Raw genomic sequence first — 461373 nt, 5'->3', positions numbered from 1 at the left:
TGTTGTCGTCAAGTAAGAGCCTGACGCGCACGCCGCGCGTGGCCGCAGACAGCAGGACGGAAAACAGCAGCCGCCCCGACATATCATTTTCCCAAATGTAATATTGCACATCCAGCGTCGTCTCAGCCATTTCCGCCAGCCGATAGCGGCAGGCGAAAGCGTCGAGACTGTCATCAAGAGGAAGGAGTCCGCATAAACCGGGGTGTTCAGCGTTAACGGGCGCAATAGCGCGCCCGAGCCGCGTTTTATGCGTCGGTGTCTTGTCCACGTTGGGTAAGCAGTCGCTGATATAGCCGGGCATTTTCTTCGTCATAGCAAACAAAGTATACCCGCTCCGGTAAACGACGTCGGGTGAGATAATCCGAAACCGTGTTGATAGCGATTTCTGCCGCCGTGGCGCGAGGGAAACCATAGGCCCCCGTACTGATGGCCGGAAACGCGACAGTAGTATAGCTGTTCGCGGCAGCCAAATTCAGGCTGTTGCGATAGGCATCTTCCAGAACCCGCGCTTCATGGTGATCTCCACCCTGCCACACGGGGCCCACGGCATGGATAACCGCCTTTGCCGGGAGATCGCCTGCCAGCGTAATGACCGCATGCCCAGGAGCGCATTCACCCTGTTGCTGCCGGACAACTTTGCAGGCTTCGAGCAGCTGCGGTCCGGCGGCGCGATGTATTGCGCCATCCACGCCTCCACCACCCATTAGCGATGAATTGGCGGCATTCACAATCACGTCCACGTGCTGGGTCGTGATATCCCCGAGCACAACTTCAATTTGCGGTTTCATCTATACCCTCTACTACCCGCCTTTTTATTAAGTGTATAGCAGTGGCGTTGGTGTGAAAAAGGGATTGTTGGAAAAGCTCTCCCATACGGAACGGGAGAGCGTTTGATTAGCGGTAATCGATTTGCACCACGGCTAATGATTTCTCTGGATTGATATACTTCATGCTGACCGTCACCACATCTGGAAACGCGTTGTAACCATTAAGCGCGTCGCGATAGCTGATGTGACTGGTTTTGATTTTGCCTTCATGTGGACAAGAGATGGCTAATTGCTGCTGTCTGGGGCTAATTTGGCAAGGGTCCTCGACGATCGCCCCGCGAAAATGAATAACGCCCCCGTTCACAATAGTGGCAGCTGAGGCAGATGAAAGGGTAGTTGCGACAACAAAACCTACGCCTGTGATTATTTTTGCTATGGACGTTGCCATCGGTTGGCTCCTCAATGAGAAATCATCCCTGAGGGTGTCGTGCTTTCCTTATTAACATCATAGAAACATTCACCGAGAATCGCCAAATAACTCAATATATTGATTTCACGAATATTTCATTCGGAAGTCGGCCACTGTTGCGATAGATGAAGCGATTTCCCGTCCGACACGGTAACAACAATTTTCACCGAGTCCTGTGGGCCAATATTTAAACTGAGTCGCGACAAATCAATGGGCTGATTAGCGGGTATAGAAAGCGTATTTCTCTGCTGCGACGTACTTTGTCCACCCTGCCCTTCGCGTGAGGAGAGAATTTGAACCTGACAAACGCACGACTCCGTCAGAACAACCTGAGGAATAATGGTCGTCATGTTTCCTTCATGCGATGTTTTAAAGGTAATTTGGCTGGACAGCGCGGCGAGGAGTAATAAGGTGTGCATGATCAACTCCCGAAATAAAACAGGGCATATGCCCTGTTTTTTTATAGTACAGATTGAGTATTAGTACTGATGCGCAGTTGCGTTGTTGCCGAAACCAACCTGATGCACAGTTACAGTGGATCCGGACGCTGTCTGGTCTACTGCCGCGCCGTTGCCGCCGCCGAACTGTTTAACAGTCATAGTGGAGTCTTTGCTATTCCACTGGTCAAGAGTTGCGCTGTTACCAAAGCCTTTCTGCAGCAGGTCAATAGTACTGTCATCAGAACCTTGTCCAACATCAGCACCGTTACCGCCACCGTGCTGAGTAATAGTCAGGTCAGAATTTTTAGCGTCAGTTTGCAGGGCAACCGCTGAGTTGCCGCCACCGTACTGGTAAATGCTCAGAGTTGAGTTAGGGCCACTGTTACCGCCACCCCAACCGCCACCACCACCACCGCCGTATTGTGGAACCGCACCAGCCAGAGCACTGCCAGAAACAAAGATTGCTGCAATTGCTGCCACTTTAAAAAGTTTCATGGTAAACCCCCATCGGATTGATATAAGTCGTCGTAAATAGTTAGCGTTGAATAACGCGAATGGCCATTTGCGACTGTCTCTGAACTACAACTGCTGTTTTTTGCGTACCATACTGCGTAATATTCGCTCTGTTACCCGAGCCTTTCTGGATAATCATTGCGGTATTACCAAAAGCCTCCTGCTTAATACTCGCATCATTACCGTTACCGGTCTGATCGATATAAGCCAGGTTATAAGTCCCTGATTGATCAACTTTCGCTCTATTGTTCCCACCTTCCTGAGAAACAACTGACAGTAGTTTAGAACCGCCCTGACGAACCTCAGCGTTATTACCCACGCCTTGTTGACCAATAATGGCTGCCTGATTATATGAAGACTTACTTAATTCATTAACCGCGAAGTTATATTCCGAATTTGCCAAATCCGGACCTGCCGCGATTGATAACCCAGGCGCACCCAGTAATGTTAACATCACAAATAACGTTCTGTTTTTCATGTTGTCACCTGGACCTGGTCTAAAATTAAAAGCTCGTTGTTAACGCGATTCGTTTTTTGTTAACGCTGCGTTACGGTGAAGATTATGTCGACGGAAACAATTTAAATATCTCACCCGCGAGTGTTATTTTTATTTTACGTGTCACCTCAAAGTATTAATTAATGCCAAAAAACACTGCAATCAGCGTGAGTTAGTTTTTTTAATAAATATTTCCTGTCGAGTTGAACATAATCGTCAGGTGGGTTGCTGGCCCCCGCCGTTTGCGATGTCTGAGGTTGTCGTGATGCAACCATGTGACAAGGCCGTCACAACAGGCTCGATTTCTTAAGACGAACCCACCAGGCGGCTATGGCTTAGATATTTTGACAGACTCATACCTGTAGCACTCACGACTTTAATAATCAATAACAATAAATATCAACAAGATATAATAATTTGTATGATTTTTAAAATGTGTGCACAGTTATTACCATGTACAACTTTTTTATCATTAACAAACAATTCCCACACTCAATATTCACAAATTAATATTGATTTTTACATCCTGTTACATGATTAACACTTGCTTTAAAATTCGTAATAGCTAGATTGAAATCAGTAGGACGAAGTATTTTTATATTTACCTCCTCTCTGGAGGTTATGATTGGTTTTTACACACAGCAGTGCAACATCTGTCAGTACTTCTGGTGTCTTCTTATATAACGAGGAGGCAGCTGCCGGGTGTTAAAAAAAGTGGGGTTTCATCATGTTTAATGAAGTCCATAGTTTACATAGTCATACATTACTGTTGATCACTAAACCTTCTTTACAAGCGACAGCATTATTACAGCATTTAAAGCAATCTCTATCACTGAACGGGAAATTGCATAATATTCAACGTTCTTTTGATGATATTGCTGCTGGCAGTATCATTCTTTTCGATATGATGGAAGCTGATAAAAAGCTTATCCACTACTGGCAGGACAACTTTAGCAGGAAAAACAATAATATCCGCGCGCTATTATTGAATACCCCTGATGAGTACCCCTTCCGAGATATTGAAAGCTGGCCACATATTAATGGCGTCTTTTACGTCACCGAAGACGAGACGCGCGTAGTGGAGGGGTTGCAAGGTATTTTACGAGGAGAATGTTATTTCTCGCAAAAACTTGCCAGCTATCTCATTACTCACTCCGGTAATTATCGCTATAACAGTTCAGAGTCCGCTTTGCTCACTCATCGTGAAAAAGAGATTCTGAATAAATTACGCATTGGTTCTTCAAACATTGAAATCGCCCGTTCGTTATTTATCAGCGAAAATACAGTCAAGACACATCTTTATAATCTTTTCAAGAAGATAGCTGTTAAAAATAGGACTCAGGCTGTTTCATGGGCAAACGATAACCTCAGGCGTTAACAACATGAAACGCAAGTTAAGTTGGATCGCGGCGGCAGGTTTCCTGCTTGCTGCCGGGAACCTACACGCTGTTGAAGTGGAAGTTCCCGGATTGTTAACCGACCATACTGTCTCATCTATCGGCCACGATTTTTACCGAGCGTTCAGCGACAAATGGGAAAGTGATTATCCTGGCAACTTAACAATCAATGAAAGGCCCAGTGCACGGTGGGGAAGTTGGATAACAATAACGGTCAATCAGGACGTTATTTACCAGACCTTTTTATTCCCAACGAAACGAGACTTCGATAAGAACATCAGTTATGCGCTGGAACAAACAGAAGAAGCGGTAAATCGTCTGCAAATCGATAAGGCTCTGTTGAGCACTGGCGATTTAGCAAAAGATGAATTCTAGCTACATCTACTCTCCGGAGGCTGTAATGCGTCTCGCACACACAGTTATTTCATTAATGTTGATTGCTCCCCTGAGCTGGGCCGGGAACATGACTTTCCAGTTCCGTAATCCTAACTTCGGTGGCAACCCAAATAATGGGGCATTCATGCTTAATGAAGCCCAGGCCCAAAACTCCTACAAAGATCCCAGTTTTAAAGATGATTTTGGTATTGAAACCCCGTCTGCACTGGATAACTTTACCCAAGCCATTCAGTCGCAAATATTAGGCGGCTTATTAACCAATATTAATACCGGCAAACCGGGTCGTATGGTCACTAACGATTATATTGTCGATATTGCGAATAAAGATGGGCAATTGCAGTTGAACGTTACCGATCGGAAAACGGGTAAAACGTCCACGATCCAGGTTTCGGGTCTGGCTTCTAACTCAACAGACTTTTAAACAACATCGAGATAAGGACAATAATCATGCAGCGCTTTCTGATACTTGTTGCAGTGTGCTTATTGAGCGGTTGTTTAACTGCTCCACCCAAAGAAGCTGCGAAACCGACGTTAATGCCTCGGGCACAGAGTTATCGTGATTTGACGCATTTGCCTATGCCAACAGGAAAGATTTTCGTCTCGGTTTACAACATTCAGGACGAAACAGGACAGTTTAAACCGTATCCGGCAAGTAACTTCTCTACGGCAGTGCCACAAAGTGCCACCGCTATGCTGGTCACCGCGCTTAAGGATTCGCGCTGGTTTATTCCGCTGGAACGTCAAGGACTGCAAAACCTGCTGAACGAACGTAAAATCATTCGTGCAGCCCAGGAAAACGGCACGGTTGGCGTGAATAACCGCGTACCATTGCAATCGCTCGTGGCGGCTAACGTTATGGTTGAAGGGTCGATAATTGGTTACGAAAGTAACGTGAAATCTGGTGGTGTCGGTGCACGTTACTTTGGTATCGGCGCAGATACGCAATATCAACTCGATCAAATCGCCGTCAACCTGCGCGTTGTGAATGTCAGTACGGGTGAGGTGCTTTCCTCGGTAACCACCAGCAAAACCATTCTTTCGTATGAGGTTCAGGCCGGTGTATTCCGCTTCATTGATTATCAGCGTCTGCTGGAAGGTGAAATTGGATATACCTCGAACGAACCGGTCATGATGTGCCTGATGTCAGCCATTGAAACAGGGGTAATCTTCCTGATTAACGATGGTATCGATCGCGGACTGTGGGATCTGCAGAATAAGAATGAAGTGAAAAATGAGGTACTGGTAAAATACCGTGAAATGTCGGTACCTCCAGAATCCTGATAAGACGCATCGAAAAAAGCGAGACCTTTTGGCCTCGCTTTTTTATTTGCTTAATACCGTGACGGTCTCGGTTTTCTCACGCCGTGCAGCCAGCCAAAGCCCGCTGTTTTTCATCGCGTAGCCAAACACCAGACCCAATGCCAGCGAGGGAACAACCAGCCTCCAGTCCCCCTGCCCTGCAAACGTCGCGCAGGCACCAATAAAGGTTCCCGGTACAAACGAGAGCAGCAGGTGTTTAGCCTGGATGCACATCAGAAATGCCACCACACCCGTCATGATGTAGCCCAGTATTTCCAGGTGCGGTGCAAGCGCGCTACCGTGCATGATAATCAATGCCCAGACCACCCCGCTCATCATGGTGCAGGCGGAGATAAACAGCCCCTTCACACCTCCCTGAGGGCAGGCAAAATAGGCCGTACAGCCGAGAAAGCCCGCCCAGCTGAGCAATCCTAGAGACACAGCAACCCATCCCCAAATTCCGGAGAGAATGCCTGTGGTTATTGCAATAGAAAGTAGAATGTTCATGGCGCGCATCTTATCAGAAAGGCGCCATTTAAATGAGATCACGAGCACATTTTGTGCAAGTTGAAATGTATCGTTGCATTAAAAGTGTGATTTAAATCACTCCTCATTCTCTTCCTGTAGATCGTCCCACATCGCCGCAATGGCATCACGGGTCAGTGGCGCCATAGTGCGCCAGAAAGGAGACGTTGCGTGCGCTTCGATTTTGCCCAGGAAGGTCCCGCACCATGGCAGCAAATACTCCGCAAAGAGCGTTTCAAGCGCTTCGCTTTCATCTTCTTCTGAATGATCTTCAATCCAGGAGGCCGCCAGCAGCAATGTACCAATATGGTCGGCAGGTGCATCTGTCACTGGCATGCCACGTTCAGAAAGGAACGCGCGCACCTCAACCTCGGTTGCACCGTCTTCCCACGCCGAGCGATACGGTGAAACGCGACACTCTTCGCCCACAAACAGAGCATTATAATCCGCCGCAATTTGCTGCATATCGCAGCTATTTTGCAAACGTTGCAGCAGCTCGTCCTGCTCGAGCGGCCAGTTATCTGCGAGCTTACCTTCACGAATCAACGTAAAAAGCGGCACCAGCAGCGGATCCTGCGGCTGGCGGTAATATAACGTGCCCAGTACGCGGCAAAGGATTGAAAACTCGTTCATGTGGTTATTCCATAACAGGGTTAAAATTCGGCAAATTCACTGATCGGAGCCATGCCGCGAGACTCCAGGAAATCTAACATGCGACGTGGAGTGACGTTAAGGATCCGCTCTTCCGGGAACCCGACGTCATCCAGCACCTTCCGACATTCTTCAAAATCGCCCAGCGTAAACGCAGTATGAGAATCAGAGCCCAACGCCACCATTCCCCCGGCATCGCGAACCGCCGCAGCCACTTCACGACAGTTTGCTTCGCTGCCTTTACGGGAGTGAAGAAACGAGGAGTTATTGATCTCCAGCGCAACGCGATGTTTTGCTGCCGCCTGAGCGACAGCCTGAATATCAATTGGGAATTTTGGATTACCGGGGTGGCTAATAATATGCACATTGCCGCTGGCAATCGTCGCAATCATCGCCTGGGTGTGGGTGTCTTTATCTTGCGGAGCAAACACCGGCTCGTGGAAACCCGCAATGATCAAATCCAGAGAGGTGAGCATCGGCCCTGTGCAGTCGATCTCCCCGTCAGTATTTTTAATATTGGCTTCAATGCCGCGCAGGATCCCTACGCCATCGACGAGACGCGGCCAGATACGCATATTCACAAAATGCCAGTAGTGCGGCGCATCTGCCATATCAGGACCGTGATCGGTGATGGCAAAGAGTTTTATACCTTTGAGCTTTGCTTGCGCGATGTAGTCATGGAGGGTGCTGTACGCGTGGGTACTGGCGATGGTATGCATATGCAGGTCAACGGGATACATCTCTGTCTCTCCTTTACTGTTTTACCAAAGGATAGCAGGAATGGCCGTTGAATATTAGCTAAAACCCGGCGAGCGCCGGGTTTGACTCAGTAGCCGAGCTGTCGATCGACCTGACCCGTTACGGTTTTGCCCTGCTCAAGCTGGCTTATCGTCCGGGCGATATAATCGACGGCTTCCGCCGGACGCGTGACGGCTGCAACATGCGGCGTCATAGCCACGCGCGGGTGCGCCCACAGCGGGCTCTCCGCCGGTAGAGGTTCACGACTATACACATCCAACATCGCGCCTTTCAGCTTGCCGCTTTCCAGTGCCTGCAGCAGGTCCGGTTCAACCACGTGAACACCCCGCGCCAGATTCATCAAATAGCTCCGATCGGCCAATTTGTTCAGCAGAGCGCCATTGATGATACCCACGGTTTCAGCGGTATTTGGCAGCAGATTGATCAGCACACGCGTGCCGCTTAAGAACGCAGGTAGCTCCTCGGCTCCAGCAAAGCTTTCTAGGCCAGGATAGGCTTTACGGCTGCGACTCCAGCAGCGTAACGGGAATCCCCACGGTGCCAGCGCTTCAGCCACTTTCGACCCCAGCACGCCTGCACCCAGAATGCCGATGGTAAAATCGTCGCGCTGATAGTCTGCCAACGGTTCCCAGCGGGATTGCTGCTTAAACAGCTGATAGTCATCAAAGCGGCGGAACCAGTGCAGAACCTGACTGACGGCGTACTCCTGCATCTGCTGGCCCATCCCGGTATCTTCGAGTCTGAACAGGGGAATAGAATCGGGTAGCATTTCGGGGTGAGCTTTCAGTTTGCTCAGAATAGAATCCACGCCCGCGCCAAGCGCAAACACCGCTTTGAGTGCGCGGCCCTGCAACATCTCAACGGGGGGATGCCACACCAGTGCATAATCAGCATGCTCATTATCACCCGGCGTCCACGCACGCACGCGTGCACCAGGAAGCGCCGCAGATAGCGCCTTAATCCAGTATGGGGTATCGAACGTCGGATGATAAAAGATGATATCCATAACTACTCCCGTCTTTTAATGTGCATTTTTGTTTTCGTTTTCAGATAGATTGCCAGCATATCAAATTTATCTGGAAACTTCGTTGCTGATAAAAGAGCCGCTTTCAGCACATTTTGGAGTCATGTTGCTTGAACTTTGTCTTAACACGCGAATTAACGCAAAAAGTTGATTGACGGCAGTTCGGGTTTTCCTTACATTAGCGCCCGTCCCAGCAGTATCGGGATGACAAAACGGTGAGGTGTCCGAGTGGCTGAAGGAGCACGCCTGGAAAGTGTGTATACGGCAACGTATCGAGGGTTCGAACCCCTCTCTCACCGCCATATTTGAAGAAGAGCCCGCATGAAAATGCGGGCTTTTTTTCGTCTGTCATTTTGTAATTCTGCGATCAATCTTCCACTATCCGCGCATATTCTTCGCTAAGAAAATCCACCAGCGTCCTGACCGACGGCAATAACCCGCGCCTGGAAGGGTATACCGCATGGATAACCTCTCGTTTAGGCTCCCACTCGTCCAGCACGCTGACCAGTGCGCCTGACGCCAGCTGATCCTTTACCATTAAAATAGGCAACTGAACAACGCCGACACCCGCCATTGCCGCTTCGCGCAACGCCAGCATATCGGTGGTAATAAACCGCGGGGTAAAATGAATTTCCGCTTTTGCGCCCGACGGGCCGCTCAATTCCCACCGATGAACCGTTCTACCCGCCCCCATGCTCAAACCAGGCCAGTTGCTCAGCTCTGAGGGTGCCATTGGTTCGCCCCTGTCTTTAATGAGCTGCGGGCTGGCCACCAGACAATGTCCGCGATCGGCCAGCACCCGCAGCACCAGGTCGCTATCCTCGAACGGGCGTGGACGCACGCGAATCGCCACATCAATGCCCTCTCCCACCAGATCCACCCGACGGTTTGTCGCTTCAAGCTGTAGCGTAATCCCAGGATAGCGCGCCATAAATCGTGCCAACATCGGGCCGACGTGGACATGCAGTATTGTCACCGGGCAGGTCATTCTGACTATCCCCCGGGGTTCAGCCTGTAACGCCGCTACCGCTTCCTGCGCGGCTTCGGCCTCTATCAGCATGGCTTTACAGTGCTGATAAAAGGTGTGACCGACTTCCGTCACGGTGAATTGCCGGGTGGTGCGCTGTATCAGCCGCACTCCCAATCGCTCCTCAAGCTGCGCAATCCGACGGCTAAGCTTTGATTTGGGTTGGGCTAGCGCCCGTCCTGCTGCGGCAAAACCGCCGTAATCGACCACTTTGACAAACCAGGCGAAGTCGTTGAGATCGTGCATGAACCCTCCATTGTTCCGTATATAGAACAGTGAGTGTTGTTTTCGCTATCTAGCGGGATATTAGCGTTGAATATACGCTAATACCTATTAACAGAACATCAGGAGACCATCATGAAACAGATTACTGGCGTCTTTACTGCACCTCGTCCTCACTGGGTGGGCGACGGATTTCCGGTGCGTTCGATGTTTTCGTATCAAAGCCACGGTGAATCCCTTAGCCCTTTCCTGCTGCTGGATTTTGCAGGGCCTCATACCTTCCCGGCTGATGGGGTAAAACGAGGCGTCGGGGAACATCCTCATCGCGGCTTTGAAACGGTTACGATTGTCTATTCCGGCGACGTTGAGCATCGTGATTCTACCGGTAAAGGCGGCGTGATTGGCCCGGGTGACGTGCAGTGGATGACGGCTGGTGAAGGCATCCTGCACGAAGAGTTTCACGCAGAATCCTTCGCCCGTCAGGGCGGCGAGCTGAAAATGATGCAGCTGTGGGTTAACTTGCCAGCAAAAGACAAGATGGCAGCACCTGGCTATCAAAGCATCACCAAAGACGCAATTCCGGTCGTCACCTTGCCGGACAATAGCGGCGAGCTGCGCGTGATCGCGGGTCACTATGGCGACGTTACCGGACCGGCACACACCTTTTCGCCATTAAACGTCTGGGACATTGCATTGCACCAGGGCAGCCATCTGGCTCTCAATCAGCCAGAGGGTTGGAGCACCGCGCTAGTGGTAGTGGAAGGCACGATTACGGTTAATGGGACCACCCAGGCCAGCGAGGCGCAACTGGTCGTGCTTAGCCAGAGCGGGCAAAAATTGCATCTTGAAGCCAGCAGCGACGCCAAAGTACTGCTGATGGCGGGCGAGCCGCTAAATGAGCCAATTGTCGGTTACGGTCCGTTTGTGATGAACACCAAAACCGAAATTGCTGAAGCCATCCGCGACTTTAATTCCGGCCGCTTTGGCCTGATTTAAGCGCAGGGAGCTAAAGATGATTATTGCTTAACCGAACAAGCACTAAAGCATAAAATCTGCTTGACCGTTTTAGCGCAACTCCCTATAGTAGCGCCCCGTTGCCCCCTATACGGTCAGGCAGCAAAACAATACGGTGAGGTGTCCGAGTGGCTGAAGGAGCACGCCTGGAAAGTGTGTATACGGCAACGTATCGAGGGTTCGAACCCCTCTCTCACCGCCATATTTGAAGAAGAGCTCGCATGAAAATGCGAGCTTTTTTTTCGTCTGTTATTTGCCGCCAGAAACAACAAGGCCCGGTATCCCGGGCCTTGTAAGCAGCAACAACTCAGTAGTACGCGTTTAACGTGTGCTGGCACAGCGCCGAGCGCACGCAATCATCTTTAGTGAAACGCACCACACCCACCATATCGTCTTCCACGAAACGTGACATAGCATCGCTCAGGCCAGACTTGACCCCCGACGGCAGGTCGCACTGGGTAATATCACCATTGACGATAACCGTTACGTTTTCCCCGAGGCGCGTTAAAAACATCTTCATTTGCGCAGCGGTCACGTTCTGAGCCTCGTCAAGAATGACGACCGCATTTTCAAATGTACGTCCGCGCATGTAGGCGAACGGCGCGATTTCCACCTTACCAATCTCTGGCCGCAGGCAGTACTGCATAAAAGAAGCGCCCAGTCGTTTCACCAGCACGTCATACACCGGTCTGAAATACGGGGCAAACTTCTCGGAGATGTCGCCGGGTAAGAAGCCGAGATCTTCATCAGCCTGCAATACCGGACGGGTGACGATAATTCTGTCCACATCCTTATGAATCAGAGCCTCCGCCGCCTTAGCAGCACTTATCCAGGTTTTCCCGCAACCGGCTTCACCGGTAGCAAAGATCAGCTGTTTACTCTCGATAGCATTCAGGTAGTGCGCCTGAGCTTCATTGCGCGGTTCGATTGGTGAATGATCGCGGCTGTCCCGCGCCATACCAATGGCTTCGACGCCACTCATCTGCACAAGCGAGGTGACCGATTCTTCTTCACGCTGTTTATGGCTACGTGAATCCCGTCTCAGCACACGTTTTGCTTCGCGACGAGCTTTGATCACTGCTTTTTGTCTTCCCATGGATAGCACCTTGAGTTGTTGGTATTCATCACACGCATCGCCGTTGGCGACGCGATCAGGCGAACGAACATCTGAAGTTTGGCTTCCTTGTAAGCCATTGCTTGCCTTTTTGAATGACGAATTCGAACGGTTAAGCACACCGCTCTGTTCGTCGGGAACGTCAGGTTTTTGGGGTAACGGGGAGAATTTTGCGGTGAGGAAATCGCTGCCGGAGTGAGGGCCTCCGCGCTGTTTGTTGCGGTTAGTGTGTTTATCATGTCCAGTACAGGACCCAACCATTCGCGATCTCCATTGTGATTAGCATCACTGCCGGGAACTACCGCTGTCATACATTAAGTACATCAGGAATTATCATAAATGCAACATTTATTTTACCTGAGCGCAACCTAAACGATCATCCTTCAGCTGAAATCAGTGTCATACAGGAATATTACAGAAATATAACAGTGGGATGGTCATACAAAAAAATAATATCCCCGCGAAGCATCACGGGGATATTTTTACGCGTCGATCAGCCCCTGAGCAAGATACCCGTTGGGATCGCGAACGCCAGGCACGGCAAAGAAATAGCCGCCGCCGATAGGCTTGATGTACTCCTCCAGCGCTTCGCCGTTTAACCGTTTCTGCACGGTTAAAAAGCCCTTTTCCAGATCGTGCTGGAAGCAGACGAACAGCAGCCCCATGTCCAGCTGCCCGGAGTTGGTCACACCGAGTGAATAACTGTACCCGCGCCGCATCATCAAATTCGACTGGGTTTCCGGCGTACGTGGATTTGCCAGACGAATGTGGCTATCCAGCGCAATCGTATCGCCATCCGGGTCGCGGGCGTAGTCAGGCTCGTCGTGCTCGTATTTCATGCCCAGCGGCGCGCCGCTTTGCTTATCACGGCCAAAAATCGTCTGCTGTTCCTTAAGCGGTGTCCTGTCCCAAAACTCAACGTGGAACTGGATGATTCGCATCGCCTGATAACTTCCGCCAACGGCCCAGGCAGGCTCGCCCTGCTCAGCCGTGACCCACACCACGTTTTTCATCAACGCGGCGTCCTTGCTGTCCGGGTTCGCCGTTCCGTCTTTAAAGCCGAGCAGATTGACCGGGGTTTCTTTGCCCTGACTGCGCGCCGCATGATCGGAGATAAACCCTTCCCGCTTCCAGCGCACGCTCAGCAGATCCGGCGTGTGCTTGATGATGTCGCGTAACGCGTGAATAACCGTGTCCTGAGTATTCGCGCAAATCTGGATTAGCAGATCGCCATGACACAGCGCCGCGTCGAGAGAATCATTAGGAAAACGCACCATCTTCTGTAGCGTCTTCGGTTTCTGTTTCTCCAGGCCGTAACGGGCATCAAACAGCGATTCGCCTAATGATAACGTCACCGTCAGATTATCCGGGGCGATAAACGGCCCCAGAATGCCGGAGTCCATTGGCGGCATGCGCGGGTTCGGCGTGTCAGGTGCCGGGCCGCCTGCGGTGAGAAACGCAATACGCTTCGTCAGCAGGCGGAACAGGCGTTCAAGATCGGCTTTATCACTCGCCAGTGAGTCAAAGGCCACCACCATCATCGCCGCCTGCTGCGGGGTGAGAATGCCAGCCTGATGTTCACCGTAGAACGGCTGAGTTTCCATCCGCGCATTAGGGGAAAGCGTCCCCGGCGCGCTTTGCGGTTTTGCCGCATGCGCTACCGGACATCCCCCAGCCAGTGCGAGCGCGCCACCCAGTGCGCCCACCCCTTTTAACAACCGACGCCGGGAAGGTTCCGCAACGTCGTATTCGTCATGCTTGCTCATGATGCTTAGTCCAGACCCAGTACGCCACGCAGCTGCGCCAGATCTTCTGCCAGCGTGGTAATTGGGCCTTTCAACGCATTACGGTCGGCATCGGTCAGTTTGTCGTAGGTTTCATACCCGTCTTTGGTGCGGTATTTCGCCAGAATGGTGTTCACTTTTTTGAAGTTGGCATCCACTTTCGCCAGCAGTTCGCTGTTATCTTTTTGCAGCTGTGGACGCAGCAGATCGACTATCTTCTGCGCGCCTTCTACGTTCGCCTGGAAGTCCCACAGGTCGGTGTGGCTGTAGCGATCTTCTTCACCGCTGATTTTGCTGGCGGCCACTTCCTCAATCAGACCAGCCGCACCACCCACCACTTTAGAAGGCGGGAAGGCCAGCTCGTTGATGCGTTTTTGCAGCTCCAGCACGTCGGCGTTCAGCTGATCGGCGTACTTCTCCATCCCTTTGGTGGAGTTATCGCCAAACAGCGCTTTTTCCAGACGGTGGAAACCGGTGAATTTCGGATCGGCAGCTTTCTGCTCGTAGTCGTCTTCACGGGCATCAATGCTGCCGTCAAGGTCAGAGAACAGCTCAGCGATGGGTTCGATACGCTCGTAGTGTTGACGAGTCGGCGCATACAGGGCTTTCGCTTTTTCGATATCGCCCGCTTTCACCGCATCGGTAAAGGCTTTGGTGCCAGTGACCAGCTCAGCCGTCTCTTTGGTGACGTAGGCTTTATAAGCGGTAATCGCAGTACCCAGGCTCAGCAGCGCTTCGCCTTTCGCGGCATCCGCCGTCGCTTCGCCTTTAACAATCAGCTTGCCTTTCGGGTTGGTCAACAGACCGCAGGTCATGTCGTATTCACCCGGTTGCAGATTCGCCGTCATTTTCTGGCTAAAGCCCGGCGCGATGTTTTCACGCTCTTCCACTACCATCACGCCTTTGAGGATTTCCCACTCCAGCGCCTTTTGGCTGTGGTTCTGAATAATAAACTGCGTCTTGCCGCTTTTGACCGTAATGGTCATCGGCTCACACTGTTTATCGTTCACGGTCACTTTGACCTGTGGAATATCCGCGGCCTGCGCGGCGAATGCAGACGCAATCAGCGCTGCCACACAAGCCTGTAACGCACTACGACGAAATTGAATTGCCATGACCCTTCCCTTCTTTAAGTATGTTGTAACTACAATGCACATCAGGGCGCAGAACGCGACGGCTGAGCGCTGGGGCGTGATGGCATAAAGAACAGCACCAGCGCCGGAATGAGATAGATGAAATACATCGCCACTTCACTGACGCTCGGCGCTTCCTGGTAGCCGAAGATACCTTCGAGCAGGGTGCCAGTCAGAGAGTGGGTGGTCAGTACGTTACTGAGGTCGAAGGCCACATCCTGGAAATGATTCCACAGGCCCGCCTCGTGGAAGGCGCGAATCGCACCCGCAGCCAGCCCGGCGGCCACCAGCAAGATAAACAAACTGGTCCACTTGAAGAAGGCGCCTAAATTCAGGCGAATACCGCCCCAGTAGAGCATAAAGCCGAGCACGACAGCGGTAGCCAGGCCCAGCATCGCGCCGATTGGCGGCCAGATGCCCACATCCTGCTGGAATGCCGCCAGCAGGAAAAAGACCGACTCCAGCCCTTCGCGCGCCACGGCGAAAAAGACCATCAGGATTAACGCCCAGCCGTGTTTATTGTTCTTTTGCAGAGCGTTATCGACCGCCTGCTCCAGGTGTACTTTGACGTTACGCGAGACTTTGCGCATCCAGAACACCATCCAGGTGAGGATGACCACCGCAATCACGGCGACGATACCTTCGAACAGCTCCTGCTCTTTTTGCGGGAATTCACCGGTGGTTTCGTTGATCAGAATACCCAGGCCCAGGCACAGTGCGGCAGCGAGGAATACGCCAATCCACATCACACCAATCCAGCGCCCGCGCTGGGTCCGCTTTAAATAGCTGGCGATCAGACTGACGATTAAGGCCGCTTCAAGGCCTTCACGTAACATAATGAGAAATGGAACAAACATGCCGACACCTTAAATGTTTATCGCAGTCAATTGATGCAAAGAAAAGTAAATTCTTGTGATAGTGATTATCATTACGGGGAAGAGAAAAACAAGCGAAATGTGTGAGGTTTTGATGACGAGTTGTAAACCCCTCGCCTGTTAATAGTTTCAAGGGTTACCGTTATGTTTATAACTTATAACGGAAATGCCCATTTACGCTTGAGAAAGGCTATGGCTAAATAGGCGCTTCGAAAACCAACTGAAAATAAATTATGTATAACGTTGTCCATTTCCTGCTGGCGGTGGTAATTATTCTTGCGCTCGCCTGGCTGGTGAGCTTTGACCGCCGTAAAATTCGTATTCGCTATGTTTTGCAGCTTATTGTTATTGAAATCGCGCTGGCTTTCTTTTTCCTGCACGCGGAAAGCGGCCTATCCGTGATTAAATATGTTTCGGGTTTCTTTGAATCACTGCTGAAATTTGCCGCAGAAGGGACCAACTTTGTCTTTGGCGGAATGGGTGACAAAGGGCTGGCGTTCATTTTCCTCGGCGTGCTGTGTCCGATTATTTTTATCTCGGCGCTGATCGGTATTCTCCAGCACTGGCGTATCCTGCCTGTCTTTATTCGAGTGATTGGCACGCTGCTCTCCAAATTGAACGGTATGGGCAAACTGGAGTCATTTAACGCGGTCAGTTCTCTGATTCTCGGCCAGTCAGAAAACTTTATTGCGTATAAAGGCGTGCTGGGCGATCTCTCGTCTCGTCGCCTGTTCACCATGGCAGCGACGGCAATGTCGACGGTATCACTGTCGATTGTCGGTGCCTATATGACCATGCTGGATGCGAAGTTCGTGGTCGCCGCGTTAATCCTTAACATGTTCAGTACCTTTATTATTCTCTCCGTTATCAACCCGTCTCGCCCGGAAGCGGAACCCGAGATTAAGCTGGAAAAACTGCACGAATCTCAGAGTTTCTTTGAGATGCTGGGCGAATATATTCTGGCCGGCTTTAAGGTCGCGATGATTATTCTGGCGATGCTGATTGGATTTATTGCCATTATTAGCGCCGTCAATGCGCTGTTCTCCAGCGTATTTGGCATGAGCTTCCAGCAGATCCTCGGATATGTGTTTTATCCGCTGGCATGGCTGATTGGTATTCCGCTGAGCGATGCGTTAAACGCGGGCAGCATTATGGCAACCAAACTGGTGGCGAATGAATTTGTGGCGATGATTGAGCTGCAAAAAATTGCCGGGCAAATGACGCCACGCGGGCTGGGCATTCTGTCGGTGTTCCTGGTTTCATTTGCTAACTTCGCGTCAATCGGGATTGTGGCTGGGGCCATTAAGGGCCTGAACGAAAAGCAAGGTAACGTGGTCTCTCGCTTTGGCCTGCGCCTGGTGTATGGTGCGACGCTGGTGAGCCTGTTGTCGGCGAGCTTTGCAGGATTAGTGTTGTAAAAATAACGGCGGGTCATCCCGCCGTTTTTATTAAAACTGCACGCAGACCGGTTGGTCGACGCGCATCACCGACTCCTGCGCAAAGCGGGATTTATACGCCCCGCGCAACGCTTCGATATTGTTCTCGCTCTGGGCATCTTTACCGTGGATAAGCATCAGCGCCTTGCTCGGCTCACGCGCCACCTTCCCGTCATTCCCCAACCATTGACCGCGCGCGTCAAACACCGTCAGGCCATCGCGAAAGCGCGGCGTCACGTCCTGGTCAACAAACTGCTGCCACTCCTGCCCGGTAATCTGCTCCCCTGCCGGACGGTTCAGGCCGAAATAGAGCGTGGTTTGCTGCATCTGGTTATCCGCTTTGCAGGTGGCTCCAGCGGAATTCTGCGACGGCGCAGTGCAGCCTGCCAGCATCACGAGCGCGGCGGCCATCAGCCCTGTTTTGATTATCATTTTTCGCTATCCTCATTGTTATAAGTGCAGCGATATCAACGTAATTTGCGGAAATTAGCAAGTGGGAGCTATTCCCTCACCCCTATGGGTTGTGGGATCCTCGCTAATGGATGATTTGCACCATTGACTCCCTCTCCATTCAGGGAGAGGGTCGGGGTGAGGGGGAACATGCGACTCAGGAGGGTATTCCGTTCACTTCCAGACCTGTGCTTCTCTATGAACCCGGTAACGGTGAACGTGCCATGGCGGCTCAATCGCCGCCGCCCTGGCAACCCGGGCTCCCGGCAAGAAAATCGTCGCTTCGCGATACCTTCGTCTTATTCCCTTCGGCTTTCGGGTCGGGCGTGATCCTGCATCCATGCAGGTCACGCCCTCTCCGCGCATCCCTGCGCGTCGCCCCGGCCTTCGGTCAAAGACTCAGCGATTTACAGCCGGACTAGGGAGTCGCTGTAACTCTTTTATTAAAATTGAGAAAATCCCACCGCGACTAAATCCAAAATTTCTGGGGCCCCCTCTCCCCTTTGAGAGAGGGTCAGTGAAGCGGGAATAATTACTCAGCCTGCAGCTTAGACGGCGGAGCCGTATGGTAATGCGCATCCGCTTCTGCGAAGCGTTTCTGCATTGACGCAGACGGCGCTTTACCCAGCAGACTAAACACCACAATCCCGATGCTACCAAAGACGAAGCCCGGAATGATTTCGTACAGGCCCAGCCACGCGAACTGTTTCCAGACGATAACCGTCACCGCACCGATGATCATACCCGCCAGCGCGCCGTTGCGGGTCATACGCGACCACAGCACGGAGAACAGCACCACCGGACCAAACGCCGCACCAAAACCAGCCCATGCGTAGCTCACCAGACCCAGCACGCGGTTCTCAGGGTTTGATGCCAGCGCAATCGACACCAGCGCAACCACCAGCACCATAAAGCGACCCACCCACACCAGCTCTTTCTGGCTCGCGCCCTTGCGCAGGAACGCCTTGTACAGATCTTCCGTAATCGCACTGGAACACACCAGCAGCTGGCAGCTCAGGGTCGACATTACCGCCGCCAGAATAGCCGACAGCAAAATCCCGGCGATCCACGGGTTGAACAGAATCTGCGCCAGCTCGATGAACACGCGCTCGGCGTTTTGATTCACCGCGCCCGCCAGAGCCGGGTTGTTGGTGAAGTAGGCGATACCAAAGAAGCCAACGGCACACGCGCCCGCCAGACACAGGATCATCCACGTCATACTGATACGACGCGCGTGAACAATGGTGTGGTGGGAGTCCGCTGCCATAAAGCGTGCGAGGATATGCGGCTGACCGAAGTAGCCCAGGCCCCAGCCCATCAGCGATACAATCGCAACGAAGTTAAGCCCTTTCAGCATATCGACGTTTTCGATGCTCTTTTGCTTGATCACTTCCAGCGAATCGCCAAAACCACCGACGGTGATAATCACGATCACTGGCGTCAAAATCAGTGCGAAAATCATCAGGCTCGCCTGCACGGTATCGGTCCAGCTTACTGCTAGGAATCCGCCCACGAAGGTATAAAGGATGGTCGCTGCCGCACCGGCCCACAGCGCCGTTTCGTAGCTCATGCCGAAGGTGCTTTCGAACAGACGCGCGCCCGCCACAATGCCGGAAGCACAATAAATGGTGAAGAACAGCAGGATAACCACGGCAGAGATAATGCGCAGGATGCGGCTTTTATCTTCAAAGCGCCCGGTGAAATAATCCGGCAGCGTTAATGCGTTATTGTTGAGCTCGGTGTGTACGCGCAGACGCCCTGCCACCAGCTTCCAGTTGACCCAGGCACCCAGCGTCAGGCCAATCGCAATCCAGCTTTCTGAAATCCCGGAGATAAAAATTGCGCCCGGCAGCCCCATCAGCAACCAGCCGCTCATATCGGATGCCCCCGCAGACAGCGCGGTCACCATCGGGCCCAGGCTGCGCCCGCCTAATATATAATCGTCAAAGTTCTTTGTAGAACGCCACGCCAAAAACCCTATCAGGATCATGCCAAAAATATAAACGAGAAATGTCACCAGCATCGGTGTGCTAATAGCCATTCAAACTCTCCAAATTATCGAGCGACAGCCGTCCGGGCTGCCTTATTATTTCGCCACCGGAACGTGGTGACGTGTGTATGTGTTTCTGTTGGCCGCGCGTATCCTGCCGCAAGCAGTGTCTGCACACAAACGATTTAACACTGCATTTACATCAAATTCATCCCTGGTTTTATACGTCTTTCGTATAGGTTGCACTCGCTCACGCTTTTACGGGTTGCACCTTTTAAAAGTGTTAAGTGCCGCATGTAAACAGGCTTACCAGACAGAATCCAGAGTTATTTTCCAGCTTACTTATCATTAACAATCCATTCATTTTTCAGCTTGCAAACCAGGTCACATTTAACGAGGTTGCACAAAGTTGCAACATGATGGATATTTCACGCTAACCAAAGAACATCACAACAGAACAACAGGAGTTTTGGCATGGGCATGACCACCATGGGGGTTAAGCTGGATGACGCGACCCGCGAACGGATTAAAAGCGCCGCCACTCGAATCGATCGTACGCCGCACTGGTTAATTAAGCAGGCCATCTTTAACTATCTTGAGCGTCTGGAAAACGAAGACGATTTGCCAGAACTCCCAGCCCTGCTGGCCGGTGCCGCTAACGAAAGCGACGAATCCGCACAGGCCGCCGATGAAAACCATCAGCCGTTCCTCGACTTTGCCGAGCAGATCCTGCCGCAGTCCGTGAGCCGTGCCGCCATCACCGCCGCGTACCGTCGTGCCGAGACCGACGCCGTGCCGATGCTGCTGGAACAGGCACGATTACCCGAGCCGATTGCCACCCAGGCGCACGACCTGGCCTACTCGCTTGCTGAAAAGCTACGTAACCAAAAAACCGCATCGGGCCGTGCAGGCATGGTGCAGAGCCTGCTGCAAGAGTTCTCGCTCTCCTCACAGGAAGGCGTGGCGCTGATGTGCCTGGCCGAAGCGCTGCTGCGTATTCCGGACAAAGCCACCCGCGACGCGCTGATCCGCGACAAAATTAGCAACGGTAACTGGCAGTCGCACATTGGCCGCAGCCCGTCGCTGTTCGTCAACGCTGCCACCTGGGGTCTGCTGTTTACCGGCAGACTGGTGTCGACGCACAACGAAGCCAACCTCTCCCGCTCCCTGAACCGCATTATCGGTAAGAGCGGCGAACCGCTGATCCGCAAAGGCGTGGACATGGCGATGCGCCTGATGGGCGAACAGTTCGTCACCGGGGAAACCATCTCCGAAGCGCTGGCCAACGCCCGCAAGCTGGAAGACAAAGGGTTCCGCTACTCTTACGACATGCTGGGCGAAGCGGCGCTCACCGCCGCCGACGCACAGGCCTATATGGTCTCTTACCAGCAGGCGATCCACGCCATTGGCAAGGCCTCTAACGGTCGCGGCATTTATGAAGGGCCGGGCATCTCGATAAAGCTTTCCGCCCTGCATCCGCGTTACAGCCGCGCGCAGTACGACCGCGTGATGGACGAACTGTACCCGCGCCTGAAGTCACTCACCCTGCTGGCACGTCAGTACGACATTGGTATTAACATCGATGCCGAAGAGGCCGACCGTCTGGAGATCTCCCTCGATCTGCTGGAAAAGCTGTGCTTTGAGCCGGAACTGGCAGGCTGGAACGGCATCGGATTTGTTATCCAGGCGTACATGAAGCGCTGCCCATACGTGATTGATTACCTGATTGATTTGGCATCCCGTAGCCGTCGCCGGCTAATGATCCGTCTGGTGAAGGGCGCATACTGGGACAGCGAAATCAAGCGCGCGCAGATGGACGGTCTGGAAGGCTATCCGGTTTACACTCGCAAGGTTTACACCGACGTTTCCTATCTGGCCTGTGCGAAAAAACTGCTCGGCGTGCCGAACCTGATTTACCCGCAGTTCGCCACCCACAACGCCCACACGCTGGCGGCGATCTACAGCCTGGCCGGACAGAACTACTATCCGGGCCAGTACGAGTTCCAGTGCCTGCACGGCATGGGGGAACCGCTGTACGAGCAGGTCACCGGCAAAGTCGCTGACGGCAAGCTGAACCGACCGTGTCGTATCTATGCCCCGGTCGGCACCCACGAAACGCTGCTGGCATACCTGGTGCGTCGTCTGCTGGAAAACGGGGCCAACACCTCGTTCGTCAACCGTATCGCCGACACCACTCTCCCACTGGACGAACTGGTTGCCGATCCGGTGCAGGCGGTCGAGAAAATGGCCGCCCAGGAAGGCCAGATTGGCCTGCCGCATCCGAAAATCGCCCTGCCGCGCGAGCTGTACGGCGATGACCGCGTCAACTCTGCTGGGTTGGATCTGGCGAACGAGCATCGTCTGGCGTCGCTCTCTTCTGCCCTGCTCAACAGCGCACTGCAAAAATGGCAGGCAAAACCGATTCTTGAACAGCCGGTTGATGCCGGTGAAATGCAGCCGGTGATCAACCCCGCCGAGCCAAAAGATATCGTCGGATTCATGCGCGAAGCCCGTGAAAGCGAAGTGGAGCTGGCACTGGAAAACGCGGTCAACAACGCGCCTATCTGGTTTGCAACGCCACCGCAGGAACGTGCCGCCATTCTGGATCGCGCGGCGATCCTGATGGAAGGCCAGATGCAGCAGCTGATTGGCATTCTGGTGCGCGAGGCGGGTAAAACCTTCAGTAACGCGATTGCCGAAGTGCGCGAGGCGGTCGACTTCCTGCATTACTACGCAGGCCAGGTTCGCCACGATTTTGATAACGAAACTCACCGTCCGCTGGGGCCGATCGTTTGCATCAGCCCGTGGAACTTCCCGCTGGCGATCTTTACCGGGCAAATCGCTGCAGCGCTGGCTGCCGGTAACAGCGTGCTGGCAAAACCTGCGGAACAAACGCCGCTGATTGCCGCGCAGGGTGTGAACATCCTGCTCGAAGCCGGTGTACCCGCGGGTGTGATTCAACTGCTGCCGGGCCGTGGCGAAACCGTCGGCGCACAGCTCACCTCCGACAGCCGTGTGCGCGCTGTGATGTTTACCGGCTCCACCGAAGTGGCAACGCTGCTGCAACGCAACATTGCGACGCGTCTTGATCCGCAGGGCCGTCCGACGCCGCTGATCGCTGAAACTGGCGGGATGAATGCGATGATCGTCGACTCCTCCGCCCTCACCGAACAGGTGGTGGTGGACGTGCTGGTCTCAGCGTTCGACAGCGCCGGTCAACGTTGTTCTGCCCTGCGCGTGCTGTGCTTGCAGGACGACATCGCCGAGCACACGCTGAAAATGCTGCGCGGCGCGATGGCAGAATGCCGGATGGGCAACCCCGGTCGCCTGACCACCGATATCGGTCCGGTGATTGACGCCGAAGCGAAAGCGAACATTGAACAACATATCCAGACCATGCGCGCCAAGGGCCGTCCGGTGTTCCAGGCCGTGCGTGCAAACAGCGAAGATGCCCGCGAATGGAACAGCGGCACCTTTATCGCGCCGACGCTTATCGAGCTTTCAAGCTTTGACGAGCTGAAAAAAGAGGTCTTTGGCCCGGTGCTGCACGTGGTTCGCTACAGCCGCAACAACCTCGGCGCACTGGTCGATCAGATTAACGCATCGGGCTACGGCTTAACGCTGGGCGTGCATACCCGCATCGACGAGACGATTGCTCAGGTGACCGGCAGCGCGAAGGTCGGCAACCTGTACGTCAACCGCAACATGGTCGGCGCCGTGGTCGGCGTGCAGCCATTTGGCGGCGAAGGATTATCCGGCACCGGTCCGAAAGCCGGTGGACCGCTGTATCTTTACCGCCTGTTGGCAAACCGTCCGGAGAATGCGCTGGCCGTGACGCTGGCACGTCAGGATGCAGAACATCCGGTCGATGCGCAGCTAAAAGCGCTGATCGCCCAACCGCTGGAAGCGCTCGCGAAATGGGCAGACAAACGCCCTGACCTGCACGCGTTGTGCCAGCAGTTTGGTGAACAGGCGCAGGCCGGAACCCAGCGCGTACTGCCGGGACCCACGGGTGAACGCAACACCTGGACGCTGATGCCACGCGAACGCGTGCTGTGCGTCGCGGATAACGAACAGGATGCGCTGGTCCAGTTGGCCGCCGCGATGGCAACGGGCTGCGAAGTATTATGGCCAGAAGACGGCCTGCATCGCGACCTGGCGAAACAGCTGCCGCAGGACGTTGCCGCGCGCATTCACTTCGCGAAGCCGGACGTGCTGGTCGAGCAGGCCTTCGACGCGGTGATTTACCACGGCGATTCCGACCAGTTGCGCGAGCTGTGCGAGCAGGTAGCGGCGCGCGACGGTGCGATTGTGTCGGTGCAGGGCTTTGCCCGCGGCGAGACCAATCTGCTGCTGGAGCGTCTGTACGTTGAGCACTCGCTCAGCGTCAACACCGCGGCAGCGGGCGGCAACGCCAGCCTGATGACAATCGGTTAGTGCTGTGATAATAAGGCTCCGGAAACGGGGCCTTTTTTCATTGGGTGAGATGATGAAACGATTAATCATTGCCGGTGCTGCCTTGCTGCTCAGCACCAGCGCGCTGGCGGAAGAGTGCGCAAACGCCAATACGCAGATGGATTTAAATACCTGTACCGCCCAGCAGTATCAGGCGGCGGACAAAAAGCTAAACCAGACCTATCAGGACGTGATAAAGCGCGCCGCCGCGCCCCAGCGCGACCTGCTTAAGAAAGCGCAGCAGGCGTGGATTGTACTGCGCGACGCCGATTGCACATTTGCCGCCTCGGGCACCGAAGGCGGCAGCATTCAGCCGATGATTATCAACCAGTGCATGACGGAAAAAACCGTTGAGCGCGAGGCCTTCCTCGCCTCGCTGATGCAGTGTGAAGAAGGCGATTTAAGCTGCCCTCTTCCCCCCGCGAACTAACGCAGGCGGATCCCTTCGATAATCATGCGCTGCACGTTATCGACCGCACTCTGGAAAAACGCCTCGTCCTGGAGCGTTTTTCCGGTCACCGCTTCGACCTGGCTGGCGAAATCCGCATAGTGCTGCGTCGACGCCCAAATCATAAAGATCAGATGATGCGGATCCACCGCAGCCAGCTTGCCGCTCTCCACCCATCCCGCAATAATCGCCGACTTTTCATCAATCAGCTGTTTTAAATCCCCGCTCAGGTCGGCCTGCAGCAGCGGCGCGCCTTGTAGCATCTCCATACAGAACAGCCTTGACGCCTGCGGGTAATCGCGTGACACCTCCAGCTTGAGCCGGATGTACTCTTTTATCGCCACCAGCGGCGTGAACTCTTCCCGAAACGCCTTCAGCGGTGCCAGCCAGATATCCAGAATTTGTTGCAGCACCGCGACGTAGAGCGCCTCTTTTGACGGAAAGTAATACAGCAGATTGGTTTTCGAGACGCCAGACAGTTCGGCCACCTGTTCAAGACGGGTGCCGTGAATGCCGTACTGAGAAAAGGTCTCCAGCGCCGCGCTCAGAATAGCCTGTTTCTTGGCGCTAACCGCTCGCGAGCGTTTACCGGGGGTTTGCACTGCGCCTTGTGTCATCTGCGCTCTCCTTGTTGGTTTGCGATAGCATAGCAAAACCATCGCTGTCTCTCGACGTTCTGAGCGGCAATGTGTTTTCAAAGCATTTCCGGTCTGTGAGGATGGCGTTACCTCGACTCATTAAACTCACAGCTTATGGCAGCCGGTTATCCCATCCTCCATTTTATTCAAAAAGACCTGTTCAGGATATGCCACACCAGAATGTAATTTTTTAGCGAGAAGGTTTACTGCGGCTAAACTCTTTTTGCATTGTTTATTATTGCTACATAAACTGGAGTAAATTAATTTAGCAAATTTTTAATTCGAAAACCTCCTGTATTAAAATGAATAATTACTTCCTTTCAGGATATATCCAATGTGTCAATTGACATCTATTCACCATTACACTACGCTTTTTAAGATTTCCCCAAAACAGCTGTTATCAGTCCGTCCTAATATATTTTCCTATTATCAGGAGACAAGAATGGGTATTGTTAACGCACTGCTTACCGGTGGTATTTTAATCGGTAAGATTTGTCAAGCCATTGGTGGGGCTTCCCTTAAGTCAGACTCAAATAATGAATTTCTTGTTAGTGAAGATGTTTCTGCAGGTGGAGTAGTTTTCTTTCGCAGCAATGTGAGTGGAAAATCAATATCCTACGCATATAATCCCAACACTAATTCACCGGCTTCAGTTGTTATTCCCAACGACGATAATAATGGCGGCATAACATATGTTATTGCACCCACGGAAAAAATTCCGTTTGCCGAAGCAGATAGTCCCGATATTTCACCCTCAACGGTCGTAACGACCGGGCTGACCAGCGGTAACAGCCAGAATTCTGCTAGCCTGCAAGACCCGGAAAGTTATTTCAAAATGTCATTCTCAGGATTAAAGCTAGGCAACATTGTCAATGTTGGCAGCTTTAAATTACGCTGCACTACGGGCCAGTTGATCATTGTTTCGAGTCAGATCAGCATCTTAGCTTTGTCCTATATGTATCTGAACTCAAATAAGGGCGTTGAGGCTACATCGACAGCCAACATCCCTAGAGATAAGCAGAGCGTCGGTGGAGTAGTTACAGGCGACAACGAGACGACTTTTACAATCGACTTCCTCAAACTTGGGTTTAATCTGGACGGTCAGGATATTATTGATGGAACGTTAACCCTTTCCATTAGCGGAACAAATAATGATATTTTGGCACTTTCAAAAGTGGCATCCACACCTTTGCATCCTGCTGAATTACACTCACTGAGCCATTATCAGAATATGAGTTAATATTTCTTTTATTTCACCTCCATACTCTATGTGAATATTATGTCAATACAAATTACCACGACAGAACTACCTACAGGGTATGTCGGCGAAGAATATCATTTTACATTAGCAGCAGTGACTCATCCTATGGACGCCCCCCTGAGCTGGAGTATTAAAAACACTCTGCCTCTGGGGCTTACTATTAATGCCATAACCGGCACAATATCCGGCCTTTGCCAACGTGACTACTGGAGTTCGATGACTATCTGGGTCCAAAACACCACCACTGGTGAAACAACTCAGAAGGTCCTTACACTTTTTATTGCGAATAACGACAGTCTCGAAATAGTCACTGAAACCTTAGAGGTGGCGACCGTTGGTCAGGCTTATTTAGCTACGCTTTTGATTAATGGCGGTAAAGCCCCTTATCACTGGAATATAATCAATTTACCTCCGGGACTGAGTGCTGTTCAGGGAAAGATCTCAGGCACGCCCGTGCAAGAAGGAGACGCTTGCGTCTCGGTAACGGTCACGGACTCGTCATCGCCGCCCCAGACCGTACAGCGATCCATTTCGCTGCAGGTTAACCCGCAGCTGCAACCTCTTGCCATTGTCACCGATTCCCTCCAGCCTGGTGTTGTCGGCCAGACTTACCAGAAGGAGCTTATTGCCTCAGGCGGGCTGGCACCGTATTTGTGGTCGGCCACGGGTTTGCCGGCAGGACTACAACTTGAAAGCAGTATCATTTCAGGCAAACCAACCGGTGCTGGCACGTTTACTATTATCCTCAAAGTGAACGATTCGGCAACGCCAGTTAACAGCAAACAGCAGCAGCTGACGTTGAAAGTATCAGTCCAGCCACAGATCCTGACCATCAGCACGCCAGCTTTGGCGGCGGCAACCCTATCCGTGCCTTATTCTCAGCAATTAACAGCCACGGGTGGCGTCGAACCTTACCAGTGGTCAAGCGACGGTCTGCCGATTGGATTGAGCATTAGCGGTAATTCTATTTCTGGGCAGGTGAGCGTGTCCGGCGGTTCGGTACCTCTGACCTTAAGGGTAACAGACGGCAAGCAGGCCACCGCCAGTCAGTTCTACCTGTTAGACATTAACCCGTAATAATAATACACGTTGAAAGGATAACTGGATGAGCATGTCTGAGAAAATCACCCTGGAAGCGACAAAATCCATTCCATTAAATATTCCGAAAGGTTTTTATAGTTTCTGGACTATAACGACGCAGGCCGCTTTCAAAATCGGCTTTGAGCTACGCGACACTAAACAAACCTATGTCTCGCAATCAAGACAGAGCCAGAATATTCTACCGCCACTATCGCAAACCTATGCCCGGTTAGAAGGCGATAATCTAAGCCTCCTGATTAGCATCGCTGAAAGCAAACAAATAGATGCCAGGATGAAGACGATGGATATTACCGACAGCAATAACAATCTGCTGGCCAGATCCGTCACTATTGTGGGAGAGGATTCGACGGATATGGATTATAACGATATCTTTTTCACTATAACCGCCTGGCGTAACCAAGGTTAGTGTTTGATACAAACAGAGGCCTCAACAGGGGCCTTTTTGTAAACCGAAACGTCCGACAGGAAGGTTCAGACTGTGCCAGAAGCGGACGTTTACATAGAGTGCATTACATTAAACGCTAAGATTTTTTCTCTAATCTGATATCAGTGTCATTAATATCTGTTTGATTACCCCAGCCGAGATGTATGTAAACTTTCGCAGCACGACTATACTTATCGGTTTCCAGCCAGGCTATATCATGTAGTCTGAATAACTCCTGCTCAGCGGCCATTATAAGTTTACGGCCTGCCCCCCTACCTTCATATTTTGGGTGGACAAATGCAGCGAAGAGGCAACCTTCATGCGGTAAAATCATTGAGAAACCGATGATTTTTTCGTTTTCAACCGCAACCCAAGCGCAAGAACTGTTCTGAATCATATCTGCCACTAGGTTTTCAGTGATCCCCATTTGCCACATTTCTTCTCGGCTAAGATGATTTTCAATAACCGAAGTTCTAATGCCGAAAATACTCTCTACATCAGAAACTATTGCTGACCTTATAGTTATGGCCACTGGGTTTTCTCCATGCTTGATAAAAAGAAAGCTATCTAACAATGCTAAATATAACAGTTAGATGATGTTGAGTACATTTGGAGGGATTTTGCATAATATGTCCGCTTCACACTGTGCGTTCAACGGGTCGATGCAATCCTATCCTAAATCGAAGGGGAGCGTTGCCAGGAAACGAAGAACCTATAGCCCCTTACGACTTAGTTTGCGAGGAATTATCTAGCTTTCGGACCTCAGGAACCAGACAGGTTCCTAATGCCGTTATGATCACTGCCATCGCTGAAACCAGAAGTACATTACTCGTACCATAATTTGTGGCTAGCGGTCCTGCGACAAGTTCACCGAAAGGAATGGCGACAAACGAACCGATAGCGTCGTAGGCGTAAACGCGAGCCAGTTTTTCCCGGGGAATATGAATTTGCAGCGCATGGGCCCAGGACACATCGAATAGGCCTAGCGTCACACCAGCAACAAAAAAAGCTGTAACGAGTCCTACTTCAGAAGCGGGCTGGCTAAGCATTACCATTGGTGCAGAGCAAAGTGAAACCAGCATTACACTGATAAAGAGATCTTTACGTGGCCGCCATTTCAGAGAGAGGTACGAACCCGTAACCAGGCCAACGCTCTGTGCAGCAATAATGCGCCCCCAATGCGCTCGTCCAAAAGAAGCATCAGCAATAACAGGACCGAGCACCATGACTACTCCGCTGAATGCGGCATTGATGATGGTGAACTGGACAACAGTCACCCACACCCATACTCGGCTTGCGAATTCTTTCCAACCTTCTTTTAAGTCCTGCAGAATATGAGTTGTTGATGTGCATGCTTGAGTCGACGAAGTACGTATCAAAAAATAGAGTGGCGCAGAGGCTGCGAAACCCATTGCATCAACTGTCAGTCCCCATCCTGGTCCAACAGAACTGATAAGGACCCCACCAAGCGAAGCGCCAATAATCGTACCGCTATTAATACCGAGCTGAATTAATGCATTTGCTGCACGCAAATTCTGCGCCGGAACTGTCTGGGGGACCAGCGTAGATGAAGCAGGTAAGGCGATGCCGGATGCTGCTCCATTTAAGACTCCAAACAATGCCATACTCATCACCGTTGCGGAACTATCCAGTACAGACCATGCAACGACAGCTTGCGACGCTGCTGCAATCAGTGATGAGGAGACCAGCACTCGATTTCGAGAGTATCTATCCGCTAAAACTCCACCAATCAGTAAGAATGCAACGTTAAAAAGGGAGCGCGATGCTACGACGATACCTAAATCAGAGATTGTCCCACCTATGTCAAGTACCGCGAAAGCCTGTGCAATCGGGGCAATTCCATTACCTAGAACGGTAAGAAGGCGAGCAAAAAATAAATAGCGAAAGGGACTAGAGTGAAACGCGCCAACTTTTTTATCAAACAAATTCATTGTGGGAATAGCTTAAAGTTGAAGAACCGATTTTAGAATACCTGAGGTTTGAAAATACATAAAAAATCAATGAATAATTATATCATGGTGCATATCATATAGAGGCGTTCATAATGACGAGCCCCCGCTTGATTAAATTATCGCGGTATGGATCACGCATAACCATCGATAACTGAAAGGCATCTAGCCTTTACTAAAATTAAGTATGGTAGTTACTGTTCCCCTATCCGGATTATTTACTTCACCCAAATGGTCTCCTTTACCTGCAATAATACGTATCGCGTGCTTCTGTGCCAGTCCAGACATAGAAATGTAATAGGGATCATTGACACCTGCCCAGAGTAATTTAGGCGTGCTGCGAGTCAATAAATTGTCATCATCTTTGAATGGTTTACTCAGTTCATTGAAAAAGTACTCCACACTTCTCTCATCCGCAGGTGACAGCGATTGGGTCAGTTCTGGTGCAATCTCTCGTGCGTAATCCATAAACATCTCAAAACTGAGTTTGCCGAAAGGCGTTTCCGGAATTCCTTTTAAGCAATCCCATCCACCCAACACAACGGAAGTCAGTCTTTCAGGATATGAATCAAGCAATCCCATAGCTAACCAGGCACCCGCTGAGTAACCAATCACATGTGCTTTGTCATAGCCCAATTCATCCATAAGTTTCACAATGGTTAAAACCTGATTTTCTCTTGTGTAAAAGTCCTGAGCATCAAATCTGTCGCTTGCACCATGCCCAATCAAGTCTGGGCATACGACTCTAAAAAAAGGACTAAAAGCAGAGACAAAGCCGTTATCTGCCCAACACCGTCCATCCATTAATAGGCCGTGAAGCATTATTACTAATGGCCCTTTACCTTCTGTACGATAGAACAGCGTTGAGTTGCCAGGCATTGTGGACATAAATTCTCCTCAAAATGGGTGCATTGGTAAAGCAACGTTAGCTTCTCCAGTCATTTCCGACGGCCTTCAGACTAACGCCTTAAAGCAAGGCTGTTCTACCCCCCAATTTTGGAGGTGATGACTCAGGTTACGAAAATCAGGTGGAAGTTGAGCCAGATAAGCGTCGGATACCACTATAAATAAATTGGCTTAATTCCACTCCTCGCTCACAGCGGGCATTAGGCTCAGTGAGCCATTTCACTCCATGCCAGAAGCGGACGTAGAATCACCGCATTGCGTTCTCATCGGTTTTCACTCAAGCCTGCAAATAATTAATCATGGAATTGCTGCGTTGCGAAATATGAATCAATGAAATTATCACGATTGTAAATTAAATGACGCCATTGCTTTAATTACGCTATTAACTCTAATTAATTGACAATACTTAGTGTTATCTTCTGCACTCTGATTTTATTGCGGCTTTATCTACCGAGAAGTTGAGGCGCATTTCTCTCAACTACTTGAAATAAAAGAATGAAATTAATCAGTCTGTTATTTATACAGTTTTGCGCGCTGATTGACGGGGATTAATAATGAGAATATTTTTATAAGGCCGGTTTATGGCAGATGATAATATTATTATTATCGGGTTAATTTGATGGAATAAATACCTATGTTCTATGATATTATGGATTCTATTGGCAATACACCAATGATAGAGATTCTTAAAGGTCGGCATCCCAACTCTCATCTGTATGTTAAATTAGAATCATTTAATCCTGGTGGCTCCATAAAAGATCGAGTTGCATTAAGAATGATTTCTCAATGCGAACGTTATGAAAAAATTAGACCTGGAATGGAATTGGTTGAAGCGACCTCAGGTAATACAGGTGTTGGCGTAGCCTGGATTGGAAAGCATAAAGGATATAAAGTCACCATTGTTACTCATGATAAAATTAGCAAAGAGAAGTTGGCATTACTAAAACATCTTGGCGCGAATGTCATACTCACTTCATCATCAGCACCGGCAGGTTCCCAAACTCATTATATAGAGATGGCAAAGGAATATTCTAAGACTGATGGCCGCTATTACCTAAATCAGTTTAGCTCTCCTTACAATAGTGAGGCTCACTATTTTTCTACTGCACCAGAGATTTACCAGCAAACAAAAGGAAATGTTGATGCAATAGTTTGCGGTATTGGCTCGGGAGGTACTGCGATGGGTTTATCGCAATTTTTCCGTAAACACGCCCCCGCTGTAAAAATCATTGCCATTGACCCTGCAGGCTCTATCTTTCATTCCCATAAATACTCTGAAGAACACCAACGGAGAGCCTGGTGTATAGAGGGAGTAGGATCTGATTTTATTCCTGAAATATATGATAAAAACCTTGTAGATGATATTTACCAGGTTACCGATAAAGAGGCTATTGAAACCTGCCATAATCTTTATGCAAGTGATGCAGTGGATCTCGGTTTATCAAGCGGTGCCATCATTGCGGTGGCACAAAGAGTCGCAGAATTGGGGGTATATCAACATATCGTCTGTATTTCTCCTGATTCAGGCGAACGTTATATATCTAAATTAACTGCAATGTAAATCGATCTTACTTATTTTAAAGAGATGCCATAACCATGCCTCTTCCAACTTATAAAACAGATATTGATCTTTATGAAAATTTCGATATAGAAAGAAGTGTTTTAAATAAATTAAGGGATTATTTTAATGACAAGTTTATTGTTTTAATTGAAGGGGACCACTCGGATGAAAACAAGATATATACATTAAATGCAGAAGTACAGATAAGAGGTATCTTGGCAGTGGATCACGCCCTCTCGGTTCTTGGTTTAAATTACAAAAGAGTTACAAGCACTGACAAGAAAATTAAAGATTATCTGGCCGTTGCCGATTACGCTTTTATTTATGCGCAAGGTGAATTTGGCGAGGATGGTCGTATTCAGGGCTGGCTTGATTATCTTGGGGTTGCCTATCCTGGCCCTGGGATAACTGCTAGTGCTATCTGCTGTGATAAATTATATTTCAAACATGTGATGAAGAGCGCTGACGTTAGCACTGCCCCTTATTACGAACTAGAGAGCATCGAAACGCTGGAATCATTGCTAAATAAAGCTACCAATCTGGGTTATCCAGTGATGATGAAAGAAAGACAAGGTGGGAGTAGCCTTGGGATCACGATGATTACAAATCGTAAGGATTTAAAGTACTGGCGAGATCATCAATGCAATAAAGGTATCTCAGCTTATTTTATGGAAAAATATGTCGATGGTATATTTGTCACTGCCGGGATAATTGAGCTATCGACAGGATATTATATCCTGCCAGTACTGACCGCTGAAACAGAAGCACTTTTTTATGATGCAGAATTGAAACTGGGAAAAAGTAAAAGCAGTATCCGCTACTTCCTTGGCGGTGCTTTTACCGACGTTCAACAGCAAAAGATAAAAGAAATAGCCTGGCAGGCCTTCTCGCATAGTGGATGCGAAGGGATCTCTAGAGTAGACATGATGGTGCAAGGAGAAGAGGTTTTCGTGCTGGAGATTAATACCGTACCGGGTATTTCTCATAGCGGTAACTTTACGCAAATGTTTACCTCTTTTGGGTTCAGTTATGAGGAAATGATCCTCGCAATAATGAATACCGCCTTCCTTAAAAAAACCACCCACTGAGGGACTTGATATGAAAAGACCGCCGCATGTTTGTCAGTACTGGCACACGGAAATAAATCAACTGCCTTCCCTTCCCGGAGACTTTAAGGAGCTTTGTGATTTTTGGTCCGTACGCTCATGCGGGTTGGCGTGCGCGAGTTCAGCACTCTTATCACTGACCGGCGTCACGGTCTCTGTCCAGCGATTGTTTAATGAATGCGTAAGCGCTGGAGGATATTCAGAGTGGGGATGGCGCCATGAACAACTTGCGAAAGTTATTTCATCTTATGGCGTTAGCGCGAAATCGATGCCATTAAGTGTACAGCAGGTCGTCGAAAATTTGACGATATCACAACTAATTATTGCTTCTGTCACGCATAAATTCCCATGTAATGGGCAGCGTGGGGGGCATTTAGTTTTGTTATACGGTCTTAAGAAATTCTTCGGGCAGTTTTTTATTTGCTTTATGGATCCGACGAACTGGGGGGAAAAACATCATGTCGTCACGCTTGAGCAGTTTTCTCATAGTTTTTCAATGAAGGGCATCATTCTATCTGACCGAGGATAAGTGTATGGCACATTTTCTTTTTATTAACGCAAATTTGACTGGTCTTAAAGCGATCAAAGAAATCATTTCTTTAGGGCATGATGTTTCTTATATTGAATCCTCATCTTTTATTTGTTACGCCAATACTGATGAAAATAAATATATTAAGAAATCCTTGACTGATATCTATTATTTTGAAGATACAGATGATGCTGTTAAGCTTTTACAACTTGCCAGTGATATTGACAAGAGAAAAAAGGTAGATGGGATAATTTGCATCGCGGAAAATTCAATGGAATCGGCTGCTGCAGTTGCTGAGGCGCTGCATTTACCTTTTCCTTCTTTTCATTCTGTACTAAACAGCAGAAATAAAGACGACACGCGTGAATGTCTTAATCAGCACGGTATTAAAAATGCGAGTTTTTGCCATATCAATACGAACGGTGATTTAGTTCGGGCCGCCGCTGAGATTGGGTACCCTCTTGTCATCAAACCGAAGACATCTCTCAACAGCGTAGCTACTGCGATTGTCCGTGACGAATCGGAATTACATCGAGCATGGAAAGGGATCCTTGATGCCGTTGCCCGAGAGCCATTAAAAATGCAGAATCAGTATTTACGTGGCTTTTTGGTGGAGGAATATCTCATCGGTAACATGGTGTCAGTCGAAGTGGCACATGATGGGCTACTTGCCAATATATTTATGATTTCTGGTCGTGGGCGTTCAAGTCAGAATGAGCTTGTAGAGTACAGGATTGATATGCCTGCGCTTTTAACAGAAATCGAGCAACAGTTATGCCGTGATTATACCGTTACTGTACTTTCTGCGCTGGGATTGAGTCATGGGATTTTCCACATTGAATTAATCCTGACGAAATCTGGTCCGGTTCTGGTGGAGGTTAATCCCAGACTAATGGGCAGCTATATGCCATTATTATATAATAATGTTAGCGGGAATAATATATTTAGCTGGCTTGCAGATATTCATTCAGGTGTGCCATTAAATGAACAAGATATCTTTATCAGCAACAAGGTAGGTAGCGCAATTCGTTTTGATGCGGCTAAGGATAGCAGCTTTTCTCCAGTGGATTTTCGTAAGCTGGTGACCTCGTGGTTTAATCCGGTCTATCAGGAGTTATCTGGTCAACAATCGGTTTCGAATGTTAAAGCGGGCGAAACGTTGGGACGTATTCAGGTTATCTATCCGAATCACCAGGCGTTGGAAAAAGATCTACAAGGATTCTTTGAACAAGTTGAGAAAGACATGCATTTGGAGCTACTCCATTGATTAAAGAAGGTGCAGTATTTTATTCACCTACAGGCCGGCACAATGTTTACATGCTTGTTGCAGGCTCTTTTTTTGCTACGGTTGGGAGGGGGGTAACCCTCCCATTTCTACCACTTTTTTTACATGACCAGTTAGACATGTCTATCGTTGAGACGGGGAACTTCCTCACTCTGTCCATTATTTCCGGGATATTTTTAAGTATTCCTTGTAGCAAGTTATCAAACCATATTAACCATAAATTACTCTTGAATTTATCTTTACTTGTTTTTTCTTTTTCTTTTTTGATTTTGGGTTTCTTCCATAATTCTATTGTTTTTGTGATTTGCTTTACGCTGATAACTTGTTCTTACTCACTATACTCAACTATTATTAAATGCTTCATTTCCGATCATTTTGATGATAAGGGAAAGACTAAGGTTTTTTCGCTCAATTATACATTTATCAATATAGGTTGGATTGTTGGACCATTAACAGGATCGTGGCTGATGGGCAAAGATATTGACGTTTCTTTTTTGCTCTCAGCTTTGCTGGGTGGACTAGCCATTATTTCGACGACGGGGTTAAAGCTGAGATCGCATCCAACAACGAGGGAGACGTCAGGTCAAATTACCAGGGTGTACTGCGATCGGAGATTGGTTATTTTACTGGTGTTCACACTGGCAATTTTTCTTGCCTCATTCGTATTTGAAAGGTTTGCAAGCTGTATTTCACAAATATTAATGGTTGATCATTCTTCGGAAGCCGTGGTGAAAATTGTCTCTTTACTGATTACCACCAATGCAATGACTGTTGTGTTATTCCAGTATATTACAGGGAATGTCGTAATTAAATTCTCGGCTACCCTGGGGTTTTTGCTCGGAACCTTATGTCTGGCGGCCGGGCTGTTCATCTTCAGTCTTGCGGGTGAAAACAGAATGACCTGGATGCTGGGGATGTTCTTTTTCTCGTTCGGTGAGATCATTTTTGCACCACTACAATACAGAGTCATTGACCAGATCTCACTGCCAGAAGGTAGAGCTTTTTATTTCTCATTCCAGAACCTTGGTAGCCTGGGAGGGGCTTTAAATCCGGCAGTCACAGGTGTGTTACTTGCGTTTATGCAGCCACGCAACGTGCCATGGGTATTGATGCTGGTCAGTGTGCTCTGCTTTGTTCTGTTTTATATCGGTCTGCGATTGTCACGACGGCTTACGTTTAGCCAGTTTCTTTTGCAGAATGATAATGATAATGGGGAACACTGATGCGGACATGGCACAAACCGCCAGTAACATGTTCATATTTTGTTGTGTCATGACATGCCCAGGTAATAAATAAGCAGACAGAAAAAATGCGATCGTTGTAACCAGATACATTATTGATGTCTGTAATGAAGAGAATCCAGCTAATTGCCTGTTATCAGGAAACTGAATCGTAAGTGCTGAAGATGAAACCAGACGACTGTAAGATGCACCGAGAAATAAAATAATAAATAGCGCCGGATGCGAATAACCCATAACAGGTATTAGCAAAGTGAGTAAAAAAACGATAGTTGACCCTGTAGCCAGAATCACAGCAGAAAAATGCGGAGTTAACGCGCCAGTCATTTTTGTAGAAAGGTATCCTGAAACACCCCCGCCAAAGAACAGCCAGGGCAAAAGGCCCTGAGAAGCGCCGAGGTACTGTGTCATTAAGGGAACCAGAACAGGAATGACCAGCATCGGACTAAACTGCACAAGCGCATTGCTTGAAGCAAACAGTAAAGTATCCACATCTATAGGTTGTGCTTGGTATGTCTCGAAAGAGGCAGGATCGTGCGGGATGATGGTGATAATAAGTGGTAATGCTAGCAAACAGAGCGTACTGATTAACCACAAAGCGACATGCCAGCCATAATGATTACATAAAAATAATACGGCGGGCATTCCTGCAATGCTTACTACGGAAAATGATGCAATTACCGTCGCGAACATTTTTCCACGTAAATTAGTCGGTGCATGGTTTATCAATATACTGATACCCACCCCCATTGTTGTACCGCCTACCAGTCCTGCGCAGAATCGTAATGCAAGCAGAAGACTAAAACTGGAGGTGAATGTCGTCAAAAATGTCAGTATCCCCAGGAGTGCCATATTGACGATGAGAAAGCGTTTCTTATCGAAACGTCCAATCCAGTAAAAGGCGAGAATCCCCGACAGGACTGCTCCTGATGTGTACATGCCGGAGACATAGCCTGAGAATGATACGGGAACGGCGAAATCAGCTGCCATAAAAGCAAAAATAGGGTTGAACATCATATATTCCAGCGCATTCGTGAACTGAATAAAAGCTATGACAATAGCTATTCGTACGAGGGCTTTATGACTCAACGTTGTTGTGACCAGTGGCATAGCAAGCGACCTATCGATGAAAGATATCCGAGTTTAACCGCTATCAATGTTGTTCATTAGATGGTACAAATGGCACTTATTGTTATCATTTATGGGATAGTAGATGCGAGCGACGCTTGATTTTAATACCCTTAAAGTGTTTATTGCTGTCGTTGAACGAGAAAGTTTTGTTGGGGCCTCGAAAGTCCTGGAAATGCCGACCTCAAACGTGAGTCGTTGTATTTCTCAGTTAGAAGACAAACTGAGTCTTCAGCTCATTGAACGCAGCACCCGACATATGAAACTCACACAAGCGGGGCACCTGCTCTTTACCCGAGCAAAACCATTACTGGATGCGCTCGAGCAAACTGAAACTGAATTAACGTTGCGGCAAATGCAGTTCAAAGGGCCACTACGTATCTGTATTCCCAATGAGATAGGTCCTGCATTGCTGGGTTCTGTGGTTGCCGATTTCGCCTGCCAGCACCCGGATCTGGAAATTAGCTGTGTCACAAATTTGTCTGGTTTTGAATCCCTGCGAGACGATCTGGATTTAGCAATCATTGTGAGCCGTGGCCAGATGGATGACAGTGATTACATCGCCCGTCATCTGGTGACGATCCCTTGCACTATCGTTGCAGCCCCCTCCGTCATTCAGCGTTATGGCAGCCCTTCTCGAATACAGCAACTTGAAGAATTACCCTGTATTACCACGGTAAATGCACTTAAAGGTGCTCCCTGGCAATTTGTTAATAAAAAGGGGGGATTCGAGACAATTAAGGTTAAAAGCCATTACCGGGTAAACAGCGGAGAGATGGCAGGACGCGCGGCGGTAGCGGGTGTCGGTTTCGCCATTCTTTCGGAACAGGCCTGCCAACCCTACATTGACGATGGACGGCTGATCGAGATTAAGTTTGAACAACCCCCAGCCCCACTTCAATTGTTCGCAATTTATTCAGACAGGCGTTATTTGCCAGCTAAAACGCGAGCGCTCATTGATTTCATGCATCAGAAATTGAGTATTCAATCTTTGGCCGCACAGAACGTCCAACGGGTGTAATGCGCCCTAAGCACAGGGCGTCGACTTCTCCCTCATAGCAGGCTTCGCGGCGCTTCGGGCGGTCCGCTTCGCGCCAAAAGCAGACATCTAAGCCATTTCGGAGAATTAAGTGCTGTGAGAGCCTTCAAGTATGTTAATTATCAAATCGAGTGGGAAGATGATTTCATTGGTTTGTCTGAGTTCTTCTAAGGTCCACCAGTAGTGATCGCGAATGACTTCTTTTTCGTTGTTACTCCAACCTGAGCGGTCAATATCTGATTTATCTGCATTAATAATAAAGAAAATTTCTTCAGCAAGAACGTTCTCACCACTTGGCAGCATCATAGGGAAGGATCTGGAGGCTATTTGTGGTCCCGCCGTCCTTCTTGTCAGGCCCGTTTCTTCAAATAATTCACGTAACGCCGCCTGCTCATAAGACTCGTTGTGCTCAAGTCCTCCCCCTGGCGTTGCCCAATATGTCTTTCCCTCTAAAGCATCATCTTTATGGCAGAACTTAAAGAGCAGAACGTGATTATTAGGTGAAAGTACTATCAATCGAGAGGCTGGACGAGTACGCATATCTTCCCTCTTTAACAAAGCTTAAATCCTCATTTCGGATTTTCATATAAGCATAAATTGCAGTCTGAAGCGCACATTGAGAATGCATTTTCTTGTCACGTCAACTGCGTTTGTCGCTGTCCGTTGAGTGGCACCGTCCGGGATCGTTATTGCTTTCCCCCTGCACCGCCATCGCGCACAGCTGCCTGCTTTGCGTGCATCTCTTTTGACCATTCAGTCCACTTTAGTAGCGCTCAATTTAACAACCAATAGTTAACATATTAATAACACTCGCATTTTCAAAACTGGCATCACCTTTGCAAAATCATTCTCACGAGGCTGAACAGGAAATGCAGGATGCAGCGCCACGTCTGACTTTCACCCACATTGAGATGAAGAGAGGTTTGTGATGAAAATTGGCGTATTCGTCCCCATCGGCAACAACGGCTGGTTGATCTCCACGACGGCTCCGCAGTACATGCCGACCTTTGAGCTGAATAAGGCCATCGTGCAGAAGGCAGAGCACTACCACTTCGACTTTGCGCTCTCGATGATCAAGCTGCGCGGCTTTGGCGGCAAAACCGAATTCTGGGATCACAACCTTGAGTCGTTCACCCTGATGGCGGGTCTGGCGGCAGTGACCTCGCGGATCCAAATCTACGCCACCGCCGCCACGCTCACCCTGCCCCCGGCGATTGTCGCGCGCATGGCGTCGACCATCGATTCCATCTCCGGCGGTCGTTTCGGCGTCAACCTCGTCACCGGCTGGCAAAAGCCGGAATATGACCAGATGGGGATCTGGCCGGGCGATGAATACTTCTCGCGTCGCTATGACTATCTCACCGAATACGTGCAGGTCCTGCGCGATCTGTGGGGCACGGGCAAAAGCGACTTCAAGGGCGACTACTTCACCATGAACGACTGCCGCGTTAGCCCGCAGCCGTCTACCCCCATGAAGGTGATCTGTGCCGGACAGAGCGACGCGGGAATGGCGTTTTCCGCCCAGCACGCTGACTTTAACTTCTGCTTCGGCAAGGGCGTGAACACGCCGGCCGCCTTCGCCCCCACCGCCGCGCGCATGAAAGACGCCGCCGACAAAACCGGCCGCGACGTCGGCTCTTACGTGCTGTTTATGGTCATCGCCGATGAATCCGACGAGGCCGCGCGCGCCAAATGGGAGCATTACAAAGCCGGGGCAGACGAAGAAGCCCTGAGCTGGCTGACCGAACAAAGCCAAAAGGATACCCGCTCCGGCGCGGATACCAACGTGCGCCAGATGGCGGACCCGACTTCCGCCGTCAACATCAATATGGGAACGCTGGTCGGATCTTATGCCAGCGTGGCGAAGATGCTCGACGAAGTCGCCAGCGTGCCGGGTGCCGAAGGCGTGCTGCTGACCTTTGATGATTTCCTGACCGGCGTTGAGACCTTCGGTGAGCGCATTCAGCCGCTGATGCAGTGCCGTTCGCACATTCCGGCCATCACCCGGGAGGTGGCATGATGACGACCTTACCCGCACGCCCCGAAGCCATTACCTTTGCGCCGCAGCAGAGCGCGTTGATCGTAGTCGATATGCAAAACGCCTACGCCACCGAGGGCGGTTATCTGGATCTGGCAGGCTTTGACGTCTCCGCCACCAGGCCGGTCATTGACAATATCCAAACCGCCGTTGCCGCCGCGCGCGCCGCGGGGATCCTGATTATCTGGTTCCAGAACGGCTGGGACGATCAATACGTCGAAGCGGGTGGCCCCGGCTCGCCGAACTTTCACAAGTCGAATGCGCTGAAAACCATGCGCAAACGGCCAGAATTGCAGGGCACGCTGCTGGCAAAAGGCGGCTGGGATTATCAGCTGGTAGATGAGCTGGTGCCGGAACTGGGCGATATCGTGCTGCCCAAACCGCGCTACAGCGGCTTTTTCAACACCCCGCTCGACAGCCTGCTGCGCAGTCGCGGCATTCGTCATCTGATCTTCACCGGGATCGCCACCAACGTCTGCGTGGAATCGACGCTGCGCGACGGCTTTTTCCTTGAATATTTCGGCGTGGTGCTGGAAGACGCGACCCATCAGGCCGGGCCGGAGTTTGCGCAGAAAGCCGCCCTGTTCAATATCGAAACCTTTTTTGGCTGGGTCAGCAACGTCGCCGATTTTTGCGATGCCGTCTCACCACCTTCGTTATCCCGCATCGCCTGAGGAGCAAGACCATGCCGAAATCCGTAATTATTCCCGCTGGCACCAGCACGCCCATTGCCCCGTTCGTGCCGGGCACCCTCGCCGACGGCGTGGTGTACGTTTCAGGCACATTGCCGTTCGATGAGTTCAACAACGTGGTCTACCCCAACGACCCAAAGGCGCAAACCCGCCACGTGCTCGAGACCATCAGGCGCGTTATCGAAACGGCGGGTGGCACGATGGAGGACGTGACCTTCAACAGCATCTTTATCACCGACTGGAAAAACTACGCCGCGATTAATGAAGTCTACGCGGAGTTTTTCCCCGGCGAGAAGCCCGCGCGGTTTTGCATTCAGTGCGGGCTGGTGAAGCCAGAGGCGCTGGTTGAAATCGCTACCGTTGCGCACGTCGCTCAGTGAGGCCGCCATGAAAATATCCGTTTCACCGCCCCCCTTCTCCGACGCGCCCGTAGTGGTGTTGATCGCCGGTCTGGGCGGGAGTGGCAGCTACTGGCTACCGCAGCTTGCCGTACTGGAGCAGGAATATCAGGTGGTGTGCTATGACCAGCGCGGCACCGGAAATAACCCTGATGAATTGCCTCAGGGATACACGCTGTCGGACATGGCCGACGAGTTATATCAGGCACTGAGCCACGCAGGGATTACGCAGTTTGCAGTGGTGGGCCACGCGCTGGGAGCGCTGGTAGGGCTGCAATTGGCAATCGTTCGCCCCGATGCCGTGAGCGCCCTGGTGTGCGTGAACGGCTGGCTGACGCTAAACGCCCATACCCGGCGCTGTTTCCAGATCCGAGAACGGCTGCTGCACGCGGGTGGCGCGCAGGCGTGGGTCGAGGCGCAACCGCTGTTTTTATATCCGGCAGACTGGATGGCCGCGCGCGCGCCGCGCATGGAGGCCGAAGAGGCGCTGTCGCTGGCGCATTTTCAGGGCAAAAACAATTTGCAGCGCAGGCTGCTGGCCTTAAAGCAGGCTGACTTTCGCGCTCTGGCGGCGCGCGTTCGTTGCCCGGTGCAGATTATCTGTTCCGCCGACGACCTGCTGGTGCCCGCCGTTTGCTCGTCTGAGTTACACGATGCACTTCCTGGCAGCGACAAAGCGGTGATGCGTCAGGGTGGACATGCCTGCAACGTCACCGAACCCGAGGCCTTTAACACGCTGTTGCTCAACGGGCTTGCCAGCCTGATGCATAGCCCTGAACCGGCTTTTAAGGAGTTACCATGAGCGAAGCCATCACCCCGACGGCCATCAATACGTTGTTTACCGATGCCCACACCCATAACGGCTGGCGAGATACGCCGGTCAGCGACGAGATGCTGCGTGAGATTTACGCGCTGATGAAATGGGGGCCGACCTCCGCCAACTGTTCGCCCGCGCGGATCGTGTTTATCCGCACGGCTGAGGGCAAAGAGAAGCTGCGCCCTTCGCTCTCCAGCGGCAATCTGGCGAAAACGCTGGCCGCGCCCGTCACCGCCATCATCGCCTGGGACAGTGAGTTTTATGAGCGCCTGCCGGAGCTGTTCCCGCACGGCGACGCGCGCAGCTGGTTTACCTCAAGCCCGGCGCTTGCCGAAGAAACCGCCTTTCGCAATAGCTCAATGCAGGCGGCGTATCTGATCTTCGCCTGTCGCGCACTGGGGCTGGATACCGGCCCGATGTCCGGCTTCGATCGGCAAAAAGTCGATGAGGCATTTTTCACCGGCACCACGCTGAAAAGCAATCTGCTGATCAACATTGGCTATGGCGACGTCAGCAAACTGTATGGACGCCTGCCACGACTGTCATTTGAAGACGCCTGTGGGCTGGCATAAGGAGCGAAGATGAACATACCGGATAAACAGACCTTTCGTGACGCCATGTCCTGCATGGGCGCAGCGGTCAATATCATTACCACTGACGGCCCCGCCGGGCAGGCTGGCTTTACCGCCAGCGCGGTTTGCAGCGTGACCGATTCTCCGCCCACGCTGCTGGTGTGTCTGAACCGTGGGGCCTCCGTCTGGCCTGCGTTTAGCGAAAACGGCACGCTTTGCGTGAACACGCTCAGCGCCGGACAGGAGCCGCTTTCTAACCTGTTTGGCGGCAAAACACCGATGGCCGACCGCTTCGCTGCCGCACGCTGGCACACCGGCGAAACCGGCTGTCCACGCCTGGAGGACGCGCTGGCCTCGTTCGACTGCCGCATCAGTCAGGTTGTAAGCGTTGGCACGCACGACATTCTGTTTTGCACCATCGAATCCATCACCCGCCACCCAGCGCCGCAGGGGCTGGTGTGGTTTGATCGCGGCTACCACGCGCTTTTGCGACCCGCCTGTTAACCCTCCTTAAGGAGATTGCTCATGGCCTTGTTCGGTTTTCCCCACTGGCAGTTGAAATCGACCTCTACTGAACACGGCGTGGTCGCGCCGGATGAACGGCTTCCGTTTGCCCAAACCGCCGTGATGGGCGTACAGCACGCGGTTGCCATGTTTGGCGCAACGGTGCTGATGCCCATTTTGATGGGGTTGGATCCTAACCTGTCGATTCTGATGTCGGGCATCGGTACTCTGCTGTTCTTCTTCATTACCGGCGGACGCGTGCCAAGTTATCTTGGGTCCAGCGCTGCGTTTGTCGGGGTGGTGATTGCCGCAACGGGCTTTAGCGGCCAGGGCATTAACCCCAACATCAGTGTGGCGCTCGGGGGAATTATCGCCTGCGGGTTTATCTATACCTTGATTGGCCTGGTGGTCATGAAGGTGGGCACCCGCTGGATCGAACGCCTGATGCCGCCTGTGGTGACGGGCGCGGTGGTGATGGCGATTGGTCTCAACCTCGCCCCCATTGCGGTAAAAGGCGTGTCAGGATCCCAATTTGACAGCTGGATGGCGGTCATGACCGTGCTGTGTATTGGTCTGGTGGCGGTCTTCACCCGCGGCATGATCCAGCGTCTGTTGATTCTGGTCGGGCTAATCGCCGCCTGTCTGGTCTACGCGCTGGTGACCACCGTGTTTGCCGTAGGAACACCGGTCGATTTTACGCTACTGCAAAACGCCGCCTGGTTTGGCCTGCCGCAGTTCACGTCGCCAACCTTTAACGGCCAGGCGATGATGTTAATCGCGCCAGTGGCAGTGATTCTGGTAGCGGAAAACTTAGGCCATCTGAAAGCGGTCGCAGGGATGACCGGACGCAATATGGATCCGTACATGGGCCGCGCGTTCGTCGGCGACGGGCTGGCAACGATGCTCTCGGGTTCGGTCGGCGGCAGCGGCGTCACCACCTACGCTGAAAACATCGGCGTCATGGCGGTGACTAAGGTGTACTCCACGCTGGTGTTTGTGGCTGCGGCGGTTATTGCCCTGCTATTGGGCTTCTCACCGAAGTTCGGCGCGCTGATCCACACTATCCCTGCCCCGGTTATTGGCGGCGCATCGATTGTGGTATTTGGCCTCATCGCCGTCGCCGGGGCGCGGATCTGGGTGCAGCATCATGTCGATCTCAGCCAGAACGGCAACCTGATTATGGTCGCCGTCACGCTGGTACTGGGCGCGGGGGATTTTGCACTCACCGTTGGCGGCTTTACGCTGGGCGGGATCGGTACAGCCACCTTTGGCGCGATATTGCTGAACGCGTTGTTAAGTCGCCGAAGGGCTATCGAGCCTGAGGTGAACATCATCAAACAGGACGTCTGATAATGCAGACAAATCCCTCTCAGGAGGGATTTTCTCACTGCTCGCCAAACAGCCGCTCTATTGATTTAGTGGGATAGAAAAGTGAGCGGCTGTTTTCGCCCGTCAGGGGAATAAAACCCTGTTTTTCGTAGAAGACTTTCGCGCCGTCGTTGAGGGCATCAACGAACATCCCATGAATGCCCACCGCCTGGGATGCCAGATAGACTACCTTCATAGCGTGAACTACCAGCGTGGTACCCCACTCCTGGCCCTGTAGATCTTTGTGAATAGCCAGACGGCCTAGTGTTACGCTGGGAACATTGACGTAGGGCACCTGACGTTGCTGCGTTTTTGACGGGAGTAACGCTTTCTCAAAACAACTGCCTGAGAGGGTGTAATATCCCAGGACTCTGGCGTTTGCACCGGGCGTTTTAAGCAGGTAACCGCGCAAGATGCGCCCACCATGCTGCCGAGCCAAATGTTCGCTCAGGAAAATGTTTAGAGAGGTTTCGCCACAGTCAAACTCGCTAAAATCGTATTCTGCCTCATGCGAAAACATTTCAATTATCAAATCGGCCACGACTTACTCCATGTCTTGAAGACGCTTCGCTGCTCGTTTTAATCTGTCATTCGGTGTCGGTGGATTGCTGATGGCTTCCATGACCACATCCCACGATGCTTTTTCAAGGATCAGGCGACGATGTTGCTCAATGACCTCAGCCGCCCTTTCAGAGGCGCTGTTAACCATAAACTGAGTAATCGTCTGGTTTGTCATCGCCGCAGCTTCTTCAATAATACTTTTGTCTTCGTTAGTCAGACGAAGATCGATACGTTGTTTTTTCAATACTGACATCATTCACTCCGGTATGTACGGAATAAATCCGTACATACACTGTAAAGCTGTCGACCGCCTTTTTCAACCGAAAACTATTCCAGCGTAAGATCCTGCGCCTCACGGCGCTTTCTTCTTTTCAGCTTTAGCTCGCTCACCAGCACGCCCAGCACGATAAACGCCGCACCGAGCAGCGCCAGCAGCGGCAGGCGTTCCCCGGCGAGGCGGCCAAAAATGCCTGCCCAAACCGGTTCACCGGTGTATATCACCGTAGCGCGGGTTGGCGATACGCTGCGCTGCGCCCAGTTCATAGTGACCTGAATAATGGCGCTGAAAATGCCCAAACCCAACGCAACGATAATCAGGCCTGGCGACATCGGCGGCACCGATTCTCCGGCAGGCACCATGGCAATAAAGGCCACCAGCGACGCCGTCGCCAGCTGCACTACCGTCACGCGCTTAACATCCACCTTTCCGGCCCACGCGCTAATCAGAATGATTTCTGCCGCAATTGCCACCGCGCCGATAAGCGTAATGATTTCACCCGGACCCATCGCCAGCAGGTTATCGCCCGGGCCCGCAAGCAGGATCAGGCCAATAAAGGCCAGCACAATGCCGATGCACGACATCAGCCCCGGCATTCTGCCCAGACACAGCCACTGGAGCAGCGGCACCAGCGGGACATACATGGCGGTAATAAAGGCCGATTTACTGCTGGGGATGGTCTGCAACCCCCAGGTTTGCAGGCTGTAGCCCATGGCTATCGACACCCCAATCGCCACGCCAGCTTTGAACTCTTTTAGCGTTAACCCGCGCAACGTTTTCAGTGAGATGAGCGCCACCGCAACCGCCGCCGTGGCGAAACGCAGGCCGACAAAGAAGAACGGATCGCTGAGCGTCACCGCATATTGTACGGCCAGAAAGGTTCCGCCCCAGAACATGGTTATCAGGATCAGAAGCGCTTCTTGAGGTTTGATGGAAATGGCGTAACGGGAGAAGGACATGGGGCACCAGCTTAACGAGTCAATGACGTAGTGTGCGATGCCCGTGATAACAGTTCAATGTGGCAAACATAAAAAAACCGCCGGGAGACCCGGCGGCAGGGGGATATTTCAGGCTATCAAACGCTGAAATGGGGAGAAAACACGCTAACTCTTGTTGCTCCCATGGCTGTTTTTACCCCCTTTTTTGCCAGCCTCAGACGCGCGCTGCGGATCGTTCTTGAAGTTACCGCCGCTCTGCTGGCCACCTTTACGACCTGCTTCTGATGCTCTGTCACGGTCTTCAGCGAAATTACCTGAACCACCACGATGGTTTGCCATCTCTAACCTCCAGACGTTGAAACATTAGACATCATACTGCATTCAGTAAAAGAGGATTCTTTCACCTGACGACGCCTGAACCGGCTGCTTTATCTGCGTCGCGTGAAACTAAGCTTAGTGGAGGGAAGACGCTCAATCAGTAATCGGTAATATTCTGCAACACGTTATCAGTCGTTTGTATGAGATTTCGCCCCTGGCATACATAAGACACTCTTATACTTCGAGAAATCCCCCCCGGTAAAAATGTTTCATTTTGCTACAAGGAAAGCTCCTAAATATATTGTTATAAATCAAAGAAATGGCGTTGAGATTTGCAGTCTCGCCGTGACGTCATATCTTTAAATGAACGCAGCGATGTGCTGCTAAAAAAAGCAAACGAGGAGTAAGGCAAAATGGCAAAAGTTCTGGTGCTCTATTATTCCATGTACGGACACATTGAAACCATGGCTCACGCGATAGCGGAAGGCGCTAATAAAGTTGATGGCGTGGAGGTCGTGGTGAAACGCGTACCGGAAACCATGAATGCAGAAGCGTTTCTGAAAGCGGGCGGCAAAACACAGAATGCCCCGCAGGCGACGCCGCAAGAACTGGCCGATTATGACGCGATCATCTTCGGCACCCCTACCCGCTTTGGCAATATGTCCGGGCAAATGCGCACCTTCCTCGATCAAACCGGCGGGCTGTGGGCATCGGGCGCGCTGTACGGCAAACTCGCCAGCGTGTTCAGCTCAACCGGCACTGGCGGCGGCCAGGAACAGACGATCACCTCGACATGGACTACCCTTGCACATCATGGGATGGTGATTGTGCCTATCGGTTACGGCGCACAAGAACTGTTTGATGTTTCTGTCGTTCGAGGCGGCACACCGTACGGCGCAACCACCATTGCAGGCGGCGACGGATCACGTCAGCCAAGCGAGGAAGAGCTGGCTATCGCCCGTTTCCAGGGTGAGCACGTTGCCAGTCTCGCTAAAAAACTGAACGGCTAACACCACAGGAGGACAAGCATGCCAACACAAGAATCTAAAGCTCATCACGTCGGAGAATGGGCAAGTCTGCGCAACACCTCTCCGGAAATTGCCGAGGCTATCTTTGAAGTCGCGAAATATGATGAAAAGCTGGCGGAGAAAATTTGGGAAGAAGGCAATGACGAGGTGCTGGAGCGAGCCTTCCAAAAAACAGACAAAGACTCCCTGTTCTGGGGCGAACAAACCATCGAACGTAAAAACGTCTAAACGTTTCCCCCGCACTGAGCGGGGGTTTCCCGTTATTTCGCCGCGTCGTTCATGACTGCATTGAATTTATCAATTGGACAGAAGCCATTCGTGTCAATCGGGCACCCTTTCAGTTCGAGCGTAACGCGCTGCGCAGGGGATTTGAGCGATAACACATCCGCATTACGCAACTGATTCGAGCTTTGATAGACGTACTCAATTTTCATCAGCTCACGGTTCGCACTCTTGTCATGCCAGCGCTGGAAGACAATTTTGCCGCCAATCGGCGTGCGTTCGTGCTGGTCATGCAGTTGATACGGTTTGAAATCCAGCGCCGTCAGCAGAGAAGCGATGTTCGAATCGTGACCCGCCAGCAGCGTGATTTTTGCCGCTTTCGCCTGATCCGTCACCAGTGCTTTATCAATGTATTTCACCAGCGGCTTAGCCACGTTTTGCGCCACTTCAGTCGAGGTAAACAGCGAATCCTGATAGCCATTTTTCAGCTTCGACAGCACGCGCCACTGCTGGTCGGTTTTGATTTCACCCCAGGCCACCTGATCCATCGGGAACCCTTCGTAATATTGCAGCGTAAACGCGTCCACGAGTGAATTGCCCACTTTTAGCGGCCCGGACACGCCCGGCTCTTTTTCATAGTCGGCGCTGAAGGTGTCTTTGGCTTCGGTCAGCGAGCACACTTTTTTCTCTTTGCAGGAAGGCGACTCGGCATAATTCGTCATCTGTTCCAGCAGTTTGTAGCTCTCATCAAGCTGCATTTTCTGGCGTTCCGTTTCCATCGCTTTCAGGGCTTTTTCACGAAACGCTGGGGAGTTATCGGTAATCACCGGATTAAATGTCGGGTCCATGGTGCCCATTTTTTCCTGATGATGCACCGGAATATCACAGCCCGGGAAGGCACCGGTGATAAAGAACTGCGCGGTTGCCACGGTGCGTTGCAGGCTGTTGGCGTAGGCATAAACCGAGTCCGCTGGTGGACATTCGCCGGTGGTCACCATCCCTTGCTCGGCCAGCCATTCGCGCATGTAGTGACCCATATAGACTTCGAGCACGCCGCCTTTAGTGGTCAGCTGTCCGCCCGGCACTTCCCATTCTGGCCATTTATTCGGCGTGGATTGCTCCAGCACGCTGCCGTTATTCGCCAACGGTGCGCGCAGATTGTGTCGGCTCATGATCAGGACCTGCTCCAACTGGTAGCCTTCCGGCGTCGTTTGCGCCTGCACACCAGAGGTCATCATTACCGAACCGGCCACTGCGATAGCGAGTAGTGCTTTTCTCATCCCTTATTCCTCTCGTCTTGTTCTGTTATGGTCGATTTCAGTGTGACAGATTGATGACGAAATTCCGGGAACCATTTCTCAAACTGATGATTACCTTTCCAGTTGGTCGCCGTACTCCTGCATCCAGGCGGCCAGCGGAGAAAGCGCGCCTTGCAGCGTCAGCCCCAACGTTGTTATCTGGTACTCCACGCGCGGCGGGATTTGAGGGTAAATAGTGCGGGTGACCAGTCCTCGCTGTTCAAACAACCGCAGCTGCTTCGTCAGCTCTTTTTGGGTAATCGGTGCCGCCGCCCGCAGCAGATCGCCAAAACGGACCGGCGTATTGAGCACAATCAAACGATACAGAATCGGGATTGCCCATTTACCGGAAATCAGGCTCACGAACTGCGTCATCGGACAGGATTCAGTCACAGAATTTTTTTCACACATCACGTCGAGTCTTTCCGCCATAGCACACCGTTCGCCTCTTTAGTATCCAAATGGTACCTGGTTTCTTTTGGATACTAACGTTTCTATAGTGCTTTCTCCAGAGACATTTTGAGGATGTGGATATGGGACGTTTAGCAGGTAAATATACGTTGATCACCGGCGGCACCAGCGGTATTGGTCTGGCCACCGCGCAGGAATTTATCGCCGAAGGGGCACTCGTGGCGCTCACCGGACGTAACCCCGAAACCCTTGCTGAGGCGCGACGCATTTTGGGTGACAACGCATGGGTTATCCCCACCGATGCAGGCGACATTTCGGCACAAAAACAGCTGGCAGAGACTCTCGCCTCGCGCTGGCCGCGTCTTGACGCTGTCTTTATCAACGCCGGAGATGTCACGCATGGGTTAATCGAAGAGTGGCGCGAAGAGACGTGGGATCGTTTAATGGGCATCAATCTTAAAGGGCCGTTCTTTTTGATCCAGGCCCTGCTGCCGCTACTGAATAATCCATCGTCTGTTATTTTATGCGGCTCCGTCAGCGCACGGATTGGGCTACCCACCAGCAGCGTTTACGCCGCCAGCAAGGCGGGATTGTTATCGCTGGCGCGCACGCTGTCGGCTGAATTGCTGCCACGCGGGATCCGCATTAATGGTCTGAGTCCTGGCCCGGTAGAAACCCCGGCATTGAACAAACTTGGGTTGAGCGAAGCCGCGCAAAAAGCAATGCAGTTTGATATTGCAAACCTGGTACCGATGGGTCGTATGGGCACGCCAACGGAGCTGGCAAAAGCCGCGCTGTATCTGGCATCCGATGAATCAAGCTATACCGTAGGCACGGATCTGCTGGTGGATGGCGGTACCGGGAGCCTGTAGTTAAAAGGCGCTGATGCCGGTCGCCACGCCGACATACAGCGCCGCCCAGGCGGCTGCCGAAGCCAGGCTGACGGCATACACCTTTGCCGCACTGATTCTCAACGTTCCCGCCGCCAGCGGCACGATATAGCGCAGCACCGCAATAAAGCGCGAGGTGAAAAGCGCCACCACGCTGCTTTTTTGCAGTTGATGCTGAATGCGCAAAATCTTGTCAGCGTGCTTCGCCGTAAACCGCGCGACCATCCGGGTGTGCCCCATTAGCTGCCCGATATGATAATTCACCACCGACCCTGTCATCGCCCCAAGCGCCACCGCCAACCACGTCAGACCAGGATGCAGGCTGGACTGGCTGACGGTTATCCCCGCCACTAGCATCACCGACGCTGGCGGCAGCACCGATGAGATAAGCACCGTGGATTTACTCAACGCCATGACAAACAGCAATACGAATAATTGCTCCGGATGAAGTGCAAAATGGTTCAGTAAATTGTTTAACCATTCCATTGCTGCACCTCAATAATCATTAATGTTCCTATTTAAATGCACGGTATCTAAATAAACCCTCAACGTCGGTTAAAAATGAATGTTCTAAACGTTTCCTAAACATTATTGAGAATTGAAAGCACAATTAAAAAAGGAGCGTATTATGCCTCTCGTTTTACTACGATCTCGTTATGGCGAGGCTCCTGTACAAATACACGTTATCGCTCTGGTCATTTCGAGAGAACTGGCACAGGGTAAAACAGGCACTGTCGAATCAAGGCTTTGTCAGTATAACTTCCCTGCGGGGATACGGTGTACAGTGCTGAACCCAGGACGTGGGGATCTCTTCTTCGACATGCCCTGTCTTGCTCGCCCCTGAGAGATATTTTTATTCAAAGGGAATTCACTATGTCTTATCCAATTCACAACGCCAATCCTGCATTCAACGACAGCGCTATCGCGCAGTATATGAATACCGATTTTATTGTTCTCGATGCGGCATTATGCGTTGCTCTCGCGCGCGAACAGTTTTTCGATAAATTAAAAAATGACGATATTCCGGCGCATATTTTTATTGACGATAACGGCAGACTGGCGGGAATGCTTTCCGTGCGACGGTTATTACAGGAAGCCGATACGTTACAGCCTGTAAAATCGCTAATGACTTCGCCATTTTTACAGGTTTCTCCCGACGATGAGCGCGCAGACGTCGCGGCACGACTGGCTCACAGCGAGGCCGATATTGTGCCAGTGGTGACAAACGGTCAGTTAGTCGGCTGCCTGACCGAACGCGAAATCGCTCACCTTCTGGAAGACGACGTCACCGAAGACGCCCAGCGCCAGGGCGCGACGTTACCGCTGGAAAAGCCTTATCTCGAAACCAGCCCCGTGAGCCTGTGGAAAAAGCGTGCCGTGTGGCTGTTGCTGCTGTTTGTGGCAGAAGCCTATACCAGTACCGTGCTTCAGCATTTTGAAGAAGCGCTCGAAGCCGCCATCGCGCTGGCGTTCTTTATTCCGTTGCTGATTGGTACGGGCGGGAACAGCGGTACGCAGATCACGTCAACGCTGGTGCGCGCCATGGCGCTGGGCGAAGTCGGGCTGAAAGACGTCGGACGGGTGCTGAAAAAGGAGATGACCACATCATTGATGATTGCCGTCACGATGGGCCTTGCCGGATGCTTCCGCGCCTGGATGATGGGGATTGGCGTTGAAATCACCGTCATTGTGAGCCTGACGCTGGTGTGCATTACCCTGTGGAGTGCGATTGTCTCTTCCGTTATTCCGATGGTGCTCAAGCGCTGCGGCATCGATCCGGCGGTAGTCTCCGCACCGTTTATCGCCACGCTGATTGACGGCACCGGGCTGATTATTTACTTCAAGATTGCGCAGTATACGTTGGGGCTGGAGTAGTCAGGCGAACTGATGCATTCACTATAAAGACCCGCGTGATTGCGGGTCTTTAGTTTAATTTATCTAAACGGCGCATCCAACGAGACTTCGGCATCCGGTTCATGCGTAATACGGTTTCGCAGGTCGCGACGGATTAATTCAATGGCCCAGAACCAGAAGACATGCCCGATAATTTCAGAGATATATTCATGAATGGGCAACTGCGTCAGCGGCGGCGTCAATCCCAGCAGCGGGAAGCTGATGCCATGAACAAACAGTGTGGCGACCAGACCGGCCCATACGCCCTGCCAGAGTTTTACTTTCGGGAAGACTTCGGCAACGACACAATAACCGATGGCAAATACCAGTGAGAAAATGATATGGGTAATCATTACTGGGTTAATAATATGCTCAGAGAAGGTATAAACGGTCGCGGTCGGGTCAATCCCCAAATAATCACGCAGGAACAAATAAGGCGGGTTAAATTCATTGCGTCCACCGGAGAATGTGCGCGGTGGTAGCGGCACTTCCGCGCCCCATTTGACAAACGCAGACAGCAGGCCGGAAATAATCCCGACAAAAAGTGCTACACCATATCGACGTCTATTTGGAGAAGTCTGTACCAGAAAATCTTTAATTGCCATAAATCACAACCACCACAACTGAACGATTATTATGTGCAATAATTCTTGAACAGCAGGTGAATACGGACATTGATCGAGATCACACTTTTAACCCATTGTGGGTAGTGTAAATTAATTTATCGGAATAATGCTTAGTTAAGCAATAATACCCCACTAATTATGGCAGGGTATATACATTGTCGCGCGTGGCTGATATTCAAAATTGATAGCTATAGTTTACGCTGGCAAACCACAGGTAAGGATTATCATAGCGACCTTTAAGCAGCGCTGGAGACTGAACGCGGGAAGATTGCATATGCAGGTAAGACACGGCAAACCCAATATTGCTTTGCGGCGTGACCTGATATTGCGCCCCGGTCGCAAAACGCCATTCATCACCGGTTGGTAAGGTCAGCGCCACGTCACTTTGCGATTCATAAATGGTGCTATCAAATGCCACTCCCGCATTTAATCGCCACTGCTCCGTCGGTCGATACTGCACCCCCAGCGCCGTATGCCAGGAATCCTTCAGACGATTAGCTTTATCAATATCCTGGCCTGAAACCGACACTTGCGGACTGCCAAACTGGCTCCAGTCCTGCCAGCCCAAATCGCCCATGACTGACCACTGTTGATTAATGTCGTGAACCAGACTCAGCATAATTTGCTGCGGGGCTCGGACCTGGGCCGATATAGGCAAATCGTATTCTACGTTCGGTAAATTCGGGAACCGAGCTTTGGCATCAATAGCAAAGTCGTATTCAGTTTTGCTGGTCCACGTCATGCCCGCTCGCGTTTGATCGGTGAGCACCATTAATAAACCCAGCCGATAGCTCATCGCCCAGTCGTGATCTTTCTCCGTTTCATCATCGCCATCGACATTACGCGTGAGCGACAGAAAACCGTAGTTAACGTTAACGGAACCACCTATTGATAACCGGTCATTCAGTTTATAGGCCAGCGAAGGACTGACGGTTAGCGCCGCCATCGTGCTTTTCTTAATGAGACGATCGCCCGCCCAATTACCGTAGTCCGTCCCCAGACCATAATTGCCGTATAAGCCGATCCCCGCAAAAAAATCGTCATTTATTTTTTGCGAATAAAAAGCGCTGGCATTCGGGAAAACACGCATGATATCGCCAGGGCTTTTGCCTCTCGATCCCTCATCCATTTTATAAGAAATATCACCGTCCATCGCCTGCAAACCACCGGTAAACATATGGTCTGGCAGACGAGTCATGCCCGCCGGGTTGGTGACGATAGTCGAGGCATCCTGCGCACGGGCCGCCTGCCCAGCACCTGCCAGGGCGGTATCTTCGGTGCCAATTTCATAAAAATAGAGCCCACTGGCGTGTGTGGATTGCGATATAAATAGACCGAGACAAATCAATATCGATTTTTTCATTTGCCACCTGCTGTTAACCATTTTGTTTTAGGTATTTTCTTTTCAGTAAATAAGAGGAAATAAATATCCTCACTCTCTTTGAACCGGTGGAGAAGCGGGTGCCGTGTACCAGTTTTCTTTGGCTACCATCACCGACCCTTTAGGCTGCATCACAAAATTAGGCGACATGATTTGGACGTTAAATTCATTGAACACGTCCTGAATATGGCTATGGAGTTCATTACGGGCCATCGCCAAAGATTGACCCGGCAACAATCGGACCTGGAGTTCATAGGAGATATACCAGTCCATCAAGCCCAACTGGCGCACCAGCGGCGGCTGTGAAAGATCGACCCCTTTTGCCCGTTTAGCGGCCAGCTCCAGCATGGCGTGAACCTGCCGCCACGGGGTGTCGTAACCAATGGTGACGCCGACCGTGAGATTGATACCCCCGTCAGGGTTTTGCGCACTGAGGTTAGTGATTTTACCACTGACCACCACGGCGTTCGGCACCGTGACGACGTAGTTTTCACGGGTAATAATTTTGGTCGCCAGCATGCCGATTTCGCTCACCAGCCCTTCGTTATCCGCCACGCGAATCACATCCCCCTTGCGCAGCGCACGGGAATAAATCAGCACCAGACCACTCATCGCGTGATTCATCACCCCTGCCGAACCGAGCGTGAGCATTAAGCCAAAGAACACGCTAATGCCCTTAAACGCCAGCGAGTTGGCACCGGGTAAGAATGGGTAGGCCGCAGACAGGGCAAACAGCCACACCACGACGGATATCAGCTTGCGGGTGGCTCCCACGGTCTCAGGATGAATACCCGGAAGCTGTAACCGCCCTGCCTCCACCTGATTCAGCACCACTTTGAGCAGCTTAAGTATGAAAGCGGTGATGAGGACAATAACCATGACAATCAGCAAACCCGGCAGCGCCGACACTACCGACAGCGCAATCTCCCGCAGCACCCGCACCGACCAGTCACCCAGCGATTCGCCCCACACTCGCGTCCAGGGAAACAGGCTAAATACCCAGCTTAGCCAGACGTAGAGCGCCAGAATACTCAGTAAAATCATCAAAAAAGCATACAGCCGCGTTTCGACCGCGCCGATAAACCTACGCCAGCGATGCGGTACCCAGCTGCGGTTTTCGATAATGCGCCTGCGGTAATAACGCCGCACTCCGCGCCATGAACGATACGCGCCGTACCAGAAAAGCAGTAGCCCCACTAACCCTGCCGCCGTTTTCAGCGCAGATAAGGCGAGCCAGCCGGTATCATACTGGTCGCGCAGCGCCGTACGCTGGGCTTCCATCCGGGTCAGTACGCGTTGTGCTGCCTGGTCGAGGGTGAGATCGTCGCCTTCATCCAGATCGGCCTGCGCCAGCAGCATCAAGGGTTTGCCGTTCATGACGATCAGCCGCCCATGCTGGTTATAGCGGGTGACCGGGACAATTTTTAACGGCTCGCGCAGGTCGGCTTCCGTGAAATGGCGTAGCGTATTGCGGATGCGTAACACGCGTTCTTCCGGCGTGGTCAGGCCAAACTTAGCCTGTAGCATGACAATCGGCTGATGAAAAATGTACACCGTCCGCGCGCGTTCCTGTTCCGATGGCTGCTGTCGGGGCTCTGCCGCAACCGCGGTGAAGGTTAGCGCGCCGATAAAACAGGTCAGAAGAATGAGCAGTATCTTGTTCATACACACCACTTTCTCGTTATGCTTAGTCAGTCAACTTGCACCCTAAACCCCGTATTCACGGCGCGCATTTCTCAGGGTCAAACACGGTCTTCCAGTCCTGCTTCATATCCACGACCGTCCAGCCCTTTTCTTTCGCTACCGCTAAACCGTCAACCAGTTTTCCGCTGGCAGGCGGATGGCTATCGTAGGCGTACTCGCGCTCGGCATCGGTGTGGTGAACGATCAGCCCAAAGGTTTTATAGTCCGGGTTCGCCCCGGTGTACTGCATCATGGCTAAATCGCCGTCGCTGTTACCAAAAGCCGCCACCGGACGCTGCCCCATAAACAGATGAATGGCGACCGGTTTGGCCGCCGCGTCGTCGTTGAACGCCCCTTTCATCGTTTTGCGCAGTTGGGTGCCGTTATCGGTCAGTGAAAATTCGCTCAGAGAGAACGACCCGACAACCTGCTCTGGCGGAATGCCGTACATTTTGTTGGTTAACACCCGCATAAAGTCGATGCCTCCGCCCGAAACAATCCAGGTTTTGAAACCGTTCTCGCGCAGGTAGTCCAGAAGCTGTCGCATCGGCTGATAGCCCATGCTGTCGTAGCGGCAGCCGAAGCGTTTATCACGTTGGTTATCCATCCATTGACTCACCCTTTTGCTGAACGCCTCGGTCGTCATGTCGCTGTGGGTGACGGCCAATAGCTGCATCAGCCCTTTCTCGCCCGACGCGGCTACCGCGTTAAGATCGTTATTCAGTACCGCGCTGAGAACGGGATCGTTCTTCCACTCCGGATGCTGCGGTGCCAGACGTTTGACTTCATCCACCGCAAACTGTAGCTGGAAGGTCAGCGGCGCTTCAGGCCACAGGGTGCCGTCGTTATCAAAGACCACGTAGCGATGTTCGGGCGGGATAAACGTCGCCCGATCCTGCTGAGTCGCATTTTGCACCCACTGCTCGATGGCGCTTTTTGCTGCCGTGTCGTTCCAGGCAGAAAGCGGATCGGCGGCCTGCGCGGTGCTGATTGCGCCGAACAGCAGCGCACCGATAACGAGTTTGTTATTCATTTTTCACCTCTTTTTTCAGGCGTCAGTGCGGGCAGGCGAACCGGAGCCCAAAAATGACGCCAGATATGATGTAGATACTGAAAGCTTCGCCACAGCAGGCGACGTATAAACCACAGAACTCCCGATAACAGGACGGTGGCCCCCACGATCAGCGCGGTTCGCCAGTGGTCTTCGTCGGAGGTGCCGCGCAGCGCCGACTCGCTGCCCGCCGCACGCGCCTGAGCCACTGGTAAGGTTGCGCCGGGTAATTCGGCAATCTGCCACTGCTGATGTGCGGTGTCCCACCAGCGTAATTTGACGGGCGGTAATACGATGGCTCCGGCCTGCGACGGCAGATAGCGCAGTTTTTCTACCCGCTGCGCGCCTTCGATTTCACCGCGACCTGACTTCAACAGCGTATTTTCTGGCGTCAGGCGTTGCGTCTCGGCTCCTGGGATCGCATACAGGATTTGCGGAATTTGAGTGGGCGCTATGCCGCGAGCTTTCACGGTGACGGTGCGTTCCACCGCATCCCCCGCGCGGAGCGTGTCGTCATTGCCGGCATGAAACTGGGAAATGTTCTGATCGATCGTTAAGTCGCTGGCGGGCAGAAACCGGTCCGGTTGCTCAACGCCTTGTGGCCAGGCGACCGTTTTTTTCAGCTCAGGTAACTGCACCGTCACCGGAGCCTGACTGGCGGAAGTGAGCGTGACTTCGGTTGCCGGGAGCAGGAGTTCACCCCGATCCCACGCTATCACCTCTCTTTCCAGCCGCACGCCGCTCCAGCTGATGCCATTTTTCTGGCGGCTCAACAAATGATTGGGCAACGGCGTCGTCATCAGTGAGCCATTTTTGATGGCGAAATCAGGCCATTCCGGCGGTGGATTAAACCAGCTATCGGTCCAGAAGGTCACCGCAATGCGCACCGGCTGACCGGGTGTGACCTGTTCCGGTGCCTCCAGTTCTCGGGTGATATCCATGGCCGCGCGCGCAGGCAAAACCGCTAGTAACAGCATAAGCACCAGGGTTTTCATGGCGTCTCCTCGGTGTTGGCGCGGTAGAGATTTTCCAGCAGGCCGGATGGAGAAACCTCCAGATTGTCAAACCACTGGTTAACCTGCGGGCTGCTGCTGGCAACCGGCTGGAGATCCTTCTGGTTCACGCCCTGACCTTTCTTCAAATCGTGCTTAATCTCGTCTGGCTTGTAGTCCTGCTCTTTACCCTGTGCCGCCTGCCGGTCGCGCTCTTTCTGACGTAGCTGCATAATGATGCTGGCGATAGCGGCCCGGTTTTTTTGCGCCATGTCCCAGTCCGGACGCAGGCTGAGCGCCCGGTCATAGCTGTTAATAGCCTGCTGCCACTGCTTTTGCTGCGCGTAGCTGTTGCCAAGCCACAGCAGGACGTCAGCGGTTTGTGGTGCCTGGCGAAACGCCGACGCGGCGGCCACATAGTCTTCAGCACGGTAATACGCAATACCCTGCCAGAGCGGATCCTGGAAGCGTTGCGCGGCTTTTTGATAATCACCCTGCCTGAAGGCGATTTGCCCCTGAACGTCCGGGCTAATCCACGCATCCTGCCAGGCAGCCTGACTTTGCGGCGCGTAGATCAGCGGCATCAGAACGACCAGCCAGCAAATGAGCTGCCGCCGCCCGAAAAGCAGCAGCAAAAGCATCGGGATCGCCAGCAGGTAGCCGCTGTTTTTCCAGTGCAGATCGCCGCGAGCGTTGTTCTGCGCCGCCACCGATTGCTGAATGTGACTGGTGATCACCGATAAATCGCTGTCGTCGCTGGTCACCAACGTGACGGGGATGCCGCCGTCGCGGATTTGGCTAAAGCGCTCAACATTGAGGCGCGTATCAATTCCGCGCTGGACGTAGTTTTCGGGGAGTTCCCCGCCGCGCGCGGTGCCCGGCACCCAAATTTGAATCGGTGCTTTACGCTGCGCTAGCCAGGTCGCGTCCTGCGGCGAAACGCTATCGGCAATCAGCAGGATATTGCGCGGCGCGTCGGGCGTTTCTGGCATGTTTTTCATCGCCAGATTAACGGCCTGTTTCAGCCCCGAGCCTTCGCCCTCTGGCAGCAGGTTCGGGCTTTGCGCATGCAGGAACAGCGAGTAAAAGGTCGGATCGCTGGTCAGCGGCGTGGTGAGGTAAGCGCCCGAATGGTAAACCACCAGACCAAAATGGGTTCCGGTGGATCGCGACATCAGTTGCATAATTTTACTTTGCATCCGCTGATGACGGCTGGGGGTGAGGTCTTGTGCGTACATCGCCGGGTCCTGTTGCAGAACGACCATCACATTGCTTTGCGGCGTTAGCGCTGCGGGCAGTTCTCGTTGCCAGGTCGGGCCCGCTAAGGCGATAACGCCGAGCGCGCACAGCCAGGGTAATACGCGAGTGATGCGCTTTTTGCGCCCAATAATCAGCGCCCTGGCGAAGGGTTTATCCATGATCTGATGCCAGGCGCTACGCTGGCCGCTCGCCACAAACCACAGCAACACGCACGGGAGCAATGCGGCTAACCACCAGGGATGGATAAAATGAAAATCGCTCATGCTGTTTTCTCCCGCACAAAGCGCCCGATGGCGAGCACAATCAGCAGGCCCAGCGCCAGAAGCAGCGGCCACTGGAATAGCGGGAGATGCCACGACCAGCCGATTGATTTCACCTGCACCGGCGTGATGGCGTCGATCTCTTTCCACACGCTATCCAGCGCGGCACCGGTGTTAGCCGCAGTCCAGGATTTGCCGCCGGTCATTTGCGCTATGTTCTGTAGTAACGGCAGGTCGACTTTGTCGTCTCCGGTGCTGCTCAAATCGCCAAAGGCAATGGTATGCACCTGAACGTGATGGGTAGCCGCCAGCTGTGCCGCAAGCGGTGGCGGCAGCTGCGAGGCTGTATCATTGCCGTCGGTCAGCAGGATGGCCAGCTTGCTGGCGTCTTTGTTAGCGGTGCTGTCGAGCAGCTTCACGCCTACGCCAAGCGCGTCGCCAATCGCCGTCTGTTGACCGATCATGCCGGGTGCGAGTTGGTTAATCCGCGTTTGCAGCGCCTGTTTGTCTTCGCTAACCGGCGCGAAAGGCCATGCCTGGCTGGCAAAAATCACCAGCCCGATGCGGTCGGTTTTACGCGCGGCAACAAATTTGCGCACGGAATCCTGTACAGCCTGCAGGCGGGTGATCCCGCCCTGCACGTCGTTTTTAGCCATCGAACCGGAAACATCAAGAATTAACACCACGTCACGCATCGGTTTTTGTATTTGCTGTGGCGGGGTCAGGTATTCCGGGCGGGCAAGTGCCACCACCAGTAAAAGCCATATCAGCCAGAACATGAGATTCGAGAACGTACTGGTGCGTACCGGCTGGCTGTTGAGCTTAAGCTCGTCAATCAGTTCCGGCAAAAACGGAACGCGCACCTGCTCTTTGACTTCGCGCTCTTGCGACAAAAAATAGCGCCCCATCAGCGGCAGAAAAATCAGCAATCCTGCCCACGGCCAGGCGAAGTCGATACGGCTCAGAAACTCAGACATAGGGCAGTTTCTCCAGCCATTTTGTTAGCTGAGCCCGCAGACGCGCGGTATGGCTGGCGTCGAGCTGGTTATCCGGCTGGCAATATTTTTCATTCAGTTGCTGACGTAGGTCGTTATCGATGTCCACCTGCTGGAGGAATTGCTCGGGCGAAAGCGTCTGGCTGACGGTAGCGCGCGGCTGATGCATCAGCAGAATACGTTTGATCAGCTCAAGCCAGCCGTCGGCGCTGTGTGCGCCTTGTAGCGAGGCCAGCGCTTCTCGCCGCCATGCGTTGCGCCGCCAGCGGGCAAGGCGAAACACCCCAAACAAAATCAACGCGATAAGCAACACCACACCTGTCACCCACCATCCGGGCGGTAACGGGAACCACGAGAACCCCTGCGGCAGTGCAGGAACGGACAGCTCCGGCACGCTAAATCCTTTCTCAAGCATTCAGACTCCCTTTTGTAGCTGTTTAATCAGATCCTGCGTCACCACGATCTGGTTGACGCGAACGCCTAGCCGCGTCAGCCGATTTTCGAGACGCGCCAGCCGGGAGGTGATGCTCTGTTGGATCTCTGCTTTCAGTTGAGGCGATAGCGAAAAGGCCGCGTCACGGCCCTGGTAGCGGGCGGCTAAATCGCCGTGCGTCGGCAACCGGAGATGCAGATCGTCGAGCGTGACAAAGGCGCTGATTTCACAGCGCCTTCTGAGGGCGGCGAGCAGCGCTTCACCGGTAGCATCGAGATCGTGAAAATCACTTAACACCGCCACCCACGATCCGGCGGGAATCAGCGGCATGGCGTGCTGCATAACGCTGGTGAGCGTGACGGTGGCTGGGGCTTCGGTCGGATAACGCTGGGGTAACGCCTGGTTGTAGTGCAGCACGTCGTCAAGCACGGCGTGTAAGTTACGAGTGGGCGCACGACATTTTTGCAGGCTGAATTCGGTATCGCTGAACACCACGCTGCCGATGCGATCGCCATCGTGCCAGCTTCGCCAGGCCAGCAGCCCGGCAATGTTGGCGGCGGCGACGGATTTCGTTTGCCCGCGCGTGGAAAAGTACATATCCAGACGCTGGTCAACGATCAAAAAGACCGGGCGCTCACGCTCTTCGTTATACAGTCGGATCCAGGGCGATCGTAGACGCGCCGTGGCCTGCCAGTCGATCAGACGCACGTCGTCGCCAGGCTGATAGCGGCGCAGGCTGTCAAAGTTCAGCCCCCGGCCCTGCTGGCGCGAAACCCGCTCGCCAGCCAGCGCGCCCGGTGGGATTTGCCCGGGCGGATTCGACAGCAGCCGCGCCTGACCGGCCAGCGCCATCAGCGTGTCGCGATCGACCTGCAGTGCCGCGTCCATTACGCCACCACTGCGTCGAGCAACATCCGAACCACGTCGTCAGGCGAGCAGTTATCGGCATTGGCCTGATAGCTCAGCATCAGGCGGTGGCGCAATACCGCCGGGGCGACGCGCTGGATATCTTCCGGCATGACCGCATCGCGGCCTTCCAGCCAGGCCAGCGCGCGACCGCAGCGGTCCAGCGCCAGCGTGCCGCGAGGGCTGACGCCAATGGAGATGTACCCGGCGAGCGTATCGCTGACCGCCTGCGGATGACGGGTCATGTTCACCAGATTCACAATGTAATTTTCAACGGTCGGGGCGACGTAAATGGCCGAGATTTCCTGCCAGCAGTCGGCAATCTCCTGCTGAGACAGCATCAGTGTTTCATGTGACGCCGCGTGGGATTCAACCTGACCGGATTGATACTTCTGCTGCTGCTCGGCGCGCACCATTTGCATCACTTTTTGTTCGTTTTCACCCGACGGGTAATCGACCAGCACTTTCATTAAAAAGCGGTCGAGCTGGGCTTCCGGCAGCGGCCAGGTGCCTTCCTGATCCACCGGGTTTTGCGTCGCCAGGACCATGAAAACGCCCGGCAGCGGCCAGGTTTTTCCGGCCACCGTGACGTGGCGTTCTTCCATCGCTTCCAGCAGCGCCGACTGCACGCGCGCCGAGGCGCGGTTTATTTCATCGGCCAGAATGATGTTGCCAAACACCGGCCCCGGGCGAAAACGAAACTGGTCTTCTTCGCGGGTGGCATTTTGCTGATAAATCTCACTGCCGGTGATGTCCGACGGCAGCAGGTCCGGCGTGAACTGAATGCGGCGGAACTCCCCTTCAACATGACGGGCAAGTTCGCGCACCGCACGGGTTTTTGCCAGCCCCGGTAAACCTTCCAGCAGCACGTGACCATCGCAGAGCAAGGCCACAATCAGCATACGCACCAGCGCTTCCTGGCCTAAAACCTGTTGATTCATGCGCTGCTCTAGCTCAAGCAGTTTTTCTCTGTTTGTCATTTGCGCAGTCCTGCAAAGTCACGTTTTAACAGCGTGGCGAGCCCGACCAGAATCGGCTCGGCGTAGTTGAAGAACGTTTTGATGCCAGGGCACAGGTAGTTAAGGCCCGGCTCGCCATCCGGCGTACGGACAATGCGGTTTTTCGGGCATTCTCCCCAGCACAAATTCAGGTACGGACACTGTTTGCAGTATTCCGGCAGCGTCTCTTTTTTGCCTAAGCCAAAGGCTTTTTGACGCTCGGAAAACGCCATGTGTGCCAGTTTGATATCGGCGATATTGCCAATCTGATATTCCGGGTAGACGTAGTGGTCGCAGGAGTAAATGTCACCATTTTTCTCCACCGCCAGACCTTTGCCGCAGAACTCCGAGGCGGTACAAATTTGTGCGGGCATGCCCATCGTTTGTGCCACTGCGGTTTCGAACAGATTCACCTGCACGCGGCCCAAATCGTTATTAACCCACTCTTCGAACACCGTTTTCAGGAACGTGCCCCAGTCTTCCGGGTCTACCGACCAGTCGGTGACGATGGAATCTAAATCGCCCGGTCTGGCGCGACGACTGCCGGTCACGGGAATAGTTTCATCGCGCCAGAACTGCGGCGCAGTGACTTTAAAATCGACGGGTTCAACGCACGGGTTGAACTGCACGTAGGTGGCCCCCAGCTCGCGGGTCACGAAGCGGTAGACTTCCAGCGGGAAGCGCGCGTTGGTGCGATTGACCGTGACCAGCGCGTTAAAAGGCACGTTGTATTTTTTTAGCGCCTCGACGCCTTTCATCACTTTGTCGAACGTGGGTTTGCCGCTGCGCGTGACGCGGTAGCGATCGTGTAATTCCCGTGGGCCGTCAATCGACAGGCCGACCAGAAAACGATGTTCTTTGAGAAATTCAGCCCATTTGTCGTTAATCAACACGCCGTTGGTTTGTAGGTCGTTTTCAACGCGCTGACCGGGTTTCTGGTACTGTTTCTGGAATTTAACCACCTTTTCAAAAAAATCCAGTCCCATTAAGGTCGGTTCGCCGCCTTGCCAGGAGAACACCACCTGGTCGCCATCCTGACCGTCGATGTACTGACGGATAAAGTTTTCCAGCACGTCATCGCTCATGCCGGTGTGACGGTCCTGATGCAGTAGCTCTTCTTTGTGCAGATAAAAACAGTACGAACAGTCGAGATTACAGGTCGAGCCTGTGGGTTTCGCCATCACATGGAAGCGGCGTGTATATTCAGGCCCTTTGCCGTCGTACTTTTCCGCAGACGGTAGCGCTTTAACAGGCAACGTGGTGCTGTACTTCATCGCGAACCCCTAATAACCGGGTGGTTGCCCACCCGGATTGTGACAGCTATTAATTACTCTTCGCGCCTTGCTCAATCAGCGACTGGACGTCGGAAACGGTGAACGAACCCGGTTTCTGACGCGGCGGGAACTCCTGGAAGCTTTGCAGCATATCGCCTACGTATTTCTGCGCCCCGCCCAGCAGGAACAGACGACTGTAGAACCAGCTGTTGTAGTCCATACCGGTATCGCCTTTTTCAAGCGGGTCGATTTCCAGATCGAAAATCATTGGCACACGCAGTTTGGTAAACGGATAACGCCACACGTCCATGCCGGTATGTTCCTGAATCATAAAGTGCGCTTTCCAGCGGCCATAACGGATAGCCAGCAGGTCCCCGTCATCACTCCAGTAGAAGAACTCTTTACGTGGGTCTTCGCCTTTGCCCTGCAGGAAGTCGAGCTGGTTGTAGCCGTCGAGATGCACTTTGTAGGTGATAGACGGGGTTTTGTAGCCTTTTAACAGCTGCTCTTTGATATCCGGCACACCCGCAGCGGCCACCAGCGTTGGGAACCAGTCGTTGCTGCCAAAGATGTCGTTAATCATCGTGCCCGGCTTAACGTGCCCCGGCCATTTCATCATCGCCGGAACGCGGAAACCGCCTTCCCAGCCGGTGTTTTTCTCACCGCGGAACGGCGTCATCCCGGAGTCAGGCCAGGTGGCGAGCATAGGGCCGTTATCCGTGGTGTACACCACGATAGTGTTGTCTTCGATGCCGAGATCTTTGATTTTCTTCAGCACCTCGCCCACCGTTTTATCATGCTCAACCATGCCGTCGGCATAGGTCCCAAGCCCGGTTGCGCCGATGCTGGCGTCTTTCAGGTGGGTTTTATTGTGCATGCGGGTGGTGTTGTACCAGGTGAAGAAAGGCTTACCGGCCTTGACCTGACGCTCCATAAAGTCGTTGTTGGCGGCCAGGGTTTCATCATCCACGGTGCCCATACGCTTGATGGTGAGCGGCCCGGTATCTTCAATTTTGCCGTCGGCGCTGCTCTTAATCACACCGCGCGGGCCAAACTGTTTACGATAGGCAGGATCTTTCGGGTAATCCGGGTTTTCAGGTTCTTCTTCGGCGTTCAGGTGATAGAGATTGCCGAGGAATTCATCAAAACCGTGCGCGGTTGGCAGGAACTCATCCCGGTCACCGAGGTGGTTTTTACCAAATTGCCCGGTGGCATAACCCAGTTGCTTAAGCACATTGGCGATGGTCGGGTCATCTTTACTCAGACCTTGCGGCGCGCCCGGCATCCCAACTTTACTCATCCCCGTACGGAACGGCATCTGACCGGTAATAAATGACGAACGTCCGGCAGTGGAACTTTGTTCTGCATAATACGAAGTGAACTTCGCACCTTCATTCGCAATACTGTCAATATTCGGCGTCTTATAACCCATTGTTCCCTGATTATAAGTACTTAAATTCCAGTAACCCACGTCATCGCCAAAAATGACAACAATATTAGGCTTCGTATTATTTTGTTCTGGGGCAGTGGTGGTAGATGTTGCGGGCGCGGCATACGCTGCACTTATTGCACTCGATGCAAGTGTAAGCATACTGGCCAACACTGTCCGCTTAAATGGAACGGTCTTGAGCATGGTGGAACTCCTTTCATTAGAGGCAAAAAAAGTATAGGAAACATAATCCTGTTGCGATGTCTTTTTTATTCAAAAATAAATTTAATGAACATTCATTTTTTTGATAACAGGTAAAAACAAGCGGTTATTGATGACTACCGGTTAAAGGTCGCCGCAATGGAAAAATATTATTTATTCGGAATAGCCGAGGATTAAAGAAGTCCATCATGATATTATTCAAAATTAAATTTGAGAATATATTCGATGTTATCTAAAGGGTTACGAAATCAAAAATCATATAAAATTTACGGAATAATGAATGCTAAACAAAAATTAACGCGTCATTTGCAGATAATACTCAGGCGATTTATATAAGCATACCTGAAGGGTCATCAAATGAAGAAAGGCATCAATTTTTGTCGCGGTTGGCCGGAAGAAGGTGAGAAATCATGATGCTGACGCACGTCAGAAAGCCAGAACATCGCCACCGCCCGCCAGTGATGAAATTAAAAATCCTCAGAATCAAGAAAAAAACACATCACACATCTACTTGATAATTAACATTAAAATAAAATAACTCATCACAAACTTGGACAAATAATAGTAATTGTGTAAGTTTTAAATATGCCATCACATTACGTTATTTACCGTCAGGGTGAGACTCATGAGCACGACGCCATCCGTTATCGATCGATTTGTTGATTACTACGCCGAGCTGGATAACCAGCCGCCGTCGGCGCTGGCGGCCCTTTATCATCTGGACGGCGCGCTCATCGACCCGTTTGGCCGCCATGATGGGCTGTTTGCGATCCAGCGTTATTTCACCCACCTGCTGGCTAACGTGGACAGCTGCCGCTTTGTCATCGATCCCCCGCTTTGCGTAAGCGATCGTTTTGCCGTTACCTGGACCATGCACTGGTCCCATCCGCGGATTTCAGGCGGAGAAACACTGACGCTGCCGGGTTGCTCGGTTGTCGACGTGCAGGACGATCGGATCATGCTCCAGCGCGATTACTACGACGCCGGAGAGATGATCTACGAACATCTTCCCCTGCTAGGCTGGGCGGTGCGCGGTGTGAAAAGGAGAATGCGCTCATGATGACTGTCCTCATCACCGGCGCAAGCTCCGGCATTGGCGCAGGACTGGCAAAATCGTGGGCAGATGAAGGCTGTCACGTTATCGCCTGCGGGCGAGATCCGGCCAGGCTTGCTGCGCTGCATCAATACAGCGCGAACGTGACCGTGCGCCTGTTTGATATGACGGACCGAGAGGCCTGCCGCCAGGCGCTGGCAGACTGTCACGCCGACCTGGTCGTGCTGTGCGCGGGCACGTGCGAGTATCTCGATCGCGGAGAAGTGGATGCCGCACTGGTGGAGCGGGTGATGAACACTAACTTCATCGGCCCGATAAACTGCCTGGCCGCACTCCAGCCGCAGCTGGTGTCGGGCAACCGCGTGGTGCTGGTGAGCTCCATGGCGCACTGGCTGCCCTTCCCCCGGGCAGAGGCCTACGGCGCGTCCAAGGCGGCGCTGACCTGGTTTGCCGACAGCCTGCGCCTGGACTGGGAACCGAAGGGGATTGCCGTCACGGTGGTTTCACCGGGCTTTGTTGACACGCCTCTCACCCAAAAAAATGATTTCAAGATGCCCGGTCAGGTGAGCGTCGATAGCGCGGTGAAGGCCATCCGCCGCGGCCTGGCGAAGGGCAAAAATCACATTGCATTCCCGACAGGCTTCAGCCTGATCCTGCGCCTGCTGTCAGGCCTGCCTGCCGTTCTACAGCGAGCGCTGCTGCGCAGGATGGTGCGCCCATGAAAATCGCCATTATCGGCAGCGGCATCGCCGGGTTAACCTGCGCCTGGCGACTGGCCGGGCATCATCAGGTGACGATGTTTGAGGCAGAGCCTACCGTGGGCGGGCATACTGCCACGGTCGATGTGACCACGCCGCAGGGTACGTTCGCCATCGATACCGGCTTTATTGTCTATAACGATCGCACCTATCCGCGCTTTATGGGCCTGCTCAGCGAGCTGGGCATTAACGGGCAAAAGGCGCAGATGAGCTTCTCGGTGCATAACCCCGAAAGCGGCCTTGAGTACAACGGCCACACCCTCACCTCACTGTTTGCCCAGCGCCGTAATCTGGTGAATCCGATATTTTGGGGGCTGTTGAAAGATATCGTGCGTTTTAACCGAGAGGCGAAGGCCGCGCTGGTTGAAGGCGTTGACGACAGTGCCACACTTCAGAGCTTCCTTGAACAGAACCGCTTCAGCCCGTTTTTCGCCCGCCATTACGTGTTGCCGATGGGGGCTGCCATCTGGTCCTCTTCGCTTCAGGAGATGCGTCGTTTTCCGCTGCCGCTGTTTTTGCACTTCTTTGAACATCATGGCCTGCTGGATATCGCCCATCGCCCGCAGTGGTACGTGGTCCCCGGCGGCTCGCGGGAGTATATCCGCGCCCTGCTTTCTCAGTTGGGCGACCGTCTGACCTTACACTGCAACGCGCCCGTGCAGCGGGTCATCCGCCACGAGCGGGGCGTTGATATTCAGCTTGCGTCCTCCAGCCACGCGTTCGATCGGGTGATCTTTGCCTGCCACTCCGCACAGGCGCTGGCCATGCTTGACCAGCCGACGGACGCCGAGCGTGAAGTGCTGGGTGATATTGGCTGGCAGCGTAACGAGGTGGTTTTGCACAGCGATCCGCGCTGGCTGCCGGTGCGGGAGCGCGCCTGGGCAAGCTGGAATTATCGTCTGAGCGCCCACGACCAGGCGAGCGCCTGCGTGACCTATAACATGAACATCCTGCAAGGATTACCAGAGGGAAGCCCGCTTTTCTGCGTCACCCTGAATCCCGACACGACTATCGAGGAGCGTTTCGTCCTGAAGCGCTTTGTCTATGAGCATCCGCTGTTTAACCCGAAAAGCTGGCGCGCGCAGGCGCGTCGCCACGAAATCAATGGCCACCAGCGGAGCTGGTTCTGCGGTGCTTACTGGTACAACGGTTTTCATGAGGATGGCGTACGCAGCGCACTGGACGTGGTGAAAGGCATCGCTACCGAAGGGGAGCGCTGAGATGAACAGCTGCCTGTATCAGGGCGTGTTACGCCATCGCCGCTTTCAGCCGAAATCACACCATTTTCGCTACAGCCTGTTTATGGCCTGGATCGATCTGGATGAGCTGGACGCGCTGCCGTCAGTAGGGATTCGCCGCAACCGGTTTGCCGCCGCCTCGTTTCACGACGTCGATTATCCGCTGGGTACGCCCCTTAAAGCGAACGTGCTTGAGCGGGTGGAAAGCCTGACCGGGGAGCGTCCAGACGGGCGCGTCATGCTTCTGACCCAATTGCGCTATTTCGGGCTGCACTTTAATCCAGTCAACCTTTACTACTGCTTTGACGACGCGGACACCCTGCGCTGGATCCTGGCCGAGGTGCGCAATACGCCGTGGAACGAACGTCATTACTATGCGGTAGATGGGCAGACACCGCGACCGCAGGAGAAAGCGTTTCATGTTTCTCCGTTTAACCCCATGAATATGGTCTACCACTGGCGCTTTAACCGCCCCGGCAGGACGCTGCACATGCATATCGAAAATCATCAGGAGTCAAAGGTGTTCGACGCCACGCTGGCGCTGAGCCAGAGGCCGCTAACGCGCGCGAACCTGACGTCGCTGATGCTGCAAATACCGTTAATGACCTTAAAAACCGTTCTCGCGATTTACTGGCAGGCGCTAAGGCTGTGGCTTAAGCGCGTGCCGCTGTACAACCACCCCGCTAGCAGGAGTGAACGATCATGACCGATCCCGTCTTTGCGCTTGAACCTGAACTTGCGCGCAACGCCCGTGTCGCGCGCTGGCTGCTCTTTCGTCTGCTGAGCGATATCCGCGGGGGTGCGATCACCGTGCGCGAGGGCGCGCACACCCTGCACTTTGGTGATGTCTGTGCCGCGCTGCATGCAGAAGTGGAAATTCGCTCGCCGGAGGTTTACTGGCGTCTGCTGACCGGTGGGAGCCTCGCGGCCGCTGAGGCGTGGATAGATGGCGAGTGGGAGACACATCAGCTCACGCCGCTGCTGCAAATCCTGGCCCTCAATGCCCAGGTACTGGGACGGCTGGAGCGCGGGTTTCGCCTGCTGGGCAAACCGATGGAGCGCCTTCGCCACTGGACCCGGCGCAACTCCCGCCAGCAGGCACGGGAAAACATCGCCGCGCATTACGACCTGGGCAACGCGTTTTACGCGCACTTTCTGGACCAGGATCTGCTCTACTCCAGCGCGCTGTTTACCGGCGACGAGCAGGATCTCACCGTGGCTCAGCGGGCAAAAATGGCGCGCCTGTGCGATCAGCTGGCGCTTAACGCCAACGACCATCTGCTGGAAATTGGGACCGGCTGGGGCGCGATGGCAGAATACGCGGCCCTGCACTACGGCTGCCGGGTGACTACCACCACTCTTTCTCAGGAGCAGTATACCTGGGCGAAAGCGCGCATTGCCCGCGCGGGATTAGAGGATCGGGTTGAGGTGCTGCTGTGCGACTACCGCGATTTAACCGGCGAGTTCGACAAGCTGGTGTCGGTAGAGATGATCGAAGCCGTGGGCCAGCGCTATTTGCCAGACTTCTTCCGCACCTGTCAGACGCGGCTGAGACCGGGAGGCAGAATGGCGATTCAGGCCATCACGATTCAGGATCAGCGCTATCGCGACTACAGCAAGAGCGTCGATTTTATCCAGCGCTACATCTTCCCCGGCGGCTTTTTGCCGAGCATTACCGCGATGAGCGCTCTGATGACACGCCATACCGATTTTGTCGTCCGTAACCTGTTTGATATGGGGCCAGACTATGCCCGCACGCTGGCGCAGTGGCGACAGCGTTTCGTGTATGCCTGGCAAGATATTGAAAAATTGGGCTTTGATGACAGATTCCGCCGCATGTGGCTTTACTACTTCGGCTACTGCGAAGCCGGGTTCAACGCGCGCACCATTAGCGTGGTGCAACTGACCGCAGAGCGCGTATGAAACAAAACGTGCAGGTTTTTATGATGGCCGTGGCGTTTGATCTGTACTGGACGCTGGTGGTGCTGTTTCGCGAACGTGGCCTGTTCCTGTGGCTTGCGCTCGCGATTCTGGCCTGCCTGATGCTGTCGCCTGCACATCGTCTTTATGCACTGCTGCTGGCCGCCGCCGGTAGCGGGCTGGACACGCTGTGGGCGCTGACGGGGCTTATCGACTTTCAAGGAAATGCGCTATTGCCCCTGTGGATGCTGGCGCTGTGGCTCATGTTTTCCACCGTCTGGACCAGACTCACCAGCACCACCACGCTGCCGGGGTGGATACTCACTCTGATGGCCACCCTCGGCGGGCCTATGGCGTACGTGATTGGCGAACGCCTGGGGGCAATGACCTTTCTGGAGCCCGCTTTTATCGTCATCTGCTGGATGGCGCTGGGGTGGCTGGTGCTGATGTTGTTTTTCCATATTTTGTTGGGGAGACGAAGATGAGAGCCGTTTTGCTGATAATGCTTAGCCTGACGGTTTTCGCGCCTACGGCCCACGCCACCGACTGGCTAAGCTGGCGCAAGGTGGGCAGCGCGGCCCTCACCTGGGGGCCATTTACCGTTTATACCTCTGAGCTGCGCACACCGGACGGGCTGTATCACGGGACAGAGCAAAATCAGGTGCTCATCATTACCTACAAGCGAGATATCGATCGCGACGACCTGGTGGAGGCCACACGAGATCAGTGGCAGGTGCAGGGAATTTTGCAGCGCGAACCGCAGAGCGAGTCCTGGCTGCGGATGCTGACGTCACTCTGGCCTGACGTGACGGCGGGAACCCAGTTGGCGTTTGTTCTTAACGATAAGCAGGGGCAGTTCTGGTATCGCGCCTCAGCAAAAACCTTCACGCCGCTCGGTGGCGTTCAGTCACAGGCCTTTAGCACGCACTTTCTGGCCATCTGGCTCGATCCCCGGACGCAATATCCCGAGCTGCGTCAGCAGCTGATCGGAGGTAAAAAATGAAACGCATTTTGACGTTAGGTATGGCTTTACTGATGCTGCTGGCAGGCTGTAGCACCGAGGTGACCGACTATCGACATCAGCAGCCTCCGCTCGACATCTTCCAGTACTTTCAGGGGAAAACCGAAGCGTGGGGGATGGTACAGGACCGCAGCGGTAAACAGCTGCGGCGCTTTCACGTCGAGATTGCTGGCGACGTACTTGGCGACACGCTGACCCTGAATGAGCATTTTGTTTATGACGATGGCGAGAAGCAGCAGCGGGTGTGGCACATTCGACGCGTCAGCGCCGATCGTTACGAAGGTACCGCGGGCGATATTAAAGGGGTGGCAACGGGTCAGGCATCGGGTAATGCCTTTAACTGGCGTTACAGCATGAACGTGAAGGCCAACGGCAGCACCTGGCTTCTGCACTTTGACGACTGGATGTACCTGCAGGACGGCACGCATCTTTTCAATAAAACCGAGATGAAGAAGTTTGGCGTGACCGTCGGGACGGTGACGCTTTTCTTTACCCGGAAAGAGAAATGAAAAAACCCCGCGATATTGCTATCGCGGGGTTTTTCGAATTTGGCGGAAGCGTAGAGATTCGAACTCTAGAACCCTTTCGGGTCGCCGGTTTTCAAGACCGGTGCCTTCAACCGCTCGGCCACGCTTCCTAAGTGAGGCGCAATATAAACGTCTATTAGCGCCTTGTAAAGCAGGAATTTTTCTAAATTTACCGACGTGCATTTTTACGACATGCAAAAGCAAAAAACCCTGCGATATTGCTATCGCAGGGTTTTCGAATTTGGCGGAAGCGTAGAGATTCGAACTCTAGAACCCTTTCGGGTCGCCGGTTTTCAAGACCGGTGCCTTCAACCGCTCGGCCACGCTTCCTAAGTGAGGCGCATCATAAACACCTCACCTTGCGCTGTAAAGAGTGATGTCACTCATTCGCTTCAAAAATAGCCAAAATGTGATTAATCGATTGAAATAACAACGCATTGACTATTTTGTCGGCATAAAATCGCCTCACACCGCGTTAGTGTTTTTTGATGTACATATCTTTGGTGAAGTAATACCCCAACTTATCCGGTGTGAATCCACCGACCCAGGGCTTCACAAGATGGGTACGAACGTAGTGATAAACCGGGATTGCCGGAACGTCACGCCCCAGCATATCTTCAGCCTGCTGGTATAACTCCCCGCGCGCTTTGGTCGTTTTGGCCTTCGCCGCGTTGACCAGCGTTTCGTCATAGGCAGGATTGCTGTACTGGCTGGTGTTTTCACTGTCGCCAGTGCGGAAGTTATTCAGGAAGGTCGCCGCATCGTCGTAATCGGCGATCCATGCATAGCGCACCGCATCAAAATTATGGGTATGCATGGTATCGAGCATGGTTTTCCATTCCTGGTTTTGCAGTTTTGCCTCTACACCCAGATTTTTCTTCCACATTGAGCTGGCCGCAATGGCTATCCGCTGATGCGACTCCGAGGTGTTATAGAGCAAGTTAAAGCTCAGTGGATGGCTGTCGTTGAACCCTGCGTCGTTGAGCAGCTTTTTCGCCTCAGCAATACGCTTATCCATCGGCCAGCTGGCGTAGTCCGGATTTTTTAGCGTCACGCCGCCGATGTCTGGCTGGCTAATCAGCCACGCCGGACGCTGACCCTGCCCTAACACTTTGCTGGCGATGATGTCTTTATCCAGCGCCAGGTTTAAAGCCTTGCGCACACGGACGTCGTTAAACGGGGGACGTGTGGTGTTGAACTCGTAATAGTAGGTGGCGAGCTGCGGCGAAACGTCCAGTTGCTGGCCTAACGTTTTTTTCAACTGCGTAAACTGGTTGATTGGCACCGTGTAGACGATGTCGATTTCCCCGGCCTTATAGCGGTTCACATCCGAGGCTTCAGAGGTGATGGGCAGATACGTCACCTTATTAATGACGGTATGTTCGTTATCCCAATAGCGCGGGTTGCGTTCAGCCTCAATGCGTTCGTTGACGACCCACTGCGACAGCTTGTACGCCCCGCTGCTGACAAAGTGCGCGGGCTGCGTCCACTTCTCGCCGTAGCGACCAATCAACACTTTATCGACCGGGACCAGCGACGGATGCGCCAGCATCGCGAGAAATGCCGCATTAGGCTGGGTCAGCGTGACCTCAAGGGTGGTATCGTTAAGGGCCTTAACGCCCATTGTATCCGGCGTTTTTTTACCCTGCGCGATATCAGAGGCATTAACGATGTGCATATTACCGGGATAGCTGGCATACGGAGAGGCGGTTTTAGGATCGACCAGACGCTGCCAGCTCCACACCACATCCTGCGCCGTAATAGCAGTGCCATCGCTCCAGGTAATGCCCGGGCGCAAATGGAAGGTCCAGACGGTATTGTCTTTGTTCTCCCATTTTTCGGCCAGCCGAGGCTGAATTTCACCGCCCGGAGAGACGCTGACCAGCCCTTCGAACAAATCACTGATAATATTGAATTCGACATCGCTTTCGACTTTGTGCGGGTCGAGCGATGCCGGTTCGCTGCCGTTATTCCTGACCAGTTCCTGTTTCTCTGCAAGCATTGTTCCAGCCGGTACGCTGGCGGCCCATGCCGCCGTGCTTGCGCACAGGATGCTTGCCGTGAGTAATGAGAGTGTAAAGTGAGTGCGTGATGATGGTTTCATTTCCTTCGCCTTATTGTTGATGTTTTGACGATGCGGAATAACTCTTAGCGCTCTAAGGGTAATAAGGCAATAATTTTCAGTGACCTATAAGAGGTTGATCTGAATAAATCGTCCAAACCTTCAATCGTTCTGTTTCATAAGATTTTTTTGAAAGAAAGTGTCAGAGTAGCGGCTAAGACGTTGAGTAAAGATGGGTAAAACCACTTTGTTACTGGCGCTGGGTTTCCTATTCTTGCCGTTAATTACATCTGTCATAAGAGAGTGACTCATGGATCGTATTATTAGTTCTTCGCGCGACCGCACATCGCTACTCAGCACCCACAAGGTGCTGCGCAATACCTATTTCATGCTTAGCCTGACGCTGGCGTTCTCGGCGATCACCGCGACTGCCAGCACCGTACTGATGCTGCCGTCTCCGGGGTTTATCCTGACGCTGGTGGGTATGTATGGCCTGATGTTCCTGACCTACAAAACAGCAGATAAGCCCATTGGTATTCTGTCGGCCTTCGCCTTTACCGGCTTCCTGGGCTATATCCTGGGGCCAATGTTGAACACCTATTTATCTGCGGGTATGGGTGATCTGATTGGTATGGCGTTAGGGGGTACGGCACTGGTGTTCTTCTGCTGCTCGGCCTATGTGCTGACGACCCGCAAGGATATGTCCTTCCTCGGCGGTATGTTGATGGCAGGTATCATCGTTGTGCTGGTGGGTATGGTGGCTAACATCTTCCTGCAATTGCCAGCTCTGCACCTGGCGATTAGCGCAGTGTTTATCCTGATTTCTTCAGGCGCGATTTTGTTTGAAACCAGCAACATCATCCGCGGCGGCGAGACCAACTATATTCGCGCCACCGTGAGTCTGTATGTGTCGCTGTACAATATCTTCGTCAGCCTGTTAAGCATCCTGGGCTTCGCTAGCCGCGATTAACCCTTCCTGCTTTGAACCAAGCCTCGCTTATGCGGGGCTTTGTTTTTTGGTACACTGCACCGGTTTTTGACTGACGTGTGAATGACTATGTTGAGCTTTGAAGGTAAAGAGATAGAAACCGATAACGACGGCTATCTGAAAGACAGCAGCCAGTGGAGTGAAACCCTGGCAGAAGTGATTGCTGAAAAAGAGTCCATCATCCTTTCTCCCGAACACTGGGAAGTGGTGCGTTTTGTGCGGGATTTCTATCTGGAATTCAATACATCTCCCGCCATTCGCATGCTGGTGAAAGCCATGGCCAATAAGCTTGGCGAAGAGAAAGGTAACAGCCGCTATTTGTACCGTCTGTTCCCAAAAGGCCCGGCTAAGCAGGCGACTAAAATTGCCGGACTGCCTAAACCGGTGAAGTGTATTTAATAACGAATCCCAAAATTGACGTATTCCCGGCCAGGTTGATGAGGTTCTGTTAACACTTTTTCGACCCGCGCACTGCGCGGTCCACCCGCTTTGAGCCAGTCGATCAGTTTCTCGATCTGTTCAGCCTCGCCGCAGGCGACCACCTCCACGCTGCCGTCATCCATATTGCGCGCGTAGCCGGTGAGCCCGAGCTGTATGGCTTCGCGCTGTGTGCTGTAGCGGAATCCAACACCCTGTACCGTGCCGTGTACCCACGCGATTGTGCAGATTTTTGACATCATCGTTCTCCTTATCCTGTCCTGGCGCGTTGCATTTCCTCACTGAACTCGGGAAAATGGCGGCCATTTCATTGAATCGAAAGAATAGCAAATTATGAGTGTACGTTTAGTGTTAGCCAAAGGGCGCGAGAAATCATTGCTCCGCCGCCATCCTTGGGTCTTTTCCGGTGCGGTTGCCCGTATGGAAGGTAAAGCCAGCCTCGGTGAAACCATCGATATCGTTGACCATCAGGGGAAATGGCTAGCGCGCGGCGCATATTCGCCTGCCTCACAGATCCGTGCTCGTGTCTGGACATTTGAGAAAGATGAAACCATCGACATTGCATTCTTCACCCGCCGTTTACAGCGTGCGCAGCAGTGGCGTGACTGGCTGGCAAAACGTGATGGGCTGGACAGCTATCGTCTGATCGCTGGTGAATCAGACGGCCTGCCGGGCGTGACGATTGACCGTTTCGGCAACTTTATGGTTCTGCAACTGCTGAGCGCAGGTGCCGAATATCAGCGCGCAGCGTTAATCAGCGCCCTGCAAACACTGTACCCAGAATGCGCTATCTACGATCGTAGCGACGTTGCCGTGCGTAAAAAAGAAGGCATGGAATTGACCCACGGGACGGTTACAGGCGAGTTACCACCTGCCCTGCTGCCCATTGAAGAACACGGCATGAAGCTGTTGGTCGATATTCAGGGCGGGCATAAAACCGGCTATTACCTCGATCAACGTGACAGTCGTCTGGCAACGCGTCAGTACGTTAAAGATAAACGCGTGCTGAACTGCTTCTCTTATACCGGTGGCTTTGCGGTCTCTGCACTGATGGGCGGTTGTACTCAGGTGGTGAGTGTGGACACCTCACAAGAAGCGCTGGACGTGGCGAAACAGAACGTTGAGTTGAACAAGCTGGATCTGAGCAAGGCTGAGTTCGTTCGCGATGACGTATTCAAGCTGTTGCGTAAATATCGTGACCAGGGCGAGACGTTTGATGTCATCGTGATGGATCCGCCGAAATTCGTCGAAAATAAAAGCCAGCTGATGGGCGCATGCCGGGGATATAAAGACATCAACATGCTGGCTATCCAGCTATTGAACCCTGGCGGTGTGCTGCTGACGTTCTCGTGTTCTGGCCTGATGACCACCGATTTGTTCCAGAAAATCGTCGCTGACGCCGCTGTAGATGCGGGTCGTGATGTACAATTTATAGAACAGTTCCGCCAGGCTGCCGACCACCCTGTGATCGCTACCTATCCGGAAGGGCTGTATCTGAAAGGATTTGCCTGTCGCATCATGTAGCTTGAAAAGTGGAATATTGCCCTCACATCTTGTGTCAGTAAAGATTCTCGGGAGGTGACAATGATTGCCAGCAAATACGGTATCGGCCAGCAGGTCCGCCATTCCCTGTTAGGTTTTCTGGGAGTGGTCGTGGATATCGACCCGGAATACTCCCTGGAGGAACCGTCAGCAGATGAGCTGGCGGTGAACGCAGAGCTGCGCACCGCGCCCTGGTATCATGTGGTGATGGAAGATGACGATGGTCAACCTGTTCACACCTATCTTGCCGAAGTGCAGCTCAGTAGCGAACCACAGGATGAGCATCCGGAACAACCGTCTATGGATGAGCTCGCGCAAACTATCCGCAAACAGCTGCAGGCGCCGCGTCTGCGGAACTGACTGACTAAAAGCCCGATATCGGGCTTTTTGCTTTTTTCACCTGGCCAGACCTAAGCGTGGAATATCGATAGCCGGACAACGATCCATTACCACGTTTAACCCCGCTTCTCCTGCGAGCACCGCTGCCTGCTCGTTAATCACGCCAAGCTGCATCCACAACGTTTTCGCGCCAATGGCGATGGCATCCTGCGCCACGCCCCACGCTGCTTCAGAATTACGAAACACATCCACCATATCCACTTTTTCAGGAATCTCTCCGAGGGAGGCATAACCTTGCTGCCCCAGTAACGTCTTACCGGCCACCTTTGGCGAAACGGGAATAACGTGATAACCCTGATCAAGAAGATATTTCATCACCCGATAACTTGGACGATCGGGTTTATCGCTTGCCCCCACCAGCGCAATGGTGCGCGTCGAGGTGAGAATGTCGATAATATCGCTGTCTTTCATCATGTTCCTCCTGGTTTTTTAAAAGTGTACGCCAAAGAGCAGCAGTCAACCATTCAACCCATGCATCTGTATGAGGGCAAACTGTCGGAACATGTCTATATGTTAGTAAACGTGTTAATCGAAAAATTTAGATACATAATTACAACGAAGATATTTTCGACAGGAGCGCCCTATGAAGACCGGCATTGCCTCTGCTTTGATTGCGTTAGTGATGCCGGTTTGCGTGTATGCCACTACGCTTCGGCTATCAACGGATATTGATCTGCTGGTTCTTGATGGCAAAAAGGTGTCCAGCTCGCTACTGCGCGGCGCAGACAGCATTGAGCTCGATAACGGGCCACACCAGATTGTTTTCCGCGTAGAAAAAAATATTCGCCTGTCAAATCATGAGCAACGTCTCTATATCTCCCCACCGCTGGTGTTGAGTTTTAACACGCAAAAAATCAGTCAGGTTAATTTTAATCTTCCGAGGCTTGAAACGGAAAAGGAGTCTGAGACGTTTGAGTCATCACCACATATGGAATTGCTGGATGGCGATGCCATGCCGATACCGGTAAAGCTGGATATTCTGGCCCTGACCAAAAGCCCGAAAGGCACTGATTACGAAGCCGATACCGAGCGTTACAACAAGGCGGGTAAAAGCGCTTCATTACCGGGTTTTGCCACCATGATGGCAGATGACAGCACGCTGTTGTCAGGCGTATCGGAGCTGGATGTGATCCCTCCTCAATCCCAGACGCTCACCGAACAACGCCTGAAATTCTGGTTTCAGCAGGCCGATCCCGACACCCGAACGCGTTTTCTACAGTGGGCGAAGCAACAACCTTCGTCCTGAGCCGCATTTTTTTACCCTTTCTCTTGCAGCGTCAAACGCTTCCAGTCATCTTGTAGCCAGTTAACCTGACGGAAAAGATTATGGAACTGACGACACGCTCACTGCCTGAACGCAAACATATTGCGCTGGTAGCGCACGATCACTGCAAAAAAATGCTGCTTAGCTGGGTCCAGCGCCATCAGGCTTTGCTGGAAAAGCACGAACTTTCCGCCACGGGCACCACCGGGAATTTAATTCATCGTGAAACCGGGCTTGAGGTCAATGCGATGCTCAGCGGCCCGCTGGGTGGCGATCAGCAAGTGGGGGCAAAGATTTCAGAAGGGAAAATTGATGTACTGATTTTCTTTTGGGATCCGCTCAATGCCGTCCCCCACGATCCCGATGTAAAAGCCCTGCTACGCCTCGCCACGGTGTGGAATATTCCGGTTGCGACCAACCTCTCCACCGCTGACTTTATTATCGAGTCGCCGCATTTTAACCAGCAGGTTGAGATCTTAATTCCGGATTATCCACGCTACCTGGCTGAACGTTTGAAGTAACAGTGTCGCCGGGTGCATCCCACCCGGCATGCATTTACTACGGTTTTCTCAGCATCGGCACGTCAAGTTCTCTTAGCGCATCAACAAACAAAGAAGGCTCATTCTTATTAAAGAGAAGCCAGACACGATGACGGGCGCGCGTGATGGCCACATAAAGCAGGCGTCGCTCTTCAGCATCCGGAAAATCTTCCGGCACCGGCAACAACGCTTGCTCCATGACCGACTCTCGAGCCTGCGCCGGGAATCCGTCATTTCCATCCTGTAAGCCAACCACAATTACATAGTCGGCCTGTTGTCCCTTGCTGGCGTGAATCGTCATAAAATCCAGTTTCAGCTTCGGCCAGCGTGTCGCCGCTTTTTCCAGTATTACGGGTTTAAGATGATGGTAGCGCGCCAGCACCAGAATGCGCTCTTCTGATTTTACGAAACCACTGAGTTTATCGAGCAGCGGCTCTAGCTGATCCTCTGGTAAAAGCGTTACCGCTTTTTTATCGCCGGTAGTGAGGCTATTCAGCGGTTTTACGAGCTGATGTGGATTCTGCTGAATAAAGCGGTTGGCGATTTCCCCAATACGGGAATTAAAGCGATAGGTCGTATCAAGATCGCTACGATCGCCCTCGCCGAAGTAGTGATGGAAGGCGGTCGTCAATGAAAGCTGCGCGCCGCTAAAGCGATAAATGGCCTGCCAGTCATCACCCACAGCAAAGAGCGAGGTATGCTTATTTTGCGCCCGCAACGCCGCCAGCAGCGCGGCTCGCTGTGGGGAGATATCCTGAAATTCATCGACCAGAATATGCTTCCATGGGCTGACAAATCGCCCCTTCTCCAGGATGATAATGGCTTGATGGATCAGCCCGGAGAAATCGACAGCGTTTTCTTCTTTAAGCGCCGTTTTCCAGGCCTTTAACAGTGGGGCCATTAATTTGACGCGTTTTGAAAACAGCGTTCGTATCTCGTCGGGCGCGGCGTCAATCATCTCGGCCTGCGAACCGCCGTGGGTGCGCATCAGACTGACCCATCGGTCAAGGCGCGAGCCAAGTCGTCGGGCCAACTTTTCATCCTGCCAGAAGCTGCCTTCCGGTACGCTCCAGTTCAGCTCTTCTTCCAGCCACTGCCGCCACCCTTTTGCCTGCGCTTTTTTCTCGGTGCATTGCTGTTGCCATGTCTGGATAAACAGCGAATGTCGGGCCTGAGCGTCATTTTCCAGCTTGCTAATCACCGGGGCTTTCTTGCTACCCTGCTGAATAATATGCAGCGCCAGCGCATGGAAGGTTCTTGCGCTGACATCTTGCGTATGCAGCCTTTCCTGAATGCGTTCGTCCATCTCTTGCGCCGCTTTGCGACCAAAAGCCAGCAGTAAAATCTGCTCGGCGGTGGCGTCTCCTCTGGCAAGAAGCCAGCCAGCGCGGGCAACCAGCACCGAGGTTTTACCGCTCCCCGCCCCTGCGAGCACGAGCAGTGATTGCTCCCCGTTAACCACCGCACGCGCCTGCGCAGGATTTAGCGGTGAGGATTCAATCTGACTGAAAAAGTCCGCATGTTTGGCCAACATCTCATCGGTCCAGGCCTGGTTATGAGCCAACCTGCTTTTATCGATATCAGTTAACCACGCCTTGCACTGATGCCAGGCTTCACGACAGTTTTCAAACTCCTCAAGGCGGGAGGCAGGAAACGGCAGCGCACTTAACGCCTGCTGGATGCGCTGCTGCATCCCGGCAGTCTGAGCACGCGTTAGCCAGCTTTTTTGCCGATCGCTTTGCGCGATATCAGCCAGCACACGCGCCAAAACCTGCTCGGCAACCTGGCTCATCTCCGCGCTCCACTGCTGCCAAAGCGCGTTTAAATGGTGATGGAAGCGCTGTGTTTCTGCCCACTCCGTACCATGCAGGCGAACCACTTTTTCGTCGGGTAGCACGAACTCCAGTTCGCCCCATACCAGACCTCGTTTGCAATGGACCGCCAGCATCTGATTAAACGGAATGAGGTATTCGTGACGCTCGCCTGAGACTTTAACCCCGGCGTTGAGCAGGACGACCTTATCATACGGATGTTGCGCCAGGCGTTTGCCTAATGATGTTGCTTTTAGTTCCATGTCCAGCCCAATCCACGAGGTGATAATTTGCTTACTAGTTTAACCGCCAGTTTTCAGGTGCTCCAGCCTAAAAAAACGTTACAATCATCAAGCTTTGATCATATCGAAAGGAAGTGAGGGTTTATGCGTACCGTACTGAATATTTTGAATTTTGTCCTTGGCGGTTTTGCCACCACGTTTGCCTGGCTTTTTGCCACACTGGTGAGCATTGTCTTTATCTTCACGCTGCCACTTACGCGCTCCTGTTGGGAAATCACCAAACTTTCCCTGATCCCCTACGGTAATGAAGCGGTTCATGTCAATGAACTGAATCCCGGTGACAAAAATATCCTGATGAACACGGGAGGGACCTTACTGAATATCTTATGGCTTGTTTTCTTCGGCTGGTGGCTGTGCCTGATGCATATTGTCGCGGGCGTAACGCAGTGTATTACCATTATCGGCATCCCGGTCGGAATTGCTAACTTCAAAATCGCGGCTATTGCCCTGTGGCCTGTTGGTCGCCGAGTGGTTCCGGTTGAAGTTGCCCAGGCCGCACGTGAAGCAAACGCCCGTAGACGTTTTCAGTAAATAAGGACAGGCAGCGCCCATGCTAAGCCCACTGCTTCGCAGATATACATGGAACAGCACCTGGCTCTATAACGTCAGGATTTTTATCGCGCTTTGCGGCTCAACGGCTCTGCCATGGTGGCTGGGTGATGTGAAGTTAACAATCCCGCTCACCCTTGGCGTGGTGGCCGGCGCGCTTGCCGATCTCGACGATCGTCTGGCGGGACGCCTGCGCAATTTGGTTATCACGCTGGTGTGCTTTTTTATTGCCTCAGCGTCGGTGGAACTGTTGTTCCCATGGCCCTGGTTTTTTGCGCTGGGATTGATGGTCTCCACCACCGGTTTTATCCTGCTAGGTGGGCTGGGGCAGCGCTACGCAACCATTGCCTTTGGCGCGCTGCTCATCGCCATTTATACCATGCTCGGCGTTTCACTTTATGACCAGTGGTATCAGCAACCGGTATTGCTGCTGCTTGGCGCTATCTGGTACAACGCGCTGACGCTGACGGGGCATCTCATTTTCCCCATTCGCCCGTTGCAGGACAACCTCGCGCGCAGTTACGAACAGCTTGCGCACTATCTTGAACTAAAGTCCCGGCTGTTCGATCCTGACATTGAAGAAGAGAGTCAGGCACCGCTTTACGATCTGGCGCTGGCAAATGGCCAACTGGTGGCCATGCTCAACCAGACCAAAGCCTCACTTCTCACTCGCCTGCGTGGAGATCGTGGACAGCGTGGAACCCGGCAAACGTTACACTACTATTTTGTCGCTCAGGATATTCATGAGCGGGCCAGTTCATCGCATATTCAGTACGCCGCGCTGCGCGAAAAGTTTCGCTACAGCGATGTTATGTTCCGTTTTCAGCGGCTGCTTTCGATGCAATCCCAGGCTTGCCAGCACTTAGCGCGGTCAATTCTGCTGCGGACCCCTTATCAGCACGACCCGCGTTTTGAGCGCGCTTTTAGCCATCTTGACGCGGCGCTCGATCGCGTTCAGGCCAGCGGAACATCGCCAGAGCAGATGAAAGCGCTGGGTTTTTTACTTAACAACCTGCGGGCAATTGATGCGCAGCTTGCGACTATCCAGTCTGAACAAGCGTTGGCAATACCGGGGCACGATACCGAGCACCTGCTTGCTGACGATAGTCTAAACGGCTTTGCCGATATGTGGCTGCGCTTGAGTCGTAACTTTACGCCGGAATCAGCGCTGTTTCGCCATGCCGTAAGAATGTCCGCCGTGCTTTGTGTGGGATACGCATTTATCCAAATCACTGGTTTACATCATGGCTACTGGATTTTGTTGACCAGCCTGTTTGTATGCCAGCCGAACTATAACGCAACCCGTCATCGGCTTGCTCTGCGGGTGATCGGCACGCTGGTAGGCGTGGCTATCGGATTACCGGTGTTGTATTTCGTGCCATCTATTGAAGGGCAATTGATACTTATCGTGATTACTGGCGTGCTGTTCTTTGCATTTCGTCACGTTCAGTATGCGCACGCCACCATGTTCATTACCCTGCTGGTTCTGCTGTGCTTTAACCTGCTGGGTGAAGGGTTCGAAGTGGCATTACCACGCATCATCGATACTTTAATAGGGTGCGCTATTGCATGGGCCGCAGTGAGTTTCATCTGGCCAGACTGGCGGTTTCGCAATCTGCCACGAGCCTTGGATCTGGCAATTAATGCAAACTGTCGGTATCTGGACGCCATTCTTGAGCAATATCATCAAGGTCGTGACAATCGTCTGGCTTATCGCATTGCCAGACGCGATGCGCACAATCGTGATGCTGAGCTGGCGTCGGTGGTATCGAATATGTCCACAGAACCGCGCGCAACAGCTGAAATTCGTGAAGTCGCCTTCCGGCTGCTGTGCCTTAACCATACTTTCACCAGCTATATTTCGACATTGGGCGCTCATCGCGAGCAGCTGACCAACCCGGGTATTCTGGCTCTGCTGGATGATGCCGTATGCTACGTTGACGATGCACTTCATCACCGCCCCGCAGACGAGCCGCGCGTGCAGAACGCGTTAGAGGAGCTTAGCCAGCGAATCGCTCATTTTGATCCCGGTGCGGATAACAAAGCTCCACTTGTTCTACAGCAAATTGGCCTGCTGGTTGCGTTGCTGCCTGAGATTTGCCGATTGCAGCAGCAGATCGCTACCTATCGGAATGATTCTCAGGTAGCGCAGGAAGCGCATTAAACCACTCGGTTAGCTCCCGGCGTCTGACAGCCGGGAGCGCGGCTTCATGCAACCCTTCAATTGCCCCTTCCAGTGCGAAAAGCAATTTAATGCTGAGATGTCGGTTTTTCGTGCGAACCTTTAACCAACACTCTTCTGCACCTAGCACCCGTAGAGTGGTTTCGTTGGTGATACCGACTTCGAGCAAAAGCACTTCGATTTGAAAGGTCAGGTTGGGTAAATCTTTAAGACGGTGTCTTTGGTGGCGCTGATAACGTTCTTTGCGGGCGGCCTCCACCGCAAAGGAAGAGAGCTGCAACAGCTTTTCATGGTTTTGCCAGAGCCCCTCATCCACACGGTAATAATTCAGCAGAACGGGTCTGCCCCGTTTCACCAGCGTTAAAAAAGAAGAAGCATTTCTGACACAGTACTGGGCGCTTTGCTCACATGCGCGCAGATAGAGTTCCCCGTCCGATACCATCGCAAATACGGCTTCACCTACAGCCAATGTGTAGCCACCAAACAGGGCACGGTGATGTATTTCACCGAGTGGCGAGAGGTATTCCTGAGATTGATAGATCCGTTCATAAGATATCTTTTTCATGATATTCACCATATAAATCATAGAGTAACAACAATATTTTCTTACTACCGGATCCGTTAGCAGGAAAATAGGTGACTTATCGCCACTCGGCAAGATGAATCTTTCGAACAAGCCAATAACAGACAAAATTTGCGAGACGCTTTCCGAAAATGAGGTTGATCTTTAGGCGCACAGGGGTTACTGTATATCCATACAGTAACTACAGGGCTGGAATGATTATGCACACTTCAAGCTATGCAAATCGCTCAACATCTTTTTCTTCTTCCGCAGGCAATGGCTCGCAAAAAGCTCCCGAGCGTGTTTCAGCCGGGTTGATAAGTGAGGTGGTGTATCGTGAAGACCAGCCCATGATGACGCAAATGTTGCTCCTGCCACTTTTACAGCAGCTTGGTCAGCAATCGCGCTGGCAACTCTGGTTAACGCCGCAACAAAAATTAAGCCGCGAGTGGGTTCAGTCAGCGGGTTTACCGCTCGCCAAAGTGATGCATATTAGTCAGCTTGCGCCGTGCAATACTGTTGATTCAATGATTCGTGCGCTACGCACCGGAAATTACAGCGTGGTGATCGGCTGGTTGTCAGAAGATTTGACGGAAGATGAACATTTTTGCCTGGCAGAAGCAGCAGAAGAAGGTAACGCGATTGGCATTATTATGAGACCCGTTCGGCTCGATCCTCTTCGCAAAGGACACCTGTCTGGGCTAAAAATTCACTCTAATTTGTATCATTGAGTGAAATTAAGAGTTTTCCTGGAATTTTTTTTGACACCGCTACACGCCATTAGTTCCATTGACAGAAACTTCGTGAATGCTTGTCTGGCGCGGTTTCCGTTAATTTTGCTGAATAAAATATGCGCGATAAATGTTAAATAGTATGTATACGGAACTTTTTTTTTCATATGCCTGACGGAGTTCACACTTGTAAGTTTCCCACTACGTTGTAGACTTTACATCGCCAGGGGTGCTCGGTCTAAGCCGAAGATATCGGTAGAGTTACTAGTTTGAGCTCGCCCCCCGGTGAAGGATTTAACCGTGATTTCTCGACGAGATCTTCATGGCGATTTTTGGATGATAACGAGGCGCAAAAAATGAAAAAGACAGCTATCGCGATTGCAGTGGCACTGGCTGGCTTCGCTACCGTAGCGCAGGCCGCTCCGAAAGATAATACCTGGTATGCAGGTGGTAAACTGGGTTGGTCTCAGTTCCACGACACTGGCTGGTACAACAGCTCCCTGAACAACGATGGCCCGACTCATGAAAGCCAGCTCGGTGCAGGTGCGTTTGGTGGCTATCAGGTTAACCCGTATGTTGGTTTTGAAATGGGTTACGACTGGTTAGGTCGTATGCCTTACAAAGGCGACAACGTTAACGGCGCATTCAAAGCTCAAGGCGTACAGCTCACCGCTAAACTGGGTTACCCAGTAACTGACGATCTGGACGTGTATACTCGTCTGGGCGGCATGGTATGGCGCGCTGACTCCAGCAACAGCATCTCTGGCGACAACCACGACACTGGCGTTTCTCCAGTATTCGCTGGTGGCGTAGAGTGGGCAATGACCCGTGATATCGCTACCCGTCTGGAATACCAGTGGGTTAACAACATCGGCGACGGTAACACCGTTGGCGTTCGTCCTGACAACGGCATGTTGAGCGTAGGTGTTTCCTACCGCTTCGGCCAGCAGGAAGATGCAGCACCAATCGTTGCTCCAGCTCCTGCTCCAGCGCCAGAAGTACAGACCAAGCACTTCACTCTGAAGTCTGACGTTCTGTTCAACTTCAACAAAGCTACCCTGAAACCAGAAGGTCAGCAGGCACTGGATCAGCTGTACACCCAGCTGAGCAACCTGGATCCTAAAGATGGTTCTGTAGTGGTTCTGGGCTTCACCGACCGTATCGGTTCTGACGCTTACAACCAGGGTCTGTCCGAGAAACGTGCACAGTCTGTAGTTGATTACCTGGTATCTAAAGGTATCCCAGCTAACAAGATCTCTCCACGTGGTATGGGCGAATCTAACCCAGTTACTGGTACTACCTGTGACAACGTGAAAGCTCGCGCTGCACTGATCGACTGCCTGGCACCAGATCGTCGCGTTGAGATCGAAGTTAAAGGTATCAAAGACGTTGTAACTCAGCCTGCGGCATAAGTTATCGTCTTATAAAAAAACCCCGCCATGCGGGGTTTTTTATTGCCTGAACAAAAGTGAATGTTATTTCTTGCCGAGCAGAGCCTGTAAATCAGTTTTCAGTGTCGACATCTGGTTGGCATACTTCTCTTTGTGTTCCGCATCTTCGATGAGTTGAACAACCGTTTCCGACAGCGTTTTTCCGCGTCGTTGAGCGAGCCCGGCTAAGCGTTGCCAGACGACAAACTCCAAATCAATAGACTTCTTACGGGTGTGCTGATGCTCGGCGTTAAAGTGCCGTTTGCGGCGTGCGCGGATGGTCTGCTTCATGCGGTTCATCAGGGCCGGATTAATATGCTTTTCTATCCAGCCATTCACCTGAACCGGTTCGTTTTCGAGTGTCAGCAATAAATCCACCGCTTCTTTCGCAGCACTGGCTTCGATGTAGCAGGTAATCAGCTCCCCTTCACGGTGCTTTTTGACCAGGTACTTCCATTTCCAACCGCTTTCGAGATTTTCCAGTTGTTGATATTTCATTGCGATCTCAGTGTCACCTCGTAACTCTGTTCAGAATATCAGTTTTTTGGCAATCTGCTGAAAAGAAATCATATCCTGTGAGCCGTTACGCCGCTTTCACTGGCTGAAAAACTTATTCCCGATTGGGAAGAGACCGCAGCTTACGGTATACTCCACGGTTTTACATCTAACTAAAAAACATCAACTTTGACCATTACGAAACTAGCATGGCGTGATCTGGTTCCTGATGCTGAAAGCTATCAGGAGCTATTTGCACAGCCAGACACCGCAAAAGAGCACGACTTCATCCTTAGCGATACACAACCGCGTTTGCATTACGCGTTTGAGCAGGTGTTAAGTCCATGGACGACCTCTCCTTTCATGCTGTTGAAAGCACCAGAAGAAGCTGAGTATCTCGCGCTTCTGGCGGATGCATTGCGTCAGTTGCAACCGGAAGAGAGCGCCGTTTTTGGCGGCCAATATCGTATTGCTGGCCCCGATATCACTTTCAAACCCGCCGAACAGGCCGATGACCTTTTTGCCGCATCTGGCAAAGTCATTACTGCCGAATGGGTTGAAGCAGAACAACTGTTTGGCTGCCTACGGCAGTTCAACGGTGAATTGACCTTACACCCGGGCCTGGTACATAAAGCCAACGGTGGGGTGTTGGTCATCTCGCTTCGCACTCTTCTCGCCCAGCCCCTGCTCTGGATGCGTCTGAAGTCGATCGTCACTCACCAGCGTTTTGACTGGGTCTCGTATGACGAATCGCGACCGTTACCGGTTGCCATCCCGTCCATGCCCATTTCGCTAAAAGTGATATTGACTGGCGATCGTGAGTCTTTGGCTGATTTCCAGGAAATGGAGCCAGAGTTAGCCGATCAGGCGATTTATACCGAATTTGAAGACAACATCCAGATTGCCGATACCGATGATATGACGCAGTGGTGTCAGTGGGTGATGGCTGTCGCTGAGCGTTACGCATTGCCAACCCCTGGGCCAGATGCATGGACTGGTCTGATGCGAGAAGCCGTGCGTTACACCGGCGATCAAGAAACGCTTCCCCTCTGCCCGCTATGGATAAGCAAGCAGCTACGTGAAGTTGGCGCAATCGGCGGCCAGGGTCCATTTACCGGCGAACAGTTTATCCAAATGCTGGCACAGCGTGAATGGCGCGAAGGCTACCTGGCCGACCGTATGCAAGATGAGATTTTGCTCGAGCAAATTCTTGTCGAAACCGAAGGCGAACGTATCGGACAGATCAATGCCCTGTCGGTTATCGAGTTTCCCGGGCATCCGAGAGCCTTTGGCGAGCCGTCCCGCATTAGCTGCGTAGTGCATATTGGCGATGGCGAATTTATCGACATCGAGCGCAAGGCGGAACTGGGCGGGAATATTCACGCTAAAGGCATGATGATCATGCAAGCGTTCCTGATGTCACAGCTTCAGCTGGAGCAGCAGATCCCCTTCTCTGCCTCACTCACGTTTGAACAATCTTACAGCGAAGTGGATGGTGATAGCGCCTCAATGGCCGAACTCTGTGCATTAATCAGTGCGCTGGCTGATGTTCCGATTAATCAGAGCATCGCGATGACCGGATCCGTTGACCAGTTCGGCCGTGCTCAGCCCGTTGGCGGTTTGAACGAGAAAATCGAAGGATTCTTCACGGTTTGCCAGCAACGTGGTTTTAGCGGCAAACAGGGCATCATTATCCCGGCTCCTAACGTTCGCCATCTGAGCTTGAGCCAGGCCGTGCTCGACGCTGTGGAAGCAGAGCAATTCACCATCTGGGCCATTGAAGATATTACGGATGCGCTACCCTTACTGACAAACCTGGTGTGGGATGGCGAAGGTCAAACAACACTGATGCAGACCATCCAGGAGCGTATTGCGCAGGCAATGCAGCAGGATGCTCGTCATCGTTATCCATGGCCGTTACGCTGGTTAGGTTGGTTTAATCCTAACTGATCGGACTTGTTCAGCGTACACGTGTTAGCTATCCTGCGTGCTTCACTAAAATAAGGCTTACTGAGAACATGGTAGATAAACGCGAATCCTATACAAAAGAAGATCTTCTTGCCTCTGGTCGCGGTGAACTGTTTGGCGCGAAAGGCCCGCAGTTACCAGCACCAAGCATGCTGATGATGGACCGTGTCGTAAAAATGACAGAAACCGGCGGCAACTTTGACAAGGGTTACGTGGAAGCGGAACTCGATATCAATCCGGATCTGTGGTTCTTTGGTTGCCACTTTATCGGCGATCCGGTAATGCCTGGCTGTCTGGGCCTGGATGCAATGTGGCAGTTGGTTGGCTTCTATCTGGGCTGGCTGGGCGGTGAAGGTAAAGGTCGTGCGCTTGGCGTGGGTGAAGTCAAATTCACCGGTCAGGTTCTACCTTCAGCGAAGAAAGTAACCTACCGTATTCACTTCAAACGCATTGTGAACCGTCGTCTGGTGATGGGTCTGGCTGATGGCGAAGTCCTGGTAGACGGTCGAGTTATCTACACTGCAAACGATCTGAAAGTTGGCTTGTTCCAGGATACTTCAGCGTTCTGATTATTGCTTTGAATAAGGCAATCAGGCGAAACCTCCGCAATGCGGAGGTTTCTGTTTCTAAAGAGACGTATCACGCAAGTAATACCCTATCCCCAATGGCTTCTCGCCAGCCTCCTAACCAGTATGACCTCTGATTTAACGTCTGGTAAGGACACATTTCTTTTGAGCGTCCGGCGATGCCAGCCTGGTATCCACGTTGGTGCGCCCGTTCCAGGCGATCTCGTTTCTGTCTCTTCATGCCTCGTTTCCCTCATTCTTTGGTCTGGTGGAAAGAAAACAGTGGTTGCAAAACATGCAAGCACAGTTAACGAATAACCCGAATCCCTCCCAGCGTCAATGCGCAAAATTCACACCAGTGTCATATTTGTGAGCTAGACAGAAGATCGTTTGTACAATTTTTGTGAGCTGGCACAAGTATCAAACTGAAATGAAAACGAAAAAAAACCGCCATCAGCGAAACGCGGATGGCGGCTTGTGGTAATGAATTTTACTTATGGCAGACGAGAAATCTCTCTGGCTATGCTGGTTGATTCCTGCGCCCAACCCTGAGCCAGCATCTTGACCATCTCGTCGTAACCGTCTTGCTGCTGTTTCAGCTCAAGGTAAAACGGACGCTTAATCAGCTGCCCCTGATGGTTCAGAAGCCATTCACCGCTAATCACCACCTTGCCATCGAAACGTCCGTGGAAACCGGTAACGTTCACGTTAAGCGTGTCCTGATCGCTACCCAATGGTTGAGAAGCCACAACCCAGCCCGGTAACTGGCTACTAAGATTAGCCACCAGCGTATTGCGTAACTGCTGATCCAACGGACTCGCCCAGAGATTATTCGTGGCAATGACGTACTGCACGTCGCTGGTCTGATACACCACGCCGTTTCCGGCGAGGGCGTCAGGAACAGAAACTTGTTCAACCCACAACAGGCGGTTGCCCTGGGCAGCAGTGGTTTGCCCCGCTGCTTGCGTCGCCAACGGCAGCTGATAGTAACTTTTGTTGTCACTTCCTGAACTACAGGCCGTTAATGCAACTGCCCCGGCGATCAATAGCCATTTTTTCATTCTTTTGCCCTCTTAGGCTCAGGATCCTTTGTGCCCTTCGCTTCAAATACCAGCGCGTTGCTTTTCTCATTCAGCGTTTTCAATACCGGCTGCAGTTCACGCAATACCTGATCCAGGCGCTGCATATCTGCAACCATCTTGTTATACGCCGCCGAGCCTGGCTGGAAGCCCTGCATACTGCGATTAAGCTCACGCAACGTTTTCTGCATATCCTGAGGCAACTGCTGCATCGACTGATTAGCGGTGATCTTATTGATATTATCCAGCGTTGTTTGCAGGCGACGCATCGTTACCTGGCTTTCACTCAGCGAGTTTGTCGCTTGTTCAAGCATCGGATTCAACGGCAGATTGTTGATCTTATCCAGTGTTTCCATTAAACGCTGCTGGATCTGCGCCAGGCCACTGCTCACTGTTGGGATGATCTTATACCCGCCAAATTCACGCACACCCGTAACCGCTGGTGCTTTCGGGTAGAAGTCCATATCTACATACAGCGCGCCGGTGACCAGATTGCCGGTTTTCAACGAGCCGCGTAAGCCACGATCCATCAGCCCGGCGATATGCGACGCAATGTCCGTTGTGACGCCAACCTGGTTTATCAAACGCTCAGGCTCAATGCGGATCAGAACAGGAATACGATAATCATCGTCCAGCACCTGACGCAGCCCCGGCACAAAGTACGGCACCTGACCCACCGTTCCCAGTCGAATACCACGGAACTCAACCGGCGCACCAGGCTGCAAACCGCGAACAGAATCTTTGAAGAACATCAGGTAATCAATATGATCGGTATAAAGCGCATCCTGAATACTTTTCTGATCGTCGAACAGTTTGAATGGCGTTTTCGCCGCAACTGGCTGGCCTAAGTCCATTCCTTCCGGGACATCAAAGCTGACGCCTCCGCCAAAGAGCGTGGTTAATGAGCCCATTTCAACACGCATACCGGCAGAGGTCAGATCCACGGCAATACCGCTGTCTTTCCAGAAACGAACGTTGCTGGTAACCAGACGATCGTTAGGCGCATTGATAAATAGCTGGTAGCTGATAGCGCGTTTTTGCGCATCAAAAGTACTGGTTTCAACCGAGCCTACGCGATAACCCCTGAACAGAACGGGGTCACCTGGGCTAAGCTGACCGGCTTTCTTACTATCAAGGATGACGCGGATGCCTTTCGCATCCGGCGGTGCCAACGGTGGCGCATCCAGCAGTTGATATTGCCCCGGCTGACTGCCCTTTGTACCTGGCTGTAGCTCGATATAGGCCCCGGAGAGCAGCGTTCCAAGACCACTGATCCCTTCACGGCCAACCTGCGGTTTCACTACCCAGAATGCGGAATCACCATGCAGCAGTTTTTCCATTCCAGAATTGAGGCGCGCTTTGATTTCTACATGCGTCAAATCGTCAGTCAGGGTGGCGCTCTCCACCACACCTACGTCCACGCTACGGCTTTTGATGGTGGTTTTCCCCCCTTCAATACCTTCAGCGTTAGTGGTGATCAGCGTGACTTCCGGTCCCTGATGGCTGTAATGATAAAACAGGATCCATGCACCGATCAGCGCAGTCACGATGGGGAAGATCCACACCGGCGACCAGTTTTTGACCTTCTGCACTTTCGCCTCTCCACTCTTATTTTCCATGCTCTTACTCTTCCTCATGGCTTGACTCTGGCTCACGATCCCACGATAAACGAGGGTCGAAGGTCATGGCCGCAAACATCGTCATAATGACGACCAACGCAAACATTAGCGCCCCAATAGCAGGGTAAATACTCATCAGCCCTCCCATGCGCACCAGCGCAGAGAGTACGGCTATTACAAACACGTCAATCATTGACCAACGCCCAACGAACTCAACCACTTCATAAATCAAATGCATGCGTTCGCTATCGCGTTTTCCATGCCCTTTCGCATCCCAGCATAGCCAGGCAATCGCAATCATTTTTAATGTCGGCACCATAATACTGGCGATAAAAATCACCATAGCGACCGGGTAAGAGCCTTCACCCCATAACAGCACCACCCCGGCAAGGATGGTCGAGGGCATCTTGTCGCCGAGCAGGTCCGTTATCATGATAGGTAAAATGTTCGCTGGCAGATAAAGCATGATCGAAGTGACCAGTAATGCCATCGTCCACTGGAGACTATTTTTACGTCGCGCATAGCCTTTCGTTTCACATCGCGGGCAGACTTCAACATCAACAGGTAAAACTGCGGTACAGCAGGAGCAGGAGCGTAAGCCCTGGCGGATACCCGGCACGCCCACTTTCACCGTCTGCGGTAACGTTGGTGCAGGCGCAATGTCATCCCAAGCCCAGCGACGATCGACGCACTGGAAGGCGCGAAGTTGAAGCACGCAGTAGAGACACCAGGGAATAAAGCTGCTGCCGATCCCCACGTCGCCGTAAGCCATTAACTTGACGAAACTCACCAGAATACCGGCGAGAAAAATCTCCGCCATTCCCCAGCTTTTTAACTGGAAGAAAATTCGAGCCAGGATGAGCTTAAGCTTCACTGGCATTCGAACGCGGTTGACCAACAATAAAATGATGGTCAGACAAAAGGCCGGGACAATCTGGACAAAAAGGAGAAAGAAAGTGCCAAGGCTGGCGTAATCTTCAGAGAACATTACGCCAGGGATTTCCAGCAAATTGACTTCGCTGGTCATCCCCCCGACTTTCATATAAATAAAGGGAAACAGATTGGAGAGCAACAGCATAAACAGCGCTGCAATAGCATAAGCAGTGGGACGCTGCCTTGGCGCGTCCCACTCGGTTGTCAGCGTTGCCCCGCACCGCGGGCATGCCGCCTTATGTCCGTAACCCAGCTCGGGCAGCGCCACGAGCATATCGCATTGTGAACATAAAATATGCCGGTCGGCATGGTGCTGATCACACATAGTGTATCCCTGTTTATGCGCCGTTTTTCAGAGCCTCAAGGTACTCCCAACGCTCAAATGCTTCTTCCAGCGCCTTTTCGGCCAGGCTAAGATCGGCCAATATTTTCTGAGTATAGTCGTGCGGCTGACTAAAGAAGGACGCATCTGCAACTTGTGCCTGTAGCGTTTCCAGATTCCCTTCCAGCTCCTCGAGACGTTGAGGCAGGCCTTCAAGTTCGCGCTGCAGGTTATAACTCATTTTGACGGTCGATTTTTTGACAGTTTCTGCTTTTGCGACAGCAGTTTCCTGTCCATTTTTGGCTTTTGACTGTTTTACCGCCTGAGACTGCGATTGCTGTCCACGCGCATCATGATAGCCGCCAACATAACGACCAATATGACCAGCACCTTCAAAAATCCAGCACTCCGTCACGGTATTATCGACAAACTGACGGTCGTGGCTGACCAGCATCACGGTGCCTTGATAGCCGTCGATCAGTTCTTCAAGCAATTCAAGCGTTTCGACATCCAAATCGTTAGTCGGTTCATCGAGAATTAACAGGTTACTTGGTTTGAGGAACAGACGAGCCAGCAACAGACGGTTACGCTCACCGCCAGACAACGCGCGAACCGGCGTCATTGCACGCTTAGGATGGAACAAGAAGTCCTGCAGATAGCCCAGAACATGGCGCGGCTTACCGTTCACCAACACTTCCTGCTTACCTTCCGCCAGGTTGTCCATCACCGTTCTGTCGGGATCGAGTTCAGCACGGTGCTGATCAAAATAGGCAACTTCAAGCTTTGTACCGCAATGTACGCGTCCGCTATCAGCCTGTAACTGGCCCAGCATCAGTTTCAGCAACGTGGTCTTACCGCAGCCGTTCGGACCAATCAATGCGATTTTATCGCCACGCTGAACCTGAGCGGAGAAGTCCTTGACCAGCACTTTGCCATCGACCTGGTAATCGACATTTTCCATTTCGAAGACAATCTTGCCAGAGCGAGAGGCCTCTTCAACCTGCATTTTCGCGGTGCCCATCACTTCGCGACGTTCACTACGTTCGTTACGCATGGCTTTCAGCGCTCGAACACGGCCTTCGTTTCGGGTACGACGTGCTTTAATGCCCTGACGGATCCAGACCTCTTCCTGTGCCAGCTTGCGATCGAACTCGGCGTTTTGCAGTTCCTGAACGCGCAGGTTCTCTTCTTTTTCAAGCAGGTAGGTGTCGTAATCACCCGGATAAGTCACCAGCTTGCCGCGATCGAGATCGACAATACGGGTCGCCATATTGCGGATAAACGAACGGTCATGCGAGATGAAGATAAGGGTGCCATTGAAGGTTTTCAGGAACCCTTCCAGCCAGTCTATTGCTTCAATATCCAGGTGGTTTGTCGGTTCGTCAAGCAGCAACACTTTCGGCCCGCTCACCAACGCGCGACCCAGTGCCGCTTTACGCAGCCAGCCGCCAGAAAGAGACGCCAGTTCCGTATCTGCTTCCAGACCTAACTGCTCCAGAACTTCGTTAATACGGCTTTCCAGCTGCCACAGGCCGTGGTGATCGAGCAGATCCTGAAGACGCGCCATCTCATTGAGATTTTTTTCACTCGGATCGGTCATCACCAGATGAGAAACTTCGTGATATCCCTTCAGATATTCAGCCTGCTCAGAGATCCCCTCAGCGACAAAATCGTACACGCTGCCCGCGACGTTGCGCGGCGGATCCTGTTGCAGACGGGAGACGATCAAGTCTTGCTCGTAAACAATACGTCCATCATCCAGACCCAGTTCACGATTAAGGATCTTCATCAGCGTGGATTTACCCGCACCATTACGACCCACTAAACACACACGTTCGTTATCTTCGATGTGCAGTTCAGTATCATCGAGAAGGGGTGCATCACTGAATGACAGCCAGGCACCGTGCATACTAATTAATGACATTTATATTTCCTTTCAGACCGCGGTTATCAACCAGCAGTTGTGAATTTGACGATTACGGGCAAAGTCCTGAGACAGTGTTTTTTGGCTAATTTCTTGTGCTTTCAGTCCCAGCGCTGCCAGTCCGTCATTGTCCATACGGAAGCCGCGTTTGTTGTTTGAGAACATGATGGTGCCGCCTTTTCGCAGCAGACGCTTCAGATCGGTCATCAGTCGGATGTGGTCGCGCTGAACGTCGAAGGTATCTTCCATACGTTTGGAGTTGGAGAACGTCGGCGGATCGATGAAGATCAGGTCGAACTGTTCGTCGGTATCACGCAGCCATCCCAATACGTCAGCCTGCAACAGGCGGTGTTGACGCCCCGTCAGGCCGTTGAGACGCAGGTTACGTTCTGCCCACTCAAGGTAAGTGCGTGACATATCCATCGTGGTGGTGCTGCGCGCACCGCCCAGACCTGCGTGTACGCTCGCAGTACCGGTGTAGGCGAACAAGTTCAGGAAGTCTTTACCTTTGCTCATCTGACCCAGCATACGGCGGGCGATGCGGTGATCGAGGAACAAACCGGTATCGAGATAATCCGTCAGGTTAACCCACAGGCGCGCGTTGTATTCGCCGACTTCGATAAAGTCACCCTTGTCGCCCATCTTCTGGTATTGATTCGTACCTTTCTGACGTTCACGGGTTTTCAGTACCAGTTTATTCGGTGCAATGCCTAATACGCCAATCGTTGCGGCAATAATATCCAACAAACGTTGACGCGCTTTCTGCGCATCAATGGTTTTTGGCGCAGCGTATTCCTGCACGACAACCCAGTCAGCGTAGCGGTCTACCGCCACGTTATATTCCGGCAAATCAGCGTCGTACAGGCGATAACATTCAATGCCTTCCTGCTTCGCCCATTTCTCAAATTTCTTCAGATTCTTGCGCAGGCGGTTAGCGTAATCTTCTGCAACGGTGGACGGTTTACTGTCACCCTCTTTTTCCGTCAGGTGATAGTTTTTCTGTACGCAATCCAGCGGACCGTTTTTGGCTTTAAACTGGCGCTCGGCGCGCAGTTGCAGGCAGCTCAGCAGTTCCGGGGAGCCGCTGAAAATAGACAGATTCCAGCCACCAAAATAGTCTTTCATGGTGCGACCAAACAGACTATGAAGCGCGATCAGTGCCGGTTCGCTATCCAGACGTTCACCGTACGGTGGATTACTGATAACCGTGCCATACGGGCCTTTTGGCAGTGGATTGCTTAACTGAGCGACATCTTTGACTTCAAAGGAGATCAGTTCGCCAATACCGGCGCGACGGGCGTTGCTGCGAGCGCGTTCAATCACGCGAGAATCGCTGTCGGAGCCATAGAAACGTGAGCCATAATCCGCCAGACCTTTACGGGCGCGCGTTTGCGCCTCGGCCTTAACCTCTTGCCAGATAGCCTCATCGTGCTGAGCCCAGCCACCAAAGCCCCACTTTCCGCGATGCAGACCCGGCGCGCGATCGGTTGCCATCATTGCCGCTTCAATCAGCAACGTACCAGAACCACACATTGGATCGAGCAGCGGAGTGCCTGGCTGCCAGCCAGAACGCATCACAATGGCCGCTGCCAGGTTTTCTTTGATCGGCGCAATACCCGCGCGTTCACGGTAGCCGCGCTGATGCAAGCCCTCGCCACACAGATCCAAAGAAATATGTGCCGTCTCTTTATTGAGCCACACGTTGATGCGCAAATCTGGGTTTTCACGATCGACGTTCGGGCGTTCCAGGTTTTTACGCGTAAAGCTATCCACGATGGCGTCTTTCACCTTCAGGGCACCATACTGGCTATTACGGATTTCGTCGTTAAGCCCGTTAAAATGCACGGCAAAGGTAGCACCAGGCGTAAAAATCTCTGTCCAGTCAGTTGCCTGCACGCCGAGATACAGGTCGAGGTCGCTATAGACTTTACAAGCACCCAATGGCAGCATAATGCGCGATGCCAGGCGACTCCACATCAGGCTCTGGTAAATAAGCCGCGTGTCGCCCTCAAAATGGACGCCACCCTGAACGACCTGGCACTCTTTCGCGCCAAGCCCTTCCAGTTCAGTTTTTAACAGCTCTTCCAGCCCACGGGCCGTACTGGCAAACAGAGAATTCATATCGTCACTTGTTACTCTAAGAAAATTGCTGCGCATTATAGCTAATATGAGCTCTATGTCATAAAGTTGAAGGCTTATTTTCATTTGAGGGAGTGCGCAGTGGCGACGTTATCCAGGCTTTTCATCCATCCAGTTAAATCGATGCGCGGAATTGGGCTGACTCATGCGCTTGCAGACGTCAGCGGTTTTGCCTTTGATCGCATCTTTATGGTCACCGAGCCTGACGGAACGTTCATCACCGCGCGTCAGTTTCCGCAAATGGTGCGCTTTACTCCCGCACCGCTGCATGACGGCTTACATCTCACGGCACCAGACGGCTCCAGCGTCATCGTCCGCTTTAACGACTTTGCCTCTGTTGACGCACCAACGGAAGTGTGGGGAAATCACTTTACCGCGCGCGTTGCTCCCGACGATATCAACCGTTGGTTAACGAGCTTCTTTTCCCGGGAAGTACAGCTGCGTTGGGTAGGGCCTGAGCCGACACGTCGTGTTAAGCGATTCGAAGCGGTTCCCCTCTCCTTTGCCGACGGCTTCCCTTTCCTGCTGACCAACGAGGCGTCGCTGCGAGATTTACAGAACCGCTGCCCGGCCAGCGTGAAAATGGAGCAGTTTCGCCCCAATCTCGTCGTTACCGGTGCGCAAGCATGGGAAGAGGACACCTGGAAAGTCATTCGTATTGGCAGCGTGGTCTTTGATGTAGTGAAACCGTGCAGCCGTTGCATTTTCACCACCATCAGCCCTGAAAAAGGACAAAAGCATCCTTCCGGCGAACCGCTGAAAACGCTGCAATCTTTCCGAACCGCGCAGGATAACGGCGACGTTGATTTCGGTCAGAATCTTATTCCGCGATCCAGCGGCGTAATCCGCGCGGGTGATGAAGTCGAGATTCTTGCAACCGCCCCAGGCAGAGTTTACGGCCCAGGTACCGACGAAGACGAAGCTGATATCGAGGTTCATCCGGCTACGGCAGTGACCCTTCAGTGGCAAGGTAAAATGCTTCCAGGGAATAATCAGCAGGTCTTGCTAGAACAGCTTGAGCAAGCGGGGATACGTGTTCCCTACTCATGTCGCGCGGGGATCTGTGGGAGCTGTCGCATAACGTTAGTAGAGGGTGAGGTCACGGCGTTGAAAAAATCGGCGGTAGGCAATGATGGTACGATCCTGTGCTGTAGCTGTATTCCGAAGACATCGCTACAGCTGGAGCTTTAAACGGCCTGTTCGAGACTGAATGTATCAATACGCAGCTGCGGTTTCAGCCGGTCATTCATGACTTTGATCGCATCGCCCAGCTGCATCATGCGCCCGGCAATCACCACGCCAGGTTGCGCCAGTAAACACAGGGCGGCATTTTCACCCGGTTCAACCACCAGCAGGCTCACTTCCTCTGCGGTATCGCTGAGGTTGACGCAGGCTGCATCGCCTGTGACGGGTGACCATGATTGTCCGTGAGCCAGGAAATGCCAGCTTTTCGGCATCTGCGGTTTCAGGAAACGAATAGCCACCAGCGCATTCAACACCAGCTCGGCACGTTGCTCTTTGGAGAGCACTAAATCGCGGCACTTTTCTTCAAATGAGAAATACAGAGCGGCATCATCGACACAAAAACCGGACGGTGCAAAGGCGTCTGGGGTCAGCATCCGGCGAGCGAAACGAGAACGAAATAACATGCCATTGGCTAAATCGAGCATCATTCGATCGTGCTCTTCGCAAAAATACCATTGCCAGTTATCGTCAGGTTTAATTCGCATTTTCCTCTCCCAATTCCTCAACATCCTGTTCTAAAAAAGTCCTGCTTCTCGCTTCGTTTATAACATCAATAATAAAAGACCATAATGTCTAAATAAGCAACAATGACGGAATATAAAACAACCAGGGCTGGAAATAAAGCCCTGGTTGTCTGATTAAGAAAAAAGATTAGATGTGATTAACGATTTCTTTAATCAACTGAGGGCCTTTAAAAATAAAGCCCGAATAGATTTGCACCAGTGATGCTCCCGCCGCCATCTTCTCGCGGGCGGCGATAACTGAGTCGATACCACCCACGCCGATAATCGGTAAACGACCTTTTAATTCTGCGGATAAGGCACGAATAATTTCTGTACTTTTTAATTGAACCGGACGGCCACTTAAGCCACCCATTTCATCGCAGTTTTTCATTCCCTGTACCAGAGAACGATCGAGGGTAGTATTGGTTGCAATAACACCATCGATATTATGGCGAACTAAACTGTCGGCCACTTGGATCAATTCTTCAATGGAAAGATCCGGGGCGATCTTTACCGCAACGGGAACATATTTATGATGCGTAATTTGAAGCTCTTTCTGCTTATTCTTAATGGCGTCCAGAAGATCGTCTAGCGCTTCACCATATTGCAGGGTACGCAGACCGGGCGTATTGGGGGAAGAGATATTCACCGCAATATAACCGGCATAGGCATAGGTTTTTTCCATACAAATCAGATAGTCATCTTTGCCCTGCTCTACCGGAGTATCTTTATTTTTACCGATATTAATGCCGAGCACGCCATCGAAATGTGCTTTTTTCACGTTCTCAATCAGATGATCGACCCCGAGATTATTAAAGCCCATACGGTTGATCAAACCTTCGGCCTCGACCAGACGGAACAGGCGCGGTTTATCATTACCAGCCTGAGCGCGCGGAGTCACGGTGCCGACTTCGATGGAACCAAAACCCATCGCCCCCAGCGCATCAATACACTCGCCGTTTTTATCCAGACCTGCTGCCAGGCCAAGGGGATTCTTAAACGTCAGCCCCATGCATTGAACAGGTTTTTCCTGCACTTTCTGGCGCACCAGCGCTTCAAGTGGCGTTCCTGTAATGCGGCGTAACTGCTGGAATGTCAATTCATGGGCGCGCTCGGGATCGAGCTGGAAAAGGGCTTTACGAACGAAGGGGTAGTACATGAACTCTCCTGGATTCCGGTGTGCAAACCGGACACGGATTATCAGCGATCGCGACGGGAAAGGGAATTGACCTGTGGCAAAAAAATCGTCGTAAAACGCAATCGTTTTCCTTTCTGCTCCTTTCTTATGCAATTTTTGGCATTTTAATATCAGATAAATCATTTAGTGGAATAACTACGCAGTGTCACACTCCTGAAAATTGTTATCAATGTTAGATAAAAGCAAACAATTAGTTATAAGGAGCAAGCATGCGCGTCATTACGTTGGCTGGCAGTCCGCGTTTCCCTTCACGTTCCAGCGCATTGCTGGAGTATGCCCGTGAACAGCTCACCTCTCTGGATATCGAGGTGTGTCACTGGAATCTGCATAATTTTGAGCCGGAAGATCTGCTGTATGCCCGCTTTGATAGTCCCGCGCTCAAAACGCTGGTAGAGCAGTTAAAAGGTGCAGACGGGCTTATTGTCGCAACGCCAGTCTATAAAGCGTCCTTTTCCGGCGCTCTGAAAACGTTACTCGATCTGTTACCCGAACGAGCTCTGGAAGGGAAAGTGGTTTTACCGCTGGCAACCGGCGGCACCGTTGCCCACATGCTTGCGGTTGATTATGCCCTCAAACCGGTACTCAATGCGCTCAAGGCCCAGGAGATCCTCCACGGTGTTTTCGCTGATGATTCCCAGGTTATCGATTATCAACACAAACCCCAGTTCACTCCCAATCTTCATTTACGCCTCGATGCCGCGCTGGAGACATTCTGGCAGGCGCTTCACCGCCGGGACGTTAAGGTTCCTGCTTTTGGTCATCTGAAAGGAGTCGCTCATGTTTAAAAACGTGTTCCGTATCGGGCTAAGCGGTTTGCTGGCAGTGTCCGCTTTAGTCCAGGCGGCAGCCCCTGCGCCTGAAAGTTTACGTATCGGTTACCAGAAAGGCAGCATCAGCATGGTGCTGGCAAAAAGTCATCAGCTTCTGGAAAAGCGCTATCCGACGACGCAGTTTTCATGGATTGAATTCCCCGCCGGACCACAAATGCTTGAGGCACTGAACGTAGGCAGTATCGATTTGGGCAGCACGGGCGACATTCCTCCTATTTTCGCCCAGGCCGCGGGAGCTGATTTGGTTTACGTTGGGGTAGAGCCCGCCAAGCCAAAAGCCGAAGTGATACTGGTTCCTGAAAATAGCCCGATTAAAACCGTGGCGGATCTCAAAGGCCATAAGGTTGCTTTTCAGAAGGGTTCAAGCTCTCACAACCTACTGCTCCGTGCCCTGCAACAGGCGGGTCTGACATTTAAGGATATCCAACCCATCTTTTTGAGCCCTGCCGACGCGCGTGCGGCCTTCCAGCAAAATAACGTCGATGCATGGGCTATCTGGGATCCTTACTACTCCGCCGCATTATTGCAGGGCGGCGTCCGGGTGCTGAAAGATGGTGAAACGCTGAAGCAAACGGGCTCTTTCTATCTTGCCGCTCGTCCATATGCAGAAAAAAACGGTGAATTTGTGCAAGGCGTGTTGAATACCTTCAGCGAAGCCGACGCGCTTACCCACAGTCAACGCCAGGAAAGTATCGCCCTGCTGGCGAAAACCATGGGCCTGCCAGAGCCGGTCATCGCCAGCTATCTGGACCATCGCCCGCCTACCGTCATCAAACCAGTGGACGCTAAGACCGCAGTATTGCAGCAGCAAACTGCCGACCTGTTTTATGAAAATCATCTGCTCCCGAAAAAGATCGATATTCGCGATCGCATCTGGCAACCCTCTGGCAAAGAAGGATCAAAATCATGAGTTTGAATCTGTTCTGGTTTTTACCGACCCATGGCGACGGACATTATCTGGGCACGGAAGAAGGTGCTCGCCCGGTTGACTACGGATACCTGCAACAAATCGCCCAGGCAGCGGATCGCATCGGTTTCACCGGGGTGCTGATTCCCACCGGGCGGTCTTGCGAAGATGCCTGGCTGGTTGCCGCATCTATGATTCCTGTCACCCAGCGCCTTAAATTCTTAGTCGCGCTGCGCCCAAGCGTCGTTTCGCCAACGGTGGCTGCACGTCAGGCCGCTACGCTCGACAGGCTTTCTAATGGTCGCGCGCTGTTTAACCTCGTCACAGGCAGCGATCCGCAAGAGCTTGCTGGGGATGGCGTATTCCTCGATCACACCGAGCGCTATGAAGCCTCCGCTGAATTCACCCGCGTCTGGCGTCGCCTGCTGGAGGGTGAAACCGTCACATTCGAAGGCAAACACATTCATGTTCGTGATGCAAAACTGCTGTTTGCACCGGTGCAGCAGCCGCGTCCACCGCTCTATTTTGGCGGCTCATCGGACGTCGCGCAGGATCTGGCCGCAGAACAAGTGGATCTGTATCTCACCTGGGGCGAGCCGCCTGAACGGGTGAAAGAAAAAATTGAAGAGGTGCGTGCCAAAGCGGCCGCGCATGGACGCACCGTGCGCTTTGGGATACGCCTGCACGTCATCGTGCGAGAAACCAATGAAGAAGCCTGGCGCGCGGCCGATCGCCTGATTTCACATCTTGATGATGAGACCATTGCTAAAGCGCAGGCCGCGTTTGCCAAAACGGATTCCGTCGGCCAGCACCGAATGGCATCACTGCATAATGGCCAGCGGGAAAAGCTGGAGGTCAGTCCAAACTTGTGGGCAGGCGTCGGTCTGGTCCGCGGCGGCGCGGGCACCGCGCTAGTCGGCGATGGTCCAACGGTTGCTGCGCGCATTAACGAATATGCCGAGCTAGGCATCGATAGTTTTATCCTTTCCGGTTATCCGCATCTGGAAGAGGCCTACAAGGTGGGTGAACTGTTATTCCCGCATCTTGATGTCGCCATTCCTGAGATTCCTCAGCCTCGCCCACTTCTGCCTCAGGGCGAAGCGGTGGCGAATGAATTCATTCCACGGAAAGCGGCGCAACGCTAACGAGGTTAATATGGCAAACCCCTCTCGAAAATGGCTGCTGCGACTGGCGCCCTGGTTCTTGCCTGTCGGAATAGTGATTATCTGGCAAATCGCCTCGTCTGTAGGCTGGCTGTCCAGTCGCATTTTGCCCTCTCCGGAGGGCGTCGTCGAAGCGTTCTGGACGCTGAGCTCCAGCGGCGAACTGTGGCAGCATCTGGCGATCAGCTCCTGGCGCGCTGCCATTGGTTTCACCATCGGTGGATCGATTGGCCTGACGCTTGGCCTTATCAGCGGTCTATCCCGCTGGGGGGAGCGGTTGCTGGATACTTCTATTCAGATGCTGCGTAACGTGCCGCATCTGGCCCTTATCCCGTTGGTGATTTTATGGTTTGGTATTGACGAAAGCGCCAAAATTTTCCTGGTCGCGCTCGGCACGCTGTTCCCTATTTATATCAACACCTGGCACGGTATTCGTAACATCGATCGCGGGTTAGTGGAGATGGCGCGCAGCTACGGCTTGTCCGGTGTTGCCCTGTTTATCCATGTCATTCTGCCCGGAGCCCTACCCTCCATCATGGTGGGCGTGCGTTTCGCACTGGGCCTGATGTGGTTAACGCTTATCGTCGCGGAAACCATTTCGGCTAACTCCGGTATCGGTTATCTGGCGATGAACGCTCGCGAGTTCTTGCAAACGGATGTGGTGGTGGTAGCCATCATTCTGTATGCCCTGCTCGGCAAACTTGCCGACCTTAGCGCCCAGTGGTTAGAACGTCTCTGGCTGCGCTGGAACCCGGCTTACTCCACCACGGAGGCAAATCTATGAATACGGCTCGATTGACGCAAGGCACGCCGCTGCTGCTGAATAGCGTGACGAAACGCTACGGCGACAATACGATTCTTAACGCCCTGGATTTGCATATTCCGGCCGGTCAGTTTGTCGCCGTGGTAGGGCGTAGCGGCGGAGGTAAAAGCACGTTGCTGAGGCTGTTGGCGGGCCTTGAAGCACCGAACGGCGGCCAGTTGCTGGCTGGCAACACTCGCCTTGCCGATATTCAGGATGATACGCGAATGATGTTCCAGGATGCGCGCCTGCTGCCCTGGAAAACCGTTATCGACAACGTAGGACTTGGCCTAACGGGGAACTGGCGTGATGCCGCACGTCAGGCACTCGCCGCCGTAGGCCTCGAAAACCGAGCGAAAGAGTGGCCTGCCGCCCTTTCCGGAGGGCAGAAACAGCGTGTCGCCCTGGCGCGAGCGCTTATTCATCGGCCTGGTTTACTGCTGCTTGACGAACCGCTCGGTGCGCTTGATGCGCTGACGCGGATAGAAATGCAGGATTTGATCGAATCGCTCTGGCAAGAACATGGATTTACCGTACTGCTGGTCACGCACGACGTCAGCGAAGCGGTCGCTATGGCCGATCGCGTGTTGCTAATTGAAGAGGGTAAAATCGGGCTGGATCTGACAGTGGATATTCCCCGTCCGCGCCGCGTAGGCTCTGCAAAACTGGCGGAGCTTGAGGCGGAAGTCCTGGATCGAGTGATGAAGCGAGGAAGTATCGAGCTACAGCGAATGAAGGCCAATGCCTGATACCCTCACCCCAACCCCTCTCCCGTCGGGAGAGGGAGGGATAATGCATCGATCAGGCTAGTGCTTTGGTAATTTTCTCGTACAAATCGCCAGACAGGTTTTCCAGCCCTTTCAGCTGTTCCAGCGCTGCACGCATTTTCTCCTGACGTTTCGCATCATAGCGCTTCAGGCGAATCAGCGGCTCAATCAGACGTGACGCGACCTGCGGATTACGGCTATTTAGCTCGGTCAGCATTTCCACCATAAACTGATACCCGCTGCCATCTTCCGCATGGAAAGCTGACGGGTTGCTGCTGGCGAACGCGCCAATCAACGAACGTACGCGGTTCGGATTGCTCATGGTGAATGAACGATGTTTTAGCAGGTGACGAACCTGGTCAAGGACATTGGCGGCAGGGCTGGTGGACTGCAAAATGAACCACTTGTCCATTACCAGTCCATCATGATGCCACTTGTCATCGTATTCCTGCATCAGCGCATCGCGGCACGGCAGTTCGGCTGCAACCGCTGCAGAAAGCGCCGCCAGCACGTCGGTCATGTTATCCGCTTCATGGTACTGCTTGCTGATAAGTTCGTTCGCAAATGCCTTCTCACCAAATGCCAGATAGCGCAGGCAGGTGTTACGCAGAGAGCGTTTGCCGATATCAGCATGCTCAACGCGATATTTATCCAGCTTGTTGGCGTTATAAATAGCCAGGAACTCGTCAGCCAGCTCCGTTGCCAGCGTGCGAGTCAGTGCTTCGCGCACGGCCACAATCGCGATCGGATCGATGATATCGAACAGCTCGGCGATTTCGTTGGCGGACGGTAAGGTCAGAATCTCTGCCGCCAGCGCGGGGTCAATCTGCTCATCAAGCAGGATCGCACGGAACGCATCGGCAACGTGGACCGGCAGCGACAGGGGCTGGCCCTGCTGATGACGATTCACATTCAGTTTGATGTAAGTCGCAAGCAAACTTTGCGCCGCATCCCAACGAGAGAAATCGTTGCGGGCATGACGCATCAGGAAGGTCAGCTGCTGGTCGCTCCATTTATATTCCAGCTTCACTGGGGCAGAGAATTCGCAAAGCAGAGCTGGAACCGGCTGGAAGTAGACATTATCAAAAATAAATGTCTGTTCAGCCTGGGTCACATTCAAAACGTGATGCACCGGATGACCGCCTTTTTGCAGCGGGATCGCTTTGCCTTCGTTGTCATACAGCTCGATGCTGAACGGAATATGCAGCGGGTGCTTCTCTTCCTGCTCGGCGGTCGGTGGCGTGCGCTGGGTGATGGTCAGCGTGTACTGCTCGGTCTCAGGATTGTAATCGTCTTTCACGGTGACAATCGGCGTACCGGCCTGGCTGTACCAGCGGCGGAAATGCGACAGGTCGACGTTAGAGGCATCTTCCATGGCTTGTACAAAGTCGTCGCAGGTCGCTGCGCTGCCGTCATGACGCTCAAAGTACAGCTGCATCCCTTTCTGGAAATTCTCTTCCCCGAGCAGCGTATGGATCATACGGATGATTTCAGAACCTTTCTCATACACCGTCAGGGTGTAGAAGTTATTCATCTCAATCACTTTGTCCGGGCGAATCGGGTGCGCCATTGGGCTGGCGTCTTCGGCAAACTGGAGACCACGCATGGTGCGCACGTTGCTAATACGGTTAACGGCGCGCGAACCTAAATCGGAACTGAACTCCTGATCGCGGAATACGGTCAGCCCCTCTTTCAGACTCAACTGGAACCAGTCGCGACAGGTCACGCGGTTCCCGGTCCAGTTATGAAAATACTCGTGACCAATAACGCGCTCGATATCAAGATAATCTTTGTCGGTCGCGGTATCAGTACGGGCCAGTACATATTTGGAGTTAAAGACGTTCAGGCCTTTATTCTCCATCGCGCCCATATTAAAGAAGTCGACGGCGACGATCATATAGATGTCGAGATCGTATTCGAGACCAAAGCGCTCTTCGTCCCATTTCATGGAGTTGATAAGCGAAGTCATCGCCCACGGTGCGCGATCGAGATTGCCGCGATCCACAAACAACTCCAGGGCCACATCGCGACCTGAGCGCGTTTTATAGGTGTCGCGCAGTACGTCAAAATCACCCGCTACCAGCGCAAACAGGTAGCAAGGTTTAGGGAACGGATCCTGCCATTGAACCCAATGGCGGCCATTGTCCAGTTCGCCCTGCCCTACACGGTTACCGTTAGAGAGCAAGTAAGGATATTTGGATTTATCAGCAATGATTTTGGTGGTGAAACGCGCCAGAACGTCCGGGCGATCCAGATACCAGGTAATATGGCGGAAGCCCTCGGCTTCGCACTGGGTGCATAGCGCTTCACCCGACTGATACAGTCCTTCCAGCGCGGTGTTGGTCGCTGGGCTAATTTCATTCACGATGCGCAGCGTAAAGCGCTCCGGCAGGTTACTGATAACCAGCTGGCTTCCTTCTTCTATATAGTCAGACCACGTTTCATCGTTAACGTGTACAGAAACCAGCGTCAGGTCTTCACCATCAAGTCGCAGCGGCACTGCGGTTGCGCTTTGGCGCGTGACCTGGCTTATGGCCGTTACGACGGTTTTTGTGGCATCCAGGTCAAAAGTCAGATCAATATCGCTAATCAGGTATTCCGGCGCACGGTAGTCGTGGCGGTATTTGGCTTGAGGCTGTTGTGTCATAGAAAACCTTTATGCATCGTTTGTCGAATAACGAATCCAGTCTATTCCTGTTGTGTAGATCGCGCTACGCAGAATGTTCATCTTTTCAGTAACAAACACCTTTTTTGCTACATTTTCATAACACGTGGCACAAAATGCTCTCGACCATCGTTACGGCTTATGTTGTGATCGGGGTTCAATAAATCGCTAAACAAGGTATACTCCAGCGGTTTCAATAGTTGTTTATTGTACTAAACGCTCCCGTGAGAGGATGCTACGGCGCACCTATGACTCAATTCGCTTCTCCTGTTCTGCATACGTTGCTGGATACCGACGCGTATAAACTGCATATGCAGCAAGCCGTTTTTCACCATTACTACGACGTACAGGTGGCGGCTGAATTCCGCTGTCGTGGTGACGACCTGCTCGGCCTTTATGCCGACGCTATTCGTGAGCAGGTCGATGCTATGCGGCATCTCACTCTGCAGGATGACGAATATCAATGGCTCTCGGGCCTGCCTTTCTTTAAAGCCGACTACCTGAACTGGCTGCGAGAGTTTCGCTATAACCCTGATCAAGTGACCGTTACCAACAATAACGGCAAGCTGAATATTCGCCTTGCTGGACCGTGGCGTGAAGTGATCATGTGGGAAGTCCCGCTACTGGCGGTAATTAGCGAGATTGTACACCGCTATCGTTCTCCACAATCAGGGGTGGAGCACGCGCTCGCCTCCTTAGAAAACAAGCTCGTGGATTTCTCTCGCTTGACCGAATCCATGGATATGTCTCGTTTTCGTCTGATGGATTTCGGTACTCGTCGTCGCTTTTCTCGCGAAGTGCAGCAAGCCATTGTTGAACGCTTGCAGCAGGAGTCGTGGTTTGTTGGCACCAGCAACTATGATTTAGCGCGTCGTCTGAACTTAACCCCGATGGGTACGCAAGCCCACGAATGGTTCCAGGCGCATCAGCAAATCAGCCCCGATTTAGCGACCAGCCAGCGCGCCGCCCTGGCAGCATGGCTTGAAGAGTATCCCGACCAGCTTGGCATTGCGTTGACTGACTGCATTACGATGGACGCCTTCCTTCGCGATTTTGGTCCTGAGTTTGCCAACCGCTATCAGGGCCTGCGTCATGATTCCGGGGATCCCGTCGAATGGGGCGAAAAAGCGATTGCGCATTACGAGAAACTTGGCATCGATCCGCACACTAAAGTGCTGGTCTTTTCCGATAACCTGGATTTGCCAAAAGCGGTCGATCTCTATCGCCAGTTCTCGTCCCGGGTTAACCTCAGCTTTGGTATCGGCACCCGTTTGAGCTGCGATTTACCGCAGGTGAAACCGCTGAATATTGTTATCAAACTAGTGGAATGTAACGGCAAACCGGTGGCGAAACTGTCTGACAGTCCGGGTAAAACCATTTGTCATGACAAAGCATTCGTGCGCGCGTTGCGAAAAGCTTTCGACTTGCCGCAGATTAAAAAAGCCAGTTAATCGTTTTTGGGAGCCGTAAGGCTCCCTTCCCTTCATTATTTTCCATTTTCTTCGGTTTTGACTGCGAAATCTGCTTGTCTGACGACGGATGCCAGGTAACATAGATATCCCCCCTATAAGGGCGGACAAGTGTCTATTTTTTCCGACTATTAACAGAGAGAATATTATGAGCGTTGTGCCTGTAGCCGACGTACTCCAGGGCCGTGTTGCCGTTGACCAAGAAGTCACTGTGCGCGGATGGGTGCGTACTCGCCGAGATTCTAAAGCTGGCATCTCCTTCCTTGCCGTCTATGACGGTTCCTGCTTTGATCCTGTACAGGCCGTCATCAATAATTCTCTGCCCAATTACAATGACGACGTTCTGCACCTGACCACCGGCTGCTCCGTTATTGTGACTGGCACCGTTGTTGCTTCTCCGGGCCAGGGCCAGAGCTTCGAAATTCAGGCATCTGCGATTGAAGTGACCGGCTGGGTTGAAGATCCGGATACCTACCCGATGGCGGCAAAACGTCACAGCATCGAATATCTGCGTGAAGTTGCCCACCTGCGCCCGCGCACCAACCTGATCGGCGCGGTTGCACGTGTACGCCATACTCTGGCGCAAGCGCTGCATCGCTTCTTTGATGAGCAGGGTTACTTCTGGGTTTCTACCCCACTGATTACCGCCTCTGATACCGAAGGTGCAGGCGAGATGTTCCGCGTCTCCACGCTGGATCTCGAAAACTTGCCGCGCACACCTGAAGGCAAAGTAGACTTTGACCAGGACTTCTTTGGCAGAGAGGCCTTCCTGACCGTATCCGGCCAGTTGAACGGCGAAACTTACGCCTGTGCGCTGTCTAAAATCTACACCTTCGGCCCCACTTTCCGTGCCGAAAACTCGAACACCAGTCGTCACCTGGCTGAGTTCTGGATGCTGGAGCCTGAAGTGGCTTTTGCTAACCTGGATGACGTAGCCGGTCTGGCCGAAGCCATGCTGAAATACGTCTTCAAGGCGGTCCTGGAAGAACGTGCTGACGATATGAAATTCTTCGCCGATCGCGTTGACAGCGATGCCGTCGCTCGTCTGGAACGTTTCGTTTCTGCTGACTTTGCGCAGGTGGATTACACCGATGCAGTCGCTATCCTCGAAAAATGCGGTGAGAAATTCGAAAACCCCGTGTTCTGGGGTGTCGATTTGTCCTCCGAACACGAGCGCTACCTTGCTGAGAAACACTTCAAAGCCCCGGTTGTTGTCAAAAACTATCCGAAAGACATTAAGGCTTTCTACATGCGCCTTAACGAAGACGGTAAAACCGTGGCGGCGATGGACGTCCTTGCGCCAGGTATCGGTGAAATCATCGGTGGCTCGCAACGTGAAGAACGTCTGGACGTGTTGGATGCCCGTATGGTCGAGATGGGTCTGAATCCGGCTGATTACAGCTGGTATCGCGATCTGCGCCGCTACGGCACCGTGCCACATTCTGGCTTTGGTCTGGGCTTCGAGCGTCTGATTGCCTACGTTACCGGCGTTCAGAACGTCCGTGACGTTATTGCCTTCCCAAGAACACCACGCAACGCCAGCTTCTAACTCATTAAATTTATAACGGCCAGCAAATGCTGGCCGTTATTTTATTCTGCACTGTCAGTTTATGTCAGTTGAAAGTCAGCATTTTTAAAGTGCAACCCCGTGAAATCCTCCAGCTGTTACGTTTTATTTCCACGAAACATCCGTGCACAAAAAATAAACCTCATTCTTATTGCGCCTAATACAATTCCGATACATTAGCACAAAAATCAACCAACAAAATAGACACCCAGATGGCTAATGTTGACATTAAGAAAAAGTTGCCTGTTTGTACCCTGGCGATAAGAAAGGGCTATATCAAGATTAAATATAAGCAATTCATATATATAGGAATGGGATTGTGTTTTTATGCAGCGATCGGCTCTGAAATTTGAGGTGGTTCACAAAGTTCCCTAAAATACATCTTTGGTTACACATTATTTCTTTTTGTTACCTAATCTTTATATTTGTAGCACTTTCAGGCTAGCGAAACGAGTATATGAATGGAAAGATGCCTGTCAGATACATAAAGACACCTAACTCTCATCAATAGTTCCGGACATATTTATTGACAGAATTTATTGACGGCAGTGGCGAGTGTCATAAAAAAAAACCAATGAGGGTAATAAATAATGATGAAGCGCAATATCCTGGCAGTGGTAATCCCTGCTCTGCTGGTAGCCGGTGCAGCTAACGCTGCTGAAATCTATAACAAAAGCGGCAACAAACTGGACTTCTACGGTAAAGTTAACGCCGAACACGATTTCGTGACTTCAGGTGATGACACCAACAACAACGATGCCACTTATGCTCAGATCGGTTTCAAAGGCGAAACTCAGATCAACGACCAGCTGACTGGTTACGGCCAGTGGGAATACCGCTTCGCGGCTAACCAGGCTGAAGGCGGCACCCAGACCAACAAAAACCGTCTGGCATTCGCGGGCTTGAAAGCAGGTGATGCAGGTAGCATCGATTACGGCCGTAACTACGGTATCGTATACGACGTAGAATCCTACACCGATATGGCTCCGTCCTTCTCAGGTATGACCTGGGGCGGTAACTACGTTGACAACTTCATGACCAGCCGCAGCACCGGTTTGCTGACCTATCGTAATAGCGATTTCTTCGGCCTGGTTGATGGTTTGAGCATGGGCGTACAGTACCAGGGCAAAAACGACCGTTCCGACGTTAAAACTGCTAACGGCGACGGCGTAGGTTACTCCCTGGGTTATGACTTCGGCGAAGGCTTTGGTGCTATCGCATCCTACAGCAACGCAAACCGTACCCTGGATCAGAAAGCTGATGGTCTGGGCGACAAAGCTGAAGCATGGGGTGTGGGTCTGAAATATGACGCCAACAACATCTACCTGGCAACCACCTATGCTGAAACCCGCAACACTACCCGTACCGGTAGCGGCGGCGATGCAGGCTTTGCAAACAAAACTCAGAACTTTGAAGTTGTTGCTCAGTACCAGTTCGATTTCGGCCTGCGTCCAGCAATCTCTTATGTTCAGACCAAAGGTAAAGACCTGGCAGCATCTGGCGCCTTCTCCGGCGGCGATGCAGATCTGGCGAAATTTATTCAGGTTGGCACAACTTACTACTTCAACAAAAACTTCAACGTGTGGGCTGACTACTACATCAACCTGCTGGACAAAGACACTGCATATGCTCAAGAAGTTGGCGGCCTGAATGGCAACGACGACATGGCTGCTGTTGGTGTAACTTACCAGTTCTAATCAGTACACCACTTTGTTGTATGCTTAAGAAACAGGGCTTCGGCCCTGTTTTTTTATGTCTGAAAGCAAAAAATGGCGACTTTCGTAAAGCCTCACGCTTTTCGTCGCAAACGGTTGGCATTTTGTAAATCTACCGTTAACCTGATAGCGGATTTCACTTCTGTAATCACAATGGAACTTCGTCATGTTTGAGAACATTACCGCCGCTCCTGCCGACCCTATTCTGGGCCTGGCCGATCTGTTTCGTGCCGATGATCGCCCTGGAAAAATCAACCTGGGTATTGGTGTCTATAAAGATGAAACCGGCAAAACACCGGTCCTGACCAGCGTCAAAAAAGCTGAGCAGTATCTGCTGGAAAACGAAAACACCAAAAACTACCTCGGTATTGATGGTATTCCGGAGTTTGGTCGCTGCACTCAGGAACTGCTGTTCGGGAAAGGCAGTACGATTATCAGCGATAAGCGTGCTCGTACAGCACAAACCCCAGGCGGTACCGGCGCACTGCGCGTCGCGGCGGATTTCCTGGCGAAGAACACCTCGGTTAAACGTATTTGGGTGAGCAACCCGAGCTGGCCGAACCACAAGAGCGTATTTAACTCTGCGGGCCTGGAAGTATGTGAATATACCTATTACGATGCGGCAAACCATACGCTGGACTTCGACGGTCTGCTGGCCAGCCTGAATGACGCGCAGGCCGGCGACGTGGTGCTGTTCCATGGCTGCTGCCATAACCCAACCGGTATCGATCCGACGCTGGAGCAATGGGAACAGCTGGCGAAGCTTTCCGTTGAAAAAGGCTGGTTACCACTCTTCGACTTCGCCTACCAGGGCTTTGCTCGTGGGCTGGAAGAAGATGCGGAAGGCCTGCGCGCCTTTGCGGCAGTCCATCAGGAATTGATTGTTGCGAGCTCTTACTCTAAGAACTTCGGCCTGTACAACGAGCGTGTAGGTGCCTGTACGCTGGTGGCATCTGATGAGCAAACCGTTGATCGTGCCTTCAGTCAGATGAAATCTGTTATTCGCGCAAACTACTCCAACCCGCCTGCACACGGTGCTTCAGTGGTCGCAACCATTCTGAGCAACGAAGCACTGCGTGCTATCTGGGAACAAGAGTTGAACGACATGCGTCAACGCATCCAGCGTATGCGCCTGCTGTTCGTTAATACTCTGGCCGAGAAAGGCGCAGACCGCGACTTCAGCTTCATCATCAAGCAGAACGGAATGTTCTCGTTCAGCGGCCTGACGAAAGAACAGGTTCTGCGTCTGCGCGAAGAATTTGGTGTTTACGCTGTTGCGTCTGGTCGTGTCAACGTGGCGGGAATGACGCCTGATAACATGGCACCACTGTGCGAAGCGATTGTCGCCGTGCTGTAGTTTATGTCAAAAACAAAAGCCCGCTTGAAGCGGGCTTTTTTTATTCTGTTTACCAGACCGGCATTTCATCCTGCAGGAACGGATTGTGTAAACGCTCATATCCCAGCGTTGACATCGGGCCATGCCCCGGAATAAACGTCACATCATCGCCCAAGGGCAATAACTTCTGTTTGATCGCCTGAATCAGTTGAGCATGGTCACCGCGCGGGAAGTCACTGCGTCCTACGCCGCCTTTGAAAATCACATCACCAGAAACCAGTAAACGTGATTGGTCATCAAAGAAAACGATGTGCCCAGGAGTATGTCCCGGGCAATGCAGTACCTGTAGCGTCACATTCCCGACGCTAACGGTCTCCCCTTCGTTTAGCCAGCGATCCGGCGTCAGTGGCTGACACTCGTCGAGACCAAACATGCGGCTTTGGGCTGGTAAGCCTTGCAGCCAGAACTCATCTTCTTTTTCCGGGCCAATGACCGGCACACCATAATGCTGCGCCAGTTCCGCCGCCGCCCCCACATGATCAAGGTGACCATGGGTTAGCAAAATCTGCATCAACGTCACGCCGGACGCTGCGACTTCTTGCTTGATCTTCTCAGCATCTCCGCCGGGATCGACAAGCGCGGCCAGTTTAGTTTGTTCACACCAGATCAGAGAGCAATTCTGGGAAAACGCGGTAACCGGAATAATACGATAGTTCATACTGCTCCTTCATTATTACCAGTGCCTGTTTGGCCCGGTATCAATATGCACAAAGTTGCTACGTGGGTAATATCCTACACCACCTGCGCGCATAGATAACGCAGCTTTGCGAACATTGGCTAATGAAACGCCTTCAATATGAAAATCCATCGCCTGCCCTTTCGTGTGATAGCTTTTCTTCGCTACACCACGGCTATGAGCGCGTAGTTCGTTATTGGTATCAAGCGAACGATAACCGGAAACGAGTTGCACAGGCTTGCGGGTTCCGAGCAGGCCTTGCAGACGGAAAAGCTGATCGAATAATCCAGGATCGATAGCCTTTATTTTATTCGCGCGATAGTCGCGGAAGAAATGGTTTAGCCTTGCTAATTCATCCTGAATATAGCCTCTGCCATCGAAAAACTCCGCCTTAAGCGACTCACCAGTATGAAGATTGTTGAGCGTCAAAATGCGCGGACGAGGTGTCGAGAGGGTGGCAAATGCTGGCGTTGGCAAGATGGCCGCTGCGCCCAGCGCAACACCACCTAACGCCAGCAGTTTGCGGCGATTAGCGTCAAATTTGTCCATGATAATCAGGTCTACAGGTCAATGTTATCGTAAATATGCTTAGCGCACGAAGGGCACCTTAACTGTCTAAACCGTTCACGTCAAGGCGGCCAACCCCAGTGAATACGGGGCTTGCAGCCATATTGCCCCCTATTCACCATAACTTACGACAATCATTTTCCTCGAACTACTTCATTTACCTGATTAATTGTTCAGCTTTTGGCAAAATTTGTGCGCCAGATCGCGCGGTGAGATCGTAATTGTAAATATCTGTACGATATTGGGTCCGTCCATCTTCGCCAACAAACGCGGTCAGGTAGTAGAGATTGACCGGTATATTTTGGCGAATATTCACGTAACGCGTATTACCTTCCTTCAGGGCATCTGAAATTCGCGTATCGTTCCAGCCCGCATCCCCTAAGAGCATATTGGCCAGTTCAGACGCTTTATTCACGCGTACACAACCAGAACTCAGCGCGCGCGTATCCTTCTGGAACAGATTGTGGTTTGGTGTGTCGTGCAGATAAATCGCATCCGAGCTTGGCATGTTAAATTTGTAACGGCCCAGTGAATTATGCGCACCTGGCGCCTGCTGGAAGCGGAATGGCAAATTCGAAGGCGTAATTGTCGACCAGTCGACCTGGTACGGGTCAATCGCCTGAGAACTGTTCCAGCCTCGTATCACCGTATAGTTGTGACGCTCCAGATAACCGGGGTCATTCCATACTTTCGGCAAGATGTCCTTGCGCGCCAGGGTCGGAGGAACATTCCATGGCGGATTGACCACCACGTTATTCAGCGCGCTGCTCATCATCGGGGTTTTGCGATCGGGACGACCGACGATAACTCTTGATGCCAGCACTTCACTACCATTCTGATAATAGACCAGCGAATAGGCCGGAATGTTCACCATTATGCCTGTAGTCAAAGAACCTGGCAGCAAGCGTAAACGCTGAATGTTCAACGCCAGAACACCCGCACGCTGTGCTGGCGAGACATTTAACCAGTCGCGCGTCGATGGCCCAATCACCCCATCAGCGCCTAAACCCTGGGTCGCCTGGAATGCTTTAACACCAGCCACAAGATCGCGATCGTAGGCCGCAGGTTTGTTGACTGATGGTGCCGATTTTTTTACCACGGCCGGTGCGGATGGACTGACGACAACGCTTTGCGGGTCATCTCCCGGCAGCGCAATTTTCGGCCCACCGTCCAGTACGCCAGAGCGCTGTAAGATTTCACGCAGTGCCGGTACATCGCTACTCCATTGCCCCGGGCGTAATGTCGCAGTGCCGCTCATTTTCGGCCACGGTTGAGTATCCGATACCAAAGTCAGCAGCGACTGATGCATGGTTGCATATTGCGGATGCGCGGGCGCAAGGCTCGTAATAAATCGAGGAAGCGTCCCCTGATCTAACGACAGCTGCCACTGGTTGATGACAGATAACGCAGGTGTTGCCAGCTTGTACGGCTTTTCACTGTATAACCAGCGATTACCGTTCACCGGAATACCCGCGACAAATTGCAGATATCCCATCATGGCATCGGAGAGCACCACATCACGCGCCATGCCGGAAACAGACGGATCGGTTAACAGCTCAACCCACGCTGTAAATTGCGGCTGGAAACCGGCAATAGCCACTTCAGCAAGCTGTTGTTGAAAAGCGCGTACAGCGTCACGGTTTTCCCACATCGGCTTCATATCGCGAGCGGCATAAAGAAGGGTGAGCTGGCTGATATAGGCAGGGGTGTAGCCAGCCGGCAGTTCGGACTGCAACTGCTGACGGAGCGCTTCGGTATTAAAATCAGCGGGCAGTGACTTAATCCCTGCCATGATAGCGGTAGCCGGAGACTGCTCAAGCGGCTGCGACAACGACGTCGGCTGCTCGCCCATGGTCGCGGAACTGTCAACAGGGACCACTTCAGGCTCATCAGCCTGAGCGTTAAACAGCGGAGCAAATATTACCGTCAGGCACAAACTGAGTGCAGATAGCTGACGTCCTCGAATTTTCTTTAGCAACATCCCTTGCCCCCTGTTTGCTTTACATCATGCCCACAACACCGGGGCTTTTCTTCATTATAGAAAGGCATATACGCTGTTGCATTGCCTTATGTAAAGAAGTTTAAAGATAACGCAGTCATCAACACAAGTTAAATGAATAAAAAAAAAGCGGCGCATTCGCGCCGCTATTTAATGGAAACGCCTCAGGAAGCGTCAGCCGTTCCCGGCAGGGATTCCGGCAACGATTCAGGCGGCTGCGGGGCAAAGCCTCGCAGGCCCACTACGTGTACGTGTTCGCTGTTCTGGTACACCTTACGCACCAGTTTATAGGTTGTGCCTTTTTCCGGGCTGATGTTTTCAGGTGCAGCAATGATGAGCTGCATATCCAGACGATCGCACAGCTCAAACAGTGTCGCGATTGAACGGGCATCAAGACGGGCTGCCTCATCGAGGAACAGCAGGCGGCATGGAGAGAGATCTTTACCGCGCAGACGACGCGCTTCATCTTCCCAACTCTGAACAACCATCACCAAAATCGACATACCGGTACCGATCGCTTCACCCGTCGACAGCGCGCCCGATTCTGCACGCAGCCAACCGTCTGAGCCACGGTTAACCTCAACTTCCATTTCCAGGTAGTTACGGTAATCCAGCAGTTCTTCGCCGATGGTTTGCGGAGTACGTTGCCCCATATCAATCTGCGGATTCAGGCGCTGATATAGCTTCGCTAGCGCTTCAGAGAAGGTCAGACGGTTGCTGTTAAACAGATCCTGATGCTGCTCATGCTGTTCAGAGAGAACATCCAGCAATGTGGCATGCGCTTCGCGAACGTTCACGTTCAGACGCACGCTGTTTACCTGACCGAACGACACGCTTTGCAGGCCCTGGTTGAGCATGCGAATACGGTTCTGTTCGCGTTGAATAGTCTTACGAATAATATTCGCCACGCTGCGGGAACTGATTGCCAGCTTCTGCTCACGGGAAGTTAACTCTTCCGTCAGACGGCCAAGTTCAATCTCCATCTGTTCAATGGCTTCGACCGGATCGTCGGTGCGGATAATATCCTGACGAATACGCTCGCGCAGGTGCTGATACACCGCCACGAAGAACTGAATTTTACGTTCCGGACGTTTCGGATCTTCAGACATACGCAGCACGTCGCGCAGGTGTTCATTATCGGCCACCGCCAGACGCAGCGCACCGAGCGCCTTATCCGACATTGAACGCAGTTCATCTCCAGAGAGATAGGCCAGCTCGCGGCGATGCAAACGACGTTCAACACCGTTGTCTTTCACCATTCGCATTACGGCACACCAGCCCGCCTTCGCGGTGACAACCTGCTCACGCATTTCGTGATAATCACGTTCCAGCTTGCGCAGACGGCGAGTCAGGTTATCCATCTCGGCTTCGCAGAAGGTCAGTGCTTTTTCAAGCTGATTACGACGTGAACGGTTGTTGCTCAGTTGGCTATGCAACTCGTCACGACGAATGCGCGCGCGCTCTTCAGCACCGCTATCCGCGCGAACGCCGATATCCTGCAACTCTTTGTGCAGATCGGTTAACAACTCTTTCTTGGTATCGTACGAGCTTTTCAGCGATGCCAGCACCTGGTTGTACTGGTTCAACTGGGCCGAGTGGCTACGCATCGCCTCACGGGTACGGGTACGTTCTAATTCCGCATGCTCAAGGCGCTGGCGCAGTTTTTCATTCAGATCGCTGTTGCCACTCAGCATTGCTGCAGAGTCGCTGTAGCCGAAATGGGCACGACGCTGTACGACTTCCGTCAGGGCAAACGCCTGCTGACGCGCCTCGCGCTGCACCTGCTGCGACCAGGCGTAATCTTCTTTCAGCTGTTCGAACTGTTCAGGGTCACTTTGCAGAACCGAAAGCACAGGCTCAAGTTTCGCCAGTTGGTTGCCGTGTTGCTGAACAAAACGCGCCGCTTCCTGGGCTTCATCCAGACGTTCCTGAATTTCGTCCACGCGGTCGGCCAGTGTCTCGTCACCCAGCAAATTCAGGCGCGGCAGAATGCGGTTAAGTGCCGCAACGCCCTCTTTCGCCTGCTCAAACTGTACGCGACTTTGCTGGTTGTCATTTTCATGATTGGTGATAGCACGCTCAAGTTCGCCACGGCGAGTGTTGAGCTTGCGAATTTCTGCCTCAGGATCGGCATCAAATGCCACCGCAAGATGGCTACCGATAAAGCGGCTAAATGCCTGATGCAAACGCTGGGTCTTCTGCACGTCAAACGACACGTTCGCAAAACGTTCTGACAGGATCTCGCGTTCCGCATGCAGGGTTTCGATACGGTTCTCACGCGCCGCACGCCCAAACAGCGGCAGCGTCGGGAAGCGCGAATAACGCCACTGACGATCGGCGATTTTCACCACCACCGCTTTTTCAAGCTCGTCGACGCTAAATACGCTGTCATCGAAGGACTGCGGGTCCCCTTCGATCAGATAAAGATCTTCCGGGCAATCTTCCAGACCGGCAAGCTGATCGGCAATCAGCGACAGATCCTGAACCACAATCGCATTACGAGACGGGCCGTATAACGCCGAGAAGTACGGTGCATCATCCAGACTGACATCGTCATAGATTTCGGAAAGCAGGACGCCACCAAAGCGTTCCGCCAGCGCGTTCAGACGCGCATCTTCAGCGCCGCCAGGCTGGCTTAAACGCTCAATTTCCTCGTCGACAGCACGTTTGCGCGCACCGACTTCATCACGTTCAACGATGGCTTCGCGCTCGCGCTCCAGCAATTGTTGCAGATATTCGGTCACATCCTGGTTTGATTCAAACTCTTCGCCGCACTGTTCGCTCAACTGGTTGAGACTGCTTTGCGCCGCCAGCCAGACTGGCGCACGATGTAGCAGTTTTTGCGTACGTGACTGGAGCTGTTCCAGCTCCTGACGCAGGGCAATACGCTGTTCACTGGCATTAGAGACGCTGTCGGAGAGCGAGGCGATACGCGCCTCCAGCTCCTGATGAAGCGTTTCCAGATCGTCAATATCAACATTTTTGCCCTGACGCTTGCAGAATTCGGCCAGCAGACGCTCAGCCTCCTGTTGCTCGCGCAGGCGCTGCTCCAGCTCGTTCAGACGCATTCTCAGCGGTTGAACCTGTTCCGCCAGATGACGCTGGTTGTTGCCGTCGCGCAGCAATTCACGCGCCACTTCCCAGGCGTCATTACGGGCCAGCGGGCCATTGATGGCGACAACCAGTTGATACGCTTGTTCAAACTGACTGTGCGCAGTTTGCGCCACGCTCATTTTTTGATCAAGAGAGAGCAATTTCTCGGTTGACTCTTGCTCTTTTGCCTGGAACGTCTCCAGCCACTCATCCGCGCTTTCCGGCGTCAGATCAGGGAGATGGCACAACTCTTTCGCACGTTGTAGCGCCTGCAAAGCCTGAGTGTATTGAATCGCTCGCGTTTGCTGGACGTCCAGCGCCTGCTGGTAGTCGGCAAGCTGGTTTTTCAACTCATCAACTTCAAGCTCTGCGGATTCGGCGCGAGCTTCGTTCTCTTCCTGCATGTCGGTGGCCTCAGCCACCACTTCGTTTTGTTCTTCGAGACGAATCTGCAACTCATCGAGATCGGCTTCGTAGCGCTCGATTTTTTCCTGCTGACGCAGTGCGGTCTGAACCAAATTCAGGTGATCGCTTGCCGCCTGATAGTCTGCTTCCAGATCGCCTTCTGCCCCGTTCTGCTCGCCCAGCTCGCGCGCCATCTCGACGTGCTTGTACTGTTCGGACGCTAACTGCTTACGTGAGGTAAACAGTTCGCGGCGGTATTCAAGCGCCTTATCCAGATGAATGCGGCGCTCATTCGCGTGACGCATATAATCCGCTGCAACGTAGTTAGTGGCTTCGCTAATCAGATGCTTAAACAGATCGCGGTCGGACTGGGTGACGCGAATGGCCTCCAGCGTCATGCGGTTTTCACGCAGCGCTGCTTCCATATCCTGGAAAGCCTTACGTACCCCGCTGTTTTCAGGCAGCAAATAGTCGCGTAAAGAGCGCGTAATCGCGCTGGAGATACCGCCGTACAAGGACGCTTCAATCAGACGATAATACTTGCTACGGTCGGATGCAGTACGCAGACGACGAGCCACCACGCCCAGATCGAACATCAGGGAGTGGTAATCGGTGATCGAGTTAAACTGCTTGAACTGGACGCCTTCGATCTCCTCAAGTTTATCTTTAAGCTCCTGGAGCGTCAGCACACGGGCCTGACGATCGTTCAGGGTTTCGGTCAGTAGCGCAGTAGGCTGTACGGACGTCGGTAGTCCTTGAATGGCAAACGGTTTAATGTCTACTTTACGATCGCGGCCTGCGATCTGTTGCAGTCGAACGCCGACAACCACACGTTGATGACGGGAGTTGATCACGTCCAGAACGGAGTAACAGACGCCAGCCTTCAGTTTACCGTGCAGACCTTTATCGCGTGAACCGCTGGTCGCGCCTGCTTCGGTTGTATTACGAAAATGCAACAGCGTTAAATCGGGGATCAGCGCCGTAACAAACGCCGCCATCGTCGTGGATTTACCCGCACCGTTGCCGCCGGAGAGCGTGGTCACTAGCTCGTCCAGATCGAAGGTTCGGGCAAAGAAACCGTTCCAGTTAATCAGCGTTAGTGAGCGAAATTTACCGCGTTCAATCATTATTCTTCCTCTCCGCTATCCGGCTGACTGTCTTCATGCTCATCGTTGAGCTGCAAATGGTTTTCGACCGGCATCGCTTCGCCATCGCGAATCATACGCAGCTGCGCTTCACGCGGGTCGTCACCGGTACGCACATCTGCGCCAAAGCGGAATACAGATTCGGTGATGCGGAATTTGCTGCTGTCATGGCCCATAAACCAGACCATACCCAAACGACGAAGACGGTTCAGGGAAGAGCGTACTTTTTCCTGTAGTTTCTGACGGTCAAGATCCGAACCTGTAGAGCGGTTATTCACCAGCTTGAGCAGTTTGGCTTCATCGGCAAGGCTCAGCAGTTCGTCGTACAGTTCCTGTTGAGTGAAGATCCCTTCATTCGCCAGACGTTCCGGGCTCAGGTACAGGTAGCAGAGAATCTTACCCACCATCATATCCACCTCAGATAACACCGAACGCGGAATGAGCGTCGTGGAACGTGGGCGCAAATAGAAGAACCCTTCTGGCGCACGAATCAGTTCCACGTTATAGCGGGCGTAAAACTCTTCCAGATACTCCTGGAAATCCATCAGAAAAGCGTGATTATCCAGCTCGTCAAGACCAATGTGACGACCGGCACGCAGTTGGCTGTCCAGCGCCGGAAATAATGGATTTGCCAGCGCCTTGGCCAGCTTAACTGGCATCACTTGTTCAATATTTGTCAATGACATGCGCCTGTACCTTGGCTCCGTAATCGTTAATCGGCTGCCACTTCGGCGGCAGTCCGGTGAAATCTGCTTGCGCGACGCCCAGGCGCACAGCCTGGTCGACGACGATGCGGGCAATATCAAAATGGCGCGCACGTGGGTATTGCACCAGATAGTCGCGCACCACCAGCCCAAGATCTAGCGGCACTTGTCTGGTTTTGTAGATGGCGAGCTGTTCTTCGATCATGGCCGCAAGTTGCTCGCGAATTTCATTAAACTCTTCAAACTCCAGATCCGGTGGCAGTTCACCGGTGACCTCTTCATCGCGCAGCGTCATCTCTTCATCACGCATGTCCAGCAGACGATCGGCGCTGGCGTGAGTCAACGTCCATGGCGCGTCGAAATAGGTCTGCACAGATTGACGCAAACGCTGAGCAAACACGCGGTTTTTATCCATATCGATCGCGGTACGAATAAATTTATGCACGTGACGGTCGTAGCCAATCCACAGATCGATCGACTGTTGACCCCAACTGATAATGCGATCAAGTTTACTTTGCAGATCAAACACCAGACGATCGATAAAATGCAGATCGTCATGGGCCATGATGGCATCCTGAATACGCAGCAGGTTGGCCTGCAGCTTATCGCCCGCCGCCTCTAAGGTATCCTGCAGCTCGCGCAGCGTACCTGAGGTTTCTGACAACAGCATTTCGCAGCTGGAGATGGCCGCACGCCAGTCTTTATTCAACAGCTGTGCGATGTCATCTTTTACCTGCTGTTGCTGTTCGTCCATCAGGCGCTGGGTCAGATCGATACTGTCGAAAATTTCCGCTACCGAGTATTTCAGCGGCGCGTAGACGTTCCGATGCCAGTGGAATTCATCGCCATTTTCGTCAGCGGCATCGGCGGCACGCTTAAGCTCACCCGCCACAATAGAGAGCTGCATGGAGAGACGCAGCGTGGAAAACTCGCGCTGGCGGATGTAATAGTCGGTAATGCCGATGCCCAATGGCGTCAGACGATAGATGGCGTTTCCTTCCGCCTGCTCGCTGGTAAAGCGGTTCAGCAGACGTTGACGCACCATATCGTTGATCGCGTTGTTGGCACGCACGTTAATGGTTTCGCTGGTTTGCTCAAACGCATCACTGACATGGCGGAAAGCATCCACCAGTTCACCCTCGCTCATTTCTCCATCCAGGCGTTCGCCGTTCAGCGTCGCAACCGCCAGCAGGAAAGAGAGTCTGTCTACCGGCAGCGAGAGGGAGAAATCGTTTTTCCTGGCCCAGGCAACCAGTTCGGGGACTGTCTGGGAAAAATCACTCATAGGTTATCCTTGCATCTGCGGCTTGTGCGCGGTGACGTGAATGTAGCGGCCAAGGCTGATATAAGGCTCCTGGCGGCAATACCGCGTTTCAATTTCTGTTAAGGCGTCAAAACAGTCGTGCTGTTTTTGTTTATCACGCAGATAATCATGAAACACCCTTACGCCCGTTTTCCCGGTGATTTCCCATCCCTGCGCTTCCAGCCAGCCATAGACCTGCTGAGGATCGCGCGGAAAATCCGGTGAAAGCGTGCGCCGTTTCTTTTTGTACATTCCCTGCTGTACATAGCCAAAATTGCCCACAAGTACGTTACGCATTAAGAGGCCGTTTGCATTGTAGAACATCAGCGACAACGCGCCGCCGGGGGTCAACACATCCCACAGTGTTTTTAATACGTCTTGCGGTTCAGCAACCCACTCCAGCACAGCATGGAACAATATCAGATCAACCTGAGTTTCCAAATGCTGCGCAATGTCCTGAGCGGCGCAATGTATAAAATGCATGTTCCCGCTCACACCTTTCTCTTCTGCCGCGAGTTGCGCGCGCGCAACCATTTCAGCTGAAAGGTCGCAAAGCGTGACATGATGACCGCGCTCTGCCATTAAAATGGCGGTCTGGCCTTCCCCCCCACCTGCGTCGAGCACCCGCAACTTTCGGCTACCGTAGGCCGCAAGCAGCTTGTCCAGATCCTGCCAGAGGATCGTTTGACGTAACTGCCCTTTGGTGGTGCCGTAAATGTTTCGCGAAAACTTTTCCGCGATGTCATCAAAATTGCGATCCCGCATTGGGAGAGTTCCATCCGCTAACAGCAAAACCGCTATTTTGTCACACCCGCGCAGAGAATAAACCTGTCTGGTGTAATATCACGAGTAATCACCTGCTGTATGGTTAAAAAAGGAACCAAAAAGGATGCTTTTTACCCTAAAGAAATATATCGGAGGCATGATGCTTCCCCTCCCACTGTTGCTCCTGTTCATCGCGCTGGGGCTACTGCTGGTATGGTTCAGTCGTTTTCAGAAAAGTGGCAAAATCATTATCACGACCGGCTGGCTGGCACTGCTGCTGTTAAGCCTACAGCCTGTAGCCGATGGATTGTTACGCCCAATTGAAGATAAGTATCCAACGTGGCAGGGCAATCAGAAAGTGGAGTACATCGTGGTGTTGGGCGGTGGCTATACCTGGGACCCGAAATGGGCACCCAGCTCAAACCTCATTAACAACAGCTTGCCCCGTTTGAACGAGGGAATACGCCTGTGGCTGGCTAATCCAGGATCGAAAATGATCTTCACCGGGGCGGCGGCAAAAACTAACCCAGTAAGTACTGCTGAAGCAGGAGCACGCGTCGCGCAATCTTTGGGTGTACCACGCTCGGACATTATCACCCTCGACAGACCCAAAGATACGGAAGAAGAAGCCACAGCGGTAAAACACGCCATCGGCGACGCTCCGTTCCTGCTCGTGACTTCCGCCTCGCATCTGCCTCGCGCCATGATTTTCTTCGAAAACGCGGGCTTGCATCCGCTACCCGCACCGGCTAATCAGCTTGCCATAGATGCGCCGCTAAATCCGTGGGAGCGAATGATTCCGTCCCCGGCGTGGCTGATGCATAGCGATCGCGTTGGTTACGAGACGCTTGGGCGCATCTGGCAATGGCTTAAGGGCTCGTCAGGCGAGCCAGGGCAGGAGTGATTTTGAGGCCAAATCAAAGTTGGCGCGGTTGAAACGTCCCGTATTGACCAACTGCGCGACTTCATCCCACAGGAGATACAGCCAGCGTCGCCAGAGGAAGGATTCCGAGACGGGGGCGCGCTGGAGGTAGTGCCACAGCAGCCCTTCTGCCAGCCCGCTGTCGCTCAGGCGGAACAGTTCAAACTCGCGCGGCGCCCAAAGCATGATACCTGGACCTACCATCGCCAGCAGTTGATCGCTGCGAGGATCCTTTAACATACTGCGCAGGGTAAAATTGCCATGAACCAGCACGCAGTTATCATTGAAACCTTCAAATAGCGCCGGCAAGCATTCACGGGTACGGAACAGAATCCGCTTATCCTGCATGCTCAGACCGGTATTGTTGAACTGGTTGAGCGTTCCCCATAACACTTCTACACGCTGCCGGTACCAGAGCGGCCACAGATTCTCCTGGGTGCTATCAACCGCCCCCACCAACCCACGGCTGTCCTGACGATGCCAGGCAAGCAGCGCTTCAACAATCTGATCTTTAAGCTGCTCCCAGCGGTCTGGGGTACGCGCGGGGGCTTCGACGGGAACGCCACGCAGGCGTTCGATGAGCAGCACATCGGGTCCGGGATGTTCTTCATGCGTCATGACGCCGTAAACGGTGGGCATTCGCACCGTGCCGCTACGCGCTAACATGGACATTTTCCACGCCAGTTGCCTGGCAAGCCCCGGAGAGGTAAAGCATCTTGCCAGTAGCGGCATCGGGTTGCCGCTACTGTCATACAGCGACCACAGAGAAGTATCCGCCTTCTCGCTCACGCACTCCACCCGACTGAGTTTTTCCCCAAGCAGATGGCTCAGTTCGGCACGTAACTGTTCCATATGAGATAACCCCTATCAAAACTACTGCTTTTATAATGAGCGCGTAGCCGCAGGAAGTCACCCTGATAAGATCAATTAGAAAGAGGATAAATGAGAAAAAACGAAGGGGTATTACATCCCCTCGGATGAGGGGATGACGTAAACTTAGCGCAGCTCCGCGCGAACGCGTTCGAGATCTTCTGGCGTATCAACGCCCGTTCCCGGTACCTGTCGGGCGACATCGACGTGAATCTTTTCGCCGTACCACAGCACCCGCAACTGCTCGAGCATTTCGATATGTTCCAGCGGGCTTGGTGCCCAGGTCACATAGCGACGGATAAAACCTGCCCGGTAGCCGTAAATCCCCAAATGACGCAGGAAGGTATCGCCAATAGTCTCTTTAGAAGCAGCAAAACGGTCACGATCCCATGGAATCGTCGCACGCGAGAAATAGAGCGCGTAGCCTTCAGCATCCATCACCACTTTTACCGCGTTGGGATTAAAGGCCTCTTCAGCATGATGAATCGGGACGGCGAGGGTCGCCATACCAACCTGACGCTGCGCAAGATTTTCCGCAACCTGGCGGATAATGACTGCAGGGATCATTGGCTCATCGCCCTGAACGTTAACAATCACCGTGTCATCGCTAAAGCCACATTTTTCAACGACTTCAGCCAGTCGTTCAGTGCCCGACTGGTGATCGGCGCGAGTCATGCAAACTTCGCCGCCCGCCGCCTCAACCGCTCGCGCAACCTCTTCGTGATCGGTTGCCACAATCACCCGCTCCGCGCCGGATTCGCGCGCTCTGTCGAGGACGTGGACAATCATCGGCTTGCCATTAATGTCGACCAACGGCTTGCCGGGTAAACGCGTTGAAGCGTAACGCGCCGGGATAATGACAACAAAACTCATGGTCTGCTCTCTTCTGCCGCAAGCGTACGGGCTTCGGTTTCAAGCAGAACAGGGATACCCTCGCGCAATGGAAACGCCAGGTTGTCCAGTTTGCAAATCAGCTCTTGTTTATCCTGGCTGTAATACAGTTTGCCGTTGCACACCGGGCAGGCAATAATTTCAAGTAAACGGTGATCCATAGTTCCTCCGTATCAATAATCGATAAAGCTTACCACATTCCTTTTTCAGGCTATGTCTATTTCCCAGCCACTCCGACACGCGGTAAACAGCCCATCGGGTAACCGCGATAGCGTGAGCCGTTTCGCTCCCTGCCAGGCCGCAAAATGACTCATTGCCGATGAGAGCCCTTTTTCAAGTTGTGCGCTCACCTTTACGCCCTCTTCCAGATACAGCGCAATCACCTCAAGGACACCGGTCTCGCGATGCATTTTGGCATCCATTCGGCCAACAAGCTGTCCTTTATGGAGGAGTGGCAGGACGAAATAGCCGTACTGACGCTTCGCAGCAGGCGTATAGCATTCGAGACGATAGGTGAAATTAAACAATTGCTCCGCACGTTTACGATCCCAGACGACCGGATCGAAAGGCGATAATACCGCGCTATGCGACGCGGTTAACTTCCCTTCCAGAGCCTGAGGCAAGAGTGGGAATAAATCCGCATGAAGCCACATCTCACCGAGCGACTCGACGTCAACGCGCATGACGCGCCCGTCCTCTTCCCATCGATCAAGGAGGGGTTTCAACGCGGGTTGACGTAGCCGATAGTAATCCGCCAGCCATGCGGCCCGAAAGAGACCTAAGCTGCGTGCGCTGTTTTCCAGCATGAGGGTTTCTGCGACCGTCTGCTCGATAAAATCTCGCGCATCATCCCAGTGCGGCATCACCCGATGGGTAAGATCGTACACACGCTGGAACTTACGCCGTTCAACGACCATGACTTTGCCAGAGGTAAAAAGCCCTTCAAGGTGGCGCTTATGTGGTTTCCATTCCCACCAGCCGCTGGTGCCTTTGCGCGGATGTTCAAAATCAGCTGACCGAACGGGGCCATGGTCCTGAATATGGGCAATGAGTTGCTCTATTTCAGCCGCGTTTTCATGCATCCACTCTTTACGATATTTCCAGCCCATTTTATCGGGCGCCAGCATGCGATGTCGCACCAGGCCAAAATCGCTACGCGGCAGAAAACAGGCTTCATGAGCCCAATACTCCATCAGGTCTCCCCGGCTCAGGGCGTGATCAAGCCACTCGGGCGGGTAATCACCCAGACGGCTGAACAGCACTAAATAGGGGCTGCGGGCCACGATATTGATGGTATCGATCTGCAACAGCGACATGCGTTGTATAGACGAGAGAATATCGGCAGGTTGCGCGCGGCGGCGAGGCTTTTTCAAGAGCCCTTGCGCAGCAAGGTGTAAATGACGTGCCGCTGAAAGCGAAAGGTGTGGTAAAGGCATGCTTTTTCCTGTCAGTCATCACGCTTTTAGAACCGCCTTCGCTTAGTGTACCAGCGCGATCAGTTCCTTGAGCAAGTGTTCAGGCTCTTCGCCGCTAAGTTCAGCGTCAACGGGCAAATACCACCAGTTGGCTTTGGCGAAGGCGCGGCATTTTACCGCATCTTTTTCAGTCATGATCAGGTTCTGGTGGCAGGCCGCCAGTGGTTCAACCTGATCCACGCTCAGCGCCTGATGGTCGGCCAGCGGAACTGTTTTTTCAACACTGGCGCCACATGACTCGAGCGTGGCAAAAAAGCGTGGCGGATGTCCAATTCCAGCCATCGCTACCAGTGCGGGCAAATCTGCGACATCACAACGTTCCCCAGTCAGCAGATTGACTGCCAGTCCTGGGCTCAATCGCATTGGAATTTCGCCGGGTCGAGCCTCACCGCCATTCACAATGATGGCATCAACTGAACGCAAGCGGGATGCGCGCTCGCGCATCGGTCCCGCCGGTAACCACCAGCCATTGCCGAAACGACGAACGCCGTCGATAACCACGACTTCTTTATCACGGGCCAGGGCGTAATGTTGCAGCCCGTCGTCGGTAATAATGATTTGCACAGCATGATCGTTGAGTAAGGCGCGTACGGCCTCACTGCGATCGGGGGAAACGGCTACCGGAGCGCCCGTGCGCTGGAAAATCAGCACCGGCTCGTCGCCCGCTTCGGCGGTTGTCGTTTGTGAAGTCAGCAGTAGCGGATACTTTGCTGCCTTACCGCCGTAGCCACGTGATACCACGCCAGCACGAATGCCGCGCTTAGCCAGTTGTTCCACCAGCCAGATAACTACTGGCGTTTTACCGTTGCCGCCAGCCGTGAGATTGCCGACAACAACAACGGGTACGGGTGAACGCCAGGCGCGTTTCAATCCCAGGCGATAGCTCAAACGAATGATGCCACTCACCAGGCCATACAGCCAGGAGAGTGGCAATAGCAGCAGCCACAGAGAAGACTCTCCGGACCAGATGCGTGCAATCATGCGCCGAACTGCATTTTGTGAAGCTGGGCGTACACACCACGATGTTCAAGCAGATCGGCATGGCTGCCGCGCTCTACAATAATGCCATCTTCTACAACGATGATTTCATCAGCCTTCTCGATAGTCGACAGACGGTGCGCAATCACAAGTGAAGTGCGGTTTTTCTGCAATTCATCTAACGCCGACTGAATCGCGCGTTCAGATTCGGTGTCGAGCGCCGAAGTGGCTTCATCCAGAATCAGAATCGGGCTGTCGCGCAACAGCGCACGAGCAATAGCAATACGTTGACGCTGACCACCGGAAAGCAGTACGCCATTTTCTCCGATAATCGTATCAAGACCATTGTCCATCTTACTGATAAAGTCCATCGCATAAGCCATACGTGCCGCTTTCTCAATCTCTTCGCGGCTGTACTCTTCGGTACGTGCATAAGCAATGTTATTAGCGACCGTATCGTTAAACAGATGAACGTTCTGGGAAACAAGAGCGACCTGGTTACGCAGTGAACTCAGGGTGTATTCCCGCAGATCATGACCGTCGAGGAGGATTTCGCCTTCATCGATATCGTAGAAGCGGGTAATCAGGCTCGCAATCGTTGATTTACCCGAGCCTGAACGACCGACCAGAGCAACGGTTTTGCCTGCCGGGATGCTCGCGCTGATGTTACGCAATGCGGGTGTTTCACGACCAGGATAGGTGAAGGTCACGTTGCGGAATTCCACATCACCACGGGCACGTTCGATAACGCGCTTACCTTCGTCTTTTTCCTGTTCGGAATCCAGAATGCTGAACAGCGTCTGACAAGCCGCCATACCGCGCTGGAACTGCGCGTTGACGTTAGTGAGCGATTTCAGAGGACGCATCAGCGCGATCATTGACGAGAACACGACGGTGATCGTACCGGCAGTCAATGTCTCCATGACGCTCGGGAAGCTCGCGGCGTAGAGGACAAATGCCAGCGCCAGTGATGCAATCAACTGGATAATCGGATCGGAGATAGAGGAGGCCGAAACCATTTTCATCCCCTGCAAGCGCATCTTGTTGCTGACTTTATCAAAGCGTTTTGCTTCTACTTCCTGGCCGCCGAAGATCAGGACTTCTTTATGGCCTTTCAGCATTTGTTCAGCGCTGGTTGTCACCTGCCCCATCGTATTCTGCATATTTTTGCTGATGCTACGAAAACGCTTGGAAACTACGCGAATGGCAATCGAGACAATGGGTGCCAGAACAATCAGGATAATTGAGAGCTGCCAGCTGTAGTAGAACATCAGTATGAACAAACCGATGATTGATGCGCCTTCACGCACTACGGTTATCAGTGCGCCTGAAGAGGAAGAGGCGACCTGCTCGGAATCGTAGGTGATACGTGACAGCAAGGTTCCGGTGGATTGTTTATCGAAGAAAGCGACCGGCATGCCCATCATATGGCCAAAGAGCCGACGGCGCATCGTCATCACGACTTTCCCCGACACCCAGGAAATACAGTAACTTGAAACATAGCTGGTGATACCGCGCAGGATCATCAGTCCAATAACCACCAGAGGCATCCATAGCAACACTGAGCGATCCGTCTTACCAAAACCGTCGTCCAATAACGGTTTGAGGAGCGATAGCATAAATGTATCGCTGGCTGCGTTCAGGATTAACGCGACGCCTGCCACCATCAGACCTGTTTTAAAAGGTGCAATCATCGGCCAGAGTCGGCGGAAGGTCTGCCACGTGGAGAGATCTTTGTCGTTATGCATTCATAAAACCAGCATTTATTGAAATAGCCGCATATTCTACCCGTTATCTACGGGCGCGCCAAACCACTGATGATACCAACGAGGTAAAATTTGATCTCGTAAGCGTTGGATTTCCCAGCCATGTGATGAAAAGCTGACTGATATTTGGCCAGAATGGGGTGTATCGAACCACGAATAACCCTCCTTAGTGTAGCGCCCCACCACGTGTTTCGATGGAAAGCGCCATGCGTTGTAACGCGCCGCCGAGGCTAGAGCGAGGGTTCCTTCCACACGCTGTACGAGCGGTATGGACGAAGACGTATTGCTACCATGATGCGGTACCTGAATAAGTGTAGACGTTAGAAACTGCCAGCGATGACTTAACATTGCCTGCTCAGACTTGGCCTCAATATCACCTGTTAATAATGCACTATGTTTGCCATCATCAATTTTAACCACGCAAGAATGATTATTACCCTGACCCTGATAATCTTCCGGTGGCCAATGAACCGTGAAGTTTAGCCCCTGCCATCACCATTGCTGGCCCCGATAGCAGGGGCGATGACCAGCCCAGCGTAACGGACTCCGAATCCATAGCGCTGGCCATTCCTCCCGAAGAGAATTTAGCCCACCGATGTGATCCAGATGTTCATGGCTAATGATGACACCTTCAGGCGTCAGATGATGCCAACGAAGCCAGGGGATAATTATCTGTTTCGCACTGTCGCCACCGGGCCATGCAAGACCCGTGTCGTACATAATCGCTTTTCCATGACGTTCTACCACCAGCGCTAGTCCTTGCCCCACATCCAGCATATGCACTGTCCAACTGTCGTTTTTAACGACCCGCCAGAGTGGGAATGTCATGAGTACGCCGCAGGCAGCGCAAACCGCTGGTATGCTCCTCCAGCCACGAAAGCGCCAGGCCATCAGCGCAAGCCAGGGTGCAAAAGTGAGGGTAAACCAACGTTCATCAACATCCTGCCAGCCATCTGGCAGACCGTTTAACAGCCAAAAAAGTCCTTCCAGCGATCTGTCCGCAAGAGACCATATCTTCGTTTCTATCGAACCAAGTGGAAAGAGATGCAACAGCATCCCGCTCAGAATCAACGGAACCGAAATAAACGTCACTAGCGGTACGGCAACGATATTCGCAATAAGCGATGAGAGACTGATCCCGTGAAAAATGACGACCTGCAAGGGAAGCAACAAACACAGCATTCCCAGTTGCAAATGAAGTAAATTGATAAGCGGTTTTGCCCATCGGGTTGTATGCCACTCAGGAATGAGTAACCACTGATACCAGAAGATAAGCGCAGCAACAGCAAAGGCAGAAAGCGCCAGGCTTTGTGAGAGCACCGCGAGCGGATCGAGAAAGAGAATCGCGGCAACGCAGCTTAGCCAAACTTGCCAGGGTGACCACTGACGACCGCTGATACGCAGCAGTGCAAGGATCGCGAGGGAGACGACAGTGCGCAATGCAGGGGGCTGCATTCCCGTTAGCCAGGCATAAAATGCGGCGAAACATACCCCCGCGAGCAAAGGCATGCGCCAGTCAATCCATCGACAAGGAATCAAAAACTGGAGTCCCCGAACCAGCAGCCAAACTATCGATGCGGCCAGAGCAATATGCAAGCCGGAGATAGCCATCAGATGCAATGTCCCTGTTTCACGCATGAGCTTTTTGACTTCCGGCGTCACGGCCAGTCGTTCGCCCATACCCAAACCAAGAATTACCGTGCCCCACCTATAGGGTGTCAACGTTGCCGTGAGCGAATCCAGATAGCGGGAGCGAAGACTACAGGTCGCCTCCAGTACCTCGGCATGTGTAAAACGTCCACTCAAGGGTTGATGCATGGCAAGCGCGTTGCGCTGTGAGTCAAATCCGCCATCATTAAGCTCGCCATGAGCAGCACGCAGACGTAAGGTCATCGCCCAACGTTGCCCCGCGCATGCTGCCTGGGGTAGGTAATTGCCATATACAGTGATCCCTGTCGACGAAAACCAGGGTTTGCCGTTCAGACTCACGATGTTGCCTCGATGCGTTGTTGCCCCGTCGGTGGCCGTCAATATGACTTCGGCCTGCTGCGGGCCCGCCGTCAGATGTTGCATTGGCCAGACGGCCTCCAGTGCAGCTAACACGCCCCATGCAAAGAAAATGACCCATAATCCAGCGAAACGTAGCCAGGCAGGACGCTGAAACGCGAGCAAAATGCCGATAGCGATGCACGCCCACACAAGTGATAACGCTGGCAATGCGGACAACCAAAGCAATGGCAATATGGCCGTGATTAGACATGCGCTCAGCGCGGGGATACTCATTCACACCTCCCTGTTTTCGGGTAGTGTGCAGCAGGAAAAGGAGAGTGTCAGACAGGAAATGAGGGAATTACTGCGAAGGCTGAAAAGATTAAATCGGTTTGCAGTCGCTAAGGATCAAAAATACGAGGCGGCTCCAGGTTTAAGAATCGACCTTATAAAAAAAGCACCCGAAGGTGCTTTTCTTTTGGTGACCCAGTTTTGCCTGTTGGTAAAACTCAGTTGCCGTAAATGTTGGCGCGATCGCGCAATTCTTTACCCGGTTTAAAGTGCGGAACGTATTTACCTTCCAGATCCACTTTATCACCAGTCTTCGGGTTACGCCCGGTACGTGGTGCACGATAGTGCAGAGAGAAACTACCGAAACCGCGGATTTCAATGCGCTCGCCTTGGGCCAGAGTCGTGGCCATATGCTCCAGCATCTCTTTAACGGCATCTTCCACAGCTTTTGCAGGAATGTGCGATTGCTGGCTGGCAAGTCTTTCAATCAATTCTGACTTGGTCATGATTCCTCCGGTTCCTTCAAACCAATTAGCTGAACAGCTTATTAAACAAGGGCGGCCGTAGCCGCCCTTTGTTATTGATTACAGGACGAATCCTGCAATCTGTCAAGTCTGCTCGTCATTCTTCGAACGGTAACTGCGTTACAGCTCAAAGGATTCAGAACGCTTGAATTACTCGCCTTTAGCTGCTTTGAAAGCTTCAGCCATTGCGTTGTTGGAGAAACCTACATCTTCCTGTTTGTTAACAGTAGCGATTGCATCTTTCTCATCAGCTTCGTCTTTCGCACGAACAGACAGGCTGATTGCGCGGTTCTTACGGTCTACACCGGTGAACTTAGCTTCAACATCGTCGCCAACGCTCAGAACCAGAGTCGCATCTTCAACGCGGTCACGTGAAGCTTCAGAAGCGCGCAGGTAACCTTCAACGCCGTCAGCCAGTTCTACGGTTGCGCCTTTAGCGTCAACTGCAGTGACTTTACCGTTTACGATTGCGCCTTTCTTGTTCACAGCAACCCAGTTGTTGAACGGATCTTCTGCGAGCTGTTTAACGCCCAGGGAGATACGCTCACGTTCTGCGTCAACCTGCAGAACAACTGCTGCGATTTCGTCGCCTTTTTTGTATTCACGAACTGCTTCTTCGCCTGTAGCATTCCAGGAGATGTCAGACAGGTGAACCAGGCCGTCGATGCCGCCGTCCAGGCCGATGAAGATACCGAAGTCAGTGATAGACTTGATTTTACCTTCAACACGGTCGCCCTTGTTGTGGGTTTCCGCGAACTGCTGCCATGGGTTGTTTTTGCACTGCTTCAGACCCAGGGAGATACGACGACGTTCTTCGTCGATATCCAGAACCATCACTTCCACTACATCACCAACGTTAACAACTTTGGATGGGTGGATGTTTTTGTTGGTCCAATCCATTTCTGAAACGTGAACCAGGCCTTCAACGCCTTCTTCGATTTCCACGAAGCAGCCGTAATCAGTCAGGTTGGTCACACGACCAGTCAGACGGGTACCTTCTGGGTAACGCTTAGCGATAGCGACCCATGGATCTTCGCCGAGCTGTTTCAGGCCCAGGGAAACACGAGTACGCTCGCGGTCGAACTTCAGCACTTTAACAGTGATTTCGTCGCCAACGTTTACGATTTCGCTTGGATGCTTAACGCGTTTCCACGCCATGTCGGTGATGTGCAGCAGGCCATCAACGCCGCCCAGATCAACGAATGCGCCGTAGTCAGTGAGGTTCTTAACGATACCTTTGACTTCCATGCCTTCCTGCAGGTTTTCCAGCAGCTGATCGCGTTCTGCGCTGTTCTCGGATTCGATAACGGCACGACGAGATACAACAACGTTGTTACGCTTCTGGTCAAGCTTGATGACTTTGAACTCAAGCTCTTTGCCTTCCAGGTGCAGCGTATCGCGAACAGGACGAACGTCTACCAGTGAACCTGGCAGGAACGCGCGAATACCGTTCAGCTCAACAGTGAAGCCACCTTTAACTTTGCCGTTGATAACACCGACTACAGTTTCAGCTTCTTCGTAAGCTTTTTCCAGCGTGATCCAAGCTTCGTGACGTTTAGCTTTCTCACGGGACAGCAGAGTTTCACCGAAGCCGTCTTCTACTGCATCCAGTGCAACGTCAACTTCGTCACCCACCTGGATTTCCAACTCGCCTTGGGCGTTTTTGAACTGCTCTGCCGGAATGGCAGACTCAGATTTCAGACCGGCGTCAACCAGTACGATATCTTTGTCGATAGCAACAACAACACCACGAACGATGGAACCCGGACGGGTTTCGATTGTTTTTAAGGATTCTTCAAATAGTTGAGCAAAAGATTCAGTCATGTTTAATCTTCAGGTTAATATAACGTCCACCTGGCTCCGTGCCGGATGGGGTTGTTTCACATACCCGCCGTCAATCCATTGCAGCGGGGGTACTACAAATTCTGTCGCGATTATGCGATAGCCAGTTTAAGGCGCGCGTATTGTAACGCTTTTTCAATCACTTGCTCAATAGTTAAACTGGTTGAATCCAGTACTAAGGCATCTTCTGCCGGAACAAGCGGTGCTACAGCACGATTACGATCGCGGTCGTCGCGCTCTTTTATCTCGGATAAAAGGCGATCAAAGTTAACACTAAACCCCTTTTCCTGCAACTGAAGCATGCGACGCTGCGCACGTTCTTCAGATGAAGCATCAAGGAAAATTTTAACCGGCGCATCCGGGAATACCACCGTGCCCATGTCACGCCCGTCAGCGATGAGCCCCGGAGCGTCACGGAAGGCTCTCTGACGACGCAACAGTGCTTCACGTACGCGTGGGAAGGCTGCAACCTGAGAAGCCGCATTTGCCACCTCTTGGGTGCGGATTTCACCGCTGACATCTTCCCCTTCGAGAATCACTTCAAGGTTGCCGTTAGTAGAGACAAAACGCACATCGAGATGCGCAGCCAGCGGTACCAGCGCTTCTTCAGAGGCCACATCCACATGATGGTGTAATGCCGCCAAAGCCAGTACGCGATAGATTGCTCCCGAGTCTAAAAGATGCCATTGCAATGCTTCTGCCATCGCTTTACACAGAGTACCTTTCCCTGCGCCACTTGGCCCATCAATGGTGATTACCGGGGCAACTGCCGTCATCTTTTTCTCCTTCAGTAAGGCATACCGTTAACATGAACGCCGCGCATTATACGCGCCAACGGGCGCAACTGTTACCTTTGCGTGCAAATTACGGAATTAATGAAGCAGAGTGTAGAAGAAATGGGCGAGAACAGTGTCAGGAAGCGTAAGCAAATGCCGCATCCGTTGATGCGGCATGATTTTATCAGGCAAGCGTGCTGATACGAGCGAGCTGCGCGAAATAATCCGGGAAGGTTTTTGCGGTACATTTCGGATCAAGAATCGTGACTGGCGTATCGGATAGCGCCACCAGCGAGAAACACATCGCCATACGGTGATCGTCATAGGTACCGATCTCCGCGACTTGCAGTTTAGCAGGTGGCGTGACGCGAATGTAATCTTCGCCCTCTTCCACTTCTGCACCTACTTTACGCAGCTCCGTAGCCATTGCGAAAAGGCGATCGGTCTCTTTCACACGCCAGTTGTAAATGTTACGCAGCGTGGTGGTTCCTTTGGCAAAAAGCGCCGCCGTGGCAATGGTCATAGCTGCATCAGGGATATGGTTCATATCCATGTCAATGGCGTTCAGCTCACCACGCGTACAGGCGATGAAATCATCACCCCAGGTCACGGTTGCCCCCATTTTTTCCAGCACGTCAGCAAAGCGAATATCGCCCTGAACGCTGTTGCGCCCAATTCCGGTCACTTTGACCGTACCCCCTTTAATGGCACCTGCGGCAAGGAAATAGGAAGCTGAAGAGGCATCGCCCTCAACAAGATAACGGCCAGGCGATTGATACACTTGCGCGCCGCGAACCACAAAGCGTTGATACGCCTGATTTTCAACCTCTACGCCAAACGTCTTCATCAGATGCAACGTGATATCAATATAGGGTTTGGAAACCAGCTCACCTTTAATCGTGATAACCGTGTCCTTTGGTGCCAACGGCGCGGTCATCAGCAGCGCGGTGAGGAACTGGCTGGAGACACTGCCGTCAACCTCGACTTCCCCTCCGGTAAACCCACCGCGCAGGCGCAGTGGCGGATAATTGTCCTGTTCCAGATAATCAATCTGAGCGCCTCCCTGACGCAGCGCATCAACCAGATGCCCAATAGGACGCTCTTTCATGCGCGGTTCGCCGGTTAACACGATGTTGTTGCTGCCCAGACACAAGGCCGCGGCCAGCGGACGCATCGCGGTTCCCGCATTCCCAAGGAACAACTCGATTTCATCTGCCGACGTCAGCGCCCCACCGTTGCCCGTCACTTCGCAGCGGGTACGATCATCAGACAGCGTGTAATGAACTCCCAACGCCTTTAGCGCATTGAGCATGTGGCGAACGTCATCGCTATCCAGCAGATTGGTCAGGATGGTCGTGCCGTTTGCCAGAGCTGCCAGCAGCAGGGCGCGGTTCGAGACACTTTTTGAACCAGGCAAATTGATGGTGCCATCGACTCGCGCGATAGGTTGTAACGTCAGGGATTCCATGAAACTTAACTCTCAACTCAACGTAATATAAAACCCCGCAGAGAAACTGCGGGGAGAAAACAGCGCAATTAACCGTGGCGACGTTCGAAATCAACCATAAAATCAGTCAGCGTCTTAACACCTTCCAGCGGCATCGCGTTATAAATAGAAGCGCGCATACCACCGACAACACGGTGACCTTTCAGCGCGTGCAGGCCCGCCGCAAATGACTCCTCGAGGAAGACTTTATCCAGATTGCTGTCGGCCAGCTGGAACGGGACATTCATACGCGAGCGGTTAGCTTTGGCCACGTCATTGCGATAGAAATCGCTACCGTCGATCGTGTTGTACAGAAGCGTCGCTTTCTGCTGATTAATCTTGTCCATCTGCGCCACGCCGCCGTTTTGCTTCAGCCACTTAAAGACCAGGCCAGAGAGATACCAGGCAAACGTTGGCGGTGTATTGAACATTGAGTCGTTATCGTTCAACACGGTGTAATCCAGAATAGACGGACACGCCTTATGCGCTTTACCCAGCAGATCTTCGCGCACAATAACCAGCGTCAAGCCTGCCGGGCCAATGTTTTTCTGTGCACCGGCATAGATGACACCGTAGCGGCTAACGTCAAGCGGGCCAGAAAGAATGGTGGAAGAAAGATCGGCAGTGACGACAACATCATCGCCAAAATCTGGTGTTTCATGAATGGCAATGCCATCGATGGTTTCATTCGGGCAATAGTGGAGATAGGCGGCGTTGCTGGATAGCTGCCATTCGCTCATTGGTTTTACGGCACGCAGGCCGTCAACGGTGACTTTGGCATCAATAACATTCGGCGTGCAATATTTATGAGCTTCTTTGACCGCGCTAGCAGCCCAGTATCCGGCGTCGACATAGTCTGCAGCCGTCTTGTCACCCAGCAGGTTTAACGGGATACCCGCAAACTGCCCGCGCCCACCACCATGGCAGAACAATACTTTGTAGTTCGAGGGAATGTTCAGCAGATCGCGAAAATCCTTTTCTGCCTCTTCCGCCACCTGGATGAACTCTTTCCCGCGATGGCTGATTTCCATCACCGATGTACCAAGCCCCTGCCAGTCGCAGAGATCCTGTTGAGCCTGTTTGAGCACATCCACCGGTAACATTGCCGGACCTGAACTGAAATTGAAGACCTGAGCCATTTACCCTCACCACGCTAAAAGCAATAAGTTAAAACTGTGGATATCGGTTTTATCATTCAGTGACACGCGCCGCAATGTCTAAAACTTATGACCACGGAAATGTGTCCGCCATCACACAATACAATCTACCGATGCGCCGTCACAAAACCGACAAAATCGCTGTCAGGTGATGCGTTTGGCCCTGCTAACCTTTGTCCATTCTGGATTCGTACAGCGGGGACATAATTGATGCTCTCCCGCCTGCATGGCGACAACATGGCTACAACGTATACAGGCATACTCTTCTGACTCAGGAACTTCAATGAAGCGCTTTACGCACTCGTCAGGCAAAATACAAAGACCCGGCTTAACCTCGTCGTCCTCGTAATAATAAACGCTTATCTGCCCGTTGGTTTCCATGATGGCGAGTCGCACCTGGCCCAACTGCTCAACGCTGTTGAGCCGCAGCTCCATAAAAAACTCAAATTCAGTCATGTTGGCGCTGCGCACTTTTTCCCAGGCTAGCTGCCCTTCCTGTACGATGACTACGGGTTTACCTTCCAGCAGATCTTCCAGTTTTTCACTTTTCGACATCAGCCACATCACCAGGCGGTAGAGCAAGGCCAGAGTGACAAACACGATAAAGACCGGGACCATCGGTACGTCGTCGTAAAATGCAACGTCCCCCGCCGCCGATCCCAGGGTGAGGATAATCAGTACTTCGAACAACGACATCTGACGTACGCCGCGTCGTCCGGTAATCTTGAGAAACAGAAATACCAATATAAAGGTATAAAGACTGCGAAGTGCGACTTCCCCTAAAAACTCTAACGGAACGTTGTCGAATGCCATCCGCTGAAGATCAAACGCTTTCATTTTTCTATGCCTTAACAGTAAGTTACTGCCTATAAGCATAGTTCAGCCTTTTATTTTCGCCGTATCCTTCGCGAAGATAGCGCCTGCCACACAAAACCCGTATCATTGCGCGCTTTCCGTACGATAAAAAGTGATAGCCATGACTCAAACATTCATCCCCGGCAAAGACGCCGCACTGGAAGATTCCATCGCTCGCTTCCAGCAAAAACTGACCGACCTGGGTTTTAATATCGAAGAAGCCTCATGGCTTAACCCGGTCCCTCACGTCTGGTCCGTGCATATTCGCGATACAGACTGTGCGCTGTGCTTTACTAACGGCAAAGGTGCCACCAAAAAAGCGGCACTGGCTTCTGCTCTGGGTGAGTATTTCGAGCGTCTGTCCACCAACTATTTCTTCGCAGACTTCTGGCTCGGCGACACCATTGCTAACGGCGAATTCGTGCATTATCCGAATGAAAAATGGTTCCCGTTAACTGACAGCGATGAACTGCCAGAAGGTATTCTGGATGCTCGCCTGCGCGCGTTTTACGATCCAGATAATGAACTGGCTGCCGGTATGCTGGTTGATTTGCAGTCAGGTAACGACGAGCGCGGCATTTGTGCCCTGCCGTTTACCCGTCAGTCTGACGAGCAAACCGTTTACATTCCGATGAACATCATCGGCAACCTGTACGTATCCAACGGTATGTCCGCAGGTAACACCCGTAACGAAGCCCGCGTTCAGGGTTTGTCCGAGGTGTTTGAGCGCCATATTAAAAACCGCATCATTGCCGAATCTATCAGCCTGCCAGAGATCCCAAGTGACGTTCTGGCGCGCTACCCAGGCGTAGTGGAATCCATCGCTAAACTCGAAGCGGAAGGTTTCCCTATCTTTGCTTACGACGGTTCACTGGGCGGCAAATACCCGGTCATCTGCGTGGTACTGTTTAACCCAGCGAACGGAACATGTTTCGCCTCGTTTGGCGCACACCCTGATTTTGGCGTCGCGCTGGAACGTACCGTCACGGAACTTCTGCAGGGACGTAGCCTGAAAGACCTTGATGTCTTCACTCCACCGACCTTCGACGACGAAGAAGTGGGTGAGCACGCCAACCTCGAAACTCACTTCATCGATTCCAGCGGTTTGATCTCCTGGGATATGTTTAAGCAGGACGCGGATTATCCGTTCGTGGACTGGAGTTTCTCAGGCACGACAGAAGAAGAGTTCGCCACCCTGATGGCTATCTTCAAAGCAGAAGATCAAGAAGTTTACATTGCCGATTACGAGCATCTGAGCGTTTACGCTTGCCGTATTATCGTTCCTGGCATGTCTGATATTTACCCGGCCGAAGACCTGTGGTTGGCGAACAACACGATGGGTAATCACCTGCGCGAAACGCTACTGGCGCTGCCAGGCAGCGAATGGGAAAAAGAAGATTATCTGAACCTGATCGCTCAACTGGACGATGAAGGCCACGATGACTTTACCCGCGTACGTGAGCTACTGGGCCTGGCAACTGGCAAAGATAACGGTTGGTATACCCTGCGCATCGGTGAACTGAAAGCGATGCTGGCGCTGGCCGGTGGCGATCTGGATCAGGCGCTTGCCTGGACCGAGTGGACCATCGAGTTCAACCAATCCGTCTTCTCTGCAGAGCGCGCAAATTACTACCGTTGCCTGCAAACGCTGCTGCTTTTAGCACTGGAAGAAGATCGCCAGCCTCTGCAATATCTCAACGCCTTTGTGCGGATGTACGGTGCAGAAGCCGTTGAAGCTGCAAGTGCAGCACTGAGTGGTGAAGAACCTTTCTACGGTCTTCAGGCGGTTGATAGTGATTTGAAAGCGTTCCCTGCGCACCAGTCACTGCTGAAGGCCTATGAGAAGCTGCAACGTGCAAAAAGCGCTTACTGGTCAAAATAAGCGCAGATAACACCACTGACTGTAGGCGTATCCAATCGTCTGAGCTATATTACGGGGCAATTTCATTGCCCCGTTTTTTATATCTTTGGCAATAAAATCTGTTTGTAATAATAACGTTAAACACAGGTAAATATAATTATGTTTACTTGAGCTTTACTGTTACTTTTTATGGTCAATACTCCATTGTAATTAACTGCTTCAAAGGGAACGGGAGAAAAAATTCAACTCTTTTCATAACTTTTAAAATTTATTTTTATACGGATAATCAATTACTTACTCCGCATTCGCTGTAAAACCATGCGCTTTGCGGGCCTATAAGCCAGGCGAGATATGATCTATATCAATTTCTCTTCTATAATGCTTTGTTAGTATCTCGTCGCCGACTTAATAAAGAGAGAGTTAGTGTGAAAGCTGACAACCCTTTTGATCTAATACTCCCAGCTGCAATGGCCAAAGTGGCCGAAGAAGCGGGTGTCTATAAAGCTACAAAACACCCGATGACGACGTTCTATCTGGCGATTACCGCTGGTGTGTTCATCTCCATCGCGTTTGTATTCTACATCACTGCAACCACCGGTACTGCCGCGATGCCTTTTGGTATTGCGAAGTTCATTGGCGGCATCTGTTTCTCACTGGGTCTGATTCTTTGCGTCATTTGCGGCGCCGACCTCTTTACCTCAACGGTGCTTATCGTTGTGGCCAAAGCAAGCGGAAGAATTACCTGGGGTCAACTGGCGCGCAACTGGCTTAATGTCTATGTTGGCAACCTGATTGGCTGTTTGCTCTTCGTTTTACTCATGTGGTTGTCTGGCGAGTATATGACCGCCAACGGTGGCTGGGGGCTTAACGTCCTGCAGACTGCCGACCACAAAATGCATCACACCTTTATCGAAGCCGTCGCACTTGGCATCCTCGCAAACCTGATGGTCTGCCTGGCCGTCTGGATGAGTTACTCTGGACGCAGCCTGATGGACAAAGCCATGATTATGGTTCTGCCCGTCGCGATGTTTGTTGCCAGCGGCTTTGAGCACAGTATCGCGAATATGTTTATGATCCCAATGGGTATTGTAATCCGCAACTTTGCGAGCCCCGAGTTTTGGACAGCAGTTGGTTCAAGTCCGGAAAGTTTCTCTCACCTGACTATCATGAATTTCATCACAGATAACCTGATCCCCGTCACTATCGGGAACATTATCGGTGGGGGTCTGTTGGTTGGGTTGACATACTGGGTCATTTACCTGCGTGGCGACAATCATCATTGATGGTTATCTCAGGCAGTAAAGAAAAATCCACTTAAGAAGGTAGGTATCACATGTCCGAGCTTAATGAAAAGTTAGCCACAGCCTGGGAAGGTTTTGCTAAAGGTGACTGGCAGAAAGAAGTCAACGTACGTGACTTCATTCAGAAAAACTATACCCCGTATGAAGGCGACGAATCCTTCCTGGCTGGTGCGACTGACGCAACAACCAAACTGTGGGACAACGTAATGGAAGGCGTTAAACTGGAAAACCGCACTCATGCGCCAGTTGATTTCGACACTTCTGTTGCTTCCACCATCACTTCTCACGATGCTGGCTATATCAACAAAGCCCTTGAGAAAATCGTTGGTCTGCAGACTGAAGCTCCACTGAAACGTGCGATTATCCCGTTCGGTGGCATTAAAATGGTTGAAGGTTCATGCAAAGCGTATAACCGCGAGCTGGACCCAATGCTGAAAAAAATCTTCAGCGAATACCGCAAGACTCACAACCAGGGCGTGTTTGACGTTTACACCAAAGACATCCTGAACTGCCGTAAATCTGGCGTACTGACCGGTCTGCCAGATGCGTATGGCCGTGGTCGTATCATCGGTGACTACCGTCGCGTTGCGCTGTACGGCATCGACTTCCTGATGAAAGACAAATATTCACAGTTCCTGTCTCTGCAATCCGATCTGGAAAACGGCGTAAACCTGGAAGCAACCATCCGTCTGCGCGAAGAGATCTCTGAACAGTACCGTGCGCTGGGTCAGATCAAAGAAATGGCTGCCAAATATGGCTGCGATATCTCTGCTCCTGCTACCAATGCTCAGGAAGCTATTCAGTGGACTTACTTCGGCTACCTGGCTGCGGTTAAATCTCAGAACGGTGCAGCAATGTCCTTCGGTCGCGTGTCCACCTTCCTGGATGCCTTCATCGAACGTGACATTAAAGCAGGCAAAATCAACGAACAAGACGCACAGGAAATGATTGACCATCTGGTCATGAAACTGCGTATGGTTCGCTTCCTGCGTACTCCAGAATATGATGAGCTGTTCTCTGGTGACCCAATCTGGGCAACGGAATCTATTGGTGGTATGGGCGTTGATGGCCGTACTCTGGTAACCAAAAACAGCTTCCGTTTCCTGAACACCCTGTACACCATGGGCCCGTCTCCGGAACCAAACATCACTGTTCTGTGGTCTGAAAAACTGCCGCTGAGCTTTAAAAAATTCGCTGCCAAAGTGTCCATCGATACCTCTTCTCTGCAGTATGAGAACGATGACCTGATGCGTCCGGACTTCAACAACGACGATTACGCTATCGCATGTTGTGTAAGCCCAATGGTTGTTGGTAAGCAAATGCAGTTCTTCGGTGCGCGTGCTAACCTCGCGAAAACCATGCTGTATGCAATCAACGGCGGCGTTGATGAAAAACTGAAAATCCAGGTTGGTCCTAAATCTGAACCAATCAAAGGCGATCTGCTGAACTTCGACGAAGTGATGGATCGTATGGATCACTTCATGGATTGGCTGGCTAAACAGTACGTCACCGCACTGAACATCATCCACTACATGCACGACAAGTACAGCTACGAAGCCTCTCTGATGGCTCTGCATGATCGTGACGTGATTCGCACCATGGCATGTGGTATCGCAGGTCTGTCCGTTGCTGCTGACTCCCTGTCTGCTATCAAATATGCGAAAGTTAAACCTATTCGTGACGAAGACGGCCTGGCTGTAGACTTCGCTATCGAAGGCGAATACCCGCAGTTTGGTAACAACGACTCTCGTGTTGATGACATGGCGGTTGACCTGGTAGAACGTTTCATGAAGAAAATTCAGAAACTGACCATGTACCGTAACGCTATCCCGACTCAGTCTGTTCTGACCATCACTTCTAACGTTGTGTACGGTAAGAAAACGGGTAACACCCCAGATGGTCGTCGTGCTGGCGCGCCATTCGGACCAGGTGCTAACCCAATGCACGGTCGTGACCAGAAAGGTGCTGTTGCCTCTCTGACTTCCGTTGCTAAACTGCCGTTTGCTTACGCTAAAGATGGTATCTCTTATACCTTCTCTATCGTGCCAAACGCGTTGGGTAAAGACGACGAAGTGCGTAAAACCAACCTGGCAGGTCTGATGGATGGTTACTTCCATCACGAATCGTCCATCGAAGGTGGTCAACACCTGAACGTGAACGTGATGAACCGTGAAATGCTGCTTGATGCGATGGAAAACCCGGAAAAATATCCGCAGCTGACCATCCGTGTATCTGGCTACGCAGTACGTTTTAACTCCCTGACTAAAGAACAGCAGCAGGACGTTATTACTCGTACCTTCACTCAGTCCATCTAATATCTTGTCTGACTGAAAACGCGTACAATAAAGGCTCCACTCACGTGGGGCCTTTTTAACATCCTCTCCAATGAAGTCTCTTTTGTCCGCTATCTATACTCAATGGATAACAGCCAAAACAGACTCGACATAGCCGAATGAGCTATGCACATAAACAGGCCCGGGATGGGCCGAATCTGGAGATATCACCGCAATGTCAACTATTGGTCGTATTCACTCCTTTGAATCCTGCGGCACCGTCGATGGCCCAGGTATCCGCTTTATCACCTTCTTCCAGGGCTGTCTGATGCGTTGCCTGTATTGCCACAACCGCGATACATGGGATACGCACGGCGGTAAAGAAGTCACAGTAGAAGAGTTAATGAAGGAAGTGGTGACCTACCGCCACTTTATGAATGCCTCTGGCGGCGGTATCACGGCATCCGGCGGAGAAGCTATCCTGCAGGCTGAATTTGTCCGCGACTGGTTCCGCGCCTGTCGGAAAGAAGGTATTCATACCTGCCTGGATACGAACGGTTTTGTTCGTCGTTACGACCCCGTGATTGATGAACTTCTGGAAGTGACCGATCTCGTGATGCTCGATTTGAAGCAAATGAACGACGAGATCCACCAGAATCTGGTGGGTGTCTCCAACCACCGCACGCTGGAATTTGCCAAATACATCGCTGGTAAAGGTATCAAAACCTGGATTCGTTACGTAGTAGTACCCGGCTGGTCAGACGATGATGATTCTGCGCACCGTCTCGGCGAGTTCACCCGCGATATGGGTAACGTCGAGAAAATTGAGCTGCTGCCCTACCATGAGTTAGGGAAACACAAATGGGTAGCAATGGGCGAAGAATATAAACTGGATGGCGTTAAGCCGCCGAAGAAAGAGACCATGGAGCGCGTTAAAGGTATCCTCGAGCAATATGGTCACAAGGTGATGTACTAAATCATAAAAGCCCGGACAGTGAGTGAGCTGTTCCGGGCTTTTTAATATCAGGCGTGAGCCACTGGCGTAGGATGCTCGCCCGCTTTACGCAGCAGCATCAACAGGTAGATAAACGACACGCTGGCAATCATGATAAACAGCAGATTGTCGGAATAGTTTTGCATCAGCATGGCCGTAAAGGTTGGCCCCAACAAGCTGCCAATGGTGTAACTGAGCAACAGAGCCTGATTCATCGCCACCAGTTGATGGTGCTCAACTCTTTCACAGGCCCAGGCCATTGCCACCGGATAAAGCGTAAAGCCCGCCGCACCGAGGATAAACAGCGCAGGTGCCATTGCTGCATTACCAAGCATCGCAAGACAACCCAGAATCACCACGAAGACCTGTACACGCAGTACCAGCAGTCGTCCATAGCGATCGGCAAGCTTGCCAATAGGCCATTGGCCGACAATCCCCGCACTGACCATGACCGCCATCCAGAAACCAATGCCAGAATCGCTTACGCCCTGATGATTCAGATACAAAGGCATTAAGCCGTACAGTGAACCCAGCACAATACCTGAAATAATACAGCCGTTAACACCAAGGCGCGCATGGCGTAACCGGAGCATCGGCCAAACCTGCGTGGTTTCCTGATGTTCGCTGCTCTGGTTTACAATGCGGGTGAAAAGCAGCGGCAAGATTGCCGCCAGTACCATCCCGGTAACCCAAGGCAGCACGCTCATCAGGTCGGTCGGCAACTTGCTAATCATTAACTGACCCAGCACCGTACCGACGTAATAAACCATCATATACGCTGCCAGCAAACGTCCACGGTTGCGTGATGTCCCGCTGCACATCAGAGCACTTTCTACGACAACCCAGATCATCGCGCAGCCGACACCCGCGATAAATCGCCACGCCATCCAGCTCCAGAAGCCGACCATCACGCACAGTCCAACACATCCGGCGGCAAAAATAAGTGACGCGACATAATAGCTACGATTAAAGCCAAAGCGCTTAATCAGTTTCCCCGTCAGCAATGTTCCCAGCAGGTTGCCGGTAAAATAAGACGAGCTGACCATACCAACCTGCCAGGTCGGTAGATGTTCATGGGCAAGCCATAGCGGGACGAGCGTATTTAAAACCGCAATCGCCAGCGTCAACAAAAGCAGGCCACAGAGCAACAGCAGCACTGGCCGAGAATAGGTGGACATGGATTAAAAACCGTGAGGAAGTAAAGATTTCGAGCGCATCATGCCACCGCTAAAAACAAAGTCAATCCATAGGCTTAGCGGCCTCGCACGATTTGTTCCCTGTCGATTTAAAAAACTAATCCTCCTTAAGCGGTGAGTGCCATACACAATACTTATCTGATTGTTTTTATTAATCTAAGCAACAAATAAATATTAATGCTCAGTTGAAAAATTTCATGATAGAAAATAAAAAAGCCGGAGCAATCCAATTGCCCCGACTCGTTATAACTACGCGATGCTTTAGCTCGCGATAGCCATCCCGACAGTCATATGCAGACCGTAGAAGACGCCGCGCCCGATTAACTCCCCTGCCAACACCAGCACGAAGGCCAATGACAGTAAAGGCAGCGCGGGTTGATACCCTTTCACCTGCGGTAGCACCCAACAGGTCAGCGCGACCGCCAGCAGGACGATGCGCCAGGCCATCAGCGAACCGTAGTCAGGTACCAGGGCAGACGCTTGCTGGATTGAGCTATGGATAGTCGCCAGCTCAGCACCCTGCATGAGCGCAACAACCGCGCTGATAACTAACGCCAACAACGAAACGGCTGGCAGCAGACGCATTGCCCACCCATCAACGCCTGCCACACGCAGAAGCAGGAAGCCTAACAGCGGACCGCCGATGAACATCGTCAGGAAGAAGCTCATCGGCGTCCAGATGCTGTACCAGGTTGGAACGGTATCGATAGTGTTATAAACACGAACCATCATCCATACAAACACCACACCAAGTACCATGGTCACGATGAGCCACAGGCCACGCAGACCAGAAGGTAGCTTTTTCATTGCAGCCAGGAGCCAACCTAAGCCCCCTATCGCAAAGAAGATTGCACCACTGGCAATTTCGTTACTGAGCGATGATGCTCCAATGCGGTTCAGCGAGTTGAACGCCCGCAGCGGTGACCCAAGGTGAAGGGTCGAGGCAACAAAACCAATCCCCATTAACACCCACAGGCCAAACATGCTCAAGATCAGACGCTGTTGCTGCTCAGCTCGTAAATCACCTTTGAGCAAGGCTAACGCGAGAACGATAAACCCGCCCGCCACGCATTGTCCGAAGACGGTGAAAATCATCAGCGGCCATTCATGCCATCCACTTCCCATTTTACACCTCCTTCGGATTAGCCAGATAGCCGGTGGTATCACCCGTCGGACGGCTATTGGCATTAGGTTTAATCACAATACTCGGCTTCGTAAAGTGCGCCCCCGGCAGCGGAGCGACCGCCGCAAGGGTACCGTGCTTCTGGCGCAGTTCGTCAATCGGGCCGAAGTCCAGCGCACGCAGCGGGCAGGATTCCACGCAAATCGGTTTCTTACCGTCGGCCACGCGCGAGTGGCAACCGTCGCATTTGGTCATGTGACCTTTCGCGGCGTTGTACTGCGGCGCACCGTACGGGCAGGCCATATGGCAGTATCGGCAGCCAATGCAGACGTCTTCGTCCACGACCACAAAACCGTCTTCACGTTTGTGCATCGCGCCGCTCGGACACACCTTGGTGCAGGCCGGATCTTCACAGTGGTTACAGGCGATCGACAGGTAATAGGCAAACACGTTCTGGTTCCAGACGCCGTTGTCCTCCTGCCAGTCGCCACCCGCGTATTCATAAATACGGCGGAAGCTGACGTCCGGGGTTAAGTCTTTGTAATCTTTACAGGCCAGTTCGCAGGTTTTGCAACCGGTGCAACGACTTGAATCAATAAAAAATCCATATTGGGTTGTCATCGGTTACTCCTTACACCTTTTCAACCTGAACGAGGTTCGTGTGGGACGGATTGCCTTTCGCCAGTGGCGATGGGCGCTGCGTAGTCAGCACGTTAATGCTGCCTGCCTGGTCGATGCGATTTGCATCCGGGTTATACCAGGCCCCTTCCCCTAGCGCGACAACGCCAGGCATCATACGTGGCGTCACTTTTGCCTCGATATGCACCTCGCCGCGATCGTTGAAAATACGAATGCGATCGCCGTTAGCAATACCGCGATTCTGCGCATCTATCGGGTTGATCCACATCTCCTGACGACAAGCGGCTTTCAGCACCTCAACGTTACCGTAGGTGGAGTGAACACGCGCTTTATAGTGGAATCCCGTAAGCTGTAGCGGATATTTAGTCGTAAGGGGATCGTTATAGTTTTCGAAGCCCGGCGTATAGATTGGCAGCGGATCGATAACGTCTCCTTCCGGCAATTCCCAGCTGGAGGCTATTTTCGCCAGCTCTTCCGAGTAGATTTCGATTTTGCCCGATGGGGTGGTCAGTGGATTCGCCTGAGGATCCTGACGGAATTCCTTGTAGGCCACATGATGCCCTTCCGGATCGCGTTGCTTAAACATGCCCTGCTTACGGAAAGTATCAAAATCCGGCAGGTCAGGAATGGCTTTGCGGGAGAGTTCGTGGAGATGACGCATCCAGCCTTCTTGCGTACGACCCTCTGTGAACTGCTGTTCAACGCCGAGACGTTTCGCCAGTTCAGTGGTCATGTCATAGATAGTCTTACACTCGAAGCGCGGTTTAATAACCTGGTCGGTGAAAATGACGTAGGACATATTGCCGCAAGAAGCATCCAGCGCGAAGTCCATCTGCTCAGAGGCCGTGCAGTCCGGCAGAATGATGTCGGCATATTTTGCAGACGAGGTCATATGGCAGTCGATCACCACAATCATCTCGCATTTCTTGTCATCCTGAAGGATGTCATGCGTGCGGTTGATATCGGAATGCTGGTTAATAATGCAGTTACCGGCATAGTTCCAGATCATTTTGATTGGCACATCGAGCTTATCTTTGCCACGCACGCCGTCGCGTAACGCCGTCATTTCGGTACCGCGCTCAATGGCATCGGTCCACATGAACATGGAGATACTGGTTTGTACTGGGTTTTCCAGCGTCGGCATACGTTCGAACGGCACTTCATAGGAGCCTTCACGCGCGCCGCTATTGCCTCCGTGGATCCCAACGTTGCCCGTTAAAATAGAAAGCATTGAGATTGCGCGGGTCGCAATCTCGCCGTTAGCGTGACGCTGCGGACCCCAGCCCTGGCTGATATATGCCGGTTTTGCCGAACCGATTTCACGACCAAGCTGCACAATACGCTCAACCGGAATGCCGGTGATGGTTGAAGCCCACTGAGGCGTTTTCGCAATACCATCACTTCCCTGGCCAAGAATGTAGGCTTTATAGTGCCCGTTTGCTGGCGCACTGCCCGGAAGGGTTTTTTCGTCGTAGCCGACGCAGTATTTATCAAGGAACGGCTGATCGACGAGATTCTCAGTAATCATTACCCACGCCAGCGCATTGACCAGCGCAGCATCCGTACCCGGGCGAATCGGGATCCACTCATCTTCACGCCCGGCACCGGTATCCGTATAGCGTGGATCGACGATAATCATTCGCGCATTCGATTTAGCACGCGCCTGTTCAAGATAATAGGTCACCCCACCGCCGCTCATACGCGTCTCGCCAGGGTTGTTACCGAACAGAACAACGAGTTTGCTGTTTTCGATATCAGACGGGCTATTGCCATCGGCCCAGCCGCCGTAGGTGTAATTCAACCCCGCCGCGATCTGTGCTGAAGAGTAGTCACCATAATGGTTGAGATAGCCGCCGCAGCAGTTCATCAGACGGGCAATCAAAGTTTTACCTGGCGGCCAGGAACGGGTCATCGTGCCACCCAGCGTGCCTGTGCCATAGTTCAGGTAAATAGACTCATTGCCATAATCTTTAATCAGACGCTGCATGTTGTTGGCAATCGTATCGAAAGCTTCTTCCCAACTGATGCGCTCAAACTTACCTTCACCGCGTTGACCAACGCGTTTCATCGGGTATTTCAAACGATCCGGGTTATAGACACGGCGGCGCATCGAACGCCCGCGCAGACAAGCACGAACTTGATGTAATCCTTCGTAGTTATCATCACCCGTGTTGTCCGTTTCGACGTATTTAATCTCGCCATCGACAACATGCATGCGCAACGGACAACGACTGCCACAGTTTACGGTACAGGCACTCCAGATCACTTTTTCTGCGGCAGTCATTGGCGCGATAACTTCTGCCGCCGATGCTATACGTGAAAAAGGTAAGCTGAACGCACTGCTGGCAACGGCCAGGCCGCCAATCGCAGTAGTTTTAACCAGCCCGCGACGACTAACCTCGGCAGCCAGTAAAGCATCTGGCGCTTTAATTTTCATAGATACTCGCTTTGAGTTGCTCACAAAGAATGAAGATGCGGCATTTGCCGCTATATAGTTATATATATAACGAGATGAGTCTTTATTAGTGTTTTATGCTGACTATCTGTTTGTAGGAGTATTACTACTTTGTAGGGAGGGGTTATTGCTTTCAGTCAAAACATCGTTATAAAAAAAGCGCCCTAGGGCGCTTTTTTACTTAAGGCTAAATTAACCGATGTACTGCTGGCCTTTCATGTACGGACGCAGCATTTCAGGAATCTCAATACGACCATCTGCTTGCTGATAGTTTTCCAGCACAGCAACCAGCGTACGGCCTACTGCCAGACCAGAACCATTCAGGGTATGGACCAGACGGGTTTTCTTATCAGACTTAGTGCGGCAACGTGCCTGCATACGACGAGCCTGGAAATCACCGACGTTAGAACACGAAGAGATTTCACGGTAGGTATTCTGTGCAGGAACCCACACTTCAAGGTCGAAGGTTTTGCAAGCACCAAAGCCCATGTCACCCGTGCAGAGTGCCATGCGACGATAAGGCAGACCCAGCAGCTCCAGAACTTTCTCTGCATGACTGGTCATTTCTTCCAGCGCATCCATAGACGTTTCCGGGCGGACAATCTGCACCATCTCAACTTTATCGAACTGGTGCATACGGATCAGACCGCGGGTATCACGACCATAAGAACCGGCTTCAGAACGGAAGCACGGAGAGTGTGCTGTCAGTTTGATAGGCAGATCGTCTTCGTCAATGATTTCGTCACGAACGAGGTTAGTCAGAGGGACTTCTGCGGTTGGGATCAACGCATAGTTGCTGCTGTCTGCTTCTTCATCCAGTGGACGAGTATGGAACAGATCGCCTGCAAATTTTGGCAACTGACCCGTACCGTACAGCGTTTCGTGGTTCACCAGATACGGAACGTAAGTTTCGCTGTAACCATGCTGTTCGGTGTGCAAATCGAGCATGAACTGAGCCAATGCACGATGCAGATGCGCAATCTGACCTTTCATCACGACAAAGCGAGAGCCCGTTAGCTTCACGCCAGCTGCAAAATCAAGACCGGCATGCATTTCGCCCAGTGTCACATGATCGCGAACCTCGAAGTCGAATTCGCGAGGCGTGCCCCAGCGTTTCACTTCAACGTTGTCGTTTTCGTCTTTACCGACAGGAACGCTATCATCAGGAGTGTTAGGGATCGCCAGCGAGATATCACGAATTTCTACCAGGAGAAGTTCTAGTTCAGCTTTCGCCTGATCCAGCTCTTCACCGAGTTTATTCACTTCCAGACGCAATGGCTCAATATCTTCCCCGCGCGCTTTTGCCTGGCCGATGGATTTCGATCGAGAGTTACGCTCAGCCTGCAGATTTTCTGTTTGTACCTGCAGAACTTTACGACGCTCTTCAAGAGCGCGGAGCTTATCTACATCCAGATTAAAGCCTCGGCGTGCCAGTTTTTCAGCGACTGCGTCTGGCTCGTTACGCAGCAGATTGGGATCGAGCATGCTTATCCTGTGCTTATCGAATTGAATTAGGGAAACGTGACCACAGCCTGCGGTCACAGAGATACTATGCCAACATTACCGCAACGATCGCGCTAACGGTAGCGTTTTATAGGGCTATTTTGATCCTGTCCAGTAAGCCAGGCGAGCTTTTCGCCAATCTTGCCTTCAAGACCTCTGTTCGTCGGGTGATAATAGCGCGTTTGTGCCATTTCCTGCGGGAAATATTCCTCGCCTGCCGCATAGGCATTCGGCTCATCGTGCGCGTAGCGGTATTCCTGGCCGTAACCCATCTCTTTCATCAGTTTGGTCGGTGCGTTGCGCAGATGAACCGGGACGTCATAATCCGGGCGGTCACGCGCATCAGCCATGGCGGCTTTGAACGCGGCATAGACGGCATTACTTTTCGGTGCGCAGGCTAAATACACAATGGCCTGAGCGATAGCGCGTTCGCCCTCTGCTGGCCCTACGCGGGTGAAACAATCCCAGGCTGAGATCGCGACCTGCATCGCTCGCGGATCGGCATTACCGACATCTTCAGATGCAATGGCAAGGCAGCGGCGTGCAACGTACAGTGGATCGCCGCCTGCGGTGATGATACGTGCATACCAGTAAAGCGCCGCGTCAGGCGCACTGCCGCGTACCGATTTATGCAGTGCCGAGATAAGATCGTAAAAGCGATCCCCTTTGTTATCAAAACGCGCGCTACGTTCCCCGGCAATCTCCGTCAATAATTCAGGTTTTAAAACGCGCTTCCCGGCATCATCGAGTTCAGCCATATCGGCCATCATTTCGAGCGTATTGAGCGCCCGTCGTGCATCTCCGTTCACCAGTTCTGCAATAGCCAGACGCGTTTCGTCAGGTAAAGCAATATCCTGACCGCCGTAACCACGCGCTTTATCTATCATCGCCTGAGTGAGTACCTGTTCAATATCGCCGGTCGTAAGCGACTTCAAAAGATAAACACGTGCCCGTGAAAGCAATGCTGAATTGAGTTCGAAAGAGGGATTTTCAGTGGTTGCGCCGATGAAAAAGATCGTACCGTCTTCAATATGCGGTAGGAAGGCATCCTGCTGGCTCTTATTGAAGCGGTGGACTTCGTCAACAAACAGAATGGTACGGCGACCGGCATTGCGGTTTTGACGCGCACGTTCAATGGCTTCGCGGATCTCTTTCACGCCTGAAGTCACGGCAGAGAGACGTTCTACGTCTGCATCAGCATAGCGAGCAATCACTTCCGCCAGCGTAGTCTTGCCAGTGCCTGGTGGCCCCCACAGGATCATGGAATGCAGATGCCCGGCTTCGATAGCCCTTGGCAACGGTTTACCCGCAGCCAGCAAATGTTGCTGGCCGATATACTGCGCTAAATTTTCTGGCCGCATACGGGCGGCCAGAGGTTGAAACGCATTGTCAGAAAAATCGAGCGACAGATTGCCCACTCACGCCTCTTACTTATTGCGTTGATCGTCCACCGTTACGCCCTGTGGCGGAGTAAAGGTGAATTTCGATGCGTCTATAGCGCCATTTTGCTGGGATTTAAGCTGGTAGCTACTACGCTGCTCATCCTGCTCAATTGCGCTAAATTGATTGATTGTTCCGTTGCGGCTCACGTTGATGGTGAACTGTTTCAGGTTGCCGCTGCTGGCCTTTGGCGTCAGCACAAAATCATCGCCATTTTGCTTAATGTTATACTGTTGCCAGTCGCTAGTCTGGTTACGGGCAATGAGCATAAACGGCGTGTTACTGGTCGCGTCTTTTAACAACGTCGCCGTCGCCTGTTCAACAAACGGATTGTAGAACCATAACGTTGTTCCATCGGATACCAGGATACTTTCGTCAGGCTGAGTCATATGCCAGTTAAACAAATTCGGACGCTTAACCCATAAATCGCCCTGGCCTTCCTGAACCGCGTTACCGCTGCCGTCAGTCACTTTCTGAGTGAAACTGGCGTGGAAGCTGCTGACTTTATCCAGGCGGCTTTTAAGGTCGCTAGCGGCATCGGCCCAGACACTGCTGGCAACAAGGCTGGTCAGTAATGCTCCGACGATTGCGATTTTTTTCATTATCAGTCCTTAAAATTCGTCATCCCGAAATGGGGGTCTGTCTACTATTCTGAACCTGCCCGAAGACAGGTAACAGAAGAAAATGCTTAATTTTTGTGGCGTTACCCATCTTTGCAATCAGCAGTCGTTTACTCAAACGGCGGTGGTGCCAGAACTTCACGATTACCATTATGGCCTGGCTCGCTGACGATACCCTGAGCTTCCATTTGTTCGATAATACGTGCCGCGCGGTTATAGCCGATACGGAACTGACGTTGCACACCGGAGATAGACGCTTTGCGTTTTTCGGTGATGAAGTTCACTGCCTGATCGAATAACGGATCCAATTCTTCAGCACCGTCGTAGCCACCACCGCTACCGCCTTCGCTTTCGCTCTCGGTGGTAATGCCGTCAACGTATTGTGGACGACCGCGTGCTTTCCAGTCCTGTACAACGGCATGGACTTCCTGGTCACGCACAAACGCACCATGAACACGAACCGGTGTGCTTGAGTTTGGCCCAGAATAAAGCATGTCCCCCATTCCCAGCAGCGATTCCGCGCCCCCCTGATCGAGGATAGTGCGAGAGTCAATCTTACTGGAGACGGTGAAAGCGATACGCGTCGGGATGTTGGCTTTAATCAGACCGGTGATGACATCTACAGACGGTCGTTGCGTTGCCAGCACCAGGTGAATCCCTGCCGCACGCGCTTTCTGCGCCAGTCGGGCGATCAGCTCTTCAACTTTTTTACCCACCGTCATCATCAGGTCGGCAAACTCATCAACCAGTACGACGATATAAGGCAGTTTTTCCAGCACTGGATGCTGAGCATCCATGCTGTCGCCTGGCTTCCAGTAAGGGTCTGGAATCGGACGCCCCATACGGGCCGCTTCGGCAATTTTATCGTTATAGCCTGCAAGATTACGCACGCCAAGCGCAGACATCAGCTTGTAGCGTCGTTCCATCTCATTCACGCTCCAGCGCAGCGCGTTGGCTGCGTCTTTCATGTCAGTCACGACTTCGGTGAGCAGATGCGGAATACCTTCATAGACGGACAGTTCGAGCATTTTCGGATCAATCATGATGAAGCGCACGTCTTCTGGCTGAGCCTTATAAAGCATGCTCAGAATCATCGCATTCACACCGACAGATTTACCGGAACCCGTTGTACCCGCCACCAGCAGGTGAGGCATTTTCGCCAGATCGGCGACAACCGGATCACCCGCGATATCTTTGCCTAAGACGATAGTTAACGGAGACGGGTTATCCCGGAACTTCGCATTATCAAGCACTTCACGCAGATAAACCGTCTGGCGCTTTTTATTAGGTAGCTCCAGGCCAACGTACGGTTTACCCGGAATGACCTCAACGACGCGCACGGCAACGGTCGAAAGGGAACGCGCCAGGTCACGAGACAGGTTGGAAATTCGCGCAGCTTTAACGCCAGGTGCCAAATTCAGTTCAAAACGGGTAATCACCGGACCTGGCGAGTAATTCACCACATCCGCTTTGATACGGAAATCAGCCAGACGTGTTTCAACCAGACGCGCCATTTGTTCCAGCGCGAAGGTGTCGACAGGTTCAACCTCGGTAGGTGGCGAGGTTAAAAGATCCAGCGACGGCAGCGGTGTGGTCGGTCTCTGCACCGGACGGCTGTCACCATTGCGCATCAACAGAGGGTGAATCAAACTTTCCTGCGCGTGTGCAGGAGGCTGCTGAGGCGCGTATTGTGGTGGCACTGCCACCGGCTGTTGTACCGGTGGTGTTTGAACGTGAGGCTGCGGTGGTGCAAACGACTGACGCACGGGTTCCGCTTCAGGCATAACGCCTGGCGTAAACAAAGGTTCACTCGGCGTGTCGTTGACCAGATCCTTCATCGGCGAGAATTCAAAATCCGACAATGAGAACGCATTCGCACCGGATGGCTGATCGCCAGAGTAGCGCTGCTGCTGCGTCGCAGCGAACTGGCGAGCCAGCTCAGCCTCTGCCGCATCGTCTTCATGATCCTGCGCAGAGAATTGCTGCGGCTCAGTTTGCTCTTCTTCGCTGTAACGCTGATGCTGCTGCGCGGCAAACTGGCGAGCCAGTTCGTCTTGATGCATTGCTTCTGCGTCATCTTCATATTCAGGTTCGCTGGTTTTGTCTTCCGTCATGCGCTGAGAAGGCAACTTAATGCCATAGGACGCCAGCTCACGACGTGTCGGGACGCGGACCCGATTCGGACGAGGTAGTTGCGGGCCAATCCCCTCTTTCACCTGCGGACGAGGTGCACCACCTGCGGCCAGACTGAATACTGGCGCGGCGGTAGCGGCAGCGGTTGCCGCCGTTGCGGTGGCATGTTTAACACCCGCGGCAACCGGAGTGACCGATGCCATTGGATCTACGGACGGGGCCGTAAAGGCAGGCGGTGTAACAGGGCGAATAACCTCAGGCTCTTTCAGTGGCTCAGGTACCGGCTGATACCATGCCGCCAGTTGTTCGCGTTCTCGCGCACGCCTTTCCTCTACTTCTTCAAAGTAGTACATCGGCGGGCGAACAGGTTTGACCTCTTCCACTTCAATCTGCGGCTCAACAATCGGTTCAGGGGTGTATTCCTGATACGGTTGCGCGACAGGTTCTGCATATTCTGGATTAGATTGTGGTTCGTAAGCGGGTTCAGCCTGGTACGGCTGCTGCCACGGCTCCGGTTGTTGCACCGGCGCATAGCTTTCGGGCTGTGGGGCAATAATCGGTTCAGGCGTGTGAACCCCTGGCGCAGTTTGCCAGTCAACCGCAGGTTGCTGCATGGAGGGTTCAGACGTGAACGTTGGGGCAGAAGGCATCACTGCCTCGACCGGTGCTGCATATACTTGCGCCGCCGTAGTTGCGAGCGCAGCGGCAGCCACGGGTTCTGTGACTGAATGGCCGTTCAATAGCGGGTCATATTCATCATAATCGGTAGACATCGCGCGATTGCCAGAGAACAGCACATCGTCCGGATCGGCAGCTACGCCCCCTGCGCTATAGGCCACCTGCTCTTCATCATCCATGCGTTTGCCGGAGAAAAGCGCAGCGTCAGTTTTGCGGCCTAAAGGATTAGCAAATTTTTCAGCGACGCGCTTACGGCGCGCCAGAGCACCACGCATGATGCGCGTGCGACGAGACTCGCCACGAGTCGCGGATGACGACTCTTCTTCATAATCGTCGTCATCTTCATATTCATCTTCATTCACCCACGTATCATCACGCCGAGTGCGATTGCTGGCAAAGGTCAGAATGTTGAGGATAAAACCGCCAAGCTTTTCAGCAATGCTGACCCATGACCAGCCGGTAAAGAGCGTAAGGCCTGCGGCCCAAATGCAGAGGAGCGTAATGGTGCCGCCACTGCTGTGCAGCATAGGTTTGATTGCGGTGCTTAAAAGGCTACCAATCACGCCGCCTGAGGCAAAATACCAGATATCATCAGCGTTGATTGCCGCCAGCCCACAGGAGGTCAGAATCAATGCCAGTACGCCAATCATGCGCAGCGAAACGGCGAAATAGTCGATGTACTCTTCGTTCTGTCGATGACGCCAGGCAAACCAGCATCCCCCGACAATGATGACCGGAATGGTGTACGCCATTACGCCAAAAACGAAGAACAGCGTATCCGCAAGCCACGCGCCAGGAATCCCACCCAAATTATGGATAGGTTCATGCCACGCCGTTTGCGACCAGCTGGGATCCGAAGGGTTAAAACTGAGTAAGGCGGCCATCAGCCAGACGGCAAAAAGGGCAACAAGAATCAATAACGCCTCAAGGAGTCGGCGCCCGCTGCTTAACTTACTTAATGTGACTTCTTTGTCTTCAGTGTATTCCTGGCTCAAGAAAAGCACTCCAGGTACCAGGCAATTCCTGCCTGTTTGCTAAAACGGACAACAGCGCCGGGATACCCGGCACTGTTGCTGTATGGATTAACAGGAGTGTAATCAAATTACACTTATTTTGCACCTGTTCCGTATTAGCGCGTCTTAATTACCAGACGATTGCTCTGTTTGACTTCTTCCATCACCACATAAGTACGGGTGTCGTTCACGCCAGGCAGTCGCAGCAGGGTTTCACCCAGCAGTTTACGATAGGCAGACATGTCCGGTACGCGGGTTTTCAACAGATAGTCGAAATCGCCTGAAACCAGATGACATTCTTGAATTTCTTCAAGTTTTTGTACTGCGGTGTTGAATTGCTCAAACACATCCGGTGCGCCACGATTCAGAGTAATCTCAACAAAAACCAGAAGTGAGGCATCCAGATAATGCGGGTTTAACAGAGCAGTATAGCCCTGAATAAAACCCTGTCTCTCCAGTCGACGCACACGCTCTAGGCACGGCGTCGGGGAAAGACCCACACGTTTTGAAAGCTCGACGTTGGAAATACGCCCATCCTTTTGCAGCTCATTAAGAATGTTACGATCGATACGGTCGAGATCTTTGCCAGGGCGCTTCTTGCTATCTACCATTATTATTGTCTCTCTGTATTCCTTCCCTACTCCTGCCTGGACCCTTTGCACTTCACTGTTCAGAGTCTGTACCCGTTGCTTATCGCATCGCCTGTTTATGTTGTTTGCGCGATGCAGATTCGGGTTCTACGGTAAGAAGACCGTTGCCCAGAGGCAGTCACCGACATCACGTAAGGTATCTGTCCACACCATGCGTAAATTTCATTGACCCGGTAAAAATGACGTTTACGTGCATGCCTATGCGACACACCGTTAGCGCGGTTTTTTTTCTTCCTTCAATGTTTTCGCAAAAGCGCAGGGGATTGTCAAAGCAAAACATCGTTTTTTAGTACAACGTGCCAGTTATTCATGGCGGCCGGGTATTTAACCTCATTTAATTGTCTTATAAACGACCGATTTTCATCATAAAACGTTATGTTATTACGCTCTTATGGCAGCATCCATCACTGCTGGCTATTGCACAAATCGGTGACAAAATTGCTGTGCTCTTTTTTTACGGCAACAAATTCCCTACAATCCGAGCAAATGTCTGCCAACAACAATGGGGATCTCATGGGCACGGCTAAACACAGTAAGCTGCTAATCCTTGGTTCTGGACCTGCGGGCTACACCGCAGCGGTCTATGCTGCACGCGCTAACCTGCAACCGGTTTTAATCACCGGCATGGAAAAAGGCGGTCAGTTGACCACCACGACTGAAGTGGAAAACTGGCCAGGCGACCCGAACGACCTGACCGGGCCGCTGCTGATGGAGCGTATGCACGAGCACGCGACCAAATTCGATACCGAGATCTTGTTTGATCACATCAACAACGTTGATCTGCAAAATCGTCCCTTCCGTTTGACCGGCGACAATGGCGAATACACCTGTGACGCGCTGATCGTCGCAACGGGCGCGTCGGCACGTTACCTCGGTTTACCTTCTGAGGAAGCGTTCAAAGGCCGTGGCGTATCGGCCTGTGCAACCTGTGATGGTTTCTTCTATCGCAATCAAAAAGTGGCGGTGATTGGCGGCGGTAACACGGCGGTTGAAGAAGCACTTTATCTGGCAAACATCGCCTCTGAAGTGCACCTGATTCACCGTCGCGATAGCTTCCGCGCAGAGAAAATTCTGATCAAACGTCTGATGGATAAAGTGGCGAGCGGTAATATCGTGCTGCATACCCACCGCACGCTAGAAGAAGTCACTGGCGACCAAATGGGTGTGTCCGGCCTACGCCTGCGCGATACGCAAAATACCGACAACGTAGAATCACTGGAAGTTGCAGGGCTGTTCGTTGCCATCGGTCACAGCCCTAATACGGCGATTTTCGACGGTCAACTGGCGCTGGAAAACGGCTACATAAAAGTGCAGTCGGGTATTCACGGTAACGCGACGCAGACCAGCATTCCAGGCGTATTCGCGGCCGGTGATGTGATGGACCATATTTATCGTCAGGCGATCACCTCTGCTGGCACCGGCTGTATGGCGGCACTGGATGCAGAACGCTATCTCGACGGACTGGCGGAACTCAGTAAATAATCTTTACAAGTCAGTAACAAACGTAAATAAAGGCGGCGATAAGTCGCCTTTATTGTCTCTGCGTTGTAACATTGCCATGCCTAATTCTTATAACTTCACCTGCAAAGCGCGCAATGGAAAAAAACCGTCAACAAGAGTTAACTCGCTGGCTAAAACAGCAAAGCGTTCTATCCCGTCGCTGGCTCAATATTTCCCGTCTTTTGGGTTTTATCAGTGGTTTGTTGATTGTCGCCCAGGCATGGCTGCTGGCCCGCATTCTTAATCATATGATCATGGAGAACATTCCTCGCGAGGCATTGCTGATGCCTTTTATCGTGCTGGTGTTGATCTTTGTTCTGCGCGCCTGGGTTGTTTGGCTACGTGAACGCGTCGGTTTTCACGCCGGGCAGCACATTCGCTATGAAATCCGCCGTCAGGTTCTGGACAGACTTCAGGAGGCCGGCCCGGCCTGGATTCAGGGAAAGCCCGCCGGAAGCTGGGCTACGCTTATCCTCGAGCAAATCGATGACATGCACGATTACTATGCACGCTATCTCCCCCAGATGGCGTTGGCAGTGTTCGTCCCGCTGCTGATCGTGCTCGCCATTTTCCCGGTTAACTGGGTTGCGGCGTTGATACTGCTGGGCACTGCCCCGTTGATTCCTATGTTTATGGCGATGGTGGGGATGGGCGCTGCCGATGCCAACCGTCGAAACTTCCTTGCCCTGGGTCGCCTGAGTGGGCACTTCCTTGACCGACTGCGTGGCATGGAAACCTTGCGCGTCTTTGGGCGTGGCGAAGCTGAGACGGAGAATATCCGCCAGGCCTCGCAGGATTTTCGTCAGCGCACCATGGAAGTGTTGCGTATGGCCTTCCTTTCCTCTGGCGTACTTGAATTCTTTACCTCGCTCTCCATTGCATTAGTGGCCGTCTACTTTGGCTTCTCCTACCTTGGCGCGCTGGATTTCGGACACTACGGCACGGCAGTGACGCTTTCTGCCGGGTTCCTTGCGCTGATTCTGGCACCGGAGTTTTTCCAGCCCCTGCGCGATCTTGGCACGTTTTACCATGCTAAAGCGCAGGCTGTTGGCGCAGCGGACAGTCTCAAAACTTTCCTTGAAACGCCGCTTGCTCACCCGGAACGTGGCGATATTACCCTTAATAGCAAAGACGCCATCACGCTTGAGGCCAACGATTTTTCGGTACTGTCGCCAGATGGCAAAGTCCTTGCCGGGCCGCTTAACTTCACCCTGAGCGCGGGCCAACGTGTTGTTTTGGTGGGCACCAGCGGTTCAGGAAAAAGCTCGCTGCTTAACGCGCTTTCTGGATTTATGGCCTATACCGGCTCATTACAGGTTAACCGCACAGAACTGCGCGCGTTGGAGCCTGACGCATGGCGCAAGCAGTTGAGTTGGGTGGGGCAAAATCCACAGCTACCGGCCCCGACGCTGCGGGATAACGTGCTACTGGCTCGCCCTGACGCGCGTGAAAACGAACTTCAGTCGGTGCTTGACCGCGCGTGGGTCAGCGAATTCCTTCCAATGCTCCCGAATGGCGTTGATACCGTTGTAGGCGATCAATCGTCGGGTTTGTCCGTCGGTCAAGCGCAGCGTATTGCCGTTGCTCGTGCCCTGCTTAACCCAAGCCAGCTCATGCTGTTGGATGAACCAGCCGCTAGCCTCGATGCCCACAGCGAACAACGCGTCATGCAGGCACTCAATGACGCCTCAAAACAGCAAACGACGTTAATGGTTACGCATCAGCTCGAAGGCATTGCCGACTGGGATGAGATTTGGGTGATGGATAATGGTCGTATTGTCGAGCAAGGGAATTATGCGACGCTCGTCGCTGCAGAAGGGCCTTTCGCCGCCCTGCTGGCGAATCGTCAGGAGGAGATCTAATGCGTGCTTTACTGCCTTATCTTGCGCTCTACAAACGCCACAAATGGATGCTAACGCTGGGTATTGTGCTGGCTATTGTGACCCTTTTAGCCAGTATTGGTCTTCTGACGCTCTCAGGCTGGTTCCTTTCGGCATCTGCCGTGGCCGGGTTCGCCGGGCTGTATAGCTTCAACTACATGCTGCCTGCTGCGGGTGTGCGCGGTACGGCCATCGTCCGTACCGCAGGCCGTTACTTTGAACGCCTGGTCAGCCACGACGCCACCTTCCGCGTCCTGCAACATCTGCGTATTTTCACTTTCAGCAAACTGCTCCCGCTCTCCCCTGCCGGACTGGCACGTTTTCGCCAGGGAGAATTACTCAATCGCGTCGTCGCGGACGTCGACACGCTGGACCACCTTTATCTGCGCGTCATTTCTCCGCTGGTTGGTGCCCTGGTCGTTATCGTCGTCGTCACGCTGGGCCTCAGTGTTCTCGATGTGCCGATCGCCCTCACGCTCGGTGGGATTATGCTGTTAACGCTTTTCCTGTTGCCGCCGCTGTTTTATCGCGCAGGTAAATCGACCGGAGAGAACTTAACCCGCCTGCGCGGAGATTATCGCCAGCAATTGACATCCTGGCTGCAAGGTCAGGCTGAATTGACTATTTTTGGTGCCAGCCGCCGCTATCGCGCGCGCATGGAAAGCACTGAGTTAAGCTGGCACGAAGCCCAACGCAGGCAGTCCGAACTGACGGCGCTTTCTCAGGCCGTCATGCTACTGATTGGCGGGGTTGCGGTTATTGCTATGCTGTGGATGGCCTCTGGCAGCGTCGGCGGCAACGTTCAACCTGGCGCACTGATTGCTCTGTTTGTCTTTTGTGCGCTGGCGGCCTTTGAGGCTCTGGCCCCGGTAACGGGTGCATTTCAGCATCTTGGCCAGGTGATAGCCTCCGCCGTGCGCATCACGCAAATTACTGAGCAAACGCCGGAAGTCCAGTTCACCACGCAGGAAACAGTCTCTCCTGAGCGCATCGCACTTAAGCTTAACAACGTGACCTTTGCCTATGACGGGCAGACGCAACCGGCGCTGAACGACATTACTCTGTCTATCCAGGCGGGTGACCATGTCGCGATTCTTGGACGAACAGGATGCGGTAAGTCAACGCTGCTGCAACTGCTGACCCGCGCGTGGGATCCCCGTCAGGGACAGATCGCTTTCAACGGAACGCCGCTTGTCGATTTCAGCGAGCAAGCGCTACGTAAAGCGGTGAGCGTGGTGCCTCAGCGCGTGCATTTGTTTAGTGCGACGCTTCGCGACAACCTGCTGCTCGCCTCGCCGACTGCCTCGGACGAAAAGCTGTGTACGGTTCTGGAGCAAGTGGGCCTGCATAAGCTGCTGGAAGATGACGGGCTTAACGGCTGGCTTGGCGAAGGTGGCCGTCAGCTTTCTGGCGGTGAGTTGCGTCGTCTGGCTGTTGCACGCGCGGTCCTGCACGATGCGCCGCTGATGTTGCTCGACGAACCGACAGAAGGTTTAGATGCAACAACCGAGAGCCAAATCCTTGATTTACTGGCGCAAGTGATGAAGGACAAAACCGTGCTCATGGTGACACATCGCCTGCGCGGGCTGGCGAATTTTGACCAAATAATTGTGATGGACAATGGGCAAATTATTGAGCAAGGTAGTCACGCAGAATTGTTGGCGAAACAGGGTCGCTACTACCAGTTTAAACAGCGTCTGTAGACTATATTTGAACCGATCCTAACTCGCGTATTGGAGTTCCGTCGTCATGCGCCTGGTCCAGCTTTCTCGTCATAATATCGCGTTCCCTTCGCCAGAGGGAGCGCTGCGTGAACCTAATGGGCTACTGGCGCTAGGCGGTGATTTAAGTCCTGCGCGACTGCTGATGGCTTATCAGCGCGGGATTTTCCCGTGGTTTTCTCCCGGCGATCCGATTTTATGGTGGTCGCCCGATCCGCGAGCCGTATTACTGCCTGGGCAGTTTCATCTGAGTCGTAGCATGAAGCGCTTCCATGCAAAATCCCCTTATCGCGTCACGCTCAATCATGCCTTTGGTCAGGTGATCGAAGGCTGCGCCAGCGATCGACATGAAGGAACCTGGATCACCCGCGATATCCTGGTCGCCTATCATCGCTTGCATGAGTTGGGCCATGCGCATTCCATCGAAGTATGGGACGACAATGAACTGGTCGGCGGAATGTACGGTGTCGCGCAAGGCACACTTTTTTGCGGTGAATCGATGTTCAGCCGGGCGGTTAATGCTTCCAAAACAGCATTGTTGATATTTTGCCAGGAATTCGCTGCGCGCGGTGGTCAACTGCTGGATTGTCAGGTCCTCAATGAGCACACCGCATCATTGGGAGCGGTAGAAATATCACGCCGTCATTACCTGGAAGAGCTTGATGTGCTGCGCTTGCAGAAGCTCCCGCAGAACTTTTGGGTCCCCAGAACGCTCTTTCTGCCTCAGTCGTAAATGTTTTCCGCCCATTTTTGACTAGCGGTGTTATAATTGGTGCCGCAGAGTAGCTTCTGCCTGTTGCCCCGCCGCCGTTTGGGAACCCTTCGCACCAGATAACGTCCATACGTTTATCCTGTCGTCCCCTTTACGAATGCGCTTCTCGTGCGGTTTTACCGTGACGACTGGGCAATGCGCCGAAACTGTTTTGCAGCGTTTTAGACGCGCAATTCTTTACTTAATTGATGAATTTCGGCATTATCTTGCCGGTTCAAAACTTGGTAGTGATACCCCAGAGGATTAGATGGCCAAAGAAGACAATATTGAAATGCAGGGTACCGTACTTGATACGTTACCTAATACCATGTTTCGCGTAGAACTGGAAAACGGTCACGTGGTAACCGCGCATATCTCCGGTAAAATGCGTAAAAACTACATCCGCATTTTAACGGGCGACAAAGTGACTGTTGAGCTGACCCCGTACGACCTGAGCAAAGGCCGCATTGTCTTCCGTAGTCGCTAATAGTTTTCGCCTGTAATGGCAGATGAATAATAAAAAAGGTCGGGATTTCCCGACCTTTTTTTATTTCATGGTATCAGTGTTGCTGAGATGAAACATGAATGGCCACTTGTGGACACAGCGGTCTGGTTAAATCTTCAGCAACTGCATGGGTAATATCGTGCAACAACCCCGTCAAATGTGGCAGCATATCGCGGTCAAAATGAGAAATTAACAGCACGTGATTTATTGCGCGGCTGTAATCACATTTTGTTTCGGTCTCTTCCAGCAACCATTCTTTGCGCTGCGGCACCGGTTGCTCTTCCTCGAATTCGACCACGTGAAAATCACTCATTGATTCCGTTAGCTCGCATTTCATGCGATCCAGATACGCCCCCAGGCAACGGCAGACTGGCTGTGTTTGTGGCAGCGAGTGGCAGTCCAGCAGGATTTCAGTGAGCAAATTGCAGCGCTCAGCTAACGTGGTGAGATCGGGTTTAAGGGAGAGCTCGCTGTAGAGCAGGGCGAAATTGTTTTCTGTATTCATTGGGTAATTCCTTCACACACTTTGAATTTACCACCGCAGGAAACGCCAGGTTCGCTGGCGGCGGACGAAAAGGAATTGGCGTACCAGCGTGTGTGCATACTGGCGCTTCCTAAGAAGCTTCCGATTCGCCCGCCAGATGCAGAATTATACCCTTTTCCTTAGGGCGAACGAAGCCCGCAGCAAATACTGCTGCTCACACACTTTCAGGACGCCAATCCTGACACCTGATTTTGCAGGTGCGCCGCCATTCTATTACTGTAATTTTATCCAGCAATAACCACATCAAAATTCTGGAAAGCGCCTCGCAAAATTTCAGCTAAAGCCTGGTTTCAAGGAAATTCAGGCTGACAGCGATGACCTGGTCCGGCTGTAAATCGCCGAATCGTTGACTGAAGGCCGGGGCGACGCGCATGGATGCGCGGCGAGGGCGCATTTACAGGGACGTTGCAGCGCCCGTCCCCGATAGCCGAAAGGAATAAGACGAGGGAATCGCGAAGCGACGATTTTCTTGCCGGGAGCCCGGGTTGCCAGGGCGGCGGCGATTGAGCCGCCATGGCACGTTCACCGTTTCCGGGTTCATAGAGAAGCACAGGTCTGTAAGTGAACGGAATGACCAACTGAGCTGCATGTTCCCGGACCGTACACCCTGAATGGAGAGGGAGTGCATTGTGCAAGCTGTCAATTCAGGAGACGAAATCGAATGACAGGCATAAAAAAACCGGGCTTGCGCCCGGTTTTTAAGCTCAATATGAAAAATTAGTGAGCCGCTTCCGGCTTATGCTTCTGCGCACTCTGGAAATCATACGTCAGCTCTTTCTTCACCTGATCCAGCGCCACGGTTACCTGTCCACCGTCCACCAGCGAGCCAAACAGCAGTTCGTTCGCCAACGGTTTCTTCAGGTTGTCCTGAATGGCTCGCGCCATTGGACGCGCGCCCATTGCACGGTCGTAGCCTTTCTCGGCCAGCCAGTCGCGGGCCTCCTGGCTCACTTCCAGCGAGACGCCTTTCTGATCCAGCTGAACCTGCAACTCGACGATGAACTTGTCCACCACCTGATGAATCACCTCGGTAGACAAGTGATCGAACCAGATAATGTTGTCCAGACGGTTACGGAACTCCGGCGTAAAGATCTTCTTGATCTCCTCCATCGCATCGGTGCTGTTGTCCTGATGGATCAGGCCGATAGATTTACGCTCGGTTTCTCGCACCCCGGCGTTGGTGGTCATCACCAGCACCACGTTGCGGAAGTCCGCTTTGCGCCCGTTGTTATCGGTCAGCGTTCCGTTGTCCATCACCTGTAGCAGGATATTGAACACGTCCGGGTGCGCTTTCTCGATTTCATCAAGCAGCAGAACCGCGTGCGGATGCTTAATGACCGCATCAGTCAGCAAGCCGCCCTGATCAAAGCCCACGTATCCCGGAGGCGCACCAATCAAACGGCTGACGGTGTGACGCTCCATATACTCGGACATATCAAAACGCAGCAGCTCAATGCCCAGCGCTTTGGAGAGCTGTACCGTCACCTCGGTTTTACCCACACCGGTTGGACCGGCGAACAGGAAGGAACCGACAGGCTTGTGGTCATGTCCCAGCCCGGCACGTGCCATTTTGATCGCTTCGGTTAAGGCCTCAATGGCTTTATCCTGACCAAACACCAGCATTTTCAGGCGATTGCCGAGTGTACGCAGCGTGTCACGATCGCTCTGAGAAACGCTCTTCTCAGGAATACGTGCAATACGCGCCACCACGGACTCGATATCCGCCACGTTGACGGTTTTCTTGCGTTTGCTGACCGGCATCAGACGCGCACGTGCGCCCGCTTCGTCGATCACGTCAATCGCTTTATCCGGCAGATGACGATCGTTGATGTATTTCACCGCCAGCTCCACCGCTGCACGAACCGCTTTCGCCGTGTAACGCACGTCGTGGTGCGCTTCGTACTTCGGTTTCAGGCCGTTGATTATCTGCACGGTTTCTTCAACAGACGGCTCAGTCACGTCGATTTTCTGGAAGCGACGCGCTAACGCACGGTCTTTCTCGAAAATGTTGCTGAACTCCTGATAAGTGGTGGAGCCCATCACGCGGATCTTGCCGCTGGAAAGCAGCGGTTTGATCAGGTTAGCGGCATCCACCTGCCCACCAGAAGCCGCACCTGCGCCGATGATGGTGTGGATTTCATCGATAAACAGGATGCTGCTGGTGTCTTGCTCCAGCTGCTTCAGCAAAGCTTTAAAGCGTTTTTCGAAATCGCCACGGTATTTGGTGCCTGCCAGCAAGGAACCGATATCCAGCGAGTAAATCGTGCAGTCGGCCATGATTTCGGGAACGTCGCCCTGCACAATGCGCCAGGCGAGCCCTTCGGCAATGGCGGTTTTACCCACGCCCGATTCACCCACCAACAGTGGGTTATTCTTACGACGACGGCACAGTACCTGAATGGCACGCTCCAGCTCCTTGTCGCGGCCAATCAGCGGATCGATACCGCCAACGCGAGCAAGCTGGTTAAGATTGGTGGTGAAGTTTTCCATACGATCCTCCCCGCCTGCTTGCTCTTCGTTGTTATTAACCTGATTGCTGGAATCAGACGGCTGGTTCGGCTCGTCTTTACGCGTTCCGTGGGAGATAAAGTTGACCACGTCGAGTCGGCTGACTTCGTGTTTGCGCAGAAGATACGCCGCCTGCGACTCCTGCTCACTAAAGATGGCAACCAGCACGTTCGCGCCGGTCACTTCGCTACGCCCAGAAGACTGGACGTGGAACACCGCACGCTGCAATACGCGCTGGAAGCTAAGCGTCGGCTGAGTGTCGCGCTCTTCTTCACTGACGGGCAGCACCGGTGTGGTTTGTTCGATGAAGGCTTCGAGTTCCTGACGTAGCGCCACCAGATCCACGGAGCAGGCTTCCAGCGCTTCGCGGGCAGATGGGTTGCTAAGCAGTGCGAGCAGTAAGTGCTCGACGGTCATAAACTCATGTCGGTGCTCACGCGCTCTGGCGAAAGCCATGTTTAAACTGAGTTCCAGTTCTTGATTGAGCATAGGCACCTCCCCCAATTTTTATGCCTTTTCAGGCTTTTTCCAGCGTACACAGCAACGGATGCTCGTTCTCCCTGGCATAGTCGTTCACCATCGCCACCTTTGTTTCGGCGACTTCTGCGGTAAAGACACCACAGATGGCTTTGCCGCGATAGTGAACGGTAAGCATCAGTTGCGTTGCACGTTCTACATCATAAGAAAAGAACTTTTGCAGCACGTCAATAACAAATTCCATCGGCGTGTAATCATCGTTCATTAACATAACTTTATACATAGATGGCGGTTTTAGCGCGTCGCGCAGTTTATCTTCCGCCAGCTGGTTAAAATCCAGCCAGTCATTCGTCTTGCCCATTGTCAGTCGTCATCATCAGTTACGGTTTACGGCAGATGTCTATGCATTATTTGAATCTACCTCAGATATCAGATAGCTATCATCTATTATTGCCATCCGCGATGTCTGTCACATTCTCGGCCCATAGCGTTAACCGCTTCAAAAATTGGTTGATTCTTATCCCAACTCCAGTGCCAAACGCTTGACGCGATGTTTGGTTTATCTAAATTGTACAAGCGTGAGTTGGCGAGGTTTTGAACAGCCCCCACTCCACCACCGGTTCATTCCATCTTACTTAATAAGATATACGAAGGATGTCGAAGTATGGAAATGGGTACTGTTAAGTGGTTCAACAACGCCAAAGGGTTTGGATTTATCTGCCCTGAAGGCGGCGGCGAAGATATCTTCGCTCACTATTCCACCATTCAGATGGATGGATACAGAACGCTAAAAGCCGGGCAATCGGTCCGGTTTGATGTTCACCAGGGACCAAAAGGCAATCATGCCAGCGTCATTGTGCCCATCGAAGTAGAAGCGGTAGCATAGCTCTCTACTTCATTGTGTACATCCTGCAGTCAAAATGCCAGCCCGATCGGCTGGCATTTTTATTGGCATCGTTACTCGCGCGCCAGCGCATCCACCGGATCCAGACGTGCTGCATTGCGTGCCGGCAACCAGCCAAACAAAACGCCGGTAAACGTTGAGCACAAAAAAGCAGTCAATATCGCAAGCGGCGAGAAACCAATTTCCCAGCCGGGTAAAAAAAGCTGCAAACTGAAGGCAATCAGCATCGACAACGCAATGCCCAACGCACCGCCCACCAGACACACCAGCACCGCTTCGATCAAAAACTGTTGCAGTACATCGCTTGCCCGCGCGCCAACCGCCATGCGGATACCAATTTCACGCGTACGTTCGGTTACCGACACCAGCATAATATTCATTACGCCAATACCGCCAACCACCAGCGAGATAACCGCCACCAGCGTCAGGAACATCTGTAGAGTACGTGTGGTCTTTTCAGCCGTTTTCAATACCCCGTCCATATTCCAGGTGAAGAAATCTTTCTTTCCATGGCGCAGCGTCAACAGACGTTCAATCTGCTGCTCGGCCAACGCGCTGTCATAGCCCTCTTTCACCCGCACGGTGATGGAGTTAAGCCAGGACTGTCCCATGATGCGCCCGGAAATAGTGGTATACGGGAGCCAGACGCGCAGGATTTTGCTGCTGCCGAACATCGATTGTTTCTCTTCGGCAACGCCAATGACCGTCGCAGGCATATTCCCGACCAAAATAACTTCACCGACGACGTTGGTTTTGTCAGGAAAAAGCTGCTTGCGCGAATTCTGATCCAGCACCACAACCTGCGCTCTGCCCGCCAGCTGTTCGGCATTAAAGGTTGCGCCTTCGCTGAAGGTCATTCCATAGACGTTAAAATAATCGCCGCTAACGCCATTCGCGCTGGCCGCCACGTCGATGTTGCCATAGCGCAGACGAAGATTTTGCGAAACGGCAGGCGTGGCGGAGTTAACCCACGGCTGCTTTTGAATCGCGGTTAAATCGTCATACTTCAGTGCCTGCTGATTCTGCGGCTCGTCATCGCCAAAATCTTTACCGGGATAAATATCAATCGTGTTGGTGCCAATCGCGCGGATGTCCGCCAGCACCAGCTGTTTGGCCGCGTCGCCGACCACCACAATCGAGACCACCGAAGCGATCCCGATAATAATCCCGAGCATGGTCAGCAGCGTACGCATCTTGTTCGCCGCCATCGCCAGCCATGCCATGGTGAGCGCCTCGCGAAACCCGCTGACAAACTGCCCCCATCCCGTTGGAGGAGGAAGCACCTCTTTATGCACCCCCGCGTGGGCTTTTTTAGCAGGCGGATTGCTCACCAGCTCGCCGTCATGAATTTCGATAATCCTTTCAGCCTGCGCCGCCACCGTAGGATCGTGGGTCACGATGATCACCGTGTGCCCCTGATCGCGCAGCTGGTGCAGGATAGCCATCACCTCTTCGCCAGAATGGCTATCCAGCGCGCCGGTGGGTTCATCGGCCAGAATCACCTGCCCTCCGTTCATCAGCGCGCGCGCGATACTCACACGCTGCTGCTGACCGCCAGAAAGCTGAGAAGGCTGATAATCCACGCGTTCGGCTAACCCCAGACGCGTCAACAGCGCCTTCGCTCGCTCAAGGCGTTTTTTCCGCTCAACCCCGGCGTACACTGCAGGTACTTCAACGTTTTGCGCAGCCGTCAGGTGCGAGAGCAAATGATAGCGCTGGAAGATAAAGCCGAAGTGTTCACGACGCAGCTTTGCGAGAGCATCGCTGTCCAGCGTCGAGATGTCGGTTCCTGCCACGCGATACGAGCCGCTGGTCGGTTTATCCAGGCAACCGAGAATGTTCATCAACGTGGATTTTCCGGAGCCAGACGCCCCGACGATGGCGACCATCTCGCCCGCTTCCACGCGAAGTGAAATACCTTTAAGCACCTCCACCGCGCCATCCCCGGAAGGATAACTACGACGGATATCATTCAGCTCCAGCAGCGCCGTCATTTAACGGCTCCCGGCAGGCTTTCGCTGGTCACGACCTCGTCGCCTTCTTCCAGCCCTTTCACAATCACCACGTCGGTGTCATTACGCTCACCAATCTCCACCTCGCGTTCGCGGGTTTCGCCAGTGCGTAACACCTTCACCTTATAGCGATTATTTCCCACCGACTCACCCAGCGCCGCCAGCGGCACGGTCAGGACATCCTTCACGCCGGTGAGCTGAATATGCACTTGCGCCGTCATGTCCAGACGCAGCACACCTTTCGGGTTAGGCACTTCGAAACGGGCATAGTAGAAAATGGCGTCGTTTACCTTTTCCGGCGTCGGCAGGATATCTTTTAATACCCCTTCGTAACGCGTTTGCGGATCCCCCAGCACCGTAAACCAGGCTTTTTGACCCGGTTTAAGATGAATCACGTCAGCTTCTGAAACCTGCGCTTTAACCAGCATGGTGCCCATATCCGCCAGCGTCAGGATGTTTGGTGCCTGCTGTGCGGCGATCACGGTCTGGCCCTGTAGCGTGGTGATTTGCGTTACTTCGCCTGCCATCGGTGCCACGATACGGGTGTAATCGAGGTTAGTTTTGGCGGTATCTAACGACGCCTGGTTGCGCTTAATCTGCGCGTCAATGGTGCCGATTTGCGCCTGTTTCACCGCAAGCTCGGTGGTGGCTGTATCCAGATCCTGACGAGAAACCGCCTGCGTTTTTGCCAGCGCCTGCTGACGCCCCAGCGTCACCTGCGCCAGATTACGTTCAGCTACCGCCTGGCTGCGCTGAGCACGCAGTTCCATCAGCGTGGCTTCCACTTCCCGGATTTGGTTTTCTGCCTGCTCAGGATCAATGACGCCCAAAAGCTGGCCTTTTTTGACCTTGTCTCCAATCTCGACCGAGAGGGTTTTCAACTGACCACTCACCTGCGCGCCTACGTCAACCTTGCGCAGCGCATCCAGCTTGCCCGTCGCGAGCACGTTTTGCTGCAATTCCCCCGGACGAACAATTAACGTTTGATACTGCGGGACCGGTGCATTGAGCACCTGCCACAGCCAGAATCCACCCACGAGCACGACAACTGCAAGCAGCAGATACAGCTTCCTGCGTTTTCCCTTGAGGTTCATAAATATTCCAAATAAATGTACAGGCAATTATAACCGTTGATTCTATCTAAACTCCCCTTCAACGAAACCCCTGTTTTTAGGCACACGAATACTTTAAGCAAATAGTCACTTCCTGTTGCCGCTCGAAATGCTCGACAGCCTGATCGCACAGGTCAAACAGGCCACACAAGACTAATCCGCTTTGCCGCGTGCCAGCCAGAGCACGCGGGAGAACATTTTACGCAACAGGGTCGGAATCGACTCAACGCCCCTTCTCCCCGCTTCCGCCGCCACTTCAATGGCCAGATCAGGTTTTGACGAGCGTTGTATCGCTTTGGTGATCACCCGTCGCATGTTCATTGGCACGTTAACCGGGATCATTGCCACACGATGAAAAACATCGGCAAAGCCCTGGCGATACATAAAATGTTCCATGTCCATGGCGGGCAATGTCGTGAGGTGTGACCGTTCCTCTTCCCCGTTATTATTCAGCAGGCCCCGCACTATGCTGGCATACTTTTTCCCGGCTTCATCCCCGTCCACCAGCACATGCCACTGGATCCCCATGCGACTGGCAAATTTAACCAGCGGTTTTAACCCCGACTGCGCAAACTCAATGACCTTGATCCCTTCCGCATCGAAATGGTGCCCGCACTGACGCGCCAGTTCGTTTATCACCCAGGTTTCCGTTTCGCCTTCCACCAGCAGCCAACAGCGGGCAAAGAGCGACGAGGCGCGGTTAAAGCGAATATGAAATGCGATCCGCCGACCATCTTCGGCGCTTAACCCACCGGGTCCAAGGCGGAATGCGGTGACGCGAGACGATTCGCGCACCAGCCGGCAAACGTGCTCGACGGGCGTCAGCGAGAGGAGTTCACCGGAGTTGGTGGTAGTGATGCGCTGGAGCGGCAGCAGGTTTAACAAATGCCAGGCAACGGAAAGCATAATGGGATGCAACCGCGTCTCAGGATCTTCCACCAGCAGCAGCGGGCGGGCATCTCTGTCCAACTGGACGTTGCCCTTAGCCTGTAGCAGCGTGGAGAAAAGTCCCAGTAGAATCACGCGATGCGCCCTGCCACCGGGTTTATCGATCATGCGGTTGATAATGTCCAGATAACGCCAGCTGCGTTGTTCATCATGCGAACGACGTCGCATCAGGCGATGGCGAGTTTGCGATGTGCCCTGCTCGGAAAAGTAATGTTCCAGCAATTGAACCATCGCCGACAGCCCCTGGCGGATTTGTCCGTCAGTGAGGTTTTGCGGGCGGGCCACCAGCTCACGCGCCAGATAATCCAGCTCCCGCGCCGTCACTTCGACTTCGGGCAAACGAGGGACCGTACCATTGCGGATCCGGCGCATAAATCGCGCATCACGCAGTCGTAGCACTGGCATCAATCGCACCAGATGGCGGGCTTGTTCATCGATGTCGCTGAGCGGAAGCGAATGACCGTTAGCATCCATAAACCCGCGCAGCGTCATGACGGTCTCATCTTCCGCCAGCTCGCCTTCCAGTCGATAGAAAATGCGCTGAAATCCGTCATCGCAAGGCACCCAGCAAGGTGAAAGTGGCCGGTAACGACGTACCCGATGGCGGCCGGGCTCGATTTCCCGAAAGGTCAGCACAATATGCAGGTGATGCTCGCGCCCGAGCATGTCGCCGGGCGGAAACCAAAAGTCCTCCCGCGCAAAGCAATACAAATCTGAATCTGGGGAAAGCAGCAGGGTCAGCGCATCCAGCAGGCTGGATTTACCCCAGGCGTTCTCACCAATCAGCACGTTGTTCTGTTCCAGCATCAGGGATAAACGGTTAATACCGCGAAACCCGACAACTTCCACACGTTCGAGAAACATAACTCCCCCGCCAAATGGTCACTTTTTCCTTTAAGTTATCAGAAGTATAGCTCTGGCTGGTTTTTCATAACAATCCTGACGGCTTCGTCACGTTATCACGGACTTTAAAATTCAGAATTTACCCGTAAGCTTTCATTTGATATAGCCTATTTATCGCAAGATACTACGCATCCCGAATTGGACTATGCTTTATTCTCACCCAATTCAAACAAGGATTAACATCACATTGCCTTAAATCAAATTTATCGAATTTATTTAGATGGCAAAGGGGTGTGGTTGCTTTTTAAAATAATGGCTCTTTGAGTCGTCATCCCTTTATGGCGGAAAGTAGCCCGTGCGCAGGAAAGCGCATGGACATTTAACGAGGTGGTTATGTTTAGAAAATTGGCAGCGGAATGTTTTGGTACATTCTGGTTAGTATTTGGTGGCTGCGGCAGCGCAGTATTGGCGGCTGGATTCCCGGAATTAGGAATTGGTTTTGCCGGCGTGGCGCTGGCATTTGGTTTAACGGTATTAACCATGGCCTATGCCGTGGGTCATATTTCCGGCGGACACTTTAACCCGGCGGTGACGTTAGGTCTGTGGGCAGGCGGCCGTTTCCCCGCCAAAGAGGTGATTGGCTATATTATTGCTCAGGTTGTCGGCGGGATTATTGCCGCAGCGGTGCTGTATGTTGTCGCCAGCGGTAAAGCAGGCTTTGACGCTGCCGCCAGCGGTTTTGCGTCGAACGGCTATGGTGAGCACTCACCGGGCGGCTTCTCAATGCTGTCTGCGATTGTTATCGAAATCGTTCTGACCGCAGGCTTCCTGATTGTTATCCACGGTGCAACGGATAAACGCGCTCCTGCTGGCTTCGCGCCCATCGCGATTGGCCTGGCGTTGACCCTGATCCACCTGATCAGCATTCCTGTGACCAATACCTCTGTCAACCCGGCACGTAGCACGGCGGTTGCTATCTTCCAGGGCGGCTGGGCGTTGCAGCAGCTGTGGTTATTCTGGGTGATGCCGATTGTCGGCGGTATCCTGGGCGGTGTGCTGTATCGCACCCTGCTGGAAAAACGCGATTAACGTAGTATGCACGCCGGGTAAGGCGAAGCCGCCCGGCTTTTTTGTTGCTTTACTGAATAGCCTTTATTGGGTAGTGTCTCTGGCGCTATTCAAATAATTAATAAAGGACCCGGCTGTTCATGTTTTCAGGACTCTTAATCATTCTGCTTCCACTGATTGTGGGCTATCTCATTCCTCTTCGCCATGCATCCGCATTACGACTTATCAATCGTTTTCTCAGCTGGATTGTTTACGTCATTCTGTTTTTCATGGGGATTAGCCTCGCGTTCCTGGATAACCTGGCAACCAATTTACTCTCCATACTCCATTATTCTGCTGTGACTATTGTGGTTATTTTACTGTGCAATATCGCCGCTCTCTTTTGGCTTGAAAGAACGCTGCCGTGGAAAAGCCATCACCAGCAGGAAAAACTACCCTCGCGAATTGCCATGGCGCTGGAATCATTAAAACTCTGCGGCGTGGTCGTTCTCGGCTTTGTTCTTGGGCTGACGGGCCTGGCATTTCTACAACACGCGACGGAAGCCAGCGAATATACGCTCATTTTCTTGTTGTTCCTGATTGGCATTCAGCTGCGCAATAACGGCATGACGCTGAAACAAATTGTCCTGAACCGACGCGGCATGATCGTCGCGGTGGTCGTGGTGGCAAGCTCAATGATTGGCGGCGTGATTAACGCCTTTATTCTGGATCTGCCGTTAAAAACCGGCCTGGCGATGGCCTCCGGCTTTGGCTGGTACTCTCTGTCAGGCATTTTGTTAACCGAGTCCTTCGGCCCGGTGATTGGCAGTGCGGCCTTCTTTAACGATTTGGGGCGCGAGCTGATCGCTATTATGTTAATCCCCGGTCTGGTGCGCCAGAGTCGCTCCACGGCACTTGGCCTGTGTGGCGCAACCTCGATGGACTTCACCTTGCCAGTGCTTCAGCGTTCCGGCGGTCTTGAACTGGTGCCCGCAGCCATCGTACACGGTTTTATTTTGAGCCTGCTGGTGCCGATTTTGATGGCATTCTTCTCCGCCTGATACCTCTATGGCGGTAGCCTGCTACCGCCAAAATTGCGCTAAATCAATCTCCCTCTACTTTGTAGAAGAAAGACCTTTTATACGCCCGTTCACAGGCATAACCTTAAACATGTATCTAAAATATAACTTTAACAGGTGTGATTATGTTTTGTGTGCAATGTGAACAAACCATCCGTACCCCAGCCGGTAATGGCTGCGCATACTCGCAGGGAATGTGCGGCAAAACCGCCGAAACCTCTGACCTGCAAGATTTGCTGATCGCCGCACTCCAGGGCCTGTCTGCCTGGGCTGTAAAAGCGCGCGAATACGGCATTATTGACCACTACATCGATAACTTCGCGCCGCGCGCGTTCTTCTCCACCCTGACCAACGTTAACTTCGATTCCCCGCGCATCGTGGGCTATGCCCGTGAAGCCATCACGCTGCGTGAAGCGCTGAAAGCCCAAAGTCTGAAGGTCGATGCAACCGCAGCGGTAGACAACCCAATGTCAGGCCTGCAACTGGTCAGTGACGATTTGGGCGACCTGCAACGTCAGGCCGCAGAATTCACCCCGAACAAAGATAAAGCAGAGATTGGCGAGAACATTCTCGGTCTGCGTCTGCTGTGCCTGTACGGTCTAAAAGGTGCAGCGGCCTATATGGAACACGCTCACGTTCTGGGTCAGTACGACAACAACATCTACGCCCAGTACCATAAAATCATGGCGTGGTTGGGGACCTGGCCTTCCGATATGAACGCCCTGTTGGAGTGTTCAATGGAAATTGGCCTGATGAACTTCAAAGTGATGAGTATTCTGGATGCCGGCGAAACCAGCACCTACGGCCACCCGACCCCTTCTCAGGTGAACGTGAAGGCGACGGCGGGTAAATGCATCCTGATTTCCGGTCACGACCTGAAAGATCTCTACAACCTGCTGCAACAAACCGAAGGGACCGGCGTTAACGTCTACACCCACGGTGAAATGCTGCCAGCACACGGTTATCCGGAACTGCGTAAATTCAAACACCTGGTCGGTAACTACGGCAGCGGCTGGCAGAACCAGCAGGTTGAATTCGCCCGCTTCCCTGGCCCTATCGTCATGACCTCTAACTGCATCATCGACCCGACCGTCGGTTCTTATGACGACCGTATCTGGACCCGCAGCATCGTCGGTTGGCCGGGCGTGAGCCACCTCGAAGGTGACGATTTTGCACCGGTTATCACCCAGGCGCAGCAGATGGCGGGCTTCCCGTTCAGCGAAATCGAGCACATGATCACCGTCGGCTTTGGTCGTGAAACCCTGCTGGGCGCGGCGGATTCGCTGATTGACCTGGTCAGCCGTGAAAAACTGCGCCACATCTTCCTCGTTGGCGGCTGTGACGGCGCTCGCGGCGAACGTAACTACTTCACCGATTTCGCCACCAGCGTGCCGCAGGACTGCCTGATCCTGACCCTGGCGTGCGGTAAGTACCGTTTCAACAAGCTGGACTTCGGGGATATCGAAGGCCTGCCGCGCCTGATCGATGCCGGTCAATGTAACGATGCCTACTCTGCCATCATCCTGGCCGTCACGCTGGCGGAGAAGCTGGGCTGCGGCGTGAACGATCTGCCGCTATCCCTGGTGCTTTCATGGTTCGAGCAGAAAGCGATTGTGATCCTGCTGACCCTGCTGTCTCTGGGCGTGACCAACATCGTGACTGGCCCAACGGCACCTGGCTTCCTGACGCCGGATCTGCTGGCAGTCCTGAACGAGAAATTTGGTCTGCGTTCTGTCACGACCGTAGAAGAAGACATGCAGCAGTTGCTGAGCGCGTAAGGAGCGATTCATGACTATGCCAACCTCACAATGTCCGTGGCGGATGCAGGTTCATCACATCCATCAGGAGACGCCGGATGTGTGGACGCTCTCACTGCTGTGTCACGACTTTTATCCGTACCGTGCCGGTCAGTATGCGCTGGTCAGCGTTCGCAATTCTACTGACACCCTGCGCGCCTACACCCTGTCATCCACACCGGGCGTGAGCGAGTACATCACGCTCACCATCCGTCGTATTGATGAGGGAGCGGGTTCACAGTGGCTGACGGGCGATGTGAAGCGCGGGGATTATCTCTGGCTGTCCGACGCGCAGGGTGATTTCACCTGTGATGACAAAACAGACGATAAATTCCTGCTGCTGGCGGCAGGCTGCGGCGTGACGCCTGTCATGTCGATGCGCCGCTGGTTGGCAAAAAACCGTCCGAAGGCCGACGTGCAGGTGATTTTCAGCGTGCGTTCACCGGAAGATGTGATTTTTGCTGACGAGTGGCGTAATTACCCGGTCACGCTGGTGGCCGAAAATAACGCCACCCACGGTTTTGTCCCGGGTCGTCTGAGCCGCGAGCTGCTACAGAGCGTACCGGATTTGACCTCTCGCACCGTGATGACCTGCGGCCCTGCGCCGTATATGGCTATCGTGGAAGAAGAAGTGAAAGCGCTTGGCGTGACGCGATTCTTTAAAGAGCAGTTCTTCACACCTGTCGCAGAAGCTGCCACCAGCGGAGTGAAGTTCACCAGGCTGCAACCGGCACAGACGTTCTTTGGCCGCGTGGGGACCACGCTGCTGGAAGCGCTGGAAAGCAATAACGTGCCGATAGTGGCTGCTTGTCGTGCAGGCGTATGCGGATGCTGTAAAACGAAGGTAGTGTCGGGCGACTATACCGTCAGCAGCACCATGACGCTGACGGATGCCGAAATTGCCGACGGTTACGTGCTGGCCTGCTCTTGCCATCCGCAGGGTGATTTGGTGCTGGCGTAATACCAAAAGCCCGGTGCATGCGAAATGCACCGGGCATATTTCATTTCCAGGCTGGGTCGCTGACCAACGAATAACGTCCTGCCCCTAAAAACACGACTGCCAGCGCACCGATGAAGAAGTACACCAGGCTTTCAATGGCCCATGCGCCTACCGCATCCAGCGCGAAGGTTTTGCCCGTTCCGACCATCAACCACGCGACGACCATGGTAAAGGCCAGCGCCAGCGCTGCCGGGCGAGTCAAAATACCCAGCACGATCAGAATCGGTGCCACCACTTCCCCAATCAATACGCCGTAGGCGATAAACCCCGGCAATCCTTTTGCCACCAGCATGCCGCTGATGCCTTCAACCCCACCAAATAACTTATGCAAACCATGAAATAACATCAGTCCACCGACGGCAAGACGCAGCAAAAGCTTGCCTAGATCGTCGCACGTTAGCTTTTTATTAACAGCAATTAACAATGATTTAACCATTTGAAATGATTCCTGTTTTCACTTGTAGTCACGTCAGAATATGATGAATTGTTACGCAATGAAAGCAACTATTAATCAGGGGGATTTATCAGGCATAACAGCCAGTTTCTTCTAAGCTTGTAAGCGATATCACAAAACGGAGAAGGACTACCATGAAACAGACCGTAGCCGCATACGTTGCAAAAACGCTCGAACAAGCGGGCGTAAAACGCATTTGGGGCGTGACCGGGGACTCTCTTAACGGGCTGAGCGATAGCCTCAACAAGATGAAAACCATCGAATGGATGCCGACCCGTCATGAAGAGGTCGCGGCCTTTGCCGCTGGCGCGGAAGCACAGCTGACGGGCGAACTGGCAGTCTGCGCGGGTTCCTGCGGTCCGGGCAACCTGCACCTGATTAACGGCCTGTTCGATTGCCATCGTAACCATGTTCCTGTGCTGGCGATCGCCGCGCACATTCCGTCGAGCGAAATCGGCAGCGGCTATTTTCAGGAGACGCATCCGCAGGAGCTGTTCCGTGAATGTAGCCACTACTGCGAGCTGGTCTCTACGCCAGAGCAAATCCCGCAGGTGATGGCGATTGCGATGCGCAAAGCGATCCTCAATCGCGGCGTCTCGGTCGTGGTCTTACCCGGCGATGTGGCGCTAAAAGCCGCGCCGGACGGTGCCAGCACCCACTGGTATCACGCTCCGCAGCCGGTGGTCATACCCGCGGAAGAAGAGCTTAAAAAACTGGCGCAACTGTTGCGCTACTCCAGCAATATCGCCCTGATGTGCGGCAGCGGCTGCGCGGGGGCACACAAAGAGCTGGTGGAATTCGCCGGAAAACTAAAAGCGCCGATTGTTCACGCTCTGCGCGGCAAAGAACATGTGGAATACGACAATCCGTATGATGTTGGCATGACCGGGCTGATCGGCTTTTCGTCCGGATTCCACACCATGATGAACGCCGACACGCTGGTGCTGCTCGGTACTCAATTCCCGTATCGCGCCTTCTACCCGACGGATGCGAAAATCATTCAGATCGATATCAACCCCGGCAGTATCGGCTCGCATAGCAAAGTCGATATGGCGCTCATCGGCGACATCAAAGCCACGCTCACCGCCCTGATCCCGCTTCTGGAAGAGAAAACCGATCGCAAGTTCCTTGATAAAGCGCTCGGTGACTATCGAGATGCACGTAAGGGCCTGGACGATCTCGCTAAGCCGAGCGACAAAGCCATTCACCCGCAGTATCTGGCGCAGCAAATCAGCCATTTTGCCGCCGACGATGCCATCTTTACCTGCGACGTGGGCACGCCAACCGTGTGGGCGGCGCGTTATCTGAAGATGAACGGCAAGCGCCGCCTGATTGGCTCCTTTAACCACGGTTCGATGGCAAATGCCATGCCGCAGGCATTGGGGGCAAAAGCTACCGTGCCGGAGCGTCAGGTGGTGGCGATGTGCGGCGACGGCGGGTTCAGCATGCTGATGGGTGATTTCCTGTCGGTGGTGCAAATGAAGCTGCCTGTCAAAATTGTGGTATTCAACAACAGCGTGCTGGGCTTTGTGGCGATGGAGATGAAAGCCGGAGGCTACCTGACGGACGGCACCGAACTCCATGACACTAACTTTGCCAAAATTGCCGAGGCCTGCGGCATCACCGGAATTCGCGTGGAGAAATCCTCAGACGTGGATGAAGCGCTACAGCGCGCCTTCTCCATCGATGGTCCGGTGCTGGTGGATGTGGTGGTGGCCAAAGACGAGCTGGCGATCCCGCCGCAGATCAAGCTGGAGCAGGCCAAGGGCTTTAGCCTGTATATGCTGCGCGCCATTATCAGCGGTCGCGGTGACGAAGTGATGGAACTGGCAAAAACCAACTGGCTCAGGTAAAAATATCCTTTTAAAGTCATACGCAAAACCATTCGCGTCGCATCAAGGCGGCAAGCCTGAAAATCCCCGGGAGCATAGATAACTATGTGACTGGGGTTTGAGGGCGCAGCCAACGCCGGGGCGGCGTGAAGGGTGAAGCGTATAAGGATATGACATGATTGATTTACGTAGTGATACCGTCACCCGTCCGAGTCGCGCCATGCTTGATGAGATGATGGCCGCCCCGGTTGGGGACGACGTGTATGGCGATGACCCTACCGTTAACGAACTCCAGCGCTACGCCGCTGAACTCAGCGGTAAAGAAGCCGCCCTGTTCTTGCCTACCGGCACCCAGGCAAACCTGGTGGCGCTGCTGAGCCACTGCGAGCGCGGCGAAGAGTATATCGTCGGCCAGGGCGCGCATAATTACCTGTACGAAGCAGGTGGCGCAGCGGTGTTGGGCAGCATCCAGCCGCAACCTATCGATGCTGCGTCCGACGGTTCCCTGCCGCTGGACAAAGTCGCCGCCAAAATCAAAGCCGACGATATTCACTTTGCCCGCACCAAACTGCTGAGTCTGGAAAATACTCATAATGGTAAAGTCCTGCCGCGCGAATATCTTAAAGCCGCGTGGGAATTCACCCGCGAACGCCATCTTGGGCTGCACGTCGACGGCGCGCGTATTTTTAACGCCGTAGTGGAATATGGCTGCGAACTGAAAGCGATCACGCAATATTGCGACTCGTTCACTATTTGCCTCTCTAAAGGGCTGGGTACACCGGTCGGTTCTCTGCTGGTGGGAAAAGCGGATTACATCAAACGTGCGAATCGCTGGCGCAAAATGACCGGCGGCGGTATGCGTCAGGCTGGAATTCTGGCAGCAGCCGGTCTGTATGCACTCAAAAATAACGTTCAACGCCTGAAAGACGATCACGACAACGCCGCGTGGATGGCGACTCAGCTGCGCGAAATCGGCGCTGACGTGATGCGACACGACACCAACATGCTGTTCGTTCGCGTCGGGGAAGAAAACGCCGCGGCGCTTGGCGAGTTTATGCAATCCCGTGGTGTGCTGATAAATGCTTCCCCGATTGTGCGTCTGGTGATGCACCTCGACGTGAACCGCGAACAGCTTGCTGACGTCGTGAAACACTGGCAGGCCTTTTTACAGCGCTAAGGAGCACACCGTGTCGCAACGAATTCTGGTATTGGGAGCCAGTGGCTATATCGGCCAACATCTGACGTCCACCCTAAGCGAGCAAGGACATCAGGTGCTGGCGGCGGCACGCAGCGTGGAGCGCTTGCAAAAGCAAAACCTGCCTGGCGTGACCTGTCACGTTGTCGATCTCAACTGGCCGAAGGAACTTCCTTCGCTGCTGGAAGGCGTCGACACGCTGTACTATCTGGTGCACAGCATGGGTGAAGGCGGTGACTTCATCGCCCACGAACGTCAGGTGGCGATGAACGTGCGTGATGCTCTGCTGCAAACGCCCGTCAAGCAGGTGATTTTTTTAAGCTCGTTGCAGGCACCCGAAAGCGAACAGTCTGACCATCTGCGCGCCCGCCAGTTGACGGCGGAAACCCTACGTGGCGCGAATATTCCGCTAACCGAGCTGCGCGCGGGCATTATTGTCGGAGCCGGCTCTGCGGCCTTCGAAGTGATGCGCGATATGGTCTACAACCTGCCGATCCTCACGCCGCCCCGCTGGGTGCGTTCGCGCACGACACCGATTGCACTGGAGAATCTGCTGCACTATCTGGTGGAATTATTAAATCATCCGAGCGAACAGCATCGGGTGCTCGAAGCCGCCGGGCCAGAAGTGTTGAGCTATCAGGAACAGTTTGAGCATTTTATGCAGGTCAGCGGTCGTCATCGTCTGCTGATCCCCATTCCCTTGCCGACAAGCTGGATCTCGGTGTGGTTTTTGAACGTCATCACTTCCGTACCATCGACCACGGCAAAAGCGCTGATTCAGGGATTAAAACACGATCTGCTGGCGGACGATCGCGAGCTACGCGCGCTTATCCCACAAGATCTGATCCGTTTTGACGACGCGGTGCGCAACACGCTTAAAGAGGAAGAGAAGCTGGTGAACTCCAGCGACTGGGGCTATGACGCCCAGGCGTTTGCCCGCTGGCGTCCGGAGTATGGCTATTTTGCGAAGCAGGCGGGTTATACCGTGAAGACCACCGCGAGCCTGTCAGCCTTGTGGGATGTGGTGAACCAGATAGGTGGCAAAGAGCGCTATTTCTTCGGCAATATTCTGTGGCAGACGCGTGGCAAAATGGACCTGCTGGTGGGACATCGGCTGGCGAAAGGCCGTCCTGCTCATCCTTATCTTCAGGTTGGCGATACGGTGGACAGCTGGAAGGTCATCATCGTTGAGCCAGAAAAACAGCTGGCGCTACTGTTTGGCATGAAAGCGCCAGGACTGGGGCGGCTTTGCTTTACCCTCAAAGATAAGGGCGATCGCCGCGAACTCGACGTGCGCGCATGGTGGCACCCACACGGTATGCCCGGATTATTCTACTGGCTGTTTATGATCCCCGCGCATCTGTTTATCTTCCGAGGAATGGCAAAGCGTATTGCGCATCTTGCAGAACAAATGACAGAAAAAGTCTAAATAAAACTCTTATTCTTTAACCTTTCCCATTGCAACGTGGCGTAATTCACGGAAGAATGCGCACGAAATTCTTTTCAACACAGTGGATTGATATGAAGGTACTGGTTACCGGCGCCACCAGCGGCTTAGGCCGAAACGCGGTCGAATTTCTGCGCAATAAGGGCATTAGCGTCAGAGCTACTGGTCGCAATGAAGCGATGGGTAAACTGCTGCAAAAGATGGGCGCAGAGTTCGTCCATGCCGATCTGACCGAGCTGGTCTCTTCTCAGGCAAAGGTGATGCTCGCCGGAATCGATACGCTGTGGCACTGCTCCAGCTTTACCTCTCCGTGGGGCACGCAGGAAGCGTTTGACCTCGCGAACGTTCGCGCCACCCGCCGTCTCGGCGAATGGTCCGTGGCCTGGGGCGTGCGTAATTTTATTCATATCTCTTCACCGTCGCTCTATTTTGACTACCACCACCATCGCGATATTCAGGAAGATTTCCGTCCTGCGCGGTTCGCCTGCGAGTTTGCCCGCAGTAAAGCCGCCAGCGAGGAAGTTATCGACCTGCTGGCACAATCAAACCCGCATACGCGTTTCACCGTGCTTCGCCCGCAAAGCCTGTTTGGACCGCACGATAAAGTGTTTATCCCGCGTCTGGCACATATGATGCATCATTATGGCAGCGTACTTCTGCCGCGCGGCGGCGATGCGCTGGTGGATATGACCTATTACGAAAACGCCATTCACGCCATGTGGCTGGCAAGCCAGAGCGAGTGCGACCATCTGGTCTCGGGTCGGGCGTACAACATCACCAACGGCGAGCCACGCACGCTGCGCAGTATTGTACAAAGGCTGATCGACGAGCTGAATATCGACTGTCGCATTCGTTCAGTACCTTATCCGATGCTGGACATGATTGCCCGCAGCATGGAGCGTCTGGGAAACAAATCAGCCAAAGAGCCTGCTCTGACCCACTATGGCGTATCGAAGCTGAACTTTGACTTTACGCTGGATATCGCGCGCGCGGAGAACGAACTGGGCTATAAGCCCGTCGTGACGCTGGATGATGGGATTGTGCAGACGGCAGCGTGGCTGCGGGATCACGGGAAATTGCCTCGCTAATCAATGTGGTGCGGCGTGATGCACAGTGAAGAAACTAAAACGGCAACCTTTCGGTTGCCGTTGCTTTTATTACAGTGCTGACCAGGCGTCTGCCCATGCCAGACCTGCACCCGGTTCGTAGTAAGCCGGGGCGTTGTTACACCAGCCACTGAACGGGAACGGTTTACACTGGAACAGTTTACCGTGGTTATTCACGATATCACCCGCGTTGTACTTGCTGTTAGCGCTCCAGCCAGGATAAGCACCTGAGGTGCCTTCATCCTGAGATGGGGTCGCCGCTTTCGCTTTCACGTTCAACAGGTAAGACGTGGTGCTGCTCAGCTCACCATCGCTTGCGGTCAGGCTGACTTCGTACTGCTGCGCTGTTGCAGACTCTGGTGCGGTGAAAGTCACAACCGCTTTGTCCTGACCGGTCACAGTCTGGCCGTCCTGGGAGCGCCAGGTGTAGGTCAGTTTGTTACCATCTGCGTCAGTGGAACCCTCTGCGCTCAGGGAAACCTGCGCACCGGCGTCAACCGCACCAATCGGGCCTGCGATATGTGCGACAGGCGCATGGTTCACCACGGCTGGAGTCTCGTCCGGCGTTGGTGCCGGTGTTTCATCTTCAGCTGGCGTTGGTGTGACCGGGGTTTCGTCCGGTGTGGTAGCAGAGCCGTCGTCGTTAATGATGTTCACGTTATAGAACTTCTTAACACAGTTGGTGTAATCACCTTCTTTAAACGCACTAAATGGCGTCTGGTAACCGACTAACTGGCAAGAGTAAGTCTTACCGTCCGGAGTGTCAGCACTCCATCCCCAATCCTGTTCCCAGTAGATTTTCAGCGCGCCTGAGCCACCTTCATCGAACTGTTTCATGTTGGCACAGCCCAAAACTTCATTAGCCGGTACAGGTACCTTCAAGTAGTTAGCGAATTCTTTGTAGTACTTGATACGGTTTTCAGACTGCGCAATTTCAGTCGGGCCGCCGCACTCTACGCCACCGTTGATGATCTGGGTGGTCACGCCAAAGCCAGGAACAAGATTGTTGGCCTTGTCATGGTCGTTTGGCTGCCACGTGCCGTCGATAACCTGCAGCATGCTTGGTTTAGGCGGCTGCGGATACGCGAAGAAGAAGATGGCGCTCGCCAGGTTCAGCCAGGTATCAGCCACCAGCTCAGGTTTGTCCAGCAGGGTACGAACGGTGCCGAACATCGCTTCGGAGAACGGGCCGTAGTTGTAGTTGTACGACAGCTGTTTAGCACCGCGACCAAAGTAGCTTACGAAGTCGCCGTCTTTGTCTTTGCCGCATGGCCAGGTCTGGCCCTGCCAGATGTCAGGGTTACATTCGCCGTTATAGCCGCCTTTCTGACCTTCGCTCCAGCCCATTTCACGCACATGGACCAGCGCCTGACGCCATTCGGCTTCTGGACGCCAGCTTTCGTGACCACCGGTTTCCTGAGCAAAGTGGGCAAACATGGTTGCCAGCTCTTTACGGCAAATCGCATCACTGTCGCGACCGTCGTTGTAGGTCTTGCACAGTGCCGGGAACTTACCAACGGCCTTCAGGAAGTTGCTATAGGTATAAGACTGAGCACGCATCGGGAACAGATATTCCCAGTCGCTGGCCTTCACAAGCCCTTCGACGCGCTTAACGTTGTCCGGGTTCGCCGCGCGGCCTGGCTCGATAAGTTCAACCTGCGCGTTATCCAGCGTACGGATGGTATCCTTTACGGAAGCCATCAGCGGGAAGTTAGTCAGCTCATGCTCTTTCTTCGCCAGGTCGCTGGCTTTCATGGTATAAGGTTCGCTGCTGGTTGCCTGCAGCGTAACGGCCTGAGCCATAAACGGTGCAATGCATGCCCCCGCCACGAGAACGCTCAGTAATGTCCTTTTAGTCATTTCAATATAATCCTGTATTTAAGCAACAATGATTTGTGCAATCCCGGCTTATGTATTACTCCATTAATAAATAAACCTGAGAGTGCGGTTCTTTATATTTTTTGAAGAACACCACCCGGCACTCTTCAAAAAATAAAAATTAATACTCTTTCGTTCGCTCTGATTTTATCTCTTGATATTTTTTCCAGACCTTACGGGCATAAATCATTCGCTGAGGATAATTCTCTCTTTTCAACCCTGCGTTATATGCACCGACGGCTTCCCAGTTATACCCGTAAACTTTTATCATATTCGACAAGATTGATGCCCCCACCATAATGGAAGTACAAGGTTCAGCAATAAGTCGGTACTCATCGATCCCCTGGCGCTGTAGCTCGCTAAAATGCGTACTGTTAATTTGCATTAAACCGACATCTCTTGAACCATCGTGGTTCCAGCCCACGGCGTACGGGTTCATACCAGATTCCACTTTTGCAATCGCGAATAACAAATACGGATCGACATGATAATAATGTGCCGCTTTATCCCAGCAGTTTGCAAACACGCTTTGACTGAAGATGATCAATAGTAATATAAAGCGTTTCATTTCTTTACCTGCTTATTTAATTATGCCTCCACTCCTTGCGCACACATATAAATTTTAAGTTGTTGACCACACCCGAAGCGGGGTGTGGTCAACGTATTGTGGGGTGATATCAGTCCCACAATTTCAGGTTGCGAAGATTATTTACAGTCGGAAGACGCGCCTTCTTTCACCCATACATCGCTATTCGCTGGGTTATCACCACGGGTCCACCATTTAGCACGGTATACAGAACCGTTATAGGTAGTGGTTTCACCACCGTTATAAACCACGTCAGAACGCCAGTTCATTTTCACCTGGCTGACCAGTTCCCACGCATCTACGTTGAAACCTGGTTTATTGCCCTGAGTCCAGTACTTCGCTTTCCACACCAGGTTGTCACTGCTGACGGTATCGCCAGTGTTGTAAACCTTGTTAGCAGACCATGCAGCAAATTTGCTGGCATTAGCATCAACCGGGGCGTCACAGCTCGCGGAAGCTGAGCCATCAGCCGGTGGTGTTACTTCATCAGCCGGTGGCGTTACTTCATCAGCAGGCGGTGTCACTTCATCAGCAGGCGGTGTCACTTCATCAGCCGGAGGCGTCATGTCTGCTGGTTTTGGCGTTACCACAACCTGCACGTTGGACTGAACGCTGGTTTTGCCATCGCTGACCACAACGCTCAGCGTGTAGCTAGACTCAGAAGCCACTTCCGGTGCAGTAATATTCACGTTCGCGGTGTTAGTACCGGTAGCGTGCATATCCGCTGGAACGCTCCAGGAGTAGGTCAGTGCATCACCGTCTGGATCCACCGCCTGTGCATGCAGAGCATAAGTTTCACCCGCCTGCAGAGTGACAGTTTCCATCTGGTTTACAACCGGCGCCTGATTGGCTTTAGGTGCTTTATTGACAACCTGTACGTCTACGGAATTACTCAAGCCTTTTGCATCGGTCACGGTCAGGCGGAATACCGACGCCTGGTTGGCGGTCACGGCTGCCACGTTGAAGGAGGCTTTTGCTTTAGTGCTATTAGCAATAGTCACCGTTGGGCCAGAAATCTGGGTCCATTTGTAAGTGATGGTATCGCCATCCGGATCGGTTGATGCCGAGCCGTCCAGGCTAACGCTAGCTGGACCGGTTACGGTCTGATCGACAGCCGTTGCGATCGGTGCATGGTTGGTCACGACCGGATCAACCGGTGCAGAGCCGCCCATCAGGCTTTCGTTCATCGCATTCAGGATATCGCCGTTATCGGAATCGATAGACCATGCAAAGAGACCGCCCAGGTTATTAGACAGCACATACTTACCTTTTGCGGTAGTAGAACGCGCGTCTTCATAAGAGATCAGGTCACCGGTGGATTTGTTGAACACATAAGGCGCTTCAGCTGCTGCATCGTAACCGGATTCCCAGCCTGGCTTACCTTTGTATTCATCCACGATCTGACGGTAGTCAACTACGCCTGGTTCCCAGGTGCCTTTCACCATGCCCATTGCCGTACCGGTGAATGGATTGTCACCAGTGTAGCCGTGAACGCCGGTCCAGCCGCGGCCATACATGCCCGCGCCCACAACGATCTTACCAGGTTGAACACCCTGCTCCAGCAGCGCGTTCACGCCGTTTTCGGTGGTGTAGTTGGTGTCTGGTTTCCAGGATGCCCCACGCAGCGCAGCCTGGTGGCCCAGCTCGGTATTGCTCCAGCCGCCGAAGAAGTCATAGCTCATCAGGAAGATGTGGTCGAGATCGCGTTGCGCCGTGGTGTAATCCACGTCTTCAATTTTATCTTTGCCGGCACCAATGGCGCTGGTCAGTTCATAAGTACGACCGGTCTGTGCAGACAGTTCGTTCAGCATGACACGCAGATCGTGGATCACTGCGGTATAGGTGGCTTTATCCTGCTGCGGATTGCCCAAGGTTTCCGTCACACCGCCGCCGCCAGGGAATTCCCAGTCGATATCCACGCCGTCGAAGAATTTCCAGGTTTGCAGGAACTCTTTAACAGAGGAGACAAAACGTGCGCGGATTGCAGCATCGCCCATATGATAGAACGGATCGGACAACGTCCAGCCGCCGATGGATGGCAGTACCTTCAGGTCCGGATGCGCTTTTTTCAACGCCATCAGCTGACCAAAGTTACCCTTGTACGGGTCGTCCCAGCCAGAAACGCCAGCCTGTGGCTTTTGCAGTGCAGCCCACGGATCGTGGATTGCCACGGTGAAATCAGGGCGGCCCTTACAGTCGCGCTGGAGAACTTCGAAGCTGTTACCGCCTTCAACGGTTTTCAGACCATCGTTGATGCCATCGCCGCCGCAGATTGGAATGAAGCCATACAGAATATGGTTAAGGTTTGCTGCCGGGATTTTGTCTACCGGGAAGTTACGGCCATATACGCCCCATTCAGGGAAATAGGCTGCAACCACTTTGTCGGTGTGCTTAGCTAAGGTTTTGTTGTTTTCCTGCATCGCCGCATTCAGCGGCAGCAGGTGGCTACCGTCGGTATCAGCAACAATCACCAGCTTGCTGGCGCTTTTGGCACAGCCGCTGGTGTTACAGACTTCAACCTGTTCCTGATAGCGTCCGCCCTTCTTCACCTTAAAGGTTGCAGAGCCAGCGGCGCTGCCTGCACCAGACCACACGGTCTGACCATCCAGCAGCACTTTAGCTGAGGTAGGCGCATCACCGCTCCAGACGTTCCACTCAACTTTCACATCCACGCCGTCGTTATGGACTTTGACGAGGCTGTTATAATCTTGCGCAGCCTGATCCACTTCAACCAGAGCAAATTTGTCATTGCCATAGCCGATAGTAGGTGCACCTGGCGCGCCTGCGAATGCAGAGCTGGTTACTGCCGCAACAAAAAGCGCCAGATATTTAGGCTTCATAAATTTCATTATTAATTCCTGATAATTTTATTTGCGAATATGTAAAGACCCATGCATTCCATCAAGCATGGATGCGTAATTAAATTGTCATTTAATTAAAACAACATGAACTGACCCAATTGTGAAACATGACCTGATTATGCTTTCGCCCTAAAAACACCTATTGCAGCCACTCTCTCTCTGCAATCGTAAATATATAGAGCAGCGTTTTCCTCCATTAAAAGACACGAGCAAATAATCCCTATAGCTTATGTTTCTTACAATACACGAGGGAACTTTGACTTTCCTTTCATTCCCCTGGTGAAAATATTTTAAAAAAAACTTGACCTGGCAATACACATTGCCAACTAGAACGTCTGGATAATAAATATTGATAATCCCGCTAACGCCAGCAAAGGCCCAAAGGGAATACGCCCTTCGTTTTTAAATGATTTATAGAACATTACGTATGTCGCAATACCACCGAGTGCCGCTGCCAGCACCAACGTTGGCAGCGCTTGCCAGCCGCACCAGGCACCCAGTGCGGCAAGCAGTTTGAAATCACCGTATCCCAGCCCTTCCCGCCCGGTCAGCCATCGGCATAGCCAGTACACCAGCCAGAGCGAAAGATACCCCGCCACTGCGCCGTAAAGCGCATCGGTCAACGGCAGCGTGTGGAAAACAGAATGCAGTAATAAACCGGCCCAAAGCAGCGGCAGGGTCAGACAGTCCGGTAGCAGCATATGTTGACGATCGATAATCGCCAGCGGCAGCAGGCCGCCCCAGAGGATCCACACCGAAATCAGTGCTAACAGAGAAGGTGCAATGGCGGCCGACCCGGCAAAGAACAGCGCACTTGCCAGTTCCACTATCAATAGACGCACCGGAATGGCCGCCTGGCAATGGTGGCAACGTCCACGCAGCCCGCACCAGCTCAGGACAGGAATATTTTCCCACCACGACAGAGGATGAGAGCACGACGGGCAATGGGAGGCGGGGAACATCAGATTGCCTGCCCCCTCTTCCCCCATGACCATCAGCGGCACGCGCTCTGCTACCACGCCAAGAAAGCTGCCGATAATCCCCCCGAGCACTGCGCTCATCAGGCAAAAACCCGGCACACAGCTTTCACGCAATAGCATCAGGGCAGTCATGCCGTTTTCGCCCAGGTGAGTTTGATTTGTGCTTTGACATCGCTGACGTGATCGACAGGCGTCAGGTCAATCCCTTCCAGGCGGATCCCTGACGTAAAGTTGATTTCACGCAGCCAGTTTTTGAGCTCGTAAACGTTGATCCGGTCGATCATAAATGACATCGATTGGCCATCCTGACGAACGTCCGTCAGTGCGACATGAATTTCTTTTGCGCTTATTTCCACCACGCTACGCGGATTATTTGTTTTAACGACCCGAGCCTGGAGATGGTTTTTATTAATTTCATCACGCATCCAGTTCAACGTCTGCTTTTGCTTAATTAATACGCTCTGGCTGCTTTTGATCATGGTATCCAGCGGGATAACTCCGCCGTAATAAATGACGGCACAGCACATCGCGGCAGCACATATTTTAAAAAGATTCCGTTCGCGGGCGCTGTAGTTTTTATAGCGCGATGTTAATTGCGCAAGACGCTCTTTCATTTGTATTTCCCTGTGACGATCGCGGTAAAGGGTGCTTCGCTTGAAACGGGTTGGAGTGAGAATTCAAAGTTCTCGCTGGCCCGGTTCACAAAATCCTGTAATGCCTGCGGGTTTGACGATTGCAGGCTCAGCGTTAATTTATCCTGCGCATGGTTATAATCCACTTCACTTAACTCGACGGCAGGAACGGACTGCTTAATCTTTTCCAGCGCCTCCAGTTGCAGGAAAACGCCTTTTTGCTGTTTTTTGATATTCTGACCAAAGTGATATTTCAGGTTGGTGGCCTGACGCAACGTAGGAAAATAGTGTTGAGCAAGCTCGGTCATTTCCTGCTGTACCTGATTTTCGTGTTGTACCAGCATCCACGCCATACCCGCTCGCGGCCCAATCAGAAGCCCGACGGACAGCAATGCCATGGCTGCCAGAAGGGTTTTCGCGTGGCGAATACCGTTGCCATTCCCGCGACGCTGAGAAAACTCACCGCTGAGCATATTGGCACGACAGGTCTTCCACTGCGGTTGAATCAGCACCAGCGGATGCTGCCACGGCTGTTGCTCGTTAATATCGATGCCCTGCGGCGCATTCCCGTAGCAGCAGATTTCGCCATCGCCGCTTTTGCTTAACAGCAGCGGCAATAATCCCGCATCGGCTTCGCAGGCCCCGAACGGCGAAAAACGCAACCAGTAGCTCTCCTCCATCACGACAAGCGTACTGCCGCCGTCACTCACCGGCAGGAGAATGGCATCCGGCAAAATCTGGATAACCTTGAGTCCGGCATCGGTAAACAGAGCAAGCCACTGCGTGAGACGTTCCGCGTCAATCGCCACCGCATCCACTTCGCGGCCTTTTTTGCCAAGCACCGTCCAGTGCAGGTTGTCGACGTCGCCAATCAAGGTCTCTTCTGCCATCCATGAGAACGGCGTTGCCTGGGTGGATAACCCCTTTTTCGGCAAGGTAAAATGACGGAGGATCGTTTCGCTGGCGGGCAGCAAGACACACACCCGCTCCGATAACGCATGGTCTGCTAACTCGCTTAACGCACTCCAGCCGGAAAGGGTACCCACCTGCTGGCTACCGGATTCACACCACGCTATATTTCCGTCCTCGCGCGTGTCGGGACGAATAAAAAGAACCTGTTTCATAGATTATGACTTTCGTTATTCAATCATTCGGTAACGACGTTGCCAGGTAATAACCTTGCCGGCTTCATTATCAACATGAAGCTGGCTGACGACGCGCAGCGTTAAATCATCGGTATTGCCGGTACTGTTCACCCGGAAATAGCGACTGTTCACTCCCACAAGCTCCTGTACCTGCATCAGGATCTCTTTGGTTTGCGGAAAATTGGCCTCAAGCGCTTTGCTGAGCGTCTCCATTGACTCCCAGCCTGCTTCCGGGCGCGAGGCCAACAGCCGTGCGGCGTCGTCCTCACTTAACTTGCCCGCAAACAGCGCGGACAGGAGCGGTGCCTGCTCTGGCGTCAGGGTATTGATATCGACTTTGCTCGCCGAATCAGGCAATGCGCACAGCACCTGGCTCACCCTAGCGTACGTCGCCTGCGGGAACGCGGGTAGCAGTTTTATCTCACCAATGGTTCGCATCATCTGGTTGGCCGGTTGTCTGGCTGGCACCACGCCTGCCCAGGCATCGCTCTCCTGCCCCTCTTTTACCGTCGTGCTGTCGCCATCGAGGTAGTCCACCAGTTGCCAGTAGACCTCTTCTGCGGCGACCGTACTGACGCCACTGTCGATCAACAGTTGCTCCACGATCTGCTCTTTAACCGGTTTAGCCGGGATCGCCCCCGTCTCAGCGACAGGCGTTTTATCTTCTGCCAGCAGGTTGTTGACGTTAAAGCAGGTTTGAGCGTCCTCTATCTGACTGACCACGGTGTAATTCTCACCTTTGGTTTCCAGCGGTTCGGTCCATACGCCCTCCGGCGATAAGCCTTTGCTCTCTGCACCGGCCTCGGTTTGCAGCATGTCGTCTATCGCCTTTTGCTGGCCCTGAATCGCCCAGCGCAGCTGCTGCTGACTCACCTGATAGCGCGTTTTCTGTAGATTTCGGCAAAACTGCTGGCTTATCTTGGCCGCCAGCGCCGACATCATCACCAGCAGGATCAACACCACCAGTAGCGCCACGCCGCGCTGTTTTCGCGCTGCTTTCGCTCTCATTGTTTGGCTCCTGCATCCACGGGAGGAACCGGTGCGACTGGCGCTTCTGTCGGCGTGACGAACACCCAGCGCCAGGTTTCTCCGTTTTCCATGGTTAACGTCAGCTCAATGCCGTCCGGTTGACTGGCCGTTTCTGGCCACGAATCCTGCCAGCCGTCCTGCCAGAAGCGCCACTGCATCTCTTTGACGTCACTGAGGATCGGCACCTCTTCTGGCTTGACGCCGACCGGGCCATCGATGGCAGGCCAGACATCGCGCCACAGGCGATGATCTTCCAGCCGCCAACGCACGCGCTCTAGCTGTACCTGCCCGCTCATACCGCTGAGCGTGGTCAGTTCCAGGGTATTTTCATCCTGGCGAAACGCCTCGGGCTCATTACGCGGCGCACGCGCCTGCAACTGAAAAAAGTCACGTTCAAGTAGGTTATAGGTGCGCTGAAGCTGGTTAAGCTTCGTCGCCGCCGTATCCGTTGCCGAGGTGGTACGCATCGCGCCATCCAGAATCTGCCATGCCAGGGTGCTGATCACCGCAAAGATGGTCAGCGCAATCATGATCTCCAGCAGCGTAAAGCCCTGCTGACGCTTGATGCGCGGGCTCACTGGCGTTCTTCCGGTGCAATGACCTGCAAGGCAATTACCGGCTGGCTTTCATCGCCCTCGGCATACACCTGCACGTCATCGGCAAAGGTATTATTTGCGGTTTTCACCCGCTGCTTATGCCAGTTCCAGCTGCGGCCACCCATGATTTCGGTCCCTTCATCAGGCGCGTCGGGAAAATCGGTTTTGGCGAGTTCGGCTTCGGCCAGCAGGTTTTCAGCCACCCAGCTCGCCTGTAACGTGTCTGCCAGCCCGTGGGTAAAGCGCACGTTCAGCGAGACGGAGTTCATCAGCGCCAGCGCGGCGGTCGAGAAAATCACCAGCGCAACCATCACTTCCAGCAGCGTCATGCCCTGTTCTTTTGTTTTGCGTTTAGCCATTGTTCTCCACCGAAACGGGCGAAGCACCTTGCGACACCACGCTGAAATGCTGCTGCTTATCAACACTCTGCAACGTCAGACGAAAGCGGCCAATCTCCCCGTCCGGCAAAAAGACAATTTGCGGGTCGGTATTCAGCGTGGCCGCCAGACGCTGCGGTGATAACGTCACGTGCATCTCTTCTGGAAAGGTGCCATGGGTAGTAATCCGCCCGGCAACGAGTGGCTCCCAGCGGCGTTCACCGGCTTTTTCGGTATATATCATTAATTGATATTCCGATGAGGTGATCGCCAGCCCCATAATATTTCCGTCCATCACCGCACGGTCAGAACCATATTCAACGAGGGATTGTAATTGCTGTCCTAATATATCTGCGCCGCTGCGTGACGGAATGGTAGAGACCACCATCATGGCGCAACTGGCAAAGATAACCAGCGCCAGAATAATTTCCAGCAATGTAAATCCACGTTGCTTATTCATGACTTATTTTTTTTCGTCAGTTGACCAGTTGGTAATATCGTCAGCGGTATTGGCTTCGGCATCTGGGCCTGCTGAGAACACATCAATGGCACCATGCTCACCCGGGCTCACCAGAAGATAATCATTGCCCCACGGATCCTGCGGCAGACGACGGATATAGCCATCGGTACGATATCCTTTAGGAATCGGTGCAATCTCAGGCTGAGTCACCAGCGCCTGCAAACCCTGTTCAGTGGTGGGATAACGATGGTTATCAAGCTTATACATATCCAGCGACCCTTCCAGCGCGACGATATCGCTGGTGGCTTTTTGGGCATCGGCTTTTTCTTTATTCCCCATTAAATTCGGCACGACCATACTGGCAAGCACCCCGAGAATAACAATGACCACCATTAATTCGAGCAACGTAAACCCCGCCTGACGCGTCAGACGTTGTTGTTTCAGAGACATAATTAACCCACCATATTATTGAGCTGAAGAAGCGGCTGTAATATTGACAGTACGATGAATAAAACGACTGTCGCCATTGTGACCACCAGTGCCGGTTCAAATACCGACAACGTTAATGTAATTCGATGCTGTAATCCGGATTCCTGGTTTTGTGCGGCGCGGTCCATTAAGGGGCCCAGTTCGCCACTCTCTTCACCGGAGGCAATCATATACAGCATGGTTGGCGGAAATAGCTTCGCCTGTTCCAGCGACTGGTATAACGACGCCCCCTGGCGCACGGCGTCCGCGGCATGCTCCAGCACCTGGCGGGCATACCGGTTTTCAATACCGTCCATCGCGATATACATCCCTTCCAGCAGCGGGACGCTACTGGCTTGTAGGATACTCAGCGTGCGGATATAGCGGGCGCTGTTAATGGCGCAAACCAGCTTTTTCAGCGGCGAATGATTGACCAGCCAGCCGTGATAGCGAAAGCGGTTTTTGTCGCTTTTCAGCCAGGCCTTAAAAGCCACAAATGCGCCGGCCATTCCTCCGGCAATGAACGTGCCGTAAGCCTGTAAAAAGTCGCTGACCGCAATCAGCGTGCGGGTCGTGACAGGCAGTTGCTGTTTCATGTGGGTAAACTGCTCGATCACCTGCGGCACCACGGCCACCAGCAGAATGGAGATCACCGCGATCGCCACCACCGTCAGCGTGATCGGATAGACCATCGCCTGGGTCAGCTTGCTTTTCATCGCCTGACGCTGCTCGTTATATTCCGCCAGCTTCTCCAGCACATCACCAAGATGGCCGGTTTTTTCGCCCGCCATCACCAGCGTGCAGTAGAGCTTGTCAAAGGTGCGCGGAAACTGGCTAAAAGCGTCAAACAGCGTGTGGCCTTCGACCACTTTTTCGCGGATCTCGGTGACCATCACCGCCAGCTTTTTATCTTCCGTTTGTTTGGAAATAGCCTTGAGGGCGCTTTCCAGCGGCAGCGCGGCGTTGATAAGCGTTGACAGCTGACGGGTAAACATCGACAGCACGGGCGTGGACAGTTTTGCCCCTTTCTGCGCGCTTTTCCCTGCGGCGCGATCGCTCGTCGGTGCAATATTCACCGGCATCAGCTTTTGATCACGCAGCGTCTGGCGCACCTGCTTTAGCCCTTCGGCCTGCAACGTTCCGCGCTGGGTTTTCCCGGCAGCATCCGTGGCGGTCCACGCATACCAGGCCATTATTCGTCACCCCCGCGCTCGGCGGTGACGCGCATCACCTCTTCCAGCGACGTCACCCCGGAGATAACCTTCATCAGACCGTTTTCACGCAGGCTATAGGCCTGTTTAAACAGCTGCGTTTCGATGGCCATTTCGTCTTTATCTTCATGGATCGCGCGGCGCATTGTGCTGTCGACCACCAGGAACTCGTGGATCCCGGCACGCCCTTGATAGCCGCCCTGGCGACAATGTTCGCAGCCCACGGCGCGATAAATCGCTTTTGGCGGGGTATCCATAAAGCTGAACAGTGCTTTTTCATTGTCATCCAGCGGACTGGTCGTACGGCAGTGAGTACACAGCCGACGCACCAGACGCTGGGCAATGACGCCCAGTAGCGAAGAGCCAATTAAGAATGACTCCAGCCCCATATCGCGAAGGCGGGTTATCGCCCCTGCGGCACTGTTTGTATGCAGCGTAGACATCACCAGGTGACCGGTCAGCGAGGCCTGTACCGCGATTTGCGCGGTTTCGCTGTCGCGGATCTCCCCGATCATCACCACGTCCGGGTCCTGACGCAAAATAGCGCGCAATCCACGGGCAAAGGTCATGTCGACTCGCGGGTTGACCTGGGTCTGTCCCACGCCTTCCAGCTCGTATTCAATCGGATCTTCTACGGTCAAAATATTGCGTTCATGCCCGTTCAGCGCCGACAAAATCGCGTACAGCGTGGTGCTTTTACCCGAACCGGTTGGCCCGGTGACCAGGATAATGCCGTGTGGGCGGTCAATCAGCCCTTTTAATTTGGTGAGTTCTTCATCGATAAGCCCGAGCTTGTTGATATCCGGCTGCAAATTACCTTTGTCCAGCAGACGCATGACCACGCGCTCGCCGTACTGCGATGGAATCGTCGAGACGCGCACGTCGATCGCTTTACGCCCGATACGCAGAGAAATACGTCCATCCTGCGGCAGACGTTTCTCGGCGATATCCAGTTTGGACATGACTTTGATCCTCGACACCAGCATCGGCGCCAGTTTGCGCGCGGGCTGGAGTACAGGACGCAGCACGCCATCCACGCGAAAACGAATGCTGAGCGTGCGCTCAAACGTCTCAATATGGATATCCGATGCGCCGTCTTTGACCGCCTCGCCCAAAATGGCGTTGATCAGGCGAATGACCGGTGAGTTCTCGTCGTTATCCAGCAGATCCTCGTTATCGGGGATCTCCTCGGTTAACGCCATCAGATCGATATCCGCATCAATATCGTCAACCATTTGCTGGGAAACGCCGCTGTTTTGCTGCCAGATTTTCGCGAGCATTTCTTCAAAGGCTTCAGCCGTTAAAATTATCGGCGCATAGCTGCGCCCCAGCACGCGGCGGACTTCCAGCAGGGCAAACGCTGGCGCATCCTCGCGGATATACACGTTGTTGTTATGAAACAGCACACCGTTATCTTTTGCGAAGCTACTGGCGCACAAATTTTTGCTTAATTCATCCACGTTGCGGCCCGCCTTACTCTTTAAAAGGATTGTGCGAGTTCGTGGTACTGGCTTTCACCGGTGCAACGTGGCTCGGGGTCGACGTGGGATAGGCAGGCAGAAGCGGCGTATCATCGTTTTCAATGATGCCTAGCTTTTTCTCTTCCATACGCTGCTGCTGGCGCGCGCGAATCTGATCGTATTTTTCCTTCGACGCCGCGCTGTAGTTATCGTCATCACGCAGTACGGTGGTGTGGATAAACACCATCAGATTGCGCTTCGACGTATCCTGCGAGGTGTAACGGAACAGCTGACCAATCAGCGGAATGTCGCCCAGCAGCGGGACTTTCGACACGTTTTGTTTGTTCACGCTCTCCATCAGACCGCCAAGAACAACCGTCTGCCCGCTGTGCACCATGACTTCGTTATTAATGGTGCGGGTATTGAAGGTTGGGCCAAGGCTGGCATCTTCCGTTGCGCTGGCATCCACGCTGGACACTTCCTGCTCGATCTTCAGGTGAATCATGTCGCCGTCGTTAATCTGCGGCACAATCTTCAGCTTGGTACCGACCGTTTTACGCTCCACCGAGTTAAAGACGTTATCGCCACTGGTGGTCTGCGAACCCGACAGGACGGGCACGTCCTGACCGACGTTGAACGACGCTTCTTTGTTATCCAGCGTGACGACGCTCGGCGTAGAAAGAATGTCATTCTTGCCGTTGGTCGACAGCGCGGTCATTAGCGCGCCAAAATCACCGTTAAAGAAGCCGGTCGCCAGGCCCGTGAAGCTGGCACCTTTAATCACGCCATTTTTAATCTGGCTGATCGGCATGCCGGTCGCACCAAACTGGACGCCACCATGTTTGCCGGTCCACTGCACGCCGAGATCCAGACCGTTACCGTCCTGAACTTCGGCAATAATGGCTTCAACCAGAACCTGCGGACGACGGATATCGAGCTTGTCGATAACCTTCTCAAGCGAGTTCATCACGTTAGGCTGTGCGGTAATCACCAGCGAGTTGGTCGATTCGTCGGCCGTAATGTTCAAATCCGTCGCAGCAGTAGGCGATTTGCTTTTTGCCACGCCTGGCTTGTCTTTCAACTGCTCGCCGATCCCGGTTAACACCGGCACCACTTTGGCGGCGTTGGCATATTTCAGATAGAACACGCGGGTATTCCCCTCGTTGTTCTGCTCGCGATCGAGCTGGCCAATCAGCGAACGGGTGCGCGCGCGCCCCTCTTCCGGACCGCTGATCACCAGGCTATTGGTTTCATCATCGGCCACCACTTTCGTCGCCAGCTGCGGGGCGTTCTGCCCTTTTTGCTCTTCGTTGTTGAGATTGTTTAACATGTCGGAAAGCGCTTTCGCAGAGGCGTAATGCAGCGGGACAATTTCTCGACGCTGAACGCCGGAACGATCGACGCGCTCGACCAGATCCACCAGACGGTTCACCACTGAGGCTTTACCGGTCAACAGCATCACGTTCGACGGTTCGAAGTGTACGACGTTGCCAATACCGCTGGCATCGTTGAGCTGGCGCAGCAAGGGCGCGAGTTCACGCACCGGTACATTTTCCATGCGAACCACGCGAGTGATTATCTCATCCCCTTTGCCGGGGTTTTTACTGTCGGCAACGGGTACACCCGCCGTGCGTGCCACGCTTGAGCGCACCACTTTGATCATGCCGTTATCCATCGGTATTACCGATAAACCGTACAGGTCGAGAACGCTCAGGAAGAACTGGTAATATTCGTCTTCCGTCAGGACGTTATAGGTTCTGACCGATACAGTGCCCTGAACGGACGGATCGACCAGAATCGTTTTGTTTAAATTGCGGCCAACCGTATCGATAAACTCGCGCATATCGGTATTTTTAAAGCTGGCGCTAAAGTTAGCTGCAAGCAGCGAACCGGAATATAATGACAATGCGGTCAGCGTCACGCACGCCCAGGGAAATTTCTTCATGTCTGCACACTTGTTAATGGTTTAAAACATCAATCCGAATATTTTCAAGGTGAGCGTGGCGTCTGACTACGACCTCCGCCTCTTTCATCTTCGACCAATTAGCGATAATATTTTTCGCCTGCGTTTCCTTCGTCATATCGACGGCGTCCACTTTCACTACCACATCACCTTTTTTCAGCCCAGAATTGCCGTAGAAAGGAGAGGCATTGCGTGGATTAATGTTGTAACCTTCCAACTGGCCTTTTTCGATTAATGGCTTTAACACCAGATAATCATTGAGATGCAAACTATCCGCGCCTGCATCTTTTGTCGATTTAGTGACTGGGCCGCTATCAATGCCACCCTTAAAATAATCCGGTTTCTTGAGCGCCAGAATTTGATCGCTGCCTTCGTACTGCACCACAATATTATCTTGATTAATTTCCTTGATATAAGCATCGTCAAAGCCCACCAGGCTTTCCCCCTCGCGATAACTTTTTTGGCCACCCTGGGTCTTGATGACCGCAAAAGAGAGCCAGGCTTCGTCACTACTAACAATGCCTTCAATTTCAGCGGCTAAGGGCGTTTTAACCTCAGCAGTAAGGCTCTGCTGGCGGTCGGCAGGTTTGAAAAGCCCAAAGGCTTTTTCCGCTACACGTAATTTTTGCGTATCGTTATTCGCCGCAGCCAGCTTGTTGGAAACCTTTTTATAATCTTTATAAATGATATACCCCTGCTGCCCGCTAAAAACGAGCAGAACAAACATGACGCAGGGCGTTATCCATTGGGGCAGGAATGACATCCTCATTATTAACTGGCCTTTAGCAAAGCGGAGGTTAGCAGTTTTTAGCTGCATAATTAGATAACGTAAATAGTAATCACCCTGCCAGAAACCGACCACCTGCTTTGCTATTAACTTTAATGAAGAAAAGGATTGACCATCAAAAAATCAAATGTTAGCAAGCGACGGAAGGATATTTTTCTCCATTTTTAACATTGCCCCACAGCAAGATTTACCTTACTTTTCGGCCTCAATTGCTATGAATGAAGAGACGGTAAAACGTAATGTATTTAAGCCATTTTAATTTCAATACCCAGCCATTTCGGGCCATAACCCGCAAGCCTGGCGACTTTTTTGTGCCTTATCATCAGGATGTATTTGGCCTGCTGAAAGAAAAAAGCCAACTGGCCGGTATCACCGCGCTCTTTAGTGACGATGCTTGTCTTTCCGGTCAGTTCAGCGATGCGCTGAAATCCCAGGATGCTGGCGTGCTGGCGATTAACGCGTTTCCAAAACTCAGTGCCAGCAGCCTGCTTTATAAGCTCAATCCGGTCACCAAAGAGAGCAAGTCGAGAATTCATGCCATTGATGCAGTGCTGCGCCAATGGCATGAAGAGATCCCATCTCGCAAAGTCAAAGGTAAAGTGCTGGTGATTTCGCACATGCAGGCGATGAAAGAGAATGGCTGGGACGTACTGGGCATGCTGTTAGTCCGCGCGCAGGAGCTCAATTTCCGTTTGTCAGTCGTCTTAATGGGTTCTGCCGATCGCGAAGCACCGCTGATGCAGCAATCGGGATTACAGGAATTTGTCCACACTCGTCATACGCTTCGTCACCTGACCTGCCGTGAAATTTTGGCCTATGTCGACGCGCAGTGCGAAACCCACGGCACGCAGGCGGCACCTTTCACAGCAGCCCGGGTGCGTAAAATTCATGCTCTGACCAAGGGTAATATCAGCAAGCTGAATGAACTGGCGCACCTGTCGTTGCTGGCCGCATGGACCGAACGTGCGCGATTGGTCAGCCCGCGTCATTTGCGCCTGGCAGCAGGCGAAATCTTGCCTGCCAAAACGTATAAAAAGAGCCTGGCGACCGTGGGATTATTTGCCTCGGTCCTGTTTGCGGCCTGCGGCTGGTATTTGACCTCCACGATTACCTCCACATTGCCTATGCAACTGCCGGTCCCGGTAAGCTGGAAGCATCAAACACCAAAACCTAAAATGCCGGTTCTGCCGGTTATCGATAATGAAGTAGTGAATAAACCCGATGCGATGCATCAGCTTTACACCATGTGGGGCTACGATGCCTCAGCCGAAGAGGCACTCTGCCAGAGCGCGGCTCGCGTCAATCTGATGTGTAAAGAGGGTACCGCTCCTGTCGAAACGCTGGTGAAAGAAGGTTACCCGTGGGTCAGTGAGATCCAGACCGGTAATCACCTCAATTATGTCGTGGTGGCACGAGCCAGTGATGATTCCATGGACCTGTTAATGAACAATCACACCTGGCAGGTGAGCCGCCGCTGGTTTAACCAGCATGCCACCGGTAACTACACGTTGTTGCATCGACTGACACCGGAAGGTAAAGACGAGATCACGGCCGCCAGCGACAGTAAAGAGTTGAGCTGGCTCGATCAGCAACTCAGCCTGGCGCTCGCGCAACCGGAAACGCATGCCCAAAGCTGGACCACGGAAATGATGAAACGCACCCGCGAATTCCAGCAAAAAATGCAGCTGCGTGTGGATGGCCTTCCTGGTGAAGATACCCTGATGCAGCTGATGCGCGAAACGAATACCACCCCGAGCGTGCTGATACAGGCATCTCATGTTGCGGTGAAAACCAACGCACAGGAGAAAAAATCATAATGTCTACGATATGTCTCGCTGCGCAGCGCAGCTACCAGACCGGAGAACCGGTCTGGTTTTCCTATCGGCTGCCCAGGTTTAAAAGACTCTTTGGCACAACGTTTCTGTGGATATTAGGGCTGCTGGCCATGGTGGCAGCGGGCTTGTACGCCCACGTTTACTGGAATATGCGCCATCCTGCACCAGAACCGAAAAAAGTGAGCGTGGCAAAACCAGAAACACAGCTATCAGATATGCATTATGTCTATGTCAGCAAACCGTTCCCGCATCCGACGCCACCGCCGGTAATCAAACCGTTGCAGGAAGATGTGCCCCCCATGCAGGATATGCCAATTAACAGTGATAATTCGGACTGGCAGCAAGCGCCCGATGGGAATGTTTCACACGATCGCGATGTTTTACCAGGAACCGAAAGGCAGGCTGCACCACCGGAAAGTCCGGATAACACGAGTTCATCGTTACAAGAAATGTTTAAGCAGGCGATACAAGATCAGCAGAAGGATTATTCACAGGGAAAAGTACCTGCGCCGCCCATTGACGAAACGCAGGCCAGTGGGGGTGATTAATATTTTTCAGGCAATGCTGTGATGCTGAGAAGTCGACCTTTCTCAACCACAATATATTTCCCTTTTTTCAGGTCAGATAGGATTTTAATAATGGTACTGCGAGCCAGATTGGTGTATTCCTGAATATAATCGTAAACGTTAATATCGCTTTTATGCTGAGCAATGAGTTCGTTAATTTCGAGTAAAAACTCGCGTACAACGGAATAGGCGCTACGAGCAACCAGAACATCATCGCGCTTGCTGAGAAGGCAAATATACCATGCCATCACTTTGGTGAGGTCAGGCCACAGGTTGTGATGAGTGATTAAACGTTGAAATTCATCTTTTTTGATTGTACGAACCATAGTATTGGCTCGGACCAGGCCGTACATATGAGAGGAGTTATAAAAGATAGAGGAAATGCCAAAAATACCTTCTTTTTGTAAGGTAAACATGCATAACTCATCGGATTCACGGCGAAACTCAACTTCTCCGCTAAGGATAATATGAATGCTATCGGTGTCGGTGGTGGTAATTTTCTGCCATTTCTTTAACGTTTTTGCCTCGTATCCTGAGGTTGCAGAAATAATAGATTCCATTTCGTGCTGAGGACGTATTTTTTTACTGTACATGCTTAACATTTGTTATACCCGTTCAAGATTTAATTATAAATAAAGGCTGTCCTCGGTATTTAAACCGAATGCCGTTAATTAACGTTATGCTAGTGCCAAAAAATAAAATGAAGAGTGATTACTCTGCTGCTGCCGTAATTTTTAAATAAATTAGCAAGCTATGTGTCTATACTAGAGGAGAGTAAATTTAAGTCAATTTACTAAAAATGAATTGAGAATGTACCTAAGATTAACCTAACGATAAATATGTAGAAATGTTACGATTCGGGAGGCATCCTAAGGATTATCCCTGCCCGTATTTCTCTAATAATGCTTCGGCTATTGCCATTGTTTCTATATCAGATACGCCATTCCATAATTCCGGACGAAAATGCATCTGGAAAACCATAATAATTCTTTTCTGCTGCGCTGGAGTGCTATTTTCTGGCACCTCATAACCGTATTGAGCCAGTAATTCGAGTAATGCTGCCGTCTCGACAGGCTGAAAACGCGGCTGCCCGTTAAGATAAAATGCCACGCGATCAGGATCGGGCCACGCGCCAATACCCTGCTTCGCGAGCTCACGCCACGGAAATAGCGGCCCGGGATCGTCTTTCCGCTGTGGCGCAATGTCTGAATGAGCGACCACGTTCTGCGGTTTGATGTCGTAACGGGCAATAATATCTTTCGCCAGCGGGGTAAGAGCGGCAATTTGCGCAGGCTCAAACGGGGTAAAGGTCTTTACGCCATTCGTTTTCTGCCAGCCTCGGTTTTCCAGCTCAATACCCACGGACGTATCGTTTATACGATTAGTACCCCGCCAAAAGCTAATACCAGCATGCCAGGCCAGCTCGCTTTCCGGCACCAGTTGCCAGATACGCGGTTTGCCGTCAGGTGCGGGCGGTTTTGCGGGAATGAGGTAGTGCGAGCTAACGTTCTTATCCGTCAGCGTGGCCAGCGAGCTATCGAAGTCGTCCGCGGTATAATGAATCACCAGCACTTTAATGCGCGGATAGGCCGCCTGCGCCTGATGGCGGGTATCCAGTTCGTAGGCACCTTTATCGACAATGCCGTCTTCAGTGGCGCATCCTGCCAGCAGCATCGCCAGCAGGATGGCGGAGAGAGGACGCATCATCAGCGGGTTTTCACAGCCGTGCCGCTGACGCTCACCATGAGCATACTCGCGTCTTTGCCGACGGTTTCGTAGTCGATATCAATGCCCACTACCGCATTTGCACCCAGCGCTTTCGCCTGCTCACCGAGCTCTTTAAACGCAATTTCACGCGCTTTACGCAGCTCTTTTTCATAAGCGCCCGAACGGCCACCAACGATATCGCGGATACCGGCAAAAAAGTCGCGGAAAATGTTTGCGCCCAGAATCGCTTCGCCGGTCACGACACCGCAATACTCGACAATCGGCTGCCCTTCCAGGGTTGGTGTGGTTGAATACTGCATACTTTCTCTCCTTCTTTAGCGTTCAATGCCTTAGCAACAGCATTATCGTTTCGTTACGCTATGATTGAAAGGATAGTTAATCAATAAGGAAATCAACATGCGCTATTCTGCTTTGACGCTTTTGGTGCCGTGCGCGCTGCTGCTCAGCGCCTGCACCACACCCGTCACCCCGGCTTTTAAGGATATTGGAACGCGTAGCGGCCCGTGCATTAACGGGGGTCCAGACGTTGTCGCCCAACAGTTCTATGATTACCGTATCCAGCACCGTAATAATGATATTACCGCCCTGCGTCCCTACCTGAGCGATAACCTGGCAAAACTGCTGACCGACGCCACGCGCGACCCTCAGCACAATGCCCTGCTCAAATCCGACCCGTTCTCCAGTCGTACCACGGCCCCTGACAAGGCGGAAGTCGCCAGCGCCTCAACCATCCCCAATACCGACGCACGCAACATTCCGCTGCGGGTAAAACTGACTCAGGGCAGCCAAACCTGGCAGGATGAAGTGCTGATGATTCGTGAAGGCCAATGCTGGGCGATTGATGACGTTCGCTACCTCGGCGGCAGCGTTCATGCCCCTGCTGGCACCCTTCGCCAGTCCGTTGAGAATCGCTAGTCCGGAGCCTTAACCCCGTAAAATGTGCGGCATTCCATGAGGAATGCCGACATTTATTCTCACGCCCATAGGCTTGCGCTATTTTGTGCTATGTTTAGACAGGAACACGGGTTATATTTAACTTTTAACGCAGAAATATTGCATAACTATTCTGTCAACGGTACTATCTGCGGCCTCAATTGCTATAGATTGCCTGGATGAGTAAAGACTGCCCCGATGAGTATTCAACTAAATGGCATTAACTGCTTCTACGGCGCACACCAGGCGCTGTTCGACATCACGCTGAACTGCCCAGAGGGCGAAACGCTGGTTTTGCTTGGCCCAAGCGGTGCAGGCAAAAGTTCCCTGCTGCGCGTCCTCAATCTGCTTGAAATGCCCCGATCTGGCACGCTGGATATCGCGGGAAATCATTTTGATTTCGCCAAAGCGCCCTCCGATAAAGCGATTCGCGATTTGCGCCAAAACGTGGGTATGGTGTTTCAGCAATATAATCTCTGGCCGCACCTCACCGTGCTGCATAACCTGATTGAAGCGCCCTGCCGCGTGCTCGGCTTAAGCAAAGCTCAGGCCATGGCGCGTGCTGAAAAACTGCTGGACCGTCTGCGTCTGAAGCCTTACAGCGATCGTTTTCCTCTTCACCTTTCCGGTGGTCAGCAGCAACGTGTGGCGATTGCCCGTGCGCTGATGATGGAACCTGCGGTTTTGCTGTTCGACGAACCAACCGCCGCGCTGGACCCGGAAATCACCGCCCAGATCGTCAGCATTATTCGTGAACTGGCCGAAACCAATATCACTCAGGTGATCGTGACCCATGAAGTGGAAGTGGCGCGCAAAACCGCCAGCCGCGTGGTGTACATGGAAAACGGTCATATTGTTGAGCAAGGTGATGCGAGCTGCTTCACAGCCCCGCAGACCGATGCCTTTAAAAACTATTTATCTCACTGATGTGTTAGGGAAATCATAATGAAAAAAGTATTGATAGCCGCGCTGCTTGCTAGCGTCAGCCTTTCCGCTACCGCAGCACAGACTATTCGTTTCGCGACCGAAGCGTCTTATCCTCCGTTTGAATCCATCGATGCGAACAACAAAATTGTTGGCTTCGATGTCGACCTGGCTAACGCTCTGTGTAAAGAGATCGACGCCACCTGTACCTTCAGCAACCAGGCGTTTGATAGCCTGATCCCAAGCCTGAAGTTCCGCCGCATTGACGCCGTGATGGCCGGTATGGACATCACCCCTGAGCGTGAAAAACAGGTTCTGTTCTCAACCCCTTACTATGACAACTCCGCGTTGTTCATTGGTCAGAAAGGCAAATTCGCCTCTGTTGATCTGCTGAAAGGCAAAAAAGTGGGCGTGCAGAATGGCACCACGCACCAGAAATTCATCATGGATAAACATCCGGAAATCACCACGGTTCCTTACGATAGCTACCTGAATGCGAAGCTGGACCTGCAAAACGGCCGTATCGATGCGGTGTTTGGTGATACCGCCGTGGTAACCGAATGGCTGAAGTCAAATGACAAGCTGGCTGCGGTTGGCGACAAAGTGACAGACAAAGATTACTTCGGCACGGGCCTCGGTATCGCTGTTCGTCAGGGCAACACTGAATTGCAGCAGAAATTCAACGCCGCCCTGGAGAAAGTGAAAAAAGACGGTACGTACGAAACCATCTACGCTAAATGGTTCCAGAAGTAAGAGCCGATGAACGAAATTTTTCCTTTAGCAAGCGCCGCCGGGATGACCGTCGGCCTTGCCGTTTGTGCGCTCATTATCGGCCTTGCGCTGGCGATGATCTTTGCGGTGTGGGAGTCGGCAAAATGGCGTCCCATCGCGTGGACGGGCTCCGCACTGGTGACGGTATTGCGCGGACTGCCGGAAATTCTGGTGGTCCTGTTTATCTATTTCGGCTCCTCGCAGCTGCTGTTAATGCTGTCGGACGGTTTCACCATCAATCTGGGTGTTGTGCAGATTCCGGTGCAGATGCAGATCGAAAACTTTGACGTCAGCCCGTTCCTGTGTGGCGTGATTGCCCTCTCCCTGCTCTATTCCGCCTATGCCTCGCAGACCTTGCGCGGTGCGCTGAAAGCGGTACCGGTTGGGCAATGGGAATCAGGCCAGGCGCTGGGACTCAAGAAAAGCGCTATTTTCTTTCGTCTGGTGATGCCGCAGATGTGGCGTCACGCGCTGCCAGGGCTGGGCAACCAGTGGCTGGTATTGCTGAAAGATACTGCGCTTGTGAGCCTTATCAGCGTCAACGATCTGATGCTGCAAACCAAAAGCATCGCCACCCGTACCCAGGAGCCGTTTACCTGGTACATCGTTGCGGCGGCTATCTACCTGGTGATCACGTTGCTCAGTCAGTACATCCTCAAACGTATTGACCTGCGTGCAACGCGTTTTGAACGGAGACCGGGCTGATGCTTGAGTATTTACCTGAACTGATGAAAGGGCTGCACACCAGCCTGACGCTAACCGTAGCGTCCATTGCAGTCGCCCTGATTCTGGCGCTGATTTTCACCATCGTCCTGACGCTTAAAACGCCGGTACTGGTGTGGATTGTTCGCGCCTACATCACGCTGTTTACCGGTACGCCGCTGCTGGTGCAGATCTTCCTGATTTACTACGGGCCGGGCCAGTTCCCGACGCTGCAGGAGTATCCGGTAGTCTGGCATCTGTTGTCGGAGCCATGGCTTTGCGCGCTGATTGCCCTCTCGCTTAACAGCGCCGCGTATACCACGCAGCTGTTCTACGGCGCGATTCGCGCCATCCCGGAAGGCCAATGGCAGTCGTGTGGCGCACTGGGAATGAGCAAGAAAGACACGCTGGCGATCCTGCTGCCTTACGCCTTTAAACGCGCGCTGTCGTCCTATTCCAACGAAGTGGTGCTGGTGTTTAAGAGTACGTCTTTGGCCTACACCATCACGCTGATGGAAGTGATGGGCCACGGTCAACTGCTCTACGGACGCACCTATGATGTGATGGTATTTGGCGCAGCGGGTCTGGTTTATCTGGTGGTGAACGGTTTGCTGACGCTGATGATGCGTGTTATCGAGAGCAAAGCGCTGGCATTTGAGCGCAGAAACTAATCACTTCATTTGCATAATATGTGAATTCAAAAACGGGAAAGTCTCACCACTGCCCGTTTTTTTTATGCCATTAATAATATTTAATCATTTTTATTGAATATAAATTCAATCAATGGCATTGTAATTCGCATGCCGGAGACACGGTGCATAATGACAAGATTGACAGACGGGAGCGTTAAAATGAAAAAGGTAGTTCTGGCCGCATTACTGGCAACTTTCGCCGCTGGCGCAGCAGCCGCAGACAAAATCAGTTTCGGTGTTTCGGCAACCTATCCGCCGTTCGAGTCGCTGGATGCCAGCAATCAGATTGTCGGGTTTGATCTCGATCTCGCGAAAGCCCTGTGCAAACAAATGCAGGCCGACTGTACTTTCACCAATCACGCGTTCGACAGCCTGATCCCGGCTTTGAAATTCAAAAAATACGACGCCGTTATTTCCGGTATGGACATCACCCCGGAACGTAGCAAGCAGGTTTCCTTTACCGACCCGTACTATGCCAACTCTGCGGTAGTCATTGCGAAGAAAGACGCGTTCAAATCCTTCGCTGAGCTGAAAGGCAAACGTATCGGAATGGAAAACGGCACCACGCACCAGAAATACCTGCAGGACAAACATCCTGAAGTGAAAACCGTGGCATACGATAGCTACCAGAATGCAATTATCGACCTGAAAAATGGCCGTATTGATGGCGTGTTTGGTGATACCGCCGTGGTCAACGAGTGGCTGAAAACCAACCCGCAGCTGGGTACCGCTACCGAGAAAGTGACCGACCCGCAATACTTCGGCACCGGCCTTGGCATCGCGGTTCGTCCTGATAACAAAGCGTTGCTGGAAAAACTGAACGGCGCACTGAAGGCAATTAAAGCTGACGGTACATATCAGAAAATCAGCGACCAGTGGTTCCCACAGTAAGTTTCTTTGCCGGGTAGCGATCTCGCTTACCCGGCGATTCTACAAGGGCACAAAGAAGCGAAAACGCGCCCCGCTCACCGATTCCATCAGCCTGATCCCACCTCCGTGCAGCTCCAGCATCCGCTTGACGATTAACAGCCCCAATCCACCCCGATTCTCCCGTGATGCCTGCGGATTTAACGCAGAGGGCCGCTGAAACAGATCGTCGCGCAGCGTAGCATCCACCCCAGTTCCGTTGTCTGCGATTTCTACCTGCAATCGTTCATCTTCTTGCCAGACGGCCAGGCGGATCTCCCCGCCCACAGGCGTGTGACGCATGGCGTTATCCAGCAGATTCGTCACCACACGCTCGATCATGGAAACGTCCGCGTTCACCAGCGGCAAAGGGCCAGGTACGTCAATATGCAGGCGAAGCTGGCGCGTTTGGGCAGTGAGTTCAAATTTCTGCGCCACGTCGGAGATAAGCTCCGCCATCGCAAAACGTTCGCGCTGCGGTTTGATACCGCCATGTTCAAGCCGGGCCAGCTCAAAAAGCTGCTGCGAAAGATGGCGAACCTTCTGCCCCTGACGCAAGGCAATCGCCAGATACTGTTGATGCTGGTCAGCCGTTAAGGTCGACGCTTTCATCGACAGCGTTTCCAGATAGCCCAACAGCGACGTCAGTGGCGTACGCAAGTCGTGAGAAATATTGGCGATAAACTCCCGACGTTGACGGTCGCTGTCTGCCAGCCGATCCCACTGAGTCGTAATTTGCCGCGCCAGTTCGATAAAAGTATTACGCAACAACGTGACTTCATCACCCGTGTTGTTCTGCGGTGGCTGAGCAGCCAGTTGCCTGATGGCGCTGATGCTGTCCCTTTCCAAACCCGACACTTCAGCCGTCAGACGCTTGACCGGACGTGCCACCCAATACCAGACCAGTATTCCCCCCAGCAGGCCAAAAATAGCCACCAGCAGCAGCGACCACATTGCCGTGCTCCACAGGGCCTTATGCCAAGCCATCTCTGCCAGCGAGTTAAACTCCTCGCCTTGCAGGATGATATACAGATAGCCTTTAAGCTCGCCGTCCTGACGCAGCGGCGTCGCGCTGAACACCTTCTTATTCTGGCTTCGCGGATCGTCGCCGTACACGGGCATGACCGCGCCGCTCATAAAGGTTTGCAGCGGAGCAATGTCTATCTTTTGTCGTTGGATATGCCCTGCTGGCGCGGCATCGGCCAGCAGTTCGCCGTCCGGTGAAACCACATACAGTTCAACGCTCGGGTTAAACGTCATTAGCCTGTCAAAAAGCGGTTTAAGGCGATTGCGATCGACCCTTCCTTGCGCGTCCAGCACGGCTTCACGCTGCACAATTTGCTGCGCCAGCCCGCCGGACAGTCGCTGCACCATCGTGTTGCCGTACTGCATACTGGTCGCGAGTTGCACCGCGCAGGTGACGGCGGCACAGAGCACCAGCAGCAGGATAAACAGCAGCGTCAGACGCTGGCTCAGGCTCAACCTACGCATCTGCATGCTCCTGGGCAAATTTGTAGCCCTTACCCCAAACGGTGCGAATGATTTCAGGCTCGGCGGCATCTTTTTCGATCTTAATGCGCAGACGGTTGATGTGGGTATTGACGGTATGTTCGTAACCTTCGTGCTGATATCCCCAGACTTGCTCCAGCAGAGCTAAGCGGGAAAAAACCTCGCCAGGGTGGCGGGCAAAGAAGTACAGCAGTTCGAACTCGCGCGGGGTGAGGATCACCTCTTGCCCATGAAGCCGCACGATCCGGGACAGCGGATCGAGCGACAGGCCGTGCGCCTGGATAAGACCGGAGACCTGCGTCTGCCCCATTGCCTGCTGGCGGCGAAACAACGCTTTGATCCGCGCGACCAGTTCCTGCACGGAAAACGGCTTCGCCAGATAATCATCTGCGCCAGTTTCAAGGCCGGTAATGCGGTCGGTTTCACTGCTGCGAGCGCTGATGATAATTATGGGCAGGTAATGAGTGAGCTGACGAATACGGCGGCAAATCTCCAGACCATCGACGTTCGGCAGCATCAGGTCGAGGATCACCGCATCCCAGAGGGCATCATCAAGCAACAGCAGCGCTTTCGCCCCGTCTACCTCGTGCGTAATCTCATAGCCTTCATCTTCTAAATTCAGGCGTAGCAGCGCGGCGATATCGTTGTCGTCTTCCACCAGCAAAATGTGCTTCATCGGTAAGCCTTATGTCACGTTCGTCACTCAAGCTTACCTGATTTTGCTCCGTGGGAGAGTTCACATTTTGTTTAAGTTTTAACGAGCAGCGTCAAGACTTCGTAGTGCGCGGTGTGGGGGAACATGTCGAAAAGCTGTACCCGTTCAATGCGATAGCCTGGTAGCTCGCCAAGGTCTTTTGCCATCGTTTGGGCGTTGCAGCTGGAATAGATAATATAATCCGGTGCCATCTGGCTCAGGTAGTCGCACAGGGCTTTACCAATCCCACGGCGGGGTGGATTCACCAGTACCAGCTCCGGCACCCCGCCCTGCCCGGTGGCAAACTGGGTAGAATCGAGCGCCTGAAAACGCACGTTGGTTAAGCCCAGCTCTGCGGCGGATTGCGTCGCGCAGGCGATGGCTTCAGCAGAAATCTCAATTCCGGTGAGGGTCATGTCTGGCGTAGCACAGTGAAGGCCAAAGCCGCCCACACCGCAGAACAGATCCCACATATGATGGACAGGCAGCGCGCGCACCCAGTCGCGAGCGGTGGCATACAGCGCGCTGGCTACGGTTGGGTTGGTCTGGAAGAAGCTGTGAGGGCGGATCCACAGCGGCACATCGTTGAAGCTTTCGGCCAGCGCCTGTTGCTCGGTGAAAAAGATCTCTTTCTCCCCTTCCATAATGGCCATATGCACCGGCTGAATATTCGCGGTAATCACCTTCAACTGGGGAAGCTGCTGCATCAGCCACGGCAGCGCCGCGCGTAGCTGGTCAAGTTTGGCTTCGGAACGCAGCACAAAGCGCAGCATCATACCGCCGTCACGCTGGCTCTCGGTCAGCAACAGGTATTTCAGTTCGCCACGTTTGCGCGCAACGTGATACGGCGTTAATCCCGCACGGGCGATAAACGGCTTCAGCGCCGTAAATACGGGTTCGAACGTGGCAGGATACAGCGGACATTCGGTAAGGTCTTCGGGCGTGCCGTCGCGGTGCAACATGCCCAGTAGCGGTTTCTCAACGCTGCCGCTCACCACCATTTTGGCTTTATTACGAAAACGCTGCTCCGGTCCACTGACAGGCGCGCACCACTCCGCCACAGCATGCCCGGCGAGCAACTGCTGTAAATCGGTCATTTTGGCGGAGAGCTGTTGCGAAACCGGCTGCTCTATCCACTGACAGGAGCGACAACGACCGGCATCATAAAGTGCGCACTGCATAAGAAAACCTCAAGGTTAGCGAGGGCAGCGATTATACACATTATTGCAGACGGAAAAACCGTCGGCTGGACGCTGGGACAAACAGCAGGAACAGCACCAGCAGGTCAGGAAGTTTCTGAAGCACCAGCGATCGGAAAATTTCTCGCTTCGACTCCCCGGCAATGCTAAAGAGTTCAGGATAGCCGTAACCAATCGACGCTGCCCACAGGTAGCCGGTGGCAATAATCTGGGTTAACAGAAAAATCCATCGCGCCCAGTTACGCCCTCTGGACAGTGAAAATGCGCAATAAATCTCGACGAACACCAGCACCAGACTGCTTAAAAAGACCAGCGTCAAATCCCAGGTCTGGACACTGCGGTGAATGAATTCGCCGATCCCGCGGATGCCGAGCATATTGAATAGCATCAGCAAATCGAGGCAGCGGATCAAAATAATGCCAAGCGCCGCCACCTGCACAAGTGCGGGTACGTTCAGGCGCGCATGCGAATGTCGAGTTTTGGTGAAGAATCCCACTGTTTTTACTTCCCTGAAAAACAGTGCCGCGACAGGCGCGGCACTTCACTGGAAATTTTAAATGCTTCAGCCGCGTCTTGCACGTTGGATATCACGTACGCGCTGTTTTTCAGATCTTGCCATCAGATACCAGGCGATAAAACCAATGACGCCGACCACACCCAGAATGATCGAGGCCAGGGCGTTGATTTCAGGATTCACCCCCATGCGCACGCTGGAGAAGACCAGCATTGGCAGGGTTGTGGCCCCCGGACCGGAGACGAAACTGGCAATCACTAAATCGTCGAGCGACAGGGTAAACGCCAGTAACCAGCCGGAAATCACCGCAGGCATAATCATCGGCAACGTAATGATAAAGAAAACCTTTACCGGCGTCGCGCCAAGATCCATCGCCGCTTCTTCGATGGAGTGGTCAAGTTCGCGTAAGCGCGAGGAAATCACCACCGCCACGTAAGCCGTACAGAAGGTGACGTGCGCCAGCCAAATAGTCAGCATGCCACGATCGGCAGGCCAGCCAATGGCATGGGCCAGGGCGACAAACAGCAGCAGCAGCGACAGGCCGGTAATCACATCCGGCATGACCAGCGGAGCCGTTATCATAAAAGCAAAACCCGTCGAGCCGCGAAAACGGCCAAAACGCACCATCACCAGCGCCGCGATAGTGCCCAGAACGCAGGCCATCGTGGCGGCACAGGCGGCAATGGTCAAACTCAACCCGACTGCGCTCATCATCGCATCATCGCGGAACAACTCGCCGTACCAGCGCGTCGACCAGCCTGCCCATACCGTTACCAGCTTCGAGCTGTTAAACGAGTACACCACCAGCATTAGCATGGGCGCGTACAGGAAGGTAAAGCCAATCACCAGGATCAGAATGCGCCACGGAGAGCGTACTACCGGTAAGTTGTTCATCCGTGATCTCCCATCTGTTTCTGCTGATGCTTGTGGAACCACATGATCGGCACGATCAGCAGTAGCAGCATGACAATCGCCACCGCTGAGGCCACCGGCCAGTCACGGTTATTGAAGAATTCCTGCCACAGTACGCGTCCGATCATAATGCTGTCCGGGCCACCGAGCAGTTCCGGGATCACGAACTCACCTACCGCCGGGATAAACACCAGCATAGAACCGGCAATAATTCCGCCTTTGGTGAGCGGCACAATCACGCTGAAAAAGGTTTTCAACGGACGAGCGCCCAGATCCAGCGAGGCTTCTACCAGCGAATAATCAATACGCGTGAGCGCGGTGTAAATCGGCAGAACCATAAACGGCAGATAGGCATAAACAATGCCGATGTAAACCGCCAGGTTGGTATGCAGGATCGTCAGCGGCTGATCGATTACCCCGAGCCACATCAGAACGTTATTCAAAATGCCGTTATTTTTCAGGATCCCCATCCACGCATAGACGCGGATCAGGAACGAGGTCCAGGACGGCAGGATCACCAGTAATAACAAAATATTGCGGGTTGACGGTTTGCTGTGCGCCACCGCCCACGCGAGGGGATAGCCCATCGCCAGGCAACAGAGAGTGGAGATAGACGCCACCTGCAACGACTGCAAATAGGCCTCAAAATAGAGCGGATCCTCGGTGAGCTGCAAATAGTTACCGAGATTCAAAGCGATCGTCAGCTGACCGTCAGCCCACTCCATCAGATTGGAATATGGCGGGATCGCTCGCGCCATTTCTGCCAGGCTAATTTTGAAGACGATTAAAAACGGCAGCAGGAACAGCAGGATCAGCCACACGTAAGGCATCGCAATCACCAGCTTACGACCGTGCGCCATTTGTATGCGCGTCAGCCAGCTGGCGAAACCACCCGGTTTTTGAACGCGGGCTGGGGGTTCAAGTGTACTCATCGCCGCTCCTTATACCGTCAGCACTACGCAACTGTCCGCATCCCAGCACAGGCGCACTTCATCGCCCCAGGTTGGCAGTCCTTTCCGGTAACGGTGTTCGTTCTGTAGTTGGGCGCTTAACATCTGTCCGCTTTTGAGTCGAACATGGTAAATAGACAGGTCACCCAGATAGGCAATATGCACCACTTCGCCAACGGCAAAGTTATAGCCATCGGCGGGCGGCTCCTGGCAGAGCATAATTTTTTCCGGACGCAGTGCGATATACACCGGGACGTTATCAACGATCGAGGCATCGGGATCGACCTTCAGTGGATGCATCAGCCCCGGCGAGTCAATCACCAGTCCGTCTTCCTGTCTGTCTTTCAGCAGCCCTTCGAACACGTTGACCGAGCCGATAAACTCCGCGCTGTAACGAGTAGTCGGATGTTCGTAGATCTCTTCCGGTTCACCGATTTGCACGAACTTACCGCGATTCATGATCGCAATACGCCCGGCCATGGTCATGGCCTCTTCCTGGTCGTGCGTCACCATCACGCAGGTTGCGCCAACGCGCTCAAGAATATCTACCACTTCCAGCTGCATCCGGTCGCGCAGTTTTTTATCCAGCGCGCCCATCGGCTCATCAAGCAGCAGCAGTTTTGGGCGTTTTGCCAGGCTACGCGCCAGCGCCACACGCTGCCGTTGACCGCCGGAAAGCTGATGCGGCTTGCGCTTCGCAAACTCTTGCATGTGTACCAGGCTCAGCATTTCTGCCACGCGGGCGGTGATTTCGGCCTTCGGCAGTTTGTCCTGTTTTAAACCAAAGGCGATATTTTGCTCAACGGTCATATGAGGAAAAAGTGCATAGGACTGGAACATCATATTGATAGGACGCTGATAGGGCGGAACGCGAGAGAGATCCACGCCGTCCAGCATAATTTGCCCGGCGGTAGGTTGCTCAAAACCGGCGAGCATACGCAGAAGCGTCGATTTTCCGCAGCCGGATGCGCCAAGCAAGGCAAAAATTTCGCCTTTATAAATGGTCAGGCTGACATCGTCCACGGCATGTTGACCGTCGAAAGATTTCGTCAGATTACGAATTTCAAGCAGCGGGGTCAGCGCTTTACGGGGTTTCGCCTGCGGGCGCGGGATGGCTTCATTCACGGGGTGCTCTCCGGCAAATATCAAAACTGGTGCAAACGCACCATAAGGGTGCGCATCGCCGGGCAGCATCTGCTCGCCCGGCAGTGATGCTAAACGCCGTTATTTACCGCTTTTCACCTTCGTCCACGCACGAGTACGCACGCGGTCGATTTTCGGGTCTTGAACCTTCAGGGTGAACAATTTGGCGAAAACGTCAGCCGGTGGATAGATTGCCGGGTTGTCGCGTACTTCTGCACCAATCAGCGGCACAGAGGCCTTGTTACCATTGGCATAGAACACGTGGTCGCTGATGTGAGCGATCACGTCCGGGCGCATCAGGTAGTTCAGGAACTGATAAGCTTCATCTTTGTTTTTCGCATCCGCAGGCATCGCGAAGACATCAAAGAAAGCCAGCGCGCCCTCTTTAGGAATGAAGTAGGAAACATTCACGCCATTTTTCGCCTCTTTCGCGCGGTTAGACGCCTGCCAGACGTCGCCCGCCCAGCCAATCGCTACGCAGATGTCGCCATTTGCCAGATCGTTAATGTATTGAGAGGAGTGGAAGTAGCGAATATTGGGACGCAGCTTCAAGAGCAGATCGGTTGCCGGGCCAGTGTAATCATCGGCTTTGCTGCTGTTCGGATCTTTACCCAGATAGTTCAGCACGGTCGCGAAAATTTCTTCCGGTGCATCAAGGAACGACACGCCGCAGCTTTTCAGTTTCTCCAGGTTTTCCGGCTTCAGCACCACGTCCCAGCTATCCAGCTTGACGTCCGGGCCCAGCACCGCTTTGACTTTATCAACGTTGTAACCGATACCGGTGGTCGCCCACAGGTAAGGCATCGCATATTTGTTGTCCGGGTCGTGTTTCGCTACCAGCTTGAGCACTTCTGGATCGAGATTTTTCCAGTTCGGCAGCTTACTTTTATCCAGCGGCTGGAATACGCCCGCCGTCAGTTGACGCTCAAGGAAGCTTGCTGACGGCACCACCAGATCAAAACCGGTGCTACCCGCCATCAATTTTCCTTCCAGCACTTCGTTGGAATCGAAGACGTCATAAACCACTTTAATTCCGGTCTCTTTTTCGAAATTCGCCACCGTATCCGGCGCGATATAATCGGACCAGTTGTAAACATGCAGCGTTTTTTGTTCCGCAGCGAGCGTACCGGCAGAGACAGCCATAAGAGCACCCGCAACCAGACCCGATAACCATTTTTTATTTAAGGCGATCATATTGTTATTCCTTATGAAAGCTCGTTATCAAACGAACCAAATATACGCAATCTGACATATGCAAGAATCATGCATACTTTGTCGCTCCGCCTGATCCAGAAGTAAAAAACTCCCGGCAGTTTTCGCTCGCTTTTTTAAGCTCCGCAAGAATAACTGTAGCCTGTGCCTCAGGCTATAGCCCAGATTAAAAAGCGGTTTTTATCAATTTTTTAGGCAGTAAGTGTCCAGGTGATCGCCCGAAGTGGGCTTAATAGCGGTGGATAATGCTGTAGAGAGAGGGGGAAGGCAGCAGAAATGAGGGTATTACGCAGCCGCTATGGTCGCGACTGCGTGTGCGAAAGAAGCATTAATGCAAAAACGGGTCACGTGAATCGTTATTCTCAGGTTCTTCTTCTGAGGTGAACAGTAACTGGTGCGCACTGGCTTCCAGCATCACCATCGAAATCTGCTCTTCACTGTGGCGCATAAACCAGGCGAACTGCTTAAACGACAACCCCGCCCCGGCGAAGAATGACTGGCATACCACCAGTTTTGGCAGGTTATCGTCCTGAATGTCGAGAAACGCTTTTACCGTCAAGGATCCGGCATTGATGGCGGACAAATCAGAGGCCAGCGCTAATAACGCAGACGGTCTCACTTCGGCCAGTGCGGTAAAGAGAATGATGTCGTTAATCAGGTCGATTTTGGCATCGAACACACCGTCGAAATTTTGCATATGCGGCAGGTGTAGCGCCTGGCAGGAATCGCACTCAAAAAAGGTGATACCGGCATCATCGAGCCATTGACGTAACGTATCCAGTGTTGGAACGACCTGTAAATCCATAGCTGTTAAGCCTCATAAAAAATAACTTCGAATAGATTACGGAAAAAGCGCGGTGCTAACCACCCGTTTTCAGGCAAAAACCCGGCGTGGCGTGGCGTTCAATCCAGGCGATCATTTTACCTGCGATGTCGACACCAGTAGTTTTCTCAATACCTTCAAGACCCGGCGAGGCATTGACCTCCATCACCAGCGGACCGCGGTTGGCACGTAAAATATCCACACCTGCGATATCCAGACCCAACGTCTGCGCAGCTTTAATGGCAATTTCGCGCTCGCGCTCGGTAATATCCGCAATACGCGCCACGCCGCCACGGTGAAGATTGGATCGGAAATCACCCTCTTTCGCCTGGCGCTCGATGGCGGCAACGACTTCATCACCGACGACCAGGCAGCGAATGTCGCGCCCTTTCGCCTCTTCGATATACTCCTGCACCAGGATGTGGGCATTTAAACCGCGAAAAGCGTCGATCACGCTTTCTGCCGCCTGGCGCGTCTCTGCGAGCACCACGCCAATGCCCTGCGTGCCTTCGACCAGCTTCACCACCAGCGGCGCGCCGCCTACCATGCCGATCAGGTCACTGGTGTCGTCCGGGGAGTGCGCAATCCCGGTAATGGGCAAGTCAATGCCCTGACGTGCAAGCAGCTGCAACGAGCGCAGCTTGTCGCGCGCACGCGTTATCGCCACGGATTCATTCAGGGGATAACTGCCAAGCATTTCAAACTGGCGCAGCGCGGCGGTACCGTAGTAGGTAATTTGTGAGCCGATGCGGGGGATCACCGCATCAAAATGCGGCAGATGACGGCCTTTATAATGAATAGATGACGCTGCCGGGCTGATGTTCATATAGCACGACAGCGGATCGAGGATCTCTACCAGGTGGCCACGCTTATTCGCCGCTTCAAGCAGGCGCTTACAAGAATAGAGCGTTCCATCCCGGGACAAAATGGCAATTTTCACCCTGCACCTCTCTAAAAACTCGATAAAAGCCCGCACATCATACACGCAGGCTGGCGCAGGATGAATGGGCTATCGTGTCGCCCAGCCCTGTTTGTGTAAATAGTCGAGAATAAACGGGCGGTTTTCTTTAATGATGGTGCGACGGATATGGTCGCTCCAGGTATCGCGGCGGTTGTTGCTGTCGCGAGTGAGGTAATAGTTCGCCAGTTCCTCGTCGTAGTGCGCCAGCACGTCGGGATCGACCGGCTGGTAGTGGTTTTCGTGCATCACCATTGCCGCAGGCAGACGCGGTTTGACATCAGGATTATCCGCCGGCCAGCCCAGACACAGGCCAAACAACGGCAAGACGTGCTTTGGCAATTGCAGCAGGTCGGTTACCGCTTCAATGCTGTTACGAATCCCGCCGATGTAGACACCGCCCAACCCTAACGACTCAGCCGCTGTCATGGCGTTTTGCGCCATCATCGCGGTATCTACCACGCCAAGCAGGAGCTGTTCCGCCAGACCCAGTTGGGCATCCGGGCAGATTTGCAGATGGCGGTTGAAGTCGGCACAAAATACCCAGAATTCCGCTGCCTGCGCGACGTGCTTTTGCCCGCCGGTAAGGGTGACTAATTGCTCGCGCATGGCCGGATCGGTGATGCGGATAATGGAGCTGCATTGCAAAAAGCTAGAGCTTGAGGTTCCCTGCGCGCCCGCCACAATCGCCTCGCGTTGAGCGTCGGTGATGGGCTCGTCGGTGAAATGGCGGATAGAACGGTGGGAACGTAGTAGGTCAATCGTCGGGGTCATCTCGTCTCTCATTTGTCAGTCTGTATAACGTGTTGCAGCCAGTATAGGCAAAGATGCCGGGCCTGTAATTGGCGAAACATAGCCTGAAGATATCAAAGCGACAGGTGAAACCTGCTTTTCATGAGGGTTGGTTATCGTGCACTATAAGCGTATTCGCCGTTAGGCTTTAGTTTGAGGAGAGAGAAATGTTTGCAGTGATTTTTGGACGTCCGGGCTGCCCTTACTGTGTGCGCGCTAAAGAACTGGCAGAGAAACTGACCGCCGAGCGTGATGACTTTAACTTCCGCTACGTGGATATCCACGCAGAGGGCATCAGCAAATCTGACCTGGAAAAAACCGTGGGTAAACCTGTCGAGACGGTACCGCAGATTTTCCTCGATCAGACGCATATTGGTGGTTTCACTGATTTCGAAGCCTATGCGAAAGAAAATCTGGGTCTTTTTGCTGCCCAGTAATTCCCTCACGCCCTCTCTGGAGGGCGTATCTATTTATGACGTTTGCGATGTTGTATCAGGCTGCGAACGAACAAAAAGCATAACGCCCCTAGCGCACACCAGAATACCCCACTCAGCAACCAAGCCAGCTCTTGCCAGAACGTACGCGATGTCACAAACAACAAGCGCATCACAAGCAGGCACAATGGCGCTGCCAGCATTGCCCCGATCAGCGGTTTTAAGACTTCTCCGCCGCGCGAAACAAAACTTGCGACAACACCCGGTAGAATAAAAAACAGCAAGCCTAGCTCAGGATGACCTGAGGCACGAAAAGCTCCCTTCACATGAAACGTTAATGAAAGGCAAACTACCGTAAATAGAAAAAAACAGCAGATGACGCCCGCCCAATTTCGCTTTATGTTCAAAAATCCTCCTGACTTCATCTCTATCGAATACACTTTCGTCCACGGGACGCCCAGGCAGATAAAGCAATGTGGCATTCCTTGCCAAAGCTCATACGTTGTAACGCGATCTTTACTAGCCCTTGATATCCAATACGATTAGACTATCGGCTAGTTATTGTTCCGCAGGATATATTTTGCAGGTGTTAACGGGTTAATTACCGCGCAAACACAGGATAAAACAGTAGCCTAAATAACCCTTTCTTTCAACAGCTTAACGGTAAACAAGAAGTTAGCCTCCGTGAATATAAACGTCGCAGATTTGTTAAATGGGAATTACATCCTGTTATTATTTGTTGTACTGGCATTGGGCTTGTGTCTGGGTAAATTGCGCCTGGGTTCAGTTCAACTTGGTAATTCCATTGGCGTTTTAGTCGTCTCGTTATTATTAGGCCAGCAGCATTTCAGCATTAACACGGATGCACTCAACTTAGGTTTTATGCTGTTTATTTTTTGTGTTGGGGTAGAAGCCGGGCCGAACTTTTTTTCAATTTTCTTTCGCGACGGCAAGAATTATCTGATGCTGGCGCTGGTCATGGTCGGTAGCGCGATGCTTATTGCGTTAGGCCTGGGCAAACTGTTTGGCTGGGATATCGGGTTAACGGCGGGGATGCTCGCAGGCTCGATGACCTCGACGCCGGTCCTGGTGGGTGCAGGCGATACCTTGCGACACTCCGGTATGCAGGGTAGCCAGCTTTCAACGGCACTCGATCATCTGAGCCTGGGCTACGCCCTGACCTATCTGATTGGTCTGGTGAGCCTGATTGTTGGCGCACGTTATTTGCCAAAATTACAACATCAGGATTTACAGACCAGCGCCCAGCAAATTGCTCGCGAGCGTGGTCTGGATACTGACAGTAAACGCAAAGTCTATTTACCGGTGATCCGCGCCTATCGCGTTGGGCCTGAGCTGGTTGCGTGGGCCGACGGTAAAAATCTTCGCGAGCTTGGCATCTATCGCCAGACCGGTTGCTATATCGAGCGTATTCGTCGCAACGGCATTCTGGCCAATCCGGACGGCGATGCGGTCCTGCAGATGGGCGATGATATCGCGCTGGTCGGCTATCCGGATGCGCATGCTCGTCTTGACCCAAGCTTTCGTAACGGTAAAGAGGTGTTTGACCGCGATCTGCTCGATATGCGTATCGTCACCGAAGAAATTGTGGTGAAAAACCATAACGCTGTCGGCCGTCGTCTTGCGCAGTTGAAGCTGACCGATCACGGCTGCTTCCTGAACCGCGTGATCCGAAGCCAGATTGAAATGCCGATTGATGACAATGTGGTGTTGAATAAAGGTGATGTATTGCAGGTGAGCGGCGACGCGCGGCGCGTGAAAACCGTTGCTGACCGCATCGGCTTTATCTCCATTCACAGCCAGGTTACGGACCTGCTGGCGTTCTGCGCCTTCTTTATCGTCGGCCTGATGATCGGGATGATCACCTTCCAGTTCAGCAACTTTAGCTTCGGCATCGGTAACGCCGCCGGTCTGCTGTTCGCAGGTATCATGCTGGGCTTCCTGCGTGCTAACCACCCGACTTTCGGCTATATCCCACAGGGTGCGCTGAATATGGTGAAAGAGTTCGGTCTGATGGTGTTTATGGCCGGCGTCGGTCTGAGCGCCGGTAGCGGCATCGGACACAGCCTGGGAGCAGTCGGCTGGCAGATGCTGGTGGCGGGCCTCATCGTCAGCCTGGTTCCGGTGGTGATTTGTTTCCTGTTTGGTGCCTACGTGCTGCGCATGAACCGCGCCTTGCTGTTTGGCGCCATGATGGGCGCACGTACCTGCGCGCCAGCGATGGAAATTATCAGCGACACCGCACGCAGCAACATCCCTGCTTTGGGATACGCAGGCACCTACGCTATCGCCAACGTCCTGCTCACGCTCGCCGGTACGCTGATTATCATCATCTGGCCGGGGATCGGATAACTCTCGAGTTCGCGCGCTGGCGAAATTATTTTCATCAGGCGCAGAACTTTTCTGACAGGAGGCAGTCATAACTATTGCCACTGCTTTTCTTTGATGTCCCCCAATTTGTGGAGCCCATCAACCCCGCCATTTTGGTTCAAGGTTGATGGGTTTTTTGTTGCCTGAAATTCAGATCCCCCCTGCAATCCGCCCCACTATCGCCCTTAACTCTTCTCGCGACAGCGGCTGTCTGTCCGTCACAAAATGCAGCGTCATGCCTTCGATAAAGGCATCCAGCGCCCGCGCGGTGACGGGATCAAACCATTGCACGAGCGTCGTCTGGCTGGTTTGCATCCAGTCCTGCATCACTGCTTTTAGCGCCGCACTGCGATTCATAAAGGCATACAGCTGATACATCAGTTCCATATTATTTGGGGTGGTGACTTCCGAACTGTGGATCAGCGTGACGATCGATCCACAGGCCATTTCTGGCCCAGTGACACCAGCAAAAAAATCGCGATACTGCTGTGACATCTGCTGCGTAAACCAGATAAAGGCTTCTTCGAGTAACGAATCCATACCGTCGAAATAGTAGGTCATCGACCCCAGAGGGACGCCCGCGCAGGAGGCAATTTTGCGGTGCGTTACGGCATGAATACCATGCTCAGCAATAGTATCGAGAGTGGCCTGAAGTATCCTCTCCCGGCGCTGCGGATCGTTTGGTCGTCTGCTCATTATTTCCCCTTCACGTTTGTGTACAAATGTACACAAACTTGCTAGTGTTGTCGCTATTGTTGTACTTCTGGTGCCACCTCAATGACGCAGATCTCACCTCGCAAAACGCTACAGCTCCGCATGTGGGCGCTATTTATGTTCTTCTTTATTCCCGGCCTGTTGATGGCTTCCTGGGCGACGCGTACGCCTGCTATCCGCGATATTTTGTCGGTCTCTACGGCAGAAATGGGCATTGTGCTGTTCGGCCTGTCGATTGGCTCAATGAGCGGTATTCTCTGCTCGGCATGGCTGGTTAAACGTTTTGGCACGCGCAAAGTGATCCGCACCACCATGTGCTGCGCGGTGCTGGGGATGATCTTCCTGAGCATCGCGCTCTGGTTTGCTTCACCGCTGATGTTTGCACTGGGGCTGACGGTTTTTGGCGGTAGCTTTGGTGCAGCCGAAGTGGCGATCAACGTGGAAGGAGCCGCCGTCGAGCGCGAGATGAACAAAACGGTGTTGCCAATGATGCACGGTTTTTACAGCCTCGGCACCCTGGCGGGCGCTGGCGTGGGTATGGCGCTGACCGCATTTGGTATTGCTGCCAATCTGCATATTCTGCTGGCTGCGCTGGTTTGTATCATCCCTATTCTGACCGGTATTACTGCCATCCCAGACGGCACCGGCAAAAACACGGCTGAAGAGCAAAAATCAGCGGAGAAAGGTTTGCCGTTTTATCGCGATATGCAGTTGATGCTCATTGGTGTGGTGGTGCTGGCCATGGCCTTTGCAGAAGGTTCCGCCAACGACTGGCTGCCGCTACTGATGGTAGATGGTCACGGCTTTAGCCCGACCTCTGGCTCCCTGATTTACGCTGGATTTACGCTTGGGATGACCGTCGGGCGCTTTACCGGCGGCTGGTTTATCGATCGCTACAGCCGTGTGGCCGTGGTGCGCGCCAGCGCGTTACTCGGCGGGTTGGGCATTGCGATGATTATCTTTGTCGATGTGGACTGGATTGCTGGCGTATCGGTCATTCTGTGGGGGCTTGGCGCTTCGTTGGGCTTCCCGCTTACCATTTCAGCGGCCAGCGATACGGGTCCGGATGCGCCAACCCGCGTTAGCGTCGTGGCGACGACGGGTTATCTCGCGTTCCTTGTTGGCCCGCCGCTGCTCGGGTTCCTCGGCGAACATTACGGGTTACGCAGTGCCATGTTAGTGGTGCTAGGGTTAGTGATGGTTGCGGCGCTGGTTGCTAAAGCGGTCGCCAAACCGGAAACACAAGATTCACCAATGGAGAAGGGATATGAGCGTTAAGTTAATTGCAGTCGACATGGATGGAACCTTTTTAAGCGACGCCAAGACCTACAACCGCGAACGCTTTCTGGCGCAGTTTGAACGCATGAAGCAGCAAGGGATTCGCTTCGTGGTCGCCAGTGGAAATCAATATTATCAGTTGATCTCTTTCTTCCCGGAAATCGCTGGCGAGATTGCCTTTGTCGCTGAAAACGGCGGCTGGGTGGTGAACGCGGGCGAAGACGTTTTCAATGGCGAATTAACCCAATTACAGTTTGATAAGGTGGCGCGTTTTCTCTGCTCACTCCCTGAAGTGGAAGTGATTGCCTGCGGGAAAAGCAGCGCTTATACCCTTAAATCGTATGACGATGCGCTGAAAGAGATGGCGGGGAAATACTACCACCGATTAGAAATGGTCGATAATTTCGACAATCTAAACGACATTTTCTTTAAGTTTGGGCTTAACCTTTCTGACAGCGAAATTCCCCGCATTCACGCCATGATCCATGCCGAGCTTAGCGACGTTATGGTGCCGGTCACTACCGGGCATGGCAGTATCGACCTGATCATACCGGGCGTACACAAGGCGAATGGTCTGCGCATTTTGCAGAAGCGTTGGGGGATTGAAGACCACGAAGTTGTTGCTTTCGGCGACAGCGGTAACGACGTTGAAATGCTCCGTCAGGCGGGTTTTAGCTTTGCGATGGCAAATGCCAAATCACATATCAAAGATGTCGCGCGTTTCGAAGCCCCGCACAATAACGAAGAAGGTGTGCTGGATGTGATCGAGAAGGTGTTAACGAAAGAAGCGCCGTTTAACTAACGGGGTTGCCCGGTGGCGCGGCTGCGCTCACCGGGCATGTGAACCGATTAGGGCTGTAGTGCGTTGCCGACGTGTTTGTCCTTCAGGAACACCACCATCAGACCAACCCATAACACACCGTTCGCGAGATTAAACAGGCTGAACAGACCGTTCCCGCCCAGGATATAAGCGTGTTTACTCACTTCGTTACCGACGGTAAAAATCAGCATCTGCAACATACCCATCGCCGCTGAAACGGTGCCTTTGCTCATCTCGCTGGCAAACAGCGTCAGGCGTACCAGCCCAGCATTAGCAACGCCAATACCGAAGGCGTAAATACTCAGCCCGGCGGTCATCCACAAGTAAGCATGTGAAGAGGCGACCGTAGCGATCGTCGCCACAATCAACCCCGCGGCAATCGGCCAGCCGCCCATGATAATCAGCGAGCGTACGGAGCGACGTGACGTCAGACGCGCCAGTACCAGATTACCGATGATCAGCGCGCCAAAAATCGGCACCTGTAGCAGGCCGTATTCATAGCTGCTGAGCTTCTCACCGCTGATGATGATAACCGGAGACTGCGCAATCCACGCCAGCAGTGGCAGACTCACAAAGCCCGTCGCCAGAGCGCCCGCCACAAAGCGGACGTTTTTCAGGACGGCTTTGTAATCGCGCCCTAACTCTTTTAGCGACAGTTTCTCGCCCAGTCGGGTCGCCGTTTCAGGCATCGCGCGATGCAGGCCAAAGAAAGAGATAGCGGCTAACAGCGCAAAGAGAATAAACATCCCTTCCCATGGCGCAACATGCACCCAGGCCGCACCCACCAGCGGGCCAAGCAAGGGCGCAATCAGCGCCACGTTGGCCATCAGCGCGGTGATTTTAATACACACCGCCTCCTCAAAGGATTCCTGAATGGCGGCATAACCCACGGCACCAATAAAGCACAGGCTTACCCCCTGCAAGAAGCGCAGCAGCGTGAATTGCTCAATGGTTTGTGCCAGCAAAATCGCCAGGCAGGTGACGATAAACCACACCACGCCGGTGAGCATGACGGGACGCCGGCCAATGCGATCCGACAGCGGCCCTAAAAGCCACTGCAAAAACATACCGCCTGCCAGATAGGCGGTCATGGAGGTCGGTACCCACTCGATACCGGCGTTGAATTGCTCCACAACGGTCAGCATACCCGGTTGGATCATGTCGTTGCCGATATAGGTAGAAAACTCGTAAAGCACCAGACACAGAGGAAACAGTAACGCCTGACGACCCAGGCGTTGACCGGAAGAAGAACGGTTAGACATGCGGTCTCTTTATGATGAAAAAATCGCGATGATTTTAATAAAATGCCCTGCCCCGAGATAGTGAATTATTCAAGATAAACAAAAATAAAGCACATTTCGTTGTCGTTTAAGGTTTCCTTAAGTTGCCCCTTCTATGATAGTGCCATTTCCCGCTTGTTAACCGTCACTATGGCCCAACAACCTGTCGCATCAGAATCATCTAAGTCACCGACAACTAAGACAAAACCCCTTTACCGTCTCCCGGTGCGGTTTTATGGTTATCAACTTTTCGCGTTAGTCGTTCTGGCGGTGCTGTTTACCTGGCTTTCGCGGGACGAAACGCTCGACAGAGCAATCAGCGGATTTTGGTATGACGCCGCAACGCATCATTTTCCATTGCAACACAACGCCCTGCTCGATCTGTTAAATCATCGATTGGCGAAATATTTCACCATCGCTCTGGCGGCTGTCACGCTGCTTTATGGCGTCTTTCGCCGCAATGCGCGACTGGTGACGGCTGCCCTGCTGATGGGTCTGGGCACGTTGGTGGTCGGCGTACTGAAAAGCGCGAGCCACCATAGCTGTCCGTGGGATCTGGTTGAGTATGGCGGGAAGGCGATGTCGTATCCGCTATTTGGCTCCACGCCTGCGGACAGTGGTCCGGGCCGTTGTTTCCCCGGCGGACACGCTTCCAGCGGCTTTATGGTGATGGGCTTGTTTTTCGCGTTCTGGCGCGAACGTCCGCGCCTGGCATGGGCTTGCGTGGTTGCTGGCGCAGTGATTGGTCTGGCGATGGGGTACGGCCAGGTGATGCGCGGGGCACATTTTTTCTCTCACAACCTGTGGGCAGGTTGGTGGGTTTGGTTTTCCCAGGTGGTGGCTTACGGCCTGATTTCAGCCTGGTTTGCAAAAGAGTGACGAGGATATGTTAGAGAATTTAAATTACGGACTGTTTTACCTGATCAACGCCACTCCTGCTTCACCTGAATGGATGATCGTCTTCGCTAAATTTATCGCCAAAGATCTCATTAATATCGTACCGGCGCTGGTGGCAATTCTCTGGCTCTGGGGACCGCGCAAGCAGGTCGTTGCCCAACGTCAGTTAGTCATTAAGGTTGTGATGGCGCTGGCGATAAGTATGACCGCCTCCTGGACGTTAGGGCATTTGTTCCCCCACGATCGCCCGTTTGTCGATCATATTGGCTCAAACTTCCTGCATCACTCGGCGGACGACTCCTTCCCAAGCGACCACGGCACGGTCATTTTTACTTTTGCGCTGGCGTTTTTACTCTGGCATCGCGTCTGGTCCGGTGTCGTTCTGATGGGCATCGCCATGGCTATCGCCTGGTCTCGCGTCTATCTGGGCGTACACTGGCCGCTGGATATGCTGGGCGGTCTGCTGGTCGGCATGATCGGTTGCCTGACGGCGCAAATCCTCTGGAATCTGTTTGGTCAGCCGCTTTATCAGGTGCTTCAGCGAGTTTACCGCGTCTGCTTTGCCCTCCCCATCCGTAAAGGCTGGATACGTGACTAATCCCGGTCCGACAGGTTACACTTGAGCCCCCGCATTGCGGGGGCTCACTTTTCCACCCCGAGGACCTATGGAAACAAGACGCGACGACCGCATTGCTCAGCTTCTGCACGCGCTCAAGCGCAGCGATAAGCTGCATCTCAAAGAAGCGGCCAGCCTGCTTGGCGTCTCCGAGATGACCATTCGTCGCGACCTGAACAGCGACAGCACGCCAGTGGTGCTGTTGGGTGGATACCTTGTTCTGGAACCGCGTAGCGCCAGCCATTATCTGATTAACGATCAAAAAACCCGACTGGTCGAAGAAAAGCGCAAAGCCGCACGGCTGGCCGCATCGATGGTGCAAGCCCACCAGACGCTGTTTTTTGACTGTGGTACCACCACGCCGTGGATCATCGAAGCGATCGATAACAGCCTGCCTTTTACCGCCGTCTGTTATTCGCTGAACACCTTCCTGGCACTCCAGGAAAAGCCAGAGTGCCGGGTGATTCTTTGCGGCGGTGAATTCCACGCCAGCAACGCGATTTTCAAACCGCTTAATCTTCAGGACACGCTCAATAATTTATGCCCGGATATCGCCTTTTACTCGGCGGCAGGCGTGAATGTCCAGCAGGGAGCAACCTGCTTTAATCTTGAAGAGTTAACGGTGAAGCATTGGGCGATGAGCGCGGCGCAATATCACGTGCTGGTGGTCGATCACAGCAAATTTGGCAAGGTACGTTCAGCGCGGATGGGCGAACTGACACGCTTTGACGCCATCGTCAGCGATTGCCGTCCTGATGACGAACTGGTCGCTCACGCCAAAGCGCAGAAGATAACATTAATGTATTAAGAAGAGCACCTGAAGCGTTGTAGGCCGGGTAAAGTATTACCCGGCATAAACGCTCAGTTTAACCAAACCAACTACCGAACCATTGATGGAATTTCATCAGCACGAAATCCCACATCCGGTTGAAGAATCCCCCCTCCTCCACGGCTTCCATAACGATCAGCGGACGCTGCTCGATGGCTTTGCCGTTCAGCTGGAAGTCGATTGTCCCCACAACCTGACCTTTTTTCAGCGGTGCGGTCAGCTGTGGATCGGTCAGCGTAAAGCTGGCTTTGAGGTTTTTCAGCTGTCCTCTTGGAATGGTGACTGAACCCGCTTCACCTGCACCCAGGTTAACCTCGCTCTTATCACCAAACCACACGCGCTGGCTGATGAACGTGGCATCAGGTTTGATTGGGGTGACGGTTTCAAAGAAGCGGAAGCCCCATGTCAGCAGTTTCTCTGATTCGTTAAAACGAATACGGTCGGTTTTGGTCCCCAGCACCACGGAAATCAGACGCATGTCGCCCTGCGTGGCCGATGCCACCAGGTTGTAGCCCGCTCCAGCGGTGGTCCCGGTTTTCATCCCGTCCACGTTCACGTTGCTGCTCCATAGCAGGCGGTTACGGTTGGGCTGGCGAATCTTGTTGAACGTAAACTCTTTCTCTTTATGGATGGCGTATTCTTCCGGCACGTCATGAATCAACGCTTTGCCCAGCAGCGCCATATCTCGCGCCGTACTGAACTGCCCCGGCGCATCAAGGCCATGTACGGTTTTGAAGGTAGTTTTGGTTAAGCCCAGCTTTTGGGCATAACCGTTCATCAGGCCGATAAAGGAGTCCTGGCTGCCCGCGACATAGTCCGCCAGGGCGATACAGGCGTCATTACCCGACTGAATGATGACGCCTTTATTTAAATCGGATACCGACACCTGGTCGCCCGGTTTCAGGAACATCACAGAAGATCCGCGCAGCGCAGGATTCCCGGTTGCCCACGCATCTCTGCCAATGGTGACCATATCGTCGAGTTTGATTTTGCCCGCTTTAAGCGCCTGACCCACCACGTAGCTGGTCATGATTTTGGTCAAGCTCGCCGGATCAAGCTGTTCGTCTGCGTTACCTTCCGCCAGCACTTTGCCGCTGGCGTAGTCCATCAAGATCCAGGCCCGCGCATCGACCGGAGGTGCCTCCGGTGCCACTTGCTCTGCTGCATACAGTGTTGGAGCAAAAAGGAAAAGCAGCGCGGAACCTGCTGCCAGGCCGCGCAGTGTAGAAATTTTTTGCGTCATAAATGCCACCCGAGTGTCCATTCTAAAAAATCACGTCACATCACCGTGTCGCAAGAAGCGATGAGTAATAACGTACTAATGAGTCTAAAGAAACCATAACCAGGTAAAGTTTTTAAAGTTTATGCAATAACATTCGGATACGCTTTGACGGAGACGATTTTTTTCTCTTCTGTTGCGTAAATGTTGGGTTTATTTCACGATGTGAAACTGCAAGTTCCGATTCACTACTCGGTAGTTTGATTATCTCAGGAGAACGTATGATTACGATGTGGGGCAGGAACAATTCGACCAACGTTAAAAAAGTGCTTTGGGCACTGGAAGAGCTGGATTTACCGTTTAATCAGGTGATGGCGGGATTGCAGTTTGGCAAGAATAAAGAAGCCGACTATCTGGAGATGAATCCGAACGGATTGGTGCCGCTTCTTCGCGATGACGAAACCGATTTAACGCTCTGGGAATCAAATGCCATCGTACGTTATCTGGCTGCCCAGTACGGGCAAAATCGCCTGTGGGTCGAGGCTCCTGCCGAGCGAGCTGAGGGTGAAAAATGGATGGACTGGGCAAACCAAACGCTCTCTCCCGCGCATCGCGTGATTCTGATGGGGTTAGCCAGAACGCCGGAACCAGAGCGTAACTACCCGGCAATTCATGCCGCGCAGGATCTCTGCGAAACATTGTTTGCGATACTGGATAAAGCGCTCGCAGACCAGCCGTGGCTCTCGGGTAAAGCCTTTGGCGTGGGTGATATTGCCGTGGCTCCTTTTGTCTGGAACCTGACCAATCTTGGTTTAACCTGGGCGCCGCACCCGCATCTGGAGCGCTGGCTCACCCAACTGAGCGAGCGCCCGGCGTACCAGAAAGTCGTGATGATCCCGGTCAGCTAATCAAGACCCGGACGGGCTAACCTTCCAGAGTTGCCCGTCTGATTCATCCGTCAACACATATAAATACCCATCCGGCCCGACCCGCACGTCGCGGATACGCTGGTCTTTATCGCCAAGAATTCGACCCTCTTCCGTCACGTTGTTACCATTCACGCTCAGGACGATCACGTCCTTCTCCTTCAGTGCGCCGATAAACAGTTTGTTTTTCCACTGCGGGAAGACATCGCTGTGATAAAAGGCCATGCCGCTGACTGCCGGTGATTTTTTCCAGACGAAAAGCGGCGGCTCGGTGCCTTCGTGATGTTCGCCCTTCGCTTCCGGGATCTTCAGGCCGCTATAGTTAATACCGTGGGTAGCTAACGGCCAGCCATAGTTTTTGCCCTTTTCTGGAATGTTAATTTCATCTCCGCCACGCGGGCCATGTTCGTTAAGCCATAACGTATCGCTCCACGGATTCATCGCCATGCCCTGCGGGTTACGGATCCCGTAGGACCATATTTCCGGGCGGGCTCCGGGTTTATCAACGAAAGGATTATCCGGTGGTATTTTGCCCTGTTCGGTAAGGCGCACCACTTTGCCCTGGAGCTTATCCAGATCTTGCGCCGTTGGCCGTTCGTTGTTTTCGCCAAGGCCAATAAACAGATACCCCTTGCCATCAAACACCAGTCGCCCGCCGAAATGGTTACCCGTAGAAAGCTTAGGCATCTGGCGGAAGACTACCTGAAATGCCTCAATACGTGACAGGTCGTCGCTTAATCGACCGTATCCTACCGCGGTACCTGCTTTTCCATCACTTCCGACTTCAGCGTAGCTCAGCCAGATCCGGCGTGACGTCTTAAAATCAGGGGCTAACACCACGTCGAATAAACCGCCCTGACCGCTATCCCAGACTTTCGGAATGCCGACAATGGGATCGGACAAGCCTTTCCCGGTTTGCCAGTGTTTGAGTTGTCCACCTTTCAGCGTGATTAACATCCCCTGATTGTCTGGCAAAAACGCCAGCGACCAGGGGTGATCGAGCTTCGTTTGCAGGATATCGACCTTTACCGCAGCGGGCTCAGCCAGCACCGAACCGGAAAGGAAAAATAGGGAAAGGGATATAAGCGACGATCGACGCATAACGCACTCCTTTTTCGACGTATGGCTTAAAGATTAGCCAGATCGCACAGGGGCGTTAGCACTTTTACAAAAGCTTAATCAGAAGGGGGAGTTGCCTCCCCCGGGGGCCTAGTGTTGATGGAGCTTATTGTGCTCTTTCAGACACATAATGCACAGAGTCAGTGTTGTCAGACAGTGTTCAAGCTTCTCTGCGTCGACCGCGACGAACGTCGGGCAATCACGGTGCCCGGACATCATGCAGACGGCAACGCCTGAAAGTGCTTGCGCCGCGCGTCGCAGGACGATTTGCTCATCAGCGTCATAATGATCCTTGAGGATCGGCGCTTTTTCACGCATTTCGCTGCTCAGTTCCAGACAATTTTCACGCAGATGATCGCTTTCGCTGACTGACATGTACCCTTTGGCGATCCGTAGTTGCAGATAAGCAGCCAGGTCGATTTGGGCGTTGATCAGCTTGTTAAGCAGATCGCGTTTCAGTCTGTCAACGGACATACATTTTCCTCCCTTATCAGCCAGTGTGCATACACAGAATAAGGTCAATTTTCGTACAATTTAATGCGTCAGGTCAATAAATGGCAACTGATTAACATCTTTTACAATGTTACAACTTCACTCTCCGGACTCTTCAGCTCGCAGAGTATATTAATCCCCACCGGAACTCTGTAAAATCCCGCCCTGATAACTCCATAAATGATGAATTTTTAACCTATGAGCAATGTTACGCACCAGCCGAAAATCGGCTTCGTCTCCCTGGGCTGCCCGAAAAACCTGGTCGATTCCGAACGCATCCTGACTGAACTTCGCACTGAAGGTTATGACGTGGTGCCAAGCTACGAAAACGCCGACATGGTGATTGTGAACACCTGCGGTTTTATTGATAGCGCCGTACAAGAATCCCTGGAAGCCATCGGTGAAGCACTGACCGAAAACGGCAAAGTCATTGTGACCGGTTGCCTCGGCGCAAAGGTCGATCAAATCCGCGAAGTGCACCCGAAGGTGCTGGAAATCACCGGGCCGCACAGCTACGAAAAGGTGCTGGAACATGTGCATCACTACGTGCCAAAACCAAAGCATAACCCGTTCCTGAGCCTGGTCCCGGAACAGGGCGTAAAGCTTACACCGCGCCACTACGCCTATCTTAAAATTTCTGAAGGCTGCAACCATCGCTGCACCTTCTGTATTATTCCCTCCATGCGTGGCGACCTCGTTAGCCGCCCGATTGGTGAAGTGTTAGCAGAAGCCAAACGTCTGGCCGATGCAGGCGTCAAAGAACTGCTGGTCATCTCTCAGGATACCTCTGCGTACGGCGTTGACGTGAAGCACCGCTCCGGTTTCCACAACGGTGAGCCGGTCAAAACCAGTATGGTCGGCCTGTGCGAACAGCTGGCGAAACTGGGGATCTGGACGCGCCTGCACTACGTTTATCCGTACCCGCACGTTGATGATGTGATCCCGCTGATGGCGGAAGGCAAAATCCTGCCGTATCTGGATATCCCACTGCAACACGCCAGCCCACGCATTCTGAAGATGATGAAGCGCCCAGGTTCGGTCGATCGCCAGCTGGCACGTATCAAACAGTGGCGTGAGATTTGCCCGGAGCTGACCCTACGTTCCACCTTTATCGTCGGCTTCCCAGGTGAAACCGAAGAAGACTTCCAGATGCTGCTCGACTTTTTGAAAGAAGCACGTCTGGACCGCGTTGGCTGCTTCAAGTACAGCCCGGTGGAAGGTGCTACGGCGAACGAGCTGGCCGATCCGGTACCGGAAGAGGTGAAAGAAGAGCGCTGGAACCGCTTTATGCAACTGCAACAGCAGATCTCCGCTGAGCGCCTGCAGGAAAAAGTCGGTCGCGAAATCATGGTCATTATCGACGAAGTGGACGAAGAAGGCGCGATTGGCCGTAGCATGGCCGATGCACCGGAAATCGACGGCGCGGTCTATCTGAACGGCGAAACCAAAGTCAAACCGGGTGATGTGATTCGCGTGAAAGTTGAAAACGCGGATGAATATGACCTGTGGGGTAGCCGGGTTAGCTAATCCCTCACCCTAACCCTCTCCCCCTACGGGAGAGGGTACTGTTCGGTGCCGTCTTTTCTGAACCTAGCCTTTAATCTTCGGATCCAGCGCGTCGCGCAGTCCATCCCCCAGCAAATTAAACGCCAGCACGGTGAGAAATATCGCCAGGCTCGGGAAAATCGCCACGTGCGGTGCAATCACCATATCAGCTCTGGCTTCGTTCAACATCGCGCCCCATTCTGGCGTGGGCGGCTGGGCGCCTAAGCCCAAAAACGACAGGCTGGCGGCAGAGATAATCGATACGCCGATGCGCATCGTAAAATAGACCACAATGGAAGACACCGTGCCCGGCAGGATATGGTTGAAAAGGATTGCAGCATCGCTGGCACCAATGCTGCGCGCGGATTCGATAAACGTTTGCTGCTTCAACACCAGCGTATTGCCACGCACCAGACGGGCAAATGCCGGTATCGAAAAGACCGCCACGGCGATGATCACATTCGCCATGCCGTTACCCATAATGGCCACGACGGCTATCGCCAGCAGAATCCCCGGAAAGGCGAACAGCACATCGCAAATTCGCATAATGATGCGATCCCACCAGCCTTCGTAATATCCCGCGAACAGCCCCATCACCGTTCCTATCGCCGCACCGATCAGTACCGCGAATACCCCCGCCGCCAGCGAAATTTGTGCGCCAACCAGCACGCGACTGAAGATGTCGCGCCCCAGGGAATCGACGCCAAACCAGTGCATCATCGACGGCCCATCGTTAAGACGGTCGTAATCGAAATAGTTTTCCGCATCAAACGGGGTTATCCACGGCGCGAGGATGGCGACCACGATCAGTAACAACACAAACAATCCTGCCGTCATCGCCACCGGCTGGCGGCGAAACCGTCGCCAGAACTCGAACCACGGGGTGCGAATATGATCCGGCTTTAGCCCCGGCATTGCGTTTAAAATGGCCTGACGGCGCCAGTTAAACAGTCTCATTTTACTTGTACCTGATTGCCGGATTGATGGCGGCATACAACACATCCACCACCAGATTGATAAGAATAAATTCCAGTGAGAACAGCAATACTTCAGCCTGAATCACCGGGTAATCGCGCATGTCGACCGAATCCACCAGCAGACGACCTAGCCCCGGCCAGTTAAAGACTTTTTCGACAACAATCGAGCCGCCCAGCAAAAAGCCAAACTGCAGCCCCATCATCGTGACCACCGGAATCATCGAGTTACGCAGGCCATGCTTAAGGATCACCCACTTTTCACTGACCCCTTTTGCCCTTGCGGTGCGCATGTAGTCTTCACTCAGCACATCGACAAACGATGCCCGTGTGAAGCGCGCCATCACCGCAGCCACGGCGGCACCGAGCGTAATCGAGGGCAGAATGTAATGCTTCCAGGTATCCGCTCCAACGGTAGGCAGCCAGCCCAGCTCGACAGAAAATATCTGCATCAACAACATCCCCAGCGCAAACGCCGGGAAGGAGATACCGGTCACTGCCAGCGCCATGCCCAGCTTATCAGGCCAACGGTTGCGCCAGACGGCAGCAATAATCCCTGCCGCCAGACCGAACAGCATCGCCCAGACCATACTGGCAATGGTCAGCCAGAAGGTCGGCATAAAGCGGCTGGCAATCTCTTCCGATACCGGACGACGCGACACCATGGATGTCCCGAAATCCCCTTGCAAAACGTTGGTGATGTAGTGCCAGAACTGCACATACAGCGGTTGATCGAGGCCCAGCTGTTTGCGCACCAGCTCAATCACCGTGGCGTCCGCTTCGGGGCCTGCAATCAGTCGTGCCGGATCGCCCGGCAGCATATGGACAAACAAAAATACCAGCACCGCCACGATCAGTAGCGTCGGGATTAATCCCAGCAGGCGTTTAATGACATAATTCAGCATGCCTTTCCCTTCATCCCGCAGGCTTTAACCTGCGGGATGCGTTTTCTTATTTCAAATCAGCGTCGTCAAAACTAAAGCCCGTATCCGGCATGATGTAGAAACCGGTCAGCGCCTTGTTATGAGCGGAAACCAGTTTTTCGACCACCAGTGGAACCCATGGCGACTCTTTCCAGACCGTATCCTGTGCCTCTTTATACAGACGCGCTTTCTCTTCAGGCTTGGTGGTTTTCAGCGCATCCGACAGGTCTTTATCCACCTGCGGATTGCTGTAGAACGCGGTGTTAAACAGCGTCGGCGGCCAGTTTTGCGACGCGAACAGTGGCGACAGCGCCCAGTCTGCTTCACCCGTCGAGGCCGACCAGCCGGTGTAGAACATTCTTACCCCGCTCTCCTTCTGCCCTTTGGCCTCCACTTCTGCGGCACGTTGACCTGCATCCATGGCGGTCAGTTGCGCTTTAATCCCCACCTGCGCCAACTGCTGCTGCGTAAACTGCAATACTTTCTGTGCGGTGCTGTGATTATGCGACGACCACAGCGTGGTGCTAAAGCCGTTCGGGAATCCGGCCTCTTTCAGCAACGCACGCGCCTTCGCCGGATCGTACGGCCACGGCTGATAGCTTTGGGCATAGGCAATCGATGGCGGCACGATTCCGGTCGCTGGCGTGGCATAGCCCGCAAAGGCTACCTTCACCAGCGCCTGGCGGTTAATGGCATAGTTAATCGCCTCACGCACTTTTGGGTTATCAAATGGCTTTTGCGTGACGTTCATGCTGATGTAGCGTTGCATGATAGACGGGCTGGCCACCAGCTCAAGCTTGCTGTTTTTCTCAAGGATCGCAGCCTGCTCGTAGGGGATCGGGAAGGCAAACTGCGCTTCCCCGGTTTGCAGCATTGCCGCGCGGGTATTGTTATCGACCACCGGACGCCAGGTAATGGAGTCCAGCTTTGGCAGGCCTTTCTGCCAGTAACCGGCAAATTTCTTCACCTTCACAAAATCAGTTTGATTCCAGGTCACCAGCTCGTAAGGCCCCGTTCCCACCGGGTGGAAGCCAATCTCTTTGCCGTATTTTTTCAACGCTTCTGGCGAGATCATCGCCGTCGCCGGGTGCGCCAGAATATTGATAAACGCCGAGAACGGTTCTTTGAGGGTGATTTTCACCGTCACGGGATCGACCGCCTCGGTGCTGGCGATATTTTTGTAGAGGTTATAGCGCTTAAGGCTGTTTTCCGGATTGCTGGCACGATCGAGGTTGGCTTTTACCGCTTCAGCGTTAAAGTCTGTGCCGTCCTGGAACTTCACGCCGCTGCGCAGTTTCAGGGTATACACCAGCCCGTCATCAGAAACGGTATAGCTTTCGGCCAGCACGTTTTTCAGCTTCATGTCTTTATCAAGGCCAAACAGCCCCTGATAGAACGACTTCGCTACCGCCTGCGACAGCGTGTCGTTCGCATCATACGGATCCAGCGTCGTAAAATTGGACGCCACCGCGACCACCACATCTTTAGCAGCGAATGCGGGAGTGGCGGCCAGCGCTGCCGTTACGCTTGCAGCTAACAGCCATGTACGAGCAACATATTTTGTCATTGTATTCCCCTGTTGTTCCCTGTCTGTCAAAAGTTATAACCGCGAAAACGCATTGCCCTGACGCGGAGGTGCCACAAAATGTCCTGGGCCAACTTCGCGTAACACAACCCGCTCCATTGACTCTCCCCGCTTACGAATATTGCTCGGCATCTCATCTTGCAGGAGCACGCGTTGACCGTGTCGATGCGTCGGGTCAGCGACCGGCACGGCGGCCATGAGCTTACGGGTATACGGATGCTGAGGGTTTTCAAACACCGCGCGACGCGGCCCTATCTCTACAATTTGTCCCATGTACATCACCGCCACGCGATGACTAATACGCTCAACTACCGCCATATCATGGGAAATAAACAAAAAGGCGATGCCCATCTCCCGCTGCAAATCAAGCAGCAGGTTGATGATTTGCGCGCGAATGGAAACGTCCAGCGCAGACACCGACTCATCGGCAATCACAACTTTTGGGTTTAATGCCAGCGCTCGGGCGATGCAGATTCGCTGGCGCTGTCCACCGGAAAACTCGTGCGGATAACGCCAGGCATGTTCCGGCTTTAATCCGACACGCTCCAGTAACCATGCCACGCGATGCTGGGCCTCTTCCCCTGCCAATAAACCATGTACCCGAAGTGGCTCCATAATCGAGTAACCCACGGTCTGACGGGGATCCAGCGATGCGTAAGGATCCTGAAAGATAAACTGGATATCGCGGCGCAGCGCCTGTAACCGACCCGTCGGCAGCGTATCAATGCGCTCGCCGTTGAACAGAATGCTACCTTCCTGCGACTCCACCAGTCTGAGCAACGCCCGCCCGGTGGTCGATTTACCGCAGCCTGATTCTCCCACCAGCGCCAGCGTTTCGCCGGGCCAAAGGTCAAAGCTGACGTTTTCAACCGCATGCACCTCCCGCTTCACACGGTTGAAAATACCGCCGCGTAAGGGGAAACGAGTCACCAAATCACGCACCTGTAAAATAGGCTCGCCGGGGACGACCGTGTCCTGCTCCGTTTCGGCTTCCTGTTGTCCAGGCTTGTTGAGCGAAATCAGCGGAAAACGACGCGGTAAATCACTGCCATTCATGGCACCAAGACGCGGTACGGCAGCCAGTAGGGCCTGAGTATACGGGTGCTTTGGGGCGTGAAAAATCTGCTCAACGCTGCCGCTTTCCACCGCCTCGCCCCGATACATCACCAGCACTCGATCGGCAATATCGGCCACTACGCCCATATCATGGGTGATAAATATCACCCCCATTTCCATCTCCTGCTGTAGCACCTTAATCAGTTGCAGGATCTGAGCCTGAATAGTGACATCCAGTGCGGTGGTCGGTTCATCGGCAATCAGCACCGCAGGACGACATGAAAGCGCCATGGCGATCATAACGCGCTGGCGCATCCCACCCGAAAGCTGATGCGGGTATCGGGTCACAATATCTTGCGCTTCGGGGATACGCACCTGTTCGAGCATGCGCTGGGCCTCCATCAGCGCCGCTTCGCGATTCAACCCCTGATGCAGGCGAATCGACTCGGCTATCTGCTCACCCACCGGAAAGACCGGGTTAAGCGAGGTCATCGGCTCCTGGAAAATCATCGCCATGTCCGCGCCGCGCACGCCCTGCATTTGCGACTGGCTGAGTGTTGTCAGATCGGTCACCTGCTGGTTACGCCGGCGCAGCAGCATACTGTCGCACTGGACGATTGCGCCTGCCTGTTCCAGCAGACGCATCAGCGACAGCGCGGTCACCGATTTACCGGAACCCGATTCGCCGACAATCGCCAGCGTCTCACCGCGCTTAAGAGAAAACGAGAGATGACTTACTGCCGGGACCGGTCGCCGCTCTTCCTGAAAGGCAATATTCAGGTTGTGGACGGCCAGAACTTCCTGGCGGTCCAATTCGTTACTGTGCGGCACCGCGTACCCCCTTATTCACGATAAATACCTGTCGTCGGTGTATCGCCCGCATAGCCCCAGGCGCGATACATACCTTCACTGTTAAACGGTAGCGCCACGTTGCCTTCACGATCGACGGCAATCAGTCCGCCGCTTCCACCCAGCGCCGGGAGTTTTTCCATTACGACGCGCTCACAGGCTTCTGCGAGGCTCAGATTGCCGTAATCCATCAATGCGGCAATATCGTATGCCGCAAGGGTGCGAATAAACACTTCGCCGGTTCCGGTACAGGACACCGCTACGCTTGTGTTATTGGCATAGCAACCCGCTCCAGGCAACGGGCTATCCCCCACCCGTCCCGGGAGTTTGTTGGTCATCCCGCCGGTCGATGTCGCCGCCGCCAGATTGCCTGCTTTATCTAAAGCAACCGCACCCACGGTGCCCATTTTGGTGCTCTCATCCAGCGGTGCTGAATGATCGAGCTGGGTAATGCCCGCCGTTCTGGCCTCCAGCAGTTGCTGGTAGCGTTCAGGTGTAGAGAAGGTTTCGGGTGGAACGGTTTCCATTCCGTGTTCAGAGGCAAACTTTTCAGCACCCGCTCCCACCAGCAGCACGTGCGGACTTTGCTCCATCACCAGACGCGCCGCCAGAACAGGATTACGCAGATGGCTAACGCCTGCTACCGCGCCCACGTTCAACGTGTTGCCATCCATCACGCAGGCATCCAGCTCGTGGGTTTCATCGCGGGTAAAGACCGCACCGATACCCGCATTAAACAGCGGACACTCTTCCAGCAAACGCACCGCTTCGGTGACGACGTCCAGCGCGCTCGCACCGTTTTCCAGCATTCGTTGGCCGGTTTCCACAATGGCAGATAACGCATCGATATAGCGTTTTTCCTGCTCCGGACTTAACTTTGCGCGGGTGATTGCCCCTGCTCCGCCGTGTATCGCGATGACCGCATTACTCATTTCCATCACCCATCAGCGTAAAACCGCTGCTTTTTCTATAAATATCATTATCGTCGCCGGAGCATCAGATGATTTTTGAATATAGAAAGACGCGAGTGTGATGTAAAGGCTAAGCCCATGGTGTCATACAGTTAGCGGCACTTTTCTGCCATAATGGGCGCTTTCGCTGTTATCCCGCAGGAGTGACCCATGGATTTTACCGCCGGACTGATGCCGCTTGATACGGCACTCGCGCAGATGCTCGACCAGGTTTCCTCAATTAAAGAGCACGAAACGCTACCTCTGCTGCGCTGTTTTGGTCGCGTAAGCGCCAGCAATATTGTCTCTCCGCTGAACGTTCCGGGTTTTGATAACTCGGCGATGGACGGTTACGCGGTACGTCTTGCCGATCTTCATGCGGGACATGCCTTGCCGGTTGCCGGTAAAGCTTTTGCGGGGCAGCCTTTCCAGGGCGAATGGCCGCAAGGTACCTGTCTTCGCATTATGACCGGCGCACCAGTGCCCGCAGATTGTGATGCGGTGGTGATGCAAGAAGAGACCGAGCAAACTGACGAAGGCGTGCGTTTTACCGCCAGCGTCAAGGCGAACCAAAATATTCGCCGCGCCGGGGAAGATATCACTCAAGGCGCGACCGTTTTTGCCGCTGGCACAAAACTAACGGCCGCCGAACTGCCGGTGCTGGCTTCGCTGGGTATTGCGGAAATCGACGTGATACGCAAGGTGCGTGTCGCGCTATTCTCCACTGGCGACGAACTGCAACTGCCGGGCCAACCGTTGAAAGACGGTCAAATCTACGATACCAACCGCCTGGCTGTGCATTTGATGCTGGAACAGCTGGGCTGTGAAGTCATTAACCTGGGCATTATCCCGGACGATCCGCAGCAGCTACGTGCAGCGTTTATCGAAGCGGATAACTCCGCCGATGTGGTGATCAGTTCTGGTGGCGTGTCCGTTGGCGAAGCTGATTACACCAAAACCATGCTCGATGAGCTGGGCAAAATCAGTTTCTGGAAATTAGCCATTAAACCGGGCAAGCCGTTCGCGTTCGGCAAGCTCGAGCACAGCTGGTTCTGCGGCCTGCCGGGCAATCCAGTCTCTGCGGCCCTGACGTTCTATCAGCTGGTACAACAGCTGCTGGCAAAATTGTCGGGTAATACCGGACACACCTTGCCTGCTCGTCAGCGCGTTCGTGCTGCCACACGCTTTAAAAAATCCCCCGGTCGTCTGGATTTCCAGCGCGGCATTCTGGCGCGTAATGCCGAGGGCGACCTTGAAGTGAGCACGACCGGCCATCAGGGGTCGCATATTTTCAGCTCCTTCAGCCAGGGCAACTGTTTTATCGTGCTGGAACGTGAGCGCGGGAATGTGGAAGCTGGCGAGTGGGTCGAAGTCGAAGCCTTTAACCATTTGTTTGGAGGCTAACGATGGCGGTGGAACTGAGCGACCAGGAGATGATGCGCTACAACCGCCAGATTGTGCTGCGCGGTTTTGATTTCGACGGGCAAGAAGCACTTAAAGCCGCCAGCGTGTTAGTAGTGGGTTTGGGCGGATTAGGTTGCGCAGCCGCGCAGTATCTGGCGGCGGCAGGCGTGGGTAAGATGACGCTGCTGGATTTCGATACCGTTTCGGTGTCGAATCTGCAACGCCAGACGTTGCACAGCGACGCCACTGTCGGCCAGCCTAAAGTCGTGTCCGCCCGCGCTGCGCTCGCGCGTATCAATCCAAACGTTCAGTTTACCCTGATTGATGCCCTGCTTGATGACGACGCGCTGAATGCACAGATTGCGAAGCACGACGTAGTCATGGATTGCACCGATAACGTGGCGATCCGCAATCAGTTAAATAGCGGATGTTTTGCCCATAAAACGCCGCTGGTTTCCGGGGCGGCTATTCGCATGGAGGGGCAGATTAGCGTATTTACTTACGCTGACGGCGAACCCTGCTATCGCTGCTTAAGCCGCCTTTTTGGCGAGAACGCGTTAACCTGCGTAGAAGCAGGAGTAATGGCGCCACTGGTTGGGGTGATCGGGTCGATGCAGGCGATGGAAACCATCAAATTGCTGGCGCATTACGGCACGCCAGCGGCGGGTAAAATCGTGATGTATGACGCGATGACCTGTCAGTTCCGCGAGATGAAATTGATGTGTAATCCGGGGTGTGAGGTGTGTGGCGCATCGCGAAATGCCGGGTAGCCCCGGCAACGGTGTTAAAGAGATGTTCTGCCAAACGCACTCTGCCAGTCCTGCTCAAATTTCACAATTGCGGCATCCACTGCGGGTGAGCTAATAAACTGCTGCGCGACGTCCAGCGGCAGGGTAATCGATTCACAACCGGCCAACATGCAGTCCAGCGCCTGACGCGGAGTTTTAAAGCTCGCGGCCAGCACTTTCGAATGTGGCGCATGCAGCGTCAGCAGTTGCTGTAATTCAATCACGGTTTGAATCCCATCGCCGCCCTGGGCATCTACGCGATTCACATAGGGTGCGACATATTCTGCGCCTGCCAGGGCAGAAAACATCCCCTGCGCGGCACCGTAAACTGCGGTACCCAGCGTCGGAATACCTTCCGCTTTCAGCATTTTAATCGCCGCCAGCCCTTCAGCATTGACCGGGACTTTGACGACAAGGTCCTTAATGATCGCGCGAAGCATACGCGCCTCTTCCACCATACCTTCGGCGCTCGCCGCCATGACCTGTGCGAACAAACGCCCTTTGCCACCTAATGCGTCATGCAATTCTGGCAGCAAAACGTCTAGCGGTTTTTTACCCGCCGCCACAATGCTTGGGTTAGTGGTGACGCCTGCCAGCGGGAAGATGCGTGCCAGTTTTTTGACTGCGACAACGTCAGATGTGTCGAGATAAAGTTCCATGATGTAACCCTCAAATTTAGCCTGCAATAACCCTACCACGTAAAAACCCGCCTCAGAGTTGACCCACATCAAAATAACTTTCATTCGAAAGTTATTTAATCTTCATACGCAACAAGAGGTGAAATTATGATCTTCAATATTCAGCGCTACTCAACCCACGACGGCCCCGGTATTCGAACCGTGGTGTTCCTTAAGGGCTGCTCATTAGGCTGTCGCTGGTGTCAGAATCCGGAGAGTCGTTCCCGCACACGGGATGTGCTGTTTGACGCGCGTCTGTGCCTTGATGGCTGCGACCTGTGCCAACAGGCGGCCCCTGGCATCATCGATCGTGCGCTGAACGGGATTGTCATCCACCGCGAAAAACTCAACGAGGCGCACCTTGATGCGCTCGTCGACTGCTGCCCGACGCAGGCATTGACCGTCTGCGGTGAAGAAAAACAGGTCGAAGAGATTATGGCGACCGTCATGCGCGACAAGCCCTTCTACGATCGCAGCGGCGGCGGAATAACCCTTTCCGGCGGTGAGCCGTTTATGAGCCCCGATTTGGCGCAAGCGTTGTTCAAGGCGAGCCACGAGCAGGGTATTCATACCGCCGTTGAAACCTGTCTTCACGTGCCGTGGCACTATATCGAACCTTCTCTACCCTATGTCGATTTGTTTCTTGCGGACCTTAAACACGTCGATGGCGATGTCTTTAAGCAATGGACCGATGGTTCGGCTAAGCGTGTTCTGGACAACCTGAAACGTTTGGCCGCTGCCGGCAAACAGCTCACCATCCGCGTCCCGCTGATTCCGGGTTTTAACGCTGATGAAGCGTCGATTAAAGCCATCACCCGTTTTGCCGCAGACGAACTGAACGTCCGCGATATCCATTTCCTGCCGTACCACACCCTTGGCATGAACAAATATACCCTGCTCGGCCAACCTTACTCTGCCCCTGATAAACCGCTCGATAACCCTGCGTTGCTGGACTTTGCCCAGGAGTTTGCTTGCCAGAATGGGTTAACCGCGACCTTACGAGGATAATGTTATGACACAGCTTAATCTGAACACCCTGACTGACCGCATTAAGGCGCACAAAACCGCTCTGGTGCACATCGTTAAGCCGCCGGTCTGTACCGAACGTGCCCAGCATTACACCGACATGTACCAGCAACATATGGACAAACCTATCCCGGTACGTCGTGCGCTGGCGCTGGCGCATCATCTGGCTGAACGCACCATCTGGATCAAACACGATGAACTGATTATCGGTAACCAGGCAAGCGAAGTGCGCGCGGCCCCGATCTTCCCGGAATACACCGTGTCGTGGATCGAAAAAGAGATTGATGACCTGGCCGATCGCCCGGGCGCAGGTTTTGCCGTCAGTGAAGAGAACAAGCGCGTACTGCATGATGTCTGCCCGTGGTGGCGCGGCCAGACGGTCCAGGATCGCTGCTACGGAATGTTCACCGACGAGCAAAAAGGCCTGTTAGAAACCGGTATCATTAAAGCCGAAGGCAACATGACCTCCGGGGATGCGCACCTGGCGGTGAATTTCCCGCTGCTGCTCGAAAAAGGCCTCGACGGCATGCGTGCCAAAGTTGCCGAACGTCGTACCCGTATCAACCTGACCGTACTGGAAGACCTGCACGGCGATCAGTTCCTGAAAGCAATTGATATCGTGCTGGAGGCCGTAAGCCTGCATATCCAACGCTTCGCCGAGCTGGCGCGAAAAATGGCGGCGACCGAAACCCGCGAAAGCCGTCGCGACGAGCTGCTGGCAATGGCAGAAAACTGCGACGTGATTGCTCACGAGCCGCCAAAAACCTTCTGGCAGGCGCTGCAACTGTGCTACTTCATTCAACTGATTCTGCAAATCGAGTCCAATGGTCACTCCGTTTCCTTTGCGCGTATGGACCAGTACTTGTACCCGTTCTACCGCCGTGACGTTGAACTCGACCACACGCTGGGTCGCGAACAGGCGATCGAAATGCTGCACAGCTGCTGGCTGAAACTGCTGGAAGTGAACAAGATCCGCTCCGGCTCCCACTCTAAGGCTTCGGCAGGCAGCCCGCTGTATCAGAACGTGACCATTGGCGGGCAGAAACTGGTCAACGGCGAACCAATGGATGCGGTCAACCCTCTCTCCTACGCCATTCTGGAATCCTGTGGTCGTCTGCGCTCCACCCAGCCAAACCTGAGCGTGCGTTATCACGCGGGCATGAGCAACGACTTCCTCGACGCGTGCGTACAGGTAATCCGCTGTGGCTTTGGGATGCCAGCATTTAACAACGACGAGATTGTTATCTCTGAGTTCATCAAGCTGGGCGTGGAAAAAGAAGATGCCTACGACTACGCGGCCATTGGCTGCATCGAAACCGCGGTAGGCGGCAAATGGGGCTATCGCTGCACCGGCATGAGCTTTATTAACTTTGCCCGCGTCATGCTTGCTGCAATGGAAGGTGGTCGCGACGCCACCAGCGGTAAGGTGTTCCTGCCACATGAAAAAGCGCTCTCTGCGGGCAACTTCGATAATTTCGAGCAGGTGATGGATTCCTGGGACAATCAGATTCGTTACTACACCCGTAAATCCATTGAGATTGAGTACGTGGTGGACACGATGCTCGAAGAGAACGTGCACGATATTCTCTGCTCCGCGCTGGTGGATGATTGCATCGAACGCGCAAAAAGCATCAAAGAAGGTGGCGCGAAGTATGACTGGGTATCCGGTCTGCAGGTCGGCATTGCTAACCTGGGCAACAGCCTGGCAGCGGTGAAAAAACTGGTCTTCGAACAGGGTACGATTGGTCAGCAGCAGCTGGCGGCGGCGCTGGCGGATGATTACGAAGGCCTGACTCATGAACAGCTGCGTCAGCGCCTGATCAACGGCGCACCGAAGTACGGCAACGACGATGACAGCGTTGATTTACTGTTGGCTCGCGCGTACCAGACCTATATCGAAGAGTTGAAGCAGTATCATAACCCGCGCCACGGTCGCGGTCCGATTGGCGGCAACTACTATGCTGGCACATCGTCTATTTCCGCCAACGTACCATTCGGCGCAGCGACCATGGCGACGCCTGACGGGCGTAAGGCGTACACCCCACTGGCAGAAGGCGCAAGCCCGGCATCCGGAACCGATCACCTCGGCCCAACGGCGGTCATTGGCTCCGTCGGTAAACTTCCAACCGAAGCGATTTTGGGTGGCGTACTCTTAAACCAGAAGCTGAACCCAGCGACGCTGGAAAATGATTCGGACCGCCAGAAGTTGATGGTGCTGCTGCGGACCTTCTTCGAGGTGCATAAAGGCTGGCATATTCAGTACAACATTGTCTCACGCGAAACGTTGCTGGAAGCCAAGAAACATCCGGATCAGTATCGCGATCTCGTGGTGCGCGTTGCGGGTTACTCGGCGTTCTTTACCGCCCTGTCTCCTGACGCGCAGGACGATATCATCGCGCGCACGGAGCATACGCTCTAGTTTGAAGGCCCTGATGCCCGGTGGCGATACGCTAACCGGGCATTTTTGCTTTCATTCGAAATTAATTTGTGGTTTTGGTCACATTGTTATTAGAATGTTTCTGGTCACAGTTATATCCAGGAGCTCAATGTATGACCGTAAAAGTTATCGTCACCGATATGGACGGAACTTTCCTTGATGATGCCAAGCAGTACGATCGCGACCGCTTTCAGGCACAATTCCAGCAGCTTCAGGCCCGTGACATTGAGTTTGTCGTCGCCAGTGGCAATCAGTATTACCAGCTCATCTCCTTCTTCCCGGAACTGAAAAATCAGATCTCTTTTGTGGCGGAAAACGGCGCGCTGGTGTTCGATCATGGCGAGAAAATTTTCCATGGCGAACTGACCCGCCACGAATCGCAAATCGTTATCGGTGAATTATTAAAAGATAAACAGCTCAACTTCGTCGCCTGCGGGCTAGAGAGCGCTTACGTCAGTGATAAAGCCCCGGACGAGTTTGTCGAACTGATGTCAAAGCACTATCACCGCCTCAAACGCATCAGCAATTATCACGAGATTGACGACGTCCTGTTTAAGTTCTCGCTCAACCTGCCCGACAGCGATATTCCTGATTTAATCGACAAGCTGCACGTCTCGCTGGACGGCATCATGAAGCCGGTCACCAGCGGTTTTGGCTTTGTCGATTTGATTATCCCCGGTCTGCACAAAGCCAACGGCATTAGCCGTCTGCTTAAGCGCTGGAAGATTTCCCCGCAGGAGTGTGTGGCCATTGGCGACAGCGGTAACGACGCCGAGATGCTTAAGCTGGTGAAATACTCTTATGCCATGGGCAACGCCGCAGAGGCTATCAAAGCCATCAGTCATTACCGTGCCGAAGATAACAACCACCAGGGCGCACTGAACGTCATTCAGGCCGTGCTCGATAACGCTGAACCCTTCAACGTCTGACCCTTCCTTCGCCGGGGCAACGCTCCGGCTCATCACTGTTTTTCCAACCTGTGGCTTACATCAAGTTTTTAAACTTGCATTAACTTCTTTTTAACTTAAAGTATCACTTGTAAATACTTTTACTTTCGAATGAAAGATTGAGAGGCGGTTATGACGTTAACATTTACCAGTGAGACTTTACCTGCGGACCCCAAAGCCGCTATCCGCCAGATGAAACGCGAACTGCGGGCGCAGATCGGTGACGTGCAGGCGGTTTTCGACAAACTGAGCGATAAGATCGCGACGCGCGTGGCAGAGATTAACGCTCTGAAAAAGCGCGGCGAATCCGTCTGGCCGGTGATTCCTTTCGACGATGTGAAGGACGGTAACATTACCGAGGCCCAGCGTGAGGCGGTCAAACGCCGTGGATGCGCGGTTATCAAAGGTCATTTTCCTCGCGAGCAGGCGCTGGCGTGGGATAACGCGATGCTCGACTACCTCGATCTCAATCGATTTGACGATGTGTATAAAGGGCCGGGCGATAACTTCTTTGGCACCTTAACGGCGTCTCGCCCGGAAATTTACCCGATTTACTGGTCCCAGTCGCAAATGCAGGCCCGTCAAAGCGAAGCAATGGCGCAGGTACAATCATTTCTGAACCGTTTATGGACATTCGAGAGCAACGGCAAGCAGTGGTTTAATCCTGACGTCAGTGTGATCTATCCGGATCGTATCCGCCGTCGCCCACCGGGAACCACCTCCAAAGGACTGGGTGCGCATACGGATTCTGGCGCGCTTGAACGCTGGCTGCTGCCGGCTTATCAGCAGGTATTTGCTCGGGTGTTTGATGGCAACATCGAGCAATACGATCCGTGGAACGCGGCGCACCGTACCGAAGTGGAAGAATATACCGTGGATAACACCACCAAGTGTTCCGTGTTCCGTACCTTCCAGGGGTGGACGGCACTGTCCGATATGATCCCGAATCAGGGCCTGCTGCACGTCGTGCCAATTCCCGAAGCGATGGCCTACATTTTGCTGCGCCCGCTGTACCTGAAGATGAACTCTGCGGCGTCGCACCAGGTCGCGTGCTGCCGATTTCCGAGAAGTGGCATCCGCTGCTCATCGAAGCGCTGACCAGTATTCCAGCGCTGGAAGCGGGTGATTCCGTGTGGTGGCATTGCGATGTGATTCACTCCGTGGCTCCGGTCGAAAACCAGCAAGGCTGGGGCAACGTGATGTATATTCCGGCCGCACCACTGTGCGAGAAGAACCTCGCCTACGCGAAGAAGGTCAAAGCGGCACTCGAAACCGGGGCATCACCGGGTGATTTCCCGCGTGAGGATTACGAAAAAAGCTGGCAGGACCGCTTTACCGTGAACGACCTGAATATCCACGGTAAGCGCGCGCTCGGCATGGCCTAATCGTCGTATAATCCTTCCCGCTCAACGGCGGTGCGTCGTTTTCCCTGACGTATCCGCCGCACCGATTCCCTGACCGCCAGCGTACCGTTTAACAGCAGCGTCCCGATGGGAGCGTCCGGTCGCATTAATCGCTGCTGGAGCATATGTACCGCCTCAGTCCCCAGCTCATCACGCGGAACGTGTACCGCCGTTAAGGGCACATCCTGGATTGCTGCCAGATTAAAACCGTCGATGCTCATGACCGACACATCCTGCGGAACACGCAGGCCATGCTTTTGCAAGGCGCTGATGGTTCCCGCCGCCATAAAATCCCCACCCACCAGGAACGCCGTCGGCAGGTTTTTTGCTGCCGTTTGGCTGAGCCATTCACTCACCTGCTGCTCGGTTTCTTTGGCGCTGAAGCTCGGCACCACCAGCAGATCGCGTTTGTCGTTGAACTTCAGGTTGTGCGTGAGCCAGGCCTCGCGGATCCCCGCCAGACGCTGTTCCATCGTGTACCGCCGCAGGCAGAGTACGTTCAGCACCTCGCGGTGCCCCATCTCGAACAGATAGTCTGCCGCCAGCTCTCCAATGGCCCGGTGGTCGGGCGCGACGGCGGGTATGCGCATCCGGCGATCCCGACAGTTAATCAGCATCGCAGGTTTACCCACATCGACGGTCAGATCGTGAATATGCGGATCGTCAATGCCGAGCAGGATGGCCGCCTGGGTATCGGTTTCGTTCATTCGTGCTAAAAACAGCTGGGCATCGCCGTCGTTTTCTTCCAGAGCGCAGTAGCGCAGCCTGACCTCGTGAGAAGCCAAAGCTTTGCTCACGCTTTGGATCACGCGGTAATAAAAGATGTCGGACCGCTCGTCAAAGGCCCGCTGCGGCGCAAAGACCATCAGACTGTTCAGCAGCAATCGACCCGCCGCCATGCCGTCCATTACGCCGAGCTCCCGTGCGCATTCCAGCACCTTTTTTCGCGCTTTTTCGCTGGTATTGGCCTTCCCCGCCAGCACCCTAGAAACGGTACTGATTGAGAGCTGAGTTCGGGTGGCGATTTCCGCGATTTTTAGCCTTTTATCCATTTTGTGATCTCGCTCCATTTGCTAAATGTAAAAATTTTCATAGCATCGAGATTAAGCAATGACTGGGTTTCGAAGCATCATGACAAATCCAGACGCTTTATTATGAGAAATCTTGCACAAAATCCGCTATTGTCCACTCTTTTTCTCCCTTAAGGTGAACTTGTCACACATCTTCCATACTAGTTGTATACCAACTTGAAGTCATAAAACAGATAACTATCAAAGCAATAAAAATCGGTGTGACAACTAAAACCCTTTCCCTACCGTCCGTCTTGTGGAGATAAAAATGAGTCAGGACATTAATAACCCCGTTGTGGCAAGCAAAACCCGTCGCGTCATTAAGAACCTGCGCTGGTATGTGCTGGTACTGTTTTTACTGGGCGTCACGGTTAACTACATTACCCGTAACTCGTTGGGTATCCTCGCTCCCGAGCTCAAAGAGAGCATGGGGATTACGACCGAGCAATACTCGTGGATCGTGGGTGCCTTCCAGATTGCCTATACCATTTTCCAGCCGCTGTGCGGCTGGCTGATTGACGTCATCGGCCTGAAGATTGGCTTTATGGTATGCGCCGGGATCTGGGCACTGATGTGTATTTTCCACGCGGGTGCCAGCAGCTGGCTACACCTGGCCGTTCTGCGCTTCTTTATGGGCGCATCCGAAGCCGCCGCCACGCCTGCTAACGCCAAAACGATTGGCGAATGGTTCCCGAAATCCGAACGCCCTATCGCCGCAGGCTGGGCGGGAGTTGGCTTCTCAATTGGTGCCATGCTGGCCCCGCCGATTATTTACTTCGCGCATGCCTCCTTCGGCTGGCAAGGCGCATTCATGTTTACCGGCGTGCTGGCGCTGCTGTGGGTCATTTTGTGGTGGGCGTTCTACCATAATCCGGAACAGCACCCTAACCTGGGCAAGGACGAACTGGCATTTATCCAGCAGGATAACGAACCACCTGCCGTAAAGCTGCCCTTTCTGACCGCATTGAAAACCGTCTCCAAAAACAAACGCTTTTACGGCATCGCGATCCCTGCCTTTATGGCAGAACCGGCCTGGGCCGTCCTGAGCTTCTGGGTTCCTCTGTATCTCGCCAAAGAGCACGGCATGGACCTGAAGCAAATTGCCATGTTCGCCTGGCTGCCGTTCCTCGCCGCCGATCTCGGCAGCGTCGCAAGCGGCTATCTCACCCGTCTGTATACCCGCCTTTTCGGCTGCACCCGCGTTAACTCGGTAGTGGCAAGTTCGGTGACTGGCGCGTTTCTGATGATCTCGCTGACGGCGGTTGCGATCACCCGCGATCCTTACGTCACCATCGCCCTGATCTCCATCGGCGGGTTCGGCCACCAGATCATCTCCTGCATGCTGAGCGCGCTGGTAGTGGAGTCCTTTGATAAAGGCCAGATGGCGACCGTCAACGGCATGCGTGGTTCTGCTGCGTGGATCGCCAGCTTCCTGTTCTCGCTGTTAATCGGCGTCACCGCCGACAAAATCGGCTTTAACCCGCTCTTTATTGCCATGGGTTTCTTTGACCTGATTGGCGCTGTATTCCTGGTAGCATTTATTGCTGAACGTCGCGCCAAGCGCGCCTGATAGTGGATGTATTGCATATGAAAACTCTGAAGAACTGGACCGTAGATAAGCAGTCAGCGAACCATCTGGAACTGCTGGTCGATAATCAACACCGTTTATTCTTGTACGTGCTTGAAGAGAACCTGTTCCGCGTGCTGATTAAGCGCAAAGGCGAGCTGGCGCTGGACAAAACCTGGAGCATTGCCCCCGAGCAGGACGTGCCGTGGGAAGGTCGCCATCGTGAAGATGTGAGCGGATTTAGCTGCCCAGGCTGGACACTCACCCAGACGGAGGAAACGCTTATCGTCGCAAGCGAGCAGTTGCGCGTCACCGTTCACCAGCCGCTGTGGCTGGAGTGGCATTACCGCAACGAGGCTGGCGAGTGGCAGGAACTGGTCAACGATCGCCCCACCAGCGCCTATCTGCTCAACGCACACGGCGACGGCGCGGCGCACTACCTGAGCCGTCGTAAGGATGAGCGTTTTTACGGGCTGGGCGAGAAGGCCGGTGATTTGCAGCGTAACGGTAAGCGCTTCGAGATGCGTAATCTGGATGCCATGGGTTACAACGCGGTGAGCACCGACCCGCTGTACAAACATATTCCATTCACCATCACCCGCCGCGACGACGTGAGCTACGGTCTTTTTTATGACAACCTGAGCAGTTGCTGGCTGGATTTGGGCAACGAGATCGACAACTATCACACCGCCTATCGCCGCTGGCAGGCGGAAGCGGGCGATATCGATTACTACATTTTTACTGGCAAACGCGTGCTGGATGTGACCAAAGCGTTTGTGCGCCTGACCGGGAAAACCCTGTTCGGGCCAAAATGGAGCCTGGGCTACAGCGGCTCGACCATGCACTACACAGATGCGCCGGACGCGCAAAATCAGCTGATGAACTTTATCCGCCTGTGTGATGAGCAAGCGATCCCGTGTGATTCGTTCCAGCTGTCGTCCGGGTATACCTCCATCAACGGCAAGCGCTACGTCTTTAACTGGAACTATGACAAAGTGCCACAGCCGAAGGTGATGAGCCAGGCCTTCCATGATGCAGGGCTGAAGCTGGCGGCAAACATCAAACCTTGCCTGTTGCAGGATCACCCATGCTATAACGAAGTGGCAGAGAACGGCCTGTTCATTCGCGATTCTGAAAGCGACGCGCCGGAACGTTCGAGCTTCTGGGATGACGAAGGTTCGCATCTCGACTTTACTAACCCGAACACGGTCAAGTGGTGGCAAAACGGCGTCACGACGCAGCTGTTAGAGATGGGTATTGATTCCACCTGGAACGATAATAACGAGTTTGAGGTCTGGGATGGCGAAGCCCGGTGTCACGGCTTTGGTCAGGAAATTGCGATCAAGCACATTCGCCCGGTGATGCCGCTGCTGATGATGCGCGCCTCGATGGAAGCTCAACAACGCTTCGCACCGGAAAAGCGCCCTTACCTGATTTCGCGTTCCGGCTGCGCCGGGATGCAGCGCTACGTCCAGACCTGGAGCGGCGATAACCGTACCAACTGGGATACGCTGCGCTATAACACCCGCATGGGGCTGGGGATGAGCCTTTCCGGGCTGTTCAACGTGGGCCATGACGTTGGCGGCTTCTCTGGCGATAAACCGGACGCTGAGCTGTTTGTACGCTGGGTACAAAACGGCGTGATGCATCCGCGCTTTACTATTCATTCGTGGAATGATGATTGCACCGTAAACGAGCCGTGGATGTATCCCGGCGTGACGCCTGCGATCCGTGGCGCGATTGAGCTGCGCTATCGCCTGCTGCCGTATCTGTACACCCTGCTCTGGCAGGCGCATGCCGACGACGAGCCGATGCTGCGCCCGACCTTCCTCGACCACGAACATGACGTTCAGACGTTCGAGGAGTGTGATGATTTCCTGCTTGGCCGCGATCTGCTGGTCGCAAGCGTGGTTGAAGCAGGACAGCGCGAGCGCCGCGTCTGGCTGCCGGATAACGAAACCGGCTGGTACGATTTCTATACTCACGAATGGTTCTCCGGCGGACAGTGGGTAACGCGCGATGCGCAGCTGGAAAAACTGCCGTTAATGGTTCGTGCCGGTGCAGGTCTGCCGCTGAGCGAACGGATTACTCATGTATCAGCCGAGAAAGATGATACCCGTGAACTGAAATTGTTCCCCGTTAAAGGCGTTGGTCATTCAGCGGGTATGCTATTTGAAGATGACGGTGAAAGCTGGGGCTATAAGAAGGGAAATGCGCTTTGGCTGAACTGGGAAATGGTGTGCGATGGTTCAACGATCAATCTGAAGGTGGAAGCGAGTGGCGATTATCGTCCGGCGTGGAAAGCATTGAAAGTGTCGTTACCGGCGGGCGAGAAACGTAAGCTGCGGGTGAATGGTATTGAAGGGAGTGAGTGGGTGGTTTAGTGCGGTCTGTTGCCCTCACCCTAACCCTCTCCCACGGGGAGAGGGAAAAGGAGCAATATTCCTTTCCCTAAGTATTTCGCGCTGCAGGAAGGCGGCAAATATGTGAATCCCCGGGAGCTTACATAAGTAAGTGACCGGGGTGAACAGGTGCAGCCAACGCATCTGCAGCGTGAAAGACGATGGGAAATTAGCCGTCGATACCTTTGCTGCGCAGGTAATCTTCATAGTTACCGGTGAAGTCCACCACGCGCTCTGGCGTAATCTCAATCACACGCGTTGCCAGGGAGCTCACGAACTCACGGTCGTGGGAAACAAACACCAGCGTACCTTGATACATTTCCAGCGCCATGTTCAGCGATTCGATAGATTCCATATCCAGGTGGTTGGTTGGTTCATCCATCACCAGAATGTTAGGTTTTTCCATCATCAGCTTGCCGAACATCATGCGGCCTTTCTCACCACCGGAAAGGACTTTCGCAGGCTTTTTGATATCGTCCTGGCTGAACAGCAGACGGCCAAGAATGCCGCGAATCACCTGCTCGTCGTCACCTTCTTGCTTCCACTGGCTCATCCAGTCGAACACGGTCAGATCATTTTCGAACTCATACTCATGATCCTGTGCGTAGTAACCAATCTGCGAATTTTCTGACCACTTAATGGTACCGTTGTCAGGCTGAAGCTCAGAGACCAGGGTTTTCAGCAGGGTGGTTTTACCCACGCCGTTAGCACCAAGGATGGCAATTTTCTCGCCCACTTCCAGCAGCAGGTTAAAGTTTTTAAACAGCGGGCCGTTATCAAAACCTTTGGTAAGCGCTTCGACTTCCAGCGCGTTACGGAACAGCTTCTTGTCCTGCTCGAAGCGGATGAATGGGTTCTGACGGCTGGAGGCTTTCACTTCGTCCAGCTTGATCTTGTCAATCTGGCGGGCACGAGAGGTCGCCTGACGAGATTTAGAGGCGTTGGCGCTAAAGCGGCTCACGAAGGATTGCAGGTCAGCAATCTGCGCTTTTTTCTTAGCGTTGTCAGACAACAGGCGCTCACGAGCCTGCGTTGCTGCCGTCATGTATTCGTCGTAGTTGCCTGAATAAACGCGCAGTTCGCCGTAGTCCAGATCCGCCATGTGCGTACAAACCATGTTCAGGAAGTGACGGTCGTGCGAAATAATGATCATGGTGCTGTCGCGATCGTTCAGCGTCTGCTCCAGCCAGCGAATGGTGTCGATGTCCAGGTTGTTCGTCGGTTCATCGAGCAGCAGGATATCAGGGTTGGAGAACAGCGCCTGTGCCAACAGCACACGCAGCTTCCAGCCTGGTGCGACTTCGCTCATCATGCCGTAATGTTGTTCTACCGGAATACCAACGCCGAGCAGCAATTCGCCCGCACGGGATTCGGAGGAGTAGCCGTCCATTTCGCCGTAAAGCACTTCGAGGTCAGCGACTTTGTAGCCGTCTTCTTCACTCATCTCAGCCAGAGCATAGATGCGATCGCGCTCTTGCTTCACTTCCCACAGCTCTCCGTGTCCCATGATCACGGTGTCGAGCACCGAAAACGCTTCAAAGGCGAACTGATCCTGGCGCAGCTTACCGATACGCTCGTTAGGATCGAGCGATACGTTGCCCAGTGACGGCTCTAAATCGCCGCCAAGGATCTTCATAAAGGTGGATTTTCCGCTACCGTTGGCACCAATCAGGCCGTAACGGTTGCCGCCGCCAAACTTGACGGAAATGTTTTCAAACAGCGGCTTACTGCCAAACTGCATAGTGATGTTGCTGGTAACTAACACGGGAGATTCCTGCGAAAAAGTGTGATGAACACGCCATTATGCCACAATTCCGAAATGAGATCCCGTGTTGCAATAGGCCACTAAACTTTAACAAAATTGAAAAAAGTGTGATTTCGTACACATCTGAATTCCCTGCGCGATGGAATGCACATATAATGCGCTCCCATCAATGATTCAGACTCATTCACTAATCGCCAGAGTGGCCAAGAAACCTCGCATAACATGAATATGAAATTATCAACGCTTTTTGCGGCGGCGTTAGCCGTAGTCGGTTTTTGCAATACCGCTTCTGCGGTGACTTATCCGCTGCCTACTGACGGTAGCCGTCTGGTGGGTCAAAACCAGGTGGTCATCGTTCCGGAAGGGAACTCTCAACCGCTGGAATATTATGCAGCTGAATACCAGTTGGGCCTGTCCAACATGCTTGAAGCAAACCCGGGCGTTGACCCGTATCTGCCAAAAGCCGGTACCGTGCTGAACATTCCTCAGCAGTTGATCCTGCCGGACACCGTGCATGAAGGTATCGTCATCAACAGCGCCGAAATGCGTCTGTACTACTATCCGAAAGGCACCAACACCGTTATTGTGCTGCCGATTGGTATTGGTCAGTTGGGCAAAGATACCCCGCTGAACTGGACCACTAAAGTCGAGCGTAAGAAAGCCGGCCCGACCTGGACGCCGACCGCCAAAATGCATGCGGAATACATCGCTGCAGGCGAACCGCTGCCAGCCGTTGTTCCGGCCGGTCCAGATAACCCTATGGGCCTGTACGCGCTGTACATCGGTCGTCTTTATGCCATCCACGGCACCAACGCTAACTTTGGCATCGGCCTGCGCGTGAGCCACGGCTGTGTGCGTCTGCGTAACGAAGATATCAAATTCTTGTTTGATAACGTGCCCGTTGGGACGCGCGTGCAGTTCATCAATGAGCCGGTAAAAGCCACTTCCGAACCGGATGGCAGCCGCTACATTGAGGTGCATAACCCACTGTCCACCAGCGAAGATCAGATCAACAATAACGAAATCGTGCCGATTAACCTGAAGAGCAACGTGCAGGCGGTGACCAGTCAGCCGGACGTTGAGACAACCGTTGTCGACCAGGCGGTCCAGAACCGTTCAGGTATGCCGGTTCGTTTGAACTGATAACGTCAGACTGACGTACAAAAAAGCGGGCTTGTTAGCCCGCTTTTTTATTATCCGTTATTCACAATCACTATCCCGCCATGATCGTAGCGGTAATGGCAATGGGCATACTCAAGCGGTGTGCCGTCTTCAAGATAGATGACCTGTTCGACTTCCAGCACCGGATCGGTGGGTTCACACACAAGATGCAGCATATCCAGATCGGTCGGCTTAAGCGCACGAACGACGCGATATGACCCCATAATTTTTAGCCCTAGCGTCTCCTGAACGTACTGGAAAACCGAGCTTTCAAGGTGGCTTTTATTGAGGCCAGGAACCAGGTTGAGCGGCATCACGGTGGAATCCAGCGACATTGGCTCCCCGTTCAAAGAGCGCAACCGGATAAAATCATAAATGGGCGTATCGGCATTAATCATCAGTGACGATTGCTCTTTCTCGTCAGGAAAGCGCAGTTCAAAATGCACCACCTTGCTACTCACCGTGCCAAGATGCTGCCAGGTTTTGGTGGCCCCAAAGTAGTCGCTGCCGGAAAGATCCCACTGCGAAAGCTGGAGAAAATTCTTGCGGATAAAGGTTCCCTGCCCCTGACGGGTATACACCAGCCCTTCGACAATCAGCTGACGCATCGCCTGCTGGATGGTCATCCGGCTGGTACTGAACTCCGCCGCCAGCGCAAACTGGTCTGGCAGCGGTTCATTGGCGGCATACTGCTGGCTGATAATGCGTTTCTTAATTTCCCGCGCTATGGTGATGTACTTCGCCGCCATCGCCTGTTCCTTATGTTTATTCCGCTATCGCACTGTTTTTCAACGCCACTCGCTCAGCAATCTTGAGGAAAGGCAGGTAGAAGAATACACCAAATACAATGATTGCCAACTGTACCACCACCGCGCGCCAGTCCCCCGCCGTCGCCAGCCAGGCGCTGAGTATTGGCGGCGTGGTCCAGGGGATCATTACCACACAGCGTGACATCAGCCCAAGCGTGGTACACAGCCAGGCGAAGTAAATCCCTATGGCAGGAAGAAGCACAAACGGAATCATCAGCGGCAGGTTGAAGACAATCGGCAGACCAAAAATCACCGGCTCGTTGATGTTAAATAACCCCGGTGCCAGCGACAGTCGCGCCACCTGCTTCGACGATTTCTGACGTGCGAAGACAAAAATCGCAATCAGCAGCGAAATGGTGCTTCCGGTACCGCCGATCATGCCAAACGTTGGTACAAAGATATTATTAATAATGTGAGGGATCGGCTGCCCGTTGGCGAACGCAATCATGTTCTCATTGGTATTGATCAGCAGGAACGGTTCCAGAATAACGCTGTTGACCACCGACTGGTGTATCCCCAGCGTGAACAGGAAATTACCAAAGCTGTAGATAAAAAGCGTGCCCGGCAGGCTGGTGTTGATTAACCGCAGCGGCTGCTGGATAAACGTGGTGATCAGGTGAATCAGATCCGTATGCAGCACGTTGGCAAGCACTGCCGCCAGCACTGCAAACAATGACAACGTGATGATCGTCGGGATCAGCGTGGTAAACGATTTACTCACCGCGGGCGGTACGTTCTCGCCCAGCGAGATATGCAGCGATTTTAAACGTGAGATCGCAATAAAGAGTTCGGTTGAGATGAGGCCGATGAGTACGCCTGCAAAAATCCCCGTCGAACCAATATTGGTGAACGCCAGCACCTGCGTCACGTTGACCGTCGTTTGACCCCCGACGGGCACCAGTTGTAGTTGCATTGGCATCATAATGATAAAGCTGCTCACCGCGATAACCACTGCCGAGACCGGATTGTCGAAATCTTTATTACGCGCCAGCGACCAGGCAATCATGGGAGCCAGTAACAGCGCCGCGATATTCAGCGTGCCGTTAATGATAGCCTCACCCCAGACTTTGAACTGTGCCAGCGTGTCGCCCTCCAGCACCCACGGAAACACCACGTTATTCACCAACACCGCCAGTCCGGCGAGGATGAAAATCGGCATCACCGTGGCAAAGGCATCGCGCAGGGAACGTAAGTGCACCTGGTTTGCCAGGCGCGCAGAGAACTCAACAAACTTATCAACGAAAGACTGCATCGCTGGTGTTATTTTTGTTTCAGACATAGCGGATATTTCCCATCAATCAGTCACAAAAACGGTTCGGCAGCGTACGGCTTACAGTTCGCGCCCGTTGCTATGGATTGCCTGTTTCAACCATGCGTAGCTCTTTTTCGGTACGCGCTTCAGATCTTTCAGATCGTGGTTTTCACGGTTCACATACACCACGCCATAGCGCTTACGCATGTCGCCCTGTGAGCTGAGAATGTCGATCAGTCCCCAGCCGAGATAGCCAATAACCTGCGCGCCATCTTCGAAAATGGCTGCCTTCATGGCGTTAAAATGCTGGCGGTGATAGTCGATACGGTAGTCATCTTCAATCATGTTGACCCCATCCCAGGACTCAATCACGCCGATGCCATTCTCGATTGGAAATACCGGCAGACGCCAGTCGTTGTAATAGCGGGTAATAATGGTGCGGAACCCGAGCGGATCAATTTGCCAGTTCCACTCGGTAGCCTTCAGGAAAGGGTTATTTTTCTCGCCGTGGGCAAGGTAATAATTGACCGGTGTCCCTTCTGGAATCGGATCGCTGTCGAGGGTTTTACTGGCGTAATAGCTAAATGCCATGTAGTCATTTTTGGTTCGCGCCAGCAAAGCCAGATCGTCGGCGTGATAGATATCGCTAAAGCCCTGTTGCTCCACCACTGCCATCACCGCCGGGCTGTAACCCTGGCCTGCGAAGACGCGCAGTAGGTTCTGGTTGAGGAATTCGTCATACTGTTGGGCGCAGAAGATATCGCGCGGCTTGCAGGTCGCCGGATAAATCAGCTGATGTGCCAGCATACCGCCCATCAGTTGGCCCGGTTTCGCCTGGTGCAAATACTCGGTCAGTGCCATATGCCCCACCATCGTGTGGTGCTGGATTTGGTACAGCTCACGCAGGGTTTGCTCGCCCTTCGCATAGCCCGAAACCCGGAACGCCTCTGGCATATGGAAGATATTTTGCTCGTTATAGGTCAGCCAGTATTTAACCCGGTCACCGTAGCAGTCGATCATCTTTTTACCGTAGCGAATAAATGCGTCCATCACCCGGCGGTCCATAAACCCGTTGTACTCGTTCGCCAGTGCCAGCGGCATGTCGAAGTGATACAAGCACACCATCGGCTCGATGCCGCGAGCGATAAGATCGTTAATAAATCGGTCGTAAAACGCGATGCCCTCCTGGTTAAATTCGCCGTCACCCTGCGGACACACACGGCTCCAGGAGATCTGGAAACGGTAGCAGTTCATGCCCAGATCCCGCATCAGATCGAAATCTTCTTTGTAGCGATGGTAAGAGTCGGTGGCGACTTTCCAGTCGGAGGCATTTTCCCCGGCTTCGCGAATGTCGTAGACCGACATTCCCTTACCGCCCTCATTCCACGCCCCTTCGGTCTGCATGCTGGAAACCGAATTACCCCATAAAAAATTTGCTGGCAGTGATTGATTCATGTTCGCTCCCTATATGACTAGTCATTTAAATTTCATGACTAGTCATATAGCCAAAGATGAAAAATCAATCAAAGAGAAGGATCGTTTTTTGTGAGGAAGATGGAAAAAAAGCTAGCTATGGTGAGGTACTCCCCACCCAAAACCAGTTTTTGTAGGAAGACGACGTAGCATGTTGCAAACGTAATGATAAAAGGGCTGGTATCAGCCCTTTTGATAATTTTAAGACGAATCAGAACCAGATTTCAGCCTGAACGCCGAAATTCCATGTTCCTCCTGCCGTAAATCCCTCACTTCCAAAATCATCGTTAATTGCGTAGCGGTCAAGTTCCTTATCCCAGTTCATATAAGTTGCAAAAAAACGGATCTCTGGCCTTGCCTTAATATCGAATACATTCCCCACTTTGAAAGTAGGAGCAAAGGTTAACTTGTAAAACCCACCTTTCACTCCTTGATAGCTTTGCACTCCCTGATCTGAACTGTAAGTCCGTCCGTTAGGGTCCAGATCCATATATTGCCATGACGCTTCATATAACAGTGCAAAGTGTGGTGTTAACGCCTGAGAAGCTCTAAAGTTAAAACTTGCCCAGTCATATCTGTCGCCGTCACGGTAGCGATCCTCACTGTGTTGCGCAATCACAGAGGGCGCAAGTTCCCAATTTCCCCATACAGGTAAAATGCCGTATGAGGCCAGACGTAACGATTTAGCATTTTCTGTCAGATCGCCATCGCTTCCAGGCTGACGGGCTTCTGCGCCCAGACCTCCACCATATTGCAATGCTGTCTCAGAAACCCCTTTAGCTAAGCCATAAAATTGAGCTTTATCGCGGTATGCAAGCATCGCATAGTAGCCATTTTGTGCCGTGTTATCACTGCGGTAAGCGTATCCGCCTGTTGTTGAAGAATTATCTTTGAGATCGTCATTTCCCTGAGCGGTCATGCCTGTGAGCATTAATTGCCAGTTATCGTAAAAATGGTTGGCGGTAAACATAACGTTCTGAATATCATTTTCTTCATAACGATCGCTACCCAAATCACCAAAGTTTCGACCGTATACAGAATAAGCACCCTTAAGTTTATCGCCCCATTTCACGTCATAAATCCCGCCGCCGGTACCTCCGAGGAACATGATGTCACTGTCTGTGAAATGAATATCAAAATTATCCCTGTCGAAGCGCTTACCAGCCCAGACATAGGCATCGCCGAATGGCCCCGAAAATTCATCAAATCCCCCCATCTCAACATAAAGCTGGCGGACGTTGATATGATGACTGTTATTATCCTGAACCCATGGATCCGGGTTTTTGGCTCCATCAGCAATCATTGTCTTGAAATGTGCCCATGAGCCATCTTCAAACGTCATGCGTTTACCCAGACTCAGTTCGAGGTAATTATCTTTTTCATTACCTAGTCGTCCTACATGAGCATCGTCATTCAAAGAACTGGCAGGCGAAACACCAGGGCTACCGCGTCCACCTTTTCCATGATTATTAATTAACAGCCCAGTACGGGCATAAGCACTAAATTCCATGCCATCGATGCCTTTATTTTCTTCTTGTTTCCTGACTACAGTTTCAACCTTCTTATCCGTTTGTGCGGACTTTCTAGATAAATCAGCCAGTTTGTTTTCAGCACTGACAGCACGCTGTTCTGCTTCAGCCGTTCGCTGTTCTGCAAGGCCCAACCTTTGTTCCAGTTGTTGTAGCCTTTGCTCCACCGTTAATTGTGCTGCATTAACCAGTTCAGGCGAAAAAAGGGCGCAGCAGACCGCTGCGTAGAGTACAGAGATACGCATAAAGAAGTCCTTATTTTTTAATATTTAAACAGCAGCAGTACTTTTTATTTTGGATTCCACTTGGCCTGCATTTTTACCTGCATCAAGGTCGGCGCGAATTGATAAATAATGGTCATCAAGTTTGTAAAATCGACCTATCCACAACATCGAGGCAATAATTAACACAGCTGGAATATATAAATAGCAGGCTTTAATCGCGAAAAGTGCATCCGGTGTCTGTACAGCATTTGCGACATAACCTCCGGATGACAGGAGAAAGCCAGTAACAGCGCCTGCGCCAGCCATTGCAACTTTACCCAAAAACCCATTAACCGATGTCAGAATACCCGCGGTGTTGATACCTGTTTCCCATACACCGTAATCCACAGGATCAGCCTGCATGGAGAAGTAAATAGCTAGCCTCTGACCCGCTCCGAGAGAAAGAATAATTGCTCCAGCGATCAATGCCAAATGATGCGTTCCGGCAATAACCATTATTCCCATTCCAGCAAGGTTAATAACGCTGCCGAACAGATAAACATGACGTTTTTTCATGCGGCTTGCCAGGAACGGAACTGTTAATGTACCCAGCAGTGGAACAAAGGTTGATATGCCAGCAATAATAGCTGTTAGATCTGTGCTTCCAACATAGTAGTTAAAGAAATAAACCAGCGCGCCAGTCTGGAAGAAGAAAGCTCCCCACATCAGGAAAATATTTATGGCGAACACTTTCCAGGGAGTATTAGATTTTAACCCTTTCCAGGCACGTGCAAGAGTCATACGTTCCTCAGTGATCGATATTTTCTCTTCCACATTTTTGAAGCTCACGAGCAGGAAAAATGTCGCTATCACCCCAAAAATAACAGCTGTATAGAAGAAACCCTGACTCTGATTGCCGTTTCCAAGTGAGGCAACAAGCGGCAATGTTGCAACAGCAACGATGGTAGAACCCAATGAACCTAACAAAATACGTACTGAAGATAAGGTCGTACGCTCCTGTGAGTCAGCAGTCAGGAAGGGCAGCATCGCACAGAACGGAATATTAACAATCGTATAGAGGAACGACAGACAGAGATAAGTGATAAATGCATAGATGAGCCTACCGGTTGTCCCAAAATCCGGGACGTAAAAAGCAAGAATACACAGCAACCCGAATGGTACTGCGCCAACAAGCAACCATGGGCGACAACGACCCCAGCGGGTCGAGGTATTATCAATAACCAGCCCCATAAATACATCAGCCACACCGTCAACTAGCCTTGTAACAAGGAACATTATGCCGACATAATAAGCAGGTAGTCCCATAACGTCCGTATAAAAAAACATTAAGTATAAAGAAATTAATTGCCACACCAGATTGCAGGATAAATCAGCGATGCCGTAACCAACTCGCTGCCGCCATATTTTAAATGATGAATCAGCCATGATGTATTCTCGGTTATTTACAGGGTTTTTAAAGTCCGTACTGGCGTATAAACCAGGCCGGGGTACAGCTCCAGGCATGGCAGTAACTGTTAATGAGTTTACTGCCATAAGGAGAGAAGTCCGGACATTCGGGATCAAATAACTCCCAAAATGTATCTGCTCCATATTCAACCATTTTTCCCCAGTACGCTTTTATCTCGGTTATTGCCCTTTCACGCATGCCTGTTTTTAACAAAGCTGCAATGAAATGATGACGCATATAGGGTGTATTCATACCAATTTCAGGTGGGGTGCTCAGGAGTTTTGTCATGACATTTTTCTGATGAGATAAATCTCCCATACCAGCCAGAACCATCCAGACCTGCGTAGCACAGCTCAGTTGGCTCTCATCTCCGCTGGTATAAAAGCCTGACAAAGGGTCCCATAACGTGTTAGCGGCGCGCCTGAGTTGTGTTAGCTCTCTGGTCAGGTAATCACATTTTTCAGGCTGGCATATTTTTGCAAGTTCGATTGCCTGCTCAACGCAGAATATCAGTACCCCTTGTGAAGGCCCTTGCTTATTCAGATTTTCATGCCAGTCGATAAATGACCACCACTCGTCACAGTCAATGACCAGACCATTTTCATCACAGCGTTCCAATGCAAGTTCAACCTGGCGCAGAGCAACAGGCCAAAGTTCGTTCGCAGTAATAATATCCTGTGTCTGAAGTACGTAATTACAAAGGACATCTACAAAGAAAAGTGAGTAGTCAAATAAGTAGGTATCATCTGAAACGACCTGGGGTTTAACGAAGATATTAGCGGCTACCATACCATCGTTGCGTCGCTGCCCAGCGAAGATATAGAGGCAACGACGTACAAGATCGTAATTTTTGAATGTTACATCATTAACCAGAGCCTGTAACCGAAGATCGCCCAGCCATAGACGTCGATCGCGCTTCGGACCATCTTCAAAGACATCCTGCATACAGTTGCGGAGAGTCAGTACAGCAACCTCGTCAATTTTTTGCAGAAGAGGATCTGTTGTATCACTTTTCAGACAGGTGTCCGGAGCAGAACTCACCGTTTCAAATTCGATGTTACTGAATTTGATTCGGTATTTAGGCGACAAAGCCACGACTTCCACTTTCAGATATCTGAAACAGTAACGCCTGGATAAAGTAACCTCCGCCGGTAAAACATCGAGATATTCATGATGCTCCTGCAACCAACTGCTGCTAAGCCAACCCTGGTAATCACTGAACGACTCTGCCACCTCAGCTAGCGTTTCGCCAAAGGTAAATTTCAAGTGGGCTGGCGCATCAGGTGGGCTGCCTGCTGACTCGCACGAAAAACTCAGCCAGCCTACGCCATGAGTTCCGAAATCAAGGACGAAGCTATCCCCGGGGGCAAAGGCCTGCTGAAGATATGAGGTCGCTTTATCGATGCTTTTGGCGCACCACCCATGCAGAGCCAGTGGATCAGCATGTAGTGAAACCACATCGCGAGGATGTGTTTTTTTTCTATAAGTTAGCGGAATTAGGCTTTCAGCTATGGACAGGAATGCTTCATTTTTAACCGTCGTAATATGCTGGTTTACTTGTATTGCGTAAGACATACATTTCCCCTTTAATTTTATAAAATAATAGAGGTGACTGAGCAGCGCCCACCACTTCACGATTGCCAAGTGCGATTGAGGTTTGGCGCAGAGAGAGAGATGAACATTTAACAGTTCACATTTTATGAATTAGTGCTTTTTTACTTTATTAAGATTAACTATCCTTAGCTGCAAAGCATGAGGGTAAATATGAACAACCTTAGAATTTATCAGTATTTCAATGAGTTAACCGATAACCTAGCACTCTACAAGAGCGATCCTGAAGATAATGGTTGCGAACATACGCATGAGTTTGATGAGCTGGTTATTGTTGAACAGGGACATGGACTTCATGTCATTAATGGGAAACCCTTATTTGTACAGCAGGGAGATGTTTTCCTGGTACGAAGACACGACTATCATTTTTATGATGAACTTGGCACTCTGAAGTTAATTAATATTCTTATCAACCCAAATGTTGAATTCACCTTTTTGCGCAATATTGATATGCTTCTTGAAAGATTTTCAGCCGACAACCTGAGTTCTTATATATGGCTAAGTCCAAGTGCGAGAATGGAGTGCAATTCTGTCGTTGATATGATCTTCAGTTCCCTGCAATCAGTTGAGCAGAAAGAATTTCTCTTTTTCAAGCTTGTGATGCTGATTACGATGGCGCAAACACCAGCACAAAAAAATGATACGCGCTATAAGTTACATAAACTTCTGAACCATTTACAGGAAAATTGCTTCGAACAATATGACTGGAATATCCTTGCCCGACAGTTTCATCTAACCCCCAGGACGATGTTCAGACATATCAAAGAGGCTACAGGGTTGACACCTGAAAGTTATATAAGACGTCTAAGGCTTCTTTCTGCAAGAAATAAAATTAGAGAGTCAGATATGACGATAACAGAGATTGCTTTCATGTGTGGTTTCGTCAGTAGCAATCATTTTACAGTGCGCTATAAAGCAACGTTTGGCAAAACTCCAACTGAGGAACGAAAGGGTTATGTGTGCAGCGCGACCAGTGAATCGCCACGGGTTTAACAAACACCTCTTAGTCATTTAAGATGGTTTGATGAGACGTGTCCGGGAACGGTAAATGTTATCCCGGTTGCGAAAAGCTTATCCATTTACTGGAGCATGAACGTATAAAGAAAAAGAACTACGGAACGCGGTAAGAAGTCCACTGCGATATTTTTGATCACATCGAAATATTTTTAACTGGAGGCGTCGGCATGGTTCAAGTAATCAGATTCCACTAACTGAAGATCAAAACCAATATCATTCACAGCTCGAAAGTGCCTTGATGATCCATGGTGATTCAACTGGTCTCATAAAAAGCAATCGATCTCTTACTAAGACGGGGTTTAAATCCTAATTCTCTCCCGATGCGCCATTTGCAGGCTAAGCATATTTGCTCTCCTGACCAACGGGCGTATATAGCAATGCAATAAGCATGCATTTCATATGGATATGAAATGCCCCACTTTGTCAGTATTAACGCACTCGGCCTGGCCCTTGATGGCAATGAAACCACAACTGGCGCCCGCTGTATCAGCTCACTTCCCGCCAACCAGGATAGCGGCAGAGGCATGACTCGCGTTGGCGATAAAATGACGCCCTGTCCGGTCTGCAAAATCCCGGGTATCGTTGTCAACAGCACACCGGATTTTCTTATTGATGGTGCCCGGGCTGCCGTTCATGACTCTGAAGTCAAATGCGGCAGTCCGGCAGGACACCACCGCACTATCGTTCCTCCCGCAGTTCGACGGTAACGGCACGGAGGCGGGTAAACCCGACAGCCTTCTCGGGCAGTCACTGGGGATAGCAGATGCGGGGGTGGTGGCCAAGGCAGATAGGGCGGTATCGGGTTTGATTTCTACACTGGAGCAGACCCTTGGGGATTTAAAAATAGCCGTCTGAAAAATCCGTCAGTCATTGTTAAATCGCTTCAGTTCGATATCTTCGGGTTCAGTCGCGATGCGGCAGCGGCACGACATTTTGCTAATCGGGTGCTGGCGCAGGACAGCGCGCTCATCTCCGCCATTCGCCAGGGGCTGTACGGTATTGCCTTTCAGGGGATGCCAGCAGGAAAGACCCGTTTTATTGGCATATTTGACACTGTTGCTGCCATCGGTAGCCCGGTGAAGGGCATGAATCCTGACTCGGCCGATACCGGTGAGGTAAGTCTTGTCCTGCCGCCCGGTATCGCGGAACAGGTTTTCCATATCACGGCGGGGAATGAGTGCCGGTTTAACTTTGTCCTGAACAGCATGCCGCCCGTTTGGCCGGAGCTGGTTCTACCTGGTGCGCATTCTGACACTGGCAGCGGGAAATGGGATTTTGCTTTTTTCCCCCCCAAAGTGCTGTATGCAGAAGTCACGCAGGCGCTGGTTATTGATGACAAGGACGTGGTGTATACCTTCCGAACACTGGATTCCTTGCAGGACAGTGCCATCACGGAGGGGGCATGGAATAACGAGGTTAGACGGCATGCCCAGTTCAGCAAGGCTCGTCATCCACCGATGATGATGCTGTTCTGCTGGGATTCAGTCATTGACAAAAAAACCTATGAAACCCGAATAGTTTTTCCGGCTTCCCTGAAGCCCTGGGAGGTAAGCTGCATATCTGGCTACAGAACAGCGGAATTGGCGATAACCTGCCGGTAGAACCTCAGAGGCTCACTACCCTGTCCGGCGACAGGCTGAACGCCTGTAAATAAGTTCTACCTCGCATTAATTTCAATTACAGCATACCTGACGGGCACGACCAGGAAACTAAAATGTTCATCAAAGGTAAAATCTATCCGTACGGGGGGTAAGGAAACCTTCATGAAATGGAGATTCACCGCATGGTCGACTGGATCTCATGTTCATGAAAATACGCCCCGACCATCAAAGCCGAGGGCGTTCTCAACCACACGCTATCCATTAAATCGCCTTGCCACACTGTTTAAGTCAGCGGCATTACCGTCAAGCGAAGCGCCACGGGGAAAGGAAGTTTATTGTTGCGTTAACTGGTTACGGCGATATTCACCCTGACGTTCCAGCATCCAGCCTGGATATTCTCGCGGCAAAGCGCTTACAGCATCGAGCTGTTTTAGCTCTTCTTCATTTAAGCGGATCCCAGTGGCGGCGATATTATCGTCAAGCTGATCGACCCGTTTAGCGCCAATGATTACGCTGCTGACCGCTTTCTGGTGCAGCAGCCACGCCAGCGCGACCTGCGCGACCGATACACCTTTGCTGTCGGCAATGGCACGCATGACGTCTACGCAGTCAAAGGCGCGGTCTTTCTCAACCGGCGGGAAGTCGAATTCCAGACGACGGCCTCCGGATTCGCTTTTTCCGTCGCGATCGTATTTGCCGCTCAGCAAGCCACCTGCCAGCGGGCTCCAGACCATCAGCCCAACGCCTTCGCTTTGCATCATCGGCACCAGTTCACGCTCCAGATCGCGCCCGGCGATGGTGTAGTACGCCTGCAACGAGGCAAATCGCGCCAGCCCCAGACGTTCAGACATTCCTAATGCTTTGGCAATTTGCCACGCCGCCCAGTTCGAAACGCCGATATAACGCACGTGACCGTGCTGCACGAGGTTATCCAGTGCATAAAGCATCTCTTCGATTGGGGTGGCGGGATCAAACCCGTGCAGTTGATAAAGGTCGATATGATCGAGCTGCATGCGGCGCAGACTCTCTTTGGCGCTGTTGATGATGTGATAGCGCGAACTGCCGCGCGAGTTCACGCCTGCCGTACCGGTTTCGCCAAACACTTTGGTGGCAACCACGACGTTTTCGCGAGGGATTTTCAGATTTTTGAGCGCCTGCCCGGTGATCTCCTCCGAGCGCCCTTCAGAATAGACGTCGGCGGTGTCGATAAAGTTAATGCCTGCATCCAGCGCGCGGCCTACCAGCTGTTCCGCTTCGCTTTGTTGGAGCTGCCCGATCTTGCCCCACATGCCGCCTTCGCCGCCGAAGGTCATCGTGCCGAGGCACAGCTCAGAAACAAACAGACCCGTATTACCCAGTTTTTGATAACGCATAGGACACTCCTCGCAATCTTCGTTAATTGGCTACCAGAGAGTTATACCTTTCTGGCACCGATCGCGAATGTGTCGTTCCTGTCTTTTTCTTGCCCATTTCTCTAAAGCAGCATAAAGCCAATGAATGCCGCCCATGCCAGCATCGGCAGAGACCATAAGTGGAAACGCCACCAGATGCGACGGTCGTTTGCCATTCTGAGCGCAATGAGGTTCGCCAGTGACCCTGGCAGCAGGCCGAATCCCCCCACGTTCACCGCCCACGCCAGCAGCGCCGTTGGTGGCACGTAATTAATGAGCAGAATAGTGGAAGGCACGTTACTGATAAATTGGGATAATCCAATGGCCGTCAGCCACAGTCCGAGCGGCGGCAAACCACTGACGCTATGCAGCGCCCCCTGAAGTACCGGCAGTTGGATGAGCAGATGCACGTCAATAAACATCGCCATAAACACCAGCAGCAACGTCCAGTCGACACTCACCAGCACCCGACGCGCCAGAAGCAAAAAGCCGCCAGCCACCAGCAGCATACCCCATAGCTCATACTTAAGCTCAAGTGCGGTCAGGAAAACGATATACAACAGAAGGCAGCCCCATACCAGGCGGGGTTTCCACTGAGGATTCTGCGTTCCGCTGTGGTAGTTCAGCGGCTTATCAGGGAACGCAAACCAACAGACCGCCAGTAACGACAGCATCACCACCAGCGCCAGTGGAGCCATCTGCCAGGTAAATGCAGCAAATGACAGCCCTGAGCGCCCCCAGAGTAATATATTCTGCGGATTACCAATCGGCGTTAGCATCGACCCGGCGTTAACGGCCAGCGCTTCAAAGATGATCAGCCGGGTAATCGGGATCTCACACAATTTGCGCAGCGTGAGGGTCAGCGGCACTACGATGAATAGCGCCACGTCGTTCGTCAGAAATGTTGAAAGCAGCGCGGCGGCCAGCACCATAAACAGCGCCAGCTTGCGCTCTGTGGCGAAGCGGCGCACCGTTTTGCGACCCAGGACGTCGAAATAACCGCTTTGCTCAACACCTTTGGTGAGCATCATCAGCCCGCTCAGGGTAATGATGGTGTGCCAGTCGATGGCATCTGGCCAGGTTTTTGGGGCGAAGGGAACGAAAAGGCTCAGCCCAACGCCAACAATCAGTAACAGATGGAAGAAATGATCGCGGGCAAGCGCCCGCACGCCAGGAATGTTCATTCAGAAGGCGAGCCGTATTTGAGGGTAAATTCGCGGAATTTTTCCAGCGTTTCTGCGCTGACGTGGTGTTCAATGCCTTCCGAATCACGACGAGCAATATCCGCGCTGACGCCCAGCACCAGCAAAAAGTTTTCGACAACCTGATGGCGCTCGCGGCTTTCCTGCGCCAGCTTTTCGCCTTCCGGCGTTAAAAATACGCCGCGCCAGGGGATCATTTCGATCAGTCCCACCGTCGCCAGACGTTTGAGCATCTTGGCGACCGTCGGCTGCGAAACGCCGAGCCGTGCCGCCATATCCACCTGACGAGCTTCTCCCACTTCCCGGAACAGATCCGAAATCAGCTCAACATAGTCATCAATCAATTCCCGACGGTGCGCTTCACGCACCTGACGAAAGCCTTCAACATGCTCTTCAACATTCACCAGTTGCGTCTTTTTTTTTGTAGTTGGCTTACCTGCGCGACGGTTCATTGTACTTCCTCATTGGGGTAACGCCCCTGGCGTCATATAGCAAGAGCGCACAGTGTAAACCATAGCTCCACAAGCACAAAAAATTAACGAATTAGCCATAGCTATACAATATAGCCTATGCTATATCTGTATGTAATGCAGTCACCCTTCACGGATCGAAGGGATCAGAAATCAGGAGGTCATATGAACGAATTCAAGAGGTGTTTAAACGTGTTTAGTCATTCTCCCTTTAAGGTACGCTTAATGCTGCTGAACATGCTGTGCGACATTTTTAACGGCAAACCGCAGCAAAACGACAAACCTTCAAACTAGCGCGGCGTCGCGGTACGCCGCTTCATTTTTCTGTCATTATTCCCATCCATACTGGCCGTTTGAGCCTAAATCCCCGATCTTTTTTACGGATTTGTAGTCCCTCTCGCAAAACAACTCACTGGCAACTGTTGACCTAATAGCCCGCTCGCTCTATCTTCTTGCAGCCCTGCACCATTTGCGGCTCGCTGAAGCGGACCCTTATTCCCTCTCCACGCACTGTCAGGCAGGCTTTGACCCTCGACGCCAGGGTGAGCACATGGCGTTTTTATGATAGTGACCTATGAATTTAACCCTGAAAGATACATTTATTACCCGCAGTCGGGCCTTAAGCCCGTGGACGGGATTCTACTTTCTGCAATCGCTGCTGATTAACTTTGCGCTTGGCTATCCGTTTAGCTTGCTCTACGCCGTTGCGTTCACCTGCCTGCTGCATCTGATGTGGCGCAGCGCACCGCGTGTGCAAAAAGGAGTGATTGGCATCTGCTCCGTCGTCGCAGCCATGTATTACCCCTTTGGCCAGGCCTATGGCTCACCAAACTTTAATACGCTACTGGCGCTGCATTCGACCAATATGGAAGAGTCTACGGAGATCATGACGATCTTCCCGTGGTACAGCTACGTTATCGGACTGTTCATCTTTGCCCTGGGCGTCATCGCGCTGCGACGTAAGCCACAGGAGAAAAAGAGCTGGAGCAAAATTGATAACCTGTGTCTGATCGTGAGTATCGCGGCATTCTTTGTCGCACCGGTACAAAATGTGGCGTGGGGCGGTGTATTCAAGCTGAAAGATACCGGCTATCCCGTTTTTCGTTTCGTTAAAGATATCGTGGTGAACAATAAAGAAGTTCTCGACGAGCAGGCGCGGATGGCTGAGCTTTCCAATATGAAGGACACCTGGAACGTGCTGGCAGTGAAGCCTAAATACCATACCTATGTGGTGGTGATTGGTGAAAGCGCGCGTCGCGATGCACTGGGTGCTTTTGGTGGACACTGGAATAATACGCCATTCGCCAGCGCCGTGAACGGAACGCTATTTACCGACTACATTGCGGCGAGTGGCTCCACACAAAAATCACTCGGTCTGACGCTAAACCGCGTCGTCGATGGGAAACCCCAGTTCCAGGACAACTTCGTCACGCTGGCGAACCGTGCAGGCTTTCAGACATGGTGGTTTTCCAATCAGGGGCAAATTGGGGAATACGATACGGCGATCGCCAGCATTGCGAAACGGGCCGATGAAGCGCAGTTCCTGAAAAGCGGTGATTTTGAAGCGGATAAGAACACCAAAGACGAAGCCCTGCTCAAGATGACGTCACAGGTATTTGCCACTCAGCGCAGCCAGCCGCAGCTTATTGTTCTGCATCTCATGGGTTCACATCCTCAGGCGTGCGATCGTACGGGGGGCAAATACACCGAGTTCGTGCAGTCAAAAGAGACCTCTTGCTATCTCTATACCATGACGCAGACCGACGATCTGTTGAGCAAGCTGTACACCCAGCTGCAAAATACCGACGACAGTTTCTCGATGGTTTACTTCTCGGATCACGGCCTTGCCTTTAAAGAACGTGGCAAAGCGGTTCAGTATCTGGCGCACGATGACCAGTTTCAGCAGAACTTCCAGGTACCGTTTATGGTGCTTTCGAGCGATGACAAAACGCATCGCGTCATCAAGGCTCGTCGTTCAGCGAACGATTTTCTGAGTTTCTTCTCGCAATGGACCGGGATCTCCGCGAAAGAAATTGCGAATAATTATCCGTTTGTTTCCAACAAGAAGGCTCCCCCAGCGTACGTTACCAACTTCAAGTTACAAAAAGTCGAGTATACTCATTTAGGTACCGATATTTTCACGACTAAGAGTCGGTAACTCAGGGCCAATACGCAGATAAAAAAAATCCGCCACATTGGGCGGATTTTTTATCAGATCACCGGAGTGATTAGAAGCGGTAACCTACGCCTGCAATCCAGGTGCCAACGTCAACGTTGCGGATACGGCTCTGCTCATAAGAGAAGTCCAGTGCAACGTTTTCGATTGGGTTGAACTGCATACCAGCGCCATAGGAGAAACCATAGTCGCTGTTGCTTGCAGTACGGTTCTCGCTCAGGTTTTCAGTCTGCTGGAATTTACCGTAGCCAACACCTACAACACCGTAGATGCTTGCCCAGTCGTTCAGGCGGAAAGCAGGACCAGCGGTCAGACCGTAGTACTGAGCTTTGTTATACGCGCCTTCTTCAGTGCGATCTTTCTCGGTGTAGGTGAAAGAACCGATCACGCCCAGCGGGTTGTTGTCTTGCTCGTAACGATACTTCAGGTTGAAACCGTTAGCTTTGTTGACAACGCCCTGCATATCGCTCTGAGCGTAACCACCGGTAACGGTAGAAGTAGCAGCTACAGCGGTACCTGCGGAAACAGCCAGAACAGCGGCCAGTGCTGAAAGACATGCAATTTTTTTCATAACCACCTCAAATGTGATCCAAGTAAGTCCGTAAGTTTTAAATATATCAAAAAATCTTCTGAAACTCTTTGAGAATCGTGATGTCTAACGAAGTCTTTGATGTAACTAAACGTTTCCACCATTAGCTATCTTATTCAATTAACATCACATTTCTGCATTATTACGCTAATTTTGCGCGTCAACTTCACGACATTCATCCAGATTATTCCTAATCTAAAAGCTTAATAATCCATCAACGCTTCACCATTTTACGGATTTGACAGGTTTTTTTTTCAACAAAGTCTCAACCGCCACCGTTTATTTACATTACACTGCGGCTTTTACTCCCTTTGACATAAATTGACAGGAGAAAGGATGCCAGGGTTGTCTCGCAAAGCACCGGTCTGGTTGCCCATCGTTGTAATACTTATCGCTATGCTGTCCATTCAAAGTGGTGCATCACTGGCTAAATCACTTTTTCCTGTCATCGGTGCGCCGGGCGTCACCGCGCTTCGTATCGCGCTTGGTACGCTCATTCTGGTGATCATCTTTAAACCCTGGCGACTAAGGTTTAAAAAAGAGCAACGTCTGCCGCTGCTCTTCTATGGACTGTCGCTCGGTGGAATGAACTATCTCTTTTACCTGTCTATTCAAACCGTTCCGCTTGGGATCGCCGTCGCGCTGGAGTTTACCGGCCCGCTGGCCGTCGCATTATTCTCCTCACGCCGACCGGTAGATTTTATCTGGGTTGTACTTGCCGTGCTCGGACTGTGGTTCTTACTGCCGCTCGGACAAGATATTTCGCACGTCGATCTCACCGGCGCGGCGCTGGCACTGGGTGCCGGAGCATGCTGGGCGGTTTATATTTTGACCGGACAACGCGCGGGTGAAGATCACGGTCCCGCCACGGTCGCGCTAGGATCGCTCATCGCCGCCATCATATTTGTCCCTATTGGTATGGCTCAGGCGACGGAAACCATCTGGCAATGGTCTGTTCTGCCTATTGGTCTCGCCGTCGCGGTTCTCTCTACAGCCCTCCCCTATTCCCTTGAGATGATTGCCCTGACGCGCTTGCCCACGCGTATCTTTGGCACGCTCATGAGTATGGAACCGGCACTCGCTGCCATGTCCGGTATGGTTTTCCTGGGCGAAACCTTAACCTTTACTCAGGTTCTGGCGCTGTGTTCAATCATTGCCGCCTCTATGGGGTCAACTCTGACAATGCGACAAGATACGAAGATTAAAGAAGTCGATATCAATTAAATGTTCTTGCCTTCTGCATGGCAGATTTTGCCATGCAGAATATAGGCCAGGCTGTCTCAATAATCACTTATTAGAACAATTTGTCACTATTTTGAAATATCCTGAAAGCGTCTAAGCTATCTAGTCAAATTAAGACTCATCCGCACAAGAATACATAAACTCCTTTTTTAACATCAACTTATAATTTCAACGACCTTCACGCTATTAAACCGATAGGCACAACCGAGCCTGCAGCTTTTAAAAGCGGTGCTATAATTATTCCCGGTAATTACCTGGAACATAAAACATCAAGAGGATATGAGACTATGAGTACCGCTAAACTGGTTAAAACGAAAGCGTCTAATCTGCTTTATACCCGCAACGATGTCTCAGACAGCGATAAGAAAGCAACGATTGAGTTGCTGAATCGCCAGGTGATCCAGTTCATTGACCTGTCACTGATTACTAAACAGGCCCACTGGAATATGCGCGGCGCAAACTTTATTGCCGTACATGAAATGCTGGATGGATTCCGAACCGCGTTAGTTAATCACCTGGATACCATGGCCGAACGTGCCGTACAGCTTGGCGGTGTTGCGCTGGGTACTACGCAGGTGATTAACAGCAAAACCGCGTTGAAAAGCTATCCGCTCGACATTCATACCGTGCAGGACCACCTGAAAGAGCTGGCGGATCGTTATGCGGTTGTCGCCAACGATGTGCGTAAAGCCATCGGTGAAGTCAAAGATGAAGACACTGCGGACATCTTCACCGCCGCGTCTCGCGACCTGGATCAATTCCTGTGGTTTATCGAATCTAACATCGAATAATCCATACGAATTATCTATTAAACCCTCGCCTGTGGCGGGGGTTTTGCACATTGATGGTGCACACTTTTTCGTTGAACGCCTGCAAAAGTAAAAAAGTTGTAATAATCACCTCACAAAATCGTTAACGGAAGATTGTTTTATCGCCGTTATTTGCGCTTAATACCCTCCCAACTGCTGACCAAAATGGATCGCACCAAAACAGTGCTCCAAATTGGTGCAACTCGATATGTTTGCAACGCTTATTGTGCAACGCATGACATTATCCCCTTTGCAAAACAATCACTTGTAAAGTTGGCACGATTATTTCATGTAGCCGTATGCTCCCGCAGGGGATCGCCCCGTGGATATAAAAGGAAATACTATGAAGTCTGTATTAAAAGTTTCACTGGCTGCACTTACCCTGGCTTTCGCTGTGTCTTCTCAGGCAGCGGACAAACTCGTTGTAGCAACTGACACCGCTTTCGTTCCTTTTGAATTTAAGCAGGGCGATAAGTATGTTGGTTTTGACGTAGATTTGTGGGCGGCTATCGCAAAAGAATTGAAACTGGATTACACCCTGAAGCCTATGGATTTCAGCGGCATCATCCCGGCTCTGCAAACGAAAAACATTGACCTGGCGCTGGCGGGTATCACGATCACCGAAGAACGTAAAAAAGCGATCGAATTCTCCGACGGCTACTACAAAAGCGGCCTGCTGTTGATGGTAAAAGCCGACAACAACGACGTGAAAAGCGTTAAAGACCTCGACGGCAAAATCGTCGCAGTGAAGAGCGGTACCGGTTCTGTTGATTACGCGAAAGCCAATATCAAAACGAAAGACCTGCGTCAGTTCCCTAACATCGACAACGCCTACATGGAACTCGGCACTAACCGTGCTGACGCGGTGCTGCACGATACCCCGAACATCCTGTACTTCATTAAAACGGCAGGCAACGGCAAGTTCAAAGCGGTTGGCGAGTCTCTGGAAGCCCAGCAGTACGGTATCGCGTTCCCGAAAGGCAGCGACGAGCTGCGTAATAAAGTGAACGGCGCGCTGAAAACTCTGCGTGAAAACGGCACCTACAACGAAATCTACAAAAAATGGTTCGGTACTGAACCAAAATAATTATTCTTAAAATAAGATGTACGGTCAGGGGCGACCTTTCGCCCCTGCTTTTTTAGAACCACGGTAACAGGAAATTATCATGCAGTTTGACTGGAGCGCCATCTGGCCTGCCATTCCTCTCTTGCTTGAAGGCGCCAAAATGACCCTGTGGATTTCGGTCCTCGGTCTGGCTGGCGGGTTGATTATCGGCCTCGTTGCCGGTTTCGCTCGCAGCTACGGTGGCTGGATTGCTAACCACATCGCACTGGTTTTCATCGAAGTCATCCGCGGTACGCCTATTGTCGTACAGGTGATGTTTATCTACTTCGCCCTGCCAATGGCCTTTAACGATCTGCGTATCGATCCGTTCAGCGCGGCCGTTGTCACCATTATGATCAACTCCGGTGCCTACATTGCGGAAATCACCCGCGGCGCGGTGCTGTCGATTCATAAAGGTTTCAGCGAAGCGGGTCTGGCTTTAGGGCTTTCTCGTCGCGAAACTATTCGTCACGTGATCCTGCCGCTGGCGCTGCGCCGTATGCTGCCGCCGCTGGGCAACCAGTGGATTATCAGCATCAAAGACACCTCGCTGTTTATTGTCATTGGCGTGGCTGAATTGACCCGCCAGGGCCAGGAGATCATCGCCGGTAACTTCCGCGCGCTTGAAATCTGGAGCGCCGTTGCGGTTGTTTACCTGATTATTACGCTGCTTCTGAGCTTTGTTCTGCGTCGTCTTGAAAGAAGGATGAAAATCCTGTGATTGAATTTAAAAACGTTTCTAAGCACTTTGGCCCAACCCAGGTGCTGCACAATATCGACCTGAATATTAAACAGGGTGAAGTGGTTGTCATTATCGGTCCTTCTGGATCCGGTAAATCCACCCTGCTGCGCTGCATCAACAAGCTGGAAGAGATCACCAGCGGCGATCTGTTTGTCGATGGGTTAAAAGTGAATGACCCAAAAGTGGACGAGCGCCTGATTCGTCAGGAAGCAGGCATGGTGTTCCAGCAGTTTTATCTGTTCCCGCACCTGACGGCGCTGGAAAACGTGATGTTTGGTCCACTGCGCGTGCGCGGTGCCAGCAAAGCCGCAGCAGAGAAACTGGCAAAAGAGCTACTGGCTAAGGTCGGTCTTGCCGAGCGCGCGCACCATTATCCGTCCGAACTTTCCGGTGGTCAGCAGCAGCGTGTCGCCATCGCTCGTGCGCTGGCGGTTAAGCCGAAAATGATGCTGTTCGATGAGCCAACGTCTGCGCTGGATCCGGAATTGCGCCATGAAGTGCTAAAGGTCATGCAAGATCTGGCAGAAGAAGGGATGACGATGGTTATCGTTACCCACGAGATCGGCTTTGCCGAGAAAGTGGCTTCCCGACTGATTTTCATCGATAAAGGCCGCATTGCCGAAGATGGCAACCCGCAGGAGCTTATCGATAATCCGCCGAGCCAGCGTTTGCAGGAATTCTTGCAGCACGTCTCCTGATAAAACGTAACGTCATATCCAAAGCCGGGCCCTAATGCGCCCGGCTTTTTCATGCCAGATTGTTCTCAAAAACTCCCCGCACCCGTCCGCCTTCTATACTTATCATTTTGCTACACATTTTCTTCATCGGAGGAAGCCGTGCCGTGGATCCTGTTGCTACTGTTTTATTTGTTCTGCGCCCCCGCGCAGGCGATCGCTATTCCGGGCGTCACCACCAGCACCACGGCTTCTGCGCAAACCGCACCGGCACCAGAACCCGACGTCGAACAAAAGAAAGCTGCCTACAGTGCGCTAGCGGACGTGCTTGAGAATGACACTTCGCGCAAAGAGCTTATAGAACAGCTGCGCACTGTTGCCGCAACACCCCCCCAGGACCCGGTCCCGAAGATTTCGCCACCTGAAGTGGTCGAGCAAAAGACCGTGCTGGAAAACGTGACCGATGTGGGCCGTCACTATGGCGATGCGTTATCTGCTCGCTTCGCCCAGCTTTATCGCAACCTTATTGGTTCCCCGCATAAGCCCTTCAACCCGCAAACGTTTAATAACGCAGCCAGCCACTTTTTGTTGCTGGCCGCCCTGGTCTTTGCCTTCTACTGGCTGGCACGCCTGTGCGCCTGGCCGTTGTATCTCAAAATGGGACAATGGGGGCGCAAGAAAAATCGGGAAAAAAGCAGCTGGTTTCATCTGCCGTTAATGATTGCGGGGGCATTCATTATTGATTTGTTGCTGCTGGCATTGACGCTGTTCGTCGGGCAGATCCTCAGCGATAACCTGCACGCAGGGAACCGCACCATCGCCTTTCAGCAGAGTCTGTTCCTGAATGCCTTTGCCCTGATCGAGTTTTTCAAAGCGCTTTTACGCTTGCTGTTTTGTCCCCGCGTCGCTGATTTGCGCCCTTTTTCCATCCGCGATGAAAGCGCAAAATACTGGGCGCTGCGGCTCAGTATCCTTAGCGGTCTGATTGGTTATGGTCTGCTGGTTGCCGTGCCGATTATTTCAAATCAGGTCAACGTGCAAATTGGCGCACTGGCAAATGTGCTCATCATGCTCTGCATTACCGTCTGGGCGCTGTATCTTATCTTCCGCAATAAGAAAGCGATTACCGACAGCCTTCTGCATCTTGCCGATCGTTCCCTGTCGTTCTTTAGCTTGTTTATCCGCGCGTTCTCTATGGTGTGGCACTGGCTCGCCAGCGCTTACTTTATCGTGCTCTGTTTCTTCTCCCTGTTTGATCCGGGCAACAGCCTTAAGTTTATGATGGGTGCGACGTTCAACAGTCTGGCCATCATCGGTATCGCCGCCTTTGTTTCTGGCCTGTTGTCACGATGGATTTCAAAAACCATTACCCTTTCCCCGCAGGTACAGCGAAATTATCCAGAACTGCAAAAACGCGTGAACGGCTGGCTATCCACATCGCTGAAGGTCGCCCGATTTCTGACGGTATGTGTGTCCATTATGCTGCTGCTAAACGCCTGGGGATTATTTGATTTCTGGAACTGGCTGCATAACGGTGCGGGCGAAAAAACGGTGGATATCCTGATTCGTATCGCGCTTATCCTGTTCTTCTCGGCGGTGGGCTGGACGCTGCTGGCAAGCCTGATAGAAAATCGGCTGGTATCAGATATTCATGGGCGGCCACTGCCCAGCGCGCGAGCGCGCACGTTGCTGACGCTGTTCCGTAACGCCCTGGCGGTCATCATCAGCACTATCACCATCATGATTTTGCTTTCTGAGATAGGCGTGAATATCGCACCGCTGCTGGCGGGTGCGGGTGCATTGGGCCTGGCAATTTCATTCGGGTCGCAAACGCTGGTGAAGGATATTATCACCGGGATCTTTATTCAGTTTGAAAACGGCATGAATACTGGCGATCTGGTGACCATTGGGCCGTTGACCGGCACCGTTGAGCGGATGTCGATCCGATCCGTTGGGGTACGTCAGGACACCGGGGCGTATCACATCATCCCGTGGTCTTCGATTACCACCTTCGCCAACTTTGTGCGCGGTATCGGTTCAGTGGTGGCGAATTATGATGTCGATCGCCATGAAGATGCAGAGAAAGCCAAGCAGGCGCTGAGAGCAGCGGTAGAGGAACTGATGGAGATGGACGATATCAGAGGGCTGGTGATAGGTGAACCGTCGTTTGCGGGCATTGTGGGGCTTACCAACACCGCCTTTACCCTGCGCGTGTCGTTTACCACACAGCCGCTCAAGCAGTGGACGGTACGCTTTGCGCTCGACAGCATGGTGAAAAAGCACTTTGATATTGCCGACGTGCGTGCCCCAGTACAAACGTATCAACTGTTACCCACGCCGGCCGTGAGCGCCCCGCCGGCTCCACAGGAACCGACGTTATAAGCTCAATCTGGCTCGCTGCCGATCAGAACGGTCGGCGGCGTTTGGCATCGTCCATAAACGTCCAGCCGATAAAGCGACTCTGTTTTTGTCCCTGCGACATCTCTTTCTTCACCACTTTCACCGCACCGATGGCGGTCAGTGCGCGATACAGAGGCGGTAAATTATCGCCACGAGAAACCAGGGTCGTAAACCATTTCACCTGACGCCCAAACGCTTTGCTTTCGGCAATCATCTTCTCGATAAACGCCACTTCCCCGCCTTCGCACCACAGCTCATGCTGTTGGCCGCCAAAATTCAGCGCAGCATCTTCTGCCTGGCCGAGGTTACGACGTTTGCGCTCGCTTCCGGCACGGGCCGCAGCAGCTGAATCATGGAAGGGTGGATTACACATCGTGGCGTCGTAGTTTTCGTTTCTATGGATAACGCCGTCAAAGATGGCGGTCTCCTCTTTCTGTCGACGCAAGCGAATTGCCCGGGTTAAGCCCTCATTGCCGTTAATAATGGCCTGCGCACTGGCAAACGCTTCCTGACCCGTCTCGCTGCCGGTAAAGCGCCAGCCGTATTCCGCCACACCGATCAGGGGATAGATCAGATTTGCGCCCGTACCAATATCCAGAACCGTCGCCTGTTTTGGAATTTCTCCACCGCAATCGTCGGCCAGCAAATCAGCGAGGTGATGGACATAATCAGCACGCCCAGGCACCGGTGGGCATAGAAAGCCTTCCGGAATATCCCACTGCGCCACGCCATAGAAATGGGCCAGCAGGGCCTTATTCAGCGCTTTTACCGCCAGCGGGTCGGCAAAATTTACCGACGGTTCACCCGCAGGTGTCTGCACGATAAACGCTTGCAGTTGTGGGCAGCTCTGACACAACGCATTCATGTCGTAGCGGCTGCGGTGGCGGTTACGCGGGTGCAATCCCGGCTTTTGGGCAGTCATGGCATTCTCCTTTTAACAGCGGCGTAAGATACCCTCTGAAGACGCGACGGTAAATAACTCTCTTTAAGGAACAATAATTCGCTAAAAATCAGTAACCTGTATGTCTATGATCTGTCAGTATTTTGTCAACAAACATCGTTCAAAAAATAAGCAGATCATCATCAAATTTTTGCGCTAAATCACCTCTCATAAGCTTCTACACTCATTCTGAATCACCCGTTGTCATTCAGAGGATGTGATTATGAAAAAGTACCTGATATCAGCACTCACCGCAGGCGTCCTGGCGACAGCCTCCTTTGCCGCCTGGTCGGCTGACCCACTCATACATGGCGATACCGGGCAATTACGCCCAGCCGGAACGGTCTCCGTGACCGGCGCGGCGAATCTCGACGATTTGCAATCCAAACTGGGTGAAAAGGCCCGTGAAGAAGGAGCAAAAGGTTTTGTGGTTAATTCAGCAGGCGGCGATAACCGTATGTACGGCACCGCTACTATCTATAAATAAGCTTCCCCTCATCCACTAAAAAGGACTGCCTCTTCTTAAAAGAAGCAGTCCTTTCTTATACGTTCCTCGACCACACATTCACTACACTTATATGAAAGACGTTGAAAGGAGAAAAAGCCATGGCATCTGGCTGGGCGAACGACGACGCTGTAAACGAGCAGATCAACAGTACAATTGAAGATGCGGTCGCGCGCGTTAGAGGAGAGCTGCCTCAGGGTGAAAGCTTGTCAGAATGCGAAGAATGTGGCGATCCGATTCCCGAGCCACGGCGCAAAGCCGTTCCCGGCGTGCGGTTATGCCTCGCCTGCCAACAGAATAAAGATTCACATAAATCTACAAATTCAGGATATAATCGCAGAGGTTCTAAAGACAGCCAGTTACGTTGACTATTCTTTACGGTAATCGAAGCCGCAAGCGGTTTACTTTACGCTCACGATTTTTACCACTACGCGTAGCAAAACGTGCCCTTCGCCCTGGAACTGTAAAGCGAAGCGACAAGAACTGTAAAAGGTCACTTCGAATTTATTAATATTCAATAACTTATTTGTCATTCAATTTTTTTGAGCAAGGCTGTCAATTCTCTTCGATTTTATCTTTCGCAAAAAAACGTGATACTTATCACATCGACGGAACATCGTCCCATTAACAGAATAACCTGCGAGAGATTAACCATGAAAACCATTAAATATGCTGTTGCTGCTATTGCTCTGACTACCCTATCTTTTGGCGCATTTGCTGCAGAATCAATCACTTCTGCTCAGGCGCAAAACATGAATAAAATCGGTGTGGTGAGTGCTGAAGGCGCAACCACACTAGATGGCCTGGAAGCGAAACTGGCTGAGAAAGCCTCTGCTGCTGGCGCTAGCGGTTATACCATTACTTCCGCCAACACCAATAACAAACTGAGCGGTACTGCGGTTATCTACAAATAACCCACATGAATTAATGCTCTACACTCGCTAACCCCTCTGGCGAGTTGCTCCAACCCTCATTGACCCTGTTGTTGTTACCCTTTGTTTGCCCGTCCGCCACTGGACGGGCTTTTTTTTGCCTTAAAAAGCGCGCTCAACGTGCCGCAACCCGGCTTCCACCGAATCGACAACCCCTGTTGCCAGTAAACAGCAGGCGATTTGGAGCTTCAGAGAATGCGGAACCGGCACGGCGCCTGCAAGGCACTGCTCAATCCACACCGCCGTCGTGTGCGGATCTTTTGCCTGCGGCAAAACGACCTCCGCGTTGTCTTCTCCGCGCTCAAGCACTACCCGCGTGCCGGAAGGTTCTATCAGCGTGAGCTGCGGGCAGCGTAGCGGGTTGGCATAGACTTCCCCTTCGGTTCCGTGCATAAGCAGCGCTCGTCCACCAATCCCCTCAAAGAAGCTGGCCACCCGCATGACATATTCAGGGTGCGAAACGCTGGAAAGACGCAATGCTTCATCTTCGGCAAACGGGGTTGCCAGCTTGGCCAGCGTGTGCGCGCTATTGCGCACCCCCATCCGCCAGCGCATCGACAGCTGATTTTCCAGCGGCGGACAGAGCGCGCTAACAGGAATATAAACCGGGCGACCCTCTTCCAGTTTCGCCTGCGCCTGTCCGGCATGAAGGGTCGGCTCAATCCCCAGCAGCGTAAAGACGGTTTCCGTCAGCACGCGCGTAGGATCCTCACTAACGCCGTGCACCACCACCGGAAAACCCAGCTTAGCCAGTAGAAGGGCCAGTAGCGGCGTCAGATTCGCCTGCTTACGTGCACCGTTATAGCTTGGGATCACAATCGGCATCGGCTTCGCCGCCGGAGGGGTCAGACGCAGGGTCTGTGCCTGCATCGCCTCATAAAATCCGCGCATTTCGGCTTCACCTTCACCTTTAATACGCAGCGCAATCAAAATGCCGCCCATTTCCAGATCCGGTACTTCACCCTTTAACATATGGCTATACAGTGCACGGGCGGTCTCACGATCCAGGTCACGGGCGTGATTTTTACCCCGCCCTACCTCTTTGATAATTTTGCGATAATCCACGACATTTCTCCTTTCGGCATATGGTTAACAATATAGCCCTGAAGGGTCCGATGCCGATAGTTTTTTGTCCTGGGACAATAATATTCTGTTTTAGCAAAGGAAAAAAAATACAAGGCTTAATTCAATTATTTGTGGTTCCTGCGAAAGATTCATATCCCGCTCTCTTCTGATTAAATAACCACCGTACAAGCATTGAGTATCAATCGTGAAAGTCTCAAGGCATGAATTTCACCAGGAAAAATATCAGGATTATCATGAATAAGGTTGCGTTAGGTATATTGTTGGCAGCAACGATTGGATGTACAGCATCCGCGTTTGCGGCAACAAATGGCGAGGGACAAATAAACTTCACGGGTGAAATTATTGATTCTGCCTGTCAGGTTGTTAATGGGTTAAGTAACCCGCTGAACGTTCCTTTAGGTAAGGTCTCTAAGACCGTTTTTACCGGTGCAGGCTCCACCAGCACGCTCACAAAATTTGATATTCAGCTAAAGGATTGTCCTGAGACGGTCACTTCTGCCGCCATTAATTTTGGCGGTACGCCAGATTCGGATAATAACACCACGCTGGCGTTGTCGTCGGATGCCGATGCCGCGACGGGCGTCGCGATTCAACTCGTCGATGCATCCGAGCAACCGGTCAGTTTATATACGCCTTCTCAGCAATATCCATTAACGGCTGGAAGCACGATTAATAGTCTTGAATTCGGTGCACGCTATATCCAAACCCAGTCAGCAGTCACCGCCGGGCCAGCGAATTCCGTATCAACTTTCACCGTTATTTATAACTGATATTATCAATCAAGGGATATTACCCGGCCAGTCCGGGTAATATCCCTTCTTCCTGTTGAGAAATATTTATGCGCCATGGCTATTTACTAAGCACCTTATTACTGGTTGCCGCAACCGCCCATGCTGGGGTCATTATTAATGGCACTCGCCTGGTCTATCAGGGAGATAAAAAGGAGTCTTCTCTCGGTCTTTCCAATCCGGATGATATCGATTATCTGATTCAGTCCTGGGTAGATTCCGGCGGTAAAAGTCTGACTAAAGCACCTTTCCTGATCACCCCTCCGCTGTTTCGTCTTGATGCAAAACAGGACAACGTTCTGCGCGTGGTACGCACCGGCGGCACTATGCCTGAGGATCGTGAATCTCTGTTTTGGTTGAATATCAAAGCTATCCCGTCATCAAAACATGCTGAAGGGACCAACACGCTGCAAATCGCGATTAATACGCGCATTAAGCTGCTGTATCGCCCCTCGGCTATACAAGGCAAACCGGAAGAGGTTGCCGATAAACTCGAATGGCATCGTGAAGGTCATGATCTGGTCGTGAATAATCCGACCCCGTTTTATATGAATTTCCAGACCGTCACGTTGAATGGTCAAAAAGTCGCAAAGGCCACCTGGGCTATTCCGCAAACGGAAACGCACTTTGCGCTTCCGGCCAATGTGAGCGGGACAACCGTCGCATGGTCGGTGATCACTGATTACGGCAGCATCAGCAAAACCTGGTCCGGTTCCGTCCGCTAAGGACGAAATATAATCATCATGTACACCCATAAAAAGCCTCTAATCCGCCGAATTCCTGCCCTGCTGGTCATCCTCTGTGGCCTGGCAGTGATGTGTTTTGCGCAGACAGTATGGGCAGATGATTATTTCAATCCGGCGCTGTTGGATATTGATAATCCGCAGCAGGCTAAAACTGACCTGAGCATCTATGAAAAAGGCCCAGGGCAGGCGCCCGGCGAATATCAGGTCACCGTCTTTATTAATAATAATAAAGTGGATAGCCGTAGCGTGAGGTTCGAATTACATAAAGCGTCGCAGGGTCATGCTTCACTTCAGCCCTGCTTTAGTCTCGATGAGATCAAAAGCCTGGGGATTAAAGCGAATAACTTTCCGCAGTTGATGGCTAAAGGAAAATGCGCTGACTTAAGCGCGATCCCTGCGGCTTCAGCGACCTTTCGCATCAGCAATCAGCAGCTGTTACTCAGTATTCCGCAGTCTGCGCTGGGCCAAATTCCGCGCGGATATATCGACCCAAAAGAGTTCGACGAAGGCATCAACGCCGGTCTGCTGAACTATAGCGCTACGGCCAGTCAAAGCCACGCTCTACAGCCGGGCGCAGAAGATAACAGCAGCCAATACGTCAACCTGCGGCCAGGCTTTAATATTGGAGCATGGCGCGTTCGTAACTATTCCACCTGGAACCGCAGCACCACCGGTCAAGAAGAACAGCAGAAATTTTCCTCGGTCTACACCTACGCCCAGCGCGATATTGTGGCGATGAAAAGCGATATCACCGTCGGACAGAGCAGCTCGCCATCCGATGTTTTTGACAGCGTGCCTTATACCGGCGCGCAGCTTAACTCCGACAGCGACATGCTGCCGGACAGCGAAAAAGGCTACGCCCCCATCATTCGCGGCACGGCACACAGTAATGCCCTGGTGGTCGTGCGCCAAAACGGCTACGTCATTTATCAGAACACCGTTGCGCCGGGTGCCTTCGAAATTAACGATCTCTACCCTACCGGCAGCAGCGGCGACCTGCAGGTAACGGTGAAAGAAACCGACGGTAGCGAACGCCATTTTGTTGTGCCATACGCTTCCGTCCCCGTACTACAACGCGAAAGACATCTGAAATACAGCGTGACGGCAGGTCGCTATCGTTCTTATGACAACGATGTCGAGAAAACGCCCTTTGCGCAGGGCAGCGCTATTTACGGTCTACCATATGGTTTTACCGCCTATGGCGGCGTGCAACAAAGCAGTCATTACCAGTCTCAGGCTCTGGGCGCGGGCAAAAACTTTGGCGATTTGGGGGCGTTCTCTATTGATGTCACCCGCGCAAAAGCGCTACTCAAGAAACAAAAGGCCAGTCAAGGCCAGTCTTCCCGGATTCGTTACAGCAAAGATTTTGCCGACACCGGCACAAACTTCTCGCTGGCGGGTTACCGCTACAACAGTAAAGGCTTTTACACCATGGAAGACACCATGGAATCGTACACCCACGCAAGCGATTGGTCCGAACCGCAGCAGCGCCGCGCTCGTACCGAGGCAACCATTGACCAAACCCTGGGCGAAGGCTGGGGCTCAATGACCCTAAGTCTGGTGAAAGAGACCTACTGGAGCCAGAACCAGGACATGACCTCGATGAGCGTGAGCTACAACAATAGCTGGAAAGGCGTGAGCTACAGCCTGAGCTACAGCATGAATAAAAACACCGACGACAGCGATGAGGACGGGAAGTCCGTTACCAATGACAACCTTTTCGCGCTGAGCGTGTCGGTTCCGCTCGATCGCTGGATGCATAACACCTGGGCGACCTACAACATGAACAACAGCAAAGACGGCACGACGCAAAATATAGGGCTAAATGGCACCGCGCTACAGGAAGACAATCTTAACTGGAATCTTCAGGAAGGCCTGAGCAATACCGGAAGCGGTAGCTCAACCAGCATGAACGTGGATTACAAAGCCACCTACGGCGAGGTCAGCGGTGGGGTGAGCCAGGATAAAAATCAGCGCAGCGTCAACATCGGTCTACAGGGAGGCGTGGTCGCGCACGCCAACGGGATCACCCTGAGCCAGCCGCTGGGTGAAACCATTGCGCTTATCAAAGCGCCGGGAACACATGGCACCCGCATTACCAGCCAGACCGGCGTCGAGACGGATTTCCGCGGCTACACCGTGGTGCCTTTCATTACTCACTATCGCCATAACACGATTTCACTGGATACCGAAACGCTGCCGGATGATGCCGACGTCACCCACGCCGCGCAGATTGTTACCCCCACGCGCGGTGCAGTGGTCCGGGCGACCTTTAACACCCGCGTGGGTCGCCGCGCCTTACTGACGCTCACACATGATGGTAAACCCCTGCCCTTTGGTGCAACGGTCACGACCGAAGACAAGGATAGCGAATTTATCGTGGGCAATGACGGTCAGACCTATCTTTCCGGTTTACCCCAGCATGGTCGGCTTGCCGTCTCCTGGGGTCAGGATGCCAGCGAGCGGTGCGTCGCTGATTACGCCCTGACGGATGAGAAAGACAAAACCACAATCATTAACGCTGCTGCGCAGTGTCATTAACTCATCGTTCAGGCTCATCCTTATGCAGATAATAAAACCGTGTTTTTTCCTTTTGATTCTGGCAACGGCAGCCTTATTTATGCCGCATGCCAAAGCAACCTGTATCACCCCGGACATGCCTAAAATGATTAACGTGGCCTCTATATCTGTGCCGACGACGCTGGCGGTGGGAGAAACGATCCCCGGTTCCGAACAAACCGCGCACGTCGCAGGGCATTGCGATCAGAGCGTTGATAACGGGCTGGAAATTGTCTCTTGCTACTACGGTACCGGCGCTGAAATCCCTGGCCTGAAAGGGGTGTATGACTCAGGCGTAACCGGCATCGGCGTAGCACTCATGAACGATAAGGGCCAGCGGATCAGCGGAGCGGGCGGCGTGCAGTGCGACTCGCGCGGCACCCCGATTGGCTATGTGTCCGATGATGGGCAGCAAACGTTTAATTTCGACGTGACGCTGCAGCTGGTGAAAACCAGCACCGAAGTCGCCTCCGGAACGCTAATTCAGGCGCAAACGCGATTTGGCATTGGCGTATTTGCTCATGAGGGGATCGGCAGTCCAAACGATATTGCCTACGCCGGGAACGTCAATCTGCAAACCGTCACCTGCTCAGTTCTGCCACGAAATCTGACCGTGGCTCTGGGCGATTTTCCGGTCAGCGACTTCGTCAGCGTCGGCATGCTATCGACGCCTGCAGAAGAGTTTAACGTTACCGTCAACTGTAATAGCACCGTGCAACCTGAAGTGAAAATTTCCAGCGCCAATGGATATGAAACCGCGTTTGAAGGCGTCATTAAGCTCACTCAGCAAAGCGGCATGGCGACGGGAGTCGGTGTCAGAATGCTGTTTGACGGCGAGATTGCTACGTTCGATAACTACGTTAACACCGAGGCCAAGGCGCAAGCCAACCAGACGCTGGCGATTCCTTTCCAGGTTCGCTACGAGCAAATTAGCGATATGGTCACTCCCGGTCCGGCAAATACCGTTGCGACTATCACTCTTGCCTATAAGTGACCCGATGAAAAAAATCCTGCTTTTACTCATTCCTGGCGTGCTGTCGCCCGCTTTTGCGGACACGATTGAAGTGCAAATGACGGGGAACATTTACGCAAATACCTGCGTTATAGACAGCGCCAGTAAGAATCTGACCGTCGATCTGGGACAGGCGGCCTCAAGTGATTTCAAGGACGTGGGCGATACCGGTGAATGGAAAGCGTTTTCGCTGAAGGTCACGCACTGCCCGGCGACCCTCGCGCTGGCGAACGCCTTTTTTTACGGACAGGCAGACAGTGTGCATCCGACAAAATTCGCGAATACCGGCAGTGCAAAAGGGCTTGCGCTGGAAATAGCCGATCGGCAGGACAATATTCTTATTGCCCCGCAAGCGAGCTTTAACGAACTGATTAATCAGGACGATCGTACAGCCACCTTTCCTTTAGCCGCACGCTATTACGCCACTTCCATGCCCATCAGCGCGGGAACGTTCAGCAGCGTCGTGCAGGTGACTTTTACTTACCAGTAGGACCGCGCCCTTTAGCACGGATGCTTTTCTTACGCCCGGTCACCGCTTGTGCCGGGCGTTTTTTTACCTCAGGCACCTCAGGGCGTTCGATAGGAAAAACGGGTAACGCATTCAGCAAACGTTGACCGTAGTTTTTGGTCAGCAAGCGTTTGTCATAAATGACAATCTCTCCCCAGCAGCTATGGCTACGAATCAAACGCCCCACCTGCTGAATAAGATTAAACGACGCTGCCGGCAGGCTTTGCACCTCAAACGGATAGCGGTTCAGGCTTTTCAGCCACTCGCCTTCGGTGATCACCACCGGGCTATCAATGGGCGGGAAGGCAATTTTATGAATATGCACCTGCGTCAGATAATCGCCTTTGAGATCCAGACCTTCGGCAAAAGATTGCAGGCCCACCAGTACGCTGCGCTCGCCGCTATCAATGCGTTTGCGGTGCGCCTCCACCAGGCGATAGCGCGGCTGATCGCCCTGCACCAGCAGTAATAAACGCAAATCGGTGACAAAGGTTAAAAACAGCTGAAGAGCACGGTTGCTGGCAAAAAGAACCAGCATGCCGGGGTATTTTTTGCTCTCGACCTGCTCGCGGAAGAAGGCCGCCATTTCGGCAATATGCTTCTCCTCATGTTCCATCAGCGGCTCGTGCTCCATCTTTGGAATCACCAGCTTGCCCTGCTCGCAGTGATTAAACGGCGAATCCAGCGAGACAAAGCGATCGCCCGCCTTCTCTTTCAGACCGCTCATCTCCTGCAAACGGGAAAAGCTGTTGAGCGATCGCAACGTGGCGGATGTCACTACCACGTGCGGCACGCTACGCCAGATAAGCTTTTCAAGCTGATCGCTGACGCGGATCCCCACGCAGTGGAAGAACAGGTGAATTTGGCCGTCTTTGGCATCGCGGGTCGCCCATTTGGTCACCGGAGCGCCAGAGGCCTGCGCCAGAGACGCCAGTCGCCACAGCTTGCTCTGCCCTTCGAACATGCTTAATGCGCGGTTCATCTGCAATAGGACGCGATGCACGCGCACCACATCATGGGTGCCGGTTTTTTCGCTGAGATCGTTCAAAAACATTTCGGCCAGACCACGCAGCTTTTCGAGGTGCTTCGCCAACTGCTTGCAGATTTCCATGATCTCATCTGGCAGCTCACCCATCGCAAAGCGGTGCTCGGCCTCCTGAGTCGCCGGCAGATAAAGATCGAGAATGTTATTCAGCGAGGCGATCAGCGCGTAAACCTCTTCGCAGTGTTCGCTCAGTCGTTCCGGCACCGCCAGCGGTGGCGTTGTTTTAGGGCGGAACTGCTCCATGCAGGTGGCAATGAGCTTACAGAACAGATCAAGCTGAAGACGAAACCACGGGGCGGTGATCTCCGCACTCATCTCCAGCGCATCGCGCGCCACGTCCGGCAGATGGTGTCCTTCATCGAGCACCAGCAGTAAATTCTTAGGATCGGGCAGGACCGATTCGCTTTCCAGCGCCGCCATCACCAGCGCGTGGTTGGCGACCACCACCTCGGCTTCCTGGATTTCTCGGCGGGCCACGAAAAACGGGCATTCGCGATAGTAATGACAGTTGCGATTCAGACAGCTGGCTTTATCCGTGCTCAGGCGTCGCCACAGATCGTCGCTAATGGCTTTATCGGTGTGATCGCGCAGGCCGTCCCATTTATAGCCATCAAGTTCGACCTTGAGCTTCGCGCACAGATCCTGCTCGGCTTTGTTGTTTGGCGTCAGATCGTCGTCGAGGAACGCCAGCAGATCCTGTTGCGTCGCCTCACTGCTCGCAAGCCCTGCCAGATTACGCGGGCAGACGTAGCGACCGCGACCAAACGCGGCGGTGAATCGCAGCTCAGGGATAATTTTGCGCAGCAACGGCAAATCTTTGCTGTAGATCTGATCCTGGAGTGCCACGTTGGCGGTGCTAATCACCAGTGTTTTTTGCTCTTCACGCGCGATGGCAATACCGGGTATCAAGTAGGAGAGGGTTTTCCCGACGCCAGTGGGCGCTTCGATCGCCAGATGCCGGCCCTCATCTCCGGCGAGCGTTTTCGCCACATCGGCAATCATCTGCCGCTGCGGGGCTCGGGGAATAAAGTCAGGGATCTGTTGTTGCAGCGCCTTATACCAGGCGGCAATTTGCGCTTTGAGCGCAGCGGTTAAAGCCATCGGGGGGAACCTGAAATACTGTATAAACAGCCACTATTGTGGCACTTTATTTTCTCCGCCGCAAAAAGAAAAACCCGGCTTTACGGCCGGGCTTCCAGATTACTACGCGTTGGTAGGTTTACGCGGGCCGCGTCGACGCTGGCCTTCACCTGCGGGTTTTGCTTCCCCGCTGCGCCACGGGTTTTCACCTGCGGGCTTCGCATCACCGGTACGGCGCGGAGGTTTACCTGCCGCTTTCGGTGCGCTACCGTCGGAACGACGCGGCTGCTGGCTGCGTCCACCGCCACCACCCTGACCACGCCCGCCTTGTCCACGACCACCGCCACCCTGACGACCATTCAGAATCGGCTCAGCTTTGATGGACTGATCAACCGCATAGCCTTCGAGGGCGATACGTGGGATCTCTTTCTTCAGCAGGCGTTCGATGTCATGCAACAGCTTGTGCTCATCTACGCAGACCAGAGAAAGTGCTTCACCGGTTGCCGCCGCACGACCGGTACGGCCAATACGGTGAACGTAATCTTCCGGCACGTTTGGCAATTCATAGTTCACCACGTGCGGCAGTTCTTCAATATCCAGACCGCGCGCGGCGATGTCGGTTGCCACCAGTACGCGAATGTCACCGGATTTAAAGTCAGCTAATGCGCGAGTACGTGCGCCCTGGCTTTTATTACCGTGGATAGCGGCACTGCGAATACCATCTTTGTTCAGCTGTTCAGCCAGGTGGTTAGCGCCGTGCTTGGTACGGGTAAAGACCAGCACCTGCTGCCAGTTACCTTCGCCAATCATCTGCGACAGCAGTTCCCGCTTACGCTTTTTGTCCACAAAGTGAACGTACTGGGACACCTGCTCAGAGGCGGTGTTGCGGCGCGCCACTTCGATTTCCAGCGGGTTACGCAGCAGTTTTTCCGCCAGGCCTTTGATCTCATCAGAGAAGGTCGCAGAGAACAGCAGGTTCTGACGCTTAGCAGGCAGTTTTGCCAGCACGCGACGGATATCGTGGATAAAGCCCATGTCCAGCATGCGGTCGGCTTCGTCCAGCACCAGGATTTCTACCTGATCCAACTTAACGGCGTTCTGATGTTCAAGATCCAGCAAACGGCCCGGCGTGGCGACGAGGACATCAACGCCGCTGCGCAGTTTCATCATTTGTGGATTGATGCTCACGCCACCGAAAACCACCAGCGAACGGATGTCGAGATAGCGGCTGTACTCACGCACGTTCTCGCCAATCTGAGCAGCTAGTTCGCGGGTTGGCGTCAGGATCAGGGCGCGCACCGGGCGACGACCAGAGGCATGAGGCTGTTTCTGCACCAGACGCTGCAACAGCGGCAGGGTAAAGCCCGCCGTTTTGCCGGTACCGGTTTGTGCGCTGGCCATGAGATCACGGCCTTCCAGCACCGCAGGGATTGCCTGCTGCTGAATGGGGGTTGGCTCGAGGTATCCCTGTTCTGCGACAGCGCGCAGAATTTCTGGGTTCAGGCCAAGGGTATCAAAAGACATAAAAACTCCGAACCGCCCCGACCGTCACAGGTGTAGTTTTCAGGGAGATAAGACGAAAAGAGTAGGACAAAAACCACAATGTCACGAAGCAGCGGAGTGTAGCAGATTTTGTGAAGTGGCGCATAAAATATCCCTCGATGATTCCTCAGCGAAATATTGCTCCGACCGACTGGACAAGGTGAAAATTTATACATAATCTTAATCAATCGATTGATTAACTTTTAACGGTGTTATGAATCCCACTCCGACAACCACCAAAGGTGAACAGGCCAAGAGTCAGCTCATCGCCGCCGCACTGGCGCAGTTTGGCGAATACGGACTCCATGCCACGACCCGCGATATTGCGGCCCAGGCTGGGCAAAACATCGCTGCCATTCCCTATTACTTTGGTTCGAAGGAAGATTTGTATCTTGCCTGCGCCCAGTGGATAGCCGATTTCATCGGGACTCAATTCCACACGCACGTCGAAGCCGCCACCGCGCTGTTTGACGATCCCACACCGGATCGTGCTGCAATTCGGGCGCTGATCCTCGACGCCTGCAACAATATGATTCGGCTGCTGACGCACGACGATACGCTCAATCTGAGTAAGTTTATCTCACGCGAGCAACTTTCGCCCACTGCCGCCTATCAACTGGTCCACGATCGGGTTATCGACCCCATGCATGCGCATTTGACCCGGCTTATCGCGGCCTATACCGGGCGCAACCCTGATGATACAGAAACCATTTTGCATACCCATGCCCTGCTCGGCCAGGTCCTCGCTTTTCGCCTGGGACGAGAAACGATTTTGTTGCGTACGGGCTGGACACAATTCGATGAGGATAAAGCTGAGCAGATTAGTCAGGTCATCACCTGTCATATCGACCTGATCCTGCAGGGTTTAACGTTAAGGAGCCTGGAGTCATGAAAAAACCTGTCGTCGTCATACTGGCGGTGGTTGTTCTGCTAGCCGCAGGAATCGGTGGCTGGCTGTGGTATCAAAGCCAGCAGGATCGAGGTCTTACACTCTACGGCAACGTAGATATTCGAACGGTCAATATGAGCTTTCGCGTAGGCGGTCGCCTGGCGTCGCTTACGGTTGACGAGGGCGATACCATTAAAACCGGGCAAACGCTGGGCCAGCTGGACAAGGCCCCTTACGAAAATGCGCTGATGCAGGCCAAAGCCGGCGTGTCGGTTGCCCAGGCGCAATATGACCTGATGCTGGCGGGCTATCGTGAAGAGGAAGTTGCTCAGGCGGCAGCAGCCGTTAAACAGGCACAGGCCGCTTACGACTACGCGCAGAATTTCTATAACCGCCAACAGGGTTTGTGGAAAAGCCGCACCGTCTCTGCCAACGATCTTGAAAACGCCCGTTCGTCACGCGATCAGGCGCAGGCTACGCTGAAGTCTGCTCAGGACAAACTCAGCCAGTACCAGACCGGTAATCGCCCGCAGGATATTGCGCAGGCGAAAGCCAACCTCGAACAGGCGCAGGCACAGCTTGCACAGGCGGAACTGGATCTGCATGACACCGTTCTGGTCGCGCCATCCAACGGCACGTTGATGACCCGCGCCGTCGAACCCGGCAGCATGTTAAGCGCGGGTAGCACGGTGCTGACCCTTTCCCTCACCCGTCCGGTTTGGGTACGGGCATATATTGATGAGCCTAATCTAAGCCAGGCGCAGCCGGGCCGCGAACTGCTGCTTTATACCGATGGTCGCCCGGACAAGCCGTATCACGGCAAGGTGGGCTTTGTTTCACCCACCGCTGAATTCACCCCGAAAACGGTCGAAACGCCGGACCTGCGCACCGACCTGGTTTATCGCCTGCGCATTATCGTGACCGATGCCGACGACGCGCTGCGCCAGGGGATGCCTGTCACCGTGACGTTTAACGACGGGGAACGACATGAATGATGCGGTTATCCAGTTAAACGAGCTGGTCAAACGTTTTGCGGGAATGGACAAACCCGCCGTCGCCCCACTCAACTGTACGTTGCAAAAAGGCTACGTGACGGGGCTGGTAGGGCCAGACGGCGCGGGGAAAACGACGCTTATGCGGATGCTCGCAGGCTTGCTCAAGCCTGACGAGGGCAGCGCCTGCGTGCTGGGGCTTGACCCGATCAAAAACGACAGTGAACTGCACGCCATACTCGGCTACATGCCGCAGAAATTTGGGTTATACGAAGATCTGACGGTGATGGAGAATCTTAATCTGTACGCCGATTTGCGCAGCGTCACCGGTGAACAGCGTAAAAAGACCTTCGCACGTCTGCTGGAGTTCACTTCGCTTGGGCCGTTTACCGGCAGGCTGGCGGGTAAACTTTCTGGCGGCATGAAGCAAAAACTGGGGTTGGCCTGCACGCTGGTGGGCGAACCAAAGGTATTGCTGCTGGATGAACCCGGCGTCGGCGTTGACCCTATTTCTCGCCGCGAGCTATGGCAAATGGTTCATGAGCTGGCGGGCGACGGGATGCTTATCCTCTGGAGCACCTCCTATCTCGATGAAGCCGAACAGTGCCGGGACGTGCTGTTGATGAACGAAGGGGAACTGCTGTACCAGGGTGAACCCACGGCACTCACGCAAGGAATGGCTGGGCGATGCTTTTTACTGCACAGTCCGGATGTCACCAACCGCAAATTATTGCAGCGCGTTTTAAGGCTCCCTCAGGTCAGCGACGGTATGATTCAGGGCCGGTCGGTGCGGGTTATCCTCAAAAAAGAGGCCACTCCCGACGATATTCGCAGCGCGAAAGACATGCCGGAAATCGAGATCGAAGAGACAGCGCCGCGCTTTGAAGATGCGTTTATCGATCTGCTCGGCGGTGCGGGTACTTCGGAGTCACCGCTTGCCGCCATCCTGCACACCGTGGAGGGCCAGCCCGACGAAACGGTCATTGAAGCAAAATCGCTCACCAAAAAATTCGGCGATTTTGCCGCGACCGATAACGTCAACTTCGCGGTAAAACGCGGGGAGATTTTTGGTCTGCTCGGCCCAAACGGTGCCGGGAAATCTACCACCTTTAAGATGATGTGCGGCCTGCTGGTGCCCACCGCAGGGAAAGCGCTGGTGTTGGGGATGGATCTGAAGGTCAGCTCCGGTAAAGCGCGCCAGCATCTGGGTTATATGGCGCAGAAATTCTCGCTGTACGGCAACCTGACGGTTGAGCAAAACCTGCGCTTTTTCTCTGGCGTTTACGGCCTGCGAGGCCGTGCGCAGAATGAGAAAATCGCCCGCATGAGCGAGGCGTTCGGCCTGACATCGATTGCCTCTCACGCCACCGATGAACTGCCCCTCGGCTTTAAACAACGGCTGGCGCTGGCCTGTTCGCTGATGCACGAGCCGGATATTTTGTTTCTCGACGAACCCACTTCCGGCGTCGATCCCATTACTCGCCGTGAATTTTGGCTGCATATCAACAGCATGGTGGAAAAAGGCGTCACCGTGATGGTCACCACCCACTTTATGGACGAAGCCGAGTATTGCGACCGCATCGGGCTGGTGTATCGCGGCAAGCTTATCGCCCACGGCACCCCGGACGATTTAAAAGCGCAGGCCGCCGATGATGAACAGCAAGATCCGACCATGGAACAGGCTTTTATCACCTTGATCAACGACTGGGATAAGGAGCATGCCGATGAGCATTAAGGCGATTTCCTGGCGCCGGGTGCGCGCCCTGTGCGTCAAAGAGACGCGGCAAATCGTCCGCGATCCCAGCAGTTGGCTCATTGCCGTGGTGATCCCGTTGCTGCTGTTGTTCATCTTTGGCTACGGTATTAACCTCGATTCCAGCAAGCTGCGGGTGGGGATTTTGCTGGAACAACAGAGCAAAGACGCGCTCGACTTTACCCATGCAATGACCGGCTCCCCTTATATCGACGCGACTATCAGCGATAATCGGCAGGAGCTGATTCAGAAGATGCAGGCCGGGCGTATTCGCGGGTTAATCGTCATTCCCGTTGATTTTGATGCCAACATGGCGCGAGCCGGAAACGACGCACCCATTCAGGTCATCACCGACGGCAGCGAACCGAATACTGCCAACTTTGTGCAGGGCTATGCGGAAGGTATCTGGCAGCTGTGGCAAATGCAGCGCGCCGAGGATCGGGGTGAGAAATTTCAACCCTTAATCGATGTGCAAACCCGCTACTGGTTTAACCCCGCCGCCATCAGCCAGCATTTTATTATCCCCGGCGCGGTGACCATTATCATGACGGTGATCGGCGCTATCCTGACTTCGCTGGTGATCGCGCGTGAATGGGAGCGGGGTACGATGGAGGCGCTGCTGTCAACCGAAGTCACCCGCGTGGAGCTGCTGCTGTGCAAGCTCATCCCCTATTATTTCCTCGGCATGCTGGCCATGCTGCTCTGCATGCTGGTATCGGTGTTTATCCTCAACGTGCCCTATCGCGGCTCGCTGATTCTGCTGTTCCTGATAACGAGCCTGTTTTTACTCAGTACGCTCGGAATGGGGTTGTTGATATCCACCATTACCCGCAACCAGTTTAACGCCGCGCAGGTGGCGCTGAACGCGGCTTTCCTGCCCTCAATCATGCTGTCGGGCTTTATCTTCCAGATAGACAGTATGCCCGCCGTGATCCGCGCGGTGACCTACATTATCCCAGCCCGCTATTTTGTGAATACGCTGCAAAGCCTGTTTCTGGCGGGGAATATTGCGTCAGTGTTAGTGGTCAATATTCTGTTTTTGATGGCGTCGGCAGTGATGTTTATCGGCCTGACGTGGATGAAGACCAAACGGCGTTTGGATTAAGGAGAGGTTATGTTTTATCGTCTTTGGACATTAATCCGTAAAGAGCTGCAATCGCTGCTGCGCGAACCACAGACCCGCGCGATCCTGATTGTGCCGGTGCTCATTCAGGTGCTGCTTTTCCCGTTTGCCGCCACGCTTGAGGTCACTAACGCCACCATTGCGGTATACAACGAAGACAACGGCAAGCATTCGGTGGAGCTGACCCAGCGTTTTGCTCGTGCTAAAGCCTTCACTCACGTCCTGTTGCTCAAGAGCCCACAGGAGATCAAGCCCACCATCGACACGCAAAAAGCGCTGCTTCTGGTGCGCTTCCCGGCAGATTTCTCCCGCAATCTGGATACCTTCCAGACCGCGCCAATGCAGCTGATTCTTGATGGGCGTAACTCTAACAGCGCCCAGATTGCGGCGAATTATTTGCAGCAGGTGGTGAAGGATTACCAGCAGGAGTTAATGCAGGGCAAAGCGAAACCGAATAACAGCGAGCTGGTCGTTCGCAACTGGTACAACCCGAATCTGGATTACAAATGGTTTGTGGTGCCCTCGCTCATCGCCATGATCACCACCATTGGCGTGATGATCGTGACCTCATTGTCCGTTGCCCGCGAGCGCGAACAAGGCACGCTCGATCAACTGCTGGTTTCACCGCTGGCGACCTGGCAAATTTTTGTCGGTAAAGCGGTTCCCGCGCTGATTGTTGCCACCTTCCAGGCCAGTATTGTGCTGGGGATTGGCATCTGGGCGTATCAAATTCCGTTCGCCGGATCGCTGGCGCTGTTTTACTTTACGATGCTGATATACGGGTTATCGCTGGTGGGATTCGGTCTGCTGATTTCCGCGCTGTGCTCCACGCAGCAGCAGGCATTTATCGGGGTGTTTGTGTTTATGATGCCCGCGATTTTGCTGTCGGGCTACGTCTCGCCGGTAGAGAACATGCCGGTCTGGTTACAGGATTTAACGTGGGTAAACCCGATACGACACTTTACGGATATCACGAAGCAAATTTATCTGAAGGATGCGAGTCTGGATATCGTATGGGGAAGCTTGTGGCCGCTACTGGTCATAGCGGCCACGACGGGTTCAGTGGCGTACGCGATGTTTAGACGCAATATCGCTTAGCTTTTTCTCTTTGGTCAGTAACGACACAATCGCGGGACCTGCCAGAATAACCAGGCCCGCCAGGGCCAGCAGCAGGTTGTTTTGCAATACGCGCGACAATAGCCACAAAACAATCATGGCGGCACCAAAATACCAGGTGGTGGTGAGCTCTTCGAGCACATCACCCACTTCACGCCAACGCGCTTCATGGTGACGCTGTAAAAACAGCATCGACAGCACGGTAACGCCATACATCACGCATAACCCCAAGCCGACATGCACCAGTGAGCCGCTCATCCAGCCCATTACCAGTACTGCCACGACCAGTAAATGCAACATTATCTGCCAGCAACTGAGGCCAGTTGTGACACGAACGCGTTGTTGCCACTTCATGGCTTCTCTCCTGAAGGATATTTCTCTGCTAGTTCAGAGTACCGCACTTTACGGAAAATTCCGTAACACCGCATCTTTTTGTGACGCCGACTACACTTTATTTTCATCAGGATAGTGACGCTGGCAGGAGCATATGACCCAACAAACCCGGCATTTTTCATTAAAAATATTGACGATCAACACACACAAAGGCTTCACGGCATTTAACCGCCGCTTCATTTTACCCGAGCTGCGCGATGCGGTACGCACCGTCGGCGCGGATATTGTCTGCCTGCAGGAAGTGATGGGTGCGCATGAAATCCACCCCATGCATGTGGAGAACTGGCCGGACACGACGCACTACGAGTTTCTGGCCGATACCATGTGGAGTGACTATGCCTACGGGCGCAACGCGGTCTATCCCGAAGGACATCACGGCAATGCCGTGCTGTCTCGCTTCCCTATCGAACATTATGAAAATCATGACGTGTCAGTGGGCGAAAGCGAAAAACGCGGGCTGCTTTACTGTCGAATCACCCCACCTGAGCTTGCCTTCCCTGTTCACGTCGGCTGCGTGCATCTGGGCTTACGCGAAGCGCACCGACAGGCACAGCTGCAAATGATGGCAAATTGGGTCAATGCGCTGCCGGAAGGTGAACCCGTGGTGGTGGCAGGCGATTTTAACGACTGGCGTCAACGTGCTAATCACCTGTTGAAGGCAAAAGCAGGGCTGGATGAAATCTTTACCCGCGCCCACGGCCGTCCGGCGCGAACCTTTCCGGTGAACTTTCCGGTGCTGCGCCTTGACCGGATTTACGTCAAAAATGCCCATGCCAGCAGCCCGAGCGCGCTGGTACTGCGCACGTGGCGTCATCTGTCCGACCATGCCCCTTTAAGTGCGGAGATCCACTTATGAAATGTTCATGGCAAGAAGGAAATCGGATTACGCTCCTGGAAAACGGCGATGAATATTATCCCGCAGTCTTCGCCGCCATCGGCAAAGCGCAACACAGAGTGATCCTGGAAACCTTTATCTGGTTCGAGGACGGCGTGGGTCGTCAGCTCCACGAGGCGATATTGCGCGCCGCCCAGCGCGGCGTCACCGTCGAAGTGTTGCTCGACGGCTACGGTTCACCCGACTTGAGCGATGAATTCGTCAATGAATTAACCTCGGCAGGCGTGGTTTTCCGCTATTACGATCCGCGCCCTCCTCTGCTGGGGATGCGCACCAACGTCTTTCGCCGCATGCACCGTAAGATAGTGGTCATTGATGATAGCGTCGCCTTTGTCGGCGGCATTAACTATTCCGATGAACATATGTCCGATTACGGCCCGGAAGCGAAGCAGGATTACGCGGTACGCGTGGAAGGCCCAGTGGTCCAGGATATTTTACTCTTCGAGCTGGAAAATCTACCAGGCCAGTCTGCTGCACGTCGCTGGTGGAAACGTCGTCACCGCCCGGAGGAGAACCACAAACCCGGCGAGGCACAGGCGCTGTTTATCTGGCGCGATAACGCAGACCATCGCGATGCCATTGAGCGCCACTATCTGAAGATGCTGGCGAACGCCAAACGCGAGGTGATTATTGCTAATGCCTATTTCTTCCCGGGCTATCGTCTCCTGCATGCGATGCGCAATGCAGCACGACGCGGCGTGCGGGTCAAACTGATCGTTCAGGGCGAGCCGGACATGCCGATTGTCACCGTTGGCGCGCGGCTGCTGTACGATTATCTGGTGAAAGGCGGCGTACAGATTTACGAATATCGTCGCCGCCCCCTGCACGGCAAGGTGGCGATAATGGACGATCACTGGGCTACCGTCGGCTCCAGCAATCTCGATCCCCTCAGCCTGTCTTTGAATCTGGAAGCAAATCTTATCGTCCACGATCGGGAGTTCAATCAAACGCTGCGGGATAATCTCAACGGGATTATCGCCCGCGACTGTGTGCGGGTGGATGATTCGATGGTGCCGAAACGCACCTGGTGGAACCTCACCAAAAGCGTGGTGGTGTTCCACTTCCTGCGCCATTTCCCGGCACTCGTGGGCTGGCTTCCTGCCCATACGCCGAAGCTTGCGCTGGTGCCAGCTCCGGTGCAGCCCGAAATGGAAACCCAGGATCGCGTTGAAGCCGAAAACACGGGAGTGAAGCCATAATGAGCAAATCGCATCCTCGCTGGCGTCTGGCTAAAAAAATTCTGACCTGGCTGTTTTTCATCGCCGTTGCGGTCCTGCTGGTGGTATACGCGCAAAAAGTAGACTGGGAAGAGGTCTGGAAGGTCATTCGCAATTATGACCGCGTCGCGCTGCTGAGCGCGGTCGGCCTGGTTATCCTGAGCTATCTGCTCTATGGCTGTTATGACCTGCTGGGGCGCGCGTACTGTGGACACAAGCTCGCGAAACGCCAGGTGATGCTGGTGTCGTTTATCTGCTACGCGTTCAACCTGACGCTAAGTACCTGGGTCGGCGGCATTGGGATGCGCTACCGGCTTTATTCGCGGCTCGGGCTGCCGAGCAGCACGATCACCCGAATCTTCTCGCTGAGCATTACCACTAACTGGCTGGGCTATATCTTGCTCGGGGGGGTTATCTTTACTTTCGGCGTGGTCCAGTTGCCTGCGCACTGGTATATCGACGAATCAACGCTTCAGATTATGGGCATCGTATTGCTGGTGATGATCGCCGCCTATCTGTGGGCCTGCGCTTTCGCCAGGCGACGCCATATGACCTTCAAAGGGCAAAAACTGGTCCTGCCGACTTGGAAATTCGCCCTGCTGCAAATGGTGATTTCCAGCGCCAACTGGATGGCCATGGGCGCGATTATTTGGCTATTGATTGGCGAGGATATTAACTATTTCTTCGTGCTGGGCGTGCTACTGGTGAGCAGTATCGCGGGGGTGATTGTCCATATTCCGGCGGGAATTGGGGTACTGGAAGCGGTATTCATCGCCCTGCTGGCAGGCGAACATGTTTCGCACGGCACCATCATTGCGGCACTGCTGGCCTATCGTATGCTGTATTACTTCTTGCCGCTGGCGCTGGCGACAGTCTGTTATCTGCTACTGGAAAGCCGCGCGAAAAAACTGCGGGCCAAAAACGAGAAGGCGATGGCGAAGTGATGGTGTCGGGTGGGGTGCGATCTGATGCCCTCACCTCGGCCCTCCCCCACAGGGAGAGGGTTAGGGTGAGGGTGAGGGCAAAAAGATTAACGACGATTACCAAATATCCGCAGCAGCATCAGGAACAGGTTAATGAAGTCCAGATACAGCGTCAGCGCGCCAAGGATGGCGTATTTGCGCAGGTTTGATGTGTCACGAACGTCAATTTGCTCACCGATGTTTTTCAGCTTCTGCGTGTCGTAGGCGGTTAAGCCGACGAAGACGATCACCCCGATATAGGTCACTGCCCACATCAGCGCTTCGCTTTTCAGCCAGAAGTTCACCAACGACGCCAGAACGATACCAATCAGCGCCATAAACAGCATGTTACCGAATCCGCTAAGATCGCGTTTGGTGGTGTAGCCATAGAGGCTCATTGCACCAAACATCCCGCCTGCAACCACAAAAGTACTGGCGATAGATGAGTAGGTATAAACGATAAATATGCTGGAAAGCGTTAGCCCGGTGAGCGCTGAATAGAGCATAAATAGCGTGGTCGCCATGCCCGCACTGAGCTTTTGCACCAGGCCAGACAGCACAAACACCAGCGCCAGCTGAGCAATGATCAGCCCAAAGAAGGTGATCTTACTGGAAAAGATAAACATCATCAGCGAAGGGGTGTTCGCTGCGTACCACGCGATAAACGCGGTTAGCAACAACCCGACCGTCATCCAGCCGTAAACCTGCGCCATATACGTCTGCAATCCCGTACGGGTCTGCTGCACTATCGAATCGGAACGCGGAAATCGGTCCATGATTCACTCCTGATTAAGTGGAAATTCTCTATAAGACTAACACATACGCGCCATAACGATTACCAGCGGCTGGCCGCTTCTTTATCGCTGTCGCGCGACTCAACCCAGCGCTCGCCTTCCGGCGTGGCTTCACGCTTCCAGAACGGCGCTTTGGTTTTAAGATAATCCATAATGAACTCACCCGCCGCAAATGCACTACTGCGATGCGCACTGGTCACGCCGACAAAGACAATTTCTTCACCCGTCCACATTTCACCGATGCGGTGAATGACGGTCACGCGCCCCAGCGGCCAGCGGCTTCGTGATTCATCCACAATCTCCGCCAGCGAGCGCTCAGTCATGCCAGGATAGTGTTCAAGGGTCAGCGCCTTTACGCTCTCGCCCAGATTGTGATTACGGACTTTGCCGGTAAAAGTCACGACCGCACCGTCTTCATCGCGCTCTGCAAGCCAGGTATATTCTGTTCCGACGCTAAAGCGTTCAGGTCCAACGACAATACGCGTTTCAGACACGATCAACCTCCTGTTACCGGCGGGAAAAACGCCACCTCATCGCCCGGTGCAATAGGATGGCTGAACTCCACCAACGTCTGGTTGACGGCGGCTAGCAGCTTGCCCTGTTCCAGCGCCAGCGCCCATCGGTCGCTCTGGGCGGCGAGGTGCGCACGTAGCGTTTCGACGTTATCGAACGCGGGTTCCAGCGTCAGGCTATCGGTGCCGACCAGCTCGCGAACCTGCGCAAAAAACAGCACCTTAATCATGGCTACCTGCCTTAAAATCGCCTGATTTCCCACCGCTTTTCGCCAGCAGGCGAACCGGGCCAATCACCATATCTTTTTGCACCGCTTTGCACATATCGTAAATGGTTAACGCTGCGACGGAAGCCGCCGTGAGCGCTTCCATTTCAACACCGGTTTTCCCCGTCAGGCGGCACAGTGATTCAATACGCACGCGGCTGTGTTCGGGCTGCGCCTGCAGATTCACTTCAACTTTACTTAACATCAGCGGATGGCAAAGCGGGATAAGATCCCAGGTTCGTTTCGCAGCCTGAATGCCCGCGATACGCGCAGTCGCAAAAACATCACCCTTGTGATGGCTGCCGTCGATAATCATCGCCAGCGTTTCTGGCAGCATGGTAACAAACGCTTCCGCGCGCGCTTCGCGCACCGTTTCTGCCTTGGCGGAAACGTCCACCATATGTGCTTCGCCAGCGGCGTTAATGTGGGTCAATTGCGACATAGTTATTTCTTTAAATGAGGGTGAAAGTTACACGGACGGGTACGGGCATCCAACTGCGGCGCAATGATATTTTCCCACGCGGTACGACAGGCTTTGGTGGAGCCAGGCATGGCAAAAATTAGCGTCTGATTTGCGATCCCGGCAACCGCGCGAGATTGCAGCGTGGACGTACCAATCTCTTCAAAAGAGAGCATGCGGAACACTTCACCAAAGCCTTCCACTTCGCGATCAAACAGAGGCAGCAACGCCTCTGGAGCCTGATCGCCTGCGGTAAAACCGGTGCCGCCAGTGATCAACACCACCTGCACCTCTTCGCTGGCGATCCACTGCGAGACCTGAGCGCGAATCGCGTAGCGGTTTTCTTTCACAATTGCTTTATCGACAATGTGATGACCCACTTCATGCGCCGCGTCGCGCAGCCAGTGCCCTGAGGTATCATCCTCTTCGCCCCGGCGTTCTGAAATAGTTAGTATAGCGATACGTGTCGGGATAAATTCTGCACTTACCTGACTCATCGTCATGTTCCTTTTAAGCCGATTACCCGCCGATGTAGGACAGGTTCTGAGTAATACCGGTGTCGCCCTGATGCAGGAAATGAGTCTGCTTTTTCTGCGCCAGAGCAGCTGAGATACGTGCTTCAAGGGCATCCTGTTGGGCGTCATCTTCCAGCAAATCCCGGAGATCGACGCCACCGTCGCCAAACAGGCACAAATGCAGCTTACCGATCGACGAAACGCGCAGACGGTTACAGCTGGCGCAGAAGTCTTTCTCATACGGCATGATAAGGCCGATTTCGCCTTCATAATCCGGGTGACAGAAGACCTGAGCCGGACCATCACTGCGCTGGCGAATCTGATGGATCCAGCCGCGTTTAAGCAGCTCATCGCGCAGCACCATGCCGGAGATGTGATGACGGCGGAACAGGTCGCTGCCCTCGCCTGTTTCCATCAGCTCAATAAAACGCAGTTGAATGCGGCGCGGTTTGATCCACGCGAGAAAGGCGTCCAGCTGATGATGGTTTACATCGCGCATCAGCACCGTATTGACTTTGACCTTCTCAAAACCCGCAGTAAAGGCGGCGTCGATACCGTCCATCACCTGCTGGAATTTATCCTGCCCAGTGATGGCGTGGAATTGCCGCGCGTCGAGGCTATCGACGCTGACGTTAATCGCCGTGAGGCCCGCCTCGCGCCAGCTCGCCACGTCGCGCGCCATGCGGTAGCCATTGGTGGTTACGGCAATTTGACGAATATTTTCGTTTTCGCGGATTGCGGCAATGATGTCAGGGAAATCACGGCGCAGGGAAGGCTCCCCGCCGGTGAGACGTACTTTTTCCGTCCCCAGTTCAGAGAATGCACGCGTGACGCGGCGCACCTCATCGACGGAAAGAAAGCCGTTATTGGTGACGCTGCCGGGCTTGTAGCCGTTTGGCAGGCAATAGGTGCAACGGAAGTTGCACACATCGGTAATCGACAGACGTAAATAGAAAAACTTACGCGCGAAAGCATCAGTGAGTTGTGAAGCCATGTACACCTTTCCAGATACGGGAGGCACAGTCATTTCTTTCTGTACCCTGGTGGCGATACCGCCACGGCCAGAGCACCATATCTTTCGACACAGGCGCAAAGGCTAGAGTGTATGTTTTCATAATAGAAAACGTGGTTATGCCGATAGTAGCGCGGAAATCACGGTTTCGCCATTTCCGGTTTCGCTATATACTTTTATACATAGCGACTTAATCGTGCATTTTCACTACAGGATACGCAAAAATCACAGTTTCGCATTGATATACGTCATTTTGCGAGGGGTGGGACATCGTCTTTTAGGGGTAGTTAGGTTACTGTTACGCGGTTCAAACGTGATAAGGAATGTGTATGCGCAATCGCACTTTTGCGGATCTTGACCGTGTGGTCGCTCTCGGCGGAGGGCATGGTCTGGGCCGCGTGATGTCATCGTTGTCATCACTCGGTTCCAGACTAACAGGGATTGTAACCACCACCGACAACGGTGGATCCACCGGGCGTATTCGACGCTCAGAAGGCGGCATCGCCTGGGGCGATATGCGTAATTGCCTGAACCAGTTAATTACCGAACAGAGCGTTGCTTCGGCCATGTTTGAGTATCGTTTTGGGGGCAATGGTGAGCTTTCAGGCCATAACCTTGGAAATTTGATGTTAAAGGCGCTTGATCACCTGAGCGTCAGGCCTTTAGAAGCCATCAATTTAATACGAAACCTGCTAAAAGTAGATGCGTTCCTGATCCCAATGTCTGAACAACCGGTCGATTTGATGGCCATCGACGTGGAAGACCATGAAGTTTACGGCGAGGTCAATATCGATCAGCTCATCCACCCGCCTAAAGAGCTGATGACCTATCCGAGCGTACCCGCCACGCGTGAAGCCGTCGACGCTATCGCTGATGCTGACCTAATCCTGATTGGTCCCGGCAGTTTTTACACCAGCCTGATGCCGATTCTGCTGGTCAAAGAGCTGGCGCAGGCGCTACGCAGGACGCCCGCGCCGATGGTTTACATCGGTAACCTGGGCCGTGAACTCAGCCCGGCGGCAGCCAGTTTGTCGCTGGCTGACAAACTACACATCATGGAACAGTACGTCGGTAAGAAGATTATCGATGGCGTAGTGGTGGGGCCAAAGGTGGATGTGTCGAATCTGGAAGGCCGCGTCGTCGTGCAGGAACCGCTCGAAGCGAGTGACATTAAGTATCGTCACGACCGACACCTGCTGCGCGAAGCGCTGGAAAAGGCAATTCAGGAATTAGGTTAAACATAGCGCCCCTTCATTGTTTCCAATAAGGGGCGATATTATTTACGACGCCGCAATAAACAGTTCGCGCAGCTGATGGAGCTGGTCACGAATTTGCGCAGCCTCTTCAAACTCCAGGTTTTGCGCATGCTGCATCATCTGCCCTTCAAGCTCGTGGATCTTCTGCTGCAACGCTTTCGGCGTCAGCACCAGTTCAATCGGATCGGCCTCAACCGGCGAGCGCGATTTCCCGCGACCTTTGCCCTTGGTTTTGGCAAGCCCCTGACCCAACGCCAGAATATCCACTACCTTCTTGTTCAAACCCTGCGGGATAATGCCATTTTCAATGTTGTACTGATGCTGTTTCTCACGACGACGTTCGGTTTCGCTAATGGCTTTCGCCATCGACGCCGTAATTTTATCGCCGTAAAGAATCGCTTTACCGTTGATGTTACGCGCGGCGCGGCCAATGGTCTGAATCAGTGAACGTTCAGAACGCAGGAAGCCCTCTTTATCGGCATCCAGAATGGCCACCAGCGACACTTCCGGCATATCCAGACCTTCTCGCAGAAGGTTAATCCCCACCAGCACGTCGAACTTGCCGAGACGTAAATCGCGGATAATTTCCATTCGTTCCACAGTATCAATATCCGAGTGCAGATAGCGAACGCGCTCGCCATGCTCTTCCAGATATTCGGTCAGATCTTCTGCCATACGTTTGGTGAGCGTTGTTACCAGTACGCGTTCGTTGATGGAGGCTCGAATACGAATTTCTGAGAGCAGGTCGTCGACCTGGGTTCCCACAGGACGTACTTCGATAATCGGGTCAAGCAGCCCGGTGGGACGCACGACCTGATCCACCACATCATCGCCGCATTTTTCAAGCTCGTAATTACCCGGCGTTGCCGAGACGTAGATCGTTTGCGGAGCCAGCGCCTCAAATTCTTCGAACTTCATCGGACGGTTATCAAGCGCCGATGGCAGGCGGAACCCGTACTCCACCAGCGTTTCTTTTCGCGCGCGGTCGCCGCGATACATGCCGCCGATTTGCGGAATAGTGACGTGTGATTCATCGACCACCAGCAGCCCATCGGCTGGCAGATAGTCAAACAGCGTTGGCGGTGCTTCGCCCGGCCCGCGCCCGGAAAGATAACGTGAGTAGTTTTCGATACCCGAGCAGTAGCCCAGCTCGTTCATCATCTCTAAATCGAACTGGGTACGCTGGCTGATGCGCTGCTCTTCGAGCAGTTTATTGTTCGCCAACAGCACCTTGCGCCTGTCGGCAAGCTCAATTTTTATATCTTCCATCGCCTGCACAATGCGCTCTCGCGGGGTCACGTAGTGCGTTTTGGGATAGACGGTAAAACGTTGAATCGCCGAATCAACCTGTCCGGTGAGGGGATCAAAAAGCGAGAGCCGCTCAACCTCCTCGTCAAAAAGCTCTACGCGCAGCGCGAGATCGTCGGATTCCGCAGGGAAGATATCAATCACCTCACCGCGCACGCGGAACGTACCACGCTGAAACGCCTGATCGTTACGGGTGTATTGCAGTTCGGTCAGGCGACGCAATATGGCGCGCTGATCGATAATCATCCCGTTCGTCAGGTGCAGCATCATCTTGAGATAAAGATCGGGATCGCCCAGACCATAGATCGCAGAAACCGACGCCACCACAATGACATCCCTACGCTCCAGAAGCGCCTTGGTTGCCGACAGACGCATTTGCTCGATGTGTTCGTTGACCGAGGCATCTTTCTCGATAAACGTGTCTGAGCTCGGCACATAGGCCTCTGGCTGATAGTAATCGTAGTAGGAGACGAAATACTCCACAGCGTTATCCGGGAAGAACTCTTTCATCTCGCCATAGAGCTGCGCCGCCAGGGTTTTGTTGGGTGCCAGCACCATCGTGGGGCGCTGTAAATCTGCAATCACGTTGGCAACGGTAAACGTTTTGCCTGAACCTGTTACGCCCAACAGCGTCTGGTGCGCGAGGCCATCTTCAAGGCCCACTTTGAGACGACGGATCGCCTCTGGCTGATCGCCAGAAGGACGGAAGGCAGAATTCAATTTGAACGGTTTACTCATGAGCAACAACCTGATGACGGAATAAGCGGCAGGAGAGTAATTTTACTCGGGACTGATAAATTTGCCAGTAAAAAACACTGGATGTAAAACCAGTGTCATAATAAAAAAATCACGCGCCGGGTGTTATCCCCAAAACTTTTTCGGTTTTAACATTTGTCAAGCCACGTAATGATAGTTTTATGGCAACGGATGACACTTTCATTACGCTAATTGCTTTTGTCTAACTAGTTAATTAATAGAAGATATTTCTTAAAGCCGCGTTTCGCGCCAATTCATGCGCAGGCCGCGTCTTCTCTCGCTTACCTTGGGTTTTCTAACTCTAATGCACAAGGTTATCCACAGGAATAGTGGATAACTGCCTCCAGCCCGTATGGTTAGCCACTCGGCAAATTCCCGGTTTTTCCCAAAGTCGTCCCAACAAAAAATATTTATCGCTTTATTTTGATGATAATCAGTCCTGCCCCGCATAAGCAACAGACGAGATCTTGCTCACGTTTTTACGATCCTTGCCTGCACCATGACCCGTCACGCTGAGCACTGAGGGTGTGCAATACGGCGTTATTCCGTCTGAAAAGGGAGGTTCAAATCTGAAAAAAGCGTCTTTTTTAAACAACTTTCATGAGATGGCAGGAGTTTTGCAGCATGGAGAGTGAAGCTTCACCCACAACGCCTTTTCAGGAGAAAATATGTTGAGTCTACGCGCGGTCAATCAGTTCTACGGGAGCCAACATACATTATGGAATGTTGATTTGGATTTGCCTCCGGGCATCTGCACAGGTGTGGTGGGGCTGCCTGGCATGGGTAAAACGACCCTGATTAACTGCATCACCGGCAATCTTCCCGTTGAGAGTGGCACAATCATCTGGCATGAAAAAGGTGGCCCTCCTTGCAACCTGCTCGGCGCGGGCGCAGAACAGCAGAGTATGCCAGGGATTGGTTACGTCTCGCAGGATCGGCGGATTTTCTCCCAGCTGACGGTAGAAGAAAATCTGCATGTCGCGATGAGGGCGAAAGGAAAACCGGACGCCGCAGCCAGCAGCGAAATCTACGATCTCTTTCCCCAGCTCTGGCCGCTGCGCCAGACGCGCGCAACGGGAATGTCAGCAGATGAGCAATACCAGCTGGCGTTGGCGAACGCGCTTATTACCCACCCTCGCCTGCTGATTATTGATGAGCCGATGCACGGCGCGGGACACACTTTTGCCCACAAACTGAGCCAGCTATTGGCGCGACTCAGTCGGGAGCTTGGGATGACGGTGCTACTGGCAGAGCAGCAGTTGTCCTTTATCCGCCGGGTAGCCGACCGATTCTGTATGCTTTATCGCGGGCGTAACGTGGCGCAGGGCCACGTTAACGAGCTGGATGATGAGCTTATTGCCCACTGGATGTCGCTGGATGCAAGACGCTGAGATCCAGATATCGCCCGGTCTCTGCATTTTCGGCACCTTCAGCAAGCCAGGGGATCTCGCCCAAAAATGGCGCAGGGAGGACGTTTTTCAGCGTGGCAAGATACTCCTGATGACGCTTCCCTGGCGCAACAACGTCGTTGGCTATCCAGCCCGCCAGCCGTAATCCGGCCTGTTTAACCGCCTGCGCGGTGAGCATCGCGTGGTTAATACAGCCAAGTTTGACGCCAACAACCAGGATAACCGGCAGTTGTTCTTTGGTCACCCAGTCGGCAAACGTGTGTTCATCCGAAAGCGGCGTGAACCAGCCACCCGCGCCCTCGACCAGTACCCAGTCGGCTTCCTCTTCCAGCAGGCGTAATCCGGCGGAAAGCACCGCAAAATCGATCGGTCGCTTCTCATCAGCGCTGACAATGTGCGGCGAGGTGGCTTCGGCGAAGGTGTACGGATTCACGGCCTGGTAAGCCAGCGGTAGGCTGCTATAACGCTGCAATGCCAGTGCGTCGGAATTACGCAAGCCCTCAGGCATCATCTCGCTGCCGGAGGCCACCGGTTTGTACCCGGCGGTGATAAACCCCTGCAATCGCGCCGCCTGCAACAGCGCTGAACTGGCGACGGTTTTACCCACCTCGGTGTCAGTTCCGGTCACAAAATAACGTTCAGTCACGTTCAATAATCCCATGGAAGAGTTGATAAGAGAGCGGGAACTCGCCTCGCTGCTGCGGCCATGCCAGTTCGAGGCGCTGAAGCTCACCGCGCGTCAACGGCTTGCGAGCACGACCGGTGTGGAGATGCGTTGCCCCAATGCCCTTCAGGGAGCGCATCGCGCTAAGCGCATCCGGGAAGGCCAGCGTGATGGTCTGCGTGGTGAAGCGGTAACGCCAGCCATTCATCCCGGCGAGAACGGTGTCCTGCGATAAAAAACGGTTAGCGTGTGGCCTATCGTCCACCGCCTGCCACGCCTGATTCAGTTCCGGCAGCGAGTTTGCCAGCAGCGTACTAAACGCCACGGTTCCGCCCGGACGCGTGACCCGATACAGCTCACGCAGCGCCTGCGGCAGGCTGGCGCACCATTGCACCGCCAGATGGCTCCAGACCAGATCAAACTGCGCGTCGGGCAGAGAAAGGGCTTCAATGTCAGCGACCAAATAATCATCGGCGGCCTGCTGATAACGCGCCTGTTCAATCATCTGTGGAGAGAGATCCAGCGCGGTAACGTGACTTCCCGCTTCGCGCCAGAGGAGGCTATTAGCACCCGGACCGCATCCTGCGTCCAACACAGCGTTATATTTTGCATCCCCCAGAAACAGGCGTAGCGCCTGTGCGCTCTGACGCTGCAATTCATCGTGCTGGGAATAACGTTGTGCCGCGCGACCAAAGGCGCAGGCAATGGCCTGTTTATTGACCGGCTGCATAAAGCACCTCCAGTAAACTATCAATATCCTGCGACTGATGCGCCGCCGTCAGCGTCAGACGCAGACGCGCGGTTCCCACGGGCACGGTCGGCGGGCGAATCGCGGTGACCCATTTTCCGCTATCGCGAAGCTGCTGCGCCAGATGCAAAGCGCGACCGTTATCCCCGACGATAAGCGGCTGAATCGCACTGTGGGAGTCGGTGGTTTTGAATGGCAAATCCTCAACACCCGCCCGGAAGCGCTGAATGTGTTGATTCAGGCTGTGTCGACGCTGCGCGCCATCCTCGCTGCGGATAACATTCAGCGCGGCCAGCAACGCCACGGCCTGTGCCGGCGGCATACTGGTGCTATAGATGAGATGACGGGCAAATTGCAGCAGGTAATCGGCAACCGATTCGCTGCATAACACTGCCGCGCCGCTCACGCCAAAACCTTTACCAAAGGTCACCACCAGCAGATCGGGCTTCACATTTTGCACCGCCGTACTGCCGCGCCCTTCTTCACCGAGCACGCCAATACCGTGGGCATCGTCCACCAGCGTCCAGGCGCTATGCCGCTGCGCGACAGCCTGAATATCTCGCAACGGCGCGCTGTCGCCGTCCATGCTAAATATCCCTTCCGTGACCACCAGCTGCTGCCCGGCGCAGGATTTATCCAGCAGAGCGTCAAGCTGTGAAACCTCGTTGTGCGCAAAGCGACGTAGCCGTGCCGGGCTGAGATTCGCCGCTTCCAGCAACGAGGCGTGGCTTAACCGATCGGCCAGGATTCCGTCTTCCTTCCCCATCAGCGCGGCGATGAGCGCCTGATTAGCGGCAAAACCTGAAATAAATAACAGAGCCCGTGGGTAGCCGAGCCAGTCGGCCAGCGCCTCTTCGAGGGCGAAGTGTGCCGTCGTGTACCCGCTCACGTGCCCCGATCCGCCGCTGCCTACGCCGTACTGGTCTGCCCCCTGCTGCCAGGCGCGAATAATCGCCGGGTGCTGGCTCAGCCCCAGATAATCATTGCTGGAAAAGTGACAAAACTGACGCCCGTCGCGGGTGAGAAAGCGGCCCGCGCCACCCTCCACCACCGTTCGCACGCGAAAAGCCTCCGCTGTCCGACGCGCGTTCAGGGCAGTATCGATTCGCTGCTGCCAGGTCATACCGTGGCCGCGTTGTAATACTGTTCGGTATCGGCGTTAAACAGCTGCTGCTCCAGGCGTTGCTGCTGCTCGTTATCGCCGGTCAGCACCTCCGTTTGATGCGGATTCAGGCCCAGCTTGCGGAACAGCTGTACGTCTTTGTCCTCTTCCGGGTTTGGCGTGGTCAGCAGCTTGCAGCCGTAGAAGATGGAGTTCGCACCGGCCATAAAGCACATCGCCTGGGTCTGCTCGCTCATCTGCTCACGTCCTGCGGAGAGGCGCACAAACGAGGTTGGCATCATGATGCGCGCCACGGCGATAGTGCGGATAAAATCGAATGCATCGACATCGTCGTTATCCGCCATTGGCGTGCCTTTGACTTTAACCAGCATATTGATTGGCACGCTTTCCGGTGGAGTCGGTAGGTTCGCCAGTTGCAACAGCAAACCGGCACGGTCTTTAACCGTTTCGCCCAGGCCCACAATTCCGCCGGAGCAGACTTTGATACCCGCGTCGCGCACTTTATCCAGCGTGTCCAGACGCTCCTGATAGGTGCGGGTAGTAATAATATTGCCGTAGAATTCCGGCGAGGTATCAAGGTTGTGGTTGTAATAGTCCAGCCCTGCCGCCGACAGGCGCTGCGCCTGGCTTTCATTGAGCGTGCCGAGCGTCATACACGCCTCAAGCCCCATCTCTTTCACGCCCTGGACCATTTGCTCCAAATACGGCATGTCGCGATCGTGCGGATTTTTCCACGCCGCGCCCATGCAAAAACGGGTCGAACCGGCATTTTTGGCTTTACGCGCCGAGTCGAGCACTTGCTCAACTTCCATCAGGCGCTCGGTTTCAAGCCCCGTTTTGTAGCGCGCGCTTTGCGGGCAATATTTGCAATCTTCCGGACAAGCGCCCGTTTTGATCGACAGCAGCGTACTGACCTGAACGTGGCGCGGGTCAAAATGCTGACGGTGGATCTGCTGCGCTTCAAACATCAGTTCCAGGAACGGCTTATTAAATAATTCGGTGACTTGCGACATCGTCCAGCGTGCGTGGTGAGCCATCGGGCTTCTCCAAAGGGTTTTGTTAAGTGTCGGTTCGGTTTATACTTGTAAACCTAAAATAATTCAAAATGGTTTACAAGTCGATTATGACCCAGGACGATCTCGCCTTCGATCAACGCCACATCTGGCACCCTTACACTTCGATGACTCAGCCGTTACCCGTCTATTCGGTGGCCTCAGCGCGCGGGTGTGAATTACAGCTCTCCGGTGGCGAAACGCTGGTGGACGGTATGTCGTCCTGGTGGGCAACGATTCACGGCTATAACCATCCGCGACTGAACGCGGCGATGAAAACGCAAATTGACGACATGTCACACGTGATGTTTGGCGGAATCACCCATCAGCCTGCGGTGGATGTGTGCCGCAGGCTGGTCGCCATCACCCCAGAGCCGCTGGAGTGCGTTTTCCTCGCCGATACCGGTTCCGTTGCAGTGGAAGTGGCCATGAAGATGGCGTTGCAGTACTGGCACGCGAAGGGCGAGCCGCGTCAGCGTTTTCTGACCTTCCGCAACGGGTATCACGGCGACACCTTCGGCGCGATGTCGGTCTGCGATCCGGATAATTCGATGCACAGCCTGTGGAAGGGCTATCTGCCGGAAAACCTGTTTGCCCCTGCGCCACAAAGTCGTTTCGACGGCGAATGGGACGAAGCGGACATGGTCGGTTTTGCTCGCCTGATGGCCGCCCATCGCCATGACATTGCCGCAGTGATCCTGGAGCCTGTCGTGCAGGGTGCGGGGGGGATGCGCATGTATCATCCTGAATGGCTGAAGCGGATCCGTAAGATGTGCGATCGCGAAGGTATCCTGCTGATTGCCGATGAGATTGCTACCGGCTTTGGCCGCACCGGCAAGCTTTTCGCCTGCGAACATGCCGATATTGCGCCCGATATTTTGTGCCTGGGCAAAGCGCTGACCGGCGGCACCATGACCCTATCTGCCACCCTCACCACCCGTCATGTCGCCGAAACCATCAGCGACGGCGAAGCGGGCTGCTTTATGCATGGTCCAACGTTTATGGGCAATCCGCTGGCCTGCGCCGTCGCGAGCGAGAGTCTGGCCATTCTGGAGAGCGGCGAATGGCAGACTCAGGTCTCCGGGATCGAAGCCCAGTTGAAACAGGAGCTGGCGAGCGCAGCGGCGTCAGAATTTGTCGCTGACGTGCGCGTGCTCGGTGCCATTGGCGTGGTGGAAACGAAACATCCGGTGAACATGGCCGCACTGCAAAAATTCTTTGTTGAGCGTGGCGTGTGGGTGCGCCCGTTCGGCAAGCTGATTTATCTGATGCCGCCGTACATCATCACTCCTGACCTGCTCAGCAAGCTGACCTCTGCGGTGGTTGATGCTGTTAACATTCCTGCACATTTTGCGATTTAGCGATTTAGCGTTGGGAAATTGCCCGGCGAAGGTGCCGGGCTGGCTTTTACAATATCGACGGCATCAGGTCAGTGAGTCGGCCTTCTTCCAAAAGCTGCATCGCGTTTTCAATGTCCGGCGCAAAGAAGCGATCGTCATCGTAATGCGACACCTTCTCGCGCAGAATATGGCGCGCCTGCTCCAGCAGCGGGCTGGATTTAAGCCCTTCACGCAGATCAATTCCCTGGCTCGCCGCCAGCCATTCAACCGCGACCACACCGCGCGTATTTGATGCCATTTCCCACAGTCGTCGCCCTGCCGCAGGTGCCATCGACACGTGATCTTCCTGATTCGCCGACGTCGGCAGGCTGTCTACACTGTGCGGATGGGATAGCGCTTTGTTTTCGCTGGCGAGCGCCGCTGCGGTCACCTGCGCAATCATAAAGCCCGAGTTCACGCCACCGTTACGCACCAGGAATGGCGGCAGCTGCGACATATGTTTATCCATCATCAATGCGATACGCCGCTCGGATAATGCGCCGATTTCGGCAATCGCCAGCGCCAGATTATCCGCCGCCATCGCCACCGGCTCAGCGTGGAAATTCCCGCCGGAGATGACTTCATTTTCTTCAGCAAAGACCAGCGGGTTATCCGATACCGCGTTAGCTTCGACTAACAGCACCTCAGCCGCATGACGTAATTGCGTCAGGCACGCGCCCATCACCTGCGGCTGGCAGCGCAACGAGTACGGATCCTGGACCTTGTCGCAGTTATGATGCGAGTCGGCAATTTCACTGTTTTCGGTTAATACATGCCGGTACAAGGCCGCTGCATCAATTTGTCCGCGCTGGCCGCGAACGTTATGAATACGGGCATCAAACGGACGACGGGAACCGAGCACCGCTTCGGTGGTTAACGCACCGCACACCACGGCGGAGGCAAACAGGTCTTCTGCTTCAAACAGCCCACGCAGCGCGAAAGCGGTCGAGGCCTGCGTGCCGTTCAATAGCGCCAGCCCCTCTTTCGCCGCAAGGGTTATCGGCTCCAGCCCGGCTTTTTTCAGCGCCTCGGTTGCCGGCAGCCATTCGCCCTGCCAGCGCGCTTTACCTTCGCCAAGCAGCAGCAGCGACATGTGCGCCAGCGGAGCCAAGTCGCCCGATGCACCCACGGAGCCTTTGGTCGGGACCCACGGCGTGACCTGTGCGTTGACCAGCGCCATTAACGCCTGAATCACGCTCAGGCGAATGCCGGAAAAGCCACGCGCCAGGCTGTTAATTTTGAGCACCATCATCAGGCGAACCATCGCCTCATCCAGCGGTTCACCGACGCCCGCCGCGTGGGAAAGCACCAGGGAACGCTGTAAATTTTCCAGGTCGTGCGTAGCAATGCGCGTTTGTGCCAGCAGGCCAAAACCGGTGTTGATACCGTAGGCGGTGCGGTCTTCTGCAACGATTGCGTTGACGCACGCTACGCTGGCGTTGATGCCATCGTGCGCTTTTTCATCAAGCGAAAGGGTACAAGGCTGACGCCAAACGTGGCGCAGCTGTTTAAGCGTGAGCGTACCGGGAGTGAGTGTTAATGCGTTCATCAGTGCTTTCCTTGTGTGGCAGCGACCATTGGCAGGTTAAGCCCCTGCTCTTTGGCGCAATCAATCGCTATCTCATAACCCGCATCGGCATGACGCATCACGCCCGTCGCCGGATCGTTATGCAGGACCCGGGCAATCCGCGCGGCGGCTTCATCAGTACCATCGCAGACGATCACCATTCCCGAGTGCTGGGAGAAGCCCATTCCCACGCCACCACCGTGGTGCAAAGAGACCCAGGTTGCACCGCTGGCGGTGTTGAGTAACGCATTGAGCAGTGGCCAGTCGGACACGGCATCGGAGCCGTCGCGCATAGATTCCGTTTCGCGGTTAGGGCTGGCAACGGAACCCGAGTCCAGATGGTCGCGGCCAATCACGATCGGAGCGGAGACTTCACCACTGCGCACCATTTCATTAAACGCCAGACCGAGTTTTTGACGCCACTCCAGCCCGACCCAGCAGATACGCGCCGGCAAACCCTGGAAATTAATACGTTCACGCGCCATATCCAGCCAGCGGTGCAGATGCTCATCGTCAGCGACGATCTCTTTTACTTTCGCATCGGTTTTATAAATATCTTCCGCCTCGCCAGACAAAGCGACCCAGCGGAACGGACCCACACCGCGACAGAACAGTGGGCGAATATAGGCCGGAACAAAGCCGGGGAAGTCGAACGCATTATCGACGCCCATCTCTTTTGCCATCTGGCGAATATTGTTGCCGTAGTCGAATGTCGGGACGCCCATCTCGCTAAACGCCAGCATCGCGCGCACGTGCTCGGCCATCGAGCGTTTGGCGGCAAGGACTGTCTCTTCAGGATGGCTTTGCGCTTTTTGCTGATACGCTTCCCAGGTCCAGCCTTTTGGCAGATAGCCGTGCAGCGGATCGTGAGCGCTGGTCTGGTCGGTGACTAAATCAGGGCGCACGCCGCGTGTCACCATTTCCGGCAGAAGATCCGCTGCGTTAGCACACAGCGCAATCGACACCGCTTTGCCTTCTGCCGTGTATTTTTTGATGCGGGCCAGCGCGTCATCCAGATTATCGGCTTGCTCATCAACGTAGCGGGTACGCAGGCGGAAATCGATACGGCTTTGCTGGCATTCGATGTTCAGCGAACAAGCGCCTGCAAGCGTGGCGGCCAGCGGCTGCGCGCCACCCATGCCACCCAGCCCGGCGGTTAATACCCAGCGCCCCTTCAGCGAGCCGTTATAGTGCTGACGACCCGCCTCGACGAAGGTTTCATAGGTGCCCTGGATGATTCCCTGACTGCCGATATAGATCCAACTGCCTGCGGTCATCTGGCCGTACATCGCCAGCCCTTTCGCATCCAGCTCGTTGAAGTGCTCCCACGTTGCCCAATGCGGCACCAGGTTGGAGTTGGCAATGAGCACCCGCGGTGCATTTTTGTGCGTTTTGAACACGCCGACCGGTTTGCCGGACTGCACCAGCAGGGTTTCGTCGTTTTCGAGTTGGGTAAGCGATTCCACAATGGCGTCGTAGCATTCCCAGTTGCGGGCTGCACGACCGATCCCGCCATACACCACCAGCTCGTGCGGATTTTCGGCGACGTCGGGATCGAGGTTGTTCATCAACATGCGCAGCGGCGCTTCGGTGAGCCAGCTTTTGGCGGTCAGCGTGTTGCCACGCGGAGCGCGAATGTCCTGCTGGCGGTATTTACCTGACGACATTGTGTGGTCCTCATACGGGATGAAAGATACAAATAGATATACTTGTATAGACAACCACGCACAAGGCGGAATTTAACAAAAAAGATACAATTTTATTATATTGCGTTACCTATCACGCTTTTAAAACTTATGACATAAAGTGGCCCTGTAGCCGGTATCTTGCCCCCGGAAAAAGCAGCCGTGCGTGGGAGACAATCTTTGATGCAGACCAGGTGCGGCGGCGGATCAGCAGGCAGGGGTCGTGCTCTTTAATACGCAGCCAGTCGCACTCTTGCGCGCTCGCACGAACCGCCTCGACAATATGTTCACCCTCGGTCAGCGGTGCAACCTCAGAGAGCCACGCATGCGGTGTGGTCTGCGTGTAGTCTTGATCCAGGTAATCGGGAACCCGATCGGCGTTTACACAGCGGTCTTCAATTTGCACCGGGATATCGTTTTCATAATGCACCATCACGGAATGAAAAATCCGCGCGCCTTCCTCGACGTTAAGCTCGACGGCCTGCTCTGCGCTGGCCTGTGTCTCTTCGAGCACCAGCACCTCGCAGCGATGCTGATGCTTACGCGAGGCTATCTCATCGGCGATGCTGCGGATTTCAAAGAGCGCAGACTGCCCTTTCGGCTCCGCCACAAAGGTGCCGACGCCCTGCAGGCGAACCAGTAACCCTTCATCGGTCAGCTCGCGCAGCGCGCGGTTAATGGTCATGCGGCTAAAGCCAAACTGTGCCACCAGCTCGGCCTCAGAGGGGATGCGATCGTGCGCGCGCCAGACGCCAGCGGCAATTTTTTCGCTGATCGCCTGCTTCACCTTTTCATAGAAAGGCGCAGGTGCGCTGGGTGGCGGGTTCGGGGAGCGTGAAAACATCGTCGTTCCTTAGATAATCGTTATGCCCACCAGTGAGCAATTTGCCAGGCCAGACGCGCGGCCAGTCGTGCGCCTTGTCCCTCTCGGTCATAGCGCGGATTGAACTCGACCAAATCTGCTGCCTGCAATTTACCGCTACGGCAAATCTGCTCGATAACAGGAATAAGTTCCAGCACCGGAACGCCAAACGCGGCGGGCGCGGAGACGGCGGGCATTTCACCGGCTGGCAGGACGTCGAGATCGAGAGTCAGGTAGACGCGATCGGCCTTGGCTAAAACCGTATTGAGCGCGGATAACGCATCGCGACGAAAATGCAGGTCTTCGACCAGCATGACATTCAGGCGAGCGGCTTCGTCCCAGAGCGCCTGCGTATTGGCCGCGCGGCTGACGCCCAGGCACGCATAGTGAAATTCACGCCCCTGCTCGGCGCAGTAGTGCGCAAGCTGGCGAAACGGCGTGCCGGAGGTGGCGCGCTCTGCGTGACGTAAATCGAGATGCGCGTCGAGATTAATAATGGCGATTCGCTCACCGGGGGACGCCTCCAACACGCCACGCCCATGCGCCCACGCGGTTTCATGCCCACCGCCCAGCACCAGCGTACGCATGCCTGACTGCTGGCAGGATTGCACAGCATCACTTAATGCCCGCTGCGCCTCTTCGAGTTGTTCGCCTTCAACGACAATAGTTCCCCCGTCGACGAGGCGTTCATGGCCTGTATGACTCGCCATATTTGCCAGCGCGTTGCGCAGGATGTCCGGGGCTTGTGCTGCGCCCTCCCTGCCGTGGTTACGCTTAACGCCCTCATCGCTGGCAAAACCTATCAGCGCAATATCGCAGGGAGAGGGAATAAAGGTTTCGCCCTGCTTTATCGTCTGAAAAATGCGCAGGGCATTAGCGGCTTCGGCGCTGTCGTCTCGCCCTTGCCAGACGTTTTGGGGCGTAGGTCGCCAAAGACTCATGTGATGTTTCCTCGAAAAACGCGCTGATAAAGCGGATTACGCCCCGGTTCGTAGATCATTTCCACCGGATTTTGCGCATCCCAGATAACAAAATCTGCGGTAAAACCAGCTTTAAGCTGGCCGTGCGTATGGGCACGACCCAGCGCACGAGCGGCATGCCGGGTAACGCCAGCCCACGCCTCTTCCGGCGTTAAGCCGAACTGCACGCAGGCCATATTCATCGCCAGATGGAGGCTGGCAAACGGGCTGGTTCCGGGGTTGTAATCGGTCGCCACCGCTATCGGCACGCCACGCTTTCGCAGTAGCTCGACCGGCGGGCGCTGACGCTCCTGTAAGAAATAAAATGCCCCCGGCAGCAGGACTGCAACGGTGCCACTTTGCGCCATGGCGTTCACACCCGCGTCATCAAGATACTCAATATGATCCGCCGATAGCCCCTGATAACGACTTACCAGCGCAGCGCCGCCAAGGTTCGACAACTGCTCAACATGACCTTTCACGGGGATCCCTAACGCGGTCGCGGCCTGAAAAACCTGCTCGGTTTGCGTTGGGGTAAATCCGACGTTCTCGCAAAAAACATCAACCGCCTCAAACAGCCCCTGCCGCCAGAGCGTTGGCATGATGTGTTCGCACACCAGCTTAATATAAGCGTCTGCATCGTGACGAAATTCGGCGGGTACCGCATGGGCTGCAAGCAGGGTCGCGCTGATTTCAACCGGATTTTGCTGGCCCAGACGTTGTGCCACGCGCAGCATTTTCTCTTCTGCTTCTGCGTTCAGGCCATAGCCGGATTTGATTTCTAATGTCGTCACGCCCTCGCTCATCAGGCGATGCAGTCTTTGTTGCGCAAGCGTCAGCAAGGTTTCTGGGTCGCTGCTTCGCGTGGCGGTCACCGTGGCATTGATACCGCCTCCCTGAGCGCTTAACGACTGGTACGAGACGCCGTTTAGACGCTGCTCCCATTCCGCTGCGCGATCTCCCCCGAAAACCAGATGCGTGTGGCAGTCAATCAGGCCGGGCGTAACCAGACGTCCTTGCAGATCGATTTGATGGCGATGGTCCGGCGGAACGTCTGATTCGGGAATAAGCGCCAGGATAGTGTCACCGCGCACGATTAATGCCACGTCGGAAAGCAGACCATAAGGTGAGTGATTATCAGGATCCATCGTAGCCAGTCGCGCATTTCGCCAGACGGCATCATCAGGGTGAAGCTGCTGCATAAGACTTCCGCTTGTCATGAGTTGTATAGACATTTATTTTCATTCGCTTGCCCCTGTCAACCGCCTTTACCGAAAATGTTATTTATTTGTGATCACTTTCCCGCGCGGTAAAGGCTAAAAATACAACTTTTTGCCTTTTCATCTTCCCGTTTCGCTCAACTTAGTATAAAAAAGCAGGCTATTTCGACCATCTCGTTAAGACTTGCGAAGTCAGGAGCTTTACCTTGAACATTTCCAGGATTTCCCGTCTGGCGTTAGCGCTCGCTTTTGGCGTGACATTGTCCGCCTGCAGCTCAACGCCGCCGGACCAGTTGCCATCTGAGCAGGCAGCGCCAGGTACCGCCTCTCGCCCAATTCTGTCCGCTGGTGAAGCGAAGAATTTCACTGCGGCACATTATTACTCGGCCATGGATCCGAACGCTGCTCCGTGGACGCCATCCTCTATTCGTCTGCCAGAGCAGCCAAACTTTGTGGTTGGCCCGGCAGGAACTCAGGGCGTGACGCACACGACGATTCAGGCGGCTGTTGATGCTGCAATCACTAAACACAGTGCATCACGTCAGTACATCGCCATTATGCCCGGCGAGTATGAAGGTACGGTCTACGTTCCAGCCGCACCTGGCAGCATTACGCTGTACGGTACGGGCGAAAAAGCGACCGACGTAAAAATCGGCCAGGCCATCGACTCTGAAATCGATCGCAACACCTGGCGTCATCTGGTGAATCCAGCCGGTAAATACATGCCAGGCAAACCGGCGTGGTATATGTTCGACAATTGTCAGAGCAAACAGAGCGCGACCGTTGGCGTGATGTGCTCAGCGGTGTTCTGGTCTCAGAATAACGGTCTGCAATTGCAGAACCTGACCATCCAGAATACGGTAGGCGATAGCGTTGACGCGGGTAATCATCAGGCTGTGGCACTGCGCACCGACGGCGATCGTGTCCAGATTAATAACGTGAATATTCTGGGTCGTCAGAACACCTTCTTTGTGACCAACAGCGGTGTGCAGAACACGCTGCAGAACAACCGTCTGACGCGTACTCAGGTCACCAATAGCTACATTGAAGGCGATGTGGATATCGTTTCTGGTCGTGGCGCAGTCGTGTTTGAGAATACCGATTTCCGCGTCGTGAATTCGCGTACTCAGCAGGAAGGTTATGTGTTTGCGCCAGCCACGCTGTCCAACATGTTTTATGGTTTCCTCGCCGTGAACAGCCGCTTTACCGCGTCTGGTGACGGCGTGGCACAGTTGGGTCGCGCCTTAGATGTGGATTCCGCTTCTAACGGTCAGGTTGTGATTCGCGATAGCGTGATCAACGAAGGCTTTAACATGGCGAAACCATGGGCTGATGCTGCTATCTCTAAACGTCCGTTCTCGGGTAATACCGGCGCGATGGATGATAAAGGCAACGTGCAGCGCAACCTGAACGACGCTAACTTCAACCGCATGTGGGAATACAACAACCGCGGTCTGGGTAGCAAAGTCGTTGCTGAGCCGAAGCAGTAATTTCGATTGATGGACATAAAAAAACCTCGCCATGGCGAGGTTTTTTATTGCATTCCGCTTAGTGTGCGTTAACCACAACCCACATTGGCCCTTGGCCGACAGCGTAGCGCCCTTTCTCTTCCAGAAGCTCCTGCTCGCCTTTGATTTCATATAACGCGATATGGTGGGATTTCTGCCCTGCTGCAATCAGATATTTACCGCTGAAGTCGACGTTGAAGCCTCGCGGCTGAGTTTCAGTTGGCTGGAAGCCTTCGATTGCCAACACGCTGCCGTCTTCTGAGATACTGAAAATAGTCATCAGGCTTGAGGTACGATCGCAGGCGTAAAGGTGACGACCATTCGGGGTGATGTGGATGTCCGCAGCCCAGCGAGTATCGGTGAAATCAGCAGGCATCATATCCAGGGTCTGCACGCATTCGATTTGCCCGTTCGGATCTTTCAGCTCCCACACGTCAACCGAGCTGTTGAGCTCGTTCACCACGTAGGCGTACTGCTGATTCGGATGGAACACCATGTGACGCGGACCCGCGCCCTCAACGGTGGTGATTTCCGCCGGAGATTGCGCCGCCAGGTGACCGTCATCGCTCAGCGTAAACAGGCAGATGCGATCCTGTTTCAGCGCAGGAACCCACAGCGTGCGGTTGTCCGGCGAGATATTGGCTGAGTGACAGCCTTCCAGCCCTTCGACCACGTCCACGGTTTCAACCGGGATACCGTCTTCAAGACGCGTTACGCTCACGCAGCCTGAATTATAGGATCCGCTGAACACAAAGCGTCCCTGGCGATCGGTGGAAATATGCGTTGGGCTACCCGGCAATGCGGCTTCAGCGGCGTAGGTCAACGCGCCGTCATCGGGGGCGATACGGTACGCCAGCACGCGAAATTCTGGGCGTACGCCAACGTATAAGAAACGTTTGTCCGGGCTGATAACCATCGGCTGAACCTGCCCCGGAACATCTACAACCTGAACCAGCGTGAGCGAACCTTCGCTGTTCAAACGCCAGACGTGGATCTGCTGGCTCTCAGGGCTGGCGGTATAAACGGTTTGTTTCATGAATCCTCACTCCTCACTGCGCATGAAAGTAATTAACTTTTAACGGTGAATGCTGAATTTTAGCCTGGAATTTTGCCGGTATCGTCTCTCGGTGTACCATCCCATCAGACCTTAAATTCAATATTAACCCGGAAGAACAAATGACCTCGCGTGTGATTGCACTGGATTTAGACGGTACCTTGCTGACCCCTCAAAAAACCCTGCTCCCCACTTCACTTGACGCCCTCAAGCGTGCTCAGGAAGCGGGATATCAACTTCTGATTGTGACGGGTCGACATCACGTTGCCATTCATCCTTTTTATCAGGCACTGGCTTTAGATACACCTGCAATTTGTTGTAATGGCACTTATTTGAGTGTGTGACGCTTATTACAACATTTTCACCAATCCAGGGCAATACGCCAGTATCCAACGTTGTTCCAGTGCTCAACAAGACTCTCTTCACCTTGTTTCGTCGTAGCCGCAAAGCGGTGTACTATCGGAAAAACTACATACCAAAATCAGGTGAATCACTACATGGACTATCAGGTAATTGCCCTTGATCTGGACGGCACTTTATTGACGCCAGAAAAAACTATTTTACCAGCCTCATCAACTGCCCTACAGAATGCCCGTAAATCAGGGGCAAAGGTTGTCATAGTTACCGGACGGCACTTTGTAGCCATCCATCCTTTTTATCAGGCATTAGCACTGAATACACCAGCTATATGTTGTAACGGTGCTTTATTGTACGATTACGCCGAAAAAAGAGTTATTGCCTCAGACCCATTACAACCAGAACAAGCTACTCAATTAGTAAACCTACTTGATAGTTACAATGTTCATAGTCTGATGTATGCCGATGATGCCATGTTTTATCAAAATCCAACGGGGCATATTATCCGTACAGAAAATTGGGCTAAATCTCTTCCAGAGTCACAACGTCCAGTATTCAAAAAAGTACCCTCTCTGAGTGAAGCCTCGCAAAATGTTGATGCTATATGGAAATTCGCCCTTACTGATTCTGATACTGAAAAACTACATCGCTTTGGTCAGATAGTAGAGCATGAGCTTGGCCTTGCTTGTGAATGGTCTTGGCACGATCAAGTGGACATAGCACAAGCCGGAAACAGTAAGGGTAAACGCTTGACACAATGGGTAGAATCGCAAGGCTTATCTATGAGCCAGGTTATGGCCTTTGGTGATAATTTCAACGATCTAAGTATGCTGGAGACTGCTGGCCTGGGTGTTGCTATGGGTAACGCTGTTGATGAAGTGAAAGCGTGTGCTGATTTAGTAATAGGTAACAATACGGAAACTGGAATTGCTGATGTAGTAAATCAGTACTTCGCAAGCATAAAAGAAGAGATAATTTAGAGAATTAGCATAAGAGGATATATCCATGACAGAAGAACAATTTGAACGGGATTACCCAAGAGATCAGTACAACTACGTACGAACCAATTTCAGAACGAAGGGATCGCATGGACAAACTGAAATAGAGTCATTTGATATCGTTTCTATCGCCACTGGTGAAACAGTTCTACAAGCTACCCGTACTGAACATACGAACCTGAAAGGATTGGACACTACTGTAGATTGGGATTGGTAAAATATGAATCTTTTGGCTTTCATACCGCTTTTTGTTGCTTTCGCTTTCTATCTTTTGGGGCCGTATTTCGGTTTTACGGCGGTGCAATCACTCGGTTACCTTTCATTAGTCTATACGCTTGCAGCTGGATTTAATTTAGTAAAAGGGAAATATCAGTTAGCAAAAATCGGTAAGCAAACAATTGATGTTTTCACATGTACTAGTATTGCTGTTAGCTTAAGTGCTATAGGACTAGGTGTTTATACTCGTACGATTGATCAACATGACACCTTAGTATACTTAATAATTATATTCATGTTTGTCTGGTTAGTAGCTAAAGAGTACAAAAATAAAAAAGCCCCGTAATGGGGCTTAAAATCCTGCGATGAAAAACATCAATAATTCCATAAATGACTGATAAAATTTCAAGTGAAAATGTTTAAAGATTATAATTTAGTGTCCCACTTGTTCAATAAATGAAAAAACATTCAATTGTTTACTAAGCATATCTTCAATGAGTGCTTGTAAATTCTCTCTTTCTCGCGTCATCTCTGGTATTAGCTTTAATGCCATCTCCACCCTTGGATCTCTTGATAAATTGAATGGAAGTTCGGTAAAGGCTTTACTTTCATCATCATTATAAACGTTAAGATTCCACATACCAAAAACTATATTGATAAGAGCTAATAGCTCTTGATCCTTAGCGATTATACCTCTCATGTACGTTCTAATTTTATCTACTTCTTCAATATGTTCTTTCTTAACATCCCATGATAAAATTTTTAAGTACTCAAGTTCAGATACAAATTCAGTATATATTTCACTTTCTTTTTTTATCAGACCTACATAGTTAGAAGCCATTTTTTTCATGGAACGCACATCTTTATATGTAGTAACATCTTTCTTTACGAATGAAGAAAACCAAACATTAAACACGCTGATATGTAAAGCTGGTACAAAATTCTTCTTAATATCTAATAGATGTACAGATAGAATTTTTACGCATCTATCAATAACTTTATCCTTAGTAGCATCACGCTTCCATGTTTTAGCAAACACTAAACCCATTATAGCCGCAAATGCCATAACAACATTTGCTAAAGCACTTATAGAGTCAGATAATTTATCAGTTTTAACAAAGCAAAGTACTAAAATGACACCAAAGAAGAATGATAAAATAGATAAAAAACCCTCTCTAACAAACTTAATAATAACATTAGCTGTTGTTTTAAATTTCATAGTGGCAACCATTATTAGTATCGTTCTTAGAAGGTTACCAGCTTCTTTCAAGGGTCTTCAAGAGATAAGTCATCAAAAACAAAAAAAAAGCCCCTATCGGGGCTTAAATTTTAGTTACCACTAAGCAACAAAACGATGATTCTGATAATGTCAGATAGTGGGAAAGAGAATAAAACAATACCAAAGTAGTCTAGAATAGGCACTAAGATATAGTTATATACAAGAATGAAAGTACAGGCATATCCTAAGAATGATCTCCAGCCTCTACCAGCTTTGATCTCTTCACGGTTTGTTTCCTGTGCTTCATTCGTTTTCTCTGTTTCAAGTTCGTCTTGTGACTTAGCAACTTCGGTTTTATTCTTAGTAAAAAGGCTAATCCCTGATTTGATAAGATCAATGATAATACTTAACATATGTTATCCTTGTATTTGGCAAACACAAGAAACTACGCGATGACCTTTAAATATGTGGTTGTAAGATAATAGTACCTTTACTTCTACTTGTTCTTTTAGTAGTTCAACCATCAATACATCATCCTCATTTACTTTAGGCGTTGTATGATGATGAAAACTATATACGACTAAATCACCTTTTGTTTTATCTACTTTCTTTTTTATGAGCTTACTACCAGATAGTGCTTTATCATATGGTAATGTTACACTTACTGGTTGGATTGTCTGAAAAGAAAAATCTGTTAGTACAGAATGATCATAACATGGGAAATTTTCTAAGTTATCCATCTTACCTCCTCCAACGGTAATCAAACGTACCGCGTAATGTTCTTAATTGTTCTATTACTTGCTTCTCGGTTTCATCATAGAAATCAAACAATGGTTTTCTACCAACGGAACCATAGTAACCAATCACCCTCTTTTCACGTGCCAGTTTAGGATTACGTTTAGAGGATTTCTTGGTAGTGTCGATTAAGTACGTATTACCGTTCTTACTCTTCACCTTTTTGTATTTATTACTCTTGGTTCTTGAACGTAGCTGTGTAATGTTACCTTGTTTAGTTAGCTTGGCATTCGGAAGCGGTGCAATCTTACCTTCATTAACATTCTTATACGCTGGATCAAGAATGTACTTTAGATATGATGCTTGATTTGGTAGTAGAATGATTTGGTTTATTGTCTTGAACTCACTTATCTTTCTAAAGTTAAAGTACATACTCTTTCCAGTAAATGCGACACCACCACCCGCTACATCACTATCAATCTTCCTTTGAATGTGGTGTGTAACTATACGCATACGATTACTTAATTCTTTCTTAAATTCTTGTCCTATCTTTGGGCTATTCCTGTTTATGAATCGCTTCATATCATTAGGGCTATTGCTGTTTCTCCAAGCCATATCTATTCCTTAATTTAGTATTTCATATAATGATTGAAGGATTCCACGGATACGTACCGCATCTCCCCCACTCGGTAATCTCGCCTTATGCATTACTGCAAGGTTTAGATTTCCCGTTTTTAGTCCTTCATTAATGATTAATGCTGTTTCTACAAAAAGTGTTTCTTTCATCGAAGGGAAAGCCCACAAGATAGTACGAGTGAAATTTAATCCTTCTTCAATCTTGGAATTAACTATCTTTGAACTTGAACTGTACTCACGCCATCCGTTTTCTACTGAATTATCTTTTAGTTTCTTAATTTCCTTAACTCTCTTGTACATCTGTTTGCTGCCTATGTAGCTTGTATTATCTTCAAATTGGAACAAGTACACGAAACCTACATAACTACCGTTAGTTAATTCTTCTTCACTCCAATCTTCGTTGTATTGCCATGCTTCCATATAAATACCTTATAAAAATCATCATAAGGTATTTATTCAATGGATATAAAAACACGACTAATAGAATATGAGGGATCACAAGCATATCAAACGCGTATGGGGTACTTTAGAAACAACAAGTATTACCCATATAAGGATAGTGAAGGGTTCTTAACCGTAGGATTCGGGCATAAAGTACTACAAGGTGACAATTTCAATAATGGTATTACTGAGGTAGAAGCACTTCACCTACTTGATAAAGATATTGCTATAGCAGAAAGCCAGCTAAGTAAACTAAACCTAATCATTCCTAAAGATTGGCAAGACTTCATGATCATCATGATTTTTCAACTTGGATTATCTGGAACGATGAAGTTCAAAAAAATGATTCAGGCACTACGTGATGCCAACTACCCCGAATCAATTAAACAAGCAAAAGATAGTTTATGGTATCGTCAGACACCAAATAGAGTTAATGCGATGATCGCACAATTAACCAACAAATAAGAAAAAGGGATAGTACCGTAATTGATACTATCCCTTTTTTGTTACTGCTTTGATTGTTCAAGAATCGTAATAATTCTCTCAAGCTTGATATCCAATTCGTGAATTTGAATTTCAAGGTTTCTCAAAGTTTCTTTCATCTTGTCTTGTTCGTCGCTTAGACGTGTAATGTTACTATCTTGTACCGCAATGGTAGTTTCAATATCAGACACACGACTTAATAAATCATTAGTATCTTTTGTATTGTCACGAAAAATAGTATATATCAGTACTAAACCACTAATAACCAAAGCAAGAATTGTTCCCATACCCATTTAGTACTTCCCTATTTTATATTTTTGGTAATAGTATTTATTACGCATTATATAAAGGCTGATCACCAGCACGATATAAGAATGATGACCAGTTAGCAGGAACATTAAGTGAAGCAATACCACTACGTGAAGTTGTACACATCACATAGATATAATTCCAGTTACCACGACCTACAGGCGGAACATATATAGAATTCAATCTGAAAGATGTAGAACTACCACCGTTACCAGCATCATAATAATAGAGATTAGTTAAACCGATTCCATCACCACCCATACGAATATAGAAGTATTGACGTTCATATGAGGTTAAACCAATTGATAAATCACTATCAAAATAACGTGGAAAATCTTCACCACGTATACGCAACGCTATATAGTGTTGGTTAGCTACTGGATTTAATGCGGCCTGCCCCCCTGATACAGTCTTAGAGCCAAAGATAAACGGTACAGGGTTGATACCAGTTGATTGTGGACGGCAGATATCACCTACGATACGTGCGGCACTTAGAGTACCAAGAATGTTACAGTTTTCATTGATAATAACGTTATTCAGTACACCAGATGTTGCCTGTATATTTCCACGTACAGTTACGTTACCAAAGTTGGCTGTACCGTTCTTGTTAATCATCCAACCGTTCACACCATCCCAATTACTGGATTGTATCTGCTGGCTAATCTTCGCTGAGTCGATCACGCCGTCCATGATATGGGCGTTACGAATTGCGGCATTGGCGATTTTCGTATTGTCGATTGCGGCATCCTGAATTTTCGCACGGGAAACGGAAAGGTTATTTATCATAGCCTCATTGATGCTCGCTGATGCTATCACCGCTGAGTTGATATAAGTCTTACCACCCTGAACCACAAACGGATATACCCTGTCTGAGAGTTTGGCACTGTCAGTACTGATGATGCTAAAGCGATCCGCCATGACGGTAAACACCGATGTTTTTTCATCTGCTGCTAAGGCAATGCCCGTTACGTTACCGTTGTTTGATACCTGTAGCTGCCAGCGTGAACCAAGTTCATCTACGATCTGTTTCTCAACAATGCCAGTAGCCGTATCACTGTTAAGTAGACTATCAATAACGTCTTCGTTCAATTTACTGTACGGTACTTTCGTGTTTTGGTTAAAACCGATAGTAGGCGACCATACCAGTTCATCCTGGCCGAACACGTCATAGGCTGCTACACGTGCGAACCATGAACCATCTTCAATACCAAACGATGCTGAATAGCGGTTAGCACTGCTAAAGTACTTCGAGCCTGAGCTAAACCCTTCATCAAGTGCGATTTGTAGAACGATTCCCGCATAATCCGGTACGTTTGATTCTGTCCAGTCAATGAACACGGAATCATAGCCGCTCTTAAGGTTGATCCCTAACAACTGTGGATGCTGTGGGTTACTAACTTCAATCTGAACTTCTTCACTATAGATACCAGTACCCCAACCATGAGCGATGATCCCAAACACACGGTAACGGCTTAGGCCATCACTGGTATTCATTGAATATGAGTACGTCCAGTTGCTTGTAGTGGTGTAATATGACGTGATGTAATTACGATAACGGTCATATACACGGATTTCATAGTATTTGAAGAAATCGGCAAAGGTTTTACCATTTACGGCTAAGTTAGCCTGATCATCCCAACGGAAAATAAAATCTTGAGCATAAGTCTGGTTTAAACCCACATCATCATTCACCATATCAAGGTTAGTAATCTTCGGCAATGCGAAAATAACTTGTGGTGTTTGATTATAGATAGCTACTAAATCTGATGAATAACCTAATGTGTTATAAGCCTCAATAGCAAAATCGTACTGTACACCATATAGAAGATTTAATATCTCAAAACTCGTAGAGTACTGCCCTACGTTACCAATGTTGATCCACACACTGGAATCACTGCGTTTGTAACGAATCTTGTAACCACGTACAGTTGTATCCTGTGATAAATCCCATGTTAACAGTACTGTATTACCTGATGCCGTAGCCCCTAAGCGTTGAGCCTGTAGATTAGTTGGCGGTTGTACGTATGTTGGGTTAGGTAGATTAGTCAATCCATCCTGTGGGAATTGTCCCGGATCTTTCCCTTGATAGATACCATCATCATATGAAATCGCTGTTATCTGAATAATACCAGCTTTATCAACAGTCATTGGTACAGTACGTTGAATACATCTGTACTTGTTATTACTAAATCCTGCTTCTTTAAAATCAATTGTAAACACATCATATACTTTCATATCCGTTACATAGGTATTGAAAGTAATCGTGTTCGTGATGTACTTAGATTTAAGCAATTCAATGTTACTAAGAATAGCAAGCTGATCTTTATCCTGAACCCAAAGATAGTTTAAATCCTTCTTGATAATATAACCATCTTTAGCAATGGATGCATTACTAATGGCATCACTTGGATAACGGATAATATCTTGTGAATAGTCATTACCTGGGTTTGTATAAGTACTGTCCATTGTATTAAAATAATCAGACTTAGAACCCGTTGTGATATTCACACTACCAAGAATATTCGTTTCATCAAAATGTACACTTGGAATATCTGGAGCATCTACCGTTAGATAGTACATACCATTTGATTCATACAGTACACCACCAAATGTCTGTAGAATATTTTCAATGTTTTCCTTAAATGATTTATCGTACTGAATATTTCCATTTGAATAAAAATGATTATTAGCACAATAGTTAGCCATATTACGGAAACTTGTCATATCAATATCATTCGGATTCAAACCAAAACCAAATTCTGTATTAGTTATAAAGTCATATAATTGGCTTGGTGGATTACTTGAAGGTTTACGCACATTATCAGTTAAGTCATAGATCATACGTCCACGCATTTCTACCGATAGTGTATAGTTCTGGTTCGTTAGAATCCCATCAATCAATGAATCGTTGGTTTTCTTGATTACAGTACAGATCTGTACAAGACCATCACCACGCATATTATCATTCCATTGACTGCCGCCATATTGACGGGCAAGCGTCATAGAACCACCGTATGACGGTTTACCAAAACGTACTTCAATCTGTAGGTATTTGCGGTACTTCTCTATCATCATTGATGTAGGTACTTGGCCTTCTGTGGTGATATACGCACCATCAAGCAGTACCGGAGCATTATCAAAATAGATTTGCTTAATTACGCCTTGTGATTGTTCTCCTGGAACCTGACCAATTTCACAGATACTGATCGCATGTACCGTACATAACTGGTTTGAAGTACCTTTATAGACGTTCTGCCATACGACGATAGAGCCTAACTTGTTATATGCTACTTCTGTTGCGTTACGATTTGATCCGCCATAGCTGATCGGAATACCGGTACTTGGCGATGTTGATCGGGCGTTATTGCTTCCCGTACTTGGGTACGATACCCCCATTTGACCTACATTCATCATCTGTGATGAGCTGATGTAAGATAGTGCTGCTGTACCAATACCTATAGCTATTACTGCTGCTAAAGCTAAACCTGCTGCGTATGCCGCTGCTGCTGCTGATGCCCCTGCGATAATAGCTACGGCTACTGCTGCTATTGCCATAGTTATTCCCCTTTGAATCTATATATTTTGTCTTTCTCATTTGGGATATATTGAGATACGATATAATTTGTTTTATCCTCGGATAAAATTATGACTTTCCCACGCCAATAAACAGTACTGTGACCTGATGAGATAACAATATCCCCATCAAGTGGCTCTGTTACTAATTGGCCTTTGTCTTTACACAATAGAAGTAAGGTAGAATAGCTACAGTTTTCTTTAGCATATTTTCTACCTACTGTTGGTGTTGTGTATTTTTGATAGATTTCATCACGGTAATTACTGCCAGTGATCATATCAATTACTGTTAGCACCATGATATGACAATCATTAGTACCGTACACTAATGGTTCACCAACTAAACCACTTAGGTACTCTGTTATAAATCCATTTTTCATTATTTCTTACTACTCTTCCAGAATTGCTCTGAACTATTTAGTATGCCAATTAGATCAAAGAACTTATCACCAGTATGTAATGATTGGTGTACTGATGTACTGGATAACAGGCGTTGTGTTTGGTCTAACTTCTTCCACAATGAATTAAGATTTACTGTTGTTTCATTAGTTGTATTACCTGCTGTGTTGTTGAAGTCTGAACTAAAGTAATCAATGTAACCACTAAACATACGATAGGCATATAGAATACCCCCTGTAGCTGGGTTAACTATACCCATCCAGATATTAACTTTGGCATCATTCCATAAACCACGTAACGCCATAGATAGATAATCCTGGCTTACGTTACTTACTTTCAATAAAGTACCGTTATTGTTGATTTGGTTCTTTTCTACATAGTTAGCAAATGATGAATCAAGGAAATCAGGTACAGACTTATAATTAATCCCATTATAGTTCTGATCGGCTATGGCATCAGTTAGATATATGTTACTTCCAGTAGCTGGAAGAATATCAATCAACTTAACCATAACCCCACATTGATAGAGTTCTTTTTCTGTTAGAACGGTTTTGTTATCGCCTCGTGTAAGATTCCAGTACGCGATAAGATCCGCATTAGTTAGTACATTACTTGGAATTGACATAAATTAACCTCTGATGTTTTCGGTTGCGTTTATTGTCACTTCCATAATGTTTGTACTTGGCATCTGATATGCTGCGTTCTGTGGTGTAAGAATAAATGAACCTTGAATATTGTCATATTTCATTACTTCCCCAAGTTGGATGTTTTTGATTAATCCAGGGAAGATAGTAATCATGTTGCCAGTGTTGGCTATGATTCGGTATAGTTTCTTGTGTCCGTTGAATTGAACTAACGTACCAACTTCAAGTGTATTAGCATTAACGGCAATGGATGTTGCCCCCGCTGCCCTTGCTGCTGTTACCTGTACTTGTGATGTTTGAGTACCGTTGTATGTACTCCACCATCCAAGAGGCATAGAGAACGGCTTGCCCTGACCATATAAAGCGTAGAAGTTAGCGAGTTCAGCACGGTTCATCTTGTTTAAGGTAACTTTGAAACTAAGGGTAAAGTACTGCGAACCAACAACACGTGTAATAGTTTCACCTGTCCATGTTTGGTTTTGGTATTGCGGTATATTGTCCGTTAACATGAACTCACTAATAAGAGTGTTATTTAACATATTATTATTCCTTTAATAGTTAGCCCACAATCCATGTGGGCTATATGATATTTATACGTTATTCTTCTGAGATTTACGTGTTGCCTGAACGATAGTATCAGCGTGTTTATCACACATCTTTTGAAAATCAGCATCAGAAATCTGACCATTACTATTAATAATTAACGGTGCGTCAATCTTAATATCACCTGATTTACTACCATCCTGATTACTCAAGTATTTTGTTAAATCCTGGTTTAGTGATTTACCTACTACACGTTCACCTTTTTCAAGATTGTATGTACCAGTACTTGGTAGTGAATCCCAACCATCATGGGCTTGCCCCTGGATAGCTGTACCTTTGATAGTACGGACAATGGATGCACCTTGAGCTGCTACCTGTAGACCTGCTGCGATCCCCATAGGCCACCCAAGTTTGATAGCCTCGGATATACCCTGCTGGATGTTGATCACTGCCTGAGCAATGGCAATACCTTTACTCACGGCAAAAGCTGCCTTAGCCGCTCCTGATGATTCACCGAACACGCCAGCCATGATAGTTCCTACATCACCTGCCCCCGTAGCCCACATACCTAAAGTGTTTGATAGTGCGTCTGCGGTTAATCGCCCACGTTTGATATCGGCGTTGGCCTGAATCGCTGTTAGCTGATCCTGGTACTCCTGGAATCCAATTACTTTGGCATCGTATAGAGCTTTAGCCCCATCCTGGTTCTCTTGCTGTTCAGTACTTACTTGCTGTACCTGTGTTGGATCTGGTGAGAAGTCCAACGGGTTCTTGTACCCTAATCCCTGACTTGCTGTGTCACCTGTCCACGTCTTACCCGCTGCTGCTGCTTTGGCCTTAGCCTCTGGTGTGGCTTTCGGATCACTGGCAATTGCGGCAATATTTTGTGCTTGTTTTAAACGGTCTGTTTCAGCAAGCATTTCATCAACCATAGTTTTGTACTTAATCGCACGGCTTTTATATTGCTGATCTAACATTGCTGTAATTTCAGTTTCATTCTTACCAGCTAATTTACCTGCTGTACTGATACGTTTTTCAATTTCATCTTGTTCATAGTTAAAACGAGTAATACGTATCTGTGCTTCGTTAGTACCGATCTGTGATAAGGTTTGTTCTAATAGTGCTTTTGCTCTTTTAGTTTGTTCATTAATCTTATCTTGTGCGGCTTGTGCTTTCTTGGCTGCTGCTTCATCTTTCTTTGCTTTATCTTCACGTGCTTTATCTTCATCGGCTGTTAGGCTTTTTACTAACTTCACACGGTTAGCTTTATAACCTTCATCAAGTTTAGCTAAATCGGCATTCATTGCCGCTTCATCACCTTTGTAAGCACGTGCTAAAGAATCTTTAATCGTTGCTCGTAGTTGTTGGTGAGTAGCATCAAGAGTATCAATCTGTGCTTGTGTCTTTTGCTTCGCTGATAGATAAGGTTTCAACGCTGAATCAATAACACTCTTATCTGAACCCTTGTTATATTGCTCTTGTTGTTTGGCTAAAAGATTATATGCGGCATCAAGATTTGCTAAAAGATTTTCAAAAGTCTTATTATTAGCTTCTTGTTGCTTCTGCTGTTCTTCTACCACCTGAGCACCATAGATAGACGAGTTTTTCTGAATCTGTTGTTGGTACTGTTGTTGGTATTCCTGTACTGCCTGTATACCCTGCTTACTCGTAGCTGCTGCGGCTGCTGCCACTGGCTTACTGTTGAGAATCTTAGTCATTAGATCAAGAATATCAGCAAGACTTTTAGCAACAGGGGCAAGTGTTGAATTTCGCCACGTATCCCATGCTCTTGATAGATTATTTGTTGCCGTTCTATATTCTTCAAATTGTCGTGATTGCTCTGCTGTTAACTGAATATTTTCATTAGCAAGGCTATTTTGGTACTCTTGTTCAGTACTGAATTCTCTATATATAGTCATGCGTTTAGTAGCATCGTTAGCTACGGTTTCCATCATTTGTACAATCTGAGCCTGACTAAAGCCCATTTGTTTAGCTTGATAGTAAATCTTAGCAATAATATCTTCACCGCTTTCTGCTGCTTTCTGTAACTCAAACATATTCAATTTCAATGGTTGAATTACATCGGTTAGCATAGAACCAGCGTTATTAGTGATAGCATCGCCTAACTTGTCCTTAGCATCTTTCATCTGATCGGCTACTTGATCCATAGTTAAACCTACGGACGCAAACATATTAGCCGCCTGTTGGATCTGTACTATGCCAGTTTGTGATAGTGATGCTGCCTGAAAGACTTCAAACGCCTTTTCTGATTGTTCTTGTACGTTGGCTAATGTGGCGGCAATGGCGATACCTGCGACCCCTACCGCACCAGCGAAACCAGACATAGCTTTAGCCGTGGTTGATAGTCCGGTATTGAAACCACCGAACACCCCGCCAGCACGATCCCCAAAATCACCTATATCATTTGCTGCGTTTTTTAATGATTTTTGTAGTCCAGATTCATCACCTGTGATTTCAAATATCATTGATTGTTTATTATTGTTTGCCATTTGGCTTTACTCCCATCCAATTAAGCATGTTTGCTTTTTGTTGATCTGCGATCTTCTTCTCCCTTTCTGCGTGTTGTTCAGCTAAGGTTTTATTTGAAATGATGTTCAATGAATCGAGTTCATAGATACTAAATTTCGGTATATCTTCTTTCTTGATATTGCCAGTACTTAACCATATTGCCTGTAATAGTTCTGTATGCCTGATTTGTTCAATTTGTGATGAATCAGGATCAACAGATTCTTTGAATATTAATAGGTAGAAGAAAAGCAAAACGGGCATAGTGTAGAGATCATCCACACTACACCCGCTGTTATACAATAAAGATAGTGATAGTCTGAGAATCGGATCGCGTCTTACTTTGCCTCTACATCCTCAACATTAAAAGATTTGGCAAAAACTTTACCGATCTCGGCATTTAGTTTTAGTTGTACTGTTAAATCAACATTCTGTTCAACTTGTTCAGGTGAATCAAAAATCTGTTTACCACTTTCATCAACAACACAATAGAAGATCGCTTTATATGGATCTGAAACTTCTGCATGTTGAGTAATTGAAGGTAGTTTGATGTATACGGTACATTCTGGTGTTAGTTCTACTGGTGTTAACTTCACACCAATAGCTGTCATAAGATTAGTAAAATCCATTTCGCTTTATCCTTGTTAGTGGGTTTGTAGTATTTAGTACTTACGCACCAGTAACTTCACCAACCGCAATTGGAGCACCAGTAACGGAAACTACGAAATCACGAGTAACCACGCCGTCAAAATCCCCGTTCACAACGTCCGAGCTTACGTAACCATTCACGATGCTGTAATAAGCCGCACCATCTTGATCATCAATGTTCTGGAAATAAGTTACTTTAACTTGAATTAGGGTTTGTGCTGCTGCGGCTGCCGCAAGCATTTCCTGACCTACAGCACCTGGTTTCCAGTTAACAGTTAGAGTTAGATCCGGTACTGAACGAGAACCAAGCAATTTCTTCGCGTACTGTTGACCGAAAGTGTTCACACTAACAACGTTAGATTCCGCACCTGCCGCTGATGGAAAAGCACCAACTTCTTCAACAACAGTAAATGCTGTAGCTTGACCGCCACCCGCTGGAGCAGTTGCGATTTCCACTTTGACATTATTGCCTACAAAAATAGAATTAAAAGCCATGTTTAATATTCCTTTATATATTTGGGGCATCATTCCTTGACACCCCTTCTGTTTATTTATATATGTTGGTTGTAGTACTTCATGTAAAGTGCTAAACCTCTTAGTAGTTCACCTGTATAGAAGCCAAAGAACATTGAATTGTTCTGTGGTGTTGTAGGTGTTCCACTTCTGATAGCTGATGACCAGCCACCATTCATTACGTGATTAGCTGAAACTACGTTATAGTTCTGTTGAATTTCCGCGAATAGTAAATCAAGTAATTCGTGATCTGGATAACCTGCTATTGCCATCATTGAAGCACCAGCAAGCCATAAACCAGACATATGACCCGTAAAGCCATCATAGATAACTTCACCATCATATTTAAATCGTGTTGGTGCGTGACCATCATTATTTTTCATGAACCACTTCAAGTAATTCATCCAGTTTTGACAGTACGTAATAATGTTCTGCGGAATAGCATAATCACCACGTTGATATAGTTCATGGACTACATCACAACCACCAAAGAACGCACGAGGTTCATAACCTGACCATGCTTCTTCATACCAGTGCTGCATAATAAATTGATCTGGTTGTCCATCAGGTGAATATGCTAATGCGTCCTGACGGTTCCATACATAAGCCTGAGCACATGGACCAGGTAAAGTAGGATGGAATTTATTAGTAAACCAATCTTGAGCATCACATAAGAACTTAATACTATTATTTAGTCTGGTTTGATCAATTGTAGTACCTTTGAAACACCATATAGCGGGTAGTTGATAACCTGGATATGGTAGACCACGCCAACCGGAATACAGTTGAGCATATGGATCTGTGATGTTACTAAATGGTATTAGTCCGGGTGTATATGACAAACTATCAAGCATGTAATTACGAATTACACAATCACCTAAACGTGCTGTATATCCACTACTGGTACTATCGTTGAAAGTTAGAGAAACCAGTACTGAATAATCACCTGTACCACCATCATTATAAAGTGCTGGCAAATCGTTAACACAATACCAGTCAATACGACCTGAGACACTATCAACCGGATCGGTATCAAGTAATAGTGTAAACTCTTCACGTCCTGTTAGTGTTGGTTGTCCTGGCTGTTCATCACCTTCTTCATGATCCGGTTGATAAGAACTCAATTTAAAATCCAGTACATTAAACGTTTGTGTTACCCATGCCCCGTTGCTTGCTGGTAGCATAGCCCACCAACGCCAACCGAGATCATCAATAATACGAATGTTAAAATCATCAGCATATGTTCTATATGTGAAGGTGTTTAAGTCCTGTGTTTCATCATCAAAGATCCAGAAACCAACTGTAGAACTACCGTCAGAATCCATAGTAGTAGAAATCACGTTGTCATAGTACGTTCCAGCGATACCGGAAACATATTGAAGTGAAGTTACTGTATTATCCCCATAATCGGAAACCATTCGCATATCTGCTGTTAAGTACTGTCCACCATCAGGTTTAGCAATTCTGGTAAAATGGTTCATTGGGATATCCATAGATATAATACTGTTGTCAGTATTGGTAATGGGTAAACCGCAACGGTATCTAATAGCACCATCTTCTGTTTTAGTTTTATTAACTGTCATAGCTACAGCAAGGCTTAACGGTTTGCCAGTGGTATCAACACCACTATATTCAACATGGAATGATGAACTATTATTAAACTTGAACCATATAGATTGTTGTTCAAGTGTTGTTTGTGCTGAGGCACTTTGATTAATGACAATATAGCCTTCTGAATCACGTGAGTATGATGCTACTTGATCACTTGGATAGAAATAATCATATGAAATACCATCTGTAAAAGGCGTTAAAGCAATAGCACTTTTACGAAAGAACATATCAAATTTATCAATATCAGAATAACCAGTACAAGTAATTAGTGAATTCTGCCATGCTAAGTAATAGATACGCTCGCCTGTGATATCCCATAGTAGTTTACATGCCTGACAGAACCACAATTCAGCATCCGAGGCGTTATCAGAAAAGTCGAGCGTACCATAGTTATCAATAGGTACGTTTACTGGCCTGTTGTGCCAACGTTCATTACGCCCCATAAGATAGCCACCCTCTGATACAGGATTCTTCGTGGCGTAGTTGAATCGGTAATTGCCGTTTATAGACGTGTCTTTGAGCTGGACTGTACCGATCTGGCTTGTTAGCCCTTCTGCCAGTACATCACCATTGCTATCTACCTTGCGGCCTGTACGGTCAACAATCCAATCAACATCGTAGGTAGGGGCTTTAGTATCCCAATCAATGCTATCTTCACTGGCTAACCATGCGTAGGCAGTTGCGTTTACCTGATTCCAACCAAGACCCGCCCTTTCTGGAAAGGCAAACCATACCGCATCGAGGTATTCACCGTAGTTAGGTGAACCATGAGGTATCTGTGTTTGTCCGTTCGTCCATGTGAACAATACACCCTTGAACCCGCCATGAGTTGGATACTCTGGATCTAATGGGTAATGAGCCAGTACTGGAGCCTTGCCATTACAGATCCAGTTACAGCGTAGTGAACCATTAGGAGGATCGGGAAACGCTACCCCACGAAAGAACGCCAAATGATAGGCGTTGAAAAAGTCTTTAGCACGTTGTAGATAGTACGGTTCTTTGGTTGCCTGATACGCATAGATAGCACCAAGAATTGCTAAGGATTGTCCTTCTGTGGTTGCGTCACCGTCCGGTTGTGCCTCCCAGCCTGTTTCCGCTATAAAGTGCCTGTTGTTTGCTAAAACGTTTTGTGGGTTTAGTACAAAGTGATCTGTTTTATTGTCATTAACTAAACCCGTATTACGTTCTAAAAATTTCCAATGCCCTTCAATCATCTGTTGGGCATTGCTGATATTTTGTTTTCTTATCATTCTTGTAAATCCGCCATTAGTAAGGAGCCGTACCAGGTACTCCCCCCATCGACAGTTAAGAATTGAATCACATCAATTGAGTTCTGAGTAAAGGTTAATACTGGTTCACGACCATAAGACCAAATAACATTAGAAGGCCATGAAATTTTATTTGCCCCTGTTCCCTGTGTTAAACACATAGTAATAGTTTGGCTATTTAAGTTGCTTCCACTGGCATTGATTACACTTAGTTGTGTTACTGCTGCGGTTAGTGTTGCTTTGAAAACACGCTTACCATCAGACATATCAAGTTCTAAAGTATCTTCTACGTTATTTATTGTTAGAAGGTCTTGAGTGATAGTAACTTTGGTATCAATGTTCGCTTGTAGTGCGGCATCTTTAGCATCAATTTGTGCTTTTGAATACGTTCCAACATCGTTATAGTTCAAGGTTACGTTACTGTTAAGAGCATAACCGTTAATTGTAGTGATACGTAACGCAAACAATCCGTTACTTTCAGTACGGGAATATACATCACTAATATCTGCTGCTACTAATTGAATGTTAGTACCAGATAATGGCTTGTTATTGATTAAGAACGTTTTAGGCACATAAGTACTATTACTAAATGCCAATGATGCCATATCAGTTAGTTGTGTTGCCGTTAATGTGATATTAGAACTTAATGGTAATCCGTTAACAGTAACCGTTTTAGCAACAAAGGTATTATTAACCTGAGTCTGTGAATATACATCAAGAATATCTGCGGCTACTAAGTTCAACGCCGTTCCTGATAGTGCGTGTCCGTTTAACTGGAATACTTTCGGAACTACGTTTGAATCAATGTAGGTCTTAGAGTAAACATCACTAATATCTGCTGCCACTAAAGTGATGTTAGCTGTAAGTGCTTTACCATTGACAGTACGTGTGATTGGTACGTAGTTACTGAGATCTGTAGCGGCTGCCGCACCAAGTTCTGTTAACGTTGGTTTATCGGCACTGGTATAGACCTTGTACCATGCCCCGTTACTTGCTGTTGAGAAGTTACGAATGTTCAGTACTGGCGTACCAGTTTTGTTCATTACTAATTGAGTACCGTTCGAACCATCAAGGTTAGTGATACCCAACATATCAACACCTGTTGGTGCGTTGGCTGCTGCGATCTTAACGAATGAGTTACCATCACGGCCTTGATAGCTTGGGAACTCGTTACCGTTCGAACCAACACCCCAATCACCACGATAAAGTTCAACTACAGATTCATCAAGAATACCTGCTGATACTTGGCTTTCTGGTGTGAATACGTATGAGCGGGTAACAACCTGATCCATATCTGACGTATCTGATACGCTGGATAAGTACCCGTTATAAAGCACATAGTTTACGGTTGTATCGTTTGAACCTTCATCAAGCATTTCTACTTTGACTTGTACTAACTGCTGAGAATCAACAGCAGAATCAAGTACGGCGTTTTCACCTGGAACGTAGTTAACTTGAATAGTCATATCACCATATGAACTATCACCCGCTACTTTAGAGGTGTAAGTACTATCATATGTTTCTACAGTTGAAATAGTTGTTGATTCACTAAAACTTGGAAATGCTGAAAGATTTTCTACTTGAACAAAAGTACGGGCATTTGGAGCAACGTTGGTTGTATCTGTATTAATCCATACTGTGGTTAGATTCCCTAAAAATGTTTGAGCCATAATTATTCCCCATAGCTAAAAGATAGTGTTTGCGTGTGAACATATGCGGTTTCCGTGGCTTCGGCTTGGGAAGTCATTAGACTATCTTCAATTCGGATATTGAATAATGGCATTGGAAGTTGCTGGTTTAGTTCATCAAAGAAACCAGATGTATAAAGTGCTTCAAGAATCTTTTCTATTTCATCCGAAGCACTTTTAAATGATTGTCCGACAGCTACAAACTCAACTCGAAATTCACATAAATTTCTAATAGTTGATGGTACGATTTGATTGTTTACAATTTGATTTGCTTTGGCTATCTGTGTACGTTGTACTGAAGAATCACCAATGTAAACCATTGTGGTATCATCTACCGTTGCTTTTGATGGATATTGTAGATTAACAATTACTGCTAATTTATTAATCAAATACTTTCTTATTGTATAGTCTGCCGTGAACATATTATATTTCCTCTTCTAAATCGATCTTGCGAATATAGTGATAGTTAGAGATACCGCTTGTATCATCATCTATTCTATTTACTAGGTATTCGGTGTTATCAATTGTGAAGGTACTATTTAGTTTAATTCCTGACTTGGCACTAAAATATGTTACGGTAGTTTGACTATCATCGAAAAAAAGCTCGTCTTGTTCAAAAATTGCGGTAATCGTTATTGATACACCATCTTGAACAATGACGAGCTTTTCACCAAAAGCATTAAGTAGTGACTCTATTTGCGAGTTACTAAGAAATGCTTTCATTTGTCATACCTGTATTAAGCTAGGTTTAGTACTAGGAATGCTTCATCGTGTGCTAGAGCATGAGATTGGAAGCTGAAAGTACGTAGAACGATACCCATAGAGTTACGTTGAGTTGTATCATCGCGATCCATAGTTACTGAACCCCATTGAGCCATGATGATATTTGACCAATCGCCAAACACAATAGCACCAGCGGCAACTTGAGTAGATTCAATAATACGTACTGAATCAGCTAGAATACCGTCACCCATATAGCCTTGTAGCAAGTACTTAGCAGCGGTGTTAGAACCATCTAGAGTAGTACGCAATACAGCAGCGGTAGTAGGATGTACAATAGCAACTACATTCTCAACACGGACATTAGCAGCAGCTAGAGTAGCTAGAGCACTAATAACATCGGTTTTGGTTAGAGCAGCAGTTAGGGTTACTTCTGGAGCCTTAGCAACAACATCAGCAAGAATTAGACGTTCTAGTTTTAGAGCAGCACCCTTAACCATCGCATCTTGAATATACTGTTCAGCAGTACTAGCAGATTTGATTAGAGTACGAGTTAGTTCAACAGAACCGGTAAAGATTTCTGGCTTTAGAGTGATCTTCTCAAAAGCGGCGTTATAAGATGGTGATGGAGCACCTTCAGTAACATAACCGAAGTTATCAGTGAAATCAGCAGATAATTTAGGTAGAACTAGATTACCTTCACCTTCTAGATTTGCGAATACTTGTACAGGTAGAGTAGCAAATACTGACTGAGCACGTAGCACATCAATATAAGAATCTGCGTATACTTCTTTAACTAGAGCAGCACCGCCAACAGTAGTAGAAGTACGGACGAAATCACCCGCAGGGATTTCAGTTTTACCAGCAAAATTACCTTCACTTAGTGAACGAATTAGGCCATTTAATACGGATTTTTCCATTTTGATTTCCTTATCATGATTAGGATTTGTTTTTGTATTTAGTGTGCGTTTGAAGTCCTCAACTGAAATTCCATTTTCAATTGCTTCAGACACATCAATATTTAGAACTACGCCGATTGATTCCAATTCACGTTTACGTTCCACTTCTTCTGTAGAATCTTCTACTTCAGAATCATCAGTACTTTCTTGTACTTCTTCGCGTTGTTCTTCAACGTCGCTTTTATTTATCATTTGTTCAAGCAAGTCTGGACGATTAGCCATTAGTGCTAATAGTTCTTCATCGCTCATACGTACTTCTTCTTCAGATTCTTCTACTTCTTCTTGTTCAGTAATTTCTTCTTCAGATTCAACTTCAGTACTAACTACTTCTGATTCATCTTTGATTTCAGGTTCAGTACTTTCAATTTCGTTTTCATCTTCCATGATCATATCCTTCTGGTTGTCATCATTGTTATTTATCAATGAACGACCAACACCAGCCGATACATCAGCAGGTACAGTTACCAGTGATATTTCATATGGGGTGAATTGAGTTACGTAGATAATGTTACCTTCAATACGGTAATCATTAACTGTGTAACCAAAACTAATATGTGTTAATACACCTTCATTGATTTGTTCCCATTCTTTTTCCGAAGCATTGGAAATCTGTAAAACAGCACGACCTACTTTATCTGAATCAATACGTGCCGCTAGTACTTTGCCAATCAAATGATCTCGGTCATGATTAAAAAGTACTGCCCCTGAATTGTTCAAACGCAATAGGTCTACATTTTCTGGATTACATAGAAGTACTTCGTTATATAACTTTCCTTCTATTTCACGTGCAACAGGAGTTTCAGAACAAAAAGCAACTTCAACGGTACGATTATCAGAATTAATCGCCGTTGGTAGGGTTAACTCCCTCGTCTGGTTTTTGATTTTCATCTAGAACTTCCTTGTTCATATTTTTCTCATTCTCTATTTCTTGAAGTACAACACGTGGATCACCGCCCATTTCACTAATTACCTGTGTACGGGATTTCAAACCGGCATCAATAGCAGCTACTTCACATTGAATATCCTTCAATGGATCAAGTGAAATAGGTTTAGTAGGGATATAACGAGCACATACAAGATCATCGAAATCAGAAAAACTTAATTTCAACTTACTATTATTTAGCATTTCATTCTTTAACCAAGCTGTATAAATTGGCTTGAGTACTTTATTTATGAGTACATTAGTTCGAGTACTGAAAGTTGTAGCTTGTAGGCGTTCGGCAAGTTTCGCAGCACTAAATGACGCATCAGCAGTACTTCCCATCAGGGATTGCTTAGTGACATTTAAGCCCATTGAAATATTATCAAATAGTACATCTGTGAATTCTGCTATACCGTCAACACCATTACGAGGATCAACTGATTTAACATCTTGATTAGCATTTAATTCAAAGATAGCACCTGGTTCTAAGTACTCGTTATAAATCGCAGTATCTTGTTCACCTTCAGATAGTGCTAATTCATTGTTACTTCCATTATTGGTAATGAATGTGGTTACACTGGCTGAGATACGCTTCGCCAAAAGTGCCGCTTCCTGGAAGTTCTTTAGGTCTGCTAAAACTTTAGTACTGGCAATTAGATCCGGTATACCGCGTTCCTGTGTGGCATCATCCATAACAAAGTAATGTAGGATTTCACTTGCTGGTACAACTTCATAACTAGTAGCATCATATGTATATGTTACTGGATTATATTTAGCGAAATAGTAGTTTACAGGTTGACGGTACTTGTTATATTCAATCCCATTACTGATATATCCATCTGCCAGTACTGCGTTATTCAACTGAGTCAATCTAGCAGAATCAATAATTTCAATCTTGATAGAACGGTTGAAATTATGAATACGTACAAACGCTTCACCATCACGGCAACGATGTTTTTCTAGTACTTGTGCGAATAGATCAAAAGTCATTGAGCCATCATTAGAGAATTTACTAGCATCATAAGCCCAACGATCAAATAGTTTTTCTAGTTGTTGGTTAATGGTATGTTTGGTTTCTTCATCAACATCAATATCTACTGATGGCTTTACATAGATACCATTACTGCCTACTACACCATCTACAGAAAGCATCATGTATTTACGTGCGATTGGGTTTACTAGTGTTGCGTCACGTGATTGATTACGCCATTCTGATAAATGCCATTTAATGATGTTATTAATACTTACTGAGTTAGTACCGACACCAAAGCCGAAAGCATTCACACCATTACTAGTTGTACGAATCTGGTTTAAATCACGTTGTAATGTTTTACCAACATGTTCACGGACTTCATTAGTTTTCTGTACTGGTTTTGGTTGTTCAGGTTGTTTTTTCTTAAACCACATTAGCGAGTACCCCAACGATCTGGATAGTTAGGATCTCGGAATACAGTCATACTCTTAAATGGTTTACTAGAACCAGATGTAGGTTGACCATTCATTTTAGCCCATAGAGAATTAGCACGTTCAATATAACGAGCACGGATTGCTTCTAAGTTTACTAATGACTCACTAACTAGAGTTTTATTATTAATTGTAATGCTGTAGTTAGCACCACCTTGTATTTTTGCTTCAATTACCGCTTCGATCTCTTCAATCATCTTACGAATACGTGCGTATTCTTCAGTATGTTTTGTTGGATCGATTACTTCACATTGGGAAGTACTGGCAATACCATTAGTAATAGTTGTACAGAATAGCTTTTCTGAAGCAACGTTAGTTTCAAAGGTAATAGTAAATGGTTGTTCACTATCACTATTACTGTTATCTAATGTAATTGAATTACCAGTACTGACATATGAAATAACGAAAAGTGTTTTAGCAGGAATTGTTACAAGATAATCATATGGGTTTGAAACCATATAAATCTTTTCTGGTAAAATTGCCATTGGATATCCTTATCATTTTACGTTTTTCCAAACCAGTTTGAACCCACACCAGCACGCCTAGAACGTCTGGTACTTTGGGTAGGTTGTGATTCTTCTGGTTTATTTATCTTTTGTGGTAATGATTTGGCTTTATGTTCGCGTAGTTTTCTAAACGGTTGCGTACCTAATTGTGATTGGGAATATACGATTGCGATCATTCCATAGACCAGACAATCTAGAGCCTCGTTTCTCTTCTGCCCTTTCTTTAGTCGCCATACTAATTTACCACCAGCAGGTTTTAACTCTTCGGCTGATAGTTGTTCAAAGTAATCTGATGGTAGAGTACTGGAAAAGCGTAATTGAATTGGTGCGTTCTCTGCTTCAGTACTGAGCATCAAGTTTAAAAGTTTACGAATAGTATTCTTTTGCTCATGAACATTAAGGATCTGAAGTTTATATCCGGCTTGTGTACTCTGTTTGAATAAGTCACTTGTAGTACTGCTAGAACCCTTAATAGGATGATACTTAGCCCAACGTGCGGTAAACTTCTTAACAGTATCAGTGGCGTTACCATTCGAACTATCCACGAACACGGCAAGTGTAGGTACTATGCGACCGTCAAGACTTCGGAAATCTTGACGACAAAACTGATCTAAGTCCTTCCATGCTTGAGATTCAATCTTGGTACAGTCATGACCATAGAAGAATTCGTGAGAAAGCACGTAAATGTTCTTTTCATCAAAGCCTAATATAGTAGCTTCCAGGCGATCTAATTGTTGGTCAACACCAATACATATACCTAAAGTACTTTCAGGTATTTTATGTAGATTAAATTCATCTTCACGTAATGATTCCAATCGAAGTATATCTAGTTCTTTTGCGTATTCATCTTCATAGGGTAATCCCAATTCATTATTATAAAATGTTTGAAGATTGAAATTATAAAGAGCATCGGCAAACTTACTAACCATTTCTGAAATAGTATTCAATGGGGAATACATACGCGAAATCTGATAGCCAACCACACCCGGATCACCAACAGTACTAGTAGCTATCCATCGACCGTTATCGATCATTTGGTGGCGTGTATGCTCGTCTATCTCTTCCTGACAATGAGGACAAATTAAACGTGTAGTTGTACTGTCTGGTATTGCTCTACCATTCTCAAGTTGTTTGAATTCAAATGCTACTTGTTCCCATTCAAAAGTATTTTCATGACCGCAAGTGTGAGTAACAAACCAACGGCGTTTATCAGAGAGGTTATATTCTGAGTTAATTAAATCATCTTTATATAATGGTGTACTTGAAATAACTACTAGAGCATCATCACCGAAAGTACTAGTACGTGCTTCTGCTAGTTTTATTGGTGAACCTTCTTCTGTAATAGAAACATTACTCACCTCATCCAATAGAACTACACGACAAGTAATACCGCGTAGGTTTCCTGGTGTATTGAGGTTTAGCCAGTACACAAAAGTACCGTTTATCATTTGTGTTTGCTTCGCGTTGTTCGCGGCGTTCTTATCATTCTTGTCTGTAACTAATGGGCTTAGTACTTCACTGGTTTCAATAGCTGGTAGAAATTTACCATCCTTGAATTTCTTCACTTCAGATTCAGAAGAACTACCAAAAGCAAAATTACATGGATCATTTGCCATCAGGTTAAATGCTATGGATTGTAAAACAGTGGTTTTTAAAAGCTGACTACATGACTGTAGAATGATCTTTTTAGTACTTCTATGTTGTGCTATATCCATTGGTTCGCGTTGAAAGGAAAACGGAACCCAATCAAGCCCCATATTCGGCCCGTCAACAAACTTAACTACACCATTACTGATCCATTGGCTTGTTTTCTGTATCTTCGGTGGCTGTATCGTCGGCAGTACTTTCATTAGTACTTGCGTTAATTTCTTCTTGTTCGTTTCCATCTTCTAATATTTCTTCATCCGTGGGTAGTTCAAATTCCATGCTTCCTAGCTGGAATAAAGTACTATCAATATGTTGTTTTAATATATCTCGTAAATCTTTTGCGTCTGTCTGTGCGAATAGTTCCAAGTATGTTTTACTAGGGATAGCTCTCATTGCTGTTTTAACTTGAAATAGGTATTCAGTTAGTACTTGTTCAAGATATTCAGTACTAACTACCGTTCCATGTTTCACCTGTAATTCAAGTTCAGATAATGCCGCTTCTGCTTTTAGTTTACGTAGGCGTTCTTGATCTATTTGTTCACGTGTATCGGTATTACGCAATGGTAGAATTACATTCTGTACTATCCATGCTCGTGTATCAGCTTCTTCAGTACCTTGACCAATTGGCATACCCTGTGCTTTCCATTCTCGTACTGTTGATTCGTTGTACCCGTACTGTTTCGCAAGCTGATTCATGCTAATGTTCTTATTCATTTGTATAACGTTTCGCCTCTTTATTATTTTTTCACATATATTTAAAACAAAGTGCGTCGAAATCTACGCGGTGTTTTAAAGCCCAAAGAGAACCTAAATGACAAAGGTTCTCATTTTGTTGAGTTATTTTTCTTCTCTGAATTGATTGATTAATAGAGCAATTCGATAGTTATCTATAGGTCTACCGTTCAGTGATTCATCTTGTATTAATTCCTGAGTCAAGCACTGTAGATAGTCGAGGTGTACACGCTCTGAGCCTTTGTAATTGTCTATTGTGCTCCAGTCATAAACCCATCTACCGATTGTGTAGCTGTGTTGGTGATTCACTGTGATGTATTTATAGCTGAGTACTAAACTGTGATGGTTGATGAATAGCTTGTATGATTCATCAAACGTGATATGAGCGTTGATTAGCTTATCTGAACGGGAATACTCATAACCTGTATAAGTACCGTCTATGATGCTTGTAGAGCCTTTAGGGAAGTGTAATGTTATGTTCATAGGTATACCCCATAGTTGTTGTCTATAGGGTATTTACTATGGTGTTAGAGAAGGTTGTGTATCTTGTCAAACGGTACTGATCGGTACAGGTATCCTTGTACTGCCGTTACTCCAGCATCGCGTAGTACTGGTAGCTCTTGCCGCTGCTCTACTCCCTCTACGATTACATAGGGGCAATAGTTCATGATGTTCTTCATCAGTACGTTGAATGTTGGTTTTTGTACTTCCTCACGGTAGAACGCCCTATCGATTTTTACCGCTTCATAGCATCCAGTAGTTAACGCCGCAACGTTAGCCCGACCGGAACCAAGATCATCAAGGAACAAGCGATAGCCTACGTTTAACAGTGTTCGTAACACCGGATGATCTATACCCAATTCCAACCCTTCAAAGTCTTCTGAGATCTCCAACCTGACAAACTCCAGCTTATCCAGTAAGTGAGTTATACCACTGTCATATACACATAGCCGTGCCTGTAAGGTATCAACATTAACGGTACAGAAAAGCCGGTGATCCCTGAACCATGACGCACGTAATTCTATGGCCTGTAGTTGTCGTGTGAGTAGTTCCTTTTTCCTTTCAATATCCATAGTCATGATGAAGTACTTACTGTTCAGTACAGGCAAGTCCTGGCGATGGAAACGGGTTAACAATTCACAACCAACCAGTTGGCCTGAAGTTGTCATGATCGGCTCTGCTATAAAGCTAGTTATTATCATCAAATTGATCTCTTTAATCGATCGATACTCTATTATTGATCGTTATAATCTATTAGCATAGAAACTATTCGCCTAAAGAAAATCATTTAACTTATTGAATATGATCGTTTTTATTGAATTTTTAGCGTTTCGTCTTGTTCTTCAGCATTACACTGTATAGATTTACAGTATCTAACGGTTAGTGGAGGGCTAAGAAATGGGCAATAAGAACGGTTACGATCCATCCATACGTAGAGGTGTTCATCAGTTCTCACACGCTGGGGTTTGGTTCACGGTATGTTATCGGGGAAGTGTTCTTGAGCAATTCAAGTTTGGTGATCGAGTGATATTTGAAGGTTCTGTAGGTGGGGTGTTCTGGCTGGGAACGGTGGAAAGGGATTGTTTTGTACTGATTAGCGAAACGCCATTCAAAGAGGTTTTGGATGCTTTGAGTTATCTACATGCTGAACACCTTGTGATTGAACAACATGCTGATGATTGGTTTTGTGGGCAAGAAGAACTGCCATTCTAAAAAATGCCCCTACACATTGACGGCCCCATTGAGTAGGACAGTTCATGTTATTGGGGCATATTCAATTACTTAATAAGTATTGTGTAAAATCTTCTTGTTTGTACTACTGCGACAATAAAGCACCCAATAGCAAAGCATATTTTCATACCATCTTCTATTGGGTGTACATTTAATACATATCTAATTATAAAGTTGAACACTGAAAGCGTTACAAACCAATACAGTAGGAAATACAAAAATGAAAACAGGCGGCAAAGTATATTGCTACTTTTAATATCAAAAATCTTTGCTGTCAGTTTTGTTAATGGTGAGAAAAGCATCGCGATAAAACCAGGTATTATAGTAATTAGAAATATCGCAACAAACATCAAAGGCACTTTTACATATTCATTGCCATTTGGACCAATTATAATAATCAAACCAGTGACAGCCGTGATCAGCCCACCAATCAATAGTTCTTTCGTTCCCTCGAACATCTCAGAGATATTTTCAACAGTAATTTTCATTTTACCACTCTTCACTATAGGCAAGTTCTGAATGATAATATCATTTACAAATTGAAAAAGCCCTGTAGATTCACATCATACAGGGCTTAGTACTGAAATTTTCAGATTACTTCGCTACTACCTGCCAGCGTCCACCAGGCTTTGTAATCTCATACTGGTATTGATCATCACACCATACATCTATACGGCCTGAGAAGTTCGCATTGCTAAACGTAGTGACTTTATCGCATGTGTAATCACGCTGGATAAGAGCCTGAGCGAAATCCTTAGCGTCCTGTAACTCTTGATTGGTGAGCTGGGTAGACGGTTCTTCGTGCTGTGCTTCATGCTTAACATCTCCACCTGAGATTTTGAAATACAAAGCGATGAGCACCAATAAAACTACAATAATTTTCCCCATTAGTAACCCTTGTGAACTATCTGGAATACAAGAGGTTGTTTCAACATCCTCTAAGTCACAATGGGTAGTATCGGCCTTATGTAGAATTTCTTTACTTACATGTAAACTGAAGGGGGAGTAACAGTACTGAGGGCTGTCGTATGGTAGCTTCACGCCACACCCACACCTTCAACAAACCTACCCATAGTGGGGGGCGTGAGGTTATGAGTGTACTTTAGGTATGATATAGAGGTAAAGCCATATAAGATTATCGATAAGTTTTTTTAAAGTTAATCCAAAAGCTCAATGCCCTTACCAAGTAGTAAAGGCATTGAGAAAATTAATAGCTAAGCTGTTTTATCTCTGTTGGTGAGATTGGATACTGATATTCAGGAATAATCATTCTACAAAACATATCAAATCTTGTAAGATGTTCCTTAACCTGGTCGATTGGAACGCCAATATTGCGTAATGAATTGATAAGAATATCATTGTCAAAGTCGGGTCTTCCATAATACGCACATTTATTATCAATGATGTGATTATAGAACTGTAGTACATCATTATAAGTTTGAATTTCAGTATCAGTTTTATAATCAAATGATTTTATTGACATGTTTCCATCAATGCTTTCAATGCTGACTCGTAAACTATCGAAATATAAAAAAGCACTACGGAATTCACTCTGAGGCATTTCTATATTTTGGTCTGAGATATAAATGAAACTCTCCGCTCTCAGCTCAAGTAGATTAGAAAAAAGATCACCCTTATCTATTGTTACTAAACCATCAGTACGTGTATAGACGCCATCCTCAAAATGATAATAGTAATATTTTTCATTATCAACTAACTTATAAAAACCAGTAATATCATCTTTCATGCGAAAGATTACACCATCCACTAATTCTATAGCAGAATAGTCACATTTTTTATAATTCATTTTCTTCCTTAACTAGGGTACGTAGAACATAATATAGTCTATATATGAAATGTCGGGATACGTTTGAGGATTAGTTAGTAAAACTTCATGTGAACTAAGGATAGTCCGGGCTAACTGAGTAAACGAATCATCGCGGCTATCACTCAGGCGATATATCTCATATATACCATTATCAAGGGAAAGAATTTTATAGCACATAACGATTCTAGATATTAATTTGTCAGCCTTATATAGTCATAGCGAAGTGCCAGACTTTCAATATCAATTAATTTACAAGAGTTAAACAAGTAACCTTGTACACCCCATACCTCTAAACGTCTAGCTAGTTCAAGTTGTTCATCTGTCTCTACGCCCTCAAAGACGATTTTATTACATTTATTTTTATAGAGTATCAAACCTTTGAATGGCTGTTCTTTCTTGGCTTCCCGCCAGAAGTATTCACGATCAATCTTAATCAATTCATACTGAGAAGCATCAACCATGCTTATATCACAATATCCTGCTCCCAAATCATCCAGCCATACCTTACCAAATCTAGTACATAGTGCTTCTATTAGTTTAGTACGGGTGTGTAGTTCACATGTTGCTAGACTCTCTGAAATTTCAAGCCGCACATAATTCATACCCTTTAATAGGCAATCTTCTTCAGGTGTGCGATTGATACATTCAATCATATCCCTGTTAACATTAAGACTACACAACAGATTGTTCTTTGTGAAGAAATCACTTTTTTCTTTGATAGCAGTGACTTGCTCTCTGAGTAACAAACATCTTTCTTCATTGCTCATGCTCTGAATGACAGTATCCGGCGGGTAAAACTTACCATACTGATCTTGGAAGCGAGTTAATATTTCAACCCCTCTTAACCTCATTGAAACTGGGTCTACTAATGGCTCCACTATGAAAAAATGTTTCATATCAATCACTTCCCCGTCTTGAAGTATTGTAAGTAATCTAAATGAGAATAAGTTAATAAATTTTATTAGTTAGCGAGCTATACCTATAAACATACCTGTTATCTACATGTTTTCAAGGTTTCGAATGTAAATTGTATACTTGTCTCTAATATCCGGTTTTCAGAGGGTTTAATATTTTGTTTCAATCATTTACGTAAGTATCATCTTTCCTAATGATTTCTTAATGTTAATCGGTGCTAATAAAGTCACAAATAGACCATAAAGGTTATATGGGATTATCTGGTGATTCTACCTTTAGATGATCAGATAAGATATTAATTACTCGGATTATTGTACCTAACTCTTAGTTAACTAATGATTGTTGGAAGTATACTGCCTCATCATCTGATAAGTCCTTAGTTCTGGTAGTACTTTACCAGTTATTGATTAATTAATCGTAAGGGCTTAAACAGCCCGATAGCCCGACAAGGGCAAAGCCCGCGTAGTTACTCCAAAAGACGGCAGACCCAAAACATTATTGGTTTTCACTTCCTTCAGTAGTCGATAGAAAAAACAAAAGGCGTGGCGTTCTTCGAGTGACTAGCGAGAAAAACGCAGGTTTACGATCTTATCTTTTTGGTTTTACAGAGACTAACGAGCAAAGCGAGTTAGGCTCTATGAGACTTAATAGACAAGTAAGGCATTTACTTTAAAGTGTATATTATATTAAGTTACGGGAATCAATATATAGTATGTAACCCGTTGATTTTACTACTATATATTGTGGCATCAACCGTATTTTACTCATAATAACCGTATTTTCGACGTATACAATACGGTTATAGTTACGGTTATTATTCCCATATGAATCAATTACTTATTCATTGCTACTAGTCGTTCAATTAAGGTAATAAGATCCGCACCTTCATCTTTTAGCAGTTCAACTAGTGCTACATGTTCTTCAGTTACGGTTTTCTTTGGTTTGTATTGCTCCATTCTATTAAGGGATTTCCCTTCCTTTACTAGTACTTCAAACGCCTGTGATACCAGGGTTGCTATGCGTTTGTATTTTTCACGCGATGATTTACTATCTGGATATTTTTGATTTTTATTCTGTCTGAATAATTTTAGATGTTCAAATACCATCACTTCACTGATTTCAGGAGCATTCTTTACTATCGCAAATACATCTTCTTCCGGTACACGGTGTTTACCTAGAAAAGTACTTTCCTGGATTATTCCACGCATTACTTCTTTTGCTTCACTAGATAGTGAATTAAAGCAAATGAAACGTAGTTCATTCTGGATCATTTGATTATTGTGTATTGTTTCTTTTCTTGCCATTATAATTACCCCTTAATATGGGGCTGTCACTCCTACATGATAGCCCCTAAGTTATTATGCTTGTTTGATAATTCTTGTGTAACTATGTCGTGTAGTATTACGGTTCCATAGTTGATTGAAGTGGGATGTAATCCCAATGTATGAGTACTTTCCAGTATTCCACGCATCAATGATTTGTACTTTCTCTTCTTCGGTGAATCTATTCCAGCTACGTTTATTTTTCGCTTTTGCCATATTCTCTTTTTGTGTAATCCATTGTAGGTTATCCACGTGATTGTTTAGGGGATTACCATCAATATGATCAACAACTAATTTCAATGATTCATCACGTTCAATAAAAGTTTCTGCGATTAGTCGATGTACTTCTACAGTTCTACTATCACCACCTTTGACAGATAGTGATACTTTGTAGTACCCATTAGATTTTGAAGGGGTTAGCTTTAGTAGTGTTTCTGTCTTAGTATTGAATACTTCACCTTCATTACTTACTACATAATATTCATATTTTGTTTCTTTCCAAATTTTCATATATAACTTCCATATTACCCGCGTTACTTCCTGTAATCGCGTTTCTACTTATTGTGTGGTTAGTAGACAACCAATTAACTACTTACTGTTTAGTACCATGTACTGATCAATTAAGTAACCTACAGCAGAAGATAGAGTACCTTTTGATATCTTACCTTCATCAATCAATTTCTTTAGTACTTCAACCTGTGAATTAGATAAACGTGCGGTTATTACGTTATCTTTTCTATCCTTAGATTTATTTTTCTTCATTTAATTACCTCATGTAATTTGTATACGTATACGTTATTTATCCCAAGCAAAAAAGATAGCCCTTTTAGGGGGCTATACTTTAGCAATATAGGAGAATTATAATGTTACCATCTATTTAGTCTCTGATGGCTGGAGAAATGGAATTATGCTTCGCAGTTCGGCTAGGTGAACATTTTCGATCACTCAGAAAGCCATATCTATATTATAGGACATTTTTTGCGTCTGTCCCAAATATGTTATAGATACCTACATTATACCGTGAAAAAATCACCCGTTCCAAAATTCTTAGGACTTTTTCTTTCGTAATTTATCAGTACTTTTATTTATGTGTTGTCTTACGTGACGTTCTACAAATGGTATCTTTAGTGGAAGTGCTAGTACTGTGAGAATCATAAACATCAATACTAGTATTGTGTAGATTGGGAATAGTAAGATTTCAATTAATAGTTTTAGCATGTATACGCCTCCTGTATTGTATACATTTATTTATATATTGAGGCGTAATCATGTGAGTTATTGTAATAGAAGTACTGATACGAACATACTCTTTGCTGTAACGCGTTTTGAGAGGCTCTATCACTAAACCACACCAACGCATTGCCATATACGAAAAAGCCTCGTATACGAGCGTACACGAGGCCAAAATTAATTTTAAAACGTATAAATCTTGTTTTTAAGATAATCAGATAGTTCTCAGAAAGTTAGATAGTCTGCCTTTCGATTTATGATAGCTTTTACTATTCAACGTTAATGATAGTTAGCTTTACTATTGTTCTTCAAACATAAAAACACCCTGCTAATACCATCAAATACTAGCAGGGCAAAAAAATGTATCGTATTTCGCTTACGTCCCATGATAACTATCATCAAAGTACTGCTAACTACTCAACTGATACTACTTTATTATTATTGTCAATTTAACTATAGACTACTTTCAAGTACATCACTATGTACTTTTGAAGTAACGTTAGATTTATCACAAAAACACATGTAACGATTGTTAGTTACATTTTTAAAAGAGAAATACTATCATTACTCAACTTTGTATTTTTCAAAAAATCTTCACGGCTGAAGCAAGATTCTAAAATCGCATTTTTGGTGGCTCTGCTGACGTTACAAGTTAATTAAGAGGTTTCTTTCGTTTTATGTTTAGGATACTCGTTACTTAGTGAATAAGAAACTCATATTGTTTCGCATCCAAACACCTACGGCATCACATCGATCTACAGCATCTACATAGTTCAGTAATAGCGAGTAATCAATGATTGAAAGATCTTCTTTAGTCTGCTGAAAACGGATCTCACCATCTTTAACACTAATTACGAAAGATGGTGTGTAATAGAATTTAGCACCATCAACATTTTCAATGATCACCTCACTGATTAACTTTTGTTCTTTCTTCTTATTCTCTATAAAAAGGACATGCCTTTTCAGCTCGTTCTGCTTGTAGATAATGTCAATTGTGTAAAAATTGCCGTTACGCTTTAGACGAATATTAGAAACAATCTTGTTAAGTTCATTCTCATAACGTGTGCGTATGTCGACGTTATTCACATTATATAATTCAGTAACGTTAACATCCTGTAGTACTGGCACATCTACTTGTACTGTAGCTAATGAAGCCTGTCGTGCTAACAATCTCTCTAATTCTGATTTAGCATCATCGAGTTCTTCACGCATTTCAAAAGATATAGGCTTACCAGTACTTTTACGGCGTTCAATACCATTTTCATAGTTAGTGATCTGATCCTTAACTTGATCAATCTGGATACGCAATACTTCTATTTCAGGATTAAATTCCTGCTCCTTAATTACAGTACTAAGATCGATCCCTAACAAATGTTCTACAACAAAACGTTCTACCGTTTCATATGTCATAGCTTTATTTTCACAAAGTCCATCACGTTCATTGAGACAACGGATGTATCTATATTCCTCAATTTTGGGATCGCCTTTCTTTGGTGTACGTTTAGCACGAACCACATTATGATACATTGGACCGCCACATTCAGTACAACGTGCGATACCACTAAACAAATTACTTTTAATCAGTACTTCTTCCTGTCCATCTTTCTTCACGGTAACACGTCCAGCATTAGGACGACGAGACTTTAGCAATTCCTGTACTAATTCAAATTCTTCTTCATTAATCACTACAGGGTACACATCCATATCGTACTTTTTCTGAGTTACTGGATTTTCAATATCATCATGGTTACGGATGATTTCTGAAATGAAAATCTTACCTGTTACACGGCGATTAGTAAGAATCTTATGGACAAGTTCACCAGTCCACGGACGATTAAATTTATATTGCTCACCTTCTTTCCTTTGAAGTTGTTTAGCAATAGTTGGACATCCCATGCCAGTTTGATAAAGAGAAAAAATCTCTTTAACTACTGCCGCTTTATGATTAAGTACATACTTATCATTTTCTACTTCGATCCATTGAGGACGCTTATTAGTTACAATAGTACCTTTGTTAAATGCGTGTTCGCGTTTCTTCGCCCAACCTTTACGAATACGATCACTTTTATACTTAGATTCATCATATGCCCGTTGAGCATTCATCATCACAAAAGGTAGATCTTTAGAATTACTACGGCTGATAACTATGTTAGCCATTACATCATGAATAGCTACGTTGTGTGCCATTAGAGCATTGATGTAACCCATCACATCAAACGGGTTCTGGCGGCTAAAGCGGTCTATAGATTCCACTACCAATATAGAACTATCCCACATACCATTACGTACTTGTTCCATCCATGCCCCTAACTCACCCTCTGAGATGTTTAAACCCTTAAAGGCTGAGACACCTTGATCCGATAGTACTACTGGGGCTGGATCATCCATTTCCGCACAAATGCCAGTACGCTCTAAGTAGCCTTCTAATAGTTCTGCTTGGCGTGCGATGCCTGACCCGTCAAGCTGCTGATCGGAGCTAACACGGTGATACACAAAGACTTTTTTCATGTGCAACCTTCTATTTTTTGTTTGTATAAGCATAACACACTTGTATGATTATCAGGCAAAAAGAGTGATCGAGTCCGATCCCCTGCCGGTACCTCAAGCTCTGCAATTGATTGATTTGCTCAATGAGCATGACGTTCACGGCTTGATGTACGTCGACGATGCGATGCTTTACGAACGCCCTACCGGGCATGTGATCCGCACCAGCAACTGGGCACTGACGTTGCCAGAAGCTCAGCGCCCTGTCTTTACTCAGGTCCCCTCTTTGCGCCAGGCGGCTGAAGAGGTCAACGCTATCTGGAAGTTTGCGCTGACGGATGAGGACACCGCCAAGTTGAACGAATTTGCCAAACACGTCGAGCAAACGCTGGGTCTGGAATGCGAATGGTCGTGGCACGATCAGGTCGATATTGCCCGCAAAGGCAACAGTAAAGGAAAGCGCCTGACGCAGTTTGTCGAGTCGCAGGGCGGGTCCATGCAGGATGTCATTGCCTTTGGCGATAATTACAACGACATCAGCATGCTGGAAGCGGCGGGAACGGGCGTGGCAATGGGCAATGCAGACGATGCGGTCAAAGCACGGGCCAACATCGTCATCGGCGACAACACCACCGACAGCATCGCGCAGTATATTTACACCCACCTGCTGTAATCAGGTCGTGATAGAAACGCTCTTGATCTGCGCGTAAAGCCACAGGCCAGGTTTGATACCTAACTCATCTCTGGCCCACGGGCTGATACGCGCCCAAAGCGTTTTACTGCCCACTTCAAGCTGCACCTCTACCTGCCCATTGTCATCAAGACACTGCGCAACTTTGGCACGCAGAATATTACGGATACTGGTTTGCAGCGGCGGCTGTAGCACCAGCGACACGTCCGATGCCTGAATACGGATACGCAGCGCGGATTGCAGCGGCTTGTCGATCTTATTCACCCACAGATGCTGATCGCCCAGCGCCAGCGCGGTCATCGCATAGTGCGGATGATGTTCCAGCACGCTCACTTTCAGGATGCTGCTCTGCTGCTCTTTCGGCAACCACGGGTGCATCACGCTGCTGCCCCAGACCTCCTCCAGATTGCCAAAGGCTTTGACGCTGCCGTTTTCCAGCACCAGCACTTTGTCCGCCAGATGCAAAATCTCATCCAGGGAATGGCTGACGTAGAGCATCGGAATATTGATTTCGCGGGCCAGACGCTGGAGGTATGGCAGTAGCTCACGCTTGCGGGGAATATCAAGCGAGGCCAGCGGTTCATCCAGCAATAGCAGTTCGGGCGCGGTTAACAGGGCACGACCCATCGCCACGCGCTGTTTTTCACCGCCTGAGAGCGACGACGGCAGGCGTTCCAGAAGATCTTCAATGCCCAGCAACGCCACCAGCTTATCAAACTGTCCGGCCATGCTTTTCGCCATGCCGTAGCGCAGATTGCCGCGCACCTTGTAATGCGGAAAGAGTCGAGCATCCTGGAACACATAGCCAATTCGACGCTTTTCAGGGGCCAGATGAATCTTTTTTTCGACGTCGCTAAGTACACGATCGTTAAGCACAATCCGGCCCGTTTGCGGACGCGTCAAGCCGCTAATGGCGTTGATCAACGAGGTTTTACCAGCACCTGATACGCCAAAAACTGCGGTGATGCCGCTCGCGGGGAGCGTTTCGTTTAGCGTCAGGCAGTGGCTTCCCAGCGTCTGGGTGAAGTTAAGTTCCAGCATGATTATTTCCCCATCCGCTCACGGCTGAGTCGCGCCAGCCATTCAGAAATCAGCAGCGATACCAGCGCCAGGACGATAGAGAGAATACACAGCCGCGCGGCAGCACTTTCACCGCCCGGCGTTTGAATCAGGGTATACATTGCTGACGGGATAGTGCGGGTTTCGCCAGGGATGTTAGACACGAAGGTAATGGTTGCACCAAATTCGCCAAGCGAACGGGCAAAAGCCAACACCGTACCGACAATAATCCCCGGTAACGTCAACGGCAAGGTGATGGTTAAGAACACGCGCCAGCGTCCGGCACCCAGCGTGCGCGCGGCCTGCTCCAGTTTGATATCCACCCCTTCCAACGCAAGGCGAATGGCCCGCACCATCAGCGGGAACGACATTACCGCCGCAGCCAGTACCGCACCGCGCCAGCTAAATGCAAACGTCAGACCAAACCAGTCATATAACCATTGGCCGATAAAACCGCGTCGCCCCATAGCAATCAGCAACAGATAACCGACCACTACAGGCGGCAACACGAGGGGAAGATGCAGCACACTGTCGAGTAGGGCTTTGCCTGGAAACTGGCAGCGAACCAGCAGCCAGGCGAAGAAGATCCCAAAGGGCAAACTAAAGACAACCGCCAGGGATGAGACTTTTAGGCTCAGCAGCACCGCCTGCCATTCAGGATCCGTCAATATCATTAGTGAGTCGTAAATCCATAACGTTTAAAGATTGCAGACGCTTGCGGCCCCTTCAGGTAGTCATAGAAGGCGCTGACCGTTGCATTTTTATGTCCATCGATGATGGCAATCGGGTATTCGACTTTCTTGTGAGAGTCTTCCGGGAAGGTGCCAACAACTTTCACCCCTTTACCGGCAACGGCGTCAGAGCCATAAACGATACCCAGTGGAGCTTCATTACGTTCTACCAGCGCCAGCGCACCGCGCACGTCTTCGGCAGGAGCCAGTTTCGGTGACAGCGTATCCCACGCCCCCAGTTTTTGTAGTGCTTCTTTTGCGTAAATCCCCGCTGGCACGTGATCCGGATCGCCCACCGCCAGACGACCCTCCTTCAGCAGGGTGGTCCAGTTAGTCTCTTTATTGATAGTGAATTCGCCCTGCGCACTGGCTTTAGGTGCCACAACGACCAGGCTATTGCCGAGCAGCGTTTCACGCGTTGCCGTATCGATAGATTTTTTCTCTACGGCATAATCCATCCATTTCTGATCGGCAGAAATAAACAGATCGGCAGGCGCGCCCGCTTCAATCTGGCGGGCCAGAGTCGACGAGGACGCAAACGAAGAGACGACATCGACATTTTTCTCTTTTTTGTATTGCGCCGCAATGTCCTGCATGGCGTTGGTCAGCGACGCTGCCGCAAAGACCGTGATTTTTGCTTCGTCTGCGAACGCATGTCCGGTGAGCGAAAGCGTCAGTGTTGCCCCGGCGAAAAGGCGTAACCATTTACGTGCCATTTTTAACTCCTGTGAGTGTCGTTATATACAAATAAATATAACGACAACGGTAGGGATAACCTAGCGTTAAATCGTACCGATTAATGAGTAAACGAAATGGCTATAGAATAAATATCGGCGGGAGTGGGAAAAACTTAAGGGCAAAACGCCCGGACTGACCGGGCGTTTTGAAGGAAATCAATGCTGCTTTTTAGGCTGGTCTTTGTGACCGATGTTCGAAAACAGGTTGAACAACTCACCTAAGCCGTAGATGGCGCCGAGGATGATGGCCATCACTACGGGTACCATGATCACGGCGAATACCAGACTCTTCAACAACTCTAACATGGTTTTCTCCAGACATTGTGAATAGCGTATTCTACTCTGAAAGATGAGAAATACATCCCCTTTTGTGCGGTACCCTTTGCGCACCAGGGCATTTGGTCCACAATACACTTTTTGCCAGGACTTTGTTATGCAGGCCGAAATTCTCCTTACCCTTCGACTTCAGCAGAAGCTTTTCGCCGATCCGCGACGCATCGCCCTGCTTAAACAAATAGAACAGACGGGTTCAATTAGCCAGGGAGCTAAGAACGCCGGTATCAGCTATAAAAGTGCATGGGATGCCATCAATGACATGAACACCCTCAGCGAACAGACGCTGGTCGACAGAGCAACGGGTGGCAAGGGTGGCGGCGGCGCAGTATTAACCCGCTACGGTTTGCGTCTGATCCAGCTTTACGACCTGCTGGCACAGATTCAGCAGAAAGCCTTTGACGTGTTAAGCGATGACGATGCCCTCCCCCTCGACAGCCTGCTGGCGGCCATTTCCCGCTTCTCATTGCAAACCAGCGCGCGCAACCAATGGTTCGGAACCGTTACCGCTCGCGATAACTCTCAGGTTCAGCAGCATGTCGATATTATTCTGGCCGATGGAACCACGCGTCTGAAAGTGGCGATTACCGCGCAAAGCGGCGAGCGACTCGGGCTGGATGAAGGCAAAGAGGTGCTGGTGTTGCTCAAAGCGCCGTGGGTGAATATCACGCGTGATGCTGAACAGGCAAGAGCTGCCGATAATCAACTGCGCGTAAAAATTAGCCATATTGAGCGTGGCGACGAGCAATGTGAAGTGCTGATGGCCTTGCCGGATGGTCAAACGCTATGTGCCACCGTGCCGACGGCGAGCGCGACGGATTTAGAAGAAGGCGCGGACGTGACGGCATATTTTAATGCCGACCGGGTGATTATCGCCACGTTATGCTAAGCGCATTGACAAATTTGGCGACAGTCGGTATCCCTGAGACATATTGCTGCAAAAAACGGGATAACACATGTCATCATTGCATATTTCGCAAGGCACGTTTCGTCTTAGCGACACACGCACATTAGATCTTGCGGATTTAACCTTACGCGCTGGCGAAAGCTGGGCTTTTGTCGGCACTAACGGGAGCGGCAAGTCTGCCCTCGCCCGCGCGCTGGCGGGTGAACTCACCCAGCTTAAGGGCGAACGCCAGTGCAGCTTTTCACGCCTGACTCGGCTCTCCTTCGAACAACTGCAAAAACTGGTCAGCGACGAGTGGCAACGTAATAACACCGACCTGCTCAGTCCGGGTGAAGAAGACACGGGCCGCACCACGGCTGAAATCATCCAGGACGAGAAAAAAGATCCCATCCGTTGCCAACACCTGGCCGAACAGTTTGGTATTGCAGGCCTGTTGGATCGTCGTTTCAAATATCTTTCAACCGGTGAAACCCGCAAAACATTGTTGTGTCAGGCTCTGATGAACGAGCCAGAACTGTTGATTCTGGATGAACCGTTCGACGGGCTTGACGTCCAGTCCCGCGCGCAGCTGGCGTTGCTATTAGCCGATTTGAATCAGCAAGGTTATACCCTGGTTCTGGTGTTGAACCGTTTCGATGAGATCCCTGATTTTGTGCAGTTTGCCGGCGTGCTGGCAGATTGCGCGTTGACCGAAACCGGCGAGAAAAACGCCTTGTTACAGCAGACGCTCATTGCGCAGCTGGCCCACAGTGAAAAGCTGGATGGCATCGCGCTCCCGGAGCCTGATGCACCTTCGGCGCGTCATGGTTTAGCCCCCGACCAACCCCGTATTGAGTTAATTAACGGCGTCGTTTCCTATAACGACAGGCCCATTCTCAATCAGCTGAGCTGGACGGTGAATCCCGGCGAACACTGGCAAATTACCGGCCCTAACGGTGCGGGAAAATCCACGCTGCTTAGCCTGATCACGGGCGATCACCCGCAGGGATACAGCAACGATCTGACGCTGTTTGGCCGCCGTCGCGGCAGTGGCGAAACCATCTGGGATATTAAAAAGCATATCGGTTATGTCAGCAGCAGCCTGCACCTCGACTATCGCGTCAGCACCACCGTGCGTAACGTCATTTTGTCCGGTTATTTCGACTCCATCGGCATATACCAGGCCGTCTCGGACAAGCAGCATAAGCTGGCGCAGCAGTGGCTGGATATTCTCGGAATGGGTAATCGCGTGGCTGATGTGCCGTTTCATAGCTTGTCCTGGGGACAGCAACGGCTGGCGTTAATCGTCCGTGCGCTGGTCAAACACCCGACGCTGTTGATTCTGGATGAACCGCTTCAGGGGCTGGATCCGCTCAATCGTCAGCTGATCCGTCGTTTTGTGGATGTCCTGATTGGCGAAGGCGAAACGCAGCTGCTGTTTGTTTCACACCATGCGGAGGACGCCCCGTCCTGCATCACCCACCGCCTTGAGTTTGTCCCGGAAGACAACCGCTACGGCTACGTATTAAGCGACCTGCGTTAATATCAAAAGGGGGTGCGCCCCCTTTTCAGATAACCTGCATCAATACTTCCCTATCTCTTTGATTTAGAATGTCCTCAAAGGTCAAAAAAACAGGTTTTAAAATCAGTGTAACCGATTCCACTATTTTATCCCATGTCACACTTTTCACGTCTCTGTTATGCTATGGTTATTACATACCATAAGCCTAATGGAGCGAAATATGCGAGTTCTGGTAACAGGTGGTAGCGGTTACATTGGAAGTCATACCTGTGTGCAACTGCTGCAAAATGGCCACGACGTCATCATCCTCGACAATCTGTGCAACAGTAAGCGCAGCGTGCTGTCGGTGATCGAGCGCCTTGGCGGAAAACAACCCATGTTTGTGGAAGGTGACATCCGCAACGAAGCGTTGATGACCGAAATTCTGCACGACCACGCTATCGATACGGTGATCCACTTTGCTGGCCTGAAAGCCGTCGGCGAATCGGTGGCCAAACCGCTTGAATACTACGATAACAACGTCAACGGTACGCTGCGTTTAATCTCCGCTATGCGCGCCGCCAACGTGAAGAACTTCATCTTCAGCTCCTCCGCCACCGTCTACGGCGACCAACCCAAAATCCCTTACGCCGAAAGCTTCCCGACCGGTACGCCGCAAAGCCCGTACGGTAAAAGCAAGCTGATGGTGGAGCAAATTCTGGCCGACCTGCAAAAAGCGCAGCCAGAGTGGAGCATCGCCCTGCTCCGTTACTTCAACCCGGTTGGCGCGCATCCGTCAGGCGATATGGGTGAAGATCCGCAAGGTATTCCTAACAATCTGATGCCGTACATCGCCCAGGTCGCCGTCGGTCGTCGCGATTCGCTGGCGATTTTTGGCAACGATTATCCAACCGAAGATGGCACCGGCGTACGTGACTACATCCACGTCATGGATCTCGCTGACGGCCACGTTGCCGCGATGCAACAACTGGCAGGCAAGCCTGGTGTACATATTTATAATCTCGGCGCAGGCGTTGGCAGCAGCGTACTGGACGTGGTTAACGCGTTCAGCAAAGCCTGCGGTAAGCCAGTGGCGTATCACTTCGCCCCGCGCCGCGATGGCGATCTCCCGGCTTACTGGGCAGATGCCAACAAAGCCGATAAAGAGCTGAACTGGCGTGTTACCCGCACGCTCGATGAAATGGCACAAGATACCTGGCACTGGCAGTCACGCCATCCGCAGGGCTATCCGGACTAAGGATCCGTCATGACGCAATTTAATCCCGTCGATCACCCGCATCGGCGTTTTAACCCATTAACCGGGCAATGGATTTTAGTTTCACCGCATCGCGCTAAGCGCCCGTGGCAAGGAGCGCAAGAAACCCCTGCTCAACAAACGTTGCCACAGCACGATCCTGACTGCTTCCTGTGCCCGGGCAATACTCGCGTAACCGGTGATAAAAATCCCGATTACAAAAGCACTTACGTATTCACTAACGATTTCGCGGCGCTGATGACCGACACGCCAAACGCGCCGGAAAGTGACGACCCGCTGATGCGCTGTGAAAGCGCGCGCGGCACCAGTCGCGTGATTTGCTTCTCGCCGGATCACAGCAAAACGCTGCCGGAGCTGAGCCTTGATGCGCTGAAGGATGTGATCACCACCTGGCAGGAACAGACTGCCGAGCTGGGTCAGACCTATCCGTGGGTGCAGGTGTTCGAAAACAAAGGCGCGGCGATGGGCTGTTCAAACCCGCATCCGCATGGACAGGTATGGGCGAACAGCTTCATGCCTAATGAAGTCGAGCGTGAAGACCGACTGCAAAAAACCTATTTCGCTGAACAGCAGTCCGCCATGTTGTTGGACTACGTCCAGCGTGAGATGGCGGACGGTAGCCGTACCGTTGTAGAAACCGAGCACTGGCTGGCGGTCGTGCCGTATTGGGCGGCGTGGCCATTCGAAACGCTGCTGCTGCCTAAAGCGCATGTGCTACGCATTACCGATTTGAGTGATGCACAACGTGATGATTTAGCCCTGGCGCTGAAAAAGCTGACCAGTCGCTATGACAATCTGTTCCAGTGCTCCTTCCCGTATTCCATGGGCTGGCACGGTGCGCCGTTTACTGGCGAAGACAATCAGCACTGGCAGTTACATGCCCATTTCTATCCGCCGCTGCTGCGTTCTGCGACGGTACGTAAGTTTATGGTGGGCTACGAAATGCTGGCGGAAACCCAGCGTGACCTGACGGCAGAACAAGCGGCAGAACGTCTGCGCGCCGTCAGCGATGTTCATTACCGCGAATCAGGAGTCTAAAAATAATGAGTCTGAAAGATAAAACACAATCCCTGTTTGCTGAAAAATTTGGCTACCCTGCCACCCATGCGATTCAGGCGCCAGGCCGCGTGAATCTGATCGGCGAACACACCGATTATAACGACGGTTTCGTGCTGCCTTGCGCTATCGATTATCAGACTGTCATCAGTTGTGCAAAACGCGACGATCGCACGGTGCGCGTGATTGCTGCCGACTACGATAATCAGTCTGACGAGTTTTCTCTCGACGCGCCGATTGTGGCCCACGATACCCAGCAGTGGTCTAACTATGTTCGCGGCGTGGTGAAACACCTGCAACAGCGTGCTAAAAATATCGGCGGTGCGGATCTGGTGATTACCGGCAACGTGCCTCAGGGCGCAGGCTTAAGCTCATCGGCATCGCTGGAAGTGGCGGTCGGTACCGTCTTCCAACAGCTTTATCATCTGCCGTTGGATGGTGCGCAAATCGCGCTGAATGGTCAGGAAGCAGAGAACCAGTTTGTCGGCTGTAACTGCGGCATCATGGATCAGTTGATCTCTGCTCTGGGCAAGAAAGAACACGCACTGCTGATCGACTGCCGCTCGCTCGGGACCAAAGCGGTTTCCCTGCCAAAAGGCGCGGCGGTGGTGATAATCAACAGTAACTTCAAACGCACGCTGGTGGGCAGTGAGTACAACACACGCCGCGAGCAGTGCGAAACCGGCGCGCGTTTCTTCCAGCAACCTGCGCTGCGCGATGTATCGCTCAACGAATTCAACAAGGTGGCTCACGAGCTAGACCCCATCGTGGCAAAACGCGTTCGTCACGTGCTGACCGAAAATGCCCGTACCGTTGAAGCCGCATCAGCGCTTGAAAAAGGCGACCTGAAACGCATGGGCGAATTGATGGCAGAATCTCACGCTTCTATGCGCGATGATTTTGAAATCACCGTGCCGCAGATAGATACCCTGGTAGAAATTGTCAAAGCAGCAATTGGCGATCAGGGCGGTGTGCGTATGACCGGTGGCGGTTTCGGCGGCTGTGTGGTCGCCCTGATTCCGGAAGCACTGGTCTCCACCGTTCAGGAAGCCGTCGCTCAGCAGTATGAAGCAAAAACCGGCATCAAAGAGACCTTCTACGTGTGCAAACCTTCACAAGGAGCGGGACAGTGCTAAACGAAACGCCAACCCTCGCACCGGATGGCCTGCCGTATCGCCTGTTAACCCTGCGCAACCGCGCGGGGATGGTGGTGACGGTCATGGACTGGGGCGCGACATTACTTTCCGCTCGTGTTCCCATGCCTGATGGCAGCGTGCGTGAAACCCTGCTCGGCTGCGCATCGCCAGAGCAGTACGTTAACCAGGCCGCGTACCTTGGCGCATCCGTGGGGCGTTACGCCAACCGCATCGCCAAAAGCCAATTTTCGCTGGACGGCGTGCAGTATCCTTTGCTGCCAAGCCAGGGTGAAAACCAACTGCACGGCGGTCCGGAAGGGTTTGATAAGCGTCGCTGGCAGATTGTTCAGCAGAACGACTGCGAAGTGCAGTTCGCGCTGGAATCCATCGATGGCGATCAGGGATTCCCGGGTAATCTTACGGCGTCGGCCCGCTTCACGCTGACGGAAGATAACCGTATCGCTATCGAATATCGCGCCACGGTAGACAAGCCTTGCCCGGTTAATATGACCAACCACGCCTACTTCAATCTTGACGGCAATCAGTGCGACATCCGCAATCACAAGCTGCAAATTCTGGCGGATGAGTATTTGCCGGTTGATGAAATGGGCATACCGTCCGCAGGCCTGAAGTCGGTGAACGGTAACAGCTTTGATTTTCGCATGACGAAAAGCATCGCCCAGGATTTTTTGAGCGATGATGACCAGCGCAAAATGAAAGGCTATGACCACGCGTTTCTGCTACAGGCGAAAGGCGATATCCATCAGCCCGCCGCGCAGGTGTGGTCAGCGGACGAAAAGTTGCAGATGACGGTTTACACCACCGCCCCTGCCCTACAGTTTTACTCCGGTAACTATCTGGGCGGCACACTCGCACGCGAACATGATGAGTACACCGACTGGCAAGGTCTGGCGCTGGAAAGCGAGTTTTTGCCGGACAGTCCGAATCATCCCGAGTACCCGCAGCCTGACTGCATTTTACGACCAGGCAATACGTACATCAGCCTGACGGAATATCACTTCATTCCGCGTTAAGACCTCGCCCTCCTTTGGAGGGCTTTTTTTTGCGCATCTTGCTGAAAATAACGCCTTTCAACGACAAATCATAACCTGCGATTCACAAGCATCTTACACTGGGCCACTATTTTCGCTATGGTTATGGTTAAGCGTTGCCGATGGTACGGTCACGGCAATATAATGAGAATTGTTATCATTCAAAATGCTTGAGGAGTAAGATATGGCTGTAACTAAGCTGGTTCTGGTGCGCCACGGCGAAAGTCAGTGGAACAACGAAAACCGCTTTACCGGTTGGTATGATGTTGACCTGTCCGAAAAAGGCGTAAGCGAAGCAAAAGCAGCGGGTAAATTGCTGAAGGCCGAAGGCTTCAGCTTTGATTTTGCTTATACCTCTGTGCTGAAACGTGCCATCCACACTCTGTGGAACGTTCTGGACGAGCTGGATCAGGCGTGGCTGCCGGTTGAAAAATCCTGGAAACTGAACGAGCGTCACTACGGTGCGCTGCAGGGTCTGAACAAAGCTGAAACCGCCGAAAAATACGGTGACGAGCAGGTTAAACAATGGCGTCGCGGCTTCGCCGTCACGCCACCAGAGCTGACCAAAGACGACGAGCGTTATCCGGGCCACGACCCACGCTATGCAAAACTGACCGATGCAGAGCTGCCACAGACTGAAAGCCTGGCGCTGACCATCGATCGTGTTGTGCCTTACTGGAATGAAACCATTCTGCCACGCCTGAAAAGCGGTGAGCGCGTGATCGTTGCGGCTCACGGTAACTCCCTGCGTGCGCTGGTGAAGTTCCTGGACAACATGGGCGAAGACGAGATTCTTGAGCTCAACATCCCAACGGGCGTGCCGTTGGTGTATGAGTTTGATGAAAACTTCCAGCCGATCAAACGTTACTATCTGGGCAACGCTGACGAAATCGCTGCAAAAGCGGCGGCGGTAGCAAACCAGGGTAAAGCGAAGTAACTGTTCGCCAGATGTAAAAAAAGCGTGGAGCAATCCACGCTTTTTTATTGCTCGGTAAAAGCTAGCCGCGGCGAGCTTTTACCGCATTCGCCAACTGATGCAGGATCGTTTCGGTATCTTCCCAGCCGATACATGCATCGGTTACGCTTTTTCCGTAAACCAGCGGCTCGCTGCCTTCCAGATTCTGGTTCCCTTCTACCAGATGGCTTTCAATCATCACGCCAATCACGGCCTTCTCGCCGTTTGCAAGCTGCTCGCAAACGTCTGCCCCAACTTCCATCTGCTTTTTAAATTGCTTGCTGGAGTTGGCATGGCTGAAATCGATCATCACTTGCGCAGATAAACCCGATTTTTCGAGGCCTGATTTCACTTCCGCGACGTGTTGAGCACTGTAGTTAGGCTCTTTACCACCGCGCAGGATAATGTGGCAGTCGCCGTTACCGCTGGTATTCACAATGGCAGAGTGGCCCCACTTGGTCACAGACAGGAAGCAATGTGGTGCGCCAGCAGCGTTAATCGCATCGATAGCGACTTTGATAGTGCCATCGGTACCATTTTTGAACCCTACCGGACAGGAAAGGCCAGAAGCCAGCTCGCGGTGTACCTGCGACTCCGTGGTACGCGCACCAATCGCGCCCCAGCTCATCAGGTCTGCGAGGTATTGCGGGGTGATCATATCCAAAAACTCGCCGGCCGCCGGTAATCCACTGTCGTTAATGTCGAGCAGCAGTTTACGCGCAATACGCAGACCGTCGTTTATCTGGTAACTGTTGTCCATATGCGGATCGTTAATCAGCCCTTTCCAGCCTACCGTGGTACGCGGCTTTTCAAAATAGACGCGCATCACCACTTCCAGCTCCCCTTTGAGTGCTTCACGCAGCGTCAACAGACGCGCGGCATACTCTTTTGCGGCGGCAGGATCGTGGATAGAGCAGGGTCCAATCACCACTAGCAGACGATCGTCATTACCCTTCAGGATTTTGTGAATCGCTTTGCGTGCATGAGAAACGGTGTTCGCTGCATTTTCGGTGGCGGGGAATTTTTCAAGGAGCGCGACAGGCGGTAATAACTCATTGATCTCTTTAATACGTAAATCGTCATTCTGATAATTCATGTTCGTTCCAGCGTTGGCATAACTTTAGTAATGAATGCAATGCTTTCAATCTAACTTGTTGGCCATAACGTGTAAACGGGATTTTACACTCCGCACGGATAATTCCTGGAATTACGCTAATAAACGCCACAAAGTAGCGAAAAGCGAGATGTAACCTACACTTTTTAAAGGTAACCACTCTGTTTATATGTTTTAACGTGATTCTATTCTGACTTAACGCCAGATATTGGAATCTTTCACCACTGAGCGAAACCCTCTTTCGCTTATGCACTGTTGGACGAAGTTATCCAGCAAATAACAACCAGAACAGGAGCAACATGATGAAAATGACTAAACTGGCAACTCTTTTCCTGACAGCAACCTTGACGATGGCAAGCGGTGCAGCACTGGCGGCCGATACTGCTGGGTCCGACAGCAACGGTCAGGCGAATGCCGCCGCTAATGCAGGCCAGGTCGCACCTGATGCAAAAGATAACATTGCGCCAAATAATGTTGATAACAACAATATCAACTCGGGTAGCGGGACAATGCTGCACCCGAACGGCACGGATTCAGGCACCATGAATCACGACGGCATGACCAAAGATGAAGTGCACAAAAATTCGATGTGCAAAGATGGCAAATGCCCGGACATCAACAAGAAAGTTGGAACCGGTGATGGCAGTAATAACGATGTCGACACCAAAACTGACGGTACAACCCAATAACGGTTTGCCCGCTTCTGAATAAATTGAGGAGAGCTGATGCTCTCCTTTCTTTTTTGTGCAAAATGTTAAAAACTCAAAGCTGACAAAGATAATAAATCAGGACATCTTGTATGGCGCACACACATTCTCATTCGGATTCTCCCAGGGATGAAAACGCAAAACGCCTGATGCTGGCTTTTGGCATCACGGCAACCTTTATGGTCGTTGAGGTGATCGGTGGACTTATTTCGGGTTCGCTGGCGCTGCTGGCAGACGCGGGGCATATGCTTACCGATGCTGCGGCCCTGCTTTTCGCTTTAATCGCCGTTCAGTTTGCTCGTCGTCCCCCCAATGCGCGTCACACCTTTGGCTGGCTTCGCCTCACCACCCTCGCCGCTTTCGTCAATGCTATTGCGCTGGTCGTGATTACCCTTTTGATCGTCTGGGAGGCTTTCCAGCGATTTCAGCACCCGCAACCCATTGCCGGAAGGACGATGATGGTGATTGCCGTCGCCGGGCTAGTTGCCAACATTCTGGCATTCTGGATTCTGCATCGCGGCAGCGCAGAGAAAAATCTCAACGTACGTGCGGCAGCGCTGCATGTACTGGGCGATTTGCTGGGTTCGGTCGGGGCTATCGTGGCGGCGCTGGTGATTATCTATACGGGCTGGACGCCGATCGATCCGATTCTGTCGGTCCTGGTCTCCTGTCTGGTGCTACGTAGCGCCTGGCGGCTGTTAAAGGAGAGCGTGAATGAGCTGTTAGAAGGCGCGCCCGCTGCGCTGGATATTCCTGCCCTGAAACGTAATTTGAATCGTTCGATTCCCGAAGTGCGTGACGTCCACCATGTTCACGTCTGGCAGGTAGGCGAGAAACCGGTCATGACGCTCCACGTGCAGGTCATTCCACCGCACGATCATGATGCACTGCTGGGACGTATCCAGCACTTCCTAAAACATCATTACGCTATTTCACATGTCACTATTCAGATGGAGTATCAGCCCTGCAAAGGGCCTGACTGCCATCTCAATGAGACGCAGCCCGGCCATTCACATCATCACCATCATTAACGGGAAAGCGCGCGAGAGCCACGCTCACGCGCGCTATTCATCCACATCCGACTGCCGTTCAACGCAATGAAGGTCAGGATCAGATATTCCAGTGACATGGCATATACCCCCTGAAGTGCAAATATCACCACGCTGATAACGTTGATGATGACCCACAACAGCCAGTTCTCGACATATTTGCGGGTCATGAGAATCATCGCTGCGATCGACAGCACCATCATGCATGAATCCCAGAACGGGAACGCATCGGGCTGTAGCTCAGGCATCGTGACGTTTAAACCCAGGCTCGACATGACCGACACGGCGATACGCGTCAGGAAACCGAAGACGGGATTAATATAAATCGTCATAAAGCCAATCGCTACAACGCAGGCCGCAAGCCAGGCTATTGCCTTCGGCAAGGATAACCAGCGAATCTGTAATTCCGCTTCCTGCTGGTTGTTCTGACGCGACCAGGCATACCAGCCATAAATATTTGCAGCGAAGAAGAACAGTTGCAGGAGCAAGCTGGCGTAAAGCTGAATCTGGAAGAAGATGATGGCAAACAGCGTGACGTTGATCAGTCCGAACGCGTAGTTGCTGATTTTCTCAAGGCTTGCAAGCCAGATACAGAGCAGGCCAGCCAACGTTCCGATAGCTTCTATCCATGACAAGTCATAGCCGCCAGCACCGATTGGTATGTGAACCAGGATATTCTGCGTGCTAAAAAAATCCATCTTTTCCCCAGAGCGTCGTATTACGCGTTATTTAATCAAGAACGTAGTGTAGTCGCAAATTCCAGCATACGGTTAAGCGGAACTAACGCCCCTTCACGCAGGGCGGCATCGACATGGATTTCATGTGCTGCTCCGCCGGACTCCAGCCCTTCTGCAATCGCTTTCAGACCGTTCATTGCCATCCACGGGCAATGAGCACAGCTGCGGCAGGTGGCCCCTTCCCCGGCTGTCGGTGCTTCGAACAACTCTTTATCCGGCACGGCCTGCTGCATCTTGTAAAAAATGCCGCGGTCGGTGGCGACGATCAGTTTCTTTTGAGGCAGGGTCTTTGCAGCATTGATGAGCTGGCTGGTTGAACCGACCGCATCTGCCATATCCACGATGGCCTGTGGTGATTCCGGATGAACCAGAATCGCCGCTTCCGGATAAAGCGCCTTCATGCGTGCCAGCGCCTGGGTCTTGAACTCGTCGTGAACGATGCAGGCTCCCTGCCAGCAAAGTACATCGGCACCCGTTTGTTTTTGCACGTAGCTACCCAGATGCTTATCCGGTGCCCAGATAATTTTCTGACCCAAGCTATCAAGATGCTCAATTAACTCAACGGCAATACTGGACGTGACAACCCAATCCGCGCGCGCTTTAACGGCGGCAGAGGTATTGGCGTAAACCACCACGGTTCTGTCAGGGTGAGCGTCGCAAAAGGCGCTGAACGCGTCGATGGGGCAACCCAGATCCAGAGAGCACTCAGCGTTAAGAGTTGGCATCAGGATGGTTTTTTCCGGGCTTAAAATCTTTGCCGTTTCACCCATAAAGCGAACGCCCGCCACCAGTAACGTTGACGCAGAATGTTTAGCGCCAAAACGCGCCATCTCCAGAGAATCCGAGATACACCCGCCCGTCTCCTCCGCCAGTTGCTGGATCTCAGGATCGGTGTAGTAATGCGCCACCATCACGGCATCACGCTCCTTGAGCAGGCGCTTGATTTTTTCGCGATAGAAATGCTTTTCGTCCTGATTCAACGGAACAGGTTTCGGAGGGAAGGGATAGATTGCCGCTTCTGGATCGAACATCACACTCATAATGGCTTCTCGTTTTACTGGCTTAACATTTTGCCATTCATTTGCGTTGCATCGCAAAGATGATAGCAATTGTGTTTTATATACTAAACAAGATAGCGAATTTGAAAAGAAATGTCACAGGAAATGGATAGCAAAAAGGCGCCTTTAGGGCGCCTTTTTACATTGGTGGGTCGTGCAGGATTCGAACCTGCGACCAATTGATTAAAAGTCAACTGCTCTACCAACTGAGCTAACGACCCCTTGCGGGATTTACTTCAATTTTTTATTCAGGCTGGTGGGTCGTGCAGGATTCGAACCTGCGACCAATTGATTAAAAGTCAACTGCTCTACCAACTGAGCTAACGACCCATTCGGGTGTTGCCTGAATATTTATTCGGTACCAATAATTAAATTGGTGGGTCGTGCAGGATGACTCGGCTTCGCCTCGCCCTTCGGGCCGTTGCTGATGCAACGCTATCCTTCACGCTTAACATCCGAATCAGATGTTAAATTGGTGGGTCGTGCAGGATTCGAACCTGCGACCAATTGATTAAAAGTCAACTGCTCTACCAACTGAGCTAACGACCCAAATGGTGGGTGATGACGGGCTCGAACCGCCGACCCCCTCCGTGTAAAGGAGGTGCTCTACCAACTGAGCTAATCACCCATGTACTACCGAAATCTTTTAGTGGTGGGTCGTGCAGGATTCGAACCTGCGACCAATTGATTAAAAGTCAACTGCTCTACCAACTGAGCTAACGACCCACTATTTGTGCCGCTTCTGGGGTGTTTGATATCCCTTGGCAACGGCGGCATATATTACTGATTTAAGAATTGAGCGCAACAAAAATTTCGATACAGATCACTTAACTGCTTACGAATCATGCGGCACGACCAGAAATAACGCAATTTCTGGTCATGCGACGGTCATCCCATCGAACCAAGACGTTTTTGCGCTTGTTTCGCACCTTCGGTGCCTGGGTACTTACTGACCACCTGCTGGAATACTGCCTTGGCTTTCGCAGTATCACCTTTGTCCTGCATGATAACGCCGACTTTGAACATCGCGTCCGGAGCTTTTGATGATTTCGGGTAATTTTTCACCACAGAGGCAAAATAAAACGCCGCATCATCTTTTTTACCCTTGTTGTAATTCAACTGACCGAGCCAGTAATTAGCATTTGGCTGATAGGTTGAATCCGGGTACTTCTTCACGAAGTTCTGAAACGCCGCTATAGCGTCGTCCTGACGCGATTTGTCCTGCACCAGGGCAATTGCTGCGTTGTAGTCAGTATTCGCGTCACCGCTCTGTACAGGCGCACCTGTGGAGGCTGACGCGTCTGCTGCTGGCGCTGGGGTTGCTGTCGCCGCCCCACTTTGATCGCCCGCCGCCGGTTGTGCCGCTGCACCACCGCTACCTAAGCTGTCGATCTGCAGCAAAATCTGCTTCTGACGTTCGACAACCTGATTTAACTGATACTGACTTTCCTGGATTTGGCCACGAAGCGAATCAATGTCATTTTGGTTATCGGAAAGCTGCTGCTGGAGTTGAGTTAAAAGCTGACTGTGAGCGTTAGAAATACGCTCAAGTTGAGTGACGCGGTCTTCGACCGAGCCTGAGCCGACACTACTGATTGGCGCCTGAGCAAAAGCGGCCCAGGGGGCCGCTATGCCAACCAGTAACGACAGACTCAATAGTTGATGTCTGAAGTTACTGCTCATGCAATTCTCTTAGTAAACCAGTACGGCACGACGGTTTTTGGAGTAAGCCGCTTCGTCGTGACCCAGTACTGCAGGTTTTTCTTTACCGTAAGAAACGATAGAGATCTGGTCAGCAGAAACGCCTTTACCCTGCAGGTACATTTTAACGGCGTTTGCACGACGTTCACCCAGGGAGATGTTGTACTCAGGAGTACCACGTTCGTCAGCATGACCTTCTACGGTGACTTTGTAAGACGGGTTGCTACGCAGGAAGTTTGCGTGAGCGTCCAGCATCGCAGCGAAGTCAGAACGGATGTCATACTTGTCCAGATCGAAGTAAACAATGTTGTTCTGCTGCAGCTGCTGCATCTGAAGACGAGCTTGTTCTTCAGAAGACATGTTGCCGCTACCGTTAGCGTCCATACCAGTACCAGCGCCCATCATGCCTTCGCCGCTCTGGTCGTTGCTTGCGTTCTTGTTAGAAGAACACGCTGCGATTGCCATGACAGGCAGAGCGATCATCAGCCCCTTCAGCACTTTGTTCAGTTGCATTTCTAAGATTCCTTTAGTAATCAATTAATTATTATTTAGAGATACGGCGACCAGGCAGGTGATTTTACCTGTCCATCAGTAGCCGGAAGACGCGCTTTGAAACGCCCATCTGTAGAAACCAGATTCAGCACGGATCCCATCCCCTGAGAAGAGCTGTAGATTACCATAGTGCCGTTAGGTGCCAGACTTGGCGTTTCGTCCAGGAACGTTGACGACAAAATTTGTACGCCACCCGCTACCAGATCTTGTTTGGCAATGTGCTGCTGACCACCAGCTGTACTCACCATTACCATAGTTTTACCGTCGCTGCTTACATCAGCATCCTGGTTCTGTGAACCTTCCCAGGTAATACGCTGCGGTGCACCGCCGTTGACGTTAACTTTATAAACCTGTGGACGACCTGCCTGGTCAGACGTAAAGGCCAGATTCTGGCTGTCCGGGAACCAGGTCGGCTCCGTGTTGTTACTGCGACCATCGGTCACCTGACGAATCTGACCAGAACCAATGTCCATAACATACAGGTTCAGGCTGCCTGTTTTAGACAGGGCAAACGCCAGTTTGGAGCCATCCGGAGAGAATGCTGGTGCACCGTTGTGACGCGGGAAAGACGCAACCTGACGCACTGCACCGTTAGACAATGTCTGGATGACCAGCGCAGAACGGCCGCTTTCGAAGGTAACATAAGCCAGTTTAGAACCGTCAGGAGACCACGCCGGGGACATCAGCGGTTGCGGTGAGCGGTGTACGGTGAACTGGTTGTAGCCGTCATAGTCAGAAACGCGCAGTTCATAAGGGAACTGACCGCCATTGGTCTGAACGACGTAGGCGATACGGGTACGGAAAGCGCCTTTAATTCCGGTCAGCTTCTCGAACACTTCATCACTCGCCGTATGGCCCGCATAGCGCAGCCATTGCTTGTTCACCTTATAGGTGTTCTGTGCCAGAACGGTACCAGGCGCACCGCCGGTATCCACCAGTTGGTAAGCAACGGTGTACCCACCATCTGGGTTAGGAGTGACTTGACCTACGACAACAGTATCAATACCCAGCGCAGACCATGCAGCGGGTTGAACTTCTTGCGCAGTACCCGGCTGCTGAGGCAGACGTGAACGGTCTAATGGATTGAATTTACCGCTGTTGCGTAAGTCAGCGGCAACAATGCCGCCAACGTCTTCAGGAGCAGCACCAGGGCCTGCCCACTGGAACGGAACAACGCCGATCGGACGCGCCGAGTCCACCCCTTGGGTGATCTCGATACGCACTTCTGCGTGCAGCACGGCTGCCCACAGCATAAAGAAACTCACTACTACGCGTAATGCCTGCTTCATCATATCTCCCTTATCTGAGTAACATTACCCACGATAATTTAGCAGAATGTTAACAAACTCAAATAAACAAAACTACTCGTACCTGGCGACTAACCCTGGTCTATTTTCCCCGATTTGCACAGGTAAATATGACTTAAGGTTTGAAATCCATTGGCGCGTTTTTGAAAGTCTCATAGATCCCGTCGCTTGGAGGTTTCGGGAATTTAGACATTCGATTTGTTGCTGCAAGCATAGCCTGGCAAAATGCCGGATCGCCTGCCTCAACTTTGGCATTTAATAAAGATCCATCACGAGCTAACTGGATACGCAAGGTACAAACTTTACCCTGATACGTTCCCCAGTCATGCAGGTAATTCTTAATTGCGGCTTGAACCTGCGAGCCGTAATCATTGATCTCCCCTTGAGATGGACCGCTTTTCTTATTATTTCCAGGGCCTGCAGAGGCAGCACCGCCTGATTTCGGCGCATTCTTACCGGAGCTCAGGTCACCAAAAAGGTCGTCAACATCGGATGCAGCGGCCTTCTTAGCGGCGGCAGCCTTAGCGGCAGCGGCTTTTTCAGCGGCGGCAGCTTTCTTGTCCGCAGCAGCCTTCTCAGCGGCGGCAGCTTTCTTATCCGCAGCAGCCTTCTCAGCAGCGGCAGCTTTTTCAGCAGCAGCCTTCTCAGCAGCAGCCGCTTTCTTCGCAGCATCAGCAGTGGCTTTTTTCTCTGCTTCTTGAGCGGCTTTCTTAGCGGCTTCAGCCTCAGCTTTCTTCTGAGCATCGGCTGCAACTTTCTTAGCAGCTTCTGCTTCGGCTTTTTTCTGTGCATCCGCAGCCGCTTTCTTCACGGCTTCTGCTTCAGCAACTTTTTGCGCATCGGCAGCTGCTTTCTTCGCGGCATCGGCAGCTTGTTTCGCCTGAGCGTCAGCCTTCGCTTTTGCATCTGCTGCAGATTTGGCGGCCGCCTCTTCTGCTTGCTTCTGCTGCTCCTGCGCTTTCTTCGCCGCGTCCTCAGCCTGTTTCTGCTGATCCGCCTGCTCTTTCACTGCTTCCTGCGCCTGCAAACGTTCTTTCTCAAGCTGCTTTAGACGCTCCTGCTCCGCGGCCTGCTTTTCACGCAGCTCCTCGACTTGCTGTTGCGCCTGCTTATCACGCTGCTCTTCAGCACGTTTCGCACTCGACTGCTGTTGTTGCTGACGATTATAGTTTTGCACTACCGCGCCGGGATCCACCATGACGGCGTCAATGGAGGAACCTCCACCGCCACCAGCTGATGCATCGATGTGCTCATCGAACGAACTCCAGATCAGTGCTGCAAAGAGAATCACGTGCAGCACTGCGGAGACAATTATCGCTCGCTTAAGCTTGTCGTTCTGTTCGGTTGCCTTTGACACTATCGGTTCCCAAAAACTACGCAGATGATCAAATAGGCTGAGTCATTAAGCCAACCGACTTAACGCCCGCACTATGTAGCAAGTTCAGCGCTTTAATAATTTCATCGTAAGGCACGTCTTTCGCCCCGCCGATCAGGAAGACCGTTTTCGGGTCCGCTCCCAAACGTCGCTGCGCTTCAGCAATAACCTGCTCAGGCGGAAGCTGATCCATACGATCTTTTTCGACTACCACGCTGTACTGCCCCACGCCGGAAACCTCAATGATAACCGGTGGATTATCATTGGAGCTCACAGCCTGTGACTCTGTCGCATCCGGCAGATCGACTTCGACGCTTTGAGTAATGATCGGCGCCGTCGCCATAAAGATCAGCAGCAATACTAGCAGTACGTCGAGCAGCGGAACGATGTTGATTTCGGACTTGAGTTCACGACGACCTCGTCCACGCGATCTGGCCATGGTTTACCCCTTGTTACTCTCGGTGCTGGTAAACGCCTGGCGGTGCAGAATCGCGGTGAACTCTTCCATAAAGTTGTCGTAGTTCAGTTCCAGTTTGTTCACGCGCTGATTCAGGCGGTTGTATGCCATAACGGCTGGGATTGCTGCGAACAGACCAATCGCGGTCGCGATCAGTGCCTCTGCAATACCCGGAGCAACCATTTGCAACGTCGCCTGTTTTACCGCGCCAAGCGCGATAAAGGCGTGCATGATCCCCCACACGGTACCAAACAGACCGATATACGGGCTGATGGAACCCACAGTGCCGAGGAAAGGAATATGGTTTTCAAGCGTTTCCAGTTCACGGTTCATGGAAATGCGCATCGCACGCGCGGCACCTTCAACAACCGCTTCTGGCGCATGGTTATTAGCGCGATGCAGCCGAGCGAACTCTTTGAAACCGCTATAAAAGATTTGTTCGGAGCCTGCAAGGTTCTCACGGCGTCCCTGGCTTTCCTGATACAAACGAGAAAGCTCGATGCCAGACCAGAACTTATCTTCAAAGGCTTCCGCTTCACGAGTGGCAGCATTGAGGATACGCGTTCTCTGGATAATGATGGCCCAGGATGCGATTGAAAAACCAATTAAAATGAACATGATAAGTTTAACCAGAAGGCTAGCCTTCAGGAACAAATCAAGGATATTCATGTCAGTCACTGCTTAAACTCCGCGACAATAGACTTAGGAAGCGCACGAGGCTTCATAATGAGTGGATCAACACAAACAATCAGTACTTCTGCTTCGTTCAGTACCGTGTTCTCTGCATTGACGATCCGCTGCGTGAAAACCAGCGAGGTTCCGCGCATAGATGTTATTTCCGTTTGGACTTCGAGCATATCGTCGAGTCTGGCGGGTGCAAAATATTCCAGCGTCATCTTGCGAACCACAAAGGCAACTCGCTCAGCCAACAAAACCTGCTGGCTAAAATGATGATGGCGCAGCATCTCAGTGCGTGCACGTTCATAAAAAGCAACGTAGCTGGCGTGGTAAACCACCCCACCGGCGTCAGTATCTTCGTAGTAGACCCGAACCGGCCATCGAAACAGCGTTGTATTCACTTTACATCCTGGTAATGCAACAAAAGTTGGAGCTTTCAAACTTCGCTACTATACGCGCGGGAATGATGGTTTGGAATGGGGGAAAGTAAACGGAGAGTAAATTTTTATGGGCTCAAGTAAGCCCATAAGATTAACGGACAGTTCTTATTCAGTTGAAGAAAAAGATCAGTCCCGCGAGGAGGACCAAATCGGCTACCAGCGGGCAGAAAATTCCCTGCCAGTGGACCGCTTTTGGACGAAAGCCGACACCATGAATGATGCCCGAACAAACCGCCCACATGATCAGGAAACCATGCCAGATTTCCAACTCGCTGGTTTTCGCCGCAAAGCGCGACGGATCCCAAAATATACAGCCTGCCAGCAGTAATGCCATCACCAGAGAAAGCGCCCTTAACGGGCGCTTATCCATTACCGCATATAACATTGCGATAATACTCATCAGTGATTATCTTCACCTGCTTTGGACGCTTCAATGTGCTCAAGCGCTAACGCGGTGATGACACCAAATGCACAGGCAAGAAGCGTCCCTAAAATCCATGCGAAATACCACATATTCAGCTCCTTACTTAGTACAGGGAATGAGAGTTGCTCTCAATGTCTTCTTTCGTGATGCGACCGAACATCTTCCAGTAGCACCAGGAGGTGTACAGCAGAATAATCGGTACGAACACGCCAGCAACATAGGTCATCAGGTTCAGCGTCAGCTGGCTAGATGTTGCATCCCACATGGTCAGGCTAGCATTCAGCATGGTGCTGGATGGCATCACGAATGGGAACATCGCAATCCCCGCCGTCAGAATGATGCAGGCCAGAGTCAGTGAAGAGAACACAAAGGCCAATGCGCCTTTTTCCAGACGAGACAGCAGAATCGTCAGCAGCGGCAACACCACACCCAGAGCAGGGATAGCCCACAGCGAAGGCATGTTGTTGAAGTTCACCATCCATGCACCGGCCTGGCGAGCCACTTCTTTCGTCAACGGGTTAGACGGCGCAGCGTGATTGATAGCAGAAGTCACCACATAGCCATCAATACCGTACACGACCCAAACACCTGCCAGCGCAAAGCAGACCATCGTCACCAAAGCAGCAACCTGTGCTGTAACGCGTGAACGAAGATGGAGTTCACCAACGGTACGCATTTGCAGGTAAGTTGCACCCTGAGTGATGATCATCGCAACGCTCACCACGCCCGCTAACAGACCGAACGGGTTCAGCAACTGGAAGAAGTTACCGGTGTAGTACAGGCGCATATATTCATCGAGGTGGAACGGCACGCCTTGCAGCAAGTTACCGAACGCCACACCAATGACCAGCGGTGGCACGAAGCTACCGATGAAAATGCCCCAGTCCCACATGTTACGCCAGCGGGTATCTTCAATCTTAGAACGGTAGTCAAAACCAACCGGACGGAAGAATAAAGATGCCAGTACCAGAATCATCGCTACGTAGAAACCAGAAAACGCCGCCGCATAGACCATCGGCCAGGCAGCGAACAACGCGCCGCCTGCGGTGATCAGCCACACCTGGTTACCGTCCCAGTGCGGGGCGATAGAGTTGATCATGATTCGACGCTCGGTGTCATTACGACCGAGGAAACGGGTGAGCATGCCCACCCCCATGTCGAACCCGTCTGTGACCGCAAAACCAATCAGTAAGACACCGATCAGCAGCCACCAGATAAAACGCAATACTTCATAATCGATCATTTGACGACTCCTGTCTTAGCGTGCCGGCTGAGAAGCCACATTGGACTGCTCGTAGTGATAGCGACCGGTTTTCAGGCTGCTTGGGCCAAGGCGTGCGAACTTGAACATCAGGAACAGCTCAGCCACCAGGAACAGGGTGTACAGACCACAGATCAACACCATAGAGAAGATGAGGTCCCCTGCTGTCAGAGACGAGTTGGCGACCGCCGTTGGCAGCACCTCCCCTATTGCCCATGGCTGACGGCCATATTCCGCAACAAACCAGCCGGATTCGATAGCAATCCACGGTAGCGGCATACCGTACAGCGCAGAGCGCAGCAGCCATTTACGCTGACCAATACGGTTACGAATGACGGACCAGAAGGACGCCCCGATAATCAGCAACATGATAATGCCGCTACCGACCATGATACGGAACGCGAAATAGAGTGGAGCCACGCGAGGAATCGAGTCTTTGGTTGCCATCTGAATCTGCGCTTCTGTCGCATCAGCAACGTTTGGCGTATAGCGTTTCAGCAGCAAACCGTAACCCAGGTCTTTCTTCACGTCGTTAAACTGGTCACGAACGCTCTGGTCAGTGGAACCTGAACGCAGCTGTTCCAGCAACGCATAAGCTTTCATCCCGTTACGGATACGCTCTTCATGCTGCACCAGCAGGTCTTTCAGGCCAGTAACCTGTTTGTCGACCGAACGCGTCGCAATGATGCCCAATGCGTATGGGATTTGAATGGCGAAACGGTTTTCCTGTGCATCCTGATCCGGAATACCAAACAGGGTAAATGCCGCAGGAGCAGGCTGGGTTTCCCATTCTGCTTCAATGGCTGCCAGTTTCGTTTTCTGCACGTCACCCATTTCGTAACCGGATTCATCACCCAGAACGATAACGGAGAGGATGGCCGCCATCCCGAAGCTCGCTGCAATAGCGAAAGAACGTTTGGCGAAAGCGAAGTCACGACCGCGCAGCATATAGTAAGAACTGATGCCCAGAACGAACATCGCGCCACACACATAGCCGGAGGCCACGGTGTGAACGAATTTCACCTGTGCAACGGGGTTCAGCACCAGCTCGGAGAAGCTCACCATCTCCATACGCATGGTTTCGAAGTTGAAATCAGACGCGATAGGGTTCTGCATCCAGCCGTTAGCAACCAGAATCCACAGTGCGGACAGGTTGGAGCCTAACGCCACCAGCCAGGTCACCGCCATATGCTGGACTTTACCCAGACGGTCCCAACCGAAGAAGAACAGACCTACAAAGGTGGATTCGAGGAAGAAGGCCATCAGACCTTCAATGGCCAGCGGCGCACCGAAGATATCCCCAACATAGTGAGAATAGTAAGACCAGTTAGTCCCGAACTGGAACTCCATAGTCAGACCGGTTGCCACGCCCAGTGCAAAGTTGATACCAAACAACTTGCCCCAGAACTTGGTCATATCTTTATAAATCTGTTTGCCGGAGAGGACGTAGACCGTTTCCATAATGGCCAGCAAGAACGCCAAACCGAGCGTTAGTGGCACAAACAGGAAGTGGTACATCGCGGTCAAGGCAAACTGTAAGCGCGACAGTTCGACTATATCTAACATCATGACTCCTTGCTCATCGCATGAAGACTCCGAGAGTGAATCCCGTTAGAAAGGGTTCACACGCATGCCCCAATACAAAATTATCTGCATCCTTTCTTCGTGGACTATTTCTTCGTGAGAAGAAAAAAGCAGTGATGAAAAGTTACAAATACGTTAATAAAAAACTCAAATTGATTCCGCGAATATAATACGCTGCAAAACCCTTACAATAAACAGGTTTTTATTGAATCAGTTTTACGTTTTACGACGGTGATCAATTTATAGCTAATTTGATGCATTTCATCCAATTTGATCGCGGTCAATTTAACGCCTTTTGAAGGCTTTTTCCAAGGATTAAACATTGATTTAAATCAAAAACGACGCAAGTTGTTAATAGTGTTTAATTCGGGTGTTTTGAGTAATCTCTATGTTAAAAATATGTATGCGTGAAGTGTTTTTGGTTATTAACTATGGGTTGAATTATAGAATGGGCAATTTTATTTAACGATAATCGCTCTTTTCATTTTTTCAGGCTGGCTGATACAAAAATCATAGCAAAGGCCACGGTAACCGTGACTTCTTTTTAACAGAACCGCCAATAAAAAAGGCCGCTTTTCAGCGGCCAACCATGTCGAAACGGACATTTATTATTTCAACGCTCCCCTGTCGAGGAGCAGAGAGGTTTTACTTAATGATAGCTTTCAGTGCGTCGCCGATGTCAGCCAGGCTACGTACGGTTTTCACGCCTGCAGCTTCCAGTGCGGCAAATTTCTCGTCTGCCGTACCTTTACCACCCGCGATGATAGCGCCCGCGTGACCCATACGTTTGCCTTTCGGCGCGGTCACACCTGCGATGTAACCTACAACAGGCTTAGTCACGTGATCTTTGATATACGCGGCGGCTTCTTCTTCTGCGCTACCGCCGATCTCACCGATCATCACGATCGCTTCGGTCTGCGGATCTTCCTGGAACAGCTTCAGGATGTCGATGAAGTTAGAGCCAGGAATAGGGTCACCGCCGATGCCCACACAGGTGGACTGACCAAAACCGTAGTCGGTGGTCTGCTTAACCGCTTCGTAGGTCAGCGTACCAGAACGGGAGACGATACCCACTTTGCCTGGCTTGTGAATGTGACCCGGCATGATGCCGATTTTGCATTCGCCCGGGGTGATAACACCTGGGCAGTTCGGGCCAATCATGCGCACGCCAGCTTCATCCAGTTTAACCTTCACAGTCAGCATATCCAGCGTCGGGATGCCTTCGGTGATGGTGATAATCAGCTTAATGCCTGCGTCGATCGCTTCCAGAATAGAGTCTTTACAGAACGGAGCCGGAACGTAGATAACGGTCGCCGTTGCGCCCGTTGCTTCTACGGCTTCGCGCACGGTGTTAAATACCGGCAGGCCCAGGTGCGTAGTGCCGCCTTTGCCTGGCGTCACGCCGCCAACCATCTGTGTGCCGTATGCAATCGCTTGTTCGGAGTGGAAGGTACCCTGGCTACCGGTGAAGCCCTGGCAGATAACTTTCGTGTTCTTATCAATCAAAACGGACATTATTTCCCCTCCACGGCGGCAACAACCTGCTGAGCTGCATCCGTCAGACTTTTCGCTGCAATAATATTCAGGCCGCTGTCAGCCAGTTTTTTCGCGCCGAGTTCAGCGTTGTTCCCTTCCAGACGAACCACAACCGGGACGCTCACGCCCACTTCTGCCACTGCGCCGATGATGCCGTCCGCGATCAGGTCGCAACGTACAATACCGCCGAAGATGTTAACCAGAACGGCCTTCACTTTGTCGTCAGAGAGAATGATTTTGAATGCTTCGGTCACGCGCTCTTTGGTTGCGCCACCGCCCACATCGAGGAAGTTAGCCGGCTCGCCGCCGTGCAGCTTAACGATGTCCATGGTGCCCATTGCCAGGCCCGCACCGTTAACCATGCAACCGATGTTGCCATCCAGCGCCACGTAGTTCAGTTCCCACTGTGCAGCCTGCGCTTCACGTGGATCTTCCTGAGACTGGTCACGCATTTCGCGCAGGTCAGACTGGCGGAACAGTGCGTTACCGTCAGCGCCCAGTTTACCGTCGAGGCAGATCAGGTCGCCCTGAGTGGTGATAACCAGTGGGTTGATTTCAATCAACGCCAGATCGCGCTCCAGGAAAATCTTCGCCAGACCCATAAAGATCTTGGTGAACTGTTGAACCAGCTTACCTTCCAGACCCAGCTTGAACGCCAGCTCGCGACCCTGGTACGGCATTGGGCCCGCCAGCGGATCGATAGCCACTTTGTGGATCAGGTGCGGGGTTTCTTCCGCGACTTTTTCGATTTCCACGCCGCCTTCGGTAGACGCCATGAACACCACGCGACGTGAGCTACGATCCACCACGGCACCGAGGTATAATTCTTTTGCGATATCCGTCGCCGCTTCCACCAGAATCTGGTTAACCGGCTGGCCGTTCGCATCCGTTTGGTAGGTCACCAGGCGTTTGCCCAGCCAATGTTCAGCAAAGGCGCGAATCTCTTCTTTGCTCTTAACGACCTTCACACCGCCCGCTTTACCGCGGCCACCAGCGTGAACCTGACACTTAACTACCCAAGGGCCGGAACCGATTTTAGATGCGGCTTCTTCTGCTTCACGTGGGGTAGTACAGGCATAACCCACCGGAGCCGGTAAGCCATACCTGGCAAACAGCTGTTTGGCCTGATATTCATGTAAGTTCATGTGTTCTATCCATCCTTCAGGTAATCGTTAGGTGAGGCTTTTATTGGCCCGGCAGTCATAGCACCGCCGGGCAATACTGCAAAAACTACACGTCCAGCAGCAGACGAGTTGGATCTTCCAGCAGCTCTTTGATCGCCACCAGATAACCCACAGACTCGCGGCCATCGATCAGACGGTGATCGTAAGAAAGTGCCAGATACATCATCGGCAGGATCTCAACTTTACCGTCGACCGCCATTGGACGATCTTTAATAGCGTGCATGCCTAAAATCGCGCTCTGCGGCGGGTTGATAATTGGCGTGGACATTAACGAACCGAATACGCCACCGTTGGTAATTGTGAAGTTACCGCCGGTCAGGTCTTCAACGGTCAGCTTGCCGTCGCGACCTTTCAGGGCCAGCTCTTTGATGCGCTTCTCGATGTCAGCCATACCGAGGGTATCAACATCACGCAGAACCGGGGTCACCAGGCCGCGCGGCGTAGACACCGCCATGCTCACATCGAAGTAGTTGTGATACACCACGTCTTCGCCGTCGATAGACGCGTTCACTTCCGGATAGCGTTTCAGCGCTTCCACCACCGCCTTCACGTAGAAGGACATAAAGCCCAGACGGATACCGTGGCGTTTTTCAAACGCATCGCCGTACTGCTTGCGCAGGTCCATGATGGGCTTCATGTTGACTTCGTTGAAGGTCGTCAGCATCGCGGTAGAATTTTTCGCTTCCAGAAGACGCTCGGCCACGCGCTTGCGCAGGCGAGTCATCGGTACGCGTTTTTCACTGCGTGAGCCCAGCGCTGGCTGTGCTGCGGCAGGTACAGACGCAGCGGCCGGTGCTTTGGCTTCTTCTTTCGCTGGCGCTTTTGCCAGATGTTTTTCAACATCTTCGCGGGTCAAACGACCGCCGACACCGGTGCCTTTAATGGCGCTGGCTTCGAGGTTATGCTCGCCCAGCAGGCGACGGATCGCCGGGCTGAGCGCGTCGTTGTTTTGTTCTTCAAGAGACGCTTGCTGACGCTGAGCCGGGGTGGACTCTTTGCTTTCAGACTTGGCGCTGGACTCTTTACCACCGCTATTGCCTTCACGCAGGCGACCTAAAATCTGACGTGATGTCACGGTAGTCCCTTCGTCTTCCAGCACTGCGTCCAGAATGCCATCCGCCGATGCCGGTACTTCCAGTACCACTTTGTCAGTTTCGATTTCTACCAGCACTTCATCGCGCTTAACGCTATCGCCTGGTTTTTTATGCCAGGTCGCTACCGTTGCGTCAGCTACGGATTCAGGCAGGTCGGGAACAAGAATATCTACGCTACTCATTATGTATCCTTTAATTAATCGACGTTCAGCGCGTCATTGACCAGATCTTGCTGTTGCTTCTGGTGAACGGACATATACCCTACCGCCGGAGAGGCGGAGGCCGGGCGACCTGCGTAACGCAGACCGGACCCAAATGGAATCACATCACGGAAATGATGCTGACTGCAGTACCATGCGCCCTGGTTAAGCGGCTCTTCCTGGCACCAGACAAAATCATGTACATGAGCATAAGGTTTCAACGCTTCCTGCACCGCCTGGTGCGGGAACGGATAAAGCTGCTCGATACGCACGATGGCGACATCTTTCTGACCATTTTTGCGGCGCTGTTCGAGCAGGTCGTAATAAACCTTACCAGAACACATCACTACGCGCTTCACGGCCTGCGGATCCAGCTCGTCAATCTCGCCAATCGCCGGCTGGAAGGCGCCGTTCGCCAGTTCGTCCAGCGTAGATACCGCCAGCGGATGACGCAGCAGAGACTTCGGTGACATCACAATCAGCGGACGGCGCATACCGCGCAGCGCCTGACGACGCAGCATGTGGTAAACCTGTGCCGGAGTCGACGGGACGCACACCTGCATGTTTTGTTCCGCACACAGTTGCAGATAACGTTCCAGACGCGCAGAGGAGTGCTCCGGACCTTGTCCTTCGTAGCCGTGCGGCAGCAGCATCACCAGGCCACACATACGGCCCCACTTCTGCTCGCCGGAGCTAATAAATTGGTCGATAACCACTTGCGCGCCGTTGGCGAAGTCACCGAACTGCGCTTCCCAGATGGTCAGGGTGCGTGGCTCAGCCGTGGCGTAACCGTATTCAAAGGCCAGTACCGCTTCTTCAGACAGCACGGAGTCCCAGACTCTGAATGAACCTTGACCGTTATGCACATGCTGCAGCGGCGTGTAGGTTGAACCGTTGGTCTGGTTGTGAATCACCGCGTGGCGGTGGAAGAAGGTGCCACGGCCCGCATCTTCACCGGACAGACGCACAGGGATACCTTCATCAACCAGCGTGGCGTAAGCCAGGTTTTCTGCGCCACCCCAGTCGAACAGCTTCTCACCGGCCGCCATAGACTGACGATCGGTGTAGATTTTCAACACACGCGCCTGCATTTCGATAGCGTCTGGTACGGTGCTGATACGCTTCGCCAGCTCTTGCAGACGCTTGGTTTCGACCTTATTCGGGTAGCTCTCATCCCAATCGTGATTGAGGTACGGCGACCAGGTAAAGGAATGCATGTTCATCGGGCGCAGCTCTTTCACCACGCATTCGCCGGCATCCAGCGCGTCACGGTAAAGATTCACCAGCTCGGTGGCATCTTCCAGCGTTGCGGTTTTGTCGGCTTCCAGCTTGTCAGCGTAGATCTTACGCGGCGTTGGATGCTTTTTGATTTTCTGGTACATCAGCGGCTGGGTTGCACTTGGCTCGTCCGCTTCGTTATGCCCATGACGGCGATAGCAGAACAGGTCGATGAACACATCGCGCTTAAAGGTATTACGGAAGTCCAGCGCCAGTCGGGTAACGAAGGCCACGGCTTCCGGATCGTCCGCGTTCACGTGGAAGATAGGCGCCTGCACCATTTTACCGATATCGGTACAGTACGGGCTGGAACGCGCATCCAGTGGGTTAGACGTGGTAAAGCCCACCTGGTTGTTGATAACGATGCGAACGGTACCGCCCACTTCGTAACCACGCGCTTTGGACATGTTCAGGGTTTCCTGAACGACGCCCTGCCCGGTTACCGCCGCATCACCGTGAATGGTGATTGGCAGCACTTTATTGCTGCTCGGCTCGTCCAGACGATCCAGACGCGCACGCACGGAACCGATAACGACCGGACTGACGATTTCCAGGTGCGATGGGTTAAACGCCAGCGCCAGGTGAACCAGACCGCCGTCGGTTTCGATATCGGACGAGAAGCCCATGTGGTACTTCACGTCGCCCGTGCCGAGATGTTCTTTATGCTTGCCCGCGAATTCGTCGAACAGGTCCTGCGGCTTTTTGCCCAGGACGTTAACCAGCACGTTCAGACGTCCACGGTGCGCCATACCCAGCACCACTTCACGCGTGCCGCTGTTGCCCGCATGACGAATCAGCTCTTTCAGCATCGGCACTAACGCGTCGCCACCTTCCAGAGAGAAACGTTTTGCACCCGGGAATTTGGCACCAAGATAACGCTCCAGACCTTCGGCTGCTGTCAGCTCGTTCAGGAAACGTTTTTTCTCTTCAATGCTAAACGTTGGGCGACCGGCTACCGACTCAATACGCTGTTGGATCCAGCGTTTTTCATCCGTAGACATAATGTGCATGTACTCTGCGCCGATGGATCCGCAGTAGGTTTGTTTTAACGCTTCAAGCAGTTCGCCCAGCTTCATCGTGTCTTTGCCGCTGGCAAAAGAACCCACGTTAAAGGTTTCCTGGAAATCGGCTTCGGTCAGATCGTGATATGCCGGATCGAGATCCGATACACGCTCCTGCTTCCACAATCCTAACGGATCAAGGTTCGCATGCTGATGACCACGGAAGCGATAAGCATTAATGAGCTGCAGGACTTTAACCTGCTTCACATTGGTGTCAGGGTCAGAAATCGAGGAAGAGTAACGTGAGGCATCCTTCGCCAGACGACGGAAATAATCACGTGTTTTGGAATGGAATTGATCCGGTTTGACTCCCGTTCCAGGTAACTGCTGGAACATGGAACGCCAGTTAGCGTCCACTGAGTCAGGATCGGTTAAGAAGTCTTCATAGAGCTGTTCGATCCAACTCTGGTTTGCACCTGAGAGGAAGGAAGAGTCCAGCCAGGCTTTCATTGCGCCGTTCTGCATCGTGATCCCTTAAGCATATTTATGCTTATTTCGCCGTAGAAACTACCACGCACACCGCGTGTACGTGCCGGGGTTCACCTGCGAGCTCTTGTTGGCTCGCGAAGGAACCTTTAGAAACTGTCTAGACTTCAGGGCAGTTTTTAAAGATTTCTGCAATCTATCCCCTCTCCCCTGTGGGGAGAGGGTTAGGGTGAGGGGAAAACGCTCCCCTCTTAAAACTTACGCACTACGTTGTAACAGCATCGACTTAATATGCCCGATGGCACGCGTCGGGTTAAGCCCTTTAGGACATACACTGACGCAGTTCATGATGCTGTGGCAGCGGAATACGCTGAAAGCGTCACTCAAGCCTTCAAGACGACTATCGGTTTCGGTATCGCGGCTATCAATCAGGAAGCGATAGGCAGCCAGCAAGCCCGCAGGGCCGATAAATTTGTCCGGATTCCACCAGAACGATGGGCAAGAGGTCGAACAGCATGCACAAAGAATACATTCGTACAGGCCATCGAGTTTTTCACGCTGCTCGGGTGACTGTAAATGCTCACGCGCTGGCGGATTTTGCCCATTATTCAACAAGTAAGGCTTAATCTTCTCATATTGTGCATAGAATTGCCCCATGTCCACCACCAAATCGCGGACGACCGGCAGGCCAGGCAGAGGACGGATCACAATTTTCTGCCCGGCACGCTGTAACGCTGAAATCGGGGTGATACAGGCCAGACCGTTTTTGCCGTTCATGTTCAGGCCATCGGAGCCACATACCCCTTCACGGCACGAGCGACGAAACGACAGCGTCGGGTCCTTTTCCTTCAACTGCATCAACGCGTCGAGCAGCATCATGTCGCGACCTTCGTCCGCCTCCAGGGTGTAATCCTGCATATGCGGAGCGTCATCAACATCCGGGTTATAACGATAAACTGAGAATTCGAGTTTCATTGTCCTGTCTCCGCATTAATAAGTACGAATCTTCGGCGGGAACGCCGGACGCAGTTTCGGTTCCATGTTGACTTCACGTCGCGTCATAGATTCCGACTCTGGCAGATACAGGGAATGACACAGCCAGTTAGCATCATCACGATCCGGATAGTCGAAGCGGCTATGCGCGCCACGGCTTTCGGTGCGGAAGTTTGCGGACACCGCAGTGGCGTAAGCGGTTTCCATCAGGTTATCCAGCTCCAGACACTCTACGCGCTGGGTATTAAACTCGCTGGACGTATCATCGAGACGGGCGTTTTTCAGGCGCTCGCGGATAACTTTTAATTGCTCAAGTCCTTTCGCCATCGCATCGCCTTCACGGAAGACCGAGAAGTTGTGCTGCATACACTCTTGCAGCGCTTTACGAATTTCGACCGGATCTTCGCCGTCACGGTTGCCGTTCCAGCGGTTGAGGCGCTCAAGCGAGGCGTCAATATTCGCCTCGGTCGCGTCGCGCAATTCGCCCTGCTCGGCAATCGACTCTTGCAGATGTATCCCCACCGCACGACCAAATACCACCAGGTCGAGCAGAGAGTTTCCGCCCAGGCGGTTAGCGCCGTGTACGGATACGCAGGCGATTTCGCCTACGGCAAACAGGCCAGGAATCACCACGTCTTCGCCCTGCTCGTTCACGGTCAATGCCTGACCGGTGACGCGAGTTGGAATACCGCCCATCATGTAGTGGCAGGTTGGGATAACCGGAATCGGCTCTTTCACCGGGTCGACGTGCGCGAAGGTACGAGACAGTTCCAGGATACCCGGCAGGCGGGATTCCAGAACGTCTTTACCCAGGTGGTCGAGCTTCAGCTTAGCGTGCGGACCCCACGGGCCGTCGCAGCCGCGACCTTCACGGATTTCGATCATGATGGAACGCGCCACCACGTCACGACCCGCCAGGTCTTTCGCATTCGGGGCATAACGCTCCATGAAGCGCTCGCCGTGTTTGTTCAGCAGGTAGCCACCTTCACCACGGCAGCCCTCTGTGACCAGAACGCCCGCACCGGCGATACCGGTCGGGTGGAACTGCCACATTTCCATATCCTGCACCGGTACACCGGCGCGGATCGCCATGCCAACGCCGTCACCAGTGTTGATGTGGGCGTTCGTCGTGGACTGATAAATACGGCCTGCGCCGCCGGTCGCCAGCACGGTCGCGCGGGCTTTGAAGTAAACCACTTCACCGGTTTCGATGCACAGGGCGGTACACCCCACCACTGCGCCATCGTCGTTTTTCACCAGATCCAGCGCATACCACTCAGAAAAAATCGTGGTGTGGTTTTTCAGGTTCTGCTGGTAAAGGGTGTGCAACAGGGCGTGACCGGTACGGTCCGCTGCCGCCGCAGTACGTGCCGCCTGCTCGCCGCCGAAGTTTTTCGACTGGCCGCCAAACGGACGTTGATAAATAGTGCCATCCTCCAGACGGGAGAACGGCAGACCCATGTGGTCAAGCTCCAGAATCGCTTCCGGGCCGGTTTTACACATATATTCAATGGCGTCCTGGTCACCGATATAGTCGGAACCTTTCACCGTGTCGTACATGTGCCATTCCCAGTTATCTTCATGGGTATTGCCGAGGGCAACGGTGATACCGCCCTGCGCAGAAACCGTGTGAGATCGGGTCGGAAAGACTTTAGAGAGCAGCGCACAGGTCTGGCCGCTCTGGGAAATTTGCAGTGCAGCGCGCATACCTGCGCCACCAGCACCAATCACAACAGCATCAAATTCTCTGACTGGTAGTTTCATCACACACCCCACACCACAACAAATCCATAAATAACGTAAACCACCAATGCAACGACGATAGCCAGTTGCAGCGGCAAACGAATCGCCAATGGTTTAACGTAATCGGTCAACACCTGCCACATGCCAATCCAGGCATGAATAAGGATGGAGAAGAGAGCCAGCAGGGTGAACACTTTGGTGAAGGCGGATCCGAAGAAACCGCTCCAGATTTCCCACGTCAGCTCGCCGCTGGTCGCAAAGAAACCGATCATGTAGATGATGTAAAGCGTGAGGACGATGGCGGTAGCACGGACCAGAATAAAGTCATGTACGCCGTTGCGTCCTAATGCGGAGGCGTTGCTTACCATACGAGCACTCCTGCGAGAATTGAAAACACGACTGTAATAGCAAACGAAATCCAGGCAGATCGTTTCCCTGCTTCGAACGTTTCTTCCAGGTAGCCAAAGTCCATCAGCATATGGCGAACACCCACAACAACGTGGAACGCCAGCGCAGTCAGAATGCCCCACATGATAAATTTCACGAAGAAGCTGTTCATGATGGCAGAGGCCTGGAGGAATCCTTCAGGAGAAGAGAGGCTGGTTCCCAGCAACCACAGCAGAATGCCAACCGCCACAAACGTAATCACACCGGATGCGCGGTGGAGAATGGACGCTATTGCCGTTACAGGGAATCGGATCGTTTTCAGATCCAGATTGACAGGTCTTTGTTTTTTCACATTTCTTATCATGAATAACGCCCACATGCTGTTCTTATTTTTTCCTTCCTCCGGTCTGCGATGCGGGTCAGACAGCGTTTCCTATCTATAACTGCGCGTCATGTAAAACATTGCTTCCAAATGCTAAAACGACACGTTACAACGCTGGGTGGCTCGGGATTGCAGGGTGTTCCGGAGACCTGGCGGCAGTATAGGATGTTCACAAAATCATTACAATTAACCTACATACAGTTTGTCGGGTTTTATGCGGAACAGTGATCAGAGTCACGATAACAACATTATTTTAATTTTTACCCATCGAATTTGACAAACATTAAACAATATTGTTACAAACGTCATCAGAAAAGGCATATAATGCGCAAAAGTTATGAGGTCTCTCTTTCACCTGACAATTAGTTATGTAACAGTGTGATGGTATTGACCGAAGTTATCAGGACAGTTATTAGTGATATACAGGTTTGAATAATTCGGACTGCGAAGACACTGATTTGCTGTTGTTTCTCTATTTTTTCAATCGTTTACCTGCAAGGCGCCATAGCTCTGTACCCTGGTTTCTCCTCGCGAGCTGAGCGGCAAGCCAAATAACAACCTGGTAACGATGAATAACAGCTGAATGCAAATCCGGTGTGAAGAGTAGTCTTAAGCAATAAGGCGCTAAGGAGACCGTAAATGGCTGATACAAAGGCAAAGCTCACCCTAAATGGTGACACTGCTATTGAACTGGATGTGCTAAAAGGCACGCTCGGTCAGGATGTTATTGATATCCGTACGTTGGGCTCAAAAGGGGTGTTTACCTTTGATCCTGGTTTCACCTCTACCGCATCTTGTGAATCTAAAATCACCTTTATCGACGGTGACGAAGGTATCCTGCTCCACCGCGGTTTCCCCATCGATCAGCTCGCTACCCAATCCAACTATCTGGAAGTGTGCTACATCCTGCTGAACGGCGAAAAACCGACGCAGGCACAGTTCGATGAATTCCAGACGACGGTGACCCGTCACACCATGATCCACGAGCAGATTACCCGTCTGTTCCACGCCTTCCGTCGTGATTCTCATCCGATGGCCGTCATGTGTGGGATCACCGGTGCGCTGGCCGCGTTCTATCATGATTCGCTGGATGTGAATAATCAGCGCCATCGCGATATCGCCGCGTTCCGCCTGCTGTCCAAGATGCCGACCATGGCTGCGATGTGTTACAAATATTCGATTGGCCAGCCGTTTGTTTATCCGCGTAACGACCTCTCCTACTCCGGTAATTTCCTGAACATGATGTTCTCCACACCGTGCGAGCCTTACGAGGTTAACCCGGTACTGGAACGCGCCATGGACCGTATTTTGATCCTGCACGCAGACCATGAGCAGAACGCATCGACTTCAACCGTGCGTACCGCAGGCTCCTCCGGCGCGAATCCATTCGCCTGTATCGCAGCGGGCATTGCCTCCCTGTGGGGACCGGCACACGGCGGCGCGAATGAAGCAGCACTGAAGATGCTTGAAGAGATCAGCTCCGTTGAGCACATTCCGGAATTCGTGCGTCGTGCAAAAGATAAGAACGATTCCTTCCGCCTGATGGGCTTTGGTCACCGTGTTTATAAAAACTATGACCCACGCGCCACCGTCATGCGTGAAACCTGCCATGAAGTGCTGAAAGAACTGGGCACCAAAGATGATCTGCTGGAAGTGGCGATGGAGCTTGAACACATCGCGCTGAACGACCCGTACTTCATTGAGAAGAAACTGTACCCGAACGTCGATTTCTACTCTGGCATTATTCTGAAAGCGATGGGTATTCCGTCCTCCATGTTCACCGTTATCTTCGCCATGGCACGTACCGTGGGCTGGATTGCGCACTGGAACGAAATGCACACCGACGGCATGAAAATCGCCCGTCCTCGTCAGCTGTACACCGGCTACGAACAGCGTGATTTTAAGTCTGATATCAATCACTAATTCGTTTCGGATGTTAAAAACGCGCCAACTGGCGCGTTTTTTTATTTGTGCGGTTTGAAGCCCTCTCCCATCGAGAGGGTATCCCCAAAAATTTTGGATTTAGTCGCGGTGGCGATTTTCTCAATTTAAATAAAAGAGTTACAGCGATGCCCTGGTCCGGCTGTAAATCGCTGAGTCGTTGACCGTAGGCCGGGGCGATGCGCGGAGAGGGAGAACTCCGCGCCCTATTTCTGACACCCCGGACACCAATAAAACGGTCGTGAAGAGAGCGTTGTCTTCTCTATTATCCCGCCGCAGCGCTCGCATACTTCACCCGCGCGATGAAACACCTTAAACCTGAACAGCGCCCCGTGATGCTTATTATCATTCACCACCCCACGCGTAAGGTACGACAGGCGCGGGATGTCAAGCAGCGCATGGGATAGCGCATCAAGCTGCGCGTCGTTCAGCTGCGAGGCTTTATGCTGCGCCGCCAGCCCGACGTCCCAGAGTATTTCTACCCGCAGATAATTACCCAACCCGGCCAGAAACGCCTGATCCAGCAGCAGACCGGAAAACTGTCGGTTGCGGAATGTGGGTGATAACAATCGGGCTTTCACATCGCTCGCCGTCAGGCGCATGTCCAGCACGTCCGGTCCCACGCGTTGCAGGAAGGGATGCGTCAACAGTTGCTCAGGCGTTAACATGTCAATATCAGAGGCGCTATAGAGCAAAATCGCTTTATCTGCGGTTTGCAGCCTCACGCGCAATATTCGCGTGGTTTGCGGTTGATCGCTCGCGTCAACGACTCGCCATACGCCATAAAGCTGATTGTGGCTATATAACGTCAGGTTATGGGAGAAGTGAGTGAGCAGCGCCTTGCCACGCGTTTCAATGTGCGTGACCGTCTGCCCAACCAGCTGTGATTCGAATGGTTTTAGCTGAGGGAAGGCAAACCACGCGTCGGTCAGTGGTTTGCCTTTTATCGCCGCCTCCAGGCTATCCGCCGCACGGCGGATCTCCGGACCTTCTGGCATTTTAGCTTCCTTGGTTAGTGCGTTGCACCGCCTGCCACTTTGATATCAGACGCCTGACGCAGCGCCACCGTGATGGCAATTTCCAGCGCGTCTTTTACCGTTTGCGCCGCCATGCTGGGCGCACCCGCATGGGCAGCGGCCTGTTCTGGCAGATACGGAATATGAATAAATCCGCCCTTCACGCCCGGCTTTGCGCTGATTTTATTCAGCAGGCCGTACATCACATGATTACAAACGAAGGTGCCCGCCGTTTGCGACACCGACGCAGGAATACCTTTTTCTCGCATCGCCGCCACCATCGCCTTGATCGGCAGCGCGCTAAACCACGCTGCCGGGCCTTCTGACACAATCGCGACATCGACCGGCTGCTGCCCGCGATTATCGGGGATACGTGCATCGTCAACGTTGATGGCTACGCGCTCGACGGTGACGTCAACGCGCCCTCCCGCTTGCCCGACGGCGATGACGACGTACGGCTCAAGCTCATCGATGGCGGCATTGAGCACCGTTAACGACTCGCCAAAGACGCAAGGAAGCTGACGCGTTACCACGCGGCAATTATCGATATTCAGCCCTTCTAGCTGTTTTACCACTTCCCAGGAAGGGTTAACGGTTTCGCCGCCAAACGGCTCAAAGCCGGTAATTAATACGGTATCCATCGTCTCTCCTTACAGGAACATCAGGAAGTAAAGCAGGAAAACGTTGACGATCAGCAGCAGCACGCCGGTTGGCACCTGCGCCTTGATCACCGCATTTTTATCCGGTAGCTCGAGCAGGGCTGCCGGAACGATATTGAAGTTCGCCGCCATCGGCGTCATCAACGTGCCACAGTAGCCGGAGAACATGCCAATCGCCGCCATCACCGCCGGGTTGCCGCCGTGTTGCAGCACCAAAATCGGTATCCCGATCCCTGCCGTCACAATCGGGAACGCGGCAAATGCGTTACCCATCACCATGGTCAGCAGCGCCATCCCAATGGTATATACCGCGACCGCGATAAAGCGGCTGTCGACGGCAAAGTAGGTTTGCGTCAGCCAGGAAATCCCTTCGCCCACGCCCGCTGCGGTGAACAACAGCCCCAGCGTCGCCAGAATTTGCGGCAGAATAAACGCCCAGCCGATGGAATCGAGCAAACGACGCGCTTCCTGTAGCGGCTGATGCACTTTTTCGTGCGTCATTTTGACCGCCATTGCCAGGCCAATCAGCGTGCCAACCGTCATGGAAAACAGCGTCACCAGCGTGGAGTGATTGCCTGGCCCAAACAGCGTCTCTTGAAGTCCCGGAATGTGGTTAAACATCAGCACACCGACCACCGTCACGACGGGGATAGCCAGTGCCGGATAGAACAGTCGGTTACCCAGACGTTGGGCGCTGGCTTCACGCTCTTCTGGCTTGCGCTGATGGTAGCTGCCCAGACGAACGCCGCCAAAACCGGCTATCAACGCTAATCCAACAACCGCCAAACCCACGGCGATATGCACGGTGCGCTTATCGCCGACCAGCTGATAAGTCCAGTCGCCGAGCAGGAAAATCAGGCCGTATATCCCCCAAAACAGACCGGTGGTGAGTCGACGCGGGTTGGCTTTATCACGAAATGACATGATCGCCACGATCAGCAGGACCAGACCCGCGAGCCAGTACAGATAGCTTTGCTGGAAAATCATGATGCATCTCCCTGTGCGCGTGCCGATTTGGTGAGCTCTCGCTCAAGATGCTTGTCGAGGCGCCACAGCCGTGTGGCGTGAATAATAAAGGCGCAGATAGCCGTCGGGATCCCCCACAGGGCAATGTGCAGCGGCTCAGTCTGGATGCCGCCTGACTCCAGCATAAAGTTATGCATAAAGATGATCGCACCAAAGGCAACGAAGATATCTTCACCGAAGAACAGCCCGACGTTGTCGGTCGCGGCTGACATCGCGCGCAGGCGATAGCGCACCGTACCCGGCAGCTCGCCATATTTTTTCTCCGCCGCACCTTCGGCCATCGGTGCCAGAAGTGGACGCACCATCTGTGGATGTCCGCCCAGGCTGGTTAACCCCATCGCCGCCGTTGCTTCGCGCACAAACAAATAGACGATTAACAAGCGGCCCGCGGTAGCGCTGTGGATTTTTGCAATCCACGCCTGCGCTCGCTCTTTAAGACCGTGACGCTCCAGCAGGCCGATAACCGCCAGCGGGATCAGAAGGATATACGGCAGGTTACGGGTGTTCAGGAACCCTTCGCCGAGTTTTTCAAGGATGGTGGCGATGGGCATATGCGCCGCCAGACCGGTGACAATCCCGGCGACAATGACCACCAGCACCGGATTAAAACGTAAAAGAAATCCAACCACAATCACCGCAATACCGATGAGTGGCCAGAGGGATAGCGTCTCTGCCATGATAACTTTCCTGTTGTTGTGTTGTGTTTACCGTTGTGCGTTACGCACTAATTTTAATATTGTTAACTGCAAATGCTTCGCGCAGACGACGGGCAAACGCCAGCGCATGTTCCCCATCACCGTGCAGGCAGACCGTCTGCGCCCGCACCTGTGCCCATTCCCCGGTCACGCTTTTCACCCGACCGTGTTGGACCATCTCAAGCGTTTGCGCCAACGCCTGTTCTTCATCTGCGATCAGCGCGCCCGGCTCCGTTCGCGGTACCAGACTGCCATCGGCCTGATAGCCCCTGTCGGCAAAGACCTCTTCCCGCGCTACCAGCCCGTGACGTTCAGCGGCACGAATCAGTTCGCTTCCCGCCAGCCCGACGAGGATCAAGCCCGGATCGACGGAATAGACCGCTCGTGCTATCGCGTCAGCCAGCGCAACCTCTTTCGCGGCCTGGTTATACAGCATTCCGTGCGGCTTAACGTGACATAGCTGCCCCCCTTCGGCGCGCGCGATAGCCTGTAGCGCACCGATTTGATACAGCATGTGGGCATAGACTGTTTCTGGCGGAAGATGCATGGCGGTGCGCCCGAAGTTTTCCCGATCCGGGAAGCTCGGATGCGCGCCAATCGCGACGCCGTTCTTTAACGCCTCACGCACGCAGTCGCGCATGGTTTGCGCATCGCCCGCGTGGGATCCGCAGGCGATATTGGCTGACGACACCAGTTGTAAAAGTGCGGCATCGCTGCCGCAGCCTTCCCCTAAATCCGCGTTCAAATCAACGACGATCATTCAACCTCCATGCCAACTGTTCGATATGTTGCTTCTGCACGCGTCGCGCTTCAAGCGCCTCTTCCAGCGTACACGGCACAAAGTGAATAGGCTGCCCCAGCGGGATTTGCGCCAGATGGTACATATCCGCCTCAATGATGCAGGCAATACGCGGATACCCACCCGTCGTCTGCGCATCGTTCATCAGCACAATCGGCTGACCGTTGTGCGGCACCTGAACAACGCCAGGCAGCAGACCGTGCGACATCATTTCGCGATCGGTGGTGCGCGCCAGCTGCTGCCCCTGCAAACGGTAACCCATGCGGTTACTCTGCGGACTGAGCTTCCACGGCAGACGCCAGAAGGCATCCTGCGAAGCCTGATCAAACTCGTGATATTCCGGCCCCGGCAACGCGCGAATACGGTTACTCCACAGCAGCTGTTTAACGCCCTGTGTTTCAGTAAATTCATGTGGATGAGGACGAAGCGCCAGTCTGTCGCCGTCTTTCAACAAGCGGCCTTCAAAACCGCCTATCCCGGTTTTCAGATCGGTACTGTAAGAGTTCATCACTTCCGGCACATCAATGCCGCCTGCAATCGCCAGATAGCTGCGCATGCCGTGAACAGGACGGTTGAGCGTCAGGCGCTGTCCGGATTTTGCCTTGAGACGCCATCCGGTCCAGACCGCTGCACCGTCAAGCAGTGCATCGCAGCCAGCACCCGTCATGGCAAACCAGCTATCACGCTCAAATTCAAACGAGCATTGTCCGAGGGTAATTTCCAGCGCGGCATCGTTAGGATCGTTGCCCACCAGCAGGTTTGCTATCTGTAACGCAGGTTTGTCCAGCGCGCCACAATAGCTGATCCCCGACTGGCGCAGCCCGATGCGCCCGCCATCCTGAACCGAGGTATACAGCCCCGCGCGAATCACCTTCAACATACCCCCTCCTTCTGCGGGACAAACCGCACGGTATCGCCGGGGCGCAGCAGCACCGGATCCTCTTGTTTCGCATCGAATAGCGGCAGGCTGGTATGACCGATCAACTGCCAGCCACCCGGCGTAGCCAGCGGGTAGATCCCGGTTTGCGCACCGCCTATCCCCACCGATCCTGCCGGGACCTGTAGACGCGGTTCCGCACGACGCGGCATCGCCAGTTGCTCGGGCAACCCGCCCAGATAAGGGAATCCCGGCTGAAAACCTAAAAACCACACCACGTACTCAATTGAGGCGTGTAATTCCACGACCTGCTTTTCACTTAACCCGGCATGGCGGGCAACTTCAGCAAGATCCGGTCCGGCTGTTTTGCCGTAAACCACCGGGATCTCAATAAAGCGTGATTCAGGCTCCAGCGCCTCGCTTTCTTCCCACCAGCGCTGTAATCGCTCGATGGCATCCAGCGCCACCGACTGAGGGTTGCGCAATACCACGGTAATATTATTCATCCCCGGAATGGCTTCTACCACTTCAGGGATCTCTGCCAGTCGCTGGGTTAAGCGCCAGATCCTTTTTTGCGTCGCCATCGTGACCGGAGGCTCAAGCTCCAGTACCACCGCGGTTTCGCCCAATAAATAACAACGCGCTCGCTGCACTTACGCACCTCTCATCAGGCAGGATTAGGAATATCGATAAACGTCACGTCCAGGTCGGTATTTTCGGTCAGCCATTCGCTCAGCGCACGGATACCGCCGCGTTCAGTGGCGTGGTGTCCTGCCGCATAGAAATGCAGCCCCTGTTCGCGCGCCGAGTGAATCGTCTGCTCAGACACTTCGCCGGTGATAAAAGCATCCACGCCAAAGCGCGCCGCGTTGTCGATAAAGCCCTGACCGCCGCCGGTACACCAGGCGATACGTTTCACAAGATCCGGACCGGTATCACCACTCCAGAGTGGACGACGCCCCAGACGCGCCTCAATCCAGGAAGCCAGCTCCAGGCCCGGCACCGGCATTGACAGTTCGCCCCACGGCAGCAGCTCTTCAATTTCACCCATCACCGTAATACCCAGCAACTGGGCGAGCTGGACGTTATTGCCCAGCTCCGGATGCGCATCCAGCGGCAAGTGCCAGCCGTACAGGTTGATGTCGTTGGCCAGCAGGGTTTTCAGGCGGTTGCGCTTCATGCCACGAATAATGGGCGCTTCGTTTTTCCAGAAATAGCCGTGATGCACAATCACCGCATCGGCTTCCAGACGTACGGCTTCATCGAGTAACGCCTGGCTTGCCGTCACCCCAGTGACAATTTTTTGCACCGTTTCACGCCCTTCTACCTGCAGGCCGTTCGGACCGTAATCGCTAAAGCTGGCGCTGTTCAGCTTTTCGTTAATCAAACTTTCCAGTTCGGTGTTTTTCATCATCATTCTCTTTATGCTTTTCGGGCGGCTTCATAGGCCGCCAGCGTGGCGACACGCGCCTGTTTATGGTCGACAATCGGGCGCGGGTAATGAAGGGTTTTCCCTGCTTTATCCGCCCACACCCAGGGTTCGTGGATGGCCTTACCTGGCACATCCTTAAGTTCCGGCAGCCACTGGCGGATAAACTCGCCCGTGGCGTCAAAACGTTGCCCCTGCGTTGTCGGGTTGAAAATTCTGAAATACGGGGCAGCATCGGTCCCCGTTGAGGCGGCCCACTGCCAGCCTCCGTTGTTCGCAGCCAGATCGCCATCAACCAGCTGAGAAATAAAATAACGCTCTCCGACTCGCCAGTCAATAAGCAAATCTTTCACTAAAAAGCTGGCGACAATCATCCGCAGACGGTTATGCATCCAGCCGGTTTCGTTGAGCTGGCGCATCGCGGCATCCACAATCGGATAGCCGGTCTGGCCATTTTGCCAGGCCTGTCGCTGCGCGTCATCCTGCTGCCATTTCACGTTATCCGTCCAGCGGATGAACGGCCGATGTTTACATAAATCAGGATGATACGTCATCAGGTGACGATAAAACTCTCGCCAGATCAGTTCGTTTAGCCAAACCGATCCCGCCCCCCCTTCCATCGCCTGCGGCTGTTCCGCCAGCAGACGATGCAAACACTGACGCGGTGACAACACGCCCAGCGCTAAACAGGCCGACAAGCGGCTGGTGCCCTCGATAGCAGGAAAATCGCGGCGAGCTTCATAGTCGGCGGCATTGTGTTTGCAGAAATGACGCAGCTGCGCGATAGCGGCTTTTTCATCCGCCGGGAACAGCGCGGGGTCAACGTCCTGCTGGGGGTAATCAAAATCAATCTGGTCGAAACCGGTCAACGAAGCGCCCCTGGCCGAAGGAGCGGAAACACACTCCGGCAGCCCCTCTTTCAGGCGTTTGATGTAGGCGTTTTTAAACGGGGTAAACACTTTGTACATTTCGTGGTTGCCAGTCATGACGCTGCCGGGAGGCAACATGACGCTATCGTCAAAGCCCTCGCAAATCACCTCATTGAGAGTCTTCTCAAGCTGCCTGTCACGCTGCTGCTCGTTGAACTCATACTGGTAGTTATAAAAAAGATGAGTGACGTTGTGCTGCTCACAGACCTGCTGCACTTTTTCGCCCTGAGCGGCAAAGTCGCTTACCTCTTCATAGATAAGCGGAATGCCTTTTTCAGCCAGCGCCTGTTGTAATTCATTGAGATGAGTCCGCAGATACGTGGCCTGTCGCGGTGCCATAATGTGCTCGCGCCATTGTTCGGGTGTGGCGATAAACAGAGCTATTACGCGCGCGTTTTGACTGCGGCAGGCTGCCGCAAGGGCGATATTGTCGTGAAGGCGCAGATCCGCGCGAAACCAGACCAGATGCGTGGCCATATAACTCCTGAATAATTGTCCATAACATAAGCAAGGCTAATCAATGTAGACGTTGTAAGGCTCCCGTTCATTAAGATCAGCCTCATCACACTTTGCCATGAAGTGTAGACTCAATGAAATAAAAAAGGCCGCCCCAGAGGGCAGCCTTAATCATCAAATACGCTTTATTTATATGCGGTTTTTATTTTAATAGAAGTCGCAGGTTGCTTTCTCGGCCTGATCCATCCATACCGGTTTCTCACTGGTTTTCGCCCAGACGCGGTGCAGATAGCTGTAAAAACGTGCCCTGTCTTTCCAGAACAACATCACTGGCAGCGCAGCGATACCCACCACTACGGCGAATGCACGACGTAAAAAAACAACATGCGCTGGAAACGCTTTGTAAAGGTCCATTATTTTCTCCCCTATAGTTGGCCGGAAACGCTATCCGGAAAAATCAAATGTGGTCATCTGGCTAAAATAGTACCGTTTTGTTTGTAATTTTACTACTCATCCGACCACTTATTTTCATTCATTTAGTGAATATTTACGTTTCCTCCGTAATTAAGTTACGAAAAAGTTAACGAAATACTTAACATTAGTAAAATTATGGCTTTGGCATTTTTATACTTTTTTTACACCTGCCCTCCTCTTTTTTGCGAAATCTTTGCACCAGAAATCCTACCGTTAGCACAAAGACAAATGTCACCCGGAGGTGAATTGTGAGTGCAGGTCTTATTGCTGGCATCGTGCTGGTTTTCCTGTTGTTGGGTTATCTGGTCTATGCCCTGATTAATGCGGAGGCATTCTGATGGCTGCTCAGGCGTTTTTACTCATCGCCAGCTTCATGCTGGTGCTGTTTGTGTTGGCGCGACCGCTGGGGACTGTGCTGGCGCGGATGATAACCGGTGCTCCACTGCCCGTTGTGGGCACGATGGAAAATGGATTATGGCGAGTCATGGGGATCGATTCCCGGGAGATGAACTGGCGTCAATACCTGATGGCAATACTGCTGCTCAATATCGTGGGACTGGTGGTGCTGTTCACCATGTTGATGCTACAGGGCGAATTGCCGCTAAACCCGCAACAACTGCCGGGGCTGTCATGGCATCTGGCGTTAAACACCGCAGTCAGCTTTGTCAGTAACACCAACTGGCAATCCTATGCAGGTGAAACCACGCTGAGCTATTTCAGTCAGATGGCCGGCCTGACCGTGCAAAACTTCCTCTCGGCTGCCAGCGGTATCGCGGTGATCTTCGCCCTGACCCGTGCCTTTGCTCGCCAGAACACCAGTACGCTGGGTAACGCCTGGGTGGACCTCACGCGCATCACGCTATGGGTACTTCTGCCGATTTCCTTGATTATCGCCCTGTTCTTTATTCAGCAAGGCACCTTGCAAAACATCCTGCCGTACACCTCGTTTACCTCGCTGGAAGGGGCAAAACAGATGCTACCTATGGGGCCGGTGGCCTCGCAGGAAGCGATCAAGATGCTCGGCACCAACGGTGGGGGCTTCTTTAACGCCAACTCATCCCATCCGTTTGAAAACCCAACGGCGCTAACCAACATTGTGCAAATGCTGGCGATCTTCCTGATCCCCGCCGCGCTCTGTTTTGCCTTTGGTGAAGCGGTGAGCGATCGACGTCAGGGACGCACGCTTCTGTGGGCGATGTCGCTCATTTTCGTGGTGTGCGCAGCATTGGTGATGTGGGCCGAATGGCAGGGCAACGCTCATTTCATGCAGTTGGGCGCGAACAGCAATATCAATATGGAAGGCAAAGAGAGTCGCTTTGGCATTCTTTCCAGCAGCCTGTATGCGGTGGTCACCACGGCGGCATCGTGCGGCGCGGTCAATGCGATGCATGACTCGTTCACCGCGCTGGGCGGCATGATCCCCATGTGGCTGATGCAGATTGGCGAAGTAGTGTTTGGCGGCGTCGGTTCGGGGCTGTACGGCATGCTGCTGTTTGTGCTGCTGGCGGTATTTATCGCCGGGCTGATGATTGGCCGCACGCCAGAATATCTGGGTAAAAAAATCGACGTGCGCGAAATGAAGCTGACTGCGCTCGCCATTCTGGTCACGCCTGCCCTGGTGCTGATGGGCACCGCGCTGGCGCTCATGACCGAGGCCGGACGCAGCGGCATTTTCAACCCCGGCATTCACGGCTTTAGCGAAGTGCTGTACGCCGTATCGTCCGCCGCCAATAACAACGGTAGCGCCTTTGCGGGTCTCAGCGCCAATTCGCCTTTCTGGAACTGCCTGCTGGCATTCTGCATGTTTGTCGGTCGTTTTGGCGTCATCGTTCCGGTACTGGCTATCGCCGGGTCGCTGGTGAATAAGAAAATCCAGCCGACTTCAACCGGCACACTGCCCACTCACGGCGCGCTGTTTATCGGATTACTGATTGGCACCGTGCTGCTGGTCGGTGCGTTGACCTTTATCCCCGCCCTCGCATTAGGCCCGGTCGCGGAACATCTTTCTTTACGCTAATTGAGCGGAGATAGCAGTTATGAGTCGTAAACAACTGGCCCTGCTCGAACCCGCGTTGGTTCGCCAGGCGCTGATGGACGCGGTAAAAAAATTAAGCCCGCGCGTGCAGTGGCATAACCCGGTGATGTTTATCGTCTGGATTGGCAGCGTGCTCACGACCGCGTTGGCCATTGCCATGGGGACGGGACATCTGGCGGGCGACGCCCTGTTTACCGGTGCCATTAGCCTGTGGCTGTGGTTTACCGTTTTATTCGCAAACGTTGCCGAAGCGCTGGCGGAAGGTCGCAGCAAGGCTCAGGCCAACAGCCTGAAAGGCGTGCAGAAGACCGCGTTCGCCCGCAAACTGCGTGAGCCTAAACACGGCGCGCAGATGGATCACGTGCCTGCCGATGAACTGCGTAAAGGCGACGTGGTGCTGGTCGAAGCCGGGGACATCATCCCCTGCGACGGCGAAGTCATTGAAGGCGGCGCGTCGGTGGACGAAAGCGCCATCACCGGCGAGTCTGCACCGGTTATCCGTGAGTCCGGCGGCGATTTTGCCTCGGTCACCGGCGGGACACGCATTCTCTCAGACTGGCTGGTGATTCAGTGCAGCGTTAACCCTGGCGAAACGTTTCTCGATCGCATGATTGCCATGGTCGAAGGCGCGCAGCGACGTAAAACACCGAACGAAATCGCGCTGACGATTTTACTGGTAGCGTTAACGCTGGTCTTCCTGCTGGCGACAGCCACCCTCTGGCCGTTCTCGGCCTATGGCGGCACGGCGGTGAGCGTAACCGTCCTGGTCGCGCTGCTGGTTTGTCTGATCCCGACGACCATCGGCGGCCTGCTGTCGGCCATTGGCGTGGCGGGGATGAGCCGCATGTTGGGCGCAAACGTGATCGCCACCAGCGGACGCGCAGTTGAAGCGGCGGGTGACGTCGACGTGCTGCTGCTGGACAAAACCGGCACAATAACGCTCGGGAATCGTCAGGCATCGGACTTCCTGCCTGCGCCGGGCGTCGATGAAAAAACGCTGGCCGATGCCGCACAGCTCTCTTCGCTGGCGGATGAAACGCCGGAAGGCCGCAGTATCGTCATTCTGGCAAAACAACGCTTCAACCTGCGCCAGCGCGACGTGCAAAGCCTGCAAGCCACCTTTGTGCCCTTTACCGCGCAAACCCGCATGAGCGGGATTAACGTGCAGGGTCGGATGATCCGCAAAGGTTCGGTGGATGCGATTCGCCGCCATATCGAAGCCAACAACGGTCATTTCCCGTCAGAGGTAGATACCCTGGTCGAAAACGTCGCGCGTCAGGGCGCGACGCCGCTGGTCGTCGCCGAAGGCTCAACCGTGCTCGGCGTGATAGCCCTGAAAGATATCGTGAAAGGTGGCATTAAAGAACGCTTTGCCCAACTGCGTAAGATGGGGATCAAAACGGTGATGATCACCGGGGATAATCGCCTGACGGCGGCGGCAATTGCAGCCGAAGCGGGGGTTGATGATTTCCTGTCTGAGGCCACGCCGGAGGCCAAGCTGGCGCTGATTCGCCAGTATCAGGCCGAAGGTCGTCTGGTGGCGATGACGGGCGATGGCACCAACGACGCTCCCGCACTGGCACAGGCGGACGTCGCCGTAGCGATGAACTCCGGCACGCAGGCCGCGAAAGAAGCAGGCAATATGGTCGATCTGGACTCTAACCCGACCAAGCTGATTGAAGTGGTGCATATCGGTAAGCAAATGCTGATGACACGCGGCTCGCTGACCACCTTCAGTATTGCTAACGACGTGGCGAAGTATTTCGCCATTATCCCGGCGGCGTTCGCAGCGACCTATCCGCAGCTTAACGCCCTGAACGTGATGCATCTGCACTCCCCGGCCTCGGCCATTTTGAGCGCGGTCATTTTCAACGCCTTAATTATCGTCTTCCTGATCCCGCTGGCCCTAAAAGGCGTGAGCTATAAGCCATTGACCGCCGCCGCCATGCTGCGCCGCAACCTGTGGATCTACGGATTAGGCGGGCTGGTCGTGCCCTTTATCGGCATTAAAGCTATCGACATGCTACTCACCGTATTCGGGCTGGTTTAAGAGGAAAATCAAATGACTATGTTACGTCCCGCTATACTTCTGTTTATTCTGCTGGCGCTGATAACCGGCGGACTTTACCCACTACTCACGACCGCGCTCGGCCAGTGGTGGTTTTCCGATAGGGCTAACGGATCGTTGATTATTCAACACAATGAGATTCGCGGTTCGCGACTGATTGGGCAGAGTTTTAGCGATGCGGGCTACTTTCAGGGACGACCTTCCGCCACGGCGGAAAGCCCGTATAATCCGATGGCCTCTGGCGGCAGCAATCTGGCGGGCAGTAATCCTGAGCTGGATAAAGCGGTCGCGGAACGTATTGCCACCCTGCGAGCGGCTAACCCGCAGGCCAGCCGCAACGTACCGGTGGAGCTGGTGACCGCCTCTGCAAGCGGGCTGGACTATAGCCTGACGCCGGAATCCGTCGCCTGGCAAATTCCACGTGTGGCCGCGGCTCGCCAGTTAACGACTGACCAGGTGAGTCGCCTGGTCGCCGAGCATACGCAAAAACCACTGGTCAGTTTTATCGGCATGCCGGTGGTGAATATCGTTGAGCTGAATCTGGCGCTGGATGCGCAAAGGAAAAACTAAATGACCGACGAGCCCTTGCGCCCCGACCCGGACCGGCTACTTGAACAAACGACCGCCCCTCATCGCGGCAAACTGAAAGTATTTTTCGGCGCCTGTGCAGGCGTTGGGAAAACGTACGCCATGCTGGCAGAAGCCCAGCGACTGCGGGCGCAAGGGCTCGATATTCTGATCGGGGTGGTCGAAACCCACGGACGAAAAGAGACCGCGGCATTGCTGGACGGGCTGGCAACCCAGCCTGCGCGTCGTATTCACCACCGTGGTCGCCAGGTTAGCGAATTCGATCTCGACGCCGCCCTCGCCCGCCGTCCGGCCTTAATTCTGATGGACGAACTGGCGCACAGCAACGCGCCAGGCTCACGCCACCCTAAACGCTGGCAGGATATTGAGGAACTGCTGGAAGCCGGAATCGACGTTTTTACCACCGTCAACGTTCAGCATCTGGAGAGCCTGAACGACGTGGTTAGCGGCGTAACGGGTATTCAGGTGCGTGAAACCGTACCCGATCCGTTTTTCGATTCCGCCGACGAAGTGGTGCTGGTGGACCTTCCGCCCGACGATTTACGCCAGCGCCTGCACGAAGGCAAGGTCTACATATCCGGCCAGGCCGAACGGGCCATTGAGCATTTCTTCCGTAAAGGTAATCTGATTGCTCTGCGTGAGCTGGCGCTGCGTCGCACCGCCGATCGCGTAGACGATCAGATGCGCGCCTGGCGCGACAGACAAGGACAGGACCGCGTCTGGCACACGCGCGATGCCATTCTGCTCTGCATCGGTCACGGCAGCGGCAACGAAAAACTGGTACGTACTGCCGCGCGCCTGGCCGCGAAATTTGGCAGCGCCTGGCACGCCGTTTACGTTGAGACACCGCATCTTCATGCGCTGCCTGAAAACCAACGCCGCGCGATCCTCAGCGCCCTGCGTCTGGCGCAAGAGCTGGGCGCAGAAACCGCCACGCTGTCCGATCCGGCAGAAGACAAAGCCATTCTGCGTTACGCTCGCGAGCACAATCTGGGGAAAATTGTCATTGGCCGCCGCCATCATCGGCGCTGGTTCAGTCGCGAATCCTTTGCCGATAAGCTGGCAAAACGCGCTCCGGATCTGGATTTAGTCATTGTCGCGCTTGATGACAAGCCCGCGCCCCTGCCAGGTCGCTCAACCGATGCGCGTCCGTTTAGCGATAAATGGCGCATCCAGATTCGCGGTTGCCTGGTCGCGACGGTGCTCTGCGCGTTAATTACCATTATCGCCAGCCAGTGGCTGGTTGCTTTTGATGCCGCCAACCTGGTCATGATCTATCTGCTTGGGGTGGTGATTGTCGCTCTGCTTTACGGGCGCTGGCCGTCCGTTCTGGCGACCGTGATTAACGTCGCCAGCTTCGACCTGTTTTTTATCGCCCCGCGCGGCACGCTTGCCGTCTCGGATGTGCAGTACATTCTGACCTTTGGCGTGATGCTCACCGTGGGACTGATCGTCGGTAATCTGACGGCGGGCGTGCGCTATCAGGCCCGTATTGCCCGCTACCGCGAACAGCGCACCCGTCATCTGTATGAAATGTCGAAATCGCTGGCCGTCGGGCGCACACCGCTCGATATCGTGCAAACCAGCGAGCAGTTTATCCGCTCTACTTTCCACGCCAGCAGCCTGATTTTACTGCCCGATGAACAGGGGAAACTGCGTCCGCTAACCTCTGCAACCGGCATGACGCCATGGGATGACGCCATCGCCCGCTGGAGTTTTGATAAAGGGCTCCCCGCAGGAGCGGGAACGGATACCCTGCCCGGCGTGCCGTATCTCATTTTACCGTTGCGCAGTGCCGGTAAGAATCAAGGGCTGGTGATTGTTGAACCCACGCATCTGCGGCAGTTAATGATCCCTGAGCAACAGCGTTTGCTGGAGACCTTCACCCTGCTGGTCGCCAGCGCCCTGGAACGCCTGGCATTGACGGCGAGTGAAGAGCAGGCGCGGCTGGCCAGCGAGCGCGAAAGTATCCGCAATTCCCTGCTGGCTGCGCTCTCCCACGACTTGCGCACGCCGCTGACGGTTCTGTTTGGCCAGTCAGAAATCCTGACTCTGGACCTGGCGGCGGAGGGGTCATCCCATGCGCCGCAGGCCAGCGAGATTCGCCAGCACGTACTCAACACCACGCGACTGGTGAACAACCTGCTGGACATGGCGCGCATCCAGTCTGGCGGGTTTAACTTGAAGAGAGAGTGGCTTACGCTTGAGGAAGTGGTGGGAAGCGCGTTGAAAATGCTGGAGCCAGGCCTGGGTGGGCGGCATATCGCGCTGGATCTGCCAGAGCCTTTAACATTAATTCACGTTGACGGCCCGCTGTTCGAGCGCGTGCTGATTAACCTGCTGGAAAACGCCGTTAAATACGCCGGAGCCAGAGCGCACATCGGGCTCAGCGCGGGCGTTACCCAACAGACCTTGCGCCTGGACGTGTGGGATGACGGTCCGGGTATTCCTGCCGGGCAAGAAACGGCTATTTTTGAAAAATTTTCCCGAGGCAATAAAGAGTCGGCCATCCCTGGCGTGGGGCTGGGGCTGGCCATCTGCCAGGCGATTGTCGACGTGCATGGCGGCACGATTAGCGCCCATAACCGTGCGCAGGGAGGGGCCTGTTTCTGTGTTACACTTCCGCTGGATGCCCCGCCAGAACTTGATGAATTGCCAGAGGATTTGTGATTAACGTCCTGATTGTTGAAGACGAACATGCGATTAGCCGTTTTCTGCGCACTGCGCTGGAAGGAGACGGCCTGCGCGTGTATGACGCAGGGACGTTACAGCGCGGTCTGCTTGAAGCCGCCACCCGTAAGCCCGACCTGGTTATCCTTGATTTAGGCTTGCCCGACGGCGACGGGATCGATTTTATTCGTGAAGTCCGCCAGTGGAGCCAGATGCCGATTATCGTGCTCTCTGCCCGAACAGAAGAGACGGACAAAATTGCCGCTCTGGATGCCGGAGCCGACGATTATCTGAGCAAGCCCTTTGGCATTGGCGAGCTACAGGCACGACTGCGCGTTGCATTGCGTCGTCACAGCGCCACCGCACCTGCGGAACCGGTGTTTACGTTTTCCGATATCCAGGTCGATCTCGCCGCCCGGCGGATCCTGCGTGGAACCCACGAGATTCATCTCACGCCCATTGAGTTTCGCCTCCTCGCGGTGCTGCTTAACAACCATGGCAAGGTCCTGACTCAACGTCAGCTACTCAATCAGGTCTGGGGTCCCAACGCGGTCGAGCATAGTCATTATTTACGCATATATATGGGCCATCTTCGGCAGAAACTTGAGGCCGACCCCGCGCGCCCTCTTCATCTATTAACTGAAACCGGTATCGGTTATCGGTTCATGCTTTGAATAACTATTCAAAATAATTTATCACCACAATCACAACCTCTCACAAATATATTAATCAAATAACCTAAGCGTTATTTTGATGTTATTTAATTAGAATTTACGCATCTTAAAAACATAACGTTAACACATTAGCCACAAAACAGCGTTTTGATCTGCCATATGCATCAAAATCGAATATTTATTTCTGATATGATCGATTTTTGGTGATCATCCTCACGGTTTACCTCCCTTTCCTGGATAGAATGACCATGCTTTCAATTTATGAAAGGAAAATAAACATGGAAAACAACAATCGTTCAATGCCCCATATAAGGCGGACAACTCATATTATGATGTTTGCCCACCGCAATAGCTTTGACTTTCATTTCTTTAATGCCCGGTAGTCCTTCGACTCTGGGCGCATCTGCTTACAGGTTATCCTGAAACCTCTATCTTTACAGGCTTTTGCCTGTGAACACCTGCGCTCACTTCTTTAAATCCTGCTGTCTTCGTCACCGGACGAACTGGGTTTAACTCATTTTAAAAGCAAATTACTGATTTTTTATCAGCGGCCACACTTTGCTTTTTTTCCGGAATATTTCGATTTCTTATTTAACAGAAGTCGAAGGACAAATATTGCCAAAAATAAAGAGATGAATATGAAAATGCTAAAAATCGCTGCCAGCCGCGCATGCCCGGACTGTTTTACAACAACACGCGAAATGGTCGATATTGGCACCTCAGATTATATTGATGTCGCCGCCGTGGTACTGGCAGTGAGTGATATTTTCAACGGCACGATAGAAGAATTAGAAGCCACCGGATTTGGTATTCCGGTATTTATCGCCACGCATAAAGAAGAGATTGTTCCAGCAGAATACCTTTCACGCATTCAGGGTGTTTTTGAATGCAACGATACCAGCAACGACTTCTATGGACGCCAGTTGGAAGCCGCCGCGCAGAAGTATGAAACCCAGTTGCGGCCACCGTTCTTCCGCGCGCTGGTTGATTACGTTAAGCAAGGTAACAGCGCATTCGACTGCCCAGGACATCAGGGTGGGCAATTCTTCCGCCGCCATCCTGCGGGTAACCAATTTGTTGATTTCTTTGGCGAAACGCTGTTCCGTTCGGATTTGTGTAATGCCGACGTCGCGATGGGCGATCTGCTGATTCACGAAGGCGCGCCCTGCACGGCACAAAAGCATGCCGCAAAGGTGTTTAACGCCGACAAAACCTACTTTGTGCTTAACGGAACCTCGTCATCAAACAAAGTGGTGCTTAACGCCCTGCTCACCCCTGGCGATCTGGTGCTGTTCGATCGTAACAACCATAAATCCAACCACCACGGGGCGTTATTACAGGCTGGCGCCACGCCGGTTTATCTGGAAACCGCACGCAACCCGTACGGTTTTATCGGTGGAATTGACGCGCATTGCTTCGAAGAGCGCTATCTGCGCGAGCTGGTTGCAGAGGTCGCCCCCGGTCGCTCCCGCGATGCGCGTCCATTCCGCCTGGCGGTGATTCAGCTCGGAACTTACGACGGCACCATTTATAACGCCCGTCAGGTGGTCGATAAAATTGGTCATCTTTGTGACTACATCCTGTTCGATTCTGCGTGGGTGGGTTACGAGCAGTTCATTCCCATGATGGCGGACTGTTCGCCGCTGCTGCTTGAACTGAACGAAAACGATCCGGGGATTTTGGTCACCCAGTCGGTACATAAGCAGCAGGCCGGGTTCTCACAAACCTCGCAGATCCACAAGAAAGACAGCCACATCAAAGGCCAGCAGCGTTATGTTCCGCATAAGCGCTTGAACAACGCGTTTATGATGCACGCCTCCACCAGCCCGTTTTATCCATTATTCGCCGCACTGGATATCAACGCCCGTATGCATGAGGGGCAAAGCGGTCGTAACATGTGGATGGACTGCGTGGTGAACGGGATTGAAGCGCGCAAACTGATCCTGCAAAACTGTCAGTTTATTCGCCCATTTGTGCCCGATATGGTGGACGGCAAACCGTGGGAAAGCTGGCCAACCGCCGATATTTCCTCTGACCTGCGCTTCTTCCACTTTGTGCCAGGCGAAAACTGGCACGCGTTCGAAGGCTATGCCGAACATCAGTATTTTATCGATCCGTGCAAACTGCTGCTGACCACCCCAGGTATCAACGCCCGGACCGGTGAATACGACGATTTCGGTGTACCGGCAACCATCCTCGCGAATTTCCTGCGTGAAAATGGCATCGTCCCTGAGAAATGCGATCTTAACTCGATCCTGTTCTTGCTGACGCCAGCGGAAGACATGGGCAAGTTGCAGCAACTTATCGCGCAACTGGTGCGTTTCGAGAAGTTACTCGAAACCGACGCGCCGTTAAAAGAGGTATTGCCTTCACTCTACAAACAGCATCCGGAACGTTACGCCGATTACTCCCTGCGCCAGATTTGCCAGGAGATGCACAATCTCTACGCTCGTCATAACGTGAAACAGCTGCAAAAAGAGATGTTCCGTAAGGCCCATTTCCCGCGCGTGATGATGAACCCGCAGGAGGCGAACTATGCCTATCTGCGCGGTGACGTCGAGCTGGTTTCCCTGCGTGACGCCGAGGGTCGTATTGCCGCCGAAGGTGCTCTCCCTTACCCACCGGGCGTGCTGTGCGTAGTGCCTGGCGAAGTCTGGGGCGATGCGGTACTGCGCTACTTTACGGCGCTGGAAGAAGGGATCAATCTGCTGCCGGGCTTCGCGCCTGAGTTGCAGGGCGTGTATATCGAAGAGTGTGACGGACGTAAACAGGTGCGGTGCTATGTCATCAAACAGCCAGCCGCTCAGCTTGCGCTGCTGAAAGGGGAAGCACTATGAGCAAATCCAATAAAATGGGCGTTGTTCAGCTCACCATCCTGACGATGGTCAACATGATGGGCTCCGGCATCATTATGCTACCTACCAAGCTCGCCGAGGTGGGCACCATTTCGATCATCTCCTGGCTGGTGACTGCCGTCGGTTCCATGGCACTGGCGTGGGCCTTTGCTAAATGCGGGATGTTTAGCCGTAAGCCCGGCGGGATGGGAGGTTATGCAGAGTACGCGTTTGGGAAGTCGGGCAATTTCATGGCCAACTATACCTACGGCGTGTCGTTGCTGATTGCTAACGTCGCCATTGCGATATCGGCGGTGGGATACAGTACGGAGCTGTTTGGCGTGGCGTTAAGCCCGGTACAAATCGGCCTCGCAACTATTGGCGTCCTGTGGATTTGCACCGTCGCCAACTTTGGTGGGGCACGCATCACCGGGCAGATCAGTAGCGTGACCGTATGGGGCGTGATCATCCCGGTTGTTGGCCTGTGCATCATTGGATGGTTCTGGTTCAGCCCTACGCTGTATGCCAACTCCTGGAACCCGCACCACGTGCCGTTCTTTACCGCCGTTGGATCGTCTATCGCCATGACGCTGTGGGCTTTCCTGGGTCTGGAATCCGCCTGTGCTAACGCCGAAGTGGTGGAAAATCCAGAAAAGAACGTGCCGATTGCGGTCCTGGGAGGAACGCTGGGCGCGGCGGTTATCTACATCATCTCCACCAACGTGATTGCCGGGATTGTACCGAACATGGATCTGGCGAACTCCACCGCGCCATTTGGCCTGGCGTTTGCGCAAATGTTCACGCCGGAAGTCGGTAAAGTGATTATGGGTCTGATGGTGATGTCCTGCTGCGGTTCACTGCTCGGCTGGCAGTTTACGATTGCGCAGGTTTTCAAATCTTCGGCTGACGAAGGCTACTTCCCGAAAATCTTCTCTCGCGTGAGCAAGTCTGGCGCACCGGTACAGGGGATGCTGGCGATTGTTATTTTCCAGAGCGGATTGTCGCTGATGACCATCAGTCCATCACTCAACAGCCAGTTCAACGTGCTGGTGAACCTGGCGGTGGTGACGAATATCATTCCATATATTCTGTCGATGGCGGCGCTGGTGATCATTCAGAAAATGGCGAAGGTCGAACCGGGCAAAGCGAAATCGGCCAATATTGTGGCGCTGATCGGGGCGATTTACAGCTTCTATGCGCTCTACTCTTCAGGGCAGGAAGCGATGCTGTATGGCGCGATGGTGACGTTTATGGGCTGGACGCTGTACGGTCTGGTGTCGCCGCGCTTTGAATTGAAGAATAAACACAGCTAAGGTAAAAGCAGAACGGCAACCGAACGGTTGCCGTTTTTTAAGCGCTTACGCGTTTTTCAGCACTTCGCTCACAATCTCTACCGCTTCTTTCTCAATCAGCTTACGGTGTTCGTCGCCGAGGAAGCTTTCGCAATAGATTTTATATGCATCTTCCGTACCGGACGGACGCGCAGCAAACCAGCCGTTGTCGGTCATCACTTTCAGACCGCCGATGGAGGCGCCGTTACCTGGTGCCGCCGTCAAACGTGCGGTAATCGGGTCACCCGCCAGCGTGTTTGCACTTACCATCTCAGGAGAGAGCTTAGAGAGTGCGGCTTTCTGCGCAGAGGTCGCGCCTGCCTGAATACGGTTGTAGCTTGGCGCACCAAAACGAGCAGCCAGCTCGTTATAATGTTCCTGCGGGTTTTTACCGGTCACGGCGGTGATTTCGGCGGCCAGCAGGCACATGATGATACCGTCTTTATCCGTCGACCACGGCGTACCGTCGAAACGCAGGAACGATGCCCCTGCGCTCTCTTCGCCACCGAAACCGAAGCTGCCATCATGCAGACCATCAACGAACCATTTAAAGCCTACCGGCACTTCTACCAGCTTGCGGCCCAGGTCGTTCACCACGCGATCGATCATCGCTGATGACACCAGCGTTTTACCGACGGCGACCTCTTTGCCCCACTGCGGACGATGCTGGAATAGATAGTTGATCGCCACCGCCAGATAATGGTTCGGGTTCATCAAACCAGCTGGGGTCACGATACCGTGTCGGTCATAGTCAGGGTCGTTAGCAAAGGCTAAATCGAACTTGTCGCGCAGTGCCAGCAAGCCCGCCATCGCGCACTCGGAGGAGCAGTCCATGCGGATTGCGCCGTCTTTGTCCAGGTGCATAAAGCGGAAGGTCTGATCGACCTGATCGTTAACGATGGTCAGATCCAGCTTGTAGAACTCAGCAATGCGTTTCCAGTATTCAATACCGGAGCCGCCCAGCGGATCGACGCCCAGCTTCAGGCCCGCTTTCTGAATGGCGGCAATATCAACGATATCTGCCAGACCTTCAATAAATGGCTGAACAAGATCCCGTTCTTGAATGTGTCCGGAGGCCATCGCGGCATCCAGAGAAAGGCGTTTCACTCCTTTCAGACCCTCAGCCAGCAGCGCATTGGCGCGATCTTCAACCACTTTGGTGACGTTAGTATCAGCCGGACCACCGTTAGGTGGGTTGTATTTGATACCGCCGTCATCTGGTGGGTTGTGCGATGGCGTGATGACGATGCCATCAGCCTGCGCGCCGCCTTTTTTGTTGTGCACCAGGATCGCGTTAGACACGGCGGGCGTTGGCGTATAGCCGTTGTCTTCCTGAATGATGACATCCACACCATTCGCCGCCAGCACTTCCAGAACGGAAATAAAGGCAGGTTCAGACAGCGCATGGGTATCTTTACCCACGAAGCACGGACCCGTGATGCCGTTTTTGGCACGCTCTTCAGCGATGGCCTGAGCAATGGCCAGAATATGCGGTTCGTTAAAGCTATGGCGTGCCGCGCCGCCGCGGTGGCCAGATGTACCAAACTTCACTGCGTGTTCTGCGTTGCCCACTTCCGGCTTCAGCACATAGTACTGAGAGGTAAGCTGAGCGACGTTAATCAAATCGCTTTGTTGTGCAGGCTGACCCGCACGATCGTGATTTGCCATTGCCTGGTCCTTCTTATGCAAGGGTTAAATTGTACCGCAAACCTTTTCAATCAATTCCGCCGGGAATTGCATCGACTGCATGATGTGTTCGACCATGCTGCATTTGCGTCCGGTATTGGTATTGGTGATGACCCAGTAAGGGGTCGCCGGAACCTGTTTTGGTTTGGTTTGGTTACCGTTTTGAATCAGCGTCTGCTCATCCACCGCAAAGTACACGCGTGTACGGCCATGGAGCGACTCGGTCGCCTCAGCAAACGCTTTGTTATCCAGTGAATAAAGTGTAGTCAGCACCAGCAGAAAACGGTTAACCGCTTTCTTTTGATCTGCATATTCGTCGGAGAGCAGCAGTTCACGCACGGCACGGACTTTATCCTTCACCGGCGCGACGGTTTTTGCTTCAGCCACAACGTTTGGCTGACGAGCCTCTTTAGAAACCGGAGTTGCAGGCTGTGAGGCGGCGGAAAATTTCAGCATGCGTCGTAAAATGTCGGACGCACTCTCGCCAATATGTCGCGTGTGGCTGGCAATATACGCATAGAGCTCATCATCAACTTCGATTGTTTTCATCTTAATCCAGTGCAATATCTTATCTGAATACAAGTCGTTGGGATTATAGGGTCAAATCCCAACCGCGGATAGGGTCAAGCCAGGGTGGCGGCAAAAGTCAGATTAAACTGGATCCTTGCAGCCGGGCGGCAGAATGGTCAACATAATACCCTAACCTGACAGACGTAAAAAAAGAACTTTGCCATGAAATTGAATACCCGAGCGCAATCTGCACAATCGACGAACAATAATTCTCCCATCGTGCTGGTTCACGGCCTTTTTGGCAGCCTTGATAATCTTGGCGTGCTGGCGCGCGATCTGGTGAGCGATCGCGATATTCTGCAGGTGGACATGCGAAATCATGGCCTTTCTGAACGAAGCCCTGAGATGACCTATGCGGCAATGGCACAGGATCTGCTGGACACGCTTGATGCAAACCAGATAGAGAAGGCCACGTTTATTGGGCACTCAATGGGTGGTAAAGCGGTGATGGCGCTAACCGCGCTTGCGCCAGAACGTATTGACCAGCTGGTGGTGATTGATGTCGCCCCGGTGGATTATGACGTTCGTCGCCACGATGAGATCTTTGCGGCTATTAATGCAGTCACCGAAGCTGGCGCATCCACACGCCAACAGGCTGCTGCTATTATGCGTGAGCAACTCGATGAAGAAGGCGTGGTACAGTTCTTGTTGAAGTCTTTCATCGATGGGGCATGGCGTTTTAACGTGCCGGTGCTGTGGGACCAATATAGCCATATTGTCGGCTGGCAGGCGATTCCTGCCTGGCAGCACCCTACCCTGTTTATCCGTGGTGGCAATTCACCCTACGTCACGGAGGCTTATCGGGATGCACTGGTCGCGCAATTCCCGCAGGCGCGTGCGCATGTGATTGCCGGGGCAGGTCATTGGGTTCACGCCGAAAAGCCGGAGGCTGTCCTGCGCGCCATCCGTCGATATCTATCTGAAACGGTGATTTGATTAAAAAGCCAGCGACCGATCGTCTGCAGGACGCCAGTCGTTGGCGTCCTGATACCAGTAATGTATGATGTCGCGCTCATCGCCCCGGCAATAGCAGGGCCGCTCGTTTTCCCCGAAGTCTCTGAATCATGGCCAAAGAACAAACGGACCGTACGACATTAGATCTGTTCGCGACTGAACGTCGACCGGGACGACCTAAAACCAATCCGCTTTCGCGCGATGAACAATTGCGCATCAATAAGCGCAACCAGCTTAAACGCGACAAAAGTCGTGGGCTTAAACGCGTCGAGCTTAAACTCAATGCGGATGCCGTCGACGCGCTGAGCGAACTGGCCGATGCTCGTGAAATCAGCCGCAGCGAGCTGATCGAAGAGATGCTCATGGCGCAACTCCAGGCATTACGCCATTCCCAGTAAGAGTCTGAAAAATCGACTTCACGTCACTTTCATGTAGCACAGAGTGCAGTCCAGCGTGATAGCTGTTTCCGTGGACTTCTCTGTTCTGCTATGATTGCCCTTATCCGTGGACAAATTGCGCCACCATACCATTAAGTTTCAAGAGGTTATTTTACTCATGGCAATCATCGGCATTTTTTTCGGCAGCGATACGGGTAACACCGAAAACATCGCAAAAAACATTCAGAAACAGCTTGGTAAAGACGTTGCCGACGTGCATGACATTGCTAAGAGCAGCAAAGAAGATCTCGAAGGTTATGATATTTTGCTGCTGGGCATCCCAACCTGGTACTACGGCGAAGCACAGTGTGACTGGGATGACTTTTTCCCTACGCTAGAAGAAGTAGACTTCAACGGTAAGCTCGTGGCGCTGTTTGGCTGTGGCGACCAGGAAGACTACGCAGAATATTTCTGTGACGCTTTGGGCACCATCCGCGACATTATCGAACCACGCGGTGCAGCCATCGTAGGCCACTGGCCGACAGCGGGTTACCACTTTGAAGCATCAAAAGGTCTTGCAGATGACGATCACTTTGTCGGTCTGGCGATTGATGAAGACCGCCAGCCAGAACTGACCGCTGAACGCGTGACGCAGTGGGTAAAACAGATTCGCGACGAGCTACATCTCGACGATATTCTGAATGCCTGATTGAAGATGCGGCGCTTCAGCTTAGTTGCGCCGCATTGATAGGTAATTCCAATTAAAATAATTGCTACAAATTTTTAACTTTTGCTTTCAGACCTGTACAATAAACCAGGTTAAAGTGGACTCACTCGGCTAACTTTGTTGGCGGTACCACGTTTTTATAAGCATACTTTGCTTGAGACTTGCAGTTTTCATTTAAGCATGGCAGTTCTATAATGAGACGCATTATCCCAAGTGCATTTTCTGTCACTTCTTCTTTAGAAGTGAATCGTTTAGCAACAGGACAGATTCCGCATGACTGACAACAATACCGCATTAAAGAAGGCTGGCCTGAAAGTTACGCTTCCTCGTTTAAAGATTCTGGAAGTTCTGCAAGGGCCGGACAATCATCACGTCAGTGCGGAAGACTTGTACAAGCGCCTGATTGACATGGGTGAAGAGATTGGCCTGGCGACCGTTTACCGCGTTTTGAATCAATTCGACGACGCAGGGATTGTCACCCGTCATAACTTCGAAGGCGGTAAATCCGTTTTTGAACTGACCCAGCAGCATCACCACGATCACCTTATCTGCCTCGACTGCGGCAAGGTGATTGAATTTAGCGATGACTCTATCGAAGCGCGTCAGCGTGAGATTGCCACCCGACATGGTATTCGCCTGACCAACCACAGCCTGTACCTGTACGGTCACTGTGCAGAAGGCGATTGTCGCGAAAATGAGCACGCGCATACCCCGAAATAAGGGTGCATTTATACAAAGCAAAGAGCCAACCGCAAGGTTGGCTTTTTTTTGCCTGCTATTAATCAGTTCGCGTTGTTATTGCGTATCTCTTGCCAGATTTTGTCGCAGCTTTTTGCCACTTCCTGATCGTTGCCGGTTTTGCGCGCCTGGATGCAAGCCTGATAATCCATCACCCTGACGTTTTCCTGAGTCGCAAACTGCTCATGCGCTTTCTCTTTTCTGAGTACATTCAGCACGCTCTGACAGGCCTCGATTTTCTCCGGCGATCCTTGTGCCGTATTAATACAAGCGCTATAGGCTTCTTTCAAACGGGAGTCTTCTTTTGGTGCCTGAGGCTGTGCGCAGGCAACCAGTCCCGATGCAAGCACCGCGACCATGACGATTTTTTTCAACATAACAGTCTCCATTCCGGCGAGACGGGGGGGGGCCATCCCGCCGGAGAATTCATCAGAAGATAGTGAAAGGTGCGATAACCATGAATTTCACGTCACGTTCATCCTGGAAGATATTGCCGTAACCGCCCGCGTAGCTCGGAATATCGGAATGGTTGTCGTACTGGGTGAAGTGCAGTTTGAACATCGTGCCTTTCGCACGGCCATCCTGGAGGGTGTAGATTGCGTCCAGGCTGTATGACGATTCTTTCAGACGGTAGTTCGGATCGTAGTAGGCATCCGGCGTTGCCATATCAGCAGGCTTGGCGTCCCACGCGTAAGCGTAAGATGCACCCACTGCCCAGCCCGGCAGATTCCAGTTTTTCAGGTCATACATCGCACCGAAGAAGAGTGCTTTTTCACCATCGGCGTTGAAGTCAGAACGGTTATCCCACCAGATATCCAGACGACCGTTTGAAGAGGCGTAGGTTGGCGTCATGCGCTGGAGGAAGTAGCCCTGCTGCCCTTCCGCTTTCACCCAGGTTCCTTCGAGACGTAAATCAACTTGTCCCACTTTATACCCGAAGGTCAACGCTTGCAGCCACGCGGTACCATCATAAAGATCGTTCACGCCGCCATCGCTGACTTTATCGCGAGTACCGTAGAACTGATAGGTGGTCGACAGCGGACCGCCGACGATATCGAATTTGTAGCTGGCTTTGGCAAAGTACTGGTCAACATAGCCTTCTGCCTGACCAAATGCCGCTTCCAGCACGAGATCATTTTTAAAGTCATATTTTGCACCGAGGGAATGCAGATAGTCGACTTTGGTTTTTTTATCGTTCTGGTAGAACTTGTCCATCTCAATGTGCCACGGAGCTTTGTACTCGTTGGTCCACATATAGGAGAAACTCAACGCCCCCGCATCACCGTAGTCAAAATTAGCCCCGGCTTCTGCACCCTGATAAGTACCAGGCATAAAGCTCCAGTGCGGCGCTAATAGCGTTTGACCGGTTGGCTGAATATAACCACCACGCGCCCATACCGGGCCATATTTGAATTTAGCGGCGGCCTTATAAAGGCTTATCCCACTCTTATCGCCGGACCAGTCTTCCTTGTAGGCTTTATTGCTGGACGAAAATGCAATTTCGTTCGGGTGCGCGCTGTCGCCATTTTCCGCCATTTCAATGGCCGTAAAGGCGGCAATATCCAGACCGAACATATCTGCGGCATAGCCAGACTGGAAATCCAGGTTGGCGTTCCATGTAGAATGGGAAAGGTTGGTTTTGTATTTATTTTCGGTTACGTCTTTACGGTCACGTTCACGCTGCCAGTAATAGATACCACCCGTGAGAGTTGAATCATCAATGAATCCTGCTGCTTTAGCCTCTGGTGCGGCAACAAAAGCCGACATTGCTGTGATACCGGCAATAGCCAGCGCCAGCGCACTACGTTTGCCACTGAACGTACGCATAGATTGTTCCTCTTTGACGAATTAAAAACGCCTGAACGGCGAAAAATATAAATGACCAATAGGTCAGGGGTAGTTAGAAATACCCTCGAATTAACTACCGTCTTTAGACTATTTTTCGCGACGCGAATTATCAATGCTTTTTAACAGGCAAAATGCAGGATTATGACGAAGTGCACATAATTGGTAGTGAATTGAAACATTTCTATGAGAGGGCCGAAACACGCTGAAAATTGGGTTAAATTCAATAACTAATGCTTATTGATAGCGATTACATTGAGTAAAAATTGAGTATTTCTATAAATGAAAATTAAATTAAAAAAATAAGTAGCAGCTCATTGACCAGTTATTATTTAGGCATCCAGATTAGCCTTTATATAGACTGCTGATCGCAAAGAAAAAAAACGCCGCGATAAGCGGCGTTTGTCTGTCATTGACCAAAACTACTCGCCAATTTTCGCCCAGGTGTCGCGCAGACCAACCGTACGGTTAAAGACCAGTTTGGTAGCGGTTGCATAACGGCTGTCGAGGCAGAAGTAACCTTCACGCTCAAACTGATAAGCTTTTCCTGTTTCAGCCGCTTTCAGAGACGGTTCACCAAAGCCTTGCTTGATGACCAGCGATTCCTGGTTAATCGTCGCCAGGAAGTCCTCTGCCGCGCCCGGATTGGGTACGCTGAACAGACGATCGTAAAGACGAATTTCAACGGGTAGCGCATGCGCAGCGCTCACCCAATGAATAACGCCTTTTACTTTACGACCATCGGCAGGATCCTTGCTCAGGGTTTCTGCGTCATAGGTACAGTAGATCGTGGTAATCGTGCCTTCTGCGTCTTTCTCTACGCGCTCTGCTTTGATCACGTAGGCATTACGCAGGCGAACTTCTTTGCCCATCACCAGACGTTTGTACTGCTTGTTCGCTTCTTCACGGAAGTCAGCACGATCGATCCAGATCTCAGCGCTAAACGGTACTTCACGGGTCCCCATCTCCGGCTTGCTCGGATGGTTAGGCATCGTGACCACTTCGCTCTCGCCCTGCGGGTAGTTTTCGATAACCAGCTTAACCGGGTCGATAACTGCCATCGCACGTGGTGCGTTTTCGTTCAGATCTTCGCGAATACAGGATTCCAGAGAAGCCATCTCAATGGTGTTGTCCTGCTTGGTCACGCCGATACGCTTGATGAACTCGCGGATAGACGCTGAGGTGTAGCCACGACGACGCAAACCTGAAATGGTTGGCATACGTGGGTCATCCCAGCCTTCTACGTGCTTATCAGTCACCAGCAGGTTCAGCTTACGCTTGGACATCACGGTGTATTCCAGATTCAGACGAGAGAACTCGTACTGACGCGGATGCACAGGAATGGTGATGTTATCCAGCACCCAGTCGTACAGGCGACGGTTATCCTGGAACTCCAGCGTACACAGTGAATGCGTAATGCCTTCCAGCGCATCGCTGATGCAGTGGGTGAAGTCGTACATCGGGTAGATGCACCACTTGCTGCCGGTCTGGTGGTGATCGGCAAACTTAATGCGGTACAACACCGGATCGCGCATGACGATAAATGGCGAAGCCATGTCGATTTTGGCACGCAGGCACGCTTTGCCTTCTTCGAAACCACCCGCACGCATTTTTTCAAACAGTTCGAGGTTCTCTTCGACGCTGCGATCGCGGAACGGGCTGTTTTTACCTGGCGCAGTCAGCGAGCCACGATATTCGCGGATTTCGTCAGCAGACAGCTCGTCGACGTAGGCAAGGCCCTTGTTGATCAACTCAACTGCGTAGGCAAACAGTTGATCGAAATAATCAGAGGAATAGCAAATATCGCCAGACCAGGTGAAGCCCAACCATTGCACGTCGTTCTTAATGGACTCTACGTATTCGATGTCTTCTTTTACTGGGTTGGTGTCATCGAAGCGCAGGTTGCATTGTCCCTGATAGTCTTGCGCGATGCCGAAGTTCAGGCAGATAGATTTCGCATGACCAATGTGCAGGTAGCCATTTGGCTCCGGCGGAAAACGGGTATGAACCGTGGTGTGCTTACCACTAGCCAGATCTTCATCGATGATCTGACGAATAAAGTTACTTGGGCGGGCTTCAGCCTCACTCATCGTGGATTCCTCAAGGCGTAAATAACATATAACGGCATATGATCTTATAAGCCGGGCGCAGTGACAACCCTTAAAACGTCCCGGCTGAAAATAATGAGGATGATGACGACAAAAAAAAGCGGCGGAGGATATCCCCCGCCGCTTAAGGCATGAACTCTACTCAGGAGCGATTACTTGCCTTTAATCTCATACAGTGGCGTCTGGCCCGCAACAACCTGACCTTTTGCCTGGATAACCAGACCGCTGAAGTCGTCGATGTTGCTACAAACGACCGGGCTAATCATCGAGCGCGCATTAGCGTTGAGGAAGTCCAGATCCATTTCCAGAATCGGCTGGCCAGCTACAACGTGTGCGCCCTCTTCCACCAGGCAGGTAAAGCCCTGACCTTTCAGTGCGACGGTATCAATGCCCATATGGACAACGATTTCGGCACCGTTTTCGGTTTCCAGGCAGAACGCGTGGTTGGTGTTGAAGATTTTCACGATAGTACCGGCTGCCGGAGAAACGACGGTTTTTTCGGTGGGTTTCACCGCAACGCCGTCGCCTACCGCTCTGCTGGCAAACGCTTCGTCAGGAACCTGATCGATTGCCACCACTTCACCCGTTACCGGAGACACCAGCGCAGCAATGGTCGCAGCGTTAGGTACCGCTTGTGGTTTAACTACCGCGGCAGTAGCAGGTGCGCTATCCACAGAAGTTGCCGCAACCGGGCCACGCATCACGACTTTCTTCATTTCGTCGCCAATGGATTCGGCTTTAGCTCCGACAATGACCTGAATGGTCTGTTTGTTCAGTTTCACGACACCGGATGCACCAAGACGTTTACACATTGCATCGCTCACGCGTGCTGAATCAGCAACGGTCAGACGAAGACGGGTGATACAGGCATCAATCGCTTTCAGGTTGTCGGTCCCCCCCACTGCTGCGATGTAATTCGTCGCCAGCTGAGTCAGACCTTCTTCCGTATTGCTGTTCGCTTCTTCACTAACAATGTCATCTTCTTTATCTTCGCGACCTGGCGTTTTCAGGTTGAACATGCGGATAACCGCAGTGAACAGTACGAAGTAGATAACGAAGAAGACCAGGCCCATGACCACCAGCATCCAGACGTTTTTACTCGCCGCCGGCAGGTTGTACATCAGCACATAGTCAATTGCGCCCGCAGAGAACGAGAAGCCTGCGTGAATGCCCAGCAGGGTTGCCACGTACAGGCTGATGCCGGTCAACACGGCGTGCAGGAGATACAGCAGTGGAGCCAGGAACATGAACAGGAATTCCAGCGGCTCGGTAACACCCGTCAGGAATGCCGTGATGGCCACAGACAGCAACATACCGCCCACCATCGGACGACGTGCTTTCGGCGCGGCAAGGTACATCGCCAGCGCGGCACCCGGCAGACCAAACATCATGATTGGGAAGAAGCCAGACATGAACATGCCCGCAGTGCCGTCACCCGCATAGAAGCGGTTGATGTCACCGTGGAACACTGCGCCCGCCGAGTTGGTGAACTCACCAATCTGGAACCAGGCGATAGTATTCAGAACCTGATGCAGACCGGTTGGGATCAGCAGACGGTTGATGAAACCAAAGATGCCTGAACCCACCGCACCCGCAGAAACGATCCACTCACCGCCCGCATGGATTGCGTGCTGAACCGGCGGCCAGATGTAGCCAAAAATAGCGGCCAGGATCAGACAGAAGAAGCCCGTGGCGATCGGCACAAAACGTTTGCCGCCGAAGAAGCTCAGGAAGTCAGGGAGTTTGATACCAGACCAACGGTTGTAGACTGCACCACCCACCAGACCGGTAATGATACCCGCCAGCACACCCATGTTGATTTCTGGGTTAATGGTGACCATCGCTTTGGTCAGGATAAAGTAGCCAACCGCACCGGCCAACGCTGCGGCACCTGCACTGTCTTTAGACCAGCTAGATGCAACACCGATGGCGAAAATCAGTGCCAGGTTGTCAAAGATCGCACCACCCGCTTGCGCAATGAATGGTACGTTAAGAAGATCGGGTTGCCCGAATCGCAGTAACAATGCTGCCACCGGCAACACAGCGATTGGGAGCTGTAACGCCCTACCCAGTCGCTGGAAAAAACCTAAAATATTCATCTTATTCCCCCTATGAGACCCCGTTTAAGGCACGTTCTCAGCTGCGTTTTTATTGTGTTACGACTTATCAAATCAGTGGATGATTCACTGGCATTGTGAGTGTGTGAAAAATTAATTCGTATCGCAAATTAAACACGTATTTTTTGTGAGTTTTGTCACCAAATATCGTTAATAACCCTCCCCTGGACTGGCTAACAGTGAAAACTTATTTTATCATTCAAAAAATCAAGACGGATTGACCCTGCTTGACGTTATCCAGGTTACGCTTAATTCAGGTCAAGGCGCTTTCCGCCCACTTTTATACTTTAACTCTTGAGGTGAACAATGAGACTGATTCCCCTGGCAACCGCTGAACAAGTCGGTAAATGGGCTGCACGCCATATCGTCAACCGCATTAATGCGTTCAAACCTACAGCCGATCGTCCTTTCGTTCTTGGCCTTCCGACCGGCGGTACTCCGCTGACGGCGTATAAAGCATTGGTCGAAATGCATAAAGCGGGCCAAGTTAGCTTTGAACATGTTGTAACCTTCAACATGGACGAATATGTCGGTCTGCCAAAAGAGCACCCTGAGAGTTACCATAGCTTCATGCACCGTAATTTCTTCGATCACGTTGATATCCAACCAGAAAATATTAACCTACTGAATGGAAATGCGCCTGATATTGACGCAGAATGCCGCCAGTACGAAGAAAAAATCCGCTCTTACGGCAAAATTAACCTGTTTATGGGCGGCGTGGGTAACGACGGTCACATCGCCTTTAACGAACCCGCCTCTTCTTTGGCGTCTCGTACCCGCATTAAAACGCTGACTCATGACACTCGCGTGGCAAACTCCCGCTTCTTTGACGGCGACGTAAGCCAGGTTCCAAAATTTGCGCTGACCGTTGGCGTGGGTACGCTGCTGGATGCAGAAGAAGTGATGATTCTGGTGCTTGGCAGCGTGAAAGCGCTGGCACTCCAGGCTGCCGTTGAAGGAAATGTTAACCACATGTGGACCATCAGCTGCCTGCAGTTGCATCCGAAAGCGGTCGTGGTTTGTGACGAACCGTCTACGATGGAACTGAAAGTGAAAACGCTGAGATACTTCAACGAATTAGAAGCTGAAAACATCAAAGGTCTGTAATTGAATTACCGTCTCTTACGCTTAAGAGGCGGTCGTATTTTAACCGGGGGTCGTTATGTACGCTTTAACCCACGGTCGGATTTATACCGGCCATGAAATTCTGGATGACCATGCGATTGTTATCGCCAATGGCCTGATTGAACGTGTTTGTCCGCTGGCTGATTTACCGCCAGGCGTAGAACAACGCTCACTTGATGGAGCAATCATTGCCCCCGGTTTTATCGACGTTCAGCTTAACGGCTGCGGCGGCGTGCAGTTCAATGATACCGCCGAGGCGGTCACGGTTGAAACGCTGGAGATCATGCAAAAAGCCAACGAGAAATCGGGCTGCACCAGCTATCTGCCAACGCTTATTACCACTAGCGACGATCTGATGAAACAAGGTATTCGCGTCATGCGGGAATATCTGGCAAAACATCCTCATCAGGCGCTGGGCCTGCATCTTGAAGGTCCTTGGCTGAACATCGTTAAGAAAGGCACTCATAATCCTGGCTTCGTGCGTAAACCGGATGCTGAAATGGTCGATTTCATGTGCGCAAACGCCGATGTGATCGCTAAAGTCACGCTGGCCCCCGAAATGACCGGGCCGGACGTTATCGCTAAACTGGCCGCAGCAGGCATTGTGGTTTCGGCTGGGCACTCCAATGCCACGTTGAAAGAGGCCAAAATTGGCTTTCGTGCGGGCATCACTTTCGCGACTCATCTCTACAACGCGATGCCATACATTACGGGCCGCGAACCTGGGCTGGTCGGCGCAATCCTTGATGAGCCAGACGTGTATTGCGGTATCATCGCTGACGGGCTGCACGTTGATTACACCAACATTCGTAACGCTAAACGCCTGAAGGGCGATAAGCTGTGCCTGGTGACTGACGCGACTGCGCCAGCAGGTGCAAATATTGAGCAGTTCATTTTTGCTGGTAAAACAATATACTACCGCAACGGATTGTGTGTGGATGAGAACGGCACACTGAGTGGCTCTGCACTGACAATGATTGAAGGGGTACACAACCTCGTTGAACATTGCGGCATTGCGCTGGATGAAGTGCTACGTATGGCAACGCTCTACCCGGCTCGCGCTATCGGTGTAGACAAACAGCTGGGCGGCATTGCGCCGGGCATGGTTGCTAACCTCACAGCCTTCACACGCGATTATAAAATTATTAAGACCATCGTTAATGGTAACGAGGTCGTCACTGAGTAAGTAAAAGTATGACATCTGGCGGACAAGCTCAAATTGGTAATGTTGACCTCGTTAAACAACTGAACGGCGCGGCGGTTTATCGTCTGATTGACCAGCATGGGCCAATCTCGCGTATTCAGATTGCAGAACAAAGCCAGCTTGCTCCCGCCAGCGTAACGAAAATTACGCGTCAGCTTATTGAGCGCGGATTGATCAAAGAAGTCGATCAGCAGGCCTCCACCGGGGGCCGTCGCGCCATTTCCATTATCACCGAAACCCGTAATTTCCAGGCCATCGGCGTACGTCTTGGTCGTCATGACACCACCCTCACCCTTTACGATTTGAGCAGTAAAGCCATCGCTGAAGAGCACTATCCTCTGCCGGAACGTACTCAGGAGACGCTGGAACACGCGCTACTCAACACCATCGCGCAGTTTATCGAAAACAGTCAGCGTAAAATTCGTGAGCTGATTGCTATTTCGGTCATCCTGCCCGGGCTTGTCGATCCGGAAAGCGGGGTTATCCGCTATATGCCGCACATTCAGGTTGAGAACTGGGGGCTGGTTCAGGCGCTGGAAAAAAAATTCAACGTCACGTGCTATGTCGGGCATGACATTCGCAGTCTGGCACTTGCAGAGCACTACTTTGGTGCGAGTCATGATTGCGAAGATTCTATTCTGGTGCGCGTCCACCGTGGCACCGGTGCGGGAATTATCTCTAACGGGCGAATTTTTATCGGTCGGAACGGTAACGTCGGCGAGATTGGTCATATTCAGGTCGATCCCCTTGGCGAGCGCTGCCACTGTGGAAACTTCGGTTGTCTGGAAACCGTGGCGGCCAACGCCGCCATTGAACAACGTGTCCGTCACCTGCTCGAACAAGGTTATCAAAGCCGTTTAACGCTGGCAGACTGTAAGATCCAGGCCATATGCAAAGCCGCGAACAAAGGCGATCCATTAGCCTGTGAAGTGATTGAACAGGTGGGTCGCCATCTGGGTAAAACCATTGCCATTGCCATTAATCTGTTTAACCCGCAAAAAATCGTCATTGCAGGCGAGATTACGGAAGCCGAAAAAGTGCTGCTTCCGGCCATTGAGGGCTGTATTAATACTCAGGCACTGAAGGCGTTTCGTCAGAATCTGCCCGTGGTGCGTTCAACGCTCGATCATCGTTCAGCGATTGGCGCTTTTGCGCTGGTTAAACGCGCGATGCTTAACGGTCTTCTGCTCCAGCGTTTGCTGGAAAGCTAAGCACCCTTTATAGTGACGCCTTCTTTTTTAGAGATGCCGGGTAGTTCATGACCATTCAGAATGTGATTTGTGATATTGACGGCGTGCTGATGCACGACAACGTTGCTGTTCCTGGCGCTGCGGAGTTTCTGAACCGCATCATGGAAAAGGGAATGCCGCTGGTTCTGCTCACCAACTATCCTTCACAGACCGGGCAAGATCTGGCAAACCGTTTTGCTACTGCGGGCGTTAATGTGCCTGACAGCGTGTTTTACACCTCCGCCATGGCAACCGCCGATTTCCTGAAACGTCAGGAAGGCAAAAAAGCGTACGTGGTGGGCGAAGGCGCATTAATTCACGAGCTGTATAAAGCAGGGTTCACCATTACCGACGTTAACCCTGACTTTGTCATCGTGGGCGAGACGCGTTCCTATAACTGGGAAATGATGCACAAAGCATCGTACTTCGTGGCCAACGGCGCGCGCTTTATTGCGACCAACCCGGACACCCACGGTCGCGGTTTTTATCCCGCATGCGGTGCGCTCTGTGCGGGTATCGAAAAAATCTCGGGCCGGAAGCCCTTCGTCGTCGGTAAACCCAGCCCGTGGATTATCCGCGCGGCGCTGAATAAAATGCAGGCGCACTCCGAACAAACGGTGATCGTCGGCGATAACTTACGCACCGATATTCTGGCCGGCTTCCAGGCGGGTCTTGAAACGATCCTGGTCCTCTCTGGCGTCTCGACCATTGACGATATTGATTCGATGCCGTTCAGGCCGAGCTGGATTTATCCGTCGGTCGATGAGATCGACGTTATTTAAGACAAAAACCACGCTCCAGGGCGTGGTTTTTCATTTATCCCGCAATAAAACCAAATCCCATCTAACAAAATCACCCTTTCATTGCACAATCATCAATAAAACCGCTCACTACGTGCGCTTTTTTCAACATTCAACAATCGCTATTGCACTTTTTACGGTTTACGACGTAAAAGCCTTGCGCACCCTGGTCGTTTTGCGGCATTTTCATAAGCAAGCAACATCACAATGCAACAGGGTTAACGGAGAAGGTTATGTGTTCAATTTTTGGCGTACTGGATATTAAAACTGACGCGGTCGAACTGCGTAAAAAAGCGCTCGAACTGTCTCGTCTGATGCGCCATCGCGGCCCGGACTGGTCCGGCGTGTACGCAAGCGATAAAGCGATTTTGGCTCACGAACGTCTGTCGATTGTCGACGTCAACGCCGGTGCTCAGCCGCTGTATAACGAAAAGAAAACCCACGCGCTGGCAGTAAACGGTGAAATCTACAACCATCAGGCGCTGCGCGCAGAGTACGGCGATCGCTACGCGTTCCAGACCGGCTCCGACTGTGAAGTCATCCTGGCCTTGTATCAGGAAAAAGGCCCAGAATTCCTCGACGATCTGCAAGGGATGTTCGCCTTTGCACTCTATGACAGTGAAAAAGATGCTTACCTGATTGCCCGCGACCATATCGGTATTATCCCGCTGTATATGGGTCACGACGAGCACGGCAACTTTTACGTTGCCTCTGAAATGAAAGCGCTGGTTCCCGTTTGCCGCACCATTAAAGAGTTCCCGGCAGGTAGCTTCCTGTGGAGCAAAGATGGCGAAATTCGCTCGTACTACCAGCGCGACTGGTTCGATTACGATGCGGTGAAAGACAACGTGACCGATAAGGTCGAACTGGCTCAGGCGCTGGAAGATGCAGTAAAAAGCCACCTGATGTCCGACGTTCCTTATGGCGTTCTGCTGTCTGGCGGCCTGGATTCATCCGTCATTTCTGCCATCACCAAGAAATACGCCGCACGTCGCGTGGAAGATCAGGAACGCTCAGAAGCCTGGTGGCCGCAGCTTCACTCCTTCGCCGTTGGCCTGGAAGGCGCTCCGGATCTGAAAGCAGCGCAGGAAGTAGCAAACCATCTGGGCACCGTGCACCACGAAATTCACTTCACCGTGCAGGAAGGTCTGGACGCGATTCGTGACGTTATCTATCACATCGAAACCTACGATGTGACCACCATTCGCGCCTCTACGCCAATGTATTTGATGTCCCGCAAGATTAAAGCGATGGGCATTAAAATGGTGCTGTCAGGCGAAGGCTCTGACGAAGTATTTGGCGGTTATCTGTACTTCCACAAAGCGCCAAACGCCAAAGAACTGCATGAAGAAACCGTACGTAAACTGCAGGCGCTGCATATGTTTGACTGCGCTCGCGCTAACAAAGCGATGTCCGCCTGGGGTGTGGAAGCGCGTGTTCCGTTCCTGGATAAAAACTTCCTCGACGTGGCAATGCGCATTAACCCGCAGGATAAAATGTGCGGCAACGGCAAAATGGAAAAACACGTCCTGCGCGAGTGTTTTGAATCTTACCTGCCTGCAAGCGTGGCATGGCGTCAGAAAGAGCAGTTCTCCGACGGCGTGGGCTATAGCTGGATCGACTCCCTGAAAGAGGTGGCCGCTAAGCACGTTACCGATCAACAGCTGGAAACGGCGAGCTTCCGCTTCCCGTATAACACACCGGGTTCTAAAGAAGCCTATCTGTACCGGGAGATCTTCGAAGAATTGTTCCCGGTCCCAAGCGCAGCAGAATGTGTCCCTGGTGGTCCGTCAGTGGCCTGTTCCTCGGCTAAGGCTATCGAATGGGATGAATCGTTCAAAAACATGAACGATCCGTCAGGACGCGCGGTAGGCGTACACCAGTCAGCTTACAAATGATCCTAACGATCGCTATAAGGCCCTTCGGGGCCTTTTTTTGCTTTGTATTTCGCAGGTCAGAATTGATTAATAACCGATAATTGCCGAATATTCGGTCACGCTGTTCGCAACCTAACCAAACAGTCACATTCCGGCTATTTTCGTTGAAAAAGGTGTTGACGCTGCAAGGGTCTATACGCATAATGCGCCCCGCAACGCCGATAAGGTAGCGTGAAAAAAGATGGCTACGTAGCTCAGTTGGTTAGAGCACATCACTCATAATGATGGGGTCACAGGTTCGAATCCCGTCGTAGCCACCATCTTTTTTGCGGGAGTGGCGAAATTGGTAGACGCACCAGATTTAGGTTCTGGCGCCGCAAGGTGTGCGAGTTCAAGTCTCGCCTCCCGCACCATTTCCTAATAAGCGTTGCACGGATGGGGTATCGCCAAGCGGTAAGGCACCGGTTTTTGATACCGGCATTCCCTGGTTCGAATCCAGGTACCCCAGCCAATTTTCTTCGATTTGCGGTTCTCCGTGGTTATTGGGGTATCGCCAAGCGGTAAGGCACCGGTTTTTGATACCGGCATTCCCTGGTTCGAATCCAGGTACCCCAGCCATCGAAGAAAGCAGTACGGCTACGTAGCTCAGTTGGTTAGAGCACATCACTCATAATGATGGGGTCACAGGTTCGAATCCCGTCGTAGCCACCAAATTCGGGAAGCATCGATTAACATCGATAAGCCCAAAAAAAATTGTTGGGGTATCGCCAAGCGGTAAGGCACTGGTTTCTGATACCAGCATTCCGAGGTTCGAATCCTCGTACCCCAGCCAATTTTAAAGTCGTTAACCCATTTGTTTAACGCAATTGGGGTGTCGCCAAGCGGTAAGGCACTGGTTTCTGATACCAGCATTCCGGGGTTCGAATCCCTGCACCCCAGCCAATTAGTAACAAATAAGCCCGCTCTGCGGGCTTTTTTGTTTTTGTGCTTTCTTATGCCTTCGCCCCATAGAAGCAAAGGCACCGTTTAAAGGCCTAAGGCATACTTCAACGCCTGCCGTTTCAACCCACCGCCACGTTCTGCCGCCATCAATCCGATATTGCGCAGGATACGTACTGGGCCTAAATCGTTGCTGAAACCAGCATAAAAAAGATCCATTCCCGACTGCATCATGAAATTATCAGCCATACGGCGGTTCTGGTAGCGTTTAAGCACCTGTTCGCTCGCCCACGGCTCAGAACGTTCGCGCGCGCTGCTCATCACGTCTAATAACGCCTCAACGTCGCGATAGCCCAAATTCACGCCCTGCCCGGCAAGCGGATGAATGGTATGCGCCGCATCCCCCACTAACGCTAACCCAGCCCGGACATATTTCACAGCATGGCGGCGCGTGAGCGGGAATCCACCGGCCGCAACAGGAGTAACGTGCCCCAGACGACGCGGAAAGTGTGTGGCGATCGCTTGCTGTAGCTGCTCCATCGACAGCCCCTGTAACTGGCGAATACGCGCTGGCGTGTCGTACCACACCAGCGACGCCCAGCGTTCAAATAGCGGCAGAAACGCATGCGGCCCCGTCGGCGTAAAATGTTGCCAGGTGCTGTTACCCGGATCGTTTTCGCACTTCACGGTAATTAACATGCAGGATTGCTGGTACTGCCATGCGTGAATCCCCATTCCCGCCATCTGACGAACCTGCGAATTCGCACCATCGGCGCCTACCACTAGCCTGGCGGCCAGTTCCTCACCATTATTCAGTTCCAGCAAATACCCGCCTTCATGACGACGAAGCGCATTTAGCGATGCAGGCACACGCAGCGTGATATTCGCGTGCCCTTCCATCGCCTGCCACAGTGCTAATTGCAGAACGTTATTTTCCACCATATAGCCTAACAGCGGCAGCTTCAGCTCAGAGGCATCAAAGGTGACATGGGCACTCTCCCACTCCCAGGTTTCCAGGCGACGATACGGATGCGCGCGCATCGACAGCACCGAGTCCCACACGCCAAGCCCGCGCAGCAGATCGACAGACGCGGCGCTAACCGCCGAGATCCGCACGTCAGGTTTTTGGGCATCATCAAATGCAGGCGGCGCAGCCTGCTCTACGACCGTTACCTTAAATCCCAGCTGTGCCAGCCCGAGCGCCAGCGCGCCGCCGACCATACCGCCGCCGACAACGGCAATTTCGGTGTGTTGGAGTGTCATGGTCAATAATCCTTTTCAAGAGAATCCCTTAAGTTTACCGGATTTTTACCGGCTTGAGGCTGACAACCTTCATACTGGTCACAACCGCACCGAAGCATTACACTATGCGGCTTGCAATCCTGAGCCCGAGCAAGTCGATGACTAAAAAACTCCATATAAAAACCTGGGGCTGTCAGATGAACGAATACGATTCATCAAAGATGGCCGATCTGCTGGATGCCACCCACGGATATCAACTCACTGAACATGCAGAAGAAGCCGATGTGCTGCTGCTAAATACCTGCTCGATCCGTGAAAAAGCGCAGGAAAAAGTTTTCCATCTGTTAGGCCGCTGGAAGCTTCTCAAAAAGAAAAACCCGGATATCATCATCGGCGTGGGCGGCTGTGTCGCCTCGCAGGAAGGTGAACTTATTCGCACCCGCGCCCACTACGTTGACATTGTTTTCGGCCCGCAGACCCTGCATCGTTTGCCCGAAATGATCAACTCGGTTCGCGGCGATCGTAGCCCGGTGGTGGACGTCAGCTTCCCGGAAATCGAAAAATTTGACCGTTTGCCGGAACCGCGTGCTGACGGCCCGAGCGCTTTTGTCTCGATCATGGAAGGCTGCAATAAATACTGTACTTACTGCGTGGTGCCTTACACCCGTGGTGAAGAGGTCAGCCGCCCGTGCGACGATATCCTGTTTGAAATTGCTCAGTTGGCCGCCCAGGGCGTGCGTGAAGTCAACCTGCTGGGGCAAAACGTCAATGCCTGGCGTGGCGAGAACTACGACGGTTCTACCGGTTCATTTGCCGACCTGCTGCGTCTGGTTGCAGCGATTGACGGTATCGACCGTATCCGCTTCACCACCAGCCATCCGATCGAATTCACCGATGACATCATCGATGTGTATCGCGATACGCCAGAGCTGGTGAGCTTCCTGCATCTGCCGGTACAGTGCGGCTCTGACCGCGTATTGAATCTGATGGGCCGTACCCATACCGTGCTGGAATACAAATCTATCATTCGTAAGCTTCGCGAAGCGCGTCCGGATATCCAGATTAGCTCCGACTTTATCGTTGGCTTCCCAGGCGAGACCACGGATGACTTTGAGCGCACCATGAAGCTAATTGGCGAAGTGAATTTCGACGTCAGCTTTAGCTTCATCTTCTCCGCACGTCCTGGAACGCCCGCTGCCGATATGGTTGACGATGTTCCTGAAGAGGAGAAAAAGCAGCGTCTGTATATTCTGCAGGAACGTATCAACCAGCAGGTCAATGCCTGGAGTCGCCGCATGCTCGGCACCACCCAGCGCATTCTGGTGGAAGGGACTTCGCGTAAAAGCGTAATGCAGCTTTCAGGCCGCACCGAAAACAGCCGTGTGGTGAATTTCGAAGGTACGCCGGATATGATCGGTAAGTTTGTTGATATCGAGATTCAGGAAGTCCTCACCAACTCATTGCGCGGCAAAGTGGTCCGTACTGAAGACGAGATGGGCTTACGCATTGCCGAAACGCCGGAATCCGTTATCGCCCGTACCCGCAAAGAGAACGAACTGGGTGTCGGTGTTTACCAGCCTTAATCCGTTCGGGCCTGCCTTTCTGGCAGGCCTTGCAATTCCCCTCTGCATCCCCAATATGCATAGCAATGCTTGCGCCTTTATTCCATGGCGTGAATACTTTCAACATAGACCTGACTGAACGGGCCTGAAAGCACATTCTAAAGAGGAACAGTTTGAATACAGAAACGCGTGAAATTACCCTGGAGCCCGCAGACAACGCTCGCCTGCTGAGCCTGTGCGGGCCGTTTGATGACAACATCAAACAACTGGAGCGACGTCTGGGTATCGAAATCAATCGTCGCGATAACCAATTCAAACTCACCGGACGCGCCATATGCGTCAACGCCGCCGCGGACATTCTGCGCAGCCTGTATGTCGATACCGCCCCGATGCGCGGTGCGACGCAGGATATCGAGCCAGAAAAGATCCATCTCGCCATTAAAGAAGCGCGCATTCTTGAACAGAGCGCGGAGAGCGTTCCTGATTACGGCAAGGTCATCAATATCAAAACCAAGCGTGGCGTTATCAAGCCACGTACGCCGAACCAGGCGCAGTACATCGCCAATATTCTCGATCATGACATCACCTTCGGCGTCGGCCCGGCCGGGACGGGTAAAACTTACCTGGCCGTTGCGGCAGCGGTAGATGCGCTGGAGCGTCAGGACATTCGTCGTATTCTGCTGACCCGCCCTGCGGTGGAAGCGGGTGAAAAACTCGGCTTCTTGCCCGGCGACCTGAGTCAGAAGGTCGACCCGTATCTGCGTCCGCTATACGATGCGCTGTTCGAGATGCTGGGCTTTGAAAAAGTCGAGAAGCTTATCGAGCGTAACGTCATTGAAGTGGCACCGCTGGCCTATATGCGCGGTCGTACCCTGAATGATGCGTTCATCATTCTTGATGAGAGCCAGAACACCACCATCGAACAGATGAAGATGTTCCTGACGCGTATTGGCTTTAATTCAAAAGCCGTCATCACCGGTGACATCACCCAGATTGACCTGCCGCGCAGCACCAAATCAGGTCTGCGTCACGCGATCGAAGTGTTGGCGGAAGTCGACGAAATCAGCTTTAACTTCTTCAACAGTGAAGACGTGGTGCGCCATCCGGTCGTTGCACGGATCGTCAACGCCTATGAAGCGTGGGAAGAAGCCGAACAGAAACGTAAAACAGAACAGGCAGCAGAGCGCAAGCGTGAAGCCCAGGAACAGGAACCAAAATGAGTCAGGTTATTCTCGATTTACAGCTGGCATGTGAAGACAACGCCGGCCTGCCGGAAGAAGCACAGTTCCAGAAATGGCTTGATGCAGTCATTCCACAGTTTCAGAAAGAGTCAGAAGTCACCATTCGCGTGGTGGACAACGCTGAGAGCCACGAGCTTAACCTGACCTATCGCGGAAAAGACAAGCCGACCAACGTGCTCTCCTTCCCGTTCGAAGCGCCGCCAGGTATTGAACTGCCGCTGCTGGGTGATTTGATTATTTGCCGCCAGGTCGTTGAACAGGAAGCGAAGGAGCAGGAAAAACCGCTCGACGCGCACTGGGCGCACATGGTCATTCACGGTAGCCTGCATCTGCTGGGTTACGATCATATTGAAGACGAAGAAGCAGAAGAGATGGAATCCCTCGAGACAGAGATAATGCTTGCTCTGGGCTATGAGGATCCGTACATTGCCGAGAAAGAGTAGTCCGTTCTGTCCTTGTTGACTGAACAGACAAAACAGGCCGCCGCACAAGGAACCTTCCCGCGGCGGCACGCATTTAACTGACGAGAGAACCCTTAACAAACGCTATGAGCGACGACAATTCACACAGTAGCGACACGACAACCAGTAAGAAGGGATTTTTCTCCCTCATTCTGAGCCAGCTGTTCCACGGCGAACCTAAAAACCGTGATGAACTTTTGGAGCTGATTCGTGATTCCGGGCAGAACGATCTTATCGATGAAGATACGCGCGAAATGCTCGAAGGGGTAATGGATATCGCCGACCAGCGCGTTCGCGACATCATGATCCCCCGCTCGCAGATGATCACCCTGAAACGCAACCAGACGCTGGACGAATGCCTCGATGTCATCATCGAATCCGCCCACTCTCGTTTCCCGGTTATCAGCGAAGATAAAGATCACATTGAAGGGATTCTGATGGCGAAAGATTTGCTGCCGTTTATGCGCAGCGACTCCGAAGCCTTCAGCATGGAAAAAGTGTTACGCCAGGCGGTGGTTGTACCGGAAAGCAAGCGCGTTGACCGCATGCTAAAAGAGTTCCGGTCTCAGCGTTACCATATGGCGATTGTTATCGATGAATTTGGCGGCGTATCCGGCCTTGTGACGATCGAAGATATTCTTGAACTTATCGTCGGTGAAATTGAAGACGAATATGACGAAGAAGATGATATCGAATTCCGTCAGCTAAGCCGTCATACCTGGACCGTACGCGCGTTGGCCTCTATTGAAGAATTCAATGATACCTTCGGGACCCACTTCAGCGATGAAGAGGTGGATACCATTGGTGGCCTGGTGATGCAGGCGTTTGGTCATCTTCCGGCCCGCGGTGAATCCGTTGATATTGACGGTTACCAGTTCAAGGTTGCGATGGCCGACAGTCGCCGTATTATTCAGGTTCACGTCAGAATGCCGGACGATTCCCCGGTACCAAAACTGGAAGATTAATGTAAATGGCATTTGCCTCATTACTTGAACGCCAGCGCGTCCGTTTGCTGCTGGCGCTGTTATTCGGAGCCAGCGGTACGCTGGCTTTTTCGCCTTACGACATCTGGCCTGCGGCCATTATTTCCCTGATAGGCCTGCAAGGTTTAACCCTGAATCGCAGCCCCGTTCAGGCGGCCGCGATTGGCTACTTCTGGGGGCTGGGTCTGTTTGGCTCCGGCATCAACTGGGTTTACGTCAGTATCGCGCAGTTTGGCGGGATGCCTGGCCCGGTTAACATATTCCTGGTCGTACTGCTGGCCGCGTATCTGTCGCTGTATACCGGCTTGTTCGCGGGCATTCTTTCTCGCCTGTGGCCGAAAACCACCTGGGTTCGCGTCGCGATAGCCGCGCCGGTTGTTTGGCAACTCACCGAGTTTTTGCGCGGCTGGGTATTGACCGGCTTCCCGTGGCTTCAGTTTGGTTACAGCCAGATTGATGGCCCGCTGAAGGGGCTTGCTCCGGTGATGGGCGTCGAGGCGATCAACTTCTTGCTGATGATTGTCAGTGGCTTACTCGCACTCGCGCTGGTACAGCGCAGTTGGCAGCCGCTGGTGGCCGCTCTGGTGCTGTTCGCCCTTCCCTTTCCGCTGCGCTATATCCAGTGGTATACCCTTGAGCCCGAGCGCACCACGCAGGTTTCAATGGTGCAAGGTAATATCGCTCAGTCGATGAAATGGGACGAGAACCAGCTCATCAATACGCTGAAAATTTATCTCGATGCCACGCAAAAAGAGATGGGTAAATCGCAGCTGATTATCTGGCCGGAGTCCGCCATTCCCGACCTGGAAATCAACCAGCAGCATTTCCTCAGCATGATGGACGATCTGCTGCGCGCACGAAACAGTACGCTGATCACCGGTATTGTGGATGCGCGTCTGAACAAGCAAAACCGTTACGACACTTACAACACCATTATCACGCTCGGCAAAGACAATCCGTACCGCTACGAATCAACCAATCGCTACAACAAAAACCACCTTGTGCCGTTTGGTGAGTTTGTGCCGCTAGAGTCGATTCTGCGTCCGTTAGCGCCGTTCTTTGATTTGCCGATGTCCTCATTTAGCCGCGGCCCGTATGTTCAGCCACAGCTGCATGCGCATGGTTTTGCGCTGACTCCGGCAATTTGTTACGAAATTATCCTTGGCGAACAGGTGCGCGATAACTTCCGTCCGGATACCGATTATCTGCTGACCATCTCAAACGATGCCTGGTTTGGTAAGTCGATTGGCCCGTGGCAACACTTCCAGATGGCGCGTATGCGTTCGCTGGAGCTGGCGCGTCCGCTGCTGCGCAGCACTAACAATGGCATCACCGCCGTAATTGGTCCACAGGGTGAAATTCAGGCTATGCTTCCGCAGTTCACCCGTGCGGTGCTAACGACCAAAGTCACACCGACCACAGGTCTGACGCCATATGCGCGCACTGGCAACTGGCCGCTGTGGATCCTGACCACGCTGTTTGGTTTTGGCGCATTGGTGATGAGCCTTCGTCAGCGTCGTCAATAATTCCCCCCTCACCCTAACCCTCTCCCCATCGGGGAGAGGGACAGTACACACACCATTTCAAAATCCAGCTCCGCCTTTTCCCCTATCCCTTTCAGGGTGAGGGTTATTTCTGGCACGCCTATTGCTTTATTTATTCACATAAACGTCGTTTAGCTTAACGTGCAACCTGGTCGCACCAGTATCGATCGCAGGTAGCACCGAAACGGTGCAACGAGGGATTATTGCCTCTGAATGGTGCGGCGCGCTTCGCAAAAATAAACAATATCGCAGCAAAATCTTTACATTAAGCCAAACTAAATGTTAACAAGCTTGCATAACACTGCACTCGCATAGCGCGAGATATAACAACATCACAATGGGTATCAATGCGTCACTGGCGCAGATAATAAAGGAGTTGGGTATGCAATTACGTAAACTGGCCACAGCAATGCTGGTGATGGGAATGTCCGCAGGCGTCGTTCACGCTGAAGATGCCCCGGCTGCCGGGAGCACTCTCGACAAGATTGCCAAAAACGGCGTGATCGTGGTCGGCCACCGTGAATCATCTGTCCCGTTTTCATACTACGACAACACGCAAAAAGTCGTGGGCTACTCTCAGGATTACTCCAACGCTATCGTTGAAGCGGTAAAGAAAAAGCTAAACAAACCCGATCTTGAAGTGAAGCTGATTCCAATTACCTCACAAAACCGTATTCCTCTGCTGCAAAACGGCACCTTCGATTTTGAATGTGGTTCCACGACTAACAACCTTGAGCGTCAGAAACAAGCGGCCTTCTCCAACACTATCTTCGTGGTAGGGACCCGTCTGCTGACCAAAAAAGGCGGCGAGATTAAAGACTTCGCGGATCTGAAAGGTAAAGCGGTTGTGGTGACTTCTGGTACCACATCTGAAGTTCTGCTGCATAAGCTGAACGACGAGAAGAAAATGGATATGCGCATCATCAGCGCGAAAGATCATGGTGACTCCTTCCGTACGCTGGAAAGCGGTCGTGCCGTGGCCTTTATGATGGATGATGCTCTGCTGGCCGGTGAACGTGCTAAAGCGAAGAAACCAGACAACAGGGAAATCGTCGGCACCGCACAGTCTCAGGAGGCTTACGGCTGCATGCTGCGTAAAGACGACGCCAGCTTTAAAAAGCTTATCGATGACACCATCGCAGAAAAACAGACCTCTGGCGAAGCGGAAAAATGGTTCGACAAATGGTTTAAGAACCCGATTCCACCAAAAAATCTGAACATGAACTTTGAACTGTCAGACGACATGAAAGCCCTGTTCAAAACACCAAATGACAAAGCACTTAACTAATTAGAACCATTAAGGGGCAGGACCTCCTGCCCTCTCGATTGTCGGGAAGCACGGACAGACTATACGTTGAGTGGTCGTTCCCCACTCAGCGCGAACATGAGCTTCTCACCAATCTTCGAGGGTAGCGCTGCTACCCTTTTTTTTCTGGAGTTTATTATGTCAATAGACTGGAACTGGGGCATTTTTCTGCAACAAGCCCCGTTCGGCAACACCACCTATCTTGGCTGGCTATGGAGCGGCTTTCAGGTCACCGTTGCGTTATCGATAACGGCCTGGATCATCGCATTTTTTGTCGGTTCGCTGTTCGGTATTCTGCGTACCGTCCCTAATCGCTTTCTCTCGACGCTCGGCACCCTTTATGTAGAACTGTTCCGTAACGTTCCACTGATCGTTCAGTTCTTTACCTGGTACCTGGTGGTGCCTGAACTGCTGCCAGAAAACCTTGGTATGTGGTTCAAAGCTGAGCTCGATCCGAACATTCAGTTCTTCGTCTCCTCCATGCTGTGTCTGGGGCTTTTCACCGCTGCGCGCGTCTGCGAGCAGGTACGTTCGGGCATCCAGTCTCTTCCGCGTGGGCAAAAAAATGCCGCACTGGCGATGGGTCTGACGCTGCCACAATCTTATCGCTATGTGCTGTTGCCTAACGCCTATCGCGTAATTGTTCCACCAATGACCTCAGAAATGATGAACCTGGTGAAAAACTCAGCCATCGCATCCACCATCGGTTTGGTGGATATGGCGGCTCAGGCGGGCAAGCTGCTGGATTACTCTGCCCACGCCTGGGAATCCTTCACCGCTATCACGCTGGCTTATGTCTTGATAAATACTGTCATCATGCTGGTGATGAACCTGGTTGAACGTAAAACTCGCCTGCCGGGCAATCTGGGAGGTAAATAATGTACGAATTTGACTGGAGTTCCATCGTCCCGTCTTTGCCGTATCTGCTGGACGGGCTGTTAATTACGCTAAAAATCACCGTCATTGCCATCGTCATTGGTATTGTCTGGGGTACGATTCTGGCGGTGATGCGCCTGTCGAGCTTTAAGCCGTTTGCCTGGTTCGCCACGGCCTATGTCAACGTTTTCCGCTCCATTCCATTGGTCATGGTGCTGCTGTGGTTTTATCTGATTGTTCCTGGCCTGTTGCAAAACGTACTGGGGCTTTCGCCAAAAGCCGATATCCGCCTGATTTCTGCGATGGTCGCATTCTCAATGTTTGAGGCTGCTTACTATTCATAAATCATTCGTGCCGGCATTCAGAGCATCTCTCGCGGCCAATCCAGCGCCGCACTCGCTCTGGGCATGACGCACTGGCAGTCGATGAAGCTCATTATTTTACCGCAGGCGTTTCGCGCCATGGTTCCGCTGCTGCTTACCCAGGGCATCGTGCTCTTCCAGGATACCTCGCTGGTTTACGTACTCAGCCTCGCGGACTTCTTCCGTACCGCTTCCACAATCGGTGAGCGCGACGGTACCCAGGTCGAGATGATCCTGTTCGCAGGTGCGGTTTATTTCGCAATTAGTTTAAGCGCGTCGCTGTTGGTCACCTGGCTGAAGAAAAGGACTGTGCAATGATTTCCCTGAAAAATGTTTCTAAATGGTATGGGCACTTTCAGGTGCTGACCGATTGCTCCACGGAAGTAAAAAAAGGCGAAGTGGTGGTGGTATGCGGGCCGTCAGGTTCCGGTAAGTCCACGCTTATCAAAACCGTTAATGGCCTGGAGCCAGTACAGAAAGGCGAGATAGTCGTTGACGGTACGCAGGTTAATGACAAGAAAACCAATCTCGCTAAGCTGCGCTCTCATGTGGGGATGGTGTTCCAGCATTTTGAACTGTTCCCTCATTTGTCGATTATCGAGAACCTGACGCTGGCTCAGGTAAAAGTGCTTAAGCGTGATAAAGCCGCTGCGCGTGATAAAGGGCTTAAGCTTCTGGAACGTGTTGGTCTGTCTGCTCATGCCAATAAGTTCCCGGCGCAGCTTTCGGGTGGACAGCAGCAGCGCGTTGCGATCGCCCGCGCCCTGTGCATGGATCCGGTGGCAATGCTGTTTGACGAACCGACATCCGCGCTCGATCCTGAGATGATAAACGAAGTGCTGGACGTGATGGTCGAACTGGCGCACGAAGGCATGACCATGATGGTGGTGACCCACGAAATGGGCTTCGCCCGTAAAGTGGCGAACCGGGTTATCTTCATGGATGAAGGGAAAATCGTCGAAGATTCACCGAAAGAAGACTTCTTCGCCAACCCGCAGTCCGATCGCGCGAAAGAGTTCCTCGCAAAAATCCTGCATTAATCAATAGCGTGCGCAATCTTCGGATTGCGCACTGCTTCACGCTTTACGCCTCTTCTTCTCGTCTCCTTCACATTGCGGCGTTAACCTTGTCACAAAATAACGCTAAGAATGGAGCACTCTATGGCACTGCCAATCATTCTCGACTGCGACCCGGGTCATGATGACGCGATCGCACTGGTCCTCGCCCTCGCCTCACCCGAGCTGGAAGTCAAAGCTGTCACCTCTTCTGCCGGTAACCAGACACCGGATAAAACACTACGCAATGTTCTGCGGATGCTGACGCTGCTGAATCGCACTGATATCCCGGTAGCAGGTGGTGCCATTAAGCCGCTGATGCGCGAGCTTATCATCGCCGATAATGTTCACGGTGAAAGCGGCCTTGATGGTCCGGCGCTGCCTGAACCGGGTTTTGCGCCGCAAAACTGTACGGCGGTGGAATTGATGGCCAACGTGCTGCGCGAAAGCCATGAGCCCGTCACGCTGGTAGCGACCGGCCCGCAAACGAACGTCGCACTGCTGTTAAATAGTCACCCTGAACTGCATGGCAAAATCGCCCGCATCGTGATGATGGGCGGCGCAATGGGGCTGGGTAACTGGACACCCGCCGCCGAGTTCAACATTTTTGTCGACCCGGAAGCCGCCGAAATTGTTTTCCAGTCTGGCTTACCCATCGTAATGGCGGGGCTTGACGTGACCCATCGCGCGCAAATCATGGCGGAAGACATTGAGCGTTTCCGTGGGATTGGCAACGGTATTGCCACGACCGTGGCAGAGCTGCTCGATTTCTTCATGGAATATCATAAAACCGAAAAATGGGGTTTCCACGGCGCGCCGCTACACGATCCGTGTACCATTGCCTGGCTACTAAAACCGGAACTCTTCACCACGGTTGATCGTTGGGTCGGCGTGGAAACACAGGGGAAATACACTCAGGGGATGACGGTGGTGGATTATTACTCGCTGACAGGTAATAAACCGAATACGACGCTGATGGTCGATATCGACAGGCAGGGATTTGTGGATTTACTGGCAGAGCGGCTTGCCGTTTACGGGTAACGGGTATTTGTGAAGGGAGAGTACGCTGATGCCCTCACCCCGCCCTCTCCCACGGGGAGAGGGCACAAATATTCATTCTCTCCCTGTCGGGAGAGAATGCTTTTTCTTAGGGTTCAAACGGTCTTCTCTGGAACTGATCGTGTCCGCATTTCGGGCAACGCGGCAAAACGTCTGGTGTATAAACCGCCAGGTGGAAGTGGCAGTTTTCGCACACCAGATTGCCTAACCCCACCACCTCACCGCTGTGGTAAACGCCATGGTGATTCAGATCCTGAAAGACCTCACGCCACTCCAGCTGGGTTTTATCGGTGATGTCTGCCAGTTCCTGCCAAAGACTTTCTTTAATCACCCGCATAAACACACTGTCGGTGACCTCATTCTGGCTCTCTTCATAGCTGCGCGCAAATTCCTCAAGATCGCGCCGTACGGCACGCGTGACCTCTTCGACTTCGGTGCGCGTTAACTCACCCGTTTGTACCACTCGTGCGCGCGCCTGCTCGACGAGTGCATCAATATCACGTTCGCCATTACGCAGGCGTTCCGTCAGTGTTGTAACCAGTTCGCGGTAAAATTGAGCAACCTTGTTCATCATTTTGCCTCCCGGGTAAGTAACTGTCTCTAATAATAGACCTTATTTCACCACCGCTGTGTCAGGCCATCCACACTCTGCGTAAATTCCTGAAAGGGGCTTTTTTGGTAAAGGCTGTTTTGAGGCCGACGTTTGGGCTATGCTAGGCGGATCTGAGATACCACATCCATTGGCTACGTTTGTAGCTGTATTGAGAACAGGACCACTGGCTGCCATGCAAGAGCAATACCGCCCGGAAGAGATAGAATCAAAAGTCCAGCAACACTGGGACGAGAAGCGTACCTTTGAAGTAACCGAAGACGAGAGCAAAGAGAAGTATTACTGCCTGTCGATGCTTCCCTATCCTTCTGGTCGACTACACATGGGCCACGTGCGTAACTACACCATCGGTGATGTGATTGCCCGCTACCAGCGCATGCTGGGGAAAAACGTTTTGCAGCCGATTGGCTGGGATGCGTTCGGCCTGCCTGCTGAAGGCGCGGCGGTGAAAAACAACACGGCTCCTGCTCCGTGGACCTACGACAACATCGCGTACATGAAAAACCAGCTTAAAATGCTGGGCTTCGGTTATGACTGGAGCCGCGAGCTGGCGACTTGCACCCCCGAATACTATCGCTGGGAGCAAAAGTTCTTCACCGAGCTGTACAAAAAAGGCCTGGTGTATAAGAAAACCTCCTCAGTGAACTGGTGTCCGAACGATCAGACCGTTCTCGCTAACGAACAGGTTATCGACGGCTGCTGCTGGCGTTGCGATACCAAAGTAGAACGTAAAGAGATCCCGCAGTGGTTTATTAAAATCACGGCTTACGCTGACGAACTGCTGCGCGACCTGGATAATCTGGACCACTGGCCCGATACCGTTAAAACCATGCAGCGCAACTGGATCGGTCGTTCTGAAGGCGTAGAAATCACCTTCGACGTTGAAAACAACGACCAGAAGCTGACCGTTTACACCACCCGTCCAGACACTTTTATGGGCGCGACTTACCTGGCCGTGGCGGCGGGTCACCCGCTGGCGCAGCAGGCTGGGGCAAACAACCCTGAGCTGGCAGCGTTCATCGACGAGTGCCGCAATACCAAGATGGCTGAAGCCGACATGGCGACGATGGAGAAAAAAGGCGTAGCCACTGGCTTTAACGCCATCCATCCTCTGACGGGTGAAGCCGTTCCTGTTTGGGCTGCGAACTTCGTGCTGATGGAATATGGCACTGGTGCAGTAATGGCGGTTCCTGGCCACGATCAGCGTGATTACGAATTTGCGACCAAGTACGGTTTGAAGATCAAACCGGTTATTCTGGCCGCTGATGGTTCCGAACCGGATCTGTCCGAGCAGGCGCTGACTGAAAAAGGCACCCTGTTCAACTCTGGCGAATTTAGCGGTTTGAGCTTCGAAGCAGGCTTCAACGCTATCGCTGACAAGCTGGCGTCTCTGGGCGTTGGCGAACGTAAAGTCAACTACCGTCTGCGCGACTGGGGCGTATCCCGTCAGCGTTACTGGGGCGCACCGATTCCGATGGTGACGCTGGAAGACGGTACCGTAATGCCCACTCCAGACGATCAACTGCCGGTTATTCTGCCGGAAGATGTGGTGATGGATGGTATCAGTAGCCCGATCAAAGCCGATCCTGAGTGGGCAAAAACGACGGTTAACGGTCTGCCTGCACTGCGCGAAACTGACACCTTCGATACCTTCATGGAATCGTCATGGTACTACGCGCGTTACACCTGCCCGCAATATCAGGAAGGCATGCTGGATTCCAAAGCCGCCAACTACTGGCTGCCGGTAGATATCTACATTGGTGGTATTGAACATGCCATCATGCACCTGCTCTACTTCCGCTTCTTCCATAAGCTGATGCGCGATGCGGGCCTGGTTAATTCTGATGAGCCAGCGAAACAGCTGCTGTGTCAGGGTATGGTTCTGGCTGATGCCTTCTACTACGTGGGCGTAAACGGCGAACGTAACTGGGTTTCTCCGGTAGAGGCTATCGTTGAGCGTGACGAGAAAGGCCGCATCGTGAAAGCGAAAGACGCGGCGGGTCATGAGCTGGTCTATACCGGCATGAGCAAAATGTCCAAGTCCAAAAATAACGGCATCGACCCGCAGGTGATGGTTGAACGTTACGGCGCGGATACCGTTCGTCTGTTCATGATGTTTGCGTCTCCTGCGGATATGACGCTGGAATGGCAAGAATCTGGCGTTGAAGGGGCGAACCGCTTCCTGAAACGCGTCTGGAAACTGGTTTACGAGCACACCTCACATGGCGAGGCTCCAGCACTGAACGTTGACGCACTGAGCGAAGGCCAACAGGCGCTGCGCCGCGATGTTCATAAAACTATCGCAAAAGTTACCGATGATATTGGTCGTCGTCAGACCTTCAATACCGCAATTGCGGCTATTATGGAACTGATGAACAAGCTGGCGAGAGCGCCGCAGGAAGGCGAGCAGGATCGTGCCTTAATGCGTGAAGCACTGATGGCGGTTGTTCGTATGCTGAACCCGTTCACTCCGCACGCAAGCTTTACGCTGTGGCAGGAACTGAAAGGCGAAGGCGATATCGACAATGCGCCATGGCCAGTTGCTGATGAATCTGCAATGGTTGAAAACACCACGCTTGTTGTCGTTCAGGTGAACGGCAAAGTGCGCGGAAAGATTACCGTTGCGGTTGATGCCACTGAAGAACAAGTCCGTGAACGCGCAGGCCAGGAACATCTGGTCGCGAAATACCTTGAGGGCGTTACCGTGCGTAAAGTGATCTACGTACCCGGTAAACTGCTGAATCTGGTCGTTGGCTAAGCGCGGGAGGAAACGTGCGACTACTGGCAACATTACTCTTATCTCTGACGGTGCTTGTCACCGCGGGTTGTGGCTGGCATCTGCGTAACACTACGGCAGTGCCTGCCCAGATGAAAACAATGATCTTCGATTCTGGAGATCCGAACGGCCCGCTGAGCCGCGCTATTCGAAACCAGCTTCGTCTTAATGGCGTTGAACTTATCGAGAAAGGTTCACTGCGCCAGGATGTTCCGTCGTTGCGTGTCATCAGTTCAACGTTGAGCAAAGACACCGCGTCCATCTTCCAGGATGGTCGTACTGCGGAATATCAGATGGTTATGTCGGTAAGCGCTGCCGTGTTGATTCCGGGAAAAGATATTTACCCGATCAGCACCAAAGTTTATCGTTCGTTCTTTGATAACCCGCAAACTGCACTGGCGAAAGATGCCGAGCAGAGCATTATCATCAACGAAATGTACGATAAGGCTGCGGAACAGTTGATCCGCAAACTGCCAAGCATTCAGGCTGCTTCAAAAGAAGCGGCAGCGGAACAGCCCGTTCAGGCTGAAACCGCACCGCGCGTCTCCACGACGCTGGGTAACTAATGCTTCGGTTGTATCCTGAACAACTCCGCGCGCAGCTCAGTGAAGGGCTGCGCGCGGCGTATTTATTACTTGGAAACGATCCGCTTTTGCTTCAGGAAAGCCAGGATGCCGTGCGTCAGGTCGCCGCATCTCAAGGTTTTGATGAACACCACGCCTTCCATATTGATAACAGCACCGACTGGCAGACGCTCTTTTCGCTTTGCCAGTCGATGAGTCTGTTTGCTTCCCGTCAAACCATTTTGATTCAGCTACCTGAAAACGGCCCCAACGCAGCCATCAACGAGCAACTCGCTACGCTGGTCGGTCTGCTGCACGACGATTTATTGCTGATCGTTCGTGGTAATAAACTCACTAAAGCGCAAGAAAACGCAGCCTGGTTTACCCAGCTTTCTGCGCATTCGGTGCAGGTTGCATGCCAGACACCTGAACAGATTCACCTGCCAAAATGGGTTTCCGCTCGTGCAAAACTCAATAATTTGCAGTTGGATGATGCGGCAAATCAGCTGCTTTGCTATTGCTATGAGGGCAACCTGCTGGCACTGGCGCAAGCGCTGGATCGGTTGTCGTTGCTGTGGCCGGACGGTAAATTAACGCTCCCGCGCGTTGAGCAAGCGGTAAATGACGCCGCGCACTTTACCCCCTTTCACTGGGTTGACGCACTGCTGGCAGCAAAGGGAAAACGCGCTCTGCATATTTTGCAGCAGTTGCGCCTGGAGGGCAGCGAGCCGGTTATTTTACTGCGTACCCTGCAGCGTGAACTGCTGTTGCTCAATACCCTGAAACGACAGTCGGCTAATACCCCTCTGCGCGCACTGTTTGATAAACACCGAGTCTGGCAAAATCGCCGCGCGATGACGACCGAAGCGGTCAACCGACTAAGCCATGAGCAGCTTCGCCAGGCGGTACAGTTGCTGACGCGCGCCGAGTTGACGCTGAAGCAGGATTACGGTCAGTCGATTTGGGCTGAGCTAGAAAGCCTTTCTCTTCTGCTGTGTCTTAAGGCACTGGCCGACGTTTTTATTGATGGTTGATATGAATTCTCTACAGGCGCTGTTTGGAGGGACCTTCGATCCCGTTCACTACGGTCATTTGAAACCGGTAGAAATACTGGCGAATTTGATTGGATTGCAGCGCGTGATCATCATGCCAAACAACGTCCCTCCGCATCGTCCACAGCCAGAGGCTAGCAGTGCCCAGCGTAAGCACATGCTGGAACTGGCGATCGCGGATAAGCCGCTGTTCAAACTTGATGAACGAGAACTGCGTCGCGATACCCCGTCTTATACCTCAGAGACCCTGAAGGAATGGCGCGCTGAACAAGGACCAACCCGCCCGTTAGGTTTCATTATCGGTCAGGATTCACTGCTGAACTTCCCTTCCTGGCATCAGTACGACACCATTCTGGAAAACAGTCATTTGATCGTCTGTCGTCGTCCGGGCTATCCGCTAACGATGAAGGAAGAGCAGCATCAGGCCTGGCTGGATGCACACCTGACCCATAACGTGGAAGAGTTGCATAACTTGCCTGCGGGCAAGATTTATCTGGCCGAGACACCGTGGTTTGATATTTCTGCGACCCTTATACGCGAACGTTTGCAGCAAGACCTTTCCTGCGACGATTTACTCCCCTTGTCCGTACTGTCTTATATTCATCAGCAGGGGTTGTATCAGAAAAGCGCAGATGCATCAGGGTAAGCGCGAAAAATCGCGTTATTCGCCCTCATGCCATTGACAGCCCCCTCTATGCTGATATCCTCCGCAACCTGACTTTCCCGCCAATGATTGCTTTACAGAAATTGTTTTACAAAAATGGCGATGCATTGTCAGGCAGAGGATGGGATGATACCCGCCTTCAAAGCCCGTCCGGTGACATTTGTCCCGACACAGCCGTCAGTTCAGGTATACTGTCTGGCTACAAATTAACAGTTGCTCAACTTCACTCACCAGGGGAAAAAACTTGCAGGGTAAAGAACTCCAGGATTTTGTTATCGACAAAATTGATGACCTGAAAGGCCAGGACATTATCGCTATCGACGTTCACGGTCGATCCAGTATCACCGACTGCATGATTATCTGCACCGGTACTTCTTCTCGCCACGTTGCCTCTATTGCTGACCACGTTGTTCAGGAATCGCGCGCTGCGGGTCTCATGCCACTGGGTGTGGAAGGCGAAGCTATTGCTGACTGGGTCGTGGTTGACCTCGGCGATGTGATTGTCCATGTTTTGCAGGATGAGAGCCGTCGCCTGTATGAGCTGGAAAAACTCTGGGGTTAATGCGTGAAGTTGCAATTGGTAGCCGTCGGCACGAAAATGCCAGACTGGGTACAAACGGGCTTTACTGAATATCTGCGTCGTTTTCCCAAAGACATGCCGTTCGAGCTGGTAGAAATCCCGGCTGGAAAGCGCGGTAAAAACGCGGATATCAAACGTATTCTCGATAAAGAGGGTGAGATGATGCTGGCTGCTGCCGGCAAGAACCGCATCGTTACCCTCGATATTCCAGGCAAACCCTGGGATACGCCGCAGCTAGCGCACGAACTCGAGCGCTGGAAGCAAGATGGCCGCGACGTTAGCCTGCTGATTGGTGGGCCTGAAGGGCTATCTTCAGCGTGTAAAGCGGCAGCAGAACAAAGTTGGTCTCTCTCCGCGCTCACGCTTCCCCACCCGCTTGTTCGGGTTCTGGTAGCGGAAAGCCTGTATCGTGCGTGGAGTATCACTACCAACCACCCTTATCACCGCGAGTAATGATTGACCAGGGTAGATTAAGCAGCGGATGAAACTACAGAATTCTTTTCGCGACTATACGGCTGAGTCCGCGCTGTTTGTGCGCCGGGCGCTGGTCGCCTTTACCGGGATTTTGCTGCTGACTGGCGTGCTGATCGCCAACCTCTACAATCTGCAAATTGTCCGCTTTACCGACTACCAAACGCGTTCTAACGAAAACCGCATCAAGCTGGTTCCTATCGCGCCTAGTCGCGGCATTATCTACGATCGTAACGGCACACCGCTGGCGTTAAACCGCACCATCTACCAAATCGAGATGATGCCGGAGAAAGTCGATAACGTTCAGGATACGTTGGATGCCTTAAAAGGCGTTGTCGATCTCAACGATGACGATATCGCCGCCTTCAAAAAAGAGCGTGCGCGTTCGCACCGATTTACCTCAATTCCGGTGAAGACGAACCTGACGGAAGTCCAGGTTGCCCGTTTTGCGGTAAACCAGTACCGCTTCCCCGGCGTCGAAGTCAAAGGCTATAAGCGCCGCTATTACCCTTACGGTTCTGCGCTAACGCATGTGATTGGCTACGTCTCCAAAATCAACGATAAAGACGTCGATCGCCTCGATAAAGAGGGTAAGCTGGCCAACTACGCCGCCACCCACGATATCGGCAAGCTGGGCATTGAACGCTATTACGAAGACGTCCTGCATGGACAAACGGGCTATGAAGAGGTTGAAGTTAACAACCGTGGCCGCGTTATCCGTCAGTTGAAAGAGGTTCCTCCTCAGGCCGGTCACGACGTTTATTTGACGCTAGATTTAAAGCTTCAGCAGTATATCGAAACGCTGCTTACCGGCAGTCGCTCCGCAATTGTTGTCACCGATCCGCGCAGCGGTGGG

425 protein-coding genes, 16 tRNA genes, 6 pseudogenes and 2 riboswitches (2 of these 449 cut by a window edge) are annotated in these 461373 nt (G+C 51.9%); of the genes and pseudogenes, 196 read left to right on the top strand and 251 right to left on the bottom strand.

Annotation, left to right across the window (positions count from 1 at the left end; genetic code table 11):
- The 6 genes from AC6EMZ_RS04145 to csgB form a co-directional block, all read right to left on the bottom strand.
- A protein-coding gene (locus tag AC6EMZ_RS04145) for a phospholipase D family protein (RefSeq protein ID WP_498401121.1) crosses the window boundary here: on the bottom strand, window positions 1-313 show its 5' portion. The gene continues 1175 nt to the left of window position 1, outside the view; 313 of the gene's 1488 nt are visible here — the first part of the coding sequence; its start codon is at window positions 311-313; its stop codon lies off the left edge, out of view.
- Window positions 246-788 carry an O-acetyl-ADP-ribose deacetylase gene (ymdB, locus tag AC6EMZ_RS04140; protein WP_498401120.1) on the bottom strand — a complete coding sequence of 181 codons (543 nt, stop codon included), beginning with the start codon at window positions 786-788 and terminating at the stop codon, window positions 246-248. The genes AC6EMZ_RS04145 and ymdB overlap by 68 nt, the downstream gene beginning before the upstream one ends.
- Window positions 789-894: 106 nt before the next feature.
- A complete protein-coding gene (locus AC6EMZ_RS04135; RefSeq protein ID WP_498401119.1) occupies window positions 895-1215 on the bottom strand; it encodes a YmdA family protein in 321 nt (106 codons plus the stop codon).
- A 116-nt stretch (window positions 1216-1331) separates the two neighbouring features.
- Window positions 1332-1655: a curli assembly chaperone CsgC gene (gene csgC / locus AC6EMZ_RS04130; RefSeq protein ID WP_498401118.1), complete on the bottom strand. Its 324-nt coding sequence runs from the start codon at window positions 1653-1655 to the stop codon at window positions 1332-1334.
- Window positions 1656-1715: 60 nt separating this feature from the next.
- A complete protein-coding gene (gene csgA / locus AC6EMZ_RS04125; protein ID WP_498401117.1) occupies window positions 1716-2171 on the bottom strand; it encodes a curli major subunit CsgA in 456 nt (151 codons plus the stop codon).
- 40 nt (window positions 2172-2211) lie between these two features.
- Entirely contained in the window at window positions 2212-2667 is a 456-nt protein-coding gene (csgB, locus tag AC6EMZ_RS04120) for a curli minor subunit CsgB (RefSeq protein WP_498401115.1), read from the bottom strand.
- A gap of 745 nt (window positions 2668-3412) precedes the next feature.
- On the opposite strand from csgB, the gene csgD reads away from it, so the two are divergent.
- Genes csgD through csgG form a run of 4 tightly spaced genes read left to right on the top strand, consistent with a single transcriptional unit; the run spans window position 3413 to window position 5759 of the window.
- Window positions 3413-4063: a biofilm master transcriptional regulator CsgD gene (gene csgD, locus AC6EMZ_RS04115; RefSeq protein ID WP_498401114.1), complete on the top strand. Its 651-nt coding sequence runs from the start codon at window positions 3413-3415 to the stop codon at window positions 4061-4063.
- A 4-nt stretch (window positions 4064-4067) separates the two neighbouring features.
- Window positions 4068-4457, top strand: a complete 390-nt coding sequence (gene csgE, locus AC6EMZ_RS04110) for a curli production assembly/transport protein CsgE (protein ID WP_498401112.1) — start codon at window positions 4068-4070, stop codon at window positions 4455-4457.
- 25 nt (window positions 4458-4482) lie between these two features.
- A complete protein-coding gene (gene csgF / locus AC6EMZ_RS04105; RefSeq protein ID WP_498401111.1) occupies window positions 4483-4899 on the top strand; it encodes a curli production assembly/transport protein CsgF in 417 nt (138 codons plus the stop codon).
- Window positions 4900-4925: 26 nt separating this feature from the next.
- The gene (csgG, locus tag AC6EMZ_RS04100) at window positions 4926-5759 is read left to right on the top strand and encodes a curli production assembly/transport protein CsgG (protein WP_498401110.1); all 834 of its coding nucleotides are present in this window, start codon (window positions 4926-4928) and stop codon (window positions 5757-5759) included.
- Window positions 5760-5801: 42 nt separating this feature from the next.
- Here the strand turns inward: csgG and AC6EMZ_RS04095 are convergent, their stop codons facing one another.
- From AC6EMZ_RS04095 to ghrA, 4 genes are all read right to left on the bottom strand, one after another.
- On the bottom strand, window positions 5802-6284 hold the full coding sequence (locus AC6EMZ_RS04095; RefSeq protein ID WP_498401109.1) for a DUF1097 domain-containing protein: 483 nt from the start codon (window positions 6282-6284) through the stop codon (window positions 5802-5804).
- A gap of 96 nt (window positions 6285-6380) precedes the next feature.
- On the bottom strand, window positions 6381-6935 hold the full coding sequence (locus AC6EMZ_RS04090; protein ID WP_498401108.1) for a TorD/DmsD family molecular chaperone: 555 nt from the start codon (window positions 6933-6935) through the stop codon (window positions 6381-6383).
- Between the two features lie 20 nt (window positions 6936-6955).
- On the bottom strand, window positions 6956-7693 hold the full coding sequence (locus AC6EMZ_RS04085) for a phosphatase (protein ID WP_498401106.1): 738 nt from the start codon (window positions 7691-7693) through the stop codon (window positions 6956-6958).
- A gap of 86 nt (window positions 7694-7779) precedes the next feature.
- Window positions 7780-8718 (bottom strand): glyoxylate/hydroxypyruvate reductase GhrA, encoded by a 939-nt coding sequence (ghrA, locus tag AC6EMZ_RS04080; RefSeq protein ID WP_498401105.1) that lies wholly within the window; start codon window positions 8716-8718, stop codon window positions 7780-7782.
- 232 nt (window positions 8719-8950) lie between these two features.
- Here ghrA and AC6EMZ_RS04075 point away from each other — a divergent pair.
- Window positions 8951-9038 (top strand) — tRNA-Ser (locus AC6EMZ_RS04075).
- 65 nt (window positions 9039-9103) lie between these two features.
- On the opposite strand, the gene AC6EMZ_RS04070 is transcribed toward AC6EMZ_RS04075, so the two are convergent.
- Window positions 9104-10009: a LysR family transcriptional regulator gene (locus AC6EMZ_RS04070; RefSeq protein ID WP_498401104.1), complete on the bottom strand. Its 906-nt coding sequence runs from the start codon at window positions 10007-10009 to the stop codon at window positions 9104-9106.
- 111 nt (window positions 10010-10120) lie between these two features.
- Between AC6EMZ_RS04070 and AC6EMZ_RS04065 the strand changes: the two genes are divergently transcribed.
- Both AC6EMZ_RS04065 and AC6EMZ_RS04060 read left to right on the top strand, forming a co-directional pair.
- Window positions 10121-10981, top strand: coding sequence for a pirin family protein (locus AC6EMZ_RS04065; RefSeq protein ID WP_498401103.1), 861 nt, complete (start codon window positions 10121-10123; stop codon window positions 10979-10981).
- Window positions 10982-11113: 132 nt separating this feature from the next.
- Window positions 11114-11201, top strand: a tRNA-Ser gene (locus tag AC6EMZ_RS04060).
- Window positions 11202-11306: 105 nt separating this feature from the next.
- On the opposite strand, the gene phoH is transcribed toward AC6EMZ_RS04060, so the two are convergent.
- From phoH to efeU, 4 genes are all read right to left on the bottom strand, one after another.
- Window positions 11307-12095 (bottom strand): phosphate starvation-inducible protein PhoH, encoded by a 789-nt coding sequence (gene phoH, locus AC6EMZ_RS04055; protein WP_498401101.1) that lies wholly within the window; start codon window positions 12093-12095, stop codon window positions 11307-11309.
- A 500-nt stretch (window positions 12096-12595) separates the two neighbouring features.
- Window positions 12596-13879, bottom strand: a complete 1284-nt coding sequence (gene efeB / locus AC6EMZ_RS04050; RefSeq protein WP_498401100.1) for an iron uptake transporter deferrochelatase/peroxidase subunit — start codon at window positions 13877-13879, stop codon at window positions 12596-12598.
- A 5-nt stretch (window positions 13880-13884) separates the two neighbouring features.
- Entirely contained in the window at window positions 13885-15012 is a 1128-nt protein-coding gene (gene efeO, locus AC6EMZ_RS04045; RefSeq protein WP_498401099.1) for an iron uptake system protein EfeO, read from the bottom strand.
- 41 nt (window positions 15013-15053) lie between these two features.
- The gene (efeU, locus tag AC6EMZ_RS04040) at window positions 15054-15887 is read right to left on the bottom strand and encodes an iron uptake transporter permease EfeU (protein WP_498401098.1); all 834 of its coding nucleotides are present in this window, start codon (window positions 15885-15887) and stop codon (window positions 15054-15056) included.
- 251 nt (window positions 15888-16138) lie between these two features.
- Here efeU and AC6EMZ_RS04035 point away from each other — a divergent pair, with 251 nt between their 5' ends.
- Window positions 16139-17323: a NupC/NupG family nucleoside CNT transporter gene (locus tag AC6EMZ_RS04035; protein ID WP_498401096.1), complete on the top strand. Its 1185-nt coding sequence runs from the start codon at window positions 16139-16141 to the stop codon at window positions 17321-17323.
- 30 nt (window positions 17324-17353) lie between these two features.
- On the opposite strand, the gene AC6EMZ_RS04030 is transcribed toward AC6EMZ_RS04035, so the two are convergent.
- The gene (locus AC6EMZ_RS04030) at window positions 17354-17773 is read right to left on the bottom strand and encodes a DUF3574 domain-containing protein (RefSeq protein ID WP_498401095.1); all 420 of its coding nucleotides are present in this window, start codon (window positions 17771-17773) and stop codon (window positions 17354-17356) included.
- A 550-nt stretch (window positions 17774-18323) separates the two neighbouring features.
- Window positions 18324-19832, bottom strand: a complete 1509-nt coding sequence (gene putP / locus AC6EMZ_RS04025; protein WP_498401093.1) for a sodium/proline symporter PutP — start codon at window positions 19830-19832, stop codon at window positions 18324-18326.
- Window positions 19833-20255: 423 nt separating this feature from the next.
- Between putP and putA the strand changes: the two genes are divergently transcribed.
- Both putA and AC6EMZ_RS04015 read left to right on the top strand, forming a co-directional pair.
- Window positions 20256-24218, top strand: a complete 3963-nt coding sequence (gene putA / locus AC6EMZ_RS04020; protein WP_498401092.1) for a trifunctional transcriptional regulator/proline dehydrogenase/L-glutamate gamma-semialdehyde dehydrogenase — start codon at window positions 20256-20258, stop codon at window positions 24216-24218.
- A 52-nt stretch (window positions 24219-24270) separates the two neighbouring features.
- Window positions 24271-24666, top strand: coding sequence for a lysozyme inhibitor LprI family protein (locus tag AC6EMZ_RS04015; RefSeq protein WP_498401472.1), 396 nt, complete (start codon window positions 24271-24273; stop codon window positions 24664-24666).
- Here AC6EMZ_RS04015 and rutR read toward each other — a convergent pair.
- Complete coding sequence (rutR, locus tag AC6EMZ_RS04010; RefSeq protein ID WP_498401091.1) at window positions 24663-25301, bottom strand: HTH-type transcriptional regulator RutR; 639 nt, start codon at window positions 25299-25301, stop codon at window positions 24663-24665. The two genes, AC6EMZ_RS04015 and rutR, sit on opposite strands and share 4 nt — an antisense overlap.
- Window positions 25302-25764: 463 nt before the next feature.
- On the opposite strand from rutR, the gene AC6EMZ_RS04005 reads away from it, so the two are divergent.
- The 3 genes from AC6EMZ_RS04005 to AC6EMZ_RS03995 are packed head-to-tail and all read left to right on the top strand — an operon-like array spanning window position 25765 to window position 28090.
- Window positions 25765-26562, top strand: a complete 798-nt coding sequence (locus AC6EMZ_RS04005) for a hypothetical protein (RefSeq protein WP_498401090.1) — start codon at window positions 25765-25767, stop codon at window positions 26560-26562.
- A 39-nt stretch (window positions 26563-26601) separates the two neighbouring features.
- Window positions 26602-27660 (top strand): putative Ig domain-containing protein, encoded by a 1059-nt coding sequence (locus AC6EMZ_RS04000; RefSeq protein WP_498401089.1) that lies wholly within the window; start codon window positions 26602-26604, stop codon window positions 27658-27660.
- Between the two features lie 28 nt (window positions 27661-27688).
- Window positions 27689-28090, top strand: coding sequence for a hypothetical protein (locus tag AC6EMZ_RS03995; protein WP_498401088.1), 402 nt, complete (start codon window positions 27689-27691; stop codon window positions 28088-28090).
- 115 nt (window positions 28091-28205) lie between these two features.
- On the opposite strand, the gene AC6EMZ_RS03990 is transcribed toward AC6EMZ_RS03995, so the two are convergent.
- The 3 genes from AC6EMZ_RS03990 to AC6EMZ_RS03980 form a co-directional block, all read right to left on the bottom strand.
- Window positions 28206-28640, bottom strand: coding sequence for a GNAT family N-acetyltransferase (locus tag AC6EMZ_RS03990; protein ID WP_498401087.1), 435 nt, complete (start codon window positions 28638-28640; stop codon window positions 28206-28208).
- 190 nt (window positions 28641-28830) lie between these two features.
- Window positions 28831-30060: an MFS transporter gene (locus AC6EMZ_RS03985; protein ID WP_498401086.1), complete on the bottom strand. Its 1230-nt coding sequence runs from the start codon at window positions 30058-30060 to the stop codon at window positions 28831-28833.
- A gap of 183 nt (window positions 30061-30243) precedes the next feature.
- Window positions 30244-30966, bottom strand: coding sequence for an alpha/beta fold hydrolase (locus AC6EMZ_RS03980; RefSeq protein ID WP_498401085.1), 723 nt, complete (start codon window positions 30964-30966; stop codon window positions 30244-30246).
- A gap of 652 nt (window positions 30967-31618) precedes the next feature.
- On the opposite strand from AC6EMZ_RS03980, the gene AC6EMZ_RS03975 reads away from it, so the two are divergent.
- Genes AC6EMZ_RS03975 through AC6EMZ_RS03955 form a run of 5 tightly spaced genes read left to right on the top strand, consistent with a single transcriptional unit; the run spans window position 31619 to window position 36688 of the window.
- Complete coding sequence (locus AC6EMZ_RS03975) at window positions 31619-32545, top strand: PLP-dependent cysteine synthase family protein (RefSeq protein WP_498401084.1); 927 nt, start codon at window positions 31619-31621, stop codon at window positions 32543-32545.
- 35 nt (window positions 32546-32580) lie between these two features.
- Entirely contained in the window at window positions 32581-33633 is a 1053-nt protein-coding gene (locus tag AC6EMZ_RS03970) for an ATP-binding protein (protein WP_498401083.1), read from the top strand.
- Window positions 33634-33643: 10 nt separating this feature from the next.
- Complete coding sequence (locus AC6EMZ_RS03965) at window positions 33644-34180, top strand: cysteine peptidase family C39 domain-containing protein (protein WP_498401082.1); 537 nt, start codon at window positions 33644-33646, stop codon at window positions 34178-34180.
- Window positions 34181-34184: 4 nt separating this feature from the next.
- A complete protein-coding gene (locus AC6EMZ_RS03960) occupies window positions 34185-35447 on the top strand; it encodes an ATP-grasp domain-containing protein (RefSeq protein ID WP_498401081.1) in 1263 nt (420 codons plus the stop codon).
- Entirely contained in the window at window positions 35444-36688 is a 1245-nt protein-coding gene (locus tag AC6EMZ_RS03955) for an MFS transporter (protein WP_498401080.1), read from the top strand. Before AC6EMZ_RS03960 ends, AC6EMZ_RS03955 begins: the two co-directional genes overlap by 4 nt.
- Here the strand turns inward: AC6EMZ_RS03955 and AC6EMZ_RS03950 are convergent.
- Window positions 36626-37813, bottom strand: a complete 1188-nt coding sequence (locus tag AC6EMZ_RS03950; RefSeq protein WP_498401079.1) for an MFS transporter — start codon at window positions 37811-37813, stop codon at window positions 36626-36628. The two genes, AC6EMZ_RS03955 and AC6EMZ_RS03950, sit on opposite strands and share 63 nt — an antisense overlap.
- Before the next feature lie 103 nt (window positions 37814-37916).
- Between AC6EMZ_RS03950 and AC6EMZ_RS03945 the strand changes: the two genes are divergently transcribed.
- Window positions 37917-38852, top strand: a complete 936-nt coding sequence (locus AC6EMZ_RS03945; RefSeq protein WP_498401077.1) for a LysR family transcriptional regulator — start codon at window positions 37917-37919, stop codon at window positions 38850-38852.
- A 105-nt stretch (window positions 38853-38957) separates the two neighbouring features.
- On the opposite strand, the gene AC6EMZ_RS03940 is transcribed toward AC6EMZ_RS03945, so the two are convergent.
- Entirely contained in the window at window positions 38958-39410 is a 453-nt protein-coding gene (locus AC6EMZ_RS03940) for an NUDIX hydrolase (protein WP_498401076.1), read from the bottom strand.
- 388 nt (window positions 39411-39798) lie between these two features.
- Between AC6EMZ_RS03940 and rutA the strand changes: the two genes are divergently transcribed.
- The 7 genes from rutA to rutG are packed head-to-tail and all read left to right on the top strand — an operon-like array spanning window position 39799 to window position 45241.
- On the top strand, window positions 39799-40890 hold the full coding sequence (gene rutA, locus AC6EMZ_RS03935; RefSeq protein ID WP_498401471.1) for a pyrimidine utilization protein A: 1092 nt from the start codon (window positions 39799-39801) through the stop codon (window positions 40888-40890).
- Window positions 40890-41582, top strand: coding sequence for a pyrimidine utilization protein B (rutB, locus tag AC6EMZ_RS03930; protein WP_498401470.1), 693 nt, complete (start codon window positions 40890-40892; stop codon window positions 41580-41582). Before rutA ends, rutB begins: the two co-directional genes overlap by 1 nt.
- Before the next feature lie 11 nt (window positions 41583-41593).
- The gene (gene rutC, locus AC6EMZ_RS03925; RefSeq protein ID WP_498401075.1) at window positions 41594-41980 is read left to right on the top strand and encodes a pyrimidine utilization protein C; all 387 of its coding nucleotides are present in this window, start codon (window positions 41594-41596) and stop codon (window positions 41978-41980) included.
- A 7-nt stretch (window positions 41981-41987) separates the two neighbouring features.
- A complete protein-coding gene (gene rutD, locus AC6EMZ_RS03920; RefSeq protein WP_498401074.1) occupies window positions 41988-42800 on the top strand; it encodes a pyrimidine utilization protein D in 813 nt (270 codons plus the stop codon).
- Window positions 42797-43387 carry a malonic semialdehyde reductase gene (locus AC6EMZ_RS03915; RefSeq protein ID WP_498401073.1) on the top strand — a complete coding sequence of 197 codons (591 nt, stop codon included), beginning with the start codon at window positions 42797-42799 and terminating at the stop codon, window positions 43385-43387. Before rutD ends, AC6EMZ_RS03915 begins: the two co-directional genes overlap by 4 nt.
- A 9-nt stretch (window positions 43388-43396) precedes the next feature.
- Window positions 43397-43891, top strand: coding sequence for an NADH-dependent FMN reductase RutF (gene rutF, locus AC6EMZ_RS03910; RefSeq protein ID WP_498401072.1), 495 nt, complete (start codon window positions 43397-43399; stop codon window positions 43889-43891).
- Between the two features lie 21 nt (window positions 43892-43912).
- A complete protein-coding gene (gene rutG / locus AC6EMZ_RS03905) occupies window positions 43913-45241 on the top strand; it encodes a pyrimidine utilization transport protein G (protein ID WP_498401071.1) in 1329 nt (442 codons plus the stop codon).
- A 34-nt stretch (window positions 45242-45275) separates the two neighbouring features.
- Here rutG and AC6EMZ_RS03900 read toward each other — a convergent pair whose 3' ends face one another.
- From AC6EMZ_RS03900 to AC6EMZ_RS03885, 4 genes are all read right to left on the bottom strand, one after another.
- Window positions 45276-45800, bottom strand: a complete 525-nt coding sequence (locus AC6EMZ_RS03900; RefSeq protein ID WP_498401070.1) for a GNAT family N-acetyltransferase — start codon at window positions 45798-45800, stop codon at window positions 45276-45278.
- 3 nt (window positions 45801-45803) lie between these two features.
- Window positions 45804-46073: a type II toxin-antitoxin system TacA family antitoxin gene (locus tag AC6EMZ_RS03895; protein ID WP_498401469.1), complete on the bottom strand. Its 270-nt coding sequence runs from the start codon at window positions 46071-46073 to the stop codon at window positions 45804-45806.
- A gap of 74 nt (window positions 46074-46147) precedes the next feature.
- Window positions 46148-47056, bottom strand: a complete 909-nt coding sequence (locus AC6EMZ_RS03890; RefSeq protein WP_498401068.1) for a DMT family transporter — start codon at window positions 47054-47056, stop codon at window positions 46148-46150.
- Window positions 47057-47200: 144 nt separating this feature from the next.
- Complete coding sequence (locus tag AC6EMZ_RS03885) at window positions 47201-47374, bottom strand: con-10 family general stress protein (RefSeq protein WP_012016914.1); 174 nt, start codon at window positions 47372-47374, stop codon at window positions 47201-47203.
- 392 nt (window positions 47375-47766) lie between these two features.
- Between AC6EMZ_RS03885 and wrbA the strand changes: the two genes are divergently transcribed.
- Both wrbA and AC6EMZ_RS03875 read left to right on the top strand, forming a co-directional pair.
- Entirely contained in the window at window positions 47767-48363 is a 597-nt protein-coding gene (gene wrbA / locus AC6EMZ_RS03880) for an NAD(P)H:quinone oxidoreductase (protein WP_498401067.1), read from the top strand.
- A gap of 18 nt (window positions 48364-48381) precedes the next feature.
- Window positions 48382-48609, top strand: coding sequence for a YccJ family protein (locus AC6EMZ_RS03875; RefSeq protein WP_498401066.1), 228 nt, complete (start codon window positions 48382-48384; stop codon window positions 48607-48609).
- Window positions 48610-48641: 32 nt separating this feature from the next.
- Here AC6EMZ_RS03875 and agp read toward each other — a convergent pair whose 3' ends face one another.
- Window positions 48642-49883: a bifunctional glucose-1-phosphatase/inositol phosphatase gene (agp, locus tag AC6EMZ_RS03870; protein WP_498401065.1), complete on the bottom strand. Its 1242-nt coding sequence runs from the start codon at window positions 49881-49883 to the stop codon at window positions 48642-48644.
- Window positions 49884-49973: 90 nt separating this feature from the next.
- On the bottom strand, window positions 49974-50333 hold the full coding sequence (locus AC6EMZ_RS03865; protein WP_498401064.1) for a winged helix-turn-helix transcriptional regulator: 360 nt from the start codon (window positions 50331-50333) through the stop codon (window positions 49974-49976).
- 101 nt (window positions 50334-50434) lie between these two features.
- Here AC6EMZ_RS03865 and AC6EMZ_RS03860 point away from each other — a divergent pair, with 101 nt between their 5' ends.
- A complete protein-coding gene (locus AC6EMZ_RS03860) occupies window positions 50435-51184 on the top strand; it encodes an SDR family oxidoreductase (protein ID WP_498401063.1) in 750 nt (249 codons plus the stop codon).
- On the opposite strand, the gene AC6EMZ_RS03855 is transcribed toward AC6EMZ_RS03860, so the two are convergent.
- Window positions 51185-51688 carry a DedA family protein gene (locus AC6EMZ_RS03855; protein ID WP_498401062.1) on the bottom strand — a complete coding sequence of 168 codons (504 nt, stop codon included), beginning with the start codon at window positions 51686-51688 and terminating at the stop codon, window positions 51185-51187.
- A gap of 157 nt (window positions 51689-51845) precedes the next feature.
- Window positions 51846-52015: riboswitch (M-box (ykoK) riboswitch) on the top strand.
- Between the two features lie 60 nt (window positions 52016-52075).
- Here AC6EMZ_RS03855 and AC6EMZ_RS03850 point away from each other — a divergent pair.
- Window positions 52076-53077 (top strand): magnesium transporter, encoded by a 1002-nt coding sequence (locus tag AC6EMZ_RS03850; RefSeq protein WP_498401061.1) that lies wholly within the window; start codon window positions 52076-52078, stop codon window positions 53075-53077.
- A gap of 59 nt (window positions 53078-53136) precedes the next feature.
- Here the strand turns inward: AC6EMZ_RS03850 and AC6EMZ_RS03845 are convergent, their stop codons facing one another.
- From AC6EMZ_RS03845 to AC6EMZ_RS03790, 12 genes are all read right to left on the bottom strand, one after another.
- On the bottom strand, window positions 53137-53700 hold the full coding sequence (locus tag AC6EMZ_RS03845; RefSeq protein WP_498401060.1) for a YagU family protein: 564 nt from the start codon (window positions 53698-53700) through the stop codon (window positions 53137-53139).
- A 196-nt stretch (window positions 53701-53896) separates the two neighbouring features.
- The gene (locus tag AC6EMZ_RS03840) at window positions 53897-55084 is read right to left on the bottom strand and encodes an OmpP1/FadL family transporter (protein ID WP_498401059.1); all 1188 of its coding nucleotides are present in this window, start codon (window positions 55082-55084) and stop codon (window positions 53897-53899) included.
- 69 nt (window positions 55085-55153) lie between these two features.
- Window positions 55154-56767: a mechanosensitive ion channel family protein gene (locus AC6EMZ_RS03835; protein ID WP_498401057.1), complete on the bottom strand. Its 1614-nt coding sequence runs from the start codon at window positions 56765-56767 to the stop codon at window positions 55154-55156.
- Window positions 56768-56822: 55 nt separating this feature from the next.
- On the bottom strand, window positions 56823-57818 hold the full coding sequence (locus tag AC6EMZ_RS03830; protein ID WP_498401056.1) for an HAD family hydrolase: 996 nt from the start codon (window positions 57816-57818) through the stop codon (window positions 56823-56825).
- Window positions 57815-58831, bottom strand: coding sequence for an oxygen tolerance domain protein (locus tag AC6EMZ_RS03825; RefSeq protein WP_498401055.1), 1017 nt, complete (start codon window positions 58829-58831; stop codon window positions 57815-57817). Before AC6EMZ_RS03825 ends, AC6EMZ_RS03830 begins: the two co-directional genes overlap by 4 nt.
- A complete protein-coding gene (locus tag AC6EMZ_RS03820; RefSeq protein WP_498401054.1) occupies window positions 58828-60351 on the bottom strand; it encodes a tetratricopeptide repeat protein in 1524 nt (507 codons plus the stop codon). Before AC6EMZ_RS03820 ends, AC6EMZ_RS03825 begins: the two co-directional genes overlap by 4 nt.
- Window positions 60348-61325, bottom strand: a complete 978-nt coding sequence (locus AC6EMZ_RS03815) for a VWA domain-containing protein (protein ID WP_498401053.1) — start codon at window positions 61323-61325, stop codon at window positions 60348-60350. Before AC6EMZ_RS03815 ends, AC6EMZ_RS03820 begins: the two co-directional genes overlap by 4 nt.
- Window positions 61318-61758, bottom strand: coding sequence for a DUF4381 domain-containing protein (locus AC6EMZ_RS03810; protein WP_498401052.1), 441 nt, complete (start codon window positions 61756-61758; stop codon window positions 61318-61320). Before AC6EMZ_RS03810 ends, AC6EMZ_RS03815 begins: the two co-directional genes overlap by 8 nt.
- Window positions 61759-62664, bottom strand: a complete 906-nt coding sequence (locus tag AC6EMZ_RS03805) for a DUF58 domain-containing protein (protein ID WP_498401051.1) — start codon at window positions 62662-62664, stop codon at window positions 61759-61761.
- Window positions 62664-63662, bottom strand: coding sequence for an AAA family ATPase (locus AC6EMZ_RS03800; RefSeq protein ID WP_498401050.1), 999 nt, complete (start codon window positions 63660-63662; stop codon window positions 62664-62666). The genes AC6EMZ_RS03805 and AC6EMZ_RS03800 overlap by 1 nt, the downstream gene beginning before the upstream one ends.
- Window positions 63659-64954, bottom strand: coding sequence for an anaerobic sulfatase maturase (locus tag AC6EMZ_RS03795; protein ID WP_498401048.1), 1296 nt, complete (start codon window positions 64952-64954; stop codon window positions 63659-63661). Before AC6EMZ_RS03795 ends, AC6EMZ_RS03800 begins: the two co-directional genes overlap by 4 nt.
- A 49-nt stretch (window positions 64955-65003) precedes the next feature.
- On the bottom strand, window positions 65004-66587 hold the full coding sequence (locus AC6EMZ_RS03790; protein ID WP_498401047.1) for an arylsulfatase: 1584 nt from the start codon (window positions 66585-66587) through the stop codon (window positions 65004-65006).
- Between the two features lie 643 nt (window positions 66588-67230).
- Between AC6EMZ_RS03790 and AC6EMZ_RS03785 the strand changes: the two genes are divergently transcribed.
- Genes AC6EMZ_RS03785 through AC6EMZ_RS03750 form a run of 8 tightly spaced genes read left to right on the top strand, consistent with a single transcriptional unit; the run spans window position 67231 to window position 73105 of the window.
- A complete protein-coding gene (locus tag AC6EMZ_RS03785) occupies window positions 67231-67665 on the top strand; it encodes a nuclear transport factor 2 family protein (RefSeq protein WP_498401046.1) in 435 nt (144 codons plus the stop codon).
- A complete protein-coding gene (locus AC6EMZ_RS03780; RefSeq protein ID WP_498401045.1) occupies window positions 67662-68381 on the top strand; it encodes an SDR family NAD(P)-dependent oxidoreductase in 720 nt (239 codons plus the stop codon). The genes AC6EMZ_RS03785 and AC6EMZ_RS03780 overlap by 4 nt, the downstream gene beginning before the upstream one ends.
- Window positions 68378-69637 (top strand): NAD(P)/FAD-dependent oxidoreductase, encoded by a 1260-nt coding sequence (locus AC6EMZ_RS03775; RefSeq protein WP_498401044.1) that lies wholly within the window; start codon window positions 68378-68380, stop codon window positions 69635-69637. The genes AC6EMZ_RS03780 and AC6EMZ_RS03775 overlap by 4 nt, the downstream gene beginning before the upstream one ends.
- A gap of 1 nt (window position 69638) precedes the next feature.
- Window positions 69639-70361, top strand: coding sequence for a DUF1365 domain-containing protein (locus tag AC6EMZ_RS03770; protein WP_498401042.1), 723 nt, complete (start codon window positions 69639-69641; stop codon window positions 70359-70361).
- Window positions 70358-71578 carry a class I SAM-dependent methyltransferase gene (locus AC6EMZ_RS03765; protein ID WP_498401040.1) on the top strand — a complete coding sequence of 407 codons (1221 nt, stop codon included), beginning with the start codon at window positions 70358-70360 and terminating at the stop codon, window positions 71576-71578. Before AC6EMZ_RS03770 ends, AC6EMZ_RS03765 begins: the two co-directional genes overlap by 4 nt.
- On the top strand, window positions 71575-72060 hold the full coding sequence (locus tag AC6EMZ_RS03760) for a DUF2878 domain-containing protein (RefSeq protein ID WP_498401039.1): 486 nt from the start codon (window positions 71575-71577) through the stop codon (window positions 72058-72060). Before AC6EMZ_RS03765 ends, AC6EMZ_RS03760 begins: the two co-directional genes overlap by 4 nt.
- On the top strand, window positions 72057-72578 hold the full coding sequence (locus AC6EMZ_RS03755) for a hypothetical protein (protein WP_498401038.1): 522 nt from the start codon (window positions 72057-72059) through the stop codon (window positions 72576-72578). Before AC6EMZ_RS03760 ends, AC6EMZ_RS03755 begins: the two co-directional genes overlap by 4 nt.
- The gene (locus tag AC6EMZ_RS03750; RefSeq protein WP_498401037.1) at window positions 72575-73105 is read left to right on the top strand and encodes a DUF3833 domain-containing protein; all 531 of its coding nucleotides are present in this window, start codon (window positions 72575-72577) and stop codon (window positions 73103-73105) included. Before AC6EMZ_RS03755 ends, AC6EMZ_RS03750 begins: the two co-directional genes overlap by 4 nt.
- A 40-nt stretch (window positions 73106-73145) precedes the next feature.
- On the opposite strand, the gene AC6EMZ_RS03745 is transcribed toward AC6EMZ_RS03750, so the two are convergent.
- The 3 genes from AC6EMZ_RS03745 to AC6EMZ_RS03735 form a co-directional block, all read right to left on the bottom strand.
- A tRNA-Ser gene (locus AC6EMZ_RS03745) sits at window positions 73146-73233 on the bottom strand.
- 132 nt (window positions 73234-73365) lie between these two features.
- Window positions 73366-73453 (bottom strand) — tRNA-Ser (locus AC6EMZ_RS03740).
- Between the two features lie 145 nt (window positions 73454-73598).
- On the bottom strand, window positions 73599-75227 hold the full coding sequence (locus AC6EMZ_RS03735) for an ABC transporter substrate-binding protein (protein WP_498401036.1): 1629 nt from the start codon (window positions 75225-75227) through the stop codon (window positions 73599-73601).
- Window positions 75228-75495: 268 nt separating this feature from the next.
- Between AC6EMZ_RS03735 and yccA the strand changes: the two genes are divergently transcribed.
- Both yccA and tusE read left to right on the top strand, forming a co-directional pair.
- Window positions 75496-76155: an FtsH protease modulator YccA gene (gene yccA / locus AC6EMZ_RS03730; RefSeq protein ID WP_498401035.1), complete on the top strand. Its 660-nt coding sequence runs from the start codon at window positions 75496-75498 to the stop codon at window positions 76153-76155.
- An 87-nt stretch (window positions 76156-76242) separates the two neighbouring features.
- Window positions 76243-76572 carry a sulfurtransferase TusE gene (gene tusE / locus AC6EMZ_RS03725; protein WP_498401468.1) on the top strand — a complete coding sequence of 110 codons (330 nt, stop codon included), beginning with the start codon at window positions 76243-76245 and terminating at the stop codon, window positions 76570-76572.
- On the opposite strand, the gene yccX is transcribed toward tusE, so the two are convergent.
- A complete protein-coding gene (yccX, locus tag AC6EMZ_RS03720; RefSeq protein WP_498401467.1) occupies window positions 76569-76850 on the bottom strand; it encodes an acylphosphatase in 282 nt (93 codons plus the stop codon). The genes tusE and yccX overlap by 4 nt on opposite strands.
- Before the next feature lie 94 nt (window positions 76851-76944).
- Between yccX and rlmI the strand changes: the two genes are divergently transcribed.
- Both rlmI and hspQ read left to right on the top strand, forming a co-directional pair.
- Window positions 76945-78135: a 23S rRNA (cytosine(1962)-C(5))-methyltransferase RlmI gene (gene rlmI / locus AC6EMZ_RS03715; protein WP_498401034.1), complete on the top strand. Its 1191-nt coding sequence runs from the start codon at window positions 76945-76947 to the stop codon at window positions 78133-78135.
- Window positions 78136-78195: 60 nt separating this feature from the next.
- Window positions 78196-78513, top strand: a complete 318-nt coding sequence (gene hspQ / locus AC6EMZ_RS03710) for a heat shock protein HspQ (RefSeq protein ID WP_498401033.1) — start codon at window positions 78196-78198, stop codon at window positions 78511-78513.
- Window positions 78514-78549: 36 nt separating this feature from the next.
- Here hspQ and AC6EMZ_RS03705 read toward each other — a convergent pair whose 3' ends face one another.
- A complete protein-coding gene (locus AC6EMZ_RS03705; protein WP_498401466.1) occupies window positions 78550-78963 on the bottom strand; it encodes a CoA-binding protein in 414 nt (137 codons plus the stop codon).
- Between the two features lie 172 nt (window positions 78964-79135).
- Here AC6EMZ_RS03705 and csgI point away from each other — a divergent pair, with 172 nt between their 5' ends.
- Together csgI and mgsA are read left to right on the top strand one after the other, a co-directional pair.
- Window positions 79136-79798 (top strand): curli synthesis inhibitor, encoded by a 663-nt coding sequence (csgI, locus tag AC6EMZ_RS03700; RefSeq protein ID WP_498401032.1) that lies wholly within the window; start codon window positions 79136-79138, stop codon window positions 79796-79798.
- Between the two features lie 80 nt (window positions 79799-79878).
- Window positions 79879-80337 (top strand): methylglyoxal synthase, encoded by a 459-nt coding sequence (mgsA, locus tag AC6EMZ_RS03695; RefSeq protein ID WP_498401031.1) that lies wholly within the window; start codon window positions 79879-79881, stop codon window positions 80335-80337.
- A 37-nt stretch (window positions 80338-80374) separates the two neighbouring features.
- Here mgsA and helD read toward each other — a convergent pair whose 3' ends face one another.
- Entirely contained in the window at window positions 80375-82429 is a 2055-nt protein-coding gene (helD, locus tag AC6EMZ_RS03690; protein ID WP_498401030.1) for a DNA helicase IV, read from the bottom strand.
- Window positions 82430-82552: 123 nt separating this feature from the next.
- Between helD and AC6EMZ_RS03685 the strand changes: the two genes are divergently transcribed.
- Both AC6EMZ_RS03685 and yccS read left to right on the top strand, forming a co-directional pair.
- On the top strand, window positions 82553-82999 hold the full coding sequence (locus tag AC6EMZ_RS03685) for a YccF domain-containing protein (RefSeq protein ID WP_498401029.1): 447 nt from the start codon (window positions 82553-82555) through the stop codon (window positions 82997-82999).
- Between the two features lie 19 nt (window positions 83000-83018).
- Window positions 83019-85181: a YccS family putative transporter gene (gene yccS, locus AC6EMZ_RS03680; protein WP_498401028.1), complete on the top strand. Its 2163-nt coding sequence runs from the start codon at window positions 83019-83021 to the stop codon at window positions 85179-85181.
- Here yccS and AC6EMZ_RS03675 read toward each other — a convergent pair.
- A complete protein-coding gene (locus AC6EMZ_RS03675; protein ID WP_498401027.1) occupies window positions 85138-85764 on the bottom strand; it encodes a TfoX/Sxy family DNA transformation protein in 627 nt (208 codons plus the stop codon). The genes yccS and AC6EMZ_RS03675 overlap by 44 nt on opposite strands.
- 218 nt (window positions 85765-85982) lie before the next feature.
- Here AC6EMZ_RS03675 and sulA point away from each other — a divergent pair, with 218 nt between their 5' ends.
- Both sulA and ompA read left to right on the top strand, forming a co-directional pair.
- The gene (sulA, locus tag AC6EMZ_RS03670; RefSeq protein ID WP_498401026.1) at window positions 85983-86492 is read left to right on the top strand and encodes an SOS-induced cell division inhibitor SulA; all 510 of its coding nucleotides are present in this window, start codon (window positions 85983-85985) and stop codon (window positions 86490-86492) included.
- 356 nt (window positions 86493-86848) lie between these two features.
- Entirely contained in the window at window positions 86849-87904 is a 1056-nt protein-coding gene (gene ompA, locus AC6EMZ_RS03665) for a porin OmpA (RefSeq protein ID WP_498401025.1), read from the top strand.
- 63 nt (window positions 87905-87967) lie between these two features.
- Here ompA and matP read toward each other — a convergent pair whose 3' ends face one another.
- On the bottom strand, window positions 87968-88420 hold the full coding sequence (gene matP / locus AC6EMZ_RS03660) for a macrodomain Ter protein MatP (protein ID WP_498401024.1): 453 nt from the start codon (window positions 88418-88420) through the stop codon (window positions 87968-87970).
- A gap of 186 nt (window positions 88421-88606) precedes the next feature.
- Here matP and AC6EMZ_RS03655 point away from each other — a divergent pair, with 186 nt between their 5' ends.
- Together AC6EMZ_RS03655 and fabA are read left to right on the top strand one after the other, a co-directional pair.
- Window positions 88607-90367 (top strand): AAA family ATPase, encoded by a 1761-nt coding sequence (locus AC6EMZ_RS03655; RefSeq protein ID WP_498401023.1) that lies wholly within the window; start codon window positions 88607-88609, stop codon window positions 90365-90367.
- Between the two features lie 68 nt (window positions 90368-90435).
- Window positions 90436-90954, top strand: coding sequence for a bifunctional 3-hydroxydecanoyl-ACP dehydratase/trans-2-decenoyl-ACP isomerase (gene fabA / locus AC6EMZ_RS03650; RefSeq protein WP_095281476.1), 519 nt, complete (start codon window positions 90436-90438; stop codon window positions 90952-90954).
- Window positions 90955-91024: 70 nt separating this feature from the next.
- Here fabA and rmf read toward each other — a convergent pair whose 3' ends face one another.
- The 6 genes from rmf to rlmKL form a co-directional block, all read right to left on the bottom strand.
- Entirely contained in the window at window positions 91025-91192 is a 168-nt protein-coding gene (gene rmf / locus AC6EMZ_RS03645) for a ribosome modulation factor (RefSeq protein ID WP_012016862.1), read from the bottom strand.
- A 253-nt stretch (window positions 91193-91445) separates the two neighbouring features.
- Complete coding sequence (gene pqiC, locus AC6EMZ_RS03640) at window positions 91446-92012, bottom strand: membrane integrity-associated transporter subunit PqiC (protein ID WP_498401022.1); 567 nt, start codon at window positions 92010-92012, stop codon at window positions 91446-91448.
- Window positions 92009-93649 (bottom strand): intermembrane transport protein PqiB, encoded by a 1641-nt coding sequence (gene pqiB / locus AC6EMZ_RS03635; RefSeq protein WP_498401021.1) that lies wholly within the window; start codon window positions 93647-93649, stop codon window positions 92009-92011. The genes pqiC and pqiB overlap by 4 nt, the downstream gene beginning before the upstream one ends.
- A 4-nt stretch (window positions 93650-93653) precedes the next feature.
- The gene (pqiA, locus tag AC6EMZ_RS03630; protein ID WP_498401020.1) at window positions 93654-94907 is read right to left on the bottom strand and encodes a membrane integrity-associated transporter subunit PqiA; all 1254 of its coding nucleotides are present in this window, start codon (window positions 94905-94907) and stop codon (window positions 93654-93656) included.
- 13 nt (window positions 94908-94920) lie between these two features.
- Complete coding sequence (locus AC6EMZ_RS03625; protein WP_498401019.1) at window positions 94921-96828, bottom strand: ABC transporter ATP-binding protein; 1908 nt, start codon at window positions 96826-96828, stop codon at window positions 94921-94923.
- A gap of 12 nt (window positions 96829-96840) precedes the next feature.
- A complete protein-coding gene (rlmKL, locus tag AC6EMZ_RS03620; RefSeq protein WP_498401018.1) occupies window positions 96841-98949 on the bottom strand; it encodes a bifunctional 23S rRNA (guanine(2069)-N(7))-methyltransferase RlmK/23S rRNA (guanine(2445)-N(2))-methyltransferase RlmL in 2109 nt (702 codons plus the stop codon).
- Between the two features lie 99 nt (window positions 98950-99048).
- Here rlmKL and AC6EMZ_RS03615 point away from each other — a divergent pair, with 99 nt between their 5' ends.
- The gene (locus AC6EMZ_RS03615) at window positions 99049-100158 is read left to right on the top strand and encodes a YcbX family protein (RefSeq protein WP_498401016.1); all 1110 of its coding nucleotides are present in this window, start codon (window positions 99049-99051) and stop codon (window positions 100156-100158) included.
- On the opposite strand, the gene zapC is transcribed toward AC6EMZ_RS03615, so the two are convergent.
- Together zapC and pyrD are read right to left on the bottom strand one after the other, a co-directional pair.
- Window positions 100155-100697: a cell division protein ZapC gene (gene zapC / locus AC6EMZ_RS03610; protein ID WP_498401015.1), complete on the bottom strand. Its 543-nt coding sequence runs from the start codon at window positions 100695-100697 to the stop codon at window positions 100155-100157. The two genes, AC6EMZ_RS03615 and zapC, sit on opposite strands and share 4 nt — an antisense overlap.
- 166 nt (window positions 100698-100863) lie before the next feature.
- Window positions 100864-101874 (bottom strand): quinone-dependent dihydroorotate dehydrogenase, encoded by a 1011-nt coding sequence (gene pyrD / locus AC6EMZ_RS03605; RefSeq protein WP_498401014.1) that lies wholly within the window; start codon window positions 101872-101874, stop codon window positions 100864-100866.
- 248 nt (window positions 101875-102122) lie between these two features.
- On the opposite strand from pyrD, the gene ssuE reads away from it, so the two are divergent.
- Genes ssuE through ssuB form a run of 5 tightly spaced genes read left to right on the top strand, consistent with a single transcriptional unit; the run spans window position 102123 to window position 106364 of the window.
- A complete protein-coding gene (gene ssuE / locus AC6EMZ_RS03600) occupies window positions 102123-102698 on the top strand; it encodes an NADPH-dependent FMN reductase (RefSeq protein ID WP_498401013.1) in 576 nt (191 codons plus the stop codon).
- Window positions 102691-103653, top strand: a complete 963-nt coding sequence (locus AC6EMZ_RS03595; protein WP_498401012.1) for a sulfonate ABC transporter substrate-binding protein — start codon at window positions 102691-102693, stop codon at window positions 103651-103653. The genes ssuE and AC6EMZ_RS03595 overlap by 8 nt, the downstream gene beginning before the upstream one ends.
- Window positions 103650-104795, top strand: coding sequence for an FMNH2-dependent alkanesulfonate monooxygenase (gene ssuD, locus AC6EMZ_RS03590; RefSeq protein ID WP_498401011.1), 1146 nt, complete (start codon window positions 103650-103652; stop codon window positions 104793-104795). Before AC6EMZ_RS03595 ends, ssuD begins: the two co-directional genes overlap by 4 nt.
- A 10-nt stretch (window positions 104796-104805) precedes the next feature.
- Window positions 104806-105597 (top strand): aliphatic sulfonate ABC transporter permease SsuC, encoded by a 792-nt coding sequence (gene ssuC, locus AC6EMZ_RS03585; protein WP_498401010.1) that lies wholly within the window; start codon window positions 104806-104808, stop codon window positions 105595-105597.
- Window positions 105594-106364, top strand: coding sequence for an aliphatic sulfonates ABC transporter ATP-binding protein (ssuB, locus tag AC6EMZ_RS03580; RefSeq protein WP_498401009.1), 771 nt, complete (start codon window positions 105594-105596; stop codon window positions 106362-106364). The genes ssuC and ssuB overlap by 4 nt, the downstream gene beginning before the upstream one ends.
- Window positions 106365-106416: 52 nt before the next feature.
- Here the strand turns inward: ssuB and pepN are convergent, their stop codons facing one another.
- Window positions 106417-109029: an aminopeptidase N gene (gene pepN / locus AC6EMZ_RS03575; protein WP_498401008.1), complete on the bottom strand. Its 2613-nt coding sequence runs from the start codon at window positions 109027-109029 to the stop codon at window positions 106417-106419.
- A gap of 266 nt (window positions 109030-109295) precedes the next feature.
- Here pepN and pncB point away from each other — a divergent pair, with 266 nt between their 5' ends.
- The 4 genes from pncB (at window position 109296) to AC6EMZ_RS03555 (ending at window position 115155) form a co-directional block, all read left to right on the top strand.
- Entirely contained in the window at window positions 109296-110498 is a 1203-nt protein-coding gene (pncB, locus tag AC6EMZ_RS03570) for a nicotinate phosphoribosyltransferase (RefSeq protein ID WP_498401007.1), read from the top strand.
- A gap of 166 nt (window positions 110499-110664) precedes the next feature.
- Window positions 110665-112065 carry an asparagine--tRNA ligase gene (gene asnS, locus AC6EMZ_RS03565; RefSeq protein WP_498401006.1) on the top strand — a complete coding sequence of 467 codons (1401 nt, stop codon included), beginning with the start codon at window positions 110665-110667 and terminating at the stop codon, window positions 112063-112065.
- A gap of 608 nt (window positions 112066-112673) precedes the next feature.
- Entirely contained in the window at window positions 112674-113780 is a 1107-nt protein-coding gene (locus tag AC6EMZ_RS03560; protein WP_498401005.1) for a porin, read from the top strand.
- Window positions 113781-113964: 184 nt separating this feature from the next.
- The gene (locus tag AC6EMZ_RS03555; RefSeq protein ID WP_498401004.1) at window positions 113965-115155 is read left to right on the top strand and encodes an amino acid aminotransferase; all 1191 of its coding nucleotides are present in this window, start codon (window positions 113965-113967) and stop codon (window positions 115153-115155) included.
- 49 nt (window positions 115156-115204) lie between these two features.
- On the opposite strand, the gene AC6EMZ_RS03550 is transcribed toward AC6EMZ_RS03555, so the two are convergent.
- The 7 genes from AC6EMZ_RS03550 to cmoM form a co-directional block, all read right to left on the bottom strand.
- Window positions 115205-115852: an MBL fold metallo-hydrolase gene (locus tag AC6EMZ_RS03550; protein WP_498401002.1), complete on the bottom strand. Its 648-nt coding sequence runs from the start codon at window positions 115850-115852 to the stop codon at window positions 115205-115207.
- Window positions 115853-115867: 15 nt separating this feature from the next.
- A complete protein-coding gene (gene mepK / locus AC6EMZ_RS03545) occupies window positions 115868-116419 on the bottom strand; it encodes a peptidoglycan L,D-endopeptidase MepK (protein WP_498401001.1) in 552 nt (183 codons plus the stop codon).
- Between the two features lie 175 nt (window positions 116420-116594).
- Window positions 116595-118418, bottom strand: coding sequence for a L,D-transpeptidase (gene ldtD / locus AC6EMZ_RS03540; RefSeq protein WP_498401000.1), 1824 nt, complete (start codon window positions 118416-118418; stop codon window positions 116595-116597).
- Between the two features lie 182 nt (window positions 118419-118600).
- A complete protein-coding gene (gene mukB, locus AC6EMZ_RS03535) occupies window positions 118601-123061 on the bottom strand; it encodes a chromosome partition protein MukB (protein WP_498400999.1) in 4461 nt (1486 codons plus the stop codon).
- Entirely contained in the window at window positions 123061-123765 is a 705-nt protein-coding gene (mukE, locus tag AC6EMZ_RS03530; protein WP_498400998.1) for a chromosome partition protein MukE, read from the bottom strand. The genes mukB and mukE overlap by 1 nt, the downstream gene beginning before the upstream one ends.
- Window positions 123746-125068 (bottom strand): chromosome partition protein MukF, encoded by a 1323-nt coding sequence (gene mukF / locus AC6EMZ_RS03525; protein WP_498400997.1) that lies wholly within the window; start codon window positions 125066-125068, stop codon window positions 123746-123748. Before mukF ends, mukE begins: the two co-directional genes overlap by 20 nt.
- Before the next feature lie 3 nt (window positions 125069-125071).
- Complete coding sequence (gene cmoM / locus AC6EMZ_RS03520; RefSeq protein ID WP_498400996.1) at window positions 125072-125851, bottom strand: tRNA uridine 5-oxyacetic acid(34) methyltransferase CmoM; 780 nt, start codon at window positions 125849-125851, stop codon at window positions 125072-125074.
- 124 nt (window positions 125852-125975) lie between these two features.
- Here cmoM and elyC point away from each other — a divergent pair, with 124 nt between their 5' ends.
- Window positions 125976-126755 carry an envelope biogenesis factor ElyC gene (elyC, locus tag AC6EMZ_RS03515; protein ID WP_498400995.1) on the top strand — a complete coding sequence of 260 codons (780 nt, stop codon included), beginning with the start codon at window positions 125976-125978 and terminating at the stop codon, window positions 126753-126755.
- Here the strand turns inward: elyC and AC6EMZ_RS03510 are convergent.
- From AC6EMZ_RS03510 to AC6EMZ_RS03450, 13 genes and pseudogenes are all read right to left on the bottom strand, one after another.
- Window positions 126732-127625: a YcbJ family phosphotransferase gene (locus AC6EMZ_RS03510; protein ID WP_498400994.1), complete on the bottom strand. Its 894-nt coding sequence runs from the start codon at window positions 127623-127625 to the stop codon at window positions 126732-126734. The genes elyC and AC6EMZ_RS03510 overlap by 24 nt on opposite strands.
- Window positions 127626-127769: 144 nt before the next feature.
- Window positions 127770-128516 carry a 3-deoxy-manno-octulosonate cytidylyltransferase gene (gene kdsB, locus AC6EMZ_RS03505; protein WP_498400993.1) on the bottom strand — a complete coding sequence of 249 codons (747 nt, stop codon included), beginning with the start codon at window positions 128514-128516 and terminating at the stop codon, window positions 127770-127772.
- Window positions 128513-128695 carry a protein YcaR gene (gene ycaR / locus AC6EMZ_RS03500; protein WP_154127834.1) on the bottom strand — a complete coding sequence of 61 codons (183 nt, stop codon included), beginning with the start codon at window positions 128693-128695 and terminating at the stop codon, window positions 128513-128515. Before ycaR ends, kdsB begins: the two co-directional genes overlap by 4 nt.
- Before the next feature lie 45 nt (window positions 128696-128740).
- Entirely contained in the window at window positions 128741-129970 is a 1230-nt protein-coding gene (locus AC6EMZ_RS03495) for a winged helix-turn-helix domain-containing protein (RefSeq protein WP_498400991.1), read from the bottom strand.
- Window positions 129971-130012: 42 nt separating this feature from the next.
- The gene (gene lpxK, locus AC6EMZ_RS03490; RefSeq protein WP_498400990.1) at window positions 130013-130990 is read right to left on the bottom strand and encodes a tetraacyldisaccharide 4'-kinase; all 978 of its coding nucleotides are present in this window, start codon (window positions 130988-130990) and stop codon (window positions 130013-130015) included.
- Window positions 130987-132735, bottom strand: a complete 1749-nt coding sequence (gene msbA / locus AC6EMZ_RS03485) for a lipid A ABC transporter ATP-binding protein/permease MsbA (protein WP_498400989.1) — start codon at window positions 132733-132735, stop codon at window positions 130987-130989. The genes lpxK and msbA overlap by 4 nt, the downstream gene beginning before the upstream one ends.
- A 36-nt stretch (window positions 132736-132771) precedes the next feature.
- Window positions 132772-135036, bottom strand: a pseudogene (locus AC6EMZ_RS03480) (ComEC family protein).
- A 215-nt stretch (window positions 135037-135251) separates the two neighbouring features.
- Complete coding sequence (ihfB, locus tag AC6EMZ_RS03475; protein ID WP_498400988.1) at window positions 135252-135539, bottom strand: integration host factor subunit beta; 288 nt, start codon at window positions 135537-135539, stop codon at window positions 135252-135254.
- Window positions 135540-135707: 168 nt separating this feature from the next.
- Complete coding sequence (gene rpsA / locus AC6EMZ_RS03470) at window positions 135708-137381, bottom strand: 30S ribosomal protein S1 (protein ID WP_498400987.1); 1674 nt, start codon at window positions 137379-137381, stop codon at window positions 135708-135710.
- A gap of 110 nt (window positions 137382-137491) precedes the next feature.
- Window positions 137492-138175: a (d)CMP kinase gene (gene cmk, locus AC6EMZ_RS03465; RefSeq protein ID WP_498400985.1), complete on the bottom strand. Its 684-nt coding sequence runs from the start codon at window positions 138173-138175 to the stop codon at window positions 137492-137494.
- A gap of 184 nt (window positions 138176-138359) precedes the next feature.
- Entirely contained in the window at window positions 138360-139643 is a 1284-nt protein-coding gene (gene aroA, locus AC6EMZ_RS03460; protein ID WP_498400984.1) for a 3-phosphoshikimate 1-carboxyvinyltransferase, read from the bottom strand.
- 68 nt (window positions 139644-139711) lie between these two features.
- Window positions 139712-140800, bottom strand: a complete 1089-nt coding sequence (serC, locus tag AC6EMZ_RS03455) for a 3-phosphoserine/phosphohydroxythreonine transaminase (protein ID WP_498400983.1) — start codon at window positions 140798-140800, stop codon at window positions 139712-139714.
- A gap of 162 nt (window positions 140801-140962) precedes the next feature.
- Complete coding sequence (locus tag AC6EMZ_RS03450; protein WP_498400982.1) at window positions 140963-141655, bottom strand: DUF421 domain-containing protein; 693 nt, start codon at window positions 141653-141655, stop codon at window positions 140963-140965.
- Between the two features lie 139 nt (window positions 141656-141794).
- Between AC6EMZ_RS03450 and ycaO the strand changes: the two genes are divergently transcribed.
- The 4 genes from ycaO (at window position 141795) to pflA (ending at window position 148084) form a co-directional block, all read left to right on the top strand.
- Window positions 141795-143555 carry a 30S ribosomal protein S12 methylthiotransferase accessory factor YcaO gene (gene ycaO, locus AC6EMZ_RS03445; RefSeq protein WP_498400981.1) on the top strand — a complete coding sequence of 587 codons (1761 nt, stop codon included), beginning with the start codon at window positions 141795-141797 and terminating at the stop codon, window positions 143553-143555.
- A gap of 404 nt (window positions 143556-143959) precedes the next feature.
- Window positions 143960-144817 (top strand): formate transporter FocA, encoded by an 858-nt coding sequence (focA, locus tag AC6EMZ_RS03440; protein WP_498400980.1) that lies wholly within the window; start codon window positions 143960-143962, stop codon window positions 144815-144817.
- Window positions 144818-144867: 50 nt separating this feature from the next.
- Window positions 144868-147150: a formate C-acetyltransferase gene (gene pflB / locus AC6EMZ_RS03435; RefSeq protein ID WP_498400979.1), complete on the top strand. Its 2283-nt coding sequence runs from the start codon at window positions 144868-144870 to the stop codon at window positions 147148-147150.
- A gap of 193 nt (window positions 147151-147343) precedes the next feature.
- Window positions 147344-148084, top strand: coding sequence for a pyruvate formate lyase 1-activating protein (pflA, locus tag AC6EMZ_RS03430; protein ID WP_498400978.1), 741 nt, complete (start codon window positions 147344-147346; stop codon window positions 148082-148084).
- 47 nt (window positions 148085-148131) lie between these two features.
- Here the strand turns inward: pflA and AC6EMZ_RS03425 are convergent, their stop codons facing one another.
- The 9 genes from AC6EMZ_RS03425 to lrp form a co-directional block, all read right to left on the bottom strand.
- Window positions 148132-149280, bottom strand: coding sequence for an MFS transporter (locus AC6EMZ_RS03425; RefSeq protein WP_498400977.1), 1149 nt, complete (start codon window positions 149278-149280; stop codon window positions 148132-148134).
- 279 nt (window positions 149281-149559) lie between these two features.
- Window positions 149560-150423 (bottom strand): dimethyl sulfoxide reductase anchor subunit family protein, encoded by an 864-nt coding sequence (locus tag AC6EMZ_RS03420; protein WP_498400976.1) that lies wholly within the window; start codon window positions 150421-150423, stop codon window positions 149560-149562.
- 1 nt (window position 150424) lies between these two features.
- Window positions 150425-151042 (bottom strand): DMSO/selenate family reductase complex B subunit, encoded by a 618-nt coding sequence (locus AC6EMZ_RS03415; protein WP_498400975.1) that lies wholly within the window; start codon window positions 151040-151042, stop codon window positions 150425-150427.
- A gap of 10 nt (window positions 151043-151052) precedes the next feature.
- Window positions 151053-153497: a dimethylsulfoxide reductase subunit A gene (dmsA, locus tag AC6EMZ_RS03410; protein ID WP_498400974.1), complete on the bottom strand. Its 2445-nt coding sequence runs from the start codon at window positions 153495-153497 to the stop codon at window positions 151053-151055.
- 210 nt (window positions 153498-153707) lie between these two features.
- Window positions 153708-155000 carry a serine--tRNA ligase gene (serS, locus tag AC6EMZ_RS03405; RefSeq protein ID WP_498400973.1) on the bottom strand — a complete coding sequence of 431 codons (1293 nt, stop codon included), beginning with the start codon at window positions 154998-155000 and terminating at the stop codon, window positions 153708-153710.
- Between the two features lie 92 nt (window positions 155001-155092).
- A complete protein-coding gene (gene rarA / locus AC6EMZ_RS03400; protein WP_498400972.1) occupies window positions 155093-156436 on the bottom strand; it encodes a replication-associated recombination protein RarA in 1344 nt (447 codons plus the stop codon).
- Between the two features lie 9 nt (window positions 156437-156445).
- A complete protein-coding gene (gene lolA, locus AC6EMZ_RS03395) occupies window positions 156446-157060 on the bottom strand; it encodes an outer membrane lipoprotein periplasmic chaperone LolA (RefSeq protein WP_498400971.1) in 615 nt (204 codons plus the stop codon).
- A 128-nt stretch (window positions 157061-157188) separates the two neighbouring features.
- Window positions 157189-160884, bottom strand: coding sequence for a DNA translocase FtsK (locus tag AC6EMZ_RS03390; protein ID WP_498400970.1), 3696 nt, complete (start codon window positions 160882-160884; stop codon window positions 157189-157191).
- Between the two features lie 134 nt (window positions 160885-161018).
- Window positions 161019-161513: a leucine-responsive transcriptional regulator Lrp gene (gene lrp / locus AC6EMZ_RS03385; protein ID WP_000228473.1), complete on the bottom strand. Its 495-nt coding sequence runs from the start codon at window positions 161511-161513 to the stop codon at window positions 161019-161021.
- 552 nt (window positions 161514-162065) lie between these two features.
- On the opposite strand from lrp, the gene trxB reads away from it, so the two are divergent.
- The 5 genes from trxB to infA all read left to right on the top strand — a co-directional run bounded on the left by trxB (window position 162066) and on the right by infA (window position 167891).
- Complete coding sequence (gene trxB / locus AC6EMZ_RS03380; protein ID WP_498400969.1) at window positions 162066-163034, top strand: thioredoxin-disulfide reductase; 969 nt, start codon at window positions 162066-162068, stop codon at window positions 163032-163034.
- A 113-nt stretch (window positions 163035-163147) separates the two neighbouring features.
- Complete coding sequence (cydD, locus tag AC6EMZ_RS03375) at window positions 163148-164914, top strand: heme ABC transporter permease/ATP-binding protein CydD (RefSeq protein WP_498400968.1); 1767 nt, start codon at window positions 163148-163150, stop codon at window positions 164912-164914.
- A complete protein-coding gene (gene cydC, locus AC6EMZ_RS03370) occupies window positions 164914-166635 on the top strand; it encodes a heme ABC transporter ATP-binding protein/permease CydC (RefSeq protein ID WP_498400966.1) in 1722 nt (573 codons plus the stop codon). Before cydD ends, cydC begins: the two co-directional genes overlap by 1 nt.
- Window positions 166636-166681: 46 nt before the next feature.
- The gene (aat, locus tag AC6EMZ_RS03365) at window positions 166682-167386 is read left to right on the top strand and encodes a leucyl/phenylalanyl-tRNA--protein transferase (RefSeq protein WP_498400964.1); all 705 of its coding nucleotides are present in this window, start codon (window positions 166682-166684) and stop codon (window positions 167384-167386) included.
- A 286-nt stretch (window positions 167387-167672) separates the two neighbouring features.
- Complete coding sequence (infA, locus tag AC6EMZ_RS03360) at window positions 167673-167891, top strand: translation initiation factor IF-1 (protein WP_002211347.1); 219 nt, start codon at window positions 167673-167675, stop codon at window positions 167889-167891.
- A gap of 73 nt (window positions 167892-167964) precedes the next feature.
- Here the strand turns inward: infA and AC6EMZ_RS03355 are convergent, their stop codons facing one another.
- The 3 genes from AC6EMZ_RS03355 to clpS form a co-directional block, all read right to left on the bottom strand.
- Window positions 167965-168414: a hypothetical protein gene (locus AC6EMZ_RS03355; protein ID WP_498400963.1), complete on the bottom strand. Its 450-nt coding sequence runs from the start codon at window positions 168412-168414 to the stop codon at window positions 167965-167967.
- Window positions 168415-169170: 756 nt separating this feature from the next.
- Window positions 169171-171450, bottom strand: a complete 2280-nt coding sequence (gene clpA, locus AC6EMZ_RS03350; RefSeq protein ID WP_498400962.1) for an ATP-dependent Clp protease ATP-binding subunit ClpA — start codon at window positions 171448-171450, stop codon at window positions 169171-169173.
- Between the two features lie 28 nt (window positions 171451-171478).
- A complete protein-coding gene (gene clpS / locus AC6EMZ_RS03345) occupies window positions 171479-171799 on the bottom strand; it encodes an ATP-dependent Clp protease adapter ClpS (RefSeq protein ID WP_498400961.1) in 321 nt (106 codons plus the stop codon).
- Between the two features lie 303 nt (window positions 171800-172102).
- Here clpS and cspD point away from each other — a divergent pair, with 303 nt between their 5' ends.
- On the top strand, window positions 172103-172324 hold the full coding sequence (gene cspD / locus AC6EMZ_RS03340; RefSeq protein WP_498400960.1) for a cold shock-like protein CspD: 222 nt from the start codon (window positions 172103-172105) through the stop codon (window positions 172322-172324).
- Window positions 172325-172395: 71 nt separating this feature from the next.
- On the opposite strand, the gene macB is transcribed toward cspD, so the two are convergent.
- The 3 genes from macB to AC6EMZ_RS03325 form a co-directional block, all read right to left on the bottom strand.
- Entirely contained in the window at window positions 172396-174336 is a 1941-nt protein-coding gene (gene macB / locus AC6EMZ_RS03335; RefSeq protein WP_498400959.1) for a macrolide ABC transporter ATP-binding protein/permease MacB, read from the bottom strand.
- On the bottom strand, window positions 174333-175448 hold the full coding sequence (macA, locus tag AC6EMZ_RS03330; RefSeq protein ID WP_498400957.1) for a macrolide transporter subunit MacA: 1116 nt from the start codon (window positions 175446-175448) through the stop codon (window positions 174333-174335). Before macA ends, macB begins: the two co-directional genes overlap by 4 nt.
- 171 nt (window positions 175449-175619) lie before the next feature.
- On the bottom strand, window positions 175620-177278 hold the full coding sequence (locus AC6EMZ_RS03325; RefSeq protein WP_498400956.1) for an ATP-dependent endonuclease: 1659 nt from the start codon (window positions 177276-177278) through the stop codon (window positions 175620-175622).
- Between the two features lie 372 nt (window positions 177279-177650).
- On the opposite strand from AC6EMZ_RS03325, the gene aqpZ reads away from it, so the two are divergent.
- The 4 genes from aqpZ to hcr all read left to right on the top strand — a co-directional run bounded on the left by aqpZ (window position 177651) and on the right by hcr (window position 182140).
- Entirely contained in the window at window positions 177651-178346 is a 696-nt protein-coding gene (gene aqpZ / locus AC6EMZ_RS03320; protein ID WP_498400955.1) for an aquaporin Z, read from the top strand.
- Window positions 178347-178465: 119 nt separating this feature from the next.
- The gene (locus AC6EMZ_RS03315; RefSeq protein WP_498400954.1) at window positions 178466-179365 is read left to right on the top strand and encodes a LysO family transporter; all 900 of its coding nucleotides are present in this window, start codon (window positions 178466-178468) and stop codon (window positions 179363-179365) included.
- Window positions 179366-179508: 143 nt separating this feature from the next.
- Entirely contained in the window at window positions 179509-181161 is a 1653-nt protein-coding gene (gene hcp, locus AC6EMZ_RS03310; RefSeq protein WP_498400953.1) for a hydroxylamine reductase, read from the top strand.
- 10 nt (window positions 181162-181171) lie between these two features.
- On the top strand, window positions 181172-182140 hold the full coding sequence (gene hcr, locus AC6EMZ_RS03305) for an NADH oxidoreductase (RefSeq protein WP_498400952.1): 969 nt from the start codon (window positions 181172-181174) through the stop codon (window positions 182138-182140).
- A 40-nt stretch (window positions 182141-182180) separates the two neighbouring features.
- On the opposite strand, the gene AC6EMZ_RS03300 is transcribed toward hcr, so the two are convergent.
- Entirely contained in the window at window positions 182181-182615 is a 435-nt protein-coding gene (locus tag AC6EMZ_RS03300; RefSeq protein ID WP_498400951.1) for a DoxX family protein, read from the bottom strand.
- A gap of 152 nt (window positions 182616-182767) precedes the next feature.
- Between AC6EMZ_RS03300 and poxB the strand changes: the two genes are divergently transcribed.
- From poxB to AC6EMZ_RS03280, 4 genes are all read left to right on the top strand, one after another.
- Window positions 182768-184486: a ubiquinone-dependent pyruvate dehydrogenase gene (poxB, locus tag AC6EMZ_RS03295; RefSeq protein ID WP_498400950.1), complete on the top strand. Its 1719-nt coding sequence runs from the start codon at window positions 182768-182770 to the stop codon at window positions 184484-184486.
- 154 nt (window positions 184487-184640) lie between these two features.
- Window positions 184641-185642, top strand: coding sequence for a low-specificity L-threonine aldolase (ltaE, locus tag AC6EMZ_RS03290; protein WP_498400949.1), 1002 nt, complete (start codon window positions 184641-184643; stop codon window positions 185640-185642).
- Between the two features lie 10 nt (window positions 185643-185652).
- The gene (locus AC6EMZ_RS03285; RefSeq protein WP_498400948.1) at window positions 185653-187089 is read left to right on the top strand and encodes an SDR family oxidoreductase; all 1437 of its coding nucleotides are present in this window, start codon (window positions 185653-185655) and stop codon (window positions 187087-187089) included.
- A gap of 92 nt (window positions 187090-187181) precedes the next feature.
- Window positions 187182-188195: a 3-beta-hydroxysteroid dehydrogenase gene (locus AC6EMZ_RS03280; protein WP_498400947.1), complete on the top strand. Its 1014-nt coding sequence runs from the start codon at window positions 187182-187184 to the stop codon at window positions 188193-188195.
- Between the two features lie 69 nt (window positions 188196-188264).
- Here AC6EMZ_RS03280 and AC6EMZ_RS03275 read toward each other — a convergent pair whose 3' ends face one another.
- The 15 genes from AC6EMZ_RS03275 to gspC all read right to left on the bottom strand — a co-directional run bounded on the left by AC6EMZ_RS03275 (window position 188265) and on the right by gspC (window position 204586).
- Window positions 188265-190073, bottom strand: a complete 1809-nt coding sequence (locus AC6EMZ_RS03275) for a glycoside hydrolase family 19 protein (protein WP_498400946.1) — start codon at window positions 190071-190073, stop codon at window positions 188265-188267.
- 139 nt (window positions 190074-190212) lie between these two features.
- Window positions 190213-190659: a type III secretion system invasion protein IagB gene (gene iagB, locus AC6EMZ_RS03270; protein WP_498400945.1), complete on the bottom strand. Its 447-nt coding sequence runs from the start codon at window positions 190657-190659 to the stop codon at window positions 190213-190215.
- 137 nt (window positions 190660-190796) lie between these two features.
- On the bottom strand, window positions 190797-193526 hold the full coding sequence (locus AC6EMZ_RS03265) for a glycosyl hydrolase family 18 protein (RefSeq protein WP_498400944.1): 2730 nt from the start codon (window positions 193524-193526) through the stop codon (window positions 190797-190799).
- A gap of 338 nt (window positions 193527-193864) precedes the next feature.
- Entirely contained in the window at window positions 193865-194650 is a 786-nt protein-coding gene (locus AC6EMZ_RS03260; protein ID WP_498400943.1) for a prepilin peptidase, read from the bottom strand.
- Window positions 194647-195132 carry a type II secretion system protein M gene (locus tag AC6EMZ_RS03255; protein ID WP_498400942.1) on the bottom strand — a complete coding sequence of 162 codons (486 nt, stop codon included), beginning with the start codon at window positions 195130-195132 and terminating at the stop codon, window positions 194647-194649. The genes AC6EMZ_RS03260 and AC6EMZ_RS03255 overlap by 4 nt, the downstream gene beginning before the upstream one ends.
- Window positions 195129-196274, bottom strand: coding sequence for a type II secretion system protein GspL (gene gspL / locus AC6EMZ_RS03250; protein WP_498400941.1), 1146 nt, complete (start codon window positions 196272-196274; stop codon window positions 195129-195131). The genes AC6EMZ_RS03255 and gspL overlap by 4 nt, the downstream gene beginning before the upstream one ends.
- 15 nt (window positions 196275-196289) lie before the next feature.
- Window positions 196290-197303, bottom strand: a complete 1014-nt coding sequence (gspK, locus tag AC6EMZ_RS03245; RefSeq protein WP_498400940.1) for a type II secretion system minor pseudopilin GspK — start codon at window positions 197301-197303, stop codon at window positions 196290-196292.
- Complete coding sequence (gene gspJ, locus AC6EMZ_RS03240; RefSeq protein ID WP_498400939.1) at window positions 197300-197902, bottom strand: type II secretion system minor pseudopilin GspJ; 603 nt, start codon at window positions 197900-197902, stop codon at window positions 197300-197302. Before gspJ ends, gspK begins: the two co-directional genes overlap by 4 nt.
- Window positions 197899-198279: a type II secretion system minor pseudopilin GspI gene (gene gspI, locus AC6EMZ_RS03235; protein WP_498400938.1), complete on the bottom strand. Its 381-nt coding sequence runs from the start codon at window positions 198277-198279 to the stop codon at window positions 197899-197901. The genes gspJ and gspI overlap by 4 nt, the downstream gene beginning before the upstream one ends.
- Window positions 198272-198757: a type II secretion system minor pseudopilin GspH gene (gspH, locus tag AC6EMZ_RS03230; RefSeq protein WP_498400937.1), complete on the bottom strand. Its 486-nt coding sequence runs from the start codon at window positions 198755-198757 to the stop codon at window positions 198272-198274. Before gspH ends, gspI begins: the two co-directional genes overlap by 8 nt.
- A gap of 3 nt (window positions 198758-198760) precedes the next feature.
- Window positions 198761-199207, bottom strand: a complete 447-nt coding sequence (gene gspG, locus AC6EMZ_RS03225) for a type II secretion system major pseudopilin GspG (RefSeq protein WP_498400936.1) — start codon at window positions 199205-199207, stop codon at window positions 198761-198763.
- A gap of 2 nt (window positions 199208-199209) precedes the next feature.
- Window positions 199210-200418: a type II secretion system inner membrane protein GspF gene (gene gspF / locus AC6EMZ_RS03220; RefSeq protein WP_498400935.1), complete on the bottom strand. Its 1209-nt coding sequence runs from the start codon at window positions 200416-200418 to the stop codon at window positions 199210-199212.
- The gene (gene gspE / locus AC6EMZ_RS03215) at window positions 200418-201896 is read right to left on the bottom strand and encodes a type II secretion system ATPase GspE (protein ID WP_498400934.1); all 1479 of its coding nucleotides are present in this window, start codon (window positions 201894-201896) and stop codon (window positions 200418-200420) included. Before gspE ends, gspF begins: the two co-directional genes overlap by 1 nt.
- Before the next feature lie 13 nt (window positions 201897-201909).
- Window positions 201910-203841, bottom strand: coding sequence for a type II secretion system secretin GspD (gene gspD / locus AC6EMZ_RS03210; protein ID WP_498400933.1), 1932 nt, complete (start codon window positions 203839-203841; stop codon window positions 201910-201912).
- 13 nt (window positions 203842-203854) lie between these two features.
- Window positions 203855-204586 carry a type II secretion system protein GspC gene (gspC, locus tag AC6EMZ_RS03205; protein WP_498400932.1) on the bottom strand — a complete coding sequence of 244 codons (732 nt, stop codon included), beginning with the start codon at window positions 204584-204586 and terminating at the stop codon, window positions 203855-203857.
- A gap of 299 nt (window positions 204587-204885) precedes the next feature.
- On the opposite strand from gspC, the gene AC6EMZ_RS03200 reads away from it, so the two are divergent.
- Together AC6EMZ_RS03200 and AC6EMZ_RS03195 are read left to right on the top strand one after the other, a co-directional pair.
- The gene (locus tag AC6EMZ_RS03200; RefSeq protein WP_498400931.1) at window positions 204886-206463 is read left to right on the top strand and encodes a peptidoglycan-binding protein; all 1578 of its coding nucleotides are present in this window, start codon (window positions 204886-204888) and stop codon (window positions 206461-206463) included.
- Window positions 206463-207029, top strand: a complete 567-nt coding sequence (locus AC6EMZ_RS03195; protein ID WP_498400930.1) for a type II secretion system protein GspB, cryptic system variant — start codon at window positions 206463-206465, stop codon at window positions 207027-207029. The genes AC6EMZ_RS03200 and AC6EMZ_RS03195 overlap by 1 nt, the downstream gene beginning before the upstream one ends.
- On the opposite strand, the gene AC6EMZ_RS03190 is transcribed toward AC6EMZ_RS03195, so the two are convergent.
- From AC6EMZ_RS03190 to AC6EMZ_RS03180, 3 genes are all read right to left on the bottom strand, one after another.
- A complete protein-coding gene (locus AC6EMZ_RS03190) occupies window positions 207026-207649 on the bottom strand; it encodes a helix-turn-helix domain-containing protein (RefSeq protein ID WP_498400929.1) in 624 nt (207 codons plus the stop codon). The two genes, AC6EMZ_RS03195 and AC6EMZ_RS03190, sit on opposite strands and share 4 nt — an antisense overlap.
- Window positions 207650-207923: 274 nt before the next feature.
- The gene (locus AC6EMZ_RS03185) at window positions 207924-208754 is read right to left on the bottom strand and encodes an N-acetylmuramoyl-L-alanine amidase (protein ID WP_498400928.1); all 831 of its coding nucleotides are present in this window, start codon (window positions 208752-208754) and stop codon (window positions 207924-207926) included.
- Window positions 208754-209074 (bottom strand): heavy metal-binding domain-containing protein, encoded by a 321-nt coding sequence (locus AC6EMZ_RS03180; RefSeq protein ID WP_498400927.1) that lies wholly within the window; start codon window positions 209072-209074, stop codon window positions 208754-208756. The genes AC6EMZ_RS03185 and AC6EMZ_RS03180 overlap by 1 nt, the downstream gene beginning before the upstream one ends.
- Window positions 209075-209171: 97 nt before the next feature.
- On the opposite strand from AC6EMZ_RS03180, the gene AC6EMZ_RS03175 reads away from it, so the two are divergent.
- The 6 genes from AC6EMZ_RS03175 (at window position 209172) to artJ (ending at window position 213688) form a co-directional block, all read left to right on the top strand.
- The gene (locus AC6EMZ_RS03175; RefSeq protein ID WP_498400926.1) at window positions 209172-209690 is read left to right on the top strand and encodes a lipoprotein; all 519 of its coding nucleotides are present in this window, start codon (window positions 209172-209174) and stop codon (window positions 209688-209690) included.
- 216 nt (window positions 209691-209906) lie between these two features.
- A complete protein-coding gene (gene artP, locus AC6EMZ_RS03170) occupies window positions 209907-210635 on the top strand; it encodes an arginine ABC transporter ATP-binding protein ArtP (RefSeq protein WP_498400924.1) in 729 nt (242 codons plus the stop codon).
- A gap of 18 nt (window positions 210636-210653) precedes the next feature.
- Window positions 210654-211385, top strand: a complete 732-nt coding sequence (artI, locus tag AC6EMZ_RS03165) for an arginine ABC transporter substrate-binding protein ArtI (protein WP_498400923.1) — start codon at window positions 210654-210656, stop codon at window positions 211383-211385.
- Window positions 211386-211391: 6 nt separating this feature from the next.
- On the top strand, window positions 211392-212108 hold the full coding sequence (gene artQ / locus AC6EMZ_RS03160) for an arginine ABC transporter permease ArtQ (RefSeq protein WP_498400922.1): 717 nt from the start codon (window positions 211392-211394) through the stop codon (window positions 212106-212108).
- Window positions 212108-212776 carry an arginine ABC transporter permease ArtM gene (gene artM / locus AC6EMZ_RS03155; RefSeq protein WP_498400921.1) on the top strand — a complete coding sequence of 223 codons (669 nt, stop codon included), beginning with the start codon at window positions 212108-212110 and terminating at the stop codon, window positions 212774-212776. Before artQ ends, artM begins: the two co-directional genes overlap by 1 nt.
- Before the next feature lie 180 nt (window positions 212777-212956).
- Window positions 212957-213688 (top strand): arginine ABC transporter substrate-binding protein ArtJ, encoded by a 732-nt coding sequence (gene artJ / locus AC6EMZ_RS03150; RefSeq protein WP_498400919.1) that lies wholly within the window; start codon window positions 212957-212959, stop codon window positions 213686-213688.
- Window positions 213689-213727: 39 nt separating this feature from the next.
- Here artJ and AC6EMZ_RS03145 read toward each other — a convergent pair whose 3' ends face one another.
- The 11 genes from AC6EMZ_RS03145 to nfsA all read right to left on the bottom strand — a co-directional run bounded on the left by AC6EMZ_RS03145 (window position 213728) and on the right by nfsA (window position 224391).
- On the bottom strand, window positions 213728-215194 hold the full coding sequence (locus AC6EMZ_RS03145; protein ID WP_498400918.1) for a sensor histidine kinase: 1467 nt from the start codon (window positions 215192-215194) through the stop codon (window positions 213728-213730).
- A complete protein-coding gene (locus AC6EMZ_RS03140; RefSeq protein WP_498400917.1) occupies window positions 215187-215888 on the bottom strand; it encodes a response regulator in 702 nt (233 codons plus the stop codon). The genes AC6EMZ_RS03145 and AC6EMZ_RS03140 overlap by 8 nt, the downstream gene beginning before the upstream one ends.
- A gap of 71 nt (window positions 215889-215959) precedes the next feature.
- On the bottom strand, window positions 215960-217087 hold the full coding sequence (gene rlmC / locus AC6EMZ_RS03135) for a 23S rRNA (uracil(747)-C(5))-methyltransferase RlmC (RefSeq protein WP_498400916.1): 1128 nt from the start codon (window positions 217085-217087) through the stop codon (window positions 215960-215962).
- A gap of 40 nt (window positions 217088-217127) precedes the next feature.
- On the bottom strand, window positions 217128-217625 hold the full coding sequence (locus AC6EMZ_RS03130; RefSeq protein WP_498401465.1) for a YbjO family protein: 498 nt from the start codon (window positions 217623-217625) through the stop codon (window positions 217128-217130).
- Between the two features lie 42 nt (window positions 217626-217667).
- Window positions 217668-218513, bottom strand: a complete 846-nt coding sequence (gene potI, locus AC6EMZ_RS03125; protein WP_498400915.1) for a putrescine ABC transporter permease PotI — start codon at window positions 218511-218513, stop codon at window positions 217668-217670.
- Entirely contained in the window at window positions 218510-219463 is a 954-nt protein-coding gene (potH, locus tag AC6EMZ_RS03120; protein ID WP_498400914.1) for a putrescine ABC transporter permease PotH, read from the bottom strand. Before potH ends, potI begins: the two co-directional genes overlap by 4 nt.
- A 9-nt stretch (window positions 219464-219472) precedes the next feature.
- On the bottom strand, window positions 219473-220606 hold the full coding sequence (potG, locus tag AC6EMZ_RS03115) for a putrescine ABC transporter ATP-binding subunit PotG (protein WP_498400913.1): 1134 nt from the start codon (window positions 220604-220606) through the stop codon (window positions 219473-219475).
- A 99-nt stretch (window positions 220607-220705) separates the two neighbouring features.
- Window positions 220706-221818: a spermidine/putrescine ABC transporter substrate-binding protein PotF gene (potF, locus tag AC6EMZ_RS03110; protein WP_498400912.1), complete on the bottom strand. Its 1113-nt coding sequence runs from the start codon at window positions 221816-221818 to the stop codon at window positions 220706-220708.
- A gap of 346 nt (window positions 221819-222164) precedes the next feature.
- Window positions 222165-222641 carry a YbjN domain-containing protein gene (locus tag AC6EMZ_RS03105; protein ID WP_498400910.1) on the bottom strand — a complete coding sequence of 159 codons (477 nt, stop codon included), beginning with the start codon at window positions 222639-222641 and terminating at the stop codon, window positions 222165-222167.
- 55 nt (window positions 222642-222696) lie between these two features.
- Window positions 222697-223599: a 30S ribosomal protein S6--L-glutamate ligase gene (gene rimK / locus AC6EMZ_RS03100; protein ID WP_498400909.1), complete on the bottom strand. Its 903-nt coding sequence runs from the start codon at window positions 223597-223599 to the stop codon at window positions 222697-222699.
- A gap of 69 nt (window positions 223600-223668) precedes the next feature.
- On the bottom strand, window positions 223669-224391 hold the full coding sequence (gene nfsA, locus AC6EMZ_RS03095; RefSeq protein WP_498400908.1) for a nitroreductase NfsA: 723 nt from the start codon (window positions 224389-224391) through the stop codon (window positions 223669-223671).
- Window positions 224392-224576: 185 nt separating this feature from the next.
- On the opposite strand from nfsA, the gene AC6EMZ_RS03090 reads away from it, so the two are divergent.
- Entirely contained in the window at window positions 224577-224846 is a 270-nt protein-coding gene (locus AC6EMZ_RS03090; RefSeq protein WP_012016764.1) for a GrxA family glutaredoxin, read from the top strand.
- Between the two features lie 29 nt (window positions 224847-224875).
- Here the strand turns inward: AC6EMZ_RS03090 and AC6EMZ_RS03085 are convergent, their stop codons facing one another.
- Complete coding sequence (locus AC6EMZ_RS03085; RefSeq protein WP_498400906.1) at window positions 224876-225250, bottom strand: inner membrane protein YbjM; 375 nt, start codon at window positions 225248-225250, stop codon at window positions 224876-224878.
- 277 nt (window positions 225251-225527) lie between these two features.
- Between AC6EMZ_RS03085 and AC6EMZ_RS03080 the strand changes: the two genes are divergently transcribed.
- Window positions 225528-227213 carry an aspartate:alanine antiporter gene (locus AC6EMZ_RS03080; RefSeq protein ID WP_498400905.1) on the top strand — a complete coding sequence of 562 codons (1686 nt, stop codon included), beginning with the start codon at window positions 225528-225530 and terminating at the stop codon, window positions 227211-227213.
- Between the two features lie 168 nt (window positions 227214-227381).
- Here AC6EMZ_RS03080 and AC6EMZ_RS03075 read toward each other — a convergent pair whose 3' ends face one another.
- Window positions 227382-227927 (bottom strand): TetR/AcrR family transcriptional regulator, encoded by a 546-nt coding sequence (locus AC6EMZ_RS03075; RefSeq protein WP_498400904.1) that lies wholly within the window; start codon window positions 227925-227927, stop codon window positions 227382-227384.
- An 81-nt stretch (window positions 227928-228008) separates the two neighbouring features.
- Between AC6EMZ_RS03075 and AC6EMZ_RS03070 the strand changes: the two genes are divergently transcribed.
- Both AC6EMZ_RS03070 and AC6EMZ_RS03065 read left to right on the top strand, forming a co-directional pair.
- Window positions 228009-229223 (top strand): MFS transporter, encoded by a 1215-nt coding sequence (locus AC6EMZ_RS03070; protein ID WP_498400903.1) that lies wholly within the window; start codon window positions 228009-228011, stop codon window positions 229221-229223.
- Window positions 229213-230025 carry a Cof-type HAD-IIB family hydrolase gene (locus AC6EMZ_RS03065; protein ID WP_498400902.1) on the top strand — a complete coding sequence of 271 codons (813 nt, stop codon included), beginning with the start codon at window positions 229213-229215 and terminating at the stop codon, window positions 230023-230025. Before AC6EMZ_RS03070 ends, AC6EMZ_RS03065 begins: the two co-directional genes overlap by 11 nt.
- 47 nt (window positions 230026-230072) lie before the next feature.
- Here AC6EMZ_RS03065 and AC6EMZ_RS03060 read toward each other — a convergent pair whose 3' ends face one another.
- The gene (locus AC6EMZ_RS03060; RefSeq protein ID WP_498400901.1) at window positions 230073-231305 is read right to left on the bottom strand and encodes an MFS transporter; all 1233 of its coding nucleotides are present in this window, start codon (window positions 231303-231305) and stop codon (window positions 230073-230075) included.
- Window positions 231306-231473: 168 nt separating this feature from the next.
- Between AC6EMZ_RS03060 and AC6EMZ_RS03055 the strand changes: the two genes are divergently transcribed.
- The 3 genes from AC6EMZ_RS03055 (at window position 231474) to deoR (ending at window position 233644) form a co-directional block, all read left to right on the top strand.
- Complete coding sequence (locus tag AC6EMZ_RS03055; RefSeq protein ID WP_498400900.1) at window positions 231474-232202, top strand: phosphatase PAP2 family protein; 729 nt, start codon at window positions 231474-231476, stop codon at window positions 232200-232202.
- A gap of 7 nt (window positions 232203-232209) precedes the next feature.
- The gene (ybjG, locus tag AC6EMZ_RS03050; RefSeq protein WP_498400899.1) at window positions 232210-232818 is read left to right on the top strand and encodes an undecaprenyl-diphosphate phosphatase; all 609 of its coding nucleotides are present in this window, start codon (window positions 232210-232212) and stop codon (window positions 232816-232818) included.
- A gap of 67 nt (window positions 232819-232885) precedes the next feature.
- Complete coding sequence (gene deoR, locus AC6EMZ_RS03045) at window positions 232886-233644, top strand: DNA-binding transcriptional repressor DeoR (protein ID WP_498400898.1); 759 nt, start codon at window positions 232886-232888, stop codon at window positions 233642-233644.
- A 58-nt stretch (window positions 233645-233702) separates the two neighbouring features.
- On the opposite strand, the gene dacC is transcribed toward deoR, so the two are convergent.
- Window positions 233703-234908: a serine-type D-Ala-D-Ala carboxypeptidase gene (dacC, locus tag AC6EMZ_RS03040; RefSeq protein ID WP_498400897.1), complete on the bottom strand. Its 1206-nt coding sequence runs from the start codon at window positions 234906-234908 to the stop codon at window positions 233703-233705.
- A 257-nt stretch (window positions 234909-235165) separates the two neighbouring features.
- On the opposite strand from dacC, the gene AC6EMZ_RS03035 reads away from it, so the two are divergent.
- Entirely contained in the window at window positions 235166-235792 is a 627-nt protein-coding gene (locus AC6EMZ_RS03035) for a glutathione S-transferase family protein (protein ID WP_498400896.1), read from the top strand.
- On the opposite strand, the gene AC6EMZ_RS03030 is transcribed toward AC6EMZ_RS03035, so the two are convergent.
- On the bottom strand, window positions 235793-236911 hold the full coding sequence (locus AC6EMZ_RS03030) for a PQQ-dependent sugar dehydrogenase (protein WP_498400895.1): 1119 nt from the start codon (window positions 236909-236911) through the stop codon (window positions 235793-235795).
- Window positions 236912-237019: 108 nt separating this feature from the next.
- The gene (gene bssR / locus AC6EMZ_RS03025) at window positions 237020-237403 is read right to left on the bottom strand and encodes a biofilm formation regulator BssR (protein ID WP_498400894.1); all 384 of its coding nucleotides are present in this window, start codon (window positions 237401-237403) and stop codon (window positions 237020-237022) included.
- Between the two features lie 216 nt (window positions 237404-237619).
- On the opposite strand from bssR, the gene rimO reads away from it, so the two are divergent.
- Window positions 237620-238948 (top strand): 30S ribosomal protein S12 methylthiotransferase RimO, encoded by a 1329-nt coding sequence (gene rimO / locus AC6EMZ_RS03020; RefSeq protein WP_498400893.1) that lies wholly within the window; start codon window positions 237620-237622, stop codon window positions 238946-238948.
- Between the two features lie 63 nt (window positions 238949-239011).
- On the opposite strand, the gene gsiD is transcribed toward rimO, so the two are convergent.
- Genes gsiD through iaaA form a run of 5 tightly spaced genes read right to left on the bottom strand, consistent with a single transcriptional unit; the run spans window position 239012 to window position 245285 of the window.
- Window positions 239012-239923 carry a glutathione ABC transporter permease GsiD gene (gene gsiD / locus AC6EMZ_RS03015; RefSeq protein ID WP_498400891.1) on the bottom strand — a complete coding sequence of 304 codons (912 nt, stop codon included), beginning with the start codon at window positions 239921-239923 and terminating at the stop codon, window positions 239012-239014.
- Window position 239924: 1 nt separating this feature from the next.
- Window positions 239925-240845: a glutathione ABC transporter permease GsiC gene (gsiC, locus tag AC6EMZ_RS03010; protein ID WP_498400890.1), complete on the bottom strand. Its 921-nt coding sequence runs from the start codon at window positions 240843-240845 to the stop codon at window positions 239925-239927.
- Window positions 240846-240891: 46 nt separating this feature from the next.
- The gene (gene gsiB / locus AC6EMZ_RS03005) at window positions 240892-242430 is read right to left on the bottom strand and encodes a glutathione ABC transporter substrate-binding protein GsiB (RefSeq protein ID WP_498400889.1); all 1539 of its coding nucleotides are present in this window, start codon (window positions 242428-242430) and stop codon (window positions 240892-240894) included.
- A 33-nt stretch (window positions 242431-242463) separates the two neighbouring features.
- Window positions 242464-244335: a glutathione ABC transporter ATP-binding protein GsiA gene (gene gsiA, locus AC6EMZ_RS03000; RefSeq protein ID WP_498400888.1), complete on the bottom strand. Its 1872-nt coding sequence runs from the start codon at window positions 244333-244335 to the stop codon at window positions 242464-242466.
- Between the two features lie 11 nt (window positions 244336-244346).
- Window positions 244347-245285: a beta-aspartyl-peptidase gene (iaaA, locus tag AC6EMZ_RS02995; RefSeq protein ID WP_498400887.1), complete on the bottom strand. Its 939-nt coding sequence runs from the start codon at window positions 245283-245285 to the stop codon at window positions 244347-244349.
- Between the two features lie 189 nt (window positions 245286-245474).
- On the opposite strand from iaaA, the gene moeA reads away from it, so the two are divergent.
- Together moeA and moeB are read left to right on the top strand one after the other, a co-directional pair.
- Window positions 245475-246707 (top strand): molybdopterin molybdotransferase MoeA, encoded by a 1233-nt coding sequence (gene moeA, locus AC6EMZ_RS02990; protein WP_498400886.1) that lies wholly within the window; start codon window positions 245475-245477, stop codon window positions 246705-246707.
- A 2-nt stretch (window positions 246708-246709) separates the two neighbouring features.
- Window positions 246710-247477 (top strand): molybdopterin-synthase adenylyltransferase MoeB, encoded by a 768-nt coding sequence (gene moeB, locus AC6EMZ_RS02985; RefSeq protein ID WP_498400885.1) that lies wholly within the window; start codon window positions 246710-246712, stop codon window positions 247475-247477.
- Between the two features lie 14 nt (window positions 247478-247491).
- Here the strand turns inward: moeB and fsa are convergent, their stop codons facing one another.
- A complete protein-coding gene (fsa, locus tag AC6EMZ_RS02980) occupies window positions 247492-248154 on the bottom strand; it encodes a fructose-6-phosphate aldolase (RefSeq protein WP_498401464.1) in 663 nt (220 codons plus the stop codon).
- A 126-nt stretch (window positions 248155-248280) separates the two neighbouring features.
- Here fsa and AC6EMZ_RS02975 point away from each other — a divergent pair, with 126 nt between their 5' ends.
- The 4 genes and pseudogenes from AC6EMZ_RS02975 to AC6EMZ_RS02960 all read left to right on the top strand — a co-directional run bounded on the left by AC6EMZ_RS02975 (window position 248281) and on the right by AC6EMZ_RS02960 (window position 253967).
- Window positions 248281-249180 carry a glycyl-radical enzyme activating protein gene (locus tag AC6EMZ_RS02975; RefSeq protein ID WP_498400884.1) on the top strand — a complete coding sequence of 300 codons (900 nt, stop codon included), beginning with the start codon at window positions 248281-248283 and terminating at the stop codon, window positions 249178-249180.
- A gap of 4 nt (window positions 249181-249184) precedes the next feature.
- Window positions 249185-251617, top strand: a complete 2433-nt coding sequence (locus AC6EMZ_RS02970; RefSeq protein WP_498400883.1) for a formate C-acetyltransferase/glycerol dehydratase family glycyl radical enzyme — start codon at window positions 249185-249187, stop codon at window positions 251615-251617.
- Window positions 251618-251748: 131 nt separating this feature from the next.
- Window positions 251749-252564, top strand: coding sequence for a Cof-type HAD-IIB family hydrolase (locus AC6EMZ_RS02965; RefSeq protein WP_498400882.1), 816 nt, complete (start codon window positions 251749-251751; stop codon window positions 252562-252564).
- 150 nt (window positions 252565-252714) lie between these two features.
- Window positions 252715-253967, top strand: a pseudogene (locus AC6EMZ_RS02960) (DUF1479 domain-containing protein).
- On the opposite strand, the gene AC6EMZ_RS02955 reads toward AC6EMZ_RS02960, so the two are convergent.
- A complete protein-coding gene (locus AC6EMZ_RS02955; RefSeq protein WP_498400881.1) occupies window positions 253964-255037 on the bottom strand; it encodes a LacI family DNA-binding transcriptional regulator in 1074 nt (357 codons plus the stop codon). The pseudogene AC6EMZ_RS02960 and the gene AC6EMZ_RS02955 sit on opposite strands and share 4 nt — an antisense overlap.
- 286 nt (window positions 255038-255323) lie before the next feature.
- Here AC6EMZ_RS02955 and AC6EMZ_RS02950 point away from each other — a divergent pair, with 286 nt between their 5' ends.
- Both AC6EMZ_RS02950 and AC6EMZ_RS02945 read left to right on the top strand, forming a co-directional pair.
- Window positions 255324-256625, top strand: coding sequence for an MFS transporter (locus AC6EMZ_RS02950; protein WP_498400880.1), 1302 nt, complete (start codon window positions 255324-255326; stop codon window positions 256623-256625).
- 17 nt (window positions 256626-256642) lie between these two features.
- Entirely contained in the window at window positions 256643-259006 is a 2364-nt protein-coding gene (locus AC6EMZ_RS02945; RefSeq protein WP_498400879.1) for a glycoside hydrolase family 31 protein, read from the top strand.
- A gap of 187 nt (window positions 259007-259193) precedes the next feature.
- Here the strand turns inward: AC6EMZ_RS02945 and AC6EMZ_RS02940 are convergent, their stop codons facing one another.
- Window positions 259194-260789, bottom strand: coding sequence for an ABC-F family ATPase (locus tag AC6EMZ_RS02940; protein WP_498400878.1), 1596 nt, complete (start codon window positions 260787-260789; stop codon window positions 259194-259196).
- Between the two features lie 222 nt (window positions 260790-261011).
- Here AC6EMZ_RS02940 and ldtB point away from each other — a divergent pair, with 222 nt between their 5' ends.
- A complete protein-coding gene (gene ldtB, locus AC6EMZ_RS02935) occupies window positions 261012-261932 on the top strand; it encodes a L,D-transpeptidase (protein WP_498400877.1) in 921 nt (306 codons plus the stop codon).
- 50 nt (window positions 261933-261982) lie between these two features.
- Here ldtB and AC6EMZ_RS02930 read toward each other — a convergent pair whose 3' ends face one another.
- The 6 genes from AC6EMZ_RS02930 to AC6EMZ_RS02905 all read right to left on the bottom strand — a co-directional run bounded on the left by AC6EMZ_RS02930 (window position 261983) and on the right by AC6EMZ_RS02905 (window position 270259).
- A complete protein-coding gene (locus AC6EMZ_RS02930; RefSeq protein ID WP_498400876.1) occupies window positions 261983-262699 on the bottom strand; it encodes a GntR family transcriptional regulator in 717 nt (238 codons plus the stop codon).
- A 16-nt stretch (window positions 262700-262715) separates the two neighbouring features.
- Window positions 262716-264038 (bottom strand): PTS sugar transporter subunit IIC, encoded by a 1323-nt coding sequence (locus tag AC6EMZ_RS02925; RefSeq protein ID WP_498400875.1) that lies wholly within the window; start codon window positions 264036-264038, stop codon window positions 262716-262718.
- Between the two features lie 51 nt (window positions 264039-264089).
- The gene (locus AC6EMZ_RS02920; RefSeq protein WP_498400874.1) at window positions 264090-265466 is read right to left on the bottom strand and encodes a glycoside hydrolase family 1 protein; all 1377 of its coding nucleotides are present in this window, start codon (window positions 265464-265466) and stop codon (window positions 264090-264092) included.
- A 229-nt stretch (window positions 265467-265695) separates the two neighbouring features.
- Window positions 265696-267258: a carbohydrate porin gene (locus tag AC6EMZ_RS02915; RefSeq protein WP_498400873.1), complete on the bottom strand. Its 1563-nt coding sequence runs from the start codon at window positions 267256-267258 to the stop codon at window positions 265696-265698.
- Window positions 267259-267282: 24 nt separating this feature from the next.
- Window positions 267283-268662, bottom strand: a complete 1380-nt coding sequence (locus tag AC6EMZ_RS02910) for a glycoside-pentoside-hexuronide (GPH):cation symporter (protein WP_498400872.1) — start codon at window positions 268660-268662, stop codon at window positions 267283-267285.
- Window positions 268663-268690: 28 nt separating this feature from the next.
- Window positions 268691-270259 carry an alpha-L-rhamnosidase-related protein gene (locus tag AC6EMZ_RS02905; protein WP_498400871.1) on the bottom strand — a complete coding sequence of 523 codons (1569 nt, stop codon included), beginning with the start codon at window positions 270257-270259 and terminating at the stop codon, window positions 268691-268693.
- A 189-nt stretch (window positions 270260-270448) separates the two neighbouring features.
- Between AC6EMZ_RS02905 and AC6EMZ_RS02900 the strand changes: the two genes are divergently transcribed.
- From AC6EMZ_RS02900 to AC6EMZ_RS02885, 4 genes and pseudogenes are all read left to right on the top strand, one after another.
- Complete coding sequence (locus AC6EMZ_RS02900; RefSeq protein WP_498400870.1) at window positions 270449-271288, top strand: helix-turn-helix domain-containing protein; 840 nt, start codon at window positions 270449-270451, stop codon at window positions 271286-271288.
- Window positions 271289-271722: 434 nt separating this feature from the next.
- The gene (locus tag AC6EMZ_RS02895) at window positions 271723-272019 is read left to right on the top strand and encodes a PAAR domain-containing protein (protein WP_498400869.1); all 297 of its coding nucleotides are present in this window, start codon (window positions 271723-271725) and stop codon (window positions 272017-272019) included.
- Window positions 272015-272577, top strand: a pseudogene (locus AC6EMZ_RS02890) (T6SS phospholipase effector Tle1-like catalytic domain-containing protein); the annotation flags it as partial. The gene AC6EMZ_RS02895 and the pseudogene AC6EMZ_RS02890, both read left to right, overlap by 5 nt.
- A gap of 30 nt (window positions 272578-272607) precedes the next feature.
- Window positions 272608-272913, top strand: a complete 306-nt coding sequence (locus tag AC6EMZ_RS02885) for a DUF2931 family protein (RefSeq protein WP_498401463.1) — start codon at window positions 272608-272610, stop codon at window positions 272911-272913.
- Between the two features lie 332 nt (window positions 272914-273245).
- On the opposite strand, the gene AC6EMZ_RS02880 is transcribed toward AC6EMZ_RS02885, so the two are convergent.
- The 3 genes from AC6EMZ_RS02880 to mntR all read right to left on the bottom strand — a co-directional run bounded on the left by AC6EMZ_RS02880 (window position 273246) and on the right by mntR (window position 275958).
- Entirely contained in the window at window positions 273246-274286 is a 1041-nt protein-coding gene (locus AC6EMZ_RS02880) for an aldo/keto reductase (RefSeq protein ID WP_498400868.1), read from the bottom strand.
- Window positions 274287-274387: 101 nt separating this feature from the next.
- The gene (locus tag AC6EMZ_RS02875; RefSeq protein WP_498400867.1) at window positions 274388-275488 is read right to left on the bottom strand and encodes an anion transporter; all 1101 of its coding nucleotides are present in this window, start codon (window positions 275486-275488) and stop codon (window positions 274388-274390) included.
- Window positions 275485-275958, bottom strand: coding sequence for a manganese-binding transcriptional regulator MntR (gene mntR / locus AC6EMZ_RS02870; protein WP_498400866.1), 474 nt, complete (start codon window positions 275956-275958; stop codon window positions 275485-275487). The genes AC6EMZ_RS02875 and mntR overlap by 4 nt, the downstream gene beginning before the upstream one ends.
- 183 nt (window positions 275959-276141) lie before the next feature.
- Between mntR and mntS the strand changes: the two genes are divergently transcribed.
- Together mntS and AC6EMZ_RS02860 are read left to right on the top strand one after the other, a co-directional pair.
- A complete protein-coding gene (gene mntS / locus AC6EMZ_RS02865) occupies window positions 276142-276270 on the top strand; it encodes a manganase accumulation protein MntS (protein ID WP_498400865.1) in 129 nt (42 codons plus the stop codon).
- Between the two features lie 280 nt (window positions 276271-276550).
- A complete protein-coding gene (locus AC6EMZ_RS02860) occupies window positions 276551-278134 on the top strand; it encodes a phosphoethanolamine transferase (RefSeq protein ID WP_498400864.1) in 1584 nt (527 codons plus the stop codon).
- A 70-nt stretch (window positions 278135-278204) separates the two neighbouring features.
- Here the strand turns inward: AC6EMZ_RS02860 and ompX are convergent, their stop codons facing one another.
- Complete coding sequence (gene ompX, locus AC6EMZ_RS02855; protein ID WP_498400863.1) at window positions 278205-278723, bottom strand: outer membrane protein OmpX; 519 nt, start codon at window positions 278721-278723, stop codon at window positions 278205-278207.
- 354 nt (window positions 278724-279077) lie between these two features.
- Here ompX and rhtA point away from each other — a divergent pair, with 354 nt between their 5' ends.
- The 6 genes from rhtA to ybiO all read left to right on the top strand — a co-directional run bounded on the left by rhtA (window position 279078) and on the right by ybiO (window position 285695).
- A complete protein-coding gene (gene rhtA, locus AC6EMZ_RS02850) occupies window positions 279078-279965 on the top strand; it encodes a threonine/homoserine exporter RhtA (RefSeq protein WP_498400862.1) in 888 nt (295 codons plus the stop codon).
- A gap of 305 nt (window positions 279966-280270) precedes the next feature.
- Window positions 280271-280774, top strand: coding sequence for a DNA starvation/stationary phase protection protein Dps (dps, locus tag AC6EMZ_RS02845; protein WP_498400861.1), 504 nt, complete (start codon window positions 280271-280273; stop codon window positions 280772-280774).
- A gap of 361 nt (window positions 280775-281135) precedes the next feature.
- Complete coding sequence (gene glnH, locus AC6EMZ_RS02840; RefSeq protein WP_012016698.1) at window positions 281136-281879, top strand: glutamine ABC transporter substrate-binding protein GlnH; 744 nt, start codon at window positions 281136-281138, stop codon at window positions 281877-281879.
- A 79-nt stretch (window positions 281880-281958) separates the two neighbouring features.
- A complete protein-coding gene (gene glnP, locus AC6EMZ_RS02835; protein WP_012016697.1) occupies window positions 281959-282618 on the top strand; it encodes a glutamine ABC transporter permease GlnP in 660 nt (219 codons plus the stop codon).
- Window positions 282615-283337, top strand: coding sequence for a glutamine ABC transporter ATP-binding protein GlnQ (glnQ, locus tag AC6EMZ_RS02830; protein WP_498400860.1), 723 nt, complete (start codon window positions 282615-282617; stop codon window positions 283335-283337). The genes glnP and glnQ overlap by 4 nt, the downstream gene beginning before the upstream one ends.
- 138 nt (window positions 283338-283475) lie before the next feature.
- The gene (ybiO, locus tag AC6EMZ_RS02825; protein WP_498400859.1) at window positions 283476-285695 is read left to right on the top strand and encodes a mechanosensitive channel protein; all 2220 of its coding nucleotides are present in this window, start codon (window positions 283476-283478) and stop codon (window positions 285693-285695) included.
- Between the two features lie 22 nt (window positions 285696-285717).
- Here ybiO and rlmF read toward each other — a convergent pair whose 3' ends face one another.
- The gene (rlmF, locus tag AC6EMZ_RS02820; protein WP_498400858.1) at window positions 285718-286635 is read right to left on the bottom strand and encodes a 23S rRNA (adenine(1618)-N(6))-methyltransferase RlmF; all 918 of its coding nucleotides are present in this window, start codon (window positions 286633-286635) and stop codon (window positions 285718-285720) included.
- Window positions 286636-286876: 241 nt separating this feature from the next.
- On the opposite strand from rlmF, the gene mcbA reads away from it, so the two are divergent.
- From mcbA to ybiJ, 3 genes are all read left to right on the top strand, one after another.
- Entirely contained in the window at window positions 286877-287140 is a 264-nt protein-coding gene (gene mcbA / locus AC6EMZ_RS02815; RefSeq protein ID WP_498400857.1) for a DUF1471 family periplasmic protein McbA, read from the top strand.
- 119 nt (window positions 287141-287259) lie between these two features.
- Window positions 287260-287526, top strand: coding sequence for a DksA/TraR family C4-type zinc finger protein (locus AC6EMZ_RS02810; RefSeq protein ID WP_498400856.1), 267 nt, complete (start codon window positions 287260-287262; stop codon window positions 287524-287526).
- Between the two features lie 285 nt (window positions 287527-287811).
- Window positions 287812-288072 carry a DUF1471 family protein YbiJ gene (gene ybiJ, locus AC6EMZ_RS02805; RefSeq protein ID WP_498400854.1) on the top strand — a complete coding sequence of 87 codons (261 nt, stop codon included), beginning with the start codon at window positions 287812-287814 and terminating at the stop codon, window positions 288070-288072.
- Window positions 288073-288192: 120 nt separating this feature from the next.
- Here ybiJ and ybiB read toward each other — a convergent pair whose 3' ends face one another.
- Window positions 288193-289155, bottom strand: a complete 963-nt coding sequence (ybiB, locus tag AC6EMZ_RS02800) for a DNA-binding protein YbiB (RefSeq protein WP_498400853.1) — start codon at window positions 289153-289155, stop codon at window positions 288193-288195.
- Between the two features lie 254 nt (window positions 289156-289409).
- Here ybiB and AC6EMZ_RS02795 point away from each other — a divergent pair, with 254 nt between their 5' ends.
- The 5 genes from AC6EMZ_RS02795 (at window position 289410) to AC6EMZ_RS02775 (ending at window position 294771) form a co-directional block, all read left to right on the top strand.
- On the top strand, window positions 289410-289946 hold the full coding sequence (locus AC6EMZ_RS02795) for a fimbrial protein (protein ID WP_498400852.1): 537 nt from the start codon (window positions 289410-289412) through the stop codon (window positions 289944-289946).
- Window positions 289947-290014: 68 nt separating this feature from the next.
- Window positions 290015-290689, top strand: a complete 675-nt coding sequence (locus AC6EMZ_RS02790) for a fimbrial biogenesis chaperone (RefSeq protein ID WP_498400851.1) — start codon at window positions 290015-290017, stop codon at window positions 290687-290689.
- 18 nt (window positions 290690-290707) lie between these two features.
- On the top strand, window positions 290708-293251 hold the full coding sequence (locus AC6EMZ_RS02785) for a fimbria/pilus outer membrane usher protein (protein WP_498400850.1): 2544 nt from the start codon (window positions 290708-290710) through the stop codon (window positions 293249-293251).
- 22 nt (window positions 293252-293273) lie between these two features.
- Entirely contained in the window at window positions 293274-294263 is a 990-nt protein-coding gene (locus AC6EMZ_RS02780) for a fimbrial protein (protein ID WP_498400849.1), read from the top strand.
- A 4-nt stretch (window positions 294264-294267) separates the two neighbouring features.
- On the top strand, window positions 294268-294771 hold the full coding sequence (locus AC6EMZ_RS02775) for a fimbrial protein (protein WP_498400848.1): 504 nt from the start codon (window positions 294268-294270) through the stop codon (window positions 294769-294771).
- Here AC6EMZ_RS02775 and dinG read toward each other — a convergent pair.
- Together dinG and rhlE are read right to left on the bottom strand one after the other, a co-directional pair.
- A complete protein-coding gene (gene dinG / locus AC6EMZ_RS02770) occupies window positions 294758-296935 on the bottom strand; it encodes an ATP-dependent DNA helicase DinG (protein ID WP_498400847.1) in 2178 nt (725 codons plus the stop codon). The genes AC6EMZ_RS02775 and dinG overlap by 14 nt on opposite strands.
- A 102-nt stretch (window positions 296936-297037) precedes the next feature.
- Window positions 297038-298438, bottom strand: a complete 1401-nt coding sequence (gene rhlE / locus AC6EMZ_RS02765; RefSeq protein WP_498400846.1) for an ATP-dependent RNA helicase RhlE — start codon at window positions 298436-298438, stop codon at window positions 297038-297040.
- Window positions 298439-298670: 232 nt separating this feature from the next.
- Here rhlE and cecR point away from each other — a divergent pair, with 232 nt between their 5' ends.
- From cecR to AC6EMZ_RS02740, 5 genes are read left to right on the top strand one after another with little or no spacing between them, the layout of a single operon-like run.
- On the top strand, window positions 298671-299348 hold the full coding sequence (gene cecR, locus AC6EMZ_RS02760; RefSeq protein WP_498400844.1) for a transcriptional regulator CecR: 678 nt from the start codon (window positions 298671-298673) through the stop codon (window positions 299346-299348).
- Window positions 299345-300340 carry a secretion protein HlyD gene (gene hlyD, locus AC6EMZ_RS02755; RefSeq protein WP_498400843.1) on the top strand — a complete coding sequence of 332 codons (996 nt, stop codon included), beginning with the start codon at window positions 299345-299347 and terminating at the stop codon, window positions 300338-300340. The genes cecR and hlyD overlap by 4 nt, the downstream gene beginning before the upstream one ends.
- On the top strand, window positions 300333-302072 hold the full coding sequence (locus tag AC6EMZ_RS02750; protein WP_498400842.1) for an ATP-binding cassette domain-containing protein: 1740 nt from the start codon (window positions 300333-300335) through the stop codon (window positions 302070-302072). The genes hlyD and AC6EMZ_RS02750 overlap by 8 nt, the downstream gene beginning before the upstream one ends.
- Window positions 302062-303195, top strand: coding sequence for an ABC transporter permease (locus tag AC6EMZ_RS02745; RefSeq protein ID WP_498400841.1), 1134 nt, complete (start codon window positions 302062-302064; stop codon window positions 303193-303195). Before AC6EMZ_RS02750 ends, AC6EMZ_RS02745 begins: the two co-directional genes overlap by 11 nt.
- A gap of 9 nt (window positions 303196-303204) precedes the next feature.
- A complete protein-coding gene (locus tag AC6EMZ_RS02740) occupies window positions 303205-304311 on the top strand; it encodes an ABC transporter permease (protein ID WP_498400839.1) in 1107 nt (368 codons plus the stop codon).
- Here the strand turns inward: AC6EMZ_RS02740 and AC6EMZ_RS02735 are convergent.
- Window positions 304273-304683 carry a YbhQ family protein gene (locus AC6EMZ_RS02735; RefSeq protein WP_498400838.1) on the bottom strand — a complete coding sequence of 137 codons (411 nt, stop codon included), beginning with the start codon at window positions 304681-304683 and terminating at the stop codon, window positions 304273-304275. The two genes, AC6EMZ_RS02740 and AC6EMZ_RS02735, sit on opposite strands and share 39 nt — an antisense overlap.
- A gap of 133 nt (window positions 304684-304816) precedes the next feature.
- Between AC6EMZ_RS02735 and AC6EMZ_RS02730 the strand changes: the two genes are divergently transcribed.
- From AC6EMZ_RS02730 to AC6EMZ_RS02720, 3 genes are read left to right on the top strand one after another with little or no spacing between them, the layout of a single operon-like run.
- Window positions 304817-305578 carry an endonuclease/exonuclease/phosphatase family protein gene (locus tag AC6EMZ_RS02730; RefSeq protein WP_498400837.1) on the top strand — a complete coding sequence of 254 codons (762 nt, stop codon included), beginning with the start codon at window positions 304817-304819 and terminating at the stop codon, window positions 305576-305578.
- A complete protein-coding gene (gene clsB / locus AC6EMZ_RS02725; RefSeq protein WP_498400836.1) occupies window positions 305575-306816 on the top strand; it encodes a cardiolipin synthase ClsB in 1242 nt (413 codons plus the stop codon). Before AC6EMZ_RS02730 ends, clsB begins: the two co-directional genes overlap by 4 nt.
- The gene (locus tag AC6EMZ_RS02720; RefSeq protein ID WP_498400835.1) at window positions 306816-307778 is read left to right on the top strand and encodes a lysylphosphatidylglycerol synthase domain-containing protein; all 963 of its coding nucleotides are present in this window, start codon (window positions 306816-306818) and stop codon (window positions 307776-307778) included. The genes clsB and AC6EMZ_RS02720 overlap by 1 nt, the downstream gene beginning before the upstream one ends.
- Before the next feature lie 86 nt (window positions 307779-307864).
- Here the strand turns inward: AC6EMZ_RS02720 and AC6EMZ_RS02715 are convergent, their stop codons facing one another.
- From AC6EMZ_RS02715 to moaA, 6 genes are all read right to left on the bottom strand, one after another.
- Window positions 307865-308572, bottom strand: a complete 708-nt coding sequence (locus AC6EMZ_RS02715) for a Bax inhibitor-1/YccA family protein (protein WP_498400834.1) — start codon at window positions 308570-308572, stop codon at window positions 307865-307867.
- 59 nt (window positions 308573-308631) lie between these two features.
- Window positions 308632-309084 (bottom strand): molybdopterin synthase catalytic subunit MoaE, encoded by a 453-nt coding sequence (gene moaE, locus AC6EMZ_RS02710; RefSeq protein WP_498400833.1) that lies wholly within the window; start codon window positions 309082-309084, stop codon window positions 308632-308634.
- Between the two features lie 2 nt (window positions 309085-309086).
- A complete protein-coding gene (gene moaD, locus AC6EMZ_RS02705) occupies window positions 309087-309332 on the bottom strand; it encodes a molybdopterin synthase sulfur carrier subunit (protein WP_498400831.1) in 246 nt (81 codons plus the stop codon).
- Window positions 309325-309810: a cyclic pyranopterin monophosphate synthase MoaC gene (gene moaC / locus AC6EMZ_RS02700; RefSeq protein WP_498400830.1), complete on the bottom strand. Its 486-nt coding sequence runs from the start codon at window positions 309808-309810 to the stop codon at window positions 309325-309327. Before moaC ends, moaD begins: the two co-directional genes overlap by 8 nt.
- Before the next feature lie 2 nt (window positions 309811-309812).
- Window positions 309813-310325 (bottom strand): molybdenum cofactor biosynthesis protein B, encoded by a 513-nt coding sequence (gene moaB / locus AC6EMZ_RS02695; protein WP_498400829.1) that lies wholly within the window; start codon window positions 310323-310325, stop codon window positions 309813-309815.
- 22 nt (window positions 310326-310347) lie between these two features.
- Window positions 310348-311337, bottom strand: coding sequence for a GTP 3',8-cyclase MoaA (gene moaA, locus AC6EMZ_RS02690; protein ID WP_498400828.1), 990 nt, complete (start codon window positions 311335-311337; stop codon window positions 310348-310350).
- Window positions 311325-311459: riboswitch (molybdenum cofactor riboswitch) on the bottom strand. (Overlaps the previous gene by 13 nt.)
- A 225-nt stretch (window positions 311460-311684) precedes the next feature.
- Here moaA and yvcK point away from each other — a divergent pair.
- Window positions 311685-312593 (top strand): uridine diphosphate-N-acetylglucosamine-binding protein YvcK, encoded by a 909-nt coding sequence (yvcK, locus tag AC6EMZ_RS02685; protein ID WP_498400827.1) that lies wholly within the window; start codon window positions 311685-311687, stop codon window positions 312591-312593.
- Between the two features lie 42 nt (window positions 312594-312635).
- Here yvcK and uvrB read toward each other — a convergent pair whose 3' ends face one another.
- On the bottom strand, window positions 312636-314657 hold the full coding sequence (gene uvrB / locus AC6EMZ_RS02680) for an excinuclease ABC subunit UvrB (RefSeq protein WP_498400826.1): 2022 nt from the start codon (window positions 314655-314657) through the stop codon (window positions 312636-312638).
- Window positions 314658-315343: 686 nt separating this feature from the next.
- Between uvrB and AC6EMZ_RS02675 the strand changes: the two genes are divergently transcribed.
- Window positions 315344-316066, top strand: coding sequence for an ABC transporter ATP-binding protein (locus tag AC6EMZ_RS02675; RefSeq protein ID WP_498400825.1), 723 nt, complete (start codon window positions 315344-315346; stop codon window positions 316064-316066).
- On the opposite strand, the gene bioD is transcribed toward AC6EMZ_RS02675, so the two are convergent.
- The 4 genes from bioD to bioB are packed head-to-tail and all read right to left on the bottom strand — an operon-like array spanning window position 316029 to window position 319656.
- A complete protein-coding gene (gene bioD / locus AC6EMZ_RS02670; RefSeq protein WP_498400824.1) occupies window positions 316029-316730 on the bottom strand; it encodes a dethiobiotin synthase in 702 nt (233 codons plus the stop codon). The two genes, AC6EMZ_RS02675 and bioD, sit on opposite strands and share 38 nt — an antisense overlap.
- Window positions 316723-317478: a malonyl-ACP O-methyltransferase BioC gene (gene bioC / locus AC6EMZ_RS02665; RefSeq protein ID WP_498400823.1), complete on the bottom strand. Its 756-nt coding sequence runs from the start codon at window positions 317476-317478 to the stop codon at window positions 316723-316725. The genes bioD and bioC overlap by 8 nt, the downstream gene beginning before the upstream one ends.
- The gene (gene bioF, locus AC6EMZ_RS02660) at window positions 317462-318619 is read right to left on the bottom strand and encodes an 8-amino-7-oxononanoate synthase (RefSeq protein ID WP_498400822.1); all 1158 of its coding nucleotides are present in this window, start codon (window positions 318617-318619) and stop codon (window positions 317462-317464) included. Before bioF ends, bioC begins: the two co-directional genes overlap by 17 nt.
- Window positions 318616-319656: a biotin synthase BioB gene (bioB, locus tag AC6EMZ_RS02655; protein ID WP_498400821.1), complete on the bottom strand. Its 1041-nt coding sequence runs from the start codon at window positions 319654-319656 to the stop codon at window positions 318616-318618. Before bioB ends, bioF begins: the two co-directional genes overlap by 4 nt.
- 86 nt (window positions 319657-319742) lie before the next feature.
- Between bioB and bioA the strand changes: the two genes are divergently transcribed.
- Window positions 319743-321032, top strand: coding sequence for an adenosylmethionine--8-amino-7-oxononanoate transaminase (bioA, locus tag AC6EMZ_RS02650; RefSeq protein ID WP_498401462.1), 1290 nt, complete (start codon window positions 319743-319745; stop codon window positions 321030-321032).
- Between the two features lie 46 nt (window positions 321033-321078).
- Here the strand turns inward: bioA and hutH are convergent, their stop codons facing one another.
- The 5 genes from hutH to hutI form a co-directional block, all read right to left on the bottom strand.
- Window positions 321079-322599 carry a histidine ammonia-lyase gene (gene hutH, locus AC6EMZ_RS02645; RefSeq protein ID WP_498400820.1) on the bottom strand — a complete coding sequence of 507 codons (1521 nt, stop codon included), beginning with the start codon at window positions 322597-322599 and terminating at the stop codon, window positions 321079-321081.
- Complete coding sequence (gene hutU, locus AC6EMZ_RS02640; protein ID WP_498400819.1) at window positions 322599-324284, bottom strand: urocanate hydratase; 1686 nt, start codon at window positions 324282-324284, stop codon at window positions 322599-322601. The genes hutH and hutU overlap by 1 nt, the downstream gene beginning before the upstream one ends.
- A 127-nt stretch (window positions 324285-324411) precedes the next feature.
- Complete coding sequence (locus tag AC6EMZ_RS02635; RefSeq protein WP_498400818.1) at window positions 324412-325146, bottom strand: histidine utilization repressor; 735 nt, start codon at window positions 325144-325146, stop codon at window positions 324412-324414.
- Between the two features lie 20 nt (window positions 325147-325166).
- Window positions 325167-326105: a formimidoylglutamase gene (hutG, locus tag AC6EMZ_RS02630; protein ID WP_498400817.1), complete on the bottom strand. Its 939-nt coding sequence runs from the start codon at window positions 326103-326105 to the stop codon at window positions 325167-325169.
- Window positions 326102-327325, bottom strand: coding sequence for an imidazolonepropionase (hutI, locus tag AC6EMZ_RS02625; RefSeq protein ID WP_498400816.1), 1224 nt, complete (start codon window positions 327323-327325; stop codon window positions 326102-326104). Before hutI ends, hutG begins: the two co-directional genes overlap by 4 nt.
- A 224-nt stretch (window positions 327326-327549) precedes the next feature.
- Here hutI and AC6EMZ_RS02620 point away from each other — a divergent pair, with 224 nt between their 5' ends.
- Complete coding sequence (locus AC6EMZ_RS02620) at window positions 327550-328833, top strand: putative acyl-CoA thioester hydrolase (protein WP_498400815.1); 1284 nt, start codon at window positions 327550-327552, stop codon at window positions 328831-328833.
- A 58-nt stretch (window positions 328834-328891) separates the two neighbouring features.
- Here AC6EMZ_RS02620 and pgl read toward each other — a convergent pair whose 3' ends face one another.
- Complete coding sequence (gene pgl, locus AC6EMZ_RS02615; RefSeq protein ID WP_498400814.1) at window positions 328892-329887, bottom strand: 6-phosphogluconolactonase; 996 nt, start codon at window positions 329885-329887, stop codon at window positions 328892-328894.
- A gap of 140 nt (window positions 329888-330027) precedes the next feature.
- Between pgl and AC6EMZ_RS02610 the strand changes: the two are divergent.
- The 4 genes and pseudogenes from AC6EMZ_RS02610 to AC6EMZ_RS02595 form a co-directional block, all read left to right on the top strand.
- A pseudogene (locus AC6EMZ_RS02610) lies at window positions 330028-330240 on the top strand (HAD-IIB family hydrolase); the annotation flags it as partial.
- Between the two features lie 162 nt (window positions 330241-330402).
- On the top strand, window positions 330403-331242 hold the full coding sequence (locus AC6EMZ_RS02605) for a pyridoxal phosphatase (RefSeq protein ID WP_180252100.1): 840 nt from the start codon (window positions 330403-330405) through the stop codon (window positions 331240-331242).
- A 25-nt stretch (window positions 331243-331267) separates the two neighbouring features.
- Entirely contained in the window at window positions 331268-331477 is a 210-nt protein-coding gene (locus AC6EMZ_RS02600; RefSeq protein ID WP_139145364.1) for a hypothetical protein, read from the top strand.
- A gap of 3 nt (window positions 331478-331480) precedes the next feature.
- Complete coding sequence (locus tag AC6EMZ_RS02595; RefSeq protein ID WP_070556166.1) at window positions 331481-331822, top strand: hypothetical protein; 342 nt, start codon at window positions 331481-331483, stop codon at window positions 331820-331822.
- Window positions 331823-331909: 87 nt separating this feature from the next.
- Here the strand turns inward: AC6EMZ_RS02595 and AC6EMZ_RS02590 are convergent, their stop codons facing one another.
- From AC6EMZ_RS02590 to AC6EMZ_RS02570, 5 genes are all read right to left on the bottom strand, one after another.
- Entirely contained in the window at window positions 331910-332695 is a 786-nt protein-coding gene (locus AC6EMZ_RS02590) for a hypothetical protein (RefSeq protein ID WP_173818282.1), read from the bottom strand.
- Window positions 332696-332805: 110 nt separating this feature from the next.
- A complete protein-coding gene (locus AC6EMZ_RS02585; protein WP_041461125.1) occupies window positions 332806-333108 on the bottom strand; it encodes a hypothetical protein in 303 nt (100 codons plus the stop codon).
- Window positions 333109-333111: 3 nt separating this feature from the next.
- On the bottom strand, window positions 333112-333435 hold the full coding sequence (locus tag AC6EMZ_RS02580) for a hypothetical protein (RefSeq protein WP_142392816.1): 324 nt from the start codon (window positions 333433-333435) through the stop codon (window positions 333112-333114).
- 1 nt (window position 333436) lies between these two features.
- Window positions 333437-334045: a hypothetical protein gene (locus tag AC6EMZ_RS02575; protein WP_180252099.1), complete on the bottom strand. Its 609-nt coding sequence runs from the start codon at window positions 334043-334045 to the stop codon at window positions 333437-333439.
- 9 nt (window positions 334046-334054) lie between these two features.
- Window positions 334055-334486 carry a GIY-YIG nuclease family protein gene (locus AC6EMZ_RS02570; protein WP_180252098.1) on the bottom strand — a complete coding sequence of 144 codons (432 nt, stop codon included), beginning with the start codon at window positions 334484-334486 and terminating at the stop codon, window positions 334055-334057.
- Between the two features lie 39 nt (window positions 334487-334525).
- Between AC6EMZ_RS02570 and AC6EMZ_RS02565 the strand changes: the two genes are divergently transcribed.
- Window positions 334526-334972 carry a glycoside hydrolase family protein gene (locus AC6EMZ_RS02565; protein WP_180252097.1) on the top strand — a complete coding sequence of 149 codons (447 nt, stop codon included), beginning with the start codon at window positions 334526-334528 and terminating at the stop codon, window positions 334970-334972.
- Between the two features lie 41 nt (window positions 334973-335013).
- On the opposite strand, the gene AC6EMZ_RS02560 is transcribed toward AC6EMZ_RS02565, so the two are convergent.
- The 19 genes from AC6EMZ_RS02560 to AC6EMZ_RS02470 all read right to left on the bottom strand — a co-directional run bounded on the left by AC6EMZ_RS02560 (window position 335014) and on the right by AC6EMZ_RS02470 (window position 356831).
- Window positions 335014-335283, bottom strand: coding sequence for a hypothetical protein (locus AC6EMZ_RS02560; RefSeq protein WP_023292983.1), 270 nt, complete (start codon window positions 335281-335283; stop codon window positions 335014-335016).
- A 40-nt stretch (window positions 335284-335323) separates the two neighbouring features.
- Window positions 335324-338854: a phage tail tip fiber protein gene (locus AC6EMZ_RS02555; RefSeq protein WP_498400812.1), complete on the bottom strand. Its 3531-nt coding sequence runs from the start codon at window positions 338852-338854 to the stop codon at window positions 335324-335326.
- A gap of 2 nt (window positions 338855-338856) precedes the next feature.
- Complete coding sequence (locus tag AC6EMZ_RS02550) at window positions 338857-339252, bottom strand: DUF6950 family protein (protein WP_180252095.1); 396 nt, start codon at window positions 339250-339252, stop codon at window positions 338857-338859.
- Window positions 339252-339896 carry a DUF2163 domain-containing protein gene (locus AC6EMZ_RS02545; protein WP_180252094.1) on the bottom strand — a complete coding sequence of 215 codons (645 nt, stop codon included), beginning with the start codon at window positions 339894-339896 and terminating at the stop codon, window positions 339252-339254. Before AC6EMZ_RS02545 ends, AC6EMZ_RS02550 begins: the two co-directional genes overlap by 1 nt.
- Window positions 339897-339899: 3 nt before the next feature.
- Window positions 339900-340454, bottom strand: coding sequence for a hypothetical protein (locus AC6EMZ_RS02540; RefSeq protein WP_180252093.1), 555 nt, complete (start codon window positions 340452-340454; stop codon window positions 339900-339902).
- Window positions 340455-340505: 51 nt separating this feature from the next.
- Window positions 340506-342968 (bottom strand): hypothetical protein, encoded by a 2463-nt coding sequence (locus AC6EMZ_RS02535; RefSeq protein WP_180252092.1) that lies wholly within the window; start codon window positions 342966-342968, stop codon window positions 340506-340508.
- Window positions 342955-343266, bottom strand: coding sequence for a hypothetical protein (locus AC6EMZ_RS02530; RefSeq protein ID WP_127719319.1), 312 nt, complete (start codon window positions 343264-343266; stop codon window positions 342955-342957). Before AC6EMZ_RS02530 ends, AC6EMZ_RS02535 begins: the two co-directional genes overlap by 14 nt.
- 56 nt (window positions 343267-343322) lie before the next feature.
- Window positions 343323-343613: a hypothetical protein gene (locus AC6EMZ_RS02525; RefSeq protein ID WP_023310829.1), complete on the bottom strand. Its 291-nt coding sequence runs from the start codon at window positions 343611-343613 to the stop codon at window positions 343323-343325.
- A 40-nt stretch (window positions 343614-343653) separates the two neighbouring features.
- Complete coding sequence (locus AC6EMZ_RS02520) at window positions 343654-344127, bottom strand: phage tail protein (RefSeq protein ID WP_180252091.1); 474 nt, start codon at window positions 344125-344127, stop codon at window positions 343654-343656.
- A gap of 56 nt (window positions 344128-344183) precedes the next feature.
- Window positions 344184-347006: a hypothetical protein gene (locus AC6EMZ_RS02515; protein ID WP_498400810.1), complete on the bottom strand. Its 2823-nt coding sequence runs from the start codon at window positions 347004-347006 to the stop codon at window positions 344184-344186.
- Entirely contained in the window at window positions 347003-348694 is a 1692-nt protein-coding gene (locus AC6EMZ_RS02510) for a hypothetical protein (RefSeq protein WP_180252089.1), read from the bottom strand. The genes AC6EMZ_RS02515 and AC6EMZ_RS02510 overlap by 4 nt, the downstream gene beginning before the upstream one ends.
- A gap of 2 nt (window positions 348695-348696) precedes the next feature.
- Window positions 348697-349134, bottom strand: coding sequence for a hypothetical protein (locus AC6EMZ_RS02505; protein ID WP_041461134.1), 438 nt, complete (start codon window positions 349132-349134; stop codon window positions 348697-348699).
- Window position 349135: 1 nt separating this feature from the next.
- Window positions 349136-349435, bottom strand: coding sequence for a hypothetical protein (locus AC6EMZ_RS02500; protein ID WP_059305900.1), 300 nt, complete (start codon window positions 349433-349435; stop codon window positions 349136-349138).
- A gap of 14 nt (window positions 349436-349449) precedes the next feature.
- Window positions 349450-351279, bottom strand: a complete 1830-nt coding sequence (locus tag AC6EMZ_RS02495) for a phage major capsid family protein (protein ID WP_180252088.1) — start codon at window positions 351277-351279, stop codon at window positions 349450-349452.
- Window positions 351230-352720 carry a phage portal protein gene (locus tag AC6EMZ_RS02490; protein WP_180252087.1) on the bottom strand — a complete coding sequence of 497 codons (1491 nt, stop codon included), beginning with the start codon at window positions 352718-352720 and terminating at the stop codon, window positions 351230-351232. Before AC6EMZ_RS02490 ends, AC6EMZ_RS02495 begins: the two co-directional genes overlap by 50 nt.
- Entirely contained in the window at window positions 352720-353262 is a 543-nt protein-coding gene (locus AC6EMZ_RS02485) for a hypothetical protein (RefSeq protein WP_139784147.1), read from the bottom strand. Before AC6EMZ_RS02485 ends, AC6EMZ_RS02490 begins: the two co-directional genes overlap by 1 nt.
- A 17-nt stretch (window positions 353263-353279) precedes the next feature.
- Complete coding sequence (locus AC6EMZ_RS02480; protein WP_498400809.1) at window positions 353280-355133, bottom strand: terminase gpA endonuclease subunit; 1854 nt, start codon at window positions 355131-355133, stop codon at window positions 353280-353282.
- Complete coding sequence (locus AC6EMZ_RS02475) at window positions 355072-355626, bottom strand: terminase small subunit (RefSeq protein ID WP_228722988.1); 555 nt, start codon at window positions 355624-355626, stop codon at window positions 355072-355074. The genes AC6EMZ_RS02480 and AC6EMZ_RS02475 overlap by 62 nt, the downstream gene beginning before the upstream one ends.
- A 563-nt stretch (window positions 355627-356189) precedes the next feature.
- On the bottom strand, window positions 356190-356831 hold the full coding sequence (locus tag AC6EMZ_RS02470; RefSeq protein ID WP_180252085.1) for an EAL domain-containing protein: 642 nt from the start codon (window positions 356829-356831) through the stop codon (window positions 356190-356192).
- 229 nt (window positions 356832-357060) lie between these two features.
- On the opposite strand from AC6EMZ_RS02470, the gene AC6EMZ_RS02465 reads away from it, so the two are divergent.
- Complete coding sequence (locus AC6EMZ_RS02465; protein ID WP_059305895.1) at window positions 357061-357375, top strand: hypothetical protein; 315 nt, start codon at window positions 357061-357063, stop codon at window positions 357373-357375.
- A 65-nt stretch (window positions 357376-357440) separates the two neighbouring features.
- Here AC6EMZ_RS02465 and AC6EMZ_RS02460 read toward each other — a convergent pair whose 3' ends face one another.
- From AC6EMZ_RS02460 to AC6EMZ_RS02425, 8 genes are all read right to left on the bottom strand, one after another.
- Window positions 357441-357881, bottom strand: a complete 441-nt coding sequence (locus tag AC6EMZ_RS02460; RefSeq protein ID WP_059305894.1) for a hypothetical protein — start codon at window positions 357879-357881, stop codon at window positions 357441-357443.
- Window positions 357882-357987: 106 nt separating this feature from the next.
- The gene (locus tag AC6EMZ_RS02455) at window positions 357988-358281 is read right to left on the bottom strand and encodes a hypothetical protein (RefSeq protein ID WP_059305893.1); all 294 of its coding nucleotides are present in this window, start codon (window positions 358279-358281) and stop codon (window positions 357988-357990) included.
- A gap of 319 nt (window positions 358282-358600) precedes the next feature.
- Window positions 358601-359200, bottom strand: a complete 600-nt coding sequence (locus tag AC6EMZ_RS02450; RefSeq protein ID WP_180252084.1) for a hypothetical protein — start codon at window positions 359198-359200, stop codon at window positions 358601-358603.
- Window positions 359201-359412: 212 nt separating this feature from the next.
- A complete protein-coding gene (locus AC6EMZ_RS02445) occupies window positions 359413-360117 on the bottom strand; it encodes an EAL domain-containing protein (RefSeq protein ID WP_213844391.1) in 705 nt (234 codons plus the stop codon).
- Between the two features lie 852 nt (window positions 360118-360969).
- Entirely contained in the window at window positions 360970-361440 is a 471-nt protein-coding gene (locus AC6EMZ_RS02440) for a hypothetical protein (protein ID WP_498400807.1), read from the bottom strand.
- Between the two features lie 54 nt (window positions 361441-361494).
- Window positions 361495-361968 carry an HNH endonuclease signature motif containing protein gene (locus tag AC6EMZ_RS02435; protein ID WP_180252081.1) on the bottom strand — a complete coding sequence of 158 codons (474 nt, stop codon included), beginning with the start codon at window positions 361966-361968 and terminating at the stop codon, window positions 361495-361497.
- Between the two features lie 78 nt (window positions 361969-362046).
- The gene (locus AC6EMZ_RS02430) at window positions 362047-362220 is read right to left on the bottom strand and encodes a hypothetical protein (protein WP_180252080.1); all 174 of its coding nucleotides are present in this window, start codon (window positions 362218-362220) and stop codon (window positions 362047-362049) included.
- Window positions 362221-363381: 1161 nt separating this feature from the next.
- Window positions 363382-365196, bottom strand: a complete 1815-nt coding sequence (locus tag AC6EMZ_RS02425; RefSeq protein ID WP_180252079.1) for a recombinase family protein — start codon at window positions 365194-365196, stop codon at window positions 363382-363384.
- Window positions 365197-365227: 31 nt separating this feature from the next.
- Here AC6EMZ_RS02425 and AC6EMZ_RS02420 point away from each other — a divergent pair.
- Window positions 365228-365845: pseudogene (locus AC6EMZ_RS02420) on the top strand (pyridoxal phosphatase); the annotation flags it as partial.
- Here AC6EMZ_RS02420 and modC read toward each other — a convergent pair.
- The 4 genes from modC to AC6EMZ_RS02400 all read right to left on the bottom strand — a co-directional run bounded on the left by modC (window position 365846) and on the right by AC6EMZ_RS02400 (window position 368696).
- Window positions 365846-366904, bottom strand: a complete 1059-nt coding sequence (modC, locus tag AC6EMZ_RS02415; protein ID WP_498400806.1) for a molybdenum ABC transporter ATP-binding protein ModC — start codon at window positions 366902-366904, stop codon at window positions 365846-365848.
- 2 nt (window positions 366905-366906) lie between these two features.
- The gene (gene modB, locus AC6EMZ_RS02410) at window positions 366907-367596 is read right to left on the bottom strand and encodes a molybdate ABC transporter permease subunit (RefSeq protein WP_498400805.1); all 690 of its coding nucleotides are present in this window, start codon (window positions 367594-367596) and stop codon (window positions 366907-366909) included.
- Entirely contained in the window at window positions 367596-368369 is a 774-nt protein-coding gene (gene modA / locus AC6EMZ_RS02405) for a molybdate ABC transporter substrate-binding protein (protein WP_498400804.1), read from the bottom strand. Before modA ends, modB begins: the two co-directional genes overlap by 1 nt.
- A 177-nt stretch (window positions 368370-368546) precedes the next feature.
- The gene (locus tag AC6EMZ_RS02400; RefSeq protein WP_498400803.1) at window positions 368547-368696 is read right to left on the bottom strand and encodes an AcrZ family multidrug efflux pump-associated protein; all 150 of its coding nucleotides are present in this window, start codon (window positions 368694-368696) and stop codon (window positions 368547-368549) included.
- Between the two features lie 127 nt (window positions 368697-368823).
- Between AC6EMZ_RS02400 and modE the strand changes: the two genes are divergently transcribed.
- The 7 genes from modE (at window position 368824) to gpmA (ending at window position 376567) form a co-directional block, all read left to right on the top strand.
- On the top strand, window positions 368824-369612 hold the full coding sequence (modE, locus tag AC6EMZ_RS02395) for a molybdenum-dependent transcriptional regulator (protein ID WP_498400802.1): 789 nt from the start codon (window positions 368824-368826) through the stop codon (window positions 369610-369612).
- 67 nt (window positions 369613-369679) lie between these two features.
- Window positions 369680-371152: a molybdate ABC transporter ATP-binding protein ModF gene (modF, locus tag AC6EMZ_RS02390; protein ID WP_498400801.1), complete on the top strand. Its 1473-nt coding sequence runs from the start codon at window positions 369680-369682 to the stop codon at window positions 371150-371152.
- Window positions 371153-371351: 199 nt separating this feature from the next.
- Window positions 371352-372368 (top strand): UDP-glucose 4-epimerase GalE, encoded by a 1017-nt coding sequence (gene galE / locus AC6EMZ_RS02385; RefSeq protein ID WP_498400800.1) that lies wholly within the window; start codon window positions 371352-371354, stop codon window positions 372366-372368.
- Between the two features lie 9 nt (window positions 372369-372377).
- Entirely contained in the window at window positions 372378-373424 is a 1047-nt protein-coding gene (galT, locus tag AC6EMZ_RS02380) for a galactose-1-phosphate uridylyltransferase (RefSeq protein ID WP_498400799.1), read from the top strand.
- Between the two features lie 5 nt (window positions 373425-373429).
- The gene (gene galK, locus AC6EMZ_RS02375) at window positions 373430-374578 is read left to right on the top strand and encodes a galactokinase (protein ID WP_498400797.1); all 1149 of its coding nucleotides are present in this window, start codon (window positions 373430-373432) and stop codon (window positions 374576-374578) included.
- Window positions 374572-375612: a galactose-1-epimerase gene (gene galM, locus AC6EMZ_RS02370; RefSeq protein WP_498400796.1), complete on the top strand. Its 1041-nt coding sequence runs from the start codon at window positions 374572-374574 to the stop codon at window positions 375610-375612. The genes galK and galM overlap by 7 nt, the downstream gene beginning before the upstream one ends.
- 202 nt (window positions 375613-375814) lie before the next feature.
- Entirely contained in the window at window positions 375815-376567 is a 753-nt protein-coding gene (gpmA, locus tag AC6EMZ_RS02365) for a 2,3-diphosphoglycerate-dependent phosphoglycerate mutase (RefSeq protein WP_498400794.1), read from the top strand.
- A gap of 61 nt (window positions 376568-376628) precedes the next feature.
- Here gpmA and aroG read toward each other — a convergent pair whose 3' ends face one another.
- Entirely contained in the window at window positions 376629-377681 is a 1053-nt protein-coding gene (gene aroG, locus AC6EMZ_RS02360) for a 3-deoxy-7-phosphoheptulonate synthase AroG (protein ID WP_498400793.1), read from the bottom strand.
- 320 nt (window positions 377682-378001) lie between these two features.
- Between aroG and AC6EMZ_RS02355 the strand changes: the two genes are divergently transcribed.
- Together AC6EMZ_RS02355 and zitB are read left to right on the top strand one after the other, a co-directional pair.
- On the top strand, window positions 378002-378388 hold the full coding sequence (locus AC6EMZ_RS02355) for a YbgS-like family protein (RefSeq protein ID WP_498401461.1): 387 nt from the start codon (window positions 378002-378004) through the stop codon (window positions 378386-378388).
- Window positions 378389-378498: 110 nt separating this feature from the next.
- Window positions 378499-379437 (top strand): CDF family zinc transporter ZitB, encoded by a 939-nt coding sequence (zitB, locus tag AC6EMZ_RS02350; protein WP_498400792.1) that lies wholly within the window; start codon window positions 378499-378501, stop codon window positions 379435-379437.
- Here the strand turns inward: zitB and pnuC are convergent.
- From pnuC to sdhC, 26 genes are all read right to left on the bottom strand, one after another.
- Window positions 379434-380153, bottom strand: coding sequence for a nicotinamide riboside transporter PnuC (gene pnuC / locus AC6EMZ_RS02345; protein ID WP_498400791.1), 720 nt, complete (start codon window positions 380151-380153; stop codon window positions 379434-379436). The genes zitB and pnuC overlap by 4 nt on opposite strands.
- 35 nt (window positions 380154-380188) lie before the next feature.
- Window positions 380189-381232: a quinolinate synthase NadA gene (gene nadA / locus AC6EMZ_RS02340; RefSeq protein WP_498400790.1), complete on the bottom strand. Its 1044-nt coding sequence runs from the start codon at window positions 381230-381232 to the stop codon at window positions 380189-380191.
- A gap of 163 nt (window positions 381233-381395) precedes the next feature.
- Window positions 381396-381471, bottom strand: a tRNA-Lys gene (locus tag AC6EMZ_RS02335).
- 33 nt (window positions 381472-381504) lie between these two features.
- Window positions 381505-381580: transfer RNA gene (locus AC6EMZ_RS02330), tRNA-Lys, on the bottom strand.
- 143 nt (window positions 381581-381723) lie between these two features.
- Window positions 381724-381799 (bottom strand) — tRNA-Lys (locus AC6EMZ_RS02325).
- Window positions 381800-381802: 3 nt separating this feature from the next.
- Window positions 381803-381878: transfer RNA gene (locus AC6EMZ_RS02320), tRNA-Val, on the bottom strand.
- Between the two features lie 22 nt (window positions 381879-381900).
- Window positions 381901-381976, bottom strand: a tRNA-Lys gene (locus AC6EMZ_RS02315).
- Between the two features lie 162 nt (window positions 381977-382138).
- Entirely contained in the window at window positions 382139-382933 is a 795-nt protein-coding gene (gene cpoB, locus AC6EMZ_RS02310) for a cell division protein CpoB (protein WP_498400788.1), read from the bottom strand.
- A gap of 9 nt (window positions 382934-382942) precedes the next feature.
- Window positions 382943-383464 carry a peptidoglycan-associated lipoprotein Pal gene (pal, locus tag AC6EMZ_RS02305; RefSeq protein ID WP_498400787.1) on the bottom strand — a complete coding sequence of 174 codons (522 nt, stop codon included), beginning with the start codon at window positions 383462-383464 and terminating at the stop codon, window positions 382943-382945.
- Between the two features lie 35 nt (window positions 383465-383499).
- Window positions 383500-384792 (bottom strand): Tol-Pal system beta propeller repeat protein TolB, encoded by a 1293-nt coding sequence (tolB, locus tag AC6EMZ_RS02300; protein WP_498401460.1) that lies wholly within the window; start codon window positions 384790-384792, stop codon window positions 383500-383502.
- Between the two features lie 133 nt (window positions 384793-384925).
- Window positions 384926-386167 (bottom strand): cell envelope integrity protein TolA, encoded by a 1242-nt coding sequence (gene tolA / locus AC6EMZ_RS02295; protein WP_498400786.1) that lies wholly within the window; start codon window positions 386165-386167, stop codon window positions 384926-384928.
- Between the two features lie 28 nt (window positions 386168-386195).
- Window positions 386196-386624, bottom strand: coding sequence for a colicin uptake protein TolR (tolR, locus tag AC6EMZ_RS02290; protein ID WP_498400785.1), 429 nt, complete (start codon window positions 386622-386624; stop codon window positions 386196-386198).
- Between the two features lie 3 nt (window positions 386625-386627).
- On the bottom strand, window positions 386628-387320 hold the full coding sequence (tolQ, locus tag AC6EMZ_RS02285) for a Tol-Pal system protein TolQ (RefSeq protein ID WP_498400784.1): 693 nt from the start codon (window positions 387318-387320) through the stop codon (window positions 386628-386630).
- Window positions 387317-387721: a tol-pal system-associated acyl-CoA thioesterase gene (ybgC, locus tag AC6EMZ_RS02280; RefSeq protein WP_032617092.1), complete on the bottom strand. Its 405-nt coding sequence runs from the start codon at window positions 387719-387721 to the stop codon at window positions 387317-387319. Before ybgC ends, tolQ begins: the two co-directional genes overlap by 4 nt.
- A gap of 148 nt (window positions 387722-387869) precedes the next feature.
- A complete protein-coding gene (gene ybgE, locus AC6EMZ_RS02275) occupies window positions 387870-388160 on the bottom strand; it encodes a cyd operon protein YbgE (protein ID WP_498400783.1) in 291 nt (96 codons plus the stop codon).
- Complete coding sequence (gene cydX, locus AC6EMZ_RS02270; RefSeq protein WP_498400782.1) at window positions 388160-388273, bottom strand: cytochrome bd-I oxidase subunit CydX; 114 nt, start codon at window positions 388271-388273, stop codon at window positions 388160-388162. Before cydX ends, ybgE begins: the two co-directional genes overlap by 1 nt.
- A gap of 14 nt (window positions 388274-388287) precedes the next feature.
- Window positions 388288-389427, bottom strand: coding sequence for a cytochrome d ubiquinol oxidase subunit II (gene cydB / locus AC6EMZ_RS02265; RefSeq protein ID WP_498400781.1), 1140 nt, complete (start codon window positions 389425-389427; stop codon window positions 388288-388290).
- A gap of 15 nt (window positions 389428-389442) precedes the next feature.
- Window positions 389443-391011, bottom strand: coding sequence for a cytochrome ubiquinol oxidase subunit I (gene cydA / locus AC6EMZ_RS02260; protein WP_498401459.1), 1569 nt, complete (start codon window positions 391009-391011; stop codon window positions 389443-389445).
- 663 nt (window positions 391012-391674) lie between these two features.
- Window positions 391675-392544 carry a succinate--CoA ligase subunit alpha gene (sucD, locus tag AC6EMZ_RS02255; protein ID WP_012016629.1) on the bottom strand — a complete coding sequence of 290 codons (870 nt, stop codon included), beginning with the start codon at window positions 392542-392544 and terminating at the stop codon, window positions 391675-391677.
- On the bottom strand, window positions 392544-393710 hold the full coding sequence (gene sucC, locus AC6EMZ_RS02250; protein ID WP_498400780.1) for an ADP-forming succinate--CoA ligase subunit beta: 1167 nt from the start codon (window positions 393708-393710) through the stop codon (window positions 392544-392546). The genes sucD and sucC overlap by 1 nt, the downstream gene beginning before the upstream one ends.
- Window positions 393711-393795: 85 nt before the next feature.
- Complete coding sequence (gene odhB / locus AC6EMZ_RS02245; protein ID WP_498400779.1) at window positions 393796-395025, bottom strand: 2-oxoglutarate dehydrogenase complex dihydrolipoyllysine-residue succinyltransferase; 1230 nt, start codon at window positions 395023-395025, stop codon at window positions 393796-393798.
- 14 nt (window positions 395026-395039) lie between these two features.
- Window positions 395040-397847: a 2-oxoglutarate dehydrogenase E1 component gene (gene sucA, locus AC6EMZ_RS02240; RefSeq protein ID WP_498400778.1), complete on the bottom strand. Its 2808-nt coding sequence runs from the start codon at window positions 397845-397847 to the stop codon at window positions 395040-395042.
- 219 nt (window positions 397848-398066) lie between these two features.
- Window positions 398067-398783, bottom strand: a complete 717-nt coding sequence (gene sdhB / locus AC6EMZ_RS02235) for a succinate dehydrogenase iron-sulfur subunit SdhB (RefSeq protein ID WP_498400777.1) — start codon at window positions 398781-398783, stop codon at window positions 398067-398069.
- Window positions 398784-398798: 15 nt separating this feature from the next.
- Window positions 398799-400565 carry a succinate dehydrogenase flavoprotein subunit gene (gene sdhA / locus AC6EMZ_RS02230; protein WP_498400776.1) on the bottom strand — a complete coding sequence of 589 codons (1767 nt, stop codon included), beginning with the start codon at window positions 400563-400565 and terminating at the stop codon, window positions 398799-398801.
- Window positions 400565-400912, bottom strand: coding sequence for a succinate dehydrogenase membrane anchor subunit (sdhD, locus tag AC6EMZ_RS02225; RefSeq protein ID WP_012016623.1), 348 nt, complete (start codon window positions 400910-400912; stop codon window positions 400565-400567). The genes sdhA and sdhD overlap by 1 nt, the downstream gene beginning before the upstream one ends.
- On the bottom strand, window positions 400906-401310 hold the full coding sequence (gene sdhC / locus AC6EMZ_RS02220; RefSeq protein WP_498400775.1) for a succinate dehydrogenase cytochrome b556 subunit: 405 nt from the start codon (window positions 401308-401310) through the stop codon (window positions 400906-400908). Before sdhC ends, sdhD begins: the two co-directional genes overlap by 7 nt.
- 642 nt (window positions 401311-401952) lie before the next feature.
- Here sdhC and AC6EMZ_RS02215 point away from each other — a divergent pair.
- Window positions 401953-403236 carry a citrate synthase gene (locus AC6EMZ_RS02215; protein WP_498400774.1) on the top strand — a complete coding sequence of 428 codons (1284 nt, stop codon included), beginning with the start codon at window positions 401953-401955 and terminating at the stop codon, window positions 403234-403236.
- A 224-nt stretch (window positions 403237-403460) separates the two neighbouring features.
- Here the strand turns inward: AC6EMZ_RS02215 and nei are convergent, their stop codons facing one another.
- From nei to AC6EMZ_RS02165, 10 genes are all read right to left on the bottom strand, one after another.
- Entirely contained in the window at window positions 403461-404252 is a 792-nt protein-coding gene (gene nei / locus AC6EMZ_RS02210) for an endonuclease VIII (protein ID WP_498400773.1), read from the bottom strand.
- A 14-nt stretch (window positions 404253-404266) separates the two neighbouring features.
- Complete coding sequence (pcp, locus tag AC6EMZ_RS02205) at window positions 404267-404911, bottom strand: pyroglutamyl-peptidase I (RefSeq protein WP_498400772.1); 645 nt, start codon at window positions 404909-404911, stop codon at window positions 404267-404269.
- 9 nt (window positions 404912-404920) lie between these two features.
- The gene (locus AC6EMZ_RS02200; protein WP_498400771.1) at window positions 404921-405916 is read right to left on the bottom strand and encodes a DUF979 domain-containing protein; all 996 of its coding nucleotides are present in this window, start codon (window positions 405914-405916) and stop codon (window positions 404921-404923) included.
- On the bottom strand, window positions 405913-406632 hold the full coding sequence (locus AC6EMZ_RS02195; RefSeq protein ID WP_498400770.1) for a DUF969 domain-containing protein: 720 nt from the start codon (window positions 406630-406632) through the stop codon (window positions 405913-405915). The genes AC6EMZ_RS02200 and AC6EMZ_RS02195 overlap by 4 nt, the downstream gene beginning before the upstream one ends.
- A 40-nt stretch (window positions 406633-406672) precedes the next feature.
- Window positions 406673-407407, bottom strand: a complete 735-nt coding sequence (gene pxpA, locus AC6EMZ_RS02190) for a 5-oxoprolinase subunit PxpA (RefSeq protein ID WP_498401458.1) — start codon at window positions 407405-407407, stop codon at window positions 406673-406675.
- Window positions 407397-408329, bottom strand: a complete 933-nt coding sequence (pxpC, locus tag AC6EMZ_RS02185; protein ID WP_498400769.1) for a 5-oxoprolinase subunit PxpC — start codon at window positions 408327-408329, stop codon at window positions 407397-407399. The genes pxpA and pxpC overlap by 11 nt, the downstream gene beginning before the upstream one ends.
- Window positions 408323-408979 (bottom strand): 5-oxoprolinase subunit PxpB, encoded by a 657-nt coding sequence (pxpB, locus tag AC6EMZ_RS02180; RefSeq protein ID WP_498400768.1) that lies wholly within the window; start codon window positions 408977-408979, stop codon window positions 408323-408325. The genes pxpC and pxpB overlap by 7 nt, the downstream gene beginning before the upstream one ends.
- A 14-nt stretch (window positions 408980-408993) precedes the next feature.
- Window positions 408994-409737, bottom strand: coding sequence for a type 2 GTP cyclohydrolase I (locus AC6EMZ_RS02175; protein ID WP_498401457.1), 744 nt, complete (start codon window positions 409735-409737; stop codon window positions 408994-408996).
- An 11-nt stretch (window positions 409738-409748) separates the two neighbouring features.
- A complete protein-coding gene (gene phrB / locus AC6EMZ_RS02170) occupies window positions 409749-411161 on the bottom strand; it encodes a deoxyribodipyrimidine photo-lyase (RefSeq protein ID WP_498400767.1) in 1413 nt (470 codons plus the stop codon).
- A 186-nt stretch (window positions 411162-411347) separates the two neighbouring features.
- Window positions 411348-411554, bottom strand: coding sequence for a YbfA family protein (locus tag AC6EMZ_RS02165; protein ID WP_498400766.1), 207 nt, complete (start codon window positions 411552-411554; stop codon window positions 411348-411350).
- Between the two features lie 308 nt (window positions 411555-411862).
- Between AC6EMZ_RS02165 and kdpF the strand changes: the two genes are divergently transcribed.
- The 9 genes from kdpF to potE all read left to right on the top strand — a co-directional run bounded on the left by kdpF (window position 411863) and on the right by potE (window position 423796).
- Window positions 411863-411952 carry a K(+)-transporting ATPase subunit F gene (kdpF, locus tag AC6EMZ_RS02160; protein WP_014069365.1) on the top strand — a complete coding sequence of 30 codons (90 nt, stop codon included), beginning with the start codon at window positions 411863-411865 and terminating at the stop codon, window positions 411950-411952.
- A complete protein-coding gene (gene kdpA / locus AC6EMZ_RS02155) occupies window positions 411952-413631 on the top strand; it encodes a potassium-transporting ATPase subunit KdpA (protein WP_498400765.1) in 1680 nt (559 codons plus the stop codon). The genes kdpF and kdpA overlap by 1 nt, the downstream gene beginning before the upstream one ends.
- Before the next feature lie 19 nt (window positions 413632-413650).
- Window positions 413651-415699: a potassium-transporting ATPase subunit KdpB gene (kdpB, locus tag AC6EMZ_RS02150; RefSeq protein WP_498400764.1), complete on the top strand. Its 2049-nt coding sequence runs from the start codon at window positions 413651-413653 to the stop codon at window positions 415697-415699.
- Window positions 415700-415711: 12 nt separating this feature from the next.
- Window positions 415712-416287: a potassium-transporting ATPase subunit KdpC gene (kdpC, locus tag AC6EMZ_RS02145; RefSeq protein ID WP_498400762.1), complete on the top strand. Its 576-nt coding sequence runs from the start codon at window positions 415712-415714 to the stop codon at window positions 416285-416287.
- Window positions 416288-418975 (top strand): two-component system sensor histidine kinase KdpD, encoded by a 2688-nt coding sequence (gene kdpD, locus AC6EMZ_RS02140; protein WP_498400761.1) that lies wholly within the window; start codon window positions 416288-416290, stop codon window positions 418973-418975.
- Entirely contained in the window at window positions 418972-419649 is a 678-nt protein-coding gene (gene kdpE, locus AC6EMZ_RS02135; RefSeq protein ID WP_498400760.1) for a two-component system response regulator KdpE, read from the top strand. Before kdpD ends, kdpE begins: the two co-directional genes overlap by 4 nt.
- A gap of 278 nt (window positions 419650-419927) precedes the next feature.
- The gene (speFL, locus tag AC6EMZ_RS02130) at window positions 419928-420032 is read left to right on the top strand and encodes a leader peptide SpeFL (RefSeq protein ID WP_157685350.1); all 105 of its coding nucleotides are present in this window, start codon (window positions 419928-419930) and stop codon (window positions 420030-420032) included.
- 255 nt (window positions 420033-420287) lie between these two features.
- Window positions 420288-422486: an ornithine decarboxylase SpeF gene (speF, locus tag AC6EMZ_RS02125; RefSeq protein WP_498400759.1), complete on the top strand. Its 2199-nt coding sequence runs from the start codon at window positions 420288-420290 to the stop codon at window positions 422484-422486.
- Window positions 422483-423796: a putrescine-ornithine antiporter gene (gene potE, locus AC6EMZ_RS02120; RefSeq protein ID WP_498400758.1), complete on the top strand. Its 1314-nt coding sequence runs from the start codon at window positions 422483-422485 to the stop codon at window positions 423794-423796. The genes speF and potE overlap by 4 nt, the downstream gene beginning before the upstream one ends.
- A gap of 45 nt (window positions 423797-423841) precedes the next feature.
- Here the strand turns inward: potE and pgm are convergent, their stop codons facing one another.
- Together pgm and seqA are read right to left on the bottom strand one after the other, a co-directional pair.
- Window positions 423842-425482 carry a phosphoglucomutase (alpha-D-glucose-1,6-bisphosphate-dependent) gene (gene pgm, locus AC6EMZ_RS02115; protein ID WP_498400757.1) on the bottom strand — a complete coding sequence of 547 codons (1641 nt, stop codon included), beginning with the start codon at window positions 425480-425482 and terminating at the stop codon, window positions 423842-423844.
- A 24-nt stretch (window positions 425483-425506) separates the two neighbouring features.
- Complete coding sequence (gene seqA / locus AC6EMZ_RS02110) at window positions 425507-426049, bottom strand: replication initiation negative regulator SeqA (protein WP_498400756.1); 543 nt, start codon at window positions 426047-426049, stop codon at window positions 425507-425509.
- Window positions 426050-426232: 183 nt separating this feature from the next.
- Here seqA and ybfF point away from each other — a divergent pair, with 183 nt between their 5' ends.
- The 4 genes from ybfF (at window position 426233) to fur (ending at window position 428848) form a co-directional block, all read left to right on the top strand.
- On the top strand, window positions 426233-427006 hold the full coding sequence (gene ybfF, locus AC6EMZ_RS02105) for an esterase (protein ID WP_498400755.1): 774 nt from the start codon (window positions 426233-426235) through the stop codon (window positions 427004-427006).
- A gap of 128 nt (window positions 427007-427134) precedes the next feature.
- Window positions 427135-427422: a LexA regulated protein gene (ybfE, locus tag AC6EMZ_RS02100; protein ID WP_498400754.1), complete on the top strand. Its 288-nt coding sequence runs from the start codon at window positions 427135-427137 to the stop codon at window positions 427420-427422.
- Window positions 427423-427579: 157 nt separating this feature from the next.
- Window positions 427580-428110: a flavodoxin FldA gene (fldA, locus tag AC6EMZ_RS02095; RefSeq protein ID WP_498400753.1), complete on the top strand. Its 531-nt coding sequence runs from the start codon at window positions 427580-427582 to the stop codon at window positions 428108-428110.
- 291 nt (window positions 428111-428401) lie between these two features.
- On the top strand, window positions 428402-428848 hold the full coding sequence (gene fur / locus AC6EMZ_RS02090; protein WP_498400752.1) for a ferric iron uptake transcriptional regulator: 447 nt from the start codon (window positions 428402-428404) through the stop codon (window positions 428846-428848).
- 62 nt (window positions 428849-428910) lie between these two features.
- On the opposite strand, the gene chiQ is transcribed toward fur, so the two are convergent.
- From chiQ to nagE, 4 genes are all read right to left on the bottom strand, one after another.
- Entirely contained in the window at window positions 428911-429240 is a 330-nt protein-coding gene (chiQ, locus tag AC6EMZ_RS02085; RefSeq protein WP_498401456.1) for a ChiQ/YbfN family lipoprotein, read from the bottom strand.
- Between the two features lie 55 nt (window positions 429241-429295).
- Window positions 429296-430693, bottom strand: coding sequence for a chitoporin ChiP (gene chiP, locus AC6EMZ_RS02080; protein ID WP_498400751.1), 1398 nt, complete (start codon window positions 430691-430693; stop codon window positions 429296-429298).
- Window positions 430694-431133: 440 nt separating this feature from the next.
- Complete coding sequence (gene glnS, locus AC6EMZ_RS02075; protein WP_498400750.1) at window positions 431134-432801, bottom strand: glutamine--tRNA ligase; 1668 nt, start codon at window positions 432799-432801, stop codon at window positions 431134-431136.
- Between the two features lie 170 nt (window positions 432802-432971).
- Window positions 432972-434918 (bottom strand): PTS N-acetyl glucosamine transporter subunit IIABC, encoded by a 1947-nt coding sequence (gene nagE, locus AC6EMZ_RS02070; protein ID WP_498400749.1) that lies wholly within the window; start codon window positions 434916-434918, stop codon window positions 432972-432974.
- A gap of 324 nt (window positions 434919-435242) precedes the next feature.
- Here nagE and nagB point away from each other — a divergent pair, with 324 nt between their 5' ends.
- The 12 genes from nagB (at window position 435243) to AC6EMZ_RS02010 (ending at window position 442113) form a co-directional block, all read left to right on the top strand.
- Window positions 435243-436043, top strand: coding sequence for a glucosamine-6-phosphate deaminase (gene nagB / locus AC6EMZ_RS02065; RefSeq protein WP_498400748.1), 801 nt, complete (start codon window positions 435243-435245; stop codon window positions 436041-436043).
- A gap of 55 nt (window positions 436044-436098) precedes the next feature.
- Entirely contained in the window at window positions 436099-437247 is a 1149-nt protein-coding gene (nagA, locus tag AC6EMZ_RS02060; protein ID WP_498400747.1) for an N-acetylglucosamine-6-phosphate deacetylase, read from the top strand.
- Window positions 437248-437255: 8 nt separating this feature from the next.
- Window positions 437256-438476, top strand: coding sequence for a DNA-binding transcriptional regulator NagC (nagC, locus tag AC6EMZ_RS02055; RefSeq protein WP_498400746.1), 1221 nt, complete (start codon window positions 437256-437258; stop codon window positions 438474-438476).
- Between the two features lie 47 nt (window positions 438477-438523).
- The gene (nagD, locus tag AC6EMZ_RS02050) at window positions 438524-439276 is read left to right on the top strand and encodes a ribonucleotide monophosphatase NagD (protein ID WP_498400745.1); all 753 of its coding nucleotides are present in this window, start codon (window positions 438524-438526) and stop codon (window positions 439274-439276) included.
- Between the two features lie 251 nt (window positions 439277-439527).
- A complete protein-coding gene (asnB, locus tag AC6EMZ_RS02045; protein WP_498400744.1) occupies window positions 439528-441192 on the top strand; it encodes an asparagine synthase B in 1665 nt (554 codons plus the stop codon).
- 222 nt (window positions 441193-441414) lie between these two features.
- Window positions 441415-441491: transfer RNA gene (locus AC6EMZ_RS02040), tRNA-Met, on the top strand.
- 8 nt (window positions 441492-441499) lie between these two features.
- Window positions 441500-441584 (top strand) — tRNA-Leu (locus AC6EMZ_RS02035).
- Between the two features lie 23 nt (window positions 441585-441607).
- Window positions 441608-441682: transfer RNA gene (locus AC6EMZ_RS02030), tRNA-Gln, on the top strand.
- Between the two features lie 32 nt (window positions 441683-441714).
- Window positions 441715-441789: transfer RNA gene (locus tag AC6EMZ_RS02025), tRNA-Gln, on the top strand.
- 16 nt (window positions 441790-441805) lie between these two features.
- Window positions 441806-441882 (top strand) — tRNA-Met (locus AC6EMZ_RS02020).
- Between the two features lie 46 nt (window positions 441883-441928).
- Window positions 441929-442003, top strand: a tRNA-Gln gene (locus tag AC6EMZ_RS02015).
- 35 nt (window positions 442004-442038) lie between these two features.
- Window positions 442039-442113 (top strand) — tRNA-Gln (locus AC6EMZ_RS02010).
- Window positions 442114-442197: 84 nt separating this feature from the next.
- Here AC6EMZ_RS02010 and ubiF read toward each other — a convergent pair.
- Window positions 442198-443373, bottom strand: coding sequence for a 3-demethoxyubiquinol 3-hydroxylase (ubiF, locus tag AC6EMZ_RS02005; protein WP_498400743.1), 1176 nt, complete (start codon window positions 443371-443373; stop codon window positions 442198-442200).
- Between the two features lie 137 nt (window positions 443374-443510).
- Between ubiF and miaB the strand changes: the two genes are divergently transcribed.
- From miaB to rihA, 10 genes and pseudogenes are all read left to right on the top strand, one after another.
- The gene (gene miaB, locus AC6EMZ_RS02000) at window positions 443511-444935 is read left to right on the top strand and encodes a tRNA (N6-isopentenyl adenosine(37)-C2)-methylthiotransferase MiaB (protein WP_498400742.1); all 1425 of its coding nucleotides are present in this window, start codon (window positions 443511-443513) and stop codon (window positions 444933-444935) included.
- Window positions 444936-445087: 152 nt separating this feature from the next.
- Window positions 445088-446134, top strand: coding sequence for a PhoH family protein (locus AC6EMZ_RS01995; RefSeq protein WP_498400741.1), 1047 nt, complete (start codon window positions 445088-445090; stop codon window positions 446132-446134).
- Window positions 446131-446598 (top strand): rRNA maturation RNase YbeY, encoded by a 468-nt coding sequence (gene ybeY, locus AC6EMZ_RS01990; protein WP_498400739.1) that lies wholly within the window; start codon window positions 446131-446133, stop codon window positions 446596-446598. The genes AC6EMZ_RS01995 and ybeY overlap by 4 nt, the downstream gene beginning before the upstream one ends.
- Before the next feature lie 104 nt (window positions 446599-446702).
- Complete coding sequence (gene corC / locus AC6EMZ_RS01985) at window positions 446703-447581, top strand: CNNM family magnesium/cobalt transport protein CorC (protein WP_498400738.1); 879 nt, start codon at window positions 446703-446705, stop codon at window positions 447579-447581.
- A gap of 5 nt (window positions 447582-447586) precedes the next feature.
- Entirely contained in the window at window positions 447587-449125 is a 1539-nt protein-coding gene (gene lnt / locus AC6EMZ_RS01980) for an apolipoprotein N-acyltransferase (RefSeq protein ID WP_498400737.1), read from the top strand.
- A gap of 400 nt (window positions 449126-449525) precedes the next feature.
- Window positions 449526-450431: an amino acid ABC transporter substrate-binding protein gene (locus AC6EMZ_RS01975; RefSeq protein WP_498400736.1), complete on the top strand. Its 906-nt coding sequence runs from the start codon at window positions 449526-449528 to the stop codon at window positions 450429-450431.
- Between the two features lie 156 nt (window positions 450432-450587).
- Complete coding sequence (locus tag AC6EMZ_RS01970) at window positions 450588-451328, top strand: amino acid ABC transporter permease (protein ID WP_498400735.1); 741 nt, start codon at window positions 450588-450590, stop codon at window positions 451326-451328.
- A pseudogene (gene gltK / locus AC6EMZ_RS01965) lies at window positions 451328-452005 on the top strand (glutamate/aspartate ABC transporter permease GltK). Before AC6EMZ_RS01970 ends, gltK begins: the two are co-directional and overlap by 1 nt.
- Complete coding sequence (locus AC6EMZ_RS01960; RefSeq protein WP_498400734.1) at window positions 452002-452727, top strand: amino acid ABC transporter ATP-binding protein; 726 nt, start codon at window positions 452002-452004, stop codon at window positions 452725-452727. The pseudogene gltK and the gene AC6EMZ_RS01960 overlap by 4 nt, the downstream one beginning before the upstream one ends.
- Window positions 452728-452847: 120 nt before the next feature.
- Complete coding sequence (gene rihA / locus AC6EMZ_RS01955) at window positions 452848-453783, top strand: pyrimidine-specific ribonucleoside hydrolase RihA (RefSeq protein ID WP_498400733.1); 936 nt, start codon at window positions 452848-452850, stop codon at window positions 453781-453783.
- A 106-nt stretch (window positions 453784-453889) separates the two neighbouring features.
- On the opposite strand, the gene AC6EMZ_RS01950 is transcribed toward rihA, so the two are convergent.
- Window positions 453890-454372, bottom strand: a complete 483-nt coding sequence (locus tag AC6EMZ_RS01950) for a zinc ribbon-containing protein (RefSeq protein WP_498401455.1) — start codon at window positions 454370-454372, stop codon at window positions 453890-453892.
- A gap of 214 nt (window positions 454373-454586) precedes the next feature.
- Between AC6EMZ_RS01950 and leuS the strand changes: the two genes are divergently transcribed.
- From leuS to mrdA, 7 genes are all read left to right on the top strand, one after another.
- Window positions 454587-457169: a leucine--tRNA ligase gene (gene leuS, locus AC6EMZ_RS01945; RefSeq protein WP_498400732.1), complete on the top strand. Its 2583-nt coding sequence runs from the start codon at window positions 454587-454589 to the stop codon at window positions 457167-457169.
- 14 nt (window positions 457170-457183) lie between these two features.
- Window positions 457184-457753, top strand: coding sequence for an LPS assembly lipoprotein LptE (gene lptE / locus AC6EMZ_RS01940; protein WP_498400731.1), 570 nt, complete (start codon window positions 457184-457186; stop codon window positions 457751-457753).
- Window positions 457753-458784: a DNA polymerase III subunit delta gene (holA, locus tag AC6EMZ_RS01935; RefSeq protein ID WP_498400730.1), complete on the top strand. Its 1032-nt coding sequence runs from the start codon at window positions 457753-457755 to the stop codon at window positions 458782-458784. Before lptE ends, holA begins: the two co-directional genes overlap by 1 nt.
- Window positions 458777-459448, top strand: a complete 672-nt coding sequence (gene nadD, locus AC6EMZ_RS01930; protein WP_498400729.1) for a nicotinate-nucleotide adenylyltransferase — start codon at window positions 458777-458779, stop codon at window positions 459446-459448. The genes holA and nadD overlap by 8 nt, the downstream gene beginning before the upstream one ends.
- A 262-nt stretch (window positions 459449-459710) precedes the next feature.
- Window positions 459711-460028 (top strand): ribosome silencing factor, encoded by a 318-nt coding sequence (gene rsfS / locus AC6EMZ_RS01925; RefSeq protein ID WP_498400728.1) that lies wholly within the window; start codon window positions 459711-459713, stop codon window positions 460026-460028.
- A 3-nt stretch (window positions 460029-460031) separates the two neighbouring features.
- Complete coding sequence (gene rlmH, locus AC6EMZ_RS01920; RefSeq protein ID WP_498400727.1) at window positions 460032-460499, top strand: 23S rRNA (pseudouridine(1915)-N(3))-methyltransferase RlmH; 468 nt, start codon at window positions 460032-460034, stop codon at window positions 460497-460499.
- 28 nt (window positions 460500-460527) lie between these two features.
- Window positions 460528-461373 carry the 5' portion of a peptidoglycan DD-transpeptidase MrdA gene (gene mrdA / locus AC6EMZ_RS01915; protein WP_498400726.1) on the top strand. The gene runs 1056 nt beyond the window's last position, so the window shows 846 of its 1902 coding nt (coding positions 1-846); the start codon lies at window positions 460528-460530; its stop codon lies off the right edge, out of view.

The organism is Enterobacter sp. SCRI0065, from assembly GCF_059766475.1.
This window is presented reverse-complemented; position numbering and strand designations above follow the sequence as displayed.

Coding starts and splice junctions, on each gene's coding strand:
- AC6EMZ_RS02445 (WP_213844391.1), bottom strand. CDS start 360,117: ATGAAACATTTTTTCATAGTGGAGCCATTAGTAGACCCAGTTTCAATG.
- AC6EMZ_RS03595 (WP_498401012.1), top strand. CDS start 102,691: ATGTTTAAAAACGTGTTCCGTATCGGGCTAAGCGGTTTGCTGGCAGTG.
- AC6EMZ_RS03830 (WP_498401056.1), bottom strand. CDS start 57,818: ATGAATAACAAACTCGTTATCGGTGCGCTGCTGTTCGGCGCAATCAGC.
- AC6EMZ_RS03760 (WP_498401039.1), top strand. CDS start 71,575: ATGAAACAAAACGTGCAGGTTTTTATGATGGCCGTGGCGTTTGATCTG.
- AC6EMZ_RS02525 (WP_023310829.1), bottom strand. CDS start 343,613: ATGGATTTTACTAATCTTATGACAGCTATTGGTGTGAAGTTAACACCA.
- gspC (WP_498400932.1), bottom strand. CDS start 204,586: ATGTTTGTTCTGCTCGTTTTTAGCGGGCAGCAGGGGTATATCATTTAT.
- hutH (WP_498400820.1), bottom strand. CDS start 322,599: ATGAACGCATTAACACTCACTCCCGGTACGCTCACGCTTAAACAGCTG.
- lrp (WP_000228473.1), bottom strand. CDS start 161,513: ATGGTAGATAGCAAGAAGCGCCCTGGCAAAGATCTCGACCGTATCGAT.
- AC6EMZ_RS03835 (WP_498401057.1), bottom strand. CDS start 56,767: ATGAACAAGATACTGCTCATTCTTCTGACCTGTTTTATCGGCGCGCTA.
- AC6EMZ_RS04015 (WP_498401472.1), top strand. CDS start 24,271: ATGAAACGATTAATCATTGCCGGTGCTGCCTTGCTGCTCAGCACCAGC.
- sucD (WP_012016629.1), bottom strand. CDS start 392,544: ATGTCCGTTTTGATTGATAAGAACACGAAAGTTATCTGCCAGGGCTTC.
- AC6EMZ_RS03950 (WP_498401079.1), bottom strand. CDS start 37,813: ATGCCACTGGTCACAACAACGTTGAGTCATAAAGCCCTCGTACGAATA.
- AC6EMZ_RS03675 (WP_498401027.1), bottom strand. CDS start 85,764: ATGAAAAAGATATCTTATGAACGGATCTATCAATCTCAGGAATACCTC.
- pxpC (WP_498400769.1), bottom strand. CDS start 408,329: ATGTTGAAGGTGATTCGCGCGGGGCTGTATACCTCGGTTCAGGATGGC.
- rlmF (WP_498400858.1), bottom strand. CDS start 286,635: ATGACTGCCCAAAAGCCGGGATTGCACCCGCGTAACCGCCACCGCAGC.
- AC6EMZ_RS02875 (WP_498400867.1), bottom strand. CDS start 275,488: ATGAACATTCCTGGCGTGCGGGCGCTTGCCCGCGATCATTTCTTCCAT.
- ybiJ (WP_498400854.1), top strand. CDS start 287,812: ATGAAAACCATTAAATATGCTGTTGCTGCTATTGCTCTGACTACCCTA.
- rutC (WP_498401075.1), top strand. CDS start 41,594: ATGCCGAAATCCGTAATTATTCCCGCTGGCACCAGCACGCCCATTGCC.
- seqA (WP_498400756.1), bottom strand. CDS start 426,049: ATGAAAACAATCGAAGTTGATGATGAGCTCTATGCGTATATTGCCAGC.
- cydC (WP_498400966.1), top strand. CDS start 164,914: ATGCGTGCTTTACTGCCTTATCTTGCGCTCTACAAACGCCACAAATGG.
- glnS (WP_498400750.1), bottom strand. CDS start 432,801: ATGAGTGAGGCTGAAGCCCGCCCAAGTAACTTTATTCGTCAGATCATC.
- ghrA (WP_498401105.1), bottom strand. CDS start 8,718: ATGGATATCATCTTTTATCATCCGACGTTCGATACCCCATACTGGATT.
- moaD (WP_498400831.1), bottom strand. CDS start 309,332: ATGATTAAGGTGCTGTTTTTTGCGCAGGTTCGCGAGCTGGTCGGCACC.
- AC6EMZ_RS02600 (WP_139145364.1), top strand. CDS start 331,268: ATGACAGAAGAACAATTTGAACGGGATTACCCAAGAGATCAGTACAAC.
- agp (WP_498401065.1), bottom strand. CDS start 49,883: ATGAGAAAAGCACTACTCGCTATCGCAGTGGCCGGTTCGGTAATGATG.
- AC6EMZ_RS03030 (WP_498400895.1), bottom strand. CDS start 236,911: ATGCGTCGATCGTCGCTTATATCCCTTTCCCTATTTTTCCTTTCCGGT.
- fabA (WP_095281476.1), top strand. CDS start 90,436: ATGGTAGATAAACGCGAATCCTATACAAAAGAAGATCTTCTTGCCTCT.
- AC6EMZ_RS04065 (WP_498401103.1), top strand. CDS start 10,121: ATGAAACAGATTACTGGCGTCTTTACTGCACCTCGTCCTCACTGGGTG.
- nagD (WP_498400745.1), top strand. CDS start 438,524: ATGACCATTCAGAATGTGATTTGTGATATTGACGGCGTGCTGATGCAC.
- gspF (WP_498400935.1), bottom strand. CDS start 200,418: ATGGCCTGGTATGCGTGGACCGCCACGGATGCTGCCGGGAAAACCCAG.
- sdhA (WP_498400776.1), bottom strand. CDS start 400,565: ATGAAACTACCAGTCAGAGAATTTGATGCTGTTGTGATTGGTGCTGGT.
- csgC (WP_498401118.1), bottom strand. CDS start 1,655: ATGCACACCTTATTACTCCTCGCCGCGCTGTCCAGCCAAATTACCTTT.
- modC (WP_498400806.1), bottom strand. CDS start 366,904: ATGCTGGAACTTAACTTCACCCAGACGCTGGGAAGCCACTGCCTGACG.
- AC6EMZ_RS03780 (WP_498401045.1), top strand. CDS start 67,662: ATGATGACTGTCCTCATCACCGGCGCAAGCTCCGGCATTGGCGCAGGA.
- pqiC (WP_498401022.1), bottom strand. CDS start 92,012: ATGAAAAAATGGCTATTGATCGCCGGGGCAGTTGCATTAACGGCCTGT.
- ihfB (WP_498400988.1), bottom strand. CDS start 135,539: ATGACCAAGTCAGAATTGATTGAAAGACTTGCCAGCCAGCAATCGCAC.
- zapC (WP_498401015.1), bottom strand. CDS start 100,697: ATGCGAATTAAACCTGACGATAACTGGCAATGGTATTTTTGCGAAGAG.
- tusE (WP_498401468.1), top strand. CDS start 76,243: ATGTTGAGCTTTGAAGGTAAAGAGATAGAAACCGATAACGACGGCTAT.
- iagB (WP_498400945.1), bottom strand. CDS start 190,659: ATGAAACGCTTTATATTACTATTGATCATCTTCAGTCAAAGCGTGTTT.
- cydA (WP_498401459.1), bottom strand. CDS start 391,011: ATGTTAGATATAGTCGAACTGTCGCGCTTACAGTTTGCCTTGACCGCG.
- ybfE (WP_498400754.1), top strand. CDS start 427,135: ATGGCCAAAGAACAAACGGACCGTACGACATTAGATCTGTTCGCGACT.
- ycaO (WP_498400981.1), top strand. CDS start 141,795: ATGACTCAAACATTCATCCCCGGCAAAGACGCCGCACTGGAAGATTCC.
- rutG (WP_498401071.1), top strand. CDS start 43,913: ATGGCCTTGTTCGGTTTTCCCCACTGGCAGTTGAAATCGACCTCTACT.
- potE (WP_498400758.1), top strand. CDS start 422,483: ATGAGCAAATCCAATAAAATGGGCGTTGTTCAGCTCACCATCCTGACG.
- AC6EMZ_RS03090 (WP_012016764.1), top strand. CDS start 224,577: ATGTTTGCAGTGATTTTTGGACGTCCGGGCTGCCCTTACTGTGTGCGC.
- AC6EMZ_RS03845 (WP_498401060.1), bottom strand. CDS start 53,700: ATGGCAATTAAAGATTTTCTGGTACAGACTTCTCCAAATAGACGTCGA.
- putP (WP_498401093.1), bottom strand. CDS start 19,832: ATGGCTATTAGCACACCGATGCTGGTGACATTTCTCGTTTATATTTTT.
- AC6EMZ_RS04135 (WP_498401119.1), bottom strand. CDS start 1,215: ATGGCAACGTCCATAGCAAAAATAATCACAGGCGTAGGTTTTGTTGTC.
- mgsA (WP_498401031.1), top strand. CDS start 79,879: ATGGAACTGACGACACGCTCACTGCCTGAACGCAAACATATTGCGCTG.
- pgl (WP_498400814.1), bottom strand. CDS start 329,887: ATGAAACAAACCGTTTATACCGCCAGCCCTGAGAGCCAGCAGATCCAC.
- ybfF (WP_498400755.1), top strand. CDS start 426,233: ATGAAATTGAATACCCGAGCGCAATCTGCACAATCGACGAACAATAAT.
- gspK (WP_498400940.1), bottom strand. CDS start 197,303: ATGAGAGCGAAAGCAGCGCGAAAACAGCGCGGCGTGGCGCTACTGGTG.
- AC6EMZ_RS03560 (WP_498401005.1), top strand. CDS start 112,674: ATGATGAAGCGCAATATCCTGGCAGTGGTAATCCCTGCTCTGCTGGTA.
- phoH (WP_498401101.1), bottom strand. CDS start 12,095: ATGGGAAGACAAAAAGCAGTGATCAAAGCTCGTCGCGAAGCAAAACGT.
- AC6EMZ_RS02880 (WP_498400868.1), bottom strand. CDS start 274,286: ATGCGTTATCAAAAACTGGGTAATACGGGTCTGTTTGTTTCTGAGCTG.
- AC6EMZ_RS02745 (WP_498400841.1), top strand. CDS start 302,062: ATGAGCATTAAGGCGATTTCCTGGCGCCGGGTGCGCGCCCTGTGCGTC.
- gspI (WP_498400938.1), bottom strand. CDS start 198,279: ATGGCTAAACGCAAAACAAAAGAACAGGGCATGACGCTGCTGGAAGTG.
- AC6EMZ_RS02950 (WP_498400880.1), top strand. CDS start 255,324: ATGAGTCAGGACATTAATAACCCCGTTGTGGCAAGCAAAACCCGTCGC.
- bioB (WP_498400821.1), bottom strand. CDS start 319,656: ATGGCTCACCACGCACGCTGGACGATGTCGCAAGTCACCGAATTATTT.
- mntS (WP_498400865.1), top strand. CDS start 276,142: ATGAACGAATTCAAGAGGTGTTTAAACGTGTTTAGTCATTCTCCCTTT.
- AC6EMZ_RS02905 (WP_498400871.1), bottom strand. CDS start 270,259: ATGTCTTACGCAATACAAGTAAACCAGCATATTACGACGGTTAAAAAT.
- hutG (WP_498400817.1), bottom strand. CDS start 326,105: ATGAGTCTTTGGCGACCTACGCCCCAAAACGTCTGGCAAGGGCGAGAC.
- gspG (WP_498400936.1), bottom strand. CDS start 199,207: ATGTCTCTGAAACAACAACGTCTGACGCGTCAGGCGGGGTTTACGTTG.
- poxB (WP_498400950.1), top strand. CDS start 182,768: ATGAAACAGACCGTAGCCGCATACGTTGCAAAAACGCTCGAACAAGCG.
- lpxK (WP_498400990.1), bottom strand. CDS start 130,990: ATGATTGCACGCATCTGGTCCGGAGAGTCTTCTCTGTGGCTGCTGCTA.
- yccX (WP_498401467.1), bottom strand. CDS start 76,850: ATGTCAAAAATCTGCACAATCGCGTGGGTACACGGCACGGTACAGGGT.
- AC6EMZ_RS02585 (WP_041461125.1), bottom strand. CDS start 333,108: ATGTTAAGTATTATCATTGATCTTATCAAATCAGGGATTAGCCTTTTT.
- AC6EMZ_RS03355 (WP_498400963.1), bottom strand. CDS start 168,414: ATGAATACAGAAAACAATTTCGCCCTGCTCTACAGCGAGCTCTCCCTT.
- modA (WP_498400804.1), bottom strand. CDS start 368,369: ATGGCACGTAAATGGTTACGCCTTTTCGCCGGGGCAACACTGACGCTT.
- AC6EMZ_RS02505 (WP_041461134.1), bottom strand. CDS start 349,134: ATGTTCACGGCAGACTATACAATAAGAAAGTATTTGATTAATAAATTA.
- AC6EMZ_RS02590 (WP_173818282.1), bottom strand. CDS start 332,695: ATGAAATTTAAAACAACAGCTAATGTTATTATTAAGTTTGTTAGAGAG.
- uvrB (WP_498400826.1), bottom strand. CDS start 314,657: ATGAGTAAACCGTTCAAATTGAATTCTGCCTTCCGTCCTTCTGGCGAT.
- AC6EMZ_RS03060 (WP_498400901.1), bottom strand. CDS start 231,305: ATGTCTAACCGTTCTTCTTCCGGTCAACGCCTGGGTCGTCAGGCGTTA.
- AC6EMZ_RS02775 (WP_498400848.1), top strand. CDS start 294,268: ATGAAAAAAATCCTGCTTTTACTCATTCCTGGCGTGCTGTCGCCCGCT.
- macA (WP_498400957.1), bottom strand. CDS start 175,448: ATGAACCTCAAGGGAAAACGCAGGAAGCTGTATCTGCTGCTTGCAGTT.
- moeB (WP_498400885.1), top strand. CDS start 246,710: ATGGCGGTGGAACTGAGCGACCAGGAGATGATGCGCTACAACCGCCAG.
- AC6EMZ_RS03275 (WP_498400946.1), bottom strand. CDS start 190,073: ATGACTAAAAGGACATTACTGAGCGTTCTCGTGGCGGGGGCATGCATT.
- AC6EMZ_RS03890 (WP_498401068.1), bottom strand. CDS start 47,056: ATGTCCTTCTCCCGTTACGCCATTTCCATCAAACCTCAAGAAGCGCTT.
- pnuC (WP_498400791.1), bottom strand. CDS start 380,153: ATGGATTTTTTTAGCACGCAGAATATCCTGGTTCACATACCAATCGGT.
- AC6EMZ_RS02895 (WP_498400869.1), top strand. CDS start 271,723: ATGCCCCACTTTGTCAGTATTAACGCACTCGGCCTGGCCCTTGATGGC.
- pflA (WP_498400978.1), top strand. CDS start 147,344: ATGTCAACTATTGGTCGTATTCACTCCTTTGAATCCTGCGGCACCGTC.
- sdhC (WP_498400775.1), bottom strand. CDS start 401,310: ATGTGGGCGTTATTCATGATAAGAAATGTGAAAAAACAAAGACCTGTC.
- pcp (WP_498400772.1), bottom strand. CDS start 404,911: ATGGATACCGTATTAATTACCGGCTTTGAGCCGTTTGGCGGCGAAACC.
- AC6EMZ_RS02195 (WP_498400770.1), bottom strand. CDS start 406,632: ATGGCAGAGACGCTATCCCTCTGGCCACTCATCGGTATTGCGGTGATT.
- macB (WP_498400959.1), bottom strand. CDS start 174,336: ATGACGGCGCTGCTGGAGCTGAATGATATCCGTCGTAGTTATCCTTCC.
- serC (WP_498400983.1), bottom strand. CDS start 140,800: ATGGCTCAGGTCTTCAATTTCAGTTCAGGTCCGGCAATGTTACCGGTG.
- bioC (WP_498400823.1), bottom strand. CDS start 317,478: ATGCAGCCGGTCAATAAACAGGCCATTGCCTGCGCCTTTGGTCGCGCG.
- pflB (WP_498400979.1), top strand. CDS start 144,868: ATGTCCGAGCTTAATGAAAAGTTAGCCACAGCCTGGGAAGGTTTTGCT.
- AC6EMZ_RS02425 (WP_180252079.1), bottom strand. CDS start 365,196: ATGAAAAAAGTCTTTGTGTATCACCGTGTTAGCTCCGATCAGCAGCTT.
- potI (WP_498400915.1), bottom strand. CDS start 218,513: ATGAACAACTTACCGGTAGTACGCTCTCCGTGGCGCATTCTGATCCTG.
- AC6EMZ_RS02175 (WP_498401457.1), bottom strand. CDS start 409,737: ATGAAAAACACCGAACTGGAAAGTTTGATTAACGAAAAGCTGAACAGC.
- mukF (WP_498400997.1), bottom strand. CDS start 125,068: ATGAGTGATTTTTCCCAGACAGTCCCCGAACTGGTTGCCTGGGCCAGG.
- AC6EMZ_RS02430 (WP_180252080.1), bottom strand. CDS start 362,220: ATGAAGAAAAATAAATCTAAGGATAGAAAAGATAACGTAATAACCGCA.
- dmsA (WP_498400974.1), bottom strand. CDS start 153,497: ATGAAAATTAAAGCGCCAGATGCTTTACTGGCTGCCGAGGTTAGTCGT.
- cydD (WP_498400968.1), top strand. CDS start 163,148: ATGGAAAAAAACCGTCAACAAGAGTTAACTCGCTGGCTAAAACAGCAA.
- cecR (WP_498400844.1), top strand. CDS start 298,671: ATGAATCCCACTCCGACAACCACCAAAGGTGAACAGGCCAAGAGTCAG.
- nadD (WP_498400729.1), top strand. CDS start 458,777: ATGGTTGATATGAATTCTCTACAGGCGCTGTTTGGAGGGACCTTCGAT.
- AC6EMZ_RS02215 (WP_498400774.1), top strand. CDS start 401,953: ATGGCTGATACAAAGGCAAAGCTCACCCTAAATGGTGACACTGCTATT.
- clpS (WP_498400961.1), bottom strand. CDS start 171,799: ATGGGCAAGACGAATGACTGGCTGGATTTTAACCAGCTGGCGGAAGAT.
- AC6EMZ_RS03840 (WP_498401059.1), bottom strand. CDS start 55,084: ATGAAAAAATCGATATTGATTTGTCTCGGTCTATTTATATCGCAATCC.
- artI (WP_498400923.1), top strand. CDS start 210,654: ATGAAAAAAGTATTGATAGCCGCGCTGCTTGCTAGCGTCAGCCTTTCC.
- gsiD (WP_498400891.1), bottom strand. CDS start 239,923: ATGAGACTGTTTAACTGGCGCCGTCAGGCCATTTTAAACGCAATGCCG.
- AC6EMZ_RS02955 (WP_498400881.1), bottom strand. CDS start 255,037: ATGGATAAAAGGCTAAAAATCGCGGAAATCGCCACCCGAACTCAGCTC.
- AC6EMZ_RS03260 (WP_498400943.1), bottom strand. CDS start 194,650: ATGACTGCCCTGATGCTATTGCGTGAAAGCTGTGTGCCGGGTTTTTGC.
- AC6EMZ_RS02915 (WP_498400873.1), bottom strand. CDS start 267,258: ATGCGTATCTCTGTACTCTACGCAGCGGTCTGCTGCGCCCTTTTTTCG.
- AC6EMZ_RS02450 (WP_180252084.1), bottom strand. CDS start 359,200: ATGAATTATAAAAAATGTGACTATTCTGCTATAGAATTAGTGGATGGT.
- nfsA (WP_498400908.1), bottom strand. CDS start 224,391: ATGACCCCGACGATTGACCTACTACGTTCCCACCGTTCTATCCGCCAT.
- cmk (WP_498400985.1), bottom strand. CDS start 138,175: ATGACGGCAGTTGCCCCGGTAATCACCATTGATGGGCCAAGTGGCGCA.
- AC6EMZ_RS03755 (WP_498401038.1), top strand. CDS start 72,057: ATGAGAGCCGTTTTGCTGATAATGCTTAGCCTGACGGTTTTCGCGCCT.
- AC6EMZ_RS02560 (WP_023292983.1), bottom strand. CDS start 335,283: ATGGGTATGGGAACAATTCTTGCTTTGGTTATTAGTGGTTTAGTACTG.
- kdpA (WP_498400765.1), top strand. CDS start 411,952: ATGGCTGCTCAGGCGTTTTTACTCATCGCCAGCTTCATGCTGGTGCTG.
- galT (WP_498400799.1), top strand. CDS start 372,378: ATGACGCAATTTAATCCCGTCGATCACCCGCATCGGCGTTTTAACCCA.
- aroA (WP_498400984.1), bottom strand. CDS start 139,643: ATGGAATCCCTGACGTTACAACCTATCGCGCGAGTCGATGGCACCATC.
- csgI (WP_498401032.1), top strand. CDS start 79,136: ATGAAGACCGGCATTGCCTCTGCTTTGATTGCGTTAGTGATGCCGGTT.
- AC6EMZ_RS02460 (WP_059305894.1), bottom strand. CDS start 357,881: ATGAAAATTACTGTTGAAAATATCTCTGAGATGTTCGAGGGAACGAAA.
- AC6EMZ_RS02400 (WP_498400803.1), bottom strand. CDS start 368,696: ATGTTAGAGTTGTTGAAGAGTCTGGTATTCGCCGTGATCATGGTACCC.
- AC6EMZ_RS02355 (WP_498401461.1), top strand. CDS start 378,002: ATGAAAATGACTAAACTGGCAACTCTTTTCCTGACAGCAACCTTGACG.
- AC6EMZ_RS04070 (WP_498401104.1), bottom strand. CDS start 10,009: ATGCACGATCTCAACGACTTCGCCTGGTTTGTCAAAGTGGTCGATTAC.
- rutF (WP_498401072.1), top strand. CDS start 43,397: ATGAACATACCGGATAAACAGACCTTTCGTGACGCCATGTCCTGCATG.
- AC6EMZ_RS03915 (WP_498401073.1), top strand. CDS start 42,797: ATGAGCGAAGCCATCACCCCGACGGCCATCAATACGTTGTTTACCGAT.
- holA (WP_498400730.1), top strand. CDS start 457,753: ATGCTTCGGTTGTATCCTGAACAACTCCGCGCGCAGCTCAGTGAAGGG.
- AC6EMZ_RS02575 (WP_180252099.1), bottom strand. CDS start 334,045: ATGGCTTGGAGAAACAGCAATAGCCCTAATGATATGAAGCGATTCATA.
- ompX (WP_498400863.1), bottom strand. CDS start 278,723: ATGAAAAAAATTGCATGTCTTTCAGCACTGGCCGCTGTTCTGGCTGTT.
- mntR (WP_498400866.1), bottom strand. CDS start 275,958: ATGAACCGTCGCGCAGGTAAGCCAACTACAAAAAAAAAGACGCAACTG.
- AC6EMZ_RS03315 (WP_498400954.1), top strand. CDS start 178,466: ATGTTTTCAGGACTCTTAATCATTCTGCTTCCACTGATTGTGGGCTAT.
- AC6EMZ_RS03255 (WP_498400942.1), bottom strand. CDS start 195,132: ATGAAAGAGCGTCTTGCGCAATTAACATCGCGCTATAAAAACTACAGC.
- AC6EMZ_RS03750 (WP_498401037.1), top strand. CDS start 72,575: ATGAAACGCATTTTGACGTTAGGTATGGCTTTACTGATGCTGCTGGCA.
- ssuE (WP_498401013.1), top strand. CDS start 102,123: ATGCGCGTCATTACGTTGGCTGGCAGTCCGCGTTTCCCTTCACGTTCC.
- AC6EMZ_RS03555 (WP_498401004.1), top strand. CDS start 113,965: ATGTTTGAGAACATTACCGCCGCTCCTGCCGACCCTATTCTGGGCCTG.
- AC6EMZ_RS03035 (WP_498400896.1), top strand. CDS start 235,166: ATGATTACGATGTGGGGCAGGAACAATTCGACCAACGTTAAAAAAGTG.
- infA (WP_002211347.1), top strand. CDS start 167,673: ATGGCCAAAGAAGACAATATTGAAATGCAGGGTACCGTACTTGATACG.
- nadA (WP_498400790.1), bottom strand. CDS start 381,232: ATGAGTGTGATGTTCGATCCAGAAGCGGCAATCTATCCCTTCCCTCCG.
- pal (WP_498400787.1), bottom strand. CDS start 383,464: ATGCAACTGAACAAAGTGCTGAAGGGGCTGATGATCGCTCTGCCTGTC.
- AC6EMZ_RS03550 (WP_498401002.1), bottom strand. CDS start 115,852: ATGAACTATCGTATTATTCCGGTTACCGCGTTTTCCCAGAATTGCTCT.
- AC6EMZ_RS03140 (WP_498400917.1), bottom strand. CDS start 215,888: ATGAAGCACATTTTGCTGGTGGAAGACGACAACGATATCGCCGCGCTG.
- nagE (WP_498400749.1), bottom strand. CDS start 434,918: ATGAATATTTTAGGTTTTTTCCAGCGACTGGGTAGGGCGTTACAGCTC.
- AC6EMZ_RS04000 (WP_498401089.1), top strand. CDS start 26,602: ATGTCAATACAAATTACCACGACAGAACTACCTACAGGGTATGTCGGC.
- AC6EMZ_RS03985 (WP_498401086.1), bottom strand. CDS start 30,060: ATGAATTTGTTTGATAAAAAAGTTGGCGCGTTTCACTCTAGTCCCTTT.
- efeO (WP_498401099.1), bottom strand. CDS start 15,012: ATGGCAATTCAATTTCGTCGTAGTGCGTTACAGGCTTGTGTGGCAGCG.
- ybeY (WP_498400739.1), top strand. CDS start 446,131: ATGAGTCAGGTTATTCTCGATTTACAGCTGGCATGTGAAGACAACGCC.
- AC6EMZ_RS03960 (WP_498401081.1), top strand. CDS start 34,185: ATGGCACATTTTCTTTTTATTAACGCAAATTTGACTGGTCTTAAAGCG.
- AC6EMZ_RS02930 (WP_498400876.1), bottom strand. CDS start 262,699: ATGGCGGCGAAGTACATCACCATAGCGCGGGAAATTAAGAAACGCATT.
- clpA (WP_498400962.1), bottom strand. CDS start 171,450: ATGCTCAATCAAGAACTGGAACTCAGTTTAAACATGGCTTTCGCCAGA.
- AC6EMZ_RS02740 (WP_498400839.1), top strand. CDS start 303,205: ATGTTTTATCGTCTTTGGACATTAATCCGTAAAGAGCTGCAATCGCTG.
- AC6EMZ_RS03765 (WP_498401040.1), top strand. CDS start 70,358: ATGACCGATCCCGTCTTTGCGCTTGAACCTGAACTTGCGCGCAACGCC.
- gsiC (WP_498400890.1), bottom strand. CDS start 240,845: ATGCTGAATTATGTCATTAAACGCCTGCTGGGATTAATCCCGACGCTA.
- pqiB (WP_498401021.1), bottom strand. CDS start 93,649: ATGGAAAATAAGAGTGGAGAGGCGAAAGTGCAGAAGGTCAAAAACTGG.
- odhB (WP_498400779.1), bottom strand. CDS start 395,025: ATGAGTAGCGTAGATATTCTTGTTCCCGACCTGCCTGAATCCGTAGCT.
- chiP (WP_498400751.1), bottom strand. CDS start 430,693: ATGCGTACGTTCAGTGGCAAACGTAGTGCGCTGGCGCTGGCTATTGCC.
- csgB (WP_498401115.1), bottom strand. CDS start 2,667: ATGAAAAACAGAACGTTATTTGTGATGTTAACATTACTGGGTGCGCCT.
- AC6EMZ_RS03145 (WP_498400918.1), bottom strand. CDS start 215,194: ATGCGTAGGTTGAGCCTGAGCCAGCGTCTGACGCTGCTGTTTATCCTG.
- hutI (WP_498400816.1), bottom strand. CDS start 327,325: ATGCAGCAGCTTCACCCTGATGATGCCGTCTGGCGAAATGCGCGACTG.
- helD (WP_498401030.1), bottom strand. CDS start 82,429: ATGGAACTAAAAGCAACATCATTAGGCAAACGCCTGGCGCAACATCCG.
- AC6EMZ_RS03855 (WP_498401062.1), bottom strand. CDS start 51,688: ATGGAATGGTTAAACAATTTACTGAACCATTTTGCACTTCATCCGGAG.
- gspL (WP_498400941.1), bottom strand. CDS start 196,274: ATGAAACAGGTTCTTTTTATTCGTCCCGACACGCGCGAGGACGGAAAT.
- moeA (WP_498400886.1), top strand. CDS start 245,475: ATGGATTTTACCGCCGGACTGATGCCGCTTGATACGGCACTCGCGCAG.
- putA (WP_498401092.1), top strand. CDS start 20,256: ATGGGCATGACCACCATGGGGGTTAAGCTGGATGACGCGACCCGCGAA.
- AC6EMZ_RS04035 (WP_498401096.1), top strand. CDS start 16,139: ATGTATAACGTTGTCCATTTCCTGCTGGCGGTGGTAATTATTCTTGCG.
- rimO (WP_498400893.1), top strand. CDS start 237,620: ATGAGCAATGTTACGCACCAGCCGAAAATCGGCTTCGTCTCCCTGGGC.
- aat (WP_498400964.1), top strand. CDS start 166,682: ATGCGCCTGGTCCAGCTTTCTCGTCATAATATCGCGTTCCCTTCGCCA.
- AC6EMZ_RS02910 (WP_498400872.1), bottom strand. CDS start 268,662: ATGGCTGATTCATCATTTAAAATATGGCGGCAGCGAGTTGGTTACGGC.
- aqpZ (WP_498400955.1), top strand. CDS start 177,651: ATGTTTAGAAAATTGGCAGCGGAATGTTTTGGTACATTCTGGTTAGTA.
- AC6EMZ_RS02795 (WP_498400852.1), top strand. CDS start 289,410: ATGAATAAGGTTGCGTTAGGTATATTGTTGGCAGCAACGATTGGATGT.
- bioA (WP_498401462.1), top strand. CDS start 319,743: ATGACCCAGGACGATCTCGCCTTCGATCAACGCCACATCTGGCACCCT.
- AC6EMZ_RS03070 (WP_498400903.1), top strand. CDS start 228,009: ATGACGCAGATCTCACCTCGCAAAACGCTACAGCTCCGCATGTGGGCG.
- AC6EMZ_RS03705 (WP_498401466.1), bottom strand. CDS start 78,963: ATGAAAGACAGCGATATTATCGACATTCTCACCTCGACGCGCACCATT.
- ltaE (WP_498400949.1), top strand. CDS start 184,641: ATGATTGATTTACGTAGTGATACCGTCACCCGTCCGAGTCGCGCCATG.
- AC6EMZ_RS02555 (WP_498400812.1), bottom strand. CDS start 338,854: ATGGCAATAGCAGCAGTAGCCGTAGCTATTATCGCAGGGGCATCAGCA.
- ubiF (WP_498400743.1), bottom strand. CDS start 443,373: ATGACACTCCAACACACCGAAATTGCCGTTGTCGGCGGCGGTATGGTC.
- cydB (WP_498400781.1), bottom strand. CDS start 389,427: ATGATCGATTATGAAGTATTGCGTTTTATCTGGTGGCTGCTGATCGGT.
- tolB (WP_498401460.1), bottom strand. CDS start 384,792: ATGAAGCAGGCATTACGCGTAGTAGTGAGTTTCTTTATGCTGTGGGCA.
- ldtB (WP_498400877.1), top strand. CDS start 261,012: ATGAATATGAAATTATCAACGCTTTTTGCGGCGGCGTTAGCCGTAGTC.
- sucC (WP_498400780.1), bottom strand. CDS start 393,710: ATGAACTTACATGAATATCAGGCCAAACAGCTGTTTGCCAGGTATGGC.
- AC6EMZ_RS03425 (WP_498400977.1), bottom strand. CDS start 149,280: ATGTCCACCTATTCTCGGCCAGTGCTGCTGTTGCTCTGTGGCCTGCTT.
- AC6EMZ_RS03775 (WP_498401044.1), top strand. CDS start 68,378: ATGAAAATCGCCATTATCGGCAGCGGCATCGCCGGGTTAACCTGCGCC.
- yccS (WP_498401028.1), top strand. CDS start 83,019: ATGCTAAGCCCACTGCTTCGCAGATATACATGGAACAGCACCTGGCTC.
- AC6EMZ_RS02550 (WP_180252095.1), bottom strand. CDS start 339,252: ATGAAAAATGGATTTATAACAGAGTACCTAAGTGGTTTAGTTGGTGAA.
- AC6EMZ_RS02675 (WP_498400825.1), top strand. CDS start 315,344: ATGTTGAGTCTACGCGCGGTCAATCAGTTCTACGGGAGCCAACATACA.
- csgA (WP_498401117.1), bottom strand. CDS start 2,171: ATGAAACTTTTTAAAGTGGCAGCAATTGCAGCAATCTTTGTTTCTGGC.
- artQ (WP_498400922.1), top strand. CDS start 211,392: ATGAACGAAATTTTTCCTTTAGCAAGCGCCGCCGGGATGACCGTCGGC.
- clsB (WP_498400836.1), top strand. CDS start 305,575: ATGAAATGTTCATGGCAAGAAGGAAATCGGATTACGCTCCTGGAAAAC.
- bioF (WP_498400822.1), bottom strand. CDS start 318,619: ATGACCTGGCAGCAGCGAATCGATACTGCCCTGAACGCGCGTCGGACA.
- AC6EMZ_RS02790 (WP_498400851.1), top strand. CDS start 290,015: ATGCGCCATGGCTATTTACTAAGCACCTTATTACTGGTTGCCGCAACC.
- gsiB (WP_498400889.1), bottom strand. CDS start 242,430: ATGACAAAATATGTTGCTCGTACATGGCTGTTAGCTGCAAGCGTAACG.
- speFL (WP_157685350.1), top strand. CDS start 419,928: ATGGAAAACAACAATCGTTCAATGCCCCATATAAGGCGGACAACTCAT.
- AC6EMZ_RS03735 (WP_498401036.1), bottom strand. CDS start 75,227: ATGAAACCATCATCACGCACTCACTTTACACTCTCATTACTCACGGCA.
- AC6EMZ_RS02465 (WP_059305895.1), top strand. CDS start 357,061: ATGGGCAATAAGAACGGTTACGATCCATCCATACGTAGAGGTGTTCAT.
- nei (WP_498400773.1), bottom strand. CDS start 404,252: ATGCCAGAAGGTCCGGAGATCCGCCGTGCGGCGGATAGCCTGGAGGCG.
- AC6EMZ_RS02920 (WP_498400874.1), bottom strand. CDS start 265,466: ATGAATCAATCACTGCCAGCAAATTTTTTATGGGGTAATTCGGTTTCC.
- AC6EMZ_RS02730 (WP_498400837.1), top strand. CDS start 304,817: ATGACCCAACAAACCCGGCATTTTTCATTAAAAATATTGACGATCAAC.
- AC6EMZ_RS03510 (WP_498400994.1), bottom strand. CDS start 127,625: ATGGAACAGTTACGTGCCGAACTGAGCCATCTGCTTGGGGAAAAACTC.
- AC6EMZ_RS02900 (WP_498400870.1), top strand. CDS start 270,449: ATGAACAACCTTAGAATTTATCAGTATTTCAATGAGTTAACCGATAAC.
- hcp (WP_498400953.1), top strand. CDS start 179,509: ATGTTTTGTGTGCAATGTGAACAAACCATCCGTACCCCAGCCGGTAAT.
- phrB (WP_498400767.1), bottom strand. CDS start 411,161: ATGGCCACGCATCTGGTCTGGTTTCGCGCGGATCTGCGCCTTCACGAC.
- pncB (WP_498401007.1), top strand. CDS start 109,296: ATGACTCAATTCGCTTCTCCTGTTCTGCATACGTTGCTGGATACCGAC.
- gpmA (WP_498400794.1), top strand. CDS start 375,815: ATGGCTGTAACTAAGCTGGTTCTGGTGCGCCACGGCGAAAGTCAGTGG.
- AC6EMZ_RS03685 (WP_498401029.1), top strand. CDS start 82,553: ATGCGTACCGTACTGAATATTTTGAATTTTGTCCTTGGCGGTTTTGCC.
- sdhB (WP_498400777.1), bottom strand. CDS start 398,783: ATGAAACTCGAATTCTCAGTTTATCGTTATAACCCGGATGTTGATGAC.
- AC6EMZ_RS01960 (WP_498400734.1), top strand. CDS start 452,002: ATGATTTCCCTGAAAAATGTTTCTAAATGGTATGGGCACTTTCAGGTG.
- AC6EMZ_RS02480 (WP_498400809.1), bottom strand. CDS start 355,133: ATGAAAGTACTGCCGACGATACAGCCACCGAAGATACAGAAAACAAGC.
- AC6EMZ_RS02580 (WP_142392816.1), bottom strand. CDS start 333,435: ATGGATAACTTAGAAAATTTCCCATGTTATGATCATTCTGTACTAACA.
- AC6EMZ_RS02470 (WP_180252085.1), bottom strand. CDS start 356,831: ATGACAACTTCAGGCCAACTGGTTGGTTGTGAATTGTTAACCCGTTTC.
- wrbA (WP_498401067.1), top strand. CDS start 47,767: ATGGCAAAAGTTCTGGTGCTCTATTATTCCATGTACGGACACATTGAA.
- AC6EMZ_RS02515 (WP_498400810.1), bottom strand. CDS start 347,006: ATGATAAGAAAACAAAATATCAGCAATGCCCAACAGATGATTGAAGGG.
- AC6EMZ_RS03190 (WP_498400929.1), bottom strand. CDS start 207,649: ATGTTAAGCATGTACAGTAAAAAAATACGTCCTCAGCACGAAATGGAA.
- AC6EMZ_RS04030 (WP_498401095.1), bottom strand. CDS start 17,773: ATGATAATCAAAACAGGGCTGATGGCCGCCGCGCTCGTGATGCTGGCA.
- glnH (WP_012016698.1), top strand. CDS start 281,136: ATGAAGTCTGTATTAAAAGTTTCACTGGCTGCACTTACCCTGGCTTTC.
- ymdB (WP_498401120.1), bottom strand. CDS start 788: ATGAAACCGCAAATTGAAGTTGTGCTCGGGGATATCACGACCCAGCAC.
- artP (WP_498400924.1), top strand. CDS start 209,907: ATGAGTATTCAACTAAATGGCATTAACTGCTTCTACGGCGCACACCAG.
- AC6EMZ_RS02735 (WP_498400838.1), bottom strand. CDS start 304,683: ATGAAGTGGCAACAACGCGTTCGTGTCACAACTGGCCTCAGTTGCTGG.
- AC6EMZ_RS02810 (WP_498400856.1), top strand. CDS start 287,260: ATGGCATCTGGCTGGGCGAACGACGACGCTGTAAACGAGCAGATCAAC.
- AC6EMZ_RS03965 (WP_498401082.1), top strand. CDS start 33,644: ATGAAAAGACCGCCGCATGTTTGTCAGTACTGGCACACGGAAATAAAT.
- elyC (WP_498400995.1), top strand. CDS start 125,976: ATGCTTTTTACCCTAAAGAAATATATCGGAGGCATGATGCTTCCCCTC.
- dacC (WP_498400897.1), bottom strand. CDS start 234,908: ATGACGCAAAAAATTTCTACACTGCGCGGCCTGGCAGCAGGTTCCGCG.
- AC6EMZ_RS02495 (WP_180252088.1), bottom strand. CDS start 351,279: ATGAAAATCAAAAACCAGACGAGGGAGTTAACCCTACCAACGGCGATT.
- hutU (WP_498400819.1), bottom strand. CDS start 324,284: ATGTCGTCAGGTAAATACCGCCAGCAGGACATTCGCGCTCCGCGTGGC.
- dinG (WP_498400847.1), bottom strand. CDS start 296,935: ATGGCTTTAACCGCTGCGCTCAAAGCGCAAATTGCCGCCTGGTATAAG.
- csgD (WP_498401114.1), top strand. CDS start 3,413: ATGTTTAATGAAGTCCATAGTTTACATAGTCATACATTACTGTTGATC.
- fldA (WP_498400753.1), top strand. CDS start 427,580: ATGGCAATCATCGGCATTTTTTTCGGCAGCGATACGGGTAACACCGAA.
- AC6EMZ_RS02475 (WP_228722988.1), bottom strand. CDS start 355,626: ATGAATCAGCTTGCGAAACAGTACGGGTACAACGAATCAACAGTACGA.
- AC6EMZ_RS03075 (WP_498400904.1), bottom strand. CDS start 227,927: ATGAGCAGACGACCAAACGATCCGCAGCGCCGGGAGAGGATACTTCAG.
- cmoM (WP_498400996.1), bottom strand. CDS start 125,851: ATGCGGGATCGCAATTTTGATGACATCGCGGAAAAGTTTTCGCGAAAC.
- artM (WP_498400921.1), top strand. CDS start 212,108: ATGCTTGAGTATTTACCTGAACTGATGAAAGGGCTGCACACCAGCCTG.
- AC6EMZ_RS03860 (WP_498401063.1), top strand. CDS start 50,435: ATGGGACGTTTAGCAGGTAAATATACGTTGATCACCGGCGGCACCAGC.
- AC6EMZ_RS04090 (WP_498401108.1), bottom strand. CDS start 6,935: ATGAACGAGTTTTCAATCCTTTGCCGCGTACTGGGCACGTTATATTAC.
- rlmI (WP_498401034.1), top strand. CDS start 76,945: ATGAGTGTACGTTTAGTGTTAGCCAAAGGGCGCGAGAAATCATTGCTC.
- potF (WP_498400912.1), bottom strand. CDS start 221,818: ATGATCGCCTTAAATAAAAAATGGTTATCGGGTCTGGTTGCGGGTGCT.
- AC6EMZ_RS03265 (WP_498400944.1), bottom strand. CDS start 193,526: ATGAAATTTATGAAGCCTAAATATCTGGCGCTTTTTGTTGCGGCAGTA.
- mukE (WP_498400998.1), bottom strand. CDS start 123,765: ATGTCATTGACAAATATTGAACAAGTGATGCCAGTTAAGCTGGCCAAG.
- gspD (WP_498400933.1), bottom strand. CDS start 203,841: ATGAAGAAATTTCCCTGGGCGTGCGTGACGCTGACCGCATTGTCATTA.
- kdpB (WP_498400764.1), top strand. CDS start 413,651: ATGAGTCGTAAACAACTGGCCCTGCTCGAACCCGCGTTGGTTCGCCAG.
- csgF (WP_498401111.1), top strand. CDS start 4,483: ATGCGTCTCGCACACACAGTTATTTCATTAATGTTGATTGCTCCCCTG.
- AC6EMZ_RS03945 (WP_498401077.1), top strand. CDS start 37,917: ATGCGAGCGACGCTTGATTTTAATACCCTTAAAGTGTTTATTGCTGTC.
- AC6EMZ_RS03865 (WP_498401064.1), bottom strand. CDS start 50,333: ATGGCGGAAAGACTCGACGTGATGTGTGAAAAAAATTCTGTGACTGAA.
- galE (WP_498400800.1), top strand. CDS start 371,352: ATGCGAGTTCTGGTAACAGGTGGTAGCGGTTACATTGGAAGTCATACC.
- AC6EMZ_RS03495 (WP_498400991.1), bottom strand. CDS start 129,970: ATGCCTTTACCACACCTTTCGCTTTCAGCGGCACGTCATTTACACCTT.
- kdsB (WP_498400993.1), bottom strand. CDS start 128,516: ATGAGTTTTGTTGTCATTATCCCGGCGCGTTACGCTTCAACGCGTTTA.
- AC6EMZ_RS02165 (WP_498400766.1), bottom strand. CDS start 411,554: ATGGACCTTTACAAAGCGTTTCCAGCGCATGTTGTTTTTTTACGTCGT.
- modF (WP_498400801.1), top strand. CDS start 369,680: ATGTCATCATTGCATATTTCGCAAGGCACGTTTCGTCTTAGCGACACA.
- AC6EMZ_RS03995 (WP_498401088.1), top strand. CDS start 27,689: ATGAGCATGTCTGAGAAAATCACCCTGGAAGCGACAAAATCCATTCCA.
- AC6EMZ_RS03065 (WP_498400902.1), top strand. CDS start 229,213: ATGAGCGTTAAGTTAATTGCAGTCGACATGGATGGAACCTTTTTAAGC.
- rutR (WP_498401091.1), bottom strand. CDS start 25,301: ATGACACAAGGCGCAGTGCAAACCCCCGGTAAACGCTCGCGAGCGGTT.
- AC6EMZ_RS03885 (WP_012016914.1), bottom strand. CDS start 47,374: ATGGCAAACCATCGTGGTGGTTCAGGTAATTTCGCTGAAGACCGTGAC.
- ycaR (WP_154127834.1), bottom strand. CDS start 128,695: ATGGATCACCGTTTACTTGAAATTATTGCCTGCCCGGTGTGCAACGGC.
- pepN (WP_498401008.1), bottom strand. CDS start 109,029: ATGACACAACAGCCTCAAGCCAAATACCGCCACGACTACCGTGCGCCG.
- modB (WP_498400805.1), bottom strand. CDS start 367,596: ATGATATTGACGGATCCTGAATGGCAGGCGGTGCTGCTGAGCCTAAAA.
- rpsA (WP_498400987.1), bottom strand. CDS start 137,381: ATGACTGAATCTTTTGCTCAACTATTTGAAGAATCCTTAAAAACAATC.
- aroG (WP_498400793.1), bottom strand. CDS start 377,681: ATGAATTATCAGAATGACGATTTACGTATTAAAGAGATCAATGAGTTA.
- AC6EMZ_RS04095 (WP_498401109.1), bottom strand. CDS start 6,284: ATGAACATTCTACTTTCTATTGCAATAACCACAGGCATTCTCTCCGGA.
- AC6EMZ_RS02490 (WP_180252087.1), bottom strand. CDS start 352,720: ATGTGGTTTAAGAAAAAACAACCTGAACAACCAAAACCAGTACAGAAA.
- AC6EMZ_RS03895 (WP_498401469.1), bottom strand. CDS start 46,073: ATGTCAGTATTGAAAAAACAACGTATCGATCTTCGTCTGACTAACGAA.
- mcbA (WP_498400857.1), top strand. CDS start 286,877: ATGAAAAAGTACCTGATATCAGCACTCACCGCAGGCGTCCTGGCGACA.
- AC6EMZ_RS02605 (WP_180252100.1), top strand. CDS start 330,403: ATGGACTATCAGGTAATTGCCCTTGATCTGGACGGCACTTTATTGACG.
- fur (WP_498400752.1), top strand. CDS start 428,402: ATGACTGACAACAATACCGCATTAAAGAAGGCTGGCCTGAAAGTTACG.
- kdpD (WP_498400761.1), top strand. CDS start 416,288: ATGACCGACGAGCCCTTGCGCCCCGACCCGGACCGGCTACTTGAACAA.
- ldtD (WP_498401000.1), bottom strand. CDS start 118,418: ATGTTGCTAAAGAAAATTCGAGGACGTCAGCTATCTGCACTCAGTTTG.
- asnS (WP_498401006.1), top strand. CDS start 110,665: ATGAGCGTTGTGCCTGTAGCCGACGTACTCCAGGGCCGTGTTGCCGTT.
- pyrD (WP_498401014.1), bottom strand. CDS start 101,874: ATGTACTACCCCTTCGTTCGTAAAGCCCTTTTCCAGCTCGATCCCGAG.
- efeB (WP_498401100.1), bottom strand. CDS start 13,879: ATGAGCAAGCATGACGAATACGACGTTGCGGAACCTTCCCGGCGTCGG.
- serS (WP_498400973.1), bottom strand. CDS start 155,000: ATGCTCGATCCCAATCTGCTGCGTAACGAGCCAGACGCAGTCGCTGAA.
- AC6EMZ_RS02500 (WP_059305900.1), bottom strand. CDS start 349,435: ATGAAAGCATTTCTTAGTAACTCGCAAATAGAGTCACTACTTAATGCT.
- AC6EMZ_RS02570 (WP_180252098.1), bottom strand. CDS start 334,486: ATGGAAGCATGGCAATACAACGAAGATTGGAGTGAAGAAGAATTAACT.
- csgE (WP_498401112.1), top strand. CDS start 4,068: ATGAAACGCAAGTTAAGTTGGATCGCGGCGGCAGGTTTCCTGCTTGCT.
- AC6EMZ_RS02440 (WP_498400807.1), bottom strand. CDS start 361,440: ATGGCAAGAAAAGAAACAATACACAATAATCAAATGATCCAGAATGAA.
- AC6EMZ_RS03300 (WP_498400951.1), bottom strand. CDS start 182,615: ATGGTTAAATCATTGTTAATTGCTGTTAATAAAAAGCTAACGTGCGAC.
- AC6EMZ_RS03810 (WP_498401052.1), bottom strand. CDS start 61,758: ATGCTTGAGAAAGGATTTAGCGTGCCGGAGCTGTCCGTTCCTGCACTG.
- AC6EMZ_RS02780 (WP_498400849.1), top strand. CDS start 293,274: ATGCAGATAATAAAACCGTGTTTTTTCCTTTTGATTCTGGCAACGGCA.
- rihA (WP_498400733.1), top strand. CDS start 452,848: ATGGCACTGCCAATCATTCTCGACTGCGACCCGGGTCATGATGACGCG.
- rutA (WP_498401471.1), top strand. CDS start 39,799: ATGAAAATTGGCGTATTCGTCCCCATCGGCAACAACGGCTGGTTGATC.
- AC6EMZ_RS03420 (WP_498400976.1), bottom strand. CDS start 150,423: ATGGGAAGTGGATGGCATGAATGGCCGCTGATGATTTTCACCGTCTTC.
- AC6EMZ_RS04005 (WP_498401090.1), top strand. CDS start 25,765: ATGGGTATTGTTAACGCACTGCTTACCGGTGGTATTTTAATCGGTAAG.
- AC6EMZ_RS03770 (WP_498401042.1), top strand. CDS start 69,639: ATGAACAGCTGCCTGTATCAGGGCGTGTTACGCCATCGCCGCTTTCAG.
- AC6EMZ_RS03940 (WP_498401076.1), bottom strand. CDS start 39,410: ATGCGTACTCGTCCAGCCTCTCGATTGATAGTACTTTCACCTAATAAT.
- asnB (WP_498400744.1), top strand. CDS start 439,528: ATGTGTTCAATTTTTGGCGTACTGGATATTAAAACTGACGCGGTCGAA.
- AC6EMZ_RS02945 (WP_498400879.1), top strand. CDS start 256,643: ATGAAAACTCTGAAGAACTGGACCGTAGATAAGCAGTCAGCGAACCAT.
- corC (WP_498400738.1), top strand. CDS start 446,703: ATGAGCGACGACAATTCACACAGTAGCGACACGACAACCAGTAAGAAG.
- AC6EMZ_RS03800 (WP_498401050.1), bottom strand. CDS start 63,662: ATGACAAACAGAGAAAAACTGCTTGAGCTAGAGCAGCGCATGAATCAA.
- artJ (WP_498400919.1), top strand. CDS start 212,957: ATGAAAAAGGTAGTTCTGGCCGCATTACTGGCAACTTTCGCCGCTGGC.
- AC6EMZ_RS02750 (WP_498400842.1), top strand. CDS start 300,333: ATGAATGATGCGGTTATCCAGTTAAACGAGCTGGTCAAACGTTTTGCG.
- moaB (WP_498400829.1), bottom strand. CDS start 310,325: ATGAGTCAGGTAAGTGCAGAATTTATCCCGACACGTATCGCTATACTA.
- hcr (WP_498400952.1), top strand. CDS start 181,172: ATGACTATGCCAACCTCACAATGTCCGTGGCGGATGCAGGTTCATCAC.
- lnt (WP_498400737.1), top strand. CDS start 447,587: ATGGCATTTGCCTCATTACTTGAACGCCAGCGCGTCCGTTTGCTGCTG.
- gspH (WP_498400937.1), bottom strand. CDS start 198,757: ATGAATAAGCAACGTGGATTTACATTGCTGGAAATTATTCTGGCGCTG.
- AC6EMZ_RS02510 (WP_180252089.1), bottom strand. CDS start 348,694: ATGGCTCAAACATTTTTAGGGAATCTAACCACAGTATGGATTAATACA.
- AC6EMZ_RS03175 (WP_498400926.1), top strand. CDS start 209,172: ATGCGCTATTCTGCTTTGACGCTTTTGGTGCCGTGCGCGCTGCTGCTC.
- leuS (WP_498400732.1), top strand. CDS start 454,587: ATGCAAGAGCAATACCGCCCGGAAGAGATAGAATCAAAAGTCCAGCAA.
- AC6EMZ_RS03850 (WP_498401061.1), top strand. CDS start 52,076: ATGTCTTATCCAATTCACAACGCCAATCCTGCATTCAACGACAGCGCT.
- AC6EMZ_RS02535 (WP_180252092.1), bottom strand. CDS start 342,968: ATGGCAAACAATAATAAACAATCAATGATATTTGAAATCACAGGTGAT.
- moaA (WP_498400828.1), bottom strand. CDS start 311,337: ATGGCTTCACAACTCACTGATGCTTTCGCGCGTAAGTTTTTCTATTTA.
- tolR (WP_498400785.1), bottom strand. CDS start 386,624: ATGGCCAGATCGCGTGGACGAGGTCGTCGTGAACTCAAGTCCGAAATC.
- sucA (WP_498400778.1), bottom strand. CDS start 397,847: ATGCAGAACGGCGCAATGAAAGCCTGGCTGGACTCTTCCTTCCTCTCA.
- AC6EMZ_RS03815 (WP_498401053.1), bottom strand. CDS start 61,325: ATGTCTGAGTTTCTGAGCCGTATCGACTTCGCCTGGCCGTGGGCAGGA.
- AC6EMZ_RS03820 (WP_498401054.1), bottom strand. CDS start 60,351: ATGAGCGATTTTCATTTTATCCATCCCTGGTGGTTAGCCGCATTGCTC.
- rlmKL (WP_498401018.1), bottom strand. CDS start 98,949: ATGAATTCTCTGTTTGCCAGTACGGCCCGTGGGCTGGAAGAGCTGTTA.
- AC6EMZ_RS03875 (WP_498401066.1), top strand. CDS start 48,382: ATGCCAACACAAGAATCTAAAGCTCATCACGTCGGAGAATGGGCAAGT.
- AC6EMZ_RS02595 (WP_070556166.1), top strand. CDS start 331,481: ATGAATCTTTTGGCTTTCATACCGCTTTTTGTTGCTTTCGCTTTCTAT.
- sulA (WP_498401026.1), top strand. CDS start 85,983: ATGCACACTTCAAGCTATGCAAATCGCTCAACATCTTTTTCTTCTTCC.
- AC6EMZ_RS03185 (WP_498400928.1), bottom strand. CDS start 208,754: ATGATGCGTCCTCTCTCCGCCATCCTGCTGGCGATGCTGCTGGCAGGA.
- AC6EMZ_RS03105 (WP_498400910.1), bottom strand. CDS start 222,641: ATGGATTTACAGGTCGTTCCAACACTGGATACGTTACGTCAATGGCTC.
- AC6EMZ_RS03970 (WP_498401083.1), top strand. CDS start 32,581: ATGCCTCTTCCAACTTATAAAACAGATATTGATCTTTATGAAAATTTC.
- ssuC (WP_498401010.1), top strand. CDS start 104,806: ATGGCAAACCCCTCTCGAAAATGGCTGCTGCGACTGGCGCCCTGGTTC.
- AC6EMZ_RS02720 (WP_498400835.1), top strand. CDS start 306,816: ATGAGCAAATCGCATCCTCGCTGGCGTCTGGCTAAAAAAATTCTGACC.
- AC6EMZ_RS02540 (WP_180252093.1), bottom strand. CDS start 340,454: ATGTTAAATAACACTCTTATTAGTGAGTTCATGTTAACGGACAATATA.
- mukB (WP_498400999.1), bottom strand. CDS start 123,061: ATGATTGAACGCGGTAAATTTCGCTCACTAACGCTGATTAACTGGAAC.
- nagB (WP_498400748.1), top strand. CDS start 435,243: ATGAGACTGATTCCCCTGGCAACCGCTGAACAAGTCGGTAAATGGGCT.
- AC6EMZ_RS03785 (WP_498401046.1), top strand. CDS start 67,231: ATGAGCACGACGCCATCCGTTATCGATCGATTTGTTGATTACTACGCC.
- AC6EMZ_RS03980 (WP_498401085.1), bottom strand. CDS start 30,966: ATGTCCACAATGCCTGGCAACTCAACGCTGTTCTATCGTACAGAAGGT.
- glnP (WP_012016697.1), top strand. CDS start 281,959: ATGCAGTTTGACTGGAGCGCCATCTGGCCTGCCATTCCTCTCTTGCTT.
- AC6EMZ_RS02545 (WP_180252094.1), bottom strand. CDS start 339,896: ATGTCAATTCCAAGTAATGTACTAACTAATGCGGATCTTATCGCGTAC.
- AC6EMZ_RS01970 (WP_498400735.1), top strand. CDS start 450,588: ATGTCAATAGACTGGAACTGGGGCATTTTTCTGCAACAAGCCCCGTTC.
- AC6EMZ_RS03795 (WP_498401048.1), bottom strand. CDS start 64,954: ATGAAGTACAGCACCACGTTGCCTGTTAAAGCGCTACCGTCTGCGGAA.
- AC6EMZ_RS02520 (WP_180252091.1), bottom strand. CDS start 344,127: ATGGCTTTTAATTCTATTTTTGTAGGCAATAATGTCAAAGTGGAAATC.
- AC6EMZ_RS02435 (WP_180252081.1), bottom strand. CDS start 361,968: ATGAAAATTTGGAAAGAAACAAAATATGAATATTATGTAGTAAGTAAT.
- AC6EMZ_RS02925 (WP_498400875.1), bottom strand. CDS start 264,038: ATGTCTGAAACAAAAATAACACCAGCGATGCAGTCTTTCGTTGATAAG.
- zitB (WP_498400792.1), top strand. CDS start 378,499: ATGGCGCACACACATTCTCATTCGGATTCTCCCAGGGATGAAAACGCA.
- cspD (WP_498400960.1), top strand. CDS start 172,103: ATGGAAATGGGTACTGTTAAGTGGTTCAACAACGCCAAAGGGTTTGGA.
- deoR (WP_498400898.1), top strand. CDS start 232,886: ATGGAAACAAGACGCGACGACCGCATTGCTCAGCTTCTGCACGCGCTC.
- nagC (WP_498400746.1), top strand. CDS start 437,256: ATGACATCTGGCGGACAAGCTCAAATTGGTAATGTTGACCTCGTTAAA.
- AC6EMZ_RS03450 (WP_498400982.1), bottom strand. CDS start 141,655: ATGAAAGCGTTTGATCTTCAGCGGATGGCATTCGACAACGTTCCGTTA.
- nagA (WP_498400747.1), top strand. CDS start 436,099: ATGTACGCTTTAACCCACGGTCGGATTTATACCGGCCATGAAATTCTG.
- sdhD (WP_012016623.1), bottom strand. CDS start 400,912: ATGGTAAGCAACGCCTCCGCATTAGGACGCAACGGCGTACATGACTTT.
- rutD (WP_498401074.1), top strand. CDS start 41,988: ATGAAAATATCCGTTTCACCGCCCCCCTTCTCCGACGCGCCCGTAGTG.
- potH (WP_498400914.1), bottom strand. CDS start 219,463: ATGAGTACACTTGAACCCCCAGCCCGCGTTCAAAAACCGGGTGGTTTC.
- AC6EMZ_RS02200 (WP_498400771.1), bottom strand. CDS start 405,916: ATGATTTTCCAGCAAAGCTATCTGTACTGGCTCGCGGGTCTGGTCCTG.
- AC6EMZ_RS03805 (WP_498401051.1), bottom strand. CDS start 62,664: ATGGACGCGGCACTGCAGGTCGATCGCGACACGCTGATGGCGCTGGCC.
- AC6EMZ_RS03625 (WP_498401019.1), bottom strand. CDS start 96,828: ATGTCATTAATTAGTATGCACGGTGCCTGGCTGTCATTCAGTGATGCA.
- mepK (WP_498401001.1), bottom strand. CDS start 116,419: ATGGACAAATTTGACGCTAATCGCCGCAAACTGCTGGCGTTAGGTGGT.
- AC6EMZ_RS03415 (WP_498400975.1), bottom strand. CDS start 151,042: ATGACAACCCAATATGGATTTTTTATTGATTCAAGTCGTTGCACCGGT.
- AC6EMZ_RS03200 (WP_498400931.1), top strand. CDS start 204,886: ATGTATTTAAGCCATTTTAATTTCAATACCCAGCCATTTCGGGCCATA.
- msbA (WP_498400989.1), bottom strand. CDS start 132,735: ATGCATAACGACAAAGATCTCTCCACGTGGCAGACCTTCCGCCGACTC.
- fsa (WP_498401464.1), bottom strand. CDS start 248,154: ATGGAACTTTATCTCGACACATCTGACGTTGTCGCAGTCAAAAAACTG.
- AC6EMZ_RS02965 (WP_498400882.1), top strand. CDS start 251,749: ATGACCGTAAAAGTTATCGTCACCGATATGGACGGAACTTTCCTTGAT.
- AC6EMZ_RS02860 (WP_498400864.1), top strand. CDS start 276,551: ATGAATTTAACCCTGAAAGATACATTTATTACCCGCAGTCGGGCCTTA.
- AC6EMZ_RS02975 (WP_498400884.1), top strand. CDS start 248,281: ATGATCTTCAATATTCAGCGCTACTCAACCCACGACGGCCCCGGTATT.
- yccA (WP_498401035.1), top strand. CDS start 75,496: ATGGATCGTATTATTAGTTCTTCGCGCGACCGCACATCGCTACTCAGC.
- AC6EMZ_RS02455 (WP_059305893.1), bottom strand. CDS start 358,281: ATGGGGAAAATTATTGTAGTTTTATTGGTGCTCATCGCTTTGTATTTC.
- bssR (WP_498400894.1), bottom strand. CDS start 237,403: ATGTCCGTTGACAGACTGAAACGCGATCTGCTTAACAAGCTGATCAAC.
- AC6EMZ_RS03280 (WP_498400947.1), top strand. CDS start 187,182: ATGAAGGTACTGGTTACCGGCGCCACCAGCGGCTTAGGCCGAAACGCG.
- ompA (WP_498401025.1), top strand. CDS start 86,849: ATGAAAAAGACAGCTATCGCGATTGCAGTGGCACTGGCTGGCTTCGCT.
- rhlE (WP_498400846.1), bottom strand. CDS start 298,438: ATGTCTTTTGATACCCTTGGCCTGAACCCAGAAATTCTGCGCGCTGTC.
- yvcK (WP_498400827.1), top strand. CDS start 311,685: ATGCGCAATCGCACTTTTGCGGATCTTGACCGTGTGGTCGCTCTCGGC.
- galK (WP_498400797.1), top strand. CDS start 373,430: ATGAGTCTGAAAGATAAAACACAATCCCTGTTTGCTGAAAAATTTGGC.
- cydX (WP_498400782.1), bottom strand. CDS start 388,273: ATGTGGTATTTCGCATGGATTTTAGGGACGCTTCTTGCCTGTGCATTT.
- AC6EMZ_RS03195 (WP_498400930.1), top strand. CDS start 206,463: ATGTCTACGATATGTCTCGCTGCGCAGCGCAGCTACCAGACCGGAGAA.
- moaC (WP_498400830.1), bottom strand. CDS start 309,810: ATGTCGCAATTGACCCACATTAACGCCGCTGGCGAAGCACATATGGTG.
- AC6EMZ_RS03825 (WP_498401055.1), bottom strand. CDS start 58,831: ATGAAAACCCTGGTGCTTATGCTGTTACTAGCGGTTTTGCCTGCGCGC.
- AC6EMZ_RS02970 (WP_498400883.1), top strand. CDS start 249,185: ATGACACAGCTTAATCTGAACACCCTGACTGACCGCATTAAGGCGCAC.
- speF (WP_498400759.1), top strand. CDS start 420,288: ATGAAAATGCTAAAAATCGCTGCCAGCCGCGCATGCCCGGACTGTTTT.
- dps (WP_498400861.1), top strand. CDS start 280,271: ATGAGTACCGCTAAACTGGTTAAAACGAAAGCGTCTAATCTGCTTTAT.
- AC6EMZ_RS01975 (WP_498400736.1), top strand. CDS start 449,526: ATGCAATTACGTAAACTGGCCACAGCAATGCTGGTGATGGGAATGTCC.
- AC6EMZ_RS03055 (WP_498400900.1), top strand. CDS start 231,474: ATGGCCCAACAACCTGTCGCATCAGAATCATCTAAGTCACCGACAACT.
- hlyD (WP_498400843.1), top strand. CDS start 299,345: ATGAAAAAACCTGTCGTCGTCATACTGGCGGTGGTTGTTCTGCTAGCC.
- AC6EMZ_RS03180 (WP_498400927.1), bottom strand. CDS start 209,074: ATGCAGTATTCAACCACACCAACCCTGGAAGGGCAGCCGATTGTCGAG.
- AC6EMZ_RS02785 (WP_498400850.1), top strand. CDS start 290,708: ATGTACACCCATAAAAAGCCTCTAATCCGCCGAATTCCTGCCCTGCTG.
- iaaA (WP_498400887.1), bottom strand. CDS start 245,285: ATGAGTAATGCGGTCATCGCGATACACGGCGGAGCAGGGGCAATCACC.
- ssuD (WP_498401011.1), top strand. CDS start 103,650: ATGAGTTTGAATCTGTTCTGGTTTTTACCGACCCATGGCGACGGACAT.
- efeU (WP_498401098.1), bottom strand. CDS start 15,887: ATGTTTGTTCCATTTCTCATTATGTTACGTGAAGGCCTTGAAGCGGCC.
- rhtA (WP_498400862.1), top strand. CDS start 279,078: ATGCCAGGGTTGTCTCGCAAAGCACCGGTCTGGTTGCCCATCGTTGTA.
- rmf (WP_012016862.1), bottom strand. CDS start 91,192: ATGAAGAGACAGAAACGAGATCGCCTGGAACGGGCGCACCAACGTGGA.
- matP (WP_498401024.1), bottom strand. CDS start 88,420: ATGAAATATCAACAACTGGAAAATCTCGAAAGCGGTTGGAAATGGAAG.
- AC6EMZ_RS03975 (WP_498401084.1), top strand. CDS start 31,619: ATGTTCTATGATATTATGGATTCTATTGGCAATACACCAATGATAGAG.
- pqiA (WP_498401020.1), bottom strand. CDS start 94,907: ATGTGTGATCAGCACCATGCCGACCGGCATATTTTATGTTCACAATGC.
- AC6EMZ_RS02635 (WP_498400818.1), bottom strand. CDS start 325,146: ATGTTTTCACGCTCCCCGAACCCGCCACCCAGCGCACCTGCGCCTTTC.
- ybjG (WP_498400899.1), top strand. CDS start 232,210: ATGTTAGAGAATTTAAATTACGGACTGTTTTACCTGATCAACGCCACT.
- AC6EMZ_RS04085 (WP_498401106.1), bottom strand. CDS start 7,693: ATGTATCCCGTTGACCTGCATATGCATACCATCGCCAGTACCCACGCG.
- trxB (WP_498400969.1), top strand. CDS start 162,066: ATGGGCACGGCTAAACACAGTAAGCTGCTAATCCTTGGTTCTGGACCT.
- ssuB (WP_498401009.1), top strand. CDS start 105,594: ATGAATACGGCTCGATTGACGCAAGGCACGCCGCTGCTGCTGAATAGC.
- lolA (WP_498400971.1), bottom strand. CDS start 157,060: ATGAAAAAAATCGCAATCGTCGGAGCATTACTGACCAGCCTTGTTGCC.
- AC6EMZ_RS02565 (WP_180252097.1), top strand. CDS start 334,526: ATGGATATAAAAACACGACTAATAGAATATGAGGGATCACAAGCATAT.
- hspQ (WP_498401033.1), top strand. CDS start 78,196: ATGATTGCCAGCAAATACGGTATCGGCCAGCAGGTCCGCCATTCCCTG.
- AC6EMZ_RS03325 (WP_498400956.1), bottom strand. CDS start 177,278: ATGTTTCTCGAACGTGTGGAAGTTGTCGGGTTTCGCGGTATTAACCGT.
- AC6EMZ_RS02715 (WP_498400834.1), bottom strand. CDS start 308,572: ATGGACCGATTTCCGCGTTCCGATTCGATAGTGCAGCAGACCCGTACG.
- rutB (WP_498401470.1), top strand. CDS start 40,890: ATGACGACCTTACCCGCACGCCCCGAAGCCATTACCTTTGCGCCGCAG.
- kdpC (WP_498400762.1), top strand. CDS start 415,712: ATGACTATGTTACGTCCCGCTATACTTCTGTTTATTCTGCTGGCGCTG.
- AC6EMZ_RS03790 (WP_498401047.1), bottom strand. CDS start 66,587: ATGCTCAAGACCGTTCCATTTAAGCGGACAGTGTTGGCCAGTATGCTT.
- pgm (WP_498400757.1), bottom strand. CDS start 425,482: ATGGCAAATCACGATCGTGCGGGTCAGCCTGCACAACAAAGCGATTTG.
- rlmC (WP_498400916.1), bottom strand. CDS start 217,087: ATGCAGTGCGCACTTTATGATGCCGGTCGTTGTCGCTCCTGTCAGTGG.
- AC6EMZ_RS01950 (WP_498401455.1), bottom strand. CDS start 454,372: ATGAACAAGGTTGCTCAATTTTACCGCGAACTGGTTACAACACTGACG.
- modE (WP_498400802.1), top strand. CDS start 368,824: ATGCAGGCCGAAATTCTCCTTACCCTTCGACTTCAGCAGAAGCTTTTC.
- csgG (WP_498401110.1), top strand. CDS start 4,926: ATGCAGCGCTTTCTGATACTTGTTGCAGTGTGCTTATTGAGCGGTTGT.
- cpoB (WP_498400788.1), bottom strand. CDS start 382,933: ATGAGCAGTAACTTCAGACATCAACTATTGAGTCTGTCGTTACTGGTT.
- ybgE (WP_498400783.1), bottom strand. CDS start 388,160: ATGAGTATTATCGCAATGTTATATGCGGTAATGGATAAGCGCCCGTTA.
- AC6EMZ_RS02485 (WP_139784147.1), bottom strand. CDS start 353,262: ATGGCAATTTTACCAGAAAAGATTTATATGGTTTCAAACCCATATGAT.
- miaB (WP_498400742.1), top strand. CDS start 443,511: ATGACTAAAAAACTCCATATAAAAACCTGGGGCTGTCAGATGAACGAA.